Origin of the sequence: Dictyobacter vulcani (genome assembly GCF_008974265.1) — a bacterium.
GTDB classification, from domain to species: domain Bacteria; phylum Chloroflexota; class Ktedonobacteria; order Ktedonobacterales; family Ktedonobacteraceae; genus Dictyobacter; species Dictyobacter vulcani.
On record NZ_BKZW01000002.1, the window covers coordinates 230,686 to 692,058 of the forward strand.

Genomic DNA, 461,373 nt, shown 5'->3' on the forward strand with positions numbered 1-461,373 from the left:
CAGGATTTATAGCATGCTCCACAAAGTAGCTCCTCACAATCCCCATGTCTGTAATTTAGGAGTGGAGCTTGGTATCTACTGAGCACGTCACCATCGCATGACTACTGCCCAGAAGGATTCACATTGTGTATAATAGCCCCATGTGGTGTGCGCTACCCAATCTTATAATGATGGAATGCTTCAGCAAAAGCATATCTATGTTCTACTCCCGCGATCATTCCTCTGCGACGAACCCAGGTATCAGGATCTTTCTGACCCATCTGACTGGCATGGCATTTGAGTGCCGCAGATTTTTTATCCAATACAGAACTAATATCAACCCAATGATTAGCTTTGTCGGTTGAAAAATAATAGATGTGCTTTACGCTATGAATGGTCACATTTTCTTTCAACTGCTCTGGATAATACATCCGCCCTCTGGATGCATTCAGCGCATCTACGGTACAGATACCTATGGCTCGATGATCTGGGTGGACCTCATTTCTCCTCCAGGGATCGAACGTAAATACCGTATCTGGTTTCCATTGACGAATAAAAAACGTGAGTTTTTTTCGTAGTTCCAGGTCTGCGACCACTTCACCATCAAAATAGCCATCAAAAAAAGTGACTTCTTGCACTCCTAGTACCTGTGCTGCTGCCCGCTGCTCTTCTTCACGGATGACCGCTAATCTTTCCGATGTCATTTCCGGGTCATCACTTCCTTTATCACCACGTGTCACGAATAAGTAGTGTATATTGCGGCCCTCTTCAGCTAATCTTGCCACAGTACCACCACAAAGATGATCAGCATCATCAGGGTGTGCTTGGATAAAGAGTATCCGTTGTCCTCCAGGTGGAAGTAATGCCGTTTCTTGTCCAGCCATGCGTGTGACCCCTTTTTCTTGATAAAGCTTCTGTGCCATAAAAATATACAGGTACGCTTGCTATAGTATAGCACCAGGAAAATGTATATTTAAGCTCAACGGAGAAAGCAGTAGAGAGACATCCATATTACAGATCGATCAATGAAAGCTTTGCGCTAGAAGACGAAGTGATGGTAGATCAACATCAGACAGAGAAACGATTACTTCCTGCACGCCCAACTGCTCGATATCGTGCAGGCGTTGGCGAATAGTAGCAGGGGATCCTAGTAATCCTCGTGTTCGTATGGCATCAATGGAAAATTTCTGTGAGACGTTCTGAGCTTTGGTGATGGCTTCGGGGTCTGTCTCTCCAACACATCCATTCACATAGATGGTGCGACGAATTTCTGCTGGATCGCGTCCAATTTCTCCACAATATTGGCGTATCAGTGCAAATTTGTGCTGCATTTCTTCTGGCGTAGGATGCGTAAAATTGCAGGCATCTCCATAGCGCGCGACCAATTTCAGCGTAACACGTTCGCCTTTTCCTGCAATCATCAGAGGTATATGTGGTTGTTGCACTCCCTTTGGTTGATTGATGGCCCCGGCTATCTGGATATATTTTCCAGCAAAAAAAGTTTCTTGTTCAGTCCACATCGCTTTGAGGACTTGAGCGGTTTCACCCAGTTGACGCAAACGTGTCGGGATATCAGGAAATTCATAGCCATGCGCAGTATATTCTCGTTCATACCAACCAGCACCAATACCGACCGTGAGCCTGCCATGACTGAGGACATCGACGGTGCTAGCCATTTTTGCCAGGAGCGCAGGATGGCGAAAACTGTTACAGGTGACTAATTGCCCAATACGGATCCGGCTCGTATCGCGAGCAAGTGCTGCTGTACTCATCCAGCACTCGAAAATACTTTTGCTCGCAAGTTCTGGTGACGTGGTTGAATAGAAATGATCGAAGAGCCAAACGCCATCGAATCCAAGCGCTTCCGCCTCCTGAGCGACCTCTGTCATGTGCTCATATGCCTCTACAGGATCACTCTGGCCTTTCTCCCACTCTTGCGGAAGCATAATTCCGATTTTCAATACAGTTTCCTTTTTCTCTCAATATATCTATTTTGGCATTTGCGTTGCTGTTTGGGCTTGCCGGTTTTTGTGATTTTCCTGGCATTACCTCTACATAGGCAGATCTACCCACTCTTTCCTTCGTGGGAGTCTGGCACGGAAATGCTCAATAGCGGAGGTGATATCACGAGACGTTTGCGTATGGAGAATGTCATTCAGATAGAGAAGTCTCTGGGCGACGGGGTCTACACGAAAGCACCAGTAGAGGGTCATCAAAGCGTTAATGAAGAGTTTGCTGTTCACTGTTCGCTGGTTTGCCTGCACATCGCCAAAGAGACCTGCAACAGCAGAAAGAATCGAGGTTGAAACAATGCTGGGATGAGAAGGCATGGCATGAAGAACTGCTTCTGTTGCCTCTCGATAGCGTTGAACTTCTGGCATCTCCTTTGTCAGGCTCCAGGTTCCCAGAAATCCATTATGGCGGTTCAGGTCAGAAACGGCCTCCAGAAAGTGGGCGTGACAGATCCCATGAAACGTATCAATACCAAAGCCCAGGCAAAGCAATAATTTTGTGTCGAGCTTGATCTGGTGGACTGCGGCTAGACTGGCGATATCCTCCTCTGGTGTTCCCAGACCAGGTTCGTCCCCTCGCATGAGACTGTCTGTTCCACCATCGATTAAAATGATCGTGTCGATGTGTAACAAGTCTATGAGTGTCTGATAGGCAACCAGAAGTGGTTGAACGCCCGTCCGATCAAAGCAGTAAATAGGTACCTGCTCTCCCTGTGTTATAAACCACTGCGCAAGATATTTTTCTGGGAAATAGCGACCAGGCCCTGGTGTATCAGCCGTCACTTCCATCAGAGCAGGACTCAGCCAACGACCGGCGGATGAGAAGAGGGGAGAAAAAGATAAATTTGCCAGATGGACTTGTTTCCCCAGGTTGCGTAGACCAAAGTAGAGCGGGAGGCCACTGAAGATATCAAATCCTCCTCCCGCACCAGCGAGAAGTATGGATTGAGATTGTTCAATTTCACTAAAAAAGGGGAGTGTTAGACATTGCATTTTTCTCTCCTTCATATTTCCTTACACGTCTATTTTGGCATTATATTATAGGTAAGCATAGAGATCAAACAATTAATCTGAAGAAAGTGATACCTGTTGTATTTATTCCTCTTCAATACATGTGAGTCCTTTGGTCATAGCAGTTCTAGTAGACTGCCATCGCTAAAGAATCTTCAGGATATCTTGTCGAGAGATAAGCCGTTTCTCGCTCAATTGGCGAATACTAGAGACCCTGCCAGAGGAATTTACCGCGTGTGCCATCTTCAGAAAGAAAGGCATACCCAACTCCGGCATCCCCAAAGTTGACATAGAAAGGCAGGTTAGCTGAATCTAATTGGAGGAGGAGTTGCCAGTTGGTTCCTTCTGGAAACTCCGGGCCCTGGACAAATGCAGGCGTTCCGCCAATCTTGATTTCCTCCCCTTGGGCAGTAAATGCTTTCCAGGCCTCATCAGTTGCATGGGCATGTTCATCTTCAACAATCACATCCGGATCTTCACCAGGAGATACTGCAACAGTAAATTCGCAAGAAACAGGTATTAATGTCATACCAGAAGGTGCGTTCACCATTTTGTACAGGGTTGGGCCTGTGGCCAGTGGTTGGGTAGGTATCTCACATATGCCTGGTTGAATGATGACCGCATTTTCTCCGCCCTCAGGATCAAAGGTATTATCGACAAATATTTCTTCGTCGTCTGTGAGGAAGAGATAAGCCATTCGACCTGCTATGTGGCCGAATATTTCTGGGCCTAAAGCTATCTGACCAATAAAGCGCATGGGAATCCCAGTTGCGCGGCTCAGTGGCCATTGAGGGATTGTGAGCCATGTGGGTTGTCCTCCAAATTTTGTGATGAGTTGCGTTACTGGCTGCTGAGCCTCATGGAATATAAGTGAATATTTGGGTCTCATAGTTTTTCTCCGAGAAATACTGCTGAATGAGCTAGTAAATTTTAGATGAGTTGCTATTCGAGTTATGGCACGATTAAAGTGGCCAGAGCACAGACATCAGAAGCATGATAAGAGCCAGGAGAACGAATCCCGATATGCTGAAGAGAAGCGCAAAAATCATTGGTGTTCGGTGGTGGCCAACCAAAGCATTGCCACTCGGATTTTTAGGATCATAGACCACATTTACTACATCACCTACCTGGGGTCTGATGAACCTTCCATTGCCTGTGGTTTGATAACTGACGGGAGGATCTGTCTGTGTTGTAAATTCCGTGGTTGTCATTGTATGCGATTTTGTACCAATGATAAGCTGTTCAATATCAATCACCTTTCCCTGCGTGTCTATACCTCTTTTTGATAATAGGAAAAAAAGTTTTATGCCACTAAAAAACATACATAACACCATTCCTAGCGGTGGACCAATGAGCAGTGTCATCCAGAAAGAGAAACTCATCATACCTGATGAATAATTTTCCAACACAAGCACTGCGTGAGGCGACTTGAAAGGAGTATACCAGCAGGGATACGTCTGGCCAATGGTGTAGTTTTGAAGTATGTAATTTTGAGGAATCTCGGGAGTTGAATAGCGATCTTCCCATCCATCACTTGTAGGCCCTTTATAGCCTGTGACCGTCTCTTGATCTCCATTGGAGCGAGTAACATTGTAGGTCAGAGATGGCTTATACCACATATCGCTATCAACAACCTCGGATATAATTTGTTTGTCTTTAATGGTACATTGGGCAGGTTGATAGCTGGCATAGATGTAATGGCGTGCCAGCACATTCGCACCCATAAATAACAGCGTTACAAACAACGTTCCCGGAAGCCAAATACCCAGAATATACCGCCACTTGCGTTCACTGTTTTTTTTCAACAGGCACTTTTGGCATAGTTCCTCGGGAGATGAAAATGGAGAAGCGCAACGGAGACAATACTTTACACTCATACAGTATGTTTATCTTCCTTGATTTATATTCTTGCTATCATAGAAGACGCTAAAATGCTTCGATAGTAAAAGCAAAGAGCGCCACAATACTTGAGCTTAAAAGAATTTGGGGATGCTCGTTTTAGCTAACCCTATATGAGAATGATTTGTTGAATTATTCCTGGTAATGCAAATGGAACGCCTGGTGACTTAGGGGTGTGAAAGCTGGCTCACACAGCCGAGATGAGGTATTGACATGGCGATCGCGTACGGTGACTGCCGACGTATGGTTGTCAAGGGACAGAGATGCTCTCGATAGATCCAATCCAGCAGAAAGGTAAGCAAAGATATGAACGAAGCAAGCCGCTGGCGTTATGACCTGGCTCAAAAGATGGCCCCATTTTACAGTGAGAACTCCAAGGCACTGCTCGTGGAAATCGGAGGTTCTGTCGCACGAGGATGGGCTGATCGTTACTCCGATATTGAGCTTGGCGTCTTCTGGATAGAGGCCCCTACCGAAGAGGAACGCAGAGCCATCATTGAACGTGCTGGAGGTGTACTCAAAGAGGTATGGCCGTATCACCCTGACAAACAGGTCTGGTCAGATCTCTACACCATTGATGGGGTAGAGGTCGATGTGGGCCATATGACCATTGAGAGTATGGAACGTATCCTGGTTGATGTTCTTGAACACCACGATCCTACTTTCCTCAAACAATATGTGATTTCGGCTATTGTTCATGCTCTTCCCCTCGCTGGAGAATCATTACTGACACAATGGCAAGACAAGGCGAAGACGTACCCGGACGAGCTGGCTCACGCGGTGATTCGTGCCAACCTTGGCTTCAATCCTGCCCGGGAGCGTGAGGTCTTTGCAGCACGTCAGGATATCTTGCCCCTCTATGAATCCTACAGTTTTGCTCAGAAACGCATCTTGACCTTGCTCTTTGGCCTTAATCATCTGTATCATCCTGGGTTCAAGTGGATAGATCGACGTATCGAAGCGTTGTCTTTCGCTCCTCCATCCCTGTCCCTTCGCTTCAAAGAGGTGTGGAACAGTGAGCCAGTGGCAGGAACCCGATTGCTTCATGCGCTGATTGAAGAGACATTTAGCCTCATTGACCTGCATATGCCAGAGGTGAGTACCGTGCAAGCCAGGGCAGTTTTCGAGCGGCACCCACGGGAGTGGGAACAAGCCCCAAAAGAGTTCATAAAAGAACAGTGACAACAGAACCCCAATCACCTCAATGGATCAGCGTTTGCTTGGAGGAATCAATACAAATTTCCATTTTGTAGAGGCACATAGGAAGCCATTGTGCTTTATCGCATTATGATTAAAATACTACGGCCAAACATCCTTTCGGGATCCTGGGAATTATGAACGTTTTGTGTGAGTTAGAATGGAAGGAGCTAGCATCTTTGCTATATTGGCAAACCAATCGTGTAGGTTTATCAATGGGGGGTACTCACTTGTATGACATTTGAGCATATATGGCAGTTAGTCGATGCCTTTAATCGGCGTTTTCCTGATGGCAATACGCCGTTTCAACTTATCTCACGTCTGGCTGAGGAATGTGGCGAGTTGGCCGAGCAGGTTAATATGGCTGAGATTCATGGTATCGCGAGTCGGTTCCATTTTGCCAAAGAGATTGAGGATGTGATCCGAGCGACGTTGACGATTGCTCGCTACTATCATCTCAATGTCGACCTCACGTTTGAACAGCTTTATGCTCAGGCAACTAACGTTCAAGAGCAGATGCCATCATCCAGCCCTTTTTACTCTATCTCTGCTTTATGTGAGTGGCTTGGAAAAACAACGAAGCATGTCAATCATGCCGAAGGGATGGGGAGAAAGAAAGAGAAATATGGTGAGCTTGACCACGTGAAATTTGCGCAGACGCTCACGTCGCTCCTTCTTACCGTTGCAGTGATCACATGTTTTTATCACTTGGAAGATGATGTGCAGTGTGCCTTTGAACATAGTTATCAGCGTATGGCAGAACTTGGTTTTATTTCCCCTCCTGTATAAGAGAAGGTTACTATAGAATATCTTTTCTACATGAACCTTTGATACTCTCCTTTCTCTTAAATTAGCATATTTTACTAACTCTATGATATATTTTATTCATGCAAATACATTTCTTGTATAAAGTATTAGGTGAAAATTTTTGGTGTGGAGGAGAAATTGATGTTTTTAGGGAGAATGAAGTTGAGTATGTTGGAGATGGTGACGTCAGGTGCTTTTGTTGTGTTTCTTCTTATTGGTATGGGTGGTTTTTTTCTTGTTCTGAGGCGCTTAAATGCCATGCAGAGCAATATCCTACAATTACATGCTTCTCATAGTACGACGCAGGAAGGTATCCAACACCTTCAAAAATCGACGCAGGAAGATATCCATCAAATCCAGGTTGCTCAAGCTTCGACACAGGCAACGGTTACTGCAACTCAACGGGAAACGCAGATGTTTATCCAGGATTTGAAAATTGTACAAACAACATCACAAGCCTTAATGCACGAAGTAAAAACACTCCAAAGTAGTTCGCAAGCACTCATGGTTGATTGGCAGAAAGAAACAACTCAACTGAGTCGTGCACTTCGGACGAATTATCAACAGGGAACATGGGGAGAGCGGGAACTGCGGCAAGTTGTTGAGCTCTCAGGTATGATCCAGCATTGTGATTTTGATCTCCATCCTCGATTGCCAGGTGGCCAGGTTCCAGATCTTGTGATTCACATGCACAATAATCGCTCGATTGCGGTAGATGCAAAAGCTCCAAGCCAGTCCTACCTTGATGCCATGAAGTGTGAGGATGAGAAAATACGAGCTGTAAAACTTCAAGAGTATGCACAATCTGTTAGAAGAACGATGAATGATCTTGCCAGAAAGGAATACTGGAAAGAACTTGAGTCCTCGCTTGCTCTCATCATCCTCTTTGTGCCCAATGAAGCGATGTTCCGGGCTGCTCTCGAATATGATCTCACCCTCCTGGATGTTTCAACCCAAAAAAATGTGTTACTGGCATCACCAATAACGCTGATCGCCCTCTTAAAAGCCATTGCCCATGGTTGGAGCCAGGAATCCCGTGCTCAAAATGTGCAGCATATTGTAGATCAAAGTAAAGAACTTCATAAAGAGCTCGAAACCTGGTTGCGTCAATGGCAACAATTGCGACGAGCCGTGAATGATGTCACCAATGAATTTAATCGTGTTGCTACCAGTTATGAAACCACTATCCTTCCGCTTATCAAAGATATGGGCAGCTTTGACGGCACATTTACGTTTAAGGAAAAGGCGTTTGGGCTCAAAGCAATTCGAACCAATGTGAAATCTTTAGTAGACGGGGAAGAAATAGGAGAAGAAAGCGACAATGTCACCTTGCAGACAAAAATCACTCGTTCATTTGAGAAATTTAAAGATGTCTTTGCATTGAGTTTCTCGGAGTAAGGGCACGTGTAAGTATTCTAAAATATTCAGTCCGAGATGTGTTTTTGGAAAAAAGGAGGGCCAGTGGAATAGCGCTGCTCCTCTTTATGTGATGATTTGGGTTTCCTGGCTATTGGATGATATCTTCGAGAGATCATCAATGAATATACATTAGGATGCATGTTATTGCATGTACCAATCTGAAATTTGTAGGTAACATCTCTTCCCAACTTTTGAACTGTCATGAGTGGCAAAGGTATTATGAGGAGTCCACCATTTGCCTAATGAAACGTGCACGAGCGTGTTTTTGGGAATTGGTGAAAATTGCTGAACAAAATTTGTGTACCCGAAGCCTGTATAATCTATGATTCTTTCTTTTTCATTATGGTATCTATAACAGGGATACTCATTGCGACTGTTACTGTGCCATTTGAGTAATATCGCATCTGTGAGCCAATATCCCATACTGATGGGCAGAGGTTGTTTTTCAGAAAGATACATTTTGTGATGATCAATATAGGTACTTAATGCTCCATCAAAGAGCTCATCAAGGGTATGCCAGATTTTGACACGTGAGGTTAATACATCCAATAAATGATCTTCTTGCCCCAAAAACTTCCAATGAGTGACAAGAACATCCTCTGTATGAGGAGGTGTGATTGTCGTAGCCGGATGAAATATCAGATCCCAAAGTTGGCCAACTTCGAATTTTGTTCCTGATGAAGGATACTGTCCTTTATTTGTGAGGAGCCTCACATGTTTATTTTCTTCAGTGAGACCATGTATCCACACCCTATTATGTATCAGCATCTTTGAGACTATCCATACTTTCATATGTATCACCTTTTTTGATGTGATTTTTTTCTTATATGCTTGTATATACTATTATACAATGCTAAGGGACGTATCAGTATATTGTATTGTGATATGTGTATGTATGGAAAATAGCCATCTTTAGATATTTCTCCTGCCTTGAAAACTTCACAACGGTTCCCATCTTTATCAGCCTTTCCAACTTATGCTTATGCATAGACAGTGTGACTTGTAACTATGTGGAAAGGACCCTGTAATGTGATCAAACTCCAAACTCCCTATCGACTTGTTCAGCATATGTATTTCTTTGTCTTTCGAATTCTTGCTGATCCTGTCTTTTTGCTGTCAGTGTTTTCTGGAAATCGTTGCAGGCCATCGTCTCGTCGATGGCCTCTCGCCATCACGAGTCTGCTCTTTGTGAGTAGTTTACTCGTTGGCATCTGGTTGCTTCCTGCTTTTGCTGTATCTTCTCTCTCTCAGCCTGTTCGTGGGTATGGTGGAGTACAGAGTGTGCAGAGCGATGCACCAATCGTCAATCAAAAAGTGTGTGGCTCCCCGCCAACGGTGTTCCAGATGTTTGGCTTTTCGATCAAGGATGTGCCAGGAGTCACGGCGTTAAAAAAACTGCCGACGCCACAGCAGCAGCCAGTACAGAAGGCGGGTGATGTCAGTTATGATCCGGTGAAAGGTGAGTTATGCACGATTGGTTGGATGGGCATCTACACGCGCTATGTGCAGTCCCATTCTACGGATACCAATGTCTCGCCTTCAACGGTGCCGTCTGGTGATGTGGGGACCAACTGGGTCCAGGATATCCTGAATGGACTCTTTTCCTCGTTTGCTCATGGTTTGAATGATTTTTTTCAGGACGTTTTGACCTGGGCTAAGACGTTTGGCTTTCTCTTTTTTACGCCCGATGGATTGACCTATCATCAACCTGTTGTGGCTCACCTTCATGCCTGGATGGTTGGGGTGATGGATAGTATCTTAGTGCTGGTGCTGGTCATCGGTGGCTATCATACCGTGCTGGGTCAGCCGCATCTGCTGCGCGAACTGGCTCCTCGCCTTTTGTTTGCGGGTATTGCGGGCACTGGCAGTCTCTTTTTTATCACGCAGTTTATTGAGGTCCAGAATGCCTTATGTACTGGCTTTCTTGGAGCGCTGGCAACGGCTGGCGTGGGGAATCTCTCTCTGCCTCTGGGGATCATCAACTGGGCGACTGCGCCTGAATATGAGATTTTCACCTATTTGATTGATGTCGTGATGTCTGTGCTGTTGTGCATCCAGATGCTGGTACGCATTGGCTTGCTGGATTTTCTGATCGTGGTGGCTCCGCTTGGGCTGGTGTGTTTTGCCTTACCCCATACGCTGGCCTGGGGTCGCCTCTGGGTGCAGGCGTTTGTATCGACATTACTGCTGCAATTTTTCCAGACGGTTTGTATTGGTTTAGGCACGGTGCTGATCACCAGTTTTGGGCATGCCACCTATAGCGTGATCTCGATTCTGGTCGGCATTGCGACGTTGTATGTCGCGTTTAAACTACCTGGAATGTTGTTGTCCAATGTGCTCCGAGCCAGTGTCGGTGAGGCGCATCGCGATATCGGACGGACTGCGCAAGCGGTGGCGGAACAAGCCATCTTGCAAAAGGCCTAGAAAGCGAGAATAGATATGCTTCGCTTCTTGGGCCTGGCGACATCGGTGGTGGTTGGTGGTCTGTGCGTGGTTGTGCTCTTTGTTGTGGTCTTACTGGCGTCTTTTGACGCCGTTGTGACGGACTCGGGCGGTCCTGCTGGAGGCGGCAGTGTCATCACCGGAGCATCCGCGAGTGGTACGCAGATTGCGACCTCTGCGCAGGTATTGGAAGAGGAGCGAGTCTATGGATTGATGTCCAATGAATACAGTATCTCTCATGATCCGATTATGCAATCGGTGTATCAATTTTGGGTGGACTCATGTGGTTTCAATGGCGTGATTTGTGATGTGGCGGTCAGCGGGAATCTGCAATGTGTCGAATTTGTCACCGGAGCTTTTTATTTGGGTGGGATGCGCCTCCCGTATGTGGGCGACGCGATCACGTTTTGGCCTAACTATGCGCATCAACCTGGATGGGTGCGCATCGCGACGACGAATGGTTATCCGCAGCCCGGCGATATGGTGATCTGGCAGGGGGGACACTTTGGGCATATTGCCATTGTCATGGCTGTTGAGAAACCAACCTCTGGGCATGCTGGTTCTGTCACCGTCGCGCAAGGGAATGGGCAGGGAAACCGCTGGGATGCCGCCCACCTGCAAAATTCTGGCAACTGGTACACCATGTCGCTGCACCAGGATGGGACGCTTGAGACCTGGCCTGGCTATCAGGTGTTGGGCTATATCCGCCATCAAGGCGCGTAATTTTGTTTTTTTCTTATAGCTATCGAAAGGATCTATTCTATGTTATCTTCACACGTTCTGGCTTCTTTGCTTTCTCTCGCTTCACTCCATGGCTTCGTGGTGGCTGATATTGGATCGGCGATCAGCGGTGTGGCGAATCTCCTGGCTGGCTATCTGGGTGATGTCCTTATTTTTGTGCTGGTGATTGCTGGCTATTTATACATGACCTCCATTGGTGATGCGCAAAATGGCGTCCATGCGAAACGTGCGATTGGTGCTGCCGTTGCCGGTGGCATTCTCGTCGCGGTCGCGGTCAATTTCGGGCCAACCCTGGCACGGTTGTTTCAAAAATAAAGAGAGGAGGTCTTTATGTCAACACCATCAGCGCGTTATCAGATTCCGACGCACTTAAATGTGCCGGATAAAATAGCACTTCCGTTATTTGGGATTACCTTTCATGTGACGATCCGCCAGGGGCTGATCTTTTTGTTGGGCTGGAGTACCGCGTTTAATCTCTGGAACCACCTGGAGGGATTGCATGCCTTTGGTCTGGTCGGTCAGGTGTTGCGGCTGCTCTTCCCCGTGTTCCTGGCCGTGGCGACCTTTATCATCGCGACCCTGAAGTTTGGAGGTTGCTATGTGGAAGAATGGGCGGCCCTGTTCCTCCGCTATCGTCGAAAACCGCCCGTCTCGTTGTGGCGGCCGATTGCTCTGGCTGAAAGGACGACATCAACAGCGGATCTGTCTACATCCACCCAAGAAGAAGAAGAGGAGATGACTGCATGGCTCTAACGAAATCGCCGCCGCCGACACAGGTTGAGCGGCGTGAAGCCGCCTTGATGCGCACGCCGAAGAAAGGAAGCGTCCAGGAGCGGTTCGTGGATGTCCGGACGATCCACGATGATGTGCTGGCGCTGGCCACATCTACGCCAGGCTGCTATGAGTATGCGACCGTCTTGCAGATCGAGGGGATCAGCTATGATTTGAAGAGTGAGGAGGAGCAGCGCCTCATCAATGATCTCTATCAGGCGTTTTTGAGTGCGCTGTCCTATCCAGTGCAAATCTTGTGGCGTGTCTTGCCCTTGAATCTCTCGGCCTACCTGGCTCAGTTTTCGGGGGAGGGTGCAGCGCTTGAACATGGTATCTGGGAACCACTCATGGATTCGCATCGCCGTTTTCTGGAACAACTGGCCTCTCAGCGCACGTTGCTGGACCGTAAAATCTATCTCGTGGTGCGTGTCCAGCACACGCCTGCTCACGTCTCATCACCATGGCAGAGGGTATTGCCACATGGCAAACGCCAGCACCAGCAGCATGCGGCCATGTCATTAGCGCGCGCACGCCAGGAATTGGATGTCCGCGTCAGTGACATTCTGCGTGTGCTTGCCAATATGCATGTCAGCGTCCGCCGTCTTGCCGGTGAGCAGGAGTTGGCTCCACTGTATTACTCATGCCTGCTGCCGAAACGCGCGGCCATCTATCCACTGCAGCCAGAATTGGTGGCTGGCCTTGAACGTCCCGTGGTCGTGCAACCACGCTCGAACATGGTTCAATTATCTGGTCGTGATCGGAAGAAGAACGACGTTCCTCCAGAGAGTGTTCCGGACGCTTCGCAGGTTGCTCGTTTCTCCCAACTGGCTGATTTGATCGCTCCTGCGGCGGTCATCGTGTCGCCAGATGTCGTCAAGATTGAGGAGGAGTATGGGCGCACGCTGGTCGTGTCGCATTTGCCACGTATGGTTGCCCCTGGTTGGCTCCGGCCGCTGGCCGAACTCGATGAGCCGATGGAGGTGAGCTTTCATGTCCAGCCGCTGAACTCCTCATTGATGGTCCAGCAGTTCCGCCGACGGCAAATGGAGTATCAGTCCTCGCGCATGATCGCCCACCGCAAGGGCAATGAGGTGGACCCTGATTTGAAGATTGCCGAGTCGGATGTGGATGATTTGATTGATCGACTGGCGAGCGGTGAAGAACGAATGTTGGATGTCTCGATGCTGGTCCTGCTGCGTGGAGCGAGCCGTCGAGAGGTACAGGAACGCACTGAACGCGTGCAATCGGTGTTGCAGAATATGCTGCTCAAGGTCCGCAGTGCGCTCTTTGAGCAAGAACAAGCCTTCCGTTCGTGCCTGCCCTATGCCCGCAATCAATTGAGGCGAGGTATCCTGCTGGATAGCCGTAGTGCGTCGACCATGTTTCCGTTTTTATCCAACTCATTATTTCATCCCGAGGGTATTCTCGAAGGGATTACGCCGCAGGGAGATCCGGTCATTTTGGATGCCTGGAGTGCGGAGATGGCCAACGCCAATCGTATTATTCTTGGTCCTCCCGGCTGGGGCAAGTCACATCAGGTCAAAGCGTCAATTATGCGTATGGCCCTGAAGTATGCCTCTAATCCATTGCAACCAAAAGGAGGAAAGACTCCTTCCCAGGCCTTTCAAGTCATTATTATTGATCCGGAACGTGAATATGGTCGTTTGACCGCGGCGCTCGGCGGTCAGGTCATTCGCCTGGCCCCGGGATCGACCCACCATATTAATCCCTTTGATCTTCCTCGTCGAGCGACAGATCGACCGGCCAGACACGAAGCCGACCACGGGGATCGGTTGGCGGATCATGTGCAGAAGTTACATTCGTTGTTGGAAATTATGCTGGCTGATCGGGCTCCTGATCACGTTGGGAAACTGACCGCCAATGAGAAAGGCTTACTGGATCGCGGCCTGTATGAATGTTATCGGAAGGTCGGCATTACCACGGAGAGCAAGACCCATGATCGTCCGGCGCCCTTGATGCGTGATCTGTATGATGTGCTGGAGAGCGGCATCTGTGGTCCTGATCCTACCAGCCTGACCCAGCGTCTGCGTCGCTATGTCCATGGTTCGCTGGCTGGCCTCTTTTCAGGCCCATCTAATATCGCCCTTGATAGCGCGGTGATCGTCTTTGATATCCATGATATGGAGAGTGAACTCCGCCCGATCGGGTTGTTCCTGGTCTCCAATTTTGTCTGGACGCAGTCGTTCCAGTCCTCGATTCCCAGACAGTTGATCGTCGATGAGGCGGCAACCCTCTATCAGTTTGAAAGTGGCGCGCTCTTTCTCGAGGATCTGGTGCGCCGGGCTCGCAAACACTACCTGGGAGTGACCATTATCTCGCAGCATCCCGTGATCTTCCGTGACAGTGCGATCCCGGCCAACTGTGCGACCCATGTGCTGATGCGGCAAGATGCTACTTCCTTAGATCTCGTAGGTTCGATGTTCAAACTGTCGGATCGTGAGATCCAATTGCTGCGTCGGCTCAGTATCGGAGAAGCCTTGCTGACGACCAGCGAGAAGCGCCTGCATGTGCGTTTTGAGACCAGCGAGCTTGAGCACATCCTGGCGACCACAGATCCACGCGAGATTGCTCGTTGGAAGCAGGATCCCACGTATGCTCACGTTGAGCATATTGTGCAGAAACTTCTGGCCTTCGATCGCGTCCTTGGGAGGCAACAGGAGGATGAAGAACACACTGCTTCAGCCGCATTGGACCCGTTGCCTCGAGAAGAGGTTCAATGATGATGATGGATCCCAAACAAAAGCGTGACGTAAATTCAGGGGTCTCCGGTTTTTCGTTCCAGGATAACCGCTATGTTGTGTGCGTGATTCCTTCCGCTCGAGAGCATGAGATGGCAGGCATCAGCCTCACATCGGCTATGCATAGTCTGGTGCTGGATAAGCATGCTCCGATCGCGCTTGAACTCACCGGTATCGCCACGCAGCGTCGTCTATTGATCCGCGCCAAGTCCCAGGAAGGCCTGGATCATGCAGTCACCCAGTTGCGAGCGCGGTATCCACAAGCCGATTTTCGCAGGATGGCAGCCACCGATGATCCTTTTGTCCTGTATCCGGGTGAGACAGTTTCAGCCGTTGAGTTGAAGGCTGGGGCGGCTTCATACCTGCCGTTGCGTTCCTGGGAGGAGACCAGTGTTGTTTCTGCCAGCGCCCAGGATCCCCTTGTGGGGGTCCTGGGCGCGCTCGATCAACTGCCGGATGGGGTGCGCGTGATCTCCCAATTGGCACTCATTCCTGCTCCACTGGACTGGTCCCGGCGTGATCAACGCAAAGCCCTGGAACATGCCCTGGAGCCCGAGCGCCAGCAAGAACGACAGACGCAGATCGCCCGGCAACGTCAGGCTGGTGAACAGGCGCCAGGTTTTCCTCTGCTTTTGTTGGGTGTGGCTCTCCTGCTCTTGATCATCAGTTATCGACAATGGCAAACCTTGCTGCCAGCCTCGTTGCTCACACAAGCGACCGAGTTTCTGCAAGGAATGATGACCCCTCACCACGGTCAAGCATCTCTGCCTGGAGGATTGCCACTTCCTCTGTTTCTGCTGCTGGGTGTTCTCTGTCTCCTCTTTATAGGAATAGATCAGCTTCGCAGGCATGCTCGAAAGGCCCCGTTATATGATCAGGCACTTGTTGGTCATAAGACCTCGCAAATGGCCTATCGAGTGCGCTTTCGCCTCTATGTTATCCGTGATGTGCACTGTGTGGAGACAAAGCGTCATCTTTCTCGATCAAGGCTGTTTGCTCCCTTGTTTTCGTTCTTCTCTCAGCGGCGAAAAGATCAGTACTTGCTGGCACGATTGATTGCTGCCTATCGCCAATATCATCTGGCCTCTGGGAACTATTTTGTACCGAAGCGACTTTCATCGCGCCGGGCTGTGCGCTCTGTCCAGGGCTATCACGGTTCTTTGGGGACAGCAGAAGGATGGTGGAGTGGCCTTCCCTCTTCGCGCCATATCATGAGCGTCGATACGCTGGCGTCCCTCTGGCATCTGCCCGTGGCTCAGTTGCTCTCCAACCTTGCCTTTTTCGAGCACACATCAATGCGTACCCTTCCACTTCCCTTGCCATTGGCGCAGCGTTTCCCACGAGGAGCGCCTATTGGCATAGCCCAGCATGCTGGCCATCACGTGCCGGTAATGATTCCCCATGAAGCCCTGGCAACCCATCTGTTTATCGGCGGTAAGTCAGGCGAAGGCAAGAGTACCTGTCTGGAGTACCTGGCCTGTGAAGCCATGCAGCAAGGAGGCTTAGTCGTCATTGATCCGCATGGCGATCTGGTCGAACATATTCTTGCGTTGGTGCCAGAACGGCGTAGCGATGATGTGGTCTTGCTCGATCTTTCCGATGAAGCGCATGTCATTGGCTTTAATCCCCTGGATGCCAGTCTGGGCCGTGGACGTGATAAGGCCATTTCTGATCTCTTGAAAACGCTGGCGCATATCTGGGCCTCATCCTGGGGATCGCGCATGGAAAATGCCTTTGAATATGCACTCCGGACCTTATTTGAAGCCAATCGAGTCCTGGTAGCACAAGGAGAACCACAGCGCCAATATACCTTATTGGACGTGATGATGGTGCTGACCAATGAGCACTTTTGCCAGGCGCTTCTCTGCCAGATCGAGGATCCCTTTATCTTACGCTGGTGGAACCTCTACTACAATCCCTTGAACCCGCTTATGCAGCGCGAACGTAGTGATCCAGTCCTCTCCAAAGTCGCAAAATTCGAGAGTCAACTGGCTCGCCGCATCGTGGGACAATCGCTCTCCACCGTCAATTTTACCGACTGTATCCAGCAGGAAAAGATTGTCCTGGTCAAGCTTGCGAAGGGCGTCGTCGGTGAAGACGTCGCACGGCTGCTCGGTGCGACCCTCCTGGGTCTCTTACAGATCACCCTGGAAGAACAAGGCAACCTGGTCGAGCAACAACGCAAGCATCTTGGCATCCTCATTGATGAATTCCAGGTCCTCAAAGGTGTCGACTGGGCAGCAATGGCCGAACTACGCAAATATGGTGCTGCCTTCTACCTGGCCACGCAATCCCTGGAATATCTGGCTGACATAGATGCTTCACTTCTGCATGTCGTCCTGGCCAACGTCAAACAATACATCGTCTTTCACATGTCTGCCAGCGATGCAAAAGAGATCCACGCCGAGCTTGGTGTGGAGGCCGATGATATTGTGAATCTTGATACCTACATGTGTTATGTCAAGCTCCTCTATCAGCAACATCGGCAACCAACCTTCTCGATGAAGCTTTCTCCTCCGCTACGTGGTGATCAGCAGCACGCCGAGCAAATACGTCAGGCCAGCCAGAATCACTATACCGTTTCAGCGCCACTCGTTGATGAACAGTTACGCAATGCAATGGCAGCCTCACTGATGCTCATGCCTCCCTGGGATGAAGATGCGGGTCAACCTACTTCTCCACAACTCAAGGATGAAAAGCCATCAGCCTCTCTCGCCCGACAACACCATGGCTACCGCGGGCGCAAAAGTGAGGAGAAGCGCGAGAAAGCACACTCGGCCAAGCAGCAAGAAGGAAGAATATAATCTATGTCTACAGCAACCAGACTTAATGCTACAGAGGCGCAGCATTATAAAAAAATATTCTATGCCGAAGAAATCGATAGCGATGCCGGTCCTCAACAACGGCTATTGTACTGGTTACTCCAGCATCCTTTTCAAGATTGTGAAGACATAGCACTCGCCCTGCAATGGCATCCTTCCTCAGCTTATCGTCGTGTACAACAAGCGATAGAGCAAGGCCTGGTCGAAGCTATTGCCTACCAATGCCATCGCACCAAAGCGACATCCTTCTACCATCTTTCTCCGACAGGGATCCATACTATAGCTCGTCAATCAGGTGCATTGCCACATGAAGTCGCGATACGCTGGAAGCAGCGCGATAGCGATCTCTTAACATGGCTACCACGTCTGCAATCCGAGTGTGCCTTGCAACAAATAATAAACCGCACTATTGAATACTGGGAAACATCCACACCGTCCCATATACATACATCCTGGAAATGGCTGCATGAATATCACGATCCCTTTACTCATATGCCTCACGCAAAGATACCAGTAGCTGATGCTGTGCTCACTTTTGCCAGATCAGACACATATTTTCATCTCTTCTATGTGCTTGATCCTGGCTACGCTGCCAGGCACAGCAAATCTATCATCCAACAAAGAATCCAATCGCTACTCCACTTCCAAAAAGCATTTGCACAACATTATCCAGGACAACCATTTCCCTCAATGATCATCGTGACACCATCAATCCAGAATCAAACACCCTGGATTGAAACCATCAATGAAACTCTTTCCGCCTATCCAGATACGCAACTTGACATATTCGTGACCACCTGCGCTTATGATGAACCTTTATCAGCATTTCCAGAATTGACTGCTGTATCTTCTCAACGATCTTCAGTATCACTCTACGAAAAAACGCCCGGGACGAAAATAAGGCTTCCCTATTGCCCAGTAGCGGATGATAGCAGCCAGCCAAAAGCTATCATCCAAGGTCATTTCATGCAACGAGCCGCACAACTTACCCCTGACAAAGAGAGAAAAATTCCAGAGAAAGAAATAATCGCACTCCTGGGATTGCGTCTATATCGTCGCCACCTGGACCTTCTTATCATGCTCTACCACCACCCCCAACTCTCGCGCAAAGATATCGCCTCTCTGTTATATATAGATGAGCCAACAGCGAGGCGTTCCCTCACCGAGCTTATCCAATGGAGATGTGTGACTGCCCGCAAGATACAGCGAGGCACCTTTTTCTGTTTAACCAACCGCGGCCAACGGTTTACTACAGCTTGAGGCAGATTTCTCAGACGGCGTGTATGCCAATCGCGCGATTGGGGCTGCGGGTGCAGGCGGAATTTTGGTGGTTGCCGCAGTCAACTTTGAATGATCAACAGGCTACTTACCTACTAACCCGCACACATGTTGTACCGCAGGTCGGCGGTGAGGATGCAATAAAGATTGAAGATATCCAGGCCAAAGTGTTTGTTTCCAGTCTGGTCAAAGGGGTTCAGTCCAGAGAGTTGCATGATGAAAAAAAATTTCTAGAGGAGCTTCGTTTAGCGCGTGATCGTTACACCCAAGTAGCTATAGACATGTTTGATTGTAAGTGGAGGCTGGAGAAACTTACGGAGGAGAATGAGAAACCTGCAAACCTTTCTGCGAGCGTTGGAGAAACGTTAGTTGCAGGTTGTCTCGCCCATCAATGCGGTAATACGGGATGTCTTGCAGGAACTGGAGAAAAAAGTTGGACGGCAGCAGGGACAAAATTCGTTGATTTCTCGGGAGATGCAAGAAGTTGTCGAACGTTTGCAGATCAACGCCGCTTGCTTCTGTAGCAATCTTGTGGCCTCTTTCTTACCTGAAGCGTTACGCTTGTATGCACCGGATACCGCTTTCAATCTGCGTGAGCATATGGTCTCAGATTCCAATAGTGATGAGAACAGCGTTGAGCAACGTATTGCCCATACGTTGATTCCTGCCTACATTGTTGGTGAGGATGTGATGGGAGAAGCACTGGTACAACTCAAGCGGAATGGGATGACGAGCAACTTGTAAACACAGGCTACGGCTTTTCCTGCCTGCCCTTGGATGGTATGTATCGCCCTGGTTGCTTTGTGGACGAACATTGGATAATTCAACAGGTTGGTGTTTAGAAGTCTGAAACGACTAGCAACGATAGGTGAGCTCCTTTTACTTTGCTGGATATATATCTTTTAATCGCTGTGCTCCTATTTCATTATCCAATGTTCGTCCACAAAGCAAAATGATTTACATTATGCCTCTTCTACTTATTGTCCTTTTCTAGATGATTTTTTAATGACATATGTCTAAAGTAAGTTTAAGATATGTCGTCTACATTGTGGTTTTTCTGAAAGGGTTTTTTCTGAAAAGGAGGTCGAGATAACGTCCGGAAGGCCTTTTGGGCTAGATTCCTATTCTAATTGTGGATAAACCCCTAATATGTTAGAATAGCTCTACAAAGGCATACACCCCTTATGGGATGAAAGAAGCTTATTTATATGACTGCCAATTATCCTGTTTTGCTTAATCTACGCGGCAATTTCGTCGATCCTTATTTGCAGCAAGTTTTGCCCATGTGGTTCCCTCGCCTTGCTTCTATTGTAGAAGTTAAGAGAGATTTTTTACGTTTTCATGAGCATGTAGATGTGACCTGTATGCAACCCAAGTTTTATTATAAGCAGCCTGTAATATATTGCCAACTACGAGATGAAAAGCTATGAAGTGCAGAAGCAAGAATGCCTTTCATCATTTCAACACGTTCTAGAACCAGAGGAAGTAAACTATGGACATTTGCAATACTTGTTATATCCCTTCTGTATTTGCTAGGGTCCTCTGCTGACAAGTGGCGTACAATCAGCTCACTACCCTCTTTTGTACAAGTCACAACGGCAGAAGTCTGGTACCATTTTAATACATGTTCATATGAATACTCTGCTTACACACACATTTTGTTTACATATTGGCTGCATTTCATCAATGCACAATAACTCTATCGCTTATGGAATGAAACAAAGCCTAGCTAATAATTTGGGCATTTTATTAAGGTTACTAGATGAGAACGGTTTGTAAATGAAAAATTTCCAATCCGCAAAAACGCAAAAAGATAGTCAGCCTATACCAGAAATCTTGCAAGGGCATTGTAGCTCTAAAGGTTTTATAACCCAAATGCATTCGTCTGACACAAATCTGCGGGCACGGTGCGGATTGCTTACTGTTCACGATGCAAAATTGGAGACACCTGCACTGTTTCCTGTCATTAACCTACTTACAGGACCGCCGTCATTAGAGAGGAATGGGGCAACGCACAAATTCCTCAAGCGTCAATTGATATTTAATGATCGCCGTGTGGGCTTTATGACAGAGGTACTCCATTTTACCGACTATGCTTTTAGCAAGCGCATGTTCCAAGAATGGTTTCCTCACGCTGGGAATAAAAGCGGAGAGGTCAAAGACCTGGACTATTGGGTGAAGGAAAGTTTTGAGTCGCTCAAAAAACCAGCTGAAGTGTATAGGCCGATGTTCTTTTTAGATTCTGGAGGATTCCGTTTACTTTTTAATCGTGAAGCTGACATCACGGATTATGGATATAAACCCGATCAAAAAAGTATTTTCCAGTTACAAATTGATTACGGTGCCGATATAGTTGCAAGCTTGGACTATCCAATTCCTCCATTCCTAAACAAACAACAGGCAGAAGACCGAATAAAGTGTAGCGTAGAAAATGCTGTACTGCTCATGAAATTGATATACAGCAGTGGCGAACCACTGAGAAAACGGCCATTTCCCATACTGGCTGTTCACGGGCAGACGCCTGTGCAAATTCGTTCGTGCGTCTTACAATTACTCCACAGCCTGGCCAAAGAGGGTTTTACTGATAAAGAACCCTTTGGTATTGGCATCGGCTCGCTTGTTCCACTCAGGATGTCAAGCAACGCTGACAAAATTGTTATGATTGTTAAATCGGCAATTGACACGTTGTATGACTCATCACTGCATGATTTTAAACCTGAGCGTGTTTTAGTGCATGCGTTTGGCATTACAGGGAATCTCATCCCTATTCTTACTCACCTCGGCGTTGATACGTTTGATAGCTCTTCGTACGTTAAAAGTGCAAGTTCACTCAATTACTATGATTCAAAAACGTGGTCTGTCCAAGACTTCCTGAAACTGACTCAAATTACATGCACTTGTAAGGCATGCAACGGCATTACAGATGAAGAATTAATGCAAATGCAAGCCGACTTGCGCGGAAACAAAATCAATGGCCATGCCGAACGGTTGCAGCACAAAGCGGGCGACTTTATTGTCGATATAAAATCGGACATCTATGGGATTATTGCTTATCATAATCTGCTGATCCAGTACGATGAGATAAGGGAGGTCAGAGATGCGATCAGCAGGGGGCAAACTGCGCAGCATTTAGTTCATTTTTGCAAAACACATACCAAATCCATAGAACTAGCCGAACTCGTTGCAGAAATCGACCCTACTGTGAAGGCATTGTTAAATTATCAACCGAAGCTCTTCCCTCGCACCAGAGAGGATTACGAGCAGCATCGCGAGATTTCACTGGCAAATGATCCAATGCTGTTTGACATTGCCGCCATTGAGAATTACCAGGTCCCCTCAGATAAAGATCGGTTATTTCTTTTAGCTTGTTCACAGGAAAAGCCTTATAGCCATTCAAAAATTCACCAGGGAATTTTTAGGACCTTGAAGCACTATCTTGGAGATGCGCTGAACACTTGCCATAAGGTTACGATTTCAGGTCTCTATGGCCCTGTTCCTTTTGAATATGAGAATGAGCAAGTTGTACTTTCCTACGAGTATTTGCTCAGTGTCGCCGCGAAGAAACAGGCTGACTTGATTACGAAGCGCTTGGTCACGTATTTGGAGGAAAACATACCTGAATATAAGCTTGTCGTGGCATATGTTGCAGCAAAAGCGTATAGGGCTATTGTTGAGAATGCATTTAAGCAGGTTAAATTGAATTATGCACAGCAGTACGGAAATGATGCTCCTTTCCCTGTCCCTTTGATTGTGCTGCCATCAAAGACAAAGGGAACTGGAACAAAAGAGCTACTGATCCACGCTAATTTAGAAGAACTTGTACATCAAATCTTTCCGGAACGCGAGATTTACATGAACGTCCCTGGGCAATTGAAAAACCAGGAATTATTTTAATTTGTTATAGAAGTTGTTGCTTCAGAAGGCAGCTCAGTTGTACTGCTGAGCTGCTTTAATTACATCCGTCGTTCGATTGCTTCATTACTTGTGTATCGGTATTTATAAATTTTTTGCGTTTTCTCTGGCAAACTCATTGCCCACTGAATTGGAATGCCGGTAGTGTGTGTGCTTGAGCATAATAGCTACCAAGAAGATCGTTTTCAATTTCAGCGAATTGATGGGGTAAGAGATCGGAAGAGAGAGAAGCAAAAGAAAAGACAGGATTAGGGCAATGCCAGTTTTTGCGCATGTGTGCCTGGAAGCGGCTTCTTATATCTGTAGATGTTCCAACGAAAAGCAACTGGCCATTGTCCTCATTTAGTACCTTATAGCTTCCTGGAGAGGAAGCGATATTTTGGAGGTTCGGGGAATCCAGTGAATAGGCCTGGCTCCACGGCAACCCCATCCAGTTTTGCTCTACCGGGGTGGCAATAAGGGGAGTGGCGGGAAACTTGGACCACCAGCAGGATTGACCTGGTCCTCTGGGAGGCGATATCCTCTCATTCCAGTTTTTCTGTCTTTAGATTTTACATAGTGAGCAGGGAATCGGCCATGATTGGCTACTGTTGAGCTACCTTTTTCCAGACGGTATTGCCACAGAAAATAATGGACCAGTATCTGAAGATTTTCCTGGGTGGGGAGCGTAATTGCAGAACATGCGAAATCTACGCCTGTCTCCTCTCTCCAAGCCCATAATGCTGGCGCTGCAGTATGTGGATCATTAAAAGGCATCTGTTTTGCATCCCTCATGACGTTACGGTACAAATCACCAATACGTCCTTTCAAACTACGTCCTGTCGATCCTATAAAAAAAAGCTCATTGCCCAGGGTAGCTTTGACGCGGTAAATGCCAGGATCAGTGGGGATGTCAGGACTATTCAAAGGAAGCCAGGGACCCCAGGAGAAGTCACACCATGTTTCGTCCATAAAAGAAGGGGTGGGAGAAACAGGATGTGCGAGATTCGTAGAATATTCCTTTGGTGATTCTAAGATAGTCTGATGTGAGTCAGCATTTTCTGGATGCTCATTTCTTTGTTCACTCATCAGCTTGAGATAGCGTTCCATCTCGTCAACAAACTCATCAAATGCTCCGCCAAATCTGCGTAATGCACGTAATTCCAGATGAGCAAATGGATGGCTCCCTTGGGTGCTCGATGCATCTGAATCAGCTTCTCTGTGTGGAATGGCAATAAACGCTAGAAAGTCTCGTGGCTGACCGTAGCGATCGTGCACAAATTGAGAAATCTCTCTGAGTACCCGATGGGCATCTGGTGTCGGTACCGTATTAATGAGCTCATCGCGTACGCCTGCTATGAAGTCATACTGAACCTGATCAGGGTTTTGATTGGTTTCATCATGATAGATCTCTTCCAGTAAACCACCAAGGAATACCTCAGCAACAGTTACCTGGTTGGCTTCTGGCAACATGGTGCTTTGCACCTGTCGTATTACAGGGAGGCTAATCGGTATAGGAACGGCAGCCAGTAGTCCAGCGAGTTTACGGGCCTGCGAAGACGCACTGGCCCTGAACACCTGGACGCGTTTTTTTGGTGAGAGGATTTCATTTTCTGCTAGGCTGCTGGGAATTTCTTCCTTCTGAATCATATCAGTCAAGGCATGTTCAAATAGTGTACCAGTGATCCATGTTTTTTTTATGCCTGTTACTATCTGTGCCCAGGGTGAAAGGACACCAGTCTCCAGCGTGAGCGTGGGAAGCGGAAGCAATTGTTTGGTTGGAGTGCCTTCATCAGACCAGCTGAATGTTTTTTTTATTTTCAGGCCTTTATTTGAAGCTTCTGGTTGAGATGAATAGATCTGCACGAGATCGGCATTCTCCAACGCTGTTTGAGACCAGAGGCGTCGAGGTAGCATCTGGATCAGTGTCACAAGGTTCTTTTGTCCCCATATATTCAGGAGGTCCTGGACTTTGCCACTGTGCCAGGCTGGAGAGATGCAATCGGTTGCGACGAGTATTAAGCTGTTTCCGCCAGGATGAATGATTTCTCTGGAGTTGCGTGCCACGGTCTGTTTTTGAGCCATTCCTGCATAGATCTCGATGCGATCGGCATTGTCTGTCGCCAATCTCCAGGTGCGCACGTTGCGAAACGCTCCTATATGTTCCAGTAATGCCCGCAGCTCAGCAATAGTTTCTTGCCAGAGTGACATGGAAGCACCAATGTCGATGACAAGTTCAACATCAAACCAACGGATAGGAGCAGGCTCAAAGATGGGAAGCCAGACATGAGCTCCGGTTTCAGCGATTCTTTGTGCTGTCGCGTGTTCATTGAACACAACCGCTGTTTTTGATGGTATACGCTGCATCAGTGGACGCAGTGCGCGCGCCAGTGCCAGGGCATTTGGTAATGCTGGCGCCGCAGGACTTCTAAAGGGCCTGCTTGTGGCATAAGAAGTCGTGCTGGCATGGGAATTTTGCGCATGAAGATGCACGTCAGCCGTTGTCTTTTGCACAGGACGAGCAGGTGATAACGAAGGATCTGTTTGATCCGATGCGGCATCTTCATTGACATTGGAGGGTTGGGAATTGCTTGCTGGGAGAATCTCCTGAGCATCCATGTGCGATGCGAGCCAGAGTGCATCGGCGATTTCCTCCGCCGTCATATCCAGATCAGCATGGTGTAGTGCCGTAATCAACTTTGAAAGCATACTTCTCCTACGTTGTGAGATTCTTCAGAATGGCTTGAAAAATCTCACTCTTTTCCCGGGTATCGAAACCACGAGAAGCAAGATACACCGCATTTAATAGTTGATCTGTGGCCAGGTCTCCACTTTTTCGTTTGTTTATGAAATCATCAATAATTTCTGTCGTTTGTGCTATTGCATCGGATCCAAGGTGAGCTTCAACAATGCTGACGAGTTCCTCCTTTGTTGGCTCTTTCATGGTAAGGCGAATACAGCGTCTCAGAAAAGCGGGAGGGAATTCACGCTCTTCATTACTGGTCATGATAATAAATGGGAATGCAGCACAGCGTACGTGACCCTCCTCTATCGGCACTTTTGCAATGCTGTTTCTTCCATAATAAACCTCAACGGATTTGTGTTGCTGAGAGATCCGTACAAGTTCAGGAATATCAAATTCGCCTTCTTCAAAAATATGGAGCAGATCATTTGGGAGATCAATGTCGCTCTTATCAACCTCATCAATCAGTAGCACCCGTGGGGTAGCTGTCGGAAGGAGTGCTGCACCGAGCGGACCAAGGCGTATATATTGGCCAATATCAGGAGGTGCATCATCCGTGTGGGTATCTTTTCTATAAGAGGTGTCCTGTAAACGCGCAATAGCATCGTAGGAATACAGGCCGTCAGCAAGTGTGGTGCGTGTCGTAATTGACCAGCGGAATACTGAACCCAGTTGTAATTCACGGGCAACTGCATACGCAAGAGATGACTTTCCATATCCTGGTTTGCCGCTCACGAGTAGTGGACGCCTCAAATACAGAGCAGCATTCACCATGTCGACTACTTCTTCACTTGCCTGGAATACTTCTCCGCGTGCAAGCATGCGCCTCATGAAATCATCATCTTCATCAACTAGCGTTGTATCAACAATGTGTCCAGTAAAATTTCGCCAGGGAGGAGGGGGAGGTAGGCGGCGTATGCCATCGTGGGGTTCACCTTTCCCTGTATAGATTTTCCATTGATTCATGTTTAGGCTCCTTTTGATACTGATGGCGCCGCTAGCTGTCTGGTCGGTGGAATTCTCTCTGGATCATCCCATAGCAGCGTAAGATAATGTCCTTGATGGCGTTGCTTTTGTCCACTTTTAATTGCGTCGTAACGCTGCTGCTTAACAAGAGCGGGAAGTTGAGATAATGGATGCTGTGAGACGAATTCAGGAAGGAATTCAGGCAGCACTTGAGGATAATCTGTTTGTTCTCTTGCCCAAAGAGCAATAGGTATTCCAGCTTCCAGGACCGCTCGGAGAACATCATCGGTCTGCGATGAACTGTTTGATGGCACAAATGTCAATGCAAGGCAGGCGATGGAATCTCCTCGTAGAATGGCAGCGAGATCCTCTAGCTCTTGATACTGCTCTTTGTCATAGATCAATGTCGCGTTATGCTTCTTACTGAGGTCCTGTTCCTCACTGCTGCAGTCCTGGAAGATTTTCCATTTATTTTTCCAGATATACCCCTGTTTGTTTCTTTGTTTGTTTCTTTTCATGCGTTCGAGTGATCGCACGACCACTTGATAATACGAACTGAGTGACTGGCGACTACTGAAACCACGAATAGTATATTGATCTACAGGATAGGATAGCAGTTCTAATGGGAGAAAAAACTCTATCACAAGATTTGCCATTTCATCCAGAAGACAGTTTTCACATTGCTCGAGAATGCCGTCAAGGAGGTTTGGGATATCGTCAAGTGAATACAGCTGATCAGGAACCTCTATGTCAGCGTTTTGAACCGAATTATTTTCGTCGTCTAGGAGCCAGCACTGAACAGTAAAAGCCTTATCACTTGCCTCATCAAGTGTAAGCAGCAAATAGAATGGAGTGGGCTGTCTTCGCTGTGTGGCTTTTTCTCGCAGCGCTACTTGCTGGCTCTCTGTTAAGCCAAGAGCCTTTGATCGGTGCGTAATCCAATTTCTTAATTCGTCGTGAAGTGAATCCTTTTCTCGGTCCCGGGCCTCGAAGGCAAGACGCTGCGCAAATTCAAGCAGAGGAAAGGTATCATTATTCTGAGCGGGAATTTCGGCAAGCTCTGCTAGTATTAACGAAAGTACGTTGGATACGTTATAATTACGGCGTGTAGACCAACTATCAGGGATACTATTTCTATATGCTCTTCTAAAAAGGTAATCTGGCCATTGCGCCGAATTCAGAATGTCATAGAGTTCTTGCCGTCTTGTATAGGTCACAAGCTTTTTGCCGCTTTGGCACAAATAGGTATCGAGAGCTTGCCATGGCAATGAGGCATGTTCTACCTTGTAGAGCGCATAGGCCAATTTTTCTAGGCCATCTGGATAAGCAGCATAGATGGTGACAAGATCGTGTACCTCCTCAAAGTCACTTTTTTCACTATGTTGTGGCTTGAATTGAGACACTTCTATGGACTGACGCATCTCTTCAGGAACCTGCTGGAGTACCTGCTGGCGCGATTGCTGTGTTTGCATAGAGCGACATTTGGAAAAGAGAGAGGTGACAGTCTGCAGGGTGTTGGGTTGACCAAAGAAGCGTTCGAAGGTAGGTTCTGACTGTGCTACGATTGTTTCTCTGATCGATTCAACTACCTGGATCCAGAGTGTATCTTGCTCTGCTTGCGACATGCGCGTAAGTGGGCGATTATTTACCGCAAGAAATTGAGCCAGCTCTGAGTGCTCAAAATCACTGGCACCAAGAATGACATTGATGATTCTGGTGCTTTTTTCTCTATGTACAGTAAACACTTGCGGTACTATGTATTCCATGATGTGATCAGAAGCAAAAAAATTTACACTGATAAGGAGAACTATAACTCTGGCAGATTGCATGGCTCGTTCTGCTTCTTCTTGCAGATGTGAGCCAGCCACAACACTATCATCGTCCCAAATATGTATTTTGCCTGAACGGATATCAGGCTTCAGAAATTTCTTGAGTTCTTGTGAGCATTCGTGATCCTTGGGGTTACGACTGCAACAGATGAAAACATTCGTTCGAGATGAGTGAGAAGATATATTAGCAACACCCGACGTGGCATTGAATTCCCGGTTTTCCAAATTCTGCACTATAATCCTCTTATTCTATTCTCAGATTGATCTCTCAAGAAAGAAAGGAGCAGGGGTGTAAGCCAGAAAGATGACAAGTTCGAGGTATTGAACTTCTTTGACTTGAATTACTTTAAGGCGATAAAATTATAGCATTCATGATTGCACTTTACAAGCGGGTAAGTAGTTATGGATTATTTATTTTGATACGCTATTATAACTCTCAGGCTACCGAAAGGTTATAGACAAAGTTGATACATAGAAAGCATGTCTGAAGAAGCAAGCAAAATCGTGTCTTGCCTGTGGAGTGTAGACACTGTTGGAAATCTATCACATGTAATTATACGCTGAATATAGGAGCTGCAGCCAGATAGAAGCAAATAAATGTTGTGCGTTGTTGAAGACACTGACCATTTGATAGCTAGTACATAGAATAGAGATTAGTAAGTATTACTGGAGTTTTCTGTATTGAAAACTTCATAGGCCTATGCGCTTGATAGTTGTGCAGGATGGGAATATACTTGCATGTATTGATTAAAATGTATTTTTGTTATTGGAGAGTCGGAGGACGTATCTGCGATGTCTGTGGAGAAGCCTGATGCTGTTGAAATATTTATTTCATATGCCCACGAAGATGAGCTGTTTGTGAGTGAGTTAAATAAACATTTGAGCACCTTGAGACGACAGGGGATGATTACGAGTTGGTATGATCGTGATATTGCTGCTGGCGAGGCGTGGAGTGAAGAGATTAATACACGACTAAATCGAGCAGCACTTATTCTGTTTTTGATTAGTGCTGATTTTATTAATTCTGATTATTGCTACGATGTTGAGCTGAAGCGTGCTATAGAGCGCCAGTCACGCCAGGAAGCTTGGGTGATTCCGATTATTGTACGTCCTTGTGATTGGAAAGGGACCCCGTTTGCACATTTACAAGCCTTGCCGGATGGTAGTAAAGCAGTGAGTAAATGGTCCGATCGTGATGAGGCTTTCCTGAATATCATTCGGGGTATTCGTGGGGTCCTCAGCCGTTTATAGTTGATGCGACGGAGCTATTGGGGATCATCATAGGATGGTTATTTGTGGATGTTTTTGTGTGGAACGATAGGAAGAGTTCTTTTTACATATGGTATCAATATAATCGTAGCTATTGATTATTTAGGATCTGTGCTTAGGTTTTACGAGTGTGTCTCGGCTATTGGGTTTGACTATAACCATGCTAGCAAAGAAGATAGATATTAAAGGAGGGATCCTTTTGGCTAATCTAGAACATGTAGAGATGCTATATCAGGGGGTAGTGTCGTGGAATGAGTGGAGAATAGAGAATCCCAATGTCGTACCAGATTTGAGAGGGGTTGATCTGAGCGGGATTGACTTGAGCCTGGAAAGCCATCTGGCTAATCTCTATAACCGATATCAGGTTGGAGGGTCAATTCAGGAGCGTTTGTGGCGTGAACGGCAATTACATCAGTCTATGCTTCGTCGAAAAGCCATGCGTAAGGCCAGGTCTTCTGGTATTAATCTTTCTGGAGCGATGATGTCACGGGTTAATCTTGGTGGGGCGAACCTTTATAAAGCTGACTTAAGTGGTGCTGATCTAACAGAAGCAAATTTGCGATGTGCATTTTTGACTGAATGTGATCTTAATCATGCAGATTTGAGTGGCTCTGATTTGGGAAGGGCCGCCTTTACGGGAGCTGATCTCTCTTATGCGAACCTTACTGGATGTTTCATCTATGCTATTTCTGCCTGGGACGTTACTTTAGATCATACTATTCAATCTAACCTTGTTATTACGCGCCCATTCCAGTCGAGTATTACAGTTGATAATATTGAAGTGGCACAGTTTATTTATTTACTGTTGAGCAATGAGAAAATCCGCCATGTTATCGATACGATTACCGCTAAAATGGTATTGATTCTTGGTCGATTTACGAAGGAGCGCAAAGAAGTATTAGATGCTATTAGAGATGAGTTGCGTCAGAATGATTATTTACCAGTAATCTTTGACTTTGAAAAATCTGATAGTCACGATTTAACCCAAACTGTTTCTACGCTTGCTCAACTGGCCCATTTTATTATTGCTGATCTCACCGATCCAAGTAGTATACCCTATGAAATGGCTACAATCGTTCCAAACTGTTTTGTGCCTGTTCAACCTCTTATTTTGAGAGGTAAACACGAATTTGCTATGTTTAAGGATTTAAGATTGCGTTATCATTGGGTACTTCCTACATATCGCTATGCAGATAAGGAAGGTTTACTGGCTTCGATCAGGAAGAGTGTTATTAAGCCTGCTGAACAAAAGGCACGGGAGTTGGTTGAGTTGAAGAATGGATGATGCAGTTTGGTCAATTATAGTTCAAAGGTGTTTGCTATGGAAATAACGAGGGAAATATTGGATACCCTTCATTATATTAAAGACGGTGTACACTTGAGCCGGTGAAGAATTGACCGACCCCCAAGAAGGCGGTATTCTGAGGAAAATCAAAAACACAACCTCAGGAGACCGACCATGCTCAGGAGTCAGACCGTGAATACGATACACGATTTGCATCAACAAGGGAAGACTGTCCAGGAAATTGCCCAGAAATTGGACATTTCGCGGACCACTGTGCGCAAATATCTCGCGCACCCAGAAGCGGTGATCCCCAAACCGCGCCCGCCTCGGCCTTCCAAGCTTGATCCGTTCAAAGAACAGATTACGCGTTGGGTGATGGAAGATCATTGCACGAATTGTGAAGTGATCTACGCAAGGTTACAGCCGATGGGGTACACCGGCGGGATTAGTATCTTGAAGGAGTTTGTCCATCCCCTGCGACCGGCGGTGGCAGGACATGCGCCCGTGCAACGCTATGAAACTGAGCCTGGCCAACAGGTGCAATTCGATTGGGGGAGTTCACCTATGAACAGGAGGGCATCATCCATAAATTCTATGGCTTTACTGCCGTGCTAGGCTATTCGCGCATGCGCTTTGTGACGTTTGTGAAGCGTTGCGATACTCCGACGCTCATTCGCTCCTTGATGGAGGCGTTTGAATACTTCGGAGGCCTGACCAGGTGTGCGCTGACTGACCGCATGAAAAGCGTGTTGCTCGAAATGCAGGAGAACAAGCCCCGTTGGAATCCTCGCTTTGCTGACTTCATGGTCTCCATTGGGGTCACTGCCCGCGTCTGCAAGCCCTACACGCCACAGACGAAAGGCAAGGTCGAGCGCACCGTGAGTTATGTGAAGCAGAGCTTTTGGGCCGGGGTGACCTTCACCGATCTCGATGATCTCAATCGCCAGGCCCATCGCTGGTGTGAGCGCATCAATTCCCGCGTGCACCGCACAACCCATGCCCGCCCGGTCGATCGTTTGGAGGTGGAGAAGCTCCAACCCTTGCCTCAGGCCTTTGCCTGGGAGCGCTTTGCCACCGAAGAACGCAAAGTGACCTGGGATGGCTATGTCTCTTACGATGGCGTGCTCTACGGATTGCCAGGCAATCTGCATCTGGCTGGCAACATGGTGCAGGTTCGCGAACGCAAGGGTGTGCTCACTGTTTGGTCGCAGGGGCAAGAGGTGTTTGCCATCGAGAAGCGTCCTCGCTCACAAGAGAGTGTGCCGCATCCAGAGCAATGGACGGGTGTTCCCTCAACCTCGGCGATCCGACGAACAGCAGCACCGTTAGGCCACCAGCAGCAGGCACCTCAGGTGCAAAGCCGGGCTCTGGCCGAGTATGATCAGTATTGTGGCGTGCCATCCGTAGCGGAGGTGGGTGCATGAAGTCGATCACCGCGTACAAGCAACTGAACTTGACCCACCTGCAAACGGCGTTACCCCGGTTGCTGGAAACTGCCCGGCGAGAGCAGTGGACGTATGAAACCATGGTGGAGCGGGCCCTGGGCGCAGAGCTGGATGGCCGCGAGCAAAAAGCCACGGCCCGCCGTCTCAAGGCCGCACGCATTCCCAGCAAAAAGACGGTGGAGGGTTTCGACTTTTCGTTCCAACCCTCGCTCTCTGAGCGGCGCATCCGGGAGTTGGCTGATCTGTCCTTTGTGCGGACCTGCACCAATGTGGTCTTTCTGGGCCCTCCTGGAACGGGCAAGACGCATTTGAGCCTGGCTCTGGCCAATCGAGCACTGGCAGAGGGACACACAGTCCTGTTTACGACGCTGGCGGAACTGGCTCAGTCCCTGGAGAGCGCCTCGCATCCTGGTCTCATGCGTCAGCGCCTGCGGCGCTACATCGCGCCCAGTTTGCTCATCATTGATGAGGTGGGCTACACCAGGCTCACCGCCGAGCAGGCTCATCACTTCTTTGAGCTGGTGGCGGCTCGCTATGAGCACGGCTCCATTATCCTGACGTCCAATACCAGCTTTACTGGCTGGGGAGCGTTACTGGGGGACGAGGTGCTGGCGACGGCTTTGCTTGACCGGCTCCTGCATCATGCAGAGGTCATCGCTATCAATGGGGGCAGTTACCGCATGAAGGAGCGCCGAACAGAGAGCCGAAGCCCCTCAACCTTGTCAGACACAGCACGGCATGCCGCCGGCGATTTACCCACCGGCGTGTAGTCAACCGACGTTCACGATGTCGGCGTTGGGGTCGCCTGGATTCCGGCGCGGTTTGGTCGGCGTTTTCATCGCCGACGTTCTCAAAGTTTGTTTTTTAACGTTCGTTTGATTGGGGCGACCAATTCCAAATCGGCTCGTCATGACACCGGCCTTGACAATTATGAGTCGTATCAAAAGATTGGCCTAGTGCGTGTTCGGCAGTTGACAGAAGATGACTATCGCCAGCGACAGGGAATCATTCAGTCGCTGGAGGGACCGGAAATGTTTCGGTCGGGTGATTATCTGGCTCGTGGCGTTCTTAATGAGGAGTGGCTCATAGCATCTGGTGGACAAATAGTGGGCTATGAACCGCTAGGCGGTCCGGATGAAGATGGTTTTATAACATATCGCCCGAATCCGGTGACCCGCTATGCGTGCCAGATGCAAGAGCCGTTTGTAGTGAGAAAACCTAATGGAGCCATCCTTTCTGGGAAAGCTGGTGATTATCTGATTCGCATTGGTGATCGAGGGAGGATCGTTGACCGGGCTGTTTTTGAGCAGAGCTATCAACGTATAGATGTGTAATAAAGATGAGAGGAACATCGTGGTGCAAAACCTCCAAGGAAGCAATGAAGAGCAATATATGAGGGAGCGCTGGCAAACCCAGCGGGACTACTACTCTAAAAAGGCTAGGCTCTATAAACAGAGACATCAAGGCTTATTATTAGTTAGTTCTATTGGTGCTGCTGTTGTACCTGTGCTACTGATCCTTCCGGGTATGCCTGTTATTATTCCAACCATTATTAGTTTTGTGGTATCTCTTGCTCTTATTCTAGATAATACCTTTCATTTTGGCGATGATTGGCATTTGTTTCGACAAACTTTGGAAGCACTGAAGCAAGAGAAGACTTTGTACACGTATAACATCGAGCCATATACCGAACCTTCTAAGGCATTTCCTTTATTTGTGAGGAACTGTGAGGAAATTATGCGCATGGAAGGAAAAAATTATTTTGAACATCGTAAGACTAAAGGGAAAGAAATATAGATACATTCTTTTGAGATAATAAAAGGGCTTTCTTATGGTGTGTTGGTGGGAATTTTGTGTGATGGAGGTGTGTCTGGGTAGCACAAAAGATAGTTTAGCAGGTGCCGCTGCGATCCGACTGGAATGTGGTGTGCCTGGTACGAGAGATGTTTTAGCTGCATCCTGACATGGCTGACAGATTTGTTGCTACTGATGATGGATACATCCTGAATGGTCAGGATCCCAATCGCTATTGGGGCGCACTGGGCTGGGGTGCATCCTAGAATGGGTGCGGGCAGAGCGCGTTCCACGAGCTCACTATCAAGCATGAGTTATGTGATGAATGCTTGTTAATGCAGGAGAGTAGGATGATATGGCAGACCAAGAACATGTAGAGCTGTTGAAAAAAGGTGTTCAATCCTGGAATGCATGGCGAAAAATGCATCCTTCGATCGTTCCATATCTCAGTTATGCGGAACTCAATGGTATCAATCTTAGCGGAGCAGATCTCAATGGAGCTGATCTTCGCGAAGCCAAGCTTAATGGATCTAACCTCAGTGAAGCGAACCTTACAACTGCCGACCTCAGTTATGCCGAACTTAGTGAAGCTGACCTTAGTAGAGCTAAGATTAATAATGCTGTCCTGTATAATGCTGAACTTGACGAGGTCCACTTCAATAATGCTAACCTTAGTAGTGCTGATCTTTGCAATGCCTTTCTTAAAGATGCCGATCTTACGGATGCCCGCCTTAGTTATACCAATCTCAGTGGAGCTAATCTTAGAGGCGCTAACCTTAGTGGAGCTGATCTCAGTGATGCTAATCTCAATGGCGCCGAACTCAGTGGAGCTAATCTTAGAGATGTCAATTTCAGAGATGCTAACCTTGAAGATGCCAGTCTTAAAGATGCAGATCTTAGGGGAGCCCAGTTCAGGCGTACCTACCTTGTTGATGCCTATCTTGGGGGGGCCGACTTCAGCTATGCAACTATCAGTGAGACTGATTTTGGGGATAGAGATATGCGTGAAATCAAAGGGCTTGAGATAGCTAAGCATGATGGACCATCTCCGTTGAGCATTAACAGTGTGTATCTTTCTGGAGGAGATATTCCGGAAGCATTCCTACGAGGGACAGGAGCGCCTGATACTTTTATTGAGTATATGCGTTCGTTGGTTGCAAAGCCGATTGAATACTACACCTGTTTTATTAGTTATTCCAGTAAGGATGAAGAGTTTGCACAGCGGTTGTATGCAGATTTGCAGGCCCGAGGAGTGCGATGCTGGTTTGCACCCGAGAATTTGAGGGGTGGCGATTGGTTTGCTGATCAGATTGAAAGATCGATTCGTGTGTATGATCGGTTGATTCTCATTCTTTCAGAACATTCGGTTGAAAGTACCTGGGTGGAACATGAAGTTCGGGCTGCAATGGAGAAGGAAGAACGATTTCGATGTGAGAACCACATCAAAAAGGCGGTGCTCTTTCCGATCAAACTGGACAAGGCCATTGAAGATGCTCCAGCGCAATGGGCGGCAACGATTCGACGTGAGCGACACATGCTCAACTTTACCCAATGGAAGGAGCATCAGGCGTACATGAAAAGTTTTGAACGGCTGATGCGGGACATCAAACGGGAGGGCATGTTGGTTGAGGATTGAGATCTTTTTAAGCCTCTCCCTGAATATTATCTTATTCTTGCTGGGCTAAGGTCACCAGCCATTTTATCATGTGGCTAAACACGTCCATGGATTATTGAACAAGTGTTTCTCTTCGATTCATCAGCTCTCTTTAAAGCACTTCAATCGCGTGGCGTTAAGTTTGTGTTTGTTGCAACTAGTATTGCTTCTACTATTTATTTGGCAAGTGAAGTCTATCCGATCCAGCGAAATCAACAGTTACTTGTGACCGAGGGTCAGAAAAAGCAGCTTGATCTTTTTAATGACAAAAACAGTGGCTAATTGAGTATGTAACTGGTAGCTAGAAATTTGGTGGGAGAATAAGTAAATGTCTAATCCAGAACATATACGTATTTTGAGAGAGGGGATTGTGGCTTGGAATCGATGGAGACTTCATAACAAGGCGATTAAACCAGACCTATGTGGAGAAATTTTGAGTGGTTTGGATTTGCATAAATGGGACTTGCGTGATGCCGACCTTAGTGAAGCAGATTTGGCAAACTCCAATTTGACAGATATAGATCTTATGGGTGCAAACTTGAGAAGTGCAAATCTCGTTGGGGCAGACCTTACAGATGCATATATTTATAATGCTAACTTGATGGGTGCTGATCTCTCTCTGGCGAAACTTGTTAGGACTGACCTTGGTAGAGCGAATCTTACTAACGCGAAATTAGATGATGCTTGTCTCATCAATTGCTTTGTATATGGTGTGTCTGCCTGGGATGTAAAGTTGAAAAATACTGTGCAATCAAATCTGATTATCACCCGTCCATGGCAGCCAAGAGTTACGGTAGATAATCTAGAAATGGCTCAGTTTATTTATCTTCTCTTGAACAACCAAAAGATTCGCCATGTCATTGATACGATTACCTCCAAAGTTGTCTTGATTCTTGGGCGGTTCACAGAGGAAAGGAAAAGTGTTTTAGATGGATTACGAGAAGAGCTTCGTACCTATGATTACTTACCTGTTATATTCGATTTTGAGAAGCCAGGCAATAGGGATTTTACAGAGACTATAAGGACACTTGCTCACTTAGCACGTTTCATTATTGCTGATTTGACTGATCCGAGTAGTATTGCGCAAGAATTACAGGCTATTGTGCCCGATCTGGCTGTTCCCGTCCAGCCCATTTTAGAAGAGCATAAAAGAGAATATGCTATGTTTATAGATTTCAGTAAATATTATTGGGTATTACCTATTTATACTTATTCTGATGGAAACGCTCTTATCAAAACAATAAAGGAAACAATTATTTTCCCGGTAGAAAAGAAGGTGAATGAAATTGAGATCAATAAATATAGGAATATTGTAGGTGATTAGCTGCATATATAAAAATATAGTTTTGTGATTAAGCGAATTGTAGCATCTATAAAAGAATATTCGAGATTAAACCACAGATAAGCCCATTGCTAAGTATCCTGCTTAGTACGTATGTGGTATTTAAATAGACATTTTTTCATAGCAAATACCATAGTATAATGATAAAATCTAAAATTGTGTGTGTATGAATAAGCAGGTAGAAAGAGGAGCAGTAAATATTATAGATCCTTAGTGCGTTAAATTATACTATAGCAAGGAGCCAATGATGCCAGTTATAGCTATACTAAACGGTGGATGAGCTCAAAATAACTTTACGAGGCCGTCCTCTCGGTCTTTTCGGTTGATTGGAATCAGTCAACGGTCGAAGACGTGGTCGCTTTGGCTGATGAGGATCAGGCAATGGTCTCGTCCGCTTGCGCCCTCGTTTTTTCGGTTCGTGCTAGGGTCCTGAGGGACTTTGTACTTTAACAACTCAACGATATTCCACAGGTGATCAGTCAGACCGCTTGCCATTGCTGATCTGTTGATTATGTGTGCTTAATTGCTGGTGGGTCAGCACACATTGTAGGTCACACCCAAGAGAAACATGCCATGACGTAACGTCTCAATGCGAGAATTAGCATTCCGGCATTTCCGGGTTACGTGCTCCAACCGCTCTCTCATTGTTCCATTCAAGCGTTCAATATACGCTGTATTGAGTATCTGATATCTTGGTGTCTCTTGTAATAACGCCTGCGCTTGCTGTGCATTACCACGTAGCAGACGTCGTTCCACTTCGACCACACGATGTTTTTGCTGATGTTTGATCACTTGTCCAATCACCAAATTGGACCCACATTTAGTTTGTAATAAGGAGAATTATATAGGATTATTGTAAATAAGTGCTTCAATTATGTGACATTTGTTAAGTATAATTAAAATAAAAATGCATGATATGGAGATAGCGAAGCAAAGTATGGATAACGATAATGAATATTCTAACGGGATCTCTCTCGTATATGTGGTCCATGAGGAAGATGAAGTATGGCGTGAGCGATTGGATAGCCATTTGATACCGTTACAACAGGGTCAGTTAAAGTCATGGTCACCTAGAGATGTATCGGCTGGAAGTAATTGGTATCAAGAAACTGAGCTGCAGCTTGAAAAGGCTTCGATTGTGGTGCTTTTGTTGAGCACCAATTATACGGATTCTGAGCAGTGTATTTGGTTACAGCAACGTGTGTTAGTACACAGAAATATAAAGGTGTTTCCCGTGTTGGTGCAGCCTGTGAATTGGCATGTACTGCAACTGCCGCAGATGGTTGTATTGCCACGCAATGGACGAGCGATGACTCTGTGGGAGAATGAGGATGCAGCTTTACAAGAAATTGCACGTGAAATCCATGCTGTGGTTACTTCACGGGAAGTTGTCCAATTTTCTCCCTTGTTGCAGGGGTTATCAATGGATCAGTACAGAGTTGCTGCGGATACGGTATATGGCCTGGTACAAGGGGATAATACTCATTTGACAATCAATAATTTTATGAGTGGGGTTGTGCCGGACGTCCGACAGGGACAGGATACTTTTCAAGGGGATGGAAAATATAAGTGGGAGGATTTTCTAGCAAAGTATCGTGAGAAGATTTGTGCGGATACAGAGATTACGCAGTTGCAGATTCTGGGGATGAGCAATCCTTTACATGTGTCAGATGTGTACGTGAAGGTACATTTGCATCAGCAACCGCGTGTGTATGTCCAAGTCAATCGCGAGGAGAAGAAGCCTCGGGATCCGATGGCGATTTTTCAGCAAGAACGGGTACGACTTGAGCAACTAGTGGAGATTGCAATTGATCCAGAGGTGGCACTGCGGGGCCATAAATATTGTATGGTTGTGGGAGATCCGGGAGCAGGTAAGACGACATTGTTGAAGCGGTTGGCATTGCAGTCGGCGGATCAGAAGTTGCCAGGGTTGCCGAACTTACCAATCTATCTCAGATTGCATGTACTGGCAAGGCAAAAGAATATTGATCTCTTTCAGGTAGCAGTTGATAGCGTTTGTCAGTACGGGTTTCCAAGGGCGCGGACGGAGCGCTTCTTAGTGGCGTTGATGGAACAGGGTAAGGTTCTGCTCTTACTGGATGCACTAGATGAGACTGTGGTGGGTAGAAATCGCCAAGAGGCTGAGACGTCATATCAGGAGGTTCTCAGGGCGATCCAAAATATGATGAAGCGCTTTCAAGCGATGCGGATAGTGGTGACTTCGCGTAAGGCAGATTATTTTCAGCGGGGACAGTTGGCAGGGTTTACGGAATTGGAGGTGCTAGATTTTCTGCCGCAAGAAATTGATCAGTTTGTTCAGAAGTGGTTTCAGCATTATGGAAAAGAGCGACAGCAGCACCTGGCAGAGTCATTAATTCAAAACCTTAAGATGCGGCCACGAATTACTGCTCTTGCAGCAAATCCACTATTGTTATCGCTGATCATTATAACCTATATCAATAATGATCAGCAATTTCCGGTAAATAGAGCACAGTTATATAAAAAATGTATTGAGACACTGCTGACACGCTGGGATGCGGATCGGTTTATTCAGAGGGCTAGGTTGGTAAATTCAGGAAATCAATGGTTGCTGTTACCTCAGATTGCTTGGTACTTTCATAATCGTGGCTTACGTTATTTTTCAAGGAGTGAGTTGCTTCCACTGATTGAGCAATTTTTGGAGAGTATTGGTTTTGCTGCTGAGCAAGCTCCAGAGGTACTCAGGGAGATTAGTAGTGAGAATGGGTTGCTGCGGGAACAGGGAGTTGGATATTATGGTTTTTTACATCTAACCATTCAAGAGTATTTAGTTGCGGAATATGTGAGTCAGAAAATGGATTTGTTATTGGAGCATTTGGGGGATTCATGGTGGGAAGAGGTGACGTTGCTGGCAGTTGGACAGACACGGGATGCTGGACCATTGCTGCAACACCTAAATATATATCGTGGTGAGAATGAAATTCCTGAGGATATTTTTTATAGTAAGCTTATCTTGGCAGGGCGTTGTTTGGCCGCGCGACCAGTGATGAGTGAAGCCTATGGTTATTTACGAAAGACAATTCCAGCGCAACTCTTTGATATTTTGTTTACTACTCCTTATTCTCTCTTGTGGGAACAGATTACTGAGACACTGGCAGAAATTGGAGGAGTATTTGAGGATATGGGCATACATCAGCGATTGCTGTCTTGGTTAGATGATGAGTTTATAGATGTAAAATTAAGAGGTCATATTCTTGCTGCGTTGGGCAAATACGGATCACAATCGCTATCTTATGATCTGTTTGCTTTATTTATAAATAAGCGTTTAAAATGGGCTGGTTATCCCCTTGTTGAAACGGTCCTAGGAAACCTTTGTGATCAATCTGTGTTACCCGAACTTTTTAATTTGCTTTACTCGACCAAAGGAGATTATATAGATTACAGACAGGAGTATGGACATGTAGATCTTTATTCTCTTATTGGTAGAATTGGTGGTACCTCAGTTATTGCTAAGTTAATGGCATTTTTTAATGTACCGCACTTAGATCTTCATTCAAAATTTATACTACCTAAAGTTTTAGGGCTCTATGGCACTGACACTGTCATTCCCATGCTTATAGCACATTTGAGTGATAGTCAGATGGCTAAAGACTGTATTGATAGCTTGCTACTCCTTAACAATCACTCTGTGGGTCCTATGCTCGTTTCAGAGCTTACAAATAAAAAAATATCTATTGAAGCAAGAGCTTATATTGCAGCGACATTAGTAGGATTCAGTGACGAAGGTATTAAGGAATCACTTATGCTTTTGCTCGATGAAACAAAACTGAAAGAGAAAAAAATTTCTTTGCATGAAGAAGTTAAAGCTGCAATTGCTGGTACCCTAGTCAAGATTGGAGATAAAGCACTCCGTGAGCACTTTTTTAAGCTTGTAATTGACGCAAAAGCCAGCCAAGAAATGTCAACGGAAATTATATATGCTTTTGCAGACATAGGAGATACTTCTATTATTCCCCAATTACATGATTTAAAGGACAAAATATCACCAGAAAATAAACTTCTTGATGATATTTTGATAGTTTTAGGACAAATGGGTGATAAAACAGCTATCACATGTCTTGTGGAAAGATTTTACAGAAGTAATGATAATGAAGATTCTGTTGATTACGAATATGATGATTATGGTGAGGACGCTTACTATGAGTATACAGATGATATAGAAAATAGTGAATATATGGATGAGGATATTGATAATGAAAGTGTTGAATCAGTTGATATAGATGAAAGTGTGTTTTTTGACTTTGAACGCGAGGATAGTGATTGGTCATGTAATGACGAGGCAAATATTTTTAACTCGTTTCTCCCTAGGAGTAGAATTATGTCCATGCTGAAATGTATAGCTAAATATGGTTCACTGACACAAGTAATAACGATAATAAATAACAGGAATTCAATCTCTCCATCATATCTTGAAGTGCTTATTGATAATCTTCCTATGAGATCTGATCATGCTCAATCGGTCATTGTTGATGCACTACTTGATATTGTTAAAGAGGATGATAAATGGATGATAGGTAATATTCGGCAGATAGCTTTACGGTCGATTGGTCAGATAGCATATGATGAGGAAACGGTGGAGCGATTGATTGCTCTTTTACCTGGATCCGATATAGCGGATGATCTCTATGAAACTCTGTGGCATGTTAGTCGGCGGCTGGGGATATGGGTGGTGGCTGAGGAATCTAATGAGACACAGTGGAATATGCAGAGATGGTAGGGCTGTGAGTCGATATTATGGTATGGAGGATATCATTATTTATAATTGCTCCCTAAGCATGCGCAATTTCTGATCATATTTGTTAAAGCAACCTCATTGTGCTACTCAGATGACGCCTTTACTTTCCCCTGTTTGAACGTTAAATTTTCCTTGCGTGTTCCGTTGTGGATGTATGGAATTATTCTTCTGAGCCTAGCGAGTGATGCTTCGCCTACGCAGCATTCACTTCGATAGGCTCTCCTTAACCCGAATAGCATTGATGAGAGTATTTTCATTACCCTGTTTTTTTCGGTCAGGTAGGGCCAATACTAACATTAGTGCATCAGGGGCAATACCGCGATATTGTTAGCTATTGCCAGAATGTTAGATACTTGATGTCATGTTTTACTAGTGGCAAATAGTGGGAACCGTCTCTGAACGTAACGGAATTCTCTTTACCACTTACTCTTCCTTTGATTTATCCCAAAAATTCATATTTACATGCTGATTATCACCTTGTGCATATCCATATACATTACCTGTAACTTGCAAGTTATATTTGCCCATCGCAGCTTGTTGCGGCTGAATGAGCTTCATGATTTCCTGGGCTGCTTTTATCACATCTTGGTCTTGATCTACCTGCTCTTCTATCAGTGCTTTTTTGAGGGGAATCTTCCAGGTTTCAGGATCGCTTTCATGTTCTGTTAAAGCGAGCTCTGCTTTTGGCTTACCCGTGAATTTACTTTGGATAAGAGCCTTGAGACCTGCATAGCTATCTTTGATAGCATCGGTAACTAATGCCTGCCCTCCAGCTGCAGCACCAGCTCCAAGTGCGGTAAGAATAAGCGTTGTAGCATCCAATTGCTAATCTCCTTTTATGTACTGTTTACACAATATATAAACGTGTAAACAATAGCATTTTTATTCCCCAATCAGCTTATAAATGTTATAAGCTTTAATAATATTTTGTTATAGGGAAAAACATACCCAATCTGAACCTCTTATTTGCATGTTTTTACTATTCAGGATATAGATTCCGACCGAACCATTAGATGTGATCACTATTAATGTCGATCGTGGAAGGTCCCAAATGAATAACCGTTTTAAGGTTGATTGCCTCACTAAGATCCACATTCAGAAACAATGTATCTAAGAGAAGCGCTTTATGGAAGTTCATATGTTGAATGTTTGTTTCCTTAAAATATGTTCTGTGTTTGTGTGGCGGAAATCTATCTCAGTAAGGACCTTTTCGTGCAGGTCTGCATTTCTCAGATCAGGCAAGATTTCTGGGTGTTGTTCACGCCACAGATTCCACGCTCTTACACCTTCACCAAGTTTTTTGAGATGCTGTTCATTTGCCATATTGCTTATGCCCTCTCTGCTATTGGTCGTGTTTTTGCATGATGGCTTTGTATGTTTGGGTGAGGAGGTGCGCCGCGGTGGTGATGTCGGTGTCGGTGGTGAATTTGCCGATGCTGATGCGGAGTGCGCCTTCTATGAGGTCGGTGGGGAGGTGAATAGCTTGCAGGACATGGGATGGAGCTTCGATGCCTGATGTGCAGGCTGAGCCTGTAGAGATGGCGAGTTGGTGTCGAATGCGGGCGATGAGCATGCTGTTGTCAAGGCCCGGGATAGAAATGTGGAGGTTGCCAGCTAAGCGGTGTTTGAGGTCTCCGTTGATAACGAGTTGGGGAATATGGGCCTGGAGGAGGCTTTGGAGATGGTCTCTTTTTGCCTGAATCGCTGGCTCGTCCTGGTCCATTTCCTGGTAGCGCAGTTTGCAGGCTTCGCCGAGGCCGACGATGCCTGGGACATTAAGGGTGCCCGATCGCATGCCCCGTTGGTGACCACCACCGTGGATGAGGGGGACGAGATTGGCATCTGACTGAATGAGGAGGGCCCCTGTGCCTTTAGGGCCGTACATTTTGTGGGCCGAGAGGGCGAGATAGGTGATACCTATGGTATCGAAGTCAATAGGGATTTTTCCAGCACCTTGCGTGGCGTCACAGAAGTAGGCTGCATTGTATTGGGCTGCGATGTTGGCGATTTCTTGGATGGGGGCAATGGTGCCAATTTCATTATTGGCGGCCATGATACAGATCAGATCAATGCCTGTCTGGCAGACCTCTCTCAGGTAGTCCAGGTCGATGCGCCCTTGTTGATCGACGTGTAGCCAGGTTAGCGTGGCTTTTCCTTGCTCTTGGAGGGCCTGACAGGTATCAAGGACAGCTTTGTGCTCGATGGGTGAGACGGCGATCTGCTGGCAGGTGCCACGGGCATTACAGTGTCCTTGAAGGGCAAGGTTAATGCTTTCGGTTGCTCCAGAGGTGAAGATGATATTGCGCGGGGCTGTGCCGAGCAAGGTTGCGACCTGGCGAGCGGCGGTTGCAACCGCCGCTTCTGCTTCATCTCCATAGACGTGGTCAGTGCTACTAGCGTTACCATAGGCCTGGGTCATGTAGTAGAGCATACGCTCTACTACACGTGGATCCATAGGTGTGGTGGCATGGTAATCCATGTAAATGGGTTTTTCCTGGGTATTAGCATTCATTATCATACCTCCTAATTTCTTCCACTACCTGGAACTGATCGTCGTTGGATAAGAACGGGACCTGCGCATAGGTGATTTCTCCACCGAGTTTGGCTGCCAGGTGGCCTTTGCCTAGAAGTTTTTCGGCTCCTTTTTCTCCCAATGCAATTTCAGAGGTGCCTTGACTTTCCACTCGTAAGATTAAACGGTTGCCCAGGTTATCTCGTAGTTGCGGCGGAAGTATATTTGCCTCTGGCCGTTGTGCGGCGAAAATGAGATGAATGCCTGCGGCTCGGGCTTTCGTGCCAAGACGCTGTACCGAAGCAGAGACTGCTTCTTTATATTCACTCACGAGCATCCAGTCGGCGAACTCATCATGTACGAGCCAGAGGACAGGGAGGCGTTCCTCGGGAGCAACTTTCTTGTTGTAATCCACCAGGTTGTTGACTCTCGCGCTGGCCAGAAGATCATAGCGTTGATCCATCTGAGTGACGAGTGAGGCTAGGATCTCCTGTGCTCTCCCTTGCTCGGTGATGATGCCTTCTCGTAAGTGAGGCAGATCAAGGAGTTGTTGATAGTCAACACCTTTTTTGGGATCGATCAAGTAAATGTGCGCAAGTTTGGATGAATTAGTCTGGCAAATATCAAGTAACAGATTTTGCATCAGTACCGATTTACCACTGCCTGTTGTTCCAGCAATGAGCGTGTGTGGTGCGTGCTGCTGGATTTTATCGTTGGACTTGCCCACGTTGAGGTAGAGGATTTCGCCATCCATCTCTTTAATACCCAGGATAAAGCACAGGTTCATCTCTTGCGGGCCAGCAAAACGTTCGCGTTCTTTCCAGACATCAAGCAAGGAGACGGTTTCGCGCTGGGGACGTGCAATTGAGACGACGATCTCGCCTGGCTGGGCCGTAATATTGAGGAGGGAGAGACCATGGGTTGTGAGCAAGACTGATTTTTTCTTCTCAAGATCCTCAATTTTTAGATGGTCTGAACCTTTGAGCCGAATAAGCAGGGCATTTGGCGTCAGACGAGAACCCAGGATCTTGGCCTGAAGGTTATAGCTGATAAGTGCGCTCCGCAATGTTTGTTGAACCGTCTGGCTCCATTGCTCATTCTTCTCGATCACATCAGTTTTGGTCATAGTCTGGCCAGTTTGTGTGCTCGTGCCTGACAGTTGATTTGGGGTTTGGGTAAGGGTCGTGCCCGCTGTCGTAACTGGCTGAAGATTGGGTACAGCATTTCCATTGCTTGCGGCGATGTGCTCTCCAGAACCATTGCTGCCCATGACGTGTGGTGTGGTTGATGTATGACCATTCGAAGGTGCTATAGGTGCGTGCCCATTTGATGAAGATGCTCGCGTTGCAACAGATTGTACCTTCCATAAGGCGTCTGGCGCCGGATAGCGTGGTGTATGTACATTCCATGGGCGATTATCCCCTAAACTAGCACGGATTGGCATGCTCGATTTGTTGCGATAGAGCGCCGGTAGGAGATCCTGGATGTTCTTGCGTCCAAAGACTTCCTGGTAGCAGCCGTCAACTCCCGCTAATTTAACTTGGGGATCATCGCTGATCACAACATCTGGCATTGGGGAAAAGATGTGTGAATAGCCTTTAACTTCGATTTGTAACTTGCCTTTGCGCAGATTATCACTCCACTGTTGTATATCAATGTCCTGGCGTGAGTTTACCTGGATACCATCGATTAGCAGGTCGCTCAGCCTGGCCAGCCAGATGTCGCGATCTAAGCGTCCAGGATTTTGGAAGAGAGCGTCTTGAATACGTTTGACGGTCTCTTTTAATTGCTTTTGCGAAGTTTTGCGGGCATCAGCTACATTGGCTTCGAAGTATTTAGCTTCGGAGATAATGATTTTCAAAGTAGGAACGCCATTGTACTGGCAGAGAGCCAGAGCCATAATATCAGCAATTTGTTGCTCATCTTGCCCTAGCCAACTTGCATAGTCGTCCAGGAAGAACCAACCGACAGGTTCATCGGGTTGAAGTTCGGATCCAATGAGATGTTTGCTGAGTACCAATCCTATCAACTCGCTGGCATTAGCACCACGGCGCGCAGCGCGCAGAACGATGTCTCCAGAGAGCGTTTTGGCTTCATCGATACATCTTTGTGCTAACTTCTCGATATCGATTTCACTGGAGAGACTGAGTTTCTCCAGGCGCTGTTTGACCAGTACCTGCAATAGTTGAAATGACGAGGTCGAAGAAATAATGAGGTTGCGATCTTGTGCACGATTTTGCTGATACTTAATGACAGTGACATTTTGATGCTGAAGCAAGCGTCTTTCCAGTAGATCATCATAATTGACGACCCATTCACCAAGTTGATGGACTTCCTGGAAAATACGCTGGGTTTTATTATCTTGAAATGAAACCTGGCGCGATGGAATGAAATGCTTCCCTTTTTCTGGATGTTCACCAACCACATCATGGATCGCATCCAAATAGGCAGTACCTACAGCGGGTTGGCTGGGGCAGACAAGGTAGACGATTGAGCGCAAATCTCCGTAAGCGGTGGGACGGCGACGCGACCAACGGGCAGGAAAATGTTGTAAAGGCTGTGGAATATCATTATCGCTGACCACTGGTATCCAAACAATCTGGGCTTGTCGAGAGATGACATCTTGCAAGAAGACGATGTCGGTCATCTTCTCCTGAGTGTTTCCATTAGTTTCTGTATCGGTTGCCATAATACCAATGCGGAGACGTGACATGAAATCATTTTCGGACTCACTGGCAATAAATGCATCGGGATCACTTTCGACGACATTAATCATTTTCTCGTAAAGCTCGCTCAGCTTTTGTGTATCCTGGTGACGAAGGATGATCTGACAACAAACCTCATTGGCTGTCTTACCCTCATAGAGTGACGAGAGCTTGTCAACAACAGCCATTGGGAGGCCTTTAGAGTCACAATTGTACAGAACGATACCCATATTAGAGCGTTTATGGGGTTGCAATTCGAGGTAGCGACGAATGACCTCTCTAACCTTTTCGGACGCTTCCTGCGGATTCTCATTGGTTGTTTGATCTGTATCATCGCGAAAAGGTATTTCCATCAAACTATAATCGTTAACAGTGTCTGAAAGGCCGAGGAGTCTGGGTTGCTCACCCTGGAAGCCAACAGTCACCTCAGGATAGTAAGGATGGCTCATGTCATTCTTGAGGTGGAAGAAGAAGAGCCGATCATCGCCAAACTCTACATCTGGAGTCTCAATGAGATATTGTACAAAGTGAGCTATCTGGCGAGCCTTCACTGAAATTGAGAGCAAGCGCAGCGGATGCCACGGTGCAATAATGGCGGTGGGCTTTCCTTCCTGAATACGAACGGTACCAATTTCCAAGACGGGATGCCAGAGATCGACACGATTTTTATCTCCTGCGGCATATTGTTGAAGCATTTGAAGTAATTGATAATAAGCATCAGCCTGATGAAGAATATCGTTACTGGCAATACCTTCTGCATCGGCAAAGCTTTGAATAGCATTCGTATAGCTTGTAGCAAATGCGTCCCAGGCTTGCTTGATAATGGCCTGTCCTTCTGGAGCAATACGTCCATCTCTATGCGCTTCTTGAAGTTTAGACAAGAAGATTTTAGAAGCATCTTGTGCTTTGTTTGAAGTACTGACTAGAGAGCCTCTATCCTGGCTGAATGCTGCCTCAAGGGTACTTACATCATTTAAGGAAACTTCCTGCAGGTGCCCCTTTTTGCTGACAGGTTCGCGATTGACGGTGGTCAATAGAAATGGTTTTTTGCTTAAGCGGTTCAGGTCATCGTTGAGTTCCATACCAATAGAGGTAGGGCTGCATTTCCAGATCAATTGTGTCGTTGCCACTTCTTGTTTTCCATGCAGGACATATGTCAGACTGACATGAAACTTTAATTGTGTGGCATCGCGAGAGAAGGATGTATTTGGGGTAAACTTCTCACCTTTGCTACTGATCTTACTTTTTTGATCCTCAATGAGTTGATCATATTCAAATAACCAGAAGGTTTGCCATTCGATAAATGGACTGGTCAATGTATCGAATCCACGGTAGCGGGTACAGAAATAGAGGCCGACGTCCTGGTTGAGCGCATTGAGCCACTTGCTTTTCCCCTTTTCATATTGGGTTTTTACCGTGAAGCGCCGTTTTTCCTGAGCACCACCAGTTTGAGCGATCAACCGTTCTATGCAGTCGAGCAGACCAACAATAAAATCGGCGCACTCAATCGGTTTCCCATAGACAAATTTATCCCATTTCGCTTTGAGTTGGCGTTTTTTATCCAGGGTCAGATGATGGCGATCGTAGAACTCTCTATCTTCATCAATTGGTTCGCGGGTCTTCCGTTTCGAAAGAGCCTCCAAATAATTTAGATCTTCCAGCGTGAGTTCATCTGGATCTTCATCATCAAAGAAATCTTTCGTCTCAGTGGCTAGATCCAATTTTTTGACTTTGAAACCTGTAAAGAGTCCACTGATGCCATCTTTCTCCCATTCGAATTGAGCAAGTTGAGCGCTCTCTTCGGTCCAATCATCGGGAGCTGTGAGGAAGCGTTGAATTACCGGATGAGCCTCTAATATAATCTCATCCTTCACATTGTTGAACTGTTTCAAGAGATCGTCATCATCAATGCGTTGTTGATTCGAGAGATGCTTGCGCAAGAGAGTCGCACGTTTGGAGATCGCATCCTGATAAAGTTTTTGCCATTTGGCAACATTGGTGCGATTTTTCTCAGGGATGGCCTGGAAATATCCAGTATCACGTGGGATCTCTAAGACAGGAAGGGCATACCCGAGTGCCTCAACGAGTGGGAGATGTTCTTGCTCGATGCAATTGTGGACCTGAACTACATACTCAGCGAACATCTCAAGGGTATATTCATTTGCTTGTTGCAAGCCAGCCAGAGCTTTAATCCATTGTTTTCTCTGCTCTTCAGTTAACGGAAGCGTACGACTGGCAATCATCACCCAGGTATTGATGCTGGACTTTAGCTCTCTCGCATTGAGTGAGGTGATTTCATTTAAAGATTGCCCCTGATCATCATCATTATTTGCAAGAATGAGAATGGGTTTATCGCATGGAGCATTGCGCCAGTAGGTGGTTCGCTCATTGGTTAAGATTGATTCTGGTAACTGTTCGCCTTCAGAAAAGGTGCGTGGAATCTTGATTTCAACAGCATGTTGAAGTAAAGGATCGCTCAGGACCTGACGACAAATTTCTGCTACCTGAGTTTGAGTAAGACGATCCAATAGAAAGCGGGCAACGGTTGAGTCCTGCTCTTCACGTGTTTCGAGAGATTGTTTAATGATATCTGCGGCTACCAGACCGATCAACTGATGTGTATTCATTTATTGGAGCTCCTGAGCGAATGGGTTTTCAACGTAAGCACATGCATCTGAGAGCCGCTTCAACAGACCGAGGCTCGCGAGACGATCTTCCAGGCGTTTGGCATTCATGGTAAAGTCATCTTGTTCAGCTCTTTTTGCATCAAAATATTGTAGTGCTTGTTTGGGACCGATGATAAATCCGTATTTGGTATACAGTTGATGCAGGAATTCTTGAAATTCCATGCGGCTCGAAACAGTACATAAGACAAGCGTTTTCAGCAGCATATCCTTGGGTGTATAGCGAATGTAGCGACTGCTACGCCTGGATGATAAGCCAATAGCGCTGCCCCAGACACTATGAACTTTCTCAAGATGTTTCTGATGTCGGCTGAAGACACGATTTTTAAATTCTCTAATAACCTTTTCTGCATCTTGGTTTGAGTCAATTTTTTCAGCATCTTTTAAAGCAAAATCATCTTTAAAAAGATCGCGTATGGTTTCAATATCATTATTCGCGATGGCTTCTTTCCAGTCAGGAGAGGAAATTTTTTGATCAATGTATGCTTCAATGGCTTGTTGCGTCAGGCGATTATTTTCCTGATAGGAGGCGGTGGCCAGTTGATGGACGCTGTTTTTTTCAGGGCTGATGATCTCTAGCACAAAGGTGACGCGATTCGAGCGCTGGATGGTTTCGCAAGCGCGTTCTAGAATATAGAGGATCATGTGTAGACCCATAATGGTCACGATGTGAGGCAGAGCATCATATCCGGGCATCGAACAGCGGAAGATATTGAGCCAATCATTAGCTAATTCTTGGTATCCCTGGCGTTTCCCTTCTGGGAGATATGCACCTTCCCTTGCCTTGCTTGGAGTTGGCTCTTTTGCATCTTCCGGCTGGAGTGCTCGAACAATTTTATCCCATTTATTGGGTGTGAAGAGCATGGCTTTAAACTGGGGTAATAATTCAGTCCCTTGATCGCTGCGGCAGAGCATCAAATAGAGAATCTCGCCGGTACGAGCAAAGAAGCGCCTATCATTTGTAACGGAACCTTTTGTAGAAACGGCAACGTCTTCATAGAAGCAAGAGGGTCCGTAAGGGAAAAACGAACTTTGAGCTCCATCTTTTGTTGCTTTCGCCCTCGATGGCTGTCCCCCGGAGAAAATCGATGACCTTCACAAAATCGGTGAATTTCTCGAAGCGTTGCTGCAGGTAACGAAAATCAGCTTGCTCACTTAATCCAGCACCACTGCCTTGCATATAGTTGAACCAGCGTTGCCAGCGTCCGTCCTCGTTTGTCGTTTCTTTCATAATAGCGACCAAACGCGGATTATTAAAGAGAATATTGCGTAAGTAGAGCCGATATTGTGGTAGATAACTCAAGGTATTGGGTTTAGTCTCAACAAAGGCTTGCTGGTTAGGATCTTGATCAATGGCATAGAGAATTCCTAAGAACTCAAGAAAGCAGAGCCAGGGTGTTTGCTCATTATAGATACGATGTCCCCAGATCTCTTCGTCCACCAGCATATCGACATCAATACTTTTATTGTTGGATGTATTTGATGATGTAATCATGAAAATTGGACCTCCAGCGAGCTCTCTTTGATATCCCCATCATTATCAAGATAAATCATATTCAGCTTCAGTTCACCATCCGAATCATCATCGTCTAATTTGCGACGGTAATCGAGTTGGCGAAGAAGATTGGTTTTGAATGAAAGGATGTCTTCGTAGCACTCACGTGAGAAACTACTAGGGAGAGCACCCTCTGCAACGCGACATAAAAATTCAAACCGCGTTAATTGGAGGCGTAGAGACACCTGGAGGCCAGCATCTTTTCCCAGTGAAACGATAAGGAGAGGACGATCATTATGGTCAATTTCCAGGTTGACATACGTGCCGGCTTTTTTGGAGACGGATACATACTCTTCTAAAACATGGCAGACACGTGCCTGTGAATGACTGCCTGAAGTAGCCAGAACTAAGCGTTCTGTCTCATGAGCTAGGAGACCCGTGAATATACGGTTCAGACCCTGGACTAAGCGCGTAAGAGATTGTTTAGAGGTGATTTTGCCACTTTGACGAAGCTTTTCAATAATTTCGAGGTACTCACCAGCATATTGGAAAACGGTCAGACTCCACAGTTTGGTTTCGGCCGCTGCTGCTGTCGTGAGCGTGAAGAATAATCGCTGGCGTTGCGCCCGCAGCATCGACAAGAATTTTTCTCCATTGTCAGCGGTGGTGCCTTCAAGATAAGCGTTCTGTTGGCTCTGGAATGAATGATCGGCACCATAATAGGTGTCGGAAAGCACAAAACGCTGATAGTTCTCTTTCTGAGTTGGATCGTCCTGACCGAAGATGAGCATGCTATCAACGCTGCTATTGGTTTCGTTGCCAATGCCAAAGCGATTGAGTGCCACAAAGACCTCAGTAGATTGGCGACGACGCTTCCCAAGGTTCTCGCCAAAGATATTGCGATAGAGACTGCCCTGAGCTGTATCTCCATTGTCAATAATCTGTACGACATCTTTGCAGGTCATGAGATGATCTTTTGTATTGGGATGACCAAGTAGCATATTGGAGACTAGCAAAAGAAGTTGCCTGACAGGAATGTGGACGTTATTGAGTTCACACAACTCTAGTAGTTGCAGAATACGCTCTCGCGTTGTAGTATCATTTTGCAGCCGTTCTTTATTCTCCCAAATTGGACATTGCTGGGTAGAATCGGTCGGTTTCCTGAAGGGGCATTGATCACATGTCTGCCATCCTTCATGAGTGAGAACGGCATCAAGTATGCGTGGGAAGACACGGCGAATAGGGAGGCGGCTAAGATTGTAGAGCCTGAGCGAAAAATCTGGAAGTTCCTTCTGTTCATTGACGAGGAGATTCTCGATGTGTTGACGTACTTTGATAATCTGTGGGGTAGCAGTAATGTCGCGCCATTTTTCCATCAATTGTCCATCATTAGCGGCGATGAGATAGACTTGTTCAGTATTTTGGCGATCAATGCACGCAGCAATTTGAGGCAAGACTGTTTGTGCCTCTTCGGCAGAGAACTCGCTCAGATCCTTAATAACAATCAGATTGCGGTTGGCAGAAAGACGCAATGTGCGAATTTTAGATTTTTGAATCCAGGCATCCTCAGTACCGCCAAGTTCCATCCAAATTTGGCGGCAATAGTACGTTTTGCCATCGCCTGCGGTGCCGGTAAGAATAACAGAGATAGGAGTGTCAGATTTAAAATTATCGATGAGTTCATCTAGATATTCGGCAGTAAAAGAGACTGGACGCATTTTTTTACTACGAGCCGCTTTTTGAATAAACTCGTCATACATATTGTCATTAGTTGGTACGGGTCCATATTGACGGAGAAAGCGTATCCATGCAGAGTCATGAAAAGCCATAGGGTTCCTCGTCTTCTTAAAGATTAATTTATAGAAAATACAGCAATGCGTAACATAGGTGTGGATGAAAACACACAATGGTTTTCATCCACAAAATCATAAAAGGTTTATAATAGTTAGACGTGACAGGCCAGGCAAGGAAGGCTATCGTCCTCGTCGTCTAGTACGTCTGAAAGGGCTTGAGCCAGGTTTTTATTGGGTTTCTGGAGCTGTTTACGAGCCAGGTTTTTTTCGTGGTCGGCCAGGATGCGATCTTTTCTGGCGAGTAGTTCAGTTAGAGTTTCACCCTGAACCCAAGAGAAGCTGCGCCCATCACTATGCCCCTCCTCATATTTGACAGCTTCGGCAAAGAGGTCTGGATGCTCTTCAGCGAGCATTACCCATTCATATTTGCGCTGATAAAAGCAGAAGAAACAGCCAGAGCGAGAACGCCATTTATAGTAATTGGGAAGTCCAATCCCACTTTCTTCTAGAAGACGAACGATATCGGCATGAACTAATCCTTCCTCTTTAAAAGGATAAATAGGTTTTATATTTGGTTTGGTAGATATATAACCATCACGTTTTTCGTCAGCACGAATACCGACGTAGCTAACAGCCTGGTCATCACCAATAAATTGTTCGAGGGGAACGATTTTTAGTTGCTTGGTACACCAGCGCATCTTTGGTGATGGTAAGAAGCCTCCATAGACATCGAGCCAGTGATCAAACCCACGTTCAGCACTCAAATATGTAATTTTGATGCCCAGGCGAGCTTTAATACGATCGAGATACTCATAGGTCTCAGGGAGTTCTTTATGGGTATCGCAGAAGAAATATTCCATTTGTGGCACTTTTTTATGCATGAGGATAGCCAGTGCTGTACTATCTTTACCTCCTGAGAGGCCAAGGATGTGTCGAACTTCTTGAGTGCCCATAGTATTTAGGCTTCCTTTCCCTTTTGAGCTGCACGTTGCAAACTGTGCTGTTGGGTAGTAGATTGATATACTTTCTCTACAAGTGCTGCAACAAGTTCTTGTTGCAGTTGTTCATTATCTTTCACCAGGTCATCTTGTAAGACTTTTTCGACTAATTTTTGAATATTGTCTTGATGCTCATGATTGAGCCATACAATATGGTTGCTCTCATAGCCATCTGGTTGAGTCACTGTAATACGGCGTGCCTCAAATCCGGCTGGCGTTTGCTGATACACTTCTTTTTTAATCGCCTCAAGGTGTATAAAGCGTCTCGCAAGATCACTGAGACGAATCTCGAAGCGTGTAACATCATCATCATTCCACGAGACTACAGGTTTATCAGCGACAACCATTAATAAGGCTTCTAACCATTCGCGTTCATTTGCAGCATCATTGATGGCTGCAAACAAGAAGCTTCTCATCTGGCGCTCAATGCAATTGTCTTTCAGGTATTGAGCTCGAACACGAAGATCTTCTCTAATTTTAGAAATATCACTACGAACAGTAAATGTATTGTAAAGCAAATATTTGCATTTTTCAAGCAATCGATCGTATGCTAACTGCAATTCTTGCAATGAACCAACCAGGATTTTTTTGAGCTGTTGGACTTGCGTATCATCTTGCATCTCATGTGTACTGATTGGTTCGAGTCCGCAAGCTTGGGGCAAGATCGTAAAGAGCAACTCATCAGGTTCGCGAGCATCTCGAATGGCATCTCGAATAGCAATAGCTTCAGTACTCAATTGTTTGGTTTTGACTGTGTATGAAGGTAGGCTGTTGCCAAACTGGATCAATGGTTTCACAACACTAAGAATGGTATTGTTACGTGTTGATGAATTGGCAGAAGATAATGGCCGTCGCAAAAGCAGGGCAAGCTCTTGAAAGACCTGTGTGCGTAGGCCAGCCACCTCAAAATGTTTGACCGCGAAACGTCCAGGTTGTTTCACCAGCAGTTCGAAATGTTCAGCACCTAAGAGTGGAATAAAAGTTCCATCCTGATACACACTGACTGTATCTTTATGATAGAGGAGCACCGCGGCTAAAAAGAGTGGAATAGATCCTTTCTTCATGCCATAAGGAGGTGCCTCAAGGATGGTATACAAACGATCTAATGTCTCTGGTTTCGTACGTGCATTCAAACAAAAATGTTCAATGGCTTCCCAGATATATCCGATACTTTTATCTCGTGGTTGCGCGAATCCCCACTGCTCATCCAGGTAGCGATGGATACCAGAGTTATTTAAGAGAGAGAGATAGATGCTGCTCTCTGGACCATTGCCTTCAAGTCCAAGACGTTCAAGATGGGAATTGCGGAGCATCGCTTCTAACAGCTCACGTCGCGCTTTAGCACCCTGAGATGTAATCTCCCGACGATTAATTAATTCATTCCACAGCACAGGTGTGTTGGGATAGACTTCATCACAAAGAGCAGAAAGATGTTTTTGGAAGTCTTTGAGCGTACGGAGGTGTATGTTGGTTCCATTAGAAATACAAGCAGTATCTTCTTTCCCCGTTAAGAATGATTGCTCTAGGAGATCAATAAGCAGGCGCCTCGTCTGGGTAAGACGTTGACGAACTTCGCGACGTGCTACACCATCACTCTGCAGTTGCGGAGCTGTTGTATCCACTGTTGCTAACGCGGAGACCTCACGACTTACAGCGGCAAGCTTTTCGATATTCTTGCTAGCTAGCAGCACAAACGGCTTTCCAGCAGTCGTCGCTGTTGGGCATTGAGTAGGTAATTGTTCACTTAGCCAATAAGCAATCACACCATCACTGTCTGGATTCTCAGGAAGAATCTGGGCCAGATCTTTGTAATCGCTGATGTAGCGACGCTCAAAGTAGCGTAGGGTGCCAGTTATATAACTATGGCGTTGAGCAATGATGGGCGTTAGTGGATAGGCTTGTGTGAGTAACGTAGCGAGAGAAGACTGCTCTTTTTCCATTGCTGCCGTGGTCGCCTGATCAATGTCAAAATCTGAGCCTTCCCAAATGCGCAGCTCATCAAGTTGCTTGCGATGTGTTACCAGCCCACGTTTGATCAGCTGCTCAATAGCTTGCAGCCAGCGCTGCGTCTCCTGGGGATCATTTGGATCTTCTGACAGTGCAAGCACAACCAGGTGTTGTGTTGCTCGGAGGGTTCCGACAGTATCTACCAAATTGAGAATGCCAATAGTTTTCAGTACCAGTAACTGATCAACTTCCAAATGTTGTGCATCAGTGATGCGCCCCTGAATCTCAGTCCAGCGTTGTGTTGATGCCTTTGCTGAATGAGACACGCTGGCAGCCTCAACAAAATAGTCATAGATACGATGCAGTTTTAACGTTGTTGGCTGTATTCCTTGCACAGGTGTTTCTTGTAAGAAGGATGTAAAGGAATGGGGTTCCTGGCTTGTCAGAAATGTAAAGAGCGAGCGATCATTCTGTGCATAGCGACTACATAGAATCGGCAAAGTCAGAGCTGCTAACGGATGAAGTGGGTAGATATTGCTGAATTCTTGCACGCTCAAGCGTTCCTGATGAATATCATGAGAGTGCAGTGTTTTCTGCCAGGTAGTTGCCCAGGTATTTAAGAATGGCAAGAGGTCAGAGGTATGAGAATGATCAATCGCCTGACTGAGCAGGTGTAACATATGATCATTGGTCGCTGTAAATGGAATATCTTCAAAGCGGCCTTGAATCTTACTCCATTCATTACGCTGTGTTTTTGTCAGATCCCGCGCATAATCCGCAAAAGATTGATGGAGGAGTCCTAACACAGCGATTGTAGGTGTGTGTTCATCTGATGGCAATTCGGCCAACTGTTGAAGCAGATAAAGATCATCGCTGTCCTGATGCCAGGCAGCGTATTCCAATCCTTTTCCCAACTCATCAATAATTAAGAGAATACCTGACTGAGTTTCCTGGGCAATCTGCTGAATACACTGGAGGATTTCCTGGTTAGGGATTTTTTGATCCTCTTCCATCAATTCTTCCAAGTGTTGAAATATATGGGTGAGTGGCTGTTGCTCAGGATTGTGTGATCCAACCTGTTCGCACCCACGGTGAAGCGCACGCACAATAGTATAGCCTAGCGGTTCACGTTGCGCAGTCGCTACTGCCCGAATCAGACCTTTTTCTGGAAGTTGATCAATAATGTGAGCAATTAATGGATGGTGTACGCCTAGAGATTGTTCAAGGATTGACTGGGCATTCTGGTAAATCGGATCAGTTTTTGGAGCAACCAGTGCCGAGAGAAAGTGAGCAAATGCAGATTTGCCAGTTCCATACACGCCTGTAATTGTCCAGGCACGCACGGTATTATTGCTAATCAACGCTTGCAAGATCCGCTCACTCGTATCCCGGGCCCACGAAGTAGGAATATAGCCAAGTACACTCTCTACCAGGGTAAGGTCACGTTCTAGATTAATCGATCGATTATAGCGTCGCTTTAAAGAAATTACCTCAGAAAGTTTTTGTTGCATGTTTCTACTTCTTGCTAATCATGTTGATAATATTGATTTAAAAGTGCTTCAGCTAGGTCAGCGGGATGCTGTGTAAAGGTGAGCTGTATAATACCTGCCGTATTTGAGAGCGAGAGGCGTTGATCCGCTAGAGTTACTTGTTCTATAGCATCGATAAGCGTGCTCTCGGTAAGTTTGAAGATTGTACCTGGACTACCTTCTTCATACATTAAACGAGGTATTGAAATGGTGCGCTCGCCCTTGCCGAGGCTTTCCGCAAACTCTAGACAAGCAGCCACAATTATTTCGGGGGGAAGTGTATTCTTATATCCGACATGAAAAGAGTAATGTTTATTGTCGCTCTCTGGTTGAATTAATCCTAAGGCTGTGAATGGGCTATCGAGCATCTCTTCAATGGCATTTGAACGTGACTTGACTCCAACGTACATATGCAAAAGACAGAAAATATCTTTTTGTAATGAAGACTCTGCCACGCTGTGGTTTGGAAATTGTTGATGAACATATTCATCTAAAGCATTATAGAGGCTCTCAATAGAAAACTCTGCCCGTTTAAAACAAGCAAAGGTAAAATACCAGGTTGTTGCCAGGCATGAAGGCTTCAATAAATACCAGTGGAGCAACCACAGTGAGGCAGGATCTTCTAGATAGGGATCCCAACCATCATCAGCTAACAAACGAGCTCCAAAAGATGTGGGCACAATATCTTTAATGCGGGCATTTTTCTCCTGGGTCTCGGCCAGCACTTTGAATGCCGCACACCAATAGCGAATGGAGCGTACCATATTTTTGCCCACTCCAAGAATGGTTGTTGCATCGTCTCTCAAAAATACATTGCTATTGTGTTGAGAACGATCAAAGCCCTTCTTAATCCAGCCAAAGCGAGGATGGAAGGTCTCATGGCGAGCAAAGGCCGCCTGTGGATGTTGGGAAACAATTGAAGAAATCTCGTTTTTTTGAGAAGTATCCTTGAGAAGATCGGTTTGAATATGTATAGGATTTTTTGTCAACTGAGTATCAGCAGACATTGGTGTCTCCTTTATGATGGTACAAATACTGTGAGAAAAAATAAAAAGAAATAGAGGAAAATACCTATAGTAATGTGTTTATTTGTTTAGATTTAATCATAAATAATGAACGGATATTCATTATTTATGATGTCTTCACTGCTGGTTCATTAACCGCAGGGGCAATACAAGTGAAAATAATTATATTTCCTTGGCAAAGGCTATTCTAACAGATATTTATAATAAATAGCAAGTGAAAATATATTTATGGGAACGAGAATTGCTTATAGCAATGTGTGCAAAGGAGTCCCTTGAAGATATTAAATGCTTGGTTTTAATAAGGCTAAATTGGTATATGGGGGGATAGAAATAATCTATCCCCGGCCGCTAAATAGATGTTACATCAATAAGAAAGGGTTTGTATTCTGGATCCATTATTGTGAGTTGGTCACGTACTAGTTGTCGTAAAGAGGCGGCTGGACGTAGGCAATAATTTACCAACTCATCCTGACTTACTTTTAAATCAGGAAAGAGTAGCTTCAAATAACCAGTAGCTAAACGGTTGATAGCATTACGATCACGCACATCATTCGTTCCAGTAATTATTCCATATGCTTTGATATGATCTTCATAACCTGCTCTGTGGCGTAAGTTATGAAGTACGTCTCCAAAGAAATCAGCTTTAAAGCCTATCTGAGTTGATATAGAACCTTCTTCGATTCTTGGTAGCTGCCAGCCAGGCAATATTCCATGTATGCGATCAATGAACGCAGTCTCTCGTAGAAATTCTGGTAGATTTAAGAAAAGATTTTCAAAACGTGGATTTCCATCAGCTGCTAGTGGTATATTGGCCAGCATGACAATACCTGCCGTCGCTGCATTTTGTTGTTTCCCGCCTCGAGAAAAGCTTCCCGATTCCAGGTAATCTTTAAGCACTCCAATGACTTCATTTGGATTATCAAAAGAGAGTGATTGTGCTTCATCAAAAACTACAACATCAAATCTTGTAAGCAGCCCTGATTGATTGGTTGCATTATTATGGAATAAAACCGCAGCGGTAACCTTTCCTCCTGAAATTAAGCGTACATAGCGCGATAAATTGAGGTATACAAACGATTTTCCTGTGCCTTTAGGGGCTAGTTCTATTAAATTTACGCGTTCTTGAACAATTGGGATGAGACGTGCAAGAAGGAGCATCATCTGATCTGGTGTATAGTATATAGGATTGTATCCCATACTACTTATAAGCAGATCTCTCCATTCTTCTAGCGTAAAATGTTGGCGTTGCTCGCAAAAGAGGTCAAGATCAATAGTTGCTGCTTGCATTGGACGGAAGTCGACCATCCGTATTTGTCCAAACGGATTTTCTTTCCCATTGGGGGATTGATATTCCAGGCGGCCAACTCCCCAGACCCCCCATTAAGTAGAAGTGGATAATTTTCAACAATATATGATTCTATGGTTGCCCTATTTTCATCCAAACAGGGGATTTTGAGAATGTATTCATCTGTGCGAAGATTTACCTCCACACTATAAGTATCCAGAATGAGAAGGGTCCCCCATTTTTTAATTTGGCTTTTAACTGTTCCTTCTGATCTTTTGGTGGCAAATGCTTATTGACGAAATCGCGCATGTTTTTCCGAGCAGTTTCATCAATTTGACCATTGTTTAAATAGCGCGAGACAATCCATTCGCTCACATACATAGGAACACTTTCGGTTCCAATACTTGCTTTACGAATAAGTGCTTTATTTACACATACTTCACCATAATATTGAAGTGCTTTATCCTCAAAAGATAGTGTCATATTAAAATTCCTCAAACATATCGTCTATACTGTTCACCTGTAACCGCCGTATTGGCATGGATAATGATCCGGTACAATTGTTATATTGCCCTCCACCATCGCATGAAAGTTGCCAATGAATATATTGTATCTCTTGAGTGCCTGTCGCTTGAAATTCAACATCTACAGTATCTAAAGTGTATGGTTCTATTGTCAGTGGTACGGAGGTAATGGATTTCTCAAACACTGTCAATTTTGTGATCTTGAGGGGAAATTTATTCATATTTTTTATAGTTAATGGCACTGTAACATGCGGTACAGCTACACTAAGTGGTGGATGCGTTGAAAAAGGGACTTGAAAAATGACGTATTACACGGCACACTGTTTGTATGAAAAAACAACAGAAAGCGCCAATGAACACGTCTTCTCAATTTTGCCCTAATTTGACGTGTTCCGCAAGGGGTCAAAAAGGGCAAGGAACTATTGTGGTTCATGATCGTCAACGTGAACGCTATCGTTGTAAGGTCTGCAAAAAAACGTTTACATCCCGAACAGGAACCATGTTCGAAGGGCTCCGCAAACCAACCGAGCTCATTGTCATTGTGGTAACTTTGCTTGCCTATGGCTGTCCGGTGCAAGCGATTGTCAAAGCCTTTCGTTTAGATGAAAGAACCATTGCCAACTGGCGAGATCGCTCTGGAGCACATTGCCAACGGGTCCATGAACAAATGATGCAGCAGGCTGACCTCACTCTGAGTCATGTGCAAGCCGATGAAATTCGAGTCAAAGGAAGAAAAAAGGTCATCTGGATGGCCCTGGCGATGCTGGTTCCTACGAGATTGTGGTTGGCAGGCGTGGTGCAGCCAACTCGCGATACTCCGTTAGCCGATCGGTTGTTTGAGCAGGTTCGTCAGTGGACCAAGCACATCAGTGCGATCCTGGTCTGCGTGGATGGCTGGCCAGCCTATCCACACAGTATTGAGCGAGCCTTTCGCTCAAAAATCAAGCGCACAGCTGGAAGAGGACGCTGTTGTCTGGAAATGTGGTCGGGATTGGTGATTGGACAAGTGATCAAGCGTCAATACAAGCATCGTGTGGTTGAAGTGGAACGGCGTTTGCTACGTGGGGATCCGCATCAAGCACAGAAGTTGTTACAAACGACACCAGGATGCACGATTCTCAATACGGCGTACATTGAACGATTGAATGGCACCATGCGAGAGCGTTTGGCACAGTTAACCCGGAAATGCCGACATGCCGCATGTCGGCTTGAGAGCTTGCATCACGGCATGTATCTGTTGGGTGTCACCTACAATCTCTGTTGGTCCCATCAACAGTTGAGCACAAATCAGCAGCAGATCAGTCCGGCGATGGCCAGCGGTTTAACCGATCATCTGTGGAGTATTGTTGAGTTGTTAACGTACAAGGTCGTGCCCGAACCCTGGCACGAACCGAAAAAACGAGGACGCAAACGGATCAAACCGTTGCCTGATCCTAATCAGTCAAAGCGACCACGAGGGAGACCTCGTCTTCGACCGTTGCCTGATCCCAATCAGCCAAAACGGCCGAGGGGGCGACCTCGTAAAGTCATTTTGAGCTCATCCACCGTTTAGTGTGGCTGTACCTAACATGCTGTCCCGGCCGTAAATATCCCTCTACGTGTAGTATCGGTTCAATAAATGTTTCTGCAGTCGGCTGAAGTTTAAGCGTGGCAACAACAACCTCTTCAGGAGTTGCTCCTCCATGAGTCCATCCCGTGGAACGACGTTCTATCGCACTATAGCCTTTGGGTATTAAATAATGCTTGGGTAAAATGAATAAATCTTTTTGTAAATAGTGCCAATGTTGAGTAAGAGCAAGTAAATCTTCCTTAGTGGGTGTTTTATGGGTTGCACAAACCCGCGTTCGCTGGAAAGGCTTGACGTTGATTTCTGTAGGGGCATTCTCAAAATTATCATCATCTCCCAATATGTATGCAAATTGAGGGATTTTTAATACCATTGTTTGCTCGGGTAAAAGTGTACTTCCATGATCACTGCTTACAAAGGCTTGTGGATGTAAACCTTGTTCAATACAGCGCTCAAAAGCATCTTTAATAAGGCGTGCAATGAGTTTAAGGTGCCCATCAATGCTTTCATCGTCAGTAAAGCCCTGAACCGCATGACAATGATGATCAAGAGCATTATAGAGTAGAGCGTAAAGTCCTGGCGCAATGTTCTTGGAAAGAGCGTGCTCTAACTCATAGTGTTGTGTGAAAACATGAATATCCTTAAATTCTTTTTTTAAACGCGTTTTGAGTATTTGGATGGTTGGTTGTTTCGTTATAGATGCATCCAGATAACCATGTATTAATGCACTCTTCGAAATTGCTGTAATGGTTGGCAATACAGAAATGGATGGCTGAATTTGCACACTAGTACTCTGTCATCCTTGATTTGATAAATGGGAACAAAAGGAGTATCCTTGAGTCACGAATCAAAAAACCGATCTCAAGGAGGCATCCATGAAGAAGTATAGCATCCAGTTAGACGCAGAACAACGCAAGCTGTTAGAGAGTATGCTCACCGGAGGCAAAGCTTCAGCGCGCAGCCAGACCCATGCGAGGATTTTACTGAAAGCCGATCAAGGAGAGCATGGAGCGGGTTGGGAAGATCAGCAGATTGCTGAAACCCTAGGCGTGGGAACGGCAACCGTAGGACGGGTCCGTCAACGCTTTGTGGAGGGAGGGCTGCTGGATGCACTCGTGCGGCGTCCCCAGCCGGAACGACCGGAGAAACGGAAAATGAATGGGGAACTGGAAGCGCAGTTGGTCACGCTCGCGTGTAGTCAGACGGAAGGAGGGCAAAAGCGCTGGACGATGCGCATGCTCGCGGACAAATTGGTGCAGTTGGGGTACGTCGATCAGATCAGCCACCAAACGGTGTGGGTGACGTTAAAAAAAATGAACTCAAACCGTGGCTAAAGAACCAGTATTGTATTCCCCCGGAGGCTAATGCAGATTTTGTGTATCATATGGAAGATGTGCTGGAGGTGTACCAGCGTCCGTATGATCCAAAGCGTCCAAAGATCTGCATGGATGAGGGAAGTAAACAGGTGTTGGCCCATACCCGCGAGCCGATTCCGATGGAAGCGGGTGAACCCGAACGCATCGATTATGAGTACGAACGGAAAGGAGTGTGCAGCGTGTTTGTGGCGATGGAACCCGAAACCGGGACCTGTCAGGTGCGTGTGAGTAAGCGGCGCACGAAAAAGGATTGGGCACTCTTTTTGCGCGAGATCATTGACGTCCAGTATCCCCATGCGGACAAGATTGTGTTGGTGATGGACAATCTCAATACCCATACCCCCTCTTCGTTTTACGAGACGTTTGAACCAGCCGAGGCCCGCCGATTGACCGAGAAACTAGAAATCCACTACACGCCCAAGCATGGGAGTTGGCTGAATATGGCCGAGATCGAACTGTCCATTTTAGCGCGTCAATGCTTGTCCGATCGCTTTCCAAGCAGAGAGGCGCTTGCCGCTCAGGTGGATGCCTGGCAACGTGAGCGCAACCAGGCAAAAGTAACGATCAACTGGCGTTTTACCACCGCGGATGCGCGCATCAAACTCAAACGCCTTTATCCATCAATTGAACAATGACAAACTACTAGTAATATCGCGTTCCTGACAAAAGCTTTGTAACTTTTTTCCTTGCCACCACGTCAAGCCATCGATGATAAACCAGAAGACAACATCAGCTGAACGAGATTTAAAAGGTTTTTTGATCTCATCTAATTGATGCGGAGCAAAGGGAGCACGTGAGTCTTGTGGTAGTTTTGGATAATGAGCGATTAGCCAATCTTCAAAATGACGGGCTAATTGCATTTGTGTCGTTCGAGGTTGATTGGTACGGATAACCCAAGAAAAATAAGGCATGTACTCATCTGTTACCCAATCTAACCATTGCCTGGTTGACCAATGAGATAGAGGTTGATTGGGAGTGGGAGGCGGAATGACCTTTTTGAGCGCTTCAGTTATATTTTTTGTACGTGGAAGATGTGAGAAGTGTACTTTGATATGTTCTAAGAGATCTTCTGAAAGTTGACCAACATTTTTTTTTGTTAAAGTATCTATCATATCTAATTCAGCATCGGATAAACCAGACATGGCATCAATAGTTTGTTGAATGTTCGCTTTTGTGTTTTCTAACAAGCGTGAATACCAAAAATCTCTTAATAGGGCATGGTAAAGTTTTAATTGCTCAATGCATACGTGCGTATGTTGACTGCAATCTACCAATGGTACATTATTCAAATCTAAAGCACTTATGAAAGGAAGCGGATACATTCGCAATGCCCAACGAGAGAAAATTTTGCTAGCTGCCTGTTTGAAGTCTATATCAAGGAAAAATTGATAACGGATATCTAGAGCCGCCCATTGAATGATGCGTGTTTTTATCAATGGGAGAAAAGAGCTTGGTATAGGTGGCCCTTTTACAAGATATTCGCTTAGATTAACTAGGTGATGCGTATCCAATTCTATAGATTCCCATATAGGATGGAACTTTTGACTTAGTATCCACCCTATTGGATCAGCGATGATTTTTTCGTGGGGTGGTTGTAATGTATGTATTAAATCACGCTGTTGTGTTTCTCCTAACCCCTTGGGAGGTAAGAATCCAAAGCGTTGTTCAAAATATGTGTCTAGACGTATTTCTTTCCATGTAATGATTTGAGGATCATAGGCGATGAGATCTTTTAGCCAATGTCCCAAGATAGGAAATTGTATGTAGGCTTCGTATTCTGTGTCGACATTATCAAGAGCATTGCGAAGCCATTTCCGGAGCGGGATATAATCTTGTATCCTGCTTGCTACAAAAGTTGTGCTTGTAGGAGTGATTGACTGGATGTGATGAAAGTCACGGTAAATAGTAATCATTGAGGGTCATACTCCTCAACTAGTTTTTTCCATAACAAGTGCTGCTCTCTTAAAGAGAGGCTATTAAAAATGTTTTTAATTGACGCAAAGGCAATATCTGTTGATGTAGAGGTATTCACTGAAGGAGAAAAATGTGGAACTATTCTATTGTCATCAACGGTTCTTTTTTGATCTACCTCGCTACTGAGGAGTGGATGGTCCGATGCACGTGTTTGTTTTTGTTCTGCATCACTATTTTTGTTGCCCTGTAAGAATGGTTGAGGTGCACGAGTTGAGATAGTGTTGGGAGAATTTAATGCTCTATTGGGTATATCTAACTGCGTTTTCAACGGAGACATTGAAGATTTACCATTAATGTCTTGTTCCTTTGATGAGATGCTAGCACCCTGGGCAGGCAAGAGAGTGGTTTTTGCTTGTGGTAGTGAGTCAGCTTTGTTCTCAATATTGACTATGGTACGATGCAACTTATCAATGTAGATTTGGCTCATACTAATAGATTGCCATTCTTCAAAAATAGGTAATCCCCATTTAATAGGTAATGTATTGAGAAAGATTTGCTCAAAATTATTATAGGTGGGAGTATCATCAAGCAACTTAATAAGGGTGAACGAATCGGTTGTTTGCGTTACATGTGTTGATAATATTGCCCCAACACGTTCTTTTCGCCATTTTTTGATTGCTTCAAAAATGTGTTGTTCATTATTTGAAAGTTCTGTTAAACCAAACTCCTGGCCAATCTGGATGGTTACGACGTTCCGAAGTTTATTAGGAACTTGTAGTAGTAATTTATAAGCGTTCTTAAAACGAGTTAACGCCTCCTCTACATCAGCACTAGTCCATATAGTATTATTACTATCCAAGCCAAGTTTTGATGGTAGTATTTTCAGGAGTGGGGCTATTTTTGCTTCTTCATTATGCTGTCTCCCTATTTCTACTATAGCTCTAATGATATCAAAAATTTCTTCTGATGCATTAGGTAATACCGTTTTTAGTTCATTTGATGAATGCATATGCGAGAAAATTGAATATTTTTCAAGAAATTTGAAAAATATTGTGTAATCTGATTGCTTTGCACCGTGCCAGCTGTTTGACGGCTATAGAAATCCATATTGCCGTTGAATATGTTTGCTAATCCATTTAAGAAATTTTTCTGTTGTTGCGACAAGGGTTTATATATAATCATGTAATCTTTAGGACTTTCAACCATACTAATAATATTATCTGCTGATATATTTACCTGCTGATTGAAATTATTAAAAAGGCTGTTTTTGGGTCGACTATATATTTCAATATAATCTCGATTCAGACTTACAAAAGCGGCGATAAAAAACAATAGAACTGAAGGATATAAACCATATGGCCGATTTTTCAGTTGTTCTGTAATATCTGACCATTGTACTTTTGGGTCCTGTAACGGGAGCGTAAAGATTCCTGTGTGAAACGCCCACCAGTACGCTCAAGGGCCATTTTGGATGAGTTAGTATTATTCTGGGCACTAGCAAAACTTTGTAGGCTTACCACATAAAAATGAAGCTGTTCTTTCCCTGATCTTGCCGCAGTTTCCGCAAGATTATCAATAGCCTTAATATCTGGAGCAGTGGTCGATGAATCGCCAAGCTTTTCTAGTAAATGTGTGAATTCATCATTAATTATAAATATGCCACTGTATTTTCCACTAGCAACCAGTTTTTGGATACCGCCTCGAAGGCCTCATCTGGCCTTTCAATGACTGCGTTTGGATGAAATGGCATTCCAAGAGCACTGATAGTTGTTTGGCGAAATATTTCTAGCGCTCTATCTGCTTGAGGGCTTGCTAAATTATGTTTCAATTGAACAAGCGTGATACCATGCACTTCTTGTAATATTCTATCGACACGCTCAATATTATCTGGAAGTTTTTCTTCCCATTGCTCAATGAGATCTTTTGCAGCTTTATAATAAGTAGTGCCAAGTAAATCTGGTTGTTGGATGCGATCTAATGCTTTTTTTAGTCCATCTAACACAAAGCTACTAAAAGTTGTTGCTGTATCTGCTTGAAGAAGAACGAGTAAGAATGGTGGTTTGTTTAATCGTGCTTCATAAATAATTTCTGCTTTATTAGGATTGAGGTTACGTAATCGTTTGAAAAAAGGAATTAGAAGCTCGTTATCAGACGAGCGAGTGATATAGTTTGCGATCATGAGCATGAGATCAGATTTTCCTGTACCATAAGTACCTGTGAAAAGCTTGGCACGTTTTTCTGAGTTCATTTGCAAGCTATATTGAATATTCATAAATATTTCAAGTGTATCGTGGGTTGGGATATAGTTTTCAACAAAGTGACGATTATATTCTTCATTAAAAAAATCTTTTGGGAGTTGTACTGAAGGCTTAAATCCGCCTTGGATTTCTACGATGTGGCGCATCTTTTGAGTCACAGGTCCACTCCTTATCGTAATTCAAATATATGATTTGGATTCATTTGAGGAAATATTTCTAAAAGCTTATCGGCAGTACGAGCGCGTGTTACAAATATGACACCAGCTTGTAGGTTTGGAGCGCGTCCTACACGCAAAAAAAATTCCCTTGTATATCTTATCCCAGCTAGCCAAGCTTGCTCATATCTGTATCCCCAGACCATAAGCCAAGCATTGACTAATTCGTCGAAGAAAATATATTCGCTGTTTGCTTCATTGCACCAACGATATAAATCTTCTAAGAAATCTGCTGGTCGATATACTTCTTCTCGCCCAATCAAACTGTCTAAATAACCTGGTTCAAGAGTAAAGTTGATGTATTTCCAATTATTGTTCTGACACAGTTTTTTGCTTAAGGATGTTTTTCCGCAACGGGGCTCGCCGACTATCCAAAGAACACGATAGCGTGCTTGTTGATTGCATACCGTGTACACTCGGTCCACAATCTCTTTTTCATCATCTTGTCTATTCATTGTTGTTGATAGTAGCGTTCTAGAAGACTACTAGCTGGGATTTGCTGTAGGCGGTTAACTGGTTCGTGTTGTGTATCAGAAAAACTCACGTAGCCCAGGCGTGTCAAGTCAATAACAAAACGACGTATTTGATTTCGATCTGCTAAGCATAAGCGGCCAATACTCTCATCATCTTCACAAAGCTGTGAAAAGCGGAGGGTATTAGAAAAATTATAGCGATGTTGCCACCAATCAAAAAGCATATATCCAATTATCAGGGAAGAAGGGTAATCAGGTCGACTAATTTGATAAGTCTTATCATGTTTTTCTAATATATTTAGTTTGGCAAGGGCATCGGGTCGAACATAGGTAGATAAAGCAGCAATGGGATCTTTCTTTAGTGCAGAGCGATTTTTTGCTTCTACGCCTACTTTATCTTCAAAATACATTTGAAATTTGTCTGATGTAAAATCGAAACAATGAGGTAAAAAATAGTTAAATAGCATATACCATGCTTCGGAAGTTTCTTCTTGTTTTACAGATAAATAGTAATGCAAAATCCACTGAGTACCTAAATCTGATAAAGTTGAATCATACTGACATACAAGCTGCCCAAAATCGGTTAATTGATAAATTTTTGTTGGTTGAGAATCTTGACGTGTTATAATTTTAACCAATCCCGTATGACGTAACCATGCTGAAAACCCTTCAGCTACTGGTCGATTGACGCTCATACTACGAGCTAAATCTTCATGACTTGTTTGTGGATTGTTTTGCACATAGTTGAGAGCACTGCTTAAACGTTGGAGATCCAAGCTAAAATTCTGAAAAAAGCCCATTGTTTTTCCCATTCAGTAAACCCCCTAATAATTGTAAATCAAATACTAATCTAAAAAGATTAGAGACATATTAATAGATCAAATATAAGTAAAAATAGTGGGTGCTTGCTAAATTTTTTGACATACCTGTAAATAATGAAAGCATCTCTATTCACATAAGACTTTTCATTATTGGTGTAGCCTAAAGTCAAGCAATTGCATGTAAGATATTTTACATTGAAAATACTCATCCGGCAAGACTTATTTTTTTAGATTATTCCTTTAATTTTATGTCCATGGTAAGTAAACGCTCCTTAGCAGATCCACTTTCTAACGAGAGTGAATCTGCTACTTATCAATTAGTAGGTAAGTTACTAAATCTTTCTCACATGAGAAATAATTTGTTGATAGGCGGTAGGTAGATCATGGGCAATAATATATTCATTGAGCCATATTGTCTTCTCCTTATATTTGGGGGCATCTCTTAACGCTGGATGTGCCAATATCACAAGAGGCGCTTTCATTCCATTATCATTATGTGATTCAACCATCAGCGGCACTTTTTCTTTATTGGTTGTCACATCAGTTTTACAGATATATCCATCTAGCTCTAAGAAACGTTTCAAAGGGGATAATAACGCTATCTGTTCTTTAATGTTGCCTACTTCAGGAATCTGTTTATAAAGGGCATAGGCGAGAAGTTGCCTGGCCAAAAAGCGATCTAGCTGTTCATGCCAAAAGCGGTTACCATAATGACGTAAACACCTCGTACAGGAGCGTTCACAGTGCGCAGGGCAATTGCTTAGCAATTTTTCTGTTGCTTGGAGAATTTCAGATAAGTATTTCCCTGCTTCTGCGGAGTAGCCTGCTCCTCCAGATGCAGTATCGAATAAGTATATATCGACGAATAACTTTGCATCGCTGCCCTCTTCTATCAGTGCTGGTATGAGACGGTAATTGGCACTGAGTGCATTTGCGTCGACATCAAGGTATCTACTCGCTGTTAATGCAACTGCCTCTGCCAGTGTGCGTAGCCCATCATGCAACCATGGAGATTGTGGATCACAAGATAATGGTTCTCTGAGCGCGAAACGGAAAAGCAAGAGATCTGTATTAAAAGTATAGCCTAGATATAGACTTTGCTCATATATAGGTCCTGTACAATATTGTCCCATTTTCCGTTTGAAGTGGCGATAGTCAACCAGGAATGGGCGTACATGTCGGGTTGGTTTCTGGCGTTCATATTGCACCTCTGGCCAGATTGCGCCACACTCCTGACAGAGGCGGAAACCTTCCTGGGCAGGTCCTTTATTCACTAATATCAAGCGTCTATTTTGAGCATAAGTATAGCGTGCGTAAGGAAAGGTATGAGTATTCCACTCAAACTGATCTGATTTAGTGGGTAAGGGTAGTTGCGCGACAGATGAGTTGCTATAGTGTTGTTCTCTATCATGCTCTCTAAGTGGCTTGGCCCCTTCTGGCGAAAAACCTGGGGGATCAAGCATTTCTCGTTCCGAAAGTTCCCCTCCACATATTGGGCAACATTCCTGTTCATTATTTAGCGATTTTTCCCGTACATATGTGCATTTCTCGCATGAGACATATGATTGCAGATTCTGGAGCGAAATACCATTGTAAGGCGTTTGTTCATCATAGATACCACCAACACGGTAGGTTTTTTTATTGATGACCAGTAAGCGTCCGGGGGCATACTCGCTCAATGCTTGTGATTTACTTTGCTGGGGGCGCTCCTTAATTAGAACACGTTCACCATCTTTTTCAAAGACAGAGAATGAACTGAGATCTGTAGGAAAAGCATAGCTGGGAAGGAGTCCTTGATCAAAAAGAACATCAAGTAAGTACACTGCTTTTATGCGTTGATTTGTTACAATATCAGCTTTTTCTCTGTCCAATGGAACTGATTTTGTGACGTATGTCTTTTCAGTCGCGATTGTTTCTAGCTGTGCCAAAAAGTTATTTGCAACTTCTGTAATAAAAGCGTGTTTCCATGATTGTTGCTTTGCCTTAGTGGTTATATATGTAGGACATAGTTCATCAGGTAACCAACTAATGAGCGTGGTAGTTGTGCTTGTGGTCAGTTCTAATATATTATCGGTAACCCAGCGACGAAATGCGGAGAGTGAAAATGAGCCAGTGTCTTGAAAAAAAGCGTGGGCCGTACCTAAGGAATTCATAACATGTGGGTGCTGTTGAATGAGTTGTTGTAGAGCTTGCTCTGACATGTGAGCCAATTGCTTCTGGAAAAAAGTTTGTATTAAAAAAGCATGAATGTGACGAGTTACTAACCTTGGATTGTTGATATTAATGAGTGGGTCACGTAATTTGCCACTAATTATCTCTTGCGGATGCTCATAGTAATAATTTTCGTGTGCTCCACCTTGTGCATATGTTAGCACTGTTGAAACTGCTGTTCCTCTGCGGCCTGCTCGCCCAGCACGTTGTTGATAATTTTCTCGTTGTGGTGGTACATTGCGTAATCCAATAGCCGTGAGCGATCCTATATCAATGCCTACTTCCATTGTTGTTGTACAGCTTAGTATATCAACAGGTGGTTTACTATGATTAATTGCCACATCTTGAAAGCGTAATTCGTGTTCCTCTGTGGTTGCATAAATAGCTCTTTCATCGCGCTGAGATAATTGTGCACTATGTTCTTCAGCAGTTATATGTACTGGTCTTTTGCCATGGAGCACTTCTCGTAAAGGATCCAGAAAATAGCCTTTTCTAGATTTCATAGATGGATGTTGGGGGGATCGCTGCTCAAGATGTTGTGAACCACACTGTGTACAGCACTGACGTAAGACTGTGTGTTGGATGGTGCCACAATCCAGGCAATGTTGCCAGTCATCATCAATAGTAAGTACAAGTTGTAGGGCAGCTGGCTTGAGAAAGATAGTATCATTTATCTCTTCACAGAAGAAACTACAGCACTTTTCGTGGAATGGTTGTAGCTGTGTTTGGTCGATTGACATGTTCTTATTATCAAGGATATGTTCCATTTTCTTTAAGGATTGTTTATGTGACAACCCCCGGAAATAAGTGTCGACATCCCAACGGGATTCTTCTCGAATTGTATGATCGAACGCAGTTTCACCTAATAGCTGTTGGATCCATAAGGTTATTAGTGTTGCAACCTCTTGCTCATTGAGTGCCAGTGGCAAGCCATTGAGCTTCCTTATAAATCTTTTCACATCTTGTGGTTGGGGAATGACTACTGCAGCACATATCTCTGATAAAGAATAGTATGGATCACATAGTTGCTTTAACAATGCTATTTTATATTGTTCTGGTAAAGTCGTTGGTTGCCAACCATCATATAATGCATCTTCAAGGATACTATCATAATACTCTTGATAGTGTGTGATATGTCGGAGCAATTGTGATTGGGACTCATCATTTTGATCGAAAAAGTGCAAGTTAAAGTCAGCACAGACTGACACGAAAGAGACATAAAGTGTTTCATTCAATCGAGGAGTAAAAGTGGGCATTTGTTGTAGGCGTTGTACTGCAATTACCAGTGCCTGACGGAAGGTATCAAATTCTACTTCGCGTGGTAAGTCGCGTGCCAGGCGAGCTGCTTTCTGGCGGCCGTCAGAGAACAGTAATAATTTGCGACCTCCATTTGGTGTCTGAGGCCCGATATCTTTTACGGCTGGTTGGAGCTGAAATTGATGGCGAACAAGATTAGCAAAAGGTTGTTCACCTCTAGTTGCAAGGTTAGAAGTTTTACGTTCCATGTTCTTGCGCGTACAGACAGGGCAGGTAGTGAATATAGGCGTTGTTTGCTCTTTGTCATCGTTTGTAACTTCAGATTCTGAACCTGGTAACTGCACAGATCTTTTCTTTTTTGAATTGATTTGTTTTTTTGTGTGCTCTTGTTGTTGAGAAACACGCCAGCATTGCAGGTAACGCTGTATATTATCAGGCTGTCGTGTTATGACTCGTCCAGTTGCAATATCGAGCCAAATTTGTTCAACTTTGTCGCGCATAGATGGATGAGGTTCTTCTAGCAAGAGCCAGGCTTCTATCAGAGGCGTACTAAAATTTTTTAATGATCCTCCTTGCTCGTGCCAGTAAAAATCCGCCTCTTTGTCTTGTCCGAACACCCTTAAGAAGGAAGCTCCACACGATCTATGAGTTATGAGTTCGAAGACTCGCCCCTTTAAATTGCACGTGCAATGTGTTTGAGGCTCAGTATGCAGCCTGCCCAAAAGTAAGTGTTCTTGGGGAAGATATCTCCGCTTATCGCAGTTTGGATTAATACAGGCGTAGATAGTAGGTAAACCACGAAAAAAGAGATGTAAGCGTGTCGGCATTAGTGCACGTTTATTCTTTGTTGCGTATGTACCCAGTGCTAATAGCGTAGAGATTGCAGCCTCTGCTTGTCTGAATTCTGCGACAGGTGAGAAATTCTTCGTAAGCTCGTGTAGTCCATGGGCCTCAGATGTCGTAGCGTGAATAATATACTCTAGAGGACCAAAACCATAGAGTTGATCGTACAGATATGTCTGGAGTTGTGTTTCACTTGCCTCTTGATTACTGTGTGAAGTTGGAATAGAGAGTGGTGGCCAATGCAGTTGTTGTCCTAGTACTGAGATAGCTTGAATTGCTCCATTTATATTTTCTGTTCTTCGAAAGAATGCCTGGAGATCAAATTGTGCCAAAAATTTGAGTTCATCTTCTGTTGGGAGACGCGCAGCAGGCCTTTGTTCACGTTGGCCTTGAATCAAATCAAAGGAGGTTTCGGTCGTAAATGTATTTCCAGTCAGGTTTTCGGCAAAGGTAAATATTTTTTTCGCACTTTCTTTATCTTTGACCTCCAGGCTGGCACTGGTGAGAATACAACGCAACTGGCCCTGGGGAATGTCGAGGCGTGATCGCAGCCGACGTAGGAGTAGCGCCACTTCCGCTCCCGCGACCCCTCGATACATATGGGCTTCATCTAGTACTAACAACAATGAATTGCTTTTATCTTGTTTAAGCCATTCGGCGGTTTGCTGAAAAATTGATCGTTCGATCGGGCGAACAAGCATGTATTCAAGGATTGAGTAGTTAGTGACAAGTATGTCAGGACAGTTCTGCTGCATTTCATGGCGTGTGAGTAGTTCACTATCCATTGCTTGTGTTTGTAAGCGGTTGCGCCAGAGACTTCCTTTTTCGCCCAGAAAGTTTCGAATATCTTTAGCAGGCCAGCGTCCTCTTATTTGTAATTCGCGTTTGAGTTCTGCTTCTTTTGATGTTGGATCTTTCTGAAAAGCTTCCTCTAGTTTGAGATAATAGCTTAACCACTCTTCAACGTTTTTGTCTTTATCCGATTCTCGTAAACCTGGATATGGAGTTCTACCAGTATACATGCCGAAGCGCGGAAAACGTCCGTAGTGTAGTAAAAAATATTGCTTTAGACGTTCATCGCCAAAGAGACGGCGTAATCGTGATACCTGATCGCTAACCAATGCATTCATTGGATAAAGTAACAGTGCGCGGCACCCTGGTCGTTGAAATGATGAAGTTAATGTATGCGCTTCACGTAATAGGTTTCCCAGAATAGGTAGTAGAAACGTTTCCGTCTTTCCTGAACCTGTGCCAGTTGCTACAATTAAATCTTTGTCTTCCTTGAAAAAGGCTGTCAATGCCTGTGCTTGATGTGCATATGGTTGTGGAAAGATACCAATGCCAGGCTGCCATTGTGAGAAGTGATTAAACGCTTCACTAAGTGGGTCTGGTAGTTGAAGCTTATTATATGCGTCCCCAAAAGCATAGGTGGGTGTAGTTTCTATAAATGGTTGTTGACTTATACAGCCATATTCCTGTAACAATGCACGCCTCTCTTGAATAATGCCAATATCGCGGATAGGATATTGTGCTTCCAGGTAGCGTTGTAGTCCTTCATGCAATTGGCTTGCGATTTCATTCGCCCCATATTTTTCTGTTATGTGCATGTTTTTCACTTTTCTAAATCTTCTTTTTATGTATATGCACGCCTAAATTTTGTAATGTTGAATCTACTTGCTTTTCATATTCCAATGGCATATGCCAAATGCGTGGATAGTATTTACCATCCTGGTTAGGTTGAACATAGCCAAGGGCTGTGAATAATCTCTGCACATCCTTTGGAAGTTCGTTTTCTAGATTGACAAGATATCTCTGCTGAGACAATTTTACTTGTATTGAAGCATTAACAGGACGTTTGTAGTATGCGTCAATGCCATAGAAGAGGCGTCGATAGTCTTTCAGACCTATTTCAAGCTCACCAATTTTTATAATCTTTTGGTTTTTAATCTCTATGACACGATAATGTAGGCTGAAAGCAGCTTCAAAGCGCGCTAAATAGCGGTCGTCAGGGAGATCGTAGTTTTTCGTCCATCGTAAATATTGGTATTTGTTGTTATGGTATGGCCAGTAAACTTCCAGAGAATATTCTCCATGTGAGTAGTTCTGCAACGTAATTTGTTCCAACTGATTTCTAGCCCACTTTTCGATCTGTTCCTTTGGTTTTTTTAACCAATCATCTAATGATTGGTTTGGACACAGAATACCAAGCATCTCAGGGTCTAGAGGACAGAATCGTGCAAAGTTATTGTGTTCTAGTACTTGTCGTGCATCATTTGGAAAGCGCGCTGTAGGTAATCCGCCTACTAGAATCCATTTATTCACGTCTGCCAGATAAATCTTCCGTAGTGGTGCTGGTCGCCAGTATCCATTGGGAAGTTCTACAATATCACCTATTTGCTCTAACTCTGTTAACGACTCTCGATGGAGTCCATAAAGAGATTGGATCTGGCTTTCTTCAGATCTTCTATCTGGTACCTGTTGATCTTTGGATGCTAAAGATGTATTGGTATATAAGCTGTTGCGATTTTCATAAATAGGCTCTATTAGTTTTTTTGCGGAATTGAGTAATTTCTGAATGTGCACAGATTGCGTGCCTTCGGCACTGTGCATCCACAGGGCTGCGCGAATAGTTTCTGCCTGAATCGTATCTTGTGGTATACTCATTCCTGTTTCTTTTGCCAGTCCAAGATTAATGAGTGCGATACGTTCTATCTCGGTGCTGTTTAAAGTATTAAGAAGGCGCACAGAGATCTCTGCCCGAAAGTTATTTAATGTATTCTGGTTTGATTGCATCATGAAAATTGCTCCACCAGATGTCGAATCTTTGTGAGTTGTTGTTTAATCTCTTTTTGATAATCCTTGTGAGCCATGAGTAGTGTTCTTATTTGATCAGTAGCTATTGCTTTTGGAAGAAGTGAATGAAAGAGAATTTGTTCGTTAGTTACATCTATATCCCTTGAATTCAATTTTAAAAGAACTGAGCTGAATTGTTGAGTGAGTTTGTGGCTTAGTCTACTTGTATTTATTGTGCCCCAGTCTATTTCTTCTAGATCTTCTACTGAGGTATTTTGCTGAATTTCATTGTTCCAGCGTGTCCAATCACCCACTGATACCATAGAATGCATTTTTTCTTCTTTGCGAGGTTGCATTAATCGTTGTTCGTTATGATCATCTTTTACTATATCCATGTTGATCAGCATACTGTAATCCCAGAAAGATGGAGGTGGCGGAAACACACTTACTCCATCAGCAAGAGTTGTTGCTAACAGAACATTCTTAGGCCAGTGTAATGTATGCAGTGTATTATAAGGATCACTATCATTGACTGTAGCTGGATGAAAAATATGAAGTGAATGTATTTGTGTCTCTGCAGCACTCTCAATATAGCATGTTAGTAGTGGCATGAGATAGGTGTCTATAGCTGCTTTGTTGATGCCTTCTAACACAACAAGATAAAGGTTGTCGGTATGCTCTTGAGCATCTAATAAGAGATCAGCTAACCCTGATTGATGAGGCACAAATATATGATGGGCAATGTCTACTGTTCCAATCAGATCAGTTGGTAAGATTTGCGTTGGCGAAATAGGAATCCACAGACTTCTTCCGCGAGCTGCCAGATCGGCATAGATCTGTAATATACTAAAAGCATCTTCTCCTACAAGAGTCGGGACCACACCAGCAAGAAATGAGCTATGAAGGATAGTGGCAATGTTTGGAGCAAAACCTTGTTTTGTAAATGCCTTTCTAATTTCCATGTGAAATTTCTGATGAACAATTATAGTTTTTGCTGTTTCTTTGGGATTATAAGCCCATAAACTTTTTCCTGGTTTATTTTGCTGATGTACTGTCCCTTTGATTATTTCATGAAGCGTGGCCAGTTCTTTTTGATGAGCCTCCCTGGCTTCTTTTATTTCTTGTTGTAACTGTTTGAGTATTATCTGATGTTGTGCGATAGCATCTTTCATATCATTTAATTGTTTATGTTCGCGTTGATATTGTTCAAGATTAGTACTGAATGTTTCTATTTTTGTCTGTAAATATTTGATATTGCTGTCTAATGTTTCTTTTTCGGTATCTGGTTTGTTTTGCTCATGTGTTCTTGCAAGATTTTTGGATTTCATAGTTGTTGTACGTTTGGTATCAGCTGTAATCTTAATATTCTGTCTCTGTCCCTGGATAGCTGATATATTCGTATGTTGTGATTCTAGCTCTGGTATTTTTTCTGGTATTTTGTCAATCAAGTTGTAAGTAGTTAAATCTATGTAGCCTATAAAAGCAGGAGATGGTGTCCAAGGAGATAAAAACTTTCGGCCTGGAAAAAGGTTTAAAGTAATAAAGCGCTCTTCTAGTAAGCTTACTAATGGTAGATAGAAGCCATTGGCAATGTAATCAATACAATAATAATGATGTCTTGCTCCTTGTTTTTCTAATGTCATATTTACTGGCCCCGCCCAAATATTCTGATCTAACCACAAATAGGCTTGCTGGCATGCACTAGAAGGTAGGATAATCTCTTTTACTTCTTTGACAATATCGATAAAGGAGCCTCGATTATATCCCTGAAAGTTAATAATTTCGATGAATGGTTGATGATAAGTCAGAACATAAAATAGTTTTGTTTCAGCATCTGTGTCTATATTAAAAGTCCACAATGTATCCTTTATGGCCTCTACTGGTGGATTTTTCCAGATAACCAGTTCCTGGCTAAGATTTGGTGCTAAGGCTATAAATTCTTGCTTATCATTGTCTATCTTATATTTAGGATTTAGGTAAGCAAGACCTTTGTCAATACGTGTAACTATACCAAGGTATAATGTCATATGGTTGCCCTCTTTGTTTAACTAACTTTGCAAAAATGCATACTAGGCCATATTAGAATAACTGGTGTATATGAGTGTTGTTTATTTAGTTAGACGAGTAAGCATAATCATGTGCCCTAGAAATCCCGTTGGGATTCTGGTGAGACTTATAAGCTTATCGCGTTCAATGCTGGTATCACATTGGCTAAGGTAATCTTTTAATAATGGTGGCATTGGTACATATTGAGTATCTAATGAGTTTTCAGACGAAATAACCTCGCTGAGCCACCGCATTTTTCGGGTTAACATAGTTTTGTGAGACAGTTGCACTGAGGAAGGAGCCTCAATCTGAAGCTTTATCAAGCCAAAGCTGCCAGCGTCTAAGCGCACATTGAAAAGCCCTCCATCTTCTAAGATCCATTCGATTTCTTCAGATAGTTTTTTTGCGGCGTCCTTAGCGGAAATCTGCCTCTTTCTCTGTATTGCCTTATCCTCGATACGCCATGTTATGTCCAAAGGAACTGGACACTGGATAGTAAATTTTAGGTCGCCTTCCAGGTCAGAAGGCTCTAGCTGTTCATCGTAATAGTCACGTTGTGTGTTCTGCTTATCAAAGGCTATATATTTATATGCATGGTTTTCTGTTTCAAATATGACTGTAAGAGGATCTACAATTTCCATTAACCGCGGATTAGTAGAGGAGATTTTGATTTCTAGGGGTTGGATACGGGCCTCTGTCGCCTTTATAAGATAGTTTCCTGGCTGGGGCAATGAGAGCACTATATAAGAGTTCTCCTGTAGTATGTATCTGCCTTGATTTAATATGTGTCCTTGAGGAGTTGCAATCTTCAACTCAATTTCTTCCTCGCTATGTTGGCTGTTTATTGAATGGTGAGCCGCGAGAATAATTTCCTTATGTTGCTCGATAATAGGAACGTGATGAGGGGTATAATGAAGCGCAGGTGGAGAAACAAGGGTCAGTTTCCATGGCACTTCACGCAATGTATAATTGAGTTCTTCTAACCAGTCACGAATCCTTTGCGGAGGATCACCATTTTCATTTTCCTGAAAGTTTATTTTCCATGCTTGCCAGGAACGTAGGTTGGTGACTTTGTTCTGAATGTGTATAGTGCCCAGGTCTTCCACATGTAGTTCTGATGGAAGAGAGGTGTTAGCTGGTGCTACAAAATAATAATCTCTGTCTGGATAGACGAGGTCTTGTGGCTGTAAACGTATTCCTTGCTTATCTGGACCGTGGAAAAGTGTCCCTCTCGTTGAGAGTCCAGTAATTTTGTTGCCGAAACGTTCTTTTGCATTCCAATCTCTAGGCCAGTCGACTACTTCTACCTGATAATCTTCTTCTTGAGGGCGTATGGTGCAGAGTGGCTTGTTCTTTGATGCAAGATAGTTAACGACATGAGTGATGGAATGCTGCATTCGATGATCTTTAATGTAAAGTGAATGTGTCTTAGTTCGAAGTAAATATTCAGCTTGTACCCATTCATTTGGAATCTTGGGACAAACCACCTTCAACTCCCAGCCTCCGCTTGTTTCGAGGCATGCAAGGTTAAGGAGCTTAGGAGCACTTCCTTTTACTACTTCATCACCCACATTTGTCCCAAATATGAGCCACTGGCGTTCTTTGAGCGTCTCAAATAACTTATCCGAGATTGGTAACCCATTAGTGTCATGATATGTTGGAAGATGTTCCAACTGTGTACGTAAGAATGCTACACCTTTTTCCTCTACCGTACACCGTCGTGGGCTTTCTTTCCAGCCAAGTTTATAACCAATGTAGTAGCCACCATTCTTCTTTTGATGTAAAATTGCCATATCTATACATACTTTCTAACATCATCATAGATGCTAAACATATGCTGTTGAGATAAAAGTAGCTAGATTTATTGAGAAAGTAAATGAGGTCAGTTGCCTCATCTATATAAATTGTTCACAAATGTTCCCACATAGATCAACAAAAGTCAAGACTTTTTTTCTATGATTTTTATATAGAATTCAGAATAAAATAATCTTTTTTTGTTATGTATTTGTTGGTTTTTTTTCTTACATATTGATAAATATCTCGCTATACTATTTAATCACCTGACTATTGTGCTTTTGATGCTTTCCATGGAAAGCGGGGAGCGGTTATTACTATCGATTCACAAATTCTTCCTCATCTTAGCTAGAAGGTGATCGTGTCAGAGCATTAAAGGCGGAAAGAAAAGACAATAATAACGGAGAAGTTCCCAGAGGTTATCTTTTCAAATGAATATTTGCGCATAGGCCTTTTTACGTGGTTTTTTCTACGAGCGCGAAAGATTTCTAGCCCAGCAGGCAATGGCAGTAATGGTGTGATTGGCATTCCCTTACGACTTATCCTCTTATTTAATAAGGAAAGTGTAGCAAGTTCTCACCACATTACCAGGGATTCACCAAAAAGTATCATGAACCAATTATACGCTGTCGTTAATACCAGAGGGAGGCGATAGTTACTTTATACGCCAGATTATCAAAGACTGGGAGGATAGAGAATGCACCATCATTCTACAGAATTGCATGCGTGCTATGAATCCTGGTGGCACTATTCTCGTGGCTGAAGCAGTGCTTGAAGCAGACAAAACAGATCTGTTAACCAGGTTGACTGATCTTGTGCTCATGGTTGATCTTGCTGGACGTGAGCGCAATGCGACCGAATTTCGCAGATTGTTTGCAACCGCCGGGCTCGCGTTGAAGCGTATTGTTCCAACAAAGTCGAACTACAAAATCATGGAACTGGAGGCGAAGATTGATGAACAACTTGAGCAGTGAAGACCTTGCGTGAGACATGAATCATCCCGGAAAGGGGAAAAGCTGAACTCAGAGAGGCGTGGAATGCCGGAGAAAGCTCAACCCCTTCCGGAATCTGCTCAGAGGGACGCCAAATGGGTGCCACTGTCCTCTATTCAACCAAAGACCAGGATTTTGAGGAGAGGTCAGTAGTTGACAGTTCGTTTAAATGGACCCGTCGAAGGCCAGGTGAACCGGCTCAAGTATATTAAACGCTCCATGTATGGCAGAGGGAGTTTTCAGCTCCTACGTCAGCGTGTTTTGGATGTTGCTTAATTGGTAAGCACAGTTTATGCGGATGAACCATCCTTTCTTTTAGCTATCTAGGCAAATGCATAGCGTGGAATATTCCCCCAATAACCAGGCTATGGTCAGAGCAAGTATCTTATTATAACCATTGCCATTCTTCACAAATCTCGACGAGTGAGGATGCAATGGTTTCTAAAACGTCGGGCGAAAGAATGGGGGTAGAGAAGAGATCTTTCGTAAAAACAGAATTGAAAACCTGTTGACGTGACCATGTTTGCATCGAAGATAACGCATTGGTCATTGCCCAACGTATGGAGCGCAATAATGGTGTTTGCTCCTGCACAAAAAGGACATATGCAGCTAACGATTTTGCCTTTTGCCATTCATCTACAATTGCCTCTGCTGCCTCTAAGCCATGTTTTATGGCAGCAGCACGCATATCTTTAGTCAGGAACTCGTCGGTGACATGAGAGAGCGTATGGGCAAATATCTCCGCTCGCAATTGATCATTTGTGATTGTGCCTGCTATATCCAGTCCTTGTTCCAATAACGCCCCTGTAAGATAAGGTGCTAATACTACAAGAACCCTTGCCAGAATTTCTTTATTCTTAAAGTTTAATGAAGTATTGAAAAATGACATGATTTGTTCTGGTTTTAAAAGAGGGGCTAATTCTGTCAGCACTCTGAATATCTGACCTTCATTGTGGGGTGTTTGAGTTGTTTCCTGATAGATACGGGGGACTTTCTGTAATTGTAATTGGTCCTCTTGAGAAACATGAGTTTGATTTTCTTCATTTTGGATAGCAAGCATCTCTTCCCTAATTTTTGTAGGACCTATTTTTTTTGACTGTTCTGAAAGTGCTTTGAGTACTCTGTTTTTATTCACTTCGTTTTTGAACAGCAACGCCTCTTTCCAGGTCAGTTCCACTTGCTCTTTTGTTAGCCAGGGTACTAAAGCTGCGAACATTTTAGCTTTCGTGGCTTCATCTTTAAAGGTCAAAATTTCTTCCCAGGTTCGCTTAACCTGTGCTCCTTTTGATTTGAGCGCGAGGGCATTGAGCACTCTGGATCTATTCACTTCACTCTTGAATAACAGAATGGTATTCAGTACCTCGTCTAGCTGCGCTTCTCTCAATTTGTTTGCTATTTCTGTAAGCACTTTGGTCTTGTTCGCTTCATTTGTGAACAAAAGCGCCTCTGTTGTGACCTGCTTTACGGCGCTTCCTTCTAACCAGGGTGCCAGAACTGAGAATATTTTGGCCTTATTGTTTTCATCCTTAAAGGTTAAACCATATTGTAGAATCTGCTCTATGAGCGTTTTCTTATCTAATCCCGTTGCTCCTAATAACAGATTTGCCAGCACATTGGTTTGACTGTCTTCGCTTTTGAATTGCATGGTTAATTCCAATATACTTTTGGATTGTATTTTCCCTTTTGTTTTGAGGGCAAGTGCACCTAGCGCTTTGGCTTTATTTGTTTCATTTTCAAAATTGGAAATTGTCTTTACTATCTCTCTTGCCTGCGTATTATCGAGCAGACCTGCGCATTCGCTTAGTACCTTGGTTTTATTCGCTTCGTCTTTAAACGTGAGTACGGTTGCTAATACTGTGTCCATATGGGACCTGGGAAGACGTTTCAGTTCCGCCAGTACCTTGGCAATATTTTCTTCTTCTTTGAACTGTTGTAGTGTATACGTCAAAATGAGTTTTGCCAGATTGTTATCTAGTCTTGATAACCCCGCCAGTACCTTGGCTTTATTTTCTTCATTTTGGAATGTTAGCGTTTCTTCGATTAATTGCTTTATGTGGATTTCCTTCACATAATATGTCAGTTCAGCAAATACTTTTGCTTTATTGTCTTCGTTATGAAAGGTTAGTGTCTCGTTTATTACTTTTTCCACAAAAGGTTCTTCTAATCGAGGTGCCAGGACCGCAAATACTTTTGCTTTATGTTTTTCATCGCTAAATCTCAGTGTTTTCTCTATCACTTGTGTGATCTGTTGTCCCTTTATTTTGGAAGCTAAGGACATCAGCAATCCTACGATAGCTTCATCATTCTGCCAGCTTAAACTATCATTCAGAACCTGATCTATTTGCTCTTTTCCCAGACGTGGTAATAACGCAATAAGCAGCCTTACTTTATTTTCCTCATAGCCAAATGACAGGATTGTGTTTAACGTCTGTTCTACCTGTTTCTGTTCCATCTGAGGTATTAACTTTGTAAGAGCTTTTACCTTCGTTCCTCCGTACGTGGCAAGGTTCAATGCTATTTCCAGTCTGATTTCTACTGGTAATCGATTTGCTAGAGCATCCATCACATTGTTCTGATCCTTTTCATTGACTAACAGGAGAAGCGCTTTCAATCTTTGTTCAATGAGGTCATCTGACCAATGTGGGATCAGCACAATCTGGACATAAAAAGCTGCCAGTAATTCTTTGTGCATTTTTTTTACGAATTGATCTGCGGTCGAATAATTTTCCAGGAGCAGAATACGTTGCTTTCTATTCAGGCTATTGGCTAGAGCGATCAAAGCTTTGGTACGTATCCATAGATCTTGTAACGTGAGTATTCTATCGATTCCCTGATACACGAATTTTTTTGTCAACCAGGGGCTTAGTGTCTGAAAAAGTTCTGCTTGTTTTTGTTTATCCGGTAAGGATAGCGTGAGGTGTGTGCTTTCCGCTATCGCCTTTTCACGTAATTCATCTGTCAGGTATGGGGCGAGTGCGGCTAATAGTTCTGCTCGCTCCAAGTCGCCCGGCGAGGAGAATGCTATCTGTGTATTTTTTGCGATGATAATATCACGTTGTGCTTCTGGTAAATCTGAGATGAGAATTACTGAAGCTCTGGCCTGAGCCTGTTCATCCGACAACTTTAAAGTTCCTTGCAGCCTTTGTTCCAGTAATTGGATACGGGTTTCCTTCAATAAATGAGGCATCAGAGACATCAGGATACTGGTATTTTCGTAACTGCTCAGGACCCAGCTTCCCAAGCAATGGGAAGCGGGGAACCTTGAAAGACAGCAGCAAGGGCGTCGAGCATGGAATGCCCTTGCTTACGCATGGTGCTCAAATAACTGCGAATGGTACAGAAGGCAGTGGCACCCGCATCGCTGCGAAAGGTCCCGGAAATCTTTTGCTGCACCTTGATCATGCGTAAGTCGCGCTCCGCTAGATTGTTGGTAAAGGGCACGGTCAAGTCATCCACAAAAGCGAGCACTTGATCGGCGCGGTGGAGGAAGGCATCAAGGAGATTTTTGCCAGGATCTTGTTTGGGACGACCCCGTTTGCGGGCGGCGGTGGGCTCCGGTGGCGGGTGCGCCTCATCCCAGGCACGATAGCCACGCCCAATCACCTCAAAATACGCAGCCAACCAGCGTGTGCGGATCGCTGGATCAAGGGTCTTTTGACCACAGGCGCGCGCCTGCTTGGTCGCCTCACTTAGTTCAAGCAAGACAATGTACATCTCTTGCGCCCATGGTTGTTTTTCTTCTTCTGCAACAAACAAGCAATCACGCAACAGATGGGCTCCACACAGGCTATGCTCACAGCGATACTGATCATAGCTTTTCCAGCGATCGTGCACGAGCCGACCCGTGTAAAGAGGCAGCAGTCCCATCTCATTCATGGCCTCATGCCCTCGCTTGCGATGCCAGTGGTAGATCGTAAGAGCACGTGTGCTCACAACGTGAAACCAATGCAAGATCCCCTCAATACGACCACCCGTCTCGTCCACATGGGCCAGTCGGCTCTGCAGCACGAGTCGTTCAAGGGCTTGCTGCGTCAAGGACAAGTTCTTGGCTGCCTCACGCACCCAATTGACGATGCTCCCTTCACTCACGGTGCCTAAATGCAGATCAGCAAAGAGTTCGGTGATCCTTTCGAGAGGCAAGAGCTGGAATTGGGAAAGATAGACGGCCAACCCTCGCACATTGGGACCATACTGGGCTGCTGCATCCACTCCTGGGGAAAGTTCCCGCAGGATCGCCCACCACATCTGGGACAGATCTGCTCGATCTGCTGATGTTCCCTCACCTGCAAACGCAGGGGTGGCAACTCATGCACTTGACGACGTTCCTTCAGCACCCCTACTGTCTGCGATAAGGGGTGCTGACAGTGCTGGCAGTCTCTGGCGCGGTGCTCAATCACCTCATCTGGCGTTTCCACCTGAGCCAATTGATGACCGCTGTGACCCTTTTGCCCTCCACTCTTTTTCTGGCTTTTCTCTCGCCGTTTTTGCTGGCGCTTGTACCCATCGCTGGAAGGAGGTTTACTACTATTGCGGCTGTCTTTGGCCAACCGTTTTTCCAGTTCCAGATTGCGCAGACGCTCTTTGAGCAACTGCCCTCGCAGTTCCTCGATGTGCTGATCTTGCTGTTTCACCTTCTCTTGCAGTTCGCTGTATGCGATTTTCAACTCGCGAAATGCGCTTTGTAGCTCCCTAACGTCTTCTTCTCTCATGTTCACATTTTATCAGCTTTTCCCTTTGTGGAAAAGGGGTTCTGAGTAGTTACGTATTTTCCTCATCAGAAAATGTCTGTAATACCTTCATGTGTTGTTCCAACACACCCTCAGGTAGCTGTGCAGCAAGAGCGATGAACACCTCAGCCTGTCTTTTCTCATCTGGTAGGGCCTGTGCTACCTGTATTCCCCAGGTCAGCAGGTTTCCTACGAACTTTGGAGCAAGGGCTGCTAAAACTCTCTCACGTTCGTGCCTGTCTGGTAGTTCTAGCGCTGTTTGCAGTGCCAGTTTCACAAGATTTTCTGTTAATAAAGGAGCTAATGTGATGAGTGATGCAGATTGTTTCTTTCGATCAAGTAGTTCCAATGTGGCATGTAACACTCGTTCGGTCATGATTGCTCGCTGCTCTAAAGACAGGTGTGTGGCTAATTTTGTCATGACCTCTACTGCATCTTTTGGCTGCCATAGGAACATGGCTACTTGCAAGGCTTTTTCCAGTACATCATACTCATGTTCCTGCGTGAGTTTGTAGTATAATAGAGTAAGCAGTTTCATTTTTGTCCATTCATGAGTGATCGATAGTGCTATCCACAATCCGAATTCTAATTCATCTCCCGTGAGTTGTAGGGCAAAGGCACTTAATACCCTCCCACGTTCTTTCTCGTCTGCTACCATGGCGATTGTCTCCAGACAGCGTCTCTGAAGTGCTCGTTCTCCCATCAACTGGGGGCAATAGCTATCAGCATAGTGGCAAGGTTTTGTTCTTCGGTTTGTTCTTGTGCTATCTGCACATATTGCTCTAGTAGCTTTTCCGTCAGATGCGCTGCCAGGGCAATGAATGCCTCCATGCGTTTTTGTTCATCGTGCAAGGATTGAGCCTGTTTGAATAGGTGTGTTTGCATTTCTATTCGTTGTGCATCAGGATATTGTTTTGCAAGCGCTCCAAGTGTGGTGATATATTCAACCTCATCAAAGATTTGCTCAGCAATCTGCTTTCCGCGTTCCAGTAATACATCTGTTAATCGTGGAGCCAGAGCAGTCAGCACTTTTGCCTGATTGGCCTCACTGTATAAATAATCTTCTATCGCTCGTAATGTGTCTTCTAGCAAGGCTTTTTTTGTCAGGTAAGGAGCTAGGAGTGCTAGCGTATTGGATAGTTTTTTCTCATTGGAGATTTTCAAGGTTGCATGTAAGAGCGGCGTTAATCTCCTGTTACGTTTTTCTAGAGACATGCGTGAAGCTAAATGAGCCAGCACTTCAGCTTGTTCTCTCTCGTCAGTTGGGAGCAGGTCTGCCTGTAACGCGCGATCCAGCAGTTTTCCCGTCAACGAGGGTGCGAGTTCCGCAAGTGCGTGGGCTCGTTTGCCTGTTCCTGGGATCATCTGTATTACCTGCAAGCTTTGTGTCAGTAATTCTCTACGCTCTTCCTCTGGCAGATAAGCAGCCAGTTTTGCTATTATACTCATTTGCTCTTGCTCATCTATTAGCGTTTGAGCCACTTGTAGGCATTCTCGTATAGCCTTATTCTGAAGCTCTCCAATGAGATATGGAATGAGATCCATAAGCGCTTCTGCTCTATCAAATCCTTCAGCGAAGGATAGAGCCATTTGCAAACTTCTTTCCCCTATAGCATTTACTAATTGAGAAGTTATTAATGGCATGATCTCGGTACGTTCAGGAAGCGGTGTTGTTAATTGTATCGCCTGCTTCAGTTTCGTTCCATCGATTGGAGCTAATGCTAACTGTATTGCTTTCATAGAGATGCGCTGACGTTGTTCCGGTGTCAAGTGGGGTGTGAGAGCAGGTAAAAGATCTCTTTGCCATTCTTTATCCTCCTCCACAAGAGTTGTGAAACACTTTTCTAACACTGTAGTTTGTCTTTCTCCTGTTAAGAAAGGCAGAAGTTTGATAAGCGTGCTGGTTTTGTCCTGCTCATTTTGTAGGATCAGTGCTGTTTCGACACCGAATCGTTGCACTTCTTCATGTTCTGTCTCATCCAACTGAACGATATTTAGGATGGTGACACAGACTTGTGCTCGTTTTAGCGGGTTAGGAATCTTTCTTAAGAGACTAAGGGCACGGTGGAGCGGCCACAAACCATCTTTGACAGCCCATGCGATTAATTCGGGTTCATGATTTTCTGCAAGACTATTAATAGTGGTATAGATAAGAAGGAAACGTAAACACTGTGCAAATGTATACATATCTTCTTGCTCAGTGTTATGTTGGCGCTTTTTCTCGTCAGTGACATATTTCCAAGCTAAGACAAGATCGTCAAGGTAGGCATCATAAACAGCATTTCGTTGATGAACACGGACGCGAAGCCATTCCTGATTAGCAAATAAGGCAACGAGTTCATTACCAGCTTTGCCTGCCAGCAGGTGATAGGCGAGATGGTCGTAGAGATAGCCATCATCATTGGCTGTATGCCAGCCTATATCTTGACAGAGAGTGCGGTATGTATCGATAAGCAGTCGATGATAAGAAAAACGTTTCTCTCCCAGGTGCATACTCATGAGATCGAATAGCAGGCTATGGATGGTGATTGTTCGTGTCTGTGAGGTAGGCGAAGGATTAATTTCCAGTAGCGCTCTTGCTGCGAAGTCATCAAGCAGGTCTATTGCTTCCTCGATAGTGTAATTGGCAAGCGCCTGCCACAGTTTCTCTATACCAGCCTGTGGCGTTGCCTCATCCTCTCTAAAAATAGTAAGGGCAACATAAAGGTTATACTTCTGTTCCTCAAGCTCCTCCAGACTTAGTTCGAGGGTACGCTTGAGATTATCGTGGATATCTTCGGGACGGGATGTTTCTAGTTTCCTGATATCAAATGATTCTAACCATTCCTTTGGTGGTTTGCGTTGTAACTGCGCGCCGGCCAGCCGTACTGCTAACGGCAAATAGCCTAATCGTTCAACTATTCGTAGTTTTAAATCTATCGAGACATCAGCAAGAGGCTTTCCAGCCCATTCTTCTAATAACGATATGGCTTCAGATTTTGTCATAACGGGGATAGATTGGATTGTGGCGTCCAGTTCTTTCGCGATTTCAGCGTCGCGTGTCGTCATCAGAAGACGGCAGCGGGGGCCGCCAACCAGGAAAGCCTCTGCATGACTACGCCGCCATACATCGTCAAGAATCAATAAGCAAGCACGTTCAGTCAGTAGTTTTATCAATGTATTTTTCAGCATATTAACGGTTGGGGCACTCTCGCGAATGGTTCCACCAAGCACGTCGACGAGTTCGCGCATACGAGGAATAATTTCTGGTTCGTGTCCTAATTGTATCCAGATGATGCCGTCTGGGAATGTTGCCTGGATCAGCGGATCATCACAGAGTGCACGTGCAATGATGGTTTTGCCGATACCTCCCATGCCGTGAAGAGCGTTGGTTCTAGTTTGTTGTACTGCTGATGTGAGTGCAATGATTGGTATGTCGGCGAGTAGATCGTTACGGATACGGGCTAGCGTTTCTGGACGCTCGATATATTTGGACAGGTGCACATATTGATAAAAATCAGATCGCTTCAGTGTATCAGGTGTGGGGATGGCCGTTGTTTCCTGTCCAGGTTGCGCGATTGCGTTGTCCATATATAGGTCTGTGATAATCTGGCGGACACCTGCGGTTACGTCATTCCATGCCAGATCGTGATTTTCCCATAGTGTAATAGGTTTACCATTGCGAGGGAAACATTGAAGCTCGGCGAATGGTGCGGGACTCCAATCACAGGGACGAACGAGAATAGGAACAATTTGTGCCTCACGATTTGCACCTCGTTGCAATGCTCGTCGCATTACGAAATTATAGCAATAGTCGGACGCCAGAAAATCGGGGCTGATCAGTAGGAGAATGACAGCGGCATTTTCCAGGTGGTCATCAATTGTCTGCCTTCGATGCATACCGGCCTTTATCTGGTTATCATTCCAGGTAGAGATGAAGTGTTGACGCTGGAGCATACTGAGGTGGGTTTGCAATGTTTGAAAGTATTTTTCATCCTCGGAGGCGTACGAATAAAAAACCTCTATGGGCGCTTGGGTGCCAGACATCATGTCTTCTCCTAATAGCACTGTTTACGTATGAATCCTTCTCATTCCAGCGATAAATTAGCAGAGCTAGTATAGCGAAGATTAAAAAAAAACGCAAGTTACTAGAGGGAAAAGTGAAATATATGAAATAAAGTTATTATTATAAAATATTGTTTTTTTATTGTTTAATGAAATAAATGATCTGTTTTATGCTCTGCTTTATCTGTGATGTCTGAAATGAACTTGCTGTATAGTGTCAGATTTATCTTAATCTAGATAAGGAAGACCAATAATGTTTTCTAGTTGTTGCCACTGATCCGTATCTACGCAGTTTTTTGTCAGATATAAAAGTATTTTGTCCTGTTGTTGTATGTCAACTATAGCATTAATAATGTGTTTTAATTGTTTCCATTGCCGGTCATTGACTAGTTCAGTTGCTACCCTTTGTGTAAAAGATAGTTGAATATCCGGGTCATTCATATAGCTGATTGCTCTTTCTACGTTTGACCATTGTTTTGTTTGTATGTATATCTCTCCTAGTTGGGAGAGGAGCTGTGATTGCTGATAATGGTCTGGAATAGCCTCAGCTTTGAGCTGAGCCTGTTCGAATTTGTTTTGCATTATCAAGGTCTGTATCCATGTAAGTGATAACTCTGTATGTTGTTTTTTATTCGTAATGGCATTGATAACTTGTTCCATCAACTCGTTCATACCCAAGTTGGCACAGTGTTCTCCTAAATAACACAGAGTTTCCTCTTGCATATGTATATCTGTAATAGCTTTTGCTGTCTGTAGCGCAATCTGCCATTCGTGAGCTTCTGCCAGCACCATTGCCGTGTCACGCAATTGCACATTGTGGAGCGTTTCGTCTGTAATGGCCTTGATGACCAGAATGGCCCGGTGCCACTGCTGCTTTTGTAAGAGTACTTTAGAAAGTTGAATGAAGTTTTCTGTCTGTAGAGATTCCTTTAATACGGTTTTGAGGATTGGATCGATCTGTTGATCGTGATCAGTTTTCACAAGCGCTAGTGCTAATCGATAAAATGGTTCACTGCGTAGTGCTTTATCAGAAATACTCTTGAGGATACGTTCAGACGCTTGGTATTCGTTATGCTCTGTTAACGCATCAGCGAGCATGCAAAGTAACTTATCTTTATATTCCCTAGAGATATTGATTGTTCTTTCTGCAACTTGCCAATTTTGAGCCTGTATCAGACGCTCAGACAATTCCTTAATGCACTCTTCCTGTGTTTTATTGATGCGGTCACAAATAATCTGTGCGGCATTTGCCCATTTGTGTTGTGTTACTAAATGGCCTAATTCCATAAGGAATTTCTCAGGTTGTGGAATACTGTCAGTAGGGAAGATCTCTGGATGATCCCTCAGCAATAGTATTACCTCACTAACAAAGGTTTTATGTTTTTGCCTCATTAAGGTATAGGCAGCATTTTTCTTGGGAAACTGTATATGTGGGTGTTGTTGTTTACCCGTTATTGCTGTGGTGATGGGGTCGATTGCATCTGTGGCGCTTTCCTCACCATTGTTCGATGTGACATATGTGCGTAACCTGTTGAGTTGTTGCTCGAATGTTTCTGAAGATGAAATCGCCGGAATTTTTTGGGCAAGTAAGGCAATAGCCTGATCCCAATCTCTGGTGGCCACTATGGAGTATAAGTGGGCTAAGGCGGCCTGACGCTCTTCTATATCTAGAATATAATACTCTTTGACTTCATCTGGGACTTGTTCCTGTGGTAAATGTAATAGCGCTATCACTTTGTCTATGAGGCGTTTCTTTGTTCCCCTTCCACGTCTGCGACGGGTTCTTTTTTTTGTAGGTGCCTGGTTCTCTTGTGGTTGATCATTTTTATTAGAAGAAGGATGGTCATAGATTGGCTCATCAATCGCCTCTATACTATGCTCTTCATCCTCAAGAGGAGTATGTATTTCTGGTGAGGAGGGTTTTGTTTCAAGTAGAGAAGAGGTGCGCACCAGTGGTGAGAGAAGTGAATTTACTATTGCTGACGTTCTTGTTTTTAATGCATTGATTCTGGATATCGTACGGAATCCTGGTGGAATTTTTTCCGGTTTAGACATATTATCAGAAGCTGTCATAAGTATTTCTCCGTCATTGCATGATAATACCCGTAACTGCATCTTTTTGAGACTATTTTATATTGAACAAGAAAGTCAATAAAGGTAAGTTCTCATTGCAGGGCCTTTTCAAAAAAGGTTCTTTCAGAGTTGATTTTGATATTGGTGATAAAAACCAATCTACAGTCTCAGGCGATTCTATCACAAGAAATTGCAGATTGGTTTATTTCTTACAATACTGTCTGGACTATGGCATGCGCATTTCTCACGCCATTTAATATATTTAAAGTATACGAATATATGTATAGAAAATCAAAGGTACTGTACAATTTTGGCTAATGACGTATTGATTTTAAACGGCTTTTCTTCAGGCAACAGGTTTTTAGAGGGCAAATTATGAGTCATCCCGAATTTTCGGGATGCTTTTCTAACACCTTTTATCTGACAAAGACTGTAATGTCTGGATATTGGGAGCCAAAAGGTAGCCAAGGCTTGGACGATAGTCGTCCCACAGACGGCTGATCGCCCAACGTAAGCGGTAAAGCGGTGCAATAGCTTTTTTGCATCGCTTTCCGGTTCTTTTGCACTTCAAATGCAAGATCATTTCAACAAGATCCCCGTGGATAGGAGTGAGTAAATGGAGGAGAAAAGCATAAACAAGTGTCACGATACCTAACAGCTTGAGTCGGTTTTCCATCGCGTACAAACGCGGACTCTCCATCGCCAGCTCACTCTTTCCATAGCGGAATACGAGTTCTATTTGCCAACGTCTCCGATAAGCAAAAACAATCTCCCAAGCCTGCTCTGCAGTTCGAATACGCTCATTAGTTACCAGATACCAGACTTTCTTATTCACGCGAACTTTTACGAGATAAAGTTGATACTCGTATTGCTCATGCCATATCGGCGCCCACCAAACATCACAAGGCATCTTTTCACCAGTATGGCTATCACGTATTTCTTTATGAGATAAATACTTTTTATGTAATCCAATCTGCCATAATTTCTTCTTTTCCCCTTTCTCATTGAAAAAGAAATGCCCTTTTTTCCAGCGAATCACAAAACGCACACGTAATTTCTGTAACACTTGTATCCAAGGGCCTGATGCTGCTCCACGATCAAATATGTGAAGGAGCTGATCCCCCATTTCCGAACAACTTTTCTCAATAACTTTTCTTGTTGTTCTCTTAACTTTGTCGCATCATCACCTCTGGTAGTCCACCAGCTCATCACTGCTACTTTTACCCTTCCTTCCATTCCTATGATCAATGCTGCTGTCCACTGCATTCCTGCCACTGTAATCGCTTTCTTTGGTGGAAAATTAAAGACCAGGCCTTTTTTTGAGCGCTGCAATCTTTTCGCTTTACTAGAAGTTACTGGACAGATTCCTTCTAATTTCTCGCTTTCTGCTTTTTCTATGACACTCTCATCCCAAGGGCAAATAATCCTTTTCCCTTGTTCTCTCATACGTGTCACCTCTTTATCAGCTTCTTCTAGTAAATAGTGATCTATCTGCAAAAAATTCCATTTTATGGAGCGAAGCAGGTTTCCCACTCTCTTCGTTCCAGCAGTCGCTGTTTTTGATTGCTGCGCATATCCATCGAGGTAGGAACCTAATTCACTCAAAAGTAGTCCCTGCTTGTTATTTCTGAAACGAATAATTGCAACGCATACCTGTACTAACGTTCGCACTAACCTCTTATCTATCAGCCTATCAAGCACAATCAAAAGTGGCATAAGAAATTCTTCAAGCAATTGAGCTAATTCCTGTGATGCTCTCTGCGCATCTTGTTCCTCGGGTTGAAGTATGTCATACTGAAATGGCATGAGTTGGGGGCCTCCTGGTTTTTTGCTGTCAGTTGAATTTTTAACAGTTTAACTCAGGAGACCCCTCTTTGCCTAGTTCTTACTTTTCCGGTTTTCTCTCTTTCTTTCCGGCTAGAAATGTTCCTCAAAAATTCGGGATGACTCATAATGCACTAGACCAAAAATGGTTCACCAGGGAGGCACCCACTTTATCACACGAGATGACGTTGTGTTAACGTAACATCCACGAAGAATAGTACTGACATTAAGAGGCGGATGCTTACAGGCTGGCTATTTGCTGACATGTTTATCGTTATTTCTATTATCTTTATTGCTTCAACTACCCTTGCGGCGACGCCGCCTAAAAGTAAAGCTGTGCCGCGTACCCCGACTCCTGTTGTATATGAGCTGGCTTTGAAACCTAACCCGATAGAGTTTACAGTCTTTGTAAATGCTGATTTGTTGATTGCTCATGATCTAGATGAAATGAAATGGGCCCAGTTGTAAATCCTTAATCAGCTGAAGCAACAACATATCACAGGCAATATTGCTGGAATCGTCCTGATCTTTGGGGGAGGTTCAATTTCGAACCAGCAGGCCGTAGCTATAGAAGCGGTTTTAAGGTCAATTAGAGATGAGCCATATGTGATATTTAAAAGTAAAACGGTCCACAAAGATTTTATTGATCTACAGCACCCTCTAGGCGAGATTGGCATCAGTATATACACTTTTGTGTAGGATGTTTTCTTACTATCGCGTACTCCGAAAGGCGTTTTGTTGTCGAGGTAATGATGGAAAAGATGTCTACCAGTCTTTTCCGTCATTGTTGTTCTGTGCAACACATCTTTTGATGTTCCTGTTATTTGTGTAGCGAAAAAGGCACAAAGTTTCTATATTGATTTCTAAGGGTAATGGTGTTACATTTGCGTATATATTAGCGAGTGCATATTTTGTGATCATGTATATAGAGAGGACATTCGTTATGTCTACCGACGCTTCCCACGCGGTTGAGGTCTTTATTTCATATGCTCATGAGGATGAGGATTTTGTAAAGGCTCTGGATAAACATATGAGCAATCTAAGGCGTCAGAAACTTATTTCGAGCTGGTATGATCGCGACATTACCGCTGGCGATGTGTGGGCAGAAGAAATTGAGGCCCGACTGAATCGTGCGGCCCTTATTTTGCTTTTAATTAGCTCTGATTTTATCTATTCGGATTATTGCTACGATATTGAGATGGCACGGGCGATGGAGCGTGCGAAGCGCAAGGAGGCGCATGTGATTCCGGTGGTCGTGCGGCCTTGTGATTGGAAGGGAACACCGTTTGCGGGGCTGCAGGCGTTGCCGACGAGGGGCAAGGCGGTAAGCACATGGTCCAATCGCGATGAAGCTTTTCTGGACATTGTCCAGGGCATTCGTGCGGTTCTCAATCAATTGTAAGCGATGTGTTGAGAACTGCTGTGGCATAGGTGTAGGGCATAGGAAAGAAGACCTGATATAGAGTGTGTTGTTATTGCTTGAGGAGTGGTTATGATCGAGATAACGGCAGAGGTATTGGATTCTCTCCATTATGAGCCATATCGCAAAGTGGGACTGGTACGTGTTCGGCAACTAATGGAAGAGGATTATCGTCAGCGGCAAGGGATTATCCAGACGTTAGAAGGGCCATCAACGTTTCATCCAGGTGATTATCTGGCTCGCGGCGTGCTTGATGAGGAATGGGTGATGGGTTCGGGAAGCCAAATGGAGGGATATGTGCTACTGGATGGGAAGGATGACGAAGGCTTTGTGACGTATCGCCCGGTATCGATTTTGTGCTATGCATGTCGGATCCAGGAGCCGTTTCTGGTGAAGAGGGCGAATGGGCTCGTCCTTTCCGGAAAGGCTGGCGATTATTTGTTGCATTTAGGTGATAAGGGAAGGATTGTTGATCGGGTGGTTTTTGAGCAGAGCTATCAGCGTATCAACGGCTAAGATGGGTAATTAAGAGAGGAGCATGGTGGTGCAACACAAGCAGGAATACCAGGAAGAGCAATATATGCGTGAGCGCTGGCAGCCCCAGCGAGACTACTACTCGAGAAAAGCCCAGCTCTATAAACAGAGACATCTGGGTCTGCTCTTTGTGAGCTCGGTTGGCGCTGCATTTGTTCCTGTCCTCCTGATTTTTCCCGGCATGCCTGTGATTATTCCAGCCATTATTAGCTTTGTGGTGTCGCTGGCTCTGATCCTTGATAATACCTTTCACTTTGGTGATGATTGGCGCTTGTTCCGACAGACGCTAGAAGCATTGAAGTTAGAGAAGATCCTGTATGAGCATAAAGTCGAGCCATATACCAATGCCCCCAAATCTTTTCCTTTATTTGTGAGAAGCTGCGAGGAGATCATCTGCTTTTGCAGATGCGCCACTTGCTGTTCCCAGGCTCGCCAGGGTAAGCGAGCCTGGGATCGGTTGACGGAAGAGAGTACTGGCGGCTGGCGCGGATGAGTAGGCATCTTCCTCTCCTTCATGGGGGCGTTGTAATTTATGTGTCCTGCTGAGCAGCGATTGTATCGTAATGAATCATCAAATGTGACAGAGGAAACAGTGCTTGTTTCTGTGCCGCACACTCTCGTCATCCTCGTAGATCTGCATTGATCCATTGTTTTCATAGACCAGGATCGGTGCATGCCTGCGCGCCTCGGTATACTGATTGAGCAAAACCTCCACCGCCATGGTTGCGACGGCAGCGTTCAATGTCTTGACCGCAGGCTCTTTAATCTCCTTCCCGATCACATAGCCCCGCTTCACCAGCGCGTCTCGAATCGCCTGCTCTGGGTGTCGCTCGCTTGCAATCTGGATGGGATGAATACGCTTGAGGCAGTGCAAGCACAGGTAGTCCCCTACCCTGGCCGTAATTACCTCCCCGCTCATATCTTCCAGATGGCCATTCTTTACCGTGATATTGACCCCAACCGAGATCAAGGGGACGCAATAGAGGATGGAAAGTTCCTGTGCTTTGAGCCGACTGGCATGATTATCGGTGGCGACGATAATCCAGTCAGAGAGCGCCAGCACACTCTCGATCTCCTTGTCATGGACATCCTTTTGCCACGCCAGGACAGTGGCATAGGGATTGATATGGGTCATATGTCTCTTGACCACCTCAACTTTCGAGCGCTGCTGCTGCGCATCCTCGTAATAGGCACCCACAACACGGTTCAGGTTCGACATTTCCAGCACATCAGGATCAATCAGATGTAGCTCATGAAATCCCATATGGATGAGGTGCTCTGCAATGATCGATCCTAACCCTCCAACCCCAACAATGGAGATGACCTGATCTTCCATCATGCTCCGCATCACATCCAATCCGAGCGCCAGCGTACTCCGCTGGAAAACCCCTTCACGTACTCCCTGCGCTGCTTTCTTGCTCCTCTGCTCTTCCAACCTGGGAAAATCTGCGCTGGCAATCTGCTCTGGACTCGTCTGGGTTTTGAGCAGGGCCTTTCTTGCGATGAACGTACCGTTGCTCACCATCCAGATACGCGCGGAATACCTGTGCTGAGAAAAGACAATACTTGCGTAGTGCAGTCCTGCAAATGTCTCGTTGAGGAAGCGAAAAAACGTGCGCTCGTCCCCGTCGTCGGTGCTGGAGAACGAGACACTGGCCTGGCTAAATGGATGCGTATGGACATCAATGATGGTATCGACATCATACCGGTTGGTCAGTTCAACCAATGCCTTATGGATGAAATCCTTTCTGATCCGTAAGAAGGCACCGCTCTGTTGCGCGTAGTCTGATTGAGCCAGAAAAAGCAGATCAATGACGGTGATAATTGTATAGCCGTTGATTTTGCGCGCCTTGCCAAGCAGAAGCGCAAAGTATTCTCGTGAGAGGTCGGCAAGAAGCCTTTCTCGCAAGCGGGCAAGGTCGCCCTGTTGAAATTTGATCAGATAGCGGGAAGTTGTACTCACCAAATTTTCCTTTCGCAAGCGCTCTATCGGTGTCACTCTTTGCCAGGATAATTATTCATCGCCACCTGACAGCACTTCGCTGATGAGTGTAAAGTACGTCCAAAGATTATCCCCTCTTCGCCAATCACCGGGGCGTTGGACTGGTGCAGGTTGCCAACTGCCGTGGTTAATATAGACGCAGTACCACTTCCATCCCTGCGTGAGTGGATCGCTACAGGCTTCGTGATAGGCAGATTGATAGAGATGCCCGTTGACGGAGAGCGGGATCTCCTCTTTGAGGTAGAAGCCAACGGGAGGCAGCTCGGGATATTCGGTCGGAAAGACAATCAGCAGGTCAGTCGTTCTGGCGATGCTGTGCCAGATGGGCGGCAAGACATATTGATTGGCAATCATCCAATCGGCATGCTCTTCATCGAATGAGATGCCTCGCTTAAACAACTTCTCAGCAATATCATAGACCTGCTCGGTAATAATTTGTCGAGACAGAAATGATCGATCGCCTCCATACGTAACCGTGCCTTTGGTCCGGTCTGGGATGGTTGTGATCTTGACGGGTTTGCCCTGGCTATCAAACAACTCATTCGGCGTATAGGTATAGTCTGGCTGAACTGGTCGAAACGCCAGTCCTTGCCGTATGACCGGCCGTCGTCCAGGGCTGGGCTTCATTTGTTGGATGATCTGCTGGCCGGTAATACCAGCGGATGGGACTTGAATCCTTCTGCCATTAATGATTGCCATGGAGGCCTCCTTCTTCTCTGCTGTCGGGAACGTAGATATCTGGTCCATCACTAAGGTCGGGCGCAGAGACCAACGGCTGCTTCTCCATCTGCTCAACCAGGCATGCCACCGTTTCTTCAAGCTCATCGCTCTCGTGTGATGGGAGAAGATCCTCGTCTTGCTCCGCTTTGTCATGCTCACTCACCTCCTTCTGCTCATCCTGTTGTGATTGAATGAGATCATGGTACGGTTCGACACTGCCCTCCTGCTCCAAAGGCTCCTGCTGGGCGGCCAGGTAGCCTCCAAAGTATACGTCGAGATCAATAAAGCCAGAACATTTGTTGAGGATCTGCGCCCCGGCTGTCTCAACAAACGCGGCTACCTCAACACGCACGCCAGATTTCCTGACGTCCTGGATGAGTGGGACAAAATCGGCGTCGCCTGTGGCAAGCACGATAATGTCGGGTTTTACCTGATACACCACCTTGAGAATATCCATCGTAATTTCGACATCAAAATTGCATTTGTACGTACCACCGGCAATAGTGCCCACTTTGGTCGTCACGATATAGCCAGCCCGCCACAAATCCTCGATGGCTCCATCTAATCTGTGCTCATTCCTGGGGTTAATCGGGACATAGCAATGGGCGTCAAGCAGGAACCGCTCCTCACCCACATACTGGAGCAGATCATGATAGTCCAACTGATACCGTTTCTCTCTGGCAGCTCGATTAATGTTGGCATAGTCCAGGAAGAAAATGACTTTTTCTTTTACCATGAGAATCTCTCCTGTTCAGCATAGAATGTCTCTTGTTGTAGGACAATTTACTGTAAGTCAACCTGTTGAATCGCCAGCATGATCTCCTGATGTAGTTGCCTGGCCTTTTGCAAGTGATTTTGCGCTTGTTTCTGCGTAAAAATGGCTATTGCCGTCTCAAGACACTGCTGTGCCTCAATGAGTGCAGCCTGAGGAGTGAACCCTGGTAAGCTCGTGGCTCGTTTGCGATACCATTGAGCATGGAGCATATGGAAGCGCGCGCAATCGAGTGATTGAGGCGGGCAGCGCTGTATGAAGGAAAGACAACTCTCGATGATACTGGCGTACAGAAGCTTGTCGATCTCTCGGCCAAGCTGCGTCGCTTCTTCAAAGCTTTTTCGGGCTGTGTGCGCGGTAAAAACCTGCAATGCTCTTTCGATGCATTGATGAGCCTCAATGAGTGCAGTATGTTTCGCGGCGGTGGTGGAACATAAGGTATCCGCGCGCTCGCAATAGAGCCTCGCGAGGAGCAATTGCAGGCGTGCCCAATCAAACGACTGTTCTGTGCATGTTTTGAGCAAAATCTTTCCGCCAAGAATCGCTGCATCGAGATCATCCATTGGCACTTTCTCATGCATCTCTGGCATACGATGCAGAAGTAAGTCAGTTCGTTGCAAGTGCAGGGCATTAGCGAGACGAAGCAGTCGTTCCTCACCCAGATGGCGAATCTGACCATGCTCAATTCTGGATATATATCCACGTCCATTTTTGCCAAAGCCAGCAGCTACTGCCAGATCCGTGACGCTCAGTCCACGAACGTGACGCCAGGCGCGAATAACGGTCCCCAACTCGTTTTCTGGGGATGAACGTGAAGTAAGCGCTTCCTCTTTTCTGCCTCGCATAAGATTCCTTTCTTTTCACTACGCTGGGACAAGAACGACGAGCAAAATGCATGCTTTATAACAGGGCGCATGATATCGGGATTTTCATCAAGCAAAACTATTCTTGACGTACGAAGATGGCGATACGAAGAACGCGCTATCAGAAGCAGAGTTTACATATGACTCATTAATCTTCAAATAAAGAGGAAGTATGAAGATTGTTGCTTGATAAGCATAACGTTTTTAATAGGGCCTTGTCAATGGCATTTGCAATATGTATACTAATTATTGGAGATTGTTGTTCAACAAAGGCAGCTTGACTCTTTAAGAGAGGGAAACAAACACATGCGAGGACGCCGAGAAAGGGAACTGGAGTCCCTATCGCAGTCAGAAGGCAGCCTGGGAGCAACGATTCGCTCCTGGCGGCGGTATCGTGAGATGACAGTGACAGAACTGGCAATTCGCGCAGGCTTTGGCAAGAATGGACGCGGGTACATCTCGAAAATCGAGCATCAGCACATCAAACATCTGGGTGAGGATGCGCTGGTTGCCATTGCGCATGCACTTGATCTGGTTCAGGAAGATCTCCAGCAGAGTCGTTTGCCAGCACCTCGGGAAAGCTACGCGCCAGGCAAAGAGGCGCTGGATCACGCCATTGCTGGCTGTAAAGCATGGCTCAAGGTCTATCAGCAGGATGACATGCTTTTAGATCGTGCAAGAATGCACTTGAAATTAGCTGAGCTCTATTGGGAGCGTAGGAAGCGAGCAGAACAGCAAGACGAACGAGACACACTGTTAGAGAGTGCTCTGGCGAGCATCGAGCAGGTGCTTCCTGTTTTTCGTGAAAAGGCTCCTGATTCCTACCAAGAAGCGCAAGGGTTGCACACCCTGATCGAGAGAGAACAGTATCGCAAAGAACTCGATGACGCCATCGCCGGGTGCAAAGCGCTCTTATCTATCTCACATCAAGAAGAGCGTCCACTTGACTGGGCCAGAACGCATGCCAGGCTTGCGCAACTGTATAGGGACCGCGCGTCGCACGCTGAACAGGCTGAAGAGCGCCCTGGCTGGCTGGAAAAGGCTCTGCAAAGTATCGACCAGGCACTGCCACTTTTCCGTGGACATGCGCCCGTTTCCTATACCCAGGCCCAACACATGCGTGGAGAAGTAATAGCAGCACGAGAAGAGACGCTTCGTTCACCCTTTTGAGCTTGCTTACCTGTCTTCGTTCTCTTTTTCAGCGAGCATATCCTGTCTGGAATCCAGCCCTCAAGGTGTTGTTACTTTTTCGAAAAGCTCATCAATTTCCGAGAGGTGCCAATGCTGCCGCCGCTGAGCTGAGCCTCTCGGAAGGCTCCACAAGCCCATCGAGCACCAAAAAGGGCTGAACGTGCTTCCTGTTTGGCCCCCAAAATAAGCTCTTTTTCCGACCCTCTCGGAAATGCTTGCTTCAACTGGCTTCCTATGCTATACTACGAGCATAGCAGGCTAAACGACCAACGCTTCTCGACAGAGATTGAAACGGATGAAGTATCCAGGGAACCTAGTGGGAATTTTGGGGGCTAAACGACCAACGCTTCTCGACAGAGATTGAAACGTCTGACCGTTGCCGGTCAGGTCCAAAGTTGCGAACGGCTAAACGACCAACGCTTCTCGACAGAGATTGAAACAGTAATGGCTAATGGTAGTAGTAGGCATACTCCAGTGGCTAAACGACCAACGCTTCTCGACAGAGATTGAAACTATAAATCATGCCTTTCGTCGGCAGAAAGGAAATTGGGCTAAACGACCAACGCTTCTCGACAGAGATTGAAACTAGCACGCCCCCTGCGAAACCTCCATACCGTGCGAAGGCTAAACGACCAACGCTTCTCGACAGAGATTGAAACGCCCAACGATTAACCATCGTTGGAATTTACTTACGTCGGCTAAACGACCAACGCTTCTCGACAGAGATTGAAACACACCAACCACACCACCTTCACCACCACCTTCACCGGGCTAAACGACCAACGCTTCTCGACAGAGATTGAAACTAGCAATATAATGATCACCTCTATTGCCACTACCCCGGCTAAACGACCAACGCTTCTCGACAGAGATTGAAACAACACTGAATGCGACGATCACGATTGCACAAGCAACGGCTAAACGACCAACGCTTCTCGACAGAGATTGAAACAGCATTACAGCACTGAAAAAGGGTTATGAGACTCTGGCTAAACGACCAACGCTTCTCGACAGAGATTGAAACTAATCTGACATGTTTCATTCTCCTTTATTTTTAAACAGGCTAAACGACCAACGCTTCTCGACAGAGATTGAAACTTGTATCACAGTGAAACGGGCGGTAAGTTTCCTGTTTCGGCTAAACGACCAACGCTTCTCGACAGAGGGGTGCAACTAAATCATTGATAGAGCCATAGAAATGATGAATTTGGCATGGAGTAATGATCGTTTACATCAACAATAGAATGCTTTCTTGCTTATGTTGAATGAAATGCTCAGAAAAGTTCATGACTGTGAGGAGATTGAAACAGTAATGGCTAATGGGTAAGTAGTCAGTATTAGGCATACTCCCAGTGGGCGGCTAAACGGGACCCAAAAACCGCTTCGACAGAGATTGGAAACTATAAAATCATTGCCTTTCGTCGCAAGGAAGGAAATTGGCTAAAACGGGACCCAACGCTTTCTCGGACAGAGATTTGAAACTAGGGCACGCCCCCTGCGAAAACTCCTCCCAACCGTGCGGGAAGGCTAATTGGACCAAACGCTTTCTCGGGACCAGAGATGGGAAACGCCCCAAACGATTACCATTTTCGTTGGGAAATTTTACTTTACGTCTGCTTTAAACGAACCCAAACGCTTCTTCGACAGAGATTGAAACCACACCAAAACCCACACCACCTTCACCCCACCCAACTGGCTTCCTATCCATATCACAGCATATGCAGGCTAAACGACCAATCGCTCTCGACAAGAATTTGAATACGGAGAATATCTGCAGGTAACCTAAGTGAATTGGGGGGGGCTAAACGACCAACGCTCTCGACAGAGATTGAAACGTCTGACCGTTGCGTCAGTCCAAAGTGCGAACGGCTAAACGACCACGCTCTCGACAGAATTGAAACAGTAATGGCTAATGGTAGTATAGGCATACTCCAGTGCTAAACGACCAACGCTTCTCGACAGAGATTGAAACTATAAATCATGCCTTTCGTCGGCAGAAAAGGAAATTGGGCTAAACGACCAACGCTTCTCGACAGAGATGAAACTAGCACGCCCCCTGGAACCTCCATACCGTCGAAGGCTAAACGACCAACGCTTCTCGACAAGAGATTGAAACGCCCAACGATTAACCCATGGTCGGAATACTTACGTCGGCTAAACGACCAACGCTTCTCGACAGAGATGAAACACACCAACCACACCACCTTCACCACCACCTTCACCGGGCTAAACGACCAACGCTTCTCGACAGAGATTGAAACTAGCAATATAATGATCACCTCTATTGCCACTACCCCGGCTAAACGACCAACGCTTCTCGACAGAGATTGAAACAACACTGAATGCGACGATCACGATTGCACAAGCAACGGCTAAACGACCAACGCTTCTCGACAGAGATTGAAACAGCATTACAGCACTGAAAAAGGGTTATGAGACTCTGGCTAAACGACCAACGCTTCTCGACAGAGATTGAAACTAATCTGACATGTTTCATTCTCCTTTATTTTTAAACAGGCTAAACGACCAACGCTTCTCGACAGAGATTGAAACTTGTATCACAGTGAAACGGGCGGTAAGTTTCCTGTTTCGGCTAAACGACCAACGCTTCTCGACAGAGGGGTGCAACTAAATCATTGATAGAGCCATAGAAATGATGAATTTGGCATGGAGTAATGATCGTTTACATCAACAATAGAATGCTTTCTTGCTTATGTTGAATGAAATGCTCAGAAAAGTTCTGTGAGGAATGGGGCTATCCAAAAGAAGAAAGGGAGGGGAGGCGAGTCAAAGCTAAAAGGGAGTCTATTTCTGGCAAGTGATGATGAATTTTGATAAATGAATTACTTGCGCCAGTATAAATAGAAAAATCTCTACAAACATAGTCGTAAATCAGAGAATAAATCTATTTGTGATTTAGTTGCACCCCTCTCGACAGAGATTGAAACAATCATTGTATACTCTTTTTATTTCTAAAAAAATCAAGGGCTAAACGACCAACGCTTCTCGACAGAGATTGAAACCCCTCGGACTTTTCGCTCTTGCACCGCTAACGGGAATGGCTAAACGACCAACGCTTCTCGACAGAGATTGAAACCACTCCTCTCCGCTCAGCATCGATAAGCTGGCGAAAAGGCTAAACGACCAACGCTTCTCGACAGAGATTGAAACACCTAGTCATGGATTTTGTGAGGGGAAACTCTCGAAGGCTAAACGACCAACGCTTCTCGACAGAGATTGAAACAACGTCTCTTCGGAGCATGAAACCCGCCCCTCGTGAGGCTAAACGACCCATGCATCTCGACAGAGATTGAAACAACACATAGGCGCATGACACTTCAATGTGCCTTGTGGCTAAACGACCCATGCTTCTCGGCAGAGATTGAAACTGTACGATGCAACCGTGTCTACATTTGAACAGGTAGAGGCTAAACGACCCATGCATCTCGACAGAGATTGAAACTAATCTAAGATCTTGAGGCAACGTTTGAAATACCGTAAGGCTAAACGACCCATGCATCTCGACAGAGATTGAAACACCAGAGTAATAGCTTCCTGGTCGGAAGCTAATTCAGGGCGAAATGCCTGTTGCTTCTCGACAGAGGGGTGCAACTAAATCATTGGTAGAAGTCCTCTATTGATCGAAATGGCTCGACTGAGAGCACGTCCATTGATAATCACATAGGTTAACGTGTTCAGGTTAGCGACAGAGCGATGATTATGGACTCTGGGTCGCTCAATTCCGAGTGCTTTGGCCTGGCTGTTGATGCGCTCGCAACTGGTGCGTTGGGTATACACGGCCTTGTAGAGCGGACTCTCATGATCGAGGCTGACACGTATTCGTGCGCCCTGCTCCCAATTCACATCCTTGACGCAGCCTTTCCCTTTCACACATGGTGCGTGATCGTACCTGTTCCCCGCGGCTTGAGGGAAGAGCAGCGGACAGCGGAAGCGTTGGGCTTGCTAGCCATACGTAGGATGAAATTGAACGGTCGAGTGCATATGGAGCTTGTTCGGGCACCATGAGGCCCCATTCAAGGCTCGCTCATAGACCACATGCCCATATGTAATGCTGCCGTGGTAGACACGGTTCGTTGGTATACATACCGGCCATCAGAGGGGCATCGGCAGTGAGATTGATAGGAAACGCTCCTCATGTGGCAACGGTTTGCCGATACCATGGCTCGAGGTAGGTGACATCACCTTTAAGCAAGGATGGGGGAATAGTGATTCACAAATATGTGAACTGCTCGCTGGCTGTTTGTGCTATGTGCATGGTGAGCAGTTCACGTTTAATTACTATGAGTTAGACTTACTCTTTGCACTAAAGCGGTTGGCGCATGTGCGTTATTACCTGATGAATCTCCTGATCTACATTGCACCAGGCTTTATGCCGGTCGGACCAGGATGAAACAGGTTTCCCCCTCGGCAACCATGCGATTGCTCCAAGTGGGTGTCCTGCTAAATTGACGTGGTGTAGAAGGATGGGAATAAGAACCGTTTCTCTCTGTGTTTTGCTTCTCTCATCATTATTTATGATCCTTCATACCTTATAAGAGTACTCTCAATATGAATAATTACAGTACTGAGCTACATCCTTATGAGAAGAATCAGTAGGGGTGATGATGTATTTTGGGGGTGAGCTTGCTATACTTTACCTATCGCTCTCAAAGTAGGTGCTGAATTTTTGGCAGAGGAAGTGGTAGTCGAGGGGCTCGGACTCGGGGATGTTCCAGATGGTGCGGCAGTGCTGGATGAGGTGGCCTTTATGGCTGTGGACGGTGGCTTCGCTGATACAGAGTTCGCTGGCAACCTGGGGTGTTCGGAGTCCACGGGCAAAGGCTTTCAGGACATCGAGCTGGCGTGCCGTGGCAAGTTCTATGATCTGCTGGCAGCGTGTGCGTTCCTGCTGATTCAGGTGATCCTGTTGCTCTTGCTCGGCGGTTTTGAACGACGTATTGCTATTCGGGATATAGGCTCCGAGCGTGATGAAGGGTCCGCGGATCAGCTTGACGCCGGCTTCCGGTGGGACATGCATATGGGCGCCATTGCGAACCTGGGCGACCGTCGCTTCGGGGGTATGGATATGCCAGATGTGATCATGCCGATCGAAGTTGAGGGCGGCTACCGATATGGCAAGCAGGGACATCAGGCGGCGGCCACCGCTGACCGAGAGATGGATATGATATCCCTGATGTTTGAGGCTGACGACCAGTTGATGGATCGTTTCCAGGGTGGCGTCGGCATGGCTATCATCCACAATATCATTGGAATTACCCCGTTTTTGGAGGGTCAGAGAAGAGAAATCTGCTATACTTCAAATAGGAGGGTTCAATGGGTAAATCTCAACCACATTACACAAAAGAATTTAAGCAGCAGGCTGTACAACTCTTCAAAACGAGTGGAAAAACCAAAACACAAATATCTAGAGACTTAGGTATCTCTGACAGTGCTTTAAGTAAATGGTGCAAAGAATTTGGTGAACAAGGGAAAGAAGCATTTCCTGGCAAAGGGCATCAGACATCTATAGAAGAAGAAATGAAAAGGCTCAAGCGTGAAAATGATATATTACGACAAGAAAGGGATATCCTAAAAAAAGCCATGAGCATCTTCGTGCAACCCCAACCGTAAAATTCCGATTTATTCATGAGCATCGTCAGCTTTTCCCCATTCTTCGGATGTGCCAGGTTCTTGAGGTCTCCGAAAATGGCTACTATAATTGGCGCAAAAGAGGAAAAAGTAAAAGAAAACAGAATGACGAACAGCTTATGGAGCGGATTGAAGATGCCTATCATCAAAATAGGGGTCATTATGGAAGTCCTCGTATTCATGCAGAATTAAAAGATCAAGGCATTCATTGTGGAAAGAAACGTATTGCACGTTTGATGCGCGAACAGCAACTCAGTGCCAGAAAAAAGAAGCGAAAACCACGCACAACCAATAGCGATCATGATTTACCGGTGGCTCCCAATCTCTTAGAGCGAAATTTTGCTGCTGATGCACCAGATAAAAAATGGATGTCGGATTTTACCTATCTGGAGACACGAGAAGGGTGGCTCTATCTTGCAGGTGTAATCGATGCGTATTCACGCAAAATTGTGGGCTGGTCCATGAGTGAGAAGCATGATACTGAACTAGTTCATGCCGCTCTGCATATGGCGTTGCTTCAGCGTCAGCCAGGGGCGGAACTCATCCATCACTCAGACCGGGGCAGCGAATATGCCAGCAGCCGCTATCACATGCTGCTGCATGAGCATCATATCCAGAAGAGTATGAGTAAAAAAGGTGATTGTTGGGACAATGCGATGATTGAGAGCTTTTGGGCAACCTTAAAGAAAGAGTGTGCTCAAGGTGTAATCTTTCTAAGTAGAAATGAGGCAAAAAATGTGGTTTTTGAGTATATAGAAATATATTACAATCGAAAACGACGTCATTCGTCTTTAGGATATCTCAGTCCAGCTCATTACGAAAAACGCATAATCGAATCAGATAACGATTTTTCTTGACAGAGGTAGACCTTTTATCGTAAAATAGAAATACGTAGTACGTTACGTATTACGTATAGTGATGATGTTTTCATCATTTTCCCAGCATTTTTCCTCACCCGACATTTCTGTTCGGGTTCCCTCCAAAAACGGGGCAACTCCAGTTAGACCAACGTGCTTTGCGATAGCGTGTCTTGCGCTGACGTCGAGATCGACGAACGGCGTGGCGATCATCAAGAGCGGCTTTAATGGCGTGTCCACGGTGGGAAAGTTCAGCCGCAAAGACGACCTCACCACTGGCATCATTGACAATGGCGATTCCCGTTGCTCTTGAACCCGGATCAAGTTTGATCCTGAGTGGCTGCGCTTCTGGCTCCTGCGTTTTATCTTTTAGGATGATGGTGAATGGAAATTTTCTGTAGACAGCCGCTTTTCCTTCGGAAAGCAGCAATCTTGCCCGGCCCGGATGGACGGGATCGAGCGGTCGCTTCAAAGTATCGATCACAAAAACTTTGGACATAAGTGGTCTCCTTGCCCTTTTCAGGGCCTCCTGTTTCCAGGGTAACGTTTGCCTCGTCAAGGTTCGAAAAGGTTTATCGCTACATACACTTCCTTAACCCTGTACAGATGTTTAATATGTAGCCGTAGAGCAAGGGGCTGGCAATGCACCCCCTGGTACCTAATTTCTTCCCGAACGTAGTCAATAAAGACTAAGACTGGTCAGGTGTGGACTTGCTTTCACAAGCCCTCGGATGTATCCGTGGGGTTCCTGACTGTGTGCATCCGTACCTTTCATTTTCAAAATGGCTCGTGCCCAGAATTCCTCGGGAAAAATGTTTTACGGCTATCTTTGCATGCGCTTAGCTTAAATCTGCATTTCATGAATAGCTGTATCAGATTTTTCACACCTGTTGTTGTTGTAAAATCTGTTTTGTCTTATTGGAATACAGGCCCAACACCTCCGTGACTAATGTGCTGGTTATGTCGCCAATAATCTCTTGCATTTTTGTATGCGACTGATGGATACGCATAGTTTTTGCACTCCAAATTGGATAGTTGAAAGACGCCATGAAGCCAGCCTACTGAGACTGTTCTGACTAGTCACGGTTTATATGACACTTCTAATAGTAGCAAGTTGTTCTCCTGCCAAACTCCTGTATCGTGCACAAAATCTGCTATGCTGACTCCTATGAACCTCTTTTTTCATAGGTTTATTCTGTGGTTGAGTGACAACGTAAATTGGGGTTGTTGGAGACATGAGCTAACATGGTAGAAGCATATTTTTGATTCCTTTTTCTCTTGCATTGTGGAGGAGAGATTATTTCTGCAGAAATGAAATGAAAGAGCGCGTTTGGAGTGTAATACGCTAAATTTGCTGGTGTTGACTGTAGTGCAGACTATGAACGAGTATGAATGCGGGTGTAAAGACCAAGATGATCGGAAAGGTACTGATCCTCCTGGTTTGATAGAGAAAATTTTTCCTGAAAAAGGAATGCTTTATGGTCAATATGGAACGGATTTTGTGAAACAGCAAAAATATAATCAATACAGTGTGGAATTTGGCCAGGAATGAGGAACTCTTGATGGTAGGTAGGACTTTCATCATATTCAAAAAGATCCTTTGCCTGTGACATAGCGATAAATTTTTGATAAAGATCGCTCCATTTGGGAATGTTAAAATCACCAGAAACAATGAGAAGCTGTCCACTTCTTTTTTGAGTAAAGACGTTCAGCTGATCTACGAGAGCGGCGATATCATGTTCATGTGCGCTATAGTATCTACTACGTGCTGACCAATCGGCGTCACCATTGGCGACTAAATGAACATTACAGATGGTCAACAACTTTTCGGTGTGTGTAGATACGAGCATGCCTTTTTTTTTCATGGATCGTTTTAGTCGATTGATCCACTTTTTTTTTCTTGGTTCAGCTGCTGGTGGAAAGTTAATAAATTCAACTGTTGTAAGAGGAGATCGTGAGAAGGTGACTAAACCGTTTCGGACCGAATATTCCATGCTTATAAGCAGCATAAGGATAGGAGCAAAGCGATTTTTTGAAAGTACGAAGAGAATCATACGACCATACTTCTTGGAGATTGATTATATCTGGTGAAAGTTGCTCCAACCTCTGACCGATGAGGCTATGTTTTTCCCTCACGAATGATGATGGAAAAACCACCCCATGTGTATTGAAACTTGCAAATGAGAATGTACAATAGTTTCTTTCTGTCATTTCTTGCCTCTAAGACTTTTTGCTTCTTCTAACGTGTATCATACGACAATCTAAAATAGAATATCACAGGCATTTAATTTCAATAGTTCAAGAGAAGCAGACAATCGAGCGTTAAGGTCCATATATCTCGATTGCCTGTGAATGCGACCTACAAATAAGCTTTTTCGAGCATCATTATGTACTGCTTGAGCTTTAGCTGTAACTCATCAACACATACCATGATAGTTTCAATCCTCATCGTTCCTCTAGGCCGAGGAAAAATGCAACGCGGCTCAGTTGATGCAATCCACAGGAATACTTTTCAACATCTCTTCTCATCATCTAAAGCCCCAAATAAGGTGGGCCCATTTCTCCCTGATCTCAAGATGCGAGGCTTCCTGGACCGATCATGTGAATGTTTTGAAGAATTTTTATACAGAGTGTGGTAGGAGGCGGCGTAGCAAATAGAGAGGATGGTAGGAGATGCGCAGTAGTGCATTTTGTTATTCTACGTGCAGAGAGATGTGACTAATCTACATGTCAAATGTATTTAGTCCGCCATTTCTTCTTGATATGTTGTTTGATTCTTATCTCTACTAGAAGAAGGAGAGAACTACTCATGGAAAACACAACATGTGTGCATGGATCTTCCCTGACCGAGCAACAGGATACTGCTGGTGGTATTGATTTGGATATTCGTGTTACTGAGTATATCCAGCCTGCCACTGATGAGATGGCTCAGGGATCTGGCTATCTCACATGCAAAACAGATTCAACATGTGACGGATCTAACGCCTGCTGATTACACTTCTGGCAGTTTGCGCCTAAACGAACAACGGCTCTTCCGGGCCGTTGTTCGTTTGCCGAGAGAAAGGAGTAATGCGTGTGACTCAGTATTCCTGGATGGTATCGGTTGATCCGTCACTATGTGAGCGCGTTTTTCAAGTGATTTTACCTATCGCTGATCGGTTGGCTGATCCAGATGTCGTTACTGCTCTGACCCATGACGTGGACCCTTTGTATTGGTGGGATGCTTCCCTGGCGGCTGGATTTCCTGGCCTGGCACTATTCTATCTTTTTCTTGCGCGTGGTACTCAGGAAAAGAAATGGCTGGATGTTGCCTATGTCTATCTTGATCGAGCCGTTGAAGCTACCCATACGCATCCCTTAGATCGTCCCAATCTTTCCAAAGGAACAGCTGGGATGACATTGTTGCTGTCCCTTTTTTGCGATCAGGATGAACGTTTTACCAGGATTCGACACGATTTGGATGAACGTTTGGCCCGTCAAGTCCTTGATTACAATTGGTGGATGTCCATTGATAATCAATTGCTGCTCCAATATGATCTTATTGTTGGCGTTTCTGGTGCGCTTGCCTCTTTGGTGCGTACAGGTGTTCATAGAGGGATTATTCAGGAGGCAATTGAGCGCCTAATCCATCATCTTCTTCAATTCGTGACAGGTGAGAAGCAGCACTATCAACGATGGGCTGTCCCTGCTACCTTCTTTCCAACGGCCCGACAACGGTATTTGACATTACCTGTGATCAATTGTGGGCTAGCTCATGGCATACCTGGTCCTTTAGTCGCCCTTTCTTTAGCCTGGCAGACAGGCTATCGTATCGATGGACAATTTGCGGCTATGCAGATGCTAGCTTCCTGGTTAGCATCACACTATGTTACGACCCCATGGGGCATAGACTGGCCAGACATTATCCCGATACGATCTTCTCCAGAGCCTGAGAGGTTTCAGGTACCAGCACGGTCTGGCTGGTGTTATGGTGCTCCGGGTGTTCTCAGGAGTTTGCAAATTGCTGGGCAAGCATTGTCCGATGTAATGCTTCAGAAACAGATTCTCCATGGTTTGGATGCCCTGATTATGCGTCCTATTGAAAGCCGCCAGGTCGATCCTTTGACCCTTTGCCACGGTCAAAGTGGTCTATTGCTCATATCTACCCACTTTTTTCAAGAAACTGGTCGAAGTGACGTACGAGACCAGATCACGAGGCTGGTTGAGCGGATTCTTGCGGAAGTTCATATGGATACTCCCGTTGGATTCAGGTATGTGTTTCGGCCGGGCCACTCTGTGAATTCTCCTGGTCTTTTTCTTGGCGTATCAGGCACCTTGCTTGCTCTTTTAGCAGCCAGCACGAATATTGCACCCGTTTGGGATCGTGCTCTCTTGCTCTCATAAGGTAAGCACCATTTGTGCTGCTCTAGAAAAAAACTTCAAAGAAATGGCATGACCTTTCTATGATTCCAGAAAGGAGAGACGTATGGAAACACAGCATGGGCTTTTTACCCTGGCACCCGATCAAACTATCTATTGTTCAAAAGGAACTTTTTTGGTACGCGTACCAGCGTTTCCTCTCACCACCTTTTTACACCTGACTGAGCAGGGCTGCCTGCTGGAGACGAGTCAGGAAGATAAGCTTGACGAGGTGTTTTCCTGTTTACTACAACAAGGATACGATCAGGTGCGTGCGCTGATGACTGATTCTGAATTTTTACGGGTTGCTTTATCGCTGGCAAGTCAAGATTTGGTACGGGGGTTCTCACGTCTCCAATATGATACAGCCTCGCCAGTTCGGATGAAACGTGTTTATTCACGACTTATCAGGTATGTGGTGCGTATGAGTACCCGCGCTACACCCTTTGGACTCTTTGCTGGGGTCGCTCTTGGAACCATTGCTGATACGACCCGGCTTACTCTTGGTGAACGAGCCTTTGATCATTTACATGTCCGGCCTGATATAGGGTGGTTATATGCTTTTTTGCGTGATCGAGAACAGCAAAAGCATGCTCTGGCACAGATGCGTTTGATGGTGAACTCGACAGCACACGTTGTTGGGAATCGCGTGCTCATTGCTTCTGTGGATGGATTTGGGAATGTTGGGAAAGAGACGCTTTCTCTGCGTGCTGCTCCACTCTTACGACATATTCTAGAAATCGCACGTCAGCCTATTTTATATACTGATCTAGTTGATTCTATTTCGTATTCTTTTCCAGAACTGCTTGAGCCACAGATCCATATAGTGCTTCAGCAACTTTGGAATGCTCATGTCTTTATCAGTATGCTTCATCCGCCATTGACAGGTGGCGAACCCACTGCATTTGTGTTGAAACAAATGCAGACATTACCTCAATCGCCATGGGGACAACGTTTGCAAGACGAGCTTACATCATTGGAACAATCACTCAATTCCATTCAGCGAGTTGGCATATCTGCTTGTGATGCATTGGAGGAGCAATTCTCCAAATTGTTTGTGCTCCAAGATACGTTGGTCCCAGGGTATCGTCATCCCCTGGTGCAGGTCGATGCGGCTCTGATGATGGAGAAGCCTTCTCTTCATACGAGCGTTGCTGTCTCTGTCGAAGAGGCCGCAGACGTTTTGCTGCGTCTTAGTACCCACGGGATGCGCAACGAGATTTGTAACTGATCCGCAGAGACTGGCGAAACGCTAAAAAAAAGTGTCTCCTATAAGAGAAGAAACCTCAAAATTTTTCTCAGAAGGAGGACACCTTTCTAGTATGACGCATTCGACCACCACCGTCCAGACGACTCCAGAGTCGCAACCTTCCACTCCCAATTGGATGGGAGAAGCGGCAGCTTTTGCTCAGAGCCTCACCCAGACGGGTATTCTCACGGCTATCACCCAACGAGTCCGCTTCGCGCGCGCCCGGATGGGGACCTACGATCTCATCGATTTTGTCGTGGTCCTCGTCGGCTACGCGCTTTCCGGTGAACCGACCTTGCAAGCCTTTTACGAGCGCCTTGTGCCGTTTGCCGACGAGTTCATGGCCTTCTTTGGCCGCCAGCGTTTGCCCTCGCGCTCCGCGCTCTCTCGCTTTTTGGCGGCGCTGGATCAGGCCAGCGTCGAAAACATGCGTACCCTCTTCCAGCAAGACGTGCAGGCCCGCACGTCGTTTCCTGATCCCGGCGGGATCATCGATCGGTGTGGGCAGAGCTGGCTGGTCGCGGATGTGGATGGCACCCGAAAGGTCGCTCGCCAACGCGCCTTGCCCCAGGCCGAGTCGCTGCCTGCTGCGCGCCGTCGCTTTGACCAGGTGTGCGCCAAAGGGTATCAGGGCCGCAAGCGCGGGGAAGTCGTACGCACCAGGACCGTGGTGCTCCAAGCTCATACCCATCAGTTTCTGGGAACCTTTGGAGGGTCGGGCAACGGCGATTACCGGGGCGAACTGCTGCGAGCGATCCAGGTTCTGCTCGACTATGGAAAGCAGGTTGGTGTACCTGCCCAGCAGATCGTCATCCGCCTCGACGGCCTGTATGGCAATGCTGCTCCTCTCTGCGATGTCCTCACCTCGGGCCTGGCAGTGGTGGCCCGCCACAAGGATTACCACCTGCTGGATGTGGCGGAAATGCAGGCCGTGTTGGCTGCCGCTCCCGCTGCCACCTGTACGCACCCCGAAAGCCAGATGACCCGGACCCTGTTTGATTGTCCAGCCGTCCCGCTTTCCCCTACGGGGCCTCTGGTACGCGTGATCGTGGCGACCCATCCAGCCACCTCAGACCCTCCCTCCGTTGGGGAGCAGCGAGCGGAGACTGTCTACGAGCTCTTTGTTTCAACGCTGCCTTGCCCTGCCTTCAGCGCCAAAGATGTCCTGGATGTGTATCTGCATCGCGGTTCTTTTGAAACCGTGCTGGCGGATGAAGATGGTGAACAGGACGCTGACCGTTGGGTCTCTCACACGGCCTGGGGACAGGAATGCTTCCAGATCCTGGTTCAGTGGCTCTGGAACCTGCGGATGGAACTCGGCCTGCATCTGACTCCCGCAACAGTGCGCACGACCGAATTTGCTCCGGCTCACGCAGTTTTGCCAGTCGCTCTCAGTGAGCCAGCCGTTCCCAGTGGGTCAGCCGCTCCGGTAATCTATGGTCCTGCGCAGTGGGCCAAACGCTCGTTTACCGGCGGTTTTCCTGGCTCAGTGTTTACGCTGCAACCCGACGGTACCTTGCGCTGTCCCGCTGATCATCCGCTGTACGCGCAAGAGCGTCGACCCGAACATGATGGCTCTCTGCGTGTCTTGTATGCGGGCCGCATTGGCTTCTGTCGGGCTTGCCCCTTGCGCGAGCAGTGTCAAGAACATCCTTCCACCAAAAAACCACGCCGCGTCAGTGCCGTCTTCTGGCCTCTGCCTCCTGATCCGCTCTCTGCTCCTGCGGTGCCATCCTTGCCGCATGTTCCCGTCGTGTCTCCGTCGGCTCCCTTGCTCTGGCGCGATTGGCCTCGTCGCTCTGTGCGCCGTCACTGGACCCAGCTCCTACGGCGAGAAACAGCCACCTTTTCCTGGGAAGCTTGCCCTCAGTCCTCACAGCCAGCACATCCTCTGAAGCCAGACGAGACGCTGCTGACTCGCGAGCAGCGTGCTCATTATCGGCTCTCCTGGTCCCAGCGCCTCGCTCGCAATGCCCGTTCCGCTGATGCTCCCAGGCTCTCTGTTCTTTTACATGGCCTGCCCGTCCGCTTCTTCGAAACGTTTGGCCCTCCTGCTCAAGCCGTCGCGTAAGCCTTTTTTCCTGTCTTTGGCAACCCTTCCGATGCGCTGCTGGCTGGGCATCACCTCTTCATCGAAGTCTATCGATGCAAGGCTTTTGCTTCCTTTCCTTTTCCTGTTGAGGTTTTCAATTGATTCCATTGCCTGAGTTTACCTCGTTGCGCATCCCGTGGGTTGCCGGAATGCATCATATAATTTGATTTCAGCTCTTTTTTTGGGATCTTTTCGCACAGGGTTAGATAGTTCTTCTGGATAGATTCTGACCATTTTTGAACTCCCTAGTTGTAAGCATATATAGAAAAGAAAAGTATGAGAAAACACTAATAGATAGATATTTGGTTCATAATTATAACATATTTAAATTCAGCAAGTAAAGCTTTTGTATGTTAAGATTACATATTTTATTATATAAATATGTCCATGCATTTCTTATAATGTCAGACGCAATTGTAGAAGTAGGCAAAGTGGTAGTTGTAAGTATTTCATGACATATAAGGAGGCTAATATTTTTTGCTATTAAGTTATTATTGATTCATATAGTAAGGAGACTTTACATTATTAATATTTATATTAAGTTGATATTGTTTAAATTTACTGTTTTTCTATTCGAAATTGCCACATTGTACTTTAAAATAGTGAGAGTGGTAACTAAATTGCATGTTATAATTGTTGCTATATAAGTATATTGGCTATTTAAAATGGTGGATGTTCTTTATAGCTCAAAAGGACTGAGCGAATGAGAAGGAAGCGGCCTGATACTAGGGCGTGTTTGCAAATAGCCGATAGAAAGGAGTATGAGAAGAGGCGAATTGAGCGATGAGCAATGGGAAAAGCTGGCCCCCTTGCTGCCGCCGCAAAAGCCCCATGTGGGTCGTCCAGCACATGATCATCGTCTGATTCTGAATGGCATTCTTTGGATTTTACGGACGGGAGCCCCTTGGAGAGATCTTCCCGAGCGATATGGTCCGTGGAGAACCGTGGCAAGCCGATTTTATCGCTGGGTCAAGGCGGGAATCTGGCAGCACGTCCTGCAAGCCCTGCAGCAACAAAGCGATGCCGCAGGCCACATTGATTGGGAAACGCATAGCGTTGATAGTACCGTGATTCGTGCCCACCAACATGCAGCAGGAGCAAAAGGGGGGATCAAAATCAAGAAGCATTAGGCAAGAGTCAAGGCGGTTTCAGCACGAAAGTGCATTTGCGAGTGGAAGGTCAAGGGAAACCGATGACGGTTGTGCTTACGGCAGGACATCGCCATGAAACGACCAAATTCGAATGCCTGATGGAGCAAGGGGCTGTCAAGAGAGCAGGACGAGGCCGTCCCAAGCTACGGCCAAAGCGGGTCCTGGGAGACAAAGCCTACAGTAGTCGTAAGATCCGGCGGTACCTCAAAAAGCGAGGAATTGATTACACGATTCCCCGCCGCAGCGACGAGACGCGCACCGGGCCATTTAACCGAGCCGTATATAAAAAGCGGAACCGCGTTGAACGCACGATCAATCGTCTCAAGCAGTTTCGGCGAGTAGCCACCCGCTATGAGAAGCGGGCGGTCAACTTCCTGGCTATGGTCACGCTTGCCTCTATTCTGCTTTGGTTATGATTTGCAAACACACCCTAGTCCAGCAGCAGTGGAACAAAGTTTAATTGCTATAGGGTATACCCAAAGTATGGCCAATCTTATCGCAGGTGATTTTAAAATCATCGTCCCAATGATTCTAAAAGAGTTAGGTATAGAAAGAGTCGCTAAAATTATTGCATCCTCGCAGAAGGAATACGGTTTAAACGATACTTGGCTTACAACTACATTATCAAAAGCTGTAGTAGAATGGGCACAGCACGAATTAAATAAGTACAAGCAGTCAGACTCTTCTCGTTAGTTTGATCAACATTACTGATGCTGTATACAAGTGGCAAATAGAAAATGGATGTATATTGCTGCTTAATCAGGCTTTGTAGTGCTTTATGAGAAAGTAAAAGGGATTTTTGTATGGATGAGTTACTACCTCAGTGGACTGTACCATCCTTTCAGTCGATTGCCGGACGTTATCCTCTTGGATTGGAAGCGGTTTCACTCAATATCCTTGCAACTAAATTGGCACCTGGACTTCCTGTGCTTTCGCGCCATCCACGATATTGGAGTATCTATACCTACCTCATTAAGCGTTTTCAAGACACCCAAAAACCTACAAAGACAACGAAGAATCCTGTGCTGGGGAGATATTTGAAGTCACGTGAGATTGTTTTTGCTAGTGCCGCGCTTCTTCATCATCTACCCGAATTCCTACGCAATGTTGTTGGATCTGATACACTAGGTCCCTGGCTTAGACGGAACCAATCTACTACAACCTCCCTTCCAGTTAGCCTTGAGGGCGAATTGGGAAGTTATTTGCAACAATCAATGGGTGGATACGGACAAATTTACCGCGGCGCTATGGCTGATCTAGAACTCGTTTTGCATCCAGAAAACATTCGAGAGGATATTTATTTTGACATTGCCTGGGGCGAATTGGGAACAGTCGTGGCCAATACTTTTGCCTCTGCAATTGCAGAAACAAGGTATGTCAAAGAATTTATTGATAAGGATATTGATGAGATCCCGTTGAATGTTGTCAGGGAGCTTGGCGAAGTAAGTTGTTTCTGCCTGTTGCGTCATCATGAGCCTGAACGTCGGTTGCTTACCGATGTTTTACTGGGTAAGGCACAGGCAACTTTTCATAAAGAGCCGCAAGCGATTGATAAAGAATATCTTCTCTATCGAAGGAGGCAACGCGCTGAAACTGTCCGTATGTTTTTGGATCTGGCTGATCAGACGCAGAATATAGCTTTATCGCAAGAAGATATATTCCGAAACCTTCTTTACTATGGGCATAGTGAGAATGGAGCAGCATGGTATCCTGAGCGGCAACGGATACAAGGGACCTGGCGTCAATGGTGGCTTATTCAACTGAGGGAGTGGGTTGTAGGTGCGCTGAATGGTATCTTTCGTGATTTTGTGTCATGGGGCAATAGTCGAGGTGGCCTCTTTACTCCATTGCCTATTCGAGAATATGTTCAATATATTTCTACACTTTCTCTGACTCTGCCGTCCATTGGCGAAAAAACGCTGCAAGATCTATCACTTGGTCAATTGTCGACTATGATAGATGACAATATTAGTTCTGGTGCGTGGCCACTTAGGGCTCAAAAGGGCGAAATAGAAAAAATATCGGAGCGAAGTCGTTTGCGTCAAAATAATCCAGCGATGACTTTTCTTACCTTGCTTGTTTCGCAACGAAGATATGCTCGCATTCAACAGCAACAAGGTTTCTTGGTTGAAGAAGTGGCACTTTTACGAGAAGGTAATAGAGATCGTTTATCGACGAATTATATTTTTGATTGGTTGGCAGATCAGATTGCCCATGACATGCCTGCTTCTCAAACTTTTGAGCAACTGATGCAAGAAATGATTGTCTCTCAACACATACGTGTTGCCTTGAGTAAACTAAATAGCAATGCTGATACATTCCGTTTTCACGAAGAGGAAGATGGAGTACGCTTTACTCCATACTCGAATGTAGATATAAGCTCGATTTCAGTTCGCTTTGAGGCTATCAGCGAAGCACTATACGGTCTCGATTTGATCAGCGCGAGTTTGACAAAGCCGTCGCATGGACCAACTACCTATGGATGGGAGATTCTTAATGCAGAGCCTTTCTGAAATCGCCGAACCGCGATCACCTCTTAATCTCAAATTACTGTTTGAACAAGGTCGATGGCAACATATTATTTTTCTTACATATTCTTTCGATCTTCCATTCTTTGAAACATATCTTTTACCTATTCTTATCCAGCGTGGTACCCGCTCAGTGACTGTTGTTGCCGATGCCAATTGGATTGCGAAACGCTTGCCTATCTGGTTTGAGCGTGAACAAATTCGTGATGCAGGAAAACAATATACCCTTTGCGGTGTGAATATACCTGGGGCTTTTCACGCCAAAGTAATATTAGCGGCAAATCAGACAAGCGGAATGGCTCTCGTGGGAAGTGGAAACCTTAGTACCTTTAGTATGACCACAGGCGGAGAACTCTTTACGAAAGTGGAGTGGAAAGAGAGACTGGTCCCGTCGTTAGCTCGTGAAATCTGGGCATTCTATGATGCGTTATCCCGAACGGTCGCTATCAATGAGCGTTTTCCCTGGCATGTGCAGGAAATGTCTAAGCTAGCACCTGGCTTACTTGCGAATAGCCATGAACCGTGCCTGTGCCATAATTTGCACGAGCCATTATTAGATCAGCTTGTTCGTGCTGTATCCACGCATGAAGTTATCGGACTTTTTGCGTGGGCTCCGTTTGCTGATCGACAACTGAAGGCCCTGAAGGCCTTAGTGGAGAAATTACGTCCCCAAAAAGTTACCCTCGCCATGCAATCAGAGATAACCAATATTGATGGACAATTGTTAGCTGTATTCGTGAACTCTACTCCGAATATTCAGTGGGATTTTGTTGAGCTGCAGCAAGGCACAAAAAAGCAAATGATTCATGCAAAAGGTATTTTGCTGACCTTAGATACCGGTGAGGATATCCTCTGTACTGGTTCACCAAATTTATCTGCACCTGCACTGTTAAGTACCATTAAACAAGCAAATCTGGAAACCGCGATATTGCTTAAGGGACAACGACTGAAAAATATTCTTTTCCATGAAGATAGCGTTGTGAGTCTAAAGCCATTTGAGAATTGGCAGTCATTACAGTGGCGTGAGAATGGTCCTGGACCAGCGGGGGAGAAGAAAAGAGAGGAACCTCTCTTGTTAGGAGCTTCAATAGAAGCCTCTACATTGACTCTTAACCTGCGTGATACATGCCCACCAGACGCGCTTGCGTACTTTGATTACTCCGATAAAGGTTACCAGATTGTCTGTAAGAGCGAATCCTATACTATTCCGCTACATAACGGCTTCTTTCCTCGCATTGTGCAGCTACGCTGGCTTAATGATCAAGCCAGCAATGAAGTAATCATTATGTATATGAAGGAGCTACGCGAGCTCTCTCAAGAGAAAGTGCATACGCCATCGCCGTCTCTCATGAGTCTTATCTATAGTGGCGATAGTGAGCTACTGTCATTTCTTCACCAACTATCCGATATTCTTATTCTTGATCCCTATGATATAAAACGAAGTGCCCTGGGAGCTGCTCAACCAACTGCTGAGGAGGAGCGGAAGGAAGCCGAACAAAAAGGGGAGCCAATAGATTTTAGTACGATTGACATTCATGTTGTACTTCAACGACATCGCTCTTATCTTGATCAAACATCATCGACTGGTATTCGTCAGGCATCCTCCTTCTTCTGGCTAGATGAGATTAATGCCTATTTCAAGAAATTGGAAGATCAACAACTCAATCTTGCCGAACGGCCCGAGCTCACTGATAGCGAGGAAGAGGAGCTTTTGGGCATACCTCAATGGAATAATGCATTCGAACAACCTCGATCGGTGAGCTCAAAAATACGGATGCTATTACGAAATAGAATACGTCGTTTTATCAATGGCCTGCGTATACCAGAGTTTTACCAAACAATGCCTCAGGACTGGGTAGTTGCAAACTATATTCGTTTCCTGAACGTGCTCGAATTTTGCTGGAAACGGAAAGAGACTCAGGGTACCATTTTTGTCCCACATGAATATGGTCAATTATGTTTTGATCTCTTTTCAGCCTTCTGGGGAAATGATGCAGAAGATGGCTATTGGTCATCCTTGCAAGAAGAGAGCGCATATGGAGCAGCTACATTCCTACTAGATAATCAAGCTGATGCTCTTACATTAGCGGCTGCTCATCGGATACTGAATGTGTCGGGAGCTATGCAACCTCTGGCTCCTGTTACGATCGCTCGTCTTTATCAGGCTGGCGATACAGTTGGACTTTTCACTCCAGAGACCATGGAACGAGCACTCATTTATCTAGAGCAGCCAGCGAGTAACCCGGCTCTTCTATTACAAAAAATCGAGCAGACCCAAAAATATTTTTCATGGGATCGTTATTGTGAAATACTCACAAAGAAATATCAAGTAGTGAATGTAACAATGAAGGACCAGGGTTTTGAGCAAGGAAAATCTCTTATGATTAAGTCAAGTCAGGATATTGGTGCCCATAGCTATGTCCTGGCTATTTTAGCTGATTGGATAACAACCTCTAGAACTCAGGGCTCACATAGAAGTATTTTTCAGATGTATTGGAATGACAAGAGTGATTTACTTGTATACAATTTGAACGAAGCTAAACTTACACATAAGAGCGCAGTCCAAGGAAAAACACAAGTTTTTAAAGGTTGTCAAATTGCCAATCTCTGGTTGTTACAAGCTTTTTCATCCCTCCTAGAATAGGCAGTGATCACGTGTTTTGCCCAATACTCAGTAAAATGGTTCTACTCCACTTTAACCTGCAATGGCATGTGAGGGTAGGGTAAGTTTCTGAGGAAACTCTTTTTTGTGGTAAGAAGATATACCGTCACTGTACCATTGTCGAATTGCTGCCTCTAATCCAGTTTCTGAGAACCACCCGTCGCGTACAAGGAGTTCAAAAGGAGCCTGTAGGAAGTCAAGCCTTGATGCTTGCACTAGCTTTTGTGTCAAATTCATTCACCTCAGCGTAAAAATACATAGGTTATATTGCCTTCTCTGAGTAATCTATTCTTGCACAATCCCTTTTTTGATATGCTGCTCAATCTGGACCTGTAAACCGTCCAGATCTTCAAGTGCACTGCCCAAGGTGAGTGATTTACGATGGCTCCGGCCGAGTATAATTTTTCTGCTGTAGCCATCTGAGAATTTGACAACATAGTTCACCTCATTCCATTGTGTTATCTCAACTCCCTTAGGACGAATTACAAGTAGACCTTTACTGCAGACTAAAACAGAGATAGGAAGTCCACGTTTGTATAACCATTTTAACGCAATAGCATATCCACTGAATGCAAGACCGGTGAACCAGGGAAGAAAGATGCCAGTTGGTGCATAGTAAACAAAGCTTTCCCAGGGAGGGATAAACCGGTACAAAAAAATAAAGAGTCCGATAAAACCAACAGCAATACCCAGAATAGCCCCAGCAATACTCATGATGAGCATCCATTGATACATAGATAATGCCCGTTGCTGCATCTTGTAGAGGCGCAAAGGGAATCCTACTTGAGCATCTTCTGCAAAACGGTACGCTTCTTCTGGAATCTCGGAAATCGCAGTAGATTGAGTGCGTTGTTCCATCCGCAATTTTCTTTTCACTAAAGCGTTGAAGCCAAACATGTCGTCCTCATAGTTTCTTTTCGCGTTCTTGTAGTTCTACTGTATTATAACGGGAAATGATTAAGATCATACAAAGATGAGAAGAGCTACGCAGCCCCCCGAAGATATCATCGCTGCACAGCAGCGTTTGCGTGAGATAGGCTTGAGTTTATCTGTTCTATCGATAGTATGTGTTTGTGGCTGTCGCTCTCATTATTTGATGAGATTAGCGCGCATGTACTCCTTTGACGCGACGTGATTGCTCTGCCTTGTTCAGACAGTTCCAATGTTTATTGTGCATATCTGGAGTTATGAGCTAGAGAGAAAAAAGGATCTCCGATGCTTTTGTATCTTCATCCCACGCGGTGCGAGACCATCACGGCTAGCGGAACGACGCTCACTCGCTGGGCGCTTATTACCAATTCGGCGACCATTCTGGCTCAGGTTTCTATGGCCCCGGCAATCTTCTTTGAACACCGGTATGATCATTGAATGATCATGGAGAGGTAATGACGAACCCACGTTGTCCTTGTATGGTCCGCTTGCCAGGCTTTTAAAGGCAACCAGAGGTATCTCAGCCCGACAAAGCGTGCCGCGATGCGATAGCGTACTGCAAAATCTTCAGGTAGAATGCGTATTTCTGCTTCCTCTAGGGCTTGCCGATAATATTCTGCTTGCTCCAGAGCCGGAAAGAGATGAGGAAGGTCCAGATAGAACGATCCGTAACGGGGGAGTTCCCAGTCGATAAAGTATGGAGCGTTTTCGTACACTATGACATTGCTGGGATTTAAATCAGCGTGGACCAACGTCAGCGTATTGTCTTCTTGATAGAGGGTGTCCATCTCGTCGGCAATAGTCGCTGCTGCGGCCTCAACCTGAGGAATTTCCGCACCAAAAAGCTGGATAAATGCGGGGTCATGAACGACACGCTCCCAGGCTGGTCGCCAGAAGCGTTGTTGAATGTAGGTTGTCACATACGAGCGATCCGCACGCGGTAACCAGGAGAATGCACCTCGTTGACTACGATTGGTTGCATGGATGGTAGCTAATCCCTGTGCTTTCTGCATCAGCAGGTTTGAAGGAGAGGCATGCTCGGATGCCGATTTTGGCTGTGGGCTGATATCTTGTAGGCATAGCAGAGCTGGCCCATCTGTTGTGAGATCAAGGGTGTGGCTGAATGGGATCGCTTGCTGTGCTTGCTCGTTCAAGATTGTGAGGATGCGTCGTTCAAGAAGCCCCGCCTCCTTTGTTACCAATGAAGCCTGTTTCGGGCCTTGTGGAGTCTTGAGTGTGAAGTGATGTCGCTGGATTCTGGTACCTGAGAGCCCCGGAGTGATTGGCGATGAGGTAATCTGCTCAATCTGCGCTTCTGCTGAAATATAACGAGTAATGGTTGTTTGGAGCAGATGGGTTAGGACATCATGAGGCGAAACATTTGTTGTATTATCCATGAGCCTTTTTTCTTATTGCTGGGTGTCGCACTTCATATTACAATCTGTCATGATAAAAACCTTGTCTATTTAGATTACATTTTTGAACGGAGCTCCAGGCCATCTTTTGTATCAACACAGTCGCCAGATTCTACCTGATCTGCTAGGGTAGAGAGCAAGTACTGAAAACTGGGAAAAAGCGTTCGCGATGGGCCGCAATCATGATCCCAATCGATGATCTGACCGCTAGTACCACCCACATCAGGCGCCATGTCCAGGCAGCAATAATTGCCAGCTCGATCCATAGCAAAGGGGATCCATCGCGGATGCCACCAGACAGGTTGAATCGGGCCTGTTTCCCAATCTTTACAAAGAGCATCAAAGAAATAATAGGGTTTGCATCCTTCAAATACACCATTTTCCCATAATTGTTTCATTTCCATCCATACTTTCACTACTTTTTGCAGTGGAAGAAGTTGCATGTGCGAGACAAGATCCAGCCAAAATTGGCCGTTGTGTATACGATAGAAGGCTTTAAAATCGGCAGGTAACGTCATACCCAGGATTTCTTCCGCCAGTTGTACATCCCTGTCAGAAGTTCCAGGGGCGAGATTGGGCCATGTATAGGGCGCATGATGTTGCATCCAGGTCTCAATGCGACACCAACTGTGTTGAATTGCGTCCATTCGTTCTCCTCTTCAACATTTTTCTCGGCCAAATTTTTTTCGATGCCTTTGCTATCCCGACAAGCCATCCTATCTGGTTCACCAGATAAAAGAGCCATTGAAGTCGGGGAGGGCGGGGATCACCGCCTCTATGAGGTAATTCTCTCTGTGAAGAGTGTTTCTGGAAATTCCTTTTTTATGTGTACTATTTGCAAATAGAATTGTATATTATCAAATGTATCTATGTAATACGTCATAAAGAGGATTTGTTGGCGTTTATAACGCTCTACAAAATATATGATATAGGGAAGGCATATGACGTTTCAAAAAGATAGGCAACCTACTATTTTTAATACCTTATGGTTACAACAACATCCCAAGACCATTCCTCCTCAGCTACAGATGTTGCGCGAGGATTTTGTGCAACGTTTCCCCAGCGAGAGCTTGAAAAACATCACGCTCGATCAGTACGTCATGGGGAAACCCGATAGTTTCTGCTATTGGTTAGAATTCAAGACCAAAGCATTAGGAAGTATCAGTGGTGGTACCTCTGCGAAGTTTGGTGTCTGGTGGAGTAAAAGTGAGAATCGTTGGCGTTGGAATAGTTCGTATGGGGATGAAGAGATTGCTTTGGCGTCTATGAAAGCGGGCATACTTGCACTGATAAATGCAACGAATGCTCAACAGTTCGAAGCCCTCGATGCTATTGGTAACAAAATTCTTGGGGGTCGGCGCTATTCGTTGCGAGCAAAACCACTCTATCTTTACTTCCCAGAATATTTTCTGCCTATTGCAAATCCTGAGCATCTGAGATATTTCTTACGTCAGTTTGGCGAAAAACCTAAAGGTGATCTCATGGCCCTGAACCGTCAATTACTGACATTTTTGCGGTTGCATGCTCAGTTCGAGGGTTTCGATACGTTTCAGATGATGGTGTACCTGTATGAAAACCATCCACCTAAAAAAGAAATTGTATCTCATCAGGAGATACAATACCCTGATATCTCTCCGGAAGAACAGCCTGATCTCACTGAACCTCCTGGCAGTAATCGCACGAAGGTTTTTATTAGTTATAGCCACGAAAACAGGGATGACCTGGAGCGCCTGCGTATTCACTTGAAAGCTGCCCAGTTACATAAATGGGTAGAGGTAGAGTGGTGGGATGATACGCAGATTAACCCCGGGCAAGATTGGTATGATGCCATCAAAAAAGCGATCGTCACTACTCGGGTTGCTGTGTTGCTTATCAGTGTCGATTACCTGGCTTCAGATTTTATCTTAGACAATGAACTTTCTCCGCTGTTGGCAGCTTCAGAGGAAGAAGGTGTGACGATCCTTCCCGTTATTCTTGGTCCGTGTCTGTTCCGACTCACAAATCTGGCACGTTTTCAGGCCGTGAATAACCCATCTAACCCATTGAGTAAGGTGAATAAACACGAGAAAGATGAAGTCTGGACGAGAGTGATTGAAACGATTGTAAATTCGGACAATTCCTGAAGGTTTTTGCGAAGCTGTTCACGACGTGATATGTGAAGGGGAAATTCATTATCTGTGGTCAATTGGCAAATGAAATGAATGTGTGATGCATTTTTGTAAGTCAGGAGTGATGTATGCCATATAGGAATTATACGTATCGGGTGGTGGATGGGGAGCGGATTCGGGGAGTTGGCGCTATGTCTTTATCAGGAATAGTACGTATTTTTTGAGGGATCTCAAGGTGTATGCTGATGGGATGATTGATTGCCGGGGGCAGGTGGATCTGGAAACGTTTCGTCAGCGGGTATGGGTGGCGACGACAATTCCACAGGGCGCGTGGGGCAGTGCTCATGAGCTGGCGAGGTGGAAATTTGATGAGCCGTGGATGATGATGACGCCTGAGGGTTTGATTGCGGAAGTTGCGGATGAGATTGAGTATCTGGCGGGGCGGCCAACGCTAGAAGAGCGGTGCCTGGTGGCGCTTGATCGCTATGTAGAGGTACAGGATGCTGAGCAGCTGGCGGCGTTGCGGGAGGCGTATCTGGCCGTGCCAGAGCATCAGCGTCGCTTTCTGCTCCATGATCAGGATGTGAAGGACTGGCCTCTGCTTACGATACTGATTCCAATCGGTGAGCCGATGACGGTGAAGCCGGATGGGACGCCTGAAGATGCGGTGGAGCAGGCGGACCATGAGGCGGCGCTGGAGTACTTTCGCAGTCGGAAGTTAGAAGATCAACGCTTCCAGGCTGCTTCATCGCGTTGGGAAGATGCTCCAGTGACAGCCAGCCCTTCGGTCGTACGTTTTCAAGCACCGGCTCGCGGAGCACTCTATCTGGCCAATGACTATCCCGTTCCGATCACGGTCGATGGACACATGTATGCGATGGTGGAGCATGCTTATTGGGCGTTGGCGACGACTGATGCCGATGCGCGAGAGAGGATTATGGATGCCTCGACGGCGGGAGAAGCACAAAATATAGGGCAGCAGGCGCCGCTACGAGCCGATTGGAATATAGTGCGTCTGGCGGTGATGACGCGCCTGGTGCGAGCGAAGTTTCAGCAGCATCCTGACCTGGCTGAGAGGTTGATGGCTACGGGGGATGGCCGCCTCCTGAATGGTCAGGACCGCAGTCGCTATTGGGGCGCACTGGACCAGGGACGCAACTGGCTGGGTCGCATTCTTGAATTGGTGCGGGCCGAACTCGTGGAGAGTGCTCATTAATAGAGAGTGGGAAATTATCTGATGAAGCGATCTCGAGTTATTCGTATAGTGATCATACATTCTATTATTGGTATGATGGGATATATTATCGGTGCCGTATTGTTGGGTATAAGTTGGTATCGAGAGGATACCACACTTCTCATTGTCGCGTTTTTCATCTTTGTACTAAATATGGTTTATAACTGGATTACCGCGTACATACACTGGAAAAGAAGCCGTCGTACACTGACAACCGATGGAAAATGAGAGATCGAGGTTGTGTCGTGGTTAGCATTTCTACGCGCCTCGCAATGTACTATGCATTCTATGTCAGGCGAGAGAGTGCCAGGCTATGCTTTTTTGCTTTGTTATGAGTGTATGTGTGGTGAGTATGCAGGCCTGGCTAGATATGGTGATTGGGAAGAGTTGATTTATCTGGAAAGGCCTTCTGGTAGCACCATCGTCAATCAAGGCGGAATGGTGCAATCCACGCTTCCCTGCAGCCACTATCTACGTTTAGAAGACAGCTTGATTAACTGCGCACTCAAGCAAGGTGGCGCTTGGCGGCACAACTCACAGATATCCTGCAAGCCCGAGAAAAAAAGAACGACCGCGAACGCGCCGGTTTTGCCCATCAACTTATCCAGGACTAATGCAACAGGAACCGGAAGTGTGACTTTGGAAAAGCAACTTTTAGGAGGTAACCAGTGGTTCTGACATCGCAGAGTGAACAACTTCTCGCGCTACCCACTTTTAAACCATCCGCACCCGCTCTTGCAGATCTTAAAAGCGGTAACGTGGACACACGCCTGGTGTTTGTGCTTCTAACGTTGGCTCAGCAGCATGCTCTAGATATTTCGACGATCAAGACTGGTCATCCTATGGAGCCAAAGACGCGTGGTGGTTTTGTAAATAGCCACTACTATTACCGTGCTGTTGACATCATCGCCATCGACGGAAAATCCATCGCAGGTCACGAGACCGACCCTGACATTGTGGATGTTGGCCGGATATTGCGCAGTCTCTCCCCTCAGGACCGACCTGATCACATTTTTGGTCCTGCCGCCTGGCATGCAACGCTGAGATATACATCTACCGCTGGTTTTAAAAACGATCCCTTCCATAATCAGATCTACGCAGATCACTTACACCTGAGTTTTGAACTGGAGACAGGAACAGATAACCAAGAATAACTACCGCATACTAGAGAGAGCCAACGTTGACGATCAGGTAGATAAGAGCAAATGTCATCTCCTCTAATTACAACATGTTGCGAGGCACAAAGTGGTGAAAATGCTAAGCTCGCTGCCTCGCAAAAACAACGTGATAGTGTCAATGGGCTCCTCAGGCCCTTGTAAAGGATACAGAACTTGTGTATAGTATAGGTGATAGAGATAAAAAGCAGGTCATTCAGCCCATTTTTAGTTTCTGCCTCGCAACTGGTGCATTCAGCGCGCTTCACAAGCGCCGCGAGGCAGCCGTTGCAGAAGCGGAAGCATCTCGGTAGAGATTGAAACTAGATTGCCGTCCACCCCGCGCCGGGGCTCGCTATCGTTGCAGAAGCGGAAGCATCTCGGTAGAGATTGAAACTGCGATTTCCTGTGCGGTGAGGAGATGGTTGGATCGGTTGCAGAAGCGGAAGCATCTCGGTAGAGATTGAAACACTGGATCAGGGAGTTGGGTAGAGAGAAGAATGGGGTTGCAGAAGCGGAAGCATCTCGGTAGAGATTGAAACATCCGCAATTACTCTTGGATGGCTTAAATGAGACTTGGTTGCAGAAGCGGAAGCATCTCGATAGAGGGGTGCAACTAAATCATTGATAGAGCCATAGAAATGATGAATTTGGCATGGAGTAATGATCGTTTACATCAACAATAGAATGCTTTCTTGCTTATGTTGAATGAAATGCTCAGAAAAGTTCTGTGAGGAATGGGGCTATCCAAAAGAAGAAAGGGAGGGGAGGCGAGTCAAAGCTAAAAGGGAGTCTATTTCTGGCAAGTGATGATGAATTTTGATAAATGAATTACTTGCGCCAGTATAAATAGAAAAATCTCTACAAACATAGTCGTAAATCAGAGAATAAATCTATTTGTGATTTAGTTGCACCCCTCTCGATAGAGATTGAAACCATCATTTGTGGTTTGGCAATGGAGAACACATCATTGTTGCAGAAGCGGAAGCATCTCGGTAGAGATTGAAACAGCGCGTAATTCACGCCTTCTGTGTAACTTTTGAGGGTTGCAGAAGCGGAAGCATCTCGGTAGAGGGTGGGCATTAATGTATTTGTAAAAGTCGTGTGTTGATCGATTTTGCTCGTTGCAGTGCCCGTGTATTGATGATGAGATAGATGAGCGTATTGAGCATGTGGACCGATCGTCGATTTCGGACTTTTGGTCGTTCGATCCCGAGTGCTTTGGCTTGACTATTGATGCGTTCGCATGAAGTCCGTTGCGTGTAGATGGCCTTGTAGTGCGGGCTGCTGCGATCGAGTTGCACGCGTATCTGACCCCCCAATTCCCAATTGACATCTTTGACACAGCCTTTCCCTTTGACAAATTGAGGATGATCACAGCTGGCTCCAGTAGCTTGGGGATGCAATAGTGGACAGCGAAAGCGTTGAGCTCGATAGCCATTGGTATGATCAAACTGATAGGTCGGCTGCATGCGCAGTTTCTTTGGGCACAGGGGCACCCCATCAGGAGCGCGTTCATAGACAGGATGTCCATGCTGATTGAGTGGAACTGCCGCAATTCCGCCGTGGTGGACGCAGCGTTGGTACACATACCACGCATCATAGGCGGCATCGACCGTCAGATTGATGGGAAATGACCCCAAGGTGGCAACGGTTTGCATATACAAGGGCTTGAAGTAGGTCACATCACCTTCATTGAAGGGTAAGGTGTACTCAGCCAGGACGACATCGCCGTAGTCGGGGGTGGTCGCCGCGACCACGCCACTGCCATAGCCCCACAGACATTCCTTTTGCACTTTTTTTGACCCATCGGCTTGTTCCAGATTGGTGCTTTTTTTGACACCAACCCTGCAATCGGGATCGCCTGATGGTTGTCGATCAGGGAAGAAGCGACCAAGGAGACTGACCCTCGGGTTGTTCTCTTTGACCCAGGCGTAGATATGTTTGACATCGATGGCAATGGTTTCGCCCAGGGCAGGAATTTCGGCTTGTAAGGCATGAATGCTCGCCTGCAAGAGATTTTGCACGACTCCATGATCCAGGGTTCGTTGTTTGTTGGTGAGCCAACGTTTCTTCGGTAGGGTTCGTTGAGCATCGAAGCCGTAGGGTTTCGTGGCATCGAGCACGAGGCGAAAGCCTAACTCAAGGATGAGCAGCGGATGTTCAAGCAAGAATGTACGGAGTTGGGTCACGTACTCTTTGCCTTCAATGAGCTTGACCAGGAAGGCTTTGACGTAGGCAATCTCAGGATGCGAGGGTCGTCCCAAGCGGGGTTGCTGCGTCTGCGGTTGAAGAAGTGGTCGCCAGTCAATGAAGGAAAAGAACGTGCGATAGCGCTGAACGACAGCATCATGCTCAATCATGGTGGCAAGCGTGGGCTGGTCAAAGGTAAGAGAGTAAGGTATCATACAAAAAAGCTCCTTTTGGAGAGGATTTGGTGATACATATACTCTGCCAAGGAGCGTTTTTTTTGTCAAGCAATACGGGACTTTTGAGGTTTTAATCGTTGTCCTTTTCAGTTTTACATTAATGCCCACCCTCTCGGTAGAGATTGAAACTTCCAACTGTTCCCATCGGCGATCTCGAGAAAGGTGCGTCGCAGAAGCGGAAGCATCTCGGTAGAGGGGTGCAACTAAATCATTTGTAGAAGTCCTCTGTTGATCGAAATGGCTCGACTGAGAGCACGTACATTGATAATCACATAGGTCAACGTGTTCAGGTTCGCAACAGAGCGATGATTATGGACTCTAGGTCGCTCAATTCCGATTTCTTTAGCCTGGCTGTTGATGCGCTCGCAACTGGTGCGCTGAGTGTAAATGGCCTTGTAGAGCGGGCTCTCACGATTGAGACTCACACGCATTCGTGCACCCCGCTCCCAATTCACATCCTTGACGCAGCCTTTCCCTTTCCCAAATTGTGCATGATCGCACGTGTTCCCCGTGGCTTGAGGGAAGAGCAGTGGACAGCGGAAGCGTTGGGCTCGATAGCCGTAGGTATGATTGAATTGATAGGTCGGGTGCATACGGAGCTTTTTCGGACACAAGGGAACCCCATCCGAGGCTCGCTCATAGACCAAATGCCCATGCTGATTCAACGGAACCGCCGCAATGCCACCATGACGTGCGGCTGCTTCATAGATATACCAGGCATCGTAGGCAGCATCAGCGGTAATATGCGTGGGAAAGTGCTGCAAAGCCAGTGCTGCTCGTTGAGAGAGCGGACGGAAATAGGTGACATCGTTCTCATTGAAGGGCTGTGTGTACTCCGCCAGCACCACATCGCCATAGTCGGGCGTGGTGGCAGCCGCCACTCCTGAACCATAGCCCCAGAGCAGTTCTTTCTTTTCTTTGGTGGAACCATCTGGTTGTTCCTGGTTGGTGCTGCGTTTCACACCAAGCTTGCAATCAGGATCGCCGATGAGGACCTGATCTTTGTCAAAGCGTTCCTTGATGTAGGCTCGTGGGTTGTTTTCTTTGACCCATGCATAGATATGCTTGACATCAAATGCGACGGTTTCTCCCAGCCCAGGAATCTGGGCCTGGAGCGCGGACACGGTAGCTTCAAGCAACTGTTGAAGGAGACCCTGATCCAGCCAACGCAATTTTTTGCTCAGCCAAAAGCGTGAGGGCAGTGTCTTTTGGGCATCAAAGCCGTAGGGCTTTTGAGGATCAAGGACCAGATGAAAGTCGAAGTCAATGATGAGCAGAGGATGCTTGAGCAGAAACTGTCGCAGTTGGGTTGAATAGAGAAACCCTTCGCGGATACGTAAAAGAAAGGCTTTCAAGTAGGCACGCTCAGAATGGAGGGGTGGTCGACGATGTGTGGATTGGCTGCGTTCCCATTGCTCGACCAACGACCAATCAATCAAGGAAAAGAAGGCACGATAGTCGGCGACAACAGGATCATGATCAAGTAGGGTGGCCAGGGTGGACTGGTCAAAGAGGTGAGAAACAGGTATCATATCAAGAGACTCCTTTGGAGATGTGTGGTTTGATATAAATACTCTGCAAAGGAGATTTTCTTTTGTCAAGCAAAAACGAGATCAATAGAGAAAACAGGTGGATTTTGCGATCTCTTCTTTAGTTGCTCGTGTTTTTAGAGAATACAGGGACGAGTCGGAATCGTTCAAAGGGCCTTTTTTGAGGAATACTTTAGTTGCACCCCTCTCGACAGAGATTGAAACTCCGCACGATTTCACGGGTGTTCCGCACGATCTTTCCTGGCTAAACGACCCATGCATCTCGACAGAGATTGAAACAATTGCTGGTGACACTGCTAGGACGAGGACGTCTATGGCTAAACGACCCATGCATCTCGACAGAGATTGAAACCCAATGGTCGCGAGTGTGTCATCGAGTTCTCGCTCGGGCTAAACGACCCATGCATCTCGACAGAGATTGAAACACCACCTGGTTGCGGTGCCTATAGCCAATTTCGATTGGCTAAACGACCCATGCATCTCGACAGAGATTGAAACTCAACCATGCCGCATAAGGCGGCACCCAGTGCCACGGCTAAACGACCCATGCATCTCGACAGAGATTGAAACAGCGCCTTACCGGCAGAGTTGCCATCGATGACTGCAGGCTAAACGACCCATGCATCTCGACAGAGATTGAAACGGTTCTGGGTTGTAGCTGTTTATTGGCAGGATGCTGCGGCTAAACGACCCATGCATCTCGACAGAGATTGAAACGTACTCCTCAAGTTGGCACGCGAGGTACTGGTTGGGCTAAACGACCCATGCATCTCGACAGAGATTGAAACAACACTTCCACCGTAGTGGAAGTTGCAGTTGCAGTTGACTAAACGACCCATGCATCTCGACAGAGATTGAAACAGGGCCATTCCCCACTGGCCGTTTATAGGCATGGAGGGCTAAACGACCCATGCTTCTCGACAGAGATTGAAACAAGCTGTCTGGTAGGGGACATAGACTTCGATAGTTGGGGCTAATTGAACTGTCGGGTGCATACGGAGCTTGTTCGGGCACCATGAGGCCCCATTCAAGGCTCGCTCATAGACCACATGCCCATATGTAATGCTGCCGTGGTAGACACGGTTCGTTGGTATACATACCGGCCATCAGAGGGGGCATCGGCAGTGAGATTGATAGGAAACGCTCCTCATGTGGCAACGGTGTGCCGATACCATGGCTCGAGGTAGGTGACATCACCTTTAAGCAAGGATGGGGGAATAGTGATTCACAAATATGTGAACTGCTCGCTGGCTGTTTGTGCTATGTGCATGGTGAGCAGTTCACGTTTAATTACTATGAGCTAAACTTACTTTTTATACTAAAATGTTTGGCGTATGTGCGTTATTACCTGACGAATCTCCTGGTCTACATTCAACCAGGCTTTATGCCGGTCGGACCAGGATGAAACAGGTTTTCCCCTTGGCAACCACGCGATTGCTCCAAGTGGGTGTCCTGCTAAATTGATGTGGTGTAGAAGGATGGGGATAAGAACCGTTTCTCTCCGCGTTTTGCTTCTCTCAAATGCCTCATGGAATTCAGCGCCCGAGCAATAGCCAGAAGCAAGGAAGCTGGGGCTCACCAGCAACAAGATAAGATCAGCAGTCAATATGTGGGGATCGATGATCTGTGACCAATCTGTTCCCGGCTTCACCTGGCACTCTGCCCAACTAGCAATGACCTGGGTTTGTTGCATTATACTCAGGTAGTCTTCGAATTCTTGTTTGAGTGCCTCATCCTTCTGTGCATAGCTCAAATAAACCGTTACGGGCGGTTTTTGTTCTCTCATCATCCTTGATCATCCTTCATAACCTATAAGAGCACTATCAATAGAAATAATTACGATGGACTGTACCATACTGAGCTACATCCTTATGAGTAAAATCAGTAGGGGTTATGATGTATTTTGGTGGTGAGCTTGCTATACTTTAGCTATCGCTCTCAAAGTAGGTGCTGAACTTTTGGCAGAGGAAGTGGTAGTCGAGGGGCTCGGACTCGGGGATATTCCAGATGTTGCGGCAGTGCTGGAGGAGATGGCCTTTATGGCTGTGAACGGTGGCTTCGCTGATACAGAGTTCGCTGGCGACCTGGGGTGTGCGGAGTCCACGGGCAAAGGCTTTCAGAACATCGAGCTGGCGTGACGTGGCAAGCTCGATGACCTGCTGACAGCGTTTGCGTTCCTGTAGATTCAGGTGGTCTTGTTGCTCTTGCTCGGCGGTTTTGAACGACGTATTGCTGTTCGGGATATAGGCTCCGAGCGTGATAAAGGGTCCGCGGATCAGTTTGACGCCGGCTTCTGGTGGGACATGCATGTGGGCGCCATTGCGGACCTGGGCAACCGTCGCTTCGGGAGTATGGATATGCCAGATGTGATCATGTCGATCGAAGTTGAGGGCGGCCACCGATATTGCGAGCAGGGACATCAGGCGGCGACCACCGCTGACTGAGAGGTGGATATGATATCCCTGATGTTTGAGGCTGACGACCAGTTGATGGATCGTTTCCAGGGTGGCGTCGGCATGGATATCATCCACAATATCATCGATGGGAGCGCCGTCCATGCGCAGGACATGTGAGCGCAGGTGGATAGTGCGTCCCGCGGCCGTATAGTAGTCACCAGGAAACTCGGCACGCAGCTGGCTGAGTGAGCGTTGGTATTTCTCGGTATCGGCATTGGGATGCAGGACAATCACATCGCTGATCGGATATTCTTTGAGCAGGAGGTCCAGGGTGAAGGTGATGATCTGGGACTGACCGCCTAGCGTGGCCAGGAGGATATGAGGACGAACTGACACGAGCGCTTCCTACCTTCCGTGTTAGCTTGACGATAACAAAAGGAGTTGTTCGAACAATGAATTTCTTACCCGCTGTTCTCATCGGCGGTCCGCCGCAGGCTGGAAAATCGGTCCTTTTCTATAGTGTAACACATGCACTCCGTGAGCGTAATATTCCTCATCACGCGATTCGAGCTTGTCTGGATGGAGAAGGCAACTGGACCCAGGAAAGTCATCCCGATACGGTGAGTCAGATTCGTCTGAACGTGACGACGGCCTGGCCAGCCAGTTTTGTCGAGCGCATCTCCTATGATATTGAGCATCGCTGCCTGCCATTTCTGATAGACATGGGCGGCCGTCCGCAGGGCACACAGCTGGATCTCTTCCGTCTCTGCACACATTCCATCCTGCTGCTGCGTGAGGACGAGCCGGATGCGACGCGTATATGGCAGCGCTTGATCCATGAAAATGGGGTGGCCCCTCTGGCCCACATTACCTCAACCCTGACCGGTGAAAGTATCCTGACCAGGAGCTCTCCCACCATCGAAGGGACGCTCACAGGACTCCACCGCCACGATAGTGAGCGGGTACACGGACCTGTCTTTGAACTGCTAGTGGAGAGGATTGCTGCCTTATTCAATTCATATGATCTGTAAGAATTGGAGCGCATCAAATTCGAGCAAGCGCCCGGTGAGCTCCTTAATTTCTACACCTTTGTGCCCGCCAATGAACGCTGGCAGCCAGATATGCTCCCATGGGTACTGGAACAACTACCCAGGCACGTTCCCTTGAGCCTCTATGGCGTTGCTCCCACCTGGGCCTATGCCGCCGTAGCCGCCGCGACCGGAGACCAACCCCTAACCCAATTTGATCCCCGCCTCCCCTTTGGCTGGATCCAGCCCCTACCCGTTCAACTCAGCCAGGAACAGCATCCCGATGCTCCCTGTGCGCTCCTCATGTCACGGGTTGCCACCATCCTGCGCATAAAAATTCCCACTCACCTCGAATACTTCCAGCCCGCCCCATTTCCCCTACCTCCAGTCCCTAGAGACCGAGGACTGATCATCCACGGTAAAATGCCCTACTGGCTCCTCACCGCTCTCGCCCGCTTCTACCGCGACCAGCATCTCCCCTGGCTCGCCACCTACTATCCACCCATCAACAAAGCCATCGTCATCTACGCCCGACGCGATGTCCCTTATCGCCCCGGTGACATCATCGACATGCCCCGCACCTGACTGACGTTTGAATGGATGGCAATTGTGTACAAAGTCGAGCGGATAGAGATAATTTTTGCGTGGATGGCAATCGAGTTGCGGATGGAGGCTATCACGAGGGTGTTTTCAGGGGATTGTCGGTGTTAGATATGGGTTTTCTTGTTGTGGTGTACATAGATAGGAGCGAGATTATTAGTGCCTTGTTGCTCTGATAATCTCGCTCCTGCCTGGTTTGTTAGCTTACCGCTGTGTGCGGGCTCGTTCGCGGATATGTTGCAGGTTGAGTATTTCGGTGACTTCAAAGCTGGTGATGGGATCATAAATAGGTCGCATCCGCATGAGCGCGGGAAAGTGTCCTATGCGGCCATGGAGCATGGCCAGCAGAACAAAGGCTGCTGGCGCATAGCCAGGGGGATTGATTAGTAATGGTAATGTTTGCCATTCCTTTGAGCTCAATCCAACAGAGTTAATGATAGCCATAAGCTGTGGTTCCAATGGCTCATCCTGGTTGATCTGGACCGTGATCGTCTTTACTTCCTCGATGGTCTTACCTACAAGTGTTTGAATCTGGGATTTTTGTGGTTCAGTGAGCGGATGCGAAAAGTTCAGTACGTACATGCTTTTTTATTTCCTTGGAAAATCTGGATCGATGGCTTGCTTTTTGAGTATCTCACCGATATTGGGAAGATCTTCAGCTGTTACGACTACGATTTGGCGTAATTGAGCCTGCTCCCAAAAGTTAGCATAACCATCAAGTGTTTTGGAGGCATTTGTTACGAAGACCTTGGTTGTATATGTTCTCCCTAACATTTCTGCTTTACTATTCATTGCATCAAGATAGGATGCTTTTTTCTTCTTGAATGGATTTTCATCCGTTTTGCATTCAGTGAAGATGAGTTGTGCGTCATAGGTAAAGACAGTGTCTAGCTCATTCTTAGCCGTGCTCTGAAGAGTATAGCCCCATTGATTATCGTCGGCAAAACCCGCCTTTTCGACTTCACTCCAGGTATATACTTCTAGCCAGTCTCCTTTGCCCAGAAAACTTGCCATCGCAGCATTGGTAAACTGGCACTCTATCCTTCCATCAGTATATACGTGCGTGTGTATAGCTCCGTGGTGTTCCAGTTCGCGTAATAATGGCGACGTAGCAGGAAAAAGATCTGGAATCTCTACCTTTTCTTTCGCTTTTTTATCGCGCATGTATTTGCTGAACAAGGGTGTATCAGCCGAACATGCCATGATTTTAGCGATTTGACTGTGTGCTTGTACATAGGCACGGTATTTTTCATCATAATTTGTTTTATCACGTGTACGCTGGAATATCTCCATATAGTCATCGACGGACATATGGAAAAAGCTTTCCGATGAAACTCCGATACCTTTGATAAATGAGATGATTTTTTTGTGTCTGCTATCAATATAGACGCATGGGATTTCCAGTTGTTGTGCAATCTCGTAGGCGCCAAAGGCGAGAATTTTTGGACATGAGCTAATAGAAAACGTCCAATCCCACTCTGTTTGTGGATATTGCGTACAAATGTCCAGACAAGCTTGTTTGACTTTATCCAGATCATAGGATTCTACATGGACAGTTGGCAGTTGTATTTTATGCTGTGGTAGATTATTGGCAAACTTGACGAAAGTTGCTTCATCCCGATAGCCCTCTTCTGAGGTAAGGATGACCACTAATTCAGGATGAATACACTGTAGCGCGAGAATATCAGGCGTACATCTGCCACCAGTGAGTGCTAAAAGAGCTGTTTTCTTTGTCATTATTTACCTCATCCAATATAGGTAACAAGTTCAATGCCTTGGATTATGTTTTTTAATTCTTTGCCTTGCGCTGATAACAATAAATCATCCGAGTCGATCAGTCTCATACGGCCGTAGCCGCTGGAGGTTTTGGCTCCGATTCAAATGCTATGATAATGCCAGCAGTAGCAGGTAGTACGTGATAAGTCTGATCATCTTACTACAGAATCCATGTATATCTATTAAATTCAAGTTACGAGATCAGCAAATTACTACGGATAGATAGCCATGAAATGAATACGTGCGTAAGCAACACCTTTTTACCGTAGTAATCTTCCAATCACAAGTAGTATAAGCCCCTGCAAGGCCACACGCATCATAAACACCAATGAAAAAGCTCATCACTACATATGAGTAATGAAGGAAAAGCCAACTTCCGTGCTATACATCTGACGTTTTTTTGCTGAAAAACGGTATGAGCGAGGGTGTTTTAGGGTAGTTGTCTCTTGTTGGTTCCTGCTTTATTTCAGCATAGACAATCCAGATCATATGTTCTAATATGGGGATGGGTAATACTTTTGGCTGCTACTGCATTCGGGGATAGTACTGTATTGCTTCTTTCCTGGCGTTGATCGTTTATAGTGGGTGGAGAGGTCTGCGTTCTGGTGAGGAGGAGAGACCTCTTGCATTGTAGCACATAAAACAGAAGCACAGGGCGATGAAACTGGATAAACGAATTTTCTTGTTCTATATAGAGACAGGTTATTTCGCTTATTATACATCGCCCTTCATACAAGTGATATCTACGCAAAGAGTCATGTGCAAGCATGAATTGTCTGAGCGGATGTAATACTTACTATACACATAAAAATACAACAGGATAACAAAGGCAGCTAGCCTGTATATGGAATGGTAATAATAATCGTGAGGGAGGTCGCAGCGCTCACCGCCTCGCCTTTGATATGAGCCCTGAATGTCCCTTTGCGATAAAAATCCAGTGCTACCCTGGTCTGATGCGTAATCGTGAATGGGGCAAAACCATTAGTCGTATCGCTCACAATGGTCTGATCATGAGATGACTTATTCTGAATATACACTTCCCCCTTTGCCTTCAGAGGCACATTCAGGGTAGTCTGAGTAAATTGCACGGCATCACCATCTTCAATTGAGAGAATGGTCGTTAAATTATCACCTCGATTATTCAGGTCCACCGAGGGACTGGTCCCTCCAACTTTCGCTGCATATCCTGTGGAATTCACAGTAGGGGTTGCGGTCGGTTGGCTGACACCCACAGCCGCAGTAGGGGTTGCGGTTGGTTGGCTGACATCCACAGTGAGGGTTGCGGTCGGTTGGCTGACACTCACAGTAGGGGTTGCACCTGTCGTACTTGTACTCGCAGGTGTTGTAACAGTCGCTGAGGTTCCATCCGCTTGACTACAAGCCGCTAAAAACAGAGCACTCATCATAATTATTAGAGGAAACAATTTTTTCAGCATTGACATACATATAACCCTTCCGGCTAAAGCAAAGCTTGATACATTATCGACTACCCTGCAATTATCTAAACGCAGAAAGGGAGACATTATTGCTGACCAATATAGACCAGGAATCTTTATATGCAATCTTATTTCTCAGGATCTATTTATAATTTTTCCAACAAAAGATTATTTAAATAGCAAATAGATTATATGACTGGAGCCACCAGCCTGGCGAAATGACCGTTGTTGCTCGTCTGAGATTGAGACGCCACCGCCTTCACCCAGTGAACGACCAGGTAGAGATATCTCTTCACCCCATAGGTTTCGACGATGATAATCATGGTGGTGACCAGGATGGGAGTCCCGATCAAGATAATGATTGCTTGCGTTGTGTGTGACATGTGTGTTTCCTTTTTATTTCAATAAGTTGATAGGGGCAACGTAGGTTGCACGTTGCCCCTGATGTCGCTATGTTATAGTTCCGCTTGCAGGCCTTCTTCATGTTGTTTGAGCCAGGTGCTACATGTGGCGCGGCGTGCTTTGGCGTGCTGGGCCAGGTCACGTACCGATATGGGCTTATCGTTTTTCTGTTCTGTCCTTTCCTCCAGCAGCTCAGCGTAGGCTTGCGCGATCCGTTGTTCTGCCGACTCCGTTTCTGATTTGTGTTCTTCTGCGTTTGTAAGCAGGAGGAGCTTGGGTGGCTCGTCGATGTGGGGTATTTCAGGTTCTTTTTCTTCTTTGATATTTTGGATCACGCCTTGTAGGGCGAGGGCCAGTTCTTTGTAGTCTATTTGCGGAACGGCATCCTGTTTGTCCTGCTGTTTTTGTTCTTCTCTGTGCCAGTCGTCGCGGAGTTGGTTGAAGGAGAAGTTTTTGAGCCGGGAGGTCAGCAGAAATCCGATGACGGCCACTGCCCGCAGGGCGGTCATAACCCAGATGGGGATGGCGCCGGAGACACCTTTGTCTGAGACTGGCAGTCCGGCGGCATGGCCGAGGGCGTCGAAGTGGGTGATGAGTCCGGCGACCGTGGCGAGGAGGGCTGTGAGGGTGAAGAAGATAATGGCACGTATTTTGTCGCGTTCCCGCAGGGCCTGGAATGCGTTGATGAAGACGATGCCCAGGCTGGAGTCGATAGCGATGGCCTGTGCCCAGGCCCAGGATTCGGAGAGCGCGGTATTTCCGTGCATGACATTGCCGTCGGTGAGAAAGTTGGCGGTGCTGACGACGATGCCTGCTGCTAGCAGGAGTTAGCTGGTCTTGGTGACGAAGTTGAAAATAAATTTGATGGTTTCGTCGTACCAGTGTAAGTCGGCAAATATTTGTAGTCGTGTCCTCTTTTGTGTGCTCATCGAGTGTACCGTTTCTATGCTGGCGCCGCTTTAGATGCCTCTAAAATGGTGTTTTGAAATTTGGATGTCAAATTGGATATAAAACGGTATATTTGCACTTTTGAATTATCCTCTTAATAGGCTCCCCAGGCTCCTTTATTGGGTCCACGGTTTGGACCCTGTTTGATACCAGTCTTTACCAATTCCACTTTATCGTGAGGAGCGCAGAGGATGTCTTTTCTGAAGATGTGAGCTCAAAAGTGCATTTGTACCGAACCGTTATGAACCGGCGTAAACCGCCTCGTTTTTGGAAATTGGCTGTGTGATGGTGGCGTTTCTCAATGCGGCTGGGGTGGATATCTCATGCACTATTTGACCTATGTCTCGGCGTATTATGCGACGAGTGATCCAACAGGTACGTATGGAGCTTGTTTTCGCCGTGCATATTCATTATAAGAGCTGTACTCTGGAAGTTGCTCAGCCTTGCAAAAAGCTTTCCTTTCTACTATAATGAGTACGTACTCAGTCATTATTCGATTGGTGAGAGTGTATGGCAAGAACCAAAAGTCCAGAGAAACGCGACGCTATCCTTGCGGCAGCAGTTCAACTGATTGCCGAGCAAGGTTTGAGTGTCCCTACGTCCAAAATCGCCAAAGTAGCCGGAGTCTCAGAAGGATCACTATTTACTTACTTTGAGACCAAGGAGACACTGTTCAATGAATTGTATTTGGAATTGAAGGCCGAAGTGCGAGCAAATATGCTCGACGCGTATCCTGCCCATGCAAGCTTAGGGGTCCGTGCTCGTTGGGTTTGGGACATGTATGTTCGGTTCGGCATTGCTCATCCTGATAAATACAAAGTCATCACCCAATTGAGCGTTTCGGATTCCATCTGGGAACAGACCAAACGCTTGAGTCTGGAAGGATACGAAGCTCTTCATGCGATGATTCAAGAGACGTTTGCCTGTGGTGCTCTCAAAGATCAGCCCTATGAATTTGGTACGGCCTTACTCCTCTCCCTCATGAATATGACCATTGAGTTCATTGAACTCCATCCTTCAGAGGCAGACCGTTTTTGGGATGCTGGCTTTACCGCTTTCTGGAATGCGGTGACAGGATCCTAAAAATTTTCTTCTTAAATGAGTGCCTGAGCACTCATTTATAAAACAAATGAGTGTCACACGTTGTCTGCCTATGAGATTGTGCCAGGGTAAATGGGACGTGTGTGTGATCAATCACGGCTCTCCACGCTTCTGGTACAACCGCAAACACGCCTATTTCCTTCAGGAGATTTTTATGACCATACCCAATTCACTCATCACAACCAGATTTAACGCCACGAGCATTGCTGCGGACGTCGTGGCTGGTCTCGACCTCACCAGTGTTCGTGCCATCGTCACCGGAGCCTCGTCCGGCATCGGCCTTGAGACCGCTCGGGCACTCGCCAGCGCTGGCGCGGAAGTAACACTCGCGGTCCGCAATATCGCCGCTGGTGCGAAGGCTGCCGAGGACATTGCGAAGTCAACCAGGAATGAGCGTGTGCGCGTCATCGCTCTGGATCTTGCCAATCAAGCCTCAGTAGCCAACTTTGTCCAGAGCTGGAAGGGACCGCTGCATCTGCTGATCAATAATGCAGGGGCCATTCCGAGCACTCTGTCCCGGACTGTGGAAGGCTGGGAACTGCAGTTCGCCACCAATTACCTTGGCCACTTCACTCTGAGCCTTGGATTGCATGACGCCCTCGCCGTTGGTGCCCGCGAATGGGGCGAGGCACGCATCGTCTCGGTCAGTTCTACCGCACATATGAGATCACCAGTCGTGTTCGACGACATCCACTTTGAACGACGCGAGTACGACCCGCAGGCGGCCTACGCACAGTCCAAGACCGCCAACTCGTTATTTGCGGTTGAAGCCACGCGCCGCTGGGCCGCCGATGGCATCGTCACCAACACTGCCAACCCCGGCGGTATCGCCACCGGATTGCAAAGAGACTTCACACAGAAACAAAAAGATTACCTGGCCGCCGCCGAGGCCGCAGGAGTCTTCGTCTACAAGACTGTCGAGCAAGGTGCCGCTACTACCCTCGTCGCGGCAGTTGCCCCCGAATTCGCCCACACCGGCGGACACTATCTTACCGACGGCCAGGAGGCCCACACAGTGCCCAACGACGCCGACTTATTCAAAAACAGTGATGGTGTCAAGCAGTGGGCGATCGACCCGGACATCGCACAGAAACTGTGGACGGTCTCGCTCGAACTCATCGGCCAACCAGCCGCGTAAGGCGAATCGAATCCGCATTGCGGGGGGATGCGTGTCCCTATCTCCGATTTGCTTCTCGTCACCGTTTGCAACAGCCCGAAAAGGACGCTATTTTATGCCTACAAAATGAGCCTTTGCATTTTTCCGAAAAGCATCAAAGGGATGAGATGAAATTGCACCTCCATATTATGAGGGAGAAGTTTTTCTCAAAAATTGTCTCAATGCATTCTTCAAGCCAATCGTCGGCAAATTATCTGAGAGAAACGCGCCAATTTACGGATCTTACACACTCTCGGTGAAGGATGAGCTTATCTTCCCTGATTTCGCTTGCTTCTCAAGCATAGAGAAACGACTACGATCGTGTTATTGCAAGGCTTATCACCGAAAGTGTGTAAAACCCAATTTACCTGAGAAATGACACAGACGGGTTTCATGTACACAGCGTGGGGGCATTTTCAAGTATATGCCTCAGCTTCGTTCATTATTGTCCTCGCCATTGTTTGTGTATGGATCGCTCTTCCGCACCTACAGAGGTACGAGGCGAAAGAGCAAACGCCAGGTGAACAAGAGGCCGCATTGCTATCGAATGAAGAGAACTGAAAAAGGTTTTCTCTCTCACTGAGCCAACCATTCACGACGCTTTTCATCAAGAGCGGGGAGTGTCCTGGCGAAATCTACCTCGTCCTTAGGACGCAACCCCTTCGCTTTGTAGAGCAACTGAATTTCTGGAGCAAGATAGGGAATGCCATCCCTGGTTACCCCTCCCAGAGTAGAGAGAGAACCACGGATCTGTGCCGTGCGACGAGAAATCCATTGATCATGGTCGGTGTCTATGACCATTAATTGCAGAGCCCAGGGATCACTCTCGTGCGGACGACACCAAATATCATGGACCGAAGCAGGGAGAAGCATGTCTTGTTTCCATTCTTGCAAAGGCCACGAACCAGGTAACAGTTCCTCATGCGCTTCTTGAACATCCCATCCTTGAAACTGCGCACGAATCTCGTGCTGATCTCGACGCAGAAAGAGGACATCGATATCCTCATGCTCTCGCGTTTGAACTCCGAGAAAGAGATCGAGTGCCCATCCGCCAGCGATCCACCAGGGAACCGTGAGCGTGGAAAAGAATTTGGCAATTTTCTCTGGTTGCCACGGCTGCCATGACCCAAACTGATTTGCCACGTTTGTCGTACCATACCTTTCATGCAGCATTTCCGTATTGACCAGGTAATCCTACCCAATTTGGCGACCGCACGCAAGGTTTTTGTACTTTAGCCACCATATGCACAGACGCCGATGCGAGGAGAGTTGACGATGGGGAGCATGTTCATCTCCAGGTCTGGGTCTTCCTTTTCCTCGCATGATTGGCAATAATACAGGAGATCCTCATCACTGTAGTCAACGTTGATCAGGTAAGCTGGTTTGCCACAGTGCGCACAGGTCAATTCGGGGGCCCGATTCTGGGCCATGAGCGAGACAATCTCCTCTTCTTTACTGGGAAACGGCCCTTCGCGCTCGCTGATGACGCGCAGTGTGAGGCTGGTTGTTGAACCAAAATCATATTCATAGAAGAAGTTCTTGCCTGGCTTGAGGTTTCTTAGCGCCCGTTGCAGCGGCACATCCATACTCTCGTCCTGCTGGAGAAGTTGGAGCATATTCTTGATTAATTGCTTGGCGAAGTAACGTTCCATGTAGGCCTTTTGCTCCTCCTCATCAGAAGCACGTGGTGTCGGTCCCCACTTTATCTCTTTGCCTTTCTGTTGTAAGAAAAGGATCAGGTCATCGACGGACGAGAATTGCCTGCATTCTTTGATCAGCGCGGTTGGTAAAAGTTCTTGAAACTGAGGGACGATATTCTGAAAAAATCCATTTGCCTGTTGGAGCACCGTAGCGATGATCTGCTTCTCGCTGCCCTCCTCATCCACAATCTCCTCTGTCTGCGGCTGCGTGTCAATTTTTCCTGAAGGGGGAAGTGGAGTGACGTCTTCTAGATCGGCCTCGTAATGGACTCCATTAATGGTGAAGGCACTCAAATGACCACAACATTCAAGCCAGATGTCACGCAGGAAATCATCCAGGATATAGAGTGGTGACAGGGCTGGTATTTCTAGATGCAGCCAGTATTGTGGATTGTACTGACCTTCCACCAGGAGATGCAGGATCTGGACCTGTTTTCCCTGATATGCTGCTTGCTGGTCGGCGATCTGTGCCTGTCGCGATGTGCAATACTTCAAATGCTGGGTCATTTTCGCTTTATCCAGTTCCGCCTGGCAGAAATTACAGATCCCGGTTGAAACGATCTTTTTCTTCTTCTTTGTCGTTGTTGTCATGCTCTTCCCAACTTCTTATGTTTATGTGCTTGCCTGCTTGCCTGCGAGCTATCCATGTACTATGTGGCGCTCACGTAGCCTGTCTGCGCGAGCACAACTTTCCATTGCCAGAGTACAGACATGATTGAATTCTTTATGGTGTCCTGTATTGCTGATTTACATCCAATCAGGATGCATCATCCTATTTTAACATAGTTCCTCAATCTATCGGTATCTCATCCAGGAGGCGCGTCTTTTCTGCTTCCGTTCTATGAAACTGACCCATATATGGACATGAGATTGACCCACTTTTTCGGACAGGACAAATGGGTGTATGAGCGGGGAGCATGTCTTGTAGAAGAGAATCAGGTGCAATAGAAGGGACGTACCTGGTGGATGAGGAATCCTTCGCTTTGGGTACAATAGTACCTTCTCTCTATATATGATCAGAAAATGAAAGGAACAGCCCGGAAAGGCGATTGCATATATAGAGAGACATAAATGAATGAAAAAACTATGTGTACGTATTGGAATAAAACAGTTGATCTTTGGGTAATTACTCTGCTAATCAGCAGGGTGTTCTTTCTCGGCTAGTTCTTTTGAAATTGGTCTGGAAAGCCAAAACAGGGAAAACTCCCTCGCCAGAATAATTGCAAAAACGCTAGCAGTCTCATTTCAATATTTGCAACTATGATACACATTTTATGATGCTTTGATACACATTTCCTGTAGGCTTCTTCGTATGCCATCAGGAGAAAAGAGAATGTGTCCTTTTCTCTTAACTTGAGCTGGAAAAAGAAAGGAGCGGGTCAGTCTGGCTAGCTTTAGAGCGTATACTACTATATATACATCATGCTGACCATACGACCTGTCAAATTATGCACAAACGAGTAAAAAGTTCATTATATAAGGTAACTTTGCTTCCATCTTCTCCCCTTACCACCTCTCAGCTTCCCTTTCCCGAACCCCTGGGAAAGCAAGCCAGAAAAGGCAAAGGGAGAAGGTGGAAGCAGGCTGTGCTTGTTATTTTCGCTGCGATCGATGTTTTCATGACCTTCTCTTGCTCTCTTCTTTACCTGTACTACCTTCAGCAGTTACCGAAGGTGGACCAGTATATGCATCAAGCGTTACCGAAAGATACGCGCGTCTATGATCGCAACACTGTGTTGCTCTACGATCAGCAAAACGCGGAAGGCAGACGGATTTCAGTGCAATCTACCAATATTCCCCGAGTGATGCAAGATGCAATGACCGCGATTGAAGATAGAACATTCTGGACGAATTCAGGGATTAATACAGAGAGTATTCTGCGGGCTGCTGGAAAGCAGCAAGGCGGTGCTAGCACCATTACCCAGCAGGTGATTAAGAACCTTTCTCATAATAGCCAGCATACCTTCCAGCGCAAATTGCAGGAAGCGGTTCTCGCTGTCGGACTTACACATAAATATACCAAGACTCAGATCTGGATCTTCATTTATCTCTTTAAACTCATTAATGATTTCAAAATGATCTGCCAATTCCTTATAAATTTCTTCTAAGAGTTCCTTTACTGCTTGATTAAAGTGGTCACACTCATCCTGACGCCAGGGACCTGGATCGGGAGGATAATTCCAGTTCAATGACGCTGTCTGCCAATCCACGATGTCATCAGCGCACTTAATGGTTGCTTTTGATAGCGGCAAATCTTCTGGCTGAATATAGCTCCCGAAGCGTTTGCGTGCATCGTCATTCACAGGCCAAAAGCACGTTGCGCTTCCCGCGTCAAAAAAAAAGCGGATGACATACTGTGGTTTCGTGTTCATCATTTTCTTTCCCTCATGTTCTATTATCTCTTTGAATTCGAAAATTACCTTGTTGTGTCTGACAGAATCTGTGGTTTTGGTGGGCTGATCGGGAGCGCAGAATCGCTGCGACCCCCCACACGCTCTATTCGTTAGCCTCCTGTTGCTGAGAGTCCCTTCAGACAAAGGCGGTTACTGATCTGTCACCAGGGGCAGAATAGCAAGTAAAAACAGCATTAAAGCATAAATAATTTCAGATGTTTGCGTAGATATAGAAGATAAATTAGCCGATAAAAGGAGAAATAAGCGCTTCTCGAGTAACAGATCAGGAAATGAATGAGCACAAAGCGTGTAGGTCTTTCGAAATCAAGCCGAAGCTCGGACATGGTTAAGGATTTCGTCCACGACGCTGACAAGCGGCTGTGTGGCATCGAGTACGATGCCACTGCTGGGTACGTCTTCTTTTGTGGCGTGTAAACGGAGGATGAGTTCCCGCTCGCTCTTGCGCTTGCCCCAGTCATTATCAGGACGGCTGTCGAGCCGTTCATTATTTACACGTTTGAGAAACAGTATACCTGATGGGGAGCGGTTTTTTCAGAGCGATTTATAAACTGAACAAACGCCAGGAGGATAGACTCGCCATCAAGGCCCCTCAATGTGCCATAATGCAGGTATGAAAGAACCTGCAATGTTGTATCTCTTGGTAGGGCTTCCAGGGGCTGGCAAGACAACAAAAGCCAGGCAATTAGAAGTGGAAGCCTCCGCCTTACGGTTGACTCCTGATGAGTGGATGAAGACATTATTTGGAAGAAACGATCCGGAAACAAGAGATGTCCTGGAAGGTCGTTTGATCTGGATAGCTCTGCGTGCTCTTCAGCTTCATACCAACGTCATCCTGGATTTCGGATTTTGGAGCAAAGATGAACGGTCGTCTCTGAGATGGATCGCCAGGCAGATAGGAGCGAAAAGCCAGGTGATTTATTTGCCGATTGACCCCGAAACGCAATGGAAGCGTGTCCAAAGCCGCTATGGAGAGAGGCCGGACCAGACATGGCAGATGAGCGAAGAGGAACTGATGAAATGGCGTGCGTTCTTTAACGAAAACGAACCGGATGAAGCTGAGCTGAATGGTACCATTCTGGAAGACGCCCCTCCTGGATATGAGTCCTGGTCTTCCTGGGCGGCCTCACGCTGGCCGTCGTTCCCCAATGAATATGCATGAGCATTTGAAATGCAGGGGAAAGAGTTTGCATAGAGGTGAGAGAAAGGGCCTAAAGGGTTAAATTGCCCTCCAGACTCTCTATCCTTATTGCCTGTCAATCGCCTTCTGGTCTCGTTTGGAAGCCCTACCTCTCTCCACTTCCTACCCGGTTGAGCTCATATACCTCTCGACTCAAAGATGGACAGTCACGCTTCTTGAGGAGTACAATACGTGGAACAGTCTGCCCACTCGCTTTTGAGCGAGCCCGCAGAAGCTTTCCCTTGGCGCATTGTCAGAGCGAGTGGTTCCGGTATGTTGTCTCTCCTGAACGCAACAGAAGAAAATGGACTCATGAAGGGAAGGCATGTTGCTATGGATGGTGACGTAACAACATCCATTCACCAGGAATAGTAGTAGAAAGCGAAACTGAATGCCAGATGGACGCCTCCGTCAAGATATCCGCTCGGGAATCGAAGTATCAATCGTCCTCAAGCAAGACCAGCGAACAGGAAAATTGACCCGAGGGGTCGTCAAGGATATTTTGACCAACTCCGTTTCTCACCCACATGGGATCAAGGTACGGCTTGTCGATGGACAGGTCGGGCGCGTACAGAAAATCGAAGAGTAACATGCCACACAAGGATGAACTTGCTCCATTTCCAACAGTGGATAGTACCCAGGTATCGTGAGCGCAAAACCTGGGTACTATCCACTGTTGGAGTTTGCGTTTGAACTGAGTGCAAACGAAAGCTGATCATGACACGTGATATGCTATTCAAGACGAGGTGATGCCTGCATCACCTCGTTTGCCTCTCTGGGCTTTGCTTGTTCATATCCCGACCGATGAAAAAGATCCAGAAGAGATCGTCATGGATATGCTCGCTCAGATTAATTCAGGCTGATTACTCTACTGCCAGGCTAAACCTTTCCATAGAAAAAGAACACCATAGAGAGCAGTAAAATACCTATTTGAACGATGAGTATAAGCCGCAGCCTTGTGATGAAGGGGCGTTTGATCGTCTTATGCCTGAAGTATTTCCGTGCAGCATAGGCGGCAGGGGTACCGCCAGCAAATGCGAGGAACAATAAGACGGTCTCTGGAACTCTTCGTCCTCCCATTCTGGCTGAACGCTTATCCAGGCCATAGACGACAAAAGTGAGGATGTTCAGTACGAGAAAATAACCAATAATAAATGCCACGTTTGCCCTCGTCTCTCTTAGCGACATACAAGCAAAATTAGCTTTGCTTGTATGTCAGTATCATACAATGTGTTGTGAGTTTGAATAGATTGGGAAATCCTGCCTCTCGCGGATAAGTGAATATTTTCTACAAGATTGACTCTCTGCCAGGTCCTGGTTCCTTACAGGACTCAATCAGCACACCCTTATTCTATATTATGGAAAGCGTTTTCACAAAGCGCTTGCGAAAAGTGAAGAGATGCAAGCAGAGCAGACGCTTGAGCAAGCACACCAGGCGTTTGCTGTACAGTCTGCCCGAACTGATCCAGTTTCTCTCTATGCGGATTGTGGTAGTGCTCCCCTTACACTGTGGGACGGGCTAACCTACTATCACCTCAGCCGACATGGGAAGAGAGTGTCCTAAGCACAAGATTGAGTAATGAACAAGGAGACAACCGAGAAAGCATAAGCCGGATCGAAGCAATCTGTATGAAGGCTTCCGAACTGGAGGCGAGTGCTGCTGTAAATTTCTCGGATAAGAGGGATGCCAAGGGAAGGTATAGGTGTTATTCTGCTATCGATAGCAATAATAGGAAGTATCTTACACTTGTATTCGACCAGGAAAAACTTACGTAAACTACAGCAACGGTATAATGAATATAAAGAACGCTATCCAAAATGATATTTAGTACGAAGTTCTTCCTTCCTTTAGTTCAACAAGGTCTACCGCTCTCTCTTTTACTTTCTGAGTTCCAGGGTGATGTGAGTTGTGGTGACCTTGCATGAGTCATCCTGATAAGGAAGCGTTTCCCTGGTTGCTTCAAGACTTTTGAGAAACCCTGGCCTGAACATATACCGGGCTTGCCTTTTGATGAAAATCCATGTATTCTTGTTGAAGATCCAGGGGAAGCACGCTCAGAACGTGTTCTTATCAGAAGGATGGTTATGACCAGCGTCGTCAAATTCATGCGGAAATACGGCTTCCGAACGCGCTGTTGTGGGCATTGCATACCGCAATTCACTCGCCCACAGCCATGCCATGCCTTTTTTCAGGAGCAAATGCCAACCGAATTGTAGTCCAACACGTGAAAAAAGAGGATTGTGGGCGATTATTTCGTATTGCTCACGGCTTTTGTGTTTCTCTGGCCCAGAAATGAACCGTGAGGTGCGCGCTGATAGTCCGACCGGCGGTTCTCTGGAGTATGTACCATGTTCCTGGTTCACTTGATGCGTCCCTCACATCGATTGAGAAAGGAACTCAGTATGTCTCCAACCACGGAACGTACCCTGGAAGAAAAACTTGCAGCCATCGCTGACCACTTCGCCCTTGGTCAGGTCCTGACCTTTGAGCGTGCACCTGGCACGAATCAGAACTATCTGGTGACAACGAATGTCGGCGACTATCTCTTCAAGATTATCATCAATACGACGCTAGAGGATGTACTCAACGGTCTGCCTTTCCTACAGCGACTGGAGGAGCAGGAGTTCACCGTTACAGCCTATTATCTCAAGGCTCCCAACGGGCAGGTTTTCTACCAGAGTCCAGACTGTGAGGCGGTGGTTCTGCATCGACTTCCTGGCAATATGCCTGAACCTTCGCCTGTGGTTAGTCGCGAGATTGGTATTCACCTGGCCAAACTGCATCTCATTTCCTGCGCTCATTTACCCGAGAAACGGCACTGGCTCGATGAGCAGTATCTTCCCAATGCACTTCAGAAGGCCATCGAGATGTATGGGCCAGAACGACTGAGCGAGACACGCAACGTCTTTAATTCCCTGAGCTCTTTTCAACCCGCGACTTTTCCCCAGGCGATCATACATGGGGATCTGGATACAAGCAACTGTCTCTTTGAAGGAGGGCGGCTCGTGGCCTTTGTTGATTGGCAGGAAATAGGCGTTAGTGCGGCGCTGATGGACTTTGTGCAGACAGTCATTGGCTTCTGTTTTGTGGAACCTCCAACGGGCTCAGACTGCTGGGCGGTCTTTGATCCTGATCTCTATCGTGCTCTCTATACCGGTTACACGAGCATTCGTCCTTTTACTGGCTACGAACTGGAGCATCTCAATAATGCTCTCAAGTATGTGGCCTTGATCCAGCCTGTCTGGACAATGTTAGTCTGGGAACGCTATCATTCGGGTCAGGAAATGGTCGAGACGAGGCTGCTGTACTGGATGTATGGTATCGATACGCTTACCTTGCCTACACTCTAGCTGATTCCGCATTATCGATAACGTTTGATCCGATTCAAGGGACACTGTATCAGAGAGTACTTTCTGATACAGTGTCCCGACGACCGTACCGTCAGCGACAAGCCATGAAGCGCTGTATATGGAAGGCTAACCTGTGGGGTTACAGGTGGTGTTGATATAAGGAACGCCGGGTATCTCTTTAATGTAGAAACTGATTGTGACACCGATGGCTGACGAAAAAATTGGTTGACAATAGGAGCATACAGGACAGAGGCAAGGAATACCACTGTGACAAAAATGCTGATAGATAGGCATGTGTATGAGATTGATTTTATGCGCTTTTGATGATCAGTTTGATCAGTGGACATCGTTCCTCTCACTTTCTCGCGTATCTATCATGATTGTAGAGTTAAGCGAGTAAGTATGTTAATCTCTTTTCAATCCCTCACAGGGCTTTTTGAAAGTCAGAACATCTGAAGCCTTTCCAGCTTATGCTTATGCATAGACAGAGTGACTTGTAACTATGTGGAAAGGACCCTGTAATGTGATCAAACTACTCATACTGCTATTTCTGTTTTGCTATGGTATACCATTTTGCTTGAAGCGAGCAAAGATGATATGTTTTAGAACAGATAACCGAAGGAGCCAGTGTAGGTAGGCATTTCATCTTTGTGGTGATATACTACGCGTACGGGTTTTGATCAGTAGCTCTCCATTTATCGTGGAGAAAGAGGCAGTCTGACCGGTCGCAACATCGGTAGAGCTGCATTTTTTTATGATGAAACTGTCAAAGCTTCGCCATTTTGCAGATAACAGCTGCGGAAACGCTGAATTTTGAGTAGGTCAGGTTAGTATCAATGACGAAGGTATTGCCGGAAGTAACCGTTTATACTGGGCCTATGGGTGCTGGTAAAACGACGCGACTCTATGGTAAGATGGGCGAACTTACTCACCTCGGCATTCCTTATGAAGCATATAGGCCGGGAGTGGATGTTCGAGAGGTGGTCATAGCTCCTCGTGGCTATGTCGTGAGTGCAAACGAGGTTCTCACTCCAAACTGTACAGCCGTAGAAGCGCTTGGTGATATTCCGGTTGAGGAGCTTGTACTGCGCGGTATCAAGACTATTTTTCTGGAAGAATGGTTCATGTTTGGCTTTGATCATCAGCGGCGGCCAATCTCAGGTCTCTATCGTGAAATCATGGGACGGTGGGCTTTGGCTGGTATTGAGCGAGTGTATGCGGCGGGGCTTGATCAAGGCGCGAGCGGTAATCAGTTTGGCCTGGTGGTAGATGCCCGTAGATATGGCGCAAAAGTTGTCGTTTGTACGGCCAAATGTGCATATCCAGTGAATGGTGAACGCGATCCAAAATGCGGACGTGTAGCCCGCAATAGTCAAATATATGATGTACGTGATAACAGAGCATTTGACATGGAGACCTTACCTGACCTTCTGCCCGAAGGGTTGCGTCTACATGATCGATATCGTGCCGTGTGTACGGAGCACCTGCTGTTGCCCGCACAACAGACAAAGCCATTTGACCCCATGCAGCCCGAGTAGACTACCTGGAGTCGGTTCATATCTCCTGCATGTTTAAGAATATGTGTTTCTCTCTGCCTCAAATGCTCGCGGATCCTGGCTTTCTGCTGCCAATGTTGTCTGGAAATCGTTGCAGACAATCATCCAGCCAACTGCCTTCGGCCCTTGAGTATTAATGGATACTGTTGCTAAATTATTTTCTTTATGCTCAACACAAGTAATCATTTCTGTCTGATTTCAGCTTGGTAACGAATTTAGCAATAGTATTATGAACCGTACGAAAGCCCCTATTCCCCACCACCAGAAAAACTCGAGGAACGATGGCGTACACCATAGGGACATGTCCGCAACATGGCGTGTAGATGGCCTGTTTTTCTGCTCCTTTTGCCTCTATACTCGTCAATAGCGGAGGAACAAAGCACCTCCTGTTCTCCACCAATGGGTCGCTTCTCTGATAGATGTATTTTTCCAGATATGTTGAAACTCGGAGAGTCTCTTAAATGAAAGGATTTATTGATGCACAAATTATTTGCCCGGATCATACCACCTCTTGCTAGTGCGCTAGTTCTCCTGATTGGGGGCGTTGAGCCAGCACTTGCTGCTAACAGCAGTGTTACATCCTCTCAACATGCGATTATCGCATCTCATCATACACTGGCCCCATTATCAGGTACCTATCACGTCACCCCTGTACTTACTAACCATGGCAATCCAGGTTGGGCTTATTTTACAGATTATGATGGCGTCCCTTCCGCATATACTGACTCTAATGGCAATGTTCAGACATCATCTGCCGTGTGGCATATACCCTCAGGCATTGATACTCGCTCCTGCGATTTTTCTGTCTACGTTCCTACTCCTAATGGTACGGCGAACATTAGTTATGGCTTTTACAATGGGTCAACGAGGGTAGCGGTAATCAATGTAGATCAAAACCTATACCAGCCAACTGACCCGTGGGTGTATCTCACCTCGGGCCGCACAATTACCGCAGTACAATTTTCAAACAATAATGGACAAAAAGGCACAAGAATAGGTGTCGGGCAATATAATTCCCTTGAACTGGATTGTGCTGGATTACCACCGAAGACGCCCAAGTAGGGGTAGCGCTACGGAAGCTGCCACCAGCCGCAAAGTAGCGGGCGTGAGCGATATTACATGCAAAAAAGCTTGTATGTACACCAATGTAGGAACGAGCGAGGGATGTGCGTCCACTCGGACGCACATCCCCATTTAGCCACGCAAGAATGTCAAGACAGGTTCTAGGAGAATTTTACGCTCGGTAACTTCCTGCTCGTGGTCGAGATTCTCAAAGAAGCGGAGTTGAATGCCAGCCTGCTCGACCCCCAATAACAGAACAATCATTTCAAACATTTCAGGCGCAGTAGCCATTGACTCTTAATTACCTGTTCTGTATACTTCTTGCAAGACTGTAGAAAGGAGACACCGAGATATATGGGTGGCAAAACACAGAAGTAGCGATCTCGTCATACAGCAGACAACGCTTCTCTCGCCCAGAAGGGCTTGTTCCATCATGCGGAAAACGCATGCCTGAGTGTTTGCTGACGAAGAATGCCTTCTGGCCTATTTGCTGCTCATGAGTGTGTCTCTTTCCTCATATCTATCAAGCATTGAAGACGCCCTCTTCTGCCTACCACTGGTACACATACTCTTCCCGGTAGATCTGTCAGAATGCCTCACTTAGGACGCGCGCGTCTGCTTCATTCATGTATGGACAACATATCAGCACACTAGGCTATGAAGGAGGATTTTATGATTCATACTGGATTGCAGAACAAAGTTGCCATTGTTACTGGCGCAAACCACGGCATTGGAGCTGCGACGGCGAAAGCACTTGCAGCCGAAGGTGTTGCCGTGCTCATGAATTTTCTCAGGATGCCGCACTTAGATGGAGTCAAGGGCCAATCCGCCGCCGAAATAGAGATAACCACGCCCGGCCTGGCTTATTACAATCACCAACGGAGCAAATCAGCGGAGGAAGTTGTCCAGGCCATTCGTGAAAGGGGAGGTCGGGCAGAAGCCATAGAAGCTGACCTCGCCGACCCGGCCACGATTCCCTTGCTGTTTGAGCAGGCAGAGGCATTGTTGGGGCCAGTGGATATTCTTATCAACAATGCCGATTATTGCACAGCCGATACGTTCCAATCCGGGTCAACCGATCTGGCTCCTGGCGGCTACGCAATCACGGAGATCACATCGGAGACCCACGATCGGCATTTCGCAGTGAATAGCCGGGCTGTGGCTCTGCTGATCGCGGAGTTTGCTCGAAGGCGCAGAGCGCGTGGCATCCATTGGGGGCGCATTATCAGTATCACCACTGACGGAGCGCCCGGTTTCTTCCACGAAATCTCCTATGGAGCGAGCAAATATGCCCTGGAATCGTATACGCGCGCGGCAGCCGAAGAACTGGGCAGATATGGCATTACGGCCAACATTATCTCGCCGGGACCGGTACAAACAGGCTGGATTACGCCAGAACTTGAGGCACAGATCGCTGCTGAGACCCCTCTCGGACGCGCCGGACAACCCGAAGGATCTCGCTGATGTGATTGTCTTTCGTTCCTCAGCAGGCGCGCTGGGGTGACAGGACAGATGATCTCCGTGGCGGCGGACCGCAGAAATTTTAGAGAGAACTGAAGGGACATTGTTACTGCGTGGCCATCTGCGTTTCGCATGCGAAAGGACCCAGCCTAAGTAACAATGGCTAGAAGGGTCCATACGAAAGAGGGCCAAAACATCTGTGTTAGCCTTCTCGCAGTACCTCCTCTTTTATGGCAAGGATGCAATGAAGAACGGATAGTTGCGAGCCGCCGGTGAGATGCCCTCTTGTCGCTCTTCAGGAGATAACAACGTTAGACCCTGGTCTGGTGATCTCCGTGAGCGGCACGGACGAGCTGAACGAAGTTTCTAGGAGACAGCTGGAAGTGACCATTGTACTGCTGGCCTCGTCGTTTCGTGCCCGCCACGAGGCCAGAGCAGTACAAATGTAGAATAAGTCCATAAAAGACGAAAGAGAGGCCAAAGATCTGGGTGAGCCACTGCTCTTGGTCTCGCTCTTTCAGGAAGTAACAACGTTTAGACCCTGGCTGGCTGCCGAGCCAACGTTCTTTTCTCTAGAGAACGAAAGTGCAAAAATCGGGCATAAAATGGCCAGGAGCCCTTTTTTGATAAATCATGGGTATCCGCTTGCGCAATTTGATTAATGCTTGATTTCTTGCAGTACACCTAATCCCACGACAGCGCCACCAGCCACTGCAGATCAAGGCAGCCGTCACCGCGGTCCGCCCTGGCCCTTGAACGCTCTCCCCCAGATCACCTCACCCCTTACGTAATTCACACAATAGCACACTCACACCAGCCCCACCCATACACAAACCACAACCCATCATACACCCCAATACAACAGGCAAACAGAGATGGAAACTTTGAGTGCCCATGCCCACCCCACCAACTCCACATCCCAATCTCCTCACCGCAACCAACACTCCCTCCACCCACAAAAGAAGACCTCTGAGCGCTACATTTCATTAAAGCTCTTCCTTCCGGAGGTGTTTTCTTCTCACCTTACACGTCAATGCAAAGGAGACACAGGAGTTTTCCTGCAATCCACCTACGTGCCGCCAGACTGATTCTACTTCATGAGAACGCAACGGCAATAGAGATAGGGTATCGGCTAGAGTTCGCAAACAGGATCCGACTGGGCCAGTTAGCTCCGGGCTCGACCATTATACAGAGATGACAGTGCCTTTGAGGGTACCAGACAAGCAATGTGGTGGTTTTCTCTAGTGAGAGGATACGATCAGGCAAGCTGTAATAGATTTCCGTGGATCGGCATGGGGGGAGGGGGGGGGCTGTCATAAAAATGGAGGAGCCTTTTATGGTATGGTATGATTGCGAAAGAAACATGAAGTCTGACTATTATCACATAAAAGATGCCCGATTAAACAAGCGACTAAAGAGAGCATTTGGTATGGATGAGCGTGAACTAGCGACACTTGCTCGCGTAGATTTCGTGCGCGGAGAGGGGTTCCTTTTCTGCTTCGTTGCGAATTGACAGATTATGGGATAAGGAACGCGTTTCTCGGCTCACTGAAGCCGATGCGTGCGTGTTGTAGGACTATCAGTATTCGCAACGAGCAGCTTAGCGCGTGACTCAAGGAGCTAGAGCAGTTGACAAAGGAGCAATTGGAAGACGAGCAATTTGCCGATGAATACTGTCTGCGGAAAAACAAGCATGATACCATGCTTCCACGATGGCTAGCCGATGGATTTTTTTATCTTTCAACTTTTGTGCGTGGTCATACTTCTCATCCCGCTTGGGAAAAGACCATCGCTCATGAACCTAAATATTTCTCTCATGCCTATGAACGTTTGGATGATTTAGCCTCCTGGTTTTTTAGTGGTCGTTGTCCCTGGATTGATGAAGAAAAGGGATGGGCTTACAAGGGCGTATGAGATGATACATATCCCACGACTTGCGCAACGAGCTGATTGACAGGACTAAATCGTCACACCATCCCAGGTCAACACAAGAGTGCTGGAGCACTCTTCAGAAAAATTGAGCCATTGGCTCTCAGCCCAATCTCTCCGGCTGTAAAGAGCAAGCCAGGAGAAGTTTTTTTCGGTCCATGGTGGTACACTGTTTCTCGAAGCAAAAGAGAAGCAGAAGGTAGTCCACCTGAGAGGAACCAGTATGAGAACAGTCATTTCCAAAGATGGTACCTCCATCGCGTTCGATAAGTCAGGCCAGGGACCAGCGCTCATCCTGGTGATTGGTGCGATGGGGACTCGCCTGGATGAAGCAGGGCTTTCGAGAGCCCTGGCACCACATTTCACCGTGTTCGCCTACGACCGGCGTGGCCGAGGCGGCAGCGGGGACAGAGCACCTTACGCAGTTAAGCGCGAGGTCGAGGACATCGACGCCTTAATCGCCGAGGCTGGCGGATCGGCGTGCGTCTTTGGGGGTTCCTCCGGTGCGGTTCTGGCCCTGGAGGCTGCGCGCCTGCTCGGAGACAAGATCGAGAAGCTGGCGCTGTACGAACCACCGTTCATTGTCGACCAGAGCCGTCCCCCAATCCCGCAGGATTACGTCGAGCATCTCAACGCCCTGATCGCGGCAGATCGCCGGGGCAAGGCGATTGAGTACTTCCTGATCGATGCGATGCGCGTTCCTGCTGAACTCGTTGCCCAGATGCGAAATGGGCCAATGCGGCCACAGTTAGAGGCGCTGGCGCATACGCTCCCCTACGACGGCACTATCATGGGAGAGACCATGAGCGGCAATCCCGCGACCCTCAGGAAGTGGGCCTCTGTTACCGTGCCCACACTGGTCATGGTCGGAGGAGCGAGCCCGGCGTTTTTCCACCACGGAACGCAAACGCTCGTGGGCATCCTGCCCAATGCTCAGCACCGCCTCCTGGCAGGTCAGGACCACGGCCCGGCTGACGACGTCCTTGCTCCTGCGTTGAAAGCGTTCTTCCTGAGTTGAGCAGCTCCAATGGAGCCCGGCGCCAGTCGTTGCTCACTCATCCATCAAAACTCTAGGCTTGCATGCTCTCCTGTGACGCTGAGGCCAGGCGAAGGAAGGTGGCAAACCCCTCTGGAACGCCGAACAGTGTGATGGTGACCTGGCCAGTGGCTCGGCTGCGCGCATTGCGAGCCAGACGCGCTTTAACGTCACGACCAGGCATACTGAAAAAGATGCCTTTTCGCTATCAGCAACGGCCTGATGGTTCCTGGTTTTGCCCTCCAGGAGAAGCCTACGCTGCTCAGTTTGGTCTGACCTATCGGCTCTTTTCTTCAGGCGAGATTGATTGGACGTACATTCAGAATCTGCGTGAGAAACGGCCAAAAAACAGGATCGATATCCAAAATTAGAACGGAAGAACTCTCATCAAACCATGAGCCAGTAGAAGAAAATAAAAGCCCTTTTTCAAAAAACAAAAAAAGCCCTGTAGAACGCGCTACATGTAAATTTTGGAAATAAGCGGGTCTGGCTCGCTTTTGGTGATGCCGCTCGCCTGATTTTTAGGGGAGGGGAACGGTTCAGAAATTTCCATTCGTTTTACAAGAAGGATTACAAGGCATGAAGAACTCGCTGGCGTAGCAAGGGGAAGTTCGCCCTGCCGTAGCCCATCCGTTTAAGGAGCTTGAGTTTGTGAACCTTTCCCTCAACGAGTCCATTGTTCTGAGGCAAGGTGAGACCAGCTTTGACTGCTGCGTTGTCTCGCTCCACCCCAGCGACAAAACTGCGCAATTCAGGGATCTGACTCGCTTGTGCTTGAGCGAGCCAAGTATCGAGCTTCTCTCCTGTGCGCATGCGCAGCATCTTTGCAAACTGTTGGACGAGATCGTAAGCTAGGTCCACTTCTTCTGAGAGGTGGCAAAGCTCTTGGAGTTGCTCTTGCTCCTCTTCATCCAGCTCTTCAAGTCGTCGCAGGAACAGAAAAGTAGCCTGCTTTTCCAGTCCGATAAGTTCCAATCCCTCTGGCAGGGCCAGAGTAGGCTTCACCTCCATCTGTTTCGGACCTTTCTTCTTCAAGATCCCTTTTCCTCATGAAGAAGCATATGCCGATCAATGGAAGAGCTGCAAGGAAGCGAGCGGCATCACCAAAAGCGAGCCAGACCCATTAAACTGGTGGAATCTGTACAATGACGTTTGTTGACTGGCTGGTACGCAAGCGTTTGCTGGTGTCAGATCCGGTCGTGAAGGCGGTCTTAGCCGGTCATCCCCAGGATATATCATTGCGCACAGTAAGGCGCCGTTTCCTATTTGCAAACGGATTAACGTTCAAGATGATTTCGCAGATCGAGCGGGCGAAGCAGGCAACAACACTTCTGGAACAGGGTGTTTCACTTCTTGATGCAGCATATCAGGCGGGCTATGCCGATCAGTCACATATGACCAGAGCGCTCAAGCACTTCATCGGATACACACCTGCTCATATTGCTCGTCTCGGCAGCAAAGGGGAGTTGGGTTAGCTGTCCATTTTGTTCAAGACAGAGCCTTTTGATGAGCTGTATACTCCTCCCAGTGACCATTGTTTGCGCATCTCAAGCCTCTTTCGAGGGAAGACTTGCGCACAAATGATCAATCAAAAACAGAGGAGAATTGAGCTATGCAAACAAGCAAAGTGTTTTTCGACATGGTGATGTCTCTGGACGGCTTCACCGCTCCAGAAGGGATGGATCCTGCCCATATGAACGACCCGGAATACAAGCAGTGGTCGAAAAAATGGATGGGACTCATGCATTATGTGTTTCAGCAGGAATTCTTTCGCGAGAATCTCAAAATTGGCGAAGGTGGCGAGACAGGTCGAGAGAACAGCATGCAGGAAAAAACCTTTCAACGTACCAGCGTGAGCATTATGGGAAAGATTATGTTCAGTTGCGGCGAGCCTTCCTGGCCTGAGGAGGCTCCCTTCCATACTCCCGTCTTTGTCCTGACCAAAGAAGTACGCCAACCGTGGGTGCGCCCCGGTGGCACGACATTCTACTTTGTCAACGACGGTACAGAGAGTGCGCTTCGTCAAGCGCGAGAGGTTGCTGGCAATGGAAATATCAGAATAGCGGGAGGAGCCAACGTGGTCCAGCAATATCTCAATGCAGGGTTGATTGACGAGTTCACGATCCACTATGTACCGGTCCTTTTTGGTCAAGGCACCCCGCTCTTTGCGAACATGAACCCCGATATCAAGGTGAAGATCAGGGAAACGGTCTCGTCTTCTCAAAACGTTCTTCATGTCACATACGATGTTGAGAAGTAGGAACAGAAAGAACCATGTCGCGATAACGTCGTTGGCCGTGACACATGCGGGCAAGCAACGAGCTGGTACACCGCCGAAGTTCCCCTCTAGCTCGTTGCACCCCCCTGGGTCTCACTTTCCCAACGGTTTTGACACTCAGCAGTTTCTTGAGAGAAAGAAACTGCTGAGTGTTGGACAGGAAAATTCAAAGAAAAGAGATATTACTGACCCTTGCACAAGTTACTAAACCAAGTGGCCTTTCGTGTGATGCCTTGTCGCCGACTTTCTTCCATTTGACGTTTGGACAAAGTACCATTTCACCATGGCAACTCGCCAGATGCCTACCCCAACAGTATCCGTCGGGCGTTCCGCGAGAAAGTCAAACCATCAGACAAACGCGGACGCTGCCGCTTGCAGGAGTGGCCAGAGATCGTGATTGGCACAGTCGTCAAGAAAACAGCGAAACATCAGGTGGTCAAGGTCATTCGACATATGGCCCCAGGCACCATTGAGCAGGCAGAGGAACTCCTGGCTCTCCCGGCGGGAGGCATCCAACCCAATACGGTGTTTATTGAGCGCTTCAATGGGATGATGTGAGAGCGTCTCACCAGTCTAACCCGTCGCTCTCGCCACGCGAATCGTCACCTTGCGGCACTCAAAGCGGGCAATGTGGCTGGTTGGCTGTACCTACAATTTCTGTTGGCCACCTGGACTGCTTCGCTGATATGCTAAAGGAAGATCCGTTGTCTGCTTTCATTCAAGGAGATTATGATGCCCGCTTTGTCAACCATTACACTCTTTCTCCTAGCAGCGGTAGGGTTGCTCCTCATTCCTGGTCCTTCCGTCTTGTATATTCTCACCCGCAGTGCGGCTCAGGGAAGGCGAGCAGGACTGGCCTCAGTCGGAGGAATTGAGCTAGCGAGCCTCACGCATGCAGTGGCAGCGACGCTTGGGCTCTCAGCACTGCTGCTGACCTCAGCCCTCGCCTTTAGCATTGTGAAATACCTGGGTGCTGCCTACCTGATCTACCTTGGCCTGCGTACGCTGCTTTCGCGGCACGAGAGTTCCCAAACACCAGTACCAGCGCCCCAGAGCTTCTCCCGGTTGTTTGGTCAAGGATTTCTGGTGCAATTACTCAATCCCAAGACGGCCCTCTTCTTTTACGCTTTCCTCCCCCAGTTTGTCGATCCCGCCAGAGGAGCAGTGACTGGACAGATTCTCGTCTTTGGCGTGTTGTTCGTACTGCTGGCCTTCTGTACAGATAGTCTCTACGCTCTCCTTGGATCGACCGTGGGAAAGGTGCTCACCAGGAATGTGCGCTTCCGACAAGCCCAACGGTATGTGACAGGAGGGGTGTATATCGTGCTTGGCTTGACCGCAGCAGTCACCGGCTCAGAGAAAAAGTAAGCAAGGAGAGACTGAAGCCGAACTGATGGCATTGAGCAGCGTCCTGTCCAGGAGCATGCGCCTGGGCAGAACGTCAAAATGGGGAGACAAATGGATCAGGCTTGTACCGGATCATCCTGTTGCAAGCGATGGCGATAGCGGTACGAGTCGCCGACGAATTCAAGAATTCTCCCCTTGTGAGTGAGCCGATCGAGAAAGGCTGTAGTCATGCGGTCATCGGCAAAAATGGCATTCCAATCACTAAAGCGAAGATTGCTGGTCACGACGATGGAAACTTGTTCATAGAGATCGCTGATGAGTTGAAAGAGGAGCTGGGCCGCAGCCTTGTCTACGGCCAGAAAACCAAGCTCATCGATGACTAACAAATCCATCCTGCCAAAACGAGAGAGAAAGCCCGAAAGGGTCAATTTCTTCTGAGCCATTTGCAGGTCATTCATTAAGGCGGCCGCTTTGTAGAAACGAATGTGTTTGCCTTGTCGGCAAGCCGCGAGAGCGAGGCCAATTGCGAGATGCGTTTTCCCCAATCCCGGATTTCCGACGAGGATGAGGTTTTCCGCACGACTCATGTATCCCCCCCTGGGCCAGTTCAAGGATGGCGGTTTTGGGAATATTTTCCACGGCGGTAAAATCGTAATCGGCGAGTTCTTTGATGAAAGGAAACCTCGCGCGCCGGATAGCTGATTCAATGCGTTTGGCATCGCGATCCGCCACTTCTGCCTCACACAAACCCAGCAAAAATTGCTCCGGCGAGAGGCCATTGCGTGCCGCATCTCGCGCATAGGCTTGATACAACTGAAGAAATGCCGGAAGATTGAGGGTGCGTAGATGGGATTCCAGGAGCGCCTGGTGATCCTGATTTTGTCCAGAGGGCTGCATAGCGGACCATTCCTTTCTTCTTCTACCAACGGAGTTTCAACAATTTTTCATAACGTGACAAATCAACTGGCTGGTTGCCAATGGCATCTAAATCGGGGCGAGAAGTCAGATCCAAGGGCTTGGGTTCCTCTGGCTCTGATGGCAACGCCTCCTTCGCCAATTCATGCAGACAATACAACACGCCATCCAGATGGACGCAGCCGTAGGAGATGGCGCGTTCAATTGCTTGTTCCATTTGGATAGCGGGAAACCGCTCGTGAAGCATCAACACCCTGACAAATTCTTGTACCCCTTTGCCATCTGGCCAGCTCTCACGCAGCAAACGTAACATCTGGTGATAGCACGTCGGCCAGTCTTTGCGCCAGCGCTTCAGGGGTTTCACGTAATCGAACGACGCTGGCTTAGTTTCAATCAAGGGCAGGTAGTGAAGAGGATCAAACACATCCTGTTCCCGCTCATAACAGCGAGGATGGCTCGCGAGCAAAAGCGACTCATCAAAAATCTCGATCGTAAAAGGGTACGCTTTCAACGTCACCGTTCGGCGCGCATGTTTGACCGGGACTGAATATCGGTTTGTCTCGTACTGTGCTTGAGAATACGGGTTGAGCCGAACGGTCACCATATCACAACACTCGTAGTCTGAGGGAGGCAGAGGCAAAATGTAGAGTTCAAAAACGGCAGTATCTGCAGAGCCTTCAAGAAGGAACGCCTCTCCCATTCCCAGAAGCGAGAGCGAAGCCAGAAGCGTGATATTGGCTCGTCTATTACGTGGAACTGCACCATACACTCGTTTCCCTTTCGGCGATCGAGCATATAAGCGGGTTAAGGCAATGTTGGAGCCGCTGAGTGTCGCTAATGAGAGAGCAAATATCGTCACGATTTCCGCTCGTGGTCGTTTTTGATCCACTGCGCGAAGCACGCGCTGTCTCAGATCATATGAGTAAGCTTTTATGTTTTTATTATGGCATAAAAGCTCAATCTTTGTGAAGGCCGCTGTAGCAAGAGAATCTCAGGTATGCTCGCCGATTGCTGCTTACTTTTCCTTGAGCATGGCCCACACTCCGGGTAGCGCCAGTTGCTGAAAAATGCTATCCATCTGCTCTGGTGGATAGGGCATATCAGCCGTGACCCACCACTTGAACAGTGTGAGAAAGGCCCCGGCCAGGTACTCGGAGACCACTGGCAGAGGAATCGGCGGAGAGCGTCTTTCTGTGCAAAGGGTGCTGAGCGTCGGTTCAATCATGCGGCAAAGCGCCGCCTGTAACGCGTCCAATAAGGGTTTGCCCGCGCTACTACATATCAGTGCCCGCAGCTGCTGATTCGCAGAAGCATACGCATGCACAAAGAGTTCCAGACTAGGGATGATCCGTTGTCCCTGCGCGGCCTGGGCGATGTGACCAGTGAGCATCGCCAACTCCTGCTCTACAATATGGTTGAGCACATCCTCTTTATCGAAATAATGGGCATAAAAGGTCGTGCGACCAATCCCCGCCCGATCCAGAATATCCTGGACCAGAATCTTCTCATAGGATTTTTCTGTCATAATTTCCGCAAAGGCAGCACTTACCAGGCGCTGAGTGCGTTGGGAACGTCGATCTCTTTTCTGCTGTTTCACGGATGTCACCTCTTTTTTTTGTGAACAATCAGGGGCATTTGTTCGGTAGAGAACGGTTCTCCTGATGTGTGCTTGGCTCCGAGGGCTCTTCCTTGTATTCTCCTCTCTAGAGAATACCACATTCGGTAGCAAACACGCTGTTCTTCAAAATGAACAGAGAAAGAAAAGAGATGTATGAAAGACAACTCCTCCACACTTGATGTGGAACTCTTCGAGCGCTGGGGATCGACGTACGAACGTTCCTGGATGCAGCAACGCCTGTTTGATCCGGTCCACACTGCCGTCTTACAGCAAGCAGCCAGCCACTTCCAACCGGCGAATGTGCTGGATATCGGCTGTGGGAGCGGGATGCTCTTGCGGAAAGTCCATGCCTATTGGCCGGAGACACACCTTTTGGGGGTCGATCCGGCGCAAAAAATGCTAGAAGTCGCGCGCAAACTTACCCCGGAGGCTCACTTCTACCGGGGTTCTGGTGAGGCATTGCCCCTGGAGGATGCCTCGGTCGATCTCGCGCTCTCGACCATCTCGTTTCATCACTGGCGCGATCAGGCCGCCGGTGTGCGTGAGGTCGCCCGCGTGTTGCGACCCGGAGGCTCCTTTCTGCTCGCCGATTTCACTGCCCCAGCCTGGCTTACATGGCTGTATCCACGTGTGCACAGTACGGCGCAGATGCGCGCGCTTTTTGAACAGGCGGGTCTGGAGGTACAGGCCCAGCCAGGTCCTGTTGCGCGCTTTGTGCGCATTACCATCGGCACACGCGCCAGCAAATGATTGATGCCGAAACATCGGTAAGGAGGAAAGAGATAATGAAAACCGAAAGTTTGTCCAGTGAGCGGCTGTTACACCTGGGTAGGATCATGGAGGGCTATGTGGAGCGCGGCGAGGTGCCTGGCATTGTCATGGGCGTTTGCCGACGTGGCGAGATCCATCTCGATGTCGTGGGCAACACGTCGCTCGGTGGTTCTGAGCCGATGCGGCGCGATACGATCTTCCGCATTAGTTCAATGAGCAAGCCCATCACAGCGGCAGCGACGATGACGCTGGTAGAAGAAGGCAAAGTGCACCTGGACGATGCGGTGGAGAAGTGGCTGCCGGAACTGGCTAACCGCAAGGTGCTGGGGCGCATCGACGCGCCGCTTGACGAGACGGTGCCCGCGCAGCGTCCAATCACGGTGCGCGACCTGCTCACCTTTACGCTGGGCTTTGGACTCCTGTTGGCGCCAACAGGGGAATATCCAATCCTGAAGGCCGCCAACGAGTCGCAGATCGGGATGAGGCCAGCCGCCAGCCCCCAGGCAATGCCCGATCCCGATGAGTGGCTTCGCCGTCTGGGCACGCTCCCACTTATGTACCAACCTGGGGAGCGGTGGCTCTACGGGATAGGGTCCAACGTGTTGGGGGTGCTGATCGCGCGCGTCTCCGGTCAGCCCCTGGAGACGTTCCTGCGCGAACGGCTCTTCGAGCCACTTGGTATGAAAGACACCGGCTTCAGTGTTCCGGCTGACAAACGAGATCGACTGGCAAGCAGCTACATCCCCAACCCGGCCAGCGGGGCTCTCGAACTCTTTGATAGCGTCCAGGAGAGCCAGTGGGGCCATCCACCCGCTTTCCCGTCCGGGGCCAGCGGGCTGGTCTCGACGCTTGACGACTACCTGGCCTTCGCTCAGATGATGCTCTCAGAAGGCAGGCATGGCAGCGAACGCATCCTGTCGCGGCTCTCGATTGAGGCTATGATTACTGACCAGTTGACGCCTGCCCAGAAAGCGGTGTCGAGCCCTCCGCTTCCTGACTTCTTCGAGACGCATGGCTGGGGCTTCGGGGTTTCTGTGGAGACCCGGCGAGACGATCTTGCCTCGGTTCCAGGCCGCTATGGCTGGGATGGTAGCCTGGGCACCTCCTGGTTTTGTGACCCCAAAGAGGATTTGATAGGCATTATACTCACCCAGCGCGCCATGGCCCTCGACATCTCTCGCGATTTCAGCACTCTGGCTTACCAGGCCATCGCTGATTGAATGGGAGGAAGCGGTCAGCACACGCTGGCCTTCTTCGGTATCTTCAAATGGGAACAGCGTAGGTACGAGACTTTCTAGAGAATGGTTCTATGGTCTTACTGCAAAGGAAAAAACACATGAAAACGTTAGCGCAAAGTACTGGAGAACAGTCGACGGCGACGGGACTGCTCCTGGCTTGCGGTGCCCTTGGTTCGCTGTGCAACATTGTTGTTCTTCTCATCCTTGGAGCCACACGTCCTGGCTACAATGCCTGGCAAATCCCCGACAGCTCGCTCGAACTAGGGCCTGGTGGGTGGATCCAAATTACCAACTACATCGTCAGCGGAGTGCTCCTGCTCGCTTTTGCCATCGGGCTCAGGCGCGTCCTGCGCACCGGATGTGGTTCTACCTGGGGACCCATCCTGCTCGGCATCTTTGGCCTCACCTTCATCGGGATTGGGATCTTCGTGACCGACCCGGTGCTGGGTTACCCACCCGGAGCGTCGAGCATTACAACTGTTCCCGGAACCATTCATAATCTCTTTGGTCAGCTGCAGTTCATCTCGCTGGCTGCGGCTTGCTTCGTGCTGGCACGGCGCGAGGCCGCCGATCCAGCCTCGCGCGGCTGGGCCTGGTATTCGGTTGCCACAGGTCTGCTGGTCGTCGCCTCTGATGTCGTCTTCGTCCTCACCTTCAAATTGTTGGACGGGGGGCCAGTAGGACTCATTGCACGAATTGGCATCATTGTGAGCGGGTGTTGGATCGCACAGCTTTCGATCCGCCTGATGCGCAAAAAGGCCTCGATAGCTTGAAACGGGAACGAGAAGGAGAAAGAGAGTATGAGTACATCCCATCCCTTTCGTTTTGGGGTCACATTGCTCGGGGCCGCCACCAGGAACGAATGGATCGCCAAAGTTCACAACGTCGATGATCTTGGCTACTCCGTCCTGCAGGTGCCAGACCACCTGGGAAACCAGTTCTCTCCCACGCTAGCGCTCATGGCGGCAGCAGAGGCCAGCCGAACGCTGCGTCTGGGAACGCTGGTCCTCGACATCAATTACCGGCACCTTGCTTTGCTTGCCAAAGAAGTTGCCACACTTGATCTGCTCTCCGAAGGACGCTTCGAGCTTGGACTGGGTGCAGGATGGATCGCCAGAGAGTCCCAGATGGCAGGCATTCCCTTCGATCCCGCAAGTCAACGTGTGGGTAGGCTAGAGGAAGCCGTTCAGGTGCTCAAAGGTCTCTTCTCCGATGGGCCGATGACCTTTGCTGGTCGCTCCTACTCGCTGAACGGATTTGAGGTCTTTCCCAAACCTTTCCAACATCCCCATCCCCCTCTGCTGCTCTCAGGTGGCGGGAAACGGATGTTGTCGATTGCTGGCCGCTACGCCGACATCATTACTCTCAATCCTCCTGTGACACCAGACGGCAATAGCCTTGACATGACCGAGGCGACGGCGGAGGCAACGACACAGCAAATCGCCTGGATTCGCGAGGCGGCAGGAGACCGCTTCGCCCAGATTGAGCTTGGCAACTTTGTAATTGGAGGGGTCAGGACAGAGACAGAACAGCGAATCGATCCAAGGATCGCTGCGCTCTTTCGGTCTCGGACCAGCAGAGAGCAGCAGTCCCCCCAGGGCATTTATACCCTGGTTGGCTCGGTGGATCAGATTTGTGAACAGGTGCTGGCTAATCGTGAGCGCTTTGGCATTTCTTACATCAGTGTCTTCGAACCGGACCTGGAAACCTTTGCTCCCGTTGTTGCACGGCTCTCGGGCAAGTAAACGCAGGCGACGAGTGAAACAGAAATGATCAAGAGTGCATTTCACTCGCGCCGTGACCCGCGAGCGGAGAACAGACAACGTGAGCAAGAGAAAAACGATGTCAAACAAGGAGAGAGGAAATACACCATGTCATCAACAACACTGTATCGCTTGAGCGGGATCAGCTTACTCATAGGGGGCTTGTTTGCTGCTCTTGCTACCGTTCCCGTCTTCTTCACGGGTGAAGATCCTACCAGTCCTATCGCCGCCACAGCGGCTCTGCTTCGCATCATTGGCGACATGTTGATCGTCGTAGGGTTGCCTGGGATGTATAGCAGACAAGCCCAACGAGTAGGTCTCTTAGGGCTGATCGGTTTCCTGTCCACACTTGTCTACGTTCTCATCACGGGAGTAGTTAATGATACCATCGCAGCCGTCATTCTGCCGTTCCTCGCATCGGCGGCCCCTTCCCTCCTGAAAGGGTCGCCCCCACAAGGATTACTGATCCTTTTTCTTGTCGGAAGTCTGCTGGGAGTAGTTGGTAGCGTGTCGCTCGGCGTAGCGATGCTGCGCACCACCGTCTTAACGCGCTGGGTAGGCCTACCGCTCATCCTTGGGGTAGTGCTCAACTTAGGCGGGAGCTTCCTTCTCCCGGCAGTTGGCACGACTGGCACTGTGCTATTCCTCCTCGGGTTGGCCTGGCTCGGTTTTGGGGTGTGGTCGTCTCGACAGCCCACGAGCCAGCCTGAGCTTCCACCAATGCCATTCGGGCCTGAGATGTGAAACACAGGCCCGGCTCTCCGGCAAGGAAACGCTTTCTCAGCGAAAAAGGCGTTGATCTAGAATTCATTGAGAAAGAGGGCCTGTCCCATCTGTTCCAGTTTGCGCCTATCCCCGAAGCAAAACCCGTGATTGATCGTTACGTCGAGCGTCTCAAACATGCTACCGTGTCCCCCTCTTAAGCACACATTGAGGTATGAGTAGAATCTCTGCCAAAGTGACTTATAGTGGCAATGTGAACAGAAACTGCTGGCGCAACTGCCTGAAATGCTGTTAAGGAGAAAGATCATGAGCATCTATACCATCGTCCTGTTTGTGCATATCATCGGAGCCATTGGCTACTTTCTGAGCATTGGTAGCTGGCTGTTCATTCTGGTGGGCCTGCGGCGAGCACAGCGCGTCGAAGAAGTGCGTGCCCTCATGTATGTGAATGACCTGTCAGGCCCGTTCGGCGACGGCAGCGGACTCGTGCTGCTCATCGCAGGACTCTACCTGGCCCTGTCGGTCTGGAGCTTGCTGACGAGCTGGATTCTCGTCGCGCTGATCAGCTTGATCCTGATCCTCCCAACCAATGCTGTGCTCATCGGGCCACGGAGAAGAGCCCTCATCAAGCAACTGGAGCATTCAGCCCCAGAGGGGAAGATTTCTCTCGCGCTCTCTCAGCACATCTACAACCCCATCCTCTGGACGACATCGCAAACCACGGCGGTTCTGCTGCTTGGGATTGTCTTCCTGATGACGACCAAACCAGACCTGGGAGGCTCTCTCATTGTGATGGCTGTCGCTCTGGTGTTCGGGCTACTCTCAAGCTTGCTTATCTCTCGGAGAAGACATACTTCACCACAAGAGGCGGCGGACCAACGGGTACCGAACAACGTGTCGGCTAGCTAGCAGTCTGTCGGAGAAAAGGAGTCCTGCCACGTTTCTTCGAGCCTGTAAAAAAGAGGCACTACCTCTATAGGTGGTCTTTTTTGCCAATGGTCATTAACCATTCTGCTGCTATAAAATGGAAACACGCTGGAGACAAGGAAAGAGAGAGACCATAATCTTGGAACAGGCCCATGGTACGAACACGCCAGCCGTCGCTTCAGGCTCTCCTCATCTGGCTGGGGAAGAATGAAACGAGATATACATAAGAAAAAAAGGAGATGGTTCATGGAGAAAGTTCGCCTCACTGAGAAATTCGCATCGTTCGAGCAGCATTGGACTCCGAAAATTGTTGGGGAGTTGAATGACTCCTATGTCCTTCTTGCGAAGCTGAAAGGCGAGTTGTTCTGGCATATGCACGAAAGGGAAGATGAGCTCTTTCTGGTGATCAAGGGCACATTGCTCTTGAAATTGCGTGATCGTGATGTCAGGTTGGAAGAAGGAGAGTTTTTTATCGTTCCGAAAGGAGTTGAGCACCTGCCAATAGCAGAAGAAGAAGCCCAAGTGTTCCTGCTGGAACCGAAATCTACAAAGCATACCGGCAATGTGGTGAATGAGCGGACGGTGATGGACTACGAACGTCTTTGAGCGTATTTTACAAACGCTTCATCAAGATATGCTGGTAAGTATAAGTAGAAGATTCAAAAAGGGGGACTACGACCAGGCGCTTGATCTGGCAGTGGGGCTGGGCGACTGTCTGCCACCTGAACATCTGGCGCGCTTCGTGTGTCCGGGACATGTTTTGAAAAGAAAACAGGCCATGTATGCAGTCTGATATGAGCAATTAGGAACTGCTCATCAGGCTACATTTTGGTGAGATGGAGGTTCCTCAGAGCGAGCAACGAAGTCTTTTCCTCCTCATGAAAGTTTCTGCTAGATAATACATGAGTTGCATCAGAACACCAGACCCCTGCATTCCCGCTTGGGGTCGGGTGTTCTGATGCAAGCATGCGAAGGCCACCCAAGCTCGGCAATGAGGTGACGGTAGCGCTCAAAGGTAGACGTGGGCGTATCATCACCACGGAATAAGCCGAACTGAAAATGCTTGTCGGATTGCGAACAGAAATCCGCTTCCCCCTATGCAAGATGATAGAAAATGGGCATGGCCCCAACATGGTTCACATTGAGATTCGCCTGCATATAAGTCCTGAAGCTCTTCTTAGTAACCTGCTGCCACAGAAAGCTCAACAGTCCATTCCAGCGCGCGTGGTTGATGATGGTATAGTTGGACTGCTCTCCCTCCAGTGGGAGGAGGAGGGTGGAATTGTCCATTCCTGTCTCCACGGCATACCAGCCAGCCAGATAGTCCCAGAGGGCCAAAGTCACTTGTGAGTCTTCACCTACAAAGTAGTTGAAGAGAAAAATCCCTTTGCGCCTCTTCTCGACATCCCCAACGCGCTTCACGTTGCGTGCGACGATGCTGTGCAGATCACTGGCTTTGCTGCTAAGAGCATCAACCAGCATGGCATATTCTTCCGTCTTCTGCACCTGGCGCGCGGTTTCAGGTGACCGTGTCTCAACAAGCACGACGATATCATAGCGAGGAAGATGAATCGAGTCGCGGTGTTGCTTGACATAACCACTGGATGGTGCCATCACGATGGCGTGAAAGACGGTCGCCTTCTCGAACGCTTCAAGCTGTTCAAGCTGCTGCGCGAGGTACTTGAGCCTTGCAATCAGTTGGCCCTTCTCGCGTCTGATGGGCATGAATGGTGCCTGGCGAGGCTGTACAACTGCGGCGAGATGAATGTACCCAAGCGTTGTCGGCTCAATCAGCTTGACCGGGGGATATTTGGGATTCTCGTTGACAATGTGCAGTTCCATGATTCCCTCCTCTTGGAAAACTCAGATGGTTTGCGCGGACTTAGCGTTGAAATCACGCTTCACCTTGGTCTAGCAGATCGAGAACCGTCTTGAACCACTCCAGACTAGCGAGCGTGTTGGGCATAAGCCAGAGCTGGGCATGAGAGAGGCCCGCGCGAGCATAGCTACGGAGCATCTCGGCAACTTCCTCAGGTGACGTTGGCCCCGGTTGCTTCCCCTGTGCAGAAGAGTGAGACCATCCATGTGCCATGGGGAGTTTGACCACCACGGAGGCACTGCGACCAAGCGTGGCGGGGTCACGTCCAATAGCGGTACACGCGGCATCGCCTACTGCTTGCTGTGAACTGATCTGCTCAAGTCCTTGCAGTGGCCCCTCTGCATTCCAGAGGTCGGCATAGGTCGCAGCGAGGCGTAACATACGAGGCCCTTTGGCACCAATCAGGATCGGAGGGCCGCCGGGGCGTGGCCCGCGAGGCCGTAGTTCGCAGTCCTGCGCCTGATAGTACGTGCCTGCGAAATCAACTCGCCCTGTCCGCAGCAGCGGAACGATGATCTGCAACGCCTCCTCGAAACGGTCCACACGATGGTCGCTCTTGATATCGAATGCCTGTTGCTCAGGTCCATCCCATCCGGCACCGAGTCCGAGGATCAGGCGTCCCCCACTGATCTCATCGATGGTATCAACCATCTTGGCGAGCAGTGCCGGACTGCGGAAGGCCGTACAGGCGACGAGCGAACCCAATTTCACACGATGGGTCACGGCGGCCAGCGAACAGACTCGATCCCGCGTTCTCCAGGCGGCTCGCGAATTGCTGATGGAAAGCGCCAGCTTTTCCGGCTTCTCCATCGAAGCGGTTGCCCGTCGAGCCGACGTGGCCCGCATGACGGTCTATCATCAGTTTGGCTCCAAAATAGGTCTGCTCGAAGCACTCTGCGACTCTCTAGCAGTGACTGGCGAAATGGAGCAGCTCGCTTTGGCGTTCCGTCAACCAGATCCGCGTGAGGGGTTAGATGAATATATTCGCATCTTTGGTCATTTCTGGGAAGCTGATCGGCTCGTCACTCGTCGTCTGCGCGGTCTCGCGGCCCTTGATCCTGATTTCGAGCAGGTGATACGAGCACGGGACGAACGGCGACGGAAAGGTCTTCGGGTTCTCGTACAGCGCATCGTAGGGGAACACGACCATGCAGATCCAGACGCACTCAACGAGCTCGTTACTGTGCTCTATGCTCTCCTGAGCTTTGAGTCCTTCGAGGCTCTTGCTGGGCCTGCACGTCGTCTTGAAGACGTCGTTCCTCTGGTTTGCCGACTCGCTCACGCAGTGCTCAGCCTGTAGAAAAAAGCATGACGACAGAAAAGACGTGAGGAACTTTTCTCCTGGCAACGCTGTGATGAAGGCGGGCAAGTTTGAAACAAGAGATAACGCACCATCGCGAAGAAATCAGCTTCGATGGCGAACGCTTTCTTATCTGCTCGGTTTTTTGAGCTTCGTTGCGCATTCCGTGGGTGGAAACGACTCAACAGATGGCGGTATGCAGGATTCCCTGCCGCGCTCAATGGCATCGGCCTTGCGAGAAAGGTTTTCACAGATCGTACTGAGCATCTCTAGGAGTTGATTGCTCTGCTTGGGGTCAGCGCATCCCAGCCTTAGCGGGGTAGAGCTACATAAGCTGTCACCAGGGGCAGAGTAGCGGGCATTGTTTACTCTGAAAGGTTCTATCTATCTTTTCAGGCACATAGCTTTGACAGACGAGTACCGAATTGCTGAATAGAAACGGAACAAGCACCTTTTTTGACCAGATGACAGCCTGAATAATCGGCTTTTAAGCTTTTTACAATGGTGCGAGTTCCGACTCCACGCAAAACAGGAACTTCATGCTTTTTCTACCGTTCATAACTGCTACTTTGCGGCTGGTGACAGCTTACGTAGCTCTACCCCCATTAGGGGGAAAGCGGGGTGCAGGGGCGGCAGCCCCTGACGGAGCGCGAGGTGTCCTCGCAACCCTCCCCCTCCCCTCTTCCCCGAAGGGCGGAGAGCCAAAAAATTCTGCTTCAGAATTAGTTTTTACCTCCTTAGATGTATATAAAATAAAAATTAGTTTTTATCTTTTTATATAAATAAATGTAACATAGTAACTTTGAATGTTCAATACCTTATAAGTTTTTTAGTTCTTCAATACCATTAAAACAAGCAGTTAAGAGATCATGGAAATTATGCATGTTATGCGTAAAATAACAAAATTTGTCAAATCTCCATGTGTTTAAGCATTGAATGATAAGCATCTCTTCACATTTCATGGTCGCTCTTCTCATTACGGGTATATGCAAACAACTACTTAGAGATTCTTTGAGAGCGAAACGGCAGAATCCTGCGATTTACACATAGCTCGAAGCAAAATGCTACTCCTAAAAGGAATTTTTGAATATCTTCCCCGATTTCCGTTTTCGCTTATGCGAATAAGAATAGATACATATAAGTTACGAACAGACTCATCTCAAGGCACTCCTCTCCCGGAAGAGAAACTGTTTGTGTGCGTGGTTACCTGCACGCGAGTAGACTGTTCAGCAAGCACGGAAAGGCATCAGTAAAATGAGTAAGCACGTCCCAAATTCCATACCTAAGCCGATTCTCTTAAGAGACGTGATCGCGGACGACCTGCCTATTTTTTACGAGCAGCAGCTAGATCCCGAGGCCAACTATATGGCGGCCTTTACAGCCAAAGACCCAACTGACCGCGAAGCCTTTATGCACCATTGGCAGAAGATTCTCAATGATGAGAGCACCACGAATAAGACGATTATTTCTGGGGAACAAGTGGCAGGAAGTGTCGCGAGCTATCGAGATGAAGAGATGGATGGACCAGAAGTCACCTACTGGCTTGGCAAGTCCTACTGGGGCCAGGGCATCGCCACCCAGGCGCTCACAGCCTTGCTAGATATGGTGCAAGTGCGCCCCATCTTTGCCCGCGTAGCAAAGGATAACCTGGCCTCGCGCCGCGTCCTGGAGAAATGCGGCTTCACTGTCTGTGGCGAAGGACGAGGCTACGCCAACGCCCGTGGCACGGAAATTGAGGAGCTTATCCTCCGCCAGGATGCTTGAGCATGAAACCATTCCCAATCACCCCTTTATTCTATTTCCCAACAGGCATATCAGTGCGATTCTGAGACCGCGTTTTGGAATGCGCAGCGGTGATCCTGCGTGGCAAGAAGAGCAAGATAGAAGAAGTTTTGCTCCTTTCTCTGTGCTATGATACTCACGCTCCTCCTCATGGGAGCACATGATCAGAAGTAAGGAGCAGACAGCTATGACAGAACAGGTATCTCCTCTGGCCACGTTTTATAAACCAGGTTGGGAGAACTATCAACAAGCCATTGTCAAAACTATCGCACCGCTTTCCTCCGAACAACTTGCCCTCTCTGGGGCGCCACATTCCGTGTCCATCGGAGAGCTTCTCGCCCGTATGATCGGTGCACGCGTCAACTGGTTCTTTGCATGGATGGGGGAAGAAAATGCCGCTATGGCCGCTATAGACCGCTGGGCGTCCAGCGATGAGTCAGCTGTGCCTGAGGCCGCTGAACTGGTCGCCATGTTTGAGGAGACCTGGCGCGTGATCTCTTCCGCCCTGGACCGCTGGACCTCTGCGGATCTGGAACAGCTTATTGTACCTCCAGCCTCTCAGCAGGAATGGCGACGGAGCCATGGGAAAGAGGAAGAGCCTCCGCATACACGGCAGTGGATTGTCTGGCATGTCATGGAACATGAGATCCATCATGGAGGCGAGCTTTCCCTGGCCTTGGGAACCTATGGGGTGGACAGTTTCTATACTTGGTGAGGATCAACGATCCTCATACCTGGTCCAGTGCTACGCAAGCGACAATGAGCGAGCTTAATAGGGTGATCTCATGGACGGTAGTATGTGTTACGCAGCCGGATATCTTTATGGCCGATCTTTTATCTGGATGCGGCTGAAGGAAGGTATAATCCTACTACTGAAGAGGTTGTTGTGAACGCTTTGAGTTATAACCTATTCTGAAAGTCAACTGATTCCCTGGTATATATGAATGATGAACATGAGAAGGGAAGATGTGCTCAAGAACAAAAAAGCGAGTTCGGTTCGCTTCCACCCATACAACGCTGAGAAGTAGAACTGTTCACCTCACAAGACCTTCATCAGGTGAAGGAGTGCCCGGGCAACAAGGGATGTGGTTGGCTTTTTCTTGACACCAGTAAGAATGGCCGTCGTCAGTGGTGCAGTATGCAAGGATGCGGGAGCCGTGCCAAGAGGCGAAGGCAGTATGGACGTCAGCGTCGTGCAATCGCCGAGCCGCTCAGCTGAAGAGGAACATCAGGTGCAAACGACCGCTTTTTCATTGCTTTGCACGCACGGTGAGCTTGATCCACTTTTGTGGTCAGGACAAATGGGTGGCTAGGTCATCAATTCTTCATAGTGCGTCGGGCTCAGATATCCCAAGAGATACCAGGGTCGCGAGCAACCTGGGCCAATGGTTTTCCACTCGTTTCCATCAGCACCCACATCACAAAACGACTGCCAACATTTTTTCTCCATTAATATTAAATAAATAATGTAATGTATGTTTTTCTACTTTGCAAGATCATTGTGATGGAGCATGGTCAGATCGTCGAGCAAGGGACCCACGACGAATTAATGAAGGCCGGCCAAAAGTATTGGTCAATGTTCACACGCCAGGCTTCTAGCTATCTTGAGTCCAACGCATCGGCCGAGTAAACTGGCACAATAACTAGTGCGTGTATGCGTTCTCCTGGAGACATATTCGCTGGCCATTGAATTGGGAGCTCATTCCAGGATAAGCCAGCATTGGCGGAACGGAAAATGCCTTTGTTATTGGCAGCGTAAAAGACGCCTGCTTCCGCTTCATTTGTGGCGAGAACAGAGGCCAACAGGCCATGAGTTGCGGGTAGGCCGGCGCTGATCTGTTGCCAATCATTATGGCCAGTGCGGCGGTAGATAGCCGACTCGGCTCGCATGGGATTATGCGCCTCCTGTGGTCCGTGAGCCGCTGAGATAATAATCGTGTCTGGATCGGCGGGATCAACTGCTACGCTCCAGAGATAATGATGTTGCAGTCCACGATCGGGCCGGAACCAGGTGTCACCACCATCATCACTCTGAACGAAGCCATTACCAGGATGCATAAAACCATCGCCAGCGGCTGAATAGAGTCGGTTGGGCACCAGGCGATGCATGATCAGCGTATGGGTATCAAAAGGCCCATCAGCTTTTTTGTCTTCCCAGGTCTGACCACCATCCAGACTGCGTACCAATGCGCCTGCTTCAGCCGCCGCGAAGACGCGTCCAGCTTGGACAGGATCAGGCGTAATCCAACGGATATGACTGGTATATGGACGCGGCGGGAAGCTCCAGGTTGGAGCCGAGGGGAGTTGCAGTAATGTCGTTAACTCGTGCCAATTTACGCCTCCATCCTCAGAACGAAAGATTGCGCTTGGCTCGGTCCCCGCATACACAACCCCATAGCCATGTACTTGCTCTAGCGGGCTGACCGCGACCGACATAATCTGCCTGTGGGTGATACCTGTCTCTACATGTTTCCAGTTGGCACCGGCATCAATACTGTACCATAGACCATGATTGTTTGTACCGCAATAGATACGTTCCAGATGAGCAGGATCGACCGCGATACATTGTGGCTCAGAGTCTCGCAGTTGCAGATCTGCGAGCCAGTCATCTCCATGCTGAGTTATGCATGCCAACGAATTTTGCAGCGCTGCATAGATCTTTACCATGGAAAACCCCCTTTTTGCACTTTAAAGTGGAATAAGCAGCCGCATTAGCAACGCAACAAGCAAAAATGACAGAAAATCTACTCCTCTCTATTATACCCCCCATCGTCTTCTCTACCACTCTATCCAACTGGAGGAAAGATCAATCCATGAACCGACTCAGAGAAGATATAAAAAAATAGCAGGCAGGATACCTTATCTCTTTTCTTTTATTCATGGGTGTGGGTGCACTCACACCCATGAATACGTGTGTACGATTATGATTATTGTTGATCTTTGCGTATGACGAGCAGGTGGACCTGATAGGGTTCGAAGGTTAATGGGATGTTGTGTAGATCCTGGATTGGTTGGGATTGAGATGGGCTGTGCCAGGCGTCGTGGTATGCATATGGGCCGTGCTCTAATCCTGGCTGGTGCGGATCGAGATGGGCGTTTGTCTGGATAGATTGGTTGGATACGTTGACGAGCAGGAGCGAGTTGTGTTCGCCCTGATGACGAACAACGGCATAAATGGCTTCGTGGTCAACGTTGACGGCAGTATAGCACACGCTGCCTTCACGCATCTCGGGGAGCTCTGTGCGCAGGCGGTGGACCAGGCGTATCTGCTCTTCGAGCTGCTCTTCGCCACCGATAAAGGTCATATAGGCACCGCCGCTGAGCGAGAAGATCGCTAACAAGGCGCGTGTGGCCTCAATGCCGAATTGTTCGCGCCGCCACTTCTTGCCCGCGCCGGGCCACCAGAAGGTATCATGCGAATCGATATGATGGGTAATCAGCGATCCCGGTGGCAGGACGGCGTTGCGATCGCGGAACCAGGCCGCCAGTTCCCGGCCATTTCTTGCTCCCGTGTGCTGATCTGTTTGTCCTGGCACCGATCTTAGTACCGCGTTGACCAACCAGTGTTCGTCATAGTTGTAGGTGACATCGAGTGCCTGGCGAAACAGCACACCGGATGGTTCGGTATAGAGCACAATATCATCTTTCAGGGCTTTGAGGCGAGGGCGTAGCTGCTCAAAGAGCGAGAGGACTCCCAGGGGAGAGTAGCTGGCTCGTTTCTGTGTCGCTGTGGACCAGTCAGGCAGATCATTATAGGTAGGTGCATCAAAGCGGAAGCCATCGATATCGAGCTTACGCACCAGCGTCTCCGTCGCCTCACAGAAATACTGTTGCCAGGCAAGATTGGCCACATTAAAGGCTTTGGTGTACATGCCAATAATGTTTTGTGCCGAATCGCGCATAAACCATTCGGGATGTTCATCGGCCAGGGGGTGGCGCGGGAGTGAACCACCGCGCCAGTGAGGCTCGAAGTCCAGAATATGGCGGCTCCAGGCAATGAGGTAGGCATCGCTACCCTCAAGGTGCAGCGTTTCTTCAATGGGAATATTATCATCCAGGCGGTCAGCATAGGGACCAGAGCGAACGGTATCTGCGACCTGCGTTATCCCCTCCTGATCGATCACCCCATGCATCAGGATATCCAGCAGCACACGAATCCCCAGCTGATGGCATTTTTGCACCAGCGCACGCATCTGCTCTTCATCTCCATAGGATGTCGTGATATCAGCATAGTCATGGACATTATAACTGGGGTATGGCTGGCGTGGCATAATCTCGATCGCATTAAAGCCCAGTCCCTTAATACGCTCTAGATCAGCAGCGAGATCCTGAACGGTTGGATATGGCGCGTAGCGATAGCCACCCCAGAAAGGCGCATAGCCAATCTGCACCTCAAAGACGCTGGCGGTGTTGATCCACGCTGGCCGATCGTTGGGTGTATTGAGATTCAGCGTCGTATACCAGCTAGCGATATGATCGCGTGTCTCCTCCCAGCTACTGTTCAGAGCATCGAGCTCAATGGCACGATAGATCAGTGTATCACTGGCAGTCAGGCGACCGGCCAGAGTTGTATTGAGCGTGATCTGGAATGTATCGCCTTGCGCCTGGGCGCTAACCGCGCCGATCTCGCTACGACAGAATGGCCAGACCACCATCACCTGTTGCTCCTTCGCTTGATGGAGCGCGATCAATCCAGCGGCGCCATCAACGCTTCCAATGGATGAGATCCTGGTGGCCTTTTCAAGCGCCGCCGCTGCAATGCCTGGTCGAATCTTGTTGCCAGGAGCCTCAAAGTGCCAACTCTTCAGATCATCAGGTTGGAACGTGAGGGAAAGACGGACATCGCGGAGCGTCGCCGGCTCTGCCTCTGTAGCCTGTAGAGGACGGATCTCAAACGAGAGCTCCAGACGTGGATGCCGTGGGCGGAAAGTATAGTGCCAGTGCAGCTGCCAGTTTTCAGCCTCCGTGACCACCGTGTACGTCTCCTGATCACCATCCAGACGATAGAGCGGAGTAGCGTCAGTGCGACGCACTGCGGTAATCTGATGCGTATCCTGATACGTGAGCCCAAAAGGAAAGCCGCGCGTCTCATAGCCCTCCGTACTGATCTCAACCGACAGGCGTAGCGGAAGTGTCTTCTCGCCTTGCAGTAATCCCTGGATCAAGCCCGTCTGTGGATCCAGTTGCAAACCAAGCTGGTGATAACGATCATACAGCACAAGTGCTGTATCTGTTCCTTGCTGTATAGACATAATGCTCTGCTCCAATCAAGATAGTGTTATCGGTTGTATTGCTATTTGACAAAGGCTTTCACCACTTTGCATGGTTTGGCTGGTGATAGATTACGCAGGGTATAGTTGCCGACACTGGCCGGGATAATAATGCTCTCGGCGAAGCGCAATTCAACCGCAGCATTGCCCTCGCTCAGGATCTCGCAGCGTTCCCCTTCCACCAGATTAAGCGCGACAAACTTGCCAGCGGTCTGATCATCGATCTGCGCGTGAAACTCCAGTCGATGAATGGCAAAGAAGAGTTGCTCAATATTGCCAATACTATATTCCGCCCAGTCGTCGCCTGCGCGTAGAAGTGTAGGGGTGGGGCACAGATGGTCGCGTACCCAGTCAGTACGGCGCGTGGGTTCAAGATTGGCAAAGGCATGGTCCAGATGGACATGGCGTAGATTGCCTGACAGATCACTACGCAGATAATCGTAGATCTTAAAGGTAAAGATATACGGGGTGGCGCTAATCTCCAGGACCAGATTATTAGCACCGCTACAATGGACCGTGCCGCTGGGAATCAGAAACAGGTCGTGAGGATGACTGGGCTGGCTGTTGACATAGGTATCGATCTCAAATGGCTCTTTATGATCGCGTGCCGCATAGGCCGCAGCCTTAAAGCTTTCCAGGTCCGTCTCCTCGCGCAGGCCCAGGTAGACTTGTGCCTCGGGATCACAGGTCACGATATAATATGTCTCGTCCTGAGTGAAGGGTTCACCGAACTCATTGCGAATATAGTCAACGCGTGGATGCACCTGGCAGGAAAGGTTTGTGCCTCCCATCGTATCCAGATAATCGAACCGGATCGGAAAGTAGCTCCCGTAGCGCGCGGCGATCGGAACTCCCAGCACGGCATCGGTCTCCTGCCAGAGCAGGTAGTCAAACGCGCATTCGATAGAGTACTCACCATTGCCCAGGAGCAAGCCATTCTCCGGCGCGATCAGCTCAAAGGACCAGGCATAATTGGGCTGTTCAGGAGGCAGGCCAAACTGCTCTTTCATCCACTGTCCACCCCAGGGTCCAGGCGCGAACCAGGGCTTCACACGAAAAGGCTGCTGTGCCAGCGCATGCAGAGCACGACGGAACTCATCTCCCCCGACCATTCGTGGCTCATCACAGGACGTCCCATCCACATAGAGATCCAGTCGACCAAGCTCCTGGCGTTTAATGCGATTGAGCATCGGCCAGTCAACAAAGTAGAAACGCTTATACGTCTGAGCAAAGGGAAATTGCTGCTGGGAGCCCACATTATAGACCTGGCCCTGGCTAGCCAATGCCTGACCACGATCTTTTGGCACATCAACATAGACATGCAGTCCCTGAGGAACGAAGAGTGACGCGCCATAGCCATAGACAATACGAATACCGCCTGATTTTTCCAGCCCCGTACGCAACTGTGCTACCGCCGACTCATCCCAGAGCTCAGCCAGCGTGCCATGATACAACCTGCCGAAGACAGGATCATCGGTCAGATAGCTCTCCAAAACCTGATCCAGCCGCTCTTCAGGCAGCAAACAGCTATCCGTCGAGAACCACTTTACCTCCACACCAAGCCCCTCAAGGGCTGTACGTAGCCGGGTGATAAAGGGTGTCCAGGGCAGACCGACAAAGCCATCAACGCTGACGACCAGTGTCGAATAATTGTCCTGTAGGCGCGTGAAAATCTGACGTGCCAGATGAGCATACCCCGACTTTATCTGGAGTTCCGGAAACACATGGATCGGCTCAGTACGATAAACAGATGCATTGACAGACATAAAACCAACCTTCTTGCATAGCGAATAAAGCAAGATGATCTATTCCCAGCGGACACACCTCAGTATCCGCTGACTCTCAGATCATCGTGGGAGGTAGATCAAAGCTAAAAATCGCGCCAGATATCACCAACCAGTTCAGGATTAGCCATAAACTCGTAGAGTTCAGGATTTTCCTGCCAGGACGTATATACATTGGCCGGTCGGTGGGAATGCCGAGCAGTGGGAAGTCCGCAGGCGTGGCGTAGCGTACCTCAGGTACCGTCGTATAGCGTGGATTACGAGCCAGTGTGCCATCGGCAAGGAAAAAGTAGGCTGGTCCGCCAAGGGAGCGCAGGTGCTCATACTCCAGTTGATTTTCGCGCGCGCACCAGGCGCCAAAGGAGACCGGCTCATCACCCTCCGTCACCACCAGGTGGACCCAGCCGAAAGGGATCACCAGTTTATCACCCGGCCCAAACGGAACCAGGTAAGCACGCGTCACATCTGGCGCACACTCCTTTTGTAGATACACCTGGCCATGGCCGGTCCAGAACTCATAGACCTCCGAATAACGCAGGCCCGTTCCTGGTTTCTCTGAATGGATATGTCCCTGGCTGCGTAAGCGCTCATGCCCCAGCGTTCCATGATTATAGACAACCGAGCCATAGAGGAGTCCTTGCTGTTCAATGGCAGAAAAATCCTCCTTACGACCAATGTCCATATAAATAGTGTAGAGATGATCAGGTCCCTGAGCCTGTGTATCCGCCAGCATCGGCCGTGCCTGCTGGAGCGTCCGCACCTCACCATCGGGATGGAAGATATCCGCACCAAAATCCAGGCGTAACTGCTCCTTATTGAGGCGCAGATCCATGCCACTAAAAGAATGCAAATCCTTCATCATTAAAATCCTCCGTAATTGACCGCAAGAGTCGAATCTACCGCTTATATTCGTTGTGCATCATGTTTAAAGATAAATATCTGGATGAAATATTGCCTGGGCGACGCCAAACAGGGCCGCTGTATCCCCCAGCGTGGCGGGCATCACGACCACACGGCCACGTGGAATCGTCCAGGCATGGGCACTGACGTACGCCTGTACTGCTGACAGGAACAGGTGATGAGAATGCATAAAGCCACCACCCAGCACCACCACATCTGGATCATAAGCATGGATCAAGGAGACGATGCCGCAGCCGAGGTGGCGCGCAAATCGATCGACAATCGAGAGCGCGAGCCGATCGTGTTGGTCCGCCGCCGCGAAGAGATGACGTGGCGTGTGGTCGGTCGTATGCAGGATAGAAGTAGAGTCACTGGTCAGTCCCTCCTCGATCTGGCGGCTTAAAGCGGCTGTGCCTATTAGCACCTCCAGGCAACCCATATTGCCACAACTACAACGTGGTCCATCGGCCTGAATCGTAATGTGTCCACCGAGGATCCCGCGCATACTTCGCTGACCGCGCAGCACGCGACCATTGATCACCACACTACTCCCAACACCAGTACCCAGCGTCAGGCAAACGATATTCTTATCGCCGCGACCTGCTCCATGAGTAAACTCACCCAGGGCATACATACGAGCATCATTTTCAACCAGGACCGGCCGCCCAAGCTCCCGAGACAACTGCTCGCCCAGCGGAACATGGATCAATTCGCGCAGCGTCTCATTAACATCGAGGATCATACCGGACTGTGGATCGACGATGCCACGGATTGAGAGACCGATCGCGGAAATTTCATGTTGTGCCAGGACCGACCGGCCCATATTGATAATCCTGCTTAGCACATCATCTGTGTGAGCCCCGGCAGTATGATTGAGCGCCACAACCTCTCCCCTGATCATCGTATCGCCCTGGATAATTCCAGTCTTGATGCGCGTTCCTCCCACATCAAAGGCCAGGACCGCGCCTTGCGCTGAGCATCCCTCGTCAGTCATAATCTCCCCCCCTTCCTTATAGATAGATAGATAGATAGAAAACTGGATAATGAACGGGACCGTTATTTGCTGGCGGGAAGAAATTCGACTTCGATGCGTGCGCGATCGCCACGTTGTAATGCCTGAGAATACTCAAATGCTCGTCCATTGGCCAGATAGGCGGTACTATCCAGGCGCAGCAAGGGACTACTGAGTGCGATATCAAGCAAACGTGCTTCCCATTGTCCAGCTGCCACCGCCTCCAGGCTACGTTTGCCATGCGCGATATTTAACTGGTAACGCTGGTGCAGATGCTGATAGAGCGAACCGGTGGAAATATTATCATGTTCCAGTCCTGGACAGAGATATTCAGGAATATAGGTTGTCGAGACCAGAATCTTCTCACCTGCTACCGAACGTACGCGTACAATTATATGCACAGGTTCGCGTGGAGGGATCCCCAGCTGTAAAGCAACTTCCACTGGAGCCGGAATAACCTCCTGCCGCAACACCTCGGTCGTCAGCACCAGGCCGCGCCGCTGCATATCTTCAAAAAAGCCGAAGGCGCGCTGGACAAAATGCTCCTGGAGCTTGGGCGACGCCACGAACGTCCCCTTCCCCTGCACGGCACGCAACTTCCCATTCTGCACCAGTTCAGCGATCGCGCGGCGCACCGTAATGCGGCTAACGCCAAACTCGCGACACAGCTCCGGCTCCGAAGGGATCAGCGAATCGACCGCCCATTTCCCATCCGCAATCTGCCCCAGCATAATCTCCTTGATGATGTGATACTTAGGCAATGGCGTCCTGGAACCTGATGGCATATACAGGTCCGTCTCCAGAAGCGCGCGATCTACAGAATCCATACGTTTAACCAATCAATTCGTGATAACATACATGAGTCATCCCGAATTTTAAGGTCGGGCTTGTAAAAAGACACCTTCCGAGAGAGACTGAAGAAAGTAACGAATATTCAGTCAATCCAGGAGGTGTTTTTCATGTCTTCTCAGTATCTCACACGGCTTGAGGAGCCACAAGTTCCACCATATCCTCCAGACAAGATGGCCCAGGGATTGTATGGGAGTCTTGCTCAGTTTCTTGCACCCTTGCTCATCGAAGTCGATACCCGCATTGATAAGCGGCTCGTGCGAACGTTGTTGCAAACCGTGGTGGTGATTTTGACTTTCCGTGATCGAGTGAATGGCTTGCTCCTCTCAGAAATGGGTGGCTATCTCGACACGCCAGACAAAGCCCCAGCTGGCACCAAGCGCCTTTCGCGTCTGTTGCATTGTTCCAAATGGTCTGCCGAGCTGATCCGATCCTATCTCTGGCATCGAGCCACCCAACGTTTGGCGACGTGGAAACAGGCTGGAATGGATGCGCTGGCGCTCTGGGATGAGAGCGCTTGGGAGAAGCCGGAAAGTATCGCTTCTGACGATCTTGGTCCGGTGCGCTCCAGTAAGGCGGCTCGACTTACCCATGTGAAGAAGGGCTACTACACCCCGCCTCGTGGCCCCATTTTTGTGCCTGGCCTTCATTGGCTAGCGGTAGTCCTGGTGGGCTGCGACCAGTCGGCTGACCCTCCAGCGTTGGCCTGCATGCGCTGGTGGACCAGCCGCGGGGCGCGTGCCTCCTTCAAACGCGATGAGCAAGCCAAGCTGTTGCTGCAAGGAGTTCTGCTCTGGGGGCGCGAGGTGATGCATGTCTTTGACCAAGGCTTCGCCAGCAGTTTCTGGCTTGGTTTGCTCGTGGCCTTCTCGCTTCGTTTTGTATTGCGTTGGAAAAAAGACTATCAGCTGGTGGATGAACAAGGCCAACGGCGCGCTGCCTGGAAAATCGCACGTGGCAAACGGGGATGGCAACAACGTCTGGTCTGGGATTGCCGTCGTCACCAGTGGGTCATGGCCAGCATTCTCGCTTTGCCCGTTACGCACCCAGACCATCGTGAACAACCATTGTGGTTGGTGGTAGCCCGACGCAAAGGTGGCCTCCCTTGGTATCTGCTCACCGCTGAGCCGATCGCCAATGCGGACGATGCTTGGAGGATCATGTTTGCGTATGCCCGTCGCTGGCAAATCGAATTAACCTGGAAAGAGAACAAAAGTGAGTTGGCCTTCCAAAGCCCCCGTGTGTGGGAGTGGGAACCACGGGAAAAACTCTTGCTGCTGGCAGCACTGGCGTACGCATTTCTGCTCACCTTGCTGGCGCCGTTTTACACGCTCTTGCGCCGCTGGCTGCTGCGCCGCTACTGTCATCGAACGGGTCGCCATTGCCGACAGGCTCATGCTCCCTTTGCGCGGATGCGCATGGCGCTGAGCCGGCTGTGGCAAAGTGTGCCTCCGCACTGGGAGTCCCTGTCGGGCCGAGGCCAGCCAACGGTCTCGGTGACCATGCTCTGATGAGGCGTTGAGCCTGCACCACCGCTGAACCATTCCATGGCCAGGACTGCCTGACCGCGGGGGCGTGTGACCGGTGTTCATCCAGCACAACGATCGCAACCAGCATATGGAGCGATCGCACACAAAACATGGATGCCTGTTTTCTCGCTGGAAACCGAGGTGATGCTCTTGGTGTGAACACGTCTTCGTTCTGTTCTCTTTTCTCCCGTTGGTTTTCTAGGAGAAGGAGATCACCAGCAAGAAGCACTTCATCAACCGCTTTTCTTGGAGAGAACTGAAGCGAGCATTTCTCCACTTCTTGAGGAGAAATGCTCGCTTCTTTCACAAGCTCATCCCTAAAATCTGGGATGACTCATGTATAAGTCAGCCATAGCAGGCTGTCAAGGGATAAAAGTAGCCCAGTAATACTTGGAATAGGAAGCAAATTAGTCTTTCGCATGCTTCTAGATAAAATGAACAATCGTCACCCCAAGGATAAAAGTAACAGCAACTGCTACATAGCCACTTATCTTATGATAAAATTTGTCTTGCTAGAAGATTGTGATTTACGTTTTGTTATAAGTGTTTTTATGTGAAAACGCTCCAGGATCAGACCGCCTGTAATATTTTTAGAAAGCAGAGAAGAATATGGAAAGCAAAACAAAAAACAGGAAAACGAGGGCGCAGGTGGCACGGATGGTTGAGAGGGCATTTGGCGGGACCACACTTGCAACTGGTGAAGATGCGATGCGTGAGCTAAAGGAGGGGTGGTTTAACGCGGCATATACCGTCCGGCTGTCTGACGGGAGGGAGGTTATCTTAAAGATCGCGCCGCCTGAGGATGCTGAAGTTTTGGCGTATGAAAAGAATATCATGACGACCGAGGTCGCCTCTCTGCGTCTGGTGCGTGAGAACCCGACCATCCCCGTCCCAGAGATTTATTATTTTGATACGACCAGGGATGTATGTGACTCAGATTATTACTTCATGGAGAAGCTGGCAGGAGACAACTACGAGCATGTGAAAGCATCCTTTTCCCCGGCGATGCAGGTGCAGCTTGACCAGCAGATCGGCGTGATTGTTCGCGAGATCAATGGTTTTACGGGTACGTATTTTGGCTATGATGGAAATAGCGACCTGCGCGGTGAGACCTGGAAAGAAACTTTCATCAAGATCATGGATTCTGTGCTGGAAGATGGTTCCAGCAAACATGCGGATTTTGGCTATGCCATTGACGAAATCCGTGAAGTTGTCATGAAACACGCTTCCTCTCTGGAGGCTGTTACCATACCTCAGCTGGTTCACTGGGATGCCTGGGACCTGAATTTCTTTGTCAGGGATGGCAAGGTCACCGGCATCATCGATTTTGAGAGAGCACTCTGGGCAGACCCCTTGATGGAAGCACAATTCCGGGCGTTAGCCCTGGGGGGTGTTTCCGAAAGTATGCGAAGTTATGGCAAGACCACCTTTACGCACGAAGAGGATGAAAGATGCCACTTGTACACACTACATCTCGCCCTGGTGATGAAAACGGAATGCTATTACAGAAATTATGATTCTGACTTTGTCAGCAACCAGTCAAAGCAGTTGATGGTACCCACCATGAACTGGCTGAAGGAGAACCTTTATTAGGAAGATGTTGGACGGATTTCGTTGCTTTGAGCAGAGCTTGTACGCCGGCGTTGACGTCTGGAAGGATCATTGCTGAGCAGAAATGCGTAGCTTGCCAGTCACAAAAGTTTTACTGACCGCTACATCCCCTGGACCATCTGTCACTCCTCCACTCCAACTTCTCTGCCCTTTGTACCTCAGGTGACCTGGAAACACTGGCTTCAGTCCAATTAGGACCCCTTCTAACCTCTTTGGCTGATACAATCGAGGAACAAAAATCGTAGCGGGAAGACATTCTTCTCTCAGGAGCCTCGTGTAAGGAGAAAGAGTATGAGCACAGTGACAACACAACGCAAGGGTCTGCGCCTGACCCAGGCCCTTTTCTCGCGGACCTTTGTCTGGTTCTGGTTGGGGCAGACCATTTCGACACTGGGCGATGGCGCGTTCACCATGGCACTGGCGGTAGCAGTCTACCAGTTGACCGGTTCAAGTCTGGCTATGGGCTTCTTTTTGATGGCGAAGATGATTCCTGAATTACTGTTCACGCTCTTGGGCGGAGTCGCGGCGGACCGTCTGCCGCGCCGTCTCCTTTTGTTGTGCGCGGAAAGTGGGCGTGCCCTGACCGTGCTGGCTATCGCGGCCCTGGCCTGGCTGCATCAGCTCCAGGTGTGGCATCTCTTTGTGCTGGCGGTGCTCTTTGGCCTCTGCCACTCCATCTTCAATCCAGCGTATCGCGCCATCACCCCGGACCTGGTTGAGAAAGACCACCTCTCCTCGGCCAACGCACTGACCGAACTCAGCTCACAATGTGGCGACTTCCTTGGGCCGCTGCTCGGCGCGGGTTTGATCGCGCTGGCCAACGGATCGGCGAGCGCGTCCTTCGCCTTCGACGGCCTCACCTTTGTTATCTCTGTCTGCTCACTCCTGGTGCTCCGCTCGTTGCCGCGTTCCGTTCAAAAGCCTGCCACGACGTCGGCCAATGGACTACGAGGGATGTTTCTGGATATGCGCGATGGTTTTCGCACTATCCTCAACTCGACCTGGCTGCGCTGGTCGCTGATCGCCGCCACGTTCGGGCTTGTGGCGTATGCAGGAGCCATGTCCGTCGCACTACCCAGGCTGGTTTTCGCCGTGTATAAAAGCGGCCCCTGGCTCCTGGCCGCGATTAGCACCAGCGCGGCCATCGGAGGCATCGTCGGGGCCATCTTTGTTGGCCAGGTGCGCCTGCGCCATCGTGGCACCATCGCCTTCCTCGCCTACGTTCTCAGCGGTTTCGCTCTGTTTGCGTTCAGTCTGCCCATTGCACAGAATATACTCGTCTTTGTTGTGCTGCCCGCCGCCTTTGGCGTTGGCTTCGGCATGAATACCATGGGCATGATCTGGGCCAACCTGCTTTACGAATTGGTCCCCAATGAGAAGCTAGGCCGCGTCGTCAGCATTGATCATCTCGGCTCGCTCTGCATGCTCCCTGTTGGCTATGTGCTCGCTGGTTGGCTCAGCGACCAATTCGGTCCAACCCTGGTTTTCCTGCTTGGTGGGCTGATGATGGTGGTGCTGAACAGCTTGCCGCTGCTCTTACGCAGCATTCGCGAGATAGAGTAGGCAACTGCCTCACGCAGCTAACCATAAGAGCGATGGCTTTTGGATATGCTTGATATACGATAATCGAGCTGTCATTGTAAGATGTATGGGCGCTTGAGCGCCCGAGTGCGGTTGGCTGCACACTCCCCGACTCCCAGACGAGGGTAGGAATCAAACACTATCTAAGCTCAAGTGGCCAGAACATGCTATGCTATAAGCATAAAGCACTCATGAATGCTCTCTCCCTACGGCCAGAGCAGATGTATTTTCTGGCATGGGTCAGTACAAAAAAGGATGACAGATATGCCAAAGACTATTCAAGAGGTCATCGATCTCATTGTGGCTAGAATCCCAGGGGCACCGATGGAAGATTCTGTTGATATCATTAAATGTGGTGATCCAAAAAAAGAAGTTACAGGTATTGTAACCACATTCACTGCCAGCATGGATGTTTTGAGGCATGCAGTCGCGCACAACGCCAATTTTATCATCACCCATGAGCCAACTTTCTATGAACATCGAGATAATACCGCATGGCTCAGCGATGATCCGGTCTATACAGCCAAGCGAGCCTTTATTGATGAGCATAACCTAACTATCTGGCGTTTCCATGATTACTGGCATATGCACGAGCCGGATGGCATTCAAGTTGGAGTTGAAAAAGCCCTGGGCTGGGAAGAATTTGAGCATACGGACAATCGCTATGTGGTCCATATTCCTCCCACTACTGTATCAGGATTACTTGGGGAACTCAAGCAAAAATTGTCACGTCCTACTCTGCGCGTGGTTGGAGATCTCAATATGCCTTGTGAGCGGGTTGGTATGCTGCTGGGGGCAATCGGTGGTGAAAATCAGATTAAGGCCCTGCACATGGCGGACCTGGATGTCGCGCTCTGCGGTGAAACCGTCGAGTGGCAGACCTGCGAATATGTACGCGACGCCATCGCGACAGGACAACACAAGGCGCTGATTATTCTTGGACACGCCACCAGTGAAGAAGCTGGCATGCATTATCTAGTAGAATGGTTGCAGCCTCAATTAGAAGATATCTCGATCACCTTTATCCCTGCCGGCGATCCTATCCTGGTTGTCTAGATGCCCGGACTGTGAAAGATACAGAAGGGCATGAACGTGGCCTGCCCTTCTGTATCTGCTAATCAGCCTCTCGGGAAATAATCATATTGCGACAACGAAACTATCTTGCCTGGTTGAGCCCAGGGAACGTGTAGCTCACTAAATAGTTTCTCCTGGACAAAAGCTTCACGAATAATGGTATCGATATTCTCAATAACGGTCTTCACAGATTCCGCTTCTGGATAGCGGTGTATCAATGTATCATCTAGCGGATGAATAATTGAGGATTCATGGGCACCATTAAAACTGCGTACGTGCGCACCCGCAATATCCAGATCACAGACAAAGCTGGCAGGATCGGACACCTTATTTATGAGGTGCTCCATCAAACAATCGCGCAGTTCCTGACCCGTATCACATTCACGCTCTTCATGCGTACCATTCGCCCGCGTGATAGCCACTCGATCAGCCGTCCAGTGGATCTCACCGCGATCACCACGTACGACAATTTCGGGTCCAGCCAGTTCTTCTGAACAATGCGTCACCAGAAAATAGATCGGAACATCAGCATCGGTCAGGACACGCAAGCAAGCCGTATCCGTACTCTCAATTTCATGTCCACGATACAACTCGGCCTGAATACTTTTTAAAGAGGCAGATCTGGTTAACTCACTACCTGCTAGAAAACATAACATATTTAATTGATGCGCCACCGCATTACTAAAGGGCGAATCAAGAATCCACTTTCCATCTATTTTTAGGCGCCCAGCCCAGTTATTGCGTGTATAATACGTATCTAACCGTGGCCAGAGAGCATAACACTTAATCGCTTGCAGGGTGCCAATCTCTTGCTCTAAGATAGCGCGTTTCATCCAGAATGTTTCGCGAGCATACATTGTTTGAAAACCAACCGCGACAAAACGTCCCATTTCAGTCGCACAGGACTGCATGGCTCGTACTTCCTGAATCGTGGCGGCAGCAGGCTTTTCTACACATACATTCGCGCCCGCCTGCAAAGCAGCGACCGTCATGACAGCATGGAGAGGGATACCAGTAGGAATAAAGCAAATGTCACACTGGCCCTTAAAACGCGCCAGCATCTCTGTGTAATCAGTAAAAAGCTCACAACCAAGAGAGCGTAAACGCTGACACTTCTCCACTTCCTCATCCTGATTAATCACGGTCGCGCCTAACAGGTGCACAGAACCATGCTCGACTCCACGCACCAGATCATGATAATGGGTATCCCCAAACCCTGAAATCCCAATAACACAGACATTGATCATATACAGATCTCCTTATAAAAAAAGAAAACGTTTTCCTCTTTTATAAGATAAGGTATCTACTGCATCTTCGTCTACCCCGCACGTCGGGCACACTCCTGTGATACAACATGTATTCTAAATATGGTGCTCAGGTTTGTATAGATTTCCTGATGACATCAATCATTGTAACTATTCAGGTCGTCGAGAGTTCGTGGTCGAGAAAGAGGATGATGAAACTGTGGCTGGTGACACGGTCCGTAGCGTTGTCCCATCTGGGACAACGCTACGGATCATGCCGTCCAGGCAGGCGATCACTCTCCAGGCGGGAAGTCTGTGGAAGCAGCGAGATCACGTTGTGCCTCGAAGCCTTCGATCCGCTTCCGCAGGGTCGCAATGGTGCTTTCCAGTGCCTGCGACCCCAGGACGAGACGCAGCGGAGCTGGCTCTATGTCCACGCTCTCGATAATGCGCGCGGCCATGCGGGCCGAATCACCCGGAGCTAGCCCGTTCTTAGGATCGAGCATCTTGAGAAAGCTATGAGCCGGTGTCTGGTCGTAGACGGGTAGAAGCTGTGCTACCTGCGCGCTGCCGTAGCGGAACTCGGTCCGCGCTCCACCCGGCTCAACGATGGTCATGCCAATACCGAACGGTGCCACCTCCTGGGCGACCGACTCCACAAAGCCTTCGATGCCCCACTTGGTTGTGTGATACAGGGAATTGCCTGCAACGGCAACCTGCCCTCCATACGAAGAAATCTGAATGATACGCCCGCCACCCTGAGCGCGCAGGTGTGGCAGTGCGGCGCGGATGAGTTGGATTGACCCGAGCAGGTTGGTCGCGATGATGTGTTCGACCTGCTTGTCAGAAAGCTCTTCTGCCGCTCCGAACAGACCGTAGCCCGCATTGCTAATGATCACGTCGATGCGTCCCAGCTTCGCAAACGAGCGTTCTACGAGCTCGTGGATTGCCGCCGTATCGGTCACGTCGAGCAATTCGGCGTGGTAGGTTTCGGGGTAGCGCTCACGCACATCGGCGACCTTTCCCATGTCGCGGACGGTTCCGATAACGCGATCTCCTCGCTCCAGGAGTTGCTCGGTGAGCTCGCGGCCAAATCCGCTGCTCACGCCAGTGATTAACCAGGTACGTTGTGCCATTTCATCTTCTCCTCTAATTATTACTGATCCGAAAACCTGAGCGAGAAGCACGAGCCACGGCAGTGGCACCGTGCCCCCGCATGGGGGTTAAGCTTCGGAATAAGATCTTAATAACGGTGTTGTGAGTGACAACGCCGCTTACGACGTAGCGACCTCATCGATGGCTCGCAAGCCGTTGAGTGTGCGCGGATAGCCGATGAACGGCAGGAGCTGCGTCAAAACGGCGATAAGTTTCGCACGGTCGTTCCCGACATGCAGATTGGCGGCGACATGGCCTTTCACTTGCGGGTCACATCCGCCAAGCGCGACCAGCATGCTCAACGTAAGAAGCTCGCGGGTCGGGATGTCGATGCCACTGCGGGTGAGATAGTCACCGAAGCAGTTGGCCGATAAGAAGCGCTGGATGTGCTGCTCGTCGGCGGGCGCGGAGGCATAGAAGCACATCGACGGCCTCCGCGCCGACGATGTGCTTCTGGACCTCCAGACCCTTCGCCGCTCGGGTCTCAGGCGTGGTCGTGGACTCGCCCGGCAGGGGCAAGGCGATGCCCCGCTCGGTGAACACCTCGTTGGTGGCATGGAGGAAGTCGAAGACCTTCCCCATGCCTACATAGGGCACCCCCTGGTACACAATCTCCTTGATTTCAACTGGAGTCACCCCGACCGTCAGGGCCGCGCCGAGCATGATGCGGTACTCACGCAGCGCCTGGGAAGCGATGAGGGCAGCTAGCTGAATCATCAGCCTGGTCCGTTTGTCGAGGTGGCTCTGACGCAGCACCTCGTCGAAGGCAAAATTATCGAAGGTTTCGATCAGCTCCGGGTCAGTGACTGCCAGGGTGGAGATGTGTTCGGGAAACAACTCCTGATGGGTGTGTTGTGCTTGCTTATTGGGTGACATAGCTCTTGCTCCTTAAAGCTCCTGGCTGGTGGGCCGGAACACGATTTCGTTGATGTCTACGTCGTCAGGTTGGCAGATAGCGAAGGCGACGGCCCGTGCAAAGGAGTCAGCCGGAATGGCCGCTTCATAGAGTTTCCGCACATTTGCGGCGATATCCGGCTCGGTGATGCTGTTGGGCAGTTCCGTGGCTATTGCGCCTGGCGAGAGCACGGTCGTACGGATGTGGTAGGGCTTGACTTCCTGGCGCAGCCCTTCAGAGATCATCAGGACGGCCGCCTTGGTCGCCGCATAGACCGCACTGCCAGGGCGAACCTTATGGCCACCCACCGAGGACACATTGATGATATGCCCTGCGTGTTGCTGTTTCATATAGGGCAGCGCTGCCGCAATGCCGTAGAGCACTCCCTTGAGATTGACGTCGATGGTTCGGTTCCAGTCGTCGATCTTGAGTCGTTCCAGGGGCGAGTGCGGCATCAGTCCAGCGTTGTTGATCAGCACGTCGATGCGTCCATACGTCTGAACAGCGGTATCAACCAGGTGTTTTACCTGATTGGCGTCTGTGACATCGGTCTGGAGGGCAAATGCCTTGCCCCCACCGCCGTTCAGTTCGTCGGCCAGGGCCTGAATGCGCTCGGTGCGCCGCGCTCCCAGCACGACAGTCGCACCCTCGGCGGAGAGATGCCGGGCCGTCGCCTCACCCAATCCGCTGCTTGCTCCGGTAATGACGACGACCTTTCCGGCTAGATTGTTGCTTGTATTCTCGTTCATTCTTTTCCTTCTCGTCTCTTTCTTATGGGCACTCGATGGCTCTTTAGTAACGGTCTCCCAGGACCGTAATCGTGGACATGGCGCGGTCGATTTCCCGCAGATCGCCTTCGGTGAGCTTGACCTGGACCGCGCCGATGTTCTCCTGCAGGCGCTCGATTTCCCGAAAGGGAGCCAGGGCTTCCCCTACCAGCTCTTCGTTCGTAAAGGGTCCGTAGACCTCGGCCGTATCGAAGAAGGTGATGCCACGATCCACCGCCGCGTGGAGAAACTCGATCATCTCCGCTTTGTCCCCAATCGGCTTATCACCAAAGGTCATGCGCATACAGCCAAGTCCGATGGCCGAAACCTCCAGGTTGCTATTTCCAAGTGTGCGCTTCTGCATTATTTCTCCTTTTCTTGATCCAGTGGGCAAGGGGCAGCGTACGTTTTCTGAGAATGGTCCCATGTGATGGGAAGAAAACGCTCTCTCCTTTCCCAGATGCACACGGGGCACTCGTACGTTCAGGTCCGACGTGTTGCCTGGCCCAACGCCTTCACAATGTTAGGGTCACGGTGATCGAAGAAGCTGCTGGTTTTTGTGTCCAACGTCCTGATCGCCGCCATATCTTCCTGGCTCAGATCGAAATCGAAGATAGTGAAGTTTTCAATGATTCGTTCCTTACGGACTGATTTGGGAATCACCACAATCCCTCTTTGGGTCAGCCAGCGCAGAATGACTTGCGCCACGGTTTTCTGATACTTGCCTGCGATGGAACGCAGTAGCTCGTTCTCGAACATATTGTGTTTGCCTTCCGCAAACGGCCCCCAGGATTCAATCTGAATAGTATTTTCCTGCATGAATTTTTGAGTTTCGATTTGCTGGTTAAATGGATGGGTTTCCACCTGATTCACGCCAGGAACGACCTGGTGATGCACCATCAGGTCCATCAATCGGTCGAGTTGGAAGTTGCTAACCCCAATGGAGCGTACCCGGCCTTCCTGGTACAACTTCTCCATCGCGCGCCACGCACCATATACATCCCCAAAGGGCTGGTGAATCAGATACAGATCCAGATACTCCAGTTGTAACCGCTGCAACGATCGTTCAAATGCCTGCCTGGTACGTTCGTCTCCGGCATCCTCAATCCAGAGTTTGGTGGTGACGAAGAGCTCCTCCCTTGGCACACCGCTTCGTTTGATGGCTTTGCCAACGGCCTCTTCATTGCCATAGGCAGCCGCAGTATCAATCAGACGATAGCCGGTGCGGATGGCGTCGTAGACGCTGCGTTCGCATTCTTCGGCATCCTGGATCTGATAGACGCCAAACCCCAGGAGGGGCATTTTTACCCCATTATTGAGGGTGACAGATGGCATCGCTGACATTGATCGTTCTCCTTTCGGGTCTCGTGCCCTCTCCCTTAAACTGGGAATCTATGCGGACCGCTCTGGTAAAATACTCGGCTGGTCCTTTGCCAGAAGGGGTTGAGCTGTTTCGTTTGATATCCATTTTTTTCTTTTCTCGATCTACACCAAACAAGCACTTTATGCAAGCGGAACTGCGACGGCCACATCGTATTTTGGATAATAGGACTTCACGTTCTTGCCATACTTCTCGCGAAACAGCTCAAGCACGTGGTCGAGCTGTGCCTGGTCGGTGTGAACTTGAGCGCTCGCAGTCACTGCCTTCCCATGAGCGGATACGCGGATCGTCGGCGTCTTGCGCAGATTTTTATACCACTCCGTGTCCGATCCTTTCACTGGGATCAGGTAGAGCGTGTTGCTATCCAGGGTGAACCAGATAGGAAGCGAAATGGGACGACCAGACGTGCGCCCGGTCACGGTGATGTCAATCAGATTATCGTTTTGCACACCAGAGCGAAAATTGGTGGGTGCCATAGGTGAACTCCTTCTGTTCTTCAGCGTTCGCTGCCTTGCCTCGTCATGAAAGGCTACCCAGCAGGCAAGTTTTCCACTGACTCTGTTCTTGAAGAAAAGTCCAGCGTACGCGGTCCAGACAGCGCAGCATGTGTTCTGTCTATGGAGAGTATAGACCACCGAAACCTCGGGTGATAGAATGATTGTCGAGAATGATTGGAGAATTCTGCAAATCTTTCCAGGTGAGTCAGGAACCCCACGGATACATCCCTGATTCTTGTGAAAGCGAGCCCATACCTGAGCAGACAGGTTCAGAGCTGAGCACCAAATACTACAGTGTGGCTGGAAAACACGTAGCTATGAAGAAGGATGGCGTGTTATTCTCTTTTTACCAGATATGTTGGATAGTGCCGTTTTTAAATAGTGTCAACGTCGTGGCGTCGATTGTCTCAAACACAGGTCTGGCACCAACTCGTCGATGGCCGGGGGGATCTGCACCCCGACCAGCCATTGGCCTGCATGGCAGCCTCGTCTTTAAGTGAACAGCGTAAGGGACGGCTGGTCTTGCCCACCTATTTCTTGATGATGCCGTATTGTACTTTCATAAGTAGGATGCGTTGCACCGATTGATTGATGCGTTGCTCGGTGATCTGGCCGCTCTGTATGGCCTGCTGGATTGCTTGCTCGATTGCAGCTACCTGGACAACATTGGTGGCCCCTTCGAGCAGGTCGTTGCCAGCGATAATGGCCTGCACATAGGTCTGGGCTAACTGGTTGGTGGTTGGATCGTTGCCCTGGTAGAGCCCGCCCATATAGAGTCCGTCGGTGATGATTACACCATTGTAGTTCAGTGTGTTACTTGACACTCCCCGGCATACATGCGCGGGGATTCTTCTTTCACCCATCCAACTTGCTCAGCAGGATTGCTCCTGAAGAGTAGCGGTCCGATGTCCAGAAGCGTTTTATGCACTCTTGGGTGCATCAGTTCCCGAGTGCCCCTCGGTACTGAGCGCTTTGTTCAAAATGTTCACGGCGGCATTATGATCGCGGTCCATTATCAAGCCGCAAGATGGACAGATGTGGGTGCGCACGCTCAAGCTCTTCTTGACATGCGTGCCACACCCTGAACAGTTCTGACTGGTGAAGTGGGGCGCAACCCTGATCACTGGAATAGCGTGCAGTGCCCCGTAGTAGTTGACCCAGGCGAGAAATTGCCCCCATCCGGCATCGCTGATCGATTTGGCGAGATGCCTGTTTTTCACCATATTGGCAATCTTCAAGTCTTCATAGGCAATGAGATCGTGAGATGTCACAAGCGCGTTCGCCTCTTTGCGGGCGAAATCTTCACGCTGCCTCTGGACTTTCAAATGGGCTCTGGCGACTTGTCTACGGGCCTTCGAGCGGTTCTTTGACCTTTTTTTCTTGTGGGATAAGCGGCGTTGCAGTCGTTTTAAGCGGGCTTCAGCTTTACGGTAGTGCCGGGGATTCTCGACGGTATTGCTATTAGAGTCGGTGTAGTAGGCTTTGAGTCCCACATCAATGCCGACCGTCGCTCCGGTCATCTCGTGTTCAATCACGCGATTCGTCTGCACACCAAACTGGACATAGTAGCCATCGGCGCGACGGATCAGACGCACACGCTTGATCTGTGCAATGGGGAAGGTTTCAATATCACGAGTGCCCACCAGACGCAGGCGACCGATCCCACAGCCATCCGTAAAGGTGAGATGGCGCCCATCCGGTTCCAGTTTCCAACCCGTGGTCTTATACTCCACACTGCGATTATCCTTCTGGAAGCGGGGATAGCCTTTCTTGCCGGGCTTCTTGGCTTTGCAATTCTCATAAAACCGTTGAATGGCAAACCATGCCCGATCAGCGCTGGCTTGTCTAGCTTGTGAGTTGAGGTTGTTGGCGAAAGGAAATTCCTTGGCAAGGACAGCACAGTACTTCTGCAAGTCATTCTTGGTGGCATGGTCATCCATCCAGAGGCGGAGACACTTGTTGCGAATAAACTGCACGACACGAATCGCTTCATCAATGGCGGCATATTGTGCCTTGGAACCATCAAGCTTGTATTCGTAGATCAGCATGGCGTCCTTGTTCTTTCCTCATTTCTATGCTATATTATACACCCTAATAGGGTATCATGTCAAACAGGAAAAGAGGGATTTATGCGGAAAGAGCGCACAAATATCTACATCACTGAGCGGCAAAAGAAACAACTGGAAAAGAGAAGTGTAGAGGAAGATTTGCCCATGGCAGAAATCATCAGGAGAGCATTAGATACCTATCTGGCCTGGGATGACCCAGCGTACCAACCCATATCACCCACGCCCCAAATAAGGAACAGCCATTCATCCCCGCCATGAATGGACGGGGCTTTCTGGCTCGCTCTGGTAAATAACCCATGGAACGCTGCAATTAAAAATCATTATGAGAATCAGCATCAGATCGCACATAATATGGAAGGGGCAGCAGATATGTATGGCCAAGCAGATAATAATGTGAAAACGACTTTTAGCACCTTCTAATCCAACAGTAATAGATATAAAAAGACGTTCTTATTTCTATTTAGAAATACTAGAAGCCATTAAAGAAAGAGGAGGCAGGATGTCTCTCTTTAGCGATATTGCAAATTCCATTGGTCATACGGTAGATAGCCTGGCAGCATCTGTGGGAGTGGATGTCAATATGCTAGAAACCGTGGTCAATGATCTAGATAGCAATAATATTAATGTATTCTCTACTGCAGCTAGACTAGGATTCTCAGCTGAAAGTTTTTTATCCAATCTAGTAAACCTCATGAGGGATGATCCACATCAGATATTACTAGAATATCTCACTGGACCAGTCAAACCTCTGAATAACTCGCTATCTCAGCTTTCATTACATTGGATGCAAGTTGCCAGTCTTCACCAAAGCACTGCTCAAACTATAAATGTGCACATGAATGAACTCTTTCATAGTAGTGGCACCTACTCCTATACAGGTTCAGCTGCTGATGCTCTCTGGACAACGCATGAAGACTACCAAAAACATTTTAATGACCTTATAGAAGGACCATCTGGCCCTCGTGGGGATAGCGGTTCATCAATTTATGGCGGGTCATCTAGTGATCCTGGATTACCAGTAACAGATGATATGATCAGAAAAGGACAAATACCTACTACTGGAGGTGGGACGTTTCCTCCAGCCATTCCATTAAAATAGTTTCACTGATACATGATCTTAAAATATAAGGAGTGCGACTTCGTGAATATAGACTTACATTTGTCAGACACAGTAGATGTTGTCGTGGACAAAAAAATTGAAATCACTATAAGTCCTCGGTGGATGTTTGATGGTAGGAAGGTAATTCTTGGTCCTTATCATACGGCAGATGAGCATGAAAAGCACGTAAGCCAAACCACTGGTAGTATGGAATGGCTCTGGTCAGATACAGATGAAATACGTTTTGCTAAAACGACGTTGGCACTACAGAGTATGATGCTCAATGTTCCAGATGCAAGCCTTGCACAAACAGAGATACTGGCAATATGGCAAAAGGCACCAATAAATGATGGCAGCTTGCAATTGCGACAAGCACAAGATTTTCAAATTGAACCTACAAGATGGCGTTGGATGGATCAAAATAGTGAAGTGCTTACCTGTTTCTTACCACGCGCCTTAGATGATGCAAAGCAAAGGCTACGCCTGCGTCTAGCACAAGACATAGAAATTTTGTTTGCTGACACATATTACTGTGGTTGGTCACTTCATCATACTGCCCGCTATATTGTTGATGCATGGGAAGAACCATCTGGCTACGATGTGGATGACAAAACCACAAAGCTCATCTATGACTATCTCTCGTTGGTAACAGACCCTTATATAGAAAAAATGGAAGATCAAGACGAGGTAATACTACAAAAACTTCTCGATTTATCTGAGCGTACTGAGGTTACGGTACAGCCACACTAAACGGTGGATGAGCTCAAAATGACTTTACGAGGTCGCCCCCTCGGCCGTTTTGGCTGATTGGGATCAGGCAACGGTCGAAGACGAGGTCTCCCTCGTGGTCGCTTTGACTGATTAGGATCAGGCAACGGTTTGATCCGTTTGCGTCCTCGTTTTTTCGGTTCGTGCCAGGGTTCGGGCACGACCTTGTACGTTAACAACTCAACAATACTCCACAGATGATCGGTTAAACCGCTGGCCATCGCCGGACTGATCTGCTGCTGATTTGTGCTCAACTGTTGATGGGACCAACAGAGATTGTAGGTGACACCCAACAGATACATGCCGTGATGCAAGCTCTCAAGCCGACATGCGGCATGTCGGCATTTCCGGGTTAACTGTGCCAAACGCTCTCGCATGGTGCCATTCAATCGTTCAATGTACGCCGTATTGAGAATCGTGCATCCTGGTGTCGTTTGTAACAACTTCTGTGCTTGATGCGGATCCCCACGTAGCAAACGCCGTTCCACTTCAACCACACGATGCTTGTATTGACGCTTGATCACTTGTCCAATCACCAATCCCGACCACATTTCCAGACAACAGCGTCCTCTTCCAGCTGTGCGCTTGATTTTTGAGCGAAAGGCTCGCTCAATACTGTGTGGATAGGCTGGCCAGCCATCCACGCAGACCAGGATCGCACTGATGTGCTTGGTCCACTGACGAACCTGCTCAAACAACCGATCGGCTAACGGAGTATCGCGAGTTGGCTGCACCACGCCTGCCAACCACAATCTCGTAGGAACCAGCATCGCCAGGGCCATCCAGATGACCTTTTTTCTTCCTTTGACTCGAATTTCATCGGCTTGCACATGACTCAGAGTGAGGTCAGCCTGCTGCATCATTTGTTCATGGACCCGTTGGCAATGTGCTCCAGAGCGATCTCGCCAGTTGGCAATGGTTCTTTCATCTAAACGAAAGGCTTTGACAATCGCTTGCACCGGACAGCCATAGGCAAGCAAAGTTACCACAATGACAATGAGCTCGGTTGGTTTGCGGAGCCCTTCGAACATGGTTCCTGTTCGGGATGTAAACGTTTTTTTGCAGACCTTACAACGATAGCGTTCACGTTGACGATCATGAACCACAATAGTTCCTTGCCCTTTTTGACCCCTTGCGGAACACGTCAAATTAGGGCAAAATTGAGAAGACGTGTTCATTGGCGCTTTCTGTTGTTTTTTCATACAAACAGTGTGCCGTGTAATACGTCATTTTTCAAGTCCCTTTTTCAACGCATCCACCACTTAGTGTAGCTGTACCGAGGTTACGAATGCACAGGAAAAAGTATTATCTATTGTACATAATGCTGTTGCCGACAAATTAGATCGTTTTTATGATCGATAAGTGCGTTATGTCCATCCAATTATATCCAGATTCCCCAGGTTTTACAAAATGGCAGTAGAACACAAAAACAGGCAGCATAGCATACTATGCTGCTCTATTCCTATCATAGTGAGAGCTTACACTTCAAACCAGCCGACCATCTCATTGTGACGGTAATCTCGTTTGGGCTGTTGCTTGCTCCATGAGTAAAACTTCTCGCGATCTTCGCCTGACCGAGGAGGTTCTTCAACTGAGCAATTTTCCGGATCATCATAGGTAGTGTGCATCCCTACATATTGCTGAAAACGTCGTTGACTTTCTTCTTCCGATTGTAAATCTTCTGCTGACAAGATGTAAACACCCATCGTTCTCGGATAGCCATAATTATCCTTCTCTGGCTCAATGGCTTCAAACCAGTAGCGCTGTCCCCAATAGAAACAGACGCCACTAAGTGGTCCATCCCAGTAATCACAAAACCACAGGAGGCGTATTTCTTGATAAGGGATCTGCGGACTTGATCGCAGAACTTCAGGTTTCCCCATCATTGCTTCCTCACTAAAAATACTTATGACAAAACAATTATTGCATATCATTCAATGGGTCATCAGTTGATAGAAGACAATATCCCGCTGATCTTGAGGTGTATCGATAAGTTGTTCAATTATATGCATAGCATCGGCAACCCATGCAATTGCTCGAAGCTGGCCCTCCTCTTCATCAGCAAGCGGCCGCTGAAGGAGTGCTGTCACTTTATGAAGCAACGTCTCTATCATTTTTGGGAAATATTTTTTGGCGATTCCGACTTGTTCAGATACTATCTGTGCTGCCTCCTCAGGAGATGGAGCGGCCAATACCGCCCTCTCGAACATCTCAAGTTGGAGTAAAGAGCCATCATTCCAGATGCCCCACTTCTCTTCCTCTGAGAGGGGACGCCGTACCTTTTCGCCTATCGATCCCTCTACAGCCTCACAATACTGACGGTACATCTCTGAAAATTTTCTACTCATTTTTCCTCTACTTTTATATAAGAATCAATTGACTTTCAGAACCATCACCTTCTTACTACTTGCAGAATATTCTCTAGCCATCCAGGATTTTACAACATTCCTTCTTACCTATCCCCAGGATGCCTCAGCTTATTATAATCGTGGTCTAGCCTATAAGCATAGCAGAGATATACAAAAAGCGCAAAAAGATTACACCCAAGCTATTACCCTTGAACCTGCATTCAAATCACAAAAGTCATATCTCCCATAGGTGCATTTGGAAGAAGTGTAACAGTATTAATACAGACCGCAATCCGCCTGATAGACATTTAGCGACCAGGTATCTTTTTGATACCTGGGTTATCCTCACATAACTTGCTCTATCCACCTCCAGGCGTGTGCAAACACGCACTGAATGGTTTGACTAATAATAATTGAATGAAACCTGGAAATAAAGTAGAACGTGCATAGAAGAGGAGTATTTTAAGTAGAATAGCCTATTTGGAGAAGAAAAGTGCATAAATTGCCGCTGAAAGAGCTGTTAAGGGATCTCTACTTTGAAAAGCTAGATTTTACCGTAGAGCACGAAAGGATCAGTCCCAATATTACAAGCACCCATCTGGGAACAGACTTAGCTCTATCAATTATCATACCTATAGTTTTATTATTATGGACAATATTATTACTTTTTTTATCGTCCTTAGGAGTAGTACCTTTTGAACGAACATGGAATAGCATACCATGGCTTGCAGTCACAATGATTTTTAGCTGGATACGATCTCATATAAAGAGGAAGAACAATAAATAAGATGTATAGCTATATAAGCAAGCAAGAGTATTACCCGTGTACACATTATGCTGCTTGTCTATGACAGAATAATTATGCAGAAATGCACATATGCAAGTTCTCTATGATACATATATGCTAAATAAACAGAACAAACAATTTGCCTCGTCAAATAAACATTCGAAATATAATTACGTTTAGAGCTACATTTACTTATTAGATACGGTATGATATTAATTTTTATATTATAAAAATTATGAGCTGAGAGAGACATAGGTATGAATGTTAAGTTGCACCACCCTCTACGTGTCTTTTTTTGCTATGCTCGAGAGGATAAAAAACTGCGCGATGAGCTAAATCACCATCACGTAAAAATCAGTTCTTGCCGCTTTCCTGATTGCCCAACACAACCAAGCATTGAGAGGCATTCCATGATTGATACTCCCAGCGGTCTCGATAATACCCATGGGCTTCCGTTTCCATCTCCTTGTTACAATTGCTATACTCAATAATGACCCTGCTCTCTCTGTGTTGGAACATGGATGAGTATAGCAATTCTCGCCGGAGGCCACTTTCTGAGCCGCAGGTTTGTTCTATCAGAATAGCTTGACCGATTTATCAGTGCAAAATTACATGGAAGATTTTGCGATCTTTCAAAATTTGGGCTACAAAGGCTTATGTGGAATTCAAAAACCTCTTTTACTTCAAAAATTCAATAGAGAAATTTTGCTAATGGATAATGTATCGAGCCTTCATCCGCTCAGACAAGAGGAAACGGCCGCCACGGTAAGCAAATAACCAATAATCTTGTCCATCCCCTTCAACGTGCCCTGTAACCCATTCTCGATTGAGCCAGATTTCAAGTGAACACCCAGAAGTTAATGTGATTGTCTGTTCAACTGGAAAGCCAGATTCATACAAACAATAGCGTCTGTTGTTGTCGCGGTAAAGTGTGCCTTCACGGACCAGTTGTTGCATCTTTCCCTCAGTTTCTCGAAGGGACTCGTTGAATGGATGATGAAGGGATAAAGTTCACCTGACCTCGGTTTTCGTTGAGTTGCCGTGGAGTTGGTCCGGCAGGTGTAGGTACGTCGGCCAGTTGCGCAGAGAGCTTTTCTAGAGCTTCAATCCCTTCTTCAACTGCTTCACGTTCATCGTCTGAAAGCGGAATTTCTTGCAACATCCTCTGTAAGTTCGCTTTGCCCTCCAAGATCTGTGCTTGGCTCGACTCTTTGGGCACATAGAAGGCACATTTTGCACAGGCCATGCGATGAGGGCACTGATCAAAAAAATCATAGGAGCAGTAGCCATGTCCCAAATCATAGAACCGCCACGGCTCTCCTGTTACGGCAGCACCACTCTTGACGGCTTCCTGATCGAGCAGTACCTCTACCACTCTGATATTCCGTTCAAAGTACCCTGCCTGGGTGAATGATTTGGCGAGTTTTGTGAGCTTGACTTTTGCGTAGTGCTGCGTAGAAGATGCGTAGCGATGCCCTAGCCATTCTTGCAACTCAAAGAGCGACATTGGCTCTTTGGCATTGAAGAGTTGAGTGGCAATGGTTGATCGTGCTCGGTGGCTCGTAATCGCCCCGAGTGAATCTTCCTGGGGAACCCCCGCTTTCCGGCATAGCATGGGGATGACTGTGTGATTGAGGTAATCCATTGAGATACGTCGTCCCTTGAAAGAGAAGAGATACTCCACCATCTCCCCGCTCTTGTGGTCAATTTCTTTTCGATGATCTGGGCGAACACGTCTCCAATCGTCAATAACTTCTCCAACAATACGATCTACTGGTTTCGTGAAAGCTCTTCCCGTTTTGTTCACAGGGACATTGAGCCAACACACAGTATCCTTGGTGACGACCTCATGGCTCCCTGCCACCACAAGATCATCCTTTTGCCATTTGATACAGTCGACTCTGAGACGACAGATTTCATCAGCCCGTAACCCAGTGAACAACCAGACGAGAGTACAGGCACGAACCATTTCAAATGGATACCACCACCTTTTGTGAGCAAGCCGGTTACCGAACTCAGGAAGATCGTCTTCTCCAAGGTTGAGCCCTGCCCACATGAGCTTTGCCCATATCTCGTCATCAATCACCCGTGGATTGGGGCCAAGGAGGGACTGAAGCGAGCGGGGGTGGTGAAGGCTCGCCGAGAATCAAACCGCCGTGGTATCCAATTCCACTCCTGGCAATCGCGCAAAAAGGATGACACTGCTTTGAGATGTTGTACTTTCGTCTTGGCAGAGAGTGGAGCGTTGTTTGACTCATTTTGCTGTTCGTCTCTGTGTGTCCAGTCCCCCACATGAAAGTCTAAAGTAGCAGCGACATACTCAGCAGCTAATTGCCGTGTCCATTGTTCTGGCGAGACGACCTCTGGATGATATTGTGCAAGCCAACGCCCAGTCTTGATGAGGCACCAGTAGTAGACTTTACGGGTATGCTTGGAGAGTGTTGAGGTTTTTCGCCAGCGCTCACAGTATTCAAGCCACTCTGATGGTACACCTGAGAGCGTGTCAAGGTTTCCTCCTTGTTTACTCACCGTGATCGGCTGGTCCAGGTATCCAAGGCTCACAAGCGCATGAGTGAATGAGACAATGTAGCTTTTGAGATGCGTAGAAGTCAGTTTTGGGCGTATCGCTGTGAGTACCTCAAAGGAAAGATCCTCAAGACGGGGACTACGATTCATCAACAGCAACTCATACAGAAGGTTGTGGAGATGGACCTCTACCATTTTCTTGCCAAAACCTAAGCGGATCATTTCGCCACCGATATACTCCACGAGAGGACCAAGGACATCTCGCCCGAATACACGTACCGCCAGCCAATCTTGAGTGAAATGACCAATGGCAGCAAGATCACTCAGTCCTCCCAGAAGATAGCTTACCGCTAGCAAGTGGGATCGATACGCATCTGCTCCACCGTGATGCTCTGCAAAGATGGCAGCGCTCGGATACAAAACACCAATCCATTCTTGCTCGGACCAAGCCCAAAAAGAGGTTTGCAGGCGATGCATTTCTCGAAGAAGGATGATCACAGTACCATTTCGGTTGCTTCTGCTTGCTCCCGTAATTGCCAGCACCTCATTTAGAGGGTGCAACAAACATGCGAGGCAAGCTCCAAATTGAATCTCCCATTTGGGGGAGAATCTTGGAGTTTCCGTCAATTTCCCCAGAGCAACGCGCTCACTGGGAGTGAGAACTGCAGAGCGATCATAGCTAGAGAGATTGACCGGCCAACACCATTGTTCCTGAGCTGCCTGTGCCAACTGTAGTGAGCTTGTCATTGGAGTGCCTCCGCCATCATCTTCATCCGCCAGGCGTGAAGAGAGTTCATGCCACGCTCGATTTTACTGGCTAGTTCTCCTCCGCTCAGATGAATATATTGGAGTGTAGACTCGACGCTTCGATGCCCAGCAAACGTCGCAATCTCATGGATGTCCCATCCTGACCTTGCTAAATCGGTGAGACGAAGATGGCGAAAGGTATGGGTGCTAAGTTGGATGACACCAGAGCGTTCCGCAATTCCTTTAATCACCTTCGACCAGGTCCAAATGGTAATGGGTTGTGTTCGATTCCGATTTGAGTCGGAGAGGAAGAGGGGGCCGCGTGCGCGGCTCAGCGCACGTCGTTCTTGCAAGTAATTAACGTAGAGTTGTACCGTCGCCTCAGAGTAAGGCACGATGCGGGCACGCCTGTTCTTTGTTGTTTCTGCACGGATGGTGAGCAAGCGCTGTGCTGGGTCAATATCACTGGTGAGCAGTGAGCAGAGTTCTTCTCGACGGAGGGCAGCATCGTAGGCCAGCGCGAGCATGACACGATTGCGAACTGGCTCCTGGCGCGTAGCTTCAATGATGGATTTCCATTGCTCCTCGTCGGGAACCCAGGGGAGCTTACGCAGGCGAGAGATCAGCCCTCGCTCCTGCTTGCCGTAAACGATCTTTCCTGGCGTGTAACGCCCTCTACCAACAGGGTTTGTTTCGCGAATGCCTTCTTCTATCAAGTAGTCGTACCACAGGCGGATGGCAGTCAACCGTTGATGCAATGTGGCGTTAGCTAGCCCAACTCCTGAGTCAAGAACGAAGATATTCTCCCCTCGCGGATTTGGGCGTGTCATGAGGTCATGCACATACCACGAGATATGTTCTTTGGTCGCGGCCTCTGGGACAATCTCCGAGCGAAGGCACAGCTCAAGATACTCATTCAATGCACGAGCATACGCTTCCACTGTATTGGGAGCTAATCCCAGGTTGGCTTGTATTTGTAGCCACGTGCGTGCGAGAGCGCTTTGCGCTACCCGTGGATATCGTTCCCAGCGAATATGTGTCATGAGTGTAGCCTTATCAGAACAAAACAATTGTCTCTTTGCAGTGTATCGGTTGACGCCAAACCAGCTACTATGCTACATTTGAGGCTACCTCCCGTGCGGGATCTCAAGCCTACCAGACCAGTCAAGGCCAAGACAAGCGCGCCCCCGCCACCATACCCAGCCTCCGCGCGGCCTTGACTTGGTCTGGTCTGTGAACAGTTAACCCGCACCGGGAGTCGGGGACGCGGTGCAGGCGGCGGCAGACGTTGGACAGGTGAGAGCACTAGAGGGGCGGCTCACGTTCGGCAGAAAGGACGTTCGGGGACCGTTTGGGCGACTCCGTTGGGCAGCGATCTTTCGTCGATCACCATATTGATGAGTTGTATTCCACGTAACTTGGATTGTATGGTGGCCTCGGGGGAATGGGCAAGCTCTATTGGAGCGCTATTCTAGCTTCTGTCTACAGTAAGGTTTAAAATATCTCTTCACATACTGCCCTGCAAGTCATTCTGGTCATAACCAACCAGAGTCATAAATGCGACCATTTTTTGCAGTAATAACGGCCCTTGTGTGTAACACAGAGCCATCTCTATTCCAGGGTGGAGGAGTAGCGTGCAATACAATCGAGGAAACTTCATTTGGGTTGAAACCGTGTTTTTGAAGCATCCCCTGGACCGTTACTTTAAGCGAAGCCAGAGACAATCGGAGCGGCTGCAACTCCGCAATCTTAGGAGGATAAGGATTCTGGACAAGCAATTCAATTGCTGTTGTTTCTTCTCCCGCTGCTCGAAGAGCTTGTGCCAAATGTGGAGAGATAAAGCTCAGACCACTTGCGGAATGATGCGCGATATTATGAGCGACTCCTGCAAGATCTGCCATTTTTGTCATTGTTCTTCTGACTTCTCATAAAGATAAATGATGACGACGCCACGCTCATAAATTTCTTCCTGCACACCACTCTAATCGCTTCGATCGTTTTTGCACAGAGGAAGGGGACTCTTTGCCTCCTTGGAGAGTATCTCGGTACAGGCAATCTCACCCAGCAATGAGTCTCGTTCTGGAATGATCTCGCAATTTAGCAACAGTATCACCGTATCCATTCATACTCAGAGGCCTGATATCCTCCTGCGTAGTTATAAATTTTCATTCGAGGGATTTTGTAGAAGCAAGCAGAGAACCATGGGCTTCAATATAATTGAGCGATAGCTCGATGACTTTTTTACTTAAAACACTTACAATAATAATATGAGGGTTATCATAATGCAAAAGAGCTTCTGATTTAGAAAATGCTGTTTTTTCTTGTTTTTTCAATAACTCTGGTGTTATGAAAATACACCAGCGAAGTTGGCCGTCAGAAAGCTCTATTGTTACTTCTATCCAATCATTTATGTCTTCTAAGGAATCATATTGTAAGATTTTTTTTAATGTAGGTACTGTTTTTCCTGTAAAATCAAAATATCCTCTATGATACCAGCGCTTTTTTTTATTATCACTCTCAATCTTAATCTGGTGTTTTTCCTCATCCCATGCTATAACCTGATAAATTTTTCCATAGGTAAGCGCGTTCGGATAGTTTGATTCATCGATACAAGTTGCGCTATCTGGAAATTTTTTATGTTCGTTTGTCATCATTGATTTTTTCCGTTCTTCGCAGTCTAGCGAAATATTTGCCATCTATCATGAAATCATCTTTAAAGTTACTCAATCAGATACAAGATTAGATGAGCGTCTGATAGCTACACATTATTGAGTACTCAATGAATATTTCTAGAATTTAGACGTGCTTCAAATAAATAGGTACAGCTACAGTAAGTGATGAAACAATTATTTTCGATGTCTTTTTTCTATTTCATCGATAATGCCTGGTATGTCTTTAAAACTATGTAGTTTATAGGACTCCCATTCAGGAAGAGACCATTTTCCTTCATTTGTTTCTGGGTGATAGGAGTAATAGTGTACATTTTCCATATTCTCTGGGGTAAGAAAGATACTTTTTTTTAAAAGTACACTTATGTCATGCATAAATTCCATGAGACGATTTAAGCGATCATCAGTATTAATGTCCCTGGGATCTAAATCGAGCTCTATCTCTTGCATCTCAAAAAAGTGACAGTGAAGTTGCAATTGATTTGCATCAATACGCAGTAAGACAGCATGATCCGAAGCCATATGAAAAAGATCTTGTATATCTACGTTTAAAGGATGAGGATGTTGATCTACAAAAAGGATGTTTGTAAAGTCGCTTCTCTTTTGAATATAGTTTAAAAGACATTCCCAATCATTTCTCTGTGTTTTATATATGTATAAATCACGTAATGATCCATCACGAGCAAATGCTTTTTTATAATTTTCTAGAGAGATTGACTCACTCATTTTTTGACTCCTTCTATAAATTTTCTGGCTAACAACTAATTGGTTTGTACAGGAGCAGGACCACTGTGCGTTCCAACATTACGTGCGCATATCTGGATTTTTGTGAGAAGATGTCCATAGACATGGCTAGAATGGTCAAGGTATCTCTAGCAGCGCTTTCAATCGCGTGATTCCCTTGACTACTTCGTTCCGATTTTTCGCATTTTTTATCCAGGTAGGGAGTCTACTTGCCATTGTTCCATTTCTGATCTGACCCTGGGCATAGAACTTCATGCGTAGTTTGGCGGTGACATAGCTCTCTAAAAAACGGATATGTTCTTCATTGAAGGCCCAAAGAATCTCACCGCAACAAGGTGATTGTAACCATAGTGGAAGTCGAAAATACCAATCATATGGGCCACCTCTGTGTTGAATCTTCCCTTCCCAAATACGTGTATAGCTACAATGGAGGCAGCTTAGCTTTCTGGAGCTAAAACTTCGCTGAAAACGCCTGGAGCCATGACGACCAGAATTATCAGCAAGGATCATCTCTTCATCAGCAGGAAGACGCTTCACTTGAGCACATTTCTGACACTGGGGACAACGCACATAGATGGTTTCAACAAAGTCCTCAAGTGTCTGTCCTGAATCTGTAAAAGGCACTGTCATATGGGTTCATCCTATGGTGCCCCACGATGTCAAGTCAAAAATGTGCGAGTCTCTAAGAGAATTCTCCTTTCTTGAAATCTTCGTAACATGGACGAAATTGTCCTGATCATTACCTCGAATCTGATCATTTCATCGAAAAAAATATGACCATTTTTTTGCTTCAATGGCACATCTTCTTTCGAAGCATCCTTCAATGTGGCTTGTCAAGGGAAAGTGGAACGGCCTTGATAAGCCACATTGAAGGATGCTATACTCATAGTGCCTTTGAAAGCCGAAAACTTATAAAATCTCCTTTTCTTCCCAATAGATTTCTGCTGGAGTACGGTAGTTGAGTGCCTGGTGAAGACGCCTTTCATTATAAAAGTGTAAGTAGCGAGTTAGATCTGTACGTGCAGTACGAGGATTATCATACTCTTTTATATAGACTTCTTCATACTTAATCGTTCTCCATAAACGTTCGGTGAAAATATTGTCGAGTGCTCGCCCTTTTCCATCCATACTAATGCGCACGTTCTGCTGTTTTAGCAAATCAATGTAGCTCGTACTCGTGAAATGGCTACCTTGATCACTATTGAAAATCTGTGGCGTTGCTTGTTGAAATGCTTTCTGTACCGCTTCAATGACAAATGGCATGGAGAGGGTTTGATCTAATTCCCAGCTCACAATGTAGCGTGAATACCAATCTAACACCGCAACCAAATGCACCCAACCTTTTTGTAAACGAATGAATGTTATGTCAATACCCCAGATATGATTTGGGGCAGAAGCGGTAATATTTCTGAGCAGGTAAGGATAAATCCCTGCCTGATGTGCACGTTTACTCAGGTTTGGGCCGGGATAAATCGCCATGATGCCCATTTCTCGCATGTACTTTGCAACGGTTTTCTCATTGATTGCTCTTCCTTCACGATGCAATTGGGCGGCGATTTTCCGGTATCCATAGAAGGGACATTCCGTAAAAATCTCATCAATACGACGTTTAAACGCAACCTCTTCCAGCGATGGAGGCATTGGTTGATAATACAGGCTGCTCCGATTGAGATGGAGCAGCCTGGCCTGAGTGCTGATCGGCAGCTCCTTTTGTTCCCAATCGATCAGGGCAACACGTTCATCTCTCTTTAAAGAATGTTCGAGATTTTTTTTCCAACCACGTTTTCTCCGTGGTTAATCGCCCGATTTCCGCATAAAGTGACTCCCGCTCTTCTTGCCATTCTGCTTCTTTTTCACGTAAGTTCTTTTCAGCTTGTTCATGAAAGAGATTGGGTAAACCTGCGAGGACGTGATCTCTCCACTTATACAACTGACTTGGATGTATTCCATATTCTGCTGATAATTGGCTAACTGTCTTTTCTTCTTTTAATATCTCCTTTACTACCTGCGCTTTGAATTCTGCTGAATATTGCTTCTTTTTCTGGTTTGGCATCTGACTTTTTTCTCTTCCAAGCCAACAAATTTTTGTCTAGATTTCTAGGACTATTATAATGGCTGCGTGCGTAGCGCTCTCTTGCCAGTGCATCTTTCACTACAGCGTTGAGAAGGCTACGAGATGTTGGTGTTGGTGTGGAACCTGACGGCGCATAGATGTGGAAGTTTCCGCTATCATGGAGCAGCGCCAGCAGATAGAGCATCCCATCATAGTAGTGCCACTGGCCACTTGGAACAGGTGTGTTCCAGAGTTCGTCAACAAATTTCCATGCCTGGCTTTTTGTGGCAGCCAGACTGGCCACGGCATTCCTGCAGGAGACACTCAAGGCCAACCCGTATGAGTATGCCGATGATAATCCCGTCAACTACGTTGATCCTAGTGGCGCTTTTTCTGTGAAAGGAACGGTGATTTACTTAACCTATGATGAAGCGAGCTTTTGGTTGTTTGCAGAACTTGCTAGTCAGTAGAATTAGTTGCTGCTTTAGAAGCTCTTGCTACCATTATGGGAGGGCCTGTAGGGACTGTCATAACAGCAATCCTAAGCATAGTCGGTGCTAGCTCGATAACGGGCCTTCTTTATGTACTTGCTCAAGCAAGGACATTACATAAAGGAGCTTTCACCCATATACTTACTCCCCGTCAATAAATGCGAGTCCTTTGGTCACACATGTTGCAAAGTCGGAAGGATAGGTGTGTTCCAGACCTGGATAGATTTCTAGTTGACAGGGGAGATCATAGCTACGTAGCACTTCGGCAATTTTGTGGGCGATACCCAGCAGGCGTGTATCTTCTTCGCCAACGATGATTGAACCACGCAGACCCATGGGTTTCTGCCTATCAAGAAGCGGTGGCAGTGTTTCTAACTCGACCTCACTGAGATGTGGAGCGAGCACGACGAAACCGCATGTTTTGATTGATTGGTGGAGAGCGAGCAAAATCGCGAGACCGCTGCCCTGGGAGAAACCACCAACGACCACACGTTCTGGATCGATCACATGCACCTTGTTCAGTGTTGTGAGGTGTTCGCAAACCTCATGCGTACCCTTCTGGCGATCATCCCATACATATGAGTGTTGTCCGATGATTTGTGAGGATTGTGGTACTCCCAGGAGCCAGCCACGAGTTGTGATGTTACGCCAGTGTTCTTGAGTGTCTCGGGCATTGGACCAATTGCCATGGAGCGCCATGAGCAGGGGAAGTGAGCCTCCCTGCTTTTCGGGCGGTACAACCAGGAGATCAGGCCGAGTTGTGGTCTGCGCTTCTATGAGGCGTTGGCGACATATCTCAACCATCGCCTGAAACGCGGGTAGCGGATGCAACGAAACCAGGTCTTCATCGGTTTCGAGCGTGCTCGGCGCGAACCAATAGCCCCGATCTAACGCTTCCTCAAACAAGTGGAGTGCGAGTGTCTGCTGGCCAAGCCGCGAGGCCATAAAGATGCGCCAGTAGTAGGTTTGGTCGGCATACTCGGGAAAACGCTGATACTCTTGTTGTAAGACCTCGAATGCCCGGGCTACCTTTTGTTCTTTATCATAGAGTAGACCGAGTTGTTGCGTAAACTCCTGGAATGTTTGGAACCCCATATACCTTTATTCTCCTTGAGGAATTGCAAAGAGAGAAACGTCCTCTTGTTCTCTTGCAAGAACTTATTTCCAAAATAAGATCATTCCTGGTCCATAGTCTGGAGTTGGGCGTTCCAGAAAGCCATACTTCAGGTAAAAGCCAGCAGCTCCTTTGGCAGCCATGAGACCGACAAAACCACCTGGATGGGCGTTTTCTCGTAAATAGTCCATGATCTTCTCCATAATGCGTCGACCAAGTCCTTGTCCCTGATACCCGGGCAAAACAATGATATCTTGCACATAAAAACAGAGACCCCCATCTCCAATGACTCGACCACATCCGATCACGCTCTGCTGCTTGAGAACACAGATCCAATACAAGCTGTTCTGCACGCTTTTCTGGGTTGCATCCGCGTTAACACATACCTTCAGGTCCTGGTGCGTTCCCTTTGTGAATGGTGATCCTACCCGTATGTGTGGTAACGTCCAAATGGGCGCGTGGCACCATTCCTACCTCATTATTGCCAAAGTCATTGCTGATCCGGTGCAGGTTGCTCGATGACGGTAGGCTAAACGCCGCGTTGGATAGCAGGGTGAGGTTGATATTACCGCTTCCACTCTCGAAGAGATCATGGCTCTGGGGATCAAGTGTGCCACAGTAATCGATTCGGCCAGATGTGCTCTGCAATTGGGAGTGCCCTTGCAGCCTTGCCTGTAGGTTAATATGGCCTGATTGCGTTTTTATTTTTATCTCTCCGTGAAGAGAACTGATGACCAAATCTCCCGTGCGCGTCTCGATTTGAACATTGCTGCTGGCTGGCGTATCTACCCACAGATCAACTTTCTCCGAGCCAACTCCCAGAAAGGTGGTTTGCTCCATGGCCCAGTTAAGATTGATCGTGTTGCCATTTTGCGTTGCATGCTGTTGAACATCATCAAGGCTATCCATGCCTGTGACCGTCTTCCATCCAGAAACCGACACCGTGTTGCTATTTTTATCTTTGTTAAGCATAAAGAGTTTACCGATTGCGTCAACTTTGATGATAAGTGTCGGAGGGCCGGAAACCTGAAAGGTTTGTGATGGCAGTTCCGTCAGTCGCTCTTTGCTGAAACTATCGCGGACTGCCCACGTTTCTAATGGCAGACCGGAGAGTATTAGCAGGGTGAGCATGAGAGTGGAGATCCAGGAGGTTTTCCTGGGGAGGAGCCTTTTCCCTGGTCTCTCTACCACCGTGATATTCTCAACATCCTGGGTTTCTCTCTCCGGAAACAGAGAGAGTTCAAATCCCTTCTCCACTCGAATATATTCCAGCAGGACTTCTAGAACGCATACATTGGTAATATCTGTCAGAGGTATAGTGAGCAAGTTCAACTCATTGTCTGTATGCTCAATCACCAGATTTTCCGGGTCAATCTCTACCCTGCTTACATGCGTCCAAGCGATTTCTTGCTCCCAATTCCCGATATATTGCTGGGTAAGAGAGAGTGTGGAGAATTCGATGGATTGGCCTGCCTGATAGTTTGCCTGAAGCTGTGGGAGAAGGCGTCGCGTGAGTTCCTGTTCGATGAATGTACCCACTTCAGCCACATCGTCTATTGCCGCACTCAAGACTAAATCTGGCATTTGAGCGAATGTGCAGGTATACGCAGGGGACACGTGTGTTATCTCTCCTTTGCGGCGATAGACCTTGCATTGGCGTTGAATGGACTGTATTTCTTCCCAGCGCACCACGCGGATGTTGCGTCCTTTCCGGTAGATCATCCCATGTGTATAGAGGGATATGGAAAGTTTGGGATGCAATGGAGTGATCATTTCTTCATGCCTCATGATAGATAGAAGCGATCCCAGCAGGAAAATCCCCTGGGCAAAACCCATCGGCGTCTGGATGAGTGAAGATCCTGCTCCTCAGATGAGCAGGAGAAGCACATCTATGACAATAAAGAAAGCGAACAGAAAAATGCCAGTAAGAGCCACCTTCCCTGAGAGGGTTACGCGTCGAATATAGACGCCCATGGGCGTGCCAGGTTTCTGTAGCTCATCTGACTGATAATTCTTTGGTGAAAGGGACTGGAAACCCATCGTCTTTGTCCTCTTGAGCAATCGTATTCAGTCTGCCTCTGCGTCACGCACGCGTTCTTCTCAAAAAAGCTGGCAAAGCCTGCTCAACACGGTGACGATACCTATTCTTCGAGCATTTTGAAAATAACTGAGCAGTACTGGTTCCTCATTTTATCACGTTTAGATGAGGATGCTTGCGGAATGGAATACATCTTTTTGCCCAGTTTTCATTGAACCAGGAATAAAAAACACGCAGCATCTATTGAGCCAGAGCAACTCTTATCTTAGTAACATATTTTTCATATTCAAGTGGATCAAGCAGGCGTTCTGCCGCGTGGGACATTCTTTGCTCCGGGGCTGCATCACCATAATAGCGAGGCTTGAGACGGCAATAGAGATGCGGATATCTACTACTTCCCATATCGATACTCATTTTCAGCGGCGTAAAGACCTTTTCTATTGCTCTGGCGGAGCGGGTCAGATCGTCAATAAATAAATATTGTTCCTCTTGTTCACGTGGCATCCACTTTGAAGAACCTGAAGGAAGTAATTCCGACAGGTTTTTTCGTATCTGCTCGGCAGCCCACTCCGTTGTATCTTGCTCAGCAATTCCAGCCTGTTTCGCAATTGCTACAACTCTGGCAAACATCTCATCTTCGAGGTTCAGTGTGATTGTTTTCATCGGTTCCTTCCTCATGATCATTGAGACGACTTTCTGTAGCAAGCTTACTCGATTTACTCAGCTCAGGAAAGTTCATAAATCTTTGCCTGACTGTTATTCTTTTCCCTTCTTCAAAAGCATAACAGGATTTTTGAGATGAGGAAAAGTGCGCTCGTCTTCATTGAAGTATATCCTTTAGACGAGCAAGTAACTTTACCAAATAGGATCTGATGTATATAATGAGGTTTCTGTTGTTTTTCTCTCGCAAAAAGGAAGAAAGAGTATGAGTAACGATTCTATACATCAGCTGGCCCAACAATATGGTCCCTTCGCGAGTTTTACGCACACTGATATTGGTCCTATCGCTTATGATTATCATGGTGATAGCCCCGTGGAAGAGATGCAACGTCTGCTTGAACGCTATGCACAAGCAGGAAGCCAGATACTCGATATCGGGTGCGGTGCTGGTCAGACGCTATGCTCTCTGGCAGGTCGGGTCAGGCATATCTGGGGTATTGATCGTAATCAGGAATTACTGACCCTTGCCCGGCAGTCCCTCGTCGACAATGCTATCTCCAATGCAACCCTTCTGTCAGGCGATGTGGTGACAGACGATATCATTGAGCAGATCGCAGATGACAGCATCGACATGGCATTCAGCCAGCGTGGCCCCAACATGAACCGGCAACTGGTCAGGAAACTCCGTGCGGATGGGATCTTTATTCAGGAACTGGTAAGCAGCGCTAACAGCTATCCTCTCCAGGAGATCTTTGGGCGCAAAAGTTATAGCCCCTATATCTACGGAGAGCAGCAGGTGCTCCTGTCCCAATATGCAGAGTTGGCGCTCCTACCGATTAGTAGTAAAGAATACATGTATGAGAGCTATTACCGTGACCGTGATCACCTGGAGATGTTACTACAAAGCCATAATGGAACGGCTTTAATCAGCGATTGGCGCTGGGGTGATCGCCCTTATCTTCCCGAACACGATCGTAAAGCGTTGGATTTGTATGTACAGTATAATACGACCAGCAAAGGTATCCGCCTCCTTGGCCAGCGCAGAATCTTTGTCTTGCGCAAACGCAGCGAACCATTCTATCCTATTGACTGTGCTATCCATAATAGCCGCACCAGCAACCAATAGTGAATGTTCATTCTGCTGCTAGTTCCTGGACACTTTCAGTGCGCCTGCTTCATCGTCAGCGATTTTGTTTTTAGGTGTCCAAGCGATGGCATCAGTGTGGAGATGATCGTGAAGTGATACTGTGTGAATCAGGCATAGTATCGCTTCGATGCTAAAAGTAGCGGAATGGAAGATAAGATCAGTGGTGGATGTGTTGTCTCCTCTTACAGTCTTTCAGGTCTCTCCAGAAGTTGAGGAAGGAGTTTCGCATGCAAATGGTGACTAAAAACGCTTTCGCAGAGCTTTTTCAACAATGCATTGCTCTGGCGCTTGAGGAAACGCAAAAGCGGGTAGTTGATCCTCTTCCCAAAGAGCTTTATTTTGGTCTCGAAGCCTTTGGGCAACGTGGAAAAGCTTTGTCGATGGAGGAAGTGTTATCCTTCCTCTATCGCGACGGCACTTTTCCACGCATCGTCGATATCGCCGTCAGAGGCATCAGGGAAGGGCGGCCTTCATCTGGATACGACCTTCCGGGCACGCTTATGTGAATGACTTCACTCACACCTGGAATACTCCTGTTGGCATGGGCCCATTCAAAAGAATGGTGTCAGGATTTCTCTGGCAGCGCTCAGAACTCGTGTCTACTCAAGAGTTGAAAGAGGAAGGTGAAAAATGGTAAGAGGACACCAGAAATGGGATGTTAGGTCTATTCCGAATAATCCCTTTACTCAGGCAACGTGTGCTTCATGCACTATAGTGCATCAGTCTGAACGTTACGCAATCATGGCGCAGCGCTTTTAGAGGGCAAAAATCCTTGTGACAACTGAGCTTATGAGAGATTCAGCACACACGCAAATCACATCGATAAGCGAAAAAGTGTTGCAGAAGAATGAAGCCTATCTCTTGATAAATAGCAATAGTCTGTTTGTTGTCACCCCAAGAGTGAAGCAGAACGTCATGTTGCCCTTCTGTACGTAACCAGTGCATGGCGGTCAAGACTAAAGAGTGATAGAGGGCATGGTGCCGATGGTGCGGTATGACACCCGGCTGTTCTATCTCATCGGTAAGTAGTTCCTCTGAGTCTTCATGCTCTCGTGGCAAGCGAGCTCGACGAGCACGACAAAATCCCGCGATCTCTCCATCGGGGGCAAAAACCAAAAAAATCCCGTCAAAGTCGGCATGAGCAAGCCACTCCTGGACAATATTTGCATCTGTTGCTCGCTCGTTTTCGGCATGTCCCCACCTATCAGCATAGCTCCTTGTCATCACCTCCAGCAAGACGCTGATTTGTTGTACCTCTGCATAGCTGCATATGCTGTATCCCACAAGCCACTCTGGCTCTTGGAGCGCAAGGGAAGCGGGAGCACGAAGCACCCATGAAGAACCCGCAAGCCCAAACCCTTGTTTCTGCAAAAAAGCATTGGCAGATATATTGCGTGCATTGGCGTAGAGTATGACCTGCTCGGCTCCCACCTCTCGTGCTCGCGCCTTCGCCTTTGTGAGTAAGGCTCTTCCCAGTCCGCGTCGCCGAAAGTCTGGATGGACAGCCACATAGAGGGTGCAGCGTTGCGGCGTTTGGGCAAAGACGCTACAATAGCCAATCAAAGCGTGCGAGGAATTAGGAGCTTCAATGACCCAGCAATCTTGCTCAGGCTTGTGATTCGGCCAGGAGAGTTGCTGACGCAATACCGTTTCGGAAGTATCTTCACCATCGTGATCATGATCTTCGATTGAAGTCAGCAGAACAGAGAGGGAGAGAAGATCATTGGCTGGCACGTATCGACGAAAAGTATAGAGCTGTTCGAACACCTCTTCTTGCATGAATTCCTTCCTTTTCATACTAGACTGGAGAGAACATACCATAAGAAGTTCGTCCTGTCTAGACATATGTTACGGATCAGTGATATTGTCAGGAGGGATGAGTTCAGCGAAAATGTCAGTATGGAAAAAAAGACAGTGACACTGAACTCACAAGAACAACAACGAATCAAGCGGCTCAATGAGCACATGGCAGGACTCTTGAGCATCAAACAAGTGGCCGAACTGATGCAGGTTTCTGAACGACAAGTCTATTGATGGAAAGCCGCTATCGAGAAAAAGGAGTCGAAGCCATGGCCCATGGAAATCGCGGCAACGTGAGTCCCCGACGCATTCCAGAACCAGTGCGTGAACACATTGCGCACCAGGCCAAAGGGATCTATGCTGGCTGCAATCAGCATCATATGCGTGATTTCTTCGAAGAACGAGAGCACCTGATCATTTCCCGCAGTAGCCTGCGGCGCATCTTGGCGGAGGCGACAATTCTGGTGAGTTCTCCCCCATCTCAACCCAAGCATCGACTCCGTCGTCCACGCTATCGACAGGAAGGTCAATTAGTCCAGATTGATGCCAGTCCCCATGCGTGGCTGCAGGAACGTGGCCCACGCTTGAGTTTAGTCGGCGGCATTGATGACGCGACTGGCAAAGTAGTAGGAGCCATCTTTCGTGAACAAGAAGATCAACAAGGCTATTTTCAGATCATTGAGCAAATGGTTGAACGCTACGGTCGTCCACTAGCGCTCTATTACAATGAGATTCCACTCGTGCTCTGAGCGTCCATGGACCTGGAGGAAGGTTTCAGCAATACACTCAATCCATTGCCCATCAATGTAGGCGTAGGCGAACCCCATATTGTAGGGTTCGTAACGCACTGGAACTGACTTACCAAAGACCGCGGGTGAACGCATACACTCATGCCAGTATTGCAATCCGTTCACGGTAATTCCCCTGCTCTGGTGAATTTTCACGACACCTGTGCGCGTGGATGGCCTCGTCTGAATCAAAAAGGCTTCCGAGTAGGGAATCATGGTGTGCGCGCGACTCCCTGCACGGAGCATCCCTTGTGCAAAGGCTTCTCGTGGACTCTGAAACAGCGCACGGTGCTCCATCTGGTCATAGACCTCCAGGCAGTATTCCGTGAGCCGACGTGCAAAGGCATCCAGGGTCCAGACTGCCAGGCGCTTCGGATCGACCTCATCAGTCATCTGGCGGGGGACTTTGCTGGCCTGCGTATTCCCCCGAAGCTGATTCAAGAGTTCGGTATTGGTTTTTCCGAAGAGCCGTTCAATCACCGATCCGAACCTTGGCTGCTGTGGAGGCCGCTCCAGTTTCGTCATAAAGCATCGAGCGAGTAGCGATTCAAAGTACACGCTGCCAAATTCCGGGCCGCGATCCACCACGAGTTCCTGGGGAAGCCGCCCATACTGCTTGACGCAGAGCCGAAACGCCATCATGGCCGAACGATAACTCGGGGGATCGTAGGTCACGTAGCAGGCGAGAATGCGGCGGCTGTATGCATCGGTCAGAAACGTTGCCCAGGGCTTCGCCAGAGGCTTGCCGGTCACTGAGGACACCAAGAGAATATCCAGTTCGGTGTGATCCATATGAGTGCGCTCAAAGGGGCGTTCGCCATGCCGGGGGGGTGTCTGATCCAGATAGGCGAGTGCCGGATCGAGCGCATAGGCGGCGCGCTTTCCCCGGCGCGAGGCCGTCACGCGAGCATCCTCAAATGCTTCCAATTCCCGATAAAAGGTGCGTTTCGCCCACGGAGGGAATGCCCTGCGCCTGTGCTTCGGCGCAGTACAAGCGGTACACCGATGCCGCCCGTTTCGCAACAGGCGCAGTGTAGTGTGTGGAAAGGTATTCCCTGAGCAGTTCCTTCGACGCATCAGGCACCCGAGGGGAGCGGTTGCCACGTTGGGATGCGCGGTCGAGCAGACCAAGATATCCACAACCCATCTCGGCTTCCGCCTGACGGTAGGCTGCTATCCAGTTTTGGACGGAGCGCGGAGTCACGGAAAGCTCATCGCCGCGAAAATACGCGAGAATCTGACTCCAGCGCTTGAACGCGGCTTTCTCGTCCTTCGGAGAAGCGGAAGTCAGACGGTCTCGCGCGGCGTCTGTGAGAGGCGAAGGGGTCGCCTGTTCTACCTGCTGAATGTGTCTGGAGTTGCCCCGTTTTTGGAGGGAACCCGAACAGAAATGTCGGGTGAGGAAAAATGCTGGGAAAATGATGAAAACATCATCACTATACGTAATACGTAACGTACTACGTATTTCTATTTTACGATAAAAGGTCTACCTCTGTCAAGAAAAATCGTTATCTGATTCGATTATGCGTTTTTCGTAATGAGCTGGACTGAGATATCCTAAAGACGAATGACGTCGTTTTCGATTGTAATATATTTCTATATACTCAAAAACCACATTTTTTGCCTCATTTCTACTTAGAAAGATTACACCTTGAGCACACTCTTTCTTTAAGGTTGCCCAAAAGCTCTCAATCATCGCATTGTCCCAACAATCACCTTTTTTACTCATACTCTTCTGGATATGATGCTCATGCAGCAGCATGTGATAGCGGCTGCTGGCATATTCGCTGCCCCGGTCTGAGTGATGGATGAGTTCCGCCCCTGGCTGACGCTGAAGCAACGCCATATGCAGAGCGGCATGAACTAGTTCAGTATCATGCTTCTCACTCATGGACCAGCCCACAATTTTGCGTGAATACGCATCGATTACACCTGCAAGATAGAGCCACCCTTCTCGTGTCTCCAGATAGGTAAAATCCGACATCCATTTTTTATCTGGTGCATCAGCAGCAAAATTTCGCTCTAAGAGATTGGGAGCCACCGGTAAATCATGATCGCTATTGGTTGTGCGTGGTTTTCGCTTCTTTTTTCTGGCACTGAGTTGCTGTTCGCGCATCAAACGTGCAATACGTTTCTTTCCACAATGAATGCCTTGATCTTTTAATTCTGCATGAATACGAGGACTTCCATAATGACCCCTATTTTGATGATAGGCATCTTCAATCCGCTCCATAAGCTGTTCGTCATTCTGTTTTCTTTTACTTTTTCCTCTTTTGCGCCAATTATAGTAGCCATTTTCGGAGACCTCAAGAACCTGGCACATCCGAAGAATGGGGAAAAGCTGACGATGCTCATGAATAAATCGGAATTTTACGGTTGGGGTTGCACGAAGATGCTCATGGCTTTTTTTAGGATATCCCTTTCTTGTCGTAATATATCATTTTCACGCTTGAGCCTTTTCATTTCTTCTTCTATAGATGTCTGATGCCCTTTGCCAGGAAATGCTTCTTTCCCTTGTTCACCAAATTCTTTGCACCATTTACTTAAAGCACTGTCAGAGATACCTAAGTCTCTAGATATTTGTGTTTTGGTTTTTCCACTCGTTTTGAAGAGTTGTACAGCCTGCTGCTTAAATTCTTTTGTGTAATGTGGTTGAGATTTACCCATTGAACCCTCCTATTTGAAGTATAGCAGATTTCTCTTCTCTGACCCTCCAAAAACGGGGTAATTCCAGTCCGAGGGCCACAAGGCGATGGAACTGCTCCACTGGAAGAGAAAAAGGGGCTCCCACTTCTGGGCGGAGAAGCACCTGGCTCTCCTGCATTTCGGCTTCCCAGAGCCGCCCATCAATGAGTAATGGAGAGGCGACAAGTGGAGGAGAAGTTGCTTTCTCTTGTGAATGGTGCGCCTCTTCCAGAGCTTGAGCTGACAGGTACAAAAAGACCCGCTCCCAATTCATCAAGGAGGTTGCAGCGAAGTCCGTGAAAAGAGCCTGGGTCGTCAGCATAGCCCAGACAACATCGACAGAAAGGCTCGGATGAGCTTCCATGAGCGCGGCGACACTGACCCCTGGATACACCGTCACAGCCTCTCTCACCTGACTCTCAGCCTGTTTTGAGAGCGTAAACGGATGGGTCCAGAAATCCTGGAGAAATTTCAGATTCTGGATGTAGTGAGGATGATATTCGCTGGAAGTACGTACGCGGTAGGTCAATCCCAACGCCTGTGCCGCCACTTCGCCTGGGGGCAACGCCATCCCCCTCGCGGGTCGTGCTGATAGCGGTCAGGCATCCGTGCGGTCAGCGGCTCTAAAGAGTCAGCCGACTTCCACTCCTCGAAGCTGGCCCCTGATCTGCGGATCACCAGGAAATCAGGAGTATGGCACGGGGAGGTTTGGCGTCCGGAGCGTGACTTGTAGTGAAGCTGGATGCGCGTTGGCTGGTCGTAATATTCCAACACATTGTCATCCCGCTCCATTGCATAGATCGCTCACAACTCGACATGCTGGCTCTCGAATTGGATAGTACAGCCCATCTTCACCGACGGATAGCGCCCACTGACATTCGAGGCACGTCCTCGCACACGGCGCGCTGGGGGCGAGGAACGAATGCGTTGCAGCGCCAGTTCAGTTGCAGGGGCGATCTGATTCTGCTGGCACCAAGCGGAAAATTCCTCATCTGTTAATTTCATGAGTTACCTTCTTACCCTCTCTGGCTGCCTGCTCCTCTCAAATTTGCCCGGCGTTCCGCTGCACTGCAAAGGAAAGAGGTGCGCGCGAAGCATGCATTTCTCTCCCTTGTGCCATCCAATGAGAGGCGAGCCAAACCCTCCAAGAAGTGGCCAGGTCCACCATATGAGCCCCTCTCATGTCACCGACTAGTCAAGTGGAAGTGTTTTCAGGAACGCTTTGAATTCCCTGTGAAGGTCTGGATGTTGCAGTGCAAGCTCAACAACCGCCTTCAGATACTCTAATTTGTTTCCGGTATCATAATATTTCCCCTGCTCAATTTCACATGCATACACGGGGTACCCTGTACGGATGAGTTCAGTGATAGCTTCTGACAACCAGATTTCTCCACCGGTGCCAGGTTGTTGCTGTCGTAAAATCGCAAAAATCTCTGGCGGAAGAATATAAGCACCGATGGTGGCCAGGTTGGAGGGTGCTTTGTCCGGGTGCGGTTTTTCCACAATCTGGTTGATTTTGTACACGTTTCCCTCAACCGGTTCAACATCGGCAATGCCATAGCGTTTCAGATCTTCTTTGTTCGGGATTCTCACGGCAGAGATCACCGCGCCCCCATATTGTTCATATACCCGGATCATTTGAGAAAGCCTTGGGGGCGTGCTGCGAATAAACTCGTCTCCCCACATCACCGCGAACGTTTCGTTTTCGATCATCGGCTCCGCACATAACACAGCCGTCCCAGTCCCATACATGCCCTTTTGACGAATATAGAGAAAGTTCGCCTGGGAAGTCAAGTCGTGCATGGCTTCCAGAAGATCGGTTTTGCCCCCAGCTTCGAGATTGTTGAGGAGGTCAGCGTTCGGAACATCAAAATGATCTTCAATGGCGCGCTTGAGCGCACCAGTAACAATACCAATATCTTCAATGCCTGCGGATATCGCTTCTTCTACGACATACTGAATAACAGGCTTATCCACGATTGGCAGCATTTCTTTGGGCATCGCCTTGGTCTGTGGGAGGAATCTCGTACCAAAGCCTGCGGCTGGGATAACGAGTTTACGAATCTTCTGCATAGAATTCCCCTTCTGTTTACACAATATTGCACAACAAGGTGGCATTCGCATTACCTGCGGCAGTTACCTCAAGTGTAAAATAGCGTGGTTGTCCTCATCTCTCTGGGCAAGTGCGTCGAGCGGCCTGAAATCCTGACAACGATGCGTTTCAAAGAAGAGAGTACCTGGGATTATTGAAAAACGCAAGTTTCTGCCGCATATCATTTCGTTTTTGTCAAATATCATTTCATATTCGTCAAAAAAGCTAGCAAAAACCAGCCTCATTGCACGTCAACGACAAGAGCACAAGCAAAAGGAAAAAATATGCAGCAGAATATACCTGTGTCTCTGCTTTTCTTTTAAAATGCCGTGGAAATTTTATGCGTCAAATGGAAAAGTTATGCGACAAACGACAGGATGTGCATAGATATGGGATGCACGTGCCCTTTGGAGGAGAGAGATCATGATCTCACCTTCCGAACAGGTAATGCGTAATTCTAACTCAAGAGGAACCCAGGTCATTTCTTCAAGGGATGGACCCGTCCATAGTGAGTCTATGTTCTTCTCGATACTTGCCTGATCTTCCCAATTAACCAGACGTTGCTGTGTAAGCCGCTGTATATGGACCTCAAGCCCTTCACGAAGTCTTTCCAGATCCCTGAGATAGCATTCCATGAAAGTTTCTATGTAGTAGTGTTGTGTCGTCGCCTCTGTTTCGACCGATACCGTTCCATTGAAAAAGATCTCATGACAGACCGGATCTCGATAGGGGGCACGAGGAATGATTTTCAAGGTAAAGCCCTGGCACGTAAAACGAGAGGAGAAATGATTCGGTCGCTTGTTTCGGTCGGAAGTATGTGATCATCACGCATGGATATGTTGCTGGAGAGCGCATCCGCCCAGCTTACGGAACTCACATCCCAGGACCTGGAGGTGTTTCAGATCGCTTTCTCACCTGATCTGCATAGCAGCGCTTTCTCCTCGTATCCTACCACATCTTTCTGATGGGAGATTGTCATAGTATGGATAGAAATTTCTTGCCCTCTTCTCCCGAATTATTTGAGGGCTGTCAGTATGCGATCAAAAAGATCATCCCATGGTCGTGCAGGTATAGTAAGAGCCCCTACTCGTTCAGCTTCTTGTTTGAGCCATTGTCCGTAGAGCCAACTTACCTGTGCACGCTTTTCTTGCGGTCCGTTTTCGGGTTCACGCTGCAAGAAATTGTGACGGAATTGTTCTTCACTGTCTTCATAGAGGAAGAGCGTGCGTATCTGGCTCTGGATCGATTTTTCTGAAAAAGCAGTTGTTAGCATGGGGAGGATGTAATCCCCTTCTAAAATAATAGGCGTCTGGCTCTCAATGTGATTGACTATAACCGCTTCCAACGCAGGGGCCATCACCTGTCCAACAGCTATTGTGTGTTTTACGATTTCTTCAGCGGACTGGTTTCCAGCTTCGGGATGGGTCTGCCAATAGTGTAGAACAGGTTGTTCTGCAGAAGTCGTCATGCGTTCGAGAATTACCTGGAAATCATCAATTTCCGTGATACCAATTCCAAAATGATGGGCCAATCGATAACTGACGCTGGTTTTCCCAACGCCAGATGGACCTCCGAGTAAGAGAATTTGCCAGGAACGGTAGGAAATATCATTGTCCAAGCGCGTGATTCCCTTCTTATAGATGAGTATAAGGAAACAGTACCACACTAGGAGCGAGAAAGGCAAGAAGAGGATCGATATGATCCCCTTCTGTGATGGTATATATGGCCGAAGTTTGGCTTGTCTGCTCTCAGGTCTTCTGAGAAGCATTTCCGTTTTTCATGGACTACCGTACATCCTGTCGACTCCCTGTCATAAGGACGCGCGTAACGTGTCGATAAAGAGCAGAGATGGTGTGAACGCCTTTCCTCGGATGCTGTCTTCTGTTCACACGCGCTTTTTATAGGCCCTCATCGCAAAGAAGTAGGCCACCAACAGAATGCCAACGCACCAGGCAAGCGCCACCCATATCTCCTGAGACACTGGCTGTCCATACAGCAACGCACGGATAGTATTCACGATCGCAGTCACGGGCTGGTTTTCAGCAAAGACTCGGACGACCAGTGGCATCGATTTAGTTGGCACAAACGCCGAGCTGATAAAGGGCAGGAAGATGATGGGATAAGAAAAAGCTGATGCGCCATCTATCGTCTTTGCCGTCAGTCCGGGAATCACCGCCACCCAGGTTAAAGCCAGTGTAAACAATGCGAGGATGCCAATGACGGTCAGCCATGACAGGATGCCTGCCGACGAACGAAAGCCCATAATCAATGCGACGAGAATAATGACAACCACCGAAATCGCATTGGATACCAGCGAGGTCAGGACGTGTCCCCACAGCATAGTGGAAGGGGCAATCGGCATTGAGCGAAAGCGCTCAATGATCCCCTTTTGCACATCGGTAAACAAACGGTACGCTGTATAGGATATGCCGCTCGCAATAGCCATCAATAAGATCCCAGGTAATAAGTAATTGACATAATTCGCTGTCCCGGTTTGAATGGCGCCCCCGAACACATATACGAACAGCAACATAAACGCAATAGGCATGAGCGTGACCGTGATGATGGTGTCCATGCTACGGAAGATATGGCGCATGGAACGACCAAGCATCACGCTCATATCGCTGAAAAAGTAGTTCTGTATCCGGGCTCCCGAGTCGTTCCTCTGTCTCGTTTGTATTGTTTCCATTTACTTTTCCTCCTTTTTGCCAATGATGGCAAGAAAGATCTCTTCCAATGTTGGTTGTTTTTCAACATACTCCACCTCAGCAGGTGGAAACAGCTTTTTGAGCTCCATGAGCGTGCCGCTGGCGATAATTTTGCCCTCATGGAGAATGGCAATGTGATCGGCAAGCTGTTCAGCCTCGTCCAGGTACTGTGTAGTCAAGAAGACGGTGATGCCACCATCAGCAAGCTCCTTCACAACTTTCCACACCTCGATGCGTCCCTCGGGGTCAAGCCCGGTGGTCGGCTCGTCAAGGAAAAGGATCGGTGGTGTTCCCACCAGGCTCATGGCGAGGTCAAGCCTGCGGCGCATACCGCCTGAATACGTCGACGCCCTGCGGTTGGCGGCATCGGTTAAACCGAAGCGTGTCAGCAACTCGTCGGCAACCTGGCGCGGATGTTTGAGGTGTCGGAGCCTGGCGATCATGATCAGATTTTCTTGCCCGGTCAAAATCTCATCCACGGCGGCAAATTGCCCGGTCAGGCTGAGTGATTGCCGCACGTGGTCTGGCTTTGACGCAACATCAAATCCGTTGACGATGGCCGTTCCGCTGTCCTGTTTGAGTAGCGTGGTAAGGATTTTGATCAGTGTCGTCTTGCCCGCGCCGTTGGAGCCGAGCAGGGCAAAAATGCTGCCCTGCTCCACGGTGAAATTCACACCTTTTAAGACATCAAGTTTCTTGTATGATTTTTGTAGATTTTCTACCTTAATTGAAACATTTTGCATAATATTTTCCTTATGATAGAACAGTAACCTTCGATACATCAGCTCCCACGCCTTTGAGGGCAGCATACGTTAACTTATCCATCATCGCGCCGTCAAAGTGAATGGATTGTATGGCACGCTTCATAGACCAGATACCCACCGGGCGGAAAGACACATTTTTGAGGGTCGCGCCCTGAAACGAAACATCCTTCAGTGCTGGTAGGTCAAACGTGACGCCGATAAAGATCTGCCCATCAAGTCGCTGTCCGCTCAGGTCGGAGTAGTGGAAATCCACACCGACAAAGGTACAGCTTTCAAAGGTTGTCTTTCGCAGGTCGGTCTTGGTAAAGTTGACATCTGTCAGCTTGACGCCGATAAATTGTGTTCCTTCTAGCCCCGCCGTGCTGAAGTTGGTGCGCACAAGGATGGCTTTACGGAAGTTCGCATCCCTGAGGTCAAGGGCGGAGAAGTCGCAATCGGTCAGATTGGCGCCAGCAAAATTGGCTTCACGCACGTCACTGCCCCGAAACGAGCTCCCATTCAGGTCTGCGCCCGTAAAGTCAGAGCCGCGCAACGCGCTCCCTTTAAAATTGCTTTTATGCGCGGTCACGCCCGCAAAGTCGCTCTGTACCAGATTGCTCGCACTCAAGTTGATGGACACCTGCCGCTCCAGCGCGTGGGAGAGGTTGGCGACCTCCTGGACGGTTTGCTCAATGTCGCCGATACTCTCAATGGTCATGGTCAAGGCGGTTTCATCATCTTTGCCCTCGGCTTTGAGTTCCCGGAAGCGCTCCTGCAAATCGGAGAGCAGATCAGCCTTTAATTCGGTCGCGCTTTTTACCTCATCGTATGGAGCAAAAACGCCGTTGACATAGTTGGTCAATTTCTCATTCATAACAACATATTTCCTTTACAATAAGTTCTCCAGCACGCGCTTCGCGTACTCCCAGTTGCTTTTGTTGTGCTCGTACGTCGCTTTTCCTTTTTCAGTAATCCTGAAATATTTCCGTCTTCCGCCCTGAGATTCATCGCCCCAATACCATTCGATATCACCGTCCGCCTCAAGCCGCCGGACGCTGGAGTACATGGTGGCTTCCTTTAATTCATAGTCACCACCCGAGCGCTCGGCAATCTGCTTGACAATCTCATAGCCGTAGCGGTCAGCTTCCGATAAGAGCCGTAAAATCATCGTATCGGTATGTCCGCGTAGCAGGTCGGAGGTAAGTTTGTTTTCACTCATATCATCACCTCGTATTTTGATTATACGTCATAGTACTGTGATTGTCAAGGTAGTATTTCAATTGCAATACTTTGTTTGATAAACAAGCCATCTGTTCTTTTTTTGACACCCCTGGTGCATTGCTGCTCATGCACAGTGCCCTGGTTGCTGTCACTGATTTTCTCCATGGAGCGGAGCTCTGGTGCTGGTCAAGTGGTGGTAGTACGCTGCTACACTGGCTCAAGGCCGAAGCGGATAATTATTTATCTGTAGGATGTCGCAACCAGACAGGTTGTACAAACGATCAATGCTGAAGTAAGACGCAAAAGTGAATACCTCGCATTTATGCCAGGCGGACGGATACTGATCTCAGTAGATAAGGATGAATGTATTCGCGGGTGGGATATCCAGAGCAGTCAAGAGGTATATTGTATTGAGTTCGCTGATAGTAATTATCGGCATGAAATAACCTGAGCCAGGGAACTGAGAGCGATGTGATCCTCTTTTTCATGATAGAGATAAAAATTGTGTGACTGAAACGTGCTCTAGAGATCTGTTGAGATATGAGAACTCAGATCATGGTGATTATGGAACAGGACCGAGGTTCATCCCCTGTGATTTATCCAGGGGATGAATGGCTCGTTCTCTGTAAGTCCAACGTTATCATTGGTATCGAGAATGGATGTGCAAGCTTTTTCCTAGAAAGTTACTGGTAGTCTGGTAAGGCTGCGCATCGGCGTGTGGTTCCAGGTGAGTTGCTCAGGTTTGACTGCCAGGCGCAGGTGAGGCATACGTTGAAGCAATGTCGTAAACGCGATCTGACCCTCCATGCGTGCTAGCGGTGCGCCAATACAGATATGAATCCCCTTGCCAAAGGCAACGTGTCTGTTTATCTGGCGGGTAATATCCAGCTCGGCTGAATTCGTGAATTTCGCTGGATCACTATTGGCGGCAATCAATGAGACGAGTACCATATCACCCTTGCGGATCACCTCACCATGCATAGGAATATCCTCTTTTGCCCATCGGATAGAGCAAAGGCTTACCGGAGATGTATAGCGTAGCAATTCTTCGAGGGCGGCGGGAATCAGAGAAGGATCCTGTTGGAGCATATGCATCTGTTCGGGATGTTCTAGCAGCGCCAGCGTGCCATTGCTGATCAGATTGAGTGTCGTTTCATGTCCGGCGATAATGAGCAAGAAGATCGTTGAAATGAGCTCTTTATCGCTTAATGTCTCTTCCTGACCATTGTTCTGAACCAGGCCGCTAACCAGATCATCCCCCGGATGCGCGCGCTTCTTTTCAATCAATGTTTTGTTATAGTTGATGAATGCCTCCATCGCGGAAGAACTTGTTTCCCCTTTTGGATTGTCCGCGGAAACCGTCATCAGGCCCTGTGTCCAGATGCGTACCTGCTGGCGATCCTCAGGGGAATCCCTAGCATCTCTGAGATGACTGTAATCGGCAGAGGAAAAGCAAAATCCGAAATCAGATCCATCTCTCCTCGTTCCTGGACGGCGTCCAATAGCTCATCCGTAACCTGCTGTATATGAGGGCGTAAATGCTCGATCATACGAGGCGTGAACACTTTCGAGAACAGGCCACGCAAGCGCGTATGGTCGGGTGGATCTACCGTGAGCATATCTCGTCTCCATGCGATCAACCTGCGGGCAGCGGCATTCTCCGCGTTTGATGCCAGTCCGTCATCGGACAATAGAACCTTTTGTGCATCTTGCGTAAAACGCGTATCTCTCAAAATTGCGACGGCATCATCATAGCCCGTTGTGATCCAGGCACCACCTAAACCTTGCAGGTTAGAAACATACGTGAGTGGTGCTTGTTCGCGCAGGCGTGCATAGAATGCATAAGGATTGCGCTTGGTTTCTTGAGCAAGCAGATCGCTTGTGGTGATATGTTCAGCCATGTTTAGCTTCCTTTCAATTCATAGCTTGCTTTTGCAATGGAACTTGATCGCACACGATGAGGCAGAATGAATCAATAATGATTTTTAATCCTCTACTCTCTCTGACGAGATATTCTCCATCTGCAAGAGCCAGATAAGCGGTTACAAAAGCAAGTGAGGATTGCATTCTTTTTTTAGCAACAAAACTCCACCAGATAATAACATAGCAATATCAAAAGTATAGCACTCCTGATATTACGAAACAATATTTATTTCTAGAAGAAAATATTGATTTGAAATGGTGCTCTAGTGTGCTCTTCCCATTTTCAACTGCATAGCTACGTCAGTGTTTGCTTTCAGGTAGTTGGTAGTATCGAGGCATTGGTATGTAGCAAACTTGACAGATATGACTTATAAAGTTATTATGATATTGTTGTCCTTTATATGTGTGATTTTGCTAATACAAACGTTGTGTAGCGAATGCGCATGCTAGCTCCAATTGTCGATTCGCGTTTATTAAAGAAGATGAAATAGATGGTCACGTACGTATTCCCAGGGCAAGGCTCCCAACATAAAGGGATGGGAGGAACCCTTTTTGATGATTTCAAGGATCTGACGGCGCAAGCAGACGACTTGCTTGGCTATTCTATAAAACGACTCTGTATAGAGAATCCCTATGCCTATTTGAGTCAGACACAATTTACTCAGCCCGCATTATTTGTAATCAATGCATTCAGTTATTTGAAAAAGCTCCAGCAGACCGACAAAAAACCAGACTTCGTCGCCGGCCATAGCGTAGGAGAATATAATGCATTATTCGCGGCTGGGGCATTTGATTTTGAGACGGGGCTCAAACTGGTAGTAAAAAGAGGCGAATTAATGAGCCTTGTTACTGGTGGTGGAATGGCTGCAGTAATAGGGTTGAATGAGATGCAGGTCATACAGGTTTTAGCAGAAAATAACCTGAACGCGATCGATGTCGCCAACTATAATGCCCCTACTCAAATAGTCATCTCTGGATATCGAGAAGATATCGAGAAAGCCAGACCTATTTTTGAAGCCATCAACGCAGTACGAGCATTCAGGATCCTGGACGTCAGTGGCGCTTTCCATTCCAGGTATATGCGCGAAGTGAAACAAGAATTTGAAAGATTTCTACAGGCCTTTAATCTTTATCCCCTGTCTCTTCCAGTGATCTCCAACGTCTATGCACGTCCTTATGAGCAGGGGCGGCTCAAACGGACATTAGCTGAGCAGATTACCAGTTCTGTGAAGTGGACTGAAAGTATACGTTTCCTGATGCAAGAAGGAGAAATGGTGTTTGAAGAAATCGGACCAGGTACTATCCTGACAGGATTAATTCAAAAAATCAAAAGGGAAGCGGTAAAAATCTAAGGTGTGTTGTCCTGGTTTGTTCATCCGCATGTTTTTGTGTGAGCTGGTGAGATGAATAAAGAGAAATGGTGAAAAAGATGGCCAGGCCGATTGTTTTTATGTTTTCAGGGCAGGGTTCTCAATATTATCACATGGGAAAAGAATTATTCAAAAACCATGCTGGATTTCGTCAGCATATGCTGGAATTGGACACGCTTCTTTTTCAGTATACTGGCAGATCAATCGTAAACGAAATATATAATGATCATAAGAGTATTGCTGATACATTTGATACATTATTTTATACTCATCCCGCGATTTTTATCGTAGAATATGCGCTCTGCCGTATTTTATTGGAGATGGGCATCAAACCTGACTACCTCCTGGGTTCAAGCCTGGGAGAATTTACCGCCGCCGCTATCTCTGGCATCATGCCGATAGAAGACATGCTTGAATTCATCGTCAAGCAAGTGGCAATTTTTGAAGCTTATTGTGCTCCTGGTAACATGATCGCTATCCTTCACAATTATGCTTTGTATTATGCTGAAACATCGATCCATGAATATAGTGAATTGACTTCTATTAATTATCCTTCACACTTTGTGGTTTCTGTAGATAAGAAGAAACTAGCTATAATTATCGAATTTCTTAAGGAAAAAAATATTATTTATCAATTATTGCCTGTTTGTTATGGTTTCCATTCCTCTCTCGTCGAGCCTGCGGAAAAAGCATTTAAGCATTTCGTGCAAACAAAATCCTATCAAAGGCCTGCTATTCCATTTGTATCCTGTTTAGCTGGTGAGAAATTAACAGAGGTCTCCAACGATTTTTTCTGGAATATTGTCAGAAAGCCCATTCTTTTCCAGGAAGCAATTCAGTATCTGGAAAAGCAGCATGAATGCATCTACGTAGATTTAGGACCTTCCGGCACGCTCGCCAACTTTTTAAAGCACAGCCATGCTGGAAATTTCACCGGGCGCTGTTATCCCATTATGACACCATTCAAGCAAGAGCTACGGAACGTAAAGACAATAGAAAGCGCACTTCGCTAGCATAAAGTCGAAAAGATGTAAAGGAAGGTAAAATGGATGCTGACATACGTATTCCCCGGTCAAGGCTCCCAGTATAAAAGAATGGGAGGGACTCTTTTTGATGATTTCAAGGAACTGGCAGCGCAAGCAGATGATATCCTTGGCTATTCTATAAAACAGCTTTGCATGGAAGATCCCTCGGCCCATTTAAACCAGACACAATTCACCCAACCCGCGTTATTTGTGGTGAACGCACTCACCTATTTGAAAAGGCTGCGTGATACCGGTAAGAAACCTGATTTTGTGGCGGGCCATAGCCTGGGTGAGTATAACGCGTTATTCGCTGCTGATGCCTTCGATTTTGCGACGGGTCTCAAGCTGGTACGAAAAAGGGGCGAATTGATGAGCCTCGCGACCGGAGGGGGTATGGCTGCGGTTATCGGACTCAATGCGGAGCAAATAGTAGAGGTGCTGACAAAAAATAGCCTGAGTTCGATCGACGTCGCTAACTATAATACGCCATCCCAGATCGTTATCTCCGGACTTAAAGAAGATATAGAAAGAGCCAGGCCCATTTTCGAAGCCATAAGTGACGTAAAGAAGTTTGCCTTCTTGAATGTCAGCGGAGCCTTCCATTCCAGATATATGCGTGCAGCAAAACAAGAGTTCGAAACGTATTTGCAACGCTTCCATTTTTCTCCATTGTCTATTCCTGTCATCTCCAATGTTTATGCCCGACCGTACAGGCAAGAAAGACTCAAGCAGACATTAGTAGAACAGATTACCAGCTCCATCAAGTGGGAGGAAAGTATACGCTTTCTCATGGGAAGAGGAGAAATGGCGTTTGAGGAGATCGGACCGGGTATAGTCTTAACGACATTGATTAAAAAGATTCAAAAAGAGGCTGAGCCACTATTTACTGTGGATGAGCCTGAAAGCCGGGATATACCCTCCTCTCCCAATGATACGGCCTTTTCATATCCAAGCATCTCGGCTACATCTTTAGGTAGCGCCGAATTTAGAGCAGACTACAACCTTACATATGCATATCTTGCCGGTGGGATGTATCGCGGCATTGCATCACAAGAAATGGTGGTGAAACTAGCGAGAGCGGGCATGATGGGTTTCTTTGGCACCGGTGGGCTAAACTTGCAGCAGATTGAAGATGGCATTAGATATATTCATAGTAACATTTTGCCATCCCAGGCTTATGGTGTAAACCTGGTCTATAATCTGAAAAATCCTGACATGGAAAATAGAACGATTGACCTCTTCATACAAACAGGATGTAGAAATCTAGAAGCGGCAGCTTTTTTAAGTGTTACGGCCCCGCTCATAAGATTTCATGCCAGGGGGTTGACCACTGATGCCGGTGGCAATGTTATAAGCAGGCACAAAATCATCGCAAAGGTCTCACGTCCGGAAGTGGCAGAAGCGTTTCTGAGTCCCGCGCCGGAGTATATGTTACAAAGTCTGTTGAAGGAAAACAAAATAACGTTAGCAGAAGCCGACCTATCCCGAAAAATTCCTGTCGCGGATGATATTTGCGTGGAAGCAGACTCAGCCGGGCATACTGATAGTGGCGTTGCATCTACACTGATGCCAGCCATGATACGGTTACGAGATGAAATGATGGAAAAGTACCAGTATGCGAAGAAAGTACGCATTGGATCGGCCGGAGGGATTGGAACGCCGGAGGCGGCGATGGCGGCTTTCATGTTGGGTGCAGATTTTATCCTGACCGGCTCCATCAATCAATGTACGGTAGAAGCAGGAACCAGCGATAAAGTGAAAAATCTGTTGCAGCAAATGAATGTTCAGGACACCGATTATGCTCCTGCTGGAGATACGTTCGAGTCGGGCAGCCGCATTCAGGTGCTAAGGAAAGGCGTATTTTTTCCCGCCCGAGCGAACAAACTCCATGATCTTTATCGGCGCTATAACTCATTGAACGAAATTGATAAATCGACCTTAACTCAAATTCAGGAAAAATATTTTAAACGTAGCATAGAACAGGTGTATGAAGAGGTTAAAGCGTACTATCCAGCACAGGAGATTGAAAAAGCCGAGAAAAATCCGAAGCATAAAATGGCCTTGATCTTTCGCTGGTATTTTGCATATAGTACTCGCCTGGCCTTAAGTGGGAGTGAAGAATCTATCGTAGATTATCAAGTGCATTGTGGTCCGGCATTGGGTGCCTTCAACCAATGGGTAAAAAGTTCAGAGCTGGAAAATTGGCGGAATCGCCATGTCGATGAGATTGGGAAGAAATTAATGATTGAAACAGCAGCGTTGATGAATAACAAAATTCGTTCGTTGTTTCTTTCGAGCACGTAAGAAAGACATTTAGTTACTATGTAGATGCAAATTGATGTATAGCTATGAAAGCTGACTTTAATGAAAGTTACTGCTTTTTATCCCTATAAGTCTTGAAAAACGTTGGAGGATCAATTATAATAATTTGCGTGATGGGGATAAGAAAAATCCGGCATCTGTTGCATAGATATATATCGTTTTTATGCTGAACAAAGGGTATGGTTCTTTTTGGCATGCCAGACAATGTATGTGCTGGAGGATGGGTTACCGTTGATTTTTAGCTTGCTTGATCGTGATCTACAACTCGTTATCCGCGAGAAGAAAATAAAGCTCAGAAGAGAACAATCAGATGAATAAACAAGAAGTTTTTGAAGTTGTTGTTCGCACTACCCGCGAAGTTCTGCCTGATTTAGAAGAGCATAATTTTACCTTTAATGATAGATTAGTCGATCTCGGCGCGGATTCTGTGGATCGTGCCGAAATCATAAGCATGGTACTGGAAAATTTGTCGCTGAGCATCCCCCGGGTAGAGTTAACCTCTGTTAAGAATATTGGAGAATTAACGGAGGCACTCTATGCGAAATTACAATCAGCCTGATGTATTGATTACCGGGTTAGGGGTGACATCGTCTATTGGCCAGGGGAAGGCAAACTTTTCCTCGGCTCTCCTGGCGGGTCAGCATACCTTTGGGGTCATGCAACGTCCAGGCCGACAAAAAGAGACGCGATTTATCGGTGCTGAAATTCCGGTGCTGTCTTATCCAGAGTATCTCTCAAAAAAGCTCCTACGGAAAGCCTCTTTTTCGAGTCATGTAGCCATGGTTACCCTGTATGAAGCCTGGATGGAGGCCGGCCTTGCCGGAGTAGATCCTGAACGTATTGGATTAATCATTGGTGGCTCCAACATCCAGCAGCGGGAGATGTTACGGACCTATGAGACATATGGAGAGCGTGCTCAATTTATCACGCCGGCCTACGGAATTTCTTTTATGGATAGCGACCTGTGTGGATTGTGCACAGAACAATTCGGGATACTAGGTCTCGCTTACACTACAGGTGGTGCTTCCGCGAGTGGGCAGTTAGCTATAATCCAGGCTATTCAAGCAGTGTTATCAGGTCAGGTCGATGTGTGTATTGCGCTGGGTGCTTTGCTGGATATTTCGTATCTGGAGTGCCAGGCATTACGAAGTTTAGGCGCTATGGGAACCGATCGGTATGCTGAAGAACCTGCCAGGGCTTGCCGTCCTTTTGATAAGCACAGAGATGGATTTATTTATGGCGAATCCTGTGCGGCCGTGGTAATAGAGCACGCCGAGACGGCGGCAAGTCGGCAGATCAACCCATATGCAGCAATTACTGGTTGGGCCATAGGCATGGACGGAAATCGCAATCCCAATCCTTCGTTGAACGGAGAAGTTCAAGTAATCCAGAATGTTTTGAAACAAGCCAGGCTCTCTCCGCAAAGTATTGATTATATTAATCCCCATGGGACGGGTTCCATACTTGGAGATGAGATAGAGCTGGAGGCGATTCGTCAGTGTCAGCTTGCTCATACCTATATCAATGCGACCAAATCACTTATCGGCCATGGACTCAGTGCTGCAGGCACGATAGAAATTGCTGCCACATTGCTACAAATGAAAGAAGCGTGCCTTCATCCTACCAGAAATTTAGATGATCCAATCGATGACACTTTCAACTGGGTGAGAGATCAAGCCATTGCGCATCAAATAAAGAATGCATTAAGTCTGAGTATGGGATTTGGTGGCATCAACACCGCCATTTGTTTAAAGAAGCTTTAAACACCTAGTAGTCTGTCAGACATCATTTGATGTGAAAGCGGGGATGCAAGGGGCGGCAGCCCCTTGACTGGGGGATCGGGGGCTGTGCCCCCGGCATCTCCCCCTACCGCCCGCGTAGCGGGCGAACAACCTATCAAACGAAGTTTGACAAAGTACTAGCATGGAGAGAGTTAATAGATGGTTTATCCTGGAATAGAAGCCATAAATGTTTTTGGTGGAACTGCCTACCTGGACGTTATGGAACTGGCGAAGCACCGTAATCTTAATACTGCGCGCTTCGAAAATCTGTTAATGAAAGAAAAAGCTGTCGCATTGCCATATGAAGATCCTATTACCTTTGGAGTCAATGCGGCGAAGCCAATCATTGACTCTTTATCCGAAGCGGAGAAGAATCGCATTGAGCTCTTGATTACTTGTTCGGAGTCTGGAATTGACTTCGGAAAATCAATCAGTACGTATATTCACCATTACCTGGGGCTCAATCGAAACTGTCGTTTATTTGAGATTAAACAAGCCTGTTATTCAGGGACGGCCGGCTTGCAGATGGCCGTGAATTTTATCTTATCCCAGACCTCACCGGGAGCCAGGGCCCTGATCATCGCAACCGATATTTCGCGCTTCCTGATTGCCGAAGGTGGGGATGCCTTAAGTGAAGACTGGTCTTATTCTGAACCGAGTGCGGGTGCAGGTGGGGTTGCTCTACTGGTTGGCGAGCAGCCGCTGGTTTTTCACGTGGACGTTGGAGCGAACGGCTATTACGGATATGAAGTCATGGATACATGCCGACCCGCTCCAGATAGCGAGGCAGGAGATGCCGACCTATCCTTAATGTCATATCTGGACTGTTGTGAGCAAACCTTCCTGGAATATAAAAATCGGGTCCCTGGTGTTCATTATAAGGACACATTCCAGTATCTTGCCTTCCATACTCCTTTTGGTGGGATGGTCAAAGGGGCACATCGTACGATGATGCGCAAGTTACTCAAGGCAAAAAGTGATGAAATAGAAATAGATTTTACGCAGCGTGTGAAGCCTGGTATGACCTATTGCCAGCGCGTTGGCAACATTATGGGAGCGACAGTCTTGCTGTCTCTGGCAAGCACGATTGATCACGGCTATTTTGATACCCCAAAGCGTGTCGGTTGCTTTTCTTATGGGTCGGGCTGCTGCTCCGAATTTTATAGCGGGATTGTGACGGCGCAGGGTCAGGAGCGTCAGCGGAAATTCAGGATAGAACAACATCTAAATGAACGCTATCGACTCTCATTAGGTGAGTATGAAACGTTATTCACAGACAATGGGACAGTACGTTTCGGGACTCGTAACGCCAGACTGGACTTCCAGCTGATTCCTGGAGTATTTGCATCATCCAGTGGGAAACAACGGCTGTATCTGGAAGAAATTTCTGAATTCCATCGCAAATACAGGTGGATTTCATGAATTATCAGACGTTGCAGGTGCGATTTCAGCAGTCTATTTGTTACATACAGTTCAATCGTCCTGAGGCGAACAATACCATCAATGACCTTTTTATTGAAGAATGCCTGCGGGTACTCGCTATATGTGAAGCCCGAGCGACGATTGTTGTGTTGGAAGGTTCGCCAGAAGTATTTTGTCTTGGTGCTGATTTCCAGGGTTTGCGCGAGGACTTGCTGGATGGACAAAAAGCTGCACAACCGCCAGAGCCACTATATGATGCATGGCTTCAACTGGCAACGGGTTCCTACATTACGATTTCACATGTACGGGGAAAAGTGAATGCCGGGGGGATAGGGTTCGTCGCCGCCAGTGATATCGTCATTGCGGATGAAAGCGCGCAGTTCAGCCTGTCTGAAATGTTATTTGGGCTCTTCCCTGCCTGTGTATTGCCTTTTTTAATACGCCGGATCGGCTTCCAGAAGGCCCATTACCTGACCCTTATGACACAACCGATTCTGGTTCAGCAGGCACAGGTATGGGGATTAGTCGATGCCTATGACGCGCAAAGTGACGTGTTACTACGCAAGCACCTGCTACGTCTTCGACGCTTATCCAAGCCAGCTATTACGCGTTATAAGAGCTTTGCAGGTGAATTGTACGAACTGCTTTATCGCTCCAAACCCCTGGCGCTAGCGTCAAACCAGGCAATGTTTGCGGACCCGCACAATCAAAAGGGAATTATACGCTTTGTAGAAACGGGACAATTTCCCTGGGAGTCCGAATAGGAATCCGGCTGATAGAGAGAAACCTGATGAACAAGCAGGAGAAGGTCATGTCACACCCTGTGGTTGAACTGTTTGAGATTGAGCCAGATATTATTCAAGTCAAAATGCAGGATCGTGTTCATAAGAATGCATTCTCCAAAGAATTGACGCGTGGATTGATCCAGTCGTTTGAGCTCATCCAGGCGAGTTCAAGCTACAAAGTAGTAATTCTCACCGGATATGATAGCTATTTCGCTACAGGCGGCACGCAAGAAGGATTATTAAGGATTCAGCAAGGGATAACGAATTTTACCGACGACAACATTTATTCGCTTGCGCTGGATTGTCCTATTCCCGTCATTGCCGCCATGCAGGGACATGGCATCGGCGGGGGCTTCGTTATGGGATTATTCGCTGATCTGGTAGTGTTGAGCCGGGAAAGTGTTTATACAACGAATTTTATGAAATATGGATTCACGCCTGGAATGGGGGCCACCTTTATCGTTCCCCAAAAGTTAGGGCTTAGTTTAGCGCAAGAGTTATTGCTAACTGCCAGTAATTATCGCGGTGCTGAGCTTGAGAAACGGGGCATTCCTTTCGCTGTCCTACCGCGTCAGCAGGTCATGGATCATGCCCTGGAACTGGCCCGTCAGCTGGCAGAGAAGCCCAGAAATTCTTTGATTACATTAAAGGATCACCTGGTTGCTCCGTTGCGAGCGCAAATTTCCCGTGTGGTTGAGCAGGAGATTATCATGCATGAAAAGACTTTTCACCAGGCAGAGGTTAAAGACCGTATTGCTCAATTGTACGGAAATTAGTTGATATTCACCATACGCAGGAAATGATAGATCTTATTCGCATATAGCATGCATACTATTAAAGCACAGTTGTTATGAGCGGGGTTCACGGTTGTTTCTCAATAGTAGGCTATACGGAGGAAGCTTATGAGTGAAGCTTTGAATAATGATAATGCAGAAAAACTTTCTATCAAGCATGGGGGACACTTATTAACAACAGCAGAACAGCCAACCACGCTTCCCGAAGCATTGCATGCAACTGCTATTGTGCATCGTAAGAGCCGGGATATTATTTATTTACAATCTGATGGCTCGGAGTTGCACAGATCATACACCCAGTTGTGGGAAGATGCGCTGAGTCTGATGCGTGGCCTGCGGCGTGCAGGATTACAGCCGCAAGATACTGTCATTCTGCAACTGGCAGACAATGAGCAATTTATTCCCATGTTCTGGGGATGTCAATTAGCCGGATTGGTTCCTACTCCACTGGCGGTTCCCCCGACTTATATACAGCCGAGTAGTGCGACGTATAAAATCCAGGATGCCTGGACACTGCTGGACCATCCGGCCGTGGTCACAAATCATGATATGTTACCTGAATTGCTGGATTGGGCGAAGGCTCAGGGCTTAGAGCAATTTCAGGCTTTTGCAATTGAAGATCTTTTTGAGCATGAGGGTGACAGTGATTGGCATCATGCGCAACCTGAAGATCTGGCACTTCTCCTCTTAACCTCCGGCAGCACCGGTGTACCAAAGGCGGTCATGCTTAAGCATCGCAATATTTTGAGCATGATCACTGGCATGATTCAGATGTACAGTTTTTCAGATCAGGATGTGACATTTAACTGGATGCCATTTGATCATGTCGGAGGCATTGTAATGATGCATTTGCGCGATGCCTATCTGGGGTGCCTGGAGATCAACGTTGCCAATCAGGCGATCTTGCTCGATCCACTCCAATGGTTGGATGGGATTGATCATTATCGCGCAACTGTCACCTGGGCTCCCAATTTCGCCTTTGGGCTGATCACCGACTACACGGACGAGATTGGTAGTCGGCGCTGGGATCTCTCCTCGATGCATTCTATGTTTAATGGTGGTGAAGCGCTGGTGGCGAAAGTGGGGCGTCGGTTTTTAGCGTTGCTAGAGCCTCACGGTCTGCCTGTTGATGCCATACAACCTGCCTGGGGCATGTCTGAAACCTCTTCCGGCGTGATCTTTTCACACAACTTTTCACGTGCGACTATTCGTGATGAGGATGATTTTGTCGAAATCGGAATCCCTATTCCAGGTCTTTCGATACGCATTGTGGATGATGACAATCAGCTCCTTGTCGAAGGCGCAACGGGTCGTTTACAGGTCAATGGTCCCTCTGTTACCAGCGGCTACTATAACCGGCCAGAGCTCAATCAGAGTGTGTTTACTGATGACGGCTGGTTTGAGACCGGTGATCTTGGATTTATGCGACACGGACATCTTACCATTACTGGCCGCACGAAAGATACCATTATCATTAATGGGGTTAACTATTATAGCCATGCAATTGAAGCAGTTGTTGAAGAACTGCCAGAGATAGAGACCTCGTATACTGCTGCCTGCGCTGTGCGTAAAGATAGTGATACCACCGATCAACTCGCGATCTTCTTCGTGGTCGCTTTTCCACATGAGGATCGTCAACTAGCCCAACTTCTCAGAAAGATACGGCAGCGGATCACCCAGACTGTTGGTGTGACGCCTGAATATCTGTTGCTCGTGGAAAAAGAAGATATTCCCAAAACTGGTATTGGTAAGATCCAGCGTGCGCAGTTAAAACAAGCTTTTGAAAAGGGTGAGTTCGCTGGCTTACTCAAAAAACTGGATCATGTCAGTCGTGGTAGTGGGTGGGCTACGCAAGAAAAACAGGTAGCCAACAACGTAGTAAAGCTGACAAAAGCAGACATACAGGGGTATCTGATCGATTTTTTTGTCGAAAATCTGAATATTGCGCGTGATTCAATCGAGCCAGCTACGGATATCCACAGCCTGGGTGTCAATTCCATCATGATGATGAAACTCATGCGTGCATTCGAGAAGGGTCACCGGATCAAGATTACGGCACGAGAGCTCTTCAAATATCCAACCATTCAATTATTAGCGACGTATTTAGCTGAAAAGAGCGAGAAAAGCACTGCCTCGCCCCCTCAAGCGGCGGCTAGCACTGCCAGTACAAAGCGAGAAGAGCACAGAGAAAAACCAGCGTCCCTCAGTCCTCTTTCCGAAGTTCAAAAAGGCTTATGGACGCTGCAGAAAATGTCCCCAGAAATGAGTGGGTATCATTTGCCGTTGTGTCTCCGGTTTTCTTCTCAGTTGGATATCGCCAAAATACAGCAAGCCTTTCATCATGTCCTGGAACAGCATCCGATTCTGACGAGCGTTATTGAAGAAGAAAAGGGCATACCCTACCGGAAAAATCGTTCACCGCGATCGCTGACCTTCTCACTGGAAGATATTTCCGCCCTGGCAGAGCCTGAAATCCTTCCCTATCTTAGAAGTAAAGTCAAAGAGCCATTTATTTTAAAGCAAGGCCCTTTGATGCGCGTCTATATTATGTCCCGGTCTGCAGAGGAACATTTCTTACTCGTAGTGATTCATCACATTATTTTTGACGGCAGTTCTTCCGTGACGTTTATGCGTAGCCTGTTAGAGAGCTACAAACATCTCTTACAAGGAGAGACGCTAGCAGAGCCTCCTCAGGCGACGACATATGATGATTTTGTCGTATGGGAACAGGGCATGCTGGCCAGTGAAGAAGGGGAGCGATATCGTGCTTACTGGCAACAGCAACTGTCGGGACCATTGCCGACGCTCCGGCTACCTGCCGATCGCCCAGAGACTGCCAACCAGATGTTTACAGGACGTGTGTATGCAAGATCCTTCTCCCCTGAACTGACCGAGCGCATCAAAGCTTTTGCCCAGGGACAAGCCAGAAACGTCTCGACTGTTTTATTGGCCAGTTATATGCTGTTGTTGAGCCGCTATTCGGAGCAGGAGGAGATTATTGTCGGTATGCCAGTCATGGTACGACCTGAAGAACGCTTTGACACTTTGATTGGCTATTTCCTTAACATGCTACCGATACGCGGCCGGGTTCTGAGAACAGAATCATTTGTTACTTTTTTGAATACCTTACAGTTGACTCTGCTCGACGGGTTAGATCATGCCCCCTATCCTTTTCCGCGCATGGTTCGAGCGTTGAATATGGCGCATACTCCGAGCGCTGCCCCGCTTTTTCGTGCGGCATTTTTCTATCAAAATTATCTGCAATCCATAAGCTACAAAGAAATGTTCAGCCAGTATAAGCCTCTCTTTTCGGTGGATTTCGTTGAAGGGATTCACCAGGAAGGAGAATATGAATTGGTATTTGAGCTCCTGGATGAAGAAGATGGCATGGGTTTGAACATCAAATATAGTGCTGATTTATTTGATGATGCGACCGTGGCGAGCATGTTTGATCGCTATATGCGTTTAGTTGAAGCGATTATGCAGAATCCTGCTCTGACCTTGAATGAATATTCCTTGATGTCTGAGGATGAAAAAAATACTCTTCTTCATGCCTGGAATGATACACAGGAAGATTATCCTCAGCTGTGTTTTCATGAATTGTTTGAGCAGCAGGTACATAAAACGCCTGATGCTAAGGCCGTTTTCTACGAGCATGACTTCCTTACCTACCGGGATCTGCACGCAAAAAGCCACCTCCTGGCCCTCTATCTGCAAGAGCAAGGCGTGGGCCCAGATAGCCTGGTAGGAATTTGCACTGAGCGTTCTCTGGATATGAGTATCGGGTTAATCGCTATTTTAATGGCGGGCGGGGCATATGTACCTTTAGATCCCGAATATCCTGAGGAACGGCTCTCATATATGTTAGAGGATAGTGACGTTCCTATTATCCTTACGCAATCCCGGCTCAGGAAGAAATTTGATACATTGGCCGTGAAGCGAGCAGAAGTGATTACGCTGGATCAGGACTGGGAGAAAGTTGCATCGGTTGCGCATGGACGACAGGCGCTGAAGCGGGAAGTACAGCTGGACCACCTGGCTTATGTGCTTTATACCTCAGGAAGTACTGGGAAACCCAAAGGGGTAATGATTCCCCATCGAGCGCTCACAAATTTTCTTGTTTCAATGGCTCAAAGACCCGGCTTGTCTGCACAGGATAGACTGCTTGCTGTAACCACATACTGTTTTGATATCGCAGGGCTTGAGCTCTTTTTGCCTTTGATGATGGGTGCGCAATGCTATATATGCGGATCCGACAAAGTAAAGAATGCGGAAAAGCTCAAGCTGGAAATTCAACATATCAAGCCGACGATAATGCAAGCGACCCCGGTCACATGGACCATGCTTTTCCAGGCTGGTTGGAAAAATGAAGAGCGCGTAACGATTCTATGCGGAGGTGAAGCGCTCCCTCCAAAGTTGAAGCAGCATTTTGTACGTACGGATAGCGAAGCATGGAATATGTTTGGCCCCACCGAAACAACCATCTGGTCTATGCTTCAGCGTATCCAGTCCGACGAACTGATAACAATCGGTCAGCCAATTGCCAATACACAGATCTATATCGTGGATTCCTATCTGAATCCTGTCCCCATCGGGGTTCCTGGCGAGCTGTGTATCGCCGGCGTGGGGCTTGCGCGAGGCTATTATCGCCAGCCCGCCCTGACCGCTGAGAAGTTCGTGGAGAATCCCTTCCAGGCAGGCAGCAGGCTCTACAAAACCGGTGACCTGGCTCGCTGGCTTCCCACGGGCCAGATTGAATATCTTGGACGCATCGACACGCAGGTCAAGCTGCGAGGCTTCCGGATTGAACTGGGCGCGATTGACAGTCGGATCGCGGAGCATGCAGGGGTGCAGGAGGTCGTGACCGTGGTCCATCAGCACCAGGAGCAGAAAAAACTGGTGGCCTATTATACCGCGCACGAGCCCGCGCCAGCGGTGGAGGCGCTGCGTGCGCATGTGAAAGCGGTGCTGCCCGACTACATGGTGCCCGCGCATTTCCTGAGACTGGATACGCTGCCGCTTACCCCCAACGGAAAGATTGACCGCAAGGCATTGGAGCAGCGGGCGCTGGCCCTGCCACGACCAGAGGGACGGACGCGCCACGTCTCCCACAGCCAGATTGAAGCGATCCTGCGGGAGATCTGGCGAGAGGTGCTCCAGGTAGAGGAAGTGGGGAGCGATGACGGCTTTTTCGACGTGGGCGGAGATTCATTGCTGGCGGTGGTGGTGGCCGAACGGATCGCGAACGTCCTGGCGTGTCCGTTCGGCGTCACGGACCTGTTTGCGTACCCCACCATTCGCGCCAGCAGTGCCTATCTCGCGCGCCAGCAAGAGCCGGTGTTGCCAGCCATGGACGAGAGCGCGATCACCACGGTGGTCAACGAGTCCCCCGCGACCCGGCGCGCCCTGCCTGACTATTACGATACCAGCGTGGCGGTGATCGGCATCTCCTGCCAGTTTCCCGGGGCGAACAGCTATCGGGAATTCTGGGAGAACCTGTGCGCAGGCAAAGAAAGCCTGACCTTTTTCCGCGCGGAAGAACTGCGCGAGATGGGTGTGCCCGAGGAGTTGATTGCCAATCCCCACTATGTGCCGGTCCAATCCACCATCGCGGGCAAGGACCTCTTCGATCCAGGGTTCTTTCATCTCTCGCCCAAGGATGCCGAGTTGATGGACCCGCAACTGCGGCTCTTATTGCTGCACTCCTGGAAAGCTATCGAGGATGCCGGTTATGTCAGCCGGCAGATTCCCCACACCAGCGTCTACATGTCGGCCAGCAACAATGGGTATCGAGCGCTGTTGCCGGCTGAGACAACCCAATATTTTGATAGCCCCGATGGCTATGTCTCCTGGGTACTGGCCCAGAGCGGGACCATCCCGACCATGATCTCGCATAAGCTCGGGCTTCGAGGGCCGAGCTATTTTGTGCATGCCAACTGTTCCTCGTCGCTGATCGGGCTGCATGCCGCCTACCAGAGCTTGCAAGCAGGTGCGTCCACCTACGCCCTGGTGGGCGCCTCGACCATTCATACCCAGTCCCAGGTCGGCTATGTGCATCAGCCCGGCCTGAATTTTTCCAGCGATGGCCACATCAAGGCCTTTGATGCCGCGGCAGATGGGATGGCTGGCGGTGAGGGCGTGGCGGTGATCGTGCTGAAGAACGCGGTGGCAGCGGTCAACGACGGAGATCACATCTATGCGCTATTGCGCGGCATCGGCGTGAATAACGATGGCGCTGAGAAGGTCGGCTTTTATGCTCCCAGTGTGAAAGGGCAGACAGACGTGATGCAGCAGGTGCTGGCGGCGACCCAGGTTGATCCAGCGACCATCCATTACCTGGAAGCGCATGGCACTGGTACCAAACTGGGGGATCCGATCGAGTTGGCGGCCTTAAAAGCGGTGTATCCGTCCCAGCACAGCGGGCAGCCCACGTGTGGTCTGGGCTCCGTGAAAAGCAACCTGGGACACCTGGATACGGTCGCGGGGCTGGCGGGCAGCATCAAGGTGGTATTAAGTCTCGCACGCAACGAGCTGGTTCCCAGCATCAACTATCGAGAGCCGAATCCGGCGCTGGAGCTGGAACACTCGCCATTTTATGTGGTGACGGAGCGGCAGGCGTGGAAGCAGGGAGCGGAGGTGCAACGCGCGGCCCTGAGCTCCTTTGGACTGGGCGGGACCAACACACATGCGATCTTCGAGCAATATCGGCCCTCAGAGGAGGCGCGGGCAGTGGAGGAAGGAGGACCATATCTGCTCCCATTGTCGGCCAGGAACAGCGGACGCGTGCGGGCCTATGTCCAGGAATTGCTGGCCTTTGTGCAGACAGCGGGATGGGAAGAGGAAGGGACCCTGAGGGATCTGGCCTATACCTTGCAGGTGGGGCGAGAAGCGATGGAGAGCCGGGTGGTGTTTGTGGCGCATGATCAAGAGGAATTGAGCCAGCAACTGGCGGCGTTCATGGCGGGCAAGGAGGAGATTGCCGGGTGTCTGCGTGGGGATCGCCAGCAAGGCAACGACATATCGTGGTTGGAGGAAGACGACGATAGCCAGGCTCTGATTCAGACATGGATGGTGAAAGGTAAGGTGCACAAACTGGCGGAGCTCTGGTGTAAAGGCATGACGATTGATTGGCGACAACTCTATCCGCATGATCTGCCACGACGTATGAGCGCGCCGACCTATCCATTTGCTCAAGAGCGCTACTGGCCACAGACCAGCCAGCGTGAGCAGCAACCGACACCCGGAACGTCTCTGCTGCATCCGTTACTGCATCAAAACACGTCAGACCTCTCAGAGCAGCGTTTCAGCTCGACCTTTTCAGGACAGGAATTCTTTTTATCCGATCATGTTGTGAGAGGAAAGTCGGTCTTACCGGGCGTGGCCTATTTGGAGATGGTTCGCGTGGCCGTGCAACGGGCTACACGGCTTCAAGACGCTGAGGATACCAGCATACGGCTTAACCATGTCGTGTGGGTGCAACCCATTGTCGTAGATAAGCAGCCAGTGCAGATCCATATTGGCCTCTTTCCCGAAGATAAGGGAAAAATCGCCTATGAAATCTATAGTGATGCTGATAATGGTACCGATCCAATTGTGCATGGACAGGGGAGCGCGGAATTAATCTCCAGGGCAGAGGTTCCGGCATGGAATCTTCTTGACCTCCAGGCTCAGTGCAAGCAAAGCGTGCTGTCACCGGCCCGGTTCTATGAAGAGGCAAGAGAGAGAGGCATAGCTTTTGGACCTGCATTTCAATGTATTACCCAGACGTATGCAGGGCAGGGAGAAGTCTTAACCAGGCTCTCATTACCTGCTCCTCTCGCGGCGGCCCAAAGTACCTATGTTTTGCATCCCAGCATGATGGATGCAGCTTTGCAGACAGCAACCATATGTATCATGATGGGATTAACCCAAACAAAGCTGCTCCTCCCCTTTGCGCTTGAAGGACTTGAAATATTTGGCGCGTGTACTTCTGCTATGTGGGCCTATGCCCGGCATAGTCAAGGTAATAAAGTCGGGGATGCGGTCCAGAAAATAGATGTTGACCTGTGCGATGAGGCAGGGGCGGTGTGCGTCCGGATCAAAGGGTTTCTCGACGAGAGTTCTGGACGGCGAGGTGCACCCGGCTGACGCCCTATCCCACGCAGAGCCTCTGCTGCTGGAGCCCGTGTGGCAAGAACAGGCCATCACGTCAGCGACGCCAGATGTGTCCTATGATGAGCATCTGGTGATCCTCTGCGAAACCACCAGCGCAGCGCGTGAACGACTCACCTCCCAGCTGCCGGATGTGCGCGTGCTCACCCTGCATGCTGACAGCGGCAGTGTCGCCGAGCGTTTTCAGCGCTATGCGGGCCAGGTGTTTGAGCAGATCCAGGCGCTTCTGAACCAGAAGCTGCCGGGTCACGTCCTGGTCCAGATTGTGGTCGCCACGCATGGTGACCAGCAACTATTCGCTGGCCTGGTCGGAATGCTCAAAACCGCCCGCATCGAGCATGCCAGACTGATCGGCCAGCTCATCGAGCTCAGCAGCGAAGAAGAGCTGGCGCAACTGTCCCACCTGGTTCAGGCCAATCGCCTGTGTCTGGGGACCGGCACATCCGCTACATCCATGGTCAACGTTCCGTCGCCGTCTGGCGTGAAATTACCCCGGATGGCGGCGCCCGGCATCCATGGAAAGACCGAGGGGTCTATCTGATCACGGGGGGAGCCGGTGCCCTGGGACGGCTGTTTGCCCGAGAGATCGCGCAACACGCGCAGCACGTGAGCCTGATCCTGACGGGACGTTCTGCGCCGGGTGCCGAGACGGAACAACAGCTGGAGGAACTGCGTGGCCTGGGGGCACGGGTGACCTATCGCCAGACGGACGTGAGCGAGCAGGCAGCAGCCCGGCTCCTGGTGCAGGAGATCGAGGCGGAGTACGTACAACTCAACGGCATCATCCACAGCGCGGGCATCATCAAGGACAACTACATCGTCAAGAAAACGCAGGCAGAACTGCAAGAAGTGCTGGCCCCCAAGGTTGTTGGCCTGGAATACCTGGACGAGGCGAGTAAAGAGCTGGAGCTCGACTTCTTCCTGTTCTTCTCATCCGTCTCCGGGAGTCTGGGCAACGCGGGCCAGGCGGATTACGCGATGGCCAATGCCTTTATGGATGCATATGCCGCATACCGCCAGACCCTGACCACGTTCAAGCAGCGGCATGGCAGGACACTTTCCATCAACTGGTCCTTGTGGAAAGAAGGCGGCATGCATATCGACGCGGAAACCGAAAAAATGTTGCTGCAAAATCTAGGGATGGTTCCGCTACAAAAAGAGAATGGCATCAAGGCTCTGTATCAGGCTTTGGCCTCAGACAAGAGTCAGGTACTTGTATTTGACGGTCATGTTGAAAAAATCAAGCAGAAACTTCTACTATCTCCAGTGCCAAAGGAGCCGCAGCGAGACAATGAGAGAAGGCACGAAATCAATGCGAGTACGGAGACAGAGAATCTCTTTAACAAAGTGCTTGAGTCTTTAGTACAGATTGCATCAAATATTTTGAAAGTTAGTGCTCAAGATATTGATATAGATACAGAACTGGGTGAATATGGATTCGATTCGATTTCGTTTACCGTATTTGCCAATCAAATTAACCAGGAACATCGCTTAGAACTGGTTCCTACCATCTTCTTTGAGCATGGAAACCTCAAAAGCTTGATAGAGTTCCTGTTAAAAGATTATCGGTCCCGGTTGCTGGAAAAATTTGCGCAGCCTGCAGACCTGGCGGCTTCTCAAGCTGTGATTGAAGTCGTTCCTGATCAAAAACCAGCTGAGCCGTCTATTGTCACCAGAAAAAGAAGTCGTTTTGCTACCAGGTCGATTGTGCTGCACGAGAAGCACAATGAAAGCGATGTCGAACCTATTGCGATCATCGGGATAAGTGGAAAATTCCCGGGTGCTGACGATATCGATGAATTCTGGAAAAACCTTAGCGCCGGAAAAGATTGCATCACGGAAATTCCCGGTGATCGTTGGGATTGGCAGGAGTATTACGGGGATCCGGCCACCGAGGTTAATAAAACCAACATTAAATGGGGCGGCTTTATCGATGGTGTGGCTGAGTTTGATCCATTATTCTTTGGGATTTCACCACGAGAAGCCCATTTTATCGATCCGCAGCAGCGTCTGTTGATGATGTATGCCTGGAAGGCGATCGAAGATGCTGGTTATTCGGCGCAGGCGCTTTCGGGCACAAAAACGGGCGTCTTCATTGGTACCGGAAATACCGGTTATAAAGACTTGTTTTATCAAGCCAATCTGCCTATCGAAGGGCACGCAACGACTGGCAACATGATTCCTTCCGTCGGTCCCAATAGATTGAGCTACTTCCTGAATATACATGGTCCCAGTGAACCTATCGAAACCGCGTGTTCAAGCTCGCTCGTCGCCATTCATCGTGCCGTTTCAGCAATGGAGAGTGGAAGTTGCGACATGGCGATTGTCGGAGGGGTGAACACCATCCTCACACCAGAAGCTCACATTAGTTACAGCAAGGCTGGCATGCTCAGTAAAGACGGACGCTGTAAAACCTTCTCCAGCCATGCAAATGGTTATGTGAGAGGTGAAGGTGTTGGGATGATCATGCTGAAGAAGTTGAAAGATGCTGAACGAGATAGGGATCATATCTATGGCATCATTCGCAGTACGGCAGAAAATCATGGTGGGCGAGCCAATACCCTGACGTCACCTAATCCAAAGGCGCAGGCTGATTTGTTAGTCACGGCATACAAGAAAGCCAACCTTGATCCCAGAACCGTCACCTATATCGAAGCGCACGGAACTGGCACCGAACTGGGTGATCCGATTGAAATCAACGGATTGAAAGCAGCCTTTAAAGAGCTGTATCAATCTACAGCGGATTCAGATGTGAATGATCATCGTTGTGGATTGGGATCAGTGAAAAGCAATATCGGTCACCTGGAACTTGCCGCAGGTATTTCAGGCGTTCTTAAGATCTTATTGCAAATGAAGTATAAGACGCTAGTCAAAAGCCTGCATTCCGACGTTCTTAATCCTTATATTCAGTTGAACGATAGCCCATTCTATATTGTGCAAGAAAACGACGAGTGGAAGACGATCCAGGATGGAAAAGGGCATGCTTTGCCGCGTCGAGCCGGTGTGAGTTCATTCGGAATCGGGGGTGTTAATGCCCACATCGTGATTGAGGAATATATTCCCAGGGAGAATGAGGTCGCGCCAGCGACAAGTTCTCCTCAGCATCCAGTCATCATCGTCCTATCTGCGAAAAACGAGCAGAGGTTGCAAGATCAGGCTGGACAGTTGCTGGTGGCAATCCGTGAGCGGAAATACGCTGATACAGATCTTAGCCGTATTGCTTATACACTTCAGGTTGGGCGTGAAGCCATGGAAGAACGCCTGGCTTTCATTGTTGGAACTATGGCGGAACTGGAAGAGAAGCTACAGAAATTTGTCGCAGGCCAGGACGGCATTGACAATCTCTACCGCGGACAGGTGAGCCGCAATAAAGATGTCCTGGCGGTGTTTGTGGTGGACGAAGATATGGAAAAGATTTTCGATATCTGGATAAGCAAACGGAAATACGCCAGACTGGTGGACCTCTGGGTTAAAGGCCTGCATATCGATTGGACCCGGCTCTACGGTGAGGATCGTCCTCGCCGCATCAGCCTGCCAACCTATCCGTTCGCCCGCGACACGTACTGGCTTCCCGATGCTCCCCGCCTGCGCCGGACCGTCCACCGCGTCCGACGGCCCCGGCTGGCCGCGACGAGGGCGCGGCGTCCCGGGTCACCCGGCTGCTGACGAAACAGTGGGAGCTCTGTCCTGCCGTCCCACGGGAGGGAACGGCGCAGACCCGTACCGTGGCCCTGCTGACCACGACAGAGACGGCGTCGCTGGCTGCTGCGGTCGCGGCGTTGGTGCCGCACGCCGAGCTGGTGGATGTGACGTGCCTGGATCACCCGGACCGCTCCGCGCGTGCTGGTGACTGGACGCGCTTTGATGGTGTGATTGATCTGGTGGGCTGTGGCTACGAGCCGGAGCGCGGCAGCGGCTGGCTGGTGTGGCTGCAGCAGTTGATTGCCCACGGGGAGAAAGGGCGCCTGCTGCTGCTGGGCGTGACCCGAGGCCTGGAACCGTTCGGTTCGACGACCAGCAACCTGACCGGGGCCACCCGGGCGGGGCTCTACCGCATGCTGTCCCATGAATATCATCAGTTGCGGGCCCGGCATATGGATGGGGACGCCAGCCGGCCCGAGGCGGAACTGGCTGCGCAGATCGTCGCGGAGTTCCGCGCCGAGAGCGACGCCCTTGAGGTGTGTTATCGCGCGGGCCAGCGCTACCGTGCCCGCCTGGCCCCGAGCCCCGAGCTGGTTGTGGACCGGCCGAGTGCGCCGGTGGCCTTTCCCGCCGAGCATGTGCTCCTAATCACCGGAGGCACTCGTGGGCTGGGCGCGCTCTGTGCGCAGCACATGGTGCGCCACTATGGCGTGAAGCGGCTGGTGCTCACGGGCCGCGAGCCCTGGCCGGAGCGGGCGCAGTGGAAGCAGGTGGGTCAGCAGGACTCCGAGCTGGCCGCGAAGATCCGCCTGGTGCAGCGCCTGGAAGCAGAGGGCGTGCAGGTCCAGGTGCTGGCGCTGCGCCTGTCGGACGCGACGGCGGTCCAGCAGAGTCTGGACGCCATTCACACGACGTTGGGACCGATTGGGGGCGTGCTCCACTGTGCCGGGCTGATCGATACCGACACCCTGGCCTTTGTGCGCAAAGACCCGGCGCAGCTGCAGGCGGTGCTGGAGCCCAAGGTCGCGGGGCTCACCACGCTCTATCAGCACCTGCGCCGGGAGCCGCTGCGTTTCTGGGTCCTCTTCTCATCGGTCTCCGGGACGATCCCGGTGCTTGCCAGCGGACAAGCGGACTATGCGATGGCCAATGCGTATCTGGACTACTTTGCCGCCGCCCATCAGCAGGACGGACCGCTGGTGAGCATCCAGTGGTCGAACTGGAAAGAGGCGGGCATGGGAGAAGTGACCAATCGAGCCTATCGCGAGACGGGACTGCAGAGTCTCACGAACGCGGAAGGCCTGCGGTTGCTGGACCAGCTGCTGGGTGAGCGTCAGCACGCGGTGGTGTTGCCGGCGGTAGTGGATCTGGCGCAGTGGCAGCCTGAGACCTGGCTGCGCGCGCCCAGCGATGCTGCCCGCGCGCCTCGTCGGGTCGCGCCCGGGGGCGAGAGCCCGGTGGCGGCTCCCCGTGCCGAGGACCTGGTAGCGGCGACACACACCTGGTTACGCATCCTGTTCTCCGCAGAGCTGGGGATTGAGCCGGCCCACTTGGAGCTGGATGAACCGGTGCAGGAATACGGGATGGACTCGATTATCCTGGCGCAGATCGTCCAGCGCATCAACCAGCAGTTGATGGTCACGCTTGATCCGTCGATTCTGTATGAATATCCAAGCATCGCTGGCTTTGCGAGCTGGCTGCTGGCAACGCATGCCGACGCGCTGGCGGCGCTGCTGGCTCCCGCTGCGTCGCCGAGCCCGGTGACGACCCCTGGCGTCAGCACGGGCAACGACGCCGTGGCCCCTCCGGTGGTCGTCGAGCGTCCCGTGCCGCCACCCCCCCAGCCGTCGTGGGGCAGGCAGGGAGGCCTGCGGACCGGCCCGCTATGCCCGCGACAGAAGATATCGCGGTAGTCGGTCTCTCCTGCCGCTTTCCCGGTGCCGAGACGCTGGAGCGCTATTGGGAGTTGCTCGCGAGCGGCCGCAGCGCCATTGGGAGCGTGCCGCCGGAGCGTTGGGGGTATCCACCCCTACTACGCGGGCCTGCTGGAGACCCTGACCACGTTTGATCCCGCCTTTTTCCTGCTCGCGGACGAGGACGTGCAGGCGATGGATCCCCAGGCCTTGCTGGTGTTAGAAGAGTGCCTCAAGCTGTGGTATCACGCCGGCTACCGGCACGAGGAGATCAAAGGCCAGGCGATCGGGATCTATCTGGGCGGTCGGAGCCAGCATCAGCCGGGTGACGCGCGCCTGCGCGAGGCCAGGAATCCCATCGTCGCCGTGGGGCAAAACTACTTAGCGGCGAATCTGTCACACTTCTTCGATGTGCGCGGTCCCAGTGTGGTCGTGGATACCGCCTGTTCCTCGGCCCTGGTGGGCTTGAACATGGCGATCCAGGCCTTGCGCAGTGGCGAGATCGAAGCGGCGGTGGTCGGAGGCGTGAGTGTCTTGCCAACCGAGGCGACCCATCGCCTCTTCCAGCAGCGTGGTCTGCTCTGCAAGACGGATGCCTTCCACCTTTTTGACGAGCGGGCCGATGGGATCGTGCTGGGGGAAGGGGTTGGCATGGTGTTGGTGAAGACGGTGCGGCAGGCCCAGCAGGATGGCGATAGCATCTATGCGGTGATCAAGGCGACGGCCGTCAATAACGATGGACGGACAGCAGGTCCGGCCACGCCGAACCTGCAGGCCCAAAAAGAGGTCATGCAGACCGCGCTGGCGCGCAGTGGCAAACGGGCGGAGGAGATCAGCTATGTGGAAGCCAACGGCTCAGGATCGATGGTGACCGATCTGATCGAGCTCAAGGCGATCCAGGCAGTGTATGGGGGATGTGGGATGCGGTCATTGGGGCTGGGATCCATCAAGCCCAATATCGGCCATCCGCTGTGTGCCGAAGGGATTGCGAGCTTGATCAAAGTGGTGCTGATGTTGCAGCAGCGCCAGCAGGTGCCGTTTTTGTCGGGGGAGCAGGAGATGCGGCATTTCGATCGGGAGGCAGCGCAGATGACGTTCAGCCGCACGCTGACAGACTGGACGGCGGTGCCGGCGGTCGCGGCGATCAATAGCTTTGCGGACGGGGGAACGAATGTGCACGTGATCCTCGAAGGGTGGGAAGAGGAAAGAGAGCGGACCGTGCGCCGGCACCCGCTGCCGCCGCCGACCTTACAGAAACGAGCGCTGACCATCCCGGTCACACCGAAACCAGAGATGCAAGGACCAGCTACAGATAAGGCAAACATCTGGGACACTTATGAAGTGGAGATCTAACGTGAAAAATATAATAAAGCACATCACCTTATCGCGGAAAAACCCGATCATACATAACCATGTGGTATATGCACAAGAAGTGTTGCCTGGATTGTCTTATATTGATATGGTTTATCAGATTTTCAGAGAACATGGTTATGCTTATGCGAATCTTCAATTGCGTAATCTGTCAATATATAGTCCGTTGACCCTGGGGAAGGCGTCTGGCGTAAAACTCACCATCCAGTGCTTAGAGAGCAAAGAAGGACGCTGGCAGATTACCATAGAAGGTCACGAATTACATGATGGCATCCCGACCCCAGATGCGAAGCTGTATGTGAAGGCTGAGATGCATACAAGAGAAACCGTGGTCTTTGAAGAGTCTCTTGCGTTAGATCAACTCCAGCAAGGCGTAAAAGACATAGTTGATCTAAGCGAACTGTACGACCAGCGTCGGCGTCAGGAACTGGTCCATACCGGCCTGATGAAGGCTGAAGGGCAACTCTATGAGACCGAGACTGGTATCGTGATCGATCTCGCGCCGGGTTCGGCTGGTTTGTCGCAGGCGGAGCACTTTATGTTTCATCCGGCACTGATCGACGGGAGTGGTGTCGGGTCCGGCTGGTTAGTCACGGAGTTGCTCAATGCAGAGCAGAAGCTGTATCTCCCGCTATTCTACGAGTCCTTTTGTGCCTCAGCACTGCTGCAAACGCACTGCTTCACGCGTATTCAACGCGCCTCGGTGCGCCTGGAAAAAGAGCTGATCTATCTGACGCTGGAATTTTTTGACGACGCTGGGCCACAAAGTCGCCGAATTGAAGAACTTCGCCAGTAAACTCGTGCGGGGAGCCGAGCTCATTGATCCCACGCGTGCCGCGACGCCGACCATTGCACCTGAGGCGTTGCCAACCGTAGCGCCAGCCATGGACCGCGCGAGCGCGTACGACGAGGTTGAAGATTTTCTGCGGCAGGCGTTAGCGCACCGACTCAACGTGCCGAAAGAGCAGATTGAAACGGATATTGGCTATTATCAAATGGGGCTGGATTCCCGTCGGCTGCTGGAGGTGGTGCAGGCCATTGAGACCCGGATTGGTGTCAGCCTATCGCCCATTCTGTTGTTTGAATACACCACCATTGCGGAACTCGCCACCTTTCTGGCTGAGCACTATGCTGCAGCCTTTTCCCCGACCGCTCTCAGTGGACAGCCACAGGACCAGGCTCCGTCTCGCGCATCCTCAGTGGCGGGAGCGCCAGCCATCCTTGCTGAGACCAGGCACGAGCCGTCCGCGGGTGGTTCCCGGGCCGGTGAGGGAGACGATATCGCCATCATCGGTATGGCTGGTCGTTATCCCCAGGCCGCGACCATTCAGGCATTCTGGCGCAACCTGACCGAAGGCAAAGACTGTATCAGCGAAATTCCCGCCTCCCGCTGGGATTGGCGGCAATTCGAGGGGATCACCTCACCTTCGGGCAAGAACCTGTCGCGTTGGGGCGGCTTTATCGACGATCCCGATTGCTTTGATCCCCAGTTCTTTCGCATCTCGCCGCGAGAAGCGGAAAGCATGGATCCCCAGGAGCGTTTATTCCTGCAAACGTGCTGGGAAACGATCGAAGATGCAGGCTACACCCCCAACTCCCTGGTTGCTCCGGAGGGTCGCCATCAGCGGCATGCGGTGGGCGTCTTTGTCGGGGTGATGCACAAGGATTACACCCTGCTGGGAGCTGACGCTGCCGCACAGGGTCACCTCATACCATTATCATTGAATTATGCGCAGATAGCCAACCGGGTCTCCTATCACTGTAACTTCCATGGACCCAGCATGGCGATCGATACCGTGTGTTCCTCCTCATTAACCGCCGTGCATCTGGCCCTCGAAAGCATTCGTCGTGGTGAGTGTGGTGTTGCGTTAGCCGGAGGCGTCAACCTGTCCCTGCATCCTCACAAATATGTAACCTATGGAATCTGGGACATGCACTCCAGCGACGGCTACTGTCACACCTTTGGGCAGGGAGGCGATGGCTATGTCTCGGCTGAAGGCATCGGCGCCGTGTTGCTCAAGCCGCTGCAGCAGGCGGAACTGGATGGGGACCGGATCTATGCCGTCATCAAAGGCAGCGCGATCAACCATGTTGGCATGGTGAGTGGGATCTCCGTGCCCAGTCCCGTCGCGCAGGCGGATGCTATTGAGCAGTGTCTGACGAAGACCGGGATCCATCCCCGGACCATTAGCTATGTTGAAGCCCACGGGACCGGCACCTCATTGGGGGATCCCATCGAGATCCAGGGGCTCGTCAAAGCGTTTCAGCACAGCACGCAGGAGCAGCAGTTCTGCGCCATCGGGTCCGTCAAATCGAACATCGGGCATGCTGAATCCGCCGCCGGTATCAGTGGTTTGACCAAGGTTGCGCTGCAACTCTACCATCGCACGCTCGTGCCTTCCCTGCACGCCGAGCAACTCAATCCCCATCTGAACCTATCCCAATCGCCATTTTACGTCCAAGGCGTCACCGAAGCCTGGCCGCAACCGGTCCTGCTCGAAGATGGCGTCGAGGTGCGGTATCCACGCCGGGCGGGCTTGAGTTCGCTTGGCGCGACCGGCTCAAACGCCCACCTCATCCTGGAAGAATACAGTTCCCGGGCACGGCCGGCCATGACCGCAGTGCCCATGCCCGTGATTGTGCCGTTGTCTGCCCGCACGACGGAGCGGCTGCAGGTCGCCGTCAAGAACCTGGCAGCCGTGTTGCAGGAGGAGCTGTCAATGGTGGACCTGGCCTATACCTTGCAGGTGGGGCGGGAAGCGATGGAAGAGCGGGTCGTGTTTGTCGTCAACAGCATTGAGGAGTTACAAGCCCGGCTGGCCGCGTTTGAGGCGGAGCAAGAAGACGGGGAAGGATACTGGCGTGGACACGTCAAGAGTAGCAAAAAGGGGAGTGAAGCCAGTCGGGGGAGTAGGGAAGCGCAGGCGGCGGTGCGTGCATGGAGAGAGAAGGGAGACTGCACCCAGCTGGCGCAAGCCTGGGCGCACGGGACGGTGATCGACTGGAATGACCTCTACGGGGACATCCGGCCTCAACGCCTGAGTCTACCCACGTATCCATTCGCGCGCGAACGTTACTGGGTACCAGAGTCGGCCGCTGGCCCCCATATTCAGCGAGCAAAGTCGGTTGTTACCGAGGTTATTCATCCGTTGTTGCATCAGAATGTTTCCGACATCACAGGACTGCGCTTTAGCTCAACCTTTACCGGTCAGGAGTTTTTTCTGACGGACCATATCATCGCGGGCCAGCACGTTTTACCCGGGGTCGCTTCCCTTGAAATGGTGCGCGCTGCGATAGAAAACGCAGTCGTGAAACGGTTGCAGGTAAGCGTTCGACTCAAGAATACTGTCTGGGTCCGTCCTTTCGTCGTCGCAGATCAGAAAGCACAACTGTACATCAGACTTTCCCCCGAAGACAACGGAGAGATCGCGTACGAAATGTATAGCGAGACGGAAGGCAGAGCAGAAGAAGCTATCATCTATGTGCAAGGGAGTGCAGAACTCTGTGCATTGGCAGATGCTGCGACGTTGAATATTCAAGCCTTACAAACATCTTGCCACCAGCATGTTTTTTCACCAGCGCAATGTTATGACGTCTATGAAAAGCTGGGGATAACGTATGGCGTAGCCCATCGAGGCATCGAAAAAGTATACGCAGGAAACGATCAGGTATTGGCTAGATTGTCACTACCGGTTACCATCTCCCATACTCAGGACCACTATGTACTGCATCCGAGCATGCTGGATTCGGCATTACAGGCGTCTATCGGTCTGGAACTGGGTGTGAAAGATTCGATCCTGGCTGAAAGCCAACCCATGTTGCCATTTGCATTACAGGACATAGAAATTTTGGGTCCATGCACGCCCTCGATGTGGGTGTATATACGATATAGCGAAGGTAGCACCCCAGAGGATCAGTTACGGAAATTGGACTTCGACCTATGTGATGAGCAGGGCCACATCTGCGTAAAAATGAGAGGTTTCTCATCCAGAGCTATGGACAGTGGACGAGATCTCACCGGTAGCTCGGCAGTAATCGGCACCCTGTTACTGGAACCGATCTGGAACGAAAAGATTGCTACAAGGATTAGTAAGCAGAACGACGATAGAGCCAGTGAAGTTATCATCTGTGCCCTGGATGAAATAGCAATAGATAAACTAGCAACGACGATGAAATGTCTGACATTACAGTCCACAGGAGCTACGATAGACGAGCGTTTTAGTGGCTATGCAGTGCAGGCATTTGAAGAAATTCAACGTATCTTCCAGACCAGGTCCAGGGGGAATATACTGGTACAGATAGTGGTTCCCTCACAGAAGGAACCGCAGCTTTTAAGCGGGCTCAGTGCCTTGCTGAAGACTGCGCAATTAGAGAACCCGAATCTGATTGGCCAGTTGATTGAAGTGCAACCAGATAGTACAGTTACTGAAATCAGAGACAGGTTGCAAGAGAACAGGCTGTACCCAGAGGATAAGCATATACGCTACTGGGATAACAAACGATATGTTGCTGAGTGGAAAGAATTTGACCTCGTGCCGGCTCAAGCGAGCATGCCATGGAAAGACAACGGCATCTATCTTATTAGCGGCGGTGCAGGCGGCCTCGGGTTGCTATTTGCCAGAGAAATCGCGCATAAAGTCAGGAACGCCATCGTAATCCTCACAGGCCGATCTCCACTGGACACCATCAAGCAAGACCAGCTTCAAAAATTAGCAATGTCAGGTGCGAGGGTGTCTTATCGGCAAACTGATATGACGCAAAAAGAGGCTGTATACGACCTGATCAAAGATATACAGCAGGAGTATGGTGTTCTTAACGGTATTATCCATAGTGCAGGCATCATTAAAGATAATTTTATTCTTAAAAAGAACCGTGCAGAAGTACAGGCAGTGCTGGCCCCCAAAGTAGTGGGATTGGTCAATCTGGATGAAGCCAGCAAGGATATATTGCTCGACTTCTTCCTGCTCTTTTCATCCGGAGCTGGAACGGTAGGTAGCGCAGGGCAGGCGGACTACGCGATGGCCAATGCTTTTATGAATGCCTACAGTGAACAGCGCAATAGCCAGGTACAGTTGAACCAGCGGCATGGTCGAACACTTTCTATCAGCTGGCCTTTGTGGAAAGATGGTGGCATGCATGTCGATGCCGAGACTGAAAAGATGCTGACACGCGATACCGGCATGATACCCATGACATTAGCAAGCGGTATGCGTGCCCTGTATCAAGGATGGTCTTCAGGCAAGACACAAGTGATGGTAGTAGAAGGCATTGTCACACAGATTCGTGCCTTTCTTAGACAGATGACGACTCATCCATCCACACAAAGTGATGGTTGGCGAGCCGCGCAACTGCCGAGTGGTGAAGTGTTACAGAAGCCAGCTGAGAATGAGCTCCAGGAACGAGCCGAAAACTACTTTAAAAACCTGCTTTCCTCCACCATCAAGTTGCCAGCAGAGCGTATAGAAGCTGATGCCCCGATGGAGAACTACGGGATTGATTCGATTATGATTATGCATCTGAATAACCAGTTGGAAAAAGTATTTGGATCATTATCGAAGACCCTGTTTTTTGAGTATCAGGATATCAGGGCCTTAACTGCATATTTCCTTGAAGCGCACTCTGCCAAACTGACAGAAGTGCTCGGCATTCAGGAAGAAGTGGCAGCCACGACCAGAGGAGAAGCAAGCGCAACAACTGCTCATGAAATTGAACCCCTAGAGCTGGTAGCGAATAGCCGCAAACACTTTCGTCCTGGGGCCCTGCCTGCTCAAGTGCTGGAAGTTCCTAAAGAGAGACTGGATGCAGGCATTGCGATTATCGGGGTAGCGGGGCGATATCCCCAGGCAGAGAATATCCTGGAATTCTGGAAAAACTTGCGGGACGGCAAAGACAGCATCATAGAAATTCCAGCAGAGCGCTGGGATCATAGTTTGTATTTCGACGAAGAGAAGAGCAAGCCGGGTAAAACCTATAGCAAATGGGGTGGTTTTATTGCGGATGTAGACAAATTCGATCCGCACTTCTTTCATATTTCGCCACGAGAAGCGAAATTGATGGACCCCCAGGAACGTTTATTTTTGCAATGTGTGTATGAAACGCTAGAGGATGCAGGATATACAAGAGACAATATCACCCTGCAAAAAGGTTTTGACCTGGGAGGTAACGTTGGCGTCTATGTTGGAGTGATGTATGAAGAATATCAGTTGTATGGTGCACAGGAGCAGGCCCTGGGCAGAGCGCTGGCACTGGCTGGAAATCCATCCTCGATCGCCAATCGGGTATCCTACTTCTTTAATTTCCATGGCCCCAGTATGGCTCTGGATACGATGTGTTCCTCTTCCCTGACCGCGATTCACCTGGCATGCCAGAGCCTGCGGAACGGAGAATGTGAGGTGGCGATTGCCGGTGGCGTCAATGTCTCAATCCACCCCAATAAGTACCTGATGCTAGGACAGGGTAATTTTGTATCGAGCAAGGGGCGCTGTGAAAGCTTTGGCCAGGGAGGCGATGGATATGTGCCTGGTGAAGGTGTTGGTGCTCTCTTGTTGAAGCCCCTGTCGAAAGCGATCGAGGCTGGCGACCAGATTTATGGCATCATTAAAGGGACAGCCATCAATCATGGGGGGAAAACAAATGGATACTCCGTGCCTAATCCCAATGCTCAAGCCGACGTAGTCAAGCGAGCGCTAAAAGCAGCGAAGGTGCATCCTAGAGAAGTCAGCTATATAGAAGCCCATGGAACCGGAACCTCGCTGGGCGATCCTATTGAAATAACGGGTTTATCAAAAGCCTTTGCTGAGGATACGCATGATAAGCAATACTGCGCGATTGGATCGGCTAAATCCAATATTGGTCATTGCGAGAGCGCCGCAGGTATCGCTGGAATAACAAAAGTATTGTTGCAACTCAAATATGGCCAATTAGCGCCTTCCCTGCACTCCAGCGTCTTGAATCCGCATATTGATTTTGTGAACACCCCCTTTAAGGTGCAGCAAGAGCGTGGAGAATGGAAACGGCCTCTCGTCGAAATTGACGGGGAAATGAGAGAAAGGCCCCGAATCGCGGGTATTTCTTCCTTTGGGGCTGGTGGAGGAAATGCTCATATTGTGATCGAGGAATACCGATCGAATGCAGAGATTGAGAACGATGTTCGTCAGTTTAGTCCCACGCGTAACGAGCCCGTCCTCATCGTATTATCAGCCAGGAATGCCGAGCAGCTCCAGAAACGAGCGGAACAATTACTGGTAGCGCTCCATGAAGGCAAGTACGTTGAGAAGGATCTGAGTCGCATTGCTTACACGCTCCAGGTCGGGCGCGAAGCCATGGAAGAGCGCCTGGCTTTACTGGTTGAAAGTCTCGCAGGACTTGAAGAGAAGCTGAAAGCATTTATTGCAGGCAAAGAGAGCATCGAAAATCTCTACCGAGGGCAGATCAAGCAGTACAAGGACATACTTGCCGCTTTCCTTGCGGATGAAGATATGGGGCAGACTATCGATGTCTGGATCCGCAAGCGGAAGTATACCAGATTGGCGGATCTGTGGGTCAAAGGCCTGCATATCGACTGGACCCGGCTCTACGGTGAGGCGCGCCCCCGGCGTCTCAGTCTGCCGGCCTACCCGTTTGCCCGCGACGCTATTGGATAGAAACAGGGAGCAACATTGCTACGATCAGCCGAGAAGCTGCCATTGCCATACAATCTCCAGTGATGGAGACAGTGGTCGCTGTGAATGCAGGGGAGAACCAACCAGTAGTATCTCTACCACTGGTTGTGGCGAACGTAAAGGCATTCCCCTCTGTCGTAGATGAACTATCGGTGGTTGCAGAGGTAAAGGAAAAACCCACCAGGATTGCTTTGCGTCCTCTGGACGATGAACAGATCTTTTCGAACGTCTACCTGGAAGAGGCTCAAATGGTACAGATCGCAGCCACCTCAACTGTGCCGCCGGTGCCAGCGTCCGTTTCCCGGGAGGTCCTGCAAGAGGATTTGCGAGCCAGCCTGGCAGAAGTCCTGTATATGGACCAGCACGATGTAGCGGTCGATGAAGCGTTTGTCGATATCGGCATGGACTCGATCACTGGCCTTGAATGGATCAAAACCATTAATAAGCACTATGGTACCTCGATCGCGGTGACGAAAGTCTACGATTATCCAACGATCCAGCACTTTGCCGATTATCTGTCCAGGGAATTGGGCAAACAACGTGCTGAGCATCCGGTGGTGAGTATCAAGATCAAGCCCGCAGGAACAACGAGTTCGCTGGCACCGATGCCAGTCGTGTTGGAAAAGCCAACCAGGATTGCTTTGCGTTCTTTAGATGATGAGTCGGTCCCATCGAGGAAGCACGGAGAAGAAATTCAAGTCTCGTTGACTGCTCATGGAGAAGAGGCTCAAACGGTACAGATCGCAGCCACCTCAACTGTGCCGCCAGTGCCAGCGTCCGTTTCCCGGGAGGTCCTGCAAGAGGATTTGCGAGCCAGCCTGGCAGAAGTCCTGTATATGGACCAGCACGATGTAGCGGTCGATGAAGCGTTTGTCGATATCGGCATGGACTCGATCACCGGCCTTGAATGGATCAAAACCATTAATAAGCACTATGGTACCTCGATCGCGGTGACGAAAGTCTACGATTATCCAACGATCCAGGACTTTGCCGATTATCTGTCCAGAGAATTGGGTAAACAACGTGCTGAGCATCCGGTGGTGAGTGTCGCGATCAAGCCCGCAGGAGCGGTAAAATCTTCCAGGGCAGTGCAACAACTAGCTGTAGAACAACCGATGAAGGCAGAGTCCAGCGCGGCCGCAGACCCCATTTTGCCGGCAGTACAACAATCATCGTCAGCAGAACAAGCAGGGCAGGTAAAACAACCAGTAAGAAAAGAAGAAATTGCTTCTAGCACAGCGATTCCCCAGGGCAGAGATGGCATAGCGATTGTGGGCATGTCCGGGAGGTATCCTGGTGCACCTGACTTAAACCAGTATTGGGATAATCTTGCTCATGCCAGGACCTCTGTGCGTGAAATTCCCAAATCTCGTTGGGATGTAAACCGCTACTATGATCCGAGACTGCACCAGAAAGGGAAAATATATTGTAAGTCAATGGGGGTATTAGAAGATATTGAGCGCTTCGATCCCTTGTTTTTTAATATATCCCCGTCGGAAGCTGAAGTTATGGATCCTCAGCATCGTATCTTCTTACAAGAAGGATACAAGGCATTCGAGGATGCAGGCTATAACTATCGTTCACTCAGTAATAAAAAATGTGGCGTCTACCTGGGTATTATGAATAATGAATATGCCGTTATGCTGCATCAAAATCAGGTGAACACAAGCGCAACTGGTAATAGTTTTTCCATCGCGGCAGCTCGTATCCCCTACTATCTCAACTTAAAAGGGCCTGCCATTGCTATTGATACAGCATGTTCTTCATCTTTAGTCGGAACGCACTTAGCATGCCAGGCCTTGTTAAACCAGGAAATTGATATGGCATTGGTTGGGGGCATAACTTTATACCTGACACCAGATTCATATATGAGCATGTGTACTGCAGGAATGTTATCGCCAGATGGTCAATGTAAAACGTTTGATAACAGCGCCAATGGTTTTGTGCCCGGCGAAGGAGCTGGAGCAGTCATTTTAAAGAGGTTGAAAGATGCAGAGGCCGATGGCGACCACATTTACGGCGTCATTATTGGCTCAGGTATTAACCAGGATGGCAGGACGAATGGGATTACCGCGCCCAGCGTCAATAGTCAAATGGAGTTGGAACGAGAGGTATACGAAAAATACAATATCCAGCCACAAAGTATTGGTTATGTTGAAATGCATGGCACTGGCACCAAGCAAGGAGACCCTGTTGAACTAGAAGCGTTAGCAACCGTATTTAAGAAAAAAACCAGTAAAAAGAATTATTGTGCGATAGGCTCGGTGAAGAGTAACATCGGTCATACATCGGCTGCCGCGGGCATTGCAGGCCTGCAAAAAGTATTATTGTGCATGCAACATGAAAAGCTGGTTCCCACACTGCATTTCAAAACGCCCAACGAACATTTTAATTTTGCTGATTCTCCATTTTATGTGAACACCGAATTCAAGCAATGGGATGCAATCCCGGGAATGCCTCGCCGGGCGTGCCTCAGTTCTTTTGGATATAGTGGGACAAATGCCCATATGGTGCTTGAAGAATATCTGCCTGGCAAGTGTATATCAGGAGAAGCATCAGTTCGAAAAGATGTCGCCCAACCAGTACTATTTGTGCTATCCGCCAGGAAAAAGGAGCAGCTAAAAGCCTATGTCCAGGAAATGAAAAGCTTCATTGAAGCACATCGGGACCTCAATTTGATGGATATGGCCTACACGCTTCAGATCGGCCGCGAAGCGATGGATTACCGTATGGCTTTTGTTGCGGATTCGCGTGAAAAGCTGCTACAGGGATTAGATGATTATGTGAAAGGTAGTTCGGCGGCCGGCATTTTTTCCGCACAGGTTAAAGAGAGCAAAGGCGAGGTCAGAGTCTTTGAAACCGATGATGATGCAAAATCATTGCTCCAGACATGGATTGAAAAAAAGAAAAGCAAAAATATCGCAGAGTTATGGGTGAAAGGCCTGCCTATCGATTGGACCCGGCTCTACGGTGAGGATCGTCCTCGCCGCATCAGCCTGCCAACCTATCCGTTCGCCCGCGACACGTACTGGCTTCCCGATGCTCCCCCGCCTGCGCCGGACCGTCCACCGCGTCCGGCGGCCCACGACGAGGACACGGCGTCCCGGGTCACCCGGCTGCTGACGAAACAGTGGGAGCTCTGTCCCGCTGTCCCACGGGAGGGAACGGCGCAGACCCGTACCGTGGCCCTGCTGACCACGACAGAGACGGCGTCGCTGGCGGCGGCGGTCGCGGCGTTGATGCCGCACGCCGAGCTGGTGGATGTGACGTGCCTGGATCACCCGGACCGCTCCGCGCGAGCTGGTGACTGGACGCGCCTGGATGGTGTGATTGATCTGGTGGGCTGTGGCTACGAGCCGGAGCGCGGCAGCGGCTGGCTGGTGTGGCTGCAACAGCTGATTACGCAGGGGGAGAAAGGACGCCTGCTGCTGCTGGGCGTGACCCGAGGGTTGGAGTCGTTCGGTTCGACAACCAGCAACCTGACCGGGGCCACCCGGGCGGGGCTCTACCGCATGCTGTCCCATGAATATCATCAGCTGCGGGCCCGGCATATGGATGGGGACGCCAGCCGGCCCGAGGCGGAGCTGGCGGCGCAGATCGTCGCGGAGTTCTGTGCCGAGAGCGACGCCCTTGAGGTGTGTTATCGCGCGGGCCAGCGCTATCGGGCCCACCTGGTCCCGAGCCCTGATCTGATCGCGGATCGGCCGAGTGCGCCGGTGGCCTTTCCCGCCGAGCACGTGCTCCTGATTACCGGGGGCACCCGTGGGCTGGGCGCGCTCTGTGCGCAGCATATGGTGCGCCACTATGGCGTGAAGCGGCTGGTGCTCACGGGCCGCGAGCCCTGGCCGGAGCGGGCGCAGTGGAAGCAGGTGGGTCAGCAAGACTCCGCGCTGGCCGCGAAGATCCGCCTGGTGCAGCGCCTGGAAGCAGAGGGCGTGCAGGTCCAGGTGCTGGCGCTGCGCCTGTCGGACGCGACGGCGGTCCAGCAGAGTCTGGACGCCATTCACAGCACCTTGGGACCGATTGGGGCGTGCTCCACTGTGCCGGGCTGATCGATACTGACACCCTGGCCTTTGTGCGCAAAGACCCGGCGCAGCTGCAGGCGGTGCTGGAGCCCAAGGTCGCGGGGCTCACCACGCTCTATCAGCACCTGCGCCGGGAGCCGCTGCGTTTCTGGGTCCTTTTCTCCTCGGTCTCCGGGACGATCCCGGTGCTTGCCAGCGGACAAGCGGACTACGCGATGGCCAATGCGTATCTGGACTACTTTGCCGCCGCCCATCAGCAGGACGGACCGCTGGTGAGCCTCCAGTGGCCGAACTGGAAAGAGGCGGGCATGGGAGAAGTGACCAATCGAGCCTATCGCGAGACGGGACTGCAGAGTCTCACGAACGCGGAAGGCCTGCGGTTGCTGGACCAGCTGCTGGGTGAGCGTCAGCACGCGGTGGTGTTGCCGGCGGTAGTGGATCTGGCGCAGTGGCAGCCTGAGACCTGGCTGCGCGCGCCCAGCGCTCCTGCCCGCGCGCCTCGTCGGGTCGCGCCTGGGGGGGAGACCCCGGTGGCGGCTCCCCGTGCCGAGGACCTGGTGGCGGCGACGCACACCTGGTTACGCACCCTGTTTTCCGCAGAACTGAGGATTGAGCCGGCCCACCTGGAGCTGGATGAACCGGTGCAGGAATATGGGGTGGACTCGATTATCCTGGCGCAGATCGTCCAGCGTATCAACCAGCAGCTGATGGTCACGCTTGATCCGTCGATTCTGTATGAATATCCAAGCATCGCTGGCTTCGCGAGCTGGCTGCTGGCAACGCATGCCGACGCGCTGGCGGCGTTGCTGGCGCCTGCTGCGTCGCCGAGCCCGGTGGCGACCCCTGGCGTCAGCACGGGCAACGACGCCGTCGACCCTCCGGTGGCCGTCGAGCGTCCCGTGCCGCCACCCCCCCCATCCGTCGTGGGGCAGGTCGCGAGGCCTGTGGACCGGCCCGCCATGCCCGTGACAGAAGATATCGCGGTAGTCGGTCTCTCCTGCCGCTTTCCCGGTGCCGAGACGCTGGAGCGCTATTGGGAGTTGCTCGCGAGCGGCCGCAGCGCCATTGGGAGCGTGCCGCCGGAGCGTTGGGGCGTGTCCACCCCCTACTATGCGGGCCTGCTGGAGACCCTGACCACGTTTGATCCCGCCTTTTTCCTGCTCGCGGACGAGGACGTGCAGGCGATGGATCCCCAGGCCTTGCTGGTGTTAGAAGAGTGCCTCAAGTTGTGGTATCACGCCGGCTACCGGCACGAGGAGATCAAAGGCCAGGCGATCGGGATCTATCTGGGCGGCCGGAGCCAGCATCAGCCGGGTGATGCGCGCCTGCGCGAGGCCAGGAATCCCATCGTCGCTGTGGGACAAAACTACTTAGCGGCGAATCTGTCACGCTTTTTCGATGTACGCGGTCCCAGTGTGGTCGTGGATACCGCCTGTTCCTCGGCCCTGGTGGGCTTGAACATGGCGATCCAGGCCTTGCGCAGTGGCGAGATCGAAGCGGCGGTGGTCGGAGGCGTGAGTGTCTTGCCAACCGAGGCGACCCATCGCCTCTTCCAGCAGCGCGGTCTGCTCTGCAAGACGGCTGCCTTCCACCTTTTTGACGAGCGGGCCGATGGGATCGTGCTGGGGGAAGGGGTCGGCATGGTGCTGGTGAAGACGGTGCGGCAGGCCCAGCAGGATGGCGATCGCATCTATGCGGTGATTAAGGCGACGGCCGTCAATAATGATGGACGGACAGCAGGTCCGGCCACGCCGAACCTGCAGGCCCAAAAAGAGGTCATGCAGACCGCGCTGGCGCGCAGTGGCAAACGGGCGGAGGAGATCAGCTATGTGGAAGCCAACGGCTCAGGATCGATGGTGACCGATCTGATCGAGCTCAAGGCGATCCAGGCGGTATATGGGGGATGTGGGATGCGGCCATTGGGGCTGGGATCCATCAAGCCCAATATCGGCCATCCGCTGTGTGCCGAAGGGATTGCGAGCTTGATCAAAGTGGTGCTGATGTTGCAGCAGCGCCAGCAGGTGCCGTTTTTGTCGGGGGGCAGGAGATGCGGCATTTCGATCGGGAGGCAGCGCAGATGACGTTCAGTCGCACGCTGACGAACTGGACGGCGGCGCCGGCGGTGGCGGCGATCAATAGCTTTGCGGACGGGGGAACGAATGTGCACGTGATCCTCGAAGGGTGGGAAGAGGGAAGGGGTCGGACCGTGCGCCGGCACCCGTTACCGCCGCCGACCTTACAGAAACGAGCTCTGGGATGCGGGCAGACCATCCCGGTCACACCGAAACCAGAGACGCAGGAGATTCAACCTATGAATACTGGCAAAAAGATGTTCTGGAAAACATTTGCATAAGCGAGGAGTCATTAGGAAACATGATTACGGAGCAATTAAGCATCTCTTTAAATAATCCCGTTGTATGCAATCATAAAGTCTACGGACAAGATTTATTACCGGGTCTGGCTTATATTGACCTTATCTATCAACTTTTTCGCGAATATGGTTTTGCTCATCATGAACTTGAGCTCAGGAATGTGTCTATATATAATCCCTTAATTGTGAAGCAAGATGATGAGGTTCTGCTCACTATCCAGTGCCTGGAGGTAGAAAAGGATCAATGGCGCATTCGTATCGATGGTCAGGCGCAGCAAAATGGCAAAGGTGAGCAAGACAAAAAACAATATATAACTGCTGAGCTGTATAAAAGACCACTGGTGGTATTCGAAGAAACGCTGGATGTGTCTGCTCTGAAGCAAGTAGCGAAGAACACGATTGCATTAGATACAATGTATGACCAATGCCGGCGTCAGGAACTGCTCCATACCGGCCTGATGAAGGCTGAAGGGCAACTCTATGAGACCGAGGCTGGTATCGTGATCGATCTCGCGCCGGGTTCGGCTGGTCTGTCGCAGGCGGAGCACTTTATGTTCCACCCGGCACTGATCGACGGGAGTGGTGTCGGGTCCGGCTGGTTACTCACGGAGGTGCTCAATGCAGAGCAGAAGCTGTATCTCCCGCTATTCTACGAGGCCTTTTGTGCCTCAGCACTGCTGCAAACGCACTGCTTCACGCGTATTCAACGCGCCTCGGTTCGCCTGGAAAAAGAGCTGATCTACCTGACGCTGGAATTTTTTGACGACGCTGGCCACAAAGTCGCCGAATTGAAGAACTTCGCCAGTAAACTCGTGCGGGGAGCCGAGCTCATTGATCCCACGCGTGCCGCGACGCCGACCGTTGCACCTAAGGCGTTGCCAACCACAGCGCCAGCCCCTGTCGAGAAGCGGCCAGCCGTAGCGCCAGCCATGGACCGCGCGAGCGCGTACGACGAGGTTGAAGATTTTCTGCGCCAGCTGTTAGCGCAACGACTCAACGTGCCGAAAGAGCAGATTGAAACGGATACTGGTTATTATCAAATGGGGCTGGATTCCCGTCGGCTTCTGGAGGTGGTGCAGGCCATTGAAATCCAGATTGGTGTCAGCCTATCGCCCATTCTATTGTTCGAATACACCACCATTGCAGAACTCGCCACCTTTCTGGCGGAGCACTATGCTGCAGCCTTTTTCCCGGCCGCTAGCAGTGGACAGCCGCCGGACCAGGCTCCGTCTCGCACATCCTCAGTGGCGGGAGCGCCAGCCATCCCTGCTGAGGCCAGACACGAGCCGTCCGCAGGTGGTTTCCGTCCAGCGGAGGGAGACGACATCGCCATCATCGGCATGGCTGGTCGTTATCCCCAGGCCGCGACCATCCAGGCGTTCTGGCGCAACCTGACCGAGGGCAAAGACTGTATCAGCGAAATTCCTGCCTCCCGCTGGGATTGGCGGCAATTCGAGGGGATCACCTCACCTTCGGGCAAGAACCTGTCGCGTTGGGGCGGCTTTATCGACGATGCCGATTGCTTTGATCCCCAGTTCTTTCGCATCTCGCCGCGAGAAGCGGAAAGCATGGATCCCCAGGAGCGCTTATTCCTGCAAACGTGCTGGGAAACGATCGAAGATGCAGGCTACACCCCCAACTCGCTGGTTGCTCCGGAGGGCCGTCATCAGCGGCATGCGGTGGGCGTCTTTGTCGGGGTGATGCACAAGGATTACACCCTGCTCGGAGCCGACGCCGTCGCGCAAGGTCACAATGTTCCGTTGGCGCTCAATAATGCGCAGATAGCCAACCGGGTCTCCTATCACTGTAATTTCCATGGACCCAGCATGGCGATCGATACCGTGTGTTCCTCCTCATTAACCGCCGTGCATCTGGCCCTCGAAAGCATTCGTCGTGGTGAGTGTGGTGTGGCGTTAGCCGGAGGCGTCAACCTGTCCCTGCATCCTCACAAATATGTAACCTATGGAGGCTGGGATATGCATTCCAGCGATGGCTACTGTCACACCTTTGGGCAGGGAGGCGATGGCTATGTCTCGGCTGAAGGCATCGGCGCCGTGTTGCTCAAGCCGCTGCGTCAGGCGGAGTTGGATGGGGACCGGATCTATGCCGTCATCAAAGGCAGCGCCATCAACCACGTTGGCACGGTGAGTGGGATCTCCGTGCCCAGTCCCATTGCGCAGGCGGATGTCATAGAGCAGTGTCTGACGAAGACGGGGATCCATCCCCGGACCATTAGCTATGTGGAAGCCCACGGGACCGGCACCTCATTGGGGGATCCCATCGAGATCCAGGGGCTCGTCAAAGCGTTTCAGCACAGCACGCAGGAGCAGCAGTTCTGCGCCATCGGGTCCGTCAAATCGAACATCGGGCATGCGGAATCCGCCGCCGGCATCAGTGGTTTGACCAAGGTGGCCCTGCAACTCTACCATCGTACGCTCGTACCTTCCCTGCACGCCAAGCAACTCAATCCCCATTTAAAGCTATCCCAGTCGCCATTTTACGTCCAGGGCGTCACCGAAGCCTGGCCGCAACCGGCCCTGCTCGAAGATGGCATCGAGGTGCGGTATCCACGCCGGGCGGGTTTGAGCTCCTTTGGCGCATCCGGCTCAAACGCCCACCTCATCCTGGAAGAATACAGTCCTCGGGCACGGCCGGCCATGACCGTGGGGTCCGCGCCGGTGATCGTGCCGTTGTCTGCCCGCACGACGGAGCGACTGCATATCGCCGTCAAGAACCTGGCAGTCGCGTTGCAGGACGAGCTGTCAGTGGTGGACCTGGCCTATACCTTACAGGTGGGGCGGGAAGCGATGGAAGAGCGGGTCGTGTTTGTCGTCAACAGCATTGAGGAGTTGCGCGCCCGGCTGGTCGCGTTTGAGGTGGGGCAGGAAGACAGAGTAGGATGCTGGCGTGGACATGTCAAGAGTGGCAAAAAGGGGAGTGAAGCTGTGCGGCAGGACGAAGAAGCGCAGGCGGCGGTGCGTGCATGGAGAGAAAAGGGAGACTACACCCAGCTGGCGCAAGCCTGGGCGCACGGGACGGTGATCGACTGGAACGAACTCTACGGGGACAGCAGGCCCATGCGTATAAGTGTACCAACGTATCCATTCGCGCGCGAACGTTACTGGATACCGGACACCAGCGCCGGAACAGGCAGCGCGACAATTGGACGTGTACTCCATCCTTTACTGCACCGGAATACCTCTGATTTTATCGAACAGCGTTTTAGCTCAACCTTTACCGGGCAGGAGTTTTTTCTGGCGGACCACGTCATCAAGGAACAGAAGATATTGCCCGGAGTTGCCTATCTAGAAATGGCGCTCACCGCAGTAGAAAAAGCTATTGGAGGCCAGGGCGAAGACCAGCGTGTCAGCAAGCTCAAAGATGTTGTATGGATGCGCCCCATCATCCAGGGGAATCAGCCAGCAGAGATTCATATACGGTTGTATCCAGAGGATAATGGCGAGATTGTCTACGAAATTTATAGTGGCTATAGTGATAAGGACACGCAACTCGTATATAGTCAGGGCCGAGCTGAGTCAGGTTCCCAGCGACACACTTTAACCTTAGATATGCGAGCCCTGCGGGAAGAGTGCAACCTAAATATCCTCACAGGAAATGAGTGCTATGCAGCATTTGAAACAATGGGACTTCATTATGGGCCAGGATTTCAAGGAATTGAGAAGATATATGTAGGGCAGGACCAGCTACTTGCAAAAATATCCTTACCACATGCCGTACAACACACGCACAGCCAATATGTATTACATCCCAGCTTACTGGATTCCGCTTTTCATGCATCCATTGGTTTGATTATAGAGTCTCGTGACGACCAGTCGTTCGATCCTATGTTATCCCAAAGACTGTCTCTACCATTTGCTCTACAAGAGCTTGAAATACTGAGCCCTTGTCCAGCGGAAATCTGGTCTTACGTCAGGTATAGCAACGACAGTAAAGCAGAAAACAAGATCGTAAAATACGATATAGACCTATGTGATGAAACCGGACGGATCTGTGTGCGCATGAAGGGAGCGGCAATAAGAGCAGCGGACGGAGAAATCCAGCCCGATCAGATGACGAAACCGGTTGAAACCGGCAACCGTGCACTTGCGCCGGTCGGACATATTCAATTGCTTCCCTCGTGGGAACCAATATCTGGAGCGCAGGAACAAAACGTTACCTCTGTTAATGAAAGAGTGGTCGTGCTTGGAGGAACAGAGGAGCAGCGCAGGATACTGCAACAGCGCTTTCCAGCCGCATCCATGCTGGAGTTGCAGGCAGAAGACACTATAGAATCAATCGCAAAAAAGCTGCAGGCATACTATCCCATCGAACATATTCTGTGGTTAGCGCCCTATCAGCCAGCGGATTATTTATCATATGATGGCTTGATTACAGAGCAGAACCATGGAGTTATACAAGTTTTTCAAATCATCAAAGCGCTGCTCCATTCAGGCTATGGGAACAAAGATGTAAGCTGGAGCATCATCACTGTTCAGGCCCAACTTGTTGACAAAAATGATGCCATCGAGCCCGTACACGCCAGCTTGCATGGACTTGCCGGCACAATGGCCAAGGAATACACAAACTGGAAAATTCGGCTTATCGATCTGGAGGATGGTTGCAACTGGCCGATTGATCATATGTTTACCTGGCCTGTAAGTCGCCAGGGACATGCCCGGGCGTATCGAAACGGGCAATGGTATCAGCAGCAGTTGGTACCATTCCACCATGATGCCGTAAATCAAAGCTTGTATAAGACGCATGGCGTGTACGTCGTCATTGGTGGGGCAGGGTATATTGGGGAAGTGTGGAGCGAATATATGATGCGCAGCTATCAAGCGCAGATTATATGGATTGGGCGCAGTCAGAAGAACGCAGCCATTCAGGCCAAACTTGACCGACTTGCAACCCTGGGCTTTGCTCCTGAATACATAACTGCGGACGCATCCAATCTGCATGCTTTAGAGGGCGCATATAAAACCATCAAAGAACGGCACGGACACATTCACGGTGTCATCAACTCAGCCATGGTTTTAGCCGAACAAAGCCTGGAGAATATGCATGTAGAGGAATTTAAAGCCGGGCTATCAGCGAAAATTGATGTAAGCGTACGCATCGCACAAGTTTTTCAGCATGAGCCCCTTGACTTTATCATCTTCTTCTCCTCACTTGTTGCGTATATCAAGAATGTCAAACAAAGCCATTATATCGCTGGCTGCGCCTTTGAGGACGCATTTGCCGCTCGATTGGCGAAACTGTGGAAGTGTCCCGTAAAAGTCATGAATTGGGGCTACTGGGGTAATGGCGAAGTTGCGAACGACGAAAATTTTGTGCAACTATTCGACCAGATCGGCCTGGGATTGATTCACCCACAGGAAGGCATGAAAGCATTAGAGGTTCTGCTTGCCGGGCCAGTTAATCAAATGGCATTGATCAATACCACCAGACCGGTTGCAATTGAAAACATGCAGCCAGGTGAACGCATTGAAGTTTATCCTGAAAGCCGCGTATTTGACGTTCCAAATCTGCAATTGCAGATTCCACGAAAAGGTTTTGAGGCGGCGTATGCCAATCACATGCAAAGCATTGCAATGGATACGCTGCTCTGCAAACTGCTTTTCGCCCAGTTGCAGACAGCTGGATTGTTTGCGGAGCAGACATTCACAGCCGCCAGTCTCATCGCCAAGCACAAGTTGCACAGTTTATACACTCGGTGGCTGGAAGAGAGCCTGATGGTGCTGTCACAACACCATTATCTCCAGCAAGAAGGCGAGGTATATCGCGTCACCAATAGCGCTGTCCTCGATCTGAATACATTGTGGCAGGCATGGGAAGAGCAGAAAGCAGCCTCACGGGCCGACAGCAATCTGAAAGCCATGGTGAACCTGGTTGATGCGACCATAAGAGTCCTGCCAGAGATCCTGGCAGGCAAGGTGCTTGCCACCGACATTATGTTTCCTGATTCCTCGATGGAACTGGTAGAAGGAATCTACAAGCAGAACCAGGTTGCTGATTACTTCAACGAAGTGCTTGCAGATACCGTCGTAGCCTACGTCCAGGAGCGGCTAAAGTCAGAGCCCAATGTAGCATTGCGCATCCTGGAGATAGGGGCAGGTACAGGCGGAACGAGCGCAGCAGTCTTCCAGGAATTACAGCCCTATCAGGAATATATACAGGAATATTGTTATACCGACCTTTCCCGAGCCTTTCTGCTGCATGCCGAGCGGGAATATGGTTCCCAGAATCCATATTTAACCTATCACATCTTTAATGTGGAGGCCCCGATTGCCGGTCAGAACATTGATGCTGGTGGCTATGATATCGTCATTGCCGCCAATGTACTGCATGCGACCAAAAACATTCGCCAGACGCTGCGCAACACCAAAGCGGTCCTGAAAAGCAACGGCCTGCTCTTATTAAATGAAATGGCCGGCAAGGGCATGTTTACGCACCTGACCTTTGGTCTTCTGGAAGGCTGGTGGTTGTATGAGGATCCCGAACTGCGCATCGCGGGTTGCCCTGGCTTATATCCTAAAACCTGGCGCAAGGTATTAGAAAATGAAGGCTTCAAGAGGGTTATATTCCCGGCGCAGGAAGCCCACAGCTTAAGTCACCAGATCGTTGTGGCACAAAGTGATGGCATAATTCGGCAAAAACAAGCAGTGCAGCCGCAGCCAACACTACAGGAGCAGAGTGCCACTCCAAAAAGAAGCAACCAACGTTCCGTCCCCAGGAGCCCGATCAAACAATCAGCCCACGTAACGGATGACCTGTTAAAAGAGAAAAGCACAGCATATATCGTAAAACTGGTTGGAGAAACGCTGAAAATCCCGGTAAACAAGATCGACTCTTCCGATCTACTAGAAATTTACGGTATCGATTCGATTGTCGTTGTCCAGCTCACGAATAGTTTACGGAAGGTACTGGATAACGTTAGCAGCACCCTGTTCTTTGAACATCACACCATTGATGCCCTGGTCGACCATTTCATCAAGACCCAGAAGGATGCCTTGATAAAACTCGTAGGTCTGGACAATCGCGGAACGAATGAAGAGCGGTATAGCAACGATGACGTGAATGAGCAAACAACAGGGCCAGCACAGCTCAAGCTACGAAGGCCCGGGCGATATCTCAGACCAGATCGTGCAGCAATGGAGCCATCCAGCGGGGGACGTGACATTGCGATTATCGGCCTTTCTGGTCGCTATGCCCAGTCCAACACCGTCAACGACTTCTGGCAGAACCTGAAGGCCGCCAAAAATTGCATCACAGAAATACCCGCGGATCGCTGGGATTGGCAAGAATATTACAGTGTAGAAAAGGGCAAAAGAGGGTCCATATACACAAAGTGGGGAGGGTTCATAGAGGATTTCGACAAGTTTGATCCGTCATTTTTTCAAATTTCGCCAGTAGAAGCGGAACGCATGGATCCTCAAGAGCGAGTGTTTTTAGAGGCAGCCTACGCGAGTATCGAAGATGCAGGCTATACGCCAGCCACTCTTAGTGCCAGCAGAAAAATCGGCGTATTCGCTGGTGTTATGAACAAGAACTATCAGACCGGCTATGGCTACTGGTCGATTGCCAATAGGATCTCTTATCTATTGAACTTCCAGGGACCAAGTCTGGCCGTAGACACTGCCTGTTCCTCTTCATTGACTGCCATTCATTTAGCACTGGAGAGCCTGTATAGTGGTTCGAGTGAATGTGCAATCGCAGGTGGCGTCAATCTGGTCGTAGACCCCATCCATTATTTGAACCTCTCGACAATGAACATGCTCACTCCAGGGGATAAGTGCAAGTCATTTGGCGATCAAGCCGATGGATTTGTGGATGGAGAAGGTGTGGGCGCCATCGTATTGAAGCCGCTAAATAAGGCAATTGAAGACGGCGATCAGATTTATGGTGTTATCAAGGGCAGTATGGTCAATGCCGGTGGGAAAACCAACGGCTATACTGTACCGAATCCTAACGCCCAGTTCCAACTGATCAGCGAAGCCCTGCAAAGAGCAAATGTGTCCGCACGTACGATTAGTTATCTGGAGGGGCATGGTACCGGTACAGTATTAGGAGATCCCATTGAAATAGCAGGACTCACACGAGCCTTTGAGCAAGATACCCCGGATCGGCAATTCTGCGCCATCGGGTCGGTCAAATCCAATATCGGACATTGCGAAAGTGCCGCTGGCATGGCAGGCTTAACAAAGATATTACTACAATTCAAGCATCGTCAACTGGTGCCCTCGTTACATGCCGAAGTGTTAAATCCCAACATTGATTTCAAGCATACCCCCTTTAGGCTGCAGCGAGCGTTGGCGGAATGGAAACGTCCGATGATAGATGGGCAAGAAATACCGAGGAGGGCTGGCATCAGCAGCTTCGGCGCGGGAGGAGCCAATGCCCATCTTATTGTAGAAGAATATATGCCCGCTACAGGGGTGCAACATCAGGTAAGCCCATCTCAGCCTGTCATCATCATACTCTCTGCAAAGAGCGAGGAGCAGCTTCGGCAGCAGGCAATAAATTTGCTTATAGCCATAAAGGAGCAGCGATACGCTAACGCTGACCTGGTACGTATAGCTTATACGTTGCAGGTAGGGCGTGAAGCCATGGATGAGCGTCTGGGTTTTATTGCAGCGTCCATCAAAGAGATAGAGGAAAAGCTGACGCTGTTTGTGGAAGCCAAAGACTATGTTGATGGTCTTAATCGTGGGCAAGTCAGAGCGCACAAAAATGCGCTATCAGTGTTTACAGCGGATGAAGACATGGATAAGATCATCGAAGCCTGGGCCAGCAAAAGGAAATATGCCAAATTGCTGGACCTCTGGGTGAATGGTCTGATTTTTGATTGGAACAAGTTGTATGGAGATCACAGGCCGCTGCGCATCAGCCTGCCAACCTATCCATTTGCCAGAGAGCGTTACTGGTTACAAGCGTTTGATAGCACCGCCAATAGAAAGGTGCGCGTGCAGGTAGAGGGGGATGCCTCTTCCGTCGTAGGAACAGTTACTCATCAACCAGTCTCGCTGATGCCAGAAGCTTTTGAACTGATGACATTTGAGGAGACATGGCGCGAACAGCCTGTGCAGCAGACCTCTGCAAATCTCATGAAGACATTAGTATGTTTCCTTTCGGATCCAGAAGCGCAAAAAGAGATCAGAAACACCATCGCAACCTTCGCAGAACAGACCAGGATCGTGTTTATTACACAAAGCACAATAGACATGAAAGCATTCCCGGACGTTTATAGCCTTTCACGCCATAACCCGGACGCATATGAAAAAGTCTTGCAAAGCATCCAGCGTGAGCATGGAGAGATAGGCGCAATTCTCTATTTCTGGGCACTTGAGGATCCAGACTGTGTGCGGGATTATGCAAGCATTGTATACATCCTGCAAGCTATCGCAGCGAACAGGCTAAAAGTGAGTCGATTATTGTTAGCAGGTCAGCTCGACCAGAGTCTGGACCGTTGCTACCTGGAATCCTGGATTGGCTTTGAACGCTCACTGGGTCCGGTCCTGCCAGAGACAAAAATAGCGATCGTTTATCAAGAGAGCGATGGATTGAGCCGAAAAGCCTCCATGGAAGATTGGCTGCAAAAGTGCCGGGTGGAATTGCAGGTTCAAACCAATCAGGTCGTCCTGTATCGAGATACGAAACGCTACATCAACTGTATGGCCTCCACCACCCTGGAAGCTGATAAGAACATATTAAGGCCGAAAGGCACCTACCTGATCACAGGCGGGTGCGGCGGTCTCGGCATATTGTTTGCGAAGCACCTGGCCCGGCAGTATGCTGCGAACTTGATCCTAACAGGGCGCTCACCGCTCACTCCAGAAAAGCAAATTCAAATTGAGCAATTAGAACGTTTCGGAAATCAGGTTATCTATCTACAGGCAGACGTATGTGATCCGATCGGCATGGAAGCAGGCCTGAAGCAGGCCAGAGCACGCTTTGGAGTAATTCATGGTGTCATTCATGCCGCTGGCGTAGAAAGCAAGCAAAGCATTTTTGAGAAAGACATGTCAGTGTTCCAAGAAGTTATTGCGGCAAACGTCACTGGAACGCTGATATTGGATACATTGCTTCGCAAGGAGCCGCTTGATTTTATATGCTATTTTTCCTCATCTTCAGCTATTCTGGGAGATTTTGGTTGCTGTGATTACGCGATCGGCAATCGTTTCCAGATGGCATATGCACACTACAGAAACAAGCAGCAGTATCCAGGCACGGCCTTCGTGATTAACTGGCCAGTGTGGAGAGACGGCGGAATGGCGATTGGTGACCATGAGACAACCGAAATGTATCTCAAATCCAGCGGCCAGCGTTTCCTGGAAGCCGAAGAAGGGATTAACCTGTTCGAGCGCATCCTTGGACAAGATCTTACACAGCACCTGGTACTGGTCGGTCAGCGTAGCCGGGTGCAGCGTTTTCCTGGACTGCAGGAAGCTCCGGCCCGGCCAGCGGCACGCCCTTCTGGAAAAGGACGGCAGCTAGAAATGGACGGGTTGAATACGGAACAATGCCTGGAATGGGATCTAAAAGAACATATCAACCGTTTGCTCAAAATCCCAAAGAACAAGTTAGACCTGGACCGAAACTGGACGGATTTTGGCTTTGATTCCATTAATCTGGCAGAATTTGCCACTATGTTAACCAGGCATTATGGTATCGAGATCAACCCATCCTTATTCTTTGGATACTCGACCCTGGAAAAATTGATCCATTACTTTTTAGCCGATCATCAAGACGCCATAGAGGCATTCTATCGAGAAGGTGTTGTCGAATCCGCTTCCTGCTTAAATAATGCTGACATCCCAGCGGAGCCCCAACATCGGGAAGCAGCATCCAGCGCCGCCGAGCTCCACGAGCCCGTTAAACAGACCAGCGTGGTCAGCAGGAGTGTTCATTCCAATCATGCGGAACCGATCGCGATTATAGGCATGAGTGGTCGCTTTCCGCAGGCTGATTCTGTGAGTGAGCTTTGGGACAACCTGAAGAACGGCAAGGATTGCATCACTGAAATCCCCCGGGAACGCTGGGACTGGCGAGAATACTACGGTGACCCTCATCGAGAGGTGGGTAAAGCCAACTCAAAATGGGGAGCATTCTTGAAAGACATTGATTGCTTCGATCCATTGTTTTTTCAGATCTCGCCAAAAGAAGCCGAAACGATGGATCCAAGGCATAGGATATTTCTAGAGGAAGCCTGGCATACATTTGAAGATGCTGGATATATGGGTGAACGCATCAAAGGCAAGTCTTGCGGAGTGTATGTGGGTGTAGAAGAAGGTGAATATGCCTTTTTAGCGAAGGATAGCATGCAGATCAATGGTAGCCAGAATGCGACCTTATCTGCGCGTATCGCATATACGCTGGATTTGAAGGGACCTAACCTGGCCTTAACGGCGGCGTGTTCCTCGGGTCTGGTCGCAATTCATCAAGCATGCCAGGCTTTGCGGAATGATGATTGTGAAATGGCCCTGGTTGGTGGTGTCAGCTTGAACATCTCTAGCATGTCTTACGCAGCACTGAGTAAAGCAGACATGCTATCACCAGATGGGCAATGCCGAGTGTTTGATCAGAGCGCCAATGGTTTAGTGCCCGGTGAAGCGGTAGCGGCCGTGCTATTGAAACCATTATCGAAAGCCATCGCTGATAAAGACCATATCTATGGATGCATCCGAGCGAGTGGCGTGAATTATGATGGGAGAACCAACGGAATTACCGCCCCAAATCCATTCAGTCAGGCGGAACTAATTGAAAGCATTTACCAAAAATACGACATCAATCCGCTGGATATTCAGTATGTAATGGCGCATAGTACAGGATCAAAATTAGGTGATCCTTTAGAGATCCAGGCCCTGACGAGCGTCTTCAAAAAATACACTGATCGCAAGCAGTTTTGTACGATAGGTTCAATCAAGCCATTAATCGGCCATACATTTGCCGCCTCAGGAGTAGTGGGTTTGATCAGTATGCTCATGGCGATGAAAGAGCAGACGATTCCTGCAACACATCATGGCGAGGTAAACAATGCCTATATCAATTTCGAAGAAAGCCCTTTTATCCTGAAGAAAGAGAATCAAGCGTGGTTTGCAAAGCCTGACGTACGGCGGCTAGGAACGGTCAGTTCAACGGGAATCAGCGGCACCAATGCTCATATTGTCGTCGAAGAGTACGTTCCGCCGATGGCAAATGCGAGCCATTCTCACCAGCCACCCAGGCCGCAAATTGTAGTTCTTTCAGCAAAGAGTCAGGATCGGTTGCACGTAGTTGCCCAACGCATGTTGGATTATGCGCAGTCGCACAATGATCTTTCGTTAGCAGATGTCGCCTATACCCTACAAGTTGGACGAGAAGTTATGGAAGCTCGCCTGGCTGTGGTCGTGCGCAACCAGGAACAACTGGTACAAGCCTTGAAGGAGTACCTGGATACAGCACATGAAGGTCAGAGATTAAAAACATCGCTTCCCATCTTTACCGGTGAGCAAGAAGAAGGCTACGCGCCTGGAGGAAACTTGTTTTTTGGAGCCGCAGGTGAAGCAATGCTGCGCGCATTGGCGCAGGAGCAGAACTTCGACAAAATTGCTCAATATTGGGCCGAAGGTGGAAAGATCTCATGGGAACTGCTTCATGAAGGCACCGACGTGTGTAGCATATCGCTGCCCGTCTATCCGTTTGCCAGAGAACATTACTGGATTACGGAAACGATAGAACAACCCCGTGGAGCCGTCGCTTCTTCTCAACAGATAGAAGAGTCACAGACACATCACCATGAAGCAGGCACAGGTTCGCAAGAGAGCATACAAGCATATATCGTGCAATTTTTCTCTCAAGAGCTGGGTCTGTTACCGGAGCAGATAAACCTCAAAAAGAAATATCAAGAATACGGAATGGACTCTATTCTGGGCAGGAAACTTATGCGTCTCGTAGAAGAAACCTTCCATATCAAGATTACAGGACGTGACATGCTGGAGCATCAAACCATTCAATCACTGGTCACCTATTTAGCCAGTAAAGTCAATGCATTCAATCAGAACGAGATGGAAAGGACGACCAGGGTAGAAAAGGCACCCGGTAAAGACATGCCATATAGCGACGGACAAATTATCGCCATGATGGAAAAATTTACGCAGGGGGAATTGGAGTTCGAGGGAGTTCAAAAGATACTAGAAGGACGTAAATAGGATGGATTATACAGAGATTCTCAATGCATATAAATCGGGCCAATTATCAATGGCTGAAGTGGAAGAAAAGCTTCATGAATTGAAGCTGAAATCATCTCAAAGTCCTCTATCCGAAGGGCAAAAGGGCTTATGGATGCTACAAAAGATGTCGCCCACGATGAGCGCGTATAATATTCCTCTCTGTTTTCGTATACGTACACAATTGGATAGAGAGAAATTCCAAAAAGCTCTGCAGTTTGTGGCGAAACAGTTTCCTATTTTGACCAGTATCATCACAGACGACAATGGTATCCCTTACCAGGCAACACCGCAATCTCAACCACTGCTCGTGCGGCAAGAGGATACCTCTGCTATGGATCTTGCTGACGTGCTTCCATATTTACGAGAGAAATCAAAAGAGCCGTTTGTCCTGGAACAGGGTCCTTTAGTACGGGCGCATCTTTTTTTTCGGTCAGCACAAGAATACCTGGTGCTGATCACCATACACCATATTATATTTGACGGCGTTTCCATGATGACGTTCATCGCGACCCTCTTAGGCGCGTATCAGGATCTTATACAGGGCAAGGAGCCAGTCGTCACGCCCTCTTTGGCAAGCTACCATGATTTTGTGGAATGGGAACAAAGCATGCTGAAAAGTGAGGAAGGAGCGCAGCATCTTGCATACTGGAAGCAGCAACTGACAGGAACACTACCCATTCTGGAACTACCTGCTGATCTTCCCCGTACTTCCGTGCCAAATTTCAATGGTGAGGCGTATACCAACCTGCTTCCATCTGACCTCAACGCACAAATAAAAGCATATGCCCGATCCCAGAACGTGAATCTATCCATCACCTATTTAGCTCTTTTTAAAGTTTTGCTGCACCAATATACGCACCAAACAGATATTATCGTTGGCATGCCGACGATGGTGCGGCCCGAAGAGCGCTTCGACTCCATGCTTGGATACTTTGTCAACATGATCGCAGTCAGAAGCCAGAACGTGGGACCGCAACCTTTCTCAGCATTCCTGCAAGATTTGCAGATGAGAGTCGTGGATGACCTGGATCACGCAGTCTACCCGTTTCCATTATTGGTGAAAGAGTTGAACGTAGATCGTACAAGCGCGAATTTCCCCATCTTTCAGGTAGCTTTCTTCTATCAGAATTTCTTCCAGGCGACAGGTTGGCAAGAAATCCAAAATCACTACCGAGCGCTTAACATCGAGTTTATCAATGATATCCGCCAGGAAGGAGAATTCGAGCTTGCTCTAGAGGTGTACGAGCAGGGAAATGCAACTATCTTGAATCTGATATACAACCGCGACGTGTTTCATGCGGCTACCATAGAGCGGATGATGCAGCATTATCTAAAGCTGGCGCAAGAGATTATGCATGATCCATCCTTACCCTTGCAGCAGTACGCTTTACGAGGGAGTGAAGAGCAACAAAACGTGCTTATGAGCTGGAATGCGACCAGGGTAGAGTATGGGAATGACCAATGTATCCACGAAATATTCGCACAAAAAGCCAGAGCAACGCCTGGAGCTATTGCCGTAGTCTTTGAAGGAGAAGAGCTCACCTATCGAGATCTAGATGAGAAAAGCACCCGGCTTGCTCTGTATTTGCAGGAGCAGGGAATCGGTCCTGAACGCCTGGTAGGCATATGTGTAGAACGATCCTTAGAGATGATCATTGGCATACTGGGAATTCTGAAGTCCGGGGAGCATATGTGCCTTTGAATCCCAGCCATCCAGAAGATTTACTGGCCTATGTCCTCAAGGATAGCGACGTTTCAATCATTTTAACCCAGGATAAATTCCTGTCCACCATGCATACGTTGAACAAGGAACAGGGACAAGTCATTGCCCTGGACAAGGATTGGTGGAAGGTTGTCAATGCAGCGAGTGGAAGAAAAACGCTGAAACGCGAAGTCAGGCCAGATCATCTCGCCTATGTGATTTATACCTCTGGTAGCACGGGCAAGCCCAAGGGTGTTATGGTTGAGCATAGAAGCATTATGAATACGCTCTATTTCCTTGAGTCTCAGTATCCCGTTACCAATGAAGATGCATACCTGTTGAAAACGAGCTATGTTTTTGATGTCTCGCTCTCTGAATTATTTGGCTGGTTTATAGGCAATGGACGTCTCGTTATTCTGCCGCCAGATGGGGAGAAATCACCATCGCTTTTTATGGAATATATTGAGAAATATCGTATAACGCATATCAACTTTGTGCCAGCTATGTTGAATGTCTTTTTGAACAGCGCAGCGAATAGTAAGACGTTTCTAGAACATTGCTCAATCAAATATATGATGGTTGCAGGCGAAGCTTTTCCCAAAGAGCTAGTGAAAAAGGCCGTCGCCACATTTAATAAGAGCAGTGTCGAAAATATCTATGGTCCGACTGAAGCCTCCATCTATGCAACCTGGTTTAGCTGTACCAGGAACAGTGTGGTCAGTAACCAGACGCCTATTGGTAGACCAATTGCCAATACGCAGATCTATATCGTGGATTCCTATCTGAATCCTGTCCCCGTCGGGGTTCCTGGCGAGCTGTGTATCGCCGGCGTGGGGCTTGCGCGAGGCTATTATCGCCAGCCAGCCCTGACCGCTGAGAAGTTCGTGGAGAATCCCTTCCAGGCAGGCAGCAGGCTCTACAAAACCGGTGACCTGGCTCGCTGGCTTCCCACAGGCCAGATTGAATATCTTGGACGCAGCGACACGCAGGTCAAGCTGCGAGGCTTCCGGATTGAACTAGGCGCGATTGACAGTCGGATCGCGGAGCATGCAGGGGTGCAGGAGGTCGTGACCGTGGTCCATCAGCACCAGGAGCAGAAAAAACTGGTGGCCTATTATACCGCGCACGAGCCCGTGCCAGCGGTGGAGGCGCTGCGTGCGCATGTGAAAGCGGCGCTGCCCGACTACATGGTGCCCGCGCATTTCCTGAGACTGGACACGCTACCGCTCACCCCCAACGGAAAGATTGACCGCAAGGCATTGGAGCAGCGGGCGCTGACCCTGCCACGACCGGAGGGGCGGACGCACCACGTCTCCCACAGCCAGATTGAAGCGATCCTGCGGGAGATCTGGCGGGAGGTGCTCCAGGTAGAGGAAGTGGGGAGCGATGACGGCTTTTTCGACGTGGGCGGAGATTCATTGCTGGCGGTGGTGGTGGCCGAACGGATCGCGAACGCCCTGGCGTGTCCGTTCGGCGTCACGGACCTGTTTGCGTACCCCACCATTCGCGCCAGCAGTGCCTATCTCGCGCGCCAGCAAGAGCCGGTGTTGCCAGCCATGGACGAGAGCGCGATCACGACGGCAGTCAACGAGTCCCCCGCGACCCGGCGCGCCCTGCCTGACTATTACGATACCAGCGTGGCGGTGATCGGCATCTCCTGCCAGTTTCCCGGGGCCAGCACCTATCGGGAATTCTGGGAGAACCTGTGCGCAGGCAAAGAAAGCCTGACCTTTTTCCGCGCGGAAGAACTGCGCGAGATGGGTGTGCCCGAGGAGTTGATTGCCAATCCCCACTATGTGCCGGTCCAATCCACCATCGCGGGCAAGGACCTCTTCGATCCAGGGTTCTTTCATCTTTCGCCCAAGGATGCCGAGCTGATGGACCCGCAACTGCGGCTCTTATTGCTGCACTCCTGGAAAGCTATCGAGGATGCCGGTTATGTCAGCCGGCAGATTCCCCACACCAGCGTCTACATGTCGGCCAGCACCAATGGGTATCGAGCGCTGTTGCCGGCTGAAACAACCCAGAACGCCGAGAGTCCCGATGGGTATGTTTCCTGGGTTCTGGCCCAGAGCGGGACCATCCCGACCATGATCTCGCATAAGCTCGGGCTTCGAGGGCCGAGCTATTTTGTGCATGCCAACTGTTCCTCGTCGCTGATCGGGCTGCATGCCGCCTACCAGAGCTTGCAAGCAGGTGCGTCCACCTACGCCCTGGTGGGCGCCTCGACCATTCATGCCCAGTCCCAGGTCGGCTATGTGCATCAGCCCGGCCTGAATTTTTCCAGCGATGGCCACATCAAGGCCTTTGATGCCGCGGCAGATGGGATGGCTGGCGGTGAGGGCGTGGCGGTGATCGTGCTGAAGAACGCGGTGGCAGCGGTCAACGACGGAGATCACATCTATGCGCTGTTGCGCGGCATCGGCGTGAACAACGATGGCGCTGAGAAGGTCGGTTTTTATGCCCCCAGTGTGAAAGGGCAGACGGACGTGATGCAGCAGGTGCTGGCGGCGACCCGGGTTGATCCAGCGACCATCCATTACCTGGAAGCGCATGGCACCGGTACCAAACTGGGGGATCCGATCGAGTTGGCGGCCTTAAAAGCGGTGTATCCGTCCCAGCACCGCGGGCAGCCCACGTGTGGTCTGGGCTCAGTGAAAAGCAACCTGGGACACCTGGATACGGTCGCGGGGCTGGCAGGCAGCATCAAGGTGGTATTAAGTCTCGCACGCAACGAGCTGGTCCCCACCATCAACTATCAAGAGCCGAATCCGGCGCTGGAACTGGAGCACTCGCCATTTTATGTGGTGACGGAGCGGCAGGAGTGGAAGCAGGGAGCGGAGGCGCACCGCGCGGCCCTGAGCTCCTTTGGACTGGGCGGGACCAACACGCATGCGATCTTCGAGCAATATCGGCCCTCAGAGGAGGCGCGGGCAGGGGAGGAAGGAGGACCATATCTGCTCCCATTGTCGGCCAGGAACAGCGGACGCGTGCGGGCCTATGTCCAGGAATTGCTGGCCTTCGTGCAGACAGCGGGATGGGAAGAGGAAGGGACCCTGAGGGATCTGGCCTATACCTTGCAGGTGGGGCGAGAAGCGATGGAGAGCCGAGTCGTGTTTCTGGCGCATGATCAAGAGGAATTGAGCCAGCAACTGGCGGCGTTCATGGCGGGGAAGGAGGAGATTGCCGGATGTCTGCGTGGGGAGCGCCAGCAAGGCAACGACGTCTCGTGGTTGGAGGAAGACGACGATAGCCAGGCTCTGACTCAGATATGGATAGCCAGAGGTAAGGTGCACAAACTGGCGGAGCTCTGGTGTAAAGGCATGACGATTGATTGGCGACAGCTCTATCCGCATGGTCTGCCACGACGTATGAGCGCGCCGACCTATCCGTTTGCCCAGGAGCGCTACTGGCCACAGACCAGTCAGCGTGAGCAGCACCCGACACCCGGAACGTCTCCGCTGCATCCATTGCTGCATCAAAACACGTCAGTTTTAGCTGAACAACGATTTAGCTCGACCTTTTCAGGGCAAGAATACTTTATCGCAGAGCATATTATTCAGGGCGTGACCATAGTTCCAGGAGTCGTCACACTTGAGATGGCCCGCGCCGCCGTCGAACAGGCCATTGGAGGTGTCAATGAAGATCAGACAGCGCTGCGACTCAGAAATGTGGTCTGGATACGACCGATTGTTGTCGCAGATCAACCTGTTCGGGTACATGTAGGGCTCTATGAGGAAGATAATGGGCAGATCTCTTACAACATGTATAGTAACGCCGATATGGTGGATGCTGAGCCAGTTGTGTACAACCAGGGCCTCGCAGAAATATATGTATCTGCCGATAAAGTAACGTTGGACCTGGATGCCCTCATCAATGAATGCAATCAGGATGTAATCGAATCCAGGCGTTTCTATGAAGGCATGATTGGAGCTGAATATGGTCCAGGCTATAGAGGAGTTCAGAAAGTTTATCCTGGACAAGGTCAAATGCTGGCAAAGCTCTCTCTGCCGGACTCGGTCGCCGATACGCAGGATCAATATGTTTTGCATCCAAGTTTGATGGATGGGGCGTTGCAGGTAGCGGAATATCTACAAAATATCACCCGGGCGAAGCTGCTCTTCGAACGCGGAAAATCTTTCCAGGTGGCACTGCCTTTTGCGCTGCAAGAGCTTGAAGTCATCAGAAAATGCGTTCCTGACATGTGGGTGTATGTCAAATACAGTGAAGGCAATAAAGTAGAGGATGTAGTCCAGAAAGTAGATATTGACCTGTGCGATGAGGCAGGGGCGGTGTGCGTCCGGATCAAAGGCTTCTCGGCGAGAGTCCTGGACGGTGAGGTGCGCCCCACTGACGCCATATCCCACGCAGATCATCTGCTGCTGGAGCCCGTGTGGCAAGAACAGGCCATCATGTCAGCGACGCCCGATGTGTCCTATGATGAGCATCTGGTGATTCTCTGCGAAGCCACCAGCGCAGCGCGTGAACGGCTCACCTCCCAGCTGCCGGGTGTGCGTGTGCTCACCCTGAATGCTGACAGCGGCAGTGTCGCCGAGCGTTTTCAGCGCTATGCGAGCCAGGTGTTTGAGCAGATCCAGGCGCTTCTGAACCAGAAGCTGCAGGGTCACGTCCTGGTCCAGATTGTGGTCGCCACGCATGGTGACCACAATCTGTTCGCGGGCCTGGTCGGAATGCTCAAAACCGCCCGCATCGAGCATGCCAGACTGATCGGCCAGCTTATCGAGCTCAGCAGCGAGGAAGAGCTGACGCAGCTGCCCCACCTGGTCCAGGCCAATCGCCTGTGTCCGGGGGACCGGCACATCCGCTACATCCATGGCCAACGTTCCGTCGCCGTCTGGCGTGAAATCACCCCTGCTGGCGGCGCACGGCATCCATGGAAAGACCGAGGGGTCTATCTGATCACGGGGGGAGCCGGTGCCCTGGGACTGCTGTTTGCCCGAGAGATCGCGCGACACGCGCAGCACGTGAGCCTGATCCTGACGGGACGTTCTGCGCCGGGTGCCGAGACGGAACAACAGCTGGAGGAACTGCGTGGCCTGGGGGCACAGGTGACTTATCGCCAGACGGACGTGACCGAGCAGGTAGCAGTCCGGCACCTGGTGCAGGAGATCGAGGCGGAGTACGGACAACTCAACGGCATCATCCACAGCGCGGGCATCATCAAGGACAACTACATCGTCAAGAAAACGCAGGCAGAACTGCAAGAAGTGCTGGCCCCCAAGGTTGTCGGCCTGGAATATCTGGATGAGGCGAGTAAAGAGCTGGAGCTCGACTTCTTCCTGTTCTTCTCATCCGTCTCCGGGAGTCTGGGCAACGCGGGCCAGGCGGATTACGCGATGGCCAATGCCTTTATGGACGCATATTCCGCATACCGCCAGGCCCTGACCACGTTCAAGCAGCGGCATGGCAGGACACTTTCCATCAACTGGCCTCTGTGGAAAGAAGGCGGCATGCATATCGACGCGGAAACTGAAAAGACGTTGACCCAAAATATGGGCATTGTGCCTATGAAAACCGAGACGGGCATGCAGGCCCTATACGAGGGATTAGCGTCAGGCAAAAGTCAGGTCATGATCGTTGAAGGCAATGTACAGATAATCAGACAAAAAATGCTGCAAGCCGCGCCTCCTGCACCCGTACAAAGCAAAGTAGCAAGTACAACAGCACCTGCTATCAGCGCAGATATCACTAGCGAAAGCCTGCTCGATAAAGTACGAACCGCCTTAAAACAAGAGATCTCCAGAATCCTCAAAGTAAATATAGGAGATATCGAATATGATGTCGATCTACCCAGCTATGGACTCGACTCCATTTCGATGACTGAATTTACCAATAAGCTCAATCGTATATACAAGCTGGAGCTGACGCCAGCGATATTCTTTGAATATGCCACGCTGCAAAACCTGGCGGCGCACCTGGTAGAGACATATCACGAGGTCTTTGCTGCACGATTTGCCACGCGCACCAGTGTCGAGGCTGTTGCGCCTACCTCGGCCGTCAAAGAAGCTGTGGCGGAGACCATCCTGCACCAGCAGCGACGGCCTGCCCGCTTCGTAAGGACCGCGCCACAGCCAGCACCACAGCCAGCGGCAGGAGCCCCCGAGCCGATAGCCATCATTGGCATGAGCGGGACATTCCCGATGGCCGCGGATGTGGAAGCCTACTGGCAAAATCTTGTCGCGGGGCGAGACTGCATCACCGAGATCCCCAAAGAGCGCTGGGATTGGCAGGAGTATTACGGAGATCCGAGCAAAGAAGCGAATAAGACCAACGTCAAGTGGGGCGGCTTCATCGACGGTGTCGGAGATTTTGATCCGTTGTTCTTCGGGATTTCGCCGCGAGAAGCCGAGCAAATGGAGCCACAGCAGCGTTTGTTGATGACGTATGCCTGGAAAGCGATTGAAGACGCCGGCTATGCAGCCCACAGCCTGTCAGGAACGCAGACCGGCATCTTTATCGGTACGGGCAACACTGGCTACAGTGCACTGCTCTCCAAAGCGAATGCGGCTATAGAAGGCTCCGCCGCCGCCAATATGAGTCCTTCGGTCGGACCGAGTCGGGTGAGTTACTTTTTAAACATTCATGGGCCGAGCGAATCCATCGATACTGCCTGCTCAAGCTCGTTGGTGGCCATCCATCATGCTGTGCGTGCGATCGAGGACGGTACCTGTGACATGGCCATTGTGGGTGGTGTGAATACAATTATCTTACCGGAAATATATATCAGTTTTGACAAAGCTGGAGCACTGAGCAAAGAAGGCCGCTGTAAAACCTTCTCAGATCATGCCGATGGCTTTGCGCATGGCGAAGGTGTGGGCGTTATCATCTTGAAAAAAGTCAGCGCGGCAGAGCAGGCTGGCGATCATATCTATGGCCTCATCCGAGGGACCGCAATGAACCATGGTGGACGCGCCAATTCGCTGACCACACCTAATCCGAAGGCGCAGGCGGAACTGCTGCAAACGGCGTATACGCGTGCCGGGATAGATCCGCGCACGGTAACGTACATTGAAGCCCATGGAACCGGGACCGCGCTTGGCGATCCCGTGGAGATCAATGGACTGAAAGCAGCTTTCAAAGAGCTGTACCGCCGCACAGGAGACGCGCAGATGACCAGCCACCATTGTGGCCTGGGGTCAGTGAAAACCAACATCGGACACCTGTCGCTGGCCGCAGGAGTCGCGGGCGTCATCAAGGTGCTGTTGCAGCTCCAGCACAAAACGCTGGTGAAGAGCCTGCATAGCGAGACCATCAATCCCTACATTCAGCTGCAGGACAGCCCGTTCTACATCGTGCAGGAGCAGCAAGCCTGGGCAGCGCTCACCGATCCACACGGGCGAGCGGTGCCGCGACGTGCCGGAGTCAGCTCGTTTGGCATCGGAGGCGTCAATGCGCATGTCGTCATCGAAGAATACGTGGCCCGCGAGGAGCGACCCTCACCCCTGATCACACCACAGCAGCCAGCGCTCTTCGTGTGGTCAGCCAGAAATGCCGAGCGACTCAAGGAGCAGGCCCAACACATGCTCACGGCGCTTCGAGCTCAGCGCTATCGCGACAGCGATCTGGCCGACATCGCCTACACCCTGCAGGTGGGACGAGACGCGATGGAAGAACGGCTGGGCATCATCGCTGGCTCGCTGGTGGAATTGGAAGAGAAGCTGGCAGGTGTGGTCGCCGGCCAGGAGAGCCTCGAAGAGGTGTACCGAGGCAAGGTCAACAAAGCCACCTTTCAAGGGCTCACCGCCGATGAAGAGATCCAGGAAGCGATCGAGAAATGGATGCAGCGCAAGAAATATGGCAAGCTCCTGGATGTCTGGGTGCGAGGGCTGAATGTGGAATGGAGCAGATGGTATGGGGAGCCGAAGCCCAAACGGATCAGTCTCCCGACCTATCCATTTGCCAGAGAGCGCTACTGGGTTGAGGCCAGCCCCTCCCCAGCGAGCGTTGCGTGTGTGCCGGCGGTGCCGAGCACCAGCCAGGCGACAGGCTCTGCCTCCATCCTGCATCCCCTGGTGCACCAGAACACCTCCAATTTCATGGAGCAACGGTTTAGTTCGACCTTTACCGGCCAGGAATTCTTTCTCGCCGATCACGTCGTAAAAGGCCAACGTATTCTGCCAGGGGTGGCTCACCTGGAAATGGTACGCGAAGCTATTGAGCAAGCCTCTGAGGTTTCAGGCCAGGACCTGACCTGTCTACATCTCAAAAATGTGGTCTGGGTGCGACCGATTGTCGTAGGGAAGCAGTCGTTAGAGGTACACATCGGACTTTATCCTGCAGATAATGGAGAAATTGCCTATGAAGTTTACGGGCACGCAGCAAATGTTGAAGACGAGCGCATAATATACAGTCAGGGGAGTGCCTGGCAGAGCTTCGTCACAAATACTCCAGTCATCGACCTGGCTTTCCTGCAAGCGCAGTGTACTCCAAGCACTTTCTCGGTCAGCCAGGTATACGAAGCATATAGAATCATCGGGTTCGACTATGGTCCAGCGTATCGCGGGATAGAGAAAGTGTATACAGGAGAGGATTTTGTACTGGCAACCCTGGAGTTATCATCCACAGTACTAGATACAATAGCTCAATATGTATTACATCCCGGTCTGATGGATTCCGCTTTGCAGGTATCCAGTCTACTCACCAACGCCGGCGAAGACCGCATGATGCTCCCCTTCGCCATACAAGAGCTTAAAGTATTCAGTACATGTACAGCTCGGATGTGGGTTTACGCCAGATACAGTCCGGACAGCAAAGCCGCAGACAAAATGCGCAAGCGCGATATTACTATCTGTGATGAGCGCGGAAACATATGTATTCGCTTGAAGGGCCTATCATTTAGAGTCGTAGAAGGTGTAGCTGATGTGGATAGGGCCACTAAATCGATCGGAACCCTGATGCTTGAGCCAGTCTGGAAACAGCGCGAGGCCGACAAGGACAGATCAGCCCCTGTATACGTCCAGCATATTGTGATGCTGTGCGAAATAGACGGATTGACGAAAGAGAGCATCGAAACCAGGATGCCCGGTGTCCAATGTCTCATATTGCAGTCCGAGCAAAGGAGCATTGCCGAGCGTTTTCAATGCTATGCGGGACAGGTGTTTGAACAGATCCAGGACATTTTGCGTCAGAAGCCGCAGGGCCACGTACTGATCCAGGTTGTAGTATCCTCACACGGTGAACAACAATTGTTTACCGGGCTGTCCGGCTTGCTCAAAACGGCTACGCTCGAAAACTCAAAACTGATTGGCCAGATGATTGAAATCGAAGCCAACCCACAGATTGAAAGGCTCAGAGAACAATTAGAAGAAAATAAAAGCAGTCTGGAAGACAAACATATTAAGTATCGCAATGGCCAACGATGCATTGTCGATTGGAACGAGATCGAAGTACCAGGCAGCAAGATAAAAATCCCCTGGAAGGATAAAGGCATCTATCTGATCTCAGGGGGAGCAGGAGGCCTGGGGTTCCTGTTTGCCCGCGAAATTGTGCAGCAGGCACAGCATGCAACCATAATTCTCACGGGTCGCTCCGAGTTGAGTCCTGACAAGCAAGTACAGCTTAGAGAACTTCAGCAGCAGTGTGCACATGCCATATATATACAAATGGATGTAGCACAGGAGAGTGCAGTAGCTGATTTGATCACGCACATCCTAAAGGAATATGGAAAACTCAATGGCATTATCCACAGTGCAGGCGTCATTAAAGACAGCTATATCACATATAAAAACGTGCAAGATGTGCAGGATGTACTGGCACCCAAAGTAAAAGGACTGGTCAACCTGGACGAAGCCACCAGGGATCTGGCGTTAGATTTTGTGCTCCTTTTTTCATCTATCGCAGGTGTTATGGGCAGTGCGGGCCAGGCGGATTACGCGATGGCTAATGCCTTTATGGACGCATATGCAACCTATCGGAATGCTCTGATTAGACCCATGTACCGTCATGGTCAAACGCTATCCATCAACTGGCCTCTATGGAAAGAAGGTGGGATGCGTGTCGACGCCGAGACCGAAAAGCTGACTATGCAGCGCACCGGTGTGGTTGCGATGGAGACCGCAACCGGTATTGCATCCATGTATAAAGCCCTGGCTTCTGGCAAAGACGAGATACTGGTGATGGAAGGCGAAATGCAGACAGTGAAACAAAAGATGCTACAGAAGAAGGCATCTATCATTCAGCCAGCCCGGCAAGCAGAAGAGCCACTCACATCGACGGTAGAAATTGATACAGGCAGCCTGTTGGATAAAGTACAGCATGCTTTAAAGCAAGATGTATCCAAAGTACTCAAGATCAGAATCGATGATGTCGATGCCGAGGCAGAGTTCAATCAATATGGATTCGACTCTATCACGTTAACAGAGTTTTCCAATATGTTGAATGAGCAATACAAGCTTGATCTGACACCGACGATATTCTTTGAGTATCCAACGGTTCAGTCTCTCTCTGTGCACCTGGCAGAGACATATCACAAGGTCTTTGCTGCACGATTTGTCACGCGCACCAGTGTCGAGGCTGTTGCGTCTACCCCGGCCGTCAAAGAAGCTATGGCGGAGACCATCCTGCACCAGCAGCGACGGCCTGCCCGCTTCGTAAGGACCGCGCCACAGTCAGCGCCACAGCCAGCGGCGGGAGCCCCCGAGCCGATAGCCATCATCGGCATGAGCGGGACATTCCCGATGGCCGAGGATGTGGAAGCCTACTGGCAAAATCTTGTCGCGGGGCGAGACTGCATCACCGAGATCCCCAAAGAGCGCTGGGATTGGCAGGAGTACTACGGAGATCCGAACAAAGAAGCAAATAAGACCAACGTCAAGTGGGGCGGCTTCATCGACGGTGTCGGAGAGTTTGATCCGTTGTTCTTCGGGATTTCGCCGCGAGAAGCCGAGCAAATGGAGCCACAGCAGCGTTTGTTGATGACGTATGCCTGGAAAGCGATTGAAGACGCCGGCTATGCAGCCCAGAGCCTGTCAGGAACGCAAACCGGCATCTTTATCGGTACGGGCAACACCGGCTACAGCGCACTGCTCTCCAGTGTAGAGATCGAAGGTTCCTCAGCTGCCAATATGAGTCCTTCGGTCGGACCGAACCGCGTGAGTTACTTCTTAAACATTCACGGGCCGAGCGAACCCATCGATACTGCCTGCTCAAGTTCGTTGGTGGCCATCCATCATGCTGTGCGTGCGATCGAGGACGGCACCTGTGACATGACCATTGTCGGTGGTGTGAATACAGTCGTGACCCCACAAGGGCATATTGCCTATGATAAAGCCGGAGCACTGAGCAAAGAAGGCCGCTGTAAAACCTTCTCAGATCATGCCGATGGCTTTGCAGTTAGTGAAGGCGTGGGCATCCTCTTTCTAAAGAAATTGAGTGCGGCAGAGCAGGCTGGCGATCATATCTATGGCCTCATCCGAGGGACCGCCGTGAACCATGGTGGACGCGCCAATTCGCTGACCACACCCAATCCAAAGGCGCAGGCGGAACTGCTCCAAACGGCCTATACGCGTGCCGGGATAGATCCGCGCACCGTGACCTACATTGAAGCCCATGGAACCGGGACCGCGCTCGGTGATCCCGTGGAGATCAATGGACTGAAAGCAGCTTTCAAAGAGCTGTACCGCCGCACCGGAGACGCGCAGATGACCAGCCACCATTGTGGCCTGGGGTCAGTGAAAACCAACATCGGACACCTGTCGCTGGCCGCCGGAGTCGCGGGCGTCATCAAGGTGTTGCTGCAGCTCCAGCACAAAACGCTGGTGAAGAGCCTGCATAGTGACACCATCAATCCCTACATTCAGCTGCAGGACAGCCCGTTCTACATCGTGCAGGAGCAGCAACCCTGGGCAGCGCTCACCGATCCACACGGGCGGGCGCTGCCGCGACGTGCCGGAGTTAGCTCGTTTGGCATCGGAGGCGTCAATGCGCATGTCGTCATCGAAGAGTACGTGGCCCGCGAGGAGCGACCCTCACCCCTGACCACCCCACAGCAGCCAGCTCTCTTCGTGTGGTCAGCCAGAAATGCCGAGCGGCTCAAGGAGCAGGCCCAACACATGCTCACGGCGCTTCGAGCTCAGCGCTATCGCGACAGCGACCTGGCCGACATCGCCTACACCCTGCAGGTGGGACGAGACGCGATGGAAGAACGGCTGGGCATTATCGCTGGCTCGCTGGTGGAATTGGAAGAGAAGCTGGCAGGCGTGGTTGCCGGCCAGGAGAGCCTCGAAGAGGTGTACCGAGGCAAGGTCAACAAAGCCACCTTTCAAGGGCTCACCGCCGATGAAGAGATTCAGGAAGCGATCGAGAAATGGATGCAGCGCAAGAAATATGGCAAGCTCCTGGATGTCTGGGTGCGAGGACTGAATGTGGAATGGAGCAGATGGTATGGGGAGCCGAAGCCCAAACGGATCAGTCTGCCGACCTATCCATTTGCCAGAGAGCGCTACTGGGTTGAAGCAAGCCCCTCCCCAGCGAGCGTTGAGCGTGCACATGCCGTACCGAGCACCAGCCAGGCAGTAGGCACTGGCACTGCCTCCATCCTGCATCCCCTGGTGCACCAGAACATTTCTGATCTGTCAGAGCAACGGTTCCGCTCGATTTTTACCGGCCAGGAATTCTTTCTCGCCGATCATAGAGTGAAAGGAAATCCAGTAATGCCGGGCGTGGCCTACCTTGAAATGGCACGTGTGGCTGTAACGAAGGCGATACGAGGTTTGCAGAATGAGCAGCCTGGAATGCGCATCAAAAACGTCGTCTGGGTTCAACCCATTGTAGCGGATCAGCCCCCTACACAAGTTGATATTCGTCTCGTTCCTCAGGAGAATGGTGAGATCGCTTATGAGGTCTATAGTGAGTCTGGAGAGTCTGGCGGAGTAAACGTAGCACGCATAGTGCACGGTCAGGGCAGCGTCGCGATCGGCACGGTTGAAGAAATTGCGCCGCTCAATCTAAAATCTCTCCTGGCCCAATGTCATCAGCAGACACTCTCCTCCAAGCAGTGCTATGAGATATTCCAATCAATAGGAATTCATTATGGTCCAGGTCATCGAGGAATCCAGAAAGTACATGTGGGGCAGAGGCAGGCATTAGCAGAACTGTCATTGCCGTCATCTGTCTATGAAACGGCTCATCAATTCATTCTTCACCCGAGTATACTGGATGCGGCACTGCAGGCGACAATCGGCGTACAACACAATGCCGATACTGAGCACTTATCATTACCATTTGCCTTGCAAGAGCTTATAGTGTACGGCAAATGCACGTCTCGGATGTGGGCATATGTCAGAATTCGTGACGGTGGTACAACACAGAGCAAAATACAGATGATAGATATAGACTTATGTGATGAGCAAGGCAACATTCGGGTAAGGATCAAAGGGATTTCTTCGCGCATCATGGATGATGGGGCCGGGGCTGGCCGCGCATCCAGGCCAGTTGTTCCACCAAAAGCGCAAGAAGCGCTTGCTGGTGCGCTCATGTTGAATCCTGTCTGGGACGTTGTAGTGGTAGAAAGAGGACAAGTACCGCCATCCCCAGATGAACGGGTCGTAACCATCGGAGTGGATGAGTACGGTATGCGGACCATCCGAAAACAGTATCCAGAGGCGCGCGCATTGAATATTCAACCTCAGGATACTATCGAAGCGATAGCAGAGCAGCTTGCCGCCTGCGGTCCCATCCATCATATTGTCTGGATCGCACCGTCGCATCGTTCCGAATCCTATCGTAGCGAAGAAATTATTGCCGGTCAGAACCAGGGTGTTCTACAGATCTTCAGGTTGATCAAAGCCATGCTCCATTTAGAATATGGAAACAAAGCAGTAAGTTGGAGCATTATGACAGAGCGGACCCAACGTGTGCAGAAAGACGATAAGGTGAATCCAACCCATGCAAGTATTCACGGCATAATTGGTTCCATGGCAAAAGAATACAGCAACTGGAAGGTCAGATTGATCGATCTGGAAGACCGCCATGATTGGCATGTCGCTGATATATTCACCCTGCCAGCAGATTCTCAAGGAGACACCTGGGCCTATCGGAACCGGGAATGGTACCGTCAACGCTTAATTCCTGTTCAGCACCAGCAACCAGCGCAATCCTTGTACCGGCAAGGAGGCGTATATGTCGTAATCGGAGGAGCAGGCGGTATAGGGGAAGCCTGGAGCGCATCCCTGATCAAGTCACACCAGGCGCATGTTGTTTGGATTGGTAGGAGGAAAAAGGATGAACACATTCAGCGCAAGATAGACCGGTTGGCAGCCCTGGGACCGGCCCCCATGTATATAGAGGCTGACGCAACCGACTATTCCGCCATGCAGCAAGCCTATCAAGTAATCAAAACAAGCCATCCGAGAATTCACGGTGTAATTCATTCCGCCATCATCCTGTCGGATCAAAGCCTGGCAAATATGAATGAAGCACGCTTCAAAAAAGTCCTGGCGGCAAAAGTGGATATAAGCCTGCGCATAGCCCAGATTTTTCACAACGAACCGCTGGATTTTGCCTTGTTCTTCTCCTCAATGCAATCTTTTGCCAGAGCCGCAGGACAGAGTAATTATGCATCGGGCTGTACATTCAAAGATGCTTTTGCGCAGCGGCTTGCGCAGGAATGGCCGTGTGCTGTTAAAGTAATGAACTGGAGCTATTGGGGAACGATTGGGATCGTAGCTTCACCAGAGTACCAGCAGCGAATGGTCCAGGCTGGTGTTGGATCTATCGAGCCTCCTGAAGCCATGCAAGCGCTAGAAATACTGCTCGGCGGACCTCTCAATCAACTTGCATTGATGAAAACGACCACGCATTTGCGATCGGAAACGATGAGCCAGAACGAATGGATTGAAGTCTATCCAGAGAATCCTCGTTCGCATATTCAAAAGTTGCGCAACTACAAACTGGGAGATCGCACAAAGATACGGCAGATGAAATAAGGAAGGAACCAACAAATGTCGAACGTGGAACAGCTTCTGTATAAAGTAGTATGGGGTCAATTGCAGTGCATAGGATTTTTCACAGAAAAAAGTGTTGCAGTCGATCTTAAAACGGAATCCAGGTTGCCAGACTTATATAGACGATGGATTGAAGAAACCGCCGCGATCCTGACGCGGAATCATTACTTGAAACAAGAAGGAGAGAGATATATAGCCCTCGATCCTACCAGGCTCGATATGGATACGGTGTGGCAGGCATGGGATGAACAGAAGGCCACATTGTTGGCGGACAGCAACATGAAAGCCATGGTAACCTTAGTCGACGCGACCGTGAGAGCCTTGCCGGATATTCTTTCCGGCAAGGTGCTTGCAACCGATATCATATTTCCTGATTCCTCAATGGAATTAGTCGAAGGTGTTTACAAACAAAACCAGGTCGCGGACTACTTCAATGAAGTACTTGCGGATACCTTAGTCGCGTATATCCAGGAGTGTCTGAAATCAGAGCCCGGTATGGCTTTACGTATTCTTGAAATAGGAGCAGGTACTGGTGGAACAAGCGTCACTGTTTTTCAAAAGCTCAAATCCTATCAGGACTATATTCAAGAATATTGCTATAGCGATGTTTCAAGAGCATTTTTGCTCCATGCTGAAAGAGAGTATGGTCCGTATAATCCTTATTTGACCTATCGCATCTTCAACGTAGAAACACCAATTATAGAGCAAGATATTGCTGCAGGCAGTTATGACGTCGTCATCGCTGCCAACGTGTTACATGCTACCAAAGACATCCGCCAAACACTGCGCAATGCCAAAGCGGTCCTGAAAAATAATGGATTGCTCTTATTAAATGAGATCAATAGCAATAACATCTTCTCTCATCTTACCTTTGGGCTTCTGGAAGGGTGGTGGCGGTATGAGGATCCCGCGCTCCGCATTGCGGGCTGCCCTAGCTTGTATCCAGAAACCTGGCGTAGAGTATTGGAGAATGAAGGCTTTCGAGATGTATCCTTCATGGCAGAAGAGGACCATGACCTGGGCCAGCAAATCATCGTCGCTGAAAGCGATGGCGTGATTCGGCACAGAAAACAGCCAAAAGCTGGAGATATAGCGGTAAAGCCAGTTGCCATCCAGCATGCGCAAGAAGAAATATCCTATAACCATGGTCCGCATGTATTGCAGGAAGAAAAGAGCAGCGCCCACGCTTTGCCCGCGAAGCCGGAAATCTATGTGCCCATATCTGACGATCTCCTGGCCGGCCGGACATTGCAATTCATCAAAGAAACCCTGGCGAAAGCCATTAAACTCTCGCCAGAAAGGATTGAAGCCGATGCATCATTTGAAAAATACGGTATCGATTCTATTCTACAAGTAAATTTTATTCGAGAGTTGGAAAAGGTTACAGGAGATCTTCCCAAAACTATTCTTTTTGAATACAGTAATGCGCAAGAGCTCGTTGAATATCTCATCAAAAACCACACTAAAAAACTACGGGAATGGATTTCGCCACCAAATAATGCAGCCCCCCCAGTGCCAGAAGCATCAGTGTCCGTAACACCGGCTGTCCAGGTTGCCTCGTTCTCCGTGAAACCGGACCGCTTTTTGGCGTCGCAGCAGGTTGAGCGCACAAACCAGGAACAGAATGCACAGATACAGCAGGGCAACGAACGCACTCAAGAAACAGACGATATTGCGATTATCGGTATTAGTGGTCGCTATCCTTTATCAAACACGCTGGAAGAGCTCTGGGAGCATCTAAAAGCTGGCCAGAATTGTATTACAGAAGTTGCTACTGATCGCTGGAAGAATTCGTTCCTCAACCGCTTATCCAAAGACAGGCCGCGAAAAACTGATACAAAATATTATGGTGGATTTTTAGCATCGATCGATCGATTTGATTATCAGTTGTTTGAAGTGAACCGCCAGCAAGTCATGGAAATGGCACCCGAGATTCGGCTATTCTTAGAAGTGGTCTGGGAAACATTTGAAAATGCAGGCTATAGCAAGTTCAGGTTGAACGAGTTGCAAAGCAGGCAGCAAAAAGGTGTCGGAGTATTTGTCGGCAATATGTACAACCAGTATTTTTTGAGCATTCCTTCACTTGAGCAAGCCGTGCTCAGCTCCAATGGAACCGACTGGCATATTGCGAATCGCATCTCTCACTTTTTTAATCTCACTGGCCCGAGTCTTGCGATCAGTTCCGCCTGTTCCAGTTCCTTGACTGCTATTCACCTGGCATGTGAGAGCCTGAAACAGCAGAGTTGCTCGATGGCAATCGCGGGTGGTATCAATCTGGCACTGGATCCATCCAAATATGCAGTATTGCAGCGTGCACACCTCTTAGGGAGCGGCAATGAAAGTAAGAGTTTTGGTATCAGCGATGGATTTATTCCAGGTGAAGGTGTTGGTTCTGTATTATTAAAACCCCTCTCCAGGGCTATTCAAGATCACGATCACATTTATGCCGTGATTAAAAGCAGTTCTGTCAACCATAGTGGAGGGAGACAGATGTATGCCGCCCCGGATCCGAAACAGCAGGCCCAACTAATTACCAACTCGATATGGCAATCTGGTATTGATCCCACGACGATTGGATACGTTGAATCTGCTGCAAATGGTTCAGAGTTGGGAGATTCAATCGAGGTCATTGCTCTGCAGCAAGCGTTTGCGCATTATACAGAAAAGAAGCAATTTTGTGCATTGGGTTCTGTGAAATCCAACCTGGGCCATTTAGAAGCGGCCTCTGGTGTTTCGCAGTTGAGCAAAGTACTCTTACAGATGGAACATGCAACGCTTGTGCCAAGCATCAATGCAAAACCCATAAACCCGAATATCAAATTAGAAAAAACTGCATTTTATCTCCAGCAAGCAACTGAGCCATGGAAGCAGCCGCTCGATTCCCGCACTGGGAAGAACCTGCCTAGAAGGAGTATGATCAATTCCTTTGGCGCGGGCGGATCCTATGCGAATCTAATCATTGAGGAATACATCGCAGATCCTGTTGTCAGTCTGCCCAGTTCTGCATCTTCGCAAGAATCGCTTTTCATTTTTTCAGCCAGAACGCCATGGAGTCTCAGAAAATATCTTGAAAAGATGCGTATATTCCTGCGCAAAAATCCCTTCTTAGATATGGGAGACATTGCTCGAAGCTTGCAAAAACTCAATCATGGTCTGGAACACCGAGTGGCTATTCTGTCATCATCGATAGATGACCTCATAGTTAAACTGGATACCGTGCAAACAGCGAGCACAGGTGTGCAAGAATGCGATATCTACACCTCCTTTGATCACACATCCTCCCATGTCGATGTGACGGATGCATTTACTATCCTGCAATTGCTGGAAAAAAAGAATCTCAGACAGGTGGCTCGGCATTGGGTCGCAGGAGCAAGAATAGATTTTAAACCCCTCTATAAAATTCAGGGAACAGCATGGGTTGATCTACCTCATTATGTGTTCGATCACCAGATGGCCTTTCGTTTTGTTGACGACCATGTATTTGCCGAAGATGAGCATGATGAAGAGCCAGCACCATATCGAAGCGACAAAGTACCAGCTATTGTGACGACTGCTGGGGACAAGAAGCACCGTATCCTCGAAAGGTATGCATACGACGACCCTTATCTCAAGGGCCATCAAATGAATGGTGAGCAGGTACTGATCGGAGCGACGTATGGAAGCCTGGCCGTAAAAGCTTTTTTCCACCTCTTTCCCGATCAACATAGTATATGCATGCGCAATCTCACATATATCGAACCGGTTGCCGTGAATGAAAACCAACAAGTGGAAGTGAAAGTGGAGAGTTTGCAAAAAGGTACCACGACTGCTTTTCAAGTTCTCTATCGTCACACATCCGCAGATGCATGGAAGCCAACCGCAACTGGCCAATACGAAAAAGCGCCTTTTGAAGGCAGATATTGCGATATACAGCATATACAAAGCACCCTACAAGAATTCCAGGATGTGGATCGGATATACAAGCGCGGTAAGGGTCTGGTCGAGTGGGGAGACATATTCAAGCGCATTACATGCGTGTATATAGGACCTGACCAGGTACTTGCCCACATCGACTGTGCGCCAGGCAAGCAAGAAGACACGCACACCTATGAGTTAAACCCACTTATTACCAATACCGCGTATCTCGCCATGATGTATGTGTTGGAGCAAGCACATGTCGAAGGAGGCTTTTTGCCATTTAGCATTAATGAGATCCAGTTCGCAAAGAATAAGACATTTACGAATGGTTGGTTGCACATAAAATTAGTAAAAATTTCAGGTGAAGTTGTAATATTCGACGTGGATGCAATCAATGAAGTGTCTGAAGTAGTGGTCTGCTACACAGGCTATGCATTAAAGAGGAATTACATCGCTAGCAATACCCGCGAAAGCAAAGAAGGCAGCGGCAGTCGTATGCCAGAACTCCAGCACCCCATGCCGCCCTCGTATGCGAATGATACCTCTAGCATGAATGATATTGCTAGAAAAATCATGAAATATTTGTCTGATAAACTGAGCAATACCGTCGCTGATACTGCACAATTATGCGACATCGAAGTGAGCTGGATGGAACTAGGGTTAGATTCTTCTCGCCTGCTTGCAATGACGCATGAAATCGAAGAAGAAACAAAGATCGAATTAAATTCAACCTTACTGTTTGAATATCCGAATATCAAAGAACTGACAGAATTCTTTGCTAGAGAACATGCAGAAATATTTATCCAATTATTGGAACGTGCTCCCGTTGAAAAGAGCAACAGACTTTCTATAGAGCAGATACGTAAAGAGTTTCCTGAGCTTGTGCACCTCAACAGAAAATACCAGGGACAGCCCGTATTCTGGTTTCATGCCGGACAAGGTGGAGTAGAGATATACCAGACGATTGCCCAAAGGAGCCCACGGCCTTTTTACGGAATCCGTGCACGGGGATATATGGACAATCAGGTCCCAATTCGAGGGATCAAAAAAATGGCCACCTATTACATTGATATCATGCGCTCTGTACAGCCGGAAGGTCCCTATGATGTCGGAGGATATTCTTTAGGAGGGATGGTAGCGTATGAAATTACGCGCCAATTGCAACAGGCGGGACAAAAAGTGAACACCATGGTCATGATTGATGTCCCAGGTGGTCCAATATTTAGAGAGCAACGACCTTCTGCTAAATCTTTAATTTTGCAAGCGGTCAATACAATGCTGTCTTCTCTAGTGAAAGATGCGGAGCAATGGGATCAGCACCTCATCAGTGTTGAAGAAATCGATCTCAACTCAGGGGATGAGGCGTTTTTGAAGAAGATGATTAGCCTTGCCAATGCACGGGGCCTGACTAAGACGAAAACACAAATACGTAACCAGATTCAGCAAAATGTCAGGCTGCAAAGAGCTTACGATATTGCAAATTATATAGCTTTACCACTGCCTGACGCAAAAGCTGTGGATTGTTATTATCTTCGGAATAGCAGTGGTGTGTTCCTTGGTGTCTTAGAGCCATACCTTACCATTCCGAATGACAAAATAGCGCTGGATCGTACAGCATACTGGGAAGAATGGGAGCGACTGATGCCCGATTTCCATATCATTGATATAGATGCATCCAACCATATGATGATGTTATCTGAAGCCAGGGCTGTTGAAGCGATAGCAGAGTTCTGCGAAAGCTTCTACGTTGGTCGTGAGATCTATGCATCATCGCTGTGAGTATCCTGTTATCTGTGTAAACAATAATGAGAGGATCCTTTATCACCTTGAACTCTACAAACTTTGGCTTGTAGAGTTCAAGGTGATCTATATGCGTATTATCTGGTCTGGAAACTGCTATTATTTTGAAATATCTTCAATAAAGCTTTCCAACGCATCAAGTTCGGTGATCTGGACGTTGCAGGCTTTGTTGTCCAGACAGATATACTGGCCTACTGATCTGTAATAATCGGGTGAATGAGAGCTCCTGGTTTTGGCGACGGCAGAGAAAAAGGCTGCTTCGCCTGGTTTTTTGCAGAAGGCGCAGACGCCGGTCTTGTTCGTAGATGTATATTGACCTTCGATACCAATCAGCTTGCCAGAAGATTTCTTATCTGATTGAGGCTGACGATAATAAACGAGGTATTTTTTATTGGTTGCTGAGTCGGTCCAGGTAAAATACGTCAAGGGGTGTTTCTCAAGATCAGAAAGATCAGGAATACGCAGCTTTTTAACCTTAGGGAACAGGCGCTTTAACTGAGGTTCAGTAAGTGTAGGAAATTTGATTGTACATTGCAGCAGCTTGCTCATATATACCTGAAGTTCTTCTGCTGTTTGTAATTCGCCCAATCTTTCTACCAGGTGTCTTTGTTCTCCACTGAGTCCAGGACAAGCATCAAGCACTTTGCTTAGTGCGGTATATTTCACTGTTTCCACGACCTGGTTGTCAGAACAGGTTTTTATGGTAGATATGACTAGCTTGGCCTGGCGCACAATATAGTTATACTGGTGATTTTGTAAGAAAAGATCCATCTTATACCTCTTATCCATGAAACCATGAAACTACCGCCAGACTCCTGTGGAGCTCTTGAATGTGGCATGTAACGCATTTTTTAATCTTCGGGTATGAAAATAACATAACTATCAATTTTTGTCAATTCTATCGCAATCTTTCGTTCTCATTCACACACTGCAAAGAGAATTGAGCCGAGGGCCTGTAAACGGTGCCCATGCATACCCGTTCCTCGATAGCTTTTGAAGAGTCAAATCGATAATGATTTGCTTTTAAGGGCTCTATCAACTTCTCCTGGACGGCCACATCTAGAGGAGGGCCCTGATATGCGCATATCAGGGCCAGAAATGATGGAGATTAGTTTCAAGATTATTTTGCTACCTGCAACCTCGATCTCGTGACACTCCGCACGCCCTGAAGAGGCGGCGGCTTCTTGTACTCCTACGTAGTCGGCCCCCTGAGTCGGTGCCTCGTTGAGGCAACTCGTTGAAGACCGTAGTGGGTGAGGAATACACTCAAGCACAGATCCACACATCTGCTCGCTTGAAGGGCGGTGCCATGCCTGTTCACCGTTTCATGCCGTACCCGACGGGTGTGCAGCCAACGTCGGGTGTTTGGCGACCTGGAAAGGGTGAACACCTTTCTCTTTCGAAAACTGATGCATGCATCAGTGGGAGGCTTTTCTTGAACGATTTTGCCTGGCAACACTTCCTAAGGCCGTACAGCCTGTGCTGTCGTGCCTTCGTTGCACCTATGCAGTATAATCCAACCATGCATTCTATGCAACAAGCAAGGGCTAAAGCCCAGGAGTAACCCGCCTATCCGCCTGGGTTTAAACCACAGCGCCTTGCGGCGGGTTACGCTTTTGTCATATCTTATCTTTGCGTTTTTCTGTGCTGCCAGACGATGATGCTGGCACTTACATTTATGCCACTTCTTCTTTTCTTTTTCAGGCAATGTTATTTGTCTATAGCAGATAAGAAAGCCAGTATGTTGCTTGTGAAAACGTCCGAGAGCATAATCGTATAGTGGTTGGTGCCGGGGATTTCCACTACACGGCTTCCTCTGATAATACCCTGTACGCGTTCAGCCTCGTCGGCTGTCAGGATGATACCTCGGTCGGGGGCCAGGGTACCCAATGCGGCGCGCGTGATGAGCGTTGGTGCCTGGATGCGCGGCAAAAGTGCATCCGCATTGATGCTCATGTTGACCGTTATCTCTTCCTCAATGGCTGCTTTGGGAACGCGCGATGTCACGGTACCATCAGCATGAACTTCGGCGTCGTAGCGATAATACGCTTCCCAGAAGGGATTCCACTGATGGATCGGCGTTTGCCGTCGTTCTTCTATATACGCGTCAAGCGAGGGATACACCTGTCCCAGTCGTTGAAGCGAGGCTGCGATGGCTTGTAGCGTATCCGGCGGGACCCGTCCGCCTGCATCCACCAGCACAAGACGACTCAGGCGCTGGGGGTGAACAGCTGCCAGGAAATACCCGATCTGAGCGCCAAGTGAATGGCCGATAAAATGGACCGCAGGCAGGTTCAGCGCATCACAGAGTGAGAGCAGATCATTGACATGATAGGGAATGCCGTAACCATGCGGTGGCTTCTCGCTCAGTCCTCGCCCGCGCAAGTCCGGGGCGATGGCGTACCATCCTTGACTGGCAAGCGCAGGCCCAAGCTGCGTCCATTCCTGGCTACTGGCAGTCAGTCCATGGACAAGCAAGACGGTTCGCTCTGGTCGAGTGAATTCTCCCCATGTCTGATAATGTAAGTTAATACCATTGATTTCCAATTGGTGAGTTGGCATAGATATATTCTCTTTCATTGCTATTTATGTGGTAGCAGAGGCTCGCTTGCCAGCATATATAGCCGCGAGCGAGCCTCTGTGTTACTGGTGATTGTGTCTGTTCAATTACTGAAGCGCATGAAAAAATTGTACATGGCCAGATTTGCGCTCGGACCCGCGGGATCCCCCAGAGTCCTGATCCGCCAGACCAGGCATGCCCCATGCCATTGACTACCCAATACTCCTCAATCTCCTGACCACTGTTATTGTTCCAGGTATAGGTGGTATAGGCATGTCCTCCTGAAACCTGTCCATGTGTGGTGGTCGAGGGATTGGAGTAGCTCGCATTATAGGTTCCCCCGGAGGCATCATGGTCCGTCTCCATCCACTGCTGAATTACCTGGTCGCCATTGACCGGCCAGACGACAGTATCAACTGTACCCTGGATATCGATGGTGGGGACAACCCGAGCATAGCGTCCCATCGTTTGATAGGCCAGATCGCCTTGCAGAACAGGAGGAGGGCCACCAGTAACCGAAGCGCTCAGGGAGAAAGCGGTGACGGCCTGATACTCCACGCCAGAATGTACCCCAATTGCGGTGTATAGATCTGGATAGGCTGCCCCCATATTTACCGCCATTGCTCCGCCCGATGAAATACCTGTGATGTAGACGCGGTGCTTATTGATTGTCCAGCGTGAGGTAGAGTTTTCCACCGTTTGCGTGATGCCAGCAATCTCAGCGGCTTCGTCCAGACCGCGATACTGGTTACTCGGCGAGAAAAAATTCCAGCACAGAGCAGGATTGGCAAAGACTTCCTGTTGAAGATAAGCAACAACAAACTGTTTCTGATCCGCCAGTGTATCCATGCCGGTGTCTGCAGCCATCGTGGATGAATCTACTGTGCACCCAGATAAGACGACGATCAGAGGGACCGATGTTCCTACTTGATAATTGGCCGGAGTATACACATCATAGGTATATAAACCGGCGGAGCCAAAATAACTAAACTGTTGCAATTTCCCGGCGGTGGCAGCGTGGGCGGCCGGGGATCGTTGGAAAAGCAAAAGACAACCTACGAAAACAGCCAGAGTGCACCATCGAGTAAAAAGTTTGAACATCTGTGTTCGCTCCTTCGTTCTGTTTGAACAACATCATGTATAACAGAGTCGCAGTGCTTTCTCATTGACGCACAAGCCAGGAGTGACACTGCGCTGGTAAAGTGGCAAATACGTTGCTTTTTCCATTCCGTGTCTGTTATGGTCGTGCCTGGCGCAGTTCGCTTTTGAGAATCTTGCCCGTGGCGGTCATGGGTAGCGCGGTGCGAAACTCGATCTGGCGCGGGTATTTATAATCGGCCATTGTTTGTTTGGACCAGGCGATCAGTTCAGCCTCTGAGATTGTCGTTGCTGGCTTGAGGATGACAAAAGCCTTGATTTCCTCGCCGTGACGCTCATGCGGTACGCCGATGACAGTTGCTATACTCACTGCCGGATGCGTCATCAAGACTTCTTCGATTTCGCGCGGATACACATTGAAGCCGCCACGAATAATCATATCTTTGACCCGATCTGCAATGTAGAAGTAGCCATCTTCATCGCGTCGCCCAATGTCACCCGTATGGAACCAGCCATTGCGCATGGCATCAGCCGTTGCCTCAGCTCGCTTATAATAGCCTTTCATAATGTTGTGACCCCTGATCACGACCTCGCCCAATTCGTTCACCCCAACTTCCTCGTCGTTCTGATCCACCAGGCGTACTTCGACGCCCCAGACAGGTAGTCCGATTGAGCCGGGTTTGATGGTCCGATCGAGGCGATTAAAGGTAGCGACAGGACTGGTTTCGGAGAGCCCATATCCTTCCAGGATGGTGACCTGAAATTTTTCGTTAAAGGCTCGCATTACCTCCACCGGCATGGCTGCCCCGCCAGAAATCGATATACGCAGGTGGCGCGCAATGTTCTGCAAATCATAGGTGTCGGTCCCGGGATAATTAAGCAGAGCCCAGTACATGGTTGGCACTCCCGCAAAAATGCTAACATGCTCCTCTTCCATCAAGCGCAATGTACCTTCCGGGCTAAAGCGGGGCTGGAGTACCAGGGTAGCCCGATTGTAGATACCCGCGTTCATTTGCACACTCTGCCCAAAAGAGTGAAACAGTGGCAATGCAATCAGATGTACATCGTGGTCTACTTTGGGATACATCGTCTCAGAAAGGCGGGCATTGAGGAGCATATTCATGTGGGTCAGTTCCGCTCCTTTGGGCTTACCTGTGGTGCCGCTGGTGTAGAGAATGACGGCTGTCGCATCCGGGTTTGTCGCAATCGTGTCAAAGGTCGTTGGCAGATCCTGCATGAACTCGGCCAATGTTGTCGCGCCTGCAATAGGAGATGGTGCAGCTACATCATTGGTCATCAAGCAGAAGTGTGTGCAGCTTTCCACCTCCTGGAAAGCGGTAAACCCCATCTGCCCGATTGGAAGATCAGGGCTCCCTTCCTGACAGAAATAAGCCTTTGCCTCGCCGTCAGCGAGATGATAGGCGATTTCACGTGGCTTGAGCAGTACATTCAGAGGAAGAACCACCGCGCCAGCTTTGAGGATGCCATAATAGGCAATAACAAAAAATGGGAGATTCTGGCAACTGAGCGCAACCGTATCCCCCTGACGGATGCCTGCCTGAACCAGTCCATTGGCCACCTGGTTAGCTGCAGCCTGCAAGGCGGCATACGACAATCTGGTTCCTTCGTAAATAATGGCGGCTCGCTCAGGTACTTCGCGTGCACTATCATCAAGCAGGACTGCAAGATTGAGCATACATTCTCTCCTTTGAGTCAAGTAGTAGAGATAGTATACCAGCATAGGTGTTGAGAAAAGCGTTTATCAGACTGGCATTGCAGCCACGCAAGCGTTTTTTTTGTGATCGAGTCGTTATTGCTTTTCCTCTCTCATGCTCTTGCCTTCGTGGCTCTTGATGACTATACTATATCTCTATTACTCCTGGTTGTTGTGTCCAGAAGAGCATCCTGCAGTCGTCAACCGCCGCTCTTCGATGGACCAGTATATTTTGCCAGCGTGTAGGGCAAAGGAGCCATTCATGAGCGACTTGAAGATTGCGTTGCTCGGGACACCGAAGGTAGATCACGTCGGCCATCGATTGGCGTTCCATGATCGAAAAACGCTGGCCCTCCTTGCCTACCTTGCCACGGAACCCGGCGTACATCCCCGTCAGAAGCTCGCTCGCCTGTTGTGGCCGGAGAGAGATGCCGCACATGGAAGAACTGCGTTGCGCGTTGCGCTCCTTCACTTACGTCAGGCACTCGACGAGGGGACGCCACCGGAACATGAAGCGCATTTGCTCATCACCTACGACACACTCGGACTCAATCTGAACGCTGCTATTGAGCTTGACCTGCACAGGTTTGAGGCCGCGTGGGCCTTGATCCAGCACCTTCCTGTGCCAGATGCAATGCAAGGGGAGGCTCGCCGGACCGTGATTGCCCATCTCCAGGAGGCTGTCGGCTTGTATCGTGGCGGTTTTCTGGAAGATTTTGTGCTGCGTGACGCAGCCGATTTCGATCACTGGGTTGGGGTGCAGCGTCAATCCTGGTTCGCACGCATTGAGCAGATTCTTGATTGGCTTTCTCAACTCCAGCATGCAGAAGGACAGATAGAGCAAGCGATTAAAACTGTCGAGCGCTGGCGCACCTGCGATCCACTCAATGAAGCTGTTTATTTACGCCTGATGCAATTACATTTCTCGCTGGGCAACCGTGTTGCAGCCTTGAAAACGTACGAGACCTGCCAGGAAATGTTGCGCACAGAACTCGGCGCCAGACCATCCTCCAAATTGCTGGCCCTGGCCGATATTATCCGGAATACCTCACCAGTATCCCGGGTCAAGAACCATGCCAACGCTCCTGTGCGCTCATCGTCTGTACGCACCTTCCTCGAAATTCCTTTCGTGGGTCGGGGAGCGAATGTAAGCCGACTCATTACCTTATATGAGAAAGCTGTTAGTGGGCAACCACAAATTGTCATGCTGGAAGGTGAAGCAGGAGCAGGGAAATCACGGCTGGCCAGCGTGTTTCTCGACTGGGCAAAGGTGCAAGGCGCGGGCATCCTTGAAGGAAAAGCCTATGAAACCTACCAGCGTCTGGCGTATCAGCCTCTGCTCGATTGTTTTCGCCCTTTTAGCGAGCAGGAGCAGGATCTTCGTCAGCTGCTCAGCGATACCTGGATCGCAGAATTGAGCCGTCTCTTGCCAGAACTGCGCGAGCGGTATCCTGACCTGCCTCCTCCTACTATTGACGAGGCATTTGCCTCCTCTCGTCTGTTAGAAGCGCTTGCGCGGCTGGGACAAGCGGCTGCTGCGCAGCAGCCACTGCTTATCTTTATCGATGATATGCAATGGGCGGATGAAGCCACGTTGGATGCGTGCCATTATCTTTGCAGACGCTGGATGGAACGAGCTATCCCCGCTTTGTTCTTGTTCAATCGACGGACAGGCTCAAAACGGGTGGAATCACGGTTGGTTGAGTGGCTTGCAAGCTTGAAAAGTGTTGCCTCTCTGACACGTGTGGAACTGGGGCCGCTCTCTCCTCAAGACATCCTCCAGATAGTTCATTCATTGTCGGAAGCACATGAAACACAATCAGCTGAACCATACATCTTCTTGCCTGGTGAGCCATCCGAGTCGCATGTCCAGTCACCCACCACAACCAGACTCAGTCCAGAGCAGTTTGGCGCATGGCTGTATGCAGAAACACAGGGACAGCCATTCTACCTGGTAGCTCTGCTTGAGGCATTACTTGAACATGGTGGTCTGGTGCCTCGCTTGCTCAAAGGAAAAGGCTGGATATTCGAGCCACAGGTTGCTTTGCTCCATGCTGGTGCGCCTGGAGGAATCCTGCCTGCGGATGTGCGCGAGGTGCTCCAGAACCGCCTGGCTCAGCTTTCTTCCACTGCCCGAGAATTTCTCGCAGCGGGAGCCGTTCTCGACCATGACTTTACCTTTGGGGATCTTTGTCGCATTGCTCAACTCTCAACGCAAGAAGGGCTTGTTGGCCTGGATGAAGCCCTGAATAGTTTGTTCCTATGTGAGTCTCGTCGGCAGTCAGGTGGCTTGAATGCCATTTGCTATGTATTTGCCCATGACAAGGTTCGTGAATTGGTGTACATCGAGGCGGGCAAGGAACGTCGGCGTGTCTTTCATGCGAGAGCACTTCAATTGCTGGAAGAGACAGGCGCGCCTGCTGCGGAGGTGGCCTATCACGCAGTAGCCAGCGGGGCTACTGATACAGCCTTTCGCTGGAGCCTGGCCGCAGGTGATGAAGCTCTGAATGTGTTTGCCATGCGCGATGCCATCGGACATTATGAGCAAGCTCGCCTGCTGATGGCAGAACACAAGCTACAGATATCGGCTGATGAGCTTGCTCACCTGTTTACGCGCCTTGGCCGGGCCTATGAACATCGCAATGACGCCAGTGCCGCCCATGCTATTTATCAGACGATGCTGGAAACCGCCCTGCAAAGGGCCGATCCAGGCATGGAATGTGCAGCGCTCAATCACCTGGCTGTCCTGGTGAGTGAAGACTTTTCTCAGATGGAAAGCGCTATGGCATTGCTTCAGAAAGCGTTGGTGGTAGCGGAGCGTCATCATGACCGGCGAGGAGTAGCCGAGACGCAATGGAGTCTGGCGCGGGTCAATTACTATATTTTAAACCTGGATGCGAGCCTGACCTATGTGAAACAGGCCTATGCTCTGGCATGTGAACTTGAACAGCAGGATCTGGTCGCGAAAAGTTTCAATATCTTTGCCTATACCACGCGGGCACTGGGGCAGTGGGAAGAAGCGGCAGCGTTTGCTGAAGAAGCACGGCAACGTTTTGCGGCGCAGGGAGATCGGATGATGGAGGCGGATTGCTTGAGCAGGATCGCTGACGCGCAGATCAATTGCGGGCAACCATATGAGGGGCTCGCGGCAGCGCGGCTGGCCTATGCGATTAGCTGTGAAATTGAACATCCCTGGGGGCAGGCAAATTGCGGTTATCAGCTCGTGCGCAATCTTATAGAAATTGGCTCCTATGAAGAAGCGCTCACGATTGCGCTCCAGTGCACCGAAATAGCGCGCACATTGACCTTTAACATTATTCTCTTTGTCAATCTGGTCTCACTCGGATTGGCGTATCAGGCACTTTTGCTTCCAGAGAAAGCCCTTCAGGCGCACCTGGAAGCTCTGGAGATGAGTAAGACCGTACCCTCGGCGCGCTACATTGGCTTGAGCAACTCTCTCCTGTGTGTTGACTATGCCCTGACCGGGGATTGGGAAACAGCCTCCACCTATGCCCGGCAGGCCTTAACTGTCAGAGATCCCAGGGCAGTTGTATGCCCGGAAGTTCCTCGCTGGCCTGAGACGCTAGCTCTGGTGTTTGCTGGCGCCAGTGTACAAGCGGCAGAGGATCTTCAAGCTTTTTACCAGCTTTTTGGCGCAAACAAGCGCTGCTCCATCTCATATGCACGCGCGCGTGCTGTTCTTGCCGAGTCGCAGGGCGAAATAGTATGCGCACAGGCATGGTTGCAGGAAGCCATCGAGGGAGCAAAAAATATCGGCCTGCCTGGAGAACTCTGGCAGGCCGAGGCGGAACTGGCCAGGCTGTACCTGGCCGGCGAAGAACATGAACAGGCAGCCCAAGCGTTTGCCCGCGCCGCAACCGTTGTCAAGGAACTCGCCAGCAAGATCACCAATGATGAATTACGTATGCAGTTTCTCACCTCACCTCTGGTACAGCGCCTCTTTTGCTAATTGTGAAAAAAGTACCTATTGGTAAATTTTGTAAAAGATGGGCGTGGTTAAAGTAAGAAGGAATAATGTATGCACATAGCCAATACAAGGGAATACATTGATGATTAAGCATATTTGCAGGTACTATCATGAATGATTGTCCCTTTTTACATAGATGGCGTTTGCAAACATTGTAGTTGTATAGAAATTATCTCAAGGATGTAACAGTATATGAAAACACTTCGACGTTCAGGACCGTTCGCGTTTATGATGCTGCTAGCCATTTTGCTGTCAGCATGTGGTGGTATGGGTAACCAGGCTCCTACAACGCCCACAACCAACACAAATAATGGTTATAAGACCGCTGCAACACCAACGACTGCTGCTCAGATGGATACCATGCAAGGCATTGCCATTACAATGAATACGACTGGCAATATGGCTGCCTTTATTCACACGGGAACAGCTACGCTTAATGGCAATAAGATGCCCGTACTTCTCACCAATAAAGGCTTTGCCGTCTACACGTACAAGGATGATCCTGCGTTGAAAGCTACCTGTACCGGTGACTGTGCGAAAGACTGGCCTCCCGTGCTGGCGGCAAAGGGAATGATGACGATCTCCAGTTCCATGGCACTGCCCAAACAGTTATCGGTGCATCAGACCGCCAATGGAGCCCAGGTCTTCTATGATGGTCATGCCTTATATACCTATGCAGAGGACAAGCAGCCAGGGCAAGCGATGGGGAATGGTCAGGATATGAAATGGTATCTGGTAGCCGTGCCGACGAATGCTACCGCAAACACACCTGCTGCTACGACAGCCATGATGCAAGGTATCAAGACTACCCCTGATATGGCTGGCAATATGAATGCCTTCATTCACACCGGGAATGCTGCTATTAATGGCAATCAGGTCCATGTGCTTCTGAACAATAAAAACTTCGCCCTGTACTACTACAAGGCTGATCCCGCGTTGCAAGCCACCTGTACCGGTGCCTGTGCGAAAGACTGGCCCCCCGTGCTGGCGCCACAGGGAATGATGACGATCTCCAGTTCCATGGCACTGCCCAAACAGTTATCGGTCCATCAGACCGCCAATGGAGCCCAGGTCTTCTATGATGGTCATGCCTTATACACCTATGCGGAGGACACGCAGCCAGCCAACGCCCAGGGCCGTGGGCAGGATATGCAATGGTACATGGTAGGCTTCCTGCTGTAGAGGGCGCCTCCCGGTAGGATGGCATCTTGTCGCTGCAACCGATGGTTCGCAAAAACAGGATGTCACTATCACCTATGACACCAAAAACACTTGCGAGGCACGGATCTCTGTGAACTGCCTCGCAAACCATCATGATCTTCTGCCAAAAATCTCCAATTTATACAGGTAATCTTGATAAGTAATTGGAAAAGAATGAGAGTGCCTTTTTGTTCCAGTGAAAGATGGGGCATTTGACTCATTCATTCTGCTCTGCAAGACTGTATGCTAAGAGGTGTAGAGTGATAAGCATTCATCAAGTGAGGTTGCAGGTTGATCCATATCGATATCAATCTGTTGCAGCCTGGCTAGCCATTATCATTGTACAGGAGGGTTTACAATGGCTCGAAGTCTTTATCGTTTTTACATCTACGCGGTTGCGACGGCATTATTGATCTTTGCGATGAGCGCCTTTGGTTCCTTGCTCTCGACAGGCCTCGCGTTTACAAGCTTGCGAGGCTCTTATCAGGATATTCCGACGCAGGCGCAGTTTGTGCAGGCCCTGAGCTATGCCTGTGTGGCTTTTCTGATTGCAGGTTTCCTGGGTGGCCTGCATTACTGGCTCCTTCGCCGTGATCTCCGGCAGGAGCCTCAAGCTGCCAATAGCGCGATACGTTCCTTTTTCTTAAATACGACCGAAGGGATAAGCGTGGCCTTTGGGTCCCGCTGCTGGCTACCGCTTTCTCGGGGCTGGCTACAACCTCCTATAATGGTCTGCCCTTTCTCTGTGCGGCTGCTCTCTCATTCTTGCTTCTGGCCTGCCTGGTACATCTTGAGCGTCGACGTACCGGTGAGCCAACGGGACTCGCGCTTGTCTTTCAACGTATTCACATTTTCGGCGTGCAACTTGTTCTGCTGCTTACCGTGGCGGTTTTTTTCATCCTGGTGCCCACGATCAGACATGTAATCGATACCGTTTTCTTCCATGGAACTGTCCAGTGTGAGGGAAGTTTTTCCTGCCAACCTGCCAATCCTTTCTGGTTACTGCTCACCCTGTTCTGGGTCGTGGGAAGCTGGATCTTTTATAGCTGGACGGCCCGCCAGGATCGATCCCTGGCAACCCGCTGGATCTTTCATGGCCTGGGCCTGGCGGCTGGTATGGCTTTCCTGCTGCGCGGTTGCTCGCTGGCGATTGTGGCCCTGCTGCATCTGGGATATGGAGACCCTCTTCCGCTGTCTGAGGTCCTGGGCTATCAAGGGAGCTATGATTTCTTCTCACCTCTGCTGCTGGGAATGCTGCTTATTGGCATCTATGCCTGGTCACTGAACTGGAGTGTACGCCAGGGATTGATGCGTTTGGAGGTATTACGCCTGACGATCCTGGCAATCGTGGGAGCCGTCATGGCCGGTGCCTTCTGGTGGGGGCTAGGCAGACTGCTGGACAATACGCTGAAGATACTCTTCTCAAATGGCGGGGTGGGAGTAAATCATCAGGCATGGTTTGAGTCCTGGGCCCTGGTGCTCAGTGGGGTCTGCTATGTCCTGGTAGATTGGTATATACGCAAAGTCTCTAAACGGGATGGTGAGCTGGTTGCGGGACCCTGTCGTGGCTATGTGCTCACCCTGATAGGCGCAGGCGTCCTGACGGGAGCAATTGGCCTGGCAGTTGCCTTGTATACCGGTGTTACCGCGCTGCTCGGCTCGGCCGTGTCGGACTGGCAACTGGCGGCTCAGGGTGGACTGAGTGCCTTTCTGGTTGGCGTGGTCCTGGTGGGCATCTATCTGCCAACGGCGCTACGCCATCACCTTTTCAAGGAGAGTGAGACGCCACAGGAGGAGACGACTGCGACTGTTATACCTGAACAATCTGTGGACCCGGCACTGGCGCTGGGTCATGAGGAGCCACAGGAGACAACGATTGAAGCGATCCTGGATGACTTGCTGGCTGCCAGACTCTCGCGTGATCAAGCTGCTAGCCGCCTCTATGAGCTCATGCATGTGGACGCGTAGCCTCCTCAGCATTGCAAAAGGTATATCCTGGAGCGTTCTCGATGTACTCGGGTGAGGCAAGTCCATCGGGGCCACGCGGCAACTGCCGGATGATAATCATCCAGCAGTTGCCGCCATTACTGGGCCGTAAAGAAGCTAAACAATGCTTGATAGGTTTCCTCAGGAAGTTCTTCCGCAACATTATGGCATTGTGTCGAGGTTGAACGTTCGGGCACAACTCTTTTACAAGGATAGATCGGTTTCTCCTACCAGACATACGGGATGAGCCGGTATTTGACCTGGGTCATATAGGTACTATAGCCTGGCAATTCCCGGAGTAGCGTGCGTTCCTCCAGCACTGATCGCACTATGAGCGCGGGGAGGAAGAGCAGGGTCAGCACCATACCATACCAGGAGCCCAACAGCAGGGGCGTCCCGAGAAACATGAAGAGAGCGCCGGCATACATGGGATGACGCACATAATGATAGAGCCCGGTTGTGATCACTGTCTGCCCTCGTTCCTCCTGCACACGCACCGTTGCCGACAGGTACGAGTTTTCCCGAAAGACCAGGGACATGAGCACGAACGAGATCACCAGCGCAATAGCTCCAACTACCTGGAGCCAGAGTGGCATCTGTGACCAGTGGAAGCGCACTGCGTCGAGCGGCATCAGAACCAGCAAGGCAAAAAGGAACAGATTGAGCAGCACAACAAACACCTTATCCCAGGCTTGTTGATTCGGTGGGGAGACATTTATGCGCTCGGCCAGCAAGCCAGGATTGTACCTGAGCAGCAGTAAGATGCCAATAAAAAGCCAGCCGTAGAGCAGGATCAGGTAGGTCCAACCGGCAAGCCAGGCGATGGTGCCCGCCGCCAGAAATAAGGGAAGAGCCATGAGCACAAAGCCAAACACGAACCACGCGAATGCTTTTAGCGCGAGAGTCATATATCACCTCTATCTCTGCGAAATATCGCTTTCCTTCGACCTCATTAATAAACAGAGAACCGGTTTATGAATACAGATACAGTATAGTTGATGAAACGATTATTTTCAATGGAAAGCTCGATGGCTTCCTTTTTCAGAACCACTTTTGTGGCAAAAAATGGTTCCCTTTGTTACTAATGATTCGATTGGTAGTGTTGTATCACCCGGCGAATATCCTGGTAAATGGCCGCCCAGGCTTCGCTTCGCCTCGGCCAGGATGAGACGGGTTTCGCCCCTCTTGGTATGTGCTGGATGGAGCCGAGAGAATGCCCTGTCAAATCGACAAAGTGCAAGCTAATCGGGATCATGTGCACATCTCCTGCGTTGCGTCTTTGCCATGCCTCACGGAATTCCGCGCCAGAACAATAGCCAGAGGACAGCATACTTGGACTCAGAAAGAGCAGGAAGATCTGTGCTGTTGCCAGCCGTGCATCGATCACCTGTGACCAATCTATTCCTGGCTGGACTTGCCGCTCGGCCCACCCAGAGATAAGTTGGGCCTGCTGAAAATTCACCAGATAATCCTCGAATTCCTGCTTGAATGCCTCGTCCTTCTGAGAATAACTCATAAAGAGGGCCAGCGGTTGTTGCGGTCTCATTACCATCCCTGGTGCTCCTTGCCGTTGGTACTCAATAGATCTCTGCTTATTTGACTATACCAGTATACCTCTGTTCAAGCGCGTTTTCTACCGTGGTCTTCATAAATTCACAAAAATTGAACCTGTGCAAAGAAGCACACTATTCTCTTGCCATTCACAACGGCGTTTTGGCGAAATGATAAATTGGTATGTGTTTAGGATGAAGGTAAGAACCCGGGCCATATTTCGCTTGATCAAAGCTAGAAATATGGCCCGGGTTCTTTTGTGAGGTGGTTTCTCCTTACTTTGTACCAATGGCAAAGACGTGAAGGAGCCCCGGGCTCGTTGTGGTTGGGAGGGTGACACTTTGGATGGTTTTGCCAGCCTGTAGAGTCACACTTGTGGTGAATACATAGGTGTTGATGGTTTGTGCTCCCGAAGGTGTGTTGCGATAGGGCATAGTGGCTACCACACTGTTGCCATAGGGTAGCGATGTGATGCTTGATGATGTCCAATCGGCGAAGCCTAATGTAAAGGTTTGGGTGCTGTTATCGGTATAGGTGATGGTTGCCGTGCCCGAGGTGGCTCCGTTGGTTGCGGCTCCAAGAAATCCAAGCGTAGTAGCGCCGGCGACAGGGCTCACCGTGATTTTTTGTCCGGTTGCTTGATAGTTATTGAAGAAGTTTGATTGTGCATTGGGCCACACAAACCCGATACCGTTGGTTGTGATCGATTGACCGGGTGCCAGACCAACACTTTGTAGCCCCTGGGCCGAATAGGAGTGGGTACCGTTATCAAAGTTCGCAAAGTATGGCGCCGCATCGTCACTGGTTCCTGCATTATTATAGGCTCCTCCTCGTGTTCCTACTGAAAAAACATGCAGTTGTTGGCTGATATTTGGCAGTGTAACACTTGCTATGGTTTTGCCTGGATTCAATGGGGTTTCTGCATAGTAGAGATATGTCGTTGTGTTGTCCGTGCCTGTACTGGCGCTGTTGCGATAGGGCATGGTGGCTACCAGTTTGTTGCCATAGGCGATGGTGCTGTTGGCCCAATCGGTGAAGCCCAGAGTGAATGTTTGCGTAGAATTGTCGGTATAGGTAATCTTTGCTGTTCCAGATGCGTTGCCAATAGTGCTTGATCCGAGAAACGCGAGCGTATTAGCGTTTGCAACCGGTGTGACGGCTATCGTTTGTCCGATCGCTCGGTAATTATCTGCCAGGACGGAGTATCCGGAAGGCCAGCGGAAGTCAACACCATTGAAGAAGACATCATTGCCTTCGGTAATATGCGCGGCTGCCTGTAGCGCTTGCAAAGAATAGCTATGGCCTTGCGTATCAAAATTGGCAAAGGTTGTGGAGGTATCATCAGATGTGCCCACGTTATTGCGGAAGGTATTACCTGCTCTGGTTCCTATTGAGAAGATATGGACTTGTCCGGGTGTTGTTGATTTAGGCAGGGTGACGCTTTGGAGCACTTTGCCGGGTGTGATCTGAAATTCAGTATAGAAGAGATAGGTAGGAATATTTTGTTGTCCATCTGGGCTATTCCGATGATTGAGTAAAGCGAACAAGAAATTGTTGAATGCTGGTTTGGGGGCATTCCCACTCATGGTCCAGTCACCCATACCCAACTGAATGGTTGTGGAGGAATTATCGGTGTAGACTAAGGTGGCGTTGCCCGAACTGTCTCCATTATGCGAAGCACCAATGAAGCCAATGGTATCGGCATTGGCAACAGGTGCCACAGGAATACTTTGACTACGAGCGATATTATTATCAGCTTGTCCAGCGGGAACGTTTGGCCAGATGAAATCCATACCATTGTAGGTCAGGGTATCGCCTGGATTCCAGCCCATGCCGGAGTTAGGATCGGTAAAATCCTGTGATGAATAGCTATTGCCTGCCCCATCAAAGCTGGCACTGGTGGGACTGGCGTCATCACTGATGCCAATATTATTGTAGGGTGAGCGGGTTCCGATCGCAAAAATATGGAGTTGCCCGCTGGTGGGTGCTGTGGGTAAGGTGATACTTTGTACGGTTTTGCCCGATGTGAGTGTTACTTCGGTGGTGAATAGATAGTAGGATCCAGGTCGTGCTCCGCTGGGTGTGTTAATGGACGACAGAGTGGCGACAATGGTATTGCTGTAAGCAGGGGCTCCCGTCCACCAATTGGTGAGACCCAACGGAAAGGCCTGGGTAGAAGTATCGGTGTAGGTGATGGTGGCGGTTCCTGATGTAGAGGTTCCGGTAGCTATGCCCAAAATGCCCAGTGTCGTCGCGTTGGCGACCGGGGTGACGGCAATGGTTTGTCCATTGGCTTGATAGTTGTTGGGTGCACCCACGGGAGTAGATGGCCACAGATAATTGATGCCATTGGAAACGATCTGTTGACCCGGTTTGATATGGGCATTTTGAAGCGCCTGGGCTGAAAAACTGCTACCCCCTCCATCGAGATTGGCGGCCTGCGCATTAGCATCATCGCTGGTGCCAATATTGTTGTAGTCGCCACGTGTGGCAACAGCAAAAATATGCAGCTGGCCGGTGGCAGGGGCCGTTGGTAACGTCACGCTTTGCACTGTTTTCCCTGACTGAAGACTGACCTCTACTGCATAGAGATAGTAGGAGCCGGGGCGTTTTCCGGTTGGAAGGTTGATGGAGGAGAGGGTGGCCGCAATCACATTATTGCTATAGGCGGGTGTGCCCGTCCACCAATTGGTCAAACCGAGGACAAAGATCTGGGTCGAATTGTCGGTATAGGTGATGGTGGCATTGCCTGAAGGAGAACCGCCGGTGCCCGTGCCCAGGATACCGAGTGTGGTGGCATTCGGAACAGGTGTGACCGGAAGGATTTGTCCGTTGGCTTTGTAGTTGTTTGGTGTAGCCGAGGCGGCGGTAGGCCAGGGATAACTGATCCCATCGTTAATAACTGGAGAGCCAGGTTGGATGCCTGCGCTTTGCAGTGCCTGCGCAGAGAGACTATTGCCAGTTCCGTCTAGATCGGCTTTGGCGGGAGCACTGTCATCGCTGGTGCCCGTATTGTTCCATGCCGGTCCGCTGATGCCAACGGCAAAAATATGGATCTGACCGGGAGTGCTGGTGGCTGGTAAGGTCACACTTTGCACGATCTTGCCAGCAGTAATCGCGACGTCGGTATAGAAAATAGAGATCGGTTGTGTTTTTTGGGTGGTACGTTGATTGAAATAGGACATTGTTTCGGCCACAGAGTTGTTGGCCATAATCTGTGCGCCTGTGCTGGTCCAGTCACTCACGTTCAGGGTGATTGACTGGGTTGTGGTGTCAGTGTACGTGATCATGGCGTTTCCAGTAGAATTTCCATCGCTCGATGCTGCCAGAAAGCCAAGTTTGGCGGCATTCGGAATAGCGGGTGTAACGGGAATGACCTGACCACTGACACTGTAGTTATTGGGCTTACCTGCAGGTGCGTTAGGCCAGACAAAGGTGACGTTGTTGTAGGTATAGTTTTGTCCTGGAACCAGCCCGACTCCTTGCATGGCTTGAGCTGAATAGCTGTTATTACCATCAAAGTTGCCTGCAGTAGGATTGTTGTCATCGCTGGTACCGACATTATTGTAGGCTGGCAGGGCAGTAGCTGTTTTTACCTGTGGTGTCACAGGTGTTTTTTTTTGATGATGGGTGACATGTATCTTGCGTTTGAGGGCCTGGCGTAATTGTTCTTGTTTTTGGGGCGGTGTCAGGGCCTGGGCTGCTTGTGCCTGGGCAGTTGGATGCGATCCATAGGTGCCAAAGAGCGCGGAGATTACGAGGCACCACGCGGCCGCAAAGAGCAGGGCTTTGCGTGTCAGATGGCGATGGGCGAGTCGGGATGAATTCCCTCTCTGCATAAAGAACATAGTGTTTGTTTTCCTCTTCCCTAAAAAAATGACATGGGATCATGGTGAAGATGAGCAATAAATGATCATCTTGCATATATTGGCTGTTCTCAGACCGGTGTCATAATAGACATTTTTTATTGCTTCTTGGATAGCCAGATGCATATTCTTCTACGTAGTTTTTTGTTGCCTCCTTATCCCTTGTCTATTTGTAGGTACTAATATACCGCATGCATAAAAATACTGTCAATGATCTCTTTCTCTATTTAGCAGGATAAAAATCAGGAAGAGAGAGATAAAATCTTTCTTTACTGAAGAAACTTCTACACATTTTTATGGTCTATCAGCACAATGAGAGCTCTATATAGTGCGAATAAGTATATCTTTGCTACGTTTTAATCTGTCATTAATGTTAATTTATCTATGCTAATACTTGACAAATAAGGGCTTTTAAAAATATACTTCGCCATGTATCGATAAATGTCTATGTGTCTACGTATCTCTATTTTTATTTTCATTCACTTTTTGCTGCATTTTTGTCTCTGTGAACTGTTGTTTCTTGTCTGAAAATAATGCGGTATATGGGTGATTGGCACGTGGAAGCTTTGATACAGTATTTGAAAGAGGTTGAAGCTTTTATGACTCGAAGTCTCGTGTATGCTTCTGCCAGACGAGCATCTGCTCGTTCACGGAGAAGCGTTGGTTCGTCTCTCTGGAGAGTGATTTTGGCTGCTCTGATTGTGAGCACCTCATTACTCACTGCTGTGGAGAACTTTACTCCCGTCTATGCAGCTACTAATGCAAACCCGAATCCTGCATTGACGGCACCGAATTGGTTGAAATCACCAAAAGCTGTGAAGCCCCCGGATTTAGGAAAATATGTCAGTGGCCATCCTGATCCGGCACCGCAACTTATTTCATCTCCCCATCATGCTCAGCCATCGCTGACGCGGGCCTTGACACCAAAGGCGCAGCATATTTTGTTCAGCGATGGGCATCTTGAGATTGATGTTCCAGCAAATACGGTCAGCGCCCAGCAGGTCCAGGCTGCTGGTGGCCGGATTGACCTGAAAGTTGTGCAGGTGGATGCTGGCAGTGGAAGCTCTCTCAGTGGACATATCATGCTGGGAAGCTATAAGCTCGCGTTATTGGATGCCAAAGGTCATGCGTTGACGACGTTGGTGCTGGCACAGCCACTGACCCTGCGCTATCATCTCCTGGCCAGTCAAGGCTCGCTGTTATGGAAAGATCAGACGGTCTTTGCTCTGTGGCAGAATGATGCAGCAGCCACCACCACGGCAGGAACCTCCCCTCAGGTGAAGGCGCAAGCCAATGCGGCTGGACAGAAGCCAACCTTGCTGAAAGCGAAAAAAGATGCGGCCCCATTAAGTTGGAGCACCGTCACCAATTTATCCGCCGTGGTTCCGGCTGCGCCTCAGACGCCAGTGGTAACCCCATCTGTGACGGCGACGCCATCTGCAACGGTGAAACCGTCCACGAAGGTGACGGTGACCCCACAAGCGACGGTGACTCCGCATGCGAAAACGCCTCCGACTGCGACGGCGCCACCGCAAGCAACTACTACTCCATCACCAACGGCAACGCCAAAAGCGAGTGCTACCGCAACGCCGACTGCGACACCGAAAGTGAGTGCGACTGCATCACCAACGGCATCGCCGACAGCGACAGCAACGCCTCCAGTAAGCAACCCACAGATGGTGGCGGCAGCCGCAAGTAGCACGATTTCCTTTAGCACTCAGGCACCGCAGGCAAGCTGGGGCACCCCACAGAATGTCGATGTCGGCTTAAGCTCTGGTTCATTGGACTATAGTTATCCAATCAGTGTGCCACCTGGGCCTGGTGGGTTTGCTCCCAATTTGAAGTTGGCCTATTCCAGTGGTTCGGTCAGTGAGAGCCACAACGCACAGGGAACGGCTCCCTGGGTGGGCGAAGGCTGGAATTTGAGTCTGGGTTCGATTACCTGGAGCCAGCTCAATGTTACGCCTAACTCGAATAGCACATTGGAAAATGTGTGGACGATCAATGATGCCAATGGTATTGGGGGACAGTTGATCCCGCAGGACTATGGCACCTCGTCGACCAATATCACCAGCACTGTATGGCATTCGGCCCCCGAGAGTCATGCCAAGATTGTGCAGGTCAATTTTAATAATCAACCCTGCTGGCACGTCTGGTTGCCTAATGGCATGATTGAAGAGTTTGGTTGTACGAACGATTCACGTCAGTCTGCGACTGATGCACAGGGTGTCTTTCATCCCTATCGCTGGGATCTGAACCTGCTGGTGGATCGCTTTGGCAATCAGATTCGCGTGCATTATCAACAAGATCAACCGAATCAGGGCAATGTCCGTGATTCAGCTATCTCATTTGTTGAGTATGATGATCCATCGTGCCATAACACTTCCTATGCTGGCAATGCGGTAACCGCAGGCTGTGCTTCCTGGAATCCGTTGATCAAGATTGCGTTGAATGCCACTTATGCGGCGGATCGGATCTTGAATACGAATGGTGGATGTCAAAACTGGAGTGCCTACATTCGGTGTGACGTGCCAGCGGACCTGTCGGGTTCTGGTGGCTTACCAGCCCCGAAAGCCTTTAATGACTATATCCTCAATAATATCCAGATCCAATCTCTGGGACATGTGCTCCATGAATATGACCTGTCCTATGACCAGAAACCTCCGTCCACTATTCAAGATCCACTGAGTGGTCTCAATGAAAGTGTGGCTGGTTACCTGCTGTTACGCCGGATTCAGGAGGCGGGCACGGATAATAATTCCTCTTTGAAAGGTCCGGAGGTCAATATCGGGTATACACCCGAAACGGAGCATTATGAGGCTTCGGATTCCAACCATCATGCGCAACCTTCCACGAACTGTGGTCCGAGCTGGACTCCCACAGATGGTCTAAATGGACCCTGCTGGCTCTGGGCACAGACGTACAATAAGTATTTTATCCAGAATTTTGATAATGGTCGTGGGTGGAACGAGACCATTAACTGGTCCGAAGCCCATGGCAATACGCATGGAACGAATGGAGTGGGTGCTGTCAATAACGCGTTGACCTGTAACCCTCTCATGAACACGAATGTGAAGTGTGCTCAGGCTGATGATCGCAGTTGGAGCCGCATGGTGGTCTATTCGCGCACGGCGGTGACCAATGGTGTCTCCTCAACCTGGCAGTATCAATATTATGTCAATCAGTTGAGTGCCACGTGGTGTGACGAATGTATCTACGGTTATACCTGGGGCAATGTCAATGATGAGGATTATGCCGACTACTATAATCTGCAGTTTACTAGTTTTGACACAGTACAGGTAACCCAGCCGGATGGGTCATCGCAGCAACATTTCTTTTATTCAACCAATGGTGTGGGTAAAGCCACCAGTGCTATTTTGTGTGGCTATCAGTACCCACCTGGCACTGATCATTGTGGCGTGGCACCTTACTGGGCACAAGATCCTGGTCTGGCCGGTCGGGAAAAAGAGACCTTAACCTTTGGCAGCGATGGCAAATTGCTGACGGCGCAGACCTCCCATTACTTTACGATGTGTCCTCCTCCCGGGGTAGGTCATAATACGGGGGCAGGCGGTGGAAACTTTGACGTCGGGACGCAGTATTTCACCAGCCAGTTGGATCGCAACAATCCCGTGGTGGTCTGTGATCCCCAGCTCACGCAGACCGATAGCTATCAGGTGGATGGGGTGACGGACCAGAATGGCTTTACCACCAATAGCAATGTCGTGCATAAAACGACTGCATACACCTATGATGGGGACAATCAAGGTTCCGATCAGACGGCCGGGTATGACTATGGTAACGTCAACCAGGTGGATGTTTCGGCGAATGATGTCAATGGGAATCACTACATCTCCAAGAGCACCTATTATCCCAATGATCACGTGGGTTCTGTCTATCTGACCAATCTGCCAGCTTTGACGACCACGCAGGATGCCTCGGGGACGCAGTATGGCTGTCATGCCAACTTCTATGGGGGCAGTAGCGCGTTTAATACGGCACCATCGTTGCCAGATGTGACGCGGTCCGAAGACCATACGGGCTATAGCGATCCTAGCAATGGCTGTAACGCACCGGGCTCGATGGTGGTGAATCAGACCGTCTATGATGCCTCGGGCACGCCAACGGCAACGCTGGATCCCGACAGTCACAAGGGGTGTAACTCAAATACCTATACCGCCTGTGCCACTTATGATGGTTTTGGCACCCATCTGACCAAGGCCTATAATGCCAAGAATCAGCTGGTGACCGCTGACTATAATAGCACGACAAGCGGCGGCTATGGGCACTGGGTGATGGCCACCAAAGATGCTAATGGCCAGACCACGGCCTATCAGTATGATGTGCTGGGTCGGGTGACGGCGGTCGCCGCTCCTGGCGATAGCATCACCAGTCCAACGGTGAGCTACAGCTACAAAAATACCTGTACGCAGGGAGCGACCAATCCCTGTCTGGAACTGGATACCACGACCCGTCAGGTGAGTGGGGGGACGCAAACCGTTACCACCCAGCAATGGTTTGATGGGCAAGGACGCGTGGTGGAGACCAAAGCACCTGGTCCGAATTTGTGGTCCAAGGTGCCGAAGATTCCATCGACCTTGATCACCTATACCCTCTATGACAACATGGGCCGTGCCACCACGAAGAGCCTGCCCTATGCCATTTCCTCGCTGGCCGGCACGGGCTATATTGCGCCGAATCTGGCGCAGGCACGGACTGTGACCAACTATGATGGCCTGGGACGCCCACAGGGGAGTGCGACCTACCAGGATGCCTCGACGATTGTGTTGTCCAGCAGCGTCGCTTATACCGTCGCGCAGGGACTGCCCAGTTTCAACCAAAGTACCACGTTACCGTTTGAACGGACCACAACGCTGGATGCCTACAATCATCAAGCGGTCAGCTACACCGATGCGATCGGTCGACAGCGCTATACGCAGGCGTTTATCGGTAAGGGCGCGCCCTACACGGTGCTGAGAACGATCCGCTATGATCGCGATGTGGTAGGAAATCTCTATGCGACCTTGACCTACGATGCCGCGTCCGCGCAGCAAGCCTCGCAGAGTGCGAGCTATGATGGCGTCGGGCGCAAAGTGGGGATGACCGATAGTGACTCGGGTTCCAACTGGGTGTTTAGCTATGATCAAAATAGCAATCCCATCAGCCAGACGGACCCACGGAGCAAGAGTGTGTACATCAACTATGATGTGCTCAATCGTCCATTGTGTAAAGGTACCACCTCGGCCGCCGTTAATCCCTGTACGGCGAGTGCCACCTCGACTTTCTTTTATGATAGCTATGACAAAAATAGCAATCCTGGTGTGACCTTCCCCACTACGTGTACGGCTCCCAGTGGTTCCTATGCCTCCGATCCGATCGGGGCCATGACCGCGGAAACCTTCAGTGGCGTCGCCGGTGCCGGCTCGCGTTGTAAGGGCTATGATGAGCGTGGCCGTGTCGATCAGAGCGGCTTGACCGTCAACGGCGATGGGCAGACCATCACCCAGACGATGAATATGAGCTATAACGATGCGGGCCAGCCGACCAGCGTCGTCTATCCCGACGGAGAAACCGTCACCGCCCAGTATGATAGCAATGGCTACTCACGCTCCGCGTTCTTTGGGACGCCAGCGAGTACGGATCCGGTGAACTTCCTGGTCGGCCAGGTCAGCTATACCAATACTGGACAGATAGCAGGACTCGCCTTTGGCGGTTCGGCGGCGAAATCCAGTGTACCTGCGCCAGTCTTCTCGACTACGATGGGTTATGATGGCATTCAGCGCCCTGTGAGCAGTAGTGCGACGAATGCGGGGGCACGTTCTGGAACCAGAACCGCACCTATGATAATGTCGGCAATGTGCTCGGCGTCACCACCACGCTTCCCACCACGACGGGGGGAACGCAGAAAGATGTGCAATCCTTCTGTTATGATAGCGTCAATCGCCTGGTCTGGTCCGGTAATACCGGCGCCCCTAGTGGTGGAGATCATTGCGGCCTGGCCCCGGCAGGCACGACGCTTGCCACCTATCAGCAGTCCTATAGTTATGATGCGCTGGATCGCTTAACGTCGGGTCCATCGGGCACGGAAACCTATGGCTTCGCCCCGGTGCATGGGGCCTTGACGCTGAGTACTGTTCCCGGTCAATATGCCAGCTACGATGCCATGGGCAATATGACCTGTCGCAACGTCGATACCACCACGGCTCACGCCTGTGATGCTTCCCAGACCGGTGCGCAGCTGACCTACGACAACGAAGGTCGGCTGGAAACCTGGACAGCACCCAGTGGCACGACGGCCAGCGATCAGTATCTCTATGACAACAGTGGTCAACGTGTCTTCCAGCACTCCAGTTCCACGCTGGCAGGCAATACCACCAAGACGGACACTATCACCTTTGACGGGGTGACCGATGTCACCACCACCAACGGGGTGACCTCAACCACCAAATACTATAGTGTGGGTGGACAACGCGTGGCCATGAAGAAGGATGGGGTGCTCTCCTATCTGTTACCTGATATGCTAGGCAGCACCAGTATCGCGCTCAAAGCTGATGGCAGCGTGCAGGCCGTGCAGCTGTTTGCTCCCTTCGGTGGTACTCGCTATAGCGATGGCAGTATGACCACGCCCTACAACTATACGGGCCAACGCCTTGATACCACCAGTGGCTTGTTGTACTATAATGCTCGTTACTATGACGCAACCAGTGGCCGTTTTACCAGCGCAGATACGGTCGAAACCAATGGCACCGGACTTGATCCCTACGCTTATGTCAAGGGAAGCCCAGAAACCTTTACGGATCCAACTGGTCATGGACGGTGTGGTCCTGATGGTGATTGTGTCGGAGTTCCTGGTGCTGGAACACCTGGGCAGGGATCTTCTTCTGGCGGCGGTGGTGATTCTGGCAGTAGTGGTGGTAATCCTGGCGGTGGCGGTGGTAATCCTGGCGGTGGTGGTGGCAATCCTGGCAGTGGTGGCGGTAATCCTGGCAGTGGTGGTGGTAATGATGGTGTTAATCATAGTTGTGCTGGGCTTACTGCTGCAGCGTGTAAACATGGTGAAGATCAGCGTACAGAACAAAATACATCTGACAAGGATATGATCAATTTGGTCAAAGTAGGTGCTACCATCATTAACGTCGTTGTAGATTGGATGCAAATGCGTAAAGATATGGATCAGGCGTGGAGTTTTGACAAGATTGTGGAGCTTATTGGAAATGTTATTAGCCTTGCCGGTGATGCTCTCTCAGCAATATCTCAGATTGCCTCTTTATTTAAATGGACTAGTGTGCAATTGTTTGCCGATCGACTTGGAAGTTTTGTGAATAGTGCTGCTGCTCTCTATAAGATGGCTCGAGCTAGTTGGGACTCTGCCTTTGGATTTTGGGCTAGAGCTGGTATTACTGCAGGGTTTTTCGCATTAAAAGCTGGCCTCTATGCGGAAGACCCTTCAAGTTTGGTTGTGCCTGTGGCCCAAGCGGCAGCATCAGCAGCGCATTTTGATGGTGTTTTCGCTGGTAAAGCTATTGGTAGTGCCTTTCAGGCAATATGGCAGCATTACCAGGCGAATATTGATCAACGAAATTTAGAGTCTGTCTCAGATTTCTGCAAATCTTCTTCTTGTTAAGTGTAGTACGTTGCTTGTAAAGATAAGTGCATGATATAGCTGATCTATAGAAATGTGTAAACTTTTCCAAAAATTGGCTATATTAGAAGCACCATCATTAATGAATTGCTTGGCTTGAAGTGTACTATGTACATTTTGAGCCAAGCAAACAAAAATTTGACTGTTTACTCTATGAGTGTAGAGATATAAATAAAGAGCAATTTTTGATTGTCAAATGCAATAAATGGAAAAGATATGGAGCGTATCCCATCATGTCCGATTCAAAAAATGAAAGAACGCTAGTACAAGAGAAGAAATCAGGAGTAAAAGAAAAGCTCTTTTACATTTTTTTCGGTGTCTTTATGATTTTTGGTATTACGTATCAGTTATATATATGGCTTCTAGCTGATCATATAACTGATAATATAGGGGAGAGTTTAGCATATACCGCTCTTGATATCTTTTCTCTATGGGTTTGTGTTCTATTGGCAAAAGATCTTTGGCAACAAAATATCGCTCGAAGAAAGCAACAGAAACCAAGAGATCATCTGGAGCATGTGGACATCGAATCTCCTGATGAGGATCATAGTATGTGAGTTTATGGCTGTTCATTTATGGATCTTTACTGTTTATCTTTTTTAGTGTTCGTTTTGTTGATAATTCTCGACCTTTGGGTATCTACAGGCATAATCCAGGTGATTTGCATTTGCTTGGCTGTAGTTGTAGGTGTTGCATGTGGTATATTTAATGGTTTAGCCAGGGCAAGATTGAGAAAAATATTTGATAACAAGGAGTGAATTCATAGTTCTACTTTCATGAAGAGATGAATCCTGAAGAATGCATCCTTCGTGACCAAGGCGAATGTCAGATGTTCCGGGAAGCATGAATGGTTTCGTATCGATATATACTCGTAACTCATATTGCACCTTGAAAGCGAGCATCATAATAACCTGACATTTCAATCGGACTGTCTTTTTACATTTCTAAGAGTACAGTGTGGAGCTCTTTCATTTTGGCACTGCGCCCAGGTGGTATCACCGAAAGTCGGTCATACATGCCCGGGATGCGGGAAATATGCCGTTTGGATTGATACTGCCGGGCCATTTCTAAACCCCGGATGGCATATTTGACTCCTTCATTGGTCTCACCCGCATAGGTATAGGCCTGCGCTTTGACGATGGCATAGGAACCCATATCACATAGTGGTTGGAAGGGCCGGAGCGTAGCGGTGATGGCATAGATAGCCAGGGTCTTCAGGGGTTGCCAGAGGATGGTATGTCCTTGCGCTTTTTCTTGTAACACTTCAACCAGATCAAATTGATTGGAGAGGGCATCGAGCGTTCTCGGCGTATTCTCGACACTGTTCTGGGCTTCATTGATATTTCTCAGGAAACTTTGCTCGTCTCCATACACTGAATAGGCACGAGCCTGCACTTTCTACCATGTTCCTCGTACCAATGGAGAGCCTGCCCTACGCCATTTCCTCGCTGGCCGGTACGGGCTATATTGCTCCTGACCAGGCGCAGGCACGGACCGTGACCAATTATGATGGCCTGGGACGCCCACTGGGGAGTGCGACCTATCAGGATGCCTCGACGATCGTGCTCTCCAGCAGCGTCGCCTATACCGTGGCGCAGGGGCTGCCCAGTTTTACCCAAAATACCACGTTACCGTTTGAGCGGACCACGACGCTGGATGCCTACCATCATCAAGCGGTCAGCTACACTGATGCGATTGGTCAACAGCGCTATACGCAGGTGTTTACCGGTAATGGCGCACCCTACACGGTGCTAAGAACGATCCGCTATGATCGCGATGTGGTCGGAAATGTCTCTGCGACCTTGACCTACGATGCCACTACCACCCTGCAAGCCTCACAGCATGCGACCTATGATGGCGTGGGTCGCAAGATTGGCATGGATGATAGTGACTCTGGTTCCGGCTGGGTCTTTAGCTATGATCAAAATAGCAATCCTGTCAGCCAGACGGATCCACGGAGCAAGAGTGTGTACATCAACTATGATGTGCTCAATCGTCCATTGTGTCAAGGTACCACCTCGGCCGCCGTTAATCCCTGTACGGCGAGTGCCACCTCGACTTTCTTTTATGATAGCTATGACAAAAATAGCAATCCTGGTGTGACCTTCCCCACTACGTGTACGGCTCCCAGTGGTTCCTATGCCTCCGATCCGATCGGGGCCATGACCGCTGAAACCTTCAGTGGCGTCGCCGGTTCCGGCTCGCGCTGTAAGGGCTATGATGAGCGTGGAAACGTCGATCAGAGCGGCTTGACCGTCAACGGCGATGGACAGACCATCACGCAGACGATGAACATGAGCTACAATGATGCGGGCCAGCCGACCAGCGTGGTTTATCCCGATGGCGAAACCGTCACGGCCCAGTATGATAGCAATGGCTACTCACGCTCCGCGTTCTTTGGGACACCAGCGAGTACGGATCCCGTGAACTTCCTGGTTGGCCAGGTTAGTTATACCAATACTGGACAGGTGGCAGGGCTTGCTTTTGGCGGCTCGGCCGCGAAATCCAGTGTGCCAACGCCAGTGTTCTCGACCACCATGGGCTATGATGGGATTCAGCGTCCCGTGAATAGCAGTGCGACGAATGCGGGGGGCACGTTCTGGAACCAGAACCGCACCTATGATAATGTGGGCAATGTGCTTGGTGTCACCACCACCCTGCCCACCACGACGGGTGGCACGCAGAAAGATGTGCAATCCTTCTGTTATGACAGTCTCAATCGTCTGGTCTGGTCCGGCAATACCGGCGCACCCAGTGGTGGAGATCACTGTGGGTTGGCACCGGCAGGCACGACGCTTGCCACCTATCAGCAAGCCTACACTTATGATGCGCTGGATCGCTTAACGTCAGGTCCATCGGGCACGGAAACCTATGGCTTCGCCCCGGTGCATGGTGCCTTGACGCTGAGTACTGTTCCCGGTCAATATGCCAGCTATGATGTCATGGGCAATATGACCTGTCGCAACGTCGATACCACTACCGCTCACGCCTGCGATGCCTCGCAGATTGGTGCGCAGTTGACCTATGATAACGAAGGTCGTCTGGAAACCTGGACTGCACCCAGTGGCACGACGGCCAGCGATCAGTATCTCTATGACAACAGTGGGCAGCGCGTCTTCCAGCACTCCAGTTCCACGTTGGCAGGCACGACCACGAAGACGGACACCATCACCTTTGATGGGGTGACCGATGTCACTACCACCAATGGGGTCACCTCAACCACTAAATACTACAATGCGGGTGGGCAACGGGTGGCCATGAAGAAGGATGGCGTGCTCTCCTATCTGTTACCAGACATGCTGGGTAGCACCAGTATCGCGCTCAAAACTGATGGTTCCGTGCAGGCCGTACAACTATTCGCTCCCTTTGGTGGCACCCGCTATAGCGATGGCAGCATGACCACGCCCTACAACTATACGGGCCAACGTCTCGATACGAGTAGTGGCTTGTTGTACTATAATGCACGCTATTATGATACAACCAGTGGCCGCTTTACCAGCGCGGATAGCGTTGAAACGAATGGCACTGGTCTGGATGCCTACGCCTATGTGCAAGGGAATCCAGAAACGGCGACTGACCCAACTGGCCATCGAATAGATTGGGGTGGAGGCGAGCAGACCACTATTGACTGGTCTAAAGGAACAGCATCAACCTTTGAGACGCAAAGTGCCGTTGATCCTTCTATAACTCAATGGTGGGGAACCTCTCTCTACTACCCCACTTATGGCCCTATCACCTCGACGTATGCAGGAAGCACCGATGTCTATCATTTTGGAGGAAAACTGTATGATCCCGGTTCGGCAAGTGCAATCGATAGGATCAAGAAAGTAACTGCATCTGCGCTAGGCATCGATAAAATGCAAAAAGGGGATATTGTTGGCGGCATCCTGCATGGCGCTAACAATCTTCTCATGGTTGGTATGATCCTGGGTGGTGGGGAAGAAATAGTGGGTGGTGAAGTAGCCATGGAAGGAGCAGGAGCGCTTACTGGTACTGTTTGGGATTCAATCAAAGCAACACAGCCTGTTTGGGAAGGAACAGTAATACCGAGATCTTTTGAACTAACTACGGAAGCTGGAAAATTTTGGGCTAACGGCAATGGAACTAAACACATGGCAGAATTTGCACTAAAGTACGCACTAAAGAGAGGCCTTACCCCAGAGGAAACAAAGCTTTTAACCCAATTCATGCTTAAAAGTTTCCATTCTGCTGTAGAAGCCGCAGCTGATCAAGGTATTGTATATAATGACATGATAAAGATTGATAATTGGGAACTTGTGTTCTCTGCTCCACGGGAAGATGGATTGTTGCCTGTTATTAAGCATGCAGTATACAAACATTAGTTACGGAAGGACCCGATACTCAAAATGGATGAGAGGAGAATCCATGTTAAAAATTATTGGGATAGCCCCAATTAGTACAGGTGAACTCGTTGTCGATCCCTATGTACCATTATCATTCAGATCGTATGATACTGTACCGTACCTCTGGCGGATAGGAGATTTTCATCGTTCACTCCTTGAGATTAGTATAGAACAATCAACAGGAATCTTATACGACGTAACGTTGACTTTACCTGGAAGTTCCATGTTGGCCAACCTGCCAACTGGATATGAACTTGTGCCAGAGAAAATTGGATTGCCAATTATTGAGATATCTGCCATTACCTGGGAAGGAGAGTATATAGGTATCTGGGATGAAAAGCATGAATTCTCTCTTTTGTTGAAAAACGATGCTGTGTATATTGTGTTCGACTCTTCCTTGAATCCTTCATCATGTATCAGCGTAGATCGTGTCACGTTCTTTGAAGCAGAGAGTGTTTTATGCGGTATTGGATTTTTTTCACTTGCACCAGAGGAAATTGCTCTTCTGAAGAAGTATTTCATAAAAGTATAGCATAAAGACGTTTATTTGAGATATCAGGTACGTTACATATAGAGGAAAAGTATCCTATTCCAACGAAAAGTAACGACTGTCTTAAGTACTTTAAGTACAACGTCTTTACAGCGTATCCATCGTTATGAAATTCATGTCGCATTGGAGAAGATGCTCTTATATCTAAGGCATCTTCTCCAATATAAAAAGAAGTATTTGTCTATGCGTAAGCATTTTTTTACAGGTGACCTCATATGGAAGCCTGATCAAGTAAAGGTATGAATGAATCCAGTGCCCATAAACTATTTCAAAAGTCACATCCCGTCCTCTCAACTTGCAGATTCTGATGCGGTGGAAAAGCTCCATGGCCCTATTTATCTTCCACAGATGTTGGGAGAGAACCGTGTGGATCTCACTGCAACACAACTAGAACGGCTTCCTCTCGTATTTAATTTTATACTAGGGTGTGTTTGCAAATCATAACCAAAGCAGAATAGAGGCAAGCGTGACCATAGCCAGGAAGTTGACCGCCCGCTTCTCATAGCGGGTGGCTACTCGCCGAAACTGCTTGAGACGATTGATCGTGCGTTCAACGCGGTTCCGCTTTTTATATACGGCTCGGTTAAATGGCCCGGTGCGCGTCTCGTCGCTGCGGCGGGGAATCGTGTAATCAATTCCTCGCTTTTTGAGGTACCGCCGGATCTTACGACTACTGTAGGCTTTGTCTCCCAGGACCCGCTTTGGCCGTAGCTTGGGACGGCCTCGTCCTGCTCTCTTGACAGCCCCTTGCTCCATCAGGCATTCGAATTTGGTCGTTTCATGGCGATGTCCTGCCGTAAGCACAACCGTCATCGGTTTCCCTTGACCTTCCACTCGCAAATGCACTTTCGTGCTGAAACCGCCTTGACTCTTGCCTAATGCTTCTTGATTTTGATCCCCCCTTTTGCTCCTGCTGCATGTTGGTGGGCACGAATCACGGTACTATCAACGCTATGCGTTTCCCAATCAATGTGGCCTGCGGCATCGCTTTGTTGCTGCAGGGCTTGCAGGACGTGCTGCCAGATTCCCGCCTTGACCCAGCGATAAAATCGGCTTGCCACGGTTCTCCACGGACCATATCGCTCGGGAAGATCTCTCCAAGGGGCTCCCGTCCGTAAAATCCAAAGAATGCCATTCAGAATCAGACGATGATCATGTGCTGGACGACCCACATGGGGCTTTTGCGGCGGCAGCAAGGGGGCCAGCTTTTCCCATTGCTCATCGCTCAATTCGCCTCTTCTCATACTCCTTTCTATCGGCTATTTGCAAACACGCCCTAGTGCGGCGTGGAGCTCTTTCATTGTGGCACTGCGTCTAGGTGGTGTCACGGAAAGTCGGTCATACATGCCCTGGATGCGGGAAATATGCCGTTTGGATTGATATTGCCGGGCCATTTCTAGACCGCGGATGGCATATTTGACTCCTTTATCGGTCTCACCAGCATAGGTATAGGCTTGCGCTTTGACGATGGTAGAGGAGCCTATATCCCGTAGTGTATCGGTGATAGCAGAGATATCTAGAGCTTTTAAGGGTTGCCAGAGGATGTGCTGGGTCGGGTGACCGCGATCGCCGCGCCTGGCGATGCTATCACCAGTCCAACGGTGAGCTACAGCTACAAAAACACCTGTACGCAGGGAGCGACCAATCCCTGTCTGGAATTGGATACCACGACCCGTCAGGTGAGTGGGGGCACGCAAACCGTCACCACCCAGCAATGGTTTGATGGGCAAGGACGGGTGGTGGAAACCAAAGCACCGGGCCCGAATCTGTGGTCCAAAGTGCCGAAGATTCCGTCGACCCTGATCACCTATACCCTTTATGACACTATGGGTCGTGCCACGACCAAGAGCCTGCCGTATGCGATTTCCGCGCTGGCCGGTACGGGCTATATTGCGCCGAATCTGGCGCAGGCACGGACCGTGACCAACTATGATGGCCTGGGACGCGCACTGGGGAGTGCGACCTATCAGGATGCCTCGACGATCGTGCTGTCCAGCAGCGTCGCCTATACCGTCGCGCAGGGACTGCCCAGTTTCAACCAAAGTACCACGCTCCCGTTTGAGCGGACCACGACGCTGGATGCCTACAATCATCAAGCGGTCAGCTACACCGATGCGATTGGGCGGCAGCGCTACAATCAGGTGTTTAAGGGGAATGGGGCGCCCTACACGGTACTGAGAACGATCCGCTATGATCGCGATGTGGTCGGCAATCTCTACGCGACCTTGACCTATGATGCCAGCACCGCCCAACTAGCTTCACAGCAAGCCACCTATGATGGTGTGGGGCGCAAGATTGGCATGAACGATAGCGACTCGGGTTCCAACTGGGTGTTTAGCTATGATCAAAATAGCAATCCCATCAGCCAGACGGATCCACGCAGCAAGAGTGTGTACATCAACTATGATGTGCTCAACCGTCCGTTGTGTAAAGGCACCACCTCGGCGGCCGTCAATCCCTGTACGGCGAGTGCCACCTCGACCTTTTTCTATGATAGCTATGACAAAACGAGCAATCCTGGTGTGACCTTCCCATCCGCATGTACGGCCCCCAGTGGTTCCTATGCCTCCGATCCGATTGGGGCCATGACCGCTGAAACCTTCAGTGGGGTTGCTGGTGCAGGATCCCGCTGTAAGGGTTATGATGAGCGTGGGCGCATCGATCAGAGTGGCTTGACCGTCAACGGCGATGGGCAGACCATCACCCAGACGATGAACATGAGCTACAATGATGCGGGTCAGCCGACCAGCGTCGTCTATCCTGATGGCGAAACCGTTACGGCGCAGTATGATAGCAATGGCTACTCACGCTCCGCATTCTTTGGGACACCAGCGAGTACGGATCCCGTGAATTTCCTGGTCGGCCAGGTCAGCTATACCAATACTGGACAGGTAGCAGGACTCGCCTTTGGCGGTTCGGCGGCGAAATCCAGTGTACCTGCGCCAGTCTTCTCGACGACCATGGGCTATGATGGCATTCAGCGACCCGTGAGTAGTAGTGCGACGAATGCGGGGGGCACGTTCTGGAACCAGAACCGTACCTATGATAATGTGGGCAATGTGCTCGGTGTCAGCACGACGCTTCCCACCACCACGGGTGGCACGCAGAAAGATGTGCAATCCTTCTGTTATGACAGTCTCAATCGTCTGGTCTGGTCTGGCAATACCGGCGCACCCAGCGGTGGAGATCACTGTGGACTGGCCCCGGCAGGCACGACGCTTGCCACCTATCAGCAGTCCTATAGTTATGATGCGCTGGATCGCCTCACGTCGGGTCCATCCGGCACGGAAACCTATGGCTTCGCCCCGGTGCATGGCGCCTTGACGCTGAGTACCGTTCCCGGTCAATATGCCAGCTATGATGCCATGGGCAATATGACCTGTCGCAATGTCGATACCACCACCGCTCACGCCTGTGATGGCTCTCAGACCGGTGCGCAGCTGACCTATGACAACGAAGGTCGTCTGGAAACCTGGACGGCACCTAGTGGCACGACGGCCAGCGATCAGTATCTCTATGATAACAGTGGGCAGCGCGTCTTCCAGCACTCCAGTTCCACGCTGGCAGGCAATACCACGAAGATGGACACTATCACCTTTGATGGGACTACCGATGTCACCACCACCAATGGGGTTACTTCGACTACCAAATACTATAGTGTGGGTGGACAACGCGTGGCCATGAAGAAAGATGGCGTGCTCTCCTACCTGTTACCCGATATGCTGGGCAGCACCAGTATCGCGCTTAAAGCTGATGGCAGCGTGCAGGCTGTACAGCTGTTTGCTCCCTTTGGTGGCACTCGCTACAGCGATGGCAGCATGACCACACCCTACAACTATACGGGCCAGCGCCTTGATACGACCAGTGGCCTGTTGTACTATGGCGCACGCTATTATGACGCGACCAGTGGCCGTTTTGTGAGCACCGATACCGTTGAGACCAATTCCAATGGACAGGATACCTATGCCTATACCCAAGGAAATCCAGAAACAGCGACTGACCCAACTGGCCATCGAATAGATTGGGGTGGAGGCGAGCAGACCACTATTGACTGGTCCAAGGGGACGACATCGACCTTTGAGACGCAAAGCGCTGTTGATCCTTCTGTCACCCAATGGTGGGGAACCTCTCTCTACTACCCCACTTATGGCCCAATCACCTCGACGTATGCAGGAAGCACCGATGTATATCATTTTGGGAGAAGTGTGTATGATCCGGGCTCGGCAAGTGCCATTGATAGGATCAAGAAAGTAACATCATCCGCTCTAGGCATCGATAAAATGCAAAAAGGGGATATCGTTGGTGGCATTTTACACGGAGCGAACAACCTTCTGATGGTTGGCATGATCCTGGGTGGTGGGGAAGAAATAGTGGGTGGGGAAATGGCCATGGAAGGTGGTGAAGCACTTGTCGGTGAAGGTGGTAAAACACTTCTCAGCGATGCTGAAGACGTGGTCGTTAATAGAAATGGCGACCCATATCCAAATATGATTGATCCAAGGACTAATGAAAGAGTACCTTTTCCTGATGGAGATCTTAAACGTATACCAAGAGAGGATAAGGTTCCGTGGAACCTGAATTTGCGTGGTAAATATATTAAAGAGTGGTATGACAGTGGATATGAGGATCTTCCTGGACCTTGGGGAGATTATGACATTCATCATATCTTGCCAAGAGAATTTGGGGGCACTAATGACTTTGATAATCTCGTACCTTTAGAGAGAGATTTACATCAAAAAATTGTTACACCATGGTGGAATGCATATCCTTGATCGTATCATAATATCATGGCCCTCCATTCTTTTGTGGAAAGTGGAATGTAAGGGTGGTAGCCCTGACGGAATGCGAGCATGGTGGAGGCATGATCAAGCCCTTGCAGCCCTTCTCTCCGTCCTTCCAAGGGAAGGACGGAGAGCCAATATTATCTAAGCAAAGGAACTTAGATGCAATGGAAGTATTTAGAGCTCCAAGAGCATTATGTGATCATTACTTCCATTCTTATGCTTTTTATAAGATTGCTTTGCGAGCACTGCAACCAGTGATCGCTTTAGAACAGGAGATGAATATGGGGAATGTTTATGATACTCTTACAGAGATTAATATGATCAAAGAGAGGTTGAATGAACACTCTTGTATCAGAGTTCTTGATGAAGAAGGGGATAGCTGGGATGCCTATTTTAGTTTTACATTGCCCGCAAAAGAGCCTGAGATTGCAGACTTGGAATCTCGGTGGTATATTCCCCCATCTTATAAGCAATTTTTGTCCGTATCCAATGGTGCAGTTCTTTACAAAGACGTTCAGTATGGTCAATGGGGTTTTTATTTGTATGGAACAAAAGATTTAATTACTAAAAATGAGCAATGGCATAAATTGTATAGTTCTCTGCCAAATGATTATCTCGTTTTTGCTGAATCATTGGGTGATGCTGATTTTCTTATTATTAATACTTGTCATCCGGAAGAAACTAATGAGTGCGTTATTATTGGTAGTGATGTAGGATATGAAGTAAGTACTTGGCCTATAATCGCTCAAAGTTTTGCTGAATGGCTTAGCTATTTAGTAAACTCTCAAGGTGCTAAATACTGGGAAAATTAGTAACTATATCTATAATGGCCCCAGAGGAATTTGGCCTGGCGCCCAACGGCACAACAGTAGGTGCCTATCAGCAAGCCTATACCTATGACGAACTCGATCGTCTCACGTCGGGTCCATCGGGCACGGAAACCTATGGCTTCGCCCCGGTGCATGGTGCCTTGACGCTGAGTACCGTTCCCGGTCAATATGCCAGCTATGATGCCATGGGCAATATGACCTGTCGCAACGTTGATACCACCACGGCTCACGCCTGTGATGCCTCCCAGACCGGTGCGCAGCTGACCTACGACAACGAAGGTCGTCTGGAAACCTGGACGGCACCTAGTGGCACGACGGCCAGCGATCAGTATCTCTATGATAACAGTGGGCAGCGCGTCTTCCAGCACTCCAGTTCCACGCTGGCAGGTAATACCACGAAGACGGACACCATCACCTTTGATGGGGCTACGGATGTCACCACTACCAATGGGGTTACTTCGACTACCAAATACTATAGTGTGGGTGGACAACGCGTGGCCATGAAGAAAGATGGCGTGCTCTCCTACCTGTTACCCGATATGCTGGGCAGCACCAGTATCGCGCTTAAAGCTGATGGCAGCGTGCAGGCTGTACAGCTGTTTGCTCCCTTTGGTGGCACTCGCTACAGCGATGGCAGCATGACCACGCCCTACAACTATACCGGCCAACGCCTCGATAGCACCAGTGGCCTGTTGTACTATGGCGCACGCTATTATGACGCGACCAGTGGCCGCTTTACCAGTGCGGATACGGTCGAAACCAATGGCACCGGTCTGGATGCCTATGCCTATGTCAAGGGGAGCCCCGAGACGTTTACGGATCCAACGGGTCATGGCCCATGTTTGTCTGCAGATGCGTGTGACGTTGGCACACCCAAGTCTGATCCACCATCTAGTGGTGGTGATTCTGGCAGTGGCGGTGGTAATGGGGGTGGTGGTGATCCTGGGGTCGGTGGTAGCGATGATGCCTGCCACAATATGGCCCTGTGTGGAGGAGGTGGTTCTACAGGAGGAGGTGGCTCTACAGGAGGAGGTGGCTCTACAAGAGGAGGTGGTCAGACGACACAAACCTCTGACTCAGATATGAAGGTGTCGCCAGCAAAAATCCTCAAGGCAAAAGGTATAGCTGTTGTAACTAGTGCAACGCTTTTTGCTATTGGCTACTCATTAATGACTCTAGGCCAACTTATAGTCAATTTAGCTTTAGGAGATGGTGAATTGGAGTCTTTCAAAACAAAGTTTATTGACCTTCTAAAATCATTTGGAGTGATAGGGGAAAAACTTGCAGGTGTAGTTACCAATATATCTCCTACACTGGCCATTGTGTTGGGAACGTCTCTCTATTCGATAGGCGTTGAAGGTAGTGCACTAGCGGGTGTGTTCGCTATTTATGCCGCACAACTTACTTCTAGCAAAACTTTCATGGATCAGTTTAACTCTGAAATAGAAAAGACGCAGGATATTATGTCATTTTCAAAACGCACAGCAAGTGACGTTGTTGGTGTACTCTCTGGCATAAACAATGTTTTGAGCTACTTTTCACTATCGACAGTAAATTTTCAGCCTGGAGTTGATGCAGTCAATTCGATAACTGATAACGTGTATCAGCCAATTATCAACCGTGCTAATTCACTGATTGCTAATGCATAAATGTATTAGCTTATTAGTCTTGTTCGCAAAGACTTAGCGGAATACAGGCAAGTGACTTGTAAGTTATTTGCCTGTACTTTTAGTATGGAGTAATGTTAAATTTGCTGTATTCATGTAAGCTGATTATGGCTCAAATAGCGATATGTGAGAGAATGAATTGATGTTTCTACAAGTAAAAAGAAGGCAGCGGTTACTTGCGCAAATACGTGATACCTGGCTGAAAGGTGTCCTAGAGCCTTCTATAGATGAGAACCCGTCTATTTCTTTATCGTTGCTATCTTGGACTGTGGATGATGCACAGACACCACTTCGATGTTTGCCTGTTATAGGTTCACAGTTGATCGATGTCTATGATGCAAGTCGGAATAGTCTTGTGATTATCGGAGATGAAGGTTCGGGAAAAACGACTGTGCTGCTGGAATTGTTGCGGGACTTATGGCAGCGAGCGCAGCAGGATACTCAGATGCCGATTCCCATAATGTTTCATTTGTCATCCTGGGCCAAAAAGTGCGAGCCATTGGAAAAATGGTTAGCTGAAGAATGGAAGGTACTCTACCCTACAGGGGAGTTTAAGGCAGGTGAATTTCTGCTGATACTTGATGGGTTTGACACCATATGTGAGGAACTCCAAGATGTGTGTTTTAATGCTATCAATACCTATCAGGAAATGCATCGAAATATATCGCTCGTGTTTTGTTGTCGTAATACGGATTATGAGCATATCCAATTATCTTTGTCTACACAGCCACATAGCGTTGTCCAGATTCAACCATTAACGGATGAGCAAATTGATGTGTATATATATCATGCGCGTTGCGATCAAGCAGCAATGAAAAGGGCTTTGGAATCTGATCCTAGTCTTTATGCTTTGGTACATCGACCGTTGCCATTAGTGATGCTCTCCCAACTTTATCAAGGGTCAATGGAACCTGATATTAGGGGTGGTGATCAAGCGGAACTGCTTCAGAACCTTGTTGCTATATATGTTCAGAGCCAGTTAGAGCCTCAGAGAAGAGATAAAATGCAAACAAACCTAGATGCGAGTCGCTGGCTTTCTTGGTTAGCTAGCCATCTCTGGCAAGATCAGATTATTGGAATTCATCTAGAACATCTATTGCCGCGTTGGCTACCTTCCACACGATGGTTGGTGTGGTATCGTTTGTTGGTATCACTCATGACATTGTTTGCTGGTTTATTTATGCTTACTGATCTCTTAAAAGGCTGGAATCTCTTTGTGCTCTGTATGTGGCTGTTCATTGTCGTCATTCTTTTTTTTCGACGCCCTCTAATAGGTGTGGATAGTGAAAAGAGTTTCTTACGCCTCAACTGGCTTTGGCTCGTTATCGGGAAAATAGGAGCGCTAACTTTAGTACTACACATATCCAACTCATGGATTTGGATACTGCTTTACTTATTGGCATTGTTTGTACTGGCTTACGTCGTTGATACAATTAATGGGTTCCTTGATAAATATATTCTTCCTGCCTGTGATTGGGTTACGCAGGCTGGGCGACGTGCCACTATTGCTGGTCTCTTCATTGTTATACTTTTGGGTGCATATGAAGTGATAAGCCTTGGTGTTATTGGTGTCTATCAAGGTCTCTATCCAGGAATTTTTGTAGGATTGTGTTTCTGGCTATCAATGGGTGGAGGCTCCTTCCTCGAATACTGGCTTCTCCATTTCTGCTTCTGGCGTTCGGGATGTTTTCCCTGGCGTTATCGAGCTTTTTTGGATGTTCAGGTTAAACGCAAGCTACTGTTCCGTATTGGATATGGTTATCTTTTTCGCCATCAAATGTTTATACGTTACTTTGCGTTATTGCAGGCCAAAGCAGTCGATTAACTTTGGCTGTTAACGATGCAGGTCAGCCAACCAGCGTCGTCTATCCGGATGGCGAAACTGTCACCGCCCAGTATGATAGCAATGGCTACGCACGTTCGGCCTACTTTGGGACGCCAGCGAGTACTGATCCGGTGAATTTCCTGGTGGGCCAGGTGAGTTATACCAATACTGGACAGGTGGCAGGGCTTGCTTTTGGCGGCTCGGCCGCGAAATCCAGTGTGCCAACGCCAGTGTTCTCGACCACCATGGGCTATGATGGGATTCAGCGTCCCGTGAATAGCAGTGCGACGAATGCGGGGGGCACGTTCTGGAACCAGAACCGCACCTATGATAATGTGGGCAATGTGCTTGGTGTCACCACCACCCTGCCCACCACGACGGGTGGCACGCAGAAAGATGTGCAATCCTTCTGTTATGACAGTCTCAATCGTCTGGTCTGGTCCGGCAATACCGGCGCACCCAGTGGTGGAGATCACTGTGGGTTGGCACCGGCAGGCACGACGCTTGCCACCTATCAGCAAGCCTACACTTATGATGCGCTGGATCGCTTAACGTCAGGTCCATCGGGCACGGAAACCTATGGCTTCGCCCCGGTGCATGGTGCCTTGACGCTGAGTACTGTTCCCGGTCAATATGCCAGCTATGATGTCATGGGCAATATGACCTGTCGCAACGTCGATACCACTACCGCTCACGCCTGCGATGCCTCGCAGATTGGTGCGCAGTTGACCTATGATAACGAAGGTCGTCTGGAAACCTGGACTGCACCCAGTGGCACGACGGCCAGCGATCAGTATCTCTATGACAACAGTGGGCAGCGCGTCTTCCAGCACTCCAGTTCCACGTTGGCAGGCACGACCACGAAGACGGACACCATCACCTTTGATGGGGTGACCGATGTCACTACCACCAATGGGGTCACCTCAACCACTAAATACTACAATGCGGGTGGGCAACGGGTGGCCATGAAGAAGGATGGCGTGCTCTCCTATCTGTTACCAGACATGCTGGGTAGCACCAGTATCGCGCTCAAAACTGATGGTTCCGTGCAGGCCGTACAACTATTCGCTCCCTTTGGTGGCACCCGCTATAGCGATGGCAGCATGACCACGCCCTACAACTATACGGGCCAACGTCTCGATACGAGTAGTGGCTTGTTGTACTATAATGCCCGCTATTATGATACAACCAGTGGCCGCTTTACCAGCGCGGATAGCGTTGAAACGAATGGCACTGGTCTTGATGCCTACGCCTATACCCAAGGAAATCCAGAAACAGCGACTGACCCAACTGGCCATCGAATAGATTGGGGTGGAGGCGAGCAGACCACTATTGACTGGTCTAAAGGAACAGCATCAACCTTTGAGACCCAAAGTGCCGTTGATCCTTCTATAACTCAATGGTGGGGAACCTCTCTCTACTACCCCACTTATGGCCCTATCACCTCGGCGTATGTAGGAAGAACCGATGTCTATCATTTTGGAGGAAAACTGTATGATCCCGGTTCGGCAAGTGCAATCGATAGGATCAAGAAAGTAACTGCATCTGCGCTAGGCATCGATAAAATGCAAAAAGGGGATATTGTTGGCGGCATCCTGCATGGCGCTAACAATCTTCTCATGGTTGGTATGATTTTTGGTGGTGGGGAAGGAGTACTGGGTGGTGAAGTAGCCATGGAAGGAGCAGGAGCGCTTACTGGTACTGTTTGGGATTCAATCAAAGCAACACAGCCTGTTTGGGAAGGAACAGTAATACCGAGATCTTTTGAACTAACTACGGAAGCTGGAAAATTTTGGGCTAACGGCAATGGAACTAAAAACATGGCAGAATTTGCACTAAAGTACGCACTAAAGAGAGGCCTTACCCCAGAGGAAACAAAGCTTTTAACCCAATTCATGCTTAAAAGTTTCCATTCTGCTGTAGAAGCCGCAGCTGATCAAGGTATTGTATATAATGACATGATAAAGATTGATAATTGGGAACTTGTGTTCTCTGCTCCACGGGAAGATGGATTGTTGCCTGTTATTAAGCATGCAGTATACAAACATTAGTTACGGAAGGACCCGATACTCAAAATGGATGAGAGGAGAATCCATGTTAAAAATTATTGGGATAGCCCCAATTAGTACAGGTGAACTCGTTGTCGATCCCTATGTACCATTATCATTCAGATCGTATGATACTGTACCGTACCTCTGGCGGATAGGAGATTTTCATCGTTCACTCCTTGAGATTAGTATAGAACAATCAACAGGAATCTTATACGACGTAACGTTGACTTTACCTGGAAGTTCCATGTTGGCCAACCTGCCAACTGGATATGAACTTGTGCCAGAGAAAATTGGATTGCCAATTATTGAGATATCTGCCATTACCTGGGAAGGAGAGTATATAGGTATCTGGGATGAAAAGCATGAATTCTCTCTTTTGTTGAAAAACGATGCTGTGTATATTGTGTTCGACTCTTCCTTGAATCCTTCATCATGTATCAGCGTAGATCGTGTCACGTTCTTTGAAGCAGAGAGTGTTTTATGCGGTATTGGATTTTTTTCACTTGCACCAGAGGAAATTGCTCTTCTGAAGAAGTATTTCATAAAAGTATAGCATAAAGACGTTTATTTGAGATATCAGGTACGTTACATATAGAGGAAAAGTATCCTATTCCAACGAAAAGTAACGACTGTCTTAAGTACTTTAAGTACAACGTCTTTACAGCGTATCCATCGTTATGAAATTCATGTCGCATTGGAGAAGATGCTCTTATATCTAAGGCATCTTCTCCAATATAAAAAGAAGTATTTGTCTATGCGTAAGCATTTTTTTACAGGTGACCTCACATGGAAGCCTGATCAAGTAAAGGTATGAATGAATCCAGTGCCCATAAACTATTTCAAAAGTCACATCCCGTCCTCTCAACTTGCAGATTCTGATGCGGTGGAAAAGCTCCATGGCCCTATTTATCTTCCACAGATGTTGGGAGAGAACCGTGTGGATCTCACTGCAACACAACTAGAACGGCTTCCTCTCGTATTTAATTTTATACTAGTGCGGCGTGGAGCTCTTTCATTGTGGCACTGCGTCTAGGTGGTGTCACGGAAAGTCGGTCATACATGCCCTGGATGCGGGAAATATGCCGTTTGGATTGATATTGCCGGGCCATTTCTAGACCGCGGATGGCATATTTGACTCCTTTATCGGTCTCACCAGCATAGGTATAGGCTTGCGCTTTGACGATGGTAGAGGAGCCTATATCCCGTAGTGTATCGGTGATAGCAGAGATATCTAGAGCTTTTAAGGGTTGCCAGAGGATGTGCTGGGTCGGGTGACCGCGATCGCCGCGCCTGGCGATGCTATCACCAGTCCAACGGTGAGCTACAGCTACAAAAACACCTGTACGCAGGGAGCGACCAATCCCTGTCTGGAACTGGATACCACCACCCGTCAGGTGAGTGGAGGGACGCAAACCGTCACCACCCAGCAATGGTTTGATGGGCAAGGACGGGTGGTGGAAACCAAAGCACCCGGCCCGAATCTGTGGTCCAAGGTGCCGAAGATTCCGTCGACCGTGATCACCTATACCCTTTATGACACCATGGGTCGTGCCACCACGAAGAGCCTGCCCTATGCCATTTCCTCGCTGGCCGGTACGGGCTATATAGCGCCGAATCTGGCGCAGGCACGGACCGTGACCAACTATGATGGATTGGGACGCCCGCTGGGCAGTGTCACCTATCAGGATGCGAACACGATCAAGCTCTCCACCAGCATCGCCTATACCGTGGCACAGGGTCTCCCTAGTTTCACCCAGAATACCACGCTCCCGTTTGAGCGGACCACGACGCTGGATGCCTACAATCATCAAGCGGTCAGCTACACCGATGCGATTGGGCGGCAGCGCTACAATCAGGTGTTTAAGGGGAATGGGGCGCCCTACACGGTGCTAAGAACGATCCGTTATGATCGCGATGTGGTAGGAAATGTCTATGCGACCTTGACCTACGATGCCACTACCACTCTGCAAGCCTCACAGCATGCGACCTATGATGGCGTGGGTCGCAAGATTGGCATGGATGATAGTGACTCTGGTTCCGGCTGGGTCTTTAGCTATGATCAAAATAGCAATCCTGTCAGCCAGACGGATCCACGGAGCAAGAGTGTGTACATCAACTATGATGTGCTCAATCGTCCATTGTGTAAAGGTACCACCTCGGCCGCCGTTAATCCCTGTACGGCGAGTGCCACCTCGACTTTCTTTTATGATAGCTATGACAAAAATAGCAATCCTGGTGTGACCTTCCCCACTACGTGTACGGCTCCCAGTGGTTCCTATGCCTCCGATCCGATCGGGGCCATGACCGCTGAAACCTTCAGTGGCGTCGCCGGTTCCGGCTCGCGCTGTAAGGGCTATGATGAGCGGGGGCGCATCGATCAGAGTGGCTTGACCGTCAACGGCGATGGACAGACCATCACGCAGACGATGAACATGAGCTACAATGATGCGGGTCAGCCGACCAGCGTGGTTTATCCCGATGGGGAAACCGTCACCGCCCAGTATGATAGCAATGGCTACTCACGCTCCGCGTTCTTTGGGACGCCGGCGAGTACGGATCCCGTGAACTTCCTGGTTGGCCAGGTCAGCTATACCAATAGCGGTCAGGTGGCAGGGCTTGCTTTTGGAGGTTCGGCGGCCAAGTCCAGTGTGCCAGCGCCAGTGTTCTCGACTACGATGGGCTATGATGGGATTCAGCGACCCGTGAGTAGTAGTGCGACGAATGCGGGGGGCACGTTCTGGAACCAGAACCGCACCTATGATAATGTGGGCAATGTGCTCGGGGTTACCACCACCCTGCCCACCACCACGGGTGGCACGCAGAAAGATGTACAATCCTTCTGTTATGACAGTCTCAATCGTCTGGTCTGGTCGGGTAATACCGGCGCACCCAGCGGTGAAGATCACTGTGGACTGGCCCCGGCAGGCACGACGCTTGCCACCTATCAGCAAGCCTACACTTATGATGCGCTGGATCGCTTAACGTCGGGTCCATCCGGCACGGAAACCTATGGCTTCGCCCCGGTGCATGGTGCCTTGACGCTGAGTACTGTTCCCGGTCAGTATGCCAGCTATGATGCCATGGGCAATATGACCTGTCGCAACGTTGATACCACCACGGCTCACGCCTGTGATGCCTCCCAGACCGGTGCGCAGCTGACCTACGACAACGAAGGTCGTCTGGAAACCTGGACGGCACCTAGTGGCACCACGGCCAGTGATCAGTATCTCTATGACAATAGTGGGCAGCGCGTCTTCCAGCACTCCAGTTCCACGCTGGCAGGCAACACTTCCAAGACAGATACCATCACCTTTGATGGGGCTACCGATGTCACCACCACCAACGGGGTCACCTCAACCACCAAATACTACAGCGTGGGTGGGCAACGCGTGGCCATGAAGAAAGATGGGGTGCTCTCCTATCTGTTACCTGATATGCTGGGCAGTACCAGTATCGCGCTCAAAGCTGATGGCAGCGTGCAGGCCGTGCAACTGTTTGCCCCCTTTGGTGGCACCCGCTACAGCGATGGCAGCATGACCACGCCCTACAACTATACCGGCCAGCGCCTCGATACACAAACAGGGTTATTGTATTACAACTCACGGTATTATGATGCAGTCAGTGGGCGTTTTACTGTCGCGGATAATGTTGAGACTAATGACAGTGGTCAAGATGCTTATGCTTATGTTCATGGTAGTCCTGAGACATTTACAGACCCTAGTGGGCATTGGCGGGCAAAAAATGATTCTTGTTTTGACTGTGAGGGGGGGTGGCCAGAGCCTAAGCCACAAACAAATTTATCATCATCGATACCTGTATACGCGGTTATCGCGGCTGCTGCCCTGGTTATTCTAGCATGGAATATATTCAACTGGTTTGCGCCATTTGTGTTTCCAACAGGATCTGATAGTAACACGCCTAATAGTAGGAGTAATCATTTAAAAACAATAGATACACCAATTACTGGAAATGCACCTTCTAATGTGATTGGTGTGGCTAATGATGTAGCTAATGCACATAATGCTTTCTTGGATAGGCCACAGACTAAAGAGAGAATTGCTAAGGATGATGCGGCGAATCCGGCGAAATTGACGAAAATTCCTACTATGGGTAAAGGAATAATTATTGGATCAAATGGTCAGATATGGCCATCAGGAGGAATTCAAGGGACCGACCGGAATGGTCATTCAGAGCAGCAATTAGTTGATTGGGCTAGTGGTCAATTAGATAACATAGTTAAAAAAGCTAAAAAAGATAATTCTGCTCTATTACCGTCTTATACTGTTAATATTGTGAGTGACCAAGCACCTTGCCCTGATTGTCAAGACTTCATACCAATTTGGAGTGAAAAATTATCAGAAAAGGTAGATGGAGCGAAAGTCACCACGATCTTTTGGTACCTTAACCCTGCTGGAAAATTGCAACAGTATCAACCTTGATGTTATATTTATTTGAGGTTGAAAGATAAACATGTACAAAGGTAAGTCGAATGTAGAAAGATATCTTTTTGTAAACGGCTTGCCTGTTTGCTGCCTTCGCACAGAGATAATTCCATGATACATAGTAGTAACCTGTTTGAATGAAATGGAAAGGGCAACTGGATGGCTAATTCAGAGCATCTGCAGTTATTTCGTGACCCGCAGCAGTGGAAGGAGTGGCGTTTGCGCTTCCCAGACATCGTGCCAGATTTACGTGCGAGCGATATATCGTCTTTTGATCACATGGATGGCAGAAATGTACAACAGGTCGATTGGTCAGAAGCCGATCTGAGCTATATGGATCTGGCAGAGATGAATTTTGAAAGAGGCATCTTTACCCATGCGTTCCTCAATTCGGCACAACTCTGCAATGCCTCTTTTGCTTTTGCTGATATGCGTCAGGTGGATCTTTCCTTTGCAAGTTGTCGAGGGGTGAATATGTCTTATGCCAACCTGCGGGAAGCATGGTTGGCGAATACAAAGATGGGGTATGCACAGTTGAGTGCGGCTGATCTGCAGAAGACCTACCTCAGGAAAGCTGACGTGCGTTTCGCTGACCTTCGAGGGGCAACGCTTGCAGGAGCGCGAGCATGTGAATTGCTGCTTGTGGGTGCCAATGTTGCTGGCGCTGATCTCACTGGTGCTGACTTGAAAGGGGCTGATATACGAAGAGTGAATATATTGGAAACGCAAAGTGGACATGATCTTACCCAGATACACTTGAGCTACACGAATTTGAACGAGTTGAATTTGCGGGGAGCCGTCATGCGCGAGATGGATTTACAAAAAGTCTATTTCCAACGTACGGATTTACGAGGAGCGGATCTACGAGGCGCCAACTTGACTGCCGCCATTTTTGATCAGACGATGATTGCTGGAGCGCTCCTGGATGGAGCGTTGCTCGATTGGGATACGACAACGCGATCTGATGATCTCTTGACCTTGCATACAATACCACAAAAGAGGGGGTGGCCTACAAATCCACGCCAACGTTGGCGAGACATCCAGAAATGGAATGAAGGAGAAACAGGTTCGTGATTCTTCTCGGTGAGGAACATCGTTGTGTGTGTATGAAGGGAGTACCTATAATGGCTAATCCAGAACATGTTCGGTTGTTTTTTGAGCATAAGCTTTGGGATGAATGGCGTGAATACTATCCACACATTCTGCCGGATTTACGAGCGACTGATTTCTCAGGTGGTGAAACGAGGACGCGAGAATTCCAACGTGTGAATGGCTCGGGGTCCATATTTCATTACATGGATCTTACGCTGGCCAATTTTGATGAGGCTTGTTTAGTGGGTGCTTCCCTTAGCTGTGCGTTCTTAGCTGAATCGTCTTTTGTGGGGGCTGATCTGCGCAATGCTGATTTATTTGATGGCATGTGTAGTTGTGTGAATATGAGTTCTGCCAATTTGCAAGGCGCGTTTCTTGTGGGTGCTATAATGAATGATGCGAAGCTGTGTGCTGCTGATTTACGCAAGGCGACGTTACGCAAAGCTACTCTTGACTATTCGGACCTCCGTGGTGCGAATCTTACAGGGATACACGCAAGTGAATGTAATCTTTATGATGTCAATGTTGCCGGTGCTGATCTGACCGGTGCTGATTTCCGATGGGCCGATTTATCGAAAACAAACATAGTAGAAGCTCGCAATGGTCTTGATTTGATGCATCTCAAACTTCGTGGTGCTTATCTGTGCGAGATCAATCTGCGTGGAGCGCTAATGAGAGAGATGGATTTGAGGAAAGTCGATTTCCAACAAGCTGATTTACGAGGAGCTGATTTACGAGGAGCTAATCTTACGAAGGCTTCCTTCGATCAGACGATGGTAGAAGGCACCTTATTCGATGATGCTCTCGTGGATTGGGATCAAGTGACGCGATCTAATGGTCTATTGACCTCGAAGCATAAATTCTATTCTAAGGATTGGGAGAAGTGGGACAATGATGACGATGAGGAGGAGTGGGAAGAAGCGTAATCATGTCATCCTGAAGGGGTTCTTTGCGCCAGGTGTGGTGAGGATGGAAATTATATTATAAATAAAATAGCAAATTCATTTTTTGTTATAGACAGCCCTTAATAATGCGTGGGGAGCACATTCTGGAACCAGAACCGCACCTACGCCAACGGCGACCGCAACGCCTCCGGTCAGCAACCCACAGATGGTGGCGGCCGCTGCAAGTAGTACGATTTCCTTTAGTACGCAGGCACCGCAGGCCAGCTGGGGCACCCCACAGAATGTCGATGTGGGCTTAAGTTCTGGTGCTCTGGACTATAGTTATCCGATTAGTGTGCCACCCGGACCTGGTGGATTTGCTCCGAATTTGAAACTCTCCTATTCTAGTGGTTCGGTTAGTGAGAGCCACAATGCACAGGGAACCGCCCCCTGGGTGGGTGAAGGCTGGAGTTTGAGTCTGGGTTCAATTACCTGGAGCCAGCTCAATGTCACGCCTGACTCGACGAACAAACGGGAAAATGTGTGGTCGATCAATGATGCCAATGGCATTGGCGGACAGTTAATCCCGCAGGATTATGGGACCACGTCCACCGATATTACCAGTACCGTGTGGCATTCGGCCCCTGAGAGCCATGCCAAGATTGTGCAGGTCAATTTTAATAATCAACCTTGCTGGCACGTCTGGTTGCCCAATGGCATGATTGAAGAGTTTGGCTGCACCAACGAGTCGCGCCAATCGGCGACTGATGCACAGGGTGCCTTTCATCCCTATCGCTGGGATCTGAATCTCCTGGTGGATCGCTTTGGGAACCAGATTCGTGTGCATTATCAACAGGATCGCCCCAATACTGATGTGCGTGATTCGGCGATTTCGTTTATCGAGTATAACGATATCACCTGTCATAACACCTCGTACGCGACAAATGCGGTGACGCTGGGTTGTAGCTCCTGGAATCCGTTGATCAGGATTGCGTTGAATGCCACCTATGCGGCTGATCGGATCTTGAATACCACCGGGGGATGTAACAACTGGAGCGCCTATACTCGTTGTGATGCTCCTGTTGATCTGTCGGCTTCGAATGGCTTGCCATCCCCGAAAGCCTTTAATGACTATGTTCTCAATAATATTCAGGTCCAATCCCTGGGACATGTGCTCCATCAATATGACCTGTCTTATGACCAGAAACCTCCGACGACCATTCTCGATCCACTAAGTGGTCTCAATGAAAGTGCGGCTGGATATCTGTTGTTACGCCGCATTCAGGAAGCGGGCACGGATAATAATCCCTCTTTGAAGGGTCCAGAGATCAATATCGGCTATGAGTCCCATTCCGAGCATTATGAGGCGTCGGATGACCTTCATCATGCACAACCCGCGTCTAATTGTGGGCCGAGTTGGACGCCTCGCTATGGTGATGGTACCTGCTGGCTCTGGGCGCAGACATACAATAAGTACTTCATCAACACCTTTGATAATGGTCGTGGCTGGAACGAGACCATTAACTGGGCCGAAGCCCATGGCAATACCCATGGAACGAATAACGTGGGTGCTGTCAATAATGCGTTGACCTGTAACCCTCTCATGACCACGAATGCGAAGTGTGCCCAGGCTGATGATCGTAGTTGGAGCCGCATGGTGGTCTTTTCACGCACAGCGGTGACCAATGGCGTGTCCTCACTGTGGCAGTATCAATATTATCTCAATCAGTTGACTGGCACGTGGTGTAACGAATGTACCTATGGCTATACCTGGGGTAATGTCAACGACTCGGATTATGCCGACTACTATAATCTGCAGTTTACCAGTTTTGACACGGTGCAGGTGACGCAGCCAGATAACACGTCGCAGCAACATTTCTTTTATTCGACCAATGGGGTAGGTCTTGCCAGTAGTAGCATTACCTGTAGCTATCAGTATCCCATTGGCACGAATCATTGTGGTCTGGCTCCCTATTGGTCACCGGATCCGGGTCTGGCTGGTCGGGAAAAAGAGACCTTAAACTTTGGCAGCGATGGCAAGCTGCTAACGGCGCAGACCTCCCACTCCTTTACGATGTGTCCTCCTCCCGGGGTGGGTCATAATACCGGAGCTGTGGGTGGAGCCTATGACGTCGGGACGCAGTTTTTTACCAGCCAGCTGGATCGCAACAATCCGGTGGTGGTCTGTGATCCGCAGATGAACCAGACGGATAGCTATCAGGTGGATGGGGTGACGGACCAGAATGGCTTTACCACCAATAGCAATGTTGTGCATAAAACGACGGCGTATACCTATGATGGGGACAATCAAGGTCCCGATCAGACGGCCGGGTATGACTATGGTAACGTTAACCAGGTGGATGTTACCGCCAATGATGTCAATAACGAACACTACATCTCCAAGAGTACCTATTATCCCAATGATCACGTGGGTTCTGTCTATCTGACCAATCTGCCAGCTTTGACGACCACGCAGGATGCCTCGGGGACGCAGTATGGCTGTCATGCCAACTTCTATGGCGGCAGTAGCGCGTTTAATACGGCACCATCGCTGCCAGATGTGACGCGCACCGAAGATCATACGGGCTATAGCGATCCCAGCAATGGCTGTAACGCACCGGGCTCGATGGTAGTGAACCAGACGGTCTATGACGCCTCGGGCATGCCAACGGCGACGCTGGATCCTGATAGTCACAAGGGTTGTAACTCGAATACCTATACCGCCTGTGCCACCTATGATGGTTTTGGCACGCATCTGACCAAGGCCTATAATGCCAAGAATCAGCTGGTGACCGCGACCAATGATAGCACGGCTGCTGGCGGCTATGGTCACTGGGTGCTGGCGACCAAAGATGCCAATGGCCAGACCACAGCCTATCAGTATGATGTGCTGGGTCGGGTGACGGCGGTTGCCGCACCTGGTGATAGCATCACCAGTCCGACGGTGAGCTACAGCTACAAAAACACCTGTACGCAGGGAGCGACCAATCCCTGTCTGGAATTGGACACCACCACCCGTCAGGTGAGTGGAGGGACGCAAACCGTCACCACCCAGCAATGGTTTGATGGACAAGGACGCGTGGTGGAAACCAAAGCACCGGGCCCGAATTTGTGGTCCAAGGTGCCGAAGATTCCGTCGACCGTGATCACCTATACCCTTTATGACAACATGGGTCGTGCCACCACGAAGAGCCTGCCCTATGCCATTTCCTCGCTGGCCGGTACGGGCTATATTGCGCCGAATCTGGCGCAGGCACGGACCGTGACCAACTATGATGGCCTGGGACGCCCACTGGGGAGTGCGACCTATCAGGATGCCTCGACGATCGTGCTGTCCAGCAGCGTCGCCTATACCGTCGCGCAGGGACTGCCCAGTTTCAACCAAAGTACCACGCTCCCGTTTGAGCGGACCACGACGCTGGATGCCTACAATCATCAAGCGGTGAGCTACACCGATGCGATTGGCCGACAGCGTTATACCCAGGTGTTTAAGGGGAATGGTGCACCTTACACGGTGCTGAGAACGATCCGCTATGATCGCGACGTGGTCGGCAATCTTTATGCGACCCTGACCTACGATGCCAGCACCGCCCAGCAAGCCTCGCAGAGTGCGAGCTATGATGGTGTCGGGCGCAAAGTGGGGATGACCGATAGTGACTCGGGTTCCAACTGGGTGTTTAGCTATGATCAAAATAGCAATCCCATCAGCCAGACGGATCCACGGAGCAAGAGCATGTACATCAGCTATGATGTGCTCAACCGTCCGTTGTGTAAAGGTACGACCTCGGCAGCCGTTAATCCCTGTACGAGTAGTGCCACTTCGACCTTTTTCTATGATAGCTATGACAAAAATAGCAATCCTGGTGTGACCTTCCCCACTACGTGTACGGCTCCCAGTGGTTCCTATGCCTCCGATCCGATCGGGGCCATGACCGCTGAAACCTTCAGTGGCGTCGCCGGTGCCGGCTCGCGCTGTAAGGGCTATGATGAGCGGGGGCGCATCGATCAGAGTGGCTTGACCGTCAACGGCGATGGACAGACCATCACGCAGACGATGAACATGAGCTACAATGATGCGGGTCAGCCGACCAGCGTGGTTTATCCCGATGGGGAAACCGTTACCGCCCAGTATGATAGCAATGGCTACTCACGCTCCGCGTTTTTTGGAACGTCAGTGAGTACGGATCCCGTGAACTTCCTGGTCGGACAGGTCAGCTATACCAATAGCGGTCAGGTGGCAGGGCTTGCTTTTGGAGGTTCGGCGGCCAAGTCCAGTATGCCAGCGCCAGTGTTCTCGACTACGATGGGCTATGATGGGATTCAGCGCCCCGTGAGTAGTAGTGCGACGAATGCGGGGGGCACGTTCTGGAACCAGAACCGTACCTATGATAATGTGGGCAATGTGCTCGGGGTCACCACCACCCTGCCCACCACCATGGGTGGCACGCAGAAAGATGTACAATCCTTCTGTTATGACAGTCTCAATCGTCTGGTCTGGTCCGGCAATACCGGCGCACCCAGCGGTGGAGATCACTGTGGACTGGCACCGGCAGGCACGACGCTCTCGACGTATCAGCAGTCCTACAGTTATGATGCGCTGGATCGCCTCACGTCGGGTCCATCGGGCACGGAAACCTATGGCTTCGCCCCGGTGCATGGGGCCTTGACGCTGAGTACTGTTCCCGGTCAATATGCCAGCTACGATGCCATGGGCAATATGACCTGTCGCAACGTCGATACGACCACGGCTCACGCCTGTGATGCCTCGCAGACCGGTGCGCAGCTGACCTACGACAACGAAGGTCGGCTAGAGACCTGGACGGCACCCAGCGGGACCACGGCCAGCGACCAGTATCTCTATGACAATAGTGGTCAGCGCGTTTTCCAGCACTCCAGTTCCACGCTGGCAGGAAACACCACGAAAACAGACACCATTACCTTTGATGGGACTACCGATGTCACCACCACCAACGGTGTTACCTCAACCACCAAATACTACAGTGTGGGTGGACAACGGGTGGCCATGAAAAAGGATGGGGTGCTCTCCTATCTGTTACCCGATATGCTGGGCAGCACCAGTATTGTGCTCAAAGCTGATGGTTCCGTGCAGGCCGTACAACTATTCGCTCCCTTTGGGGCACCCGCTACAGCGATGGCAGCATGACCACGCCCTACAACTATACGGGTCAGCGCCGCGATAGCACCAGTGGCCTGTTGTACTATGGCGCACGCTATTATGACGCGACCAGTGGCCGCTTTACCAGTGCGGATACGGTCGAAACCAATGGCACCGGTCTGGATGCCTATGCCTATGTCAAGGGGAGCCCCGAGACGTTTACGGATCCAACAGGTCATGGTCGGTGTGGTCCTGATGGTGATTGTGTCGGAGTTCCTGGTCCTGGAACACCTGGGCAACCACCAGCACCTGAGCCAACACAGCCTGGTGTCGGCGGTGGCGATGATGCCTGCCATAATATGGCCTTATGTGGTGGCGGAGGCGGCTCTTCGGGAGGAGGGGCATCTACAGGAGGAGATGGGCAGTGTCATAGTGGTTGTAAGGCTGAGACCACAGGGGGGGTGGTGGACACTCATGTGGATCTGGTACTCATGCACAAGGTGATACATGTCTCCCTAACCCTGACAATACACAAGCGAAAAATCAAGCAAGAGCTGATAAGCTGAATCCTATCGTATACGGAGCTTTTGGATTAGTAATTGGAGGAGGTATCGCACTGGTATTACTAGATGTGTATGCAATTATAAAAAATATAAGAGACTTCAATTTACCACCTGTGATAGCAGCAATATTAGATGGGATTAGTGCTTTAGCTGAGGCGACGAATATCCTATCTGGTGCTAATCCAGCCTTTGCTGCTATTGCATCTGCTTTAACAGCAAGCCTACATGGAGCTCTTGCTGTTGCGAATGGGGTGCTCAGCACATACAATGCTTTTATGGCTGGTGCATCGTGGCTTAAGGGGGTTGGGCTGGCTGTGTTGAGGGCAGTAGGTGTAATAGCAGAAGGAATACCTGGTGCATTATTCGAATTAGCAAGCAATTATGCTGCAGCAGCATTGGTTGATGGTGGAAGAGTGGTTGCCCACAGTGTAATGATGGCAGGAAATATGATGCTAGCTAATGTTCAAAGTCAACAAGCTATGGATATAAATGGCTGGTGTACGCAGTATGGTAAAGGAGAGAGCGCTTGTTCGTAGATGAATTATATAGGTAGTCGTGAGAAGGAGTTTGTATTCCTGTTACTTAAAATCTGCCTGTATTGAGATTCTCCATCTTTTGGCTGATGAGATTTAGTTCCATGATGGAGGAGATACTTACTAAAACTAATAGAGCATATTATGCAAAATAGCATAATATGCTCTATACAAATCCAATTCAAGAAACATTCTGAGAGTTTGTTTGATGTGATGAAATTGGCATTTAGACACGCTTGCATCAGGAGGAATACAAATCAATCTGGCTTACATTGAGCGTTTGAATGGAACTATCAGAGAACGTCTGGTATCCTTAACACGCAAATGTTGTCATGCGAATTGACACCTGGAGCCGTTTCAATTGGGTATATATGAGACCACGTGAACAAGCAAGGGGAGCCATCCAAGTACTATCTCATCCTCCTCAAATTGAAGCAAGAGAAAGAAAGGAAGCTGTCTCATGACCTTTGATCAGAACCACCAGATAATGGGGTTCTACCCTCTGGGTTCGCTATATATAGTAAGTAAGCATGCTTACTTAAAGAACCGAATGTATTACCTTTAGTAATGAGGAGAATCTTCATGGAATCAAGTCTGGAAGTCGAATTTCCCAGGAGAATGTATCAACTGGCAGAACAGCATGACGTTGGTCAACCTCTTGTACTCTACAATCTACAGCCAAAATGGAAGCGCTATATTAATCTCATAAATTATTTTTTACTGACGCTTGTAATCTGTACAGCGCTGTTTGTTCTCATTGGATTTGCTATTTTCTTCTATCAATTCATTGAGCATCAGATTGTGAATATTGAATGGGACCTTCAGATGACTCTTTTTGGTGCCTTTATGGGTTTACTTGGGTGTGTTTTCTTTATGTTTATCCGATATATGCTTACTCAACGGGTTCCCATATCTTGCCTTGTTTGTACAGAAGGGCTTTTAATGATTTCCCAAAAAAAGGCGGAGGTAATTATTCAATGGAATGAGGTACGAAGATTTTTGGAAGTGCCAGCGCTTGGGAAGAGAAAACGTTACATATTTTACCGTGTCAATCAAGCTTCAATCACGTTTAGTAATATTTATGAGGATATGGATGACTTAATCGATCACGTGAGACACCATATCCCCACACAATTGTAAATGACCAATTCTGTGTCGTAATTACGTGACAATTTGTACCTTTTGGCGTTCTGTGGCATGGAAAAAAACCAGGAAAGGGTGGTAAAGCACGGAATGTGTGTCTTTACCGCCTTTTTTATCTTCTTTCTGGTCACGAGCGGCTCATAGTGCGGTTGATTTCCTACCCTGCATATGTGTGAATCAAGTCAAAGAACTGAGCATTATGAGGCCTCGGATGCTAATCACCATGCGCAACCTGCCGCGAACTGTGGTCCGAGTTGGATCCCGCGGTATGGTGATGGAACCTGCTGGCTCTGGGCGCAGACCTATAATAAGTACTTCATCAACACCTTTGATAATGGGCGTGGCTGGAACGAGACCATTACCTGGGCCGAAGCCCATGGCAATACCCATGGCACCGATGGCGGGACTGCCAATAATGCCCTGACCTGTAATTCGTCCAATCAAACCCAGACGAATCTGTGTGGACAGGCTGATGATCGCAGTTGGAGCCGCATGGTGGTTTTTTCGCGCACAGCGGTGACCAATGGCGTTTCTTCTCTCTGGCAGTATCAATATTATCTCAACCAGTTGAGTGGTACGTGGTGTAATAACTGTATCTATGGCTATACCTGGGGCAATGTCAATGATGCAGACTATGCCGACTACTATAATCTGCAGTTTACCAGTTTTGACACGGTGCAGGTGACGCAGCCGGATAACACGTCGCAACAACATTTCTTTTATTCGACCAATGGGGTGGGTCTTGCCACCAGTAGCATTACCTGTAGCTATCAGTATCCCGTTGGCACGAATCATTGTTGTCTGGCCCCCTATTGGGCACAAGATCCTGGCCTGGCTGGTCGGGAAAAAGAGACCTTAAACTTTGGCAGCGACGGCAAACTGCTGACGGCGCAGACTTCTCATTACTTTACGATGTGTCCTCCTCCTGGAGTGGGTCATAACACGGGAGCTGCGGGTGGCGCCTATGACGTCGGGACGCAGTTTTTCACCAGCCAGTTGGATCGTAACAATCCGGTGGTGGTGTGTGATCCGCAGATGACGCAGACCGATAGCTATCAGGTAGATGGAGTGACGGACCAGAATGGCTTTACCACCAATAGCAATGTCGTGCATAAGACGACGGCCTATACCTATGATAGTGACAACCAGGGTCCCGATCAGACGGCCGGCTATGACTATGGTAACGTCAATCAGGTGGATGTGACCGCCAATGATGTCAATGGAAATCACTACATTTCCAAGAGTACCTATTATCCCAATGATCATGTGGGCTCTGTTTATCTGACCAATCTGCCTGCCAAGACGACCACCCAAGATGGGGCAGGAACGCAGTATGGCTGTCACGTCAATTTCTATGGGGGCAATAGTAGTTTTACCGTGGCACCATCGTTGCCGGATGTGACGCAGTCCGAAGACCATACGGGCTATAGTGATGCCAATGATGGCTGTCTGGCGCCTGGTTCCTTGATTGTGAATCAGACCGTCTATGACGCCTCGGGTACACCAACGGCGACACTGGATCCCGATAATCATCAAGGCTGTACCAGCGGTTCGAATACCTATACCGCCTGTGCGACCTATGATGGTTTTGGCACGCATCTGACCAGGGCCTACAATGCCAAGAATCAGCTGGTGACTGCTGACTATAATAGCACAGCAGGCGGGGGCTATGGGCACTGGGTGCTGGCGACCAAAGATGCCAATGGCCAGACCACAGCCTATCAGTATGATGTGCTGGGTCGGGTGACTGCGGTTGCCGCTCCTGGTGATAGCATCACCAGTCCGACGGTGAGCTACAGCTACAAAAATACCTGTACGCAGGGAACGACCAGCCCCTGTCTGGAACTGGATACCACGACCCGTCAGGTGAGTGGGGGCACGCAAACCGTCACCACCCAGCAATGGTTTGATGGGCAAGGACGGGTAGTGGAAACCAAAGCACCGGGCCCGAATTTGTGGTCCAAGGTGCCGAAGATTCCGTCGACCCTGATCACCTATACTCTCTATGACAACATGGGCCGTGCCACCACCAAGAGCTTGCCCTATGCCATTTCCTCGCTGGCTGGTACGGGCTATATAGCGCCGAATCTGGCGCAGGCACGGACCGTGACCAATTGATGGCCTGGGACGCCCACTGGGGAGTGCGACCTATCAGGATGCCTCGACGATCGTACTGTCCAGCAGCGTCGCCTATACCGTGGCGCAGGGACTGCCCAGTTTCACCCAGAATACCACGTTACCGTTTGAACGGACCACGACGCTGGATGCCTACCATCATCAAGCGGTCAGCTACACCGATGCGATTGGGCGGCAGCGTTATACCCAGGTGTTTAAGGGGAATGGGGCGCCCTACACGGTACTGAGAACGATCCGCTATGATCGCGATGTGGTGGGCAATCTCTACGCGACCCTGACCTACGATGCTACGTCCACCCTGAAAGCCTCACAAAACGCGACCTATGATGGGGTTGGGCGAAAAGTGGGCATGAATGATGATGACTCGGGTTCGGGTTGGGTATACAACTATGATGCTGATGGCAATCTGCTCAGCCAGAAGGACCCGCGCGGGCAGAGCACCTACATTGGTTATGATGTTCTCAATCGCACACTGTGCAAAGGTACCACATCTACGGCAGTTAATCCATGTAGCAGTAGTGCCTATAACACCTTCTTTTACGATAGTTTTGACAATAATAGTAACTCAAATGTCACATTTCCATCCAATTGTGCCTCTTCGAAAGGTTCATCCACTTTTTATTCCACTGGTCAGTTAGTTGCAGAAACCTTTAGTAATGGTGCAGGTAGCGGATCTCGGTGTCAAGGGTTTGATGAGCGCGGCCAACAAATTATGAGTGGTTTATCTGTCACTGCTGACGGCCAAACAACAGTCCAAACTGTTCATATGTCATATGACAATGCGGGACATTTGATAAGCCTGGTATACCCTGATGGGGAAACGATTACTTCACAGTATGATTATAATGGCTACTTTCGGTCATCTTATTTCGGCGATGCGAGTAGTACGGATCCTGTCGATTTTCTGGTTAGTCAAAGCTCATATACCAACAACAGTGAGCTTTCAAGCTTGATGATAGGAGGGAATGGTTCAAAATCAAGCTCACCTACTCCTGTTTTTACATTATCCTTTGGTTATGATAAAGCTCAACGTGCTACGTCTATAAATGCATCAAAGAATGGGAATGTGTTTTGGAACCAATCATGGGCGTATGATAACATTGGAAACATAAGTAGTTTAAGCACAAAGTTTCCAAAGCTAAATGGAAGCATGCAAACGGATATGCAATCCTTCTGTTATGATGGGTTGAACAGGCTAATGTGGGCTGGCAGTAGTGGCACCCCCGTGGGAGGTGATCATTGTGGTTTAGCTCCATCGAACACAACAATTCCTACATATCAACAAAATTTTGCTTACGATGCTTTAGATCGCTTTGTTCAGGGACCAGCAGGTTCAGTAACCTACGGAAATTTTCCAGCGCATGCTCCCGTGAAATTGGGAAATATCCCTCAAACTTACGCTAGCTATGACTCAGCTGGTAATATGACCTGCCGCAATGTTGATGTTGATGTAAGTCATAGTTGTGATGCATCTCAAACGGGTGCAACGATGACTTATGATAATGAAGAACATTTAGTTACATGGACTGCTCCAAATGGCACTCAAGCCACTGATCAATTTTTATATGATGGTACAGGTAACCGAGTTCTTCAGCGTGTAAGTACTACTGTCGGAACAACAACAAAAGTGGTGAACACGATTACCTTTGGTAATTATACAGTAGTTGTGCTAGATGGAAGTACTACATCAACCACAAAATATTACCAAGCTAATAGTCATACAGTTGCGTTACGCAAAGATGGTACATTGTACTATCTGGTGGCGGATTTTCATAGTAGTATCAGTGTGGCTTTAGATAGTAGTGGAAATACACTGGCTGTGCAATTATTTGCGCCGTGGGAGTATTCGGTATAGCGACGGAGTTATGCCGACATCCTATAATTTTACCGGACAGAGAAAAGATGACCAGACTGGATTAATATACTTTGGTTCGAGGTATTATGATTCAGTGAGTGGAAACTTTACTCATGTTGATACGGTTGAAACGAACAGCAATGGTTCAAATACATACGCTTATGCAGGATGTAACCCTGCAACTGCAACTGATGCTAGTGGTCACTCCCCAGACTTTAATAATAAAATTAATCCCCATGATCCCTATGTTCAGTACATTGGGGCATGGTATATTGCTATTCATCCATTTAGCGATGTTCAGGTAGACAACGTTCAAATTCCAGGTGCTTCTTATGATGGTTTACAGAATATGAAAGCGAGGTATTCAGATTATTATTCAAGGGCTGTTACATCTGGCGTAGGAGCGTATGGTGTACCAGATATAGTTGCAAGTCAGCTATATGCGCCTGAGGGAAAGAGGTCCGTAATGGTACATACCATGTGGGATGCAAAGTCAAGTCCATTCGACCCTGATCGAAGAGGCGAAGACTATCCCCGTCCCGAAACTGTGGAAAAGGGCATAGATCAACTCCAGTTTTATGCAGATAGAGCCAACAATATAAAATTTAGTTTAAACGATGATCACGCTGCACGTTGGAGAATAGGAACCAAAAGTAATGATTTGTCTATGGGGGCAGCGATGTTAGCTTGTGGTGACGAATGTACTATCGGATACGACGACGGTTCTGTTTTTAAGGTAACGATCCCAGCGGATGGGATTATTGCTTACAAAATCATTAATCGCCCTAAAACACCTGCTGAGCATCCAGTCGTGACATACATGAATGATGCATATGGAATGGATGCTTTCTGGATGTGGCTTTCTTACGTAGGAGTCGCTAATGCTCTTTCTGGGGGATCTGATGGCGCAAGTAGTTTTCCGGGTATTGAGCCAGCGCCAGCGCCAGCGCCTGTTTTTGCAGATACAGGTACCGGTGATCTAGTAGCCTCGCCGTTTAGTTGTAGCTTTCAATCGAATACCAAGATTAGAACTGCTACTGGATGGCAATCTATTAGCCAACTGCGCATTGGTAATCAAATCATTTCATATAATCCATGGTCTCATGACCCAGAAGAGCAATCTATTTTAGATATATCTCAACATGTGGATAATGATTTGGTTGATGTGACTGTGTCATTTTTGTCTGGTCCAAAGGTTGGAAGTCGAAAGACGGAAGTAATTCATACGACAACTGAACATCCCTTTCTTACTCAAGAAAAAGGGTTTATAGCGGCTCATAAACTGGTTTCAGGATTACATTTGATGCAAACTGATGGTCAGATGAGTGTAATTTTATCAGTGAAACCCGTAGCTGGCACACAAGTCATGTATAATCTAGAGGTTGCCAATGATCATACATTTGCTGTGGGTACTGGCTCGTGGATTGTTCATAATCGTTGTGCTTGGTAAGTTGTATATATCCGTTTGACACCATTTTATGATGTGTATAGAGCTAGCCCTTATCTACAATGGATAGGAGATAGCTCTATAACTTGTTTTTGTTGAGAATACTATATTTGAACAACAAGGATACTAAAGATATGAAATCAAGCAAACACAACTGATCTATTGTCGATTAAATCCTTGTGAGGCGATTTGTCAGTGGTCGTGTTCAAGCGCATGATAATTAGTATTCTCTTGGAAAGATCTTGTAAGAGATGCTAAAGATGCTATTCAACTTATAAAGGTGATTTTTGTAAATGTTCATATAGGGAGCGATGCTTATCTTAGTATATGAAATATGAAGAAACAGTATCGTATGAGGTGCGACCTTGCAAATGGGCGAATCTAGGTTTTTTTGGAGAATGAAGGTAAAAATATGATGCCAACAGATGATACATCGATAACTTTTCACTCCTTTCTTTCAGCTATCCTGGAGGTAGCTTGGTCACCTGAGGGGACTTCTCTCGCCTGCAGTGCAGTTGGAGGTAAAATTTCCCTTATCGATACGACAACTGGTTTGTTGGTTGTTACATATCGATCTTTTGATGGTCGAGCGGGGGGGCTTTTCTTTTCACCTGATTCTCATCGTGTAGCTCAGCTGGATGAAGACGGTATAGAGATATGGAATGTGTTAACGCATGAACGATTCTATGTGAGTATGAATGAAACGAGAGAAGTTGTTCAAGAATTAACCGAACCGTCTGAAGAAAGCGATCGGAGTTTATATAGCTGGTCCCCAAATGGGAAACAGATTGCGGTTAGGGTTTATGGTTCAAGGGAAGATGTAACAAGTGGACTTGCTCTATCCGTTGGAGATCCAGAGAGACGCGCAGGGCATGAATATTATACCCTCATTCAAATTTGGGAGTCTGAGTCTTTTTGGGAGTCACATACACCACGATTGTATCGGACCCTGGTCTTAATATCTGGATCTGGTATAGGACCTGGCATTTCGTGTACGTCTTGGTCTCCCGATGGTAAGATACTTGCGATTGGACAACGTACACTGGTGCATCTCTGGAAGCCGCAGACAGAACGAGTTGTCGCGACGTATACCTCTGGTATCAAACAAGGGCCCGAGGACTTGCGGGATTTTTTCAACGATATTGCATCTATAGACCGTATATATTGGTCACCAGATGGTTTGTTTCTTGCCTGTGTTGGGCATATAGGGATCGAAATATGGGAGATCTCCACGGGAGAAAAATTCGTCACCTATTACGAACATATTTCGGCTATTGTGGACGTGAAATGGCTCATGGAAAAAGAAACCATTGTTTCTGTTGACCAGGATGATATCCATGTCTGGCATTTTCGAGATGGTCGTGTGTTACAGAAAGTACGCATTCCATATCCAAGAGGAGAGGAAGACAGCGTTCTTTTTACTGCTGCTCTTTCTCCTGATCTTTCAGCTCTTGCCTGTGCAGGGTATAAAGGGAGGGGTCCATTGACTGAAGAAGTAGAAGGCATTTTATGGATCTGGAGACACAATAGAGAATTTATGTAAGTTGTTATCTGGTGCCATTGTCACGGCTACAGCGGTTTATGGTTTTTGGCTCGATTGGGTCGATGGACACTATACTTTAGGAGATGAGCAAGGTAGTTGGAGGAAAATAGATATGAGTCAGTGCTTGGATCCTGAAGGTACCATAGCTGCACAGCAACGTTTGCGTTAGATGGTCTTATGGTTTTTATGAGGTTGTTCGTTCTGTTGATAGAGTTTGGCGATAGGTGTTGTCCTCGCTATTTGGTGAGATTATGGGGTATGTATTACCTTGACATGATGAAAAGACTTTGTTCTCTCTGATTTTGAGGAGTAGTAAACCTGTTTGTCATCTAACTATATTGATATTTCAGAAACAAGAGAGGTGGTAAAGCACGGAAATATGTGTCTTTACCGCCTTCTTTTATCCTCTTTCTTATCGTGTAACCGATTTTTTTGACCTTGCTCCACTTTCATGAAGAGAAGAATTCTGAAGTATGTGTCCTTCCTGATGAAGAAGAACGACAATGGCTTGGGAATCATGAACGGTTTTGTAGCGATATATACTTGTAGATTTTTTTTATATCCCACATTACACCTTTACTTTTCTATGAGTGCGGTGTGGAGTTCTTTCATTTTGGCACTGCGCCCAAGAGGTGTCACCGAAAGTCGGTCATACATGCCCTGGATGCGGGAAATATGCCGTTTGGATTGATACTGCTGGGCCATTTCTAGACCGCGGATGGCATATTTGACTCCTTCATCGGTCTCACCAGCATAGGTATAGGCTTGCGCTTTGACGATGGTACAGGAGCCCATATCACGTAGTGGTCGGAAGGGTCGGAGCGTATCGGTGACGGCATAGATATCCAGGGCCTTCAGGGGTTGCCAGAGAATAGTATGCCCTTGCGCTTTTTCTTGTAATACTTCAACCAGATCAAATTGGTTGGAGAGAGTATCGAGTGTCCTCGGTGTATTCTCGACAATATTTTGGGCTTCATTGATATTTCTCAAGAAGCTCTGCTCGTCTCCATACACCGAATAGGCACGAGCCTGCACTTTATACCATGTTCCTCGTACAAATGGGGAGGCTTTCATGGCCCATGGCTGAGCCATCACAAAACGCCGGAATGAGGTTTCGTAGCGGGACCGCTTGCGGAGGAGGTCGGCTTGGTGCGTCATGGCCAGGGTGATACTATCTGGATCCTGTATTTCTTCACCTCATTCCATCATTTCTTGAAAATGGAGGCTGGCTTGGGGCAGGCGTAAATGATCAAACGCAATTTTCCCGAGCATTTCATGAGCGTATGCCTCTCATTCTTGTGCCGGGCGTACAAACTGACCTCGATATTTCGTCAAGGCATCCTCCAACTGGAGTACGAGCTTTTCAAGATTGGTCACGATATCTGGCGTGCTATTATCCGCATTCTACACGATCCAGGATAATCTGATGGTGGCCTGTGCTGGCGACAATATAGCGTGAGAGAGCGCGTCATCCCCATTGGTTGGCAGTATGGGGGTGGCCTTCATTTTTGGCATATGCCGACCTGCCGCTTTTAATTTCTCTGGGGGAATCCTAAGAATGTCCATCAGGAGTCGCGGGTGTTTGTTTTCCTCTTCCCTAAAAAAATGACCTGGCATCACGGTGAATGTGCGCAAGAAATAATCATCTTGCGTATACTGGCTGTTTCTCTGACCAGGGTCATGATAGGCGTTTTTTATTACTTCATAGATAGCCGGATGCATATTCTTCTAAATAGTCTTTTATTGCCTCCTCTCTCTTTGTTTATTTGCATATACTAATATACCGCATGCATAAAAATACTGTCAACAATATCTTTCTCTATTCATGGAATAAAAATAAGAAATAGCGAGATAAAATCTTTTTTTGTCGAAGAAACGTATCCACGCTTTTTGGATTTTCCAGCACGATGAAGGCTCTATATGACTTTGAATAGCATATATTTTCTCTGTTTTTAAACTGCATTAATATAAAGTATCCATGGTAATACTTGACAAATAAGGACTTTTAAAAATATACTTCGCAATGTATCGATAGTTCTCTATGTGCCTATGTGTCTCTATTTTTATGGTCATTCACTTGTTGCTGCATTTTTGTCGCTGTGACTTTTGTTTCTCGTAGAGAAAATAATGCAGCAGTGTGGGTGATTGGCACGCAGAAGCTTCGATGCAGTATTTGAAAGAGGTTGGAGCTTTTATGACTCGAAGTCTCGTGCATGCTTCTGCCAGACGAGCATCTGCTCGTGCACGGAGAAGCGCTGGTTCGTCTCTCTGGAGAGTGATTTTGACGGCTCTGATTGTGAGCACCTCATTACTCACCGCTGTGGAGAACTTTACTCCTGTTTATGCAGCCACCAATGCAAACCCGAATCCTGCATTGACGGCCCCGAAGTGGTTGAAATCACCACCGGCGGTGAAGCCCCCGGATGTAGGCAAATATGTCAGTGGTCATCCTGATCCGGCACAGCAGCTTATTTCATCTCCCCATCATGCTCAGCCATCGCTGATGCGGGCCTTGACACCGAAGGCGCAGCATATTTTGTTCAGCGATGGGCACCTTGAGATTGATGTTCCAGCAAATACGGTCAGTGCCCAGCAGGTCCAGGCTGCTGGCGGACGGATTGACCTGAAGGTTGTGCAGGTGGATGCTGGCAGTGGAAGCTCTCTCAGTGGACATATCATGCTGGGAAGCTATCAGCTCGCATTATTGGATGCCAAAGGCCACGCGTTGACGACGTTGGTGTTGGCACAGCCACTGACCCTGCACTATCATCTCCTGGCCGGCCAAGGCTCGCTGTTATGGAAAGATCAGACGGTCTTTGCGTTGTGGCAGAATGATGCAGCAGCCACCACGACGGTGGGCACCTCACCTCAGACGAAGGCGCAAGCCAATGCGGGTGGGCAGAAGCCAACCTTGCTGAAAGCGAAAAAAGATGTGGCCCCCTTAAGTTGGAGCACCGTCACCAATTTATCCGCCGTGGCTCCGGCTTCGCCTCAGACGCCGGTGGTAACACCATCTGCGACGGCCACCCCAGCTGCGACGGTGAAACCATCCACGAAGGTGACGGCGACCCCACAAGCGACGGCGACCCCGCACGTGAAAATGCCTCCTACTGCGACGGCGCCACCGCAAGCAACAGCGACCGCATCACCAGTGGCCACGCCCACAGCGACCGCAACGCCTCCCGCCAGCAACCCACAGATGGTGGCGGCAGCCGCAAGTAGCACGATTTCCTTTAGCACGCAGGCCCCGCAGGCAAGTTGGGGTACCCCACAGAATGTCGATGTCGGCTTAAGCTCTGGCTCATTGGACTATAGTTATCCACTCAGTGTGCCATCCGGTCCTGGCGGGTTTGCACCGAATCTGAAACTATCGTATTCCAGTGGATCGGTCAGTGAGAGCCACAATGCACAGGGAACCGCCCCCTGGGTGGGTGAAGGCTGGAATTTGAGTCTGGGTTCGATTACCTGGAGCCAGCTCAATGTCACCCCTGGCCTGGATAACAAACTGGAAAATGTCTGGTCAATTAACGATGCCAATGGGATTGGGGGACAGTTGATCCCGCAGGACTATGGTACCTCATCGACCAGTATCACCAGTACCGTGTGGCATTCGGCTCCTGAGAGTCATGCCAAGATTGTGCAGGTCAATTTTAATAATCAACCCTGCTGGCACGTCTGGTTGCCCAATGGCATGATTGAAGAGTTTGGCTGTACCAACGAATCGCGCCAGTCGGCGACCGATGCACAGGGGAATTTTCATCCCTATCGCTGGGACCTGAATTTGCTGGTGGATCGCTTTGGCAATCAGATTCGCGTGCATTATCAACAGGATCGACCCAATAATGGCGATGTGCGTGATTCGGTGATGTCGTTGATCGAATATAACGATATCAGTTGTCATAACACCTCTTACGCTTCGAATGGGGTGACGCTGGGGTGTAGTTCCTGGAATCCCTTGATGAAGATCGTGCTGAATGCCACCTATGCAGCCGATCGGATCTTGAATACCACCGGGGGGTGTAACAACTGGAGCGCCTACATCCGCTGTGATGTGCCCGCAGACCTGTCGGGTTCGGGTGGCTTGCCAGCTCCGAAAGCCTTTAATGACTATATCCTCAATAATATCCAGGTCCAATCGCTGGGACATGTTCTCCATCAATATGACTTGTCCTATGACCAGAAACCAGGGTTTACGATTCAAGATCCACTGAGTGGACTCAATGAAAGTGTGGCCGGGTATCTGTTGTTACGCCGAATTCAGGAGGCAGGAACAGATGACACGTTCTTGAATGCTCCGGTGGTCAATATCGGCTATACACCCGAAACGGAGCATTATGAGGCCTCTGATGCCAATCATCATGCACAACCCGCCGCGAACTGTGGTCCGAGTTGGACTCCCACAGATGGTCTAAATGGACCCTGCTGGCTCTGGGCGCAGACCTATAATAAGTATTTTATCCAGACCTTTGATAATGGGCGTGGCTGGAACGAGACCATCAATTGGGCCGAAGCTCATGGCAATACCCATGGCACTGACGGTGGCGCTGCCAATAATGCCCTGACCTGTAATTCTTCCAATCAAACCAAGACGAATCTGTGTGGACAGGCTGATGATCGCAGTTGGAGCCGCATGGTGGTCTATTCGCGTACGGCGGTGACCAATGGCGTTTCCTCAACCTGGCAGTACCAATATTATGTCAATCAGTTGAGTGCCACATGGTGTGACAACTGCATCTATGGCTATACCTGGGGCAATGTCAATGATGAGGATTATGCCGATTACTATAATCTGCAATTTACCAGTTTTGACACAGTACAGGTAACCCAACCAGATGGGTCATCGCAGCAGCATTTCTTTTATTCCACCAATGGTGTGGGTAAAGCCACCAGTGCTATTTTGTGTGGCTATCAGTACCCACCTGGTACTGATCATTGTGGCGTGGCACCTTACTGGGCACAAGATCCTGGTCTGGCTGGTCGGGAAAAAGAGACCTTAAACTTTGGTAGCGATGGCAAATTGCTGACGGCGCAGACCTCGCATTACTTTACGATGTGTCCGCCTCCCGGGGTCGGCCATAATACGGGGGCAGGCGGCGGCGCCAATGACGTCGGGACGCAGTATTTCACCAGCCAGTTGGATCGCAACAATCCGGTGGTGGTCTGTGATCCGCAGATGACGCAGACCGATAGCTATCAGGTGGATGGAGTCACGGACCAAAATGGCTTTACCACCAATAGCAATGTTGTGCATAAAACGACCGCGTACACCTATGATGGGGACAACCAAGGTCCTGATCAGACGGCCGGATATGACTATGGTAACGTCAACCAGGTGGATGTTTCGGCCAATGATGTCAATGGGAATCACTACATCTCCAAGAGTACCTATTATCCCAATGATCACGTGGGTTCTGTCTATCTGACCAATCTGCCAGCTCTGACGACCACGCAGGATGCCTCGGGAACGCAGTATGGCTGTCATGCTAATTTCTATGGCGGCAGTAGCGCGTTTAATACGGCGCCATCGTTGCCGGATGTGACGCGTACCGAAGACCACACGGGCTATAGCGATCCCAGCAATGGCTGTAACGCACCGGGCTCGATGGTGGTGAACCAGACGGTCTATGATGCCTCGGGCACACCAACGGCGACGCTGGATCCTGATAGTCACAAGGGTTGTAACTCAAATACCTATACCGCCTGTGCCACCTATGATGGTTTTGGCACGCATCTGACCAGGGCCTACAATGCCAAGAATCAGCTGGTGACTGCTGACTATAATAGCACAGCAGGCGGGGGCTATGGGCACTGGGTGCTGGCGACCAAAGATGCCAATGGCCAGACCACAGCCTATCAGTATGATGTGCTGGGTCGGGTGACGGCGGTTGCCGCTCCTGGTGATAGCATCACCAGTCCGACGGTGAGCTACAGCTACAAAAATACCTGTACGCAGGGAACGACCAGCCCCTGTCTGGAACTGGATACCACGACCCGTCAGGTGAGTGGGGGCACGCAAACCGTCACCACCCAGCAATGGTTTGATGGGCAAGGACGGGTAGTGGAAACCAAAGCACCGGGCCCGAATTTGTGGTCCAAGGTGCCGAAGATTCCGTCGACCCTGATCACCTATACTCTCTATGACAACATGGGCCGTGCCACCACCAAGAGCTTGCCCTATGCCATTTCCTCGCTGGCTGGTACGGGCTATATAGCGCCGAATCTGGCGCAGGCACGGACCGTGACCAACTATGATGGATTGGGACGCCCGCTGGGCAGTGTCACCTATCAGGATGCGAACACGATCAAGCTCTCCACCAGCATCGCCTATACCGTGGCACAGGGTCTCCCTAGTTTCACCCAGAATACCACGTTCCCGTTTGAGCGGACCACGACGCTGGATGCCTACAATCATCAAGCGGTCAGCTACACCGATGCGATTGGGCGGCAGCGCTACAATCAGGTGTTTACCGGTACCGGATCGCCATACACAGTGCTGAGAACGATGCGTTATGATCGCGATGTGGTGGGCAATCTCTACGCGACCTTGACCTACGATGCCAGCACCGCCCAACTAGCTTCACAGCAAGCCACCTATGATGGTGTGGGGCGCAAGATTGGCATGAACGATAGCGACTCGGGTTCCAACTGGGTGTTTAGCTATGATCAAAATAGCAATCCCATCAGCCAGACGGATCCACGCGGCAAGAGTGTGTACATCAGCTATGATGTGCTCAACCGTCCATTGTGTAAAGGCACCACCTCGGCGGCCGTCAATCCCTGTACGGCGAGTGCCACCTCGACCTTTTTCTATGATAGCTATGACAAAAATAGCAATCCTGGGGTGACCTTCCCATCCGCATGTACGGCTCCCAGTGGCTCCTATGCCTCCGATCCGATCGGGGCCATGACCGCTGAAACCTTCAGTGGGGTTGCTGGTGCCGGCTCACGCTGTAAAGGCTATGATGAGCGTGGCCGTGTCGATCAGAGCGGATTAACCGTCAACGGCGATGGGCAGACCATCACTCAGACGATGAACATGAGCTACAATGATGCGGGTCAGCCGACCAGCGTCGTGTATCCCGATGGCGAAACTGTCACTGCCCAGTATGATAGCAATGGCTACTCACGCTCCGCGTTCTTTGGGACGCCAGCGAGTACGGATCCCGTGACGTTCCTGGTTGGCCAGGTCAGTTATACCAACGCTGGTCAGGTAGCAGGGCTTGCCTTTGGAGGTTCGGCCGCGAAGTCCAGTGTGCCAACACCAGTATTCTCGACTACCATGGGCTATGATGGCATTCAGCGACCCGTGAGCAGCAGTGCGTCGAAAGCGGGGAGCACGTTCTGGAATCAGAATCGCACCTATGATAATGTCGGCAATGTGCTCGGTGTCAGCACGACTCTTCCCACCACCACGGGCGGCACGCAGAAAGATGTGCAATCTTTCTGTTATGACAGTGTCAATCGCCTAGTCTGGTCGGGCAATACCGGCGCACCCAGTGGTGAAGATCATTGTGGACTGGCACCGGCAGGCACAACGCTTGCCACCTATCAGCAAGCCTACACTTATGATGCGCTGGATCGCTTAACGTCGGGTCCATCCGGCACGGAAACCTATGGCTTCGCCCCGGTGCATGGTGCCTTGACGCTGAGTACCGTTCCCGGTCAATATGCCAGCTATGATGCCATGGGCAATATGACCTGTCGCAACGTCGATACGACCACCGCTCACGCCTGTGATGCCTCCCAGACCGGTGCGCAGCTGACCTATGACAACGAAGGTCGTCTGGAAACCTGGACGGCACCCAGTGGGACGACGGCCAGCGATCAGTATCTCTATGACAACAGTGGGCAGCGCGTCTTCCAGCACTCCAGTTCCATACTGGCAGGCAACACCACGAAGACGGACACCATCACCTTTGATGGGACTACCGATGTGACCACCACCAACGGGGTCACCTCAACCACCAAGTACTACAGTGTGGGTGGACAACGCGTGGCCATGAAGAAGGATGGGGTGCTCTCCTACCTGTTACCCGATATGCTGGGCAGCACCAGTATCGCCCTCAAAGCTGATGGCAGTGTGCAGGCCGTGCAGCTGTTTGCACCCTTCGGTGGCACCCGCTACAGCGATGGTAGCATGACCACGCCCTACAATTATACGGGCCAGCGCCTTGATACAACCAGTGGCCTGTTGTACTATGGCGCACGCTATTATGACTCGACCAGCGGCCGTTTTACCAGTGCCGATAGTGTCGAAACCAATGGATCTGGTCTTGATCCCTACGCCTATGTCAAGGGAAGCCCAGAGACGTTTACGGATCCAACGGGTCATGGTCCATGTTTTTATGCAGATGCGTGTGACGTTGGCACACCCAAGTCTGATCCACCATCTAGTGGTGGTAGTGGAGGCAGTGGATCAGACGGTGGCGGAGGCGGCGGAGGCGGTGGATCAGACGGTGGCGGAGGCGGCGGAGGCGGTGGATCAGACGGTGGCGGAGGCGGCGGAGGCGGTGGATCAGACGGTGGCGGAGGCGGCGGAGGCGGTGGATCAGACGGTGGCGGAGGCGGCGGAGGCGGCGGAGGTAATGGTGGAGTATGCCCTTGGGGAGCATATAACGCACAATGCCCCGGAAGCACAATTACTACTAGTGGAAATTCTGGTTATCCAGCTGCCCCTGATCCAGCATCAACAAATGGTAAGTGCGATTTAATGTGTTTTGTTAACTTAGGGTTAATAACAACATCAGTTGCTGGTTTAATCGAACCGGGATTGTTTTTACTTGACCCTCTCTTATTTATGGAAGAGAGTGAATTAGAAGCTGAGGATGCAACTGCGTTAGAAAAACCGAATGCTTGTAGTTTTGCAGCTCAAACTGGAGTTGCAACAGAACATGGACAACAGGCTATTGGGACACTGAAACCTGGTGAGAAAGTTTGGGCTTATAATCAGATAACCAAGAAGATGGAACTCGAACCCATCCGTCATGTCTGGATTAATCACGATGACGATTTGGTTGATCTAACTCTGACAACCAAGAATCCCTCTGCAAAAGGAAAAGCGCCTCACCAGAGCAGTGAAACCTTACATACCAATCAGAAGCATCCTTTCTTGACTGTTGAAAAGGGTTTTGTGCCAGTAGGTCAATTAAAGCTTGGCATGCACGTTATTGAAGCTGATGGTAACATTGGTGAGGTAACTGGCTGGAAAAGCGTACCTGGTGTTCAGACAATGTATAACCTTGAGGTTACTCAGGATCACACGTATACTGTTGGTTACCATAGATGGATTGTGCATAATTCTGATTGTGGTGATGCTACATTAGCAAATGGTGTGCAAGTAAAGAACACTGAAGAGGGTTTGGAGCACAGCTTTAAACATGCTGATGAGTGGTATGGACGTGATGTAACCAAGGCAGATAAAAGTAATTGGAATGCTATGGTTTTAAGAGCAAGTAAAAGTAGTCAAGTTGTAGAGTGGGATCTAAGAGGAAAACCTACCTGGGGTGTTTTGTCAAGACAACCAATTTACGGTGAAATGAGGTATTTTTTTGTTCAATATTACCAATCCGATGGTGAATTAGCAACAGCTTTTAGACCAAATACTGATCAGTTAAATGGCATCTTTAAGTTGTTGGGTCACCGTTAGTTATTAGGTAAATAAAGACTTTTATGTCAAGAGAATACGTTTTGTGGTACAGCCACACTAAACGGTGGATGAGCTCAAAATGACTTTACGAGGTCGCCCCCTCGGCCGTTTTGGCTGATTGGGATCAGGCAACGGTCGAAGACGAGGTCTCCCTCGTGGTCGCTTTGACTGATTAGGATCAGGCAACGGTTTGATCCGTTTGCGTCCTCGTTTTTTCGGTTCGTGCCAGGGTTCGGGCACGACCTTGTACGTTAACAACTCAACAATACTCCACAGATGATCGGTTAAACCGCTGGCCATCGCCGGACTGATCTGCTGCTGATTTGTGCTCAACTGTTGATGGGACCAACAGAGATTGTAGGTGACACCCAACAGATACATGCCGTGATGCAAGCTCTCAAGCCGACATGCGGCATGTCGGCATTTCCGGGTTAACTGTGCCAAACGCTCTCGCATGGTGCCATTCAATCGTTCAATGTACGCCGTATTGAGAATCGTGCATCCTGGTGTCGTTTGTAACAACTTCTGTGCTTGATGCGGATCCCCACGTAGCAAACGCCGTTCCACTTCAACCACACGATGCTTGTATTGACGCTTGATCACTTGTCCAATCACCAATCCCGACCACATTTCCAGACAACAGCGTCCTCTTCCAGCTGTGCGCTTGATTTTTGAGCGAAAGGCTCGCTCAATACTGTGTGGATAGGCTGGCCAGCCATCCACGCAGACCAGGATCGCACTGATGTGCTTGGTCCACTGACGAACCTGCTCAAACAACCGATCGGCTAACGGAGTATCGCGAGTTGGCTGCACCACGCCTGCCAACCACAATCTCGTAGGAACCAGCATCGCCAGGGCCATCCAGATGACCTTTTTTCTTCCTTTGACTCGAATTTCATCGGCTTGCACATGACTCAGAGTGAGGTCAGCCTGCTGCATCATTTGTTCATGGACCCGTTGGCAATGTGCTCCAGAGCGATCTCGCCAGTTGGCAATGGTTCTTTCATCTAAACGAAAGGCTTTGACAATCGCTTGCACCGGACAGCCATAGGCAAGCAAAGTTACCACAATGACAATGAGCTCGGTTGGTTTGCGGAGCCCTTCGAACATGGTTCCTGTTCGGGATGTAAACGTTTTTTTGCAGACCTTACAACGATAGCGTTCACGTTGACGATCATGAACCACAATAGTTCCTTGCCCTTTTTGACCCCTTGCGGAACACGTCAAATTAGGGCAAAATTGAGAAGACGTGTTCATTGGCGCTTTCTGTTGTTTTTTCATACAAACAGTGTGCCGTGTAATACGTCATTTTTCAAGTCCCTTTTTCAACGCATCCACCACTTAGTGTAGCTGTACCCGTTTTGTAACTTCGATGTTTTCTCTTGACATAAATTATAATTAATGTAGTTTGTTTGGCTAGCAAATAATACTACTACATTAATTTTTGAAGAGCCATTTGTGGCTATGAAACCTATGTGTGATATGGTAGTTTATCTGATGTAGATTGCCTAATGTAGATTGTGATACATGAGCACACTACCTTACATATTCCCGGGTTGTTTGAGCATAGGAGATCGATCAATGTGGTCACATCCAAAGGTGGCTTTCACCTCAGCGATGGTTCTGCGCCGTTGAGCATATTTTTGCCTGGCTCTCGTGATATTGGTGACAGGCTCGCGATTATGAGAAGTTTCCCTAACAGTGAAGCACTCATCTACATCGCTTCTATTCGTCTCATCTTTGATGCGTTTTGTCTCTTTCTAGGATTCCTTTCCCTTTTTAAGACAAACTTAATATCTTAGGAGATTTTCACATGAAAAATAAGAGCAATGTTGACGTAAAGAAATTTCGAAGTAGAGAAAATTGGTATGGTTCTTTTTATGAACTAGCTTTTTATTTTAATGACGCATTGAAAGAACCTAGCAAGCGATTACAACTTTTACAATGTGTTTGGAATGGTAAATACTTAGAGGGAGTTGTCTCTTCTCTAGAAGACTTAGGAGATACTAATCAAGAAATTACTTTTGTGAAATTAGATGATCACAGTCGTTACTACGGATTAATTAAGGTAGAAGATACCCTTTTAGCTTGTATGACATCGTTTTTTTCTTCAGAAGGTCTGACTATATTTACATTGAACATACCATTAGAAATTATTAGTAAGAAATACAATGTTAAGTATCCTGTAACAGCAAAACAAAACCCCTGGATGAAATATATCGATAGTATATTTATTCTTATTAGTCTTGAGGTCTATCAGCGTGAGAGGTTTGATATAGCGGTGATTGGAGAAGAAGCCTCAGCTGTTACATATAAAAAATATATCAACAACTTAAAAGATGAAAACAATTTGGTAGTTCCTAGTTCTTTGTTTTCAAAGCTAAATATGGCAAAAAGAGGCACAGAAATTTGTGAAGGGTTAATGTGGATAGAGTGAACCCCGGGCACTAGACGAGGGTGTACAATACTTTGTGTAAGTGATCCTACAATAAGGAGTGAATGATGAAGAAGAAGATGGAAGACGGAGGCAAGCATATGAGCATTCGACCTGAATTGATTGACGAATTACTCAAAGAATGTACCGATCCTACCCAATTGTTGGCCGAAGGCGGTTTCCTCAAGCAGCTGACAGGCGCCCTCGTGGAACGGTGTTTGCAAGCGGAGATGGACGTGCACCTGGGCTATCCCAAACATGGGAAACGTGATGAAACGACTGGCAATGTCCGCAATGGCAGCAGCCGCAAGACGCTCAAGGGCTCACAGGGAGAGATTGATATCGTCGTCCCCGCGATCGGCATGCCAGCTTCGAACCACTCTTGATCCCCAAGCACGAAACACGACTGGAAGGCTTTGACGAGAAGATCCTGGCCTTGTATGCTCGTGGCATGACCACACGCGACATTCAAGCGCAGATCCAGGAACTCTATGGGGTTGAGGTCTCACCCACGTTCATTTCCAATGTGACGGAAGCCGTCCTGGACGAGGTTCGTCAATGGCAGCATCGACCATTAGAGACCCTCTATCCCATTATCTATGTGGATTGCCTGGTCGTCAAAGTGCGCGAAAATCAGCGGATCATCAATCGAGCCCTCTACCTGGCTTTGGGCGTGGATATGCACGGACAAAAAGAGTTACTGGGAATGTGGCTGGGTCACAATGAAGGAGCCAAATTCTGGTTGTCAGTCTTCACCGAACTGCAGAACCGGGGACTTAAAGACATTTTCATCGCCTGTGTCGATGGTTTGACCGGCTTACCCGAAGCGATTGAAACACTCTATCCTCACGCACGAGTCCAGCTCTGCATGGTGCATATGGTGCGTAATTCACTCAAATATGTGTCCTACAAACATCGCAAGGAGGTCGCGGCAGACTTGAAATTGATCTACTCAGCTGCCACGGAAAGTGAAGCGCAGGTCTACCTGGATCTCTTTGCCGAGAAATGGGATCGGCAGTACGCAAGCATCAGCAAAATGTGGAGAACCAACTGGAGTCATGTCGTCCCGCTGTTTGCCTTTCCCGAGGACATTCGCAAGGTGATCTACACCACCAATGCGATCGAGTCAGTGAACATGTCGTTACGCAAAGTCACGCGCAATCACCGCATTTTTCCCTCAGATGAGGCCGTCTACAAAGTGGTCTATCTAGCTATGCACAACATTGCCAAGAAGTGGACCATGCCAATCCGTAATTGGATACCTGCATTGAATTGTTTTGCGATTGAATTTGGGGAGAGATTTCCTCACTAAATGAAATGACATACACAAAGTACTTGACAGACTCCACTAGACACTTTTTTATGGAGAGGTGAATTCTGAATCACGTTCCCTTGCCGATCCAGAAGAATGCTAATTGTTATGGACGCTTGAAGTATTTTGTACTGATATGTCCTCGTGAATTTTCTCTATATCTTGCAGTTTACCTTGAAATTGAACACTATAGTAGTTTGGCTTTACAATGAGGTTGGCTTTTACATTTCTATGAGTGCGGTGTGGAGCTCTTTCATTTTGGCACTGCGCCCAAGTGGTGTCACCGAAAGTCGGTCATACATGCCCTGGATGCGCGAAATATGCCTCTTAGACTGATATTGCTGAGCCATTTCTAGACCGCGGATGGCATATTTGACCCCTTCATCGGTCTCACCAGCATAGGTATAGGCTTGCGCTTTGACGATGGTATAGGAGCCCATATCACGGAGTGTTCTGAAGGGCCGGAGTGTATCGGTGATGGCATAGATATCCAGGGCCTTCAGGGGTTGCCAGAGGATGGTATGCCCTTGTGCTTTTTCTTGTAATACTTCCACCAGATCAAATTGGTTGGAGAGAGTATCGAGTGTTCTCGGTGTATTCTCGACAATATTTTGGGCTTCATTGATATTTCTCAGGAAGCTCTGCTCGTCTCCATACACTGAATAGGCACGAGCCTGCACTTTCTACCATGTTCCTCGTACCAATGGAGAGCCTGCCCTATGCCATTTCCTCGCTGGCTGGTACGGGCTATATAGCTCCTGACCAGGCGCAGGCACGGACCGTGACCAACTATGATGGATTGGGACGCCCGTTGGGGAGTGTTACCTATCAGGATGCGAACACGATCAAGCTCTCTACCAGTGTATCCTACACTGTTGCGCAGGGACTTCCCAGTTTCACCCAGAATACCACGCTCCCGTTTGAGCGGACCACGACGCTGGATGCCTACAATCATCAAGCGGTCAGCTACACCGATGCGATTGGGCGGCAGCGCTACAATCAGGTGTTTAAGGGGAATGGTGCGCCCTACACGGTGCTGAGAACGATCCGCTATGATCGAGATGTGGTGGGCAATCTGCTGGCCACCAAAACCTATGATCAGACCGCGGCCGTGCAAGCCTCGCAGAGTGCGACCTATGATGGGGTGGGACGCAAAGTGGGGATGACCGATAGCGACTCGGGTTCCGGCTGGGTGTTTAGCTATGATGCCAATAGCAATCCCATCAGCCAGACGGATCCACGCAGCAAGAGTGTGTACATCAGCTATGATGTGCTCAACCGTCCATTGTGTAAAGGCACCACCTCGGCCGCCGTCAATCCCTGTACGAATAGCGCCACCTCGACCTTTTTCTATGATAGCTATACCAATAACAGCAATCCTGGGGTGGCCTTCCCCACCGCGTGTACGGCCCCCAGTGGCTCCTATGCCTCTGACCCGATCGGGGCGCTGACCGCTGAAACCTTCAGTGGCGTGGCCGGTGCCGGCTCCCGCTGTAAGGGCTATGACGAGCGTGGACGCATCGATCAGAGCGGCTTGACCGTCAACGGCGATGGGCAGACCATCACCCAGACGATGAACATGAGCTACAACGATGCAGGTCAGCCGACCAGCGTGGTCTATCCCGATGGCGAAACCGTCACTGCCCAGTATGATAGCAATGGCTACTCACGCTCCGCGTACTTTGGGACGCCAGCGAGTGTCGATCCTGTCTCATTCCTGGTTGGCCAGGTCAGTTATACCAACGCGGGTCAGGTAGCAGGGCTTGCCTTTGGAGGCTCGGCTGCGAAGTCCAGTGTGCCAACCGCGGTCTTCTCGACTACGATGGGCTATGATGGCATTCAGCGACCCGTGAGCAGCAGTGCGCCGAAAGCGGGGAGCACGTTCTGGAATCAGAATCGCACCTATGATAATGTTGGTAATGTGCTCGGCGTCACCACAACCCTACCCACCACCACGGGTGGCACGCAGAAAGATGTGCAATCCTTCTGTTATGATAGTCTCAATCGCCTGGTCTGGTCGGGTAATACCGGCGCACCCAGCGGTGAAGATCACTGTGGACTGGCCCCGGCAGGCACGACGCTTGCCACCTATCAGCAAGCCTACACTTATGATGCGCTGGATCGCTTAACGTCGGGTCCATCTGGTACGGAAACCTATGGCTTCGCCCCGGTGCATGGTGCCTTGACACTGAGTACTGTTCCTGGTCAATATGCCAGCTATGATGCCATGGGCAATATGACCTGTCGCAACGTCGATACCACCACCGCTCACGCCTGTGATTCATCCCAGACGGGTGCGCAGCTGACCTACGACAACGAAGGTCGTCTGGAAACCTGGACGGCACCCAGCGGGACGACGGCCAGCGATCAGTATCTCTATGACAACAGTGGTCAGCGCGTCTTCCAGCACTCCAGTTCCACGCTGGCAGGTAATACCTCCAAGACCGATACCATCACCTTTGATGGGGCGACCGATGTCACCACCACCAATGGCGCCACCTCCACCACCAAATACTACAGTGCGGGTGGACAACGCGTAGCCATGAAAAAGGATGGGGTGCTCTCCTATCTGTTACCCGATATGCTGGGCAGCACCAGTATTGCACTCAAAGCTGATGCCAGCGTACAGGCTGTGCAGCTGTTTGCGCCCTTCGGTGGCACCCGCTACAGCGATGGCAGCATGACCACGCCCTACAACTATACGGGCCAACGTTTCGACATGACCAGTGGCTTGTTGTACTACAATGCTCGCTATTATGATGCGACCAGTGGCCGCTTTACCAGTGCGGATACTCTAGAAACCAACGGGGCTGGCCTTGATCCTTATGCCTATGTCAAGGGTAATCCACAAACCTATACCGATCCTACTGGTCATAGGCCGTGTTCTAATACCGATGATACCTGTGGTGGTATGGGTGGACCTGAACCGACTCCAACACAGGGTGTAAATCCTGTTGATGATGCTTGCCATAATATGGCTGCATGTGGTGGAGGTTCTACAGGTGGATCATGTACTAGTTTTGGATGTTATGACGGAGGTGGCGGGCTTACTTCAGGTCCTCACGGAGAAGGAGGAGGTCCAACCACAGGAGGAGGAGGTCCAACCACAGGAGGAGGTTCTCCCAAGGGATCAGATAAGCCTCAGTGCGATGCTAAATGTAAAGCTCATGATATTGCTTTGATGACTGATGTACACAAGCAGTGGAGGATATTTAATGGTATTATCTCAGATTCGATAGGATTGCTTACAAATGTTCTGACACTTATTGCTGATTATTATACAGCGAATTGGGCTGGGGTGGCTATTGATGCTATCAGTATTAGTGGATTGATCCTATCGTTGATTATCAATATTACTAAAGCAACTGGTAATTCTCCACCTGCATTTTTGTCAGTGTTAGCTGGAGTGGTAAATATGATTGCTGGAATAGCAAACGCAGCGAAAGGGGTTTTGGGTATATTTCAAGGTTTGAGTGCTCTAGCAAAGCCAGCTATACAAAAGCTTGGAACTATAGCAGCAGAAGATCTTTCAACATATATGTTGAAAAACTCAGCTAAGATCTTCTCTGGCTACTCAAGTGTTTTTGGTGCTGGAAAATCAGGAAGTGCAGCATTTGGAAATTTCTTAGATGCTAGTGATGCCTCATATAATAATTATTCTAATGAGGATGTTCATAACTCTTGCCTGGGTATGCATTTAGCTAGTTGTTAGTGACAACATAAGCATGCGTATTTGGTTTGAATGTTCCTCATAGTCTGATTGTGGGGTTACTGGAATACAAGAGATTGAGTTCAGGGAGCGGATGAATAACTGCTTTCTGAACTCAACTATTAGCATCTTTTTAGAAAGACAATGATACAACATTTTCTTTTGTTTATTCTAGAAATTGGTTAGTATCTTCAGTGTAGTTTCGCTGCAAGATACTAACGCCATGTTAGTATAATGCTGGGCATATGTTTCTAGCGATATTCAGAAGGATTAAACTCTCAGTGCATGGACTTGTGGGTCAAATGGAGCTACACAAACAGCTTAAAACTTCTGACCGCTGCGATAAATTAGAGGAGTGAAACTATGTATAATAGAAAAGCGAGTACTATAACCTTACTTGTTGTCGCAATAATTTGTGCTATCATTGCATATTTTACGCCTTTGCTTTTTGATGGTTTTGTAGAAAAATGGGTGTATGTAAGCCTTATTGTGAGTATTTTAGTTACCATCCCTTTGGTTTTTTTGCTGGATCGTTATTATAAAAAGGAATACGATAAATGGCATAGAAAAGATTAAATAAAGTTTGTATTTGGGAGACTATTCATTGAGTATTGATGTGGACTATCAATGATGCCAATGGGATTGGTGAGCAGTTGATCCCGCAGGACTATGGCGTCTCGTCGATCAGCACTACCAGTAGGGTGGAAGGATATGGGGGGGTAAAGTTGAACATGAACCGTATTTTTTTAGTGGGAAAAAGCTATTCATGCCTGTCGCAGCTATTGGCAAAAGCCCATGATGGTTTGGCAAACCAAGTGTTACACTTGGCCATATTCAACCAAACCTGATCGAAACAGATCAGACTGCTTACCTTGAAAGCAAACATCATAATAACCTGGCATTCCAATGAGATTGTCTGTTTACTTTTCTACAAGTGCGGTGTGGAGTCCTTTCAATTTAGCACTGCGCCCAAGAGGTGTCACGGAAAGTCGGTCATACATGCCCTGGATGCGGGAAATATGCCGTTTGGATTGATACTGCTGGGCCATTTCTAAACCGCTAATGGCATATTTGACGCTTTTATCGGTCTTGCGAACATAGGTATAGGCTTGCGCTTTGACGATGGTAGAGGTGCCCATATCATGTAGTGGTTGGAAGGATTGGAGCGTATCGGCGATGGGCAGACCATCACCCAGACGATGAATTTCACCTATAATGATGCGGGTCAGGGGACCAGTGTGGTCTATCCCGATGGGGAAACCGTCACGGCCCAGTATGATAGCAATGGGTACTCACGTTCCGCCTACTTTGGGACGCCAGCGAGTACGGATCCCGTGAATTTCCTGGTTGGCCAGGTCAGTTATACCAACGCTGGTCAGGTAGCAGGGCTTGCCTTTGGAGGTTCGGCCGCGAAGTCCAGTGTGCCAACGCCAGTCTTCTCGACTACCATGGGCTATGATGGCATTCAGCGCCCCGTGAGTAGCAGCGCATCAAAAGCAGGGAGCACGTTCTGGAACCAGAGCCGCACCTATGATAATGTGGGCAATGTGCTCGGGGTCACCACCACCCTTCCCACCACGACGGGTGGCACACAGAAAGATGTGCAATCCTTCTGTTATGACAGCGTCAATCGCCTGGTCTGGTCCGGCAATACCGGCGCACCTGGCGGCGGAGATCATTGTGGGCTGGCACCGGCAGGTACGACGCTTGCCACCTATCAGCAAGCCTATACCTATGATGCGCTGGATCGCTTAACGTCGGGTCCATCGGGCACGGAAACCTATGGCTCCTCCCCCTCCCCGGTGCATGATGCCTTGACGCTGAGTACCGTTCCCGGTCAGTATGCCAGCTATGATGTCATGGGCAATATGACCTGTCGCAACGTCGATACCACCACCGCTCACGCCTGCGATGCCTCCCAGACCGGTGCGCAGCTGACCTATGACAACGAAGGTCGTATGGAAACCTGGACGGCACCCAGTGGCACAACGGCCAGCGATCAGTATCTCTATGACAACAGTGGTCAGCGTGTCTTCCAGCACTCCAGTTCCACGCTGGCAGGCACTACCTCCAATACCGATACCATCACCTTTGATGGGGCGACCGATGTCACCACCACCAATGGGGTCACCTCCACCACCAAATACTACAGTGCGGGTGGACAGCGGGTATCCATGAAAAAGGATGGGGTGCTCTCCTATCTGTTACCCGATATGCTGGGCAGCACCAGTATCGCGCTCAAAGCGGATGGTAGCGTGCAGGCCGTGCAACTGTTTGCTCCCTTTGGTGGCACTCGCTACAGCGATGGCAGTATGACCACGCCCTACAACTATACGGGCCAACGCCTCGATAGCACCAGTGGTTTGTTGTACTATGGCGCACGCTATTATGACGCAACCAGTGGCCACTTTATCAGCGCAGATACGGTCGAAACCAATGGCACCGGACTTGATCCCTACGCTTATGTCAAGGGAAGCCCAGAAACCTTTACGGATCCAACTGGTCATGGACGGTGTGGTCCTGATGGTGATTGTGTCGGCGTTCCTGGTGCTGGAACACCTGGGCAGGGATCTTCTTCTGGCGGCGGTGGTGATTCTGGCAGTAGTGGTGGTGGTGGTAATCCACCTGCTACTACCGGAAGTTCTGCTGGGAGTGATGGACCTTCGCAAACATCGACGTCAACATCGACGTCAACGTCAACTTCTGCAAATACCTCTAATTGTGATGCCCAGTGTCCTCATGATGCTTGGCATGATAGAGCGACAACGGCGCGAAATAAAAAATTAGATCCTCTTAACAAGCAAGCTGTTTTGGAAATGGTTGGAGGTGCGCTGTTATTTATACTTGGTGATGTTCTTATTTTCATCAACAAGATTAGCAGTAATTTCCAAAAAGGAGAAGCTCTTCTAGATCTTATTGCTACATTTAGTAACACTATAATGCCTTATGTTGGAGTGCTAATACCTTCTCTAAATGGAACTCTTCTCCAACTGTCAAAAGCCATGTTTTACGCGATGGCTGGAGTTCAAGCGGTTGTAGGGGCACTCTCATCTGCCAATTGGTTTGTTCGCAATACGGCAGAAGTTAGCTCTACCATTGCCTTGGCTGCCGCTGGTGGACCTGAAGCACAGATTGTTTCGCTTCTCATGTTAGTTGTGAAACCTATGGTAGGTCATCTTCTAGATTTTGGCGGACATATACTTGAGGGTATGGCTGAGAGAGATTTTAATGAGGAAGCAAGACAACTAAATATGCCTTTGCGTGATTGGTGCAATCAGTACGGAGGCTGTCCAAAATATGTTTAGTGATGCATTGTCTATGTAGTTTTGGTGTGTTGTTTATTCTGGCTCTACTGATAATACGTGGAGCCAGCCATTTGTTAAAGAGGAAAGGGGAGTATGATATGGTACAAGAAAATCAGATGAGTCTTTGGCCAGAAGACGAACAAGCTATTATCGCATCTAACCTTGGGTCTCCTTTTGCGGCCTATAGAATCAGTAGGAGATATATTCAATTATATTCTTGGGGCACCTACATTCTTATTTTTATGGCTGTCATTGCATTCATTCTTTTTTTTCTAATAATTTTTAAAGCATGGTATGAAGCATCTATGAAGGTCAACGAATATGAAGATATATATCTTCGCATATCTTCTGGTGTTACTAATTCAATTGTGACCTTTGTGCCTGCTTCATTATTTGCTTGTTATTTTAGATTGGTATTTATCCCGCAACTCAAGTATAATCATATAGTTTTATGTGAAAGTGGATTAATCTATGCAGAGAAAAAACTGAGAGCAAATAGCGTGCAAGCTATTCATTGGAGAGATATACAAGGAGTTGCTCAGCAGGGTAAGTATGGTAATGTTGTTCTTTCGTATATGCAGGATAGCAACTTCGAAACACTTATTATTTCTGGCGCTTTCGAACAACTTGATGATCTGCTGGAGAATGTCAGCCAAAAAATGTTGGAGTATAAAGAAAGTAATTAAATTCCAGACGTAGTTACTTCAGTCACAATGGTAACTGTTACAGGATCAGGCACCTACCTGTGGCAATGTCATCAACCTAAACACGACGATTCTCACGACAACCCTGATAGTTAAGCACTCTAGTTACAATGACCTGCCGTAACGTGGACACCACCACGGCTCACGCCTGCGATGGCTCCCAGACGGGTGCGCAGCTGACCTACGACAACGAAGGTCGGCTGGAAACCTGGACGGCACCCAGTGGCACGACGGCCAGCGATCAGTATCTCTATGATAACAGTGGTCAGCGCGTCTTCCAGCACTCCAGTTCCACGCTGGCAGGCACCACCTCCAACACCGATACCATTACCTTTGATGGGGTTACTGATGTCACCACCACCAATGGGGTCACCTCGACCACCAAATACTACAGCGTGGGTGGACAACGGGTAGCCATGAAGAAGGATGGCGTGTTATGAATTTAATCACATACACAAAATACTTGATAGAATCGTTCGTGATCACTCATACACTTTTTTCGCTTTCTATAGTTGTTCTATGTTTGACTTTCTTTTTGCCTGCCAGTATACTCATTTCTAATGACGCAGCAGAAAGAGGAACGATAAAAGATGGAAATGTATACCAGTAATAGTATTGGCGATTTTCTCTCTATTGTTCTACCTCTTCTCTTTCGTTTCCTCAGGCATATCTCTGCCCCACTGTGTACGCCTGGTTGTCTCCCTTCTTATTCCTGCCTTCCTCTTGTAACAGTCACGCCAGATTGATAGAGGCCGTATTCCATTCCTACTGAAAAACGCTGCTTGAGCATAGTGCGTAATGCCTGTGTCTGTTTTGCCATATGTGTGTATAACGGAGAGCAGCTTTAGTAGCAATTCTTTACTCCTACATTCCCACACTATTGCTTATCTATAGCCATAGTGTCTTTGCCTATAGAATGGATATACCGTATGTCTATGCGCTTTGCAGGCCTCTGGCGTCAGCGCGATTTTTTGAAGTTCTGGTTGGGGGAGAGCGTCTCCCTCTTTGGCAGTCAGGTTTCGCGACTCGCGCTCCAACTTACTGCTATCTATACGCTGCACGCGAACGCTGCTCAAATCGGATGGTTGGGGCCGCAGAATATGCCCCCCTGTTGCTGTTGAGTCTGTTTGCTGGTGTGTGGGTTGATCGTATGCCACGTCGGCGGTTGTTACTTGCCTCCGATGTGGGACAGGCTGTGCTGATCGGCTCTATCCCGATCCTCTTTTTACAGGGACTGTTGCACATTGAGTATCTCTATGGAGTCGCCTTCCTCGCTGGCTGTTTCGCGGTCATCTTTGGGATTGCCTATCAAGCCTATCTACCTGAACTGGTTTCGACTGAACATCTCGTAGAAGGCAATAGCAAACTGGCGGCCAGTGAGGCCATAGCAGAGGTCGCGGGACCATCCATAGCGGGGATCATCCTGCAGATCCTGTCAGCGCCGCTCGCTCTTTTTGTGGATGCGGCTTCATTTCTCGTTTCTGCCATCTGCCTGACATGGATTGGCAAGCGACCAGATCCTCCGGTCATCCGCCAGCAGCAGTCCTCTCCATCCATCTGGAAACAGATTTTTGAAGGTTTGCAGAGGATTAGCCAGCATCCTCAGCTACGAGCGATTGCTGGCTGCTCCAGCACGCTCAATTTCTGCGAGACGGCCATCCTCACCGTGTATACGCTCTACGTGATCAACGAATTGCACCTTTCGGCTGTGCTGCTCGGCCTCGTGCTTGGCATTGGCAGTATAGGCGGCTTAGCAGGAGCGTTACTGGCCGACCGATGTACTCGCCGCTATGGATTGGGTCCGGTACTGCTCATGTCCATCTTACTCTCAGGTGTGGGGACCGTCCTGGCACCGCTGGCCCACGGTCCCCTGTTTATCACGGTCCCTCTGCTGATAGCCGGACGCTTCATGATAGGGTTCGCCACCAGCATCTATAACATCAACCAGATCAGTCTGCGGCAGATCACAACGCCGCAATCCCTGCAAGGGCGCGTCAATGCCACCATCCGCTTCCTGGCTGGCGGCTCAGTCCCTCTGGGCGCACTCGTTGGAGGAGCATCAGGGATGGTGATCGGAGCGCGGGCGACCATCTTGCTCGGCGCGATTGGTATTACCCTCTCATTTTGCTGGCTTTTCTTCTCACCCGTACGCCACTTACGCAAAAGCCTGCGCTAGCCAGCATATATCTGCTCTGGTGATACCATAGCGACCTTTGTGTGCGATCATCCAGTGCGCTTGTACCCTGAGACAGAATCTACGAGGGTGCCTGCCGGTACGTGGAGAGGTCGCAGCGACGAGCGCTGCCGGTACAACTGGTCTCCGGTATCTCGACCAGGATGCGCTTAACCGAAAAATCTCAGCGATATGCTCATTGTTAGTCGCAATTTTTCCTCTACTGCGGGCCAGGCTTCTTGTAAAACTCTCAAGTATGAAGTTGAGGCTTTTTGCGCTACACGATTCCGTCCTATCACAGGAATCCAGGTATATTGAGCGTGCTATGATCCATGTATGTTCAGACACGCTCTCCTGATGCTCTTTCTACCCTCTATTATTGCATCTGTGTTATACAGTAGAGACGTGATCCAGAAAAAACCTGGCCAGCCTGGATCGGAAATGCATGCATGCAGCCTCCTGAGCAGGAGCAGATTTCTCATTGGATAAATGTTACAGTGAAAATAATGGAGGGTAGACCAATGACACACGCAGCAGGAGCAGATGTGACCCTTGATGACTGGATTGCACATGAGGCGATCCCATGCTCGCTCGCTTCTCGCCCGGATTTTAATGCGGCTGTTGATACGGTAATTGCTTCACTTGACGATGCGGTAGAATTGCTTGGCTTTGGAGAAGCACTCCATGGAGGAGAAGAACTGCTTGTCCTGCGCAACCAACTCTTCCAACGCCTGGTAGAAGCCTATGGCTACAGCGCCATTGCTATTGAGAGCAATTTTCCTCGGGGAATCATCATCAACGAATACGTGCTTGGCCGTGGTCCGGCATCCTATGAGGCGGTGCAGGATACTGGATTTAGCCATGGTTTCGGAAAGTTCGCAGCGAATCGAGAACTTGTCGAGTGGATGAGGCACTACAATGCTGATCCAGCGCACCAGATGAAACTCCATTTCTATGGTTTCGATAGCCCGACCGATGTGCCCAGCACAGATAGTCCCCGCCAGATACTTCACGTTGCGCTTGATTATCTCAACTTAGTTGATGAGGCCCTCGGCCAGGAGTATCAAAATCGCATCGACCCACTGCTAGGACAGGACTCTGCCTGGGAGAATCCGGCTGCCATGCTCGACCCGACGCAAGCGATAGGTCGATCACCGGAGGCAACCGCACTGCGGATCGAGACAGAGGAGCTGATTTCAGAGCTGTGCGTGCGTCGTCCTGAATTGGTCGCGAAGAGCGACGAGAGCCGCTATCTGGAAGCCGTCCACTATGCTGTGATGGCTCGGCAGCTCCTGAACTTTCATGCTAAGCTCGCGCAAACGTCCGAGAAACGCCAGGCCCGCCTGCTCGGCATACGTGCCGCCATGATGGCAGAGAATCTGGCATATATCGTCTCCCGTGAACAGGGGCGAGGCAACGTCCTGGTTTTTGCCCACAATAGCCATCTCAAGCGTGGAAAGGTGCAATGGCAATGGGGGAATGAGGCAGTGATCTGGTGGCCCGTTGGCGCTCATCTTCATGAAATGTTCGGTCGCCGCTATGTTGTCATCGGCTCAGCCGTAGGCGAATCGGCTGCCAATGGGATCGGCCAGCCAGAAGCCGGTATGCTTGAGGCGCGGCTGACATCCGCTCCTGGACCGGCGCGGTTCATTCCCACCCATCAAGGGCAAGGGCTTCCTGTAGAGGAAATTGTAGCACTTCCGCTTCGCTCTGGCAGTCAAAAGAACGGGAGTTATGAACCACTCAGCGCCCAAAGCTTCACCGATTTCGATTGGTTAGCTGTCCTGGATACGACGGCCTACAACGGGTGGGGCCATTTCTAGAAGACTGGAGCGCACGTTCCGAGCAATAACGTCCTCTGATGTGAGCTCATCAAAATATCCCAGTTTGTGGTAGAACCTCTGCAATGCGGACTCAATTTGACCGCTTTTGGTGGTAATCTGTGATAAAAGTAGTGAAAAGGAGCGAAAAATATGAGTGAAACAAGCGAAACTCTGGCGTTCTTTATCCAGGGCTGGCAACACTACCAGGAGCAGCTGTGTAAAGCCCTCGCCCCACTCTCAGCGGAGCAACTTGCGCTGCGTGCTGCGCCCAACCTGCGTTCAATTGGTGAACTGGCGGGCCACATCATCGCCGTGCGGGTAGGGTGGTTCTATTATAACCTGGAAGAGGGCGATGAGAAATTCGCTGCATTTAACACATGGGCCGAACCTGGCAGTCCGCCGCGCTCCGGCAGTGAACTGGTAAGCGGGTTGGAGCAAACCTGGCAGGTCATGCAGGAGGTATTGGAACGTTATACCCTCGCAGATTTGCAATCGACGGTCCAGGATGAGTGGAAAGGCCAGATATACACCCTTACTCGTGGCTGGGTCATCTGGCACGTGATGGAGCATGACCTCCATCACGGCGGCGAGCTTGCCTACTCCCTTGGCATGCACGGTCTCGCCGCTATAGAGGATGGAGGCATGAGGGATCCCGCTGCGCAGCCATCCCTCTAAAGGAAATCACGTTAAACCAGGCGATCTCCTTCGGGGCGAGGTGTGTGGAATGCGAGGCAATCGGCTGCGAGGGCCGAATCTACGGAGGTGAGAAACAGGCCGTTTTTCGTATGAAAAACGGCCTGCATAAGCTTCCAGGTAAGGAAGGTGACAACATACGACATACAGTGAGAAGAAACGACGATCCCAAATACTCTCATTGACACCCTTTAAATATCGTCAAGTCAGTTGTTACCAGATTGGAACCGAAGATTGAAGCTCGTCAGTGTCTATATTGACTGAGCCGCTACCTTGTAACCCATACTGCCAGATTCTTGTATGGCCGCCAATATCCTGGCCGTTACAGAGCAGTCCTGCCGGTGCGAATGCTGGTGCGCTGGATGCTGGTGTTCGGCCGGGTGATGGCTCGCTGGCATACAGAATCGCATTGGCGACTGCCGCATCACTCCCAATGGCTGAACAGAATGCACCATTAAATTGGCTACTACCGGGGTACGGATTCTCATAATATCCAACGGTATAGCCCGCTGCAGCGATCGTATCATTCCAACCCCGAATATAGCCCGAGTCCACACTCGCATTGGACTCGATATCAACCACGAGAATGGTTCCTTTCGGGATACCCAGCGAACTGGCTTTCCCGAGAGCATCATTAGCGCGGGAGACGCCTGTGCTAAAGGTTGTATCTCCGCCAAAGTCCGAGAGAATGGGCAGAATGTGAATGCCCCGGCTATGGATATACGAGGCTTCGGAAGCACCCAGTGGAGTAAATGAACGCGCATCGATGTAGCGCCCGATAAACTGAGGGGTTCCGTAATTGCTCGCGACTGAACTGAGGAACGATGAGTTGACAATGCTCACGGTATCCACACCCCAGAGAACCTGGCCAGGTGGTGGTGGCGGTGGTGGTGGTGGCGAACCAACCGAGCTAACCAGGCTACTCCAGACTTGCTGCCCGGCAATGCCATCTGCACTGAATCCCTGGCTGCTCTCATAGCTCTTGACGGCTGTCGTGGTAGCCGGACCAAAGCTACCATCCACCGTCAGAGCGGCTCCATGCGCATTCAATTGGCGTTGTAGTGCCTTGACCGCTGAACCGCTGCTGCCCTGGCTGGTCGTAATAATTAAGACTGGCCACGTTTGCGCTCCCACAACTCCATCGGCCGAAAGACCATTGGCGGATTGAAAGGTTTTCACGGTTGATGTCGTTTGCGAGCCGAAGCTACCGTCAACGGATAGCGAGTACCCATGAGCCTGGAGCATCAGCTGGATAGAAAATACATTTTCCCCGGAGGCCCCGGCACCGACATCGGGCCAGCTATACGCCTGCGCACCCTTCACCCCAACCATCGCGGCATTCCAGGTTTGCTGTCCGGCGATGCCATCCGCGCCGAGACCATGGCTACTCTGAATGCTCTTGACGGCGGCTGCGGTAGACGGACCAAAGTTGCCATCCACGGCCAGAGAGGCTCCATGTGCGTTCAACTGGCGTTGTAGCGCCTTGACCGCTGCTCCGCTGCTCCCCTGACTGGTCGTAATAAGTAAGATCGGCCACGTCTGCGGTCCCACAACCCCGTCGGCTGGGAGGCCATGGGCGGATTGGAAGGAGACGACGGCACCGGTAGTTTGCGGTCCATCGAAGCCATCGATGGACAACGAGTACCCATGAGCCTGGAGCATTAGTTGGACAGAAAATACATTTTCGCCCCTGCTGCCTGGACCAACCAACGGCCAGGAAGACGCAGTAGCTGCGTGAGAGGGGGCAACGGACGCAAAGAAAGTGGAACCGACTGCTATGCTTAACACGAGAGCGAGAAGCAGTCTTTGAAAGAGGATGTGAAATCCCTTTCTGCTATCCATGCATTGGACTCCTTTTTGTTCCGAATGGAGGCGGATGAGAGTCGGATCGTCGTTTTTCGTTTCTTCTCTGACATCACACCAGCAGAGACTTTCTTTTACATCCCAGAGAGAAAGCCTCTGCTGATATTATAACACGCGTAGATATCTAATGAGTAGGAATGAAACGCGAAGATTGAAATTATGGCCATATTTGTTGATCTACGACACAGACGACGCATGCGCCAGCTTGCCATTTTTCGCACGAAAAGCGACTGAAAGCTGGAGAATAGTACTAATGGCGAGGTCTAACTGACAAAATATGAATACGTGGAAGTCCTGATAAATACGGTGCAGATAGAGCAGGTTTTTGGATTGGGAGTGGATCTGTCTTAAAAGTGTGAGGTGCTGGTGTGCAGCGAGTTATCGACAACCCGCTGCACACCAGCGACATTACTGAACGAGCGAGACCGAGAAATTAAAGGTTGTACCTGAGTTGCGCTGGCATATGTATTGAGGAGACATTGGCTTTGATGCCATGATTGCCATGAGATCTGGCCTGGAGTCGTATGTGTATCTGCTGGAGCATGGACTGATCGTGTGTATCACGACCAGTCCCGTGCGCGGAGATTTGCTGGGGAACGTTTGCCTGTTCAGGCCGTTTGCGCGTGCGCGTCAAAGGTGATGGGCAGGTGCTTAAAGCCAAAGAGGAAACGGCCTTCAAACAGCTGTGACCCGCTACGATCTACGCGCATGTTGGGTAGCTGCTTGAGAATCATTGGCAGCGCGACCGAGGCCTCCATTCGTGATAGTGGCGCTCCAATGCAGAAATGGATGCCATGACCAAATGCGACATGTTTGTTCGGGGTCCGCGTGATATCAAAACGTTCTGGCTCGGTAAACTGTTGCGGATCACGGTTGGCTGAGGACAGCCAGGTAAAGATGGTCGCATCCTGTGGGATAGTTATCCCTGATAGGGTTACCGCTTCCTTTGTGGTCCGTACTAAGCGCCAGACGGGTGAGGCATAGCGCAAGACTTCTTCGATGGCGGACGGCATCAGCTCCGGCTCTTTCTTGAGTTGCGTCAGTGTGTCGGGATGCTCATCGAAGCAGCGGATTGCCTGACTGAGGAGATTGGTGGTAGTAACGTGTCCAGCAAGGAGCAGGAGCGTACAGAAGCTGATGGTGTCCTCCATACTCAAGTGCTGACCATCGACCTCAGCTTGCAGCAGTGCGCTCATCATATCGTCACGTGGCTCACGCTTGCGCTCCTCAAGCATGCGTTCGAAGTAGTCAGACATCTCCTCAAATACGCGCGTGAGGCGTTGCAATTCTGGATTATTCCGTTGTTCTTCAACTGGTCGGAACACCTCGGCATCGTTTAACTGGCGTCTGAGCAGTCCATCAGCCCAGCTTTGAAAGAGTGGCCGATCACTGACGGGCACCCCCAACATCTCAGCGATCACGATCGTTGGGAGCGGATACGCGATATCATCGGCGAAATCCATGCTGCCATTGGCGACCACTTTATCAAGCAGTTCTTGCGTGATCTGGGTGACCCGGCCACGCAGTTTATCAATCGCACGTGGGGTAAAGGCAGAGGTGACCAGATTGCGATATTGCCGATGCTGAGGTGGATCCATCGCAATGATACTTCTTCCAGTGAATGGAGTTTTGTTAGGAGAGCCAGCCGTAGCCATAGCTTCGCGTTGCATCCTACGCTCGGATGAAAAACGCTGGTAATCGGTAATGGCTGTGTTCACATCATCATAGCGAAACACATGCCAGCAGTTACTCTCCTCATCCAGCCAGACAGGTTGTGTTTGACGCATCTGCTCAAACCAGTTGTACATTTTCTGACTATCTTCCACAGTTGAGAGGGTTGGGGCATCATAGAAACCTTTCTTTCTGCATATTTCTACGTTACAGGGCTGAAATGTTCAGATCGAAGATATTGATGGACGCACTACCATAGCTTAAAAAAAGTCACGCTCGATGGAAGTAGCCAGTTCCTCTTGTGATAATTATCGAGCACCTGCTAATACTGTAGCATATATGCATAAAGAGTGCCTTATATGCGTGATATGGCGCTAAGGCAGGTATCAACTGATCCAACTATTTCATCAATGTCGAGACCCTCAAAGCTAGTTTCCTCAAGCTGCCAGTCGATAGAGCATCCTTTTTTTGTGCAAGCGCTCTGCTCACAACTTATTGACAATCTTAATGGTGATAAGAAAGAACAGGTTACAACTGATACGATCTCGCGGGCTGTTGCTGTCCGGGATGGATATTTTAGCGCTCGCTCTCTTTATGAGGTATAGTTATAGCATAGCTACTTGCTTATTTATCGATATTTATCGGTTCTGGGAGGATTTTTTTATGAGTCAATGGACTGTCAGCGAGATCCCTGATTTGCAGGGACGTATTGTGCTGGTAACTGGCGCGAATAGTGGGCTTGACCTGGAGACGGTACGGGCACTGGCCGCGAAGAGAGCTCATGTGATTATGGCCTGCCGCAATCTGGAAAAAGGCCAGCAGGCGCAGGCTACGCTTTTAAAAGAAGTTCCGCAAGCCTCTCTCGAACTGGTATCACTTGATCTGGCCTCATTGGATGCGGTACGCGAATTTGCCAGTGGCTTTTCAGCCAATCATGCTCGCCTCAATTTATTATTTAATAATGCCGGTGTCATGGCCATTCCACGTCACGAAACCCGGGATGGTTTTGAAATGCAGTTCGGCACCAATCATCTGGCCCATTTTGCCCTCACTGGCCTGCTATTGCCTATCCTGCTCGCCACCTCACAGAGCCGTATTATTAGCACAACCAGTGCCGCCCGTGCGATGGGAAAAATCCGCTTTGACGATTTGAATCGCACACGTGCATATGGCCGATGGGAAGCGTATGGACAGAGCAAGCTTTCTAATCTCCTCTTTGCTTTTGAATTACAGCAACGCCTGGCTGCTGCCGATGCCACAACCATCAGTGTCGCGGCCCACCCTGGCTATGCTGTCACCAACTTACAGACAACCAGTGCCACTACTTCAGGCGCCTCAGTTGAACAGTTCCTCTACAAAACTATCGGCCCGGCTTTGGGGCAAAGTGCGCATATGGGAGCATTACCTCAACTCTATGCAGGGCTCTCGACAGATATCCATGGTGGCGAACTGGTTGGCCCGGGTAGCTTTGGTGGCCTGCGTGGTTATCCAAAAATCGACACCAAAGCTCAAAAAGAATATGACAAAGCCACCGCACGCCACCTCTGGGAAGAATCCGTCAAACTTACCGGCGTAGATTACTCGGCTCTACGCTCTCCTCTCCCCTCCTGACCAGTCTGCTTCGCCCGGAAGCCCCTGGACGGGAGGTGCAGGAGGGCCGTCCAGGGTATCCATATCGGCACGCTAAATTGTATGGTGTAAGCTGACAGTGGCTTTGCCTCTACATTGGCTGTAGGAAATTGTCCCTTTGTAGGAATACTAAAAGGAGCTATTAATCTATTATGAGTTTCTCGGATACCTTACTTACAGAAGATCTGGCGACACTACGCCAGAAATTGTTATACCATCCATTATGGATCGAAATTGAGCAGGGAACACTGCCTATCGAACGCCTGCGCCTGTTCGCTTTGCAGGATGCGCTGGTTGTCATGCACATGTATCGCCTGGACGCGCTCGCGATTGCCGGTGAGAAGGATATCGATGCCCAGGTGTTGTTGATCAAGAAGTTGCTGCCCAAGGTCGGTGGACATGAGAGCTTGATCCGTTTTGGTGAAGCAGTCGGCCTGCAACGCTCGGACTTTGAGCAGATTGAACCTCTGGCCGGTTGCATGGCATTGACGAATTATTTCTATTGGATGCTCGCCTATGGGACACCCGGTGAGCGGTTGGCCGCCGTCAGTGCCAGCGAAGATGTCTTTATCCAGATTTGCCTGCGTATCGCACCGGCGCTGATCAAGCACTATGGCCTGACTGAAGAGCAGATCGAATTTTTCTGGGGACATAAAGATTTAGCGGAAAAAGTTGCCCCTATCGATCAACAATTGCTGCAACGCTCTAGCGATCCCACGGAACGCCTCAAAATTATGCGTGCGATCCGTCTCAGCCACGAATATGAGCTCATGTTTTACGACACCATACTCAGTGCGCCGCTCGCCTGAACTGCCAGCCCGGTCCTGGCCTATGACGTTCCGCGTCTGATGCACCCACTTGCCATGTTTGAACTCTCCAGGTCATAAATATCTGAGCACCACCGACCCCCAAAACCAAAAACATCATGCAGATGATGAGCAAATGATGTGTAGATAGTGTGGGAAAAGAGCAACATACAATTCATACTCACAATATACAATTTTTATGTTTCCTATATATAAAAGGAAGAAAATCATGAGCCTTAGATCTGTACGCCAATCTCTTTTCTGTATGCTACTTATGCTTATTGCTGTCCTTGTAACTGCATGTCAATATCAGACAACAACGAGCGCTGTGAAATTGGGAACAACCACCACGAGCGAGGTAAAATTGGCAACAACAACCCCGCTGAGAACATCAATAAACTGCCCGGGACAGGAACGTGGACGCGCAGCAGTCATGCCTGCACTCACCCGTCCACAGCATCAGAGCGTAGCCTATCTCTGGCAGGACAAGACAAAAACCATATTGAGCACATACGATAAGCAAACAGGCAGTAAGAAGAATCTCCTTACATTTTCCGAAAACGCTAGTGTGGCAGCGAATGTCTCGCCCGATGGTCACTGGATTATTGTGACCCAATTAACAAGAGGTGTAGGCAATGCAATCAAGCTCGTCCGTATAGATGGAGCGTATGCGCAAACACTCTACTGCTCAGCCAGTGATAATCTTCTGAGCAGCGTGCTGCTCTCCCCCAACCAGCATTCCCTGGTTTTCAGCGAGAGTAGTAATCCAATACTTGCAAATCCACAGTTTACATTGAAGCGACTGGACATGGCCACTGGAAAAATCCAGACGCTGCTTTCATCGCTGCAACCGGGTTATCCAGGCATACAAACGCTGCCACAAGCGTTGGGGGGCACTGCCACGCAAGCCAGTAGTCAGCAGTCGCAGGCTAACATTCACGCCTACAGCCAGTTGTTTATGCCACAGCCTGGACCGCCTCCTGTGCTGGGGTATCTTGCCCTTAAATGGGCGAGCAATAGCAGCCTCTACTTGCAGAGCACATCCCTGGTTCTATCCGGTGGTGGCATACCGCCCCATGATCTTTATCAGTTACTGGATATCAACAAGCCAGTCGAGCAGCAGAGCAGCAATCTAAAATCGCTCACAGCACCTTTAAAACAAACCAACTGTGATAGTTATGATATAACCGCTGACAATACGCAACTCATTTGTAGTGGAGGCCCACTCTATGGCGATCCAAGGCGACCAGCGGTCAGGGTAGAAGCAGTTAGCGGTCAATCGTTGCATACTGTATTCACTGCCTCACCTGACGACCAGGTGTTTGCACGCGCAGCACGGGACCACACGATTCTGTTTACCGTCAACAACGTTAAGACAAATGTGGCACAGTTCTATCAGATCAATACCGATGGCAGCGCGCTAAAACTGCTTGCTAGTGCAAAGGCATCAGAATACACTTTTGAGAGTTATACGAAATCAGGCGACAATAGCTACTTGCCCTGGACCAATGTTTCTCGCGACGGCAAATATTACGCGCTTATCAGTACGACAAACTACATAAATTCGCTGGTTATTGGTAAGATGAATGGAGGATCATCCAACCCCAACAAGATCGCGACCAACCTACAATTGCGCATCGTTGGCTGGACCGCTGCATAGCTATCCACAATGACCACCGTCTTTTTACATACTTGTGGCGCGAGGCTCCTGCCCCGCGCCACATCTTTTATTTACCGAGGCTACCTCAGTCGGCTAACTTCACGCACGTGGCTTTGATGACGCCGCGTTTCGTCTTCTCTCCTTCGGCCAGGATTGTCTGGCCCTCCTGTAGTGCCAGGAGCGTTGCAGGCGATACGTGTTCTCCGGCCTGATTGAGCACCTGTGTGCGCTTGTTTACGCGCACCGCGAGAACCTGGACCTCGTCGGTATCCTGTTTTTTGAACTTACCGGCGACAATGATGGTCGGTTGTTTTCCTTGAGGGGCAATGCTTCCAATAACTTCTATGTTATAGGCGGGATTCTGCTGAGCCGGATTTTTTTCCTCGCTCTGCGGCTGCGTTGGCTGTGGCGCCTTCGCTGGTTGTTGTTTCGCGAGCGGGAGTTGTTCCTGGGGTGAGGTGTCTTCTTTCTGCGCTGTTTTCTCAAACAGTGGACCCGCATAGGTGCGTGGAACGGCAACGTGTAGCGCCTTTGGTCTGGCATCGAAGTGATAATCGACCAGCAGTTGTTCTGGATCGTTGCTTTGCTGCAAGGTACTCTGCTCTGCCTTTGGGAGGAGATCTTCAGGTTTGACCGCGCTCCCATCCACCTGGATATCGATAGAGGCGGGGATGCGCAGCGAAAAATGTGTGCCGTGGAAGTAGGTCGTAATCTTTCTATCTGGCTGGTGCTGTGTGAGTAATGAAACGGCCTGTCCGATCGTCTTTAGCGGGCCGTTGGCGGTAATCAACGTGACATAGAGCAATCCATCATCGGCGCGTGAACCCGGTTCTATGTTGATCGCTCCCGCGAAGAGAGGCACCTTGCTTACATATGCTTCCCAGACATCTCCACGCCAGCGATCGATGACATGGCCATTGTCGTCTGTTTGCTGAAGCTCGACGGGAAACGGGCGCTGGCTGGGAAGTTCTTTGGCTGCGGCGAGGTCGAAGGCCAGCGGACCAACCCGATATTTTAGCGGTTTGGACATATGTGCCATCATCGATGCATCCAGGCCGATGCCAACGTTGAGCAAGAAATAGTGCCTGGTGTTGGTTGATTCTTTTGACTTTTTCGATTTTTTTCCCTTGGAGGCTGGTTGCCGGGCATTTCTGGCATCATTGATAGAGGTCAGACCGGTTGCCTCGAGATGGCCGAGATCAAGGCTGCGTGGTTCGCTATCGACAAGGGCCAGGGCGGCTTTCACGGGATCTTCTGGCATCTCTATTGCCTTTGCCCATACGTTGAAGGTACCCCCTGGTATATCTGCGATAACACCTTTCCCCTGGGCATACATGGTGCCATTGAGAAGAGCATTCAAGGTTCCATCGCCGCCGTAGCCGATCACGAGATCATATTTCTCTTTGGCTGCCTTCTGTGCCAGTTGCAGCGTCTCGCCCCCATATTCCTTCAGGGCGACCTCGGTTTTCCAGCCCGCCGCAGCCAGAACGGTTACTATCTCAGGGACGTGCACCAGGTGCTCCCCTGATCTAAGATCAACGATGATACAAGCGTTTTTGTTTCCCATGTGTCTCTTTCCCCTCATACAAAGAAATAAGTGATCATTGAGACGGACACGAGCTAGAAACGTGCTCAGTTTCAAATAGGCCAGATCTGGTTGCGCAACCGAGAAAATACAGGCCTCGTTCACCCGCGCTGGCCAGCGCGGGTGAACGAGACTTGCTATTTAGCAAGTGATGGATTTGTATAACTCAGCTTTGATCAGACACCATCGCTTCCTGTGTGGGTTAAGGCATCGGGCGTTGCGCTACCTCTTTCTGCCAGGTAGGATTGGCCTTGATCGCGGGCGCACTTTGATGGGAGTAACGCTTTGTGTCTGCTCGTACACGTATGTTGTACGATTGCCAGTCATCAAGATGACCAATAAGCAGATGATGCGTGCGGCCCCTGACTTCGCAGAGCGTGATCAAGTTTTTCGGGTCAAGTTCGAGTTCCGGGTAGAGGTGGAAAGGTTTGATATGGTGAACCTGTAATCCTTTTCCCCGGTGACCACAGACCACACAGGCTGGCTCGTGGCTGAGATGCTCATGAGCTACTCTGGGCCACTGAGGACTGCGCGCTCTGCCATACTGATTAGCCACTCTGGCACCAGCGTCTTTTTGCCAGGATGGAATGCGTCCATTGACCTTCGGAATGACGTTCTTGTTGACCAGAGGAGGTTTCCGTGCGGGAGCCTGCCGCCCGGGTCTGGGTGCGCTATATCCTCGTTGACGCCGGGGACGTGGTCTGAGATGAATAATGGCAAGTATAAATACGAGCAACACAACGATTACAAGCACCGCTGCGAAAAGTGGATTATCTACCGTAATATAAATATTCATATTTCTTTTTCTCCGCTATGGAGTAATCTGCTTGAGATTCTCTCAAAACTGCCTTATCAGTTTGTTTATATTCTTCGATAAAGCTCAATGTCTGGTAGGATGCACATGCTAATCCTCCGCGTTGATCATCTTCAACACTTCACTTTCAAACAGGTTGCACCCAAAACCCCGGGTTCACAAAAAAGAGAGGTTCCCGCTGTGGCAGGACCCAAAAAACCGTCCAACCCACAGAAAGGCAACTCTCCTGTCTATTCCAGTATCGCTCATTGTCGCCATTGATGCAACTATGGATTTTTCAACCATCGAAGATCTGGTGCAAGCCGCTGGTTATTACAGTATTGTCTTCTCACGACATCAACCATGAAGGTTCATTACAACTATCTCCCCACCTTGAGAGCGTTTTTGGTAGGAACGCTCGAAACCTTCTCTGATTAGCGGCACTTGCCAGCTGGCGAGACCATCTGAGACAGCTGGGTGTTTGGGCTTGTAACCAATACACCTCCCGGCTCTGGATAGGTATGGTCAGCTGGAAGCCTTCCTTGCCATGTGAACGTGAAGTTTGAGAGACGCTGACCAGGCAGAATAGTTAACTTTTCCATTGTTTGGGAACGCCCATTATTGATGGTATAGGAGAACACAATCGTTCCCCCGCTTGGGCCTGAGACAACATGAAAGGTAGCATTGTAGATGACTTGAATGTAAGAGCCGCATGTCCATAGTGAGGTGGTGTTTGGGGTGACAGACATATCAATGCCTGTTACCTTGAAGGTTGAAGCGTTTGTCGCGACTACTTTGGCTGAAGATGTTGAGTGAGAGTGAGAGGGGGAAGTCGTTGCTGCATTGGCTACACGGTTACCGATGACACTCCCAAAGACTACTAGTCCTGCTACGAGAAAACAGCCTATGATGACGAATGTTTGCCTTGTCCTGTTGTTGCTCCACATTGAGACACCTCTTTTCAGATCCACTCGTAGAGGAGAGTTAGCTGTGTTTGGCCTTCTCGTTTGATATCGTTACACAACATGAGCTGCGACATCAAAAACACTCCTAATCTAGTAATGCTTGCAACTGTTGTTTCGTTCCTGGTAAATAGTATGAATGTGCGATAGTTTTTCAGTTCAATGGTGGGAATTTTGAGCAGGCTTCAGGCTAGTAGTCTGTCAGACACCATGTGATGGGGAGGCGGGGATGCAAGCGAGCATGCCGGGGGCATGATCAAGCGGCGAGCCCCTTGACTGGGGGATCGGGGGCTGTTTTGGTTTCCCAGGTTAAATTCTTGACAGAAACCGGTTTCCGAGTTACAGTTATTTTAAGGGTAGATGTCCTATTCTGTTATCTGATATGTTTTTCCTGATCAAAGGAGAAAGGAAGCATATCAGTGCGCAATCTGCTGTCAAATGGTTGATAAGAGTCCTTTAATACTTCTAAGCGGAAGAAGGAGTGTTCCAATTTTATGGAAAACAAGGATGTTCATGCAATGAAGCAGCAAACTGGACGCCCTCGTCGCAGGGCCGGTATCCTCACAATCAGTGCCTGTCTGCTGGTGCTCTGTACGAGCCTGGCGCTGGTCTTCCTGGAAAGCGCGCATGAGGTGTATGCGGACACGAGCAATTTTAGTCAGGGCAGCAGTAGTATCAGTTCCAATCAGGCGCTTTTCTGGTTCCAACCCACTGGCTGGTCAGCCGGGTACGTTATTCTCCATTATATGCAGCCGGGTAACGCCCAGCAAAACGTCAACATGACCAATAATAGTAGTACGGCACGCTGGGAATATACGGCTGGCTCCATGAGTGCGGGTCAGGTGATTACCTACTCATTTACCTATCAGCAGAATGGGGCACAATACGATACCGGTACCTACACCTTGACGTTCGGTACAAGTGGTGGCGGTGTCACCCCGACACCTACCGTTGGCTCAACGCCAACCCCGATCCCCACCGTCGGTGGCGGAGGTGGGGCCGGAACATTTCCGCTTATCTTGCAGAATATGACGCATGGAGCATGGGCCAACAACCAGATTTATGTCATGATTCTGAGTCAGACTTCTCCGGGTCAGTGGTTCTACCTCAAGGCTGATGGTACGCAGGCGCATATTAATCATCTGGACGCCAATGCCCCCAACCATCTGACTAAAAATGGCGTGAATTATGCAAATATGGCCTTTACACTGGATCAGGCAAGTACGGTGACGCTACCGACACTTCTGCTGAGTGCGCGCATGTATCTCTCGATTGGCTCACCGCTGTATATTCCGATTGCCACGGATGATAGTGGCTGGGGAGGACCAAACATTACCAATTCCAGTGATCCAAACACGGATGTCTACTTTGATTGGTACGAACTCACCTATCAATATGGTGTTACGCCCTTTGGAGGAAATACCACCCAGGTGGACCAGTTTGGTTTCCCATTCACAGCACGCGTCCAACAAACATCCAGCGGTTTCGATCAGACCAATGGTATTACACTGAGCCGGTCGCAGGTCTTCTCCCAGTATGCCTCAGCCGTATCCCCGGCCTTTCAAGGCCTGGCGAATACCTATCGCATCCTCGCCCCGCATTGGTCCCCGACCTTTGCATCCGGTGGTAGCCAGGCGAACTATATGCAGGCCTACATTGACCAGACCTGGAATTACTATAGCAGCAATCAGTTTACGCTGACACGTCCGGGCGAAACGTTCAGCGGCAAGGTGATCAATGGTCAGTTGCAGTTCACGCACAACGGAGTTGGATCATTTGTCCTCAACAAGCCGACGACCGCCGACGTCCTGGCCTGCTCTGGTACCCTGGCATCCCCGGGCATGACCACCGAGGAACTGGCACTGGGGGCTGAATTCTGTGCTGCCTTTAACCGTGGGGTCGCGCAAAATGTCGCCGACTGGTCGAATCCAGCTGCATATTATACTGGTTCGATCAAAAACGACTACGCGATGTTCTGGCATCAAGTCAGTCTGAACAATAAAGCCTATGGCTTTCCGTATGATGATGTGGATAGCCAGAGTCCAGTCGCGATCCTGCCCAACGCCAACCCGCCGAGCAGCCTGACGATTGGCATTGGCTGGTAACACTCACTATTGTCGCTGAAGAAGGAAAATGTAACGATCATTATGGTCGTAGATTTTTCCTCTTCACATGACGATGTTTATGCTTTTCCATTGATCAAGCGAAGAAGTATGTTTACTGCGGTGCAATGTCAGATGCGATATTTGCATGGTTGTTAGAGAAGAATTGCTTGAAATACTATCTCTTGACATTGTTCTAGCTGTATGGTATAGCTACCAGATATATATCTGGGAGTTGCAAATGGCGAAAGAAAATAAGAGTAAGTATGCGGTGATGGGGGTACTGAGTCTCTATCCTGGCTCTGGCTATGACATTAAGAAGTTCATGGAATGCAGTACGAGTAATTTCTGGAGTGAGAGCTATGGGCAGATTTATCCTATTCTGAAGCAATTAGTGGAAGAGGGTCTGGCCGTTCGCCATGCTGAAAAGCAAGAGGGGAAGCCTGAGAAGTATATTTATACTCTGACCGAGCAAGGAAAAGAAGGATTGCGAGACTGGCTCTTAGAGTCGGTCGCGGTTGCGGGAGAGCGCAATGAGTTGCTGCTCAAGCTTTTCTTTGGTGACCATATTTCGTTTGAGAAGAACAAAGAGCATGTGCGAGCATTTCAGGAGCTTCAGTCGCATCTGCTTGAAAAATACGAAGAGATTGAGCGTGTATTGTTGGCTGAAGCTCAACATGATGTGAGCTACTCTTATCAGATCATGACGGTGCGCTATGGCATTCATCGCTGTCACGCCTTGCTGACGTGGTGTGATGAAACGTTGGGAACCTTGCACCATCTGGAGAAACGTGAGAGTGCATCATCACAAGAATTTCAATCAGAGTAGGACCTCGACTCTTGCACAAAACATGCCTGTTCCAAAAATTCGGGGATGGCTGATCAATGGTTGAAACCTGGAAACTCTGGTCAGCATTAAATGCTGGCCAGAATCTCCAGAATCGTTCGTTCTTCATGTTCAGAATTTGCCAGGGGACTGAGGGCTGTCATCACCTCGTCCACACCGGCGGCGTGCATGGCATAGAGGCGTTGCCGGATCGTATCCTCGTCTCCATACAGGAAAAGCTCATGAATGAGCTCATCAGTGAGCTCGCCATCGGCAGCAAGTGGGTAGCCAGCCTCCTGAAACAATTTTTTATAGGTTGGAAAGGACTTGTAGACGGAAAAGGCGGCGTGCGCAACCTGGCGCACTACGCCAAAATCTGTGGTCAGGACAATGGGTGCGCTTACTATCAACGGCGGTCTGGAGCGATTGGCCAGGCGTGCGCCTTCTTCCAGGGCTGGCAGGGCGATAGAGCGGACATATGAAAGGGGTGACCAGATAAGCATGGCACCATCTGAGATCTCCCCGGCCAGACGAAGCATATTCTGGCGCAAGGTGGCCATCATGATTGGGAAGCGTGGAGGTGGCGTCATCATGGGTGAAAAGTCAGCATGAACGCGATAATAGTCGCCCTCAAAATCGATATGCCCCTCCCAGAGTAAGCCACGCAACACGGTTATATATTCACGCATATGGGCCAGCGGCTTCTCGAATTTTATGCCATATTGACCCTCAATTGCCGGTTGATGGCTTGCGCCAACCCCCAGGCGAAAGCGTTGCGGTGCAAGTTCGGCCATAACCATCGCTTCATTGGCACGGGTCAAGGGATGACAGGGATACGTGATAGAGATGCCAGTACCAAGCCCTATACTACTGGTCTGGGCCGCCGCTGCGGTGGCAATGCTCATGCCATCCGGCCCGACCGGCCAGGAGGGGACCCAGGCCATTGGAATGCCTGCCTGCTCAGCTCGTTTGATTGACGCAAGCACCTTCTGGGTTGTAGGAGGAAAGATCGCAACACCAACGGGAAATGTTGTCGCCATTTGTGGTAAATGCCTTTCTTTTTTGTTACGCGCCATCCATTAGCAATAATAGTATATGACGTAAAAAGAAAAAAACGAATACTTAATCAGGAAAACTTGTGCGCATGCTTTTCCTCAAATTCCTCTACCGTTAGCCCATAATAGAGAACGTCAAAATAGTGACCTCTGGTAAAAATAGCCCTGCGAATGCGTCCCTCCCATTGGAAACCGAGGTGTTCATGCAGACCTACCGAATCGTCGTTGAAGCTGGCGATCTGAATAGAGACCTTCTGATAGCGTAATTCTTGAAAGAAATAGCGTAGCAGGAGCAAAATGGCCTCGCTGGCATACCCTTTGCGTCGATGCTCTTTCGCGATGACAAGCCCATACTGGAAATGACCCGCACGTGGATTGCAATTATGTGAGCCAATCCGGCCAATCACCTGGCCTTCGTTGTTCTCGATAAGCAAGGCCCAATTATCGCCCTCTTGCTTCCTCACGGCTGTTTCTTGCGTCCAGTGTTTCAGCGATTCTTGCGAACGCGGAAAAGAAAGAGAACCATCTCTTCTTTCTGCCTCACTATCCTGCTCCCAGATCCAGTAGCGTTCCCAGTCACCGGGCTCATTGCTACGCAATCGTACTACTTTTCCCTGCCATATTGACGAAGATGTATCTAATTCCATTACAAGTCTTCCTTTCCTTGTTAAGCATGCGAGCGATGATACCATATGAGGGGTGGGATAGCAAGGGACTCTGCCCGAAACCCTCCCTTCCCTCGGAGATGGTCATTGAAGCATGATATATGCGTGTCCTGGTATAGAAAAGAGCGCAGTAGTATAGCCGTGAGGTAGTTCAGACCACCACGGCTTGCGGTGGATTATGCTTTATCATCGAGAAAGGTCTTCAATGCAGTGAGGTCCGCGGTCGCAAAGGCGCGTTCCCTGGTCGCTGGACTCATCTCGTAGTAACCGAGTATATTATTGACCATCATCTTCATCGCAATATGCTCTTCAGGCATGAGCGATAGTATGATATACTCGTCGCGTTGATCCATCTTGCTCACGATTCTTCCATGGAGTGCCTGCAGAGCGCGGAGTGCGGCATTGCGCTCTGCGGATGGCTCAATGTTTTCCCAGGCAAAACGACGATACCCCTGGATATAGTAAATCAAGCGTTGCGCTTGCTTATTGGTGATATTGAGGTCGTGTGGGAGCGATGAACTGTTCATGCGTCTGGCGCTCTTCTGCCATAGGCAGCGTGGAAAACATAGGAAGCGTGAAGCGTCTCCCATTCCCTGGCTACGCTCTGTACCCAGGTATCAAATTGCTCTGGACTCATATTTGCCTGAGTACAATAGGCACCTTTGAGTGCGTTGAAGGCACTCAACACATTTGTCTTGAGCATCGACCCGACATGGCCTCCCCAGGTTCCTAACGGGGCAGGAATGTGGTTGATCTCAACATCCTGTAACCCGGCCCTGGTGAGCAACTGGCCGAGCTGAGACACCATTCCCATATCAAACCCGCGCTCTTTGCTCCGATCCCCCATCCACGCAAGGAGCCGCGCCGTTTCTGGTCCGGCATTCTTGATCGTGACACCAATTTCCAGAACCTCGATCCATCCACCGGGACGCGTCACGCGGATGAGTTCATCGATGACCGTGGACCAGTTGGCTGTGGGGATAGCTGCGACAAGCAACCGTTGATGGACAAACTCAAACTGTTTCTCCGGGAAAGGGAGTCCCTTCAGGACATCACCAATCATGAAGGTGTACGCTGCTGTGGATGTGTATTGAAAAGACGAGGATGATACATCCAGGCCAATAATGTGTGCCTCGGGAAAGAGACGGTTCATCTCAATCGGCCAGATGCCAGTACCCGTACCAACATCCAGGATTGTGGTTGTCTCGGGTTTGATCGGTGCGAGATAGTGATTGCCCATGGCCGCATAGAGTGCCCGGTGTTGAAAATTCAGACGCGTATCTTCTTCCGCATCCTTGGGTAAGAAATATGGTGTATCGATCAAGCGAGCACGATCATCGACAGAGACTGAACTCGCTGGTTGCTGCGCTGGTTCCTGCTCTAGCTGGAGAGTATTGCGGCGGCGGAAAAAAGGCCACTGAATACGATTCATGACAATATTCCTTTCATGAAGAGACGACATTCCTGTGATGCAGGCTTTCAAGTGATGAAAGTAAAATAGGATTCTGCATCTATAGGACTATTTGTGATGATAGAGATACTATAGATATCATACATGTATATACTACGATGTGGAATCTGTTATGTAACGTGCCATAAGGCCATGAACAGCGAAAAAATTATAAAAGTGGCAAATAACTTGAGAGGAATGCGGCTTTCCTTTATAATATAATTCATTCCTGTCAAATAGACAGGCAACGTAGTATTTAATAGCATCTCTTTTATCAAACCGATCAGTATCGCGCTTGTTTATTTATCTGATCACGATCGTTGCATCCGCTGTCATATTCGGAAAGAGTACAACCCCTCGTGTACTTGCCGGATCAATGTGCACAATAGTGGGGAACGTTGCTCCACTGGTTGTCACTGCATTCGGCACGATTGCTTCTATTGTTCCTCTAAACTGGCGATTCCCATATGCTTTGAGCTTAAATTGGACTGGCTGTCCAATTCGGATTTTGATAATATCGACTTCGCTGACATTGAGCAAGATGCGATCAACCCGGCTAAGATCGACCAATTGAATGAATGGCAAGACTGGGGCACCACTGGGTGCACCAAATACATTATTAACTGGAGCAGCAGGCTGCCCTCCAATCGTGCCATTAATGGCGGTTACAACTCCATCCTGCGGCGCTATGAGTGTCGCCTCCGCCAGATTCGTTTGGGCCACATGGAGCTGCGCTAGCGCCTCTGCCAGCAATCCCTCATCTTCTGCGACATCTCTGGTGGTCTCTCCGCGCAGAGGATTGTCAATTGCCGGGGCAATTTCAAGCCGAGTAACATTGACGCGGCCCCGGGTAGCTGTTACCGCCACTCTGGCATTTGCATACGCCTGTTGCAGGGCTGCCTTATCTTTTTCGACCAGCGCCTTAGCCGCCACGACCAGTGCATGGGCATCAGCCACTACTTGTTGATACTGTGCTTGAGCCGCATTCAGACAAATCCTCAGGCGTTGTAGTTGCGTCTGTGAGCTATCAGTACTCTTCCCCGTATCACTCGGCAAATTGGAGAGTGCAGCATCTGTCATTATGGGGGTCGGAGTAATATGAGTGGGAGTAATAGGGGTCGGAGTAATATGAGTGGGGGGAGCAGGACTTGCCGGGGGTGTAGCTGTGCCGCCATGAGGATCAGTGTTTTTGGGATCAGTTTGCTCTGTGGGGGTCGCTGTATCAATGGGGAAATTCACCATACAGTTCACAATACTCAACTTGAGCTGTGCGTGACCATTCTTAATTTGTTTGTCCGTCTGGTTTTCAATCGCGCTAATAGGATCTCATCACTTGTCAGTACCGTTTGCGGCAGCAATATTTCCTGTTGTATTGTGGCATCATGATTGCAAGGATCTCATCACTTGTCAGTACCGTTTGCTCGCAGCAATATTTACCTTTGCCTGTTGTATTGTGCATCATGATTGCAAGGCCTCATTAAATTCTGCTCAGCAACACGCACATTCTCGTCAATCCATTTTAATGCTAGCCTATGGTAAAAGAGTGATGCCTTTAATTTATGTCGCGCCGCATTGACGCTCACCTGAGCAGCAACTACCTCACTCTTTAAGGTCGTGTATCGAGCGAGCCAGCACCTGCTCGTACACTTTCTGCCAACCTGACATCAATCTCAGTAATTTACCATGCACCCGAAAAACCAGATTATAAACGGGACTTGCAGCAAACCAGATGCCTGTACGGTTTTCGCAACTGGTTTATGCATGGCCAGTGGATTCTGATAAGACACGGCCAACAATGGGTGAAAGAGGATACCACCAATGATACTTATGAGGACCACCATCAGGAGTCCCGCCAGGAGCCAGTGGGGACGCTTTATCGCTAATAATGCGACACTTTCCTGGATGTGTTCTTCATCGCTGGCACTTGCCCGAGCACGTATGTGTTTGGGTAAGAAGAAAGGCATGAAACGCTCCTCTTATGAAAAACCATCATTAGCTGTACTCATATGTGTTTTTCGCTGTTTAAAATCAGTATAGGGAAACGCTAAAATGACCAGAGGGAATGAAAAAGATGATATGTGATATATGCTGGAATCAAAGACCCGGTCCAAAAAGTGCTGCCGGAAACCTTCTCGCGTGGTAAGCCAGATATGATAAAAAGATGCCAGAAGCAGCAAGGGATTTGACACATCCCGAGTATGGCCACATATTCTGGGTATGTGTGCTCACCCCTGGCGAGGAAATGTTTGCAACGAAAGTCCGGCAACTTTTGACCGAAGCACATGAGCTGGCTGTAAGCAAGTACAAAAGGAAGGCAGCTCGCCAGTAAGCATCGCCACCATGTAGCAGCTGTGGCCAGTCGGCGTAAGCGAAAGCCGCCTCTCGTACCGGCAGCCTTAAAGGCCAATATTTTTCGTTGAAGCGCTTTTGTGGCCATAAAAATAGTACGTGGAGAGGGCGCCACACGCGGAGGCCGGCATGCGGCGTGATGGTGGAGCGAGGGGCTCAACGAGCAGCGCATGCCTGTGGCGCCTACACCGAGACGGATCCTGTTTCGTGATCCTCTCTGCACCGGTACGGGGAGGATCACGAAACAGGATCCGTGTAGGCGCCACAGCACTGCGAAGTCGTTCTTGTACGCTGGCTTGCGCAAACGTCGCAGTGCGGCCTCCGCGTGTGGCGCCCTCTCCACGTACACCTGGCTTGCTGGTCACGTCGAACCATCTCTCCACGTCTCGCTAACCGAAAAGTATTAGCCTTAAAGGCTGCCGGTACGGGTCGCAGCGACGAAGGCAGCCGCTACGGCTTGTACGTAAAGATTTTTCGCAGCATTCTGCCCAGTGTAAGCAGGGCCAGGACGCCGGTGAGAAAGTAGATGCTGCCCTGAATATTGAGCAGCAGCACGGGTCCGAGGCGATCACCAAGCAGACCAGCCAGGATGATACCAGCAAATAACATCAGCGCGCTCACGGCCTGGATCGCGCCAAAGACGCGTCCGCGCAGGCGATCTTCAACAAGTGTCTGGAAGAGCGTTTGTTTGCTTACCTGCATTCCGGCACCTGGAACGCCGACCAGAACAAAGAGCAGTCCGACCAGCAACACGCCTCCCTTCACAAACACTGGTAGATCGATAATCAATAGATCAATGAGGCCAAAGAAGCAGGTACACACGCCTGGCAAACGCACCGGAGTGACACGTTTGCCAAACTGCCCTATCACCAGGCTACCCAGCAGGCTGCCAATTGCCTGGACCCCGAGCAATATTCCGTAGACTGCTGATCCTCCGTTCAACACCAGTTTCACAAAGACCACCAGCATAATGCCAAAGATTCCCTCGCCCAGGCATTGCGCTGCCAGCATTACAAACAGTACACAGTATCCAGAGTGAGCTTTTATCGTGTATGATCAGCAGGGGTAGCAGGCCAAGAGCCATCAGCAGGTTGCCGATGGTAAATCAATGGGGTCAGGTTCTTTTCTTCTCAAGAGTATAGCATTTTCTTGTTAGCGAAAGGTTGCTACATATAGCTTATCGCATCCCTGCGCGAAAACCTGACACGTTTTTTTGAGAAATTTTTTGAAACCTGGAAGAGTGGGATAATTTCCTCGTGCGTGGGTATATCGAGACTGCCCTGGCTGGTAGAACCTGTAATTTTTAACTGCGTATGCAAAGTACCCAGGCAGTGAGTGGTTGGGTGACACCTGATGCATTCGCCGCAATAACGTGCCATCCTGTAGGATTATTAGTTGCGGGAAATGGGCCGGTCGTGGTAATAAATCCCCCCGCGATTCCACCTGGTCCAATAGCACCACCACCACCAGTAGCGATCCTGCCTGCAGGACATGTAGCAGCTAAATCCTGAGCGGCATTGTTAGGAATCATTGCGGTTGCAGTTTGTACAACGATAAGAGGGGCCTGTGGAGCGTTAGTTGGTGGAAAGTTAGTCTGTGTAGAGTTAGTCGGTGGGAAGTTAGTCGGTGGAAAATGACGCGGTGGGCGCCTAGCAGCATGTGTAAATGCAGTCCCGGACGTTATTATGGCAGTACTACACACAAGTACCGCGAAAAACCGGAAAAGGGTGCGTAACATAGCTGTCTCCTATTCATAAAATACATGATGCGTTATTTTTCGATGCAATGAAACTATTATTCATCACTTTTTTTAGTATAAGGATGCTCTTCAAAATATATTTGTAGATACTTAGAAAACCTTCTGGAGGACAAAAAGATCATCCTGCAAGCATCTGATGAGGTGCCAGATAGAGGAGCATCATATAGTCCTGGCCGGCAAGCTGTTTTGCATGTTTTCTTTTGTAAAAATAACACTGTTTAAAAAAAACGATGTATAATTATATATGCTTATATAGGGATGTTTTACATATCTAGATGGATCGTTTTAACAAAACATTCTTATACGTGAAAGCAGTTGTATTTTTATTGTACATGAGGGTTTATATGAAGTACACGGGTAGACTATTATTAGTGACTCCCTACCTGCATCAATGTCGCTCCGTGGTACGGCATTCACCCGGGTAATTCCATTCAAATTTTTTGAATGAAAGAGGAAAAATGAGTAAATTTGAACAAAGACTCTCTCCCTCTGATACCCCAACTCCACCTATGCCAGGTGTTGTACCATCAGGGGCAAAAGAGTCAACAGGTGTATCGCGCCGTAAAATGTTAAAAGGTGCGGCCGTGGTGGGTGGTTCGGTGGTAGCAGTAAGCGCGATTACCCTGGCCAGTAATGGCACCATCAATGCTGCGGTCGGGAACACGACTCAAACTTTTGTGGCATCACCGGGGAAGTTACGGGAATACTGGATCCAGGCCGATTCATTTAACCACAACCTGGTACCAACTGGACACGATGGATTAATGGGTATGCACTTCGACCCCCACGAGTGTTCTTATTGGGCGATTGGTTACCGTGCATACACGCCTGGCTGGGGAAAACCTTTAGCTGGCAACAACGATATCGGGGCCAATACAGGCATTCCCGGTCCTATTTTGCGTGGTAGCGTGGGCGATACCATTCGCGTGCATTTTCGCAATAATGATACGCACTATAACTATGCCCATAGTATGCATCCCCATGGGGTGTTCTACACGCCTGACAATGATGGTGGCTGGTTCGCGGCTGATCCACGACCGGGGGCGGCAATCAAGGTACATCAGTCCTATACCTATGAGTGGCAGGTCCATGAGAACTCTATGGGTACCTGGGTATATCATGATCATTCTTTGCCGGTGGGGAAAGATATGACAATGGAACGAGGGGCCGAGCTCGGACTCTTTGGTTTTATCGTGCTCACTGATACCTCGACGCCTAAGGTTGATCGTGAGTTCTTCACATTCCTGCATGACCTGTATCAGGCCGATGTACCCACGCTCTCGCAGGACTATGACTGCTTTAATGGAGCCTCCTATCCAGGCAATACGCCAACCTATAGCGCGCGTGTAGGTGAAAAGATCCGCTGGCATGTGGGGGCACTGGGCAAAGAATTCCATGTCTTCCATGTCCATGGTCACCGTTGGGCCTCCGGTAATCAGGCGGGCAACCGTTTCACCGACACCATTCTGCTGGGACCCTCGACTGCTACATCCTTCGATTTCGTCGAAGATAATCCGGGTAAGTGGCTCTATCATTGCCACGTCACCGATCACATGATGGGTGGCATGGCTGGTATCTACAACGTAACGCGATAATATGATGTTGCCGATGGAGCAAACTCTACCTCGTAGTCTTTGCTCCATTGGTAGCCAGCTATATTTACCTCATTGCCAATATTTTTGGCATGGCTCATATCCATGTGCCACCAGTTACCTCCATTGGTGCTATCTTTGAACCTTGCCTCAACGCTGTTTTCAATCCCAACAGTTGAAAATAACTTTGCTGATCGTCTACTGATTGAGAATATTTGCGGCATCTGTAAAAATCTGGTGTTGTGAGTGAGCCTGCATCTCAGCACCGATGAGTAAGTGTCCATTGCGATAGGCGGAGAAGACCATACACCAGTCAGTTGATGTTGCATTTGAACCTGTTTTGATCCCATTAGCCCCCGGCACATCTTGTAGAAAAGAAGCAAGTAGTGCCCATTGTGCTATCAAAGAAGGTGAACAGGGGATCCGAGATCGCAGTTAGAAGCAGGTGAGCCAGACAAGAGAACACATTCCACTGGAACAGATAAATGCCTTCCGCTGGCGTATTGCTAAAAGCTACTATGCTGAAGTCACCTGCTCCATGTTGGAATGTGTCGTTGAGGAATGGAGAGCAGCATGTCATCGATGCCCAAGGATGCAAAAGCTATGTACGCAACTGCAAACAGCAACAATCTGGAATGAACAAGAAGCGTGTCTGGAAGTGAAGATCAACAGCATACCAGACACAGTGTAGCAAAAATCAACCGCAAAGTTTGTAGCTCGATCATCTTTGCTTTTCTTGCTCCTTTGAGGTGATGGGACGTTTTATCGGCAAAAAATGATTTCATCAACATCATCCCGGCAATCACGTTCCTATTCTCCATGAGAAGATTATTCTTCTTTCCCGATGGGGTTTAACGAAACGTATTCGCGCTTGCCGCTGCAACCAGTTGGCGTTCGCTCGTACGTGGAGAGGTTGCAGTGGCAAGCGCCGCCGGTACTACATCTTTTCGCCCGCTCTGTTCAAGAAGATGAGCAAGATTGAAGAAGTTTTTTGAGGATGCGCATGATATGCTCTTTCAAGAGATACCGCTGCAGTCACATATATACAGTTTTGACTTGCGGCTTGAGAAATCACGCACATACCATAGGAGACAATGCATCATGAGAAAACTCATCGTCCTATCTTTTATCACCATTGATGGCATTATGCAGGCTCCCGGTGGTCCTGAGGAAGACACGACTGGTGGTTTCACATCTGGTGGGTGGACCGTTCCATATTTTGATGATGTGCTTGGTAAGATTATGGAAGAGCAAATGAGCCAGCCCTTTGATCTCTTATTAGGCAGAAAAACATTTGAGATATTTGCATCCTATTGGCCACATCATGAGGAAGAAGGAGCTGGCATCAACAACGCTACCAAGTATGTTGCTTCAAATACGCTTACCACCCACGACTGGAAGAAGTCAGTCTTTTTAAAGGGTAATATTGTGGATGAAATTAAGCAGCTCAAACAACAGGATGGTCCTGACTTACAAGTACACGGAAGTGGCAATCTTATTCAGACGTTATTGGAGCATGATCTGATCGATGAATTCTGGCTCAAAATATTTCCTGTAACTCTCGGTATAGGAAAACGTCTGTTTGATACAGGAACTCTTCCTGCTTCCTATACCCTGATTGAATCTCAAACATCCCCGCGTGGAGTGATTATCGCGACATTCAAACGTGCGGGAGAAGTCAAAACGGGATCGTTTGCCTGATTTTTCACGATGAAAGCAAAAAACACCTGTGAAGCTTGCGCAAGCCCGCGCCCAGACGCATTTATTCACTTTGTGTGTCATTCTCATCAGAACTCACTGCATGAATGCGCGGGCTTGCGCAAGTTTATGTGTGTAGAAAGGTCGAGAGCAGGCGTATGAACGTACGATTGCTGGCGGCTTCTGCTCCGGTGAGATATGCCTCAAAGGTGGCTTGCTGTAGCCCTGTGCTTATGGTGGGATAGGGGTGAATGGTATTGAAGATAGCTTTGATGGTTAGGTGATGCTGCATGGCCAGGGCTATTTCCCCCAACAGTTCACCTGCACCTGCTCCGACCAGATGTGCGCCTACGATCTGCTCTTTTTTTCCAGCCAGGACTAATTTGATAAAACCTGCCGTTGCATCCGCCGTTTGGGCGCGATCGATCTGAGACCAGGGGAATTTGATGATACGTACGTGCTTATATTGTCGCTCTGCTTCGGTGGGTAAGAGCCCGACTCGGGCCACTTCTGGCTCGGTAAAGGTGCCCCATGGTACGACACGGTAATCCACTTTCTTCTTTGCGAATGGAACCAGAGCATTACGCACGGCTATCCCGGCGTGATATGAGGCAACATGGGTAAAGAGGTAGCCTCCAATCACATCTCCGAGGGCAAAGATGTTTGGGGCTGATGTTTGCAGATGCTCATTGACTTGAATCCCTTTCTGACTATACTGAACTCCTGCTGCTTCCAGATTCAGGTGTGCTATATTGGGCTGACGACCCAGGGCCAGGAGCAGCTCATCAGCCTCGAATTGCATCATCTGCTCCCCTTGCTGAGCCATGATCACTTTCTTCGCACCCTTGCGGTAGGCTCTAACTACGCGTGCGTTCGTGATGATATCAATGCCTTCAGACTTGAGGATGCCTGCAATCGTCTCTGAAACTTCAGGATCTTCGCGTGGTAGCAGACGTTCTGGTCCCTGAATAATGGTGATCCTGGTGCCCAACCGACCAAGTGCCTGTGCCAGTTCTATGCCAACAGGACCCCCTCCCGCGATCACAAGTGATTCTGGCAGGGCTGTCAAGTCAAATACATCCTCATTTGTCAAATAGCCTGTCGCTTGCAGTCCTTCTATCGGTGGTATTGCGGGGTGTGATCCGGTAGCGACCAATATGCTACGACTGCTTATTTCCTCATCATTCAAAAGCAGTGTTGTCGATGATGTGAATGAGACGTGTCCAAATGCCACGGTTGTGCCTTCGGTGTAGGTCTTTTCCGCATCGCTCACACGTTGAATCACACCCTGGATAGAAGCGCTGATCTTTGCCATATCAACACTCTGGCATGTCGCGATCGATCCAAATTGTGCTGCTTGCCTGGTTTGTTGTACTATGTGTGCCACATGGATCAGGCTCTTGCTCGGTACACAACCGTACCGCAAACAATCTCCCCCAGCCGTTCCTTGTCGATCAGTAAAACGTTGGCACCGAGAGACTGCGCAAGATGGGCGGCAGTGAGGCCAGCTGAGCCCCCGCCAATGATAGTCAAGTCGTAGTGGGTTCGCTGCATAATCTCCTCCTGATATGTGTTTTATCTTTTTGCTGTTTGGTGAAAGGCTGCAATAACTGGATCGGTATGGTACTCAGCGCGACGAATTTCTGCTTTCTGTAGATTGTCAGCACTATTGATCAGGGCAATATGCGTAAAGGCTTGCGGATAATTCCCTAGAGCCATGCCGTTTTGAGCGTCGATCTCCTCAGAGAAAAGACCCAGACGGCTGGCATACGTGAGTAGACGCTCGAAAAGCGAACGAGCCTCATCAACACAGCCCTGCATCGCCAGATTGTCGATCAGCCAGAAGGTACAGGTGGTAAATGTTCCCTCTCCACCTGGCAGGCCATCCTCGGAAAGGTACCGATAGACAAAGCCATGCTTGTCTGTCAACTTTTCCATGATGCGATCAACGGTTGAGAGCATGCGTGGATCGTCCGGTGCAATAAAGCCAACCAGTGGCAACAAGAGATTTGCGGCATCGAGCGTCGTGTCGCTGTATGACTGCGTGAAAGCACCGACTCTTGTATTGTAACCCCGCGTCAGGATATCTGCCCGGATCTGGTCGCGTATAGTTATCCACCGGGGAAGATCAGCCTCCAGGTTGAGCTGTTCGGCAGCGCGAATTCCGCGATCCAGAGCAACCCAGCACATCACTTTCGAATAGACAAAATGCCGTGGACCACCGCGCACCTCCCAGATGCCATTATCTGGTTCCTGCCAGTGGGTACAGACGTGGTCAACAAGCGAGCGCATCATCGCCCATAGTGGACCTTCCAACGTTTCGCCGTAGCGCTCAAAGGCACCCTGACGACGATAGAGATGGATACAGTCTAGCACCTCACCAAACACATCCATTTGTCGCTGCTGGACCGCGCCATTCCCAATACGCACAGGGCTGGAGCCAGCATAGCCGCTCAGATGAGGCAGTTGCTGCTCGGTCAGCTCACGTTCGCCACGGATACCGTACATGATCTGCAAATCCTCGCCATCGGCACATGAGAGACGACACAACCAGTGGACAAATGCGTGAGCCTCTTCTGTAAAGCCCAGGATGTTGAATGCATAGAGCGTAAAGGTGGCATCACGTAACCAGGTAAACCGATAGTCCCAGTTGCGCCCACCGCCTACATTCTCCGGTAGCGATGTCGTCGGTGCCGCCACAATCGCTCCTGTGGGAGCATAGGTCATCAACTTGAGAGCAAGCGCACTGCGCTCTACCCAGTACGCATATGGTCCCATATAGGTGCATCTGGCGCAACTGGCAAGCCACGTGCGCCAGCAGTGCAGGGTATGTGCTAGCTCCGCCTCAAAGTTGCGTCTGGGCAGTTCTTGCTCCAGGAGCCGACGAGCAGCCTGGGCGGTACGCCCTATTCCAATCACAAAGCACAAGCGCTCGCCCTCACTCAAGAGAAACTGTGCCTGAATGGTTGGGTGCCACTCTTCTGGCTCTTGTACGACCTCCATCGCAAATGATGGCAGCAGATGAGCACCAACAATCGCCAGGGCCACATGTTGCTGCCCGCTGGAAATGAGTGCTCCCAGATGATTGGGCACAAGGGACACCTCACCGGGTGCAGCGGCATAATCTGGGGTCACCTTGAGCTTCATGGTGCACGCTATTTCACCATGCGTGCATTCAACAATACGCACCAGACTATGGCAGGAACCATCCTTCTCCGCACAGGTATTATTATCCATGCCTCTATATGGCCAGGCGCTCAATGTTTCTACCGGCATAAAATCGGTGAGCACCACTTCACCAGCAATACTGGCGAAGCGGGTTTGCAGAACATTACTCCTGTGCAGATAGTGCTGTGATCCAACAAGCGAGCTATCTGTCGGCGCAAGCTGGAAGAAGCCACCGCGCTCTGCATCGAGCAAGCGACAAAAGATGGCCGGGCTATCGAAATCCGGGAAGCATCCCCAGTCTACAGACCCTTCCGGTGATACCAGAACCACCGAATGACAATCGCCGATGACGCCATACGAATTGATCAGCGGATACTTGTGGTGAAGTTCGTTCGCTTTGGCCATGATGCACCACTTCCTTCTGGGACGATGGCAAGCCCGGGTGGGGCAAGCCTCGTCCCTACGCGTCTCTTCAACTAGAACTGGAATAGGACAAACTTACCTTTTGAGCAGCAGTTCTACCTACAACAAGTATCAGGAATGCTCCAACCAGAATCAGTGCAGCCGCCGGAGCGGCCCCTCCAACAGAGAAAAGCGGTGCGTGGCCTGAAAGGAAGGAGCGTTCGCCGTAGATGAAGATCACTATCGCCATCACGTAAAGGAGTTTACTTATCATTCGGTAGCCGACGCGATTGTATCTGTGCGAAACTGCTATCTTGTAGGCTCCACGTATCACCAGGAGCATGAGTACAGCCGCTATCCAGAAGATCAGCCCGGCCGCATTCCCTTTTGGCCCCACCTGATAGCCATTGACACCCAGCGTCAAGTTGGCGTAGCTCCCGTACAACATGATCGCTAAACCAAGGACGAGGAGGGTCTCTGTGAGAAGCAGACCTGGGAATCTTGCCAGGCCCTGCCAGGTCTCTAAACGTGCTTTGACGGTTTCACGACCCATGAGAAGAAACATACCGGGGACGGTAATCCCTAAAAAGCTGATCCAATTCCACTGCGGCGGCTTGAGTGCTGGTCCCGCTAGTTGTCCCAACGCAATCGCCATCAGGATGGTTCCGACAATCAGGATGACGCCATCACGGAGCATGAGTGGAAATGTGATGTGCCCTGCTGGGCGAGCAGGCCTGGAAAACCCCGATAAGGCCAGCCCACCGGCACCAAAGAACAGGCCCACCAGGACCGTGATGAACTGCGCGAGAGCGATTGCTTGGGAAGCGTAGCCCAGGTGAAACGCTGTCATAGCGAAACCAAAGTAGAAAAACGCATTTGCCAGAGCGCCGTCCCCAGGAAGTATCCCGATACCATGAGGCGCAGGCTTTTTATTCAAAACCACACGCCATAGCATGAGAGCAGCGTGGAGCATACCAAAGCTGAAAACAATCTCGGCCACCTTGAAAAGTATGCCCAGGCTGTCAACAACAGAACCCCCTTTGAAGATGACGCTTGCAGGTGTCAAGAGGGCCAGGGCCAGCATGACGATGCCGATAATGGTGAACGCAGACGCGCTTACAAGGCTATATCCCTTTACAAGACTATTCATTGGGGGCGCAACAGATGCATGTTCTGTCGTCTCAATTGCGAGTGCCTTATTCATCAAAATTCTCCTTCTTCTCATTGGACAGATCGTGTCCATCGTATCGTCGGGAGATGCTGTGAAACGTCATGGTTCTGTGGTCTGGTTGTCCAGGCACATCTCCCTGGGTGTTTTTCCTTTCACCTACCCAGACTGTTTTTTGAAAAAAATATTCCCTCTGTAATCGCAAAAAATAAAAGCACTGCATTATAAGTATAAAAATATGGTAATCTTATTCCTGTAATGAATACATAAAAAAGTGTAGAGCATGCAGACTCATCTACAAAAGATCATCGGACCAGATGGAAATGAAAAGGCCAGGAATCTTCTCTACCTGGATAGGGGGGAATAAAATCACGATCCTATCAGTCTTTTCTAGTGGAGGATAAAAGGAAAGGAAGTGCAAGAGCGCGATCAACGCTTGCGTTTTGAACAAATCGTCCTGCCGCATCTGGATGCAGCATACAATCTGGCTCGCTGGCTGACACATAATGACCAGGATGCGCAAGATATCGTGCAAGAAGCATACTTGCGAGCCTTTCGATTTTTTCACGGCTTTCGTGGCGGCGATAGTCGCGCCTGGTTGCTGACCATTGTACGTAATACCTGTTACAGTTGGCTGCAACAGCACCAAACCGATCCATTAACAGTACCTTTTCAGGAAGAACTTCATGATATAGGAGCTGAGACCCTGAATCCAGAAGTGTTGCATGTGCATTGTATCGATCAGCAGAGGCTTAGAGAGGCCCTGGAAATGTTGCCTGTAGAGTTTCGTGAAGTAATCATTTTACGAGAAATAGAAGAATTATCATATAAGGAGATTAGCATCATTGCTCATGTGCCCCTGGGGACCGTGATGTCTCGTCTGGCACGTGGACGTAAATGGCTTCAGCGCTATCTTGCTGCTCACATGAATGAAGAGGAATGATATGAATTGTACACAGGCGCAGCGTCTTCTCCACGCATATCTGGATGCAGAATTGGATCTGGCTGACACCTTAGAGGTTGAGCAGCACCTCCAGACATGTACTGCTTGTTTAGCAGCCTACAATAATTATCAGGAGCTCCAAACGGCCATAAAAACAAGTTCTCTTTACTTTCAGACTCCTGAGAAGTTGCAGAAGCGCATCAGGTCCTCGGTGCTCAAAGCCAATAAAACCTCATTTATTTCTCACGTGACGTCCTGGCGTATGCTGAGTGTTGCGGCTATGCTGATCTTTGCCTCCCTTCTTTCGCTCTGGGGGGTTACTCATTTCTGGCCCACATCTTCTGGTGACACTCGCATAGAACAGGAGGTGCTCGCCAGTCATGTGCGCTCACTGATGGCAAATCATCTGGTAGATGTCCCATCGTCTGACCAGCATACCGTCAAACCATGGTTTAATGGAAAACTTGATTTCTCACCTCCAGTAGTCGATCTGGCAGCCCAGGGATTTCCCTTGATTGGTGGGCGCCTGGATTATCTGAATAACCAGCCGGTAGCAGCCCTCGTCTACAAGCATCGACAACATCGTATTAATCTCTTCATCTGGCCGTCAACACAAAACATAGGGGGTGAAACGGAAACAAACACCCCCCAGGGTTATCACCTCATTCACTGGACAAAATCAGGGCTGACCTTCTGGGCGGTCTCGGATCTGAACATGAATGAGTTGCAGCAATTTGTCCAACTGGTGCAAGATTCGACATAACTTACATGGTTTTACTAAGAAATATGAAAGAGCAGACGATGATAGAACAGAACGGTTTGCAGCAAGCAAAAATTAGTGTTGATCCTCAATTATTAGATGAACCGGAAATGGCTCATGATATTTTGCTTGTGAGGAAGCGGTTACCTGTGAATGACTGCTGGCTCATATGTTGAACCCTTACATATTAAGCTGTTGGAACCGCAAATGCGCCGCCGGCCGCTTTGCGCATCGCCTCCATCCCTTCGCTCATAGTAAAGAGCCGGGTCACCTCGTTTACCTTCATTATGCCCGAGGCCTTAACGGCCAGGTTTACTGCGGACGCCGTAATATCATCGGGTACCTCGATGAGTGCTACGCCGTCGTATGCTCCCAGAGCGTAATACAGACTGAGCAGTCTGCCGCCCAGCCTCTGCACTAGCTCCTGGCTGGGAATGCTGCGGTCCTGTGGCTTCTGAATCATTGTTGCCCAGGCCTCAGATGTGTACGTAAATTGCACCATATACGTTGACGTTGCCATGAGAGATGTTTCCTTTCTATTATCAGTATCGTTTATCTGGATGTTCAAGCAAATCTGTAATAAGGGGGGAATGACTATTCACACCTTCAGTATAATGTGCGTATACAAAGCTGATTGCCTCCTTGCTCTTTATTGGCAATCCTGTCCACATTCCATCCTCTTAACATTTCCACATGGATATGATTTCGCACTGGCCAGTCAGGACCTGGAAAGAATGAAATGAGAAAATTTGCAGAATACTACAATCATTCTCGACAATCATTCTATCGCCTGGTGCTCCAAGGCATCTATAATGATCACCAGATAGAGAACATGACGTTTTGCTTTTGTAAATATAGTGGAGGAATTGAGAAAATGGATATCAAAAGAAGTGGCTCGCAGCCTTCCGGTAAAGGACCGGCTGAATATTTTACCGGCACAGTACGCATTGATCCCCAGTTCGAGGCACCCGCTCCGGCACGCGTGGTCGGTGCCAGTGTCACCTTCGAGCCTGGTGCTCGGACAGCATGGCATACCCATCCACTGGGCCAGACCCTGATCGTAACGGCTGGCTATGGCCGTGCTCAACGCTGGGATGGTCCAATCGAGGAGATTCGACCGGGTGACGTGATCTGGTTCTCGCCGGGTGAGAAGCATTGGCACGGTGCCGCAGCAACCACGGCCATGACGCATATTGCCATTCAGGAAAAGCTTGATGGCAAGACCGTTGACTGGATGGAAAAGGTCAGTGACGAACAATATCAGGCCTGATCGTGAAGAACAATTGTTGTGACTTTGAATGCAAAGGCAGGAGATAAGATACATGCAGAAGCGCAAACTTGGAAACAGTAACCTGGAAGTTTCGGAACTCGGCCTTGGCTGTATGGGCATGAGCACATCATATGGCCCTGCGGACGAGAAGGAGTCTATTGCCACTATTCGCCGCGCCATTGAGCTTGGATGCACCTTTCTTGATACCGCCGAGGTTTACGGCCCCTTCACTAATGAAGAATTGCTGGGTCGGGCGCTCAAGGGGCGGCGCGACCAGGTAATCCTCGCCACGAAGTTCGGCTTCCGCATCGAAAACGGCAAGCAGGCAGGCACCGGCCGCGATAGTCGTCCAGAGCACATCCGCAGCGTGGTCGAGGAATCCCTGCGGCGTCTGCAGACCGACCATATCGATCTGCTCTATCAGCACCGCGTTGATCCTGCTGTGCCGATGGAGGATGTGGCAGGCACAGTGGGCGAGCTGGTAAAAGAGGGCAAAGTACGCTTCTTCGGCCTCTCCGAGGCAGGTGTCGCCAATATTCGGCGTGCCCACGCCGTCCATCCCGTCACGGCACTGCAGAGCGAATATTCACTGTGGGAGCGGAATCTGGAGGCGGACGTCATTCCAGCGCTTCGTGAGCTTGGCATTGGATTGGTGCCATTCTCACCACTTGGCCGTGGCTTCCTGACCGGTGCAGTCAAACGAGCAGAGGAATATCCCGAGGGTGACTTCCGACGCGGCGACCCACGCTACCAGGGCGAGAACTTCGACGCCAACGTACGTGCTGCAGAGGCGGTGCGTGAGATAGCTCGCTCAATCGGCGTCCAGCCGGGACAGGTTGCGCTTGCCTGGTTGCTGCACAAAGGACCAGACATCGTGCCGATTCCGGGCACGAAGCGTGTTAAATACCTGGAGGAGAACATTGCCGCCACTACGGTCTCGCTCGACGCGGCCCAGATGAGCGCGCTCGACAACGCGCTCGCGCCAGAAAAGATCTCCGGCCCACGCTATAACCCGACCGTCATGTCTATGATCGACCGCTAGGCGATAGCATAGGCATGCGCCAGGAGCAGGGAGGCCGCCACCCGTATGGCTTCGGCGGCCCCAACTGGCCTCCTCTTTTTTCACTATGAATGCATTCTCATCTCTTTTTTATGCCGTCAAATGCACAATGGACTATAATTTTCATTTGGAAACAAATTGCCGTCATCGGTATATGTAAAAACATCCATAAAGTTAAAAACAATGGTATACTAAAAAAAGCAGTTATCAGTCATTACGTGTGTACTGATATGGTTAGCCGCCGTACCTGCTGGAACATGAGTCCTGGCAGGATGATAGAGGTAAGGAGAACATGCGATGCGTGTGATTGCTTCAACGCACAAATGTATTGCCAGTGGATCATGTGTAATGACCTGCGCGCAGGTGTTTGGACAACGAGATGAAGATGGGGTGGTGCAGGTTTTAGATGAGCATCCTTCCCTGAATCTGCTGAAGAGTGTTAAACAGGCGGTTGATTTGTGTCCATCGCTGGCTTTGTCGCTGGAAGATGAGCAGGATGTTGATCATCTCACGGTTGTGGAAGATAGAAGCGGTGAATAGTGGTGGCGCATACCGGGCTGTAAGCATGTTTCTACGAACGTTTGCTGTGTTTTGTTGATGCTGCAAAACTTTCTATTCACTAGAAGGAGTCCGTTTTTATGACACAACAGTCTACCCACGAGAGCACCCCACAGGAAGAACTTCCCAGTTATCCTTTTTCCTTTGCCGAGCATAGCCTGGAGTGCCCGGTCGAGTATGAGCGTCTGCGTGCGCAATGTCCTGTCTCCCATGTGAAGATGCCATACGGGGGGAATGCTGTATTGTTGACGCGGCACGCGGATGTGGCCAAAGCCTTTACGGATCCTGCGTGTGGGATCATTCAAGCGGCGGATGGGGATGTTCCTCGGGTCGAAGCCGGGATGGTCATTGGCTCCGGGGATGGAGATTCCACACTGTTTAGCGCCTCTGATGCCCGGCATAATCAAATTCGTCGCCTGGTGACGCAGGCCTTTACGGTGAAGTTTGCCAACGAATTAGCGCCCGGTGTGGTGGATGTCACCAATAAACTGATTGATGCCATGGAGCGTTCCGGACCACCGGCCGACCTGTTCGAGAACTATGCGATTCAGACGCCGATGGCCGTGATCTGCGATATGCTGGGTGTACCCGCAAAAGACGAGCAACAGTTTCGTCAGTGGGCGAAGACGATTATCTCGACTACTATTGCGCCCGAGGAACTGCAAGCGCAGCGGATGCAGATGGTCCAGTATATGTTGCCACTGATTGAGCAAGAGCGTCAGCAGCCACGCAATACGATACTCAGTATGCTGGTCAAGGCGTCTGAAAGAGGCGATGAGGTATTGAGCGTTCCAGAGGTGCTTTCTTTTGCCATTGGTCTGGTGGTGGCGGGTTTTGAGACGGTGAGCACAACGTTTACCAACTCGGCCTTTATTTTGCTCCAGCGTCCCGACCTGCTTGAACAGTTGAAGGAACGGCTCGATGATCCGCCGCGTCTGGCGTCCGCCATCGAGGAAATCTTGCGCGTGACGCCAATCGGTCTCAGTCGACCCGGATTACGGGGATTACGCGGGGAACGGTTGATTTTCCTGGTATGTCGGTCGAGAAAGGAGAAGTGCTGCTGCTCGATTTCCTTGCCGCGAACCGGGATGAGTCAGTATTTCCGCATGCGAACGAGATAGATTTTGATCGCGAGGCAAACCCGATGATCAGTTTTGGACGTGGTATCCATGCCTGCCTGGGTCAGCAGATTGCGCGTATGGAGTTACGCGTGTTGTGGAGCACGCTCCTCAAGCGTTTACCAGGAGTGCGTCTGGCCGTGTCGCCATCCGAAGTCCCCTGGCGACCACGTGATACTGCAACCTTTGGTCCGGCTCACCTCCCCGTAACCTGGTAGAAACTGCGCTTTTCGATAGCTGCATACAAGCTGGTCCTGGCCTTTGCTGCTGGTTGGGATCACCTTGTATGCAAATGTATAGAGTATAGGCTTGATTTCCATCCCCAGTGCCGTTGCCATGAGGATCTGATTGATGTGGTATACTGTGATTTGCCCCGGATGTTGGCCTGATCGGACAGGATATAGGTCAGCGAAGAGGACAACATCAATCGCAAAACCACACCTTACTTTACCTGTGCATGTGAACACCGCATGGAGGGACTCACTTATGAGTAGTTCACCGCTCAAAACCTCAACGCAGCCAAATCGCTGGCTGATTGCCATCGCCGCTTTTGTCTTACAGCTTGCTCTCGGCTCGGTCTACGCCTGGAGCGTCTTTTCCAAACCTATCGCGGCCCTGTTTCATGGTATCTCGGTCAAGCAAGTAACAAACGCGCAGCTTGCACCGATTAGTTTAACTTTTTCTATCACGTTGCTGGCCCTGGGTGTGACGGCCGCCTTTGGAGGCTATCTCCAACTTCGCTATGGTCCCAGAGTCATTGCGACCGTGGGTGGCATTCTCTATGGTCTGGGCATTGTTCTGGCAGGACTAACCCTACCCACCCATAACGTGTATTTATTGTATCTTACGTATGGAATTATCGGTGGCATCGGCATCGGACTCGGATATATTGTGCCGCTGGCAATGCTGCTGCGCTGGTTCCCCGATCGGCGTGGTTTTATCACCGGTCTGGCCGTCGCGGGTTTTGGTCTGGGCGCGCTCCTGATCGCACAAGCTGTCCCACCACTGCTGGTTCCTACCTCAATCGGCGTTGGATCTACATTTATCTATCTTGGCATTATCTATCTCATCGTTGTGGTGGGCGCGGCCCAGTTCTTTCGCCGGGCACCTGAGGGGTATGCACCTGCTGGTTGGACCCCTTCTACAACGACTCAGGCAGTACGGACCAGGCGCGATTATACCCTGGATGAGGCGTTACGTGACCCACGCTGGTATGTGCTCTGGCTCATTCTGGCGCTCAACGTCACTGCTGGCGCAGCCTTAATTGCCGTCGCCTCGCCACTGGCTCAAAAATTTACCGCAGTAGATGCTATCGCTGCGGCAGTCTTTGTCAGTACTATCTCCGTCTTCAACGGACTGGGACGCCTGCTCTGGGCCTGGCTCTCCGATGCCATTGGCCGTCCATTTACCTTCCTGGCCATTTTTATCGTTCAGATTCTTGCCTTCCTGTTGCTGGCTCAGATCGGGGCTGGTGGCTTCGCGCTCTTGCTGATCCCGGGTGCGCTGATTGGGCTCTGCTATGGTGGTGGCTTTGGAACCATGCCAGCTTTTGCCGCTGACTTCTTCGGTGCCAAAAACTCGGGCACCATCTACGGAGCCATGTTGACTGCCTGGAGCGCAGGCGGCATTGTTGGTCCTATCCTGATATCCAATATGGACTACCATACTGCTATCTATGTTATCGTGGTCATCCTGGCTTTATCCTGTGCCCTACCCTTGATTGCCCGTTTCCTTAACCAACGCCAGCGTAACGACACCATTGAAGTCGTTGCAGGCGATAAATCCTAACTCACACGCATCGTGTATACCTGTGGTTTGCTATTGATTTTTGTCTTCTTTGCTGACGTGTCGTACGTCGAGTGAGCGCCACACGCAAGGCCGCGCTGCTGAGTTTATTCAGGCCAACGTGAGAGCACGACTCGCAGTGCTGTGGCGCCTACACTCGTCGTGTTTTGTGCTGCCAGACAACATGGAGAACCAATCCTCATCGACCATGTATAATGAGCCATGCTTCGTGTAGGCACCACAGTACTGCATACTTTTCTATACTTTTGCCTGAAATCAGGCTGCAGACTGGCCTCGCGTGTGGCGCTCACTGAAAAGGCAGGTATCTCTTGCGCCGAAGATGTGCAATAATGCTATGCTAGAAATAACCGAACAGTCTGGTGAGATACAGGTTTCTGATATTCATCCACATATTTGGAGCCTCTACAACAGTGGGTCAGGCGCAGGGAACGTATGTGTAACCAGATAGTTGCGGTAACGAAAAAAGGTAAGGTTTATGTCGACAACACAACAACTTCTTGCGCGATTAGATGCAATCGGGACAGAATTAAAGGACACAGGTGATGCGCTGGCACTGCTTGGACTGGGGTCAGTGGGCGTCGAGACGGAGCGACTGGATGAATATTCTGATCTGGATTTCTTCGTAATTACCAGGCCGGGATTTAAAGCTCGCTACATCGATAATCTTGACTGGCTGGCTGCTCTTTGTCCGCTGGCTTATGTGTTTCGGAATACCGTGGACGGCTACAAAGTCCTGTTTGAGGATGGGATTTTTTGTGAATTTGCTGTGTTCGAGCCAGACGAACTCCAACATATTCCTTTTGCACGAGGACGCCTGATCTGGCAAGATGCAGCATTTGATGAGCAGTTGTCGGTTCCTCAACCGGTACAACCACGTGCCGTTGCTATTGAAGGAACCGCTGAATGGCACCTGGGAGAGGCGTTGACCAACCTGTATATCGGGCTTGGCCGCGTACATCGAGGGGAGATACTGACTGGCACGCGCTTCATTCAGAGTTATGCCGTCGATCATCTTCTTGCGTTAACCAAAACGCTTGAAACCGCGCAGGGCCAGTTTGAAGATCCATATAACATAGAGCGGAGATATGAAATACGCTATCCCCAGGTAGCACCGTATCTCTCAACGTTTATTCAAGGCTATGAACACAATGTTGAATCGGCCCTGGCGATACTGGATTTTCTCACACACCATTTCGAGGTACCCCCGGCAATGAGTAGCACCATTCAAGCACTTTGCCAGCGTCATTGATTGCCTCCCTGGCCTATTGTCTGCAATGTTTGCTTGGAGTTCAGCATGGATCTTTAATTTTCTGTTGGACTCTGTTCCATTTCTTCTTCTTTGGTTTCCTGTTCATCTTTTCCTTTATTATAGCAAAATGTGGCAGGATTTGTCCGCATTCTGGCTTGATCTTCCCTGGCGTGCGCTAGAAACATGAGGCATACTAGAGGCATGAAAAAGTTGTCTATTGAAGCAATGCCGACCCAAAAACGCTCAGTGGTCTTCCTGGTTTTACCACATGTTCAGTTACTCGACCTTGCGGGTCCAGTCCAGGTGTTTGATACCGCAGCTCGCTTGTTTGCAGCACCTTATACGCTGATCTTTTGCGCGGCGTCCGAGGAGATTCGCTCAGCGCAGCAACTCTCGCTTGCACACCTGCAAAGACTGCCAGAAATTGATGGAAGTTCTCTTATTCTGGTGCCAGGGACAGGCATCTCACCCGCTAAGAGCCGTGGCTTGCTTGATGAGGAGACCAGAGTCTGGCTCCAGGAAAGCTATCGAGCGGGCGCACATATTGCGTCCATTTGCTCGGGGACTGCCGTCCTGGGCGAGGCAGGCTTGCTTCATAGGCGACGGTGTACGACCCACTGGGAATTTACCTCAGAACTGCAGTCCTGTTATCCGACGTCCCAGGTGCTTGATAGTGTGTTGTATGTGCATGATCATGGCATTATCACCAGCGCAGGTGTGGCCTCTGGCATTGATATGGCACTCTGGTTACTTGAGCAGGACTGTGGCCCGCGTATTGCTGCAGAGGTTGGCCGCCAACTGGTGGTCTATTTCCGGCGCAGCGGTCTGCATCAGCAGGTGAGTGTCTATCTCCAGTATCGCTCTCATCTGGATCACTGTATCCACACCGTCCAGGACTGGTTAGCCGAGAATGTCAGCGAACCTGCCTCTCTGGCTGATCTGGCCAGGGTAGGTCAGACCAGTGAGCGTTCACTTGCCCGCGCTTTCAAAGCAGCGACCGGAATTACGCCACATCAGTATCAGCTGCTCCTGCGCCTGGAGCTGGCTGCAAATCTGGTACATGATACGGCGCTCTCGCTGGAAGCCATTGCGGTGAAAAGCGGATTTGGCGATACGCGGCAATTGCGTCGGGTCTGGCACAAACACTATGGAACGCCTCCATCGTCTGGTCGGCGCTCCATAGATCCTGCATCCGCGGGCTGAGCATCTGTACCTCTAAAAGTGTGTCCAATGAATACTCTGAAGGAAAAAATAGTTATGTCCACTATCCCACAAAATGCTGCCCTCGTCCTGATTGACGTTCAGAATGTCTGGGATCATCCCAAATGGGGCCGCCGTAACAATCCAGAGGCTGAGACAAATATTGCCCGGCTATTACATGCCTGGAGAGAGACAAAGCGCCCCCTTTTTTATTTTCAACATCTGGAAACAGGACCAAATACGCTTTTCAAAGCTGGCACAGTCGCCGCCGAGATCAGAGATATCGTTCGTCCCCTTGAAGGTGAAACCATCCTGCAAAAAAAAGTGCACAGCGCCTTTATGGGAACTGATTTTGAAGAACGTTTGCGCAATGCTGGCATCACCACGCTCTTTATTACTGGATTTATGACCAATGGCTGTGTGGAGACCACTGCACGGATGGCGGGCGACCTGGACTTTCAAACCTTTGTCGTCTCCGATGGTACGGCAACCTTCGACCGCAGCGGGCCCGATGGAATACTGCATCCGGCCGAAGAGGTCCATACAATGAGCCTGCTCAATTTGCATCAAACCTTTGCAACGATCGTCACTACGGCTGAAGTGTTACGCGACCTTGCTTGAAAACTGCTGACATCTCCTCAGTGCACAGCCGCGTTGAGGAGATGCTTGCTCGTATGCTCTACCTATGAAAGATCATAGCCACTTTCTATCATCCTCATCTGCCTTTCTGTATGCAGTTTTTGGAGAGATAGATACCATCAGGGATTTCTGCGGCGTGTATACTGTGAGCCGCTCATATCCAATCGCAAGGCTTTTCCAGCAAGGACATCTGTAAAACGCAGGTGTTCTTGATCCGTCTTGAAACTACCATCTTCCTGTGGCTGTAACTCATCCTCAAGACCTTCAGGACTCACCAGATACAGTTTCCCTTTGCGCAGTATGATACGCAGGTGACCAGACCAGACCTCGTGATAGCAATAATGGCCGACATATGCATGCCATTCTTTGGGCACATCAAATGTCCGAGGTCCCTGGTAAGCAGCTGTCACATACCAATCCCCTCCATGAAAAAATTCGGTGGCTTGGTCATCAACATAAGCAAACTCACCCATGAAGAGAGAAAAATCGGGATGTGGGATGAGAAATCGGTCTCCCCATTCCTCTTTTTGCAGCACAAGCTTTTCCCCGTGATAGTGCAATATGAGATGCTCTTCTTCTGCGGTAAAGAGCAGAGAACGTTTCGTATCTCCGACATGGGTAAAGATTCCAGCATACGTGCTGGCTTCTGGTGTTTCCTCATAATTGACCGAGGGTACAACTGGCAGATCCTCACCCGCGCTCGCAGCGCGTAAAAGCTGGGATATATAAGTGGAAATGGAGGCAGGCCAGGTGGTACCTGAGATGAGAACAACCAGGCCAAGTCCTGTTTCTAGATCACCTTGTATCGTGGTATTGAAGCCCATTCCGCCTCCCCCGTGTCCAACGATGGTATGTCCACCGCGTGAAGAGGTAGAGAGTCCAAGACCATAATGCCCAAACATCCCCTGCGTAATAGGCTGAATCATCTGCTCAAACGTTTGCTCCTTGATGAGGCCATGTCCGCGATTGAGATACAGACGTATATAGGCCGCCATATCGGCCGCCGTCGAAACAATACTCCCGGCAGGACTTTCATATTCAAACCAGGAAGCAGGCACTAATGGATAGCTACGTTGATGTGGTCGATCATCGTAAAAGGATTGATAGCCCAGCGCGGCCGTTTTCCGGGTCTCATAGGTAACCGCGGGGAAAGAAGACGTCATGCCAAGCGGAGTAAAGATCTGTTCCTGGATGATCTGCGCGAAGGGAGTGTGATAGATCGTTTCAAGCAGTGCACCCAAAATTTCGTAGCCAGTATCTGAATAGTGCCAGACCGGACCCCCTGGTTCCCCGGCTACGTTTGTCTCACGTAGATACCAGGCAGCATACAGTGAACCAAGCGTCCAACCAGGACCAGTGACAATATTGGCCGTATGGCTCAGGAGATGATATGCCGTAATAGCTCTGGAGCCACTCTGTTTGGCCTCACACCAGGGAAGATAGTCAGTAATCGGAGCATGAATATCGATCATTCCGCGCTCATATAACTGCATCACAGCGAGCGCCGTAAACGATTTCGTGATTGAGAGAATCGGAAAAAACGTCTCAGGTGTCACCGGTTGTTGTGCTATAATGTCAGCATAGCCGGCCGTGCCCACCGCTAGCAATTGATCCTTGTCAGTAAGTGCATAGGCTAATCCGCCAATGCCACCCAACTGCATCACACGTTGCACATGTTGTTCAATACGCCCGAGAACAGTCGTCAGAGTTTTCAAGAGGAGCATCCTTACTTTTTTAATAACCTCTTCAGAGTATACCAGATTGATGAAGTATGTATTCGCGTTCCTGCTGGTGTTCGTTCAGAAGAGGAACTTATTGCCCTCGTGAATGAACACCTGAGCCTGGTTGAGTATCCAGATAAATTACGCTGCCATAAAGTCAGATCTCCTGCGTTTACAGAGAGAAAGTAGTTAGTGCTCATGAAGCGTACTTCACGGCATGAAAGGATTCTCTATGTCAACAAATCCTCCTTATTCCTACGATGAATTGATACAAAGGCGGGCAAAGCAGGCATCGGTTCTTTTGACACCTGATATCTACGATTGGTATGGACATATGCAGGCGTCTCATGATCTGGTCTATGATGCTGCACGTGCTTCATGGCTTGTGTTTCGCTATGAGGATGTGATGCATGTCCTGCGAGATACTACCACCTTCTCCTCGCAGCGCGCCATCAATCCCGATGGTAGCGTTGATTCGATTGTCAGTGGCGGCATCCTTGGGATGGATCCACCACGCCATCGACAGCTTCGTTCTTTGATTTCTGTGGCGTTTACCCCACGTGCCATCGCACAATTGGAGCCGCGTATTCGCGCAATCGTTGATGATCTGCTGGATCGTGTGCAGGATCAAGGGGAGATGGATGTTGTTAACGACCTGGCCTTTCCGCTCCCAATTATTGTGATTGCGGAACTGCTTGGGATTCCTGACAGCGAGCGCGAGCAGTTCCGTCAATGGTCAAGCGATTTTGTCGGACCAGATTTTGCCTTGCGTCTGGTGGCTGCCAGAGAGATTGCTGCATATTTTCACACGATGGTGGAGCAGCGCCGTCGAGCGCCGCGTGAGGATCTGATTTCCGCGTTAATCGGTGCCGAAATCGATGGTGAACGTATACCAGTTCCGGATATCCTGGGAACCTGCTTGCTCCTGTTGATTGCAGGCCATGATACCACGACCGGATTGATCGGCAATGCCGTTGTGTGCCTGGATGAGCATGCAGAGGCGAAGCAGGAATTGCTGGCATCTCCCGAACTGTTGCCATCCGCGATCGAAGAAGTATTACGCTATCGGGCAATCGTCCATACCATGCCACGTGTCGTGGCTATGGATACCGTTTTATGTGGGCAAGAGATCAAGGCCGGGAATCTGCTCCTGCCACTGTTTGCGTCCGCTAACCTGGATAACACACAGTTTCCTGACGCCAACACCTTCAATATCCGCCGTGATCCCAATCGTCATCTGGGATTTGGCTATGGCATCCATTTTTGCCTGGGCGCACCACTTGCTCGTCTGGAAGCGCGCATCGCCCTCTCCACCTTGCTTGAGCGTTTCCCACATTTCCAGCGCAAAAGTGAGGCCCCGCTTGAACTCAGGCCCAGCTCGTTCATCTATGGGCTCAAACACCTCCCAATTACCTTTGTTTGACGAGGCGTAAAAGTGAGTGTCCCACAATGATTGTGATTTACTGGACAAATGTAATCCATCAAAGGTTAAGGCTCTGATTGATGGATTACTGATTGATATTTTTATTGGGCGATATTCTACCTGGTAAAAGAGAAGTTGAGTGTTTTGGAAGAGGGAGCAAAGCATGACTCGAGAGGAATATCCAGACCACTATGTCTTTGACTATACTATTAGCCTCCAACGAGAGAAGTATCTTACCAATCAGCTTATCGCCTTTAACCAGACCCACAGCACTGCGCTTCCGATTGAGCAGATTGAGCCTTTACCGCTCCAGATTACCATTCTTGATTCAGCGGGTAAGGTGGCTGGTGGACTCGTTGGAAGAACACATAGCATTCCGGGGTGGTTTGAGATCAGTATTATCTGGATTGATGACTCTCTGCGTCAGCATGGCCTGGGCCGACGGTTGATGATGGAAGCGGAGCGCGCAGCGCGCCAGCGTGGTTGCGACTATGTCCGCGTGGCTACCTCAGACTTTCAAGCGCCAGGATTTTATCAACGCCTGGGATATACTCTCTATGGAACACTCGAAAACTGTCCACCCGGCGAAACCGTTTTTTACCTGTGGAAAAAGCTTGAATAGCGAGAGGTTTATGATGGCCCGTAGACAACCCATACCGTTGATACGAGATACTCTTCCTCAAGAAATGGTTCCTTTGGCAGCTTGAACGCTGGCGAGCGCAACAGGTCGAATATATGCTCTGTACGTTACTGCAAATGCCAGGGGCGCGCAAGGACGTAAATGTCACGGCACTTGCCTGGATAGTCAGTGTGTTGTTGTGGCGACTGGCAGAGGCTCCCCTTCAAGAGCCTGATACCATTGTCGCCTCTATTACCTCTATGATCCATCGTACATTATTTCTGGATGGGACTATGTAGTTATTTTTGTGCTTTCTGATAAGACCGAGCACCTGGATAGAGAATACATTCTATCCAGGTGCTCTTATAAAGCGCTATGTGTTAGTTTGCGTGTTTATCTAGTGAGAATAGAGGGTTCTCCAGACGCCTTTGTGCCATGAGCACGCACCGGATCGACCGCCAGAAAGACTATACATACTATCTCTGCACTCTACCACATAACCTTTTCCTTTCCAGAAGTTGGAGATACAGTGGAAATAGCTACAGAAGCGAGAGGCGGGATGAGTAATCAGGCGGCCCCTTGTGAAATTATAGCCCCAGGGATTATTGTTGACTCCCGTATATGCTATTTGTGCAGAAGTGTGAACTATTGTTGCTGTCGCAGGAGCAGCATGGGCGGAAGATTGATTACTGATAGCAACGACGCTCAGACAAAGACAAAGGGCAAGCATCAGAATAAGAGAATAAATCTTGTTCATATATATTTCCTTTTCATAACATATAAATACATACAATAGTTTGCATGCACTTTCATAAACGTTTTATAGATGATTTTTTTACGGTTCATTTTTGACTTTCTTGCAGCCATAATTGATATTGTCACAGTCTGCTCTGGTCGAAGAACATGGATGAGCGTAGAAATAATTCAACGCATGTTATTTTATCCTTTTTGATCTTGCATGATAAAATAGTTGCTAGATTATTCTTGTATTGTGGTTTATATTGTATAGTGGTGCCTTGCGCTGAACAGGAAGAATCTGATTGCTTGCTATCTCTCTCTCTAATAGCCCGTTTTGCTATATTTTTTGCTATTTCTCTGATTTTTATTCTAAAATATATACGAGTAGATATATTGATTTGAGATAAAGGCGGAGGAAGCGTGATGAAGGATCATCTGGAGTATGTTGGACGGGTTGTCGGAGACTATCGTTTGCTGCGCTGGTTAGGTGGTGGCGGTTTTGGCAATGTCTATCTGGCTGAAGATATGCGCTCGAGTGTGCAGGTCGCTGTGAAAGTATTGCAGATTCACCTGACGAAGCAAGAGGACTGGCGTAGCTTCATTAATGAAGCTCGCACGATGCGTCTGCGCCATCCACATATCGTTCCTTTGCTGGACTTTGGACTTGATCGCCATGATACCCCATTCCTGGTAATGGAATATGCACCCCAGGGCACCTTGCGCGACCGACATCCTATCGGTACACGCGTACCGCTCGCTATCGCGATCAAATATGCCAGCCAGATGGCGTCCGCTTTGCAATATGCCCATGAAGCTCATCTGGTGCATCGCGATGTCAAGCCGGAGAATATGCTGGTCCGTTCTGACGGAACTATACTCCTCAGTGACTTTGGTATTGCAACGACAGTTCATACCACGCATTCACGTACCAATAAAGGGATGCTTGGGACGGTCCCGTATGTGTCTCCGGAGCAGGCGTCAGGCAAACCCCGAGCGGCCAGCGATCAATATTCATTGGCTATCGTGCTTTATGAATGGATATCGGGGAGAGTGCCATTTGAGGGTGCAGCGCTCGATGTGGCGATACAACATGCCACACAGCTACCACCATCGCTTATCGCCCAGGTACCAGACATCTCTTCAGAGGTGGAAGATGTATTGTTCAAAGCGCTGGCAAAAGATTATAAAGATCGTTTCCCTTCGACACAAGCATTTCTTGTCACACTGCAGCGTGCTCACACTTCGGCACCATTTCGCTCTTCTGCTGTTATCAGAGCCGCGAAGCCAACCTTCAAGGATGTTGCTCCACCGCCAGTGAAGGTTCAGCCGTCTATGAATGTAGCGCTGACCGCGCCACGACCAGTCCTTCAGCCCGAGAAAACGCAATCTGAAACAGCTCAAGTAAGTTGTTCTTCTTTAGATACGCGCTCTCAGAAGCTGTCTGCGATACCCTCTCCAGCAAATAGTGCTTTTCTCTCCGCTGTTCGCAAGTATAGCTTTTCAAAAACATGGAGAGTGCTGCTGGTTTTGCTCTGCGGGTTAGTCATTGTGGGGGGAAGTTATACGTATGTGACTGTGAAAAATATACAAAGGAAAGCGGTAGCGAAAGAAGCCAGCAATGCCTATTCCTCGGCCGTCGCGCAACACGGGACCATGTTCGGGTTTGATGCTGCCCATACTCATACGAACTCCTATGAACGTATTCTAGATAGTGACAACGTTTCCCAACTTCAGCAAGTATGGAGAGCCAATGTTTCCATGCAGCATTCAGATTACTCGCCTGCCGTAGCCAGAGGCGTACTCTATATTGGTTCACTGGACGGTAATCTTTATGCGTTAGATGCTATTTCGGGAAAAGAAATATGGGTGGCCTCTGTTAATGCAGGCCTTGCTTCCTCGCCTGCCATCGTCAATGGTACCGTCTATGTTGGCTCATTAGATGGCAACCTTTATGCCTTTGATGCCAGCACAGGTAAAAAGGACTGGATCGCCCCGAGCGGTGGTATTATTTATTCCTCGCCAACAGTCGCCAATGGGATCGTCTATGTCGGCTCCTGGGACAATAAGCTCTATGCCTTTGATGCCATCACCGGGGAACAGAAATGGGTTGCTCCGACCGCTGCTCATACTGAAGCCTCGCCAGCGGTAGCTGATGGTGTGGTCTATCTTGGCTCACTGGATAATAAGCTTTATGCCTTTGATGCCATCACTGGTAAGCAGAAATGGACAGCCACGACCGGTGGTGATATTGACTCTTCTCCGGCGATTGCGAATGGGATCGTCTATGTTGGCTCCTGGGACAATAAGCTCTACGCCTTTGATGCCATGACCGGCGAGCAGAAATGGGCGGCCTCTACTGGCAGTATTATTTATTCCTCGCCCGCGATCGATAATGGTGTCGTCTATATTGGCTCATCGGATTACAAACTCTACGCCTTTGATGCTCGCACGGGCAAACAGAAGTGGGCGGTCGCTACCAATGGTGGCATTGATTCTTCCCCCCTGGTTGCCAATGGCGTGGTCTATACTGGCTCATTGGATCACAAACTCTATGCCTTCGACGCCATAACAGGTGATCAAAAATGGACGGCTACAACTGGCGACAGTATAAATTCCTCGCCAATCGTAGCCAACGGCATGGTCTATGTCGGCTCCAGGGATGATAAACTCTATGCCTTCTCTCTGCCTGAGTAGGTGCAGGCAAACCAGCAATAGAGTTAAAAGTGTTGGAAAAGCTGTCAGCTACCTCAGCAGGTAACATGGAACAAGCTAATCGTGGGGCCTACGGCCTCATTCCAGGTATGGATGGCTTCAGGCGTCGGGAGAAGATCCACCTGACACTGTTTGTGTTGGAAGTAATCCGTGGCTTCCTCCGAAAGTCGGACATTTCCAGCCTGCCCGCTCCCAATGATCAGCCGTTTTACCGCCGGTTCATAAATGTGTTTGGCCTCGGCGAGTGAAAGAATGTGGGAGGTACCATAGATCGCTTTCGATAACTTTTTCTTCCGCTTTTCAATCTGGCCATCCAACCTGATTATCACATCATGGTCGAAGGTGATGCCTGCAATAGTGATAGAGCCAAAGCTCGTCTGATCAATGTTAGGCTTCATCTTTTATTCACCAATCTTTTGCTCACATACGTTAATACTCCTATGACGCGAGCCTCTAACGATTGAAGTCTTGAGCCTGCCGGGCTCATACTCATTGCATAATTCTATCACACATGATGGATGTTCCTTGACAAATAAGTTCCATATCGCATACTAACCATTGAGATAGAAATGTAGACGACTTATCTCAAGAGGAAGATTATGTTAAATGAACTTAGCCAGAATCAGATTGATCAGGTCTTATACTCTGAAGCATTCGGGCGTATTGGGTGTTATACAGAAGGTAGAACATACGTCATTCCAATTAACTACGTCTATGATGGCATATACATTTATGCTCATTCCATCAATGGTATGGAGCTAGATACCATGCGTATAAACCCCGAAGTCTGCTTCGAGGTGGATCAGATAACTGACACATCCCATTGGCGAAGTGTGATTACCTGGGGCACATTTGAAGATCTTGAAGGGGAGGCCGCAACACGGGCGACATATTTGTTGATACAACGGGATATGACAATGATCGCAAGTGGACAATCAATTCAGGAATTGACGTCAACACACGCCCTTGATATTGACGAGCTGCTGCAAAATATCTCAGTGTACCGGATTCACCTCACTGAAAAAACCGGGCGCTTCGAAGAGCCGAAATGAGCTCATATCATGTGTGAGGCTGCCTTTTCTCCTCATTATTTGCAGGTTGGCTCAAAGAATGATATGTGCCACCCTTTTTGCACTCGGGACCTTCTACTGCTTCACCCATGTGATGAAAGCACTGTTAAGCTTTTATGGATTTATTTTTATGAGCAAGAAGCCTGAAACCACTGCTGATTTTAAAATCTCGAAGCTTTACGTCTGTATAGATTGTGATCATAAAACATCTTCTGTGTATTGAGAAGGCTATATATACTCTTGCGGTTGCTATGTATACGCTTGCACGCGTTGCTGGCTCGGACGTGGACCGTGCGCAGCCGCCATGGCCAATACGTTTCGGTGAAGCGCATTTGTGACCATAAAAAACATGGTGGAGAAAAGCAGCGAATCATACGTGAAGAGGGCGCCACGCCATACCGTTGAGGTTATCTTCTTCAACGAAACGTATTGGGCCGCCAGGGCTGCCGGTACGCGGGATAACGTGCTCATGTGACCATTAAATATATTGAGAATATATTTGCTGAGCTCTTGACAAGGTGTTTAGCAATATGTTATTAATTGTATAGCTAATAGCTATATAGACATTGCTACATTCATTGTACATCTGTTTTGACAGTACTGGTTGACCATAAAAGTGATTTAAAACAGCTTGAAAAGAAGAGGGTATGCTTTATCATGGATGACACAGCAATACAGGGACAGGACCAGCCGGCGCGAGCCGATGGGACGGCTCAGCAGAGGCAGGATCGTGTGGTGATGGATGTGCGCGGCATTACTAAAAGTTTGCCACTTGGTCGCACGGAGATCACGATCTTGAAGGGAATCAGTTTTCAGATCATGGCTGGCGAGTTTATCTCGATCGTGGGACCATCCGGCTCTGGTAAGAGTACATTGCTGGGTATTATCGCGGGCCTGGATAATCCTACTACGGGCCAGGTGCTGATCGATGGTGTGGATATCACGCGTATGGGTGAAGGAAAACTGGCCCAGGTGCGTAATAATAAGATTGGCATGGTCTTCCAGGCTTTCAACTTGATTCCGACCCTGACGGCACAGGAGAATGTGGAAGTACCGCTCTATGTGGGCAAGCATAAGGTTTCGCCTTCGGTACGCGCCAAAGAGCTGTTGAATCTGGTCGGTCTCTCGCACCGTCTGGGGCATCGTCCCAATCAGCTATCGGGCGGTGAGCAGCAGCGCGTCGCTATTGCTCGCGCTCTAGCTACGGATCCAGCATTGGTCATCGCTGATGAGCCAACGGGCAACCTGGATGCGAAAAATGGCGAGAACGTCCTGAAGCTGATCTCGGATCTGCGCGATCAGACTGGCAAGACCTTTATTATCGCGACCCATGATCCAAATATCGCTTCGCATGCTGACCGCTCTATTCGTATTCTGGATGGAGAGATCGCCTCTATCGATTATCGTGGCGAGAGGAGCATGCAATGAGGGCCTCGATATACCTCAACTACACCACACGCTCACTCTGGCGGGGAGGGCAACGCACGATCCTGGCTCTCTTTTGTATCGCCGTTGGCGTGATGTCGATTGTGGCGCTGCAACTGGTGGGACAGATGATTGCCAATTCCTACACCAGCAATATACGCGAGGTCAGCGGCGGTGATATTACCGCTACCTCCTATACCTCAGGCGTCCACCAGAAGGACCTGACGTTTTTCGATACGCTCACATCGCAGGGTAAGATCAGCACCTATACGGCGACGATGAGTGGATCTGGAAGTTTTGGTACAGCCGCGATGTCGCTGAATAGCTTTCAGATTACGGTCGTTGATCCGGTACGCTATCCGCTGGTAGGAACGCTGTCCTTTAATAGCACACCTTCCGGAGCCACGCTACCTGGACTGCTCACTGCGCACCAGGTGGTGATGGATCAGCAGCTGGCTGATCAGTCTGGCAAAAAAGTGGGGGATAGCTTTGATATTACCGTTGGCGGTTCCAGCACCCATACGGCCCATCTCAAGCTGGCTGGTATCGTTGCCAACCGGGGACCGCTGCAGGCCCGGCACTCGCTGATGTTGATGTCGCTCCAGGACTACAAGGACCTGTTCAAACCAAAGCAGTTGATCTACTCGACGGTCTATGTGACGGTGCCGGATCAGGCGCATATCAACGCGGCCAGTAGCGCCATCCAGGATAAGTTTCCTTTGCTGAATACCACTACGACCACTGATGTGCTTAAACAGCAGCAGAGCCTGGTTGACCTGATCAAGAAATTCCTGGCGATTGCTGGTTTGCTGGCCCTGTTAATTGGTGGAATTGGTATTATCAATACCATGCAGGTGTTGCTCTCAAGGCGCAGGGTTGAGATTGCCATGCTCAAAACGACTGGCTACCGGCGTTTCGATCTCTATATGCTCTTTGGACTGGAGTCCGGTCTGCTGGGTCTGCTGGGAGGTGTGATCGGTGTGCTGGCCGCTTGTGGCACCAGTTATCTGGTGCTGCAAGTTCTGCAGAACGTGATGGGAACCTCCATTCCCTTCCAACTTGATCCCATGATTATTGGTGGTGGCGTCTTGATCGGCCTGTGTACGGCCCTGATCTTTGGACTGATGCCAATTGTGCAGGCGGCCAACATCCGGCCCCTCAACGTCATTCGCGAGATCCAGAGTGGTAACCGTGCGGCCAGTATCGCGCTCTCCATCGGACTGATCGCCTTGCTTTCCGTACTCTTCTGTGTCATGGCGGCCATTATTCTCAACAGCACGCTGTGGGCGATCAGCTCGGTCTATGGCACCTTTGTGTTCCTGGTCATATTGAGCCTGCTCTTCTCAGTTGTGGTACTGGTGATCGAACGTATGCCGGTGCCCGAACGTTTCAGTGTTAAATACTCCCTGCTGGTTGGTATTCCTTTGTTGATCGCGATTGGGCTGACATTTTTGCTGCCCGCCTTTGGCGGTATTCTGGCCTTTATCGCGCTCATGGGGATCCTGGTCGTACTCTTCCCACGTTCCTGGAAGGCCAGCGTCAAGATGGCGTTGCGCAACATCGGGCGTACGCGTGGACGAACCACAACGACGCTATTGGCCCTGTTTGTCGGCGTCTTTACAATTGGTCTGATTGTAACCCTGGGCCAGAATCTGCGTGATCAGGTTGATAAGCAACTGGCGAAGACCGTCAATTTTAATGTTGCGGCGATTGCTGAGAACAAGGAGATACAGACCCTGAGCACGCAAAGCTCCTCGATTCCAGGCTTACAACATCTAGAGCAGCGCTCATATACATCTGTCGCCCCGATCAGCGTCAATGGTCAGCCTCTGTCGCAACTCTTTCAGAGCAGCCGGCAGCAAACAAAGTCGAATTCCGGTTTCTCCGGTGGTGCTATTGCAGCGGTCTATCTGGGTAGTCTGGAAGGCTATGATCTCGCGCATAACCAGGTGCCCGACCAGCAGACGATTCTGCTCAGCCCGGGTGGACGTTATCTGCAGGCCAGCGATGCAGGAACAGATAATGTGATGGTCAGCTCATTCCTGACCAGCGTTCCGGCGCTCAAAGATCAACTCAAGGTTGGTAGCACAATTACCCTGGCCAGCGCGGATGGTAGTAAGACGCGTACCGTTCACATTGTTGGTTTTTATACCTCCTTTGGTGGATCCGTGGGCGAAATTTTAAGTTCGCGTGAGACCGTTACCGCTCTGAGTCCAGCTAAAACCAGCATCTCAACATTCTACCTCAAGGTCGATCCTAATCAGGTTGGCAAGGCGCTCAATAGAATCAGTGTACTGGCGCCTCATGCTGGCGTTGAGAATCTGGCTGATATCGGCGGCTTCGTTGATCAATATATCAACAACACCATCCTGATGTTGATTGCTCTGGCCTCACTTTCACTACTGGCGGGCGTGATCATCATCGCTAACGCCGTGGCCCTGGCGATGCTGGAACGCAGACGTGAACTGGGCATCCTCAAATCTGTTGGATACACGAGCCGCAGTATTCTGGGTGAGGTGCTGGTTGAGAACGGCGTCGTGGGTGGCACTGGAGCGCTGCTGGCGATGCTGCTGGTCACCCTGGTAACCAGTCTGCTGGGCAAGTACCTTTTCCAGAGCAACTTTGGTGTTAGCTGGTACGTTGCCATTGGTCTGATCCTCGGTGTCGCCGCCCTGGCCATCCTGACGGCCCTGCTGGTTGCCTGGAATGCCGTGCGTGTGCGACCACTCGAAGTCCTGCGTTACGAATGAGTATCCGCCAACGCGGAGCTACAAGGGACATGTCGCGCATAAGCGCATTGACATGTCACGTGAAGAGAGGTCTGGGGCCATGGTTCCGGACCTCTCTTGAATCAAAAAATACACATACATATGAGGAAGTAGTTATGAACAAGCGCTATCGTCCAGTTTTGCAACTTTCGCTGTTTAATCATCCGCCCGACGTATGTGTGGATTCAGTGTGGCCGAGAGGGCAATAAGTGCAAGGCCGCCTGCGATGATGAGGACGACTGGTGTTGTACCAAAGTTTTGGAGGAGAAGCCCGGTTAGCGCCATACTGATAGGGTTACTGCTAAAGACAATTAACCTGTACACACTATTGATGCGACCCTGCAAGGCATCAGGGATCAATGCCATACGTTGGCTCCGCTGTAGAACATCAAAGATAGGGAAAAGGAAAAAGATCAAGGCGAGAATAGTTCCAACCATAAGTAGATTGGGAGCCAGGATTAGTAATGGCATCAGCAGAGCCTGTGTCCACAGGGCGCTGATGCCAATCACAAAAAAGCTCAGATGGCGGTGAAGCAGTGGCGCCGCTAGAGAGCCAAGGACACCGGCGATGCCTGAGAAGAAGAACAGAAGACCAAGTTCTACTGCCGAGGCATGCAGGTGTTGTCCCAGCACTATACTGATCAAGGTGATGCCCCTGTCATCAGATTGATACCACAAAGGAGGAGCGCCAGTGAGCGAACGAGCCGCTGTTCCCACAACCATTTCAGACCCTCTTTGACTTCTATCCTCAAAGCACGTGTGGTCTTTGTACGCTCTTGTTGGAATGGAGTGCGAATGAAGAGCAGCGAGAGGACAGAGCAGAGATACGAGACGGCATCCGCGAGAAAAGGAAAGAGCTGATTACTACTATAGAGGAGACCACCCAGTGGCGCTCCGAGCATCATCGCGATGTTATATGTCGCGATATTTTGCGCGCTGGCGGCAGGTAACTGCTCCTTCGAGACGACCTGCGGCAGGCTCGCGACTTCAGCGAGATCGAAGAAGACGAAGAGGGTTCCTTCAAGAAGGGAGACCAGATAGAGTTGGATAATGGTCAGATGGCCGAAGAATAGAGCCAGCGGGATGCTTGCCATACTCAGAAAACGTCCAAGATCACAGATGATCATTACCTGCTTGCGATTCCAGCGATCCACGAGTGCGCCTGCTGGCAGACTGAAGGCCAGATAAGGAATAGTACGTAGCGCAGCAGCGATTCCAGCTTGTGCGGGTGAATGTGTGAGTGCGAGGATCAACAGGGGAAAGGCCAGTTGCGACACCTGTGAACCAGTTACTGAGGCTACCTGACCACTCCAGAGCAGCAGGTAGTCCCGATGACGCCATAGCGGAAGAGGCTTGCTAACCTCTGTTGCCTCTTCTTTGATCACAACCTGATTTTGCTTATCTATCACGAAAAAAATCCTTTTTGTGGTGTGGTGAAATTGCATAAAAAGATGCAAGGCATGTAATTCCTATGAGAAAAGAACAATAGCGTGGATCGGTGCATCTGAAATCAGGTCAGTTATGAGTATTGATAGCAATTTGCCTGAAGGGAGCGTGATGGGGTAAATACGCACGTATGACGTAGCGCTTTGCTAGTATGCCCGACCAGGAAAGGATGCACCATTTTTTGTAGATGAAACTTGCTGCATAATAATGCTCTCCTTTCTGTTTGATAAACAACGTTTGCCTGCTGCATTATAACATACCAGCACGTTGATTAGATAGTGTGGCTTGAAGATTGGCAATTCCACAGCATCTATAGTGGATTTCTCATTGCGATCAGGTGATTTTTGTTTATCGTGCACATGTATTGCTGGAATATTTTTTACTCCTGCCGTGGTTTTCTTTTATATCAGGCAAACCTGTATCATGTAATGGTCAACCGGAGGTCTCGCTCTTATGGTGTCTATTCCGCGCCTGGATGCGCACATGCTGAAATTTTCGCAATCATGTGTCCTTGTCTTAGCTGCGCTCAGCTTTCTTTTTAATCTACCCATACTGGTTCTTATTACTGGTCTGGCCCTGGCCCTTAGTGCTGCTGTACCTGCGGCCAGTCCATTCAAGTTTATCTATCGACAGATCGTGGTCCGTGCAGGCTTGCTCAAGCCTCGCATTGTTGAAGATGATCCTGCGCCGCATCGTTTTGCTCAGGGAATTGGCGCGACCTTTCTACTGGTTGCCAGTATCGTGCTATTTTTCACTCCTGCGACGATTGTTGGCTGGATTCTGACGGTGATTGTCTTTTTATTGGCCGCGATCAATGTTTTTGTTGGTTTCTGCGCAGGCTGTTTTGTCTATTACTATCTTGGACGCTGGGGATTAATGCCGCGTGTGCGTTATGATGGTGGCTTTCGTTGGAGGGGAATCTGAGATATGTCTGATTTTACACTGCGGCTGATTATATTATTAGTGATCTGTCTTCTGGGAAGCGTTGCCATCTGGATTGGGCGTACGATTGTTGCTCGCTGCCGCCTGCAAGCCCTGGCGGCAGCGCCATTTACCGCTTCCTCATCTTCTGAGGCTGAAAGCACGCAGCAGATACGTATCCTGGCCTTTAGTAGCGAAGATTGTCGGCAGTGCCATACCTTACAGCAACCTGCTCTGGAACGCTTACTCAATCAATATGGTGAACAGGTGGCGGTAGTGAATGTTGATGCTGTGACGCAACATGATCTCACGGAACGCTACAAAGTTCTGACCGTACCCACCACCGTTGTGCTGGATCCTGCTGGGAATGTCCATGCCGTCAATTATGGTTTTGCGAATACACAACGCTTACAAGAGCAAGTCAATGCCGTTTTAAGCCTCGCCGTTTCTTGAGGTTTATATACCTGTTTCTTTTCTGGAATATGTTGAGGAAGGGACGAGAAGATGGTATCGTTCCTTCCTCAATGTTATCTAAAACCTCAATTTTTTTATTTTGCGATGCCGCGGCGCATTGAGAGTACGCCTAAACCTAACGCTGCTAGCGCACAGAGTCCTAAGATCAGCATGTCGCGGCCAAAGAGATCGGATGAGCTATAGAAAATAGCCTGCTCCAGTGCGTGAATGCCGTAGGTCAATGGGATGAAGGCGGCGATATTTTGGAGCCAGAGTGGCTCAAAGGCCAGCACACCTATCCCACCTGCGAGGAAGAACAGGTAGATGGCCACGTTAATCGAGATGGCGATGACCGGTTGTGATTTGTGCAGGGCTGCTCCCAGCGCGACTCCCAATCCTGTACTAAATAGTACGAGCACTGCCAGGATGAGAAGGCTGGTAAACCAGTACATGCCGATCGGACGCGTCCAATCCAGGGCCGCTCCTATCAGGAGTACCAGCACGCCGAGCAGGAATGTGGTCACAAAACTGGCGAGTACCTTGCCAACAATAATGGTGGTACGCGAGAGCGGGGAGAGAAGCATCTCTTTAATCGTGTTTGTCTCCCACTCGCGTGCGGTGGCGATGCTGGCGGTGACCAGTCCAGACAGGGTGAGCAGGAGAATAACGGTCGGGAGTACCGCATACTGAAATAACTGGACATCACGTGTACGCAGGTCCTGCTCCTGGACCGTGACCTTGATCGGACTCGTATTTCCCTGGGCCTGATAAAACTGAGTAATGGCATCCGGTACCGAACGGCGAATGTCGTTGGTAAAGTCGAGATTCAGGTTATTGACACGGACATCGATGGGCGCGGGATTGTGGGCCTCAATGCGTCGGGTGAAGTCACCTGGAATGGTGATCACGGCGATAACCTGGATATTTTTGTACAATGTCGTGGCCTGCGCTGGCGTGGCATCTGTGATGCGAAAGACATCGGCTGAATGAAAAATCTGCTGCATCTGCTGCCCCTTCGCACCAGAATCCAGCGTTACCAGCGCGACGGGACTACGTCCAACGGCAACCGCACCCAGTGCCTGGATGAGCAGGAAGGCGAGGGGAGGAACCACTGTTGCCGCGATATTGCGTCGATTGCTGAGCCAGACCAGGATATCCTTTTTGATAATCGCCCAGACTGCACGCAAGAATACTGTTTTCATATATACATTCCTTTCGTTGCTGCATATTGTCTGTAGCGGATTAATTTGCAACGGTACTGCGATGCAGTACAAATGCTGATAGTATGATCAGTCCAATGGCGAAGCCGAACAGAATGAGTGTGTTTGCCAGCAAACCATAGGTATTCAGGATAAAGCCATGGAAGGCATACTGCTGGAGCACAATGGCATAGTAGACAGGTGTGAGTTGTGCGATTACCTGTAAGATTGGTACGTTAAACGAAATTGGCCCGAAGGCCCCACTCACAAAGAACAGGGGAAGCGCGATGCCTATGGCCAGTCCTGTAAATGCCTGTCGCTGTTTTAAGAACGTGCCTAGCAAGGTTCCGAGCGCGATGAAGATTGCCAGCGTGAGTAATGTAAAACCGATCATGGCACCCCAATGTAAGGGATGGACGCCGATGATAAAGATGAGTACGGCCAGCACCACTACGACAGATATCAGACTGAGAACCAGTGCTCCGAGCATCTTGCCCGTGACAATGGCCCAGCGACTGGCAGGAGAGAGCAACAGTTCTTTCATCGTGGCATTTTCCCATTCACGCGCCGCCGAGGTACCAGATTGCAGCAGACCACCTACGACCAGAGCGATCACCAGAATCGAGACCGTCAGATAGGGAATATAGTCGGTATCTTGCGTGTACTGATCGATTTCGTGGGGCGCAATGGTCACCACATCAGGAAAAGCCTTCGCATAGAATGATGTGATGGCGAGTGGAACCGCGCGGCGAATGTCGTTGGTGAAGTCCATATTGAGATTGTTGATATCTACCCCTACCTTGACTGGCTGATTGTGCTGAATGCGCGTCTCGAAGTCGGCAGGAATGGTCACAACCGCAACGATGCGACCTGTTTGCAGGAGATTCCGGGCTTCACTGCTCGTGGCTTTTTGTAGAATAAAGGAGTGCGCACCCGCCATCGCATGATAAAACTGTTGGGCATACGGACCAGTATCATTCATGACTACTGCCGTGGGTGCCTGGCCACCTGATATCACAAATAAGCTGAACAGAATCAGGAAATTGACGGGCAGAAATACACCGAGAATAATAAAAATGCGATCGGTGAGAGAAACTTGAATATCTTTCTTCATACAGGCCCAGATGACCCGCAGGTGATAGCCAGGGCGTGACATGCTGTTTACCTCTTCTAATCGCGCAACGCGGTTCCTGTGAGACGCAAGAAAATCTCGTCAAGGTCTGGTTCACGTATGGTGATAGCGCGTATCTCGCTCTCCTGGGACACGATGTTGATAATTTGTGGCACAATATTGCCGGTTCCCTGAGTCGTAATGGTGAGATGGGTGTTTTCTTGCTTGACTTCTTTGATACCTTCCAATGCCTGGATCTTTGCTACTTCACTGATTGCATCGGCAGTTTCGAGCTCAACCACGCTGCCACCATAGCTTTGCTTGAGGTGCTGCGGGGTGTCAACGGCAATGAGTTTGCCGTGGTCAATAATCGCCAGTCGATCACACAGTGCCTGAGCCTCTTCCAGATAATTCGTCGTAATCAAGACCGTTTTGCCCTGACTGCGGAGTTGCAGAATGTAATCCCAGATGGCGCGCCGTGCCTGAACATCGATACCTAAGGTCGGCTCATCGAGATAGATTAATTTAGGATCGTGAAGCAGGGCACGCCCTAAGGCCAGGCGCCGCTTCATACCACCAGAAAAAGTACCGACCCGCGAGTTTTTGCGGTCCGTGAGTTGGACAATTTCGAGCATAGCATTGATGCGCTGTTTTTTCTCACGAGGAGGAATGCCGAAAAGGTCGGCATGAAAATCCATATTTGCCCAGGCCGACAATTCTTCATATAATGCGGTCTCCTGTGGAACCGCCCCCAGAATCTGACGAACCTCGCGGGCACTGTGGCGCACATCATAGCCATGCACCCTGACTGAGCCACTGGTCGGAACCGTCAGGCCACTGATCATATTGATGGTTGTCGTTTTACCGGATCCATTGGGTCCGAGCAAGCCAAAAATCTCACCCTGCTGTACCGTCAATGTCAGGTGATCAACGGCCTGGAACTTGCCAAAGGTCTTGCAGAGATCCTGTATTTCAATGGCGGGAACCTTATCGCTGGCATTTCCCAGCGGTCCCGGCACGGCTTCATCAGAGTGTGCTACCTTCATACGCGTTCTTCCTTCTCTTCGTGGTCATTATGGTCTTCAAGCATGAGAAAAGCTACCTTACTTATCCGGATGCTGTCTGGTTCATGGCCCTGGCAGGCCGGACGACGAATACACAACGGTACTTGTTTGTAGCGTACCTGGTTTTGCTCCTGTTTGCAAGGTTTTATGTATCTGCTCGCAGTGTTTTTTACTAGAAGAAGGGCTTACTGGTACTATTCAAGCATAAAAATGCAATATTGATATGTATTGTTGCGTTTATCTATAGAGGTAAATCTATTTGAGATTGACCCGGACCCTGATACACATATGCTTGAAGCTTCAGGCTTTACTTTTTCTCGAAAGAGGGAAAACACATGCGACATCAGTTTTTATTGATGCTTATGCTCGTCGGGTTACTGTTGATTACTGTGGCATGCGCGGACGCACCTCCAGCACGTGTAATGGCTAGCCAGATGCCTGCGGTGAAGCGCACTGCGCGCAAGGCAACACCAACGTTGCCAGCCATACATGTAACCCCGGCCCCCGTCGCCAGAGTACCGGCAGGGTTGGTAAATACGCTCTTTTATCATGGCACCGAGAACCGTAAAGAGGTTGCTCTAAGCTTTGATGATGGGCCAGATATCACCTATACCCCACAGATCCTATCAATTCTGAGCCAATTCAACCTGCGTGCCACCTTCTTCAATATCGGACAACACGTCTTAGCCTATCCCCAGATTACCAGAGCGGTCTATGCGGCGGGACATACCATTGGCAACCATAGCTGGAACCATCCACTGCTGACCGCCCTTCGACCACTGCAAGTGTTGTGGGAAATGCAATATACTAACCAGGTTATTCAGCAAACCATCGGCATCAAACCAACCTTGATGCGACCGCCATATGGTGCCATTGATAGAATGGTACACATCCAGATTGAAAACGCCGGACTCTTGCCCATCCTGTGGAATGTTGACAGCGAGGATTGGAAGCGCCAGGGAGTTACTACTATTGTACAAACAACCTTACGGGAAACCCAAAATGGCTCGATTATTTTGATGCACGATGGTGGCGGAGACCGCTCCCAGACCGTGGCGGCCCTGCCACGAATTATTCAAGCACTGGAACAGCGTGGCTATACCATCGTACCCATGCAACAACTCCTGGACCATCATGCTGATGCACCGAGCAATCCAGCCGCAACCCCAACAGTACAACGAACTACCAGATTAACAGGCGATTGAAAAGGAAGGAAGCTACTATGTCAATAGATCTGTCAGCAGCCTTCTTTGATCTGCAACTCCGCTTTGCTGATGCCATGGTGCGGGTAAGTGATCTCAGTTTTGATGAGGTCGTGCTCAACTTCACCAATCTGTATTTGCAGTTTATTGGGCGATCCTTTGACCCGACGCATCCAGTCTGGCAAGCCTATCTCGCAGGTCTCAAGCAGGCACCAGAGAGAGCGACGTGGACCTATGACTTTTATCAGCGCCGGAGGGATTCCCATGCGCCATCCCCTTATGGCTGCTTTCATTATAGTTATCTGCCCGAAGAGCATACGATCCGTTATCACTTTGTAAACGTAGATACATCTGGTGCCGGACCACTTAGCAAGGAACGGATGCCGGTGCGGCAGCAGGAGCTCAAAATGATGTTCGCCGAGATCAAGCAACAGTACGGTGATGCGCCCACCGTACGAGGCAATTCCTGGCTCTACAATATAGACGCCTACAGACGCTTGTTTCCAGCCCGCTATACCCGTAATATGAAAGTTGTAAAGGATGAATTCCAGTACATGTCTCTCTGGGGACAATTCCTGCGGCATGATGGCCGTGTGCATGGGGAGCGCGTGGATGATTTTCTTTCTTGCCTGCAAAAAGCTGATACGCTTGAAGGACTCGTGAACTGCTTTCCCTATCACGTGCTTTCCCCGAAGGGCCCATTACCATGTTTTACACATTCTATGAAATTTCATAGTTGCAGTAAGCAGTAGGGTGAACAGAACACGAGTTTGTCGCCTTCTATTTTCTGCTCGCCATCCCCGCGAAAACGCTCTCGGGGAATTGTTTCCATTGTCGTAGTGGAAGGGAGAAATATCATGTCCGAGAATGACTATGTGCTTGAGCCAATTGGTTTTCTTCAATCTTCTCTTAAAGAGCCTGGAGACGCTCCCAGGCAGGGCTATGAAGGGGCACCGGATGCCTGGCTTGAGGTGAACGAGACGGTTGCAGAGGGTCTTGATACTATTGCGGTAGGTGATGACATCATCCTGATTACGTGGTTGCACAAAGCTCAGCGTGATCTCTTGAAGGTCCATCCCCGCAATGACGAGACGATACCGCTGACCGGAGTCTTTGCCACCCGTTCTCCGCATCGACCAAATCCACTTGGTCTGCATCGGGTGACCGTTCTTGCCATCGACGGAAAAAGATTACACGTGGGACCGATTGAAGCGATTGATGGCACGCCAGTTGTCGATATCAAGCCAGTGCTGCCCCAATCCACAGACGCATAATGTGTGTATATACCATGGAAGGACTGTTTTATGGGTGATAGGCAAGCGCAACTTGCGGCCGTTCTCGCGACGTTACAACTTCCCGTGAATGTGCAGGTGAGAGCCTGGACGGATGCAGATATGCCAGCGATTCAGGAACTCTCTGATCGACATGGCTGGCCTACCAATCATGAGCCGGAAGAGGTGCGCACGTCATGGCGCAATGCCTGGCCTGCTCTGGTGGCGACCAGGGACGACATTGTCATTGGCTATGTGCGCGGATTGACCGATGAGGTGACCACTCTACACATCACGGATCTACTGGTTGATCCCAACCAGCGTGGCCAGGGTATCGGCCGCTTGCTGCTCGAAGTCTGTTATCTACTGTATCCACGTACCATTATTAATCTGATCGCTGAACCAGAGGCCATTCCTTTCTACAAGGCCATTGGCTATCGCGATGGCAGCGTAAGTTTTATCTACCACAAAGGTTTCCGGTAAAGTGATCAAAGTAAATGCGATCAGATAAGCAAAGTAAAGAGGAAACTAAAATGGCGCGTTCCGCAGATTTTGTATGTATAGACTGCAAAGTAAAGTTATGGATAGGTGTCGCGATTCCTCGTGATACTATTAAGCACTTTAGCTTTTTTGGAGATGAGAAACGCAACTGGCAGGATCCTGAGCTGAATCGTGTGATCTGGTGTGGAGGAAGACAATGTTGTTGAAATTGGTGTTGATAATCTAGAATGTGATATCAGCTTTGAAGAGTATCTTAAGGGCTGGGATGGATAAACTATAGGTAGATTGCAAATCAGGAGTGTATTAGCGGTATGATGAAATTATCTGTGATGAGAGATTTTTTGGAGCAAGTAGCACTAAATCCTGACAGTACACTTATCGATGGTCTCTTAAATCAATGGGGCTATGATAAGGGAACTGTAAGCTTTATTCGGGCCAGCAACAATTTTATTTTCAAATTTTCTCAAGCAGGAAAACACTATATCCTCAGATTAACTGATACTGAAAAAGTATCACAACGTGACATAGAATCAGAGTTGGCTTTTCTCAGATATCTACACGCTAACAATGTTTGTGTCAATATCCCGTTAAAAACTCTGGCAGGGCAGGAGATAGAAGTCTGTCATACTCCTGTTGGTTCTTTTTATGCTGTGGTTTTTAATTATTTTGAAGGCAGAATCTATGATATTGATGAACTGGACGAAACACAATTTGAAGTATGGGGAGAAGCTCTGGGTGGTTTGCACCACGCTTCTGCTAGCTGTTCCAGTATACAGAGAGCCTCCAGTTTTGATCATCTGAGTAAAAGCAAGGAACTGCTGAGTGTTCAAGAACAGGCTGCTCATAAAGAGCTTGTAAGGCTGACCCATTGGCTTGAAGCATTACCAAAAACTGATGCTAACTATGGATTGATCCATTTCGATTTTGAATTGGATAATTTGATATGGAATGGTGACAGGATACAGATTATTGATTTCGATGGTAGCATTGCTAGCTGGTATGTTGCAGATATTGCGTTCGCATTGAGGGATTTGTTTAATGATGATATCGACCTGTCAAACAAACACTTTCTTGCCTTTATTAAAGGATATAGAAAAAAGATGGATGTCAGTCAGCAGGATTTGAGTCAGATACCGATGTTTTTCAGGTTACATAATCTTGAGACTTTTATCACACTTCAAATGGCAATGGATATTGAGGAAGGTAACTCACAGAAAAATCCTCAGTGGATCATGGATCTCCTGCATAAGTTAGAAAGAAAAGCAGAGCAATATAGAGAATCATTTGCATGATGTTTTTTTACTTCATTCATTGAATTTTATAGACAGATTCAATGAATGAAGTAAAAGGAACCAACTCTCCTGCTGAATATCTGAACAAAAACTGAATAATTATTGCATGAAAATTCATCTTTGAAAGCATTGACGGGCCAGGATGTAAAGATGTATAAAGGTACTCATAGGGATTTGTATAGATAGTTCATGGATAGGGATATTTTTCATGAACGTAATCCTGTCAGTGCTGCCATTGGTTCAATGCTGGAACCACACCAACGCCGACGCCTGTGATAACGCCGACACCAACACCTACGCAGGGCTCTTTTGTGCCGGTAGTTACTCCCACCTCATTGAACCTTACGGGAAGCCATACTGGGAACGCGACCTGGTTCTCCTCGCTGGGTAGTCCTTATGGCGGATGTGGTTTACCCCAGGCTAATCTGGACTCACAGAATTTTGTCGCCATGAATGTGCAGACTACGCCGAACGATTACAACACATATCTCACACGTCCGATCGGATCGCAAAATGCCAGTAAGATTGGTATGTTTAGCAATGGACTGAATTGTGGACGCTGGGTGCGCGTAACCATCAGCGACTTCTGTACTGGTATCAATGATGGTGCCCAGAATATGCCTTTCTGTCGCAATGGCAACTGGATACCAGATAAGTATAATGGTGCTACCCTCGATATGCTGGTGGCTGATAGCTGTCAGGATGGTAATGCATGGTGCCGTGATGATCCCAATCACCTGGACCTGGCGCAGAACTCGCTGAATCAGTTTGTCCTTAACGGTCAACCTGTTGGTGACATGTATCCTAATTCCTGGAAGAATCGGCACATTAACTGGCAATTCATCCCTGCGCCCAATTACAGCGGCGATATCCAGATTGGATTTTTGCAGGGAGCCGGCCCATACTGGTCTGCTATCGCTGTCAACCATCTGGCTAATGGCATCCATGGTGTGGAATATTACCAGAACGGATCCTGGGTCAATGCACCCATGGATAGCGATCTGGGCCAGGATTATATCATCCAGCCAACCACCTCAGGTGGAAAGGATTATCAACTCAAAGTGTTTGACGCAAACAACCAGCCCATCAACAATGGCCGCATCTATAACTTCTCGTATCCCAGTAGCTGTGGTTCATCGTGTTCTGCCGCTCTGGTGAACGTTCCTTACACCACACAACCGTAGCACCAGAATAACCGGATTGATATGCCAGAGCACCACTTCAACTGAGGTGGTGCTTTGCATTAGCATGTTGGGGGATTGTGGTGAGAGATGCCGAAGAATGTAGATTGGGATAAGCGAGAGATGTTTTTGTTCTTTAACCCTTATGTTACAATAGGGGATATATGGATATCCAATTCTGCACAAAAGGATTTGTATTCGATGCTCTCACCACAAAAAAGTAATTCGTCATTGGCTGTCAGTAAGGCTGACCAGACCATGAAGGGTGAGGGCATATCTGCTAAAGCTACTGCCCGCCGTGGCTTACTCCTCTTCTTCATTCTCTTATGTATTTTTATGACCCTCGCTATCTGGTTTACTCTGGCCACGCAAAGTGTGGTGAGTAGTTTCTTCTTGATGTGGTCTCCTGGCTGTGCAGCGCTGTTGACGCGCTTGATGTTGCACGAAGGATGGCGCGATGTCTCTTTTCGCTTTGGGGGGCGGCGCACCTGGATAGCGATCATGGTTGCGGGCATAACGCCACTCGCAGTCGCGTTAGTGGCCTATGGCCTGGCCTGGTCGACTGGACTGGCACAGATTATTCCTTTTAAGCCGTCAGAGAGCCTGGGCTTTGCCATTACGTTGTTTGGCAACCATACGGCGTGGCCGCTTACCGTGCTCCTGATCGCTATCTTTTTCGCGGTGGAGTTGATCAACGCCACGGGAGAAGAGCTTGGATGGCGTGGCTACATGCTGACTCGCCTGATTGATGCCGGCGTACCGCAGCCAATCCTGGTCAGCGGACTCATCTGGTCCTTCTGGCACTGGCCACTCATCTTTCTGACCGCCCCTGTCCTCGGCTGGCCCGTGGTCTTCTCCGCCTGTCTCTTCCTGGTCACCATCACCTGCCTGGGTTGTCTGGAAGCAAGGTTGCGCCTGCAAACCGGCAGCATCTGGCCCTGCATCGTCTTGCATGCCGCCTGGAACAGCTTTATCGTAGAAATCTTTAACTCGCTAAACCGCGACGGAGACGGCTCCCATTGGACCGGTGAGTCCGGTATCCTGGTCGCCGCCCTGATGATTATACTGGCCTGGCTCTTTCTCAGAGGAAACTGGAAGAGCCGGCGCTATGTAGCATAATCTCTCCCTGGTACCTTCCTCAGCGATGCAATGCTTGTTCGCCGGGGAAGGTGAAGGAGCGTGCGCAGCCATGAAGGCTGCCGTTACGGGGCGCTGATTTCGTGATCCTGAAAGAAGGCGTGCCAGGGACCGCAGCCGATGATGAAGGGTTGCATGAGAGCTCGTTCGGCCTGGATAGTGTGGTTTAAATCGTGGGCGGCCCATGTGTGAAGTAGCTGTGCCAGGGTGACTGTGCCAAACTTCGGATGTTGTACGGTCCGTGTCAGGTCGGTATCCTTTACCTGGGTGAGGAGAGAGAGGTTTTCCTGGCGGTGACGTGTGAATTCAACTGTGATTTGCTCAGGAGTCAGTGCATCAGCGTTTGTGTGCTGCTGGTGTGGATCGAAATCGCCTAAATCCTGTCCTGTCAGGAAAGCGTGGAAGCGGACTGGAAAGAGTACACATTCCGCGTCCAGTAAATGCTGTAAGCAATTGAGCGCTGACCATTCTCCTGCTGCCGGTGGACGGCTGAGTAAATCAATGGAAAAAGCGCTGACCAGTTGCTGCCAGCGTTTGGGAGTAGTGGAGAGGACAGCGTGTACATGTTCCAACGAGGTATTCAATGAAGGCCTCCTTTTGTCTTTTCTATAGACCAGAGCATACGGAAACGGTTACATTTCAGAAAATAGCTTACTCCTGCTCACTTCAATCATACTATATTATATACAAAGGCTTTTCCGCCATGTTTTATGCTGTGCGTGTAGATAGCTAAAGCGGGCATTGCTTCCATCAGAATGGAAGTAATGCCCGCTTTATAGCCAAAATCATCATATCATGGTTCATTGCGTTCAGACGATTACGGCCCGGTCAGTGCGCAACCGCTGATGTTGTTATCCCACTCCTGCTGGAGCAGATAGGGATCGCCGTTGTAGTTGACATTGGAACCATCAGCATTTGTGGCACCAAAGTTCCAGGCGCACTTGTCACCAATCTCCTGACCACTGCTGTCGGTCCAGGCATTGAGTAACGGATCGGTAGCAGCCTCCATCTGTTCATGAGAGGTCACATTGATGGTCTCATCGGCAGCCTGGTCACCGTTTGGTCCTTGCCCACCATTACAACTGAAGCTGGCTGCATAAGGCATAGCGGCGTAGATGGTGTTCGAACCAAAGTAACTGTGATAGGCACAGAAGGCATTCGAGGCACACTGTGACTGTGAACTATCGAAGCAAAGATCCTGACCGGCTTCGGTGAAGACAAAAAAGATATTATCGATGCTGGAACTCCAACCATTGGCGCTCTGCGCCTGACTGACCTCA

The 461,373-nt window shown here is 49.1% G+C and carries 319 protein-coding genes, 17 pseudogenes and 3 CRISPR repeat arrays (2 of these 339 cut by a window edge); of the genes and pseudogenes, 175 read left to right on the forward strand and 161 right to left on the reverse strand.

Annotation, left to right across the window (positions count from 1 at the left end; genetic code table 11):
- Window positions 1-82: the end of a hypothetical protein gene (locus KDW_RS19030; protein WP_151757562.1), read on the forward strand. Its footprint begins 560 nt before the window's first position; the window shows 82 of its 642 coding nt (coding positions 561-642); the start codon falls outside the window, past its left edge; the stop codon is at window positions 80-82.
- A gap of 70 nt (window positions 83-152) precedes the next feature.
- Here KDW_RS19030 and KDW_RS19035 read toward each other — a convergent pair whose 3' ends face one another.
- The 5 genes from KDW_RS19035 to KDW_RS19055 form a co-directional block, all read right to left on the reverse strand.
- Window positions 153-863 (reverse strand): PIG-L deacetylase family protein, encoded by a 711-nt coding sequence (locus KDW_RS19035; RefSeq protein ID WP_162005393.1) that lies wholly within the window; start codon window positions 861-863, stop codon window positions 153-155.
- 138 nt (window positions 864-1,001) lie between these two features.
- Complete coding sequence (locus KDW_RS19040) at window positions 1,002-1,940, reverse strand: LLM class F420-dependent oxidoreductase (protein WP_151757564.1); 939 nt, start codon at window positions 1,938-1,940, stop codon at window positions 1,002-1,004.
- Between the two features lie 90 nt (window positions 1,941-2,030).
- Complete coding sequence (locus KDW_RS19045; RefSeq protein WP_151757565.1) at window positions 2,031-2,984, reverse strand: DUF1152 domain-containing protein; 954 nt, start codon at window positions 2,982-2,984, stop codon at window positions 2,031-2,033.
- A gap of 223 nt (window positions 2,985-3,207) precedes the next feature.
- Entirely contained in the window at window positions 3,208-3,891 is a 684-nt protein-coding gene (locus tag KDW_RS19050; protein ID WP_151757566.1) for a DUF1963 domain-containing protein, read from the reverse strand.
- A gap of 73 nt (window positions 3,892-3,964) precedes the next feature.
- Entirely contained in the window at window positions 3,965-4,879 is a 915-nt protein-coding gene (locus KDW_RS19055; RefSeq protein ID WP_151757567.1) for a DUF3592 domain-containing protein, read from the reverse strand.
- 328 nt (window positions 4,880-5,207) lie between these two features.
- On the opposite strand from KDW_RS19055, the gene KDW_RS19060 reads away from it, so the two are divergent.
- From KDW_RS19060 to KDW_RS19070, 3 genes are all read left to right on the forward strand, one after another.
- The gene (locus KDW_RS19060; RefSeq protein ID WP_151757568.1) at window positions 5,208-6,083 is read left to right on the forward strand and encodes a DUF4037 domain-containing protein; all 876 of its coding nucleotides are present in this window, start codon (window positions 5,208-5,210) and stop codon (window positions 6,081-6,083) included.
- A 249-nt stretch (window positions 6,084-6,332) separates the two neighbouring features.
- Window positions 6,333-6,887: a MazG nucleotide pyrophosphohydrolase domain-containing protein gene (locus KDW_RS19065; RefSeq protein WP_151757569.1), complete on the forward strand. Its 555-nt coding sequence runs from the start codon at window positions 6,333-6,335 to the stop codon at window positions 6,885-6,887.
- A 159-nt stretch (window positions 6,888-7,046) separates the two neighbouring features.
- Window positions 7,047-8,303, forward strand: a complete 1,257-nt coding sequence (locus KDW_RS19070; protein ID WP_233097811.1) for a DNA recombination protein RmuC — start codon at window positions 7,047-7,049, stop codon at window positions 8,301-8,303.
- 162 nt (window positions 8,304-8,465) lie between these two features.
- Here KDW_RS19070 and KDW_RS19075 read toward each other — a convergent pair whose 3' ends face one another.
- On the reverse strand, window positions 8,466-9,116 hold the full coding sequence (locus KDW_RS19075; protein WP_151757571.1) for a dual OB domain-containing protein: 651 nt from the start codon (window positions 9,114-9,116) through the stop codon (window positions 8,466-8,468).
- A gap of 237 nt (window positions 9,117-9,353) precedes the next feature.
- Here KDW_RS19075 and KDW_RS19080 point away from each other — a divergent pair, with 237 nt between their 5' ends.
- From KDW_RS19080 to KDW_RS19130, 9 genes are all read left to right on the forward strand, one after another.
- Window positions 9,354-10,748 carry a TrbL/VirB6 family protein gene (locus KDW_RS19080; RefSeq protein WP_151757572.1) on the forward strand — a complete coding sequence of 465 codons (1,395 nt, stop codon included), beginning with the start codon at window positions 9,354-9,356 and terminating at the stop codon, window positions 10,746-10,748.
- Between the two features lie 15 nt (window positions 10,749-10,763).
- A complete protein-coding gene (locus KDW_RS19085; protein ID WP_151757573.1) occupies window positions 10,764-11,489 on the forward strand; it encodes a CHAP domain-containing protein in 726 nt (241 codons plus the stop codon).
- A gap of 39 nt (window positions 11,490-11,528) precedes the next feature.
- The gene (locus tag KDW_RS19090) at window positions 11,529-11,822 is read left to right on the forward strand and encodes a hypothetical protein (RefSeq protein ID WP_151757574.1); all 294 of its coding nucleotides are present in this window, start codon (window positions 11,529-11,531) and stop codon (window positions 11,820-11,822) included.
- A gap of 15 nt (window positions 11,823-11,837) precedes the next feature.
- The gene (locus tag KDW_RS19095) at window positions 11,838-12,260 is read left to right on the forward strand and encodes a hypothetical protein (RefSeq protein WP_151757575.1); all 423 of its coding nucleotides are present in this window, start codon (window positions 11,838-11,840) and stop codon (window positions 12,258-12,260) included.
- Window positions 12,251-15,019 carry a VirB4 family type IV secretion system protein gene (locus KDW_RS19100; protein ID WP_151757576.1) on the forward strand — a complete coding sequence of 923 codons (2,769 nt, stop codon included), beginning with the start codon at window positions 12,251-12,253 and terminating at the stop codon, window positions 15,017-15,019. The genes KDW_RS19095 and KDW_RS19100 overlap by 10 nt, the downstream gene beginning before the upstream one ends.
- A complete protein-coding gene (locus KDW_RS19105; protein ID WP_151757577.1) occupies window positions 15,016-17,841 on the forward strand; it encodes a helicase HerA domain-containing protein in 2,826 nt (941 codons plus the stop codon). The genes KDW_RS19100 and KDW_RS19105 overlap by 4 nt, the downstream gene beginning before the upstream one ends.
- Before the next feature lie 3 nt (window positions 17,842-17,844).
- Entirely contained in the window at window positions 17,845-19,119 is a 1,275-nt protein-coding gene (locus tag KDW_RS19110) for a MarR family transcriptional regulator (RefSeq protein ID WP_151757578.1), read from the forward strand.
- Between the two features lie 387 nt (window positions 19,120-19,506).
- Window positions 19,507-19,881, forward strand: a complete 375-nt coding sequence (locus tag KDW_RS19120; protein ID WP_162005395.1) for a hypothetical protein — start codon at window positions 19,507-19,509, stop codon at window positions 19,879-19,881.
- Between the two features lie 1,035 nt (window positions 19,882-20,916).
- Window positions 20,917-23,031, forward strand: coding sequence for a DUF5591 domain-containing protein (locus KDW_RS19130; protein ID WP_151757582.1), 2,115 nt, complete (start codon window positions 20,917-20,919; stop codon window positions 23,029-23,031).
- Window positions 23,032-23,490: 459 nt separating this feature from the next.
- Here KDW_RS19130 and KDW_RS19135 read toward each other — a convergent pair whose 3' ends face one another.
- Genes KDW_RS19135 through KDW_RS19145 form a run of 3 tightly spaced genes read right to left on the reverse strand, consistent with a single transcriptional unit; the run spans window position 23,491 to window position 28,800 of the window.
- On the reverse strand, window positions 23,491-25,737 hold the full coding sequence (locus KDW_RS19135; protein WP_151757583.1) for an SAV_2336 N-terminal domain-related protein: 2,247 nt from the start codon (window positions 25,735-25,737) through the stop codon (window positions 23,491-23,493).
- A gap of 7 nt (window positions 25,738-25,744) precedes the next feature.
- Window positions 25,745-26,737 (reverse strand): AAA family ATPase, encoded by a 993-nt coding sequence (locus KDW_RS19140; RefSeq protein WP_151757584.1) that lies wholly within the window; start codon window positions 26,735-26,737, stop codon window positions 25,745-25,747.
- A gap of 2 nt (window positions 26,738-26,739) precedes the next feature.
- The gene (locus KDW_RS19145) at window positions 26,740-28,800 is read right to left on the reverse strand and encodes a VMAP-C domain-containing protein (protein WP_162005396.1); all 2,061 of its coding nucleotides are present in this window, start codon (window positions 28,798-28,800) and stop codon (window positions 26,740-26,742) included.
- Between the two features lie 558 nt (window positions 28,801-29,358).
- On the opposite strand from KDW_RS19145, the gene KDW_RS19150 reads away from it, so the two are divergent.
- From KDW_RS19150 to KDW_RS19190, 9 genes are all read left to right on the forward strand, one after another.
- The gene (locus KDW_RS19150; RefSeq protein ID WP_151757586.1) at window positions 29,359-29,817 is read left to right on the forward strand and encodes a toll/interleukin-1 receptor domain-containing protein; all 459 of its coding nucleotides are present in this window, start codon (window positions 29,359-29,361) and stop codon (window positions 29,815-29,817) included.
- A gap of 217 nt (window positions 29,818-30,034) precedes the next feature.
- Window positions 30,035-31,120 (forward strand): pentapeptide repeat-containing protein, encoded by a 1,086-nt coding sequence (locus tag KDW_RS19155; RefSeq protein ID WP_162005397.1) that lies wholly within the window; start codon window positions 30,035-30,037, stop codon window positions 31,118-31,120.
- Between the two features lie 174 nt (window positions 31,121-31,294).
- The gene (locus tag KDW_RS19160; protein WP_151754437.1) at window positions 31,295-31,735 is read left to right on the forward strand and encodes a helix-turn-helix domain-containing protein; all 441 of its coding nucleotides are present in this window, start codon (window positions 31,295-31,297) and stop codon (window positions 31,733-31,735) included.
- The gene (gene istA, locus KDW_RS19165; RefSeq protein ID WP_151757588.1) at window positions 31,669-32,544 is read left to right on the forward strand and encodes an IS21 family transposase; all 876 of its coding nucleotides are present in this window, start codon (window positions 31,669-31,671) and stop codon (window positions 32,542-32,544) included. The genes KDW_RS19160 and istA overlap by 67 nt, the downstream gene beginning before the upstream one ends.
- Window positions 32,541-33,335 carry an IS21-like element helper ATPase IstB gene (gene istB / locus KDW_RS19170; RefSeq protein WP_151754435.1) on the forward strand — a complete coding sequence of 265 codons (795 nt, stop codon included), beginning with the start codon at window positions 32,541-32,543 and terminating at the stop codon, window positions 33,333-33,335. The genes istA and istB overlap by 4 nt, the downstream gene beginning before the upstream one ends.
- Before the next feature lie 87 nt (window positions 33,336-33,422).
- The gene (locus KDW_RS19175; protein ID WP_151757589.1) at window positions 33,423-33,899 is read left to right on the forward strand and encodes a PGDYG domain-containing protein; all 477 of its coding nucleotides are present in this window, start codon (window positions 33,423-33,425) and stop codon (window positions 33,897-33,899) included.
- A 22-nt stretch (window positions 33,900-33,921) separates the two neighbouring features.
- Window positions 33,922-34,362, forward strand: a complete 441-nt coding sequence (locus KDW_RS19180; protein WP_162005398.1) for a DUF4231 domain-containing protein — start codon at window positions 33,922-33,924, stop codon at window positions 34,360-34,362.
- 352 nt (window positions 34,363-34,714) lie between these two features.
- Window positions 34,715-35,995, forward strand: coding sequence for a toll/interleukin-1 receptor domain-containing protein (locus KDW_RS19185; RefSeq protein ID WP_151757591.1), 1,281 nt, complete (start codon window positions 34,715-34,717; stop codon window positions 35,993-35,995).
- A gap of 346 nt (window positions 35,996-36,341) precedes the next feature.
- On the forward strand, window positions 36,342-37,337 hold the full coding sequence (locus KDW_RS19190; RefSeq protein WP_151757592.1) for a pentapeptide repeat-containing protein: 996 nt from the start codon (window positions 36,342-36,344) through the stop codon (window positions 37,335-37,337).
- A gap of 552 nt (window positions 37,338-37,889) precedes the next feature.
- Here the strand turns inward: KDW_RS19190 and KDW_RS19195 are convergent.
- Complete coding sequence (locus KDW_RS19195; RefSeq protein WP_151757593.1) at window positions 37,890-38,162, reverse strand: hypothetical protein; 273 nt, start codon at window positions 38,160-38,162, stop codon at window positions 37,890-37,892.
- 130 nt (window positions 38,163-38,292) lie between these two features.
- On the opposite strand from KDW_RS19195, the gene KDW_RS19200 reads away from it, so the two are divergent.
- The gene (locus KDW_RS19200) at window positions 38,293-42,111 is read left to right on the forward strand and encodes an NACHT domain-containing protein (RefSeq protein WP_162005399.1); all 3,819 of its coding nucleotides are present in this window, start codon (window positions 38,293-38,295) and stop codon (window positions 42,109-42,111) included.
- Between the two features lie 441 nt (window positions 42,112-42,552).
- Here KDW_RS19200 and KDW_RS19205 read toward each other — a convergent pair whose 3' ends face one another.
- The 12 genes and pseudogenes from KDW_RS19205 to KDW_RS35070 all read right to left on the reverse strand — a co-directional run.
- On the reverse strand, window positions 42,553-42,951 hold the full coding sequence (locus KDW_RS19205; protein ID WP_151757595.1) for a Het-E N-terminal domain-containing protein: 399 nt from the start codon (window positions 42,949-42,951) through the stop codon (window positions 42,553-42,555).
- Window positions 42,952-43,263: 312 nt separating this feature from the next.
- The gene (locus KDW_RS19210; RefSeq protein WP_151757596.1) at window positions 43,264-43,452 is read right to left on the reverse strand and encodes a hypothetical protein; all 189 of its coding nucleotides are present in this window, start codon (window positions 43,450-43,452) and stop codon (window positions 43,264-43,266) included.
- 19 nt (window positions 43,453-43,471) lie between these two features.
- A complete protein-coding gene (locus KDW_RS19215; RefSeq protein ID WP_151757597.1) occupies window positions 43,472-44,641 on the reverse strand; it encodes a cysteine desulfurase family protein in 1,170 nt (389 codons plus the stop codon).
- Entirely contained in the window at window positions 44,631-49,973 is a 5,343-nt protein-coding gene (locus tag KDW_RS19220; RefSeq protein ID WP_151757598.1) for an FtsK/SpoIIIE domain-containing protein, read from the reverse strand. The genes KDW_RS19215 and KDW_RS19220 overlap by 11 nt, the downstream gene beginning before the upstream one ends.
- Entirely contained in the window at window positions 49,974-50,945 is a 972-nt protein-coding gene (locus tag KDW_RS32975; RefSeq protein ID WP_233097812.1) for a hypothetical protein, read from the reverse strand.
- A gap of 79 nt (window positions 50,946-51,024) precedes the next feature.
- A complete protein-coding gene (locus KDW_RS32980; RefSeq protein WP_198925369.1) occupies window positions 51,025-51,525 on the reverse strand; it encodes a hypothetical protein in 501 nt (166 codons plus the stop codon).
- Window positions 51,522-53,432 (reverse strand): hypothetical protein, encoded by a 1,911-nt coding sequence (locus KDW_RS19230; RefSeq protein WP_233097813.1) that lies wholly within the window; start codon window positions 53,430-53,432, stop codon window positions 51,522-51,524. The genes KDW_RS32980 and KDW_RS19230 overlap by 4 nt, the downstream gene beginning before the upstream one ends.
- A gap of 38 nt (window positions 53,433-53,470) precedes the next feature.
- Window positions 53,471-54,271, reverse strand: a complete 801-nt coding sequence (locus KDW_RS19235; RefSeq protein ID WP_151757599.1) for a phosphoadenosine phosphosulfate reductase family protein — start codon at window positions 54,269-54,271, stop codon at window positions 53,471-53,473.
- A 5-nt stretch (window positions 54,272-54,276) separates the two neighbouring features.
- Window positions 54,277-57,774, reverse strand: coding sequence for a hypothetical protein (locus tag KDW_RS19240; RefSeq protein WP_151757600.1), 3,498 nt, complete (start codon window positions 57,772-57,774; stop codon window positions 54,277-54,279).
- Between the two features lie 14 nt (window positions 57,775-57,788).
- Entirely contained in the window at window positions 57,789-58,799 is a 1,011-nt protein-coding gene (locus tag KDW_RS19245; RefSeq protein ID WP_151757601.1) for a DUF4007 family protein, read from the reverse strand.
- Window positions 58,800-59,165: 366 nt separating this feature from the next.
- Window positions 59,166-60,182, reverse strand: a pseudogene (gene brxL / locus KDW_RS19250) (BREX system Lon protease-like protein BrxL); the annotation flags it as partial.
- 68 nt (window positions 60,183-60,250) lie between these two features.
- Window positions 60,251-60,585: pseudogene (locus KDW_RS35070) on the reverse strand (anti-phage BREX system Lon protease BrxL); the annotation flags it as partial.
- A 465-nt stretch (window positions 60,586-61,050) separates the two neighbouring features.
- Here KDW_RS35070 and KDW_RS19265 point away from each other — a divergent pair.
- Entirely contained in the window at window positions 61,051-62,178 is a 1,128-nt protein-coding gene (locus KDW_RS19265; protein WP_151754965.1) for a hypothetical protein, read from the forward strand.
- Here the strand turns inward: KDW_RS19265 and KDW_RS19270 are convergent.
- Window positions 62,153-62,977, reverse strand: a complete 825-nt coding sequence (locus KDW_RS19270; RefSeq protein WP_151757604.1) for a hypothetical protein — start codon at window positions 62,975-62,977, stop codon at window positions 62,153-62,155. The two genes, KDW_RS19265 and KDW_RS19270, sit on opposite strands and share 26 nt — an antisense overlap.
- A 91-nt stretch (window positions 62,978-63,068) precedes the next feature.
- Here KDW_RS19270 and KDW_RS19275 point away from each other — a divergent pair.
- A protein-coding gene (locus KDW_RS19275) for an IS630 family transposase (protein WP_151757411.1) occupies window positions 63,069-64,204 on the forward strand; the annotation gives its coding sequence in 2 pieces (ribosomal slippage) (window positions 63,069-63,489 and window positions 63,489-64,204; 1,137 coding nt in all).
- Here KDW_RS19275 and KDW_RS19280 read toward each other — a convergent pair.
- The 9 genes from KDW_RS19280 to KDW_RS19320 all read right to left on the reverse strand — a co-directional run bounded on the left by KDW_RS19280 (window position 64,190) and on the right by KDW_RS19320 (window position 80,193).
- Entirely contained in the window at window positions 64,190-65,482 is a 1,293-nt protein-coding gene (locus KDW_RS19280) for a hypothetical protein (protein ID WP_151757605.1), read from the reverse strand. The genes KDW_RS19275 and KDW_RS19280 overlap by 15 nt on opposite strands.
- Window positions 65,479-66,492, reverse strand: coding sequence for a hypothetical protein (locus KDW_RS19285; RefSeq protein ID WP_151757606.1), 1,014 nt, complete (start codon window positions 66,490-66,492; stop codon window positions 65,479-65,481). The genes KDW_RS19280 and KDW_RS19285 overlap by 4 nt, the downstream gene beginning before the upstream one ends.
- Window positions 66,493-67,131: 639 nt before the next feature.
- On the reverse strand, window positions 67,132-67,899 hold the full coding sequence (locus KDW_RS19290) for a hypothetical protein (RefSeq protein WP_151757607.1): 768 nt from the start codon (window positions 67,897-67,899) through the stop codon (window positions 67,132-67,134).
- Between the two features lie 11 nt (window positions 67,900-67,910).
- Entirely contained in the window at window positions 67,911-68,411 is a 501-nt protein-coding gene (locus KDW_RS19295) for a hypothetical protein (RefSeq protein ID WP_151757608.1), read from the reverse strand.
- Window positions 68,408-69,241: a DUF4007 family protein gene (locus KDW_RS19300; protein ID WP_151757609.1), complete on the reverse strand. Its 834-nt coding sequence runs from the start codon at window positions 69,239-69,241 to the stop codon at window positions 68,408-68,410. Before KDW_RS19300 ends, KDW_RS19295 begins: the two co-directional genes overlap by 4 nt.
- 341 nt (window positions 69,242-69,582) lie before the next feature.
- Window positions 69,583-75,168, reverse strand: coding sequence for a DEAD/DEAH box helicase family protein (locus KDW_RS19305; protein ID WP_162005400.1), 5,586 nt, complete (start codon window positions 75,166-75,168; stop codon window positions 69,583-69,585).
- Window positions 75,169-75,181: 13 nt separating this feature from the next.
- On the reverse strand, window positions 75,182-76,357 hold the full coding sequence (druD, locus tag KDW_RS19310) for a Druantia-type antiviral defence protein DruD (protein ID WP_151757611.1): 1,176 nt from the start codon (window positions 76,355-76,357) through the stop codon (window positions 75,182-75,184).
- Window positions 76,354-78,381: a coiled-coil domain-containing protein gene (locus tag KDW_RS19315; RefSeq protein WP_151757612.1), complete on the reverse strand. Its 2,028-nt coding sequence runs from the start codon at window positions 78,379-78,381 to the stop codon at window positions 76,354-76,356. Before KDW_RS19315 ends, druD begins: the two co-directional genes overlap by 4 nt.
- Before the next feature lie 81 nt (window positions 78,382-78,462).
- Window positions 78,463-80,193, reverse strand: a complete 1,731-nt coding sequence (locus tag KDW_RS19320; protein WP_151757613.1) for a hypothetical protein — start codon at window positions 80,191-80,193, stop codon at window positions 78,463-78,465.
- A 636-nt stretch (window positions 80,194-80,829) separates the two neighbouring features.
- Between KDW_RS19320 and KDW_RS19325 the strand changes: the two genes are divergently transcribed.
- Complete coding sequence (locus KDW_RS19325; RefSeq protein ID WP_269822508.1) at window positions 80,830-81,168, forward strand: methyltransferase; 339 nt, start codon at window positions 80,830-80,832, stop codon at window positions 81,166-81,168.
- Window positions 81,169-81,574: 406 nt separating this feature from the next.
- Here KDW_RS19325 and KDW_RS19330 read toward each other — a convergent pair whose 3' ends face one another.
- The 8 genes from KDW_RS19330 to KDW_RS19360 form a co-directional block, all read right to left on the reverse strand.
- Window positions 81,575-84,307, reverse strand: coding sequence for a hypothetical protein (locus KDW_RS19330; RefSeq protein WP_151757615.1), 2,733 nt, complete (start codon window positions 84,305-84,307; stop codon window positions 81,575-81,577).
- A 101-nt stretch (window positions 84,308-84,408) separates the two neighbouring features.
- Complete coding sequence (gene tnpC, locus KDW_RS19335) at window positions 84,409-85,395, reverse strand: IS66 family transposase (RefSeq protein ID WP_233097814.1); 987 nt, start codon at window positions 85,393-85,395, stop codon at window positions 84,409-84,411.
- Window positions 85,281-85,895 (reverse strand): DUF6444 domain-containing protein, encoded by a 615-nt coding sequence (locus tag KDW_RS34020; RefSeq protein ID WP_233097815.1) that lies wholly within the window; start codon window positions 85,893-85,895, stop codon window positions 85,281-85,283. The genes tnpC and KDW_RS34020 overlap by 115 nt, the downstream gene beginning before the upstream one ends.
- Before the next feature lie 49 nt (window positions 85,896-85,944).
- Window positions 85,945-86,571: a hypothetical protein gene (locus tag KDW_RS19340; RefSeq protein WP_162005401.1), complete on the reverse strand. Its 627-nt coding sequence runs from the start codon at window positions 86,569-86,571 to the stop codon at window positions 85,945-85,947.
- A 44-nt stretch (window positions 86,572-86,615) separates the two neighbouring features.
- Window positions 86,616-89,960 carry an NB-ARC domain-containing protein gene (locus KDW_RS19345; RefSeq protein WP_151757617.1) on the reverse strand — a complete coding sequence of 1,115 codons (3,345 nt, stop codon included), beginning with the start codon at window positions 89,958-89,960 and terminating at the stop codon, window positions 86,616-86,618.
- 225 nt (window positions 89,961-90,185) lie between these two features.
- On the reverse strand, window positions 90,186-92,030 hold the full coding sequence (locus KDW_RS19350; protein ID WP_151757618.1) for a hypothetical protein: 1,845 nt from the start codon (window positions 92,028-92,030) through the stop codon (window positions 90,186-90,188).
- A gap of 406 nt (window positions 92,031-92,436) precedes the next feature.
- A complete protein-coding gene (locus tag KDW_RS19355; protein WP_233097816.1) occupies window positions 92,437-93,078 on the reverse strand; it encodes a hypothetical protein in 642 nt (213 codons plus the stop codon).
- The gene (locus tag KDW_RS19360; protein WP_151757620.1) at window positions 93,066-93,836 is read right to left on the reverse strand and encodes a hypothetical protein; all 771 of its coding nucleotides are present in this window, start codon (window positions 93,834-93,836) and stop codon (window positions 93,066-93,068) included. Before KDW_RS19360 ends, KDW_RS19355 begins: the two co-directional genes overlap by 13 nt.
- A 255-nt stretch (window positions 93,837-94,091) precedes the next feature.
- On the opposite strand from KDW_RS19360, the gene KDW_RS19365 reads away from it, so the two are divergent.
- The 4 genes from KDW_RS19365 (at window position 94,092) to KDW_RS19380 (ending at window position 96,301) form a co-directional block, all read left to right on the forward strand.
- Entirely contained in the window at window positions 94,092-94,322 is a 231-nt protein-coding gene (locus KDW_RS19365) for a hypothetical protein (RefSeq protein ID WP_162005403.1), read from the forward strand.
- Between the two features lie 475 nt (window positions 94,323-94,797).
- A complete protein-coding gene (locus KDW_RS19370) occupies window positions 94,798-95,256 on the forward strand; it encodes a toll/interleukin-1 receptor domain-containing protein (protein WP_162005404.1) in 459 nt (152 codons plus the stop codon).
- A gap of 90 nt (window positions 95,257-95,346) precedes the next feature.
- Window positions 95,347-95,790 (forward strand): PGDYG domain-containing protein, encoded by a 444-nt coding sequence (locus KDW_RS19375; protein WP_151757623.1) that lies wholly within the window; start codon window positions 95,347-95,349, stop codon window positions 95,788-95,790.
- 28 nt (window positions 95,791-95,818) lie between these two features.
- A complete protein-coding gene (locus tag KDW_RS19380; protein ID WP_162005405.1) occupies window positions 95,819-96,301 on the forward strand; it encodes a DUF4231 domain-containing protein in 483 nt (160 codons plus the stop codon).
- 78 nt (window positions 96,302-96,379) lie between these two features.
- Here KDW_RS19380 and KDW_RS19385 read toward each other — a convergent pair whose 3' ends face one another.
- From KDW_RS19385 to KDW_RS19400, 4 genes are read right to left on the reverse strand one after another with little or no spacing between them, the layout of a single operon-like run.
- On the reverse strand, window positions 96,380-97,771 hold the full coding sequence (locus KDW_RS19385) for a ThiF family adenylyltransferase (protein WP_162005406.1): 1,392 nt from the start codon (window positions 97,769-97,771) through the stop codon (window positions 96,380-96,382).
- A 51-nt stretch (window positions 97,772-97,822) separates the two neighbouring features.
- Window positions 97,823-98,509 carry an E2/UBC family protein gene (locus KDW_RS19390; protein WP_151757626.1) on the reverse strand — a complete coding sequence of 229 codons (687 nt, stop codon included), beginning with the start codon at window positions 98,507-98,509 and terminating at the stop codon, window positions 97,823-97,825.
- Window positions 98,496-99,266 carry a LabA-like NYN domain-containing protein gene (locus KDW_RS19395; RefSeq protein ID WP_151757627.1) on the reverse strand — a complete coding sequence of 257 codons (771 nt, stop codon included), beginning with the start codon at window positions 99,264-99,266 and terminating at the stop codon, window positions 98,496-98,498. The genes KDW_RS19390 and KDW_RS19395 overlap by 14 nt, the downstream gene beginning before the upstream one ends.
- A gap of 47 nt (window positions 99,267-99,313) precedes the next feature.
- On the reverse strand, window positions 99,314-100,147 hold the full coding sequence (locus KDW_RS19400) for a helix-turn-helix domain-containing protein (protein ID WP_151757628.1): 834 nt from the start codon (window positions 100,145-100,147) through the stop codon (window positions 99,314-99,316).
- A gap of 324 nt (window positions 100,148-100,471) precedes the next feature.
- On the opposite strand from KDW_RS19400, the gene KDW_RS19405 reads away from it, so the two are divergent.
- The gene (locus KDW_RS19405; RefSeq protein WP_151757629.1) at window positions 100,472-101,335 is read left to right on the forward strand and encodes a helix-turn-helix domain-containing protein; all 864 of its coding nucleotides are present in this window, start codon (window positions 100,472-100,474) and stop codon (window positions 101,333-101,335) included.
- A gap of 277 nt (window positions 101,336-101,612) precedes the next feature.
- Window positions 101,613-102,530: direct repeats of the CRISPR family, unit length 37 nt; unit sequence GGCTAAACGACCAACGCTTCTCGACAGAGATTGAAAC.
- A 1,812-nt stretch (window positions 102,531-104,342) separates the two neighbouring features.
- A CRISPR array of direct repeats spans window positions 104,343-104,894; the repeat unit is 37 nt; unit sequence GGCTAAACGACCAACGCTTCTCGACAGAGATTGAAAC.
- A gap of 74 nt (window positions 104,895-104,968) precedes the next feature.
- Here the strand turns inward: KDW_RS19405 and KDW_RS19410 are convergent.
- A complete protein-coding gene (locus tag KDW_RS19410; protein ID WP_198925370.1) occupies window positions 104,969-105,220 on the reverse strand; it encodes a hypothetical protein in 252 nt (83 codons plus the stop codon).
- Window positions 105,221-105,524: 304 nt separating this feature from the next.
- Between KDW_RS19410 and KDW_RS19415 the strand changes: the two genes are divergently transcribed.
- A complete protein-coding gene (locus tag KDW_RS19415) occupies window positions 105,525-105,767 on the forward strand; it encodes a hypothetical protein (protein WP_151757630.1) in 243 nt (80 codons plus the stop codon).
- Window positions 105,768-106,010: 243 nt separating this feature from the next.
- Here KDW_RS19415 and KDW_RS19420 read toward each other — a convergent pair whose 3' ends face one another.
- Window positions 106,011-106,670, reverse strand: coding sequence for a CRISPR-associated ring nuclease (locus KDW_RS19420; protein WP_307767759.1), 660 nt, complete (start codon window positions 106,668-106,670; stop codon window positions 106,011-106,013).
- A gap of 20 nt (window positions 106,671-106,690) precedes the next feature.
- On the opposite strand from KDW_RS19420, the gene KDW_RS19425 reads away from it, so the two are divergent.
- Window positions 106,691-107,862 (forward strand): IS3 family transposase gene (locus KDW_RS19425; protein WP_151757632.1). Its coding sequence is split into 2 segments (ribosomal slippage): window positions 106,691-106,958 and window positions 106,958-107,862, totalling 1,173 coding nucleotides; the frame shifts between segments, so codons are not numbered across the junction.
- Between the two features lie 142 nt (window positions 107,863-108,004).
- Here KDW_RS19425 and KDW_RS19430 read toward each other — a convergent pair.
- Both KDW_RS19430 and KDW_RS19435 read right to left on the reverse strand, forming a co-directional pair.
- Window positions 108,005-108,361 (reverse strand): annotated as a pseudogene (locus KDW_RS19430) (RRXRR domain-containing protein); the annotation flags it as partial.
- Between the two features lie 877 nt (window positions 108,362-109,238).
- Complete coding sequence (locus KDW_RS19435) at window positions 109,239-109,916, reverse strand: endonuclease/exonuclease/phosphatase family protein (RefSeq protein ID WP_151757634.1); 678 nt, start codon at window positions 109,914-109,916, stop codon at window positions 109,239-109,241.
- 755 nt (window positions 109,917-110,671) lie between these two features.
- On the opposite strand from KDW_RS19435, the gene KDW_RS19440 reads away from it, so the two are divergent.
- From KDW_RS19440 to KDW_RS19475, 8 genes and pseudogenes are all read left to right on the forward strand, one after another.
- The gene (locus tag KDW_RS19440; protein WP_151757635.1) at window positions 110,672-110,854 is read left to right on the forward strand and encodes a hypothetical protein; all 183 of its coding nucleotides are present in this window, start codon (window positions 110,672-110,674) and stop codon (window positions 110,852-110,854) included.
- Between the two features lie 83 nt (window positions 110,855-110,937).
- Window positions 110,938-112,245 (forward strand): lanthionine synthetase C family protein, encoded by a 1,308-nt coding sequence (locus tag KDW_RS19445; protein ID WP_162005407.1) that lies wholly within the window; start codon window positions 110,938-110,940, stop codon window positions 112,243-112,245.
- Between the two features lie 82 nt (window positions 112,246-112,327).
- Window positions 112,328-113,491, forward strand: coding sequence for a lantibiotic dehydratase (locus KDW_RS19450; RefSeq protein WP_151757637.1), 1,164 nt, complete (start codon window positions 112,328-112,330; stop codon window positions 113,489-113,491).
- 91 nt (window positions 113,492-113,582) lie between these two features.
- Complete coding sequence (locus KDW_RS19455; RefSeq protein ID WP_151754490.1) at window positions 113,583-115,580, forward strand: hypothetical protein; 1,998 nt, start codon at window positions 113,583-113,585, stop codon at window positions 115,578-115,580.
- 782 nt (window positions 115,581-116,362) lie between these two features.
- Window positions 116,363-117,168, forward strand: a pseudogene (locus KDW_RS19460) (IS5 family transposase).
- A gap of 67 nt (window positions 117,169-117,235) precedes the next feature.
- The gene (locus KDW_RS19465; RefSeq protein ID WP_162005408.1) at window positions 117,236-117,445 is read left to right on the forward strand and encodes a hypothetical protein; all 210 of its coding nucleotides are present in this window, start codon (window positions 117,236-117,238) and stop codon (window positions 117,443-117,445) included.
- Window positions 117,446-117,555: 110 nt separating this feature from the next.
- Window positions 117,556-119,265, forward strand: a complete 1,710-nt coding sequence (locus KDW_RS19470) for a hypothetical protein (protein WP_151757639.1) — start codon at window positions 117,556-117,558, stop codon at window positions 119,263-119,265.
- A complete protein-coding gene (locus KDW_RS19475) occupies window positions 119,249-121,924 on the forward strand; it encodes a hypothetical protein (RefSeq protein ID WP_162005409.1) in 2,676 nt (891 codons plus the stop codon). Before KDW_RS19470 ends, KDW_RS19475 begins: the two co-directional genes overlap by 17 nt.
- Window positions 121,925-122,227: 303 nt before the next feature.
- Here KDW_RS19475 and KDW_RS19480 read toward each other — a convergent pair whose 3' ends face one another.
- Window positions 122,228-122,800, reverse strand: coding sequence for a hypothetical protein (locus tag KDW_RS19480; protein WP_162005410.1), 573 nt, complete (start codon window positions 122,798-122,800; stop codon window positions 122,228-122,230).
- Between the two features lie 357 nt (window positions 122,801-123,157).
- Here KDW_RS19480 and KDW_RS31870 point away from each other — a divergent pair, with 357 nt between their 5' ends.
- On the forward strand, window positions 123,158-123,310 hold the full coding sequence (locus tag KDW_RS31870) for a hypothetical protein (RefSeq protein WP_162005411.1): 153 nt from the start codon (window positions 123,158-123,160) through the stop codon (window positions 123,308-123,310).
- Here KDW_RS31870 and KDW_RS19485 read toward each other — a convergent pair.
- Window positions 123,304-124,269 (reverse strand): phosphotransferase, encoded by a 966-nt coding sequence (locus tag KDW_RS19485; protein WP_151757642.1) that lies wholly within the window; start codon window positions 124,267-124,269, stop codon window positions 123,304-123,306. The two genes, KDW_RS31870 and KDW_RS19485, sit on opposite strands and share 7 nt — an antisense overlap.
- Window positions 124,270-124,343: 74 nt before the next feature.
- Complete coding sequence (locus tag KDW_RS19490) at window positions 124,344-124,934, reverse strand: SMI1/KNR4 family protein (protein WP_151757643.1); 591 nt, start codon at window positions 124,932-124,934, stop codon at window positions 124,344-124,346.
- Between the two features lie 294 nt (window positions 124,935-125,228).
- Here KDW_RS19490 and KDW_RS19495 point away from each other — a divergent pair, with 294 nt between their 5' ends.
- The 4 genes and pseudogenes from KDW_RS19495 (at window position 125,229) to KDW_RS19505 (ending at window position 128,783) form a co-directional block, all read left to right on the forward strand.
- Complete coding sequence (locus tag KDW_RS19495) at window positions 125,229-126,410, forward strand: toll/interleukin-1 receptor domain-containing protein (RefSeq protein ID WP_151757644.1); 1,182 nt, start codon at window positions 125,229-125,231, stop codon at window positions 126,408-126,410.
- 175 nt (window positions 126,411-126,585) lie between these two features.
- A pseudogene (locus tag KDW_RS36465) lies at window positions 126,586-126,831 on the forward strand (DUF7638 domain-containing protein); the annotation flags it as partial.
- A 30-nt stretch (window positions 126,832-126,861) separates the two neighbouring features.
- On the forward strand, window positions 126,862-127,611 hold the full coding sequence (locus KDW_RS19500) for an NADAR family protein (RefSeq protein WP_443092588.1): 750 nt from the start codon (window positions 126,862-126,864) through the stop codon (window positions 127,609-127,611).
- Between the two features lie 686 nt (window positions 127,612-128,297).
- The gene (locus KDW_RS19505; RefSeq protein WP_151757646.1) at window positions 128,298-128,783 is read left to right on the forward strand and encodes a hypothetical protein; all 486 of its coding nucleotides are present in this window, start codon (window positions 128,298-128,300) and stop codon (window positions 128,781-128,783) included.
- 1,082 nt (window positions 128,784-129,865) lie between these two features.
- Here the strand turns inward: KDW_RS19505 and KDW_RS19510 are convergent.
- From KDW_RS19510 to KDW_RS19525, 4 genes are all read right to left on the reverse strand, one after another.
- Window positions 129,866-131,191 carry a transposase gene (locus KDW_RS19510; protein WP_151757647.1) on the reverse strand — a complete coding sequence of 442 codons (1,326 nt, stop codon included), beginning with the start codon at window positions 131,189-131,191 and terminating at the stop codon, window positions 129,866-129,868.
- Window positions 131,192-131,415: 224 nt separating this feature from the next.
- Window positions 131,416-132,744, reverse strand: a complete 1,329-nt coding sequence (locus tag KDW_RS19515; protein ID WP_151757648.1) for a transposase — start codon at window positions 132,742-132,744, stop codon at window positions 131,416-131,418.
- 260 nt (window positions 132,745-133,004) lie between these two features.
- A CRISPR array of direct repeats spans window positions 133,005-133,696; the repeat unit is 37 nt; unit sequence GGCTAAACGACCCATGCATCTCGACAGAGATTGAAAC.
- A 384-nt stretch (window positions 133,697-134,080) separates the two neighbouring features.
- The gene (locus tag KDW_RS19520) at window positions 134,081-134,551 is read right to left on the reverse strand and encodes a toll/interleukin-1 receptor domain-containing protein (RefSeq protein ID WP_151757649.1); all 471 of its coding nucleotides are present in this window, start codon (window positions 134,549-134,551) and stop codon (window positions 134,081-134,083) included.
- A gap of 136 nt (window positions 134,552-134,687) precedes the next feature.
- Window positions 134,688-135,554 (reverse strand): CRISPR-associated ring nuclease, encoded by an 867-nt coding sequence (locus tag KDW_RS19525; protein ID WP_151757650.1) that lies wholly within the window; start codon window positions 135,552-135,554, stop codon window positions 134,688-134,690.
- 56 nt (window positions 135,555-135,610) lie between these two features.
- Here KDW_RS19525 and KDW_RS19530 point away from each other — a divergent pair, with 56 nt between their 5' ends.
- Together KDW_RS19530 and KDW_RS19535 are read left to right on the forward strand one after the other, a co-directional pair.
- Window positions 135,611-136,189 carry a hypothetical protein gene (locus KDW_RS19530; protein ID WP_151757651.1) on the forward strand — a complete coding sequence of 193 codons (579 nt, stop codon included), beginning with the start codon at window positions 135,611-135,613 and terminating at the stop codon, window positions 136,187-136,189.
- Between the two features lie 3 nt (window positions 136,190-136,192).
- Window positions 136,193-136,771 (forward strand): CRISPR-associated protein Csx3, encoded by a 579-nt coding sequence (locus KDW_RS19535; protein WP_151757652.1) that lies wholly within the window; start codon window positions 136,193-136,195, stop codon window positions 136,769-136,771.
- Window positions 136,772-136,990: 219 nt separating this feature from the next.
- Here the strand turns inward: KDW_RS19535 and csx15 are convergent, their stop codons facing one another.
- The 5 genes from csx15 to KDW_RS19560 form a co-directional block, all read right to left on the reverse strand.
- On the reverse strand, window positions 136,991-137,368 hold the full coding sequence (csx15, locus tag KDW_RS19540) for a CRISPR-associated protein Csx15 (protein WP_151757653.1): 378 nt from the start codon (window positions 137,366-137,368) through the stop codon (window positions 136,991-136,993).
- A 6-nt stretch (window positions 137,369-137,374) separates the two neighbouring features.
- Window positions 137,375-138,523, reverse strand: a complete 1,149-nt coding sequence (locus KDW_RS19545; RefSeq protein ID WP_151757654.1) for a Card1-like endonuclease domain-containing protein — start codon at window positions 138,521-138,523, stop codon at window positions 137,375-137,377.
- Between the two features lie 872 nt (window positions 138,524-139,395).
- Window positions 139,396-140,004 carry a hypothetical protein gene (locus KDW_RS19550; RefSeq protein WP_162005412.1) on the reverse strand — a complete coding sequence of 203 codons (609 nt, stop codon included), beginning with the start codon at window positions 140,002-140,004 and terminating at the stop codon, window positions 139,396-139,398.
- Between the two features lie 182 nt (window positions 140,005-140,186).
- Complete coding sequence (locus KDW_RS19555; RefSeq protein WP_151757656.1) at window positions 140,187-140,381, reverse strand: hypothetical protein; 195 nt, start codon at window positions 140,379-140,381, stop codon at window positions 140,187-140,189.
- A 72-nt stretch (window positions 140,382-140,453) separates the two neighbouring features.
- The gene (locus tag KDW_RS19560; protein WP_151757657.1) at window positions 140,454-141,167 is read right to left on the reverse strand and encodes a hypothetical protein; all 714 of its coding nucleotides are present in this window, start codon (window positions 141,165-141,167) and stop codon (window positions 140,454-140,456) included.
- Window positions 141,168-141,858: 691 nt separating this feature from the next.
- Here KDW_RS19560 and KDW_RS19565 point away from each other — a divergent pair.
- Together KDW_RS19565 and KDW_RS19570 are read left to right on the forward strand one after the other, a co-directional pair.
- On the forward strand, window positions 141,859-142,431 hold the full coding sequence (locus KDW_RS19565) for a TetR/AcrR family transcriptional regulator (RefSeq protein WP_151757658.1): 573 nt from the start codon (window positions 141,859-141,861) through the stop codon (window positions 142,429-142,431).
- 172 nt (window positions 142,432-142,603) lie between these two features.
- Window positions 142,604-143,587, forward strand: coding sequence for an SDR family NAD(P)-dependent oxidoreductase (locus KDW_RS19570; RefSeq protein WP_151758482.1), 984 nt, complete (start codon window positions 142,604-142,606; stop codon window positions 143,585-143,587).
- 594 nt (window positions 143,588-144,181) lie between these two features.
- Here KDW_RS19570 and KDW_RS19575 read toward each other — a convergent pair.
- Entirely contained in the window at window positions 144,182-144,748 is a 567-nt protein-coding gene (locus tag KDW_RS19575) for a nucleotidyltransferase domain-containing protein (protein WP_233097818.1), read from the reverse strand.
- Between the two features lie 89 nt (window positions 144,749-144,837).
- Window positions 144,838-145,896, reverse strand: a complete 1,059-nt coding sequence (locus KDW_RS19580) for a hypothetical protein (protein ID WP_151757660.1) — start codon at window positions 145,894-145,896, stop codon at window positions 144,838-144,840.
- 1,226 nt (window positions 145,897-147,122) lie between these two features.
- On the opposite strand from KDW_RS19580, the gene KDW_RS36020 reads away from it, so the two are divergent.
- Window positions 147,123-147,413 (forward strand): transglycosylase domain-containing protein, encoded by a 291-nt coding sequence (locus tag KDW_RS36020; RefSeq protein ID WP_371876261.1) that lies wholly within the window; start codon window positions 147,123-147,125, stop codon window positions 147,411-147,413.
- Here KDW_RS36020 and KDW_RS36525 read toward each other — a convergent pair.
- Window positions 147,381-147,680, reverse strand: a pseudogene (locus KDW_RS36525) (immunity protein CdiI family protein); the annotation flags it as partial. The gene KDW_RS36020 and the pseudogene KDW_RS36525 sit on opposite strands and share 33 nt — an antisense overlap.
- Before the next feature lie 664 nt (window positions 147,681-148,344).
- Here KDW_RS36525 and KDW_RS19600 point away from each other — a divergent pair.
- A complete protein-coding gene (locus KDW_RS19600) occupies window positions 148,345-148,878 on the forward strand; it encodes a P-loop nucleotide/nucleoside kinase family protein (protein ID WP_233097820.1) in 534 nt (177 codons plus the stop codon).
- A 409-nt stretch (window positions 148,879-149,287) separates the two neighbouring features.
- Window positions 149,288-149,485 carry a YwbE family protein gene (locus KDW_RS19605; RefSeq protein WP_151757663.1) on the forward strand — a complete coding sequence of 66 codons (198 nt, stop codon included), beginning with the start codon at window positions 149,288-149,290 and terminating at the stop codon, window positions 149,483-149,485.
- A gap of 290 nt (window positions 149,486-149,775) precedes the next feature.
- Here KDW_RS19605 and KDW_RS19610 read toward each other — a convergent pair whose 3' ends face one another.
- Window positions 149,776-150,057, reverse strand: a complete 282-nt coding sequence (locus KDW_RS19610) for a DUF1294 domain-containing protein (protein WP_198925371.1) — start codon at window positions 150,055-150,057, stop codon at window positions 149,776-149,778.
- Window positions 150,058-150,295: 238 nt separating this feature from the next.
- On the opposite strand from KDW_RS19610, the gene KDW_RS31875 reads away from it, so the two are divergent.
- From KDW_RS31875 to KDW_RS19625, 4 genes are all read left to right on the forward strand, one after another.
- Entirely contained in the window at window positions 150,296-150,460 is a 165-nt protein-coding gene (locus KDW_RS31875; protein WP_162005414.1) for a hypothetical protein, read from the forward strand.
- 839 nt (window positions 150,461-151,299) lie between these two features.
- Window positions 151,300-152,247 (forward strand): phosphotransferase, encoded by a 948-nt coding sequence (locus KDW_RS19615; RefSeq protein ID WP_162005415.1) that lies wholly within the window; start codon window positions 151,300-151,302, stop codon window positions 152,245-152,247.
- An 836-nt stretch (window positions 152,248-153,083) separates the two neighbouring features.
- Window positions 153,084-153,785, forward strand: coding sequence for a hypothetical protein (locus KDW_RS19620; RefSeq protein ID WP_151757666.1), 702 nt, complete (start codon window positions 153,084-153,086; stop codon window positions 153,783-153,785).
- A 495-nt stretch (window positions 153,786-154,280) separates the two neighbouring features.
- On the forward strand, window positions 154,281-154,865 hold the full coding sequence (locus KDW_RS19625) for a hypothetical protein (protein ID WP_151757667.1): 585 nt from the start codon (window positions 154,281-154,283) through the stop codon (window positions 154,863-154,865).
- A 132-nt stretch (window positions 154,866-154,997) separates the two neighbouring features.
- On the opposite strand, the gene KDW_RS31880 is transcribed toward KDW_RS19625, so the two are convergent.
- Window positions 154,998-155,156 carry a hypothetical protein gene (locus KDW_RS31880; protein WP_162005416.1) on the reverse strand — a complete coding sequence of 53 codons (159 nt, stop codon included), beginning with the start codon at window positions 155,154-155,156 and terminating at the stop codon, window positions 154,998-155,000.
- A gap of 381 nt (window positions 155,157-155,537) precedes the next feature.
- Here KDW_RS31880 and KDW_RS19630 point away from each other — a divergent pair, with 381 nt between their 5' ends.
- From KDW_RS19630 to KDW_RS31885, 4 genes are all read left to right on the forward strand, one after another.
- Window positions 155,538-156,329: an SDR family NAD(P)-dependent oxidoreductase gene (locus KDW_RS19630; protein WP_151757668.1), complete on the forward strand. Its 792-nt coding sequence runs from the start codon at window positions 155,538-155,540 to the stop codon at window positions 156,327-156,329.
- 1,626 nt (window positions 156,330-157,955) lie between these two features.
- Window positions 157,956-158,240: a hypothetical protein gene (locus KDW_RS19635; RefSeq protein ID WP_151757669.1), complete on the forward strand. Its 285-nt coding sequence runs from the start codon at window positions 157,956-157,958 to the stop codon at window positions 158,238-158,240.
- Window positions 158,241-158,478: 238 nt separating this feature from the next.
- Window positions 158,479-159,273, forward strand: coding sequence for an alpha/beta fold hydrolase (locus KDW_RS19640; protein ID WP_151757670.1), 795 nt, complete (start codon window positions 158,479-158,481; stop codon window positions 159,271-159,273).
- Window positions 159,274-159,371: 98 nt separating this feature from the next.
- Window positions 159,372-159,662: a hypothetical protein gene (locus KDW_RS31885; RefSeq protein ID WP_162005417.1), complete on the forward strand. Its 291-nt coding sequence runs from the start codon at window positions 159,372-159,374 to the stop codon at window positions 159,660-159,662.
- Between the two features lie 199 nt (window positions 159,663-159,861).
- Here the strand turns inward: KDW_RS31885 and KDW_RS19645 are convergent.
- A pseudogene (locus tag KDW_RS19645) lies at window positions 159,862-160,251 on the reverse strand (transposase); the annotation flags it as partial.
- A gap of 185 nt (window positions 160,252-160,436) precedes the next feature.
- On the opposite strand from KDW_RS19645, the gene KDW_RS19650 reads away from it, so the two are divergent.
- From KDW_RS19650 to KDW_RS19665, 4 genes are all read left to right on the forward strand, one after another.
- Complete coding sequence (locus KDW_RS19650; protein WP_151757671.1) at window positions 160,437-160,766, forward strand: helix-turn-helix domain-containing protein; 330 nt, start codon at window positions 160,437-160,439, stop codon at window positions 160,764-160,766.
- A 137-nt stretch (window positions 160,767-160,903) separates the two neighbouring features.
- Complete coding sequence (locus tag KDW_RS19655) at window positions 160,904-161,551, forward strand: dihydrofolate reductase family protein (RefSeq protein WP_151757672.1); 648 nt, start codon at window positions 160,904-160,906, stop codon at window positions 161,549-161,551.
- A gap of 279 nt (window positions 161,552-161,830) precedes the next feature.
- Window positions 161,831-162,127 (forward strand): hypothetical protein, encoded by a 297-nt coding sequence (locus KDW_RS19660; RefSeq protein WP_151757673.1) that lies wholly within the window; start codon window positions 161,831-161,833, stop codon window positions 162,125-162,127.
- Window positions 162,128-162,298: 171 nt separating this feature from the next.
- The gene (locus tag KDW_RS19665) at window positions 162,299-162,937 is read left to right on the forward strand and encodes a LysE family translocator (RefSeq protein ID WP_198925372.1); all 639 of its coding nucleotides are present in this window, start codon (window positions 162,299-162,301) and stop codon (window positions 162,935-162,937) included.
- Window positions 162,938-163,032: 95 nt separating this feature from the next.
- Here KDW_RS19665 and KDW_RS35075 read toward each other — a convergent pair whose 3' ends face one another.
- From KDW_RS35075 to KDW_RS19680, 4 genes are all read right to left on the reverse strand, one after another.
- The gene (locus KDW_RS35075; protein ID WP_371876262.1) at window positions 163,033-163,482 is read right to left on the reverse strand and encodes an ATP-binding protein; all 450 of its coding nucleotides are present in this window, start codon (window positions 163,480-163,482) and stop codon (window positions 163,033-163,035) included.
- Window positions 163,367-163,813, reverse strand: coding sequence for an ATP-binding protein (locus tag KDW_RS35080; protein ID WP_269822484.1), 447 nt, complete (start codon window positions 163,811-163,813; stop codon window positions 163,367-163,369). The genes KDW_RS35075 and KDW_RS35080 overlap by 116 nt, the downstream gene beginning before the upstream one ends.
- A gap of 22 nt (window positions 163,814-163,835) precedes the next feature.
- A complete protein-coding gene (locus KDW_RS19675) occupies window positions 163,836-164,690 on the reverse strand; it encodes a Mu transposase domain-containing protein (protein ID WP_162005418.1) in 855 nt (284 codons plus the stop codon).
- Window positions 164,691-164,846: 156 nt separating this feature from the next.
- Window positions 164,847-165,428, reverse strand: a complete 582-nt coding sequence (locus tag KDW_RS19680; protein WP_151757675.1) for a TetR/AcrR family transcriptional regulator — start codon at window positions 165,426-165,428, stop codon at window positions 164,847-164,849.
- A 174-nt stretch (window positions 165,429-165,602) separates the two neighbouring features.
- Here KDW_RS19680 and KDW_RS19685 point away from each other — a divergent pair, with 174 nt between their 5' ends.
- The 7 genes from KDW_RS19685 (at window position 165,603) to KDW_RS19715 (ending at window position 171,477) form a co-directional block, all read left to right on the forward strand.
- A complete protein-coding gene (locus tag KDW_RS19685) occupies window positions 165,603-166,199 on the forward strand; it encodes a class I SAM-dependent methyltransferase (protein WP_151757676.1) in 597 nt (198 codons plus the stop codon).
- Window positions 166,200-166,327: 128 nt separating this feature from the next.
- Entirely contained in the window at window positions 166,328-167,440 is a 1,113-nt protein-coding gene (locus KDW_RS19690; protein WP_233097872.1) for a serine hydrolase domain-containing protein, read from the forward strand.
- Between the two features lie 116 nt (window positions 167,441-167,556).
- Window positions 167,557-168,231, forward strand: a complete 675-nt coding sequence (locus KDW_RS19695; protein ID WP_162005419.1) for a DUF998 domain-containing protein — start codon at window positions 167,557-167,559, stop codon at window positions 168,229-168,231.
- A 27-nt stretch (window positions 168,232-168,258) separates the two neighbouring features.
- A complete protein-coding gene (locus tag KDW_RS19700; protein ID WP_151757678.1) occupies window positions 168,259-169,203 on the forward strand; it encodes a TIGR03621 family F420-dependent LLM class oxidoreductase in 945 nt (314 codons plus the stop codon).
- A gap of 126 nt (window positions 169,204-169,329) precedes the next feature.
- Complete coding sequence (locus KDW_RS19705) at window positions 169,330-169,965, forward strand: hypothetical protein (RefSeq protein WP_151757679.1); 636 nt, start codon at window positions 169,330-169,332, stop codon at window positions 169,963-169,965.
- Window positions 169,966-170,250: 285 nt separating this feature from the next.
- Window positions 170,251-170,853, forward strand: a complete 603-nt coding sequence (locus KDW_RS19710; RefSeq protein WP_162005420.1) for a DUF2269 family protein — start codon at window positions 170,251-170,253, stop codon at window positions 170,851-170,853.
- 264 nt (window positions 170,854-171,117) lie between these two features.
- On the forward strand, window positions 171,118-171,477 hold the full coding sequence (locus KDW_RS19715; RefSeq protein ID WP_151757681.1) for a cupin domain-containing protein: 360 nt from the start codon (window positions 171,118-171,120) through the stop codon (window positions 171,475-171,477).
- Between the two features lie 489 nt (window positions 171,478-171,966).
- On the opposite strand, the gene KDW_RS19720 is transcribed toward KDW_RS19715, so the two are convergent.
- Both KDW_RS19720 and KDW_RS19725 read right to left on the reverse strand, forming a co-directional pair.
- Window positions 171,967-172,713, reverse strand: coding sequence for a hypothetical protein (locus KDW_RS19720; RefSeq protein ID WP_151757682.1), 747 nt, complete (start codon window positions 172,711-172,713; stop codon window positions 171,967-171,969).
- 52 nt (window positions 172,714-172,765) lie between these two features.
- The gene (locus KDW_RS19725) at window positions 172,766-173,560 is read right to left on the reverse strand and encodes an LLM class flavin-dependent oxidoreductase (RefSeq protein ID WP_151757683.1); all 795 of its coding nucleotides are present in this window, start codon (window positions 173,558-173,560) and stop codon (window positions 172,766-172,768) included.
- Here KDW_RS19725 and KDW_RS19730 point away from each other — a divergent pair.
- From KDW_RS19730 to KDW_RS31890, 5 genes are all read left to right on the forward strand, one after another.
- Window positions 173,529-174,050: a TetR/AcrR family transcriptional regulator gene (locus tag KDW_RS19730; RefSeq protein WP_233097873.1), complete on the forward strand. Its 522-nt coding sequence runs from the start codon at window positions 173,529-173,531 to the stop codon at window positions 174,048-174,050. The two genes, KDW_RS19725 and KDW_RS19730, sit on opposite strands and share 32 nt — an antisense overlap.
- Before the next feature lie 1,254 nt (window positions 174,051-175,304).
- Window positions 175,305-175,814: a GNAT family N-acetyltransferase gene (locus KDW_RS19735; RefSeq protein WP_151757685.1), complete on the forward strand. Its 510-nt coding sequence runs from the start codon at window positions 175,305-175,307 to the stop codon at window positions 175,812-175,814.
- A 205-nt stretch (window positions 175,815-176,019) separates the two neighbouring features.
- On the forward strand, window positions 176,020-176,547 hold the full coding sequence (locus tag KDW_RS19740; protein WP_162005422.1) for a DinB family protein: 528 nt from the start codon (window positions 176,020-176,022) through the stop codon (window positions 176,545-176,547).
- A gap of 342 nt (window positions 176,548-176,889) precedes the next feature.
- The gene (locus KDW_RS36025) at window positions 176,890-177,051 is read left to right on the forward strand and encodes a CGNR zinc finger domain-containing protein (RefSeq protein ID WP_198925374.1); all 162 of its coding nucleotides are present in this window, start codon (window positions 176,890-176,892) and stop codon (window positions 177,049-177,051) included.
- Window positions 176,990-177,145 (forward strand): hypothetical protein, encoded by a 156-nt coding sequence (locus KDW_RS31890; protein ID WP_162005423.1) that lies wholly within the window; start codon window positions 176,990-176,992, stop codon window positions 177,143-177,145. The genes KDW_RS36025 and KDW_RS31890 overlap by 62 nt, the downstream gene beginning before the upstream one ends.
- Before the next feature lie 286 nt (window positions 177,146-177,431).
- On the opposite strand, the gene KDW_RS19750 is transcribed toward KDW_RS31890, so the two are convergent.
- The 6 genes from KDW_RS19750 to KDW_RS35085 form a co-directional block, all read right to left on the reverse strand.
- Window positions 177,432-178,499, reverse strand: coding sequence for a WD40/YVTN/BNR-like repeat-containing protein (locus tag KDW_RS19750; RefSeq protein WP_198925375.1), 1,068 nt, complete (start codon window positions 178,497-178,499; stop codon window positions 177,432-177,434).
- A gap of 260 nt (window positions 178,500-178,759) precedes the next feature.
- Entirely contained in the window at window positions 178,760-181,084 is a 2,325-nt protein-coding gene (locus tag KDW_RS19755; RefSeq protein WP_151757687.1) for an alpha-amylase family glycosyl hydrolase, read from the reverse strand.
- A gap of 41 nt (window positions 181,085-181,125) precedes the next feature.
- Entirely contained in the window at window positions 181,126-182,868 is a 1,743-nt protein-coding gene (locus KDW_RS19760; protein ID WP_151757688.1) for a class I mannose-6-phosphate isomerase, read from the reverse strand.
- A 76-nt stretch (window positions 182,869-182,944) separates the two neighbouring features.
- Window positions 182,945-183,748, reverse strand: coding sequence for a glucose-6-phosphate isomerase family protein (locus tag KDW_RS19765; RefSeq protein WP_151757689.1), 804 nt, complete (start codon window positions 183,746-183,748; stop codon window positions 182,945-182,947).
- Between the two features lie 63 nt (window positions 183,749-183,811).
- On the reverse strand, window positions 183,812-184,780 hold the full coding sequence (locus tag KDW_RS19770) for an ROK family protein (RefSeq protein WP_151757690.1): 969 nt from the start codon (window positions 184,778-184,780) through the stop codon (window positions 183,812-183,814).
- Window positions 184,781-184,842: 62 nt separating this feature from the next.
- The gene (locus KDW_RS35085) at window positions 184,843-185,625 is read right to left on the reverse strand and encodes a GntR family transcriptional regulator (RefSeq protein WP_151757691.1); all 783 of its coding nucleotides are present in this window, start codon (window positions 185,623-185,625) and stop codon (window positions 184,843-184,845) included.
- Window positions 185,626-185,757: 132 nt separating this feature from the next.
- On the opposite strand from KDW_RS35085, the gene KDW_RS19780 reads away from it, so the two are divergent.
- From KDW_RS19780 to KDW_RS19795, 4 genes are all read left to right on the forward strand, one after another.
- Window positions 185,758-187,158: a hypothetical protein gene (locus tag KDW_RS19780; RefSeq protein WP_151755362.1), complete on the forward strand. Its 1,401-nt coding sequence runs from the start codon at window positions 185,758-185,760 to the stop codon at window positions 187,156-187,158.
- A gap of 627 nt (window positions 187,159-187,785) precedes the next feature.
- Window positions 187,786-188,769 (forward strand): phosphotransferase family protein, encoded by a 984-nt coding sequence (locus tag KDW_RS19785; protein WP_151757692.1) that lies wholly within the window; start codon window positions 187,786-187,788, stop codon window positions 188,767-188,769.
- Window positions 188,770-189,078: 309 nt separating this feature from the next.
- Window positions 189,079-190,350: an MFS transporter gene (locus tag KDW_RS19790; protein WP_151757693.1), complete on the forward strand. Its 1,272-nt coding sequence runs from the start codon at window positions 189,079-189,081 to the stop codon at window positions 190,348-190,350.
- Between the two features lie 282 nt (window positions 190,351-190,632).
- On the forward strand, window positions 190,633-191,424 hold the full coding sequence (locus KDW_RS19795; protein WP_162005424.1) for a Nif3-like dinuclear metal center hexameric protein: 792 nt from the start codon (window positions 190,633-190,635) through the stop codon (window positions 191,422-191,424).
- Between the two features lie 62 nt (window positions 191,425-191,486).
- On the opposite strand, the gene KDW_RS19800 is transcribed toward KDW_RS19795, so the two are convergent.
- From KDW_RS19800 to KDW_RS19845, 10 genes and pseudogenes are all read right to left on the reverse strand, one after another.
- Entirely contained in the window at window positions 191,487-192,689 is a 1,203-nt protein-coding gene (locus tag KDW_RS19800; protein WP_151757695.1) for a Gfo/Idh/MocA family protein, read from the reverse strand.
- A 290-nt stretch (window positions 192,690-192,979) separates the two neighbouring features.
- Entirely contained in the window at window positions 192,980-193,822 is an 843-nt protein-coding gene (locus KDW_RS19805) for an SDR family oxidoreductase (protein ID WP_151757696.1), read from the reverse strand.
- 138 nt (window positions 193,823-193,960) lie between these two features.
- Window positions 193,961-194,717, reverse strand: a pseudogene (locus tag KDW_RS19810) (carboxymuconolactone decarboxylase family protein).
- A gap of 12 nt (window positions 194,718-194,729) precedes the next feature.
- A complete protein-coding gene (locus KDW_RS19815; RefSeq protein WP_151757697.1) occupies window positions 194,730-195,485 on the reverse strand; it encodes an SDR family oxidoreductase in 756 nt (251 codons plus the stop codon).
- Window positions 195,486-195,642: 157 nt separating this feature from the next.
- Window positions 195,643-195,867 (reverse strand): annotated as a pseudogene (locus KDW_RS36030) (aldo/keto reductase); the annotation flags it as partial.
- Between the two features lie 119 nt (window positions 195,868-195,986).
- A complete protein-coding gene (locus KDW_RS19825) occupies window positions 195,987-196,838 on the reverse strand; it encodes an aldo/keto reductase (RefSeq protein ID WP_151758488.1) in 852 nt (283 codons plus the stop codon).
- Window positions 196,839-197,006: 168 nt separating this feature from the next.
- Window positions 197,007-197,360 carry a nitroreductase/quinone reductase family protein gene (locus tag KDW_RS19835; protein WP_151757698.1) on the reverse strand — a complete coding sequence of 118 codons (354 nt, stop codon included), beginning with the start codon at window positions 197,358-197,360 and terminating at the stop codon, window positions 197,007-197,009.
- 367 nt (window positions 197,361-197,727) lie between these two features.
- Window positions 197,728-197,850, reverse strand: coding sequence for a hypothetical protein (locus tag KDW_RS35090; RefSeq protein WP_269822485.1), 123 nt, complete (start codon window positions 197,848-197,850; stop codon window positions 197,728-197,730).
- Window positions 197,851-197,911: 61 nt separating this feature from the next.
- Window positions 197,912-198,205, reverse strand: coding sequence for a glycoside hydrolase family 3 N-terminal domain-containing protein (locus KDW_RS19840; protein WP_233097823.1), 294 nt, complete (start codon window positions 198,203-198,205; stop codon window positions 197,912-197,914).
- Between the two features lie 96 nt (window positions 198,206-198,301).
- Window positions 198,302-199,429, reverse strand: coding sequence for an RNA-guided endonuclease InsQ/TnpB family protein (locus tag KDW_RS19845; RefSeq protein ID WP_151757700.1), 1,128 nt, complete (start codon window positions 199,427-199,429; stop codon window positions 198,302-198,304).
- Window positions 199,430-199,949: 520 nt separating this feature from the next.
- Here KDW_RS19845 and KDW_RS19855 point away from each other — a divergent pair.
- Window positions 199,950-200,549 carry a hypothetical protein gene (locus tag KDW_RS19855; RefSeq protein WP_151757702.1) on the forward strand — a complete coding sequence of 200 codons (600 nt, stop codon included), beginning with the start codon at window positions 199,950-199,952 and terminating at the stop codon, window positions 200,547-200,549.
- Window positions 200,550-200,591: 42 nt separating this feature from the next.
- Window positions 200,592-201,299 (forward strand): hypothetical protein, encoded by a 708-nt coding sequence (locus KDW_RS19860; RefSeq protein ID WP_151757703.1) that lies wholly within the window; start codon window positions 200,592-200,594, stop codon window positions 201,297-201,299.
- On the opposite strand, the gene KDW_RS19865 is transcribed toward KDW_RS19860, so the two are convergent.
- The 3 genes from KDW_RS19865 to KDW_RS19875 all read right to left on the reverse strand — a co-directional run bounded on the left by KDW_RS19865 (window position 201,296) and on the right by KDW_RS19875 (window position 203,665).
- Window positions 201,296-202,423, reverse strand: a complete 1,128-nt coding sequence (locus KDW_RS19865) for a hypothetical protein (RefSeq protein WP_151754965.1) — start codon at window positions 202,421-202,423, stop codon at window positions 201,296-201,298. The two genes, KDW_RS19860 and KDW_RS19865, sit on opposite strands and share 4 nt — an antisense overlap.
- Window positions 202,424-202,795: 372 nt before the next feature.
- Window positions 202,796-203,203 (reverse strand): hypothetical protein, encoded by a 408-nt coding sequence (locus KDW_RS19870; RefSeq protein WP_151757704.1) that lies wholly within the window; start codon window positions 203,201-203,203, stop codon window positions 202,796-202,798.
- Between the two features lie 48 nt (window positions 203,204-203,251).
- Window positions 203,252-203,665 (reverse strand): hypothetical protein, encoded by a 414-nt coding sequence (locus tag KDW_RS19875; protein WP_151757705.1) that lies wholly within the window; start codon window positions 203,663-203,665, stop codon window positions 203,252-203,254.
- A 28-nt stretch (window positions 203,666-203,693) separates the two neighbouring features.
- Between KDW_RS19875 and KDW_RS36035 the strand changes: the two genes are divergently transcribed.
- Window positions 203,694-203,915, forward strand: a complete 222-nt coding sequence (locus KDW_RS36035) for a tetratricopeptide repeat protein (RefSeq protein ID WP_198925379.1) — start codon at window positions 203,694-203,696, stop codon at window positions 203,913-203,915.
- 1,245 nt (window positions 203,916-205,160) lie between these two features.
- Here the strand turns inward: KDW_RS36035 and KDW_RS19885 are convergent.
- From KDW_RS19885 to KDW_RS36040, 9 genes are all read right to left on the reverse strand, one after another.
- Window positions 205,161-205,409: a DUF5348 domain-containing protein gene (locus KDW_RS19885; RefSeq protein WP_151757706.1), complete on the reverse strand. Its 249-nt coding sequence runs from the start codon at window positions 205,407-205,409 to the stop codon at window positions 205,161-205,163.
- Window positions 205,410-205,416: 7 nt separating this feature from the next.
- Entirely contained in the window at window positions 205,417-206,508 is a 1,092-nt protein-coding gene (locus tag KDW_RS19890; protein WP_162005425.1) for a tyrosine-type recombinase/integrase, read from the reverse strand.
- A gap of 26 nt (window positions 206,509-206,534) precedes the next feature.
- Window positions 206,535-207,725: a site-specific integrase gene (locus KDW_RS19895; RefSeq protein WP_151757708.1), complete on the reverse strand. Its 1,191-nt coding sequence runs from the start codon at window positions 207,723-207,725 to the stop codon at window positions 206,535-206,537.
- On the reverse strand, window positions 207,722-208,768 hold the full coding sequence (locus KDW_RS19900) for a tyrosine-type recombinase/integrase (RefSeq protein ID WP_151757709.1): 1,047 nt from the start codon (window positions 208,766-208,768) through the stop codon (window positions 207,722-207,724). Before KDW_RS19900 ends, KDW_RS19895 begins: the two co-directional genes overlap by 4 nt.
- Before the next feature lie 492 nt (window positions 208,769-209,260).
- Entirely contained in the window at window positions 209,261-209,635 is a 375-nt protein-coding gene (locus tag KDW_RS19905; RefSeq protein WP_151757710.1) for a hypothetical protein, read from the reverse strand.
- 255 nt (window positions 209,636-209,890) lie between these two features.
- Window positions 209,891-210,421 carry a hypothetical protein gene (locus KDW_RS19910; RefSeq protein WP_151757711.1) on the reverse strand — a complete coding sequence of 177 codons (531 nt, stop codon included), beginning with the start codon at window positions 210,419-210,421 and terminating at the stop codon, window positions 209,891-209,893.
- Window positions 210,422-210,571: 150 nt separating this feature from the next.
- Window positions 210,572-211,120, reverse strand: coding sequence for a hypothetical protein (locus KDW_RS19915; protein WP_151757712.1), 549 nt, complete (start codon window positions 211,118-211,120; stop codon window positions 210,572-210,574).
- Window positions 211,121-212,047: 927 nt separating this feature from the next.
- Window positions 212,048-213,191, reverse strand: a protein-coding gene (locus KDW_RS19920) for an IS3 family transposase (protein WP_151757713.1) whose coding sequence is annotated in 2 segments (ribosomal slippage) — window positions 212,048-212,902 and window positions 212,904-213,191 — 1,143 coding nt in all. Because the reading frame shifts where the segments join, the coding sequence is not laid out codon by codon here.
- Entirely contained in the window at window positions 213,106-213,495 is a 390-nt protein-coding gene (locus tag KDW_RS36040) for a hypothetical protein (RefSeq protein WP_162005426.1), read from the reverse strand. The genes KDW_RS19920 and KDW_RS36040 overlap by 86 nt, the downstream gene beginning before the upstream one ends.
- Here KDW_RS36040 and KDW_RS32300 point away from each other — a divergent pair.
- Complete coding sequence (locus tag KDW_RS32300; RefSeq protein WP_151757714.1) at window positions 213,434-213,661, forward strand: RHS repeat-associated core domain-containing protein; 228 nt, start codon at window positions 213,434-213,436, stop codon at window positions 213,659-213,661. The genes KDW_RS36040 and KDW_RS32300 overlap by 62 nt on opposite strands.
- Before the next feature lie 162 nt (window positions 213,662-213,823).
- Here KDW_RS32300 and KDW_RS19930 read toward each other — a convergent pair whose 3' ends face one another.
- The 5 genes from KDW_RS19930 to KDW_RS19945 form a co-directional block, all read right to left on the reverse strand.
- Window positions 213,824-214,777: a dienelactone hydrolase family protein gene (locus tag KDW_RS19930; protein ID WP_151757715.1), complete on the reverse strand. Its 954-nt coding sequence runs from the start codon at window positions 214,775-214,777 to the stop codon at window positions 213,824-213,826.
- A 63-nt stretch (window positions 214,778-214,840) separates the two neighbouring features.
- Window positions 214,841-215,149 carry a GNAT family N-acetyltransferase gene (locus tag KDW_RS19935; protein ID WP_233097824.1) on the reverse strand — a complete coding sequence of 103 codons (309 nt, stop codon included), beginning with the start codon at window positions 215,147-215,149 and terminating at the stop codon, window positions 214,841-214,843.
- A gap of 22 nt (window positions 215,150-215,171) precedes the next feature.
- Window positions 215,172-216,632, reverse strand: a complete 1,461-nt coding sequence (locus KDW_RS19940; protein ID WP_307767756.1) for a DUF6585 family protein — start codon at window positions 216,630-216,632, stop codon at window positions 215,172-215,174.
- A 30-nt stretch (window positions 216,633-216,662) separates the two neighbouring features.
- Window positions 216,663-216,836, reverse strand: a complete 174-nt coding sequence (locus KDW_RS31900; protein ID WP_162005427.1) for a hypothetical protein — start codon at window positions 216,834-216,836, stop codon at window positions 216,663-216,665.
- Window positions 216,837-217,074: 238 nt separating this feature from the next.
- Entirely contained in the window at window positions 217,075-217,497 is a 423-nt protein-coding gene (locus tag KDW_RS19945) for a hypothetical protein (RefSeq protein WP_151757718.1), read from the reverse strand.
- A 262-nt stretch (window positions 217,498-217,759) separates the two neighbouring features.
- On the opposite strand from KDW_RS19945, the gene KDW_RS19950 reads away from it, so the two are divergent.
- Together KDW_RS19950 and KDW_RS19955 are read left to right on the forward strand one after the other, a co-directional pair.
- Window positions 217,760-218,620: a class I SAM-dependent methyltransferase gene (locus KDW_RS19950; RefSeq protein ID WP_151757719.1), complete on the forward strand. Its 861-nt coding sequence runs from the start codon at window positions 217,760-217,762 to the stop codon at window positions 218,618-218,620.
- Window positions 218,621-218,868: 248 nt separating this feature from the next.
- Window positions 218,869-219,147 carry a hypothetical protein gene (locus KDW_RS19955; protein ID WP_151757720.1) on the forward strand — a complete coding sequence of 93 codons (279 nt, stop codon included), beginning with the start codon at window positions 218,869-218,871 and terminating at the stop codon, window positions 219,145-219,147.
- A 292-nt stretch (window positions 219,148-219,439) separates the two neighbouring features.
- Here the strand turns inward: KDW_RS19955 and KDW_RS19960 are convergent, their stop codons facing one another.
- Entirely contained in the window at window positions 219,440-220,420 is a 981-nt protein-coding gene (locus tag KDW_RS19960) for a GNAT family N-acetyltransferase (RefSeq protein WP_162005428.1), read from the reverse strand.
- 290 nt (window positions 220,421-220,710) lie between these two features.
- Between KDW_RS19960 and KDW_RS19965 the strand changes: the two genes are divergently transcribed.
- Window positions 220,711-221,190 (forward strand): hypothetical protein, encoded by a 480-nt coding sequence (locus KDW_RS19965; RefSeq protein WP_151757722.1) that lies wholly within the window; start codon window positions 220,711-220,713, stop codon window positions 221,188-221,190.
- On the opposite strand, the gene KDW_RS19970 is transcribed toward KDW_RS19965, so the two are convergent.
- From KDW_RS19970 to KDW_RS36050, 13 genes and pseudogenes are all read right to left on the reverse strand, one after another.
- Window positions 221,152-222,306 carry a TnsB C-terminal domain-containing protein gene (locus KDW_RS19970; RefSeq protein ID WP_151757723.1) on the reverse strand — a complete coding sequence of 385 codons (1,155 nt, stop codon included), beginning with the start codon at window positions 222,304-222,306 and terminating at the stop codon, window positions 221,152-221,154. The genes KDW_RS19965 and KDW_RS19970 overlap by 39 nt on opposite strands.
- A gap of 418 nt (window positions 222,307-222,724) precedes the next feature.
- A protein-coding gene (locus KDW_RS19975) for an IS3 family transposase (RefSeq protein ID WP_151757632.1) occupies window positions 222,725-223,896 on the reverse strand; the annotation gives its coding sequence in 2 pieces (ribosomal slippage) (window positions 222,725-223,629 and window positions 223,629-223,896; 1,173 coding nt in all).
- Window positions 223,889-224,479, reverse strand: a complete 591-nt coding sequence (locus KDW_RS19980) for a hypothetical protein (RefSeq protein ID WP_151757724.1) — start codon at window positions 224,477-224,479, stop codon at window positions 223,889-223,891. Before KDW_RS19980 ends, KDW_RS19975 begins: the two co-directional genes overlap by 8 nt.
- Complete coding sequence (locus KDW_RS36045; protein WP_151757725.1) at window positions 224,440-224,706, reverse strand: TnsA endonuclease N-terminal domain-containing protein; 267 nt, start codon at window positions 224,704-224,706, stop codon at window positions 224,440-224,442. Before KDW_RS36045 ends, KDW_RS19980 begins: the two co-directional genes overlap by 40 nt.
- A gap of 12 nt (window positions 224,707-224,718) precedes the next feature.
- The gene (locus KDW_RS19990; RefSeq protein WP_151757726.1) at window positions 224,719-224,919 is read right to left on the reverse strand and encodes a hypothetical protein; all 201 of its coding nucleotides are present in this window, start codon (window positions 224,917-224,919) and stop codon (window positions 224,719-224,721) included.
- A gap of 186 nt (window positions 224,920-225,105) precedes the next feature.
- Complete coding sequence (locus tag KDW_RS19995) at window positions 225,106-225,987, reverse strand: UTP--glucose-1-phosphate uridylyltransferase (protein WP_151757727.1); 882 nt, start codon at window positions 225,985-225,987, stop codon at window positions 225,106-225,108.
- Between the two features lie 357 nt (window positions 225,988-226,344).
- Window positions 226,345-226,758, reverse strand: coding sequence for a hypothetical protein (locus KDW_RS20000; protein ID WP_151757728.1), 414 nt, complete (start codon window positions 226,756-226,758; stop codon window positions 226,345-226,347).
- Between the two features lie 263 nt (window positions 226,759-227,021).
- The gene (locus tag KDW_RS20005) at window positions 227,022-227,624 is read right to left on the reverse strand and encodes a hypothetical protein (protein ID WP_151757729.1); all 603 of its coding nucleotides are present in this window, start codon (window positions 227,622-227,624) and stop codon (window positions 227,022-227,024) included.
- A gap of 267 nt (window positions 227,625-227,891) precedes the next feature.
- On the reverse strand, window positions 227,892-228,695 hold the full coding sequence (locus tag KDW_RS20010; protein ID WP_151757730.1) for an ABC transporter permease: 804 nt from the start codon (window positions 228,693-228,695) through the stop codon (window positions 227,892-227,894).
- Entirely contained in the window at window positions 228,696-229,457 is a 762-nt protein-coding gene (locus tag KDW_RS20015; RefSeq protein ID WP_151757731.1) for an ABC transporter ATP-binding protein, read from the reverse strand.
- 10 nt (window positions 229,458-229,467) lie between these two features.
- Window positions 229,468-230,331: a pentapeptide repeat-containing protein gene (locus tag KDW_RS20020; RefSeq protein WP_151757732.1), complete on the reverse strand. Its 864-nt coding sequence runs from the start codon at window positions 230,329-230,331 to the stop codon at window positions 229,468-229,470.
- Window positions 230,332-230,346: 15 nt separating this feature from the next.
- On the reverse strand, window positions 230,347-230,676 hold the full coding sequence (locus KDW_RS20025; RefSeq protein ID WP_151757733.1) for a PadR family transcriptional regulator: 330 nt from the start codon (window positions 230,674-230,676) through the stop codon (window positions 230,347-230,349).
- A gap of 677 nt (window positions 230,677-231,353) precedes the next feature.
- Window positions 231,354-232,579 (reverse strand): annotated as a pseudogene (locus tag KDW_RS36050) (cytochrome P450 family protein).
- A 513-nt stretch (window positions 232,580-233,092) separates the two neighbouring features.
- Between KDW_RS36050 and fabD (KDW_RS20040) the strand changes: the two are divergent.
- The 14 genes and pseudogenes from fabD (KDW_RS20040) to KDW_RS36065 all read left to right on the forward strand — a co-directional run.
- Entirely contained in the window at window positions 233,093-233,953 is an 861-nt protein-coding gene (gene fabD / locus KDW_RS20040; protein ID WP_151757735.1) for an ACP S-malonyltransferase, read from the forward strand.
- Window positions 233,954-234,030: 77 nt separating this feature from the next.
- Window positions 234,031-234,984, forward strand: coding sequence for an acyltransferase domain-containing protein (locus KDW_RS20045; protein ID WP_151757736.1), 954 nt, complete (start codon window positions 234,031-234,033; stop codon window positions 234,982-234,984).
- A gap of 36 nt (window positions 234,985-235,020) precedes the next feature.
- Window positions 235,021-237,300, forward strand: coding sequence for an ACP S-malonyltransferase (gene fabD, locus KDW_RS20050; RefSeq protein ID WP_151757737.1), 2,280 nt, complete (start codon window positions 235,021-235,023; stop codon window positions 237,298-237,300).
- A 328-nt stretch (window positions 237,301-237,628) separates the two neighbouring features.
- Entirely contained in the window at window positions 237,629-237,877 is a 249-nt protein-coding gene (locus tag KDW_RS20055; protein ID WP_151757738.1) for an acyl carrier protein, read from the forward strand.
- Entirely contained in the window at window positions 237,855-239,081 is a 1,227-nt protein-coding gene (locus tag KDW_RS20060; protein ID WP_151757739.1) for a beta-ketoacyl synthase N-terminal-like domain-containing protein, read from the forward strand. The genes KDW_RS20055 and KDW_RS20060 overlap by 23 nt, the downstream gene beginning before the upstream one ends.
- 177 nt (window positions 239,082-239,258) lie before the next feature.
- A complete protein-coding gene (locus tag KDW_RS20065) occupies window positions 239,259-240,521 on the forward strand; it encodes a hydroxymethylglutaryl-CoA synthase family protein (protein ID WP_151757740.1) in 1,263 nt (420 codons plus the stop codon).
- Window positions 240,518-241,285 carry an enoyl-CoA hydratase/isomerase gene (locus KDW_RS20070; protein WP_151757741.1) on the forward strand — a complete coding sequence of 256 codons (768 nt, stop codon included), beginning with the start codon at window positions 240,518-240,520 and terminating at the stop codon, window positions 241,283-241,285. The genes KDW_RS20065 and KDW_RS20070 overlap by 4 nt, the downstream gene beginning before the upstream one ends.
- A 47-nt stretch (window positions 241,286-241,332) precedes the next feature.
- The gene (locus KDW_RS20075) at window positions 241,333-242,082 is read left to right on the forward strand and encodes a polyketide synthase (RefSeq protein WP_151757742.1); all 750 of its coding nucleotides are present in this window, start codon (window positions 241,333-241,335) and stop codon (window positions 242,080-242,082) included.
- A gap of 126 nt (window positions 242,083-242,208) precedes the next feature.
- Window positions 242,209-257,159 (forward strand): annotated as a pseudogene (locus KDW_RS36055) (amino acid adenylation domain-containing protein).
- Between the two features lies 1 nt (window position 257,160).
- A pseudogene (locus KDW_RS36060) lies at window positions 257,161-271,216 on the forward strand (SDR family NAD(P)-dependent oxidoreductase).
- Between the two features lie 20 nt (window positions 271,217-271,236).
- On the forward strand, window positions 271,237-284,421 hold the full coding sequence (locus KDW_RS20100; RefSeq protein WP_151757745.1) for an SDR family NAD(P)-dependent oxidoreductase: 13,185 nt from the start codon (window positions 271,237-271,239) through the stop codon (window positions 284,419-284,421).
- Between the two features lies 1 nt (window position 284,422).
- Window positions 284,423-301,089: pseudogene (locus KDW_RS20105) on the forward strand (amino acid adenylation domain-containing protein).
- Window positions 301,090-301,104: 15 nt separating this feature from the next.
- Window positions 301,105-305,436, forward strand: a pseudogene (locus KDW_RS20110) (beta-ketoacyl synthase N-terminal-like domain-containing protein); the annotation flags it as partial.
- Window positions 305,437-305,643: 207 nt separating this feature from the next.
- Window positions 305,644-306,783, forward strand: a pseudogene (locus tag KDW_RS36065) (thioesterase domain-containing protein); the annotation flags it as partial.
- A gap of 120 nt (window positions 306,784-306,903) precedes the next feature.
- Here KDW_RS36065 and KDW_RS20115 read toward each other — a convergent pair.
- The 4 genes from KDW_RS20115 to KDW_RS20130 all read right to left on the reverse strand — a co-directional run bounded on the left by KDW_RS20115 (window position 306,904) and on the right by KDW_RS20130 (window position 312,158).
- The gene (locus tag KDW_RS20115) at window positions 306,904-307,575 is read right to left on the reverse strand and encodes a FusB/FusC family EF-G-binding protein (protein ID WP_162005430.1); all 672 of its coding nucleotides are present in this window, start codon (window positions 307,573-307,575) and stop codon (window positions 306,904-306,906) included.
- Between the two features lie 939 nt (window positions 307,576-308,514).
- On the reverse strand, window positions 308,515-309,366 hold the full coding sequence (locus tag KDW_RS20120) for an alpha/beta fold hydrolase (RefSeq protein ID WP_162005431.1): 852 nt from the start codon (window positions 309,364-309,366) through the stop codon (window positions 308,515-308,517).
- Entirely contained in the window at window positions 309,332-310,465 is a 1,134-nt protein-coding gene (locus tag KDW_RS20125) for an extracellular catalytic domain type 1 short-chain-length polyhydroxyalkanoate depolymerase (protein WP_151757749.1), read from the reverse strand. The genes KDW_RS20120 and KDW_RS20125 overlap by 35 nt, the downstream gene beginning before the upstream one ends.
- 136 nt (window positions 310,466-310,601) lie before the next feature.
- Window positions 310,602-312,158, reverse strand: a complete 1,557-nt coding sequence (locus KDW_RS20130) for a long-chain-fatty-acid--CoA ligase (RefSeq protein ID WP_151757750.1) — start codon at window positions 312,156-312,158, stop codon at window positions 310,602-310,604.
- Between the two features lie 280 nt (window positions 312,159-312,438).
- On the opposite strand from KDW_RS20130, the gene KDW_RS20135 reads away from it, so the two are divergent.
- The 4 genes from KDW_RS20135 (at window position 312,439) to KDW_RS20150 (ending at window position 319,332) form a co-directional block, all read left to right on the forward strand.
- Complete coding sequence (locus tag KDW_RS20135; protein WP_162005432.1) at window positions 312,439-316,146, forward strand: ATP-binding protein; 3,708 nt, start codon at window positions 312,439-312,441, stop codon at window positions 316,144-316,146.
- Between the two features lie 210 nt (window positions 316,147-316,356).
- On the forward strand, window positions 316,357-317,346 hold the full coding sequence (locus KDW_RS20140; protein ID WP_151757752.1) for a hypothetical protein: 990 nt from the start codon (window positions 316,357-316,359) through the stop codon (window positions 317,344-317,346).
- Window positions 317,347-317,722: 376 nt separating this feature from the next.
- Window positions 317,723-318,289, forward strand: a complete 567-nt coding sequence (locus KDW_RS20145) for a DUF5671 domain-containing protein (protein ID WP_151757753.1) — start codon at window positions 317,723-317,725, stop codon at window positions 318,287-318,289.
- A complete protein-coding gene (locus KDW_RS20150) occupies window positions 318,223-319,332 on the forward strand; it encodes a hypothetical protein (RefSeq protein WP_162005433.1) in 1,110 nt (369 codons plus the stop codon). Before KDW_RS20145 ends, KDW_RS20150 begins: the two co-directional genes overlap by 67 nt.
- A gap of 245 nt (window positions 319,333-319,577) precedes the next feature.
- Here KDW_RS20150 and KDW_RS20155 read toward each other — a convergent pair whose 3' ends face one another.
- From KDW_RS20155 to KDW_RS20165, 3 genes are all read right to left on the reverse strand, one after another.
- Window positions 319,578-320,258, reverse strand: a complete 681-nt coding sequence (locus KDW_RS20155) for a methyltransferase family protein (protein ID WP_151757755.1) — start codon at window positions 320,256-320,258, stop codon at window positions 319,578-319,580.
- 173 nt (window positions 320,259-320,431) lie between these two features.
- Window positions 320,432-320,902, reverse strand: coding sequence for a toll/interleukin-1 receptor domain-containing protein (locus KDW_RS20160; protein ID WP_151757756.1), 471 nt, complete (start codon window positions 320,900-320,902; stop codon window positions 320,432-320,434).
- A gap of 274 nt (window positions 320,903-321,176) precedes the next feature.
- Window positions 321,177-324,749 (reverse strand): beta strand repeat-containing protein, encoded by a 3,573-nt coding sequence (locus KDW_RS20165; protein WP_162005434.1) that lies wholly within the window; start codon window positions 324,747-324,749, stop codon window positions 321,177-321,179.
- Between the two features lie 704 nt (window positions 324,750-325,453).
- On the opposite strand from KDW_RS20165, the gene KDW_RS33005 reads away from it, so the two are divergent.
- From KDW_RS33005 to KDW_RS20180, 3 genes are all read left to right on the forward strand, one after another.
- Window positions 325,454-330,832, forward strand: a complete 5,379-nt coding sequence (locus KDW_RS33005) for an RHS repeat domain-containing protein (RefSeq protein WP_151757758.1) — start codon at window positions 325,454-325,456, stop codon at window positions 330,830-330,832.
- 452 nt (window positions 330,833-331,284) lie between these two features.
- Window positions 331,285-332,391 carry an RHS repeat-associated core domain-containing protein gene (locus KDW_RS34060; RefSeq protein ID WP_269822513.1) on the forward strand — a complete coding sequence of 369 codons (1,107 nt, stop codon included), beginning with the start codon at window positions 331,285-331,287 and terminating at the stop codon, window positions 332,389-332,391.
- A gap of 251 nt (window positions 332,392-332,642) precedes the next feature.
- A complete protein-coding gene (locus KDW_RS20180; RefSeq protein WP_151757760.1) occupies window positions 332,643-332,966 on the forward strand; it encodes a hypothetical protein in 324 nt (107 codons plus the stop codon).
- 379 nt (window positions 332,967-333,345) lie between these two features.
- Here KDW_RS20180 and KDW_RS20185 read toward each other — a convergent pair whose 3' ends face one another.
- On the reverse strand, window positions 333,346-333,804 hold the full coding sequence (locus KDW_RS20185) for a hypothetical protein (RefSeq protein WP_151757761.1): 459 nt from the start codon (window positions 333,802-333,804) through the stop codon (window positions 333,346-333,348).
- Window positions 333,805-333,812: 8 nt separating this feature from the next.
- Between KDW_RS20185 and KDW_RS20190 the strand changes: the two genes are divergently transcribed.
- Entirely contained in the window at window positions 333,813-336,752 is a 2,940-nt protein-coding gene (locus KDW_RS20190; RefSeq protein WP_151757762.1) for an RHS repeat-associated core domain-containing protein, read from the forward strand.
- A gap of 43 nt (window positions 336,753-336,795) precedes the next feature.
- Window positions 336,796-337,305 (forward strand): hypothetical protein, encoded by a 510-nt coding sequence (locus KDW_RS20195; protein WP_151757763.1) that lies wholly within the window; start codon window positions 336,796-336,798, stop codon window positions 337,303-337,305.
- Between the two features lie 456 nt (window positions 337,306-337,761).
- Here the strand turns inward: KDW_RS20195 and KDW_RS20200 are convergent.
- A pseudogene (locus tag KDW_RS20200) lies at window positions 337,762-338,567 on the reverse strand (IS5 family transposase).
- Window positions 338,568-338,855: 288 nt separating this feature from the next.
- Here KDW_RS20200 and KDW_RS20205 point away from each other — a divergent pair.
- The 17 genes from KDW_RS20205 to KDW_RS20285 all read left to right on the forward strand — a co-directional run bounded on the left by KDW_RS20205 (window position 338,856) and on the right by KDW_RS20285 (window position 369,234).
- Window positions 338,856-342,095: an RHS repeat-associated core domain-containing protein gene (locus tag KDW_RS20205; RefSeq protein WP_151757764.1), complete on the forward strand. Its 3,240-nt coding sequence runs from the start codon at window positions 338,856-338,858 to the stop codon at window positions 342,093-342,095.
- A 53-nt stretch (window positions 342,096-342,148) separates the two neighbouring features.
- Window positions 342,149-342,919 (forward strand): SMI1/KNR4 family protein, encoded by a 771-nt coding sequence (locus KDW_RS20210; RefSeq protein ID WP_151757765.1) that lies wholly within the window; start codon window positions 342,149-342,151, stop codon window positions 342,917-342,919.
- 14 nt (window positions 342,920-342,933) lie between these two features.
- Window positions 342,934-344,586, forward strand: coding sequence for an RHS repeat-associated core domain-containing protein (locus KDW_RS35140; RefSeq protein ID WP_151757766.1), 1,653 nt, complete (start codon window positions 342,934-342,936; stop codon window positions 344,584-344,586).
- Window positions 344,587-344,746: 160 nt separating this feature from the next.
- A complete protein-coding gene (locus KDW_RS20220) occupies window positions 344,747-346,429 on the forward strand; it encodes an NACHT domain-containing protein (protein WP_151757767.1) in 1,683 nt (560 codons plus the stop codon).
- 2 nt (window positions 346,430-346,431) lie between these two features.
- A complete protein-coding gene (locus KDW_RS20225; protein WP_151757768.1) occupies window positions 346,432-348,480 on the forward strand; it encodes an RHS repeat-associated core domain-containing protein in 2,049 nt (682 codons plus the stop codon).
- A 43-nt stretch (window positions 348,481-348,523) separates the two neighbouring features.
- Entirely contained in the window at window positions 348,524-349,033 is a 510-nt protein-coding gene (locus KDW_RS20230) for a hypothetical protein (RefSeq protein WP_151757763.1), read from the forward strand.
- Window positions 349,034-349,727: 694 nt separating this feature from the next.
- Window positions 349,728-352,919: an RHS repeat-associated core domain-containing protein gene (locus KDW_RS20235; RefSeq protein ID WP_151757769.1), complete on the forward strand. Its 3,192-nt coding sequence runs from the start codon at window positions 349,728-349,730 to the stop codon at window positions 352,917-352,919.
- Between the two features lie 162 nt (window positions 352,920-353,081).
- Window positions 353,082-353,996 carry a pentapeptide repeat-containing protein gene (locus tag KDW_RS20240; RefSeq protein ID WP_151757770.1) on the forward strand — a complete coding sequence of 305 codons (915 nt, stop codon included), beginning with the start codon at window positions 353,082-353,084 and terminating at the stop codon, window positions 353,994-353,996.
- A gap of 50 nt (window positions 353,997-354,046) precedes the next feature.
- Window positions 354,047-354,940, forward strand: a complete 894-nt coding sequence (locus KDW_RS20245) for a pentapeptide repeat-containing protein (protein ID WP_162005435.1) — start codon at window positions 354,047-354,049, stop codon at window positions 354,938-354,940.
- 184 nt (window positions 354,941-355,124) lie between these two features.
- Window positions 355,125-360,062 (forward strand): RHS repeat domain-containing protein, encoded by a 4,938-nt coding sequence (locus KDW_RS20250; protein WP_151757772.1) that lies wholly within the window; start codon window positions 355,125-355,127, stop codon window positions 360,060-360,062.
- Window positions 360,059-360,580 (forward strand): RHS repeat-associated core domain-containing protein, encoded by a 522-nt coding sequence (locus tag KDW_RS20255; protein WP_151757773.1) that lies wholly within the window; start codon window positions 360,059-360,061, stop codon window positions 360,578-360,580. Before KDW_RS20250 ends, KDW_RS20255 begins: the two co-directional genes overlap by 4 nt.
- A gap of 65 nt (window positions 360,581-360,645) precedes the next feature.
- Window positions 360,646-361,113 carry a hypothetical protein gene (locus KDW_RS20260; RefSeq protein WP_151757774.1) on the forward strand — a complete coding sequence of 156 codons (468 nt, stop codon included), beginning with the start codon at window positions 360,646-360,648 and terminating at the stop codon, window positions 361,111-361,113.
- A gap of 579 nt (window positions 361,114-361,692) precedes the next feature.
- The gene (locus KDW_RS20265) at window positions 361,693-362,250 is read left to right on the forward strand and encodes a hypothetical protein (RefSeq protein WP_151757775.1); all 558 of its coding nucleotides are present in this window, start codon (window positions 361,693-361,695) and stop codon (window positions 362,248-362,250) included.
- A gap of 171 nt (window positions 362,251-362,421) precedes the next feature.
- A complete protein-coding gene (locus tag KDW_RS20270; RefSeq protein WP_151757776.1) occupies window positions 362,422-364,371 on the forward strand; it encodes an RHS repeat domain-containing protein in 1,950 nt (649 codons plus the stop codon).
- A 79-nt stretch (window positions 364,372-364,450) separates the two neighbouring features.
- Window positions 364,451-366,244, forward strand: coding sequence for an RHS repeat domain-containing protein (locus KDW_RS20275; RefSeq protein WP_151757777.1), 1,794 nt, complete (start codon window positions 364,451-364,453; stop codon window positions 366,242-366,244).
- Window positions 366,245-366,254: 10 nt separating this feature from the next.
- Complete coding sequence (locus KDW_RS20280; protein ID WP_151757778.1) at window positions 366,255-367,694, forward strand: RHS repeat-associated core domain-containing protein; 1,440 nt, start codon at window positions 366,255-366,257, stop codon at window positions 367,692-367,694.
- 409 nt (window positions 367,695-368,103) lie between these two features.
- Window positions 368,104-369,234 (forward strand): WD40 repeat domain-containing protein, encoded by a 1,131-nt coding sequence (locus KDW_RS20285; RefSeq protein ID WP_162005436.1) that lies wholly within the window; start codon window positions 368,104-368,106, stop codon window positions 369,232-369,234.
- A gap of 576 nt (window positions 369,235-369,810) precedes the next feature.
- Here KDW_RS20285 and KDW_RS20290 read toward each other — a convergent pair.
- The gene (locus KDW_RS20290; RefSeq protein WP_151757780.1) at window positions 369,811-370,392 is read right to left on the reverse strand and encodes a hypothetical protein; all 582 of its coding nucleotides are present in this window, start codon (window positions 370,390-370,392) and stop codon (window positions 369,811-369,813) included.
- Between the two features lie 1,036 nt (window positions 370,393-371,428).
- On the opposite strand from KDW_RS20290, the gene KDW_RS20300 reads away from it, so the two are divergent.
- Window positions 371,429-378,880: an RHS repeat-associated core domain-containing protein gene (locus tag KDW_RS20300; protein WP_162005437.1), complete on the forward strand. Its 7,452-nt coding sequence runs from the start codon at window positions 371,429-371,431 to the stop codon at window positions 378,878-378,880.
- 57 nt (window positions 378,881-378,937) lie between these two features.
- Here the strand turns inward: KDW_RS20300 and KDW_RS20305 are convergent, their stop codons facing one another.
- Window positions 378,938-380,065: a hypothetical protein gene (locus tag KDW_RS20305; protein ID WP_151754965.1), complete on the reverse strand. Its 1,128-nt coding sequence runs from the start codon at window positions 380,063-380,065 to the stop codon at window positions 378,938-378,940.
- Between the two features lie 628 nt (window positions 380,066-380,693).
- On the opposite strand from KDW_RS20305, the gene KDW_RS20310 reads away from it, so the two are divergent.
- Window positions 380,694-381,317 carry a hypothetical protein gene (locus KDW_RS20310; protein WP_151757783.1) on the forward strand — a complete coding sequence of 208 codons (624 nt, stop codon included), beginning with the start codon at window positions 380,694-380,696 and terminating at the stop codon, window positions 381,315-381,317.
- 98 nt (window positions 381,318-381,415) lie between these two features.
- Window positions 381,416-382,626: pseudogene (locus KDW_RS20315) on the forward strand (IS256 family transposase).
- Between the two features lie 221 nt (window positions 382,627-382,847).
- Here the strand turns inward: KDW_RS20315 and KDW_RS20320 are convergent.
- Entirely contained in the window at window positions 382,848-383,306 is a 459-nt protein-coding gene (locus KDW_RS20320) for a hypothetical protein (RefSeq protein ID WP_151757784.1), read from the reverse strand.
- Between the two features lie 8 nt (window positions 383,307-383,314).
- Between KDW_RS20320 and KDW_RS20325 the strand changes: the two genes are divergently transcribed.
- Window positions 383,315-386,338, forward strand: coding sequence for an RHS repeat-associated core domain-containing protein (locus KDW_RS20325; protein ID WP_151757785.1), 3,024 nt, complete (start codon window positions 383,315-383,317; stop codon window positions 386,336-386,338).
- Between the two features lie 360 nt (window positions 386,339-386,698).
- The gene (locus KDW_RS20330) at window positions 386,699-386,911 is read left to right on the forward strand and encodes a hypothetical protein (protein WP_151757786.1); all 213 of its coding nucleotides are present in this window, start codon (window positions 386,699-386,701) and stop codon (window positions 386,909-386,911) included.
- A gap of 344 nt (window positions 386,912-387,255) precedes the next feature.
- Here the strand turns inward: KDW_RS20330 and KDW_RS20335 are convergent, their stop codons facing one another.
- Window positions 387,256-387,474, reverse strand: coding sequence for a hypothetical protein (locus KDW_RS20335; RefSeq protein ID WP_151757787.1), 219 nt, complete (start codon window positions 387,472-387,474; stop codon window positions 387,256-387,258).
- Window positions 387,475-387,495: 21 nt separating this feature from the next.
- Here KDW_RS20335 and KDW_RS20340 point away from each other — a divergent pair, with 21 nt between their 5' ends.
- From KDW_RS20340 to KDW_RS20365, 7 genes are all read left to right on the forward strand, one after another.
- On the forward strand, window positions 387,496-389,640 hold the full coding sequence (locus KDW_RS20340; RefSeq protein ID WP_162005438.1) for an RHS repeat-associated core domain-containing protein: 2,145 nt from the start codon (window positions 387,496-387,498) through the stop codon (window positions 389,638-389,640).
- A 98-nt stretch (window positions 389,641-389,738) separates the two neighbouring features.
- The gene (locus KDW_RS20345) at window positions 389,739-390,326 is read left to right on the forward strand and encodes a hypothetical protein (RefSeq protein ID WP_151757789.1); all 588 of its coding nucleotides are present in this window, start codon (window positions 389,739-389,741) and stop codon (window positions 390,324-390,326) included.
- 128 nt (window positions 390,327-390,454) lie between these two features.
- On the forward strand, window positions 390,455-390,784 hold the full coding sequence (locus KDW_RS20350; protein WP_151757790.1) for a hypothetical protein: 330 nt from the start codon (window positions 390,455-390,457) through the stop codon (window positions 390,782-390,784).
- A 489-nt stretch (window positions 390,785-391,273) separates the two neighbouring features.
- Entirely contained in the window at window positions 391,274-391,465 is a 192-nt protein-coding gene (locus tag KDW_RS31905; RefSeq protein WP_162005439.1) for a hypothetical protein, read from the forward strand.
- On the forward strand, window positions 391,426-392,520 hold the full coding sequence (locus KDW_RS20355; RefSeq protein ID WP_162005440.1) for an MFS transporter: 1,095 nt from the start codon (window positions 391,426-391,428) through the stop codon (window positions 392,518-392,520). The genes KDW_RS31905 and KDW_RS20355 overlap by 40 nt, the downstream gene beginning before the upstream one ends.
- 518 nt (window positions 392,521-393,038) lie before the next feature.
- Window positions 393,039-394,340 carry an erythromycin esterase family protein gene (locus tag KDW_RS20360; RefSeq protein WP_151757792.1) on the forward strand — a complete coding sequence of 434 codons (1,302 nt, stop codon included), beginning with the start codon at window positions 393,039-393,041 and terminating at the stop codon, window positions 394,338-394,340.
- A 150-nt stretch (window positions 394,341-394,490) separates the two neighbouring features.
- Window positions 394,491-395,015, forward strand: coding sequence for a DinB family protein (locus tag KDW_RS20365; protein WP_151757793.1), 525 nt, complete (start codon window positions 394,491-394,493; stop codon window positions 395,013-395,015).
- 231 nt (window positions 395,016-395,246) lie between these two features.
- On the opposite strand, the gene KDW_RS20370 is transcribed toward KDW_RS20365, so the two are convergent.
- A complete protein-coding gene (locus KDW_RS20370; RefSeq protein WP_151757794.1) occupies window positions 395,247-396,875 on the reverse strand; it encodes a peptidoglycan-binding protein in 1,629 nt (542 codons plus the stop codon).
- A 629-nt stretch (window positions 396,876-397,504) separates the two neighbouring features.
- Complete coding sequence (locus KDW_RS20375; RefSeq protein WP_151757795.1) at window positions 397,505-398,704, reverse strand: cytochrome P450; 1,200 nt, start codon at window positions 398,702-398,704, stop codon at window positions 397,505-397,507.
- Between the two features lie 526 nt (window positions 398,705-399,230).
- On the opposite strand from KDW_RS20375, the gene KDW_RS20380 reads away from it, so the two are divergent.
- From KDW_RS20380 to KDW_RS20390, 3 genes are all read left to right on the forward strand, one after another.
- Window positions 399,231-400,178, forward strand: coding sequence for an oxidoreductase (locus KDW_RS20380; RefSeq protein ID WP_151757796.1), 948 nt, complete (start codon window positions 399,231-399,233; stop codon window positions 400,176-400,178).
- Between the two features lie 170 nt (window positions 400,179-400,348).
- Entirely contained in the window at window positions 400,349-401,005 is a 657-nt protein-coding gene (locus tag KDW_RS20385) for a thiaminase II/PqqC family protein (RefSeq protein ID WP_151757797.1), read from the forward strand.
- Window positions 401,006-401,231: 226 nt separating this feature from the next.
- Complete coding sequence (locus KDW_RS20390) at window positions 401,232-402,662, forward strand: TolB-like translocation protein (RefSeq protein ID WP_151757798.1); 1,431 nt, start codon at window positions 401,232-401,234, stop codon at window positions 402,660-402,662.
- Window positions 402,663-402,747: 85 nt separating this feature from the next.
- Here KDW_RS20390 and KDW_RS20395 read toward each other — a convergent pair whose 3' ends face one another.
- The 3 genes from KDW_RS20395 to KDW_RS34070 all read right to left on the reverse strand — a co-directional run bounded on the left by KDW_RS20395 (window position 402,748) and on the right by KDW_RS34070 (window position 405,789).
- A complete protein-coding gene (locus KDW_RS20395) occupies window positions 402,748-404,229 on the reverse strand; it encodes a diacylglycerol/lipid kinase family protein (protein WP_162005441.1) in 1,482 nt (493 codons plus the stop codon).
- A gap of 220 nt (window positions 404,230-404,449) precedes the next feature.
- On the reverse strand, window positions 404,450-405,043 hold the full coding sequence (locus KDW_RS20400) for an HNH endonuclease (protein ID WP_151757800.1): 594 nt from the start codon (window positions 405,041-405,043) through the stop codon (window positions 404,450-404,452).
- 431 nt (window positions 405,044-405,474) lie between these two features.
- Window positions 405,475-405,789, reverse strand: coding sequence for a hypothetical protein (locus KDW_RS34070; protein WP_233097827.1), 315 nt, complete (start codon window positions 405,787-405,789; stop codon window positions 405,475-405,477).
- Between the two features lie 707 nt (window positions 405,790-406,496).
- Here KDW_RS34070 and KDW_RS20410 point away from each other — a divergent pair.
- Window positions 406,497-408,107, forward strand: coding sequence for a glycoside hydrolase family 64 protein (locus tag KDW_RS20410; RefSeq protein ID WP_151757802.1), 1,611 nt, complete (start codon window positions 406,497-406,499; stop codon window positions 408,105-408,107).
- Window positions 408,108-408,345: 238 nt separating this feature from the next.
- Window positions 408,346-408,933, forward strand: coding sequence for a PadR family transcriptional regulator (locus KDW_RS20415; RefSeq protein ID WP_151757803.1), 588 nt, complete (start codon window positions 408,346-408,348; stop codon window positions 408,931-408,933).
- Between the two features lie 86 nt (window positions 408,934-409,019).
- Here KDW_RS20415 and KDW_RS20420 read toward each other — a convergent pair whose 3' ends face one another.
- The 6 genes from KDW_RS20420 to KDW_RS20445 form a co-directional block, all read right to left on the reverse strand.
- Complete coding sequence (locus tag KDW_RS20420; RefSeq protein WP_151757804.1) at window positions 409,020-409,970, reverse strand: LLM class flavin-dependent oxidoreductase; 951 nt, start codon at window positions 409,968-409,970, stop codon at window positions 409,020-409,022.
- Window positions 409,971-410,056: 86 nt separating this feature from the next.
- On the reverse strand, window positions 410,057-410,632 hold the full coding sequence (locus KDW_RS20425) for a GNAT family N-acetyltransferase (RefSeq protein WP_162005442.1): 576 nt from the start codon (window positions 410,630-410,632) through the stop codon (window positions 410,057-410,059).
- A 194-nt stretch (window positions 410,633-410,826) separates the two neighbouring features.
- A complete protein-coding gene (locus KDW_RS20430; RefSeq protein ID WP_151757806.1) occupies window positions 410,827-411,177 on the reverse strand; it encodes a hypothetical protein in 351 nt (116 codons plus the stop codon).
- Window positions 411,174-412,082, reverse strand: a complete 909-nt coding sequence (locus KDW_RS20435; protein WP_162005443.1) for a class I SAM-dependent methyltransferase — start codon at window positions 412,080-412,082, stop codon at window positions 411,174-411,176. Before KDW_RS20435 ends, KDW_RS20430 begins: the two co-directional genes overlap by 4 nt.
- Window positions 412,083-412,403: 321 nt before the next feature.
- Window positions 412,404-413,342, reverse strand: a complete 939-nt coding sequence (locus tag KDW_RS20440; protein WP_162005444.1) for an HlyD family secretion protein — start codon at window positions 413,340-413,342, stop codon at window positions 412,404-412,406.
- A gap of 428 nt (window positions 413,343-413,770) precedes the next feature.
- Complete coding sequence (locus tag KDW_RS20445) at window positions 413,771-414,064, reverse strand: hypothetical protein (protein WP_151757809.1); 294 nt, start codon at window positions 414,062-414,064, stop codon at window positions 413,771-413,773.
- A 197-nt stretch (window positions 414,065-414,261) separates the two neighbouring features.
- Between KDW_RS20445 and KDW_RS35145 the strand changes: the two genes are divergently transcribed.
- Window positions 414,262-414,429, forward strand: coding sequence for a DUF6194 family protein (locus tag KDW_RS35145; protein WP_269822493.1), 168 nt, complete (start codon window positions 414,262-414,264; stop codon window positions 414,427-414,429).
- Window positions 414,430-414,496: 67 nt separating this feature from the next.
- Here KDW_RS35145 and KDW_RS20450 read toward each other — a convergent pair whose 3' ends face one another.
- The 3 genes from KDW_RS20450 to KDW_RS34080 form a co-directional block, all read right to left on the reverse strand.
- Window positions 414,497-414,814 (reverse strand): hypothetical protein, encoded by a 318-nt coding sequence (locus tag KDW_RS20450; RefSeq protein WP_151757810.1) that lies wholly within the window; start codon window positions 414,812-414,814, stop codon window positions 414,497-414,499.
- An 85-nt stretch (window positions 414,815-414,899) separates the two neighbouring features.
- Entirely contained in the window at window positions 414,900-415,460 is a 561-nt protein-coding gene (locus tag KDW_RS20455) for an MFS transporter (RefSeq protein ID WP_151757811.1), read from the reverse strand.
- Between the two features lie 292 nt (window positions 415,461-415,752).
- A complete protein-coding gene (locus tag KDW_RS34080) occupies window positions 415,753-416,187 on the reverse strand; it encodes a hypothetical protein (RefSeq protein ID WP_233097828.1) in 435 nt (144 codons plus the stop codon).
- 479 nt (window positions 416,188-416,666) lie between these two features.
- Here KDW_RS34080 and KDW_RS20465 point away from each other — a divergent pair, with 479 nt between their 5' ends.
- Complete coding sequence (locus KDW_RS20465) at window positions 416,667-417,803, forward strand: multicopper oxidase domain-containing protein (protein ID WP_151757813.1); 1,137 nt, start codon at window positions 416,667-416,669, stop codon at window positions 417,801-417,803.
- Window positions 417,804-418,901: 1,098 nt separating this feature from the next.
- Complete coding sequence (locus tag KDW_RS20475) at window positions 418,902-419,501, forward strand: dihydrofolate reductase family protein (RefSeq protein ID WP_151757815.1); 600 nt, start codon at window positions 418,902-418,904, stop codon at window positions 419,499-419,501.
- Between the two features lie 124 nt (window positions 419,502-419,625).
- On the opposite strand, the gene KDW_RS20480 is transcribed toward KDW_RS20475, so the two are convergent.
- The 4 genes from KDW_RS20480 to KDW_RS20490 all read right to left on the reverse strand — a co-directional run bounded on the left by KDW_RS20480 (window position 419,626) and on the right by KDW_RS20490 (window position 424,272).
- A complete protein-coding gene (locus KDW_RS20480) occupies window positions 419,626-420,885 on the reverse strand; it encodes a dihydrolipoyl dehydrogenase family protein (protein WP_233097829.1) in 1,260 nt (419 codons plus the stop codon).
- Between the two features lie 5 nt (window positions 420,886-420,890).
- On the reverse strand, window positions 420,891-421,052 hold the full coding sequence (locus KDW_RS34085; protein WP_233097830.1) for an FAD-dependent oxidoreductase: 162 nt from the start codon (window positions 421,050-421,052) through the stop codon (window positions 420,891-420,893).
- A gap of 21 nt (window positions 421,053-421,073) precedes the next feature.
- Window positions 421,074-423,071, reverse strand: a complete 1,998-nt coding sequence (locus KDW_RS20485; RefSeq protein ID WP_151757816.1) for a glycoside hydrolase family 15 protein — start codon at window positions 423,069-423,071, stop codon at window positions 421,074-421,076.
- Window positions 423,072-423,138: 67 nt separating this feature from the next.
- The gene (locus KDW_RS20490; RefSeq protein WP_151757817.1) at window positions 423,139-424,272 is read right to left on the reverse strand and encodes a hypothetical protein; all 1,134 of its coding nucleotides are present in this window, start codon (window positions 424,270-424,272) and stop codon (window positions 423,139-423,141) included.
- A gap of 379 nt (window positions 424,273-424,651) precedes the next feature.
- Between KDW_RS20490 and KDW_RS20495 the strand changes: the two genes are divergently transcribed.
- Window positions 424,652-425,179 carry a sigma-70 family RNA polymerase sigma factor gene (locus KDW_RS20495; protein WP_151757818.1) on the forward strand — a complete coding sequence of 176 codons (528 nt, stop codon included), beginning with the start codon at window positions 424,652-424,654 and terminating at the stop codon, window positions 425,177-425,179.
- A gap of 1 nt (window position 425,180) precedes the next feature.
- The gene (locus KDW_RS20500) at window positions 425,181-425,942 is read left to right on the forward strand and encodes an anti-sigma factor family protein (RefSeq protein WP_162005446.1); all 762 of its coding nucleotides are present in this window, start codon (window positions 425,181-425,183) and stop codon (window positions 425,940-425,942) included.
- Window positions 425,943-426,126: 184 nt separating this feature from the next.
- Here KDW_RS20500 and KDW_RS20505 read toward each other — a convergent pair whose 3' ends face one another.
- On the reverse strand, window positions 426,127-426,459 hold the full coding sequence (locus KDW_RS20505) for a GYD domain-containing protein (RefSeq protein ID WP_151757820.1): 333 nt from the start codon (window positions 426,457-426,459) through the stop codon (window positions 426,127-426,129).
- Window positions 426,460-426,813: 354 nt separating this feature from the next.
- Here KDW_RS20505 and KDW_RS20510 point away from each other — a divergent pair, with 354 nt between their 5' ends.
- The 9 genes from KDW_RS20510 to KDW_RS20550 all read left to right on the forward strand — a co-directional run bounded on the left by KDW_RS20510 (window position 426,814) and on the right by KDW_RS20550 (window position 434,821).
- Window positions 426,814-427,209, forward strand: coding sequence for a (R)-mandelonitrile lyase (locus KDW_RS20510; protein WP_151757821.1), 396 nt, complete (start codon window positions 426,814-426,816; stop codon window positions 427,207-427,209).
- A 52-nt stretch (window positions 427,210-427,261) separates the two neighbouring features.
- Complete coding sequence (locus KDW_RS20515; protein WP_151757822.1) at window positions 427,262-428,251, forward strand: aldo/keto reductase; 990 nt, start codon at window positions 427,262-427,264, stop codon at window positions 428,249-428,251.
- Between the two features lie 315 nt (window positions 428,252-428,566).
- Window positions 428,567-428,809, forward strand: coding sequence for a ferredoxin (locus KDW_RS20520; RefSeq protein ID WP_151757823.1), 243 nt, complete (start codon window positions 428,567-428,569; stop codon window positions 428,807-428,809).
- A 98-nt stretch (window positions 428,810-428,907) separates the two neighbouring features.
- Window positions 428,908-429,948 (forward strand): cytochrome P450, encoded by a 1,041-nt coding sequence (locus KDW_RS35150; protein ID WP_151757824.1) that lies wholly within the window; start codon window positions 428,908-428,910, stop codon window positions 429,946-429,948.
- The gene (locus KDW_RS35155) at window positions 429,861-430,163 is read left to right on the forward strand and encodes a cytochrome P450 (RefSeq protein WP_151757825.1); all 303 of its coding nucleotides are present in this window, start codon (window positions 429,861-429,863) and stop codon (window positions 430,161-430,163) included. The genes KDW_RS35150 and KDW_RS35155 overlap by 88 nt, the downstream gene beginning before the upstream one ends.
- 268 nt (window positions 430,164-430,431) lie before the next feature.
- Window positions 430,432-431,733 (forward strand): L-lactate MFS transporter, encoded by a 1,302-nt coding sequence (locus KDW_RS20535; RefSeq protein WP_151757826.1) that lies wholly within the window; start codon window positions 430,432-430,434, stop codon window positions 431,731-431,733.
- Between the two features lie 493 nt (window positions 431,734-432,226).
- Window positions 432,227-433,000 (forward strand): hypothetical protein, encoded by a 774-nt coding sequence (locus tag KDW_RS20540; RefSeq protein ID WP_151757827.1) that lies wholly within the window; start codon window positions 432,227-432,229, stop codon window positions 432,998-433,000.
- Window positions 433,001-433,201: 201 nt separating this feature from the next.
- Entirely contained in the window at window positions 433,202-434,203 is a 1,002-nt protein-coding gene (locus tag KDW_RS20545; RefSeq protein WP_198925385.1) for a GlxA family transcriptional regulator, read from the forward strand.
- Between the two features lie 54 nt (window positions 434,204-434,257).
- On the forward strand, window positions 434,258-434,821 hold the full coding sequence (locus KDW_RS20550; RefSeq protein WP_151757828.1) for a cysteine hydrolase family protein: 564 nt from the start codon (window positions 434,258-434,260) through the stop codon (window positions 434,819-434,821).
- A gap of 137 nt (window positions 434,822-434,958) precedes the next feature.
- On the opposite strand, the gene KDW_RS20555 is transcribed toward KDW_RS20550, so the two are convergent.
- Window positions 434,959-436,554: a serine hydrolase domain-containing protein gene (locus KDW_RS20555; RefSeq protein WP_162005448.1), complete on the reverse strand. Its 1,596-nt coding sequence runs from the start codon at window positions 436,552-436,554 to the stop codon at window positions 434,959-434,961.
- 238 nt (window positions 436,555-436,792) lie between these two features.
- On the opposite strand from KDW_RS20555, the gene KDW_RS20560 reads away from it, so the two are divergent.
- The 3 genes from KDW_RS20560 (at window position 436,793) to KDW_RS20570 (ending at window position 438,901) form a co-directional block, all read left to right on the forward strand.
- The gene (locus KDW_RS20560; protein ID WP_151757830.1) at window positions 436,793-437,983 is read left to right on the forward strand and encodes a cytochrome P450; all 1,191 of its coding nucleotides are present in this window, start codon (window positions 436,793-436,795) and stop codon (window positions 437,981-437,983) included.
- Window positions 437,984-438,146: 163 nt separating this feature from the next.
- Complete coding sequence (locus tag KDW_RS20565; RefSeq protein ID WP_151757831.1) at window positions 438,147-438,605, forward strand: GNAT family N-acetyltransferase; 459 nt, start codon at window positions 438,147-438,149, stop codon at window positions 438,603-438,605.
- Window positions 438,606-438,718: 113 nt separating this feature from the next.
- Window positions 438,719-438,901: a hypothetical protein gene (locus KDW_RS20570; RefSeq protein ID WP_151757832.1), complete on the forward strand. Its 183-nt coding sequence runs from the start codon at window positions 438,719-438,721 to the stop codon at window positions 438,899-438,901.
- A gap of 98 nt (window positions 438,902-438,999) precedes the next feature.
- Here KDW_RS20570 and KDW_RS36530 read toward each other — a convergent pair whose 3' ends face one another.
- Window positions 439,000-439,359 (reverse strand): DUF3761 domain-containing protein, encoded by a 360-nt coding sequence (locus KDW_RS36530; protein WP_151757833.1) that lies wholly within the window; start codon window positions 439,357-439,359, stop codon window positions 439,000-439,002.
- A 404-nt stretch (window positions 439,360-439,763) separates the two neighbouring features.
- Between KDW_RS36530 and KDW_RS20580 the strand changes: the two genes are divergently transcribed.
- Entirely contained in the window at window positions 439,764-442,034 is a 2,271-nt protein-coding gene (locus KDW_RS20580) for a serine/threonine-protein kinase (RefSeq protein WP_151757834.1), read from the forward strand.
- 53 nt (window positions 442,035-442,087) lie between these two features.
- On the opposite strand, the gene KDW_RS20585 is transcribed toward KDW_RS20580, so the two are convergent.
- Window positions 442,088-442,450 carry an Mth938-like domain-containing protein gene (locus KDW_RS20585; protein WP_151757835.1) on the reverse strand — a complete coding sequence of 121 codons (363 nt, stop codon included), beginning with the start codon at window positions 442,448-442,450 and terminating at the stop codon, window positions 442,088-442,090.
- A gap of 201 nt (window positions 442,451-442,651) precedes the next feature.
- On the opposite strand from KDW_RS20585, the gene KDW_RS20590 reads away from it, so the two are divergent.
- The 3 genes from KDW_RS20590 to KDW_RS20600 all read left to right on the forward strand — a co-directional run bounded on the left by KDW_RS20590 (window position 442,652) and on the right by KDW_RS20600 (window position 447,297).
- On the forward strand, window positions 442,652-443,104 hold the full coding sequence (locus tag KDW_RS20590; RefSeq protein ID WP_151757836.1) for a pyridoxamine 5'-phosphate oxidase family protein: 453 nt from the start codon (window positions 442,652-442,654) through the stop codon (window positions 443,102-443,104).
- A 756-nt stretch (window positions 443,105-443,860) separates the two neighbouring features.
- Window positions 443,861-444,550: an ABC transporter ATP-binding protein gene (locus KDW_RS20595; protein ID WP_371876263.1), complete on the forward strand. Its 690-nt coding sequence runs from the start codon at window positions 443,861-443,863 to the stop codon at window positions 444,548-444,550.
- The gene (locus KDW_RS20600; protein WP_151757838.1) at window positions 444,547-447,297 is read left to right on the forward strand and encodes an FtsX-like permease family protein; all 2,751 of its coding nucleotides are present in this window, start codon (window positions 444,547-444,549) and stop codon (window positions 447,295-447,297) included. Before KDW_RS20595 ends, KDW_RS20600 begins: the two co-directional genes overlap by 4 nt.
- 174 nt (window positions 447,298-447,471) lie before the next feature.
- Here KDW_RS20600 and KDW_RS20605 read toward each other — a convergent pair whose 3' ends face one another.
- Window positions 447,472-447,960, reverse strand: a complete 489-nt coding sequence (locus KDW_RS20605) for an MFS transporter (protein ID WP_162005449.1) — start codon at window positions 447,958-447,960, stop codon at window positions 447,472-447,474.
- Window positions 447,957-448,724 carry an MFS transporter gene (locus tag KDW_RS20610; RefSeq protein WP_162005450.1) on the reverse strand — a complete coding sequence of 256 codons (768 nt, stop codon included), beginning with the start codon at window positions 448,722-448,724 and terminating at the stop codon, window positions 447,957-447,959. The genes KDW_RS20605 and KDW_RS20610 overlap by 4 nt, the downstream gene beginning before the upstream one ends.
- 520 nt (window positions 448,725-449,244) lie before the next feature.
- Between KDW_RS20610 and KDW_RS20615 the strand changes: the two genes are divergently transcribed.
- Together KDW_RS20615 and KDW_RS20620 are read left to right on the forward strand one after the other, a co-directional pair.
- Entirely contained in the window at window positions 449,245-449,685 is a 441-nt protein-coding gene (locus tag KDW_RS20615) for a DUF4395 domain-containing protein (RefSeq protein ID WP_162005451.1), read from the forward strand.
- A 3-nt stretch (window positions 449,686-449,688) separates the two neighbouring features.
- Window positions 449,689-450,135: a thioredoxin family protein gene (locus KDW_RS20620; protein WP_151757842.1), complete on the forward strand. Its 447-nt coding sequence runs from the start codon at window positions 449,689-449,691 to the stop codon at window positions 450,133-450,135.
- 95 nt (window positions 450,136-450,230) lie between these two features.
- Here KDW_RS20620 and KDW_RS20625 read toward each other — a convergent pair whose 3' ends face one another.
- Genes KDW_RS20625 through KDW_RS20635 form a run of 3 tightly spaced genes read right to left on the reverse strand, consistent with a single transcriptional unit; the run spans window position 450,231 to window position 453,491 of the window.
- Window positions 450,231-451,337 carry an ABC transporter permease gene (locus KDW_RS20625; RefSeq protein ID WP_151757843.1) on the reverse strand — a complete coding sequence of 369 codons (1,107 nt, stop codon included), beginning with the start codon at window positions 451,335-451,337 and terminating at the stop codon, window positions 450,231-450,233.
- 40 nt (window positions 451,338-451,377) lie between these two features.
- Entirely contained in the window at window positions 451,378-452,490 is a 1,113-nt protein-coding gene (locus tag KDW_RS20630; RefSeq protein WP_151757844.1) for an ABC transporter permease, read from the reverse strand.
- Window positions 452,491-452,504: 14 nt separating this feature from the next.
- On the reverse strand, window positions 452,505-453,491 hold the full coding sequence (locus tag KDW_RS20635; RefSeq protein ID WP_151757845.1) for an ABC transporter ATP-binding protein: 987 nt from the start codon (window positions 453,489-453,491) through the stop codon (window positions 452,505-452,507).
- A gap of 353 nt (window positions 453,492-453,844) precedes the next feature.
- Here KDW_RS20635 and KDW_RS20640 point away from each other — a divergent pair, with 353 nt between their 5' ends.
- The 7 genes from KDW_RS20640 (at window position 453,845) to KDW_RS20670 (ending at window position 460,075) form a co-directional block, all read left to right on the forward strand.
- Window positions 453,845-454,714, forward strand: a complete 870-nt coding sequence (locus tag KDW_RS20640) for a polysaccharide deacetylase family protein (RefSeq protein ID WP_151757846.1) — start codon at window positions 453,845-453,847, stop codon at window positions 454,712-454,714.
- 17 nt (window positions 454,715-454,731) lie between these two features.
- Window positions 454,732-455,463: a hypothetical protein gene (locus KDW_RS20645; protein WP_151757847.1), complete on the forward strand. Its 732-nt coding sequence runs from the start codon at window positions 454,732-454,734 to the stop codon at window positions 455,461-455,463.
- Between the two features lie 105 nt (window positions 455,464-455,568).
- Window positions 455,569-455,985, forward strand: coding sequence for a tRNA (N6-threonylcarbamoyladenosine(37)-N6)-methyltransferase TrmO (tsaA, locus tag KDW_RS20650; RefSeq protein ID WP_151757848.1), 417 nt, complete (start codon window positions 455,569-455,571; stop codon window positions 455,983-455,985).
- A gap of 30 nt (window positions 455,986-456,015) precedes the next feature.
- Window positions 456,016-456,465, forward strand: coding sequence for a GNAT family N-acetyltransferase (locus tag KDW_RS20655; protein ID WP_151757849.1), 450 nt, complete (start codon window positions 456,016-456,018; stop codon window positions 456,463-456,465).
- A 329-nt stretch (window positions 456,466-456,794) separates the two neighbouring features.
- Window positions 456,795-457,775 carry a phosphotransferase enzyme family protein gene (locus KDW_RS20660; RefSeq protein ID WP_151757850.1) on the forward strand — a complete coding sequence of 327 codons (981 nt, stop codon included), beginning with the start codon at window positions 456,795-456,797 and terminating at the stop codon, window positions 457,773-457,775.
- Between the two features lie 311 nt (window positions 457,776-458,086).
- Window positions 458,087-458,959: a hypothetical protein gene (locus tag KDW_RS20665; protein WP_162005452.1), complete on the forward strand. Its 873-nt coding sequence runs from the start codon at window positions 458,087-458,089 to the stop codon at window positions 458,957-458,959.
- 198 nt (window positions 458,960-459,157) lie between these two features.
- Window positions 459,158-460,075: a CPBP family intramembrane glutamic endopeptidase gene (locus tag KDW_RS20670; RefSeq protein WP_162005453.1), complete on the forward strand. Its 918-nt coding sequence runs from the start codon at window positions 459,158-459,160 to the stop codon at window positions 460,073-460,075.
- Between the two features lie 83 nt (window positions 460,076-460,158).
- Here the strand turns inward: KDW_RS20670 and KDW_RS20675 are convergent, their stop codons facing one another.
- Together KDW_RS20675 and KDW_RS20680 are read right to left on the reverse strand one after the other, a co-directional pair.
- A complete protein-coding gene (locus tag KDW_RS20675; RefSeq protein WP_162005454.1) occupies window positions 460,159-460,677 on the reverse strand; it encodes a DinB family protein in 519 nt (172 codons plus the stop codon).
- Between the two features lie 233 nt (window positions 460,678-460,910).
- Window positions 460,911-461,373: the 3' portion of a hypothetical protein gene (locus tag KDW_RS20680; protein ID WP_151757854.1), read on the reverse strand. Its footprint extends 452 nt past the window's final position; the window shows 463 of its 915 coding nt (coding positions 453-915); its start codon lies beyond the right edge, outside the window; its stop codon occupies window positions 460,911-460,913.

Bases quoted from the DNA above. Each gene is read 5' to 3' on its own strand.
- KDW_RS19035 (WP_162005393.1), bottom strand. From the start codon at position 863: ATGGCTGGACAAGAAACGGCATTACTTCCACCTGGAGGACAACGGATA.
- KDW_RS19045 (WP_151757565.1), bottom strand. From the start codon at position 2,984: ATGCAATGTCTAACACTCCCCTTTTTTAGTGAAATTGAACAATCTCAA.
- KDW_RS19050 (WP_151757566.1), bottom strand. From the start codon at position 3,891: ATGAGACCCAAATATTCACTTATATTCCATGAGGCTCAGCAGCCAGTA.
- KDW_RS19055 (WP_151757567.1), bottom strand. From the start codon at position 4,879: ATGAGTGTAAAGTATTGTCTCCGTTGCGCTTCTCCATTTTCATCTCCC.
- KDW_RS19060 (WP_151757568.1), top strand. From the start codon at position 5,208: ATGAACGAAGCAAGCCGCTGGCGTTATGACCTGGCTCAAAAGATGGCC.
- KDW_RS19065 (WP_151757569.1), top strand. From the start codon at position 6,333: ATGACATTTGAGCATATATGGCAGTTAGTCGATGCCTTTAATCGGCGT.
- KDW_RS19070 (WP_233097811.1), top strand. From the start codon at position 7,047: ATGTTTTTAGGGAGAATGAAGTTGAGTATGTTGGAGATGGTGACGTCA.
- KDW_RS19075 (WP_151757571.1), bottom strand. From the start codon at position 9,116: ATGAAAGTATGGATAGTCTCAAAGATGCTGATACATAATAGGGTGTGG.
- KDW_RS19085 (WP_151757573.1), top strand. From the start codon at position 10,764: ATGCTTCGCTTCTTGGGCCTGGCGACATCGGTGGTGGTTGGTGGTCTG.
- KDW_RS19090 (WP_151757574.1), top strand. From the start codon at position 11,529: ATGTTATCTTCACACGTTCTGGCTTCTTTGCTTTCTCTCGCTTCACTC.
- KDW_RS19095 (WP_151757575.1), top strand. From the start codon at position 11,838: ATGTCAACACCATCAGCGCGTTATCAGATTCCGACGCACTTAAATGTG.
- KDW_RS19100 (WP_151757576.1), top strand. From the start codon at position 12,251: ATGGCTCTAACGAAATCGCCGCCGCCGACACAGGTTGAGCGGCGTGAA.
- KDW_RS19105 (WP_151757577.1), top strand. From the start codon at position 15,016: ATGATGATGATGGATCCCAAACAAAAGCGTGACGTAAATTCAGGGGTC.
- KDW_RS19110 (WP_151757578.1), top strand. From the start codon at position 17,845: ATGTCTACAGCAACCAGACTTAATGCTACAGAGGCGCAGCATTATAAA.
- KDW_RS19130 (WP_151757582.1), top strand. From the start codon at position 20,917: ATGAAAAATTTCCAATCCGCAAAAACGCAAAAAGATAGTCAGCCTATA.
- KDW_RS19135 (WP_151757583.1), bottom strand. From the start codon at position 25,737: ATGCTTTCAAAGTTGATTACGGCACTACACCATGCTGATCTGGATATG.
- KDW_RS19140 (WP_151757584.1), bottom strand. From the start codon at position 26,737: ATGAATCAATGGAAAATCTATACAGGGAAAGGTGAACCCCACGATGGC.
- KDW_RS19150 (WP_151757586.1), top strand. From the start codon at position 29,359: ATGTCTGTGGAGAAGCCTGATGCTGTTGAAATATTTATTTCATATGCC.
- KDW_RS19160 (WP_151754437.1), top strand. From the start codon at position 31,295: ATGCTCAGGAGTCAGACCGTGAATACGATACACGATTTGCATCAACAA.
- istB (WP_151754435.1), top strand. From the start codon at position 32,541: ATGAAGTCGATCACCGCGTACAAGCAACTGAACTTGACCCACCTGCAA.
- KDW_RS19185 (WP_151757591.1), top strand. From the start codon at position 34,715: ATGGCAGACCAAGAACATGTAGAGCTGTTGAAAAAAGGTGTTCAATCC.
- KDW_RS19190 (WP_151757592.1), top strand. From the start codon at position 36,342: ATGTCTAATCCAGAACATATACGTATTTTGAGAGAGGGGATTGTGGCT.
- KDW_RS19200 (WP_162005399.1), top strand. From the start codon at position 38,293: ATGGATAACGATAATGAATATTCTAACGGGATCTCTCTCGTATATGTG.
- KDW_RS19210 (WP_151757596.1), bottom strand. From the start codon at position 43,452: ATGGCAAATGAACAGCATCTCAAAAAACTTGGTGAAGGTGTAAGAGCG.
- KDW_RS19215 (WP_151757597.1), bottom strand. From the start codon at position 44,641: ATGAATGCTAATACCCAGGAAAAACCCATTTACATGGATTACCATGCC.
- KDW_RS19220 (WP_151757598.1), bottom strand. From the start codon at position 49,973: ATGAATACACATCAGTTGATCGGTCTGGTAGCCGCAGATATCATTAAA.
- KDW_RS32975 (WP_233097812.1), bottom strand. From the start codon at position 50,945: ATGCTCTGCCGCAGCGATCAAGGGACTGAATTATTACCCCAGTTTAAA.
- KDW_RS32980 (WP_198925369.1), bottom strand. From the start codon at position 51,525: ATGATTACATCATCAAATACATCCAACAATAAAAGTATTGATGTCGAT.
- KDW_RS19235 (WP_151757599.1), bottom strand. From the start codon at position 54,271: ATGGGCACTCAAGAAGTTCGACACATCCTTGGCCTCTCAGGAGGTAAA.
- KDW_RS19240 (WP_151757600.1), bottom strand. From the start codon at position 57,774: ATGCAACAAAAACTTTCTGAGGTAATTTCTTTAAAGCGACGCTATAAT.
- KDW_RS19245 (WP_151757601.1), bottom strand. From the start codon at position 58,799: ATGTCTGCTGATACTCAGTTGACAAAAAATCCTATACATATTCAAACC.
- KDW_RS19280 (WP_151757605.1), bottom strand. From the start codon at position 65,482: ATGATTACTATTTACCGTGACTTTCATCACATCCAGTCAATCACTCCT.
- KDW_RS19285 (WP_151757606.1), bottom strand. From the start codon at position 66,492: ATGCATTCATCAAATGAACTAAAAACGGTATTACCTAATGCATCAGAA.
- KDW_RS19295 (WP_151757608.1), bottom strand. From the start codon at position 68,411: ATGAATAGACAAGATGATGAAAAAGAGATTGTGGACCGAGTGTACACG.
- KDW_RS19300 (WP_151757609.1), bottom strand. From the start codon at position 69,241: ATGGGAAAAACAATGGGCTTTTTTCAGAATTTTAGCTTGGATCTCCAA.
- KDW_RS19305 (WP_162005400.1), bottom strand. From the start codon at position 75,168: ATGCACATAACAGAAAAATATGGGGCGAATGAAATCGCAAGCCAATTG.
- druD (WP_151757611.1), bottom strand. From the start codon at position 76,357: ATGATGCAATCAAACCAGAATACATTAAATAACTTTCGGGCAGAGATC.
- KDW_RS19315 (WP_151757612.1), bottom strand. From the start codon at position 78,381: ATGACATTATACCTTGGTATAGTTACACGTATTGACAAAGGTCTTGCT.
- KDW_RS19320 (WP_151757613.1), bottom strand. From the start codon at position 80,193: ATGGCAATTTTACATCAAAAGAAGAATGGTGGCTACTACATTGGTTAT.
- KDW_RS34020 (WP_233097815.1), bottom strand. From the start codon at position 85,895: ATGAGAGAAGAAGACGTTAGGGAGCTACAAAGCGCATTTCGCGAGTTG.
- KDW_RS19340 (WP_162005401.1), bottom strand. From the start codon at position 86,571: ATGGTAGCAGACGAGAAAGAACGTGGGAGGGTATTAAGTGCCTTTGCC.
- KDW_RS19350 (WP_151757618.1), bottom strand. From the start codon at position 92,030: ATGACAGCTTCTGATAATATGTCTAAACCGGAAAAAATTCCACCAGGA.
- KDW_RS19360 (WP_151757620.1), bottom strand. From the start codon at position 93,836: ATGCCATTTCAGTATGACATACTTCAACCCGAGGAACAAGATGCGCAG.
- KDW_RS19365 (WP_162005403.1), top strand. From the start codon at position 94,092: ATGCTTACAGGCTGGCTATTTGCTGACATGTTTATCGTTATTTCTATT.
- KDW_RS19370 (WP_162005404.1), top strand. From the start codon at position 94,798: ATGTCTACCGACGCTTCCCACGCGGTTGAGGTCTTTATTTCATATGCT.
- KDW_RS19375 (WP_151757623.1), top strand. From the start codon at position 95,347: ATGATCGAGATAACGGCAGAGGTATTGGATTCTCTCCATTATGAGCCA.
- KDW_RS19390 (WP_151757626.1), bottom strand. From the start codon at position 98,509: ATGGCAATCATTAATGGCAGAAGGATTCAAGTCCCATCCGCTGGTATT.
- KDW_RS19395 (WP_151757627.1), bottom strand. From the start codon at position 99,266: ATGGTAAAAGAAAAAGTCATTTTCTTCCTGGACTATGCCAACATTAAT.
- KDW_RS19400 (WP_151757628.1), bottom strand. From the start codon at position 100,147: ATGCGAGGCAGAAAAGAGGAAGCGCTTACTTCACGTTCATCCCCAGAA.
- KDW_RS19405 (WP_151757629.1), top strand. From the start codon at position 100,472: ATGCGAGGACGCCGAGAAAGGGAACTGGAGTCCCTATCGCAGTCAGAA.
- KDW_RS19435 (WP_151757634.1), bottom strand. From the start codon at position 109,916: ATGATTCTCTTCGTACTTTCAAAAAATCGCTTTGCTCCTATCCTTATG.
- KDW_RS19440 (WP_151757635.1), top strand. From the start codon at position 110,672: ATGGAAAACACAACATGTGTGCATGGATCTTCCCTGACCGAGCAACAG.
- KDW_RS19450 (WP_151757637.1), top strand. From the start codon at position 112,328: ATGGAAACACAGCATGGGCTTTTTACCCTGGCACCCGATCAAACTATC.
- KDW_RS19455 (WP_151754490.1), top strand. From the start codon at position 113,583: ATGACGCATTCGACCACCACCGTCCAGACGACTCCAGAGTCGCAACCT.
- KDW_RS19465 (WP_162005408.1), top strand. From the start codon at position 117,236: ATGGCCAATCTTATCGCAGGTGATTTTAAAATCATCGTCCCAATGATT.
- KDW_RS19470 (WP_151757639.1), top strand. From the start codon at position 117,556: ATGGATGAGTTACTACCTCAGTGGACTGTACCATCCTTTCAGTCGATT.
- KDW_RS19475 (WP_162005409.1), top strand. From the start codon at position 119,249: ATGCAGAGCCTTTCTGAAATCGCCGAACCGCGATCACCTCTTAATCTC.
- KDW_RS19480 (WP_162005410.1), bottom strand. From the start codon at position 122,800: ATGGAACAACGCACTCAATCTACTGCGATTTCCGAGATTCCAGAAGAA.
- KDW_RS31870 (WP_162005411.1), top strand. From the start codon at position 123,158: ATGCTTTTGTATCTTCATCCCACGCGGTGCGAGACCATCACGGCTAGC.
- KDW_RS19485 (WP_151757642.1), bottom strand. From the start codon at position 124,269: ATGGATAATACAACAAATGTTTCGCCTCATGATGTCCTAACCCATCTG.
- KDW_RS19490 (WP_151757643.1), bottom strand. From the start codon at position 124,934: ATGGACGCAATTCAACACAGTTGGTGTCGCATTGAGACCTGGATGCAA.
- KDW_RS19495 (WP_151757644.1), top strand. From the start codon at position 125,229: ATGACGTTTCAAAAAGATAGGCAACCTACTATTTTTAATACCTTATGG.
- KDW_RS19510 (WP_151757647.1), bottom strand. From the start codon at position 131,191: ATGATACCTTACTCTCTTACCTTTGACCAGCCCACGCTTGCCACCATG.
- KDW_RS19515 (WP_151757648.1), bottom strand. From the start codon at position 132,744: ATGATACCTGTTTCTCACCTCTTTGACCAGTCCACCCTGGCCACCCTA.
- KDW_RS19520 (WP_151757649.1), bottom strand. From the start codon at position 134,551: ATGATGAGAGAACAAAAACCGCCCGTAACGGTTTATTTGAGCTATGCA.
- KDW_RS19530 (WP_151757651.1), top strand. From the start codon at position 135,611: ATGAATTTCTTACCCGCTGTTCTCATCGGCGGTCCGCCGCAGGCTGGA.
- csx15 (WP_151757653.1), bottom strand. From the start codon at position 137,368: ATGTACGTACTGAACTTTTCGCATCCGCTCACTGAACCACAAAAATCC.
- KDW_RS19545 (WP_151757654.1), bottom strand. From the start codon at position 138,523: ATGACAAAGAAAACAGCTCTTTTAGCACTCACTGGTGGCAGATGTACG.
- KDW_RS19550 (WP_162005412.1), bottom strand. From the start codon at position 140,004: ATGTCAATGCTGAAAAAATTGTTTCCTCTAATAATTATGATGAGTGCT.
- KDW_RS19555 (WP_151757656.1), bottom strand. From the start codon at position 140,381: ATGTCACACACAACGCAAGCAATCATTATCTTGATCGGGACTCCCATC.
- KDW_RS19560 (WP_151757657.1), bottom strand. From the start codon at position 141,167: ATGCACGGAAATACCGCGCTCTCCGAATCCTGGGCCTGGGCACAGGCC.
- KDW_RS19565 (WP_151757658.1), top strand. From the start codon at position 141,859: ATGGCAAGAACCAAAAGTCCAGAGAAACGCGACGCTATCCTTGCGGCA.
- KDW_RS19570 (WP_151758482.1), top strand. From the start codon at position 142,604: ATGACCATACCCAATTCACTCATCACAACCAGATTTAACGCCACGAGC.
- KDW_RS19580 (WP_151757660.1), bottom strand. From the start codon at position 145,896: ATGACAACAACGACAAAGAAGAAGAAAAAGATCGTTTCAACCGGGATC.
- KDW_RS36020 (WP_371876261.1), top strand. From the start codon at position 147,123: ATGACCGCGATTGAAGATAGAACATTCTGGACGAATTCAGGGATTAAT.
- KDW_RS19600 (WP_233097820.1), top strand. From the start codon at position 148,345: ATGTTGTATCTCTTGGTAGGGCTTCCAGGGGCTGGCAAGACAACAAAA.
- KDW_RS19605 (WP_151757663.1), top strand. From the start codon at position 149,288: ATGCCAGATGGACGCCTCCGTCAAGATATCCGCTCGGGAATCGAAGTA.
- KDW_RS31875 (WP_162005414.1), top strand. From the start codon at position 150,296: ATGCAAGCAGAGCAGACGCTTGAGCAAGCACACCAGGCGTTTGCTGTA.
- KDW_RS19615 (WP_162005415.1), top strand. From the start codon at position 151,300: ATGTCTCCAACCACGGAACGTACCCTGGAAGAAAAACTTGCAGCCATC.
- KDW_RS19620 (WP_151757666.1), top strand. From the start codon at position 153,084: ATGACGAAGGTATTGCCGGAAGTAACCGTTTATACTGGGCCTATGGGT.
- KDW_RS19625 (WP_151757667.1), top strand. From the start codon at position 154,281: ATGCACAAATTATTTGCCCGGATCATACCACCTCTTGCTAGTGCGCTA.
- KDW_RS31880 (WP_162005416.1), bottom strand. From the start codon at position 155,156: ATGGCTACTGCGCCTGAAATGTTTGAAATGATTGTTCTGTTATTGGGG.
- KDW_RS19630 (WP_151757668.1), top strand. From the start codon at position 155,538: ATGATTCATACTGGATTGCAGAACAAAGTTGCCATTGTTACTGGCGCA.
- KDW_RS19640 (WP_151757670.1), top strand. From the start codon at position 158,479: ATGAGAACAGTCATTTCCAAAGATGGTACCTCCATCGCGTTCGATAAG.
- KDW_RS19650 (WP_151757671.1), top strand. From the start codon at position 160,437: ATGACGTTTGTTGACTGGCTGGTACGCAAGCGTTTGCTGGTGTCAGAT.
- KDW_RS19655 (WP_151757672.1), top strand. From the start codon at position 160,904: ATGCAAACAAGCAAAGTGTTTTTCGACATGGTGATGTCTCTGGACGGC.
- KDW_RS19665 (WP_198925372.1), top strand. From the start codon at position 162,299: ATGATGCCCGCTTTGTCAACCATTACACTCTTTCTCCTAGCAGCGGTA.
- KDW_RS35080 (WP_269822484.1), bottom strand. From the start codon at position 163,813: ATGCAGCCCTCTGGACAAAATCAGGATCACCAGGCGCTCCTGGAATCC.
- KDW_RS19685 (WP_151757676.1), top strand. From the start codon at position 165,603: ATGAAAGACAACTCCTCCACACTTGATGTGGAACTCTTCGAGCGCTGG.
- KDW_RS19690 (WP_233097872.1), top strand. From the start codon at position 166,328: ATGGGCGTTTGCCGACGTGGCGAGATCCATCTCGATGTCGTGGGCAAC.
- KDW_RS19695 (WP_162005419.1), top strand. From the start codon at position 167,557: ATGAAAACGTTAGCGCAAAGTACTGGAGAACAGTCGACGGCGACGGGA.
- KDW_RS19700 (WP_151757678.1), top strand. From the start codon at position 168,259: ATGAGTACATCCCATCCCTTTCGTTTTGGGGTCACATTGCTCGGGGCC.
- KDW_RS19705 (WP_151757679.1), top strand. From the start codon at position 169,330: ATGTCATCAACAACACTGTATCGCTTGAGCGGGATCAGCTTACTCATA.
- KDW_RS19710 (WP_162005420.1), top strand. From the start codon at position 170,251: ATGAGCATCTATACCATCGTCCTGTTTGTGCATATCATCGGAGCCATT.
- KDW_RS19715 (WP_151757681.1), top strand. From the start codon at position 171,118: ATGGAGAAAGTTCGCCTCACTGAGAAATTCGCATCGTTCGAGCAGCAT.
- KDW_RS19720 (WP_151757682.1), bottom strand. From the start codon at position 172,713: ATGGAACTGCACATTGTCAACGAGAATCCCAAATATCCCCCGGTCAAG.
- KDW_RS19730 (WP_233097873.1), top strand. From the start codon at position 173,529: ATGGAAAGCGCCAGCTTTTCCGGCTTCTCCATCGAAGCGGTTGCCCGT.
- KDW_RS19725 (WP_151757683.1), bottom strand. From the start codon at position 173,560: ATGGAGAAGCCGGAAAAGCTGGCGCTTTCCATCAGCAATTCGCGAGCC.
- KDW_RS19735 (WP_151757685.1), top strand. From the start codon at position 175,305: ATGAGTAAGCACGTCCCAAATTCCATACCTAAGCCGATTCTCTTAAGA.
- KDW_RS19740 (WP_162005422.1), top strand. From the start codon at position 176,020: ATGACAGAACAGGTATCTCCTCTGGCCACGTTTTATAAACCAGGTTGG.
- KDW_RS19750 (WP_198925375.1), bottom strand. From the start codon at position 178,499: ATGGTAAAGATCTATGCAGCGCTGCAAAATTCGTTGGCATGCATAACT.
- KDW_RS19755 (WP_151757687.1), bottom strand. From the start codon at position 181,084: ATGTCTATACAGCAAGGAACAGATACAGCACTTGTGCTGTATGATCGT.
- KDW_RS19760 (WP_151757688.1), bottom strand. From the start codon at position 182,868: ATGTCTGTCAATGCATCTGTTTATCGTACTGAGCCGATCCATGTGTTT.
- KDW_RS19765 (WP_151757689.1), bottom strand. From the start codon at position 183,748: ATGATGAAGGATTTGCATTCTTTTAGTGGCATGGATCTGCGCCTCAAT.
- KDW_RS19770 (WP_151757690.1), bottom strand. From the start codon at position 184,780: ATGACTGACGAGGGATGCTCAGCGCAAGGCGCGGTCCTGGCCTTTGAT.
- KDW_RS35085 (WP_151757691.1), bottom strand. From the start codon at position 185,625: ATGGATTCTGTAGATCGCGCGCTTCTGGAGACGGACCTGTATATGCCA.
- KDW_RS19780 (WP_151755362.1), top strand. From the start codon at position 185,758: ATGTCTTCTCAGTATCTCACACGGCTTGAGGAGCCACAAGTTCCACCA.
- KDW_RS19785 (WP_151757692.1), top strand. From the start codon at position 187,786: ATGGAAAGCAAAACAAAAAACAGGAAAACGAGGGCGCAGGTGGCACGG.
- KDW_RS19790 (WP_151757693.1), top strand. From the start codon at position 189,079: ATGAGCACAGTGACAACACAACGCAAGGGTCTGCGCCTGACCCAGGCC.
- KDW_RS19795 (WP_162005424.1), top strand. From the start codon at position 190,633: ATGCCAAAGACTATTCAAGAGGTCATCGATCTCATTGTGGCTAGAATC.
- KDW_RS19800 (WP_151757695.1), bottom strand. From the start codon at position 192,689: ATGATCAATGTCTGTGTTATTGGGATTTCAGGGTTTGGGGATACCCAT.
- KDW_RS19805 (WP_151757696.1), bottom strand. From the start codon at position 193,822: ATGGCACAACGTACCTGGTTAATCACTGGCGTGAGCAGCGGATTTGGC.
- KDW_RS19815 (WP_151757697.1), bottom strand. From the start codon at position 195,485: ATGAACGAGAATACAAGCAACAATCTAGCCGGAAAGGTCGTCGTCATT.
- KDW_RS19825 (WP_151758488.1), bottom strand. From the start codon at position 196,838: ATGCCATCTGTCACCCTCAATAATGGGGTAAAAATGCCCCTCCTGGGG.
- KDW_RS19835 (WP_151757698.1), bottom strand. From the start codon at position 197,360: ATGGCACCCACCAATTTTCGCTCTGGTGTGCAAAACGATAATCTGATT.
- KDW_RS35090 (WP_269822485.1), bottom strand. From the start codon at position 197,850: ATGGCTGGTCGGGGTGCAGATCCCCCCGGCCATCGACGAGTTGGTGCC.
- KDW_RS19845 (WP_151757700.1), bottom strand. From the start codon at position 199,429: ATGCTGATCTACGAATACAAGCTTGATGGTTCCAAGGCACAATATGCC.
- KDW_RS19855 (WP_151757702.1), top strand. From the start codon at position 199,950: ATGTCTCTCTTTAGCGATATTGCAAATTCCATTGGTCATACGGTAGAT.
- KDW_RS19870 (WP_151757704.1), bottom strand. From the start codon at position 203,203: ATGATGGGGAAACCTGAAGTTCTGCGATCAAGTCCGCAGATCCCTTAT.
- KDW_RS19875 (WP_151757705.1), bottom strand. From the start codon at position 203,665: ATGAGTAGAAAATTTTCAGAGATGTACCGTCAGTATTGTGAGGCTGTA.
- KDW_RS19885 (WP_151757706.1), bottom strand. From the start codon at position 205,409: ATGCAACAACTGGTCCGTGAAGGCACACTTTACCGCGACAACAACAGA.
- KDW_RS19890 (WP_162005425.1), bottom strand. From the start codon at position 206,508: ATGTGGGCAGGGCTCAACCTTGGAGAAGACGATCTTCCTGAGTTCGGT.
- KDW_RS19895 (WP_151757708.1), bottom strand. From the start codon at position 207,725: ATGACAAGCTCACTACAGTTGGCACAGGCAGCTCAGGAACAATGGTGT.
- KDW_RS19900 (WP_151757709.1), bottom strand. From the start codon at position 208,768: ATGACACATATTCGCTGGGAACGATATCCACGGGTAGCGCAAAGCGCT.
- KDW_RS19905 (WP_151757710.1), bottom strand. From the start codon at position 209,635: ATGACAAAAATGGCAGATCTTGCAGGAGTCGCTCATAATATCGCGCAT.
- KDW_RS19910 (WP_151757711.1), bottom strand. From the start codon at position 210,421: ATGGCAAATATTTCGCTAGACTGCGAAGAACGGAAAAAATCAATGATG.
- KDW_RS19915 (WP_151757712.1), bottom strand. From the start codon at position 211,120: ATGAGTGAGTCAATCTCTCTAGAAAATTATAAAAAAGCATTTGCTCGT.
- KDW_RS19930 (WP_151757715.1), bottom strand. From the start codon at position 214,777: ATGGGGTTCCAAACATTCCAGGAGTTTACGCAACAACTCGGTCTACTC.
- KDW_RS19940 (WP_307767756.1), bottom strand. From the start codon at position 216,632: ATGGGTTTTGCCCAGGGGATTTTCCTGCTGGGATCGCTTCTATCTATC.
- KDW_RS31900 (WP_162005427.1), bottom strand. From the start codon at position 216,836: ATGGGTTTCCAGTCCCTTTCACCAAAGAATTATCAGTCAGATGAGCTA.
- KDW_RS19945 (WP_151757718.1), bottom strand. From the start codon at position 217,497: ATGAAAACAATCACACTGAACCTCGAAGATGAGATGTTTGCCAGAGTT.
- KDW_RS19950 (WP_151757719.1), top strand. From the start codon at position 217,760: ATGAGTAACGATTCTATACATCAGCTGGCCCAACAATATGGTCCCTTC.
- KDW_RS19955 (WP_151757720.1), top strand. From the start codon at position 218,869: ATGCAAATGGTGACTAAAAACGCTTTCGCAGAGCTTTTTCAACAATGC.
- KDW_RS19960 (WP_162005428.1), bottom strand. From the start codon at position 220,420: ATGCAAGAAGAGGTGTTCGAACAGCTCTATACTTTTCGTCGATACGTG.
- KDW_RS19965 (WP_151757722.1), top strand. From the start codon at position 220,711: ATGGCCCATGGAAATCGCGGCAACGTGAGTCCCCGACGCATTCCAGAA.
- KDW_RS19970 (WP_151757723.1), bottom strand. From the start codon at position 222,306: ATGCGTCGAAGGAACTGCTCAGGGAATACCTTTCCACACACTACACTG.
- KDW_RS36045 (WP_151757725.1), bottom strand. From the start codon at position 224,706: ATGGAGCGGGATGACAATGTGTTGGAATATTACGACCAGCCAACGCGC.
- KDW_RS19990 (WP_151757726.1), bottom strand. From the start codon at position 224,919: ATGAAATTAACAGATGAGGAATTTTCCGCTTGGTGCCAGCAGAATCAG.
- KDW_RS19995 (WP_151757727.1), bottom strand. From the start codon at position 225,987: ATGCAGAAGATTCGTAAACTCGTTATCCCAGCCGCAGGCTTTGGTACG.
- KDW_RS20010 (WP_151757730.1), bottom strand. From the start codon at position 228,695: ATGGAAACAATACAAACGAGACAGAGGAACGACTCGGGAGCCCGGATA.
- KDW_RS20015 (WP_151757731.1), bottom strand. From the start codon at position 229,457: ATGCAAAATGTTTCAATTAAGGTAGAAAATCTACAAAAATCATACAAG.
- KDW_RS20020 (WP_151757732.1), bottom strand. From the start codon at position 230,331: ATGAATGAGAAATTGACCAACTATGTCAACGGCGTTTTTGCTCCATAC.
- KDW_RS20025 (WP_151757733.1), bottom strand. From the start codon at position 230,676: ATGAGTGAAAACAAACTTACCTCCGACCTGCTACGCGGACATACCGAT.
- fabD (WP_151757735.1), top strand. From the start codon at position 233,093: ATGGTCACGTACGTATTCCCAGGGCAAGGCTCCCAACATAAAGGGATG.
- KDW_RS20045 (WP_151757736.1), top strand. From the start codon at position 234,031: ATGGCCAGGCCGATTGTTTTTATGTTTTCAGGGCAGGGTTCTCAATAT.
- fabD (WP_151757737.1), top strand. From the start codon at position 235,021: ATGCTGACATACGTATTCCCCGGTCAAGGCTCCCAGTATAAAAGAATG.
- KDW_RS20055 (WP_151757738.1), top strand. From the start codon at position 237,629: ATGAATAAACAAGAAGTTTTTGAAGTTGTTGTTCGCACTACCCGCGAA.
- KDW_RS20060 (WP_151757739.1), top strand. From the start codon at position 237,855: ATGCGAAATTACAATCAGCCTGATGTATTGATTACCGGGTTAGGGGTG.
- KDW_RS20065 (WP_151757740.1), top strand. From the start codon at position 239,259: ATGGTTTATCCTGGAATAGAAGCCATAAATGTTTTTGGTGGAACTGCC.
- KDW_RS20070 (WP_151757741.1), top strand. From the start codon at position 240,518: ATGAATTATCAGACGTTGCAGGTGCGATTTCAGCAGTCTATTTGTTAC.
- KDW_RS20075 (WP_151757742.1), top strand. From the start codon at position 241,333: ATGTCACACCCTGTGGTTGAACTGTTTGAGATTGAGCCAGATATTATT.
- KDW_RS20100 (WP_151757745.1), top strand. From the start codon at position 271,237: ATGATTACGGAGCAATTAAGCATCTCTTTAAATAATCCCGTTGTATGC.
- KDW_RS20115 (WP_162005430.1), bottom strand. From the start codon at position 307,575: ATGGATCTTTTCTTACAAAATCACCAGTATAACTATATTGTGCGCCAG.
- KDW_RS20120 (WP_162005431.1), bottom strand. From the start codon at position 309,366: ATGCCAACTCACCAATTGGAAATCAATGGTATTAACTTACATTATCAG.
- KDW_RS20125 (WP_151757749.1), bottom strand. From the start codon at position 310,465: ATGTTCAAACTTTTTACTCGATGGTGCACTCTGGCTGTTTTCGTAGGT.
- KDW_RS20130 (WP_151757750.1), bottom strand. From the start codon at position 312,158: ATGCTCAATCTTGCAGTCCTGCTTGATGATAGTGCACGCGAAGTACCT.
- KDW_RS20135 (WP_162005432.1), top strand. From the start codon at position 312,439: ATGAGCGACTTGAAGATTGCGTTGCTCGGGACACCGAAGGTAGATCAC.
- KDW_RS20140 (WP_151757752.1), top strand. From the start codon at position 316,357: ATGAAAACACTTCGACGTTCAGGACCGTTCGCGTTTATGATGCTGCTA.
- KDW_RS20145 (WP_151757753.1), top strand. From the start codon at position 317,723: ATGGCTCGAAGTCTTTATCGTTTTTACATCTACGCGGTTGCGACGGCA.
- KDW_RS20155 (WP_151757755.1), bottom strand. From the start codon at position 320,258: ATGACTCTCGCGCTAAAAGCATTCGCGTGGTTCGTGTTTGGCTTTGTG.
- KDW_RS20160 (WP_151757756.1), bottom strand. From the start codon at position 320,902: ATGGTAATGAGACCGCAACAACCGCTGGCCCTCTTTATGAGTTATTCT.
- KDW_RS20165 (WP_162005434.1), bottom strand. From the start codon at position 324,749: ATGTTCTTTATGCAGAGAGGGAATTCATCCCGACTCGCCCATCGCCAT.
- KDW_RS34060 (WP_269822513.1), top strand. From the start codon at position 331,285: ATGCTAGGCAGCACCAGTATCGCGCTCAAAGCTGATGGCAGCGTGCAG.
- KDW_RS20180 (WP_151757760.1), top strand. From the start codon at position 332,643: ATGTCCGATTCAAAAAATGAAAGAACGCTAGTACAAGAGAAGAAATCA.
- KDW_RS20190 (WP_151757762.1), top strand. From the start codon at position 333,813: ATGTTCCTCGTACCAATGGAGAGCCTGCCCTACGCCATTTCCTCGCTG.
- KDW_RS20195 (WP_151757763.1), top strand. From the start codon at position 336,796: ATGTTAAAAATTATTGGGATAGCCCCAATTAGTACAGGTGAACTCGTT.
- KDW_RS35140 (WP_151757766.1), top strand. From the start codon at position 342,934: ATGGCCCCAGAGGAATTTGGCCTGGCGCCCAACGGCACAACAGTAGGT.
- KDW_RS20220 (WP_151757767.1), top strand. From the start codon at position 344,747: ATGTTTCTACAAGTAAAAAGAAGGCAGCGGTTACTTGCGCAAATACGT.
- KDW_RS20230 (WP_151757763.1), top strand. From the start codon at position 348,524: ATGTTAAAAATTATTGGGATAGCCCCAATTAGTACAGGTGAACTCGTT.
- KDW_RS20240 (WP_151757770.1), top strand. From the start codon at position 353,082: ATGGCTAATTCAGAGCATCTGCAGTTATTTCGTGACCCGCAGCAGTGG.
- KDW_RS20245 (WP_162005435.1), top strand. From the start codon at position 354,047: ATGGCTAATCCAGAACATGTTCGGTTGTTTTTTGAGCATAAGCTTTGG.
- KDW_RS20250 (WP_151757772.1), top strand. From the start codon at position 355,125: ATGGTGGCGGCCGCTGCAAGTAGTACGATTTCCTTTAGTACGCAGGCA.
- KDW_RS20255 (WP_151757773.1), top strand. From the start codon at position 360,059: ATGACCACGCCCTACAACTATACGGGTCAGCGCCGCGATAGCACCAGT.
- KDW_RS20265 (WP_151757775.1), top strand. From the start codon at position 361,693: ATGGAATCAAGTCTGGAAGTCGAATTTCCCAGGAGAATGTATCAACTG.
- KDW_RS20270 (WP_151757776.1), top strand. From the start codon at position 362,422: ATGTGTGAATCAAGTCAAAGAACTGAGCATTATGAGGCCTCGGATGCT.
- KDW_RS20280 (WP_151757778.1), top strand. From the start codon at position 366,255: ATGCCGACATCCTATAATTTTACCGGACAGAGAAAAGATGACCAGACT.
- KDW_RS20285 (WP_162005436.1), top strand. From the start codon at position 368,104: ATGATGCCAACAGATGATACATCGATAACTTTTCACTCCTTTCTTTCA.
- KDW_RS20290 (WP_151757780.1), bottom strand. From the start codon at position 370,392: ATGACGCACCAAGCCGACCTCCTCCGCAAGCGGTCCCGCTACGAAACC.
- KDW_RS20300 (WP_162005437.1), top strand. From the start codon at position 371,429: ATGACTCGAAGTCTCGTGCATGCTTCTGCCAGACGAGCATCTGCTCGT.
- KDW_RS20310 (WP_151757783.1), top strand. From the start codon at position 380,694: ATGAAAAATAAGAGCAATGTTGACGTAAAGAAATTTCGAAGTAGAGAA.
- KDW_RS20325 (WP_151757785.1), top strand. From the start codon at position 383,315: ATGTTCCTCGTACCAATGGAGAGCCTGCCCTATGCCATTTCCTCGCTG.
- KDW_RS20330 (WP_151757786.1), top strand. From the start codon at position 386,699: ATGTATAATAGAAAAGCGAGTACTATAACCTTACTTGTTGTCGCAATA.
- KDW_RS20335 (WP_151757787.1), bottom strand. From the start codon at position 387,474: ATGGGCACCTCTACCATCGTCAAAGCGCAAGCCTATACCTATGTTCGC.
- KDW_RS20345 (WP_151757789.1), top strand. From the start codon at position 389,739: ATGGTACAAGAAAATCAGATGAGTCTTTGGCCAGAAGACGAACAAGCT.
- KDW_RS20350 (WP_151757790.1), top strand. From the start codon at position 390,455: ATGACCTGCCGTAACGTGGACACCACCACGGCTCACGCCTGCGATGGC.
- KDW_RS31905 (WP_162005439.1), top strand. From the start codon at position 391,274: ATGTCTATGCGCTTTGCAGGCCTCTGGCGTCAGCGCGATTTTTTGAAG.
- KDW_RS20355 (WP_162005440.1), top strand. From the start codon at position 391,426: ATGGTTGGGGCCGCAGAATATGCCCCCCTGTTGCTGTTGAGTCTGTTT.
- KDW_RS20360 (WP_151757792.1), top strand. From the start codon at position 393,039: ATGACACACGCAGCAGGAGCAGATGTGACCCTTGATGACTGGATTGCA.
- KDW_RS20365 (WP_151757793.1), top strand. From the start codon at position 394,491: ATGAGTGAAACAAGCGAAACTCTGGCGTTCTTTATCCAGGGCTGGCAA.
- KDW_RS20370 (WP_151757794.1), bottom strand. From the start codon at position 396,875: ATGGATAGCAGAAAGGGATTTCACATCCTCTTTCAAAGACTGCTTCTC.
- KDW_RS20375 (WP_151757795.1), bottom strand. From the start codon at position 398,704: ATGTACAACTGGTTTGAGCAGATGCGTCAAACACAACCTGTCTGGCTG.
- KDW_RS20380 (WP_151757796.1), top strand. From the start codon at position 399,231: ATGAGTCAATGGACTGTCAGCGAGATCCCTGATTTGCAGGGACGTATT.
- KDW_RS20385 (WP_151757797.1), top strand. From the start codon at position 400,349: ATGAGTTTCTCGGATACCTTACTTACAGAAGATCTGGCGACACTACGC.
- KDW_RS20390 (WP_151757798.1), top strand. From the start codon at position 401,232: ATGAGCCTTAGATCTGTACGCCAATCTCTTTTCTGTATGCTACTTATG.
- KDW_RS20395 (WP_162005441.1), bottom strand. From the start codon at position 404,229: ATGGGAAACAAAAACGCTTGTATCATCGTTGATCTTAGATCAGGGGAG.
- KDW_RS20400 (WP_151757800.1), bottom strand. From the start codon at position 405,043: ATGAATATTTATATTACGGTAGATAATCCACTTTTCGCAGCGGTGCTT.
- KDW_RS34070 (WP_233097827.1), bottom strand. From the start codon at position 405,789: ATGTCTGTCACCCCAAACACCACCTCACTATGGACATGCGGCTCTTAC.
- KDW_RS20410 (WP_151757802.1), top strand. From the start codon at position 406,497: ATGGAAAACAAGGATGTTCATGCAATGAAGCAGCAAACTGGACGCCCT.
- KDW_RS20415 (WP_151757803.1), top strand. From the start codon at position 408,346: ATGGCGAAAGAAAATAAGAGTAAGTATGCGGTGATGGGGGTACTGAGT.
- KDW_RS20420 (WP_151757804.1), bottom strand. From the start codon at position 409,970: ATGGCGACAACATTTCCCGTTGGTGTTGCGATCTTTCCTCCTACAACC.
- KDW_RS20425 (WP_162005442.1), bottom strand. From the start codon at position 410,632: ATGGAATTAGATACATCTTCGTCAATATGGCAGGGAAAAGTAGTACGA.
- KDW_RS20430 (WP_151757806.1), bottom strand. From the start codon at position 411,177: ATGAACAGTTCATCGCTCCCACACGACCTCAATATCACCAATAAGCAA.
- KDW_RS20435 (WP_162005443.1), bottom strand. From the start codon at position 412,082: ATGAATCGTATTCAGTGGCCTTTTTTCCGCCGCCGCAATACTCTCCAG.
- KDW_RS20440 (WP_162005444.1), bottom strand. From the start codon at position 413,342: ATGGTGAATTTCCCCATTGATACAGCGACCCCCACAGAGCAAACTGAT.
- KDW_RS20445 (WP_151757809.1), bottom strand. From the start codon at position 414,064: ATGCCTTTCTTCTTACCCAAACACATACGTGCTCGGGCAAGTGCCAGC.
- KDW_RS35145 (WP_269822493.1), top strand. From the start codon at position 414,262: ATGCCAGAAGCAGCAAGGGATTTGACACATCCCGAGTATGGCCACATA.
- KDW_RS20455 (WP_151757811.1), bottom strand. From the start codon at position 415,460: ATGCTGGCAGCGCAATGCCTGGGCGAGGGAATCTTTGGCATTATGCTG.
- KDW_RS34080 (WP_233097828.1), bottom strand. From the start codon at position 416,187: ATGTTACGCACCCTTTTCCGGTTTTTCGCGGTACTTGTGTGTAGTACT.
- KDW_RS20465 (WP_151757813.1), top strand. From the start codon at position 416,667: ATGAGTAAATTTGAACAAAGACTCTCTCCCTCTGATACCCCAACTCCA.
- KDW_RS20475 (WP_151757815.1), top strand. From the start codon at position 418,902: ATGAGAAAACTCATCGTCCTATCTTTTATCACCATTGATGGCATTATG.
- KDW_RS34085 (WP_233097830.1), bottom strand. From the start codon at position 421,052: ATGCAGCGAACCCACTACGACTTGACTATCATTGGCGGGGGCTCAGCT.
- KDW_RS20485 (WP_151757816.1), bottom strand. From the start codon at position 423,071: ATGGCCAAAGCGAACGAACTTCACCACAAGTATCCGCTGATCAATTCG.
- KDW_RS20490 (WP_151757817.1), bottom strand. From the start codon at position 424,272: ATGAATAAGGCACTCGCAATTGAGACGACAGAACATGCATCTGTTGCG.
- KDW_RS20500 (WP_162005446.1), top strand. From the start codon at position 425,181: ATGAATTGTACACAGGCGCAGCGTCTTCTCCACGCATATCTGGATGCA.
- KDW_RS20505 (WP_151757820.1), bottom strand. From the start codon at position 426,459: ATGGCAACGTCAACGTATATGGTGCAATTTACGTACACATCTGAGGCC.
- KDW_RS20510 (WP_151757821.1), top strand. From the start codon at position 426,814: ATGGATATCAAAAGAAGTGGCTCGCAGCCTTCCGGTAAAGGACCGGCT.
- KDW_RS20515 (WP_151757822.1), top strand. From the start codon at position 427,262: ATGCAGAAGCGCAAACTTGGAAACAGTAACCTGGAAGTTTCGGAACTC.
- KDW_RS20520 (WP_151757823.1), top strand. From the start codon at position 428,567: ATGCGTGTGATTGCTTCAACGCACAAATGTATTGCCAGTGGATCATGT.
- KDW_RS35150 (WP_151757824.1), top strand. From the start codon at position 428,908: ATGACACAACAGTCTACCCACGAGAGCACCCCACAGGAAGAACTTCCC.
- KDW_RS35155 (WP_151757825.1), top strand. From the start codon at position 429,861: ATGTCGGTCGAGAAAGGAGAAGTGCTGCTGCTCGATTTCCTTGCCGCG.
- KDW_RS20535 (WP_151757826.1), top strand. From the start codon at position 430,432: ATGAGTAGTTCACCGCTCAAAACCTCAACGCAGCCAAATCGCTGGCTG.
- KDW_RS20540 (WP_151757827.1), top strand. From the start codon at position 432,227: ATGTCGACAACACAACAACTTCTTGCGCGATTAGATGCAATCGGGACA.
- KDW_RS20545 (WP_198925385.1), top strand. From the start codon at position 433,202: ATGAAAAAGTTGTCTATTGAAGCAATGCCGACCCAAAAACGCTCAGTG.
- KDW_RS20550 (WP_151757828.1), top strand. From the start codon at position 434,258: ATGTCCACTATCCCACAAAATGCTGCCCTCGTCCTGATTGACGTTCAG.
- KDW_RS20560 (WP_151757830.1), top strand. From the start codon at position 436,793: ATGTCAACAAATCCTCCTTATTCCTACGATGAATTGATACAAAGGCGG.
- KDW_RS20565 (WP_151757831.1), top strand. From the start codon at position 438,147: ATGACTCGAGAGGAATATCCAGACCACTATGTCTTTGACTATACTATT.
- KDW_RS20570 (WP_151757832.1), top strand. From the start codon at position 438,719: ATGCTCTGTACGTTACTGCAAATGCCAGGGGCGCGCAAGGACGTAAAT.
- KDW_RS36530 (WP_151757833.1), bottom strand. From the start codon at position 439,359: ATGAACAAGATTTATTCTCTTATTCTGATGCTTGCCCTTTGTCTTTGT.
- KDW_RS20580 (WP_151757834.1), top strand. From the start codon at position 439,764: ATGAAGGATCATCTGGAGTATGTTGGACGGGTTGTCGGAGACTATCGT.
- KDW_RS20585 (WP_151757835.1), bottom strand. From the start codon at position 442,450: ATGAAGCCTAACATTGATCAGACGAGCTTTGGCTCTATCACTATTGCA.
- KDW_RS20590 (WP_151757836.1), top strand. From the start codon at position 442,652: ATGTTAAATGAACTTAGCCAGAATCAGATTGATCAGGTCTTATACTCT.
- KDW_RS20595 (WP_371876263.1), top strand. From the start codon at position 443,861: ATGGATGTGCGCGGCATTACTAAAAGTTTGCCACTTGGTCGCACGGAG.
- KDW_RS20600 (WP_151757838.1), top strand. From the start codon at position 444,547: ATGAGGGCCTCGATATACCTCAACTACACCACACGCTCACTCTGGCGG.
- KDW_RS20615 (WP_162005451.1), top strand. From the start codon at position 449,245: ATGCTGAAATTTTCGCAATCATGTGTCCTTGTCTTAGCTGCGCTCAGC.
- KDW_RS20620 (WP_151757842.1), top strand. From the start codon at position 449,689: ATGTCTGATTTTACACTGCGGCTGATTATATTATTAGTGATCTGTCTT.
- KDW_RS20625 (WP_151757843.1), bottom strand. From the start codon at position 451,337: ATGAAAACAGTATTCTTGCGTGCAGTCTGGGCGATTATCAAAAAGGAT.
- KDW_RS20630 (WP_151757844.1), bottom strand. From the start codon at position 452,490: ATGTCACGCCCTGGCTATCACCTGCGGGTCATCTGGGCCTGTATGAAG.
- KDW_RS20635 (WP_151757845.1), bottom strand. From the start codon at position 453,491: ATGAAGGTAGCACACTCTGATGAAGCCGTGCCGGGACCGCTGGGAAAT.
- KDW_RS20640 (WP_151757846.1), top strand. From the start codon at position 453,845: ATGCGACATCAGTTTTTATTGATGCTTATGCTCGTCGGGTTACTGTTG.
- KDW_RS20645 (WP_151757847.1), top strand. From the start codon at position 454,732: ATGTCAATAGATCTGTCAGCAGCCTTCTTTGATCTGCAACTCCGCTTT.
- tsaA (WP_151757848.1), top strand. From the start codon at position 455,569: ATGTCCGAGAATGACTATGTGCTTGAGCCAATTGGTTTTCTTCAATCT.
- KDW_RS20655 (WP_151757849.1), top strand. From the start codon at position 456,016: ATGGGTGATAGGCAAGCGCAACTTGCGGCCGTTCTCGCGACGTTACAA.
- KDW_RS20660 (WP_151757850.1), top strand. From the start codon at position 456,795: ATGATGAAATTATCTGTGATGAGAGATTTTTTGGAGCAAGTAGCACTA.
- KDW_RS20670 (WP_162005453.1), top strand. From the start codon at position 459,158: ATGCTCTCACCACAAAAAAGTAATTCGTCATTGGCTGTCAGTAAGGCT.